The organism is Streptomyces sp. NBC_01508 (assembly GCF_045040315.1).
In the GTDB taxonomy this organism is placed as follows: domain Bacteria; phylum Actinomycetota; class Actinomycetes; order Streptomycetales; family Streptomycetaceae; genus Streptomyces.
In genome coordinates this window covers 1,606,881-2,068,253 of sequence record NZ_CP109419.1, presented here as the reverse complement: position 1 = coordinate 2,068,253, position 461,373 = coordinate 1,606,881, and the positions used below count along the sequence as shown (strand labels likewise).

Here is a 461,373-nt window from a genome sequence, read left to right as displayed (position 1 = left end):
ATCTCGAACCGGGCGTGGCGGCCTTTACCCTGGTCGGGCTGCCCGACAAGAGTCTGGTGGAGAGCCGGGACAGAGTCAGGGCAGCTGTGGTGAACTCCGGCGCGGAGTGGCCGCAGAAGAAGCTCACGGTGGGCCTCAGCCCGGCCTCCGTACCGAAGAGCGGCTCCGGTTTCGATCTCGCAGTGGCCGTCGCCGTGCTGGGAGCGGCCGAGCGTATCGAACCGCGGGCCATCGCCGACCTGGTGCTGATCGGAGAACTGGGTCTCGACGGCAGAGTCCGTCCGGTACGAGGCATCCTGCCCGCCGTTCTCGCGGCGGCCGAGGCCGGCTACCACCAGGTGGTCGTGCCGGAGCAGACAGCGGGCGAGGCGTCACTGGTACCGGGAGTGTCCGTGCTCGGCGTACGGAGCCTGCGCCAGCTCATCGCCGTACTGACCGGTGAACCGGTGCCCGAGGAGCCCACGGTCACCGAGGAGGGGCGGCCCGATCCCATGCTCGCGGGCCTGATGGTGCCCGGCGCCGGGGTGGGAACGGGGCTGGCCCCCGGCTTCGGGCAGCAGGGTACGCACCGACCCGACCTCGCCGACGTGGCGGGACAGAAGGGAGCCCGCACCGCCCTGGAGGTCGCCGCGGCGGGCGGACATCACCTGCTCCTGCAAGGGCCACCCGGCGCGGGCAAGACGATGCTGGCCGAGCGGCTGCCCGCACTGCTGCCGGCGCTGACGAGGCAGGACTCCGTCGAAGTCACGGCGGTGCACTCGGTCGCCGGGATCCTCCCGCCCGGCGAACCGCTCGTACGTACGGCGCCGTACTGCGCCCCGCATCACTCGGCGACCATGCAGTCCCTCGTAGGAGGCGGCAACGGGCTGGCGAGACCGGGAGCGGTGTCCCTGGCACACAAGGGTGTGCTCTTTCTGGACGAGGCGCCGGAATTCTCGGGCAAGGCCCTCGACGCGCTGCGCCAGCCCCTCGAATCGGGGCAGGTGGTCATCGCGCGCAGCGCCGGAGTCGTACGGCTGCCCGCCCGCTTCCTGATGGTCCTCGCCGCCAACCCGTGCCCCTGCGGGCGCCACACCTTGCACGGCGCCGGGTGCGAGTGCCCGCCCTCGGCGATCCGCCGCTACCAGTCGCGACTGTCCGGCCCGCTGCTCGACCGGGTCGATCTGCGGGTGGAGGTCCAGCCGGTGCACCGCGCCGATCTGATGGGCCGGGGCGGCCGGGGTGAGACGACGGCGGTCGTCGCCGAGCGCGTCGGGGCGGCCCGGCTGCGGTCGGCCGGACGGCTGGCGGGGACGCCGTGGACGGTCAACAGCGAAGTGCCCGGTCATGAACTGCGTACCCGCTGGCTCACCGCGCCCGGGGCACTCGACGCCGCCGAGCGGGACCTCGAACGGGGACTGCTCACGGCCCGCGGCCTGGACCGGGTCCTGCGAGTCGCGTGGACGGTCGCGGACCTCGCCGGACGCGACCGGCCCGACGGTCGGGACGTGGGCCTGGCGCTGGAACTGCGCACCGGCATCGCCCGGGGCGCCGGCGCCGCGATCGGGGGCGTGTCATGACGACGGAAATCGGCGCCGACGAACGACTGGCACGGGCCGCTCTGACCCGAGTGATCGAGCCCGGCGACGAGAACGGCGGGCGGTGGCTGCGCAAGTACGGCGCCCGAGGGCTGATGGACCTGCTCACTTCCGCCGACAGGACCGACGACGAGGCCCTGGGGGAGATCGGCCCACGCCGCGTCAGCGGCCTCAGGACCCGCGCGGCGGCAGCCGCCCCCGAGCACGACCTGTCGGTCGTCGCGGGGATCGGCGGCCGGTTCGTCTGCCCCGGCGACCAGGAGTGGCCGACCCAACTCGACGACCTGGGTACCGCACGCCCCATCGGGCTGTGGGTCCGCGGCAGGCCCGATCTGAGGCTCTGGGCCCTGCGCTCCGTCGCCGTCGTCGGTGCCAGGGCCTGCACACCGTACGGGGCACACATGGCGGCGAGCATCGCATCAGGCCTGGCCGAGCGGGGCTGGGTGGTGACGTCGGGAGCGGCGTACGGGGTCGACGGAGCCGCCCACCGGGGCGCACTCGCCTCCGGCGGCGCGACCGTCGCCGTCCTCGCCTGCGGCGTCGACGTGGTCTATCCGCCCGGACACGCGGAACTGGTGCGCCGCATCGCAGAACAGGGCCTGGTCGTAGGAGAGTTGGCGCCCGGCGATCATCCGACCCGTAGCAGGTTCGTCCTCCGTAACCGTGTGATCGCCGCACTCACCCGGGGGACGGTCGTGGTGGAGGCCGAGTACCGCAGCGGCTCGCTGGTCACCGCCCGCAGCGCACTGCGGCTCGGGCGGTTCACCATGGGAGTGCCGGGCCCGGCGACGAGCGGCCTCTCCGCCGGGGTGCACGAACTGCTGCGCGGCGAAGGCGTGCTGGTCACGGACGCCGCCGAAGTGGCCGAGCTGGTGGGGGACATGGGCGATCTCGCACCCACCAGACGCGGCCCCGTCGTGGCCAGGGACCTGCTCGATCCTCTCGGCAGACGGATCCTCGACGCGCTGCCCGCGCGTGGCGCCCTCGGTGCGCGGGACATCGCGCGGCAGACCGCGACGACGGCCGATGAGGCTCTCGCCAAGCTGTACGAACTTCACTCGCTCGGGTTCGTCGAACGGCGCGGTGACGGCTGGCGGTTGACGCCGCGGACGACAAGCGGCGGTGGTATGCGGCGAGCCGGTACTTGACCTGGGGCATTCGGGTGAAAAGGTGAGGCAGATGACCATCGCAGTTCTCCCGACGGCGCGACAGCGGCCGATACGCGCGGTGTCGGCGCCGGGTCGCGACATCTCGGCGGCGGCCGACCGCGCCTGTCCTGACAGGCACTCCCTCTGCCTCCTCGCCCACCGCGACCGACCTGTCACGCTACGCTCACCAGGAATCCGGCCCAGACGTACCTCCCCTCATTCCTCCCCTCACTTCACGGCAGAACGGCTCAAGGCAACGCATGCCCCAGCACACCTCCGGGTCCGACCGCGTGGCGGCGCCACCCCCGGCGCCCCCCGCCGCCCGCGGCGAAGTGCGACCCTCCGCGCCCTCGGCGCTCGACACCCTGTGGCGGTCGTACAAGTCCACGGGTAACGAGCGGCTGCGTGAGCAGTTGATCCTGCACTACTCACCGCTGGTGAAGTACGTCGCCGGCCGGGTGAGTGTGGGACTGCCGTCCAACGTCGAGCAGGCGGATTTCGTCTCCTCCGGGGTCTTCGGGCTCATCGACGCGATCGAGAAGTTCGACATCGAGCGGTCGATCAAGTTCGAGACCTACGCGATCACTCGCATCCGCGGCGCGATGATCGACGAACTGCGCGCGCTGGACTGGATTCCGCGCTCCGTACGCCAGAAGGCGAGGGCTGTCGAGCGTGCCTACGCCACGCTGGAGGCGCAGTTGCGGCGCACTCCGTCGGAGACCGAGGTGGCCGCCGAGATGGGCATCGCCGTCGAGGAACTGCACGCGGTCTTCAGCCAGTTGTCGCTGGCCAACGTTGTGGCGCTGGAGGAACTGCTGCATGTCGGCGGGGAGGGCGGCGACCGGCTCAGCCTGATGGACACGTTGGAGGACACGGCGGCCGACAATCCCGTCGAGGTCGCCGAGGACCGCGAGCTGCGCCGACTGCTCGCCCGTGCCATCAACACCCTTCCCGAGCGCGAGAAGACCGTGGTCACGCTCTACTACTACGAAGGACTCACGCTGGCGGAGATCGGCAACGTTCTCGGGGTCACCGAGAGCCGCGTCAGCCAGATCCACACGAAGTCCGTGCTCCAGCTTCGCGCGAAACTCGCCGACGCGGGACGCTGAATCGTCACTGCCCCGCCTGCGCGGGCGGTCCCCGCCGTAGAGTGGGTCCGTGCCCAGGATTCGAGCGGCCTCCGTGGCCGAGCACCGGACCATGCAGCGCGGCGCCCTGCTCGACGCCGCACGCTCCCTCCTGTCCGAAGGCGGCACGGATGCGCTGACCTTTCCCGCCCTCGCCGAACGTACGGGCCTCGCCAGGTCGTCGGTCTACGAGTACTTCCGGTCTCGCGCGGCCGTCGTCGAAGAGCTCTGCGCTGTCGACTTCCCCGTCTGGGCCGCCGAGATCGAATTCGCGATGGCGGAGGCGGCGACCCCCGAGAGCAAGATCGAAGCGTATGTCCGCAGGCAGTTGAGCCTGGTGGGCGATCGCCGCCACCGCGCCGTGGTCGCCATCTCCGCCAGTGAGCTGGACGCGGGTGCTCGGGAGAAGATCCGAGCGGCGCACGGTGGACTCATCGCGATGATCGTCGAAGCCCTCGGTGAATTGGGCCACGAGCAGCCGAGGCTGGCCGCGATGCTGCTCCAGGGCGTTGTGGACGCCGCCGTGCGGCGGATCGAGTTGGGCGCGGCCGAGGACCCCGTGGTGATCGCCGAGGCGGCGGTGTCCATGGTGCTCCACGGTGTACGCGGTACCTGACCCCCGTACGGCTCCGCTGCCGCACCCACGCGGCTGCCGCGAGCAGGGCTGCGGCGTGCAGCGCGTCTCCGGCGGCTGCGGCGGTCTCCTCGGCCATGAGCGCCACGTCGTCCGGCAGGACGGCCGACCGGGATCCGGCCGGCGTGTGTGTGGGCGCCGGTTCAGGGACCCCGAACACCGGCAGCAGTCGTGCCGGGCCGCGGTCGAGCAGGTGGTCGGGAAGCAGGGACAGCGGGTCGAGATAGGTCTCGCCCCGCAGCAGGCCCCAGTGCAGACAGCCGCCCTCGCAGTGGAACGGGCCCGGCCCCAGGACGGCCACGATCTGGCCCGCCGTCACCTCGTCGCCCTCGGCGACAACCGCCGTCACCGGCTCGTAGGTGGTACGCAGAGGCGGCTGCCCGGTGCCGGTCAGCGTGATCGAGAGCACGCCGCGTCCCGCCACCATGCCGGTGAAGGACACCCGGCCGGGAGCCGCGGCCCGGATGACGGTGCCCGGAGCGGCGGCGAGGTCCACGCCCCGGTGGCCGGGACCGTACGGCGAGGCGGGCGGCTCCCACCCCCGTAGAACGGTCGGCCGCGGTCCGACCGGCCAGGCCCGGTCGCCGCTGACGCCCTCGATACCAGTGCCCGTATCCGCGCCCGGAGCCGTATCGGCGGCGGCAGCGGTGTCGCCGCCGGGAGCGGCCGGGATCGGCTCGGAGCCGGCATCGGCGTCCTTGCCGACCTCTTCGCTGTCAGCGGCCAGGGCGTCGGACGAGGTGGCGAACAGGACGGCCGCCACCACTCCCGCGAGCGCGGCGACGCCAGCGCGGACGCAGAGCGAGATGAGCCGCCGCCGGCCACGGCGGCGGGGCCGGGCGGAGCTGTGAATGTGCAGTTCCTCGACAGTGATCATGTCGTTCACGCTGCCGTAGTCGGCCGATTCAAGTGGATCATGCTCGGATTCTGTGGATAACCGGGCCATTGTGCATATCTCCGTCACCCCCGCACTCCGTCGTCGGGCACTGTGCGGGTCCCGTACACTTCCTGTGGCGATCCGGGTCACCGGATCGACTTCGCACGCCCCGCCGCCGGCCTCTTCGCCGGTGTCCGCGCTTCTCGGTCCCTAGTGGCAAAGCGTTCCGGGGCGTCAGGCGTGACCGCCGTCCGGTGGTCGCGACAACCGAGTACCTCAAGGAGTACGGCCATGGCCGTCGTCACGATGCGGGAGCTGCTGGAAAGCGGCGTCCACTTCGGTCACCAGACCCGTCGTTGGAACCCGAAGATGAAGCGCTTCATCTTCACGGAGCGCAACGGCATCTACATCATCGACCTGCTCCAGTCGCTGTCGTACATCGACCGCGCCTACGAGTTCGTCAAGGAGACCGTCGCCCACGGCGGTTCCATCATGTTCGTCGGTACGAAGAAGCAGGCCCAGGAGGCCATCGCCGAGCAGGCGACGCGCGTTGGCATGCCGTATGTCAACCAGCGCTGGCTGGGCGGCATGCTCACCAACTTCTCCACCGTGTACAAGCGCCTTCAGCGTCTGAAGGAGCTTGAGCAGATCGACTTCGAGGACGTGGCCGCCTCCGGCCTCACCAAGAAGGAGCTCTTGGTCCTCTCCCGTGAGAAGGCCAAGCTGGAGAAGACCCTCGGTGGTATCCGCGAAATGCAGAAGGTGCCCAGCGCCGTCTGGATCGTCGACACCAAGAAGGAGCACATCGCCGTCGGTGAGGCGCGCAAGCTCCACATCCCGGTCGTCGCGATTCTCGACACCAACTGCGACCCCGACGAGGTCGACTACAAGATCCCCGGCAACGACGACGCGATCCGCTCCGTCACCCTGCTCACCCGCGTGATCGCCGACGCCGTCGCCGAGGGTCTCATCGCCCGCTCCGGCGCCGCCACCGGCGACTCCAAGCCGGGCGAGAAGGCCGCCGGCGAGCCCCTCGCCGAGTGGGAGCGTGACCTCCTCGAAGGCGACAAGAAGGCCGACGCGGAGAAGTCCGCCGACGCCGCCGAGGCCCCGGCCGACGTCCAGACCTCCGCCGAGACGGAGAAGGTCGCCGACGCCGAGCAGGCCGACGAGGTCGCCGCTCCGGCCGAGGCCCCCGCCGCCGAGGTCACCGAGGCTCCGGCCGCGGACGCCGACAAGGCCTGACCTCAAAGGTTCGGTTGCTGACGGCGGGGGCCCACGGCCCCCGCCGTCCACCCGTAGATCTTCGACTTCCGAGAGAGATTCACAGACATGGCGAACTACACCGCCGCTGACGTCAAGAAGCTCCGCGAGCTCACCGGCGCCGGCATGATGGACTGCAAGAAGGCCTTGGTCGAGGCCGACGGCGATGTCGACAAGGCCGTCGAGGTGCTTCGCGTCAAGGGACAGAAGGGCGTCGCCAAGCGCGAGAGCCGCAGTGCCGAGAACGGCGCTGTCGTCTCCCTCGTCTCCGACGACAACACCTCCGGTGTTCTGCTGGAGCTGAAGTGCGAGACGGACTTCGTCGCCAAGGGTGACAAGTTCCAGACCGCCGCCAACGCGCTGGCCGCCCACGTGGCCGCGACCGGCCCCGCCGACATCGAGGCGCTGCGCGCCTCCGAGATCGAGCCCGGCAAGACCGTCCAGGCCTTCGTAGACGAGGCCAACGCGAACCTCGGCGAGAAGATCGTCCTGGACCGCTTCGCCCAGTTCCAGGGCGACGGCAGCTTCGTCGGCACATACATGCACCGCACCATGCCCGACCTCCCGCCGCAGGTCGGTGTTTTGGTCGAACTGGACAAGGGCAACGTCGACGCCGCGACGGCCGCCACCGTCGCCAAGGACGTCGCCCAGCACATCGCCGCGTTCGCGCCGAAGTACCTCACCCGTGAGGAAGTTCCGGCCGACGTCGTCGAGAACGAGCGCCGTGTGGCCGAGGCCACCTCCCGCGAGGAGGGCAAGCCCGAGGCCGCGCTGCCCAAGATCGTCGAGGGGCGCGTCAACGGCTTCTTCAAGGAGGTCACCCTCCTCGACCAGCCGTTCGCGAAGGACAACAAGAAGTCTGTCAGGAAGGTCCTGGACGAGGCCGGTGTCACGCTGAAGCGCTTCGCGCGCATCCGCGTCGGCGCCTGACGTTCCGGTCACCGTCCCGGGGCCGAGCACCCGGGACAGCGCAGTCGTACGCGATCGACGGTGGACCCCGCTAGGGTCTACTGCAGCCGCCGGCCGAACACGCGCCGGACGGTCGCAGATCTGACGAGGAGGCCATTGCCGCAAGGGACACAGACCCACCGGCAATGGCCTTCTTCGTATGTGCACGAGGAGATCCCGATGAACAAGGGCGCGGACGCCATCCAGTCCACCGACGACAACAGCGACCCCGGCAAGAAGGCCGGGCGCTTCATGCTGAAACTGTCCGGTGAGGCGTTCGCCGGCGGGGGAGCGCTCGGCGTCGACCCCGATGTCGTACACGCCATCGCCCGCGAGATCGCCGCCGTCGTGCGGGACGGGGCGCAGATCGCCATTGTCATCGGCGGAGGAAACTTCTTCCGCGGCGCCGAACTCCAGCAGCGCGGCATGGACCGGGCCCGCTCCGACTACATGGGCATGCTCGGTACGGTCATGAACTGCCTGGCCCTCCAGGACTTCCTGGAGAAGGAGGGCATCGACTCGCGCGTCCAGACCGCCATCACCATGGGGCAGGTCGCCGAGCCGTACATCCCGCTGCGCGCCGTACGGCACCTGGAGAAGGGCCGTGTCGTCATCTTCGGCGCCGGCATGGGGATGCCGTATTTCTCCACCGACACCACCGCCGCCCAGCGCGCCCTGGAGATCGACGCCGAAGCGCTGCTGATGGGCAAGAACGGCGTGGACGGGGTCTACGACTCCGACCCCAAGACCAACCCCGACGCGGTGAAGTTCGACGCGCTGGAGTACGGCGAGGTGATCACCCGCGACCTCAAGGTCGCCGATGCCACCGCCGTCACTCTCTGCCGCGACAATGCGCTGCCGATCCTTGTCTTCGAACTCCTCACGGAGGGCAATATCGCGCGTGCCGTCAAGGGTGAGAAGATCGGCACGCTCGTGAGCGACCAGGGCACCCGGGCCTGAACTCGGGCTGCCCCGCACGGGGATGGACAAAGCCCTGCCGGTCGGACACCGTGCAGGAGCAAGACGCGACGCAGGTTCCGCCGGCCCTGTAAGCACACCGGGCCCACTCAAGACACGCAGGAGCAAGTGGTGATCGAAGAGACCCTCCTCGAAGCAGAGGAGAAGATGGAGAAGGCCGTCCTGGTCGCCAAGGAGGACTTCGCCGCGATCCGCACCGGTCGTGCGCACCCGGCGATGTTCAACAAGATCGTGGCGGACTACTACGGTGCCCTGACCCCGATCAACCAGCTGGCCTCGTTCTCGGTGCCCGAGCCGCGTATGGCCGTGGTGACCCCGTTCGACAAGAGCGCGCTGCGTAACATCGAGCAGGCCATTCGCGACTCCGACCTCGGGGTGAACCCGAGCAACGACGGAAATATCATCCGGGTGGTGTTCCCCGAGCTCACGCAGGACCGCCGCAAGGAGTACATCAAGGTCGCCAAGACCAAGGCGGAGGACTCGAAGATCTCGATCCGCTCCGTGCGCCGCAAGGCCAAGGAAACGATCGACAAGCTGGTCAAGGACGGCCAGGTCGGCGAGGACGAGGGCCGCCGCGCCGAGAAGGAGCTCGACGACACCACGGCGAAGTACGTCGCCCAGGTTGACGAGCTGCTCAAGCACAAGGAAGCCGAGCTGCTCGAGGTCTGATGAACGACTCTTCCTGGGGGGCCCCGCCGGCTGCCGGCTACTGGGGACCGCCTGACCAGGGGGCTGCCCCGGCGGGTCCCGCATACGATGAGCTTGACGCACAGCAGACTCGGCCCATGCCCATCGTGCCCGACGTACCCGCGAGCGGCGGGGCCCAGGATGACGACCGGGGGGCTGCTCGGCCGGGCGGCCCTCTGTTCCGTGACGAAACGCCGCAGGAGCCCATGTCCGCCCCTCCGCCACCCCCGCCGAAGAAGCGGGCGGGCCGCGACCTCCGCGCGGCCATAGGGGTCGGTGTGGGGCTCTGCGCGGTGATCGTGGCGTCCCTCTTCATCGTGAAGGCCGTCTTCATCGGCGTCATAGTGGTCGCCGTCGTCGTCGGGCTCTGGGAGCTGACCTCCCGGCTCGACGAGAAGAAGGGCATCAAGGCGCCCCTCGTCCCGCTCGCGGTCGGTGGCGCCGCGATGGTCGTCGCCGGCTACGTACGGGGCGCGGAAGGCGCCTGGGTCGCCACCGCGCTCACGGCGCTCGCCGTGCTCGCGTGGCGCATGACGGAGCCGCCCGAGGGTTATCTCAAGGACGTGACGGCGGGCGTCTTCGCTGCGTTCTACGTGCCCTTCCTGGCGACGTTCGTCGCGATGATGCTCACGGCGGACGACGGCGCGCAGCGTGTGCTCACCTTCCTCGTGCTGACCATCGTCAGCGACACCGGTGCGTACGCGATCGGCTGGCGCTTCGGCAGCCACAAGCTGGCACCGCGCATCAGCCCCGGCAAGACCCGTGAGGGTCTGTTCGGCGCCGTGGGATTCGCCATGGTGGCAGGGGCGCTGTGCATGCAGTTCCTCATCGACGACGGCACCTGGTGGCAGGGACTGCTGCTCGGTCTCGCCGTGGCCACCAGTGCCACGCTCGGCGACCTGGGTGAGTCGATGATCAAGCGGGACCTCGGGATCAAGGACATGGGGACTCTGCTGCCCGGTCACGGCGGCATCATGGACCGCCTCGACTCGCTCCTGCCGACGGCCCCGGTGGTGTGGCTGCTGCTGGTGGTGTTCGTCGGGTCGGGCTGACCCGTATCCGTACCGGTTACTCTGGTAAGGCCCGCCGTCCCGGACGGCGGGCCTTACTGCGCTCCGCGGTCGCGGAGCCCTTCACATGAGGTCTCCTGGCACCGGCAGTGTGCCCATGTCCCTCCCGCAGCCGGCGGGGAACACCGGCCTCGTCGTACCGAGGAGAAAACAGCTCATGGCACCGCCCAATCCCGGAGAACTCACCTTCGTCGCACCCCGCGGCGCCAAGAAGCCGCCGAGGCACCTCGCTGACCTCACACCGGAGGAGCGTCGCGAGGCCGTGGCGGCGCTCGGCGAGAAGGAGTTCCGCGCCAAGCAGTTGTCGCAGCACTACTTCGCGCGGTTCGCCCACGACCCCGCCGAGTGGACGGACATCCCCGCCGCCGCGCGGGACAAGCTCGCCACGGAACTGCTGCCCGACCTGATGTCCGTGGTACGGCACATCTCCTGCGACGACGACACCACCCGTAAGACGCTGTGGCGGCTGCACGACGGCACGCTCGTCGAGTCCGTTCTGATGCGCTACCCGGACCGCGTCACCATGTGCATCTCCTCGCAGGCGGGCTGCGGGATGAACTGCCCGTTCTGTGCCACGGGGCAGGCGGGCCTCGACCGCAACCTGTCCACGGCGGAGATCGTGCACCAGATCGTGGACGGCATGCGCGCGCTGCGCGACGGTGAGGTCCCCGGCGGCCCCGCCCGGCTGTCCAACATCGTCTTCATGGGCATGGGCGAACCGCTCGCCAACTACCGCCGTGTCGTCGGCTCGATCCGTCGGCTGACCGACCCCGAACCGGACGGTCTCGGACTCTCGCAGCGCGGCATCACCGTCTCGACGGTGGGCCTGGTGCCCGCGATGCTGCGATTCGCCGACGAGGGCTTCAAGTGCCGCCTCGCGGTCTCACTGCACGCGCCCGACGACGAACTGCGCGACACCCTCGTTCCGGTCAACACCCGTTGGAAGGTGCGGGAGGTGCTGGACGCCGCCTGGGAGTACGCCGAGAAGTCGGGCCGCCGGATCTCCATCGAGTACGCCATGATCCGCGACATCAACGACCAGGCGTGGCGGGGCGATCTGCTGGGCCGGCTGCTCAAGGGGAAGCGGGTGCACGTCAATTTGATCCCGCTCAACCCGACCCCCGGGTCCAAGTGGACAGCCTCCCGCCCCGAGGACGAGAAGGCGTTCGTCGAGGCGATCGCGTCCCACGGGGTGCCGGTGACGGTGCGCGACACCCGCGGTCAGGAGATCGACGGGGCGTGCGGTCAGCTGGCGGCGACGGAGCGCTGAGCGCCGGGAAGGGCCCCGTCGGGGCCCATGTACGCTGGGTTCGAAAGAATTTCATATTCCGACAGGGGAGCGCCACAGCGCTGAGAGTGCGACAGAGACTCGAAAGAGCCTCACGGTCGCAGACCCTCTGAACCTTGCCCAGGTCATTCTGGGTAGGAAGTTCGGTCATCACTCAAGCTGTTGCGCCCTGCCCTGCTCCGGTCCGCCGGCGCGGGGCAGGGCCGCGTCTTCTCCTGGACATCCCAGGAGGAATTCAGTGCGTACCACGAAGAACTTGGCGGCCGGCGCCGTCGCCGCCGCGATAGGTGTCTCCACCCTCGCCGCGTGCGGTGGCGGGTCCGAGGACGCCACGTCGTCGGACGGCGCGAAGTCCAAGAGCGTGACGCTCGTCGCCCACGACTCGTTCGCCGTCTCGGGCTCCGTGCTGAAGGCGTTCACGGAGCAGACCGGCTACACCGTCAAGGTGCTGAAGAGCGGCGAGGCCGGTGCGGCGCTCAACAAGGAGATCCTCACCAAGGGTTCGCCGCAGGGCGACGTCTTCTTCGGTGTCGACAACACCTTGCTCTCCCGCGCACTCGATAACAGTCTGTTCACGCCGTACGAGGCGAAGGGACTCGACCAGGTCCGCGCCGATGTACGGCTCGACGACGCCAAGCACCGCGTCACCCCCGTCGACACCGGCGACATCTGCGTCAACTACGACAAGAAGTACTTCACCGACAAGAAGCTGGCGCCGCCGGAGTCCTTCGCCGACCTGACGAAGCCCGCCTACAAGGACCTGCTGGTCGTCGAGAACGCCGAGCAGTCCTCACCTGGCCTCGGCTTCCTCCTCGGCACCGTCGCCGCGTACGGGGACGACGGATGGCAGGGCTACTGGAAGAAGCTCAAGGCCAACGGCGTCCAGGTCGTGGACAGTTGGGAGCAGGCATACAACGAGGAGTTCTCCGGCTCTGCTGGCGGCAAGAAGGCCAAGGCGGAGCGCCCGCTCGTCGTCTCCTACGCGTCGAGCCCGCCCGTCGGGGTCCTGTACGCCGACCCGCAGCCCGAGGAGGCCCCGACCGGCGTCGCCGCGGGCACGTGCTTCCGGCAGATCGAGTTCGCCGGCCTGCTTCAGGGGGCGAAGAACGAGGCGGGCGGCAAGGCCCTGCTGGACTTCCTGGTGAGCAAGACCTTCCAGGAGGACATGCCGCTCAACATGTTCGTGAATCCGGTCGTCGACGGCGCGAAGCTGCCCGCGCTCTTCACGGACCACGGCGCCGTGGTCGACAACCCGGAGACCGTGGCGCCGGAGAAGATCGCCAAGAACCGTGACGCGTGGATCCAGTCGTGGTCCTCACTCGTCGTCAAGTAGGCGCGAAAGCCGCCCGGGAAGGCGACAGGGCCACACGTACGGAGGTGAGTGGTCCGGTCGGCGGGCCGGGCCGGGGCCGGGGTGTGGGACGGGCGGTGCGGGCCGTACGGCGCCGTAGGAGCGCCGTACGGCTCCGCCTCATGGCCGTGCCTGTCGCGTTCTTCGCGGTCTTCTTCGCCTACCCCGTCGCCGCGATCGTCGGCCGCGGGCTGAAGGCGGACGGCTCCTGGCACTGGGGCCGTTTCGGGGACGTACTGAGCCGGCCCGACATCGGGCAGGTGCTCTGGTTCACGACGTGGCAGGCCGCGGTCTCCACCGCTCTCACCCTGCTGATCGCGCTCCCCGGTGCCTACGTCTTCGCACGCTTCGAGTTCCCCGGCAAACAACTCCTGCGCGCCGTCGTGACCGTGCCGTTCGTCCTGCCGACCGTCGTCGTCGGCACGGCGTTCCTCGCGCTGCTGGGGCGCGGTGGGTTGCTCGACGAACTGTGGGGGGTGCGGGCGGACACATCTGTGTGGGCGATTCTCCTCGCCCATGTCTTCTTCAACTACGCGGTGGTCGTCCGCACCGTGGGCGGCCTCTGGGCGCAGCTCGACCCGCGTCAGGAGGAGGCCGCGCGGGTGCTCGGCGCCGGGCGGCTGGCGGCGTGGTGGCGAGTGACGCTGCCCGCGCTGGGCCCCGCCGTCGCCGCCGCGGCGCTGATGGTCTTCCTCTTCACCTTCACCTCCTTCGGCATCGTCCAGATCCTGGGTGGTCCGGCCTACTCCACGCTGGAGGTGGAGATCTACCGGCAGACAGCGCAGCTGCTCGACCTGCCCACCGCCGCTGTGCTGACGATGGTGCAGTTCGCCGCCGTCGGCGCGATCCTGGCGCTGCACGCCTGGACCGTACGCAGGCGGGAGACCGTCCTGAAACTGGTCGACCCCGCGCAGACGGCGCGCAGACCGCGCGGGGCCGGGCAGTGGGCGCTGCTCGCCGGCGTGCTCGGCAGCGTCCTGCTCCTGATTCTGCTGCCCCTCGGCGTGCTGGTCGAGCGGTCGCTCGACGGCCCCGCCGGGTACGGATTCGACTACTACCGGGCGCTCCGTTCGGTGGAGGCGAGCGGCGGCACCTTCCTCGTACCGCCGCTGGAAGCGGTCTGGAACTCTCTGCGCTACGCACTGATGGCGACGTTCATCGCCCTGGTCGTCGGCGGCCTGGCGGCTGCCGCGCTCACCCGACGGGCAGGGCGCTTCGTACGGGGCTTCGACGCGCTGCTGATGCTCCCGCTGGGCGTCTCCGCCGTGACCGTCGGCTTCGGGTTCCTGATCACGCTCGACAAGCCGCCGTTGGACCTGCGGGCGTCGTGGATCCTGGTGCCGCTCGCACAGGCGTTGGTGGGGGTCCCCTTCGTCGTACGGATCATGCTCCCGGTACTGCGGGCCGTGGACGGGCGGCTGCGCGAGGCCGCGGCCGTTCTCGGGGCTTCGCCATTGCGTGCGTGGCGGGAGGTCGATCTGCCGATGGTGCGGCGGGCGGTGCTGGTGGCCGCCGGATTCGCCTTCGCCGTCTCGCTCGGTGAGTTCGGCGCCACGGTCTTCATCGCGCGGCCGGACCGGCCGACGCTGCCGGTGGCCGTCGCGCGGCTGCTGGGGCGGCCCGGTGATCTCAACTACGGGCAGGCGATGGCGCTGAGCACCGTGCTGATGGTGGTGTGCGCCGTGTCGCTGCTGGCGCTCGAACGTATCCGTACCGACCGTTCCGGGGAGTTCTGATGACCCTGCTCACTCTTGAGGACGTGACCGTGCGGTTCGGGCGGCGTACGGCGCTCGACGCGGTGGATCTGGAGATCGCCGCGCACGACGTCGTCTGCGTGCTGGGGCCGAGCGGCAGCGGCAAGTCCACCCTGCTGCGCGTCGTCGCCGGCCTTCAGCCGCCGGACGCCGGACGGGTGTTGCTGGAGGGCGGCGACCAGGCGGGGGTGCCCGTGCACCGGCGCGGCGTCGGACTCATGTTCCAGGACCATCAGCTCTTTCCGCAGCGTGACGTCGGCGGCAATGTCGCCTTCGGACTGCGCATGCGGGGCGAGTCGCGCGCTGAACAGCGGCGACGTGTCGCCGAGTTGCTCGACCTCGTCGGCCTGCCGGGCGCCCAGCGCCGCGCCGTCGCCGCGCTGTCCGGCGGTGAGCAACAGCGGGTGGCGCTGGCACGGGCGCTCGCCCCTCGGCCCCGGCTGCTCATGCTCGACGAACCGCTCGGCCAGCTCGACCGGAGCCTGCGCGAGCGTCTGGTCGTGGAACTGCGCGGCGTGTTCGACCAGTTGGGTACGACGGTGCTCGCCGTCACGCACGACCAGGGCGAGGCCTTCGCGCTGGCCGACCGGGTCGTGGTGATGCGCGACGGACGCGTCGCCCAGACCGGCACACCGGTGGAGGTCTGGCAGCGTCCGGCCTCCGCGTTCGTGGCCCGCTTCTTGGGCTTCGACAACGTCGTGGCGGCCACGGTGGAAGGTGACGTCGCCCACACGCCTTGGGGCAAGGTCCCGGTGCCCGCCGGCTCACCCCAGGGCTCGCGCACGCTACTGGTGCGTCCCGCCGGGGTACGCCTCGGTGCGCCCGAAGACGGACTGCGCTGCACCGTCGGGGCGCGCACCTTCCGCGGCAGCCACGTCGCCGTCCGGCTGCGCCCCGCGCACGGGCCGGAGGTCGAGGCGGCGTGCGGCCTTCGAGATGTACCCGACGACGGTGCGACGGTCGGGGTCTCCTTCAGCGCCGAGGACGTGGTGATCCTGGACGACCAGGAGCCGGATTCGGCCGACGTCGCGAAAGACGCGTCCCCGGCAGCCGGCAACGGGGCGCGATGACGAGACGTCACTCGGGGTGTGCGGGGCGGTCAGCGGGCGAGCCGGGCCAGGGCTCCGGGGGCCTCGGCCACCGTGTCGACGAGCGCGATGCGGGACTCCATCGAGCGCTCCCGCGCGAGCGACGTGAGCAGCGGCCAGGCCGGCAGCCGCTCCGTCCAGTGCGCGCGGTCGACGAGGACCATGGGCGTCGGCTCGCCGCGTGACTCGTAGTAGTTCGGCGTCGCGTTGTCGAAGACCTCCTGGACCGTGCCCGCGGCGCCGGGCAGGAAGATGACGCCGGCGTTGCAGCGGGCGAGCAGACCGTCCTCGCGGGTCGCGTTGGCGAAGTACTTCGCGATGTGGCCGGCGAAGGCGTTCGGCGGTTCGTGGCCGTAGAACCACGTGGGGATGCCCACGGAGCCGTCACCGCCGGGCCAGCGGCCCCGTACCTCGAAGGCGGCGCGCGCCCAGTCGGATATCGACGGGCTGAACGACGGCGTCTTGGCGAGGATTTCGAGGGCCTCGTCCAGCATCTCGTCGGGATGAGGGGCGGCGTAGGCGCCGAGGTTGGCGGCCTCCATGGCGCCGGGGCCACCGCCGGTCGCGACGGTCAGCCCCGTACGGGCCAGGTCGCGGCCGAGGCGGGCCGCCCCCGCGTACGCGTCCGTGCCCCGTGCCATGGCGTGGCCGCCCATCACGCCGACGACCCGAGCGCCGACGAGGAGTTCGTCCAGGGCGTCCGAGATCGCGTCGTCGTGGACCGACCGCAGCATCGAGGAGAGTACGTCGCCGTCGGCCTTGGTCCGCTGGAACCACTCGTAGGCGACGGCGTCCGGCGTCGCCTCGTAGCCACCCTCGTCCAGCCCTTCGAAGAGCTGCTCGGGCGAGTAGAGCAGGCCCCGGTACGGGTCGAACGGGAGGTGCGGTACGGGAGGGAAGACCAGGGCACCGTCCGCCCGTATCTTCGCCGCGGCGTCCGGTGCCATCGGGCAGCCGAGGAAGACGGTTTCGGCGGTGTCGGTGGACAGCAGGGCGAGCGTACGGTCCGTCAGGTCGACCGACTGGACCCGGAACCCGCTGAGCGTTCCGCCCAGGACCACCTGGTCGAACTCGTCGAGGGATTCGATCTCGCGGTCCAGGCCGTCCGCCCGGTGTTCCCAAGGCCCCTGGAGGCTTTGTGCCGCTGCCTGTTGTGCTTCATGTCCGTCGTGTCCCTCGCCGTACGCCATGCGGACACGATAGGCCCCTCGTACGGGCCGGAAGCCGGGGCCGGAAGGCAGCCGGTTCAGCCGGTGAGCGGTACGGCGGCGAGTGCGGCGATCATCCACGTCAGCGGTCCGAAGACGGCGAGCAGCGCGCCGGCCCGCAGCGCCGCCGCGGTACGCAGGAGCCCCGTGGGGGCGCCCACCCGCACCAGCGCCGCCGTCGTGTCGGTACGGGCGTGCTTGGCCTCCAGGACCGCCGTCAGCAGCGTCGCCACGGTGCAGCCCACAATGAGCGCGGCTCCGAGGCCGGTGAGCGGTCCGAAGGGACGAGGGTCGCCGGGGCCGTACAGCGCCGCGGCGGCGAATCCACCGGAGATCACCGCGCAGACCACGCCCAGCGGGCGGCCGATCCGCACCGCCTCGTCCATCAGGACCCGCCCCGCCAGCAGCCGGACCGCGCCGGGGCGCAGCGTCTGGAGGAGTCGGCCGCAGAGGTACGCGATGCCGGGGCCCGCCAGGGCCAGGCCGAGTGCCGTCAACGACCAGCCGGCCAGGACACCGGCCGGGCTGCCCTCGAAACGTCCCGGCATCGGCAGTGGCGATCCGGAGCCGCCCCGGCTCGCGTAGGTCTCGACGGCGAGCCCCGCCGCGGTCAGAGCCACGCCCCAAGGCAGCCCCGACGGGGCGGGCTTGGGCGTCGCGGGTCGCTCGGGATCGGTGCGGTCGGCCGGCCCCGTCCGGCGCGGACGCAGGGCGAGTCCGGTGGCCACGGTGGCGAGGACCGGCACAACGGCGAGCAGTGTGAGGGCGGCGGCCAGCGGCAACGGCCTTCCGGCGCCCAGGAGATCGGCCGCGGCGCCGTCGAAGGGCAGCCCCGTGAGGTCGCCCCGCAGGTGGAGGAAGAACAGCAGCGCCACCATGCTGCCCAGGGTGCACGACAAGGTGGTCGACGCGGCCGCCAGGGCGGTGAGTTGCGCCGGGCCGAGGCCGACCGCCGAGAGACCGGAACGTGGCCGGGTGCTCGGGTCCGTACGGGCCACAGCAACCGCGAACTGCACCGTGGCGGCGAGCGGCAGCACGCACCACAGCAGGCGCAGCAGCGATCCGGCGGGGTGGTTCATGGCCCAGCCCAGCGTGCACAGCAGGAGGAAGCCGACGCCCGCCGACGCCGCGGCGACGAGCAGCCTGCGCAGCAGGACGAGGGGGTGACTGCCGCGGGCTAGACGGAGAGCGAGCACGCTGCCTGGCCTTCCGCCTCGGTCGGCCGCAGGGCGCCCACGCGGCGCCCGTCGACCAGTGTGACGGTGCGGTCGGCGAGCGTCGTGACCTCGTCGTCAAGGGTGGCGAGGATGACAGTGATGCGGTGCGAGCGCGCCGCGGTCGTCAACGTGCGCAGAAGGTGCGCGCGGTCGGCGGCGTACAGCGGTGCCGTCGGCTCGTCGGCGAAGAGTACGGCGGGAGTGCTGACCAGGGCGCGGGCGACGGCGACGCGCTGGCGCTGCGACTGGAGCAGCGCCTGCGGACGCTTGCGGGCGCACATACCGATGTCGAGCCGCTCCAGCCACTCCATGGCCGCCGCCTTCGCCGCGCGGCGGGAGGAGCCGCGCAGTAGCAGCGGCAGGGCCGCGTTCTCCCACGCGGTGAGTTCCGGGACCAGGACCGGATCGGAGTCGATCCAGCCGAAACGGTCGCGCCGGAGCCTCTCACGCAGCGACGGGGGCATCGTGTGGACGGCGGTGCTGTTGAACCAGACCTCGCCCTCCTCCGGGACGAGCTGACCCGACAGGCAGCGCAGCAGGGTCGTCTTGCCACTGCCGCGCGGGCCGCTGACGGCCAGGATCTCTCCCTCGCGCACACCGAGCGAGACGCCGCTGAGCGCGGGCGAGCCGTTGTGCGAGTGCTGCAGGGAACGCGCCCAGAGCACGTCGTTGTCCGGCGGGGCAACCATGGCGTACACCTCGGTTCGGATCAGGCTCGGTTCAGAGATGACGTACCGCGCCCCGTCCGGGGGAACGAAGGCGAAGCCGATAGGTCTCTGCACCGTAAAGATCGGGAACGAGGCGCGCGGACAGCACGCGGCCCGGGTGCCCCCTTTGCACTCGAACGGGGGCACCCGGGCCGTCATGCGGATGGCGCGTGGCGGGGCCTACGGGGCGGCGTACGCGCCCCGTAGACGCCGTGCACCGCCCCGTAGGCCGCGGAGATCAGAGCTTCGTCCAGGCCTCGGTCAGGACCGTGCGCAGGATCTGCTCGATCTCGTCGAACGTGGACTGGTCGGAGATCAGCGGCGGCGCCAGCTGCACGACCGGGTCACCGCGGTCGTCGGCGCGGCAGTACAGCCCGCTGTCGTACAGGGCCTTGGAGAGGAAGCCGTACAGGACGCGCTCCGTCTCCTCGTCCGTGAACGACTCCTTGGTGACCTTGTCCTTGACCAGCTCGATGCCGTAGAAGAACCCGTTGCCCCGTACGTCGCCGACTATCGGCAGGTCGTGGAGCTTGCGCAGCGTTGAGAAGAAGGCGTCCTCGTTGTCCAGCACATGCTGGTTGAGGCCCTCACGTTCGAAGATGTCGAGGTTGGCGAGACCGACGGCCGCGGAGACCGGGTGGCCGCCGAAGGTGTAGCCGTGCAGGAAGGTGTTGTCACCTGTGTAGAAGGGCTCGGCAAGACGGTCGGAGATGATGCAGGCGCCGATCGGTGAATAGCCCGACGTCATGCCCTTGGCGCAGGTGATCATGTCCGGTACGTAGCCGAACTTGTCGCAGCCGAACATCGTGCCGAGCCGGCCGAAGGCGCAGATGACCTCGTCCGAGACGAGCAGTACGTCGTACTGGTCGCAGATCTCGCGGACCCGCTGGAAGTAGCCCGGCGGGGGCGGGAAACAGCCGCCCGCGTTCTGCACCGGCTCCAGGAAGACGGCGGCGACCGTCTCCGCGCCTTCGAAGAGGATCTCCTGCTCGATCTGGTCGGCGGCCCAGCGACCGAAGGCCTCCGGGTCGTCGCCGTAGAGCGGGGCGCGGTAGATGTTGGTGTTCGGCACCTTGTGGGCGCCGGGGACCAGCGGCTCGAACGGGGCCTTCAGCGCGGGCAGTCCGGTGATGGACAGCGCCCCCTGGGGCGTGCCGTGGTATGCGACGGCGCGTGAGATGACCTTGTACTTGGTGGGCTTGCCCGTCAGCTTGAAGTACTGCTTGGCGAGCTTCCAGGCGGTCTCTACCGCCTCGCCGCCACCGGTGGTGAAGAAGACCTTGTTGAGGTCCCCGGGCGCGTAGTGGGCCAGCCGCTCGGCCAGTTCGATCGCCTTCGGGTGGGCGTAGGACCACACGGGGAAGAAGGCGAGTTCCTGAGCCTGCTTGTAGGCGGTCTCGGCCAACTCGTGGCGCCCGTGGCCCGCGTTGACCACGAACAGGCCGGAGAGGCCGTCCAGGTAACGCTTGCCCTTGTCGTCGTAGATGTAGGTGCCCTCACCACGCACGATGGTGGGCACGGGTGCGTTCTCGTACGACGACATGCGGGTGAAATGCATCCACAGGTGGTCGTAAGCGGTTTTGGAGAGGTCCTTGCTCACGGCTATCGGGTTCCCCACATGTAGGTCTGCTTCTTCAACTTGAGGTAGACGAAGCTCTCGGTGGAGCGCACGCCGGGGAGCGCGCGGATCCGTTTGTTGATGACGTCCAGCAGGTGGTCGTCGTCCTCGCAGACGACCTCCACCATCAGGTCGAACGAGCCCGCGGTCATCACCACGTACTCGCACTCGTCCATGTCCGTGAGCGCGTCGGCCACGGAGTCGAGGTCGCCCTCGACGTTGATGCCGACCATCGCCTGGCGCCGGAAGCCGACGGTCAGCGGGTCGGTCACGGCCACGATCTGCATGACCCCCTGGTCGAGCAGCTTCTGGACGCGCTGGCGTACGGCTGCCTCGGAGAGGCCTACGGCCTTGCCGATCGCGGCGTAGGGGCGCCGTCCGTCCTCCTGGAGCTGTTCGATGATCGCGAGGGACACGGTGTCGATCGCCGGCGACGATCCGTTCCCGTGTCCGTTCCTCGGGTCTGCGCTACGACTGGCCACGGGCTCACTGTGCACCGCGACTCGTCTGTCTTGCAACCCCGAAGCGATGAAATTCGTTGTGTGAGGGTCAGAATATGACTGAATCCGAAGTTGGGAGGGGTCGGGTCTGTCGAAAGCGTCGGCGGACCGCTTAAGGTGGGTGTCTCACCCATCGGACATCGGGCATGACTTCTGTAAGGAGGGGTGGCAGTGACCACCGAGCTGCGCCGTCTGCGTAACTACATCAACGGGGAGTTCCGGGACGCGGCCGACGGGCGGACCATCGAGGTGGTCAACCCGGCCACGGGCGACGCCTACGCCACGTCCCCGCTCTCCGGCCAGGCCGACGTCGACGCCGCGATGGAGGCCGCCGCGGCGGCGTTCCCGGCCTGGCGCGACACCACCCCGGCCGAGCGTCAGAAGGTGATGCTCAAGATCGCGGACGCGATCGAGGAGCGCGCCGAGGATCTGATCGCCGCCGAGTCGGAGAACACCGGTAAGCCGCTCGAACTGACCCGCACCGAAGAGATCCCGCCGATGGTGGACCAGATCCGCTTCTTCGCGGGTGCGGCGCGGATGCTCGAAGGCCGTTCGGCCGGCGAGTACATGGACGGTTTCACCTCCATCGTGCGGCGTGAGCCGGTGGGCGTCTGCGCGCAGGTCGCGCCGTGGAACTACCCGATGATGATGGCCGTGTGGAAGTTCGCCCCGGCGCTCGCGGCGGGCAACACCGTCGTACTGAAGCCGTCCGACACCACCCCCGCCTCCACGCTGCTGATGGCGGAGATCATCGGCGCGATCACACCCAAGGGCGTCTTCAACGTCATCTGCGGCGACCGCGACAGCGGGCGCGCGATGGTCGAGCACGCGACTCCGGCGATGGTCTCGATCACCGGCTCCGTACGGGCCGGGACGCAGGTCGCCGAGTCCGCCTCCAAGGACGTCAAGCGTGTGCATCTGGAGTTGGGCGGCAAGGCGCCCGTCGTGGTCTTCGAAGACCTCGACAGCGAGGCGATCGCCAAGGCGGTCGAGGACATCTCGGTCGCCGGCTTCTTCAACGCCGGGCAGGACTGTACGGCGGCGTGCCGCGTCCTGGTGCACGAGTCGATCCACGACGAGTTCGTGACGGAGCTGGCCAAGGCCGCCGCCGACACCAAGACCGGTGGTCCGGACGACGAGGACGTGCTGTACGGGCCGCTCAACAACGCCAACCAGCTGAAGCAGGTCTCGGGCTTCATCGAGCGGCTGCCGGCCCACGCCAAGGTCGAGGCGGGCGGTCACCGGGTCGGCGACAAGGGGTACTTCTACGCGCCCACCGTCGTGTCGGGTCTCAAGCAGGACGACGAGATCATCCAGAACGAGGTGTTCGGGCCTGTCATCACGGTTCAGTCGTTCACGGACGAGGCGCAGGCGCTGGAGTACGCGAACGGGGTCGAGTTCGCCCTCGCCTCCTCGGTGTGGACGAAGGATCACGGGCGCGCGATGCGTATGTCCAAGAACCTGGACTTCGGCTGCGTGTGGATCAACACGCACATCCCGCTGATCGCCGAGATGCCGCATGGCGGTTTCAAGAAGTCGGGCTACGGCAAGGACCTGTCGGCGTACGGCTTCGACGACTACACGCGTATCAAGCATGTGATGACGTCGCTCGACGCGTGAGGTGCGAGAGCTGAGGCGTCGCGGGCGTCGGTGATCGGCGGTCGTCGGCTGTCGGCTGTCGGATCGATCGCGGGGGCGTCGTTTCGGCGCGCCCGGCCGTCAGCTCGTCGGCTCGTCAACTGGCGAATACGTCGCCCGAGTTGCTGTCCCCGGGGCGGGGCACGGACACGACACCGGTCCGTACCCCGCCTCGTCCGTCGCGGGCCGCGTTTGAGAGAGTCTGAGACATGACCGACATACGCGTACACGGCGAACGGGTGGGTCCCGCCGTGACTCTGGGACTGCTGGCGGCCTGGGTTCTGCACGACGCCGAGGAGCTGGCCACCGGACCCCGCTGGATCAGCGAGAATCTGCCCGCGCTGCGCGAGCGCTTCACCGGCGTACCGGAGCCGGTGTGGGGCGCCATGGCCGCCGTCGAACCGCGTGAATTCGCCGTGGCTGTCGGGGTGATGGGCACGTTCGTCGCCTCCGCCGCCGTCGCGGGGCACCGTACGGGGGGCCGGTCCGGCTTCTACCAGGGAGCGCTCGACGGATTCGGCCTGCACGGTCTGGTGCATCTCGCCCAGGCCGCCGCCGTACGCGGGTACACGCCCGGCTCCGTCACGACGCCGCTGGTTGTGGTGCCGTTCACGCTGTGGGCGCGGGGGCGGCTGCGGCGGGCCGGCGTGCTGAAGCCGGCCCGGGCACGTGACGTCGCGCTGGGACTGGCCGTGGCCGCAGGCGCCACCGCCGTCTCGCATGCCGTGGCGCGCAGGCTCGTCGGGAGCCGCTGAACTCCGGCCCCGTTCGAAGCAGTTGGGGTAAGCGCAGTTGGGGTGAGCCCCACCGGGTCCTCGGGCGCTGGAGGACGGGCGCCGGAGGACCTGCCTGCCTCCTGCCCTCCCGCGCGTCCCCTCTCAAGCCTTCGGCGGCACCGGCCGGCCGGTGCGGAGCAGATTCGCGAGCGTGTCGATGCGGTTGGTGGTGATCGAGTCGACTCCCGCCCCGACCAGGCGTCGCATGCTCCGCCCGGTGTCGGCCGTCCAGGCGGAGACCAGCAGCCCGTCGCCGTGAACCCGCTCCGTCAGCTCTCGACTCACCAGACCGAAGCGGTAGTTGAGCCAGCGGGGCCGTACCGCTTCGAGCAGCACGGGGCGCGGCGGGGCCAGCGACTGCCACGTCATCGCGATCTCGGCGCCCGGGTCGGCGGCGCGTACGGCGAGCATCGCTTCGGCTCCCGCGCAGTAGTACACCCGCTCCGCCGCGCCGCATTCGCGCACCGTCCCGACCACCGCCCGCACCGTCGCCGTCGTGGCGCCGGGCAGATCGATCATGAGGCGCGCGTCCCCCACCGGCCGTGGCGCCAGCAGTACCTCGTGGAGCGTCGGCACGCCGCCCCGTGTCAGGGTGCGCAGCTCGGCGTCGGTGACATCCGTGACCCGGCGGTCGTGTCCCCAGAGCCGTTCCAGCGAGGAGTCGTGAAGCAGGACGGGCACCCCGTCGCACGTGACCCGTACGTCGACCTCCACGGCGTCGGCGCCCCGTTCCAGGGCGGAGCGGACCGAGGGAAGGGTGTTCTCACGGACGCGGTAGGGGTCGCCTCGGTGCCCGACGGCCACGACGGCGCCCCGTGCGGCCGTCACTTCGCGAGCCACTGTGCGGTGTACGTGTCGATCTCGGCGGTCAGCCGGTCCTTGCCGGCCTGGTCGAGGAACGACGCCTCGACGGCGCCCCTCGCGAGCCCCGCCACCCCCTGTTCGTCCAGCTCCAGCAGCCGCGCCGCGACCGCGTACTCGTTGTTGAGGTCGGTGCCGAACATGGGCGGGTCGTCGCTGTTGACCGTCACGAGCACGCCCGCCGACACGAGCGTCCTGATCGGGTGCAGCTCGATGTCGGTGACCGCTCGGGTGGCGACGTTGGAGGTGGGGCAGACCTCCAGGGGGATGCGGTTCTCGGCGAGGTGCGCCATCAACTCCACGTCCTGGGCGGAGCTGATGCCGTGACCGATGCGTTCGGCGCGCAGATCCTTCAGGGCGTCCCACACCGTTCCGGGCCCCGTCGTCTCGCCCGCGTGCGGCACGGAGTGCAGCCCCTCGGCGATCGCCCGGTCGAAGTGGGGCTTGAACCGGGGCCGTGCTACGCCGACTTCCGGACCACCGAGACCGAAGGACACCAGCCCCTCGGGACGGAGGTCGACGGCGAGCCGCAGGGTCTCGTCCGCGGCCTCCGGGCCGGCCTCGCCCGGAATGTCGAAGCACCACCGCAGTACGACTCCGAACTCGGCCTCCGCCGACTTGCGCGCGTCCTCGATCGCCTCCATGAAGGCCACTTCGGGGATGCCACGCCGGGTCGAGCTGAAGGGGGTGATCGTCAGCTCGGCGTAGCGGATGTTCTGCCGCGCCATGTCGCGGGCGGTCTCGAACGTCAGCAGCCGGACGTCCTCCGGGGTGCGGAGCAGATCCACGACGGAGAGATAGACGTCGATGAAGTGCGCGAAATCAGTGAAGACGAAGTAGTCGGCCAGCGCCTCCGGGTCGGTCGGCACCTTGGAGCCAGGGTGCCTGGCGGCCAGTTCGGACACGATCCGGGGGGAGGCCGAGCCGACGTGATGGACATGCAGTTCGGCCTTGGGCAGCCCTGCGATGAAGGGATGAAGGTCGGTCATCGGGTCCTCCGCGTACTGAGCGGCGGCGGAAACGGTGTCGCCGTCCGCCGGGCAGGACATCCCCCTGCCCAGGGCTTTACCGGACAGGGATCATCGTAGGCGGGGCGGACGGCGTGCTCGGCAGAGGCCTTAGCATGACGGAATCACGATGGGGGAGGACCATGTCAGACAGCAGCCCGCAGTCGCCGGGCGCCGGCGAGCCGAGCGATCCCTGGGCGCCGCCGGAGCGCGGGGTGCCCCTGGACAAGCCGGCGCAGACGCCGCGGCCCGTCCAGGACCAGCCGCCGGCCCCGCCCGTTCACGACCAGTTGACCGTCACCTCGATGCCCGGTGCGGGGCCGGCGCCGGGCGCCGGCGTCGGGCCCGTCTCCGGAGCCGTACCACCACCGCCGATAGCCCCCGGGGGACCGGCCCCGACGACTCCCGGTCCGTACGGCTACCCGGGCGCACCCGCCGGTTCCCCGTACCCGGGGGCGTCCTATCCGGGATACCCGGGATACCCCGGCTATCCGGGATACGGCCAAGGCGGTTGGCAGCCCGGCCCGGCGAACGGCATGGGTGTCGCGGCGATGACGCTCGGCATCCTCTCGATCTGCCTGTTCTGCCTGTACGGCGTCGTCGGCATCGTGCTCGGCATCCTCGCCGTGATCTTCGGCGTCGTCGGCAGGAAGCGCGCCGAGCGGGGCGAGGCCACCAACGGCGGTCAGGCTCTGTCCGGGATCATCACGGGCGCCATCGGCATCGTCATCGGCGCGGTCGTCACCGGGCTCATCATCTGGGGCATCACCGGCGCGTTCGACGACGACACCAGTGAGTACGACTACGACAGTGGGACCGACGGCTACTCCGCCATGCTTCTCGTGGACGCCCGCCACTGATCCCGCCCGCCACTGGTCACGTCGGCCGGCCGGTTGCCCGTCGGGCGGCGTGCCTCAGGCGACGACGGTCAGGCCGTCGCCGCGTCCGTACGGAGCCGTTCACGCGCCTCCATCAGGGCGAAGCCCAGCAGATTGAGCCCCCGCCAGCGCGCGGGATCCTGCGCCCGCTCGTCGTCCGCGGCCAGTCCGATGCCCCATATCCGGTCCATCGGACTGGCCTCGACGAGCACCCGGTCACCGGTGCGCAGCAGGTAGTCGCGCAACTGGTCGTTCTGCCGGAACTTGTGGACGCCGCCTTCCACGACGATGCCGGACCGCTCGCGCTCCCACACTGCTTCGTCGAACCCCCGCACCAGCCGCCCGGCCTTCTTCGCCAACGCCGGACCGGACGCGGCCAGCGCCTTCCGCTCGGCCTCCGCGTCGTCGAATAGCCGGGCCTTGGCCGCCATCATCCAGTGCTCCGCCGTCGCGTACTCCACCCTGTCGACCGCGAACGGTGACTGCCACCACTGGCTGAGACAACTCGCGCCGACGACGCCGTCCCGCCGCGGGGCGTGCCCCCAGAAATACAGGTACTTGACCTTCTCGCCGCGGCCCGTACGGTCGATCAGCTCGGCAACTGTGATCATTCCCATGTACGTGATTCTGCCCGTCACCACTGACAGTCCGTATGCCGATCAAGGTGATGGAGCGACAGATGGTCAACCGATTCCGTCGCGTAATCAAAAGGCAACAACGGAATCACTTGTTGGACGCCCTGTGCTCTGTCAGTATCGGCACTCAATTCAAGCCAGAACAACATCCACGGCGTCGGGACATCCCACGGGACGTCCAGGGCGACAGCCGGAACACGGAGGGCGCCATGGGAAACCGCTTCGCCGCACAGGACCGCTTCGCGGAAGGTGCGCAGTTCATCGACGGACGGCTGTGTCCCGGTACCTCGGGGCGTATGTACGCCGTGGTCAACCCGGCGACGGGCGAGGAACTGCTCACGTACGAACTGGCGGGGGCGGCCGACGTCGACGCGGCCGTCGCCGCCGCGCTCGCCGCGTATCCGGGCTGGGCCGGTACCACGCCGGGGGGGCGTTCCGAGGCGCTGCACCGGTTCGCCGCCGTACTCGCCGACCGGGCAACGGAATTCGCGGAGGCCGAGTCCCTCCAGTGCGGAAAGCCGATCAAGCTCTCCACGGAGTTCGACGTTCCGGGGACCGTCGACAACGCCGCCTTCTTCGCCGGCGCGGCCCGGCACCTCGACGGCGCGTCGGCGGGTGAGTACAGCGGCGACCACACCTCCTACGTACGCCGCGAGCCGATCGGTGTCGTCGGCTCCATCGCGCCCTGGAACTATCCGCTCCAGATGGCCGCCTGGAAGATCCTTCCGGCCGTCGCCGCGGGCAACACGATCGTGCTGAAGCCCTCCGAGCTGACGCCGTTCACCTCACTGATGTTCGCCCAGGCGGCACAGGAGGCGGGCATCCCCGACGGCGTGATCAACATCGTCAACGGTGCGGGTGCCGACGCGGGCGAGCGCCTCGTCGGCCATCCCGATGTCGTGATGACGTCCTTCACCGGTTCCACCGCCGTCGGCAGGCGCGTCGCCGAGATCGCCACGGCCACCGTCAAGCGGCTGCATCTGGAACTCGGCGGCAAGGCCCCGTTCCTGGTCTTCGACGACGCCGACCTGGAGGCCGCCGTCCAGGGCGCCGTCGCCGGCTCGCTCATCAACACGGGGCAGGACTGCACGGCCGCCACCCGTGCCTACGTCCAGCGTCCGCTCTACGACGCCTTCGTGAGCGCCGTGGCGGCGCTGATGGAGACGGTGCGCCTCGGTGACCCGTTCGCCCCGTCGACCGACATGGGACCGCTGATCTCGCACGCGCACCGTGACCGGGTCGCGGGCATCGTCGACCGGGCACGCGGATACGCCCGCGTCGTCACCGGCGGCACCGCGCCGGGCGACGGCTGGAACGGCGACGACGGGGGCGCCGGCGACAGCGGCGCCGACGCGGCGCGGGCCGCCGGCCCCGCCGACGGCGCGTACTACCGCCCCACCCTCGTCGTGGACGCCGCCCAGGACAGCGAGATCGTCCAGTCGGAGGTCTTCGGCCCCGTCCTGGTCGTCCTGCCCTTCGACTCCGACGACGAGGGCATCCGCCTCGCCAACGACACCCCGTACGGCCTCGCCGCCTCCGTCTGGAGCCGCGACGTGTATCGCACGGGGCGCGCCACCCGCGAGATCAAGGCCGGCTGTGTCTGGGTGAACGACCACATCCCGATCATCAGCGAGATGCCGCACGGCGGGTACAAGGCCAGTGGTTACGGAAAAGACATGTCGGCGTACTCGTTCGAGGAGTACACACAGGTCAAGCATGTGATGTACGACAACACCGCGGTCGTCAGGAAGGACTGGCACCGCACTGTTTTCGGGGACCGTCTCTAACTCTCCTCTCCCTCTCCTCACCCGAAAGGGCACCGCCCATGGAGCAGTACGAGCCCGACCGTCTCTCCGCGGCCCAGATAGCCGCGACGCGTCGCAGCCTCAGCAACGGCAGGGGCGCGCTCAGCCGCCGTTCGCTGCTGCGCGCCACCGGCGCCGGGGCGCTCACGATCGGCGGCGTGGCAGGCCTCGCCGCCTGCGGGATTCCGCCCGCGAAGGGGGAGAGCGGCGGCCCGGCGTCCACCGATCACTCGGCGAAGGAGAAGCGTGTCGTCTTCTCCAACTGGACCGAGTACATGGATGTCAGCGAGAACGAGAAGAGCTATCCCACCCTGGAGGCGTTCACGAAACGCACCGGCATCCAGGTGAAGTACACGGCGGACATCAACGACAACGTCGAATTCTTCGGCAAGATCCAGCCGCAGCTCGCGGCCGGCCAGGACACGGGGCGCGATCTCATCTGCGTCACCGACTGGCTCGCCGCCCGCATCATCCGGCTCGGCTGGGCGCAGAAGCTCGATCCCGCCAACTTGCCCCACGCGTTCGCGAATCTGTCCCAGCAGTTCCGCTCGCCCGACTGGGATCCGGGACGCGCGTACTCGTATCCGTGGACCGGTATCCCGTCCGTCATCGCCTACAACACGAAGGCGACGGGGGGCCGCAAGGTCGAGTCGATCTCGCAGCTGCTCGACGATCCGGACCTCAAGGGGCGGGTGTCGTTCCTCTCCGAGATGCGCGACTCCATCGGGCTGACCCTGCTCGACATGGGCAAGGACCCGGCGTCGTTCTCCGACGACGACTTCGACGGTGCCGTCGCCCGTATCCAGAAGGCCGTCGACAAGAAGCAGATCCGCCGCTTCACCGGCAACGACTACACGGCGGACCTCAGCAAGGGCGACATCGCGGCATGCGTTGCCTGGGCCGGTGACATCGTGCAGCTCCAGGCGGACAACCCGGACATCCAGTTCGCCGTCCCGGAGTCCGGCTACATGATCTCCAGTGACAATCTGCTGGTCCCGGCGAAGGCACGGCACAAGACCAACGCCGAGAAGCTCATCGACCACTACTACGAGCTTCCGATCGCCGCGCAGCTCGCGGCGTACATCAACTACGTCTGCCCCGTCGAGGGCGTTCGTGCGGAGCTCGCGAAGATCGACGAGTCGATGGCGTCCAACCCGCTGATCCTCCCGGACGCGGCGATGGCGTCGCAGTCCCACGCCTTCCGCTCGCTGAGCGGTGAGGAAGAGACGGCGTACGAAGAGAAGTTCGCCAAGCTCATCGGTGCCTAGCCGGCCTGCCTGCCCGCCGGTCGGTAGTCAGCCGGTCGGCAGCCAGTCAGCAGCCTGACAGGCCACGCGGCCACGCGGCTACGCGGCCGCCAGGACGTACGGCCGCCGGCCGCAGGGGCCCACGCCCCGTCCACTCCGCTCCGCTCCTCCCAAGCCCCCGGGATCGTTACCCATGACTGAGACCGCATCCACCGACCGGGGCGGCGACGACGTCCGCCTCACCGGGATAAGCAAGTCGTACGGCTCCTTCCACGCCGTGAAGCCCCTCGACCTCACCGTGCCCGAGGGCTCCTTCTTCGCCCTTCTCGGCGCCTCGGGCTGCGGCAAGACCACCACGCTGCGGATGATCGCCGGCCTGGAGGACCCCACCTCCGGATCGGTCTTCCTCGGCGACAAGGACGTCACCGGCCTGCCGCCGCACAAGCGCCCCGTCAACACCGTTTTCCAGAGTTACGCGCTCTTCCCGCACCTCGACATCTACGAGAACGTCGCCTTCGGCCTGCGCCGTCGGGGCATCAAGTCGGTGAAGAAGCAGGTCGGCGACATGCTCGACCTCGTCCAGCTCGGCGACTTCGCGAAGCGCAAGCCGCACCAGCTCTCCGGCGGCCAGCAGCAGCGTGTCGCCGTGGCCCGCGCGCTCATCAACCATCCGAAGGTGCTGCTGCTCGACGAGCCACTCGGCGCGCTCGACCTCAAGCTGCGCCGCCAGATGCAGCTGGAACTCAAGCGCATCCAGACGGAGGTCGGCATCACCTTCGTGCATGTCACGCACGACCAGGAGGAGGCCATGACGATGGCCGACACGGTCGCCGTGATGAACGCGGGGCGGGTCGAGCAGCTGGGCGCGCCGGCGGAGCTGTACGAGAATCCGCAGACCACTTTCGTCGCCAACTTCCTCGGTACCTCCAACCTCATCGAGGCCGACGTCGCGGAGAAGACCGGCGACGTGGTGGTGGTGACGTCGGCCGGCGTGAAGCTCAGGCTGCCCGCCGACCGCTGCACGGCGCAGGTCCCGGACGGGGGCAGGCTGCTCGTCGGCGTACGCCCCGAGAAGATCTCCCTCGCGCACGCGGAGGACGAGGGCGCCGTCCCCGCGGGCCGCAACCGGATCACCGGGCGCATCGTCGACTCCAGCTTCATCGGGGTCTCGACCCAGTACGTCATCGACAGCCCCGTCTGTGCGGAGTTGGAGGTGTACGCGCAGAACATCGAGCGCGACAGCCGGCTCGCTCCCGGGGCCGAGGTGGTCCTGCACTGGAACCCCGCGCACACCTTCGGACTCGACGCGGCCCAGGACATCGACGCGGGCGTCAAGACGGTGGACGAGGAGGGAGCGTGACCGCCACGGCAGCACCACCGGCGCCGGCCACACCACCGGGACCACCCACACCACCGGTCACCGCGGCGGCGGTACGCAAGGTTCCGCGCCGTAAACGCCTCGTCCCGTACTGGCTGTTGCTGCCCGGCATCCTGTGGCTGCTGATCTTCTTCGCGCTGCCGATGGTCTACCAGGCGTCGACCTCCGTACAGACTGGCTCCCTGGAGAAGGGTTTCGAGGTCACCTGGCACTTCCAGACCTACTGGGACGCGCTCCAGGAGTACTACCCGCAGTTCCTGCGCTCCCTGCTGTACGCGGGCACCGCCACCGCCCTGTGTCTGCTGCTCGGCTACCCGCTGGCGTACCTCATCGCCTTCAAGGCCGGCCGGTGGCGCAACCTCCTGCTGGTCCTGGTCATCGCCCCGTTCTTCACGAGCTTCCTGATCCGTACGCTCGCCTGGAAGACGATCCTCGCGGACGACGGCGCCGTGGTCGGGGCGCTGGACACCCTTCGGGTGCTGGACGTGACCAGCTGGCTCGGCTGGACGGCCGACGACCGCGTCCTGGCAACGCCCATGGCGGTCGTCTGCGGCCTCACGTACAACTTCCTGCCGTTCATGATCCTGCCGCTCTACACCTCACTGGAGCGCATCGACGGCCGGTTGCACGAGGCGGCCGGAGACCTCTACGCGAGGCCGTCGACGACCTTCCGCAAAGTCACCGTCCCGCTGTCCATGCCGGGCATCGTCTCCGGCACGCTGCTGACCTTCATCCCGGCGAGTGGCGACTACGTCAACGCGGAACTGCTCGGCTCAACCGACACCAAGATGGTCGGCAGCGTGATCCAGAGCCAGTTCCTGCGCGTACTCGACTATCCGACGGCGGCGGCCCTCTCGTTCATCCTCATGGCGGTCGTGCTGGTCGTGGTCACCGTCTACATCCGCCGTTCAGGGACGGAGGACCTGGTCTGATGCGCTGGATCCGACGCAATGTGATCGTCGTCGCGGGCCTGCTCACGCTCGCGTACATGATCCTGCCGAACCTCGTCGTGATGGTGTTCTCCTTCAACACGCCGAAGGGGCGCTTCAACTACACCTGGCAGACGTTCTCGCTGGACGCCTGGAAGGATCCGTGCGGCGTCGCGGACCTCTGCGGATCGCTGACGCTCTCGTTCCAGATCGCCGTCTGGGCGACGATCGGGGCGACCGTCCTGGGCACCATGATCGCCTTCGCGCTGGTCCGCTTCCGCTTCCGGGCGCGCGGTGCGATCAACTCGCTGATCTTCCTGCCGATGGCGATGCCCGAGGTCGTCATGGCCGCCTCGCTGCTGACTCTATTCCTGAACATGGGGGCGGAGTTGGGCTTCTGGACCGTCCTCATCGCCCACATCATGTTCTGCCTCAGCTTCGTCGTGACGGCCGTCAAGGCGCGGGTCATGTCCATGGATCCGAAGCTGGAGGAGGCGGCGCGCGACCTGTACGCGGGGCCGGTGCAGACCTTCGTACGGGTCACCCTGCCGATCGCCGCACCGGGCATCGCGGCGGGCGCGCTGCTCGCCTTCGCTCTCTCGTTCGACGACTTCATCATCACCAACTTCAACGCCGGCTCGTCCGTCACCTTCCCCATGTTCGTCTGGGGATCGGCGCAGCGTGGCACGCCGGTGCAAATCAACGTCATCGGGACTGCGATGTTCGCCATCGCGGTACTGATGGTGATCGGCGGCCAGCTGGTCAGCAACCGGCGCAAGAAGGCCGCGACACCCTGAGCGGGACCTGAAGGAGTTGGAAGACATGGCCCCTGGAGCCATGCGTACAGCAGCCGCCTCACTCACCGACGCGCAGCCCGTCGCCTACTGGCTCGACGACCCCGGCAGGCCGGGCGCGGTGCCCGCCCTCGCGGGCGACGAAATCTGCGACCTGCTCGTCGTCGGCGGCGGCTACAGCGGCCTGTGGACCGCGCTCCTCGCCAAGGAGCGCGACCCGCACCGCGACGTGGTCCTGATCGAGGGCCGCGAGGTGGGCTGGGCGGCCTCCGGCCGTAACGGCGGCTTCTGCTCCGCCTCGCTCACCCACGGCCTCGCCAACGGGCTCAGCCGCTGGCCCGGCGAGCTGCGGGCGCTGGAGGATCTCGGCGAGAGCAATCTCGACGGCATCGAGTCGGCCGTCGAACGCTACGCCATCAACTGCGACTTCGAGCGCACCGGCGACATCGCCGTGGCCACCGAGCCCCACCAGCTCGAAGATCTCCGCGATCTGTACGCGGAGGCGACCGCGTCCGGCTTCACCGGTCTGGACCTTCTCGACGCCGAGGCGGTCCGCGCGGAGGTCGACTCGCCGACATTCCTGGGCGGCCTGTGGGACCGGCGCGGCGTCGCCATGCTGAACCCGGCCAGGCTCGCGTGGGGACTGAAGCGGGCCTGCCTCGACCTCGGCGTACGGATCTACGAGAACACGCCGGGTCTCGAACTGGCCCGCTCCGGCCCCGGTATGGCCGTCCGCACGCCGTACGGCCGCGTCCTGGCCCGCCACGTCGCGCTCGGCACGAACGTCTTCCCGTCCCTGGTGCGGCGCGTACGCCCGTACACGGTGCCCGTCTACGACTACGCCCTGACGACCGAACCTCTTACCGCGGATCAGCTCGGCGCGATCGGCTGGAAGAAGCGGCAGGGGCTCAGCGACGGCGCCAACCAGTTCCACTACTTCCGGATCACCGCGGACAACCGCATCCTGTGGGGCGGCTACGACGCGATCTATCCGTACGGAGGACGCCTCGACGCCGCCCTCGACCACCGCCCCGCGACCTATCTCAAGCTCGCCTCCCACTTCTTCGAGTGCTTCCCTCAGTTGGAGGGGCTGCGGTTCAGTCACGCGTGGGGCGGGGCCATCGACACCTGCTCGCGGTTCTCCGCCTTCTTCGGTACGGCGCACGGCGGGCAGGTCGCGTACGCCGCCGGGTACACCGGTCTCGGTGTCGGCGCGACCCGCTTCGGCGCCGACGTGATGCTCGACCTGCTCGCGGGGGACCGGACGGAGCGCACGGAGCTGGAGATGGTCAGGACGAAGCCGGTGCCGTTCCCGCCGGAGCCGGCCGCCTGGGCCGGTATCGGGCTCACCAAGTGGTCGCTGGCCCGCGCGGACGCCAGGGGCGGGCGGCGCAACCTGTGGCTGCGGGCCATGGACCGGGTGGGGCTCGGCTTCGACAGCTGATCCCGGTGGGCCTCCTCCTTACGGACGGCGACTTCCCGGAGCGTTGTCGCGTTGTGACTCCCTCCGTGGTGATGTGATCCACATCACCAACGACTGCCGGCCTGAACTCGCGTAATGATCCGGCGCCACATCCCTCTCCCTCTGTGGACGCACTGTCCAACAACGTGGAGCGGAGGCCGCATGATGACTGACTCGGGGGCCCACTCGGGGGCGAGGATCGCGCTGGAGTGGCTGGCGTCGGTGGCGCCCGATCCCGACGCCTGCCGGTGGGAATGGGAGCGGAACCCGCACGGGGTCGCTCTCCTTCCTGCGGGGAAGCGCTGGGACGTCCTGATCCTCCCCGGCGAGCTGGGGTATCCGACGCTCGACGTGCTGACCCGCCTCGTGGACCGGCCAGGCCCCGTCCTGGCCGATTTCGGGGACGCGCGGCTCGGATTCTTCGTGCCGCCGGGCACCGTCGCCCGCTGGATCGGTACGGGGGTACGGGGCGCGGGCGGTGGCACCTGGATCGTCGTCCCGTATCCCGGGCGCACCGGTGGGGGCGTCCGCTGGCTGGTCCCGCCCGACGGCTCGGGCACGCTCACCGACCCGCCGTTGCTGGAGCTGGCGATGCACGAGGCGGCGGCCGGGATCGCGGGGGGTGCCGGCGGCGGCGCGGTCGGTGGGGACGGGGGTGACGGCCGCGAAAGCTGAGGGTCGGGTGTGGCGGGCGCGCCCCGTCGCGGCGCCGGGGCGGCTGGGGCGGTCGGAGCCGTGGAGCGTCAGAGGTCTTGACAACTTGATTGGTCTGGACCATCTTGTGCCCGGCTCGGTCACTCAATTCCGCCATGCCCGGAGGCAGTTGTGGAACGCAACAGACGACCTTCTCGGTACGCCAGACTGGTGGCCGCTCTCGCGGCGGCCGTACTCACCGCCTGCGGTCTCGTCGTGTCCGCCGAGACGGCACGCGCGGCCGACGCGGACGTCGCCACCAACGGCGGCTTCGAATCCGGCCTCACCGGCTGGAGCTGTACCGGCGGCAGCGGCGTGACCGTCAGCACCCCCGTCCACGGCGGCACGGCCGCGCTGAAGGCCACCCCGGCGGGCAGCCACAACGCGAAATGCGCCCAGACCGTCACGGTCCGGCCCAACTCCGCGTACACGCTGAGCGCCTGGGTCCAGGGAAGCTACGTCTACCTCGGCGCCGCCGGCACCGGCACCACCGACGTCTCAACATGGACCCCGTCCGCGGCGAGTTGGCAGAATCTGACCACATCCTTCCGCACCGGTCCCGCCACCACGTCCGTGACCCTCTACACCAACGGCTGGTACGGAACCCCCGCGTACCACGTCGACGACCTCAGCCTCGTCGGGCCCGGCGGCGAGACCGGGCAGCCGCCCGCCGTCCCCGCGGGGCTCAGCGCCTCGACGGTCACCGCGTCATCGGTCGGCCTCACCTGGTCTCCCGTGGCGGGCGCGACCGGCTACACGGTGCACCGTGACGGCGCCCCGGACGTGAACGTCACCGCCACGTCGGCCACCGTCACCGGACTCAGCCCGGCGACCGCCTACCGCTTCCAGGTCTCGGCGACCAACGCCGCGGGGCGCTCCGCGCTCTCCACGGCCGTCACCGCCACCACCCAGACCGGGGGAGGGGGCGGCAACGGGGCGGAGCTCCCCGCCCACGCCCTGGTCGGCTACCTCCACTCCAGCTTCGCCAACGGCTCCGGCTACACCCGCATGTCCGACGTGCCCGCCTCGTGGGACGTGATCAACCTCGCCTTCGGCGAACCGACATCGGTCACATCGGGCGACATCCGCTTCAGCCTCTGCCCCGTCGCCGAATGCCCGAACGTCGAATCCCCCGCCGAGTTCAAGGCCGCGATCAAGGCCAAGCAGGCGGCGGGCAAGAAGGTGCTCATCTCCATCGGCGGTCAGAACGGTCAGGTCCAGCTCGCCTCGACCGCCGCACGCGACGCCTTCGTGAGCTCCGTGTCAAAGATCATCGACGAGTACGGCCTCAACGGCCTGGACATCGACTTCGAGGGCCACTCGCTCTCGCTCAACACCGGCGACACCGACTTCCGTAACCCCACGAGCCCCGTCATCGTCAACCTGATCTCCGCCGTGAAGACCCTGAAGGCCAAGTACGGGGCGGACTTCGTCCTCACGATGGCGCCGGAGACGTTCTTCGTACAGCTCGGCTACCAGTTCTACGGATCCGGTCCCTGGGGCGGCCAGGACCCGCGCGCCGGGGCGTACCTCCCCGTCATCCACGCCCTGCGCGACGACCTCACACTGCTGCACGTCCAGGACTACAACTCCGGGCCGATCATGGGGCTCGACAATCAGTACCACTCGATGGGCGGCGCCGATTTCCACATCGCGATGACCGACATGCTGCTCACCGGCTTCCCGGTGGCCGGCGACACCACCAAGGTCTTCCCCGCGCTGAACCCTGCCCAGGTCGCGATCGGGCTCCCGGCGTCGTCGCAGGCGGGCAACGGCCACACCGCCCCGTCGGAGGTGAACAAGGCCCTGGACTGTCTGACGAAGAAGACCAACTGCGGGTCGTACCAGACACACGGCACATGGCCCACGCTGCGCGGCCTGATGACGTGGTCGATCAACTGGGACCGCTTCAACCAGTGGGAGTTCTCGCGGAACTTCGACGCCTACTTCGGAAGCTGAGCCGACATGGCCTGAGCCAACCCGAGTCGGGTCAAGCCGAGTCACGTCGAGCCGGCCCAACCCGAGTCGAGTCAAGCCGAGTCACGTCGAGCCGGCCCAAGCCGAGGCGGGTCAATCGGCGCCGATTCGGCCCGCCCCGCGCTACTCCCCGTCCGCCCCCGTGTCGGCGGCCCTGCGGTTGTCGACCCACCGCAGGGCCGCCACCAACAGGGCCAGCAGCATGCCGCAGAGCAGCCAGCTGCCGAGGACGTCCAGCGGCCAGTGGTAGCCCCGTAGCACCAGTCCGATGCCCGTCGCCGCAGTGAGCACCACGGCGACGGGCATCGCCCACGTGCGCCCCGTACGGGGGCTCAGCAGCAGCGCGGCGCCGCAGTAGGCGACCGTCGCCGTCGCCGTGTGGCCGGACGGGTAGTAGCCAGGATCCGCCGTGAGCGGCCCCGGCCGGTCGATCCACAGCTTGAGTGGCAGCACGAGCACCGGAACGGCGGCCATGGTCAGCGCGACCGCCACCGCTCGCGCACGGTGCCCCCGCCAGGCCGCGTACCCGACCGCGACGGCCAGGACGGGCACGGCCACCGCCATGCCGCCGAGATCGGCCAGGAACTCCGTCAGCCCGGTGGGGCCGCGTCCGAAGGCCGTGCGCCCCAGGCGCTCGTCGGCGGCACGGAGCGGGCCACCGGCGACGACCTGCCAGGTGACGAGGGCGAAGAGAACGGCGCACAGAGTGAACGCCCCGAGAGGGGCGGAGGGTCCGAAGGGGCCGGCGGAGCCGAAACGCCCGGAACGGAATGTCGGCCGCCCCGGAACAGGGGGGGTAGTTCCGAGACGGCCGCCGGGACCGGGTCGCCGCGCGCCCCGGGGGGTTTGGGGCGGGCGGCCGTCCGATCGGTGAGGCATTCCGGAGCTGGATGCTCCAGTGCGTCCGAAGACGCGACCAGGACGGTGCTGGGGACGCGCCGTCGTGGGGTCGCCCGCAGTCTCCTGCGAGCGGGGTGCTTCTTTCATCTGCCGAAACCGTACGTCAGGGCTGTGGGGTCCGACAGCGGGAGAGTGAACCCGCCATCGGCCCCGCACAGCTTCTTCACAGGCCCCGCCCCGGGGACCGGCCCCGTGCGGGGCCGGTGGAGCCCCCTCCTACGGAGGCGATGACGCCGACCAGTCCGTACGCCGCCCACGGACCGTGGCGGGAGCGGCCGGCGCCGAGAGCGGCGCCCATCGGGCTCGGGCTCCGACCGGGCCTTCAGACCCCGGCGAGCGCCTGCTCCAGGATGTCCAGGCCCTCCGTAAGGAGGTCCTCACCGATCACCAGCGGCGGCAGGAAGCGGAGCACGTTGCTGTACGTGCCGGTGGTGAGCACCAACAGCCCTTCCATGTGGCACGCCTTGGCGAGGGCGGCGGTCGCCTCCGGGTTCGGCTCCTTGGTGTCCCGGTCCTTGACCAGTTCGATCGCCAGCATCGCGCCACGGCCCCGTACGTCGCCGATGACGTCGAACTTCTCGGCCATCTCCTTGAGACGAGGCTTCATGATCTCCTCGATGCGCCTGGCCTTCGAGACGAGGTCCAACTCGCGCATCGTCTCGATGGCACCGAGCGCGGCGGCGCAGGCCACCGGGTTTCCGCCGTACGTTCCGCCGAGGCCGCCCGAATGCGGGGCGTCCATGATCTCGGCGCGGCCCGTGACGGCGGCGAGCGGCAGACCGCCCGCGATGCCCTTCGCCGTGGTGATCAGGTCGGGTACGACGCCCTCGTCCTCGCACGCGAACCACTGCCCCGTCCGGCAGAAGCCGGACTGGATCTCGTCCGCCACGAAGACGATGCCGTTGTCCTTGGCGAACTTCGCGATCGCGGGCAGGAAGCCCTTCGCCGGCTCGATGAAGCCACCCTCGCCGAGCAGCGGCTCGATGACGATCGCCGCGACGTTGTCCGCGCCGATCTGCTTGCTGATCTCGTCGATGGCCTGGGCGGACGCCTCGGCGCCCGCGTTCCGCGGGCCGGTCGGCCAGCGGTAGCCGTACGCCACGGGGACCCGGTAGATCTCCGGGGCGAACGGACCGAAGCCGTTCTTGTACGGCATGTTCTTCGATGTCAGCGCCATCGTGAGGTTCGTACGGCCGTGATAGCCGTGGTCGAAGACCACGACCGCCTGCCGCTTGGTGTAGGAGCGCGCGATCTTCACAGCGTTTTCGACGGCTTCGGCGCCCGAGTTGAACAGTGCGGACTTCTTGGCGTGGTCGCCCGGGGTCAGCTCGGCGAGCTGCTCACAGACCTCCACGTAGCCCTCGTAGGGCGTAACCATGAAACAGGTGTGGGTGAAGTCGGCGAGCTGGGCCGTGGCGCGGCGTACGACGGCCTCGGCCGAGGAGCCGACGGACGTCACGGCGATGCCGGATCCGAAGTCGATGAAGCTGTTGCCGTCCACGTCCTCGACGACGCCGCCACTCGCGCGGGCGGCGAAGACGGGCATCACGGACCCCACGCCGGCGGCGACCGTGGCGGTACGGCGGTTCTGCAGCTCCAGCGACTTGGGACCGGGGATGGCGGTGACGACGCGCCGCTCCTGCGGGATTGCGGTCATGAGGGGCTCCTGGGGGTGGTTCCGGACGCTACGTGTCTCGCGTTCTCGCATCTGCCTTCACTTCGCAGGCTAGGGGCGGAGGAGGGCGGCGGGCATGCGCCGTTCGGGAGTGTCGGGGGCGTGTCGTTGTCCGCCGCGGACATAGGACGTGGCGCACCGCTTCACACAGGCCGACAGGCGCGCGACCAACACTCCGTACGGCCGGAACGGTGAACTCCCCGTGCGCGGGCACTAGATTGAGGCTGTACAGAGCGGACCTGGCTGGTCAGGGGACAGGGGTTCATGAACACCGACGGCACGCACGACTCACGCGGCACACGCGCCAATCCCGTGCCCCGTCCGGCAGGGCCACCACCCCAGCCGCCCACGCCGCCGCCGTCGGCCCCACCGCCCTCCGCCCCGTCGGCCCCACCGCCCTCCGCACCGTCGGATTCGCCGCTCGTCCCCCCGGGGACCGCCGCCCCGTCGGGGCACTCCGCCCCAGCTGTATTCCCGCCCCTGCCACCCTCGCCGACCCACGCGCCTGCCCCGGGCATCGGCGCGTCCGTGGCCGACTGGCTGCGGATCCCCCGGCCCCAGGCCGAACCGGGCATCTGGCGCCTCGGCCACCGCCCGCGCCCACCGGAGGCGCCCGAGCAGGTGCCGGCCCGCCAGCTGTTCAGCGGTGCCCTCGTCGCCTACCTCTGCGGCTGGCTCGTCTGGTCACTGCTCTGGAACGGCTATCTGGGCGGGTGGTGGATCTTCGGCGACAAGTGGTGGCTCCTGCCGACCCAGTGGCTGACCCCCGAGAGCTGGCGGTCGAGGTACAGCCCCCACGTCGAGCTGTACGTCGCGGTGAGCTACCTGTACTACGCCCTCGTCATCAGCCTGCTCGCCGTCGGCTTCGGCCGGATCGGCAACTGGAACGAGGTCTGGGGGCGTTACGGGATGCCCCTGTGGCCGCTCTTCGTACTACTGCCGGGATTCTGGCGCGCGATGCCGCGCACCGTCGACTGGCTCACCGCGGTGTCGAACGTCTACTACGTGCTGCTCGTCGCCTCCGTGATCGCGGTCGTCGGGCGCGTCGGCACCTGGCCTCCCGTACGGCGCCGCCTCGGGATGGCCACCTCGGACGAGGTGCCCCCGCCCCCCGCCGAGGCCGACCCCGCCGACTGGCCCGAACTCCACGCCGCCGGACTCACCGAAGCCGCCGCCAAGCTCGCCGACGCCATACGACGCGGCACTCTCAGCGATGTCGACTACGCGCGGATCCGCCGCGCCTGGCAGGGCGTCCGTACCCGGCCGGAACGGTTGCCCGCCTTCACCGACACCGTCCGCGCCCACGGGGCGGGCGCCTGCGCCCACCCTTCGGGTGTACGTGACCTGCCGCTGCGAACGGCCAGCCACGATCTCGCCACCGGGCAGGTCAGGATCGGCACCGCCGCCGACCACCCGCGCAATCCCTACGCGCGGCGCACCACCGGCGTCGCCCTGGAGCCGGGGCTGCTCGGCACGTCGCTGCTCGCCGTCGGCCCCGCGGGCTCCGGCAAGACCGTCAGACTGGTCCGCCCCGTCGTCGAGTCGCTCTGTCTCCAGGCGCTCGCCAACCGCGCCGCCGTCGTCGCCGTCACCGCCTACGGGGCGGCACTGGCCCCCGACGACTCCTTCGACCTCGTGATCGCTGTCGGCCGCCCCGGTGCCACGCACGACCTCGACCTCTACGGAAGCGCCGACGACCCCGACGAGGCCGCCAGGACGCTGTCGGAGGCCCTCGTAGGGGATCTGGCGGCGGGTCTCCCCGGCGGCGACAGCCGCAGGGCAGCCACCGCGCTCGCCCAGCTCATCGGCCCGTACCGCAGCGTCCACGGGCGCTTCCCCGCCGTCCCGGAACTGCGAGAACTGATCGGCGGTGCACCCACGGCCGTCCAGACGCTGCGGACCGCGCTGGAGACGTCCGACGCCCCCGGCGCCGCCGCCCAACTGCGCGAACTCGACGCGCGGGAGCGGCAGTCGACGCGCGGCGACGACATCGGCGTGCTCCTGGCCGAACGGCTCGCCTTCCTCGACCGACCCGCCTTCGCGGACTTCTTCCGTACGGACGGCGGCGGCCGGGCCTTCTCGCTGCGGGCCGTCGAGCATCCACTGAGGGTCCGGATCGACCTGCCCGAACGGGGCCACGCCGAGGCGTCACGGATCATCGCCCGGCTCCTCCTCGCCCAGTTCACGGACGCCGCGCTCGCCCGCGCGGACCGCTCGCTCTTCGCCTGCCTCGTCCTGGACGACGCGACGTACACCGTGACGGGCGACTCCGTGCGCTCCATCCAGCGGCTGCGCTCGGCGAACGCCGGAGTGGTCCTCGCGCTGCGTACCCTGGAAGACGTCCCCGACCCGCTGCGCGGACCGCTCCTCGGGGCCGTGGGCTGCCGCATGGCGTTCTCCGGGCTCGGCCCGTGGGACGGCGGGCGCTTCGCGGAGAGCTGGGGCACCGAGTGGGTCCAGACCCGTGACGTCACCAACCGGCAGATCATCTCCGACGAGCCGCTCACGAAGGCGCTGCACTTCATGCGACGGCTGGTGACCGGCAAGGCGGCCACCGCCGAGGCGGTCACGGTGCGGGAGGTCGAGCGGGAACGCTGGTCGGCCTCCGAACTGGCCCACTCCGTTCCGGCGGGCCACGCCGTGCTGTCGCTGACCACGGTGGGCGGGGAGCACGCGCCGCCCATGCTGGTGGACCTCCGTACCTGAGCGCACACGACGCCCCATGTCCTGAGGCCTTTGTACAGAGGCGACGTCGGCGGCGGGCGACGGCCCCAGTGGGCGAGGTGCCGCGTACCGCCGCCCTCACCCGAGTCCGTACCCCTGTTCTCGTACACCCTGGCAGAATTGGGGTAAGCCGTTTCTACGGGACGGCGAAAAACGTCCGCTCGCCCTCTTCATGAAGGTCCTACGGTCCGCCATGCCCCCCACCCTCGCCTCGCTCATCCAGCATTCGGCGCTCAAACTCACCGTGCGCGCGGGGGAGGACCGGCTCGATACGCCGGTGCGCTGGGCCCATGTCAGCGAACTCGAAGACCCGGTGCCGTACATGGACGGGGGCGAACTGCTGCTCGTCACCGCCGTCACGCTGCACGCCGAGGACCCCGAGGCCATGCGCCGCTACGTGCGGCGGCTCGTCGGCGCGGGCGTCGTCGGGCTCGGTTTCGCCGTCGGCGTCAACTACGAGGACATCCCGGACGCCCTCGTCGACGCCGCACGCGCCGAGGGGCTGCCGCTGCTCGCCGTGCCGCGCCGTACCCCCTTCCTGGCCATCAGCAAGGCCGTCTCGGCGGCCATTGCGGCGGATCAGTACCGGGCGGTCACGGCGGGCTTCGAGGCCCAGCGGGAACTCACCCGCGCGGCGCTCTCCGAAGGCCCCGCCGTGCTGCTGGCCCGGCTCGCCGCGCACGTCGACGGCTGGGCCGCGCTCTACGACGCCACCGGCGCCGTGATCGCCGCCGCGCCCGACTGGGCCGCACGCCGCGCCGCCCGTCTCACGCCCGAGGTGGAGCGGCTGCGGGAACGTCCCGCGCCCGCCAGCGTCGTGGTCGGCGATCCGGACGACCGGGTCGAACTCCAGTCGCTGGGCAGCGGTCGGCGGGTACGGGGCGCCCTCGCCGTCGGTACGGGGGCGTCGTTGGGCACGGCGGAGCGGTACGCCGTGCATTCGGCCGTAGCCTTGCTGACGCTGACCACGGAGCGGTCACGCGCGCTCCAGGAGGCCGAGCAACGGCTCGGCTCCGCGGTGCTGCGGATGCTGCTCTCAGGACAGCCCGACCACGCGCGGGCGGTCGCGGGAGACCTGTACGGAGGGCTGCTGGACGCCCCGTTCCGGCTGCTCGTCGCGGAGCCGGCCGACGCGACGCCGGACTCCCGCGATCCCGCCGCCGACCATCCGCTCCAGTCGCTGACCGACTCGCTGGAGGCGTCGGCGGCGCACGCAGGCGAGGCGGTGCTCGCCGTGCCCGACGGTGGGGAACGGCTCGTCGTGCTCGCGGCGGACGCGGGCGCGGTCGTGGCCGCCTGTGAGACGTACAAGGAGCAGGAGGCGGACGACGCCGGCGTCGTCATCGGTCTCTCCGCCCCGACGGGGCCAATCGCGACCGCAGGCGCGTACAAACAGGCCGAGCAGTCCCTGTCCGTCGCGCGCCGACGGGACCGCGCACTGGTGGAGCACGAGGAACTGGCGGCCGGCTCGCTCCTGCCCCTCCTCGCCGACGACGCCGTGCGGGCCTTCGCCGACGGCATGTTGCGCGCGCTGTACGAACATGACGCCAAGGGGCGCGGGGACCTGGTGGAGTCCCTCCGGGCCTGGCTCTCGCGCCACGGTCAGTGGGACGCCGCGGCGTCCGATCTGGGCGTCCACCGGCATACACTGCGCTACCGCATGCGCCGCGTAGAGGAGATCCTGGGCCGCACGCTGGACGACCCGGACGTCCGGATGGAGCTCTGGCTGGCACTGAAGACCACCTCGGCCACGCCGCTCCCAAGACCGGACAGGACCTAGCGGCCTACTCGGACAGGGCTCTCCGGACCCGCCCGGCGATCGAGGACGAGGCGCCGTCCCCGAGCCGCACACCCCGGCCGGCGCTGGCGGTCACAGCACCGGCCGGGCCTCAACTGCCGCGACGTGTTCGGCACTTGAGGCGAACGGCTCTGGGAGCCGAGGCGTGGGCGGCCGAAGCCGTTCGGTGGGTCGGTGAAGAGGTGCGCCGACGGCGTATACGACAAAGCGTCACGACCTGCCCCACCCACCACTCCACCTCGGACAAATCCGGTTCCCGGCCCGCGCCCCTACGGTGGGGGAGACAACTCCACCACTTCGGAAGGGCCGGGACTCGCAATGCCGAACGAAACTGTGGCAGCCACCCATGCCTTCTGGCTCGCCGGACGCCAGGCCACCGGTGAGGAGACCTTCGACGTCACGTCCCCGTGGGACGGCCGGCTCGTCGGCAGGGTCGCCGTCCCGACAGACGCCCAGGTCGAGGAGGCCGTCGCCGCCGCGTACGCCGTGCGCGACGAGTTCGCCGCGACGCCCGCGCACGTCAGGGCCGCCGCGCTGGACCACGTCTCACGGCGTCTCGTCGAGCGCACCGAGGAGATCGCCCGCCTGATCTCGGCGGAGAACGGCAAGCCCATGAAGTGGGCACGCGGCGAGGTGGGCCGCGCCGTCTCGGTCTTCCGGTTCGCGGCCGAGGAGTCCCGCCGGTTCAATGGCGGCGAGGCGCAGCGACTCGACACCGACGCCGGCGGCACTGGCCGCCTCGCGCTGACCCGCCGCTTCCCGCGCGGCGTCGTGCTCGGCATCGCGCCGTTCAACTTCCCGCTCAATCTCTGTGCCCACAAGATCGCCCCGGCCATCGCAGTCGGCGCCCCGATCATCCTCAAGCCCGCCCCGGCGACGCCGCTGTCCGGCCTGATCATCGGCGAACTGCTCGCCGAGACCGAGCTGCCGGCAGGTGCCTGGTCGGTGCTGCCCGTCGCCAACGACCGGATGCCCGCTCTCGTACAGGACGAGCGGCTGCCGGTGATCTCCTTCACCGGCTCCGACAAGGTCGGCTTCGCCATCATGGACTCGGTGCCGCGCAAGCACTGCACGCTCGAACTCGGCGGCAACGGTGCGGCAGTTGTCCTCGCCGACTACGCGAGTGAGAAGGACCTCGACTGGGCGGCGACCCGGATCGGCACCTTCTCCAACTACCAGGGCGGTCAGTCCTGCATCTCGGTCCAGCGCGTCGTCGCGGACGCGTCCCTGTACGAGCGCCTGGTACCCAGGATCGTCGCCGCCGTCGAGGCGCAGGTCACCGGAGACCCGTCCGACGATGCGACGGACGTGGGCCCCCTCGTCAGCGAGGACGCCGCCAAGCGCGTCGAGGCCTGGGTGGACGAGGCCGTACGGGCGGGCGCCCGGCTCCTGGCCGGCGGGAAGCGCGACGGTGCGTCGTACGCGCCCACCGTCCTCGCCGACGTCCCGCCGGACGTCACCATCTCCTGCGAGGAGGTCTTCGGCCCCGTCCTCACCCTCAGCCGGGTCGACGGCGAGGCTGCGGCGTTCGAGGCCGTGAACGACTCCAAGTATGGCCTCCAGGCGGGGGTGTTCACCCATGACGTGCAGGCCGCGTTCCGCGCCCACCGGGCGCTTGAGGTCGGCGGCGTGATTGTGGGTGACGTGCCGTCCTACCGCGCCGACCAGATGCCGTACGGCGGCGTCAAGCAGTCCGGCGTCGGCCGTGAGGGCGTGAGGTACGCGATGGACGACTACACGTACGAGCGCGTGATGGTCTTCACCGGCCTCGCCCTCTGACGCAGCGGACGAATCACGAGGAAGGCCGGGACCGCCGCGCGGCGGTCCCGGCCTTCCTCGTGTACGCGTACGGCCCCGTCCCCCGGCCCCGACGGTGCGCGTCAGGACTGGCTACGCCCCCCGTATTCGGGTAGATACGGACGAGTAGTACCGGCCGGTACCTTTCCCACCAGGGCGACAGGACGACGCCTTGGCCGGTCGGGCCCATCGACCCGACGTTCGCGGCGAGGTGAGTTCCCGATGTCCGCTCCATCCGATTCATTCGACACGGCCCAGGTCCCGGAGCCCAAGGTCTCCGAGCGGGAAGCGCGACGGGTGGCCGAGGCCGCCCGTGAGCAGGGCTGGCGCAAGCCGAGCTTCGCCAAGGAACTGTTCCTCGGCCGTTTCAGGCTCGATCTCATCCACCCCCACCCCGCACCCCCGGCGGAGGACGTACGGCGCGGAGAGGCCTTCCTGGCCACGCTGCGCGAGTTCTGCGAGACGCAGATCGACGGTGCCCGGATCGAGCGCGAGGCGCGGATCCCCGACGAGGTCGTCAACGGCCTCAAGGAACTCGGCGCCTTCGGCATGAAGATCGACAGGAAGTACGGCGGCCTCGGTCTCACCCAGGTGTACTACAACAAGGCGCTCGCCCTGGTCGGCATGGCGAACGCGTCGATCGGCGCGCTGCTCTCCGCGCATCAGTCGATCGGCGTACCGCAGCCGCTCAAAATGTTCGGTACGCAGGAGCAGAAGGACACGTTCCTGCCGCGCCTCGCCCGTACCGACATCTCCGCCTTCCTGCTGACCGAGCCCGATGTCGGCTCCGACCCCGCGCGGCTCGCCACCACGGCGGTGCGCGACGGTGACGACTACGTCCTGGACGGCGTCAAGCTGTGGACGACCAACGGCGTCGTCGCCGACCTCCTCGTGGTGATGGCCCGGGTACCGAAGTCGGAAGGGCACAAGGGCGGCATCACCGCCTTCGTCGTCGAGGCGGACTCGCCGGGCATCACGGTGGAGAACCGCAACGCTTTCATGGGTCTGCGCGGCCTGGAGAACGGGGTCACCCGCTTTCACCAGGTCCGGGTTCCGGCGGCGAACCGTATCGGCCCCGAGGGCGCCGGCCTCAAGATCGCCCTCACCACGCTCAACACCGGCCGTCTGTCGCTGCCCGCGATGTGCGTCGGCGCCGGAAAGTGGTGTCTCAAGATCGCCCGCGAGTGGACGGCGGCGCGCGAGCAATGGGGTAAGCCCGTCGCCCACCACGAGGCGGTGGGGGAGAAGATCTCGTTCATCGCGGCGACGACGTTCGCGCTGGAGGCCGTGGTCGACCTGTCGTCCCAGATGGCCGACGAGGACCGCAACGACATCCGTATCGAGGCGGCGTTGGCCAAGCTGTACGGCTCCGAGATGGGCTGGCTCATGGCGGACGAACTGGTCCAGATCCGCGGCGGACGGGGCTTTGAGACGGCGGATTCGCTGGCGGCCCGCGGCGAGCGCGCCGTCCCCGCCGAGCAGGTCCTGCGCGACATGCGGATCAACCGGATCTTCGAGGGCTCCACGGAGATCATGCATCTGCTGATCGCCCGCGAGGCGGTCGACGCGCACCTGGCGGTGGCCGGCGACATCATCGACCCCGACAAGACGCTTTCCGACAAGGCCAAGGCCGGGGCGCAGGCGGGCGTCTTCTACGCCCGCTGGCTGCCGAAGCTGGTCGCGGGCGCCGGCCAACTGCCCGGTTCCTACGCGGAATTCCACCCCAAGGGGCATCTGGATCTCTCCGCGCACCTGCGCTACGTGGAGCGGACGTCGCGCAAGCTCGCCCGCTCGACCTTCTACGCCATGTCGCGCTGGCAGGGCGGGATGGAGACCAAGCAGGGCTTCCTCGGCCGCATCGTGGACATCGGCGCCGAACTGTTCGCGATGAGCGCGGCGTGCGTACGGGCCGAGATGCTGCGCGCCGGGGGAGAGCACGGCCGCGAGGCGTACCAGCTCGCCGACGTCTTTTGCCGGCAGTCCCGGATCCGTGTCGAGGAACTGTTCACGCGGCTGTGGTCCAACACGGACGACGTCGACCGCAAGGTCGTGAACGGGGTGCTGTCCGGCACCTACACCTGGCTGGAGGAGGGCATCATCGACCCGAGCGGCGACGGCCCCTGGATCGCCGACGCCACGCCGGGCCCCTCCGAACGGGACAACGTCCACCGGCCGATCCGCTGATCGGCCGCGAGCCGAGTGCTTCCTTCGGCCCCGACGGGGCGGAAGAACCACCGGACCGCGTCCTCTGTACGAAGGGACCACCGGGCCGCGTCCTCCTCACGGAAGACGCGGCCCGAGGTTCGACGGCGCGCGGGGCGCGGGGTCAGCTGAACGGGTCGAGCGTGAGGAACGCCTGCCGCGGGTCGCCGTCGTGCACCAGCGACTCGTGGGCCCCGACGTCGTCGAAGGCGAACGCGTACGCCTTGCCGTCGGCCATCTGCGCGTGGATCTTCCGGGCGTAGTGGTTGGTCACGGCGTCCTTGTAGAAGTCCGCCGAGCCGGCGTCGGGCTGGTTGGGGTTGGTCAGGAGCGTGGAGCGGTTGAACCCCGCGCACAGGGTGCGTGAAATCGGGCCCCGTACTTGGTCGTTGGGGGCGTCGAGCAGCTTGTAGCAGCCGAAGATGCTGTCGGCGTCGGGCTTCTGGAACGAAGTGACCACCGCGCCCGAGGTGTTGGTGAAGTTCATGACGTTGCCGGAGACCCTGCCGACGTACTTGACCGCCGGCTGGTTCGCGAACGGGGTCACCGTAAGTGGGGAGTTGGCGTACTTCGCCCACACCCGGTCGATGTAGTCGTTCATGACACCTGCCGGCAGGGCGCCGGACGCGATGCCGTGACCGGGCGCCAGAGCCCGCAGGACGGTGCCGTCCGGCCTGGTCTGGATCAGACCGGCCCAGCCGCCCGGCTGGCCCCTGAGCGAGTCGAAGAAGCCGTTGTAACCCCCCGGCTTGAGATGGCCCGTGGTCCTGGTGGAGCCGTCGGGGACCTTGACGCCCACCGCGTACGGCGCCGAGAACATGTCGACCTGGGTGCTGTTGATCCACAGACCGGAGTCGTTGAGCGTGTACTCCGACCAGTTGAAGAGGATGTTCGTGTTCGGGTCGCTCGGATTCTGCACGGCGGGCTGCACGAGGCCGCCGGTGGTCAACCTGAAGACGAGCTTCTGGCCGTACGAGAAGTAGACCCGCCCGGAGAACTTCGGCAGCTGGATCGTCAGACTTTGGCCCGGGGCCGGTCCCGCGATCGACGCGTCGGGCGCCGGGGTCGGCGGATTGCCGCCGGCGGGCCAGGCGTGGAAGGTGCCGTTGGAGTCGGCCCAGCCCTGGCGGCCGGACGACAGCTCCGTACCGAGGTTGTAGATGTAGACCGGTTCGCCTCGGCCGGAGTTGTTCGTGATGGTGAACGGAATGGTGTTGGGGACCGCGGCCTCGGCCGGGGCCATGGTGCCGAAGGCCGTGAATCCGGTGGCGAACACCACCGCGGCGGCCAGGGAAGCCAGCAGCTTGCGTATCGCAGGCACTCGCTCTTCCTCCTCGTCAGGTAGATCCCAGTGGGGACAGTGGGGGGCGGAATCTGACGTACGGACGCCGCCGGTGAGGCGGGCGTGCCCGAAGGACCGCGGAGCCGGAGCCGGAGCCGGGACCGGAAGCCGGGAGCGGGGGAACCGGAGGGAAGGAACCGGAGGGGAGCGGGCCTTCAGGTACGGACCTTACTGAGAGCGCTCTCAGAATTGCGCCGCTCGTGAGGTGTGTCAATGCGGATGCCTCAACTCGCCGAAGATGTCTTGACCCGGCCGCGCCGCCCCGCTCGGCCCGCGTGTGACCCGGGCCGCCCGCATGCAGCACAATCGAGCCTCGACGTGACCAGACGGGCCGCGAGCCGCGCGATCGACCGAGGACGCGATCGCGGGTGCGGTCAACCGACGACAGGGGCAGGCATGTTCGGGGCGGGGAACGAGGGACGGTCCGGCGGCCGAGGCGCACGGCTGCGCCGCGCGGCGGCGCTCGCGCTCGTCGGTGCGGTACTGACCGGTGTGGCCGCCTGCGGCGGCGACGAGAAGGGCGACGGCGACAAGGGCGGCCAGGAGGCGGGGACGGACGGCAAGGCCCCGGCGTCCACCCCCGCCGGAGAGGCGGGCGACTCAGGCGACTCGACCGGCTCCGGCGAGTCCGGTGGTTCCGGCGGCGCCGGGGCACTCGGCCAACGCGATCTCACGGCCCTCGCCTTCGCCGACGGCGAGAAGATCGGCAAGTACACGGCGGGCGAGTTCACCCTCGGAGCGCCGCTCGGCGAGGACTACACCGCCGACCCCGCCACCTGCCAGCCGCTCGTCAGCCTCGCCAAGGGCGCCACCGCCTTCGGCCCGGCGTCCGAGGTCCACCGCAACGTCGACGTCGCGGAGGAGATGGTGGGCACGACCGTCGCCGTACAGCTCCGCTCCTACAACGGTGACGGCGCGGCCGGTGTCATGAAGGCCCTCGGCGCGGCCGGCAAGGCATGCGCGGGTGGCTTCGTCGAGAACAGAGCCGTCGCCAAGGGGCAGTACCTGAAGGTCGAGCCGGTCAAGGCCCCCGACCACGGCGACGAGGCCCAGGCGTACCGCTTCACGATCCTCGACGTGAAGGGCACGCTGAAGCTGTACGAGTACCTCACCGTCGTACGCTCCGGCACCACCACCCTCTCGTTCCGGGCCGACATCACGGACACCAAGGACATCGGCAAGGTGCCGGGCGAGGTCATCACGGCGCAGTGGAAGAAGTTCGAGGCGGGCTCGACGGACTGAGAGCGACGGACTGAGAGAGGGTCCGGGGCGATCCCCTGCCACCGCCCCGGCGTATGCCCCGGTGCCCGTCCCGAAGGGCGACCGAAGGACCGTCCCACACACCGTTTTCCCGCCGCGCTGTCCGCGCGGCGGCCGGATGCGGCAAGAATGGGGCCATGAGCGACAGTCCAGCCCCCCTCGCCGACCCCCATATCGCCTTCGACGTGTCCGAAGGCCGCCGGGACCTCGTCGTCCTCGGCTCCACCGGGTCCATCGGCACCCAGGCGATCGACCTGGTCCTGCGCAACCCCGACCGCTTCCGTGTCACCGCGCTGTCCGCCGCAGGCGGGCGGGTCGGACTCCTCGCCGAACAGGCGCGACAGCTCCGGGTCCGCACCGTCGCGGTCGCCCGCGAGGACGCCGTGCCCGCACTGCGCGAGGCGCTCGGCGGGGAGTACGGCTCCGAGCCGCTCCCCGAGATCCTCGCGGGGCCGGACGCCGCCACCGACATCGCGACGTCCGAGTGCCACACGGTGCTCAACGGCATCACCGGATCCATCGGTCTCGCGCCGACCCTCGCCGCCCTCGAAGCCGGCCGTACGCTCGCCCTCGCCAACAAGGAGTCGCTGATCGTCGGCGGCCCGCTGGTCAAGGCGCTCGCCAAGCCGGGTCAGATCATCCCGGTCGACTCCGAGCACGCGGCGCTCTTCCAGGCCCTCGCGGCGGGCACCCGCGCCGATGTGCGCAAGCTGGTCGTCACGGCCTCCGGTGGCCCCTTCCGCGGCCGTACGCGGGCCGATCTGGCCCACGTCACCCCGGACGCCGCCCTCGCCCATCCCACGTGGGCGATGGGCCCCGTGATCACGATCAACTCCGCGACCCTCGTCAACAAGGGTCTGGAGGTCATCGAGGCGCATCTGCTGTACGACATCCCCTTCGAGCGCATCGAGGTCGTCGTCCACCCCCAGTCGTACGTCCACTCCATGGTGGAGTTCACCGACGGATCGACGCTCGCGCAGGCCACGCCGCCCGACATGGGCGGTCCGATCGCCGTCGGCATCGGCTGGCCGGTGCGGGTGCCGGACGCCGCGCCCGCCTTCGACTGGTCCACGGCGTCGACGTGGGAGTTCTTCCCGCTCGACAACGAGGCCTTCCCGTCGGTGGGACTCGCTCGGCACGTCGGGTCGCTGGGCGGCACGGCGCCGGCGGTGTTCAATGCCGCCAACGAGGAGTGCGTCGACGCGTTCCTGGCGGGGCGGCTGCCGTTCAACGGCATCATGGATACCGTCACCGAAGTCGTCGCCGAGCACGGACAGCCCGCCAAGGGAACCTCGCTCACCGTGGCCGACGTCCTCGAAGCGGAGACCTGGGCGCGCGCCCGGGCCCGCGAAACGGCAGAGAAATTCGGCGAAGAACAGCCAGCGGAGGCTCGCGCATGACGATCCTGTTGACAGTCCTCGGCATTGTGATCTTCGCTGTGGGGCTGCTCTTCTCCATCGCGTTGCACGAGCTGGGCCACCTGTCGACGGCCAAGCTCTTCGGTATCCGTGTGCCGCAGTACATGGTCGGTTTCGGCCCCACCATCTGGTCGCGCAAGAAGGGCGAAACCGAGTACGGGCTCAAGGCGATCCCACTCGGCGGCTACATCCGCATGATCGGGATGTTCCCGCCGGGCCCCGACGGGCGGATCGAGGCGCGGTCCACCTCGCCCTGGCGCAGCATGATCGAGGACGCCCGTTCGGCGGCCTTCGAGGAGCTGAAGGAGGGCGACGAGACCCGGCTCTTCTACACGCGTAAGCCGTGGAAGCGCTTGATCGTGATGTTCGCGGGACCGTTCATGAACCTGGTCCTCGCCGTCGTGATCTTCATGGGTGTCGCGATGAGCTTCGGCTTCCAGACCCAGACCACCGCGGTGGCCGGCGTCCAGAAGTGCGTCATCTCCCAGGACGTGGCGCGGGAGAAGTGCGCCGCGGGCGATCCGGTGTCGCCGGCCCGCGCCGCCGGTCTCAAGGAGGGCGACAAGATCGTCGCCTTCAACGGACAGCGGGTCGAGGAATGGTCCGTACTGTCCAACCTCATCCGCGAGACGATCGGCCCCGCCACCATCACGGTGGAGCGTGACGGCAAGGAGCAGGTCCTCCAGGCGACACTCGCGAAGAACATGGTGGCGCAGAAGAACTCCGACGGGGAGGTCGTCCCCGACAAGTTCGTGCCCGCCGGGTATCTGGGCTTCGCCGCGGCGACCGAGATCGTCCCGCTCTCCTTCGGTGATTCCGTGGACCGCATGGGCGACATGATCGTCACGGGTGTCGAGTCGATCATCGCGCTGCCCTCCAAGATCCCCGATCTGTGGAACGCCGCGTTCTCCGACGGCGACCGCAAGGACGACTCGCCGGTGGGTGTCGTCGGCGCCGCGCGGATCGGTGGCGAGGTGATGACGCTGGACATCCCGGCGCAGAACCAGATGGCGATGATGCTGTTCCTGCTGGCCGGATTCAATCTCTCGCTGTTCCTCTTCAACATGCTGCCGCTGCTGCCGCTCGACGGCGGGCACATGGCCGGGGCGCTGTGGGAGTCGGTACGAAGGCGACTCGCCAGCCTCTTCAAGAGGCCGGACCCGGGGCCGTTCGACGTGGCGAGGCTCATGCCGGTCGCCTACGTCGTGGCCGGGGTCTTCATCTGCTTCACGTTGTTGGTGCTGATCGCCGACGTGGTGAATCCGGTCAAGATCTCGTAGCTGTCCGGGGCGAGGCGCCCGCCACGTTCCACAGGATGTGGAACAGGTCGTGCCGCCGAAGCGTCCGCAGGTTTACGGCCGGGTGTCTCCATACGCCCGGCCGTAAGCCTTTGGGGGGTCTGCGGGCAGCGATGTGCTCGTTCGGCGGGCCGGTGGCGTAATCTCGAAGGCCGGAGCCCGCCGAACTCGGGACCACGATCCACACCTTGGGGTTGCACAGCAGATGACCGCCATCGCACTGGGAATGCCGGATGTTCCGACGAAGCTGGCCGATCGGAGGGTGAGTCGACGGATTCAGGTCGGTTCGGTGGCGGTTGGTGGGGATGCGCCGGTGTCGGTGCAGTCGATGACGACGACGCGGACGTCGGACATCGGGGCGACGTTGCAGCAGATCGCGGAGCTGACGGCGTCGGGGTGTCAGATTGTGCGGGTGGCGTGTCCGACGCAGGATGACGCGGACGCGCTGGCGACGATCGCGCGGAAGTCGCAGATCCCGGTGATCGCGGATATTCATTTCCAGCCGAAGTATGTGTTCGCGGCGATCGACGCGGGGTGTGCGGCGGTGCGGGTGAATCCGGGGAACATCAAGCAGTTCGACGACAAGGTGAGGGAGATCGCGAAGGCGGCGTCGGCGGCGGGGACGCCGATTCGTATCGGTGTGAACGCGGGGTCTCTGGACGCGCGGTTGTTGCGCAGGTACGGCAGGGCGACTCCGGAGGCGCTGGTGGAGTCGGCGTTGTGGGAGGCGTCGTTGTTCGAGGAGCACGGGTTTGGGGACATCAAGATCTCGGTGAAGCACAACGATCCGGTGGTGATGGTCAATGCCTACCGGCAGTTGGCCGCGCGGAGTGATTATCCGCTGCATCTGGGGGTGACGGAGGCGGGTCCGGCGTTCCAGGGGACGATCAAGTCGGCGGTGGCGTTCGGTGCGCTGCTGAGTGAGGGGATCGGGGACACGATCCGGGTGTCACTGTCGGCGCCGCCGGCGGAGGAGGTCAAGGTCGGGATTCAGATTCTGGAGTCGCTGAATCTCAGGCAGCGGCGGCTGGAGATTGTGTCGTGTCCGTCGTGTGGGCGGGCGCAGGTGGATGTGTACAAGCTGGCGGATGAGGTGACCGCGGGGCTGGAGGGGATGGAGGTGCCGTTGCGGGTGGCGGTGATGGGGTGTGTCGTCAACGGTCCGGGTGAGGCGCGTGAGGCGGATCTGGGTGTGGCGTCGGGCAACGGCAAGGGTCAGATCTTCGTGAAGGGCGAGGTCATCAAGACCGTTCCCGAGTCCAAGATCGTCGAGACCCTCATCGAAGAGGCGATGAAGATCGCCGAACAGATGGAACGCGACGGCATCCCCTCCGGCGAGCCCGAGGTCTCCATCAGCTGAGGATCGGCCCGAGGCTCCTCGGAGCCGTTCGCCGGCCCCGTCCTCCGTTCCGTCGGCGCTCTGTCGCCGTACGGCCCCGCACCCCACGCCTCAGCGCGTCCGGGGAGCGGGGCCTTTCGCTGCGCGCGGCACCCCACGGAAGTGGCGGGTACAGTGCGGAGAATCAGCAGTCGTACGGTGAGGCCCTCTCGTGTTGACGCAGACCACCACTCGGGTCCTCGACCCAGGCGAACTCGGCGCCGCGCTCGCCATCCTTGAGAGTGAGCCCGTCGCCAACGCGTTCGTGGCTTCCCGCGTCCAGGCCGCGGGACTCGACCCCTGGCGTCTCGGCGGCGAGATGTGGGGCTGGTACGCGGACGGGCGGCTGCGCTCCCTCTGCTACTCCGGCGCCAACCTGGTGCCGATCTGCGCTTCTCCCGAGGCCGTACGGGCCTTCGCGGACCGCGCCCGCCGGACGGGGCGCCGCTGCTCGTCCATCGTCGGCCCCGCCGAGCCCACGGCCCACCTCTGGCGGCTGCTGGAGCCCAACTGGGGCCCCGCCCGAGAGGTCCGCTCGAACCAGCCGCTCATGGTCACCGAGCAGGTGCCCGACACGGTGCGGCCCGACCCCCTTGTGCGCCGCATCCGTAAGGAGGAGCTGGAGACGATCATGCCGGCGTGCGTGGCGATGTTCACCGAGGAGGTCGGTGTCTCGCCGCTGGCCGGCGACGGTGGGCTGCTCTACCAGGCGCGGGTGGCCGAACTTGTCGGCGCCGGCCGGTCGTTCGCCCGTATCGACGACGGCAAGGTGATCTTCAAGGCGGAGATCGGCGCGGCCACGACCCACGCCTGCCAGATCCAGGGCGTCTGGGTCACTCCCGAATTCCGCGGCCGGGGCCTCTCCGAGAGCGGCATGGCGGCCGTCGTACGGTACGCGCTCGCCGACGTCGCCCCCGTCGCCAGCCTGTACGTGAACGACTACAACACCGCGGCCAGGGCCTCCTACCGGCGGGTCGGCTTCCGCGAGGTGGGCGCGTTCATGAGCGTCCTCTTCTGAAAGTAGGGTTCGGCCATGCCGAGCGTGCCGAACTCCCCAGGGAGCGACTCCCAGATCCCCGACGTGCGCGTGCGGCCGATCGATCTCGCCGCGCGTGTGGACGAGGCGCTGGCCGTACAGGCGCTCGCCTTCGGGCTGGGTGAGGCCGAGATCGGCGTACGCCGCCAGATCGTGCTGCGGCATCTCCTCGCGCCCGGTGCCCGCGCGTACGGGGCGCTCACGCCGGAGGGCCGACTGGCCGGGTTCGTCTACGGCATGCCGAACGACCGCTCCCACTGGTGGTCCACGGTCGTCGAGCCCTACCTGCGCGCCGACGGCCACGACGACTGGCTCGACGACTCCTTCGTCATCACCGAACTGCACGTCCACCCGGCGTTCCAGGGCCGCGGCATCGGGCGCACCCTGATCACCACCATCACGGACATCGCCCGGCAGCCCCGCTCGATCCTCTCCGCGATCGACACCGAGAGCCCCGCCCGTGGCCTCTACCGCACCCTCGGCTACCAGGACCTGGCGCGCCAGGTGCTCTTCCCCAGCGCCGCCAAGCCGTACGCCGTGATGGGCGCCCCGCTCCCGCTGCGGCGGCGCTGAGGGCCGTACGGCGCGCGACTACTGATTTCCGCCTGCCCGTGTGCCCCGGATAACCTCCTGGCACCACCCGAGAAGAAAACGCAGGAGTGCTTCCCATGTCCCAGGTCCAGCGCATGTCCCGTTTGATGGCCAAGACACTGCGCGACGACCCGGCGGACGCGGAGACCCTCAGCCACAAGCTTCTCGTCCGCGCCGGATACGTGCGCCGCACCTCCGCCGGCCTCTGGAGCTGGCTGCCGCTCGGCAAGAAGGTCCTCGACAACATCGCCCGCGTCGTGCGCGAGGAGATGGACGCCATCGGGGCGCAGGAAGTACTGCTGCCGGCGCTGCTTCCCAAGGAGCCCTACGAGGCGAGCGGTCGCTGGGACGAGTACGGCGACCTGCTCTTCCGGCTCAAGGACCGCAAGGGCGGCGACTATCTCCTCGGCCCGACCCACGAGGAGATCTTCACCCTGGTCGTCAAGGACCAGTGCACGTCCTACAAGGACCTGCCGGTGATGCTCTACCAGATCCAGACGAAGTACCGGGACGAGGCGCGGCCCCGCTCCGGCGTGCTGCGTGGCCGCGAGTTCCAGATGAAGGACTCGTACTCCTTCGACACCACGGACGAGGGCCTCGCCGAGTCGTACGCGCTCCACCGCGCGGCGTACCAGAAGATCTTCGCGCGCCTCGGGCTCGACTACCGCATCGTCTCCGCCGTCTCCGGCGCTATGGGCGGCTCCGCGTCCGAGGAGTTCCTGGCCCCGGCCGCCGCGGGCGAGGACACCTTCGTCGACTGCCCCAACGGCGACTACGCCGCCAACACCGAGGCCGTCACCTTTTCCACGCCCCCCGTGGACGGGTCGGCGCACGGGGCGCTTGAGGAGCTGGACACCCCCGACACCCCGACCATCGAGACGCTGGCCACCTTCCTCGGCGTGCCGGCCTCGGCGACGCTGAAGAACCTGCTGGTGAAGATCGACGGCGAGATCGCCGCCGTCGGCGTCCCCGGCGACCGCGAGGTGGACCTCGGCAAGCTCGGCGAGCACCTGGCGCCCGCCGTCGTGGAGCTGGTGACGGCCGAGGACTTCGAGGACCGGCCCGAGCTGGTACGCGGCTACGTCGGCCCCCAGGGGCTGAAGATCCGCTACATCGCCGACCCGCGCGTGGCGCCCGGCACCGCCTGGGTCACCGGCGCGAACAAGGCCGACACCCATGCGCGCAACGTCGTCTGCGGACGCGACTTCGAGGTCGACGACTACCTCGACGTCGTGGTGGTCGAGGAGGGCGACCCCTGCCCCGTGTGCGGCGCCGGGCTGAAGCTGGGACGCGCGATCGAGATCGGTCACATCTTCCAGCTCGGCCGCAAGTACGCCGACACCTTCCAGCTCGACGTCCTCGGACAGCAGGGCAAGCCGGTGCGGGTGACCATGGGCTCGTACGGCATCGGTGTCTCCCGCGCCGTCGCCGCGCTCGCGGAGCAGACCGCCGACGAGCAGGGCCTGTGCTGGCCCCGTGAGATCGCCCCGGCGGACGTGCACGTCGTCGCCGCGGGCAAGGCCCTCCAGACGGAACTCGCGGTCGACGTGGCCGAGCAGTTGGCCGCGGCGGGGCTGCGCGTGCTGGTCGACGAGCGCCCCGGTGTCTCGCCGGGGGTGAAGTTCACGGACGCGGAGCTGATCGGCGTTCCGAAGATCCTGGTCGCCGGGCGGCGCTCGGGCGACGGAGTGGTGGAGCTGAAGGACCGCCGCACCGGGGAGCGCGAGGAGCTGACGGTCGCCGAGGCGGTCGCGCGTCTGACGGCCACCGTCTGACGCCGGCGCCGCCCATCGGGGACGAGCACGACGGAGTACGGGGCGCGCGGGCCGGTCCAGGTGATGGGCCGCCCGGCCCGCGCCCCGTAACCCGTCCTCCTGAGGCGGCGGCGCCCGGGAGCGGCGCTGCGCCCCGCCGCAACACCTCCTGGGATGCCTTACCGCCGCAGGGACGGCGGCTCGCCCCGCTACAGCCAGTCGGCGAACTCCAGCAACAGTTCCGCGTCTTGGCGGCGTCCGGCCTCCAGCGCGCGGACGCCCGACTCCACCGCGCGGAAGAGCGTCCAGCCACGCAGCCGGTCGCGGTCGATGTCCAGCGAGTCTGCCAGCTTGTTCACCCTGCGCCGCGTCGCGGAGGCGCCGGACGCCGCCGCCACCAGGTCCTCCACCCGGTCACGTACCAGCCGCGCCAGGTCGTACGCGCGCTCGCCCACCACCGGCACGGGGCCGACCGCGAGCCACGGCGCCCGGTCGCCCGACAGCACCTTGCCCTGGCGGAAGGCGCCGTGGAGCAGCACCAGCTCCGCAGGGCCGGCGGCGAGCAGTTCCGCACGGGCGTCGAGTGCCGCCTCGACGAGCGGGACGACGTACGGGTCCGCCGCCGCACGCATCGCCGCCGCCTGCCGCTCCGTCCGGTCGGCGACCGTTTCGAAACCGTGGTCGGCGACCGGCTCGACCCACAACTTCCGCACCGTACCCGCCGCTTCGAGCAGCGCCTTGGCCTCGGGCAGGGAGCGCAGCGACGTCTCCGAATGGAGCCGTTCCAGGAGCAGTTCACCGTCGGAGCCCGATACGAGCTCCACCGAGCCCCAGCCCTTCCAGTGCGTCAGCGCCGCCCGCTCCGCCTCCGGGGCGGCGAACGGCGGGACGACCTTGAGCGTGGCGGGGGCGCCGTCGGGGCGCCGTACGAGCACCACGAGAGAGCTCCCGCCGCCCGGCGCCACCGCCCGCTCGACCGTCAACTCCCGCCGCTCCACCGCCTCCTGGGCGATCCCGGGCAGCCGCCCGAGCCACCCTCCGGCGACGGACTCCCCGTACGTCTCGCTCAGGGTGCGCACCAGCCGCGGGGGCGGTTCGAAAGCCATACGTGCCTAGATCCCTTTCGGAGCGAGCGGGCTCACAGACGCTCGGCGAGCCCAGGAAAGGCTACGCCGCTGCCCCGCCAGCGCACCGCCCGCACCGCGCTCTCGCGCAGTGCCGCCGCGGCGTCCTGGCGCAGCGGCCCCTCGGCGGCCCGTACGAGGTCGGAGTAGACCCCCGCGATCCGGTCCTCCAGATCGGCGGCGAGCCGTACGGCGGCAGCCGCGTCGGGCACCTTGAAGGGCAGGGCGTACGCGGCGGCGGCGGCGACCGGCTTCCCGCCGAGATCGCGCACCGTCCGCGCGAGAATGTCGCGCCAGCCGCGGTGCGCGTCGTACGCGGCCGCCGCCTGCGCGCGGCGGTCGTCGCCGACCCGACCGCCGACGACCCCGTATCCGTACACCGCCGCGTGCTCCGCGGCGAGGGCGGCCTGGGCGGCGTCCAGCGCGCCGTCACTGCTCACGAGGGGGATCCTTCCGTCAGCAGGTACGCGTGGGCGGCGTCCGCCGCCGCGAGGGAGGCCAGCAGCCGGGCGAGTTCGGGCGGGGCGTGGACGAGCGCGCCGGTGTGCGCGTCGGAGGCACGGCGCTCGGCCGCGGCCAGCGCCCGGACCGCGGCGTCGGGGTCGGCGGCGACGGACGGCGCCGGCCCGGCGTCCCCCTCCCTCTCCCCGTCCCCGGCGTCCCCGGCGGCCGTCCCGAGCGACGGAGCCGACGACGGGGCGGAGGAGGCCGACGTGGACGTCGGGGACGGCTTCGCCGACTCGCCCTCCTTAGGAGGCAGCGGAGGCGACAGGGCGGTCACATGCCGCGCGACGGCGTCCCGCAGCGGCGTCAGCCGCGTGGCCTGATGTGGATGGCGCTGAAGCACCGCGTCGTACTGCCGTAGCAGTTCGCCGCTGGTGCGGGCGGACTTCACCCGTAGTGCCTTCGCGGCCCGGACGGCCGCCGCACTCGTCGGGCCCCCCGATCCGCCGTCGTCGTCCGCGCCGGAACAGGCGGTCAGCAGACCCCCCGCCGCGGCCCCCGCCACCAAGAGCGCACCCCTGCGTGTCGTCCCCGTGTGCCCCACGCGTGTCTCCCTCGGGCCTCGCAGTGATCACCGCAGGCGAGCGTACCCGCGGGTCAGCCGCAGGTGGACGGCAACACCCCCCGCGACCGGATACCCTTTGCCTGACACGCGACGATCCCACAACAGCACACACGCGGCCGAGGAGTCACCCGGATGAGCACCACCCACAGCGAGAGGCTGCGCGGACTGCTGGAACCGCTCGTCAGCGCGAAGGGCCTGGATCTCGAAGAGATCGAGCTGTCCCGGGCGGGCCGGCGTCGTGTGCTGAGGATCGTGGTCGACTCCGACGACGGAGTGGACCTCGACGCGTGCGCCGAGCTGAGCCGCACCATCTCGACGACTCTCGACGAGAGCGACGCGATGGGCGAGGACGAGTACCAACTCGAAGTGACCTCCCCAGGAGCCGACCGCCCGCTGACCGAGCGCCGTCACTACGTACGCGCCGTCGGCCGTCTGGCGAAGATCCAACTGCACGAGGGCGACGAATTCGTGGCCCGCGTCCTCGCGGTGGACGAGGAAGGGCTCGACCTCGAAGTGCCGGGCGTGAAGGGGCGCAAGCCGACCGCCCGCAGGATCGAGTTCGCGTCGATCGCCAAGGCGCGCGTGGAGCTTGAGTTCAATCGCAAGGACAAGAAGGAAGAGGAGGCGTAGCCATGGACATCGACGTGAAGCTCCTGAAGGGCTTGGCACAAGAGAAAGAGATCCCCTTCGACCTGTTGGTCGAGGCGATCGAATCCGCCCTCCTCATCGCCTACCACCGCACCGAGGGAAGCCGCCGTCTGGCCCGCGTCGTGCTCAGCCGCGACAACGGTCACGTAACGGTGTGGGCCAAGGAGGACCCCTCGGAGCTGGAGGAGGGTCAGGAGCCGAAGGAGTTCGACGACACCCCGTCGGACTTCGGCCGTATCGCGGCCACCACGGCGCGGCAGGTCATCCAGCAGCGGCTGCGGGACGCCGAGAACGACGTCACCTTCGGTGAGTACGCGCGCCGAGAGGGTGACGTCGTCGCCGGCCAGGTCCAGCAGGGCAAGGATCCCAGGAACGTCCTCGTACGGCTGGACGACAAGCTGGAGGCCATCCTCCCGGTGCAGGAGCAGGTGCCGGGCGAGGAGTACACGCACGGTCTGCGGCTGCGTACGTTCGTCGTCCGCGTCGCCAAGGGCGTACGGGGCCCGTCGGTGACGCTTTCGCGCACCCACCCCAACCTCGTGAAGAAGCTCTTCGAGCTGGAGGTCCCGGAGATCGCGGACGGCTCCGTGGAGATCTGCGCGATCGCCCGTGAGGCGGGCCACCGCACCAAGATCGCCGTACGGTCCACCCGCTCCGGTCTCAACCCCAAGGGCGCCTGCATCGGCCCCATGGGGTCACGGGTGCGCAACGTGATGGCGGAGCTGCACGGCGAGAAGATCGACATCGTCGACTGGTCGGACGACCCGGCCGAGATGGTCGCCAACGCACTGTCGCCGGCCCGGGTCAGCAAGGTCGAGGTCGTCGACCTCGGCGCCCGCTCCGCGCGGGTGACGGTGCCGGACTACCAACTGTCGCTGGCGATCGGCAAGGAAGGGCAGAACGCCCGTCTCGCCGCCCGCCTCACTGGCTGGCGCATCGACATCCGGCCCGACACGGAGCAGACCGACGGGGCGGAGGACGACGGGGCCGCCGCGGGACGGTCGCCGCGCGGCGACCGGGGCTGACCGAGGCCGACCTGGCGCCACGGGCGGCCCCAGGCGGCCACCCGGCCCCCAGGGGGGCGGCGGAGGGCGACGGGGCCGCGTACAGCGCCGTGCAGGGGGCTGGAATCCGCGACGTACGGGGCGAGTCCCCGCGACGTACACGGTGGTGGCGATCAGCGCCCTCCCGCACTGCGGCCGGTCGGTCACACCGCGTCCGGCCATCGGCGGCCACGGTCGACCGCCGTCGATCGGTTCCGCCCGAAGCGGCCGAGGCGCACGACGTGTCGCGACGTGTGGCGACGTGTGGCGACGGACCAAGCCGAGATCGACCGATTCTTTTTGGCCAGCGAGTGTTCGACCATTGCCCCGAAGAGGTGAGGTCGGCGCGGGGAGGTAGACTTGATGATGTCTGGCCGGACGCAGGCCCGCGCCTGCCCTGAGCGAACCTGCGTGGGATGCCGGGAGCGAGCGGCCAAGAGCGATCTGCTGCGCATCGTGGTGGTCGAGGGTGCTTGCCTCCCTGATCCACGCGGTACGCTGCCCGGCCGGGGCGCGTATCTACACCCCGCCTCGTTCTGTCTCGATCAGGCGGTCCGCCGCCGGGCGTTTCCCCGGGCCTTCAGGGCCAAGGGGCCGCTCGACAGCGCGGAACTGCTCCGATATGTCGAGCAGGCAGCACCGCACGAAGACGTACGGCACGGAACCCCGTGCGATTCAGGTACCTCGCGAGTTGGAAGTAGGTCGAGATTGCGATGAGCACTCGATGAGTACGCGATGAGTACGCCCATGAAGTAGCGACGGTCCGGCGGTAACCCGGACCTAAAAGGAGCGAAGTGGCTAAGGTCCGGGTATACGAACTCGCCAAGGAGTTCGGCGTGGAGAGCAAGGTCGTCATGGCCAAGCTCCAAGAACTCGGTGAATTCGTCCGTTCGGCGTCGTCGACGATCGAGGCGCCGGTTGTACGCAAATTGACTGATGCTTTGCAGGGCCCCGGCGGCAACGCCGCGAAGCCCGCCGCGAAGCCCGGGGCGCCGCGTAAGGCGAGCCCCGCCAAGCCCGCCGCGCCCGCACCGGCGCAGGCGGCACGTCCCGCTGCTCCCAAGCCCGGCGTCCCGGCCCCCAAGCCGGCCGCCGCCGAGGCCCCGCAGAGCAGCACCCCTTCCTCTCCGGCTCCGGCCGCGACGCCCGCCTCCGGCCCGCGTCCCGGTCCGAAGCCCGCAGTGTCGAAGCCCGCGCCGGCTCCGGTGCCCGCGGCCGAGTTCTCGGCCCCGGCTCCGGCCCAGCCGGCGCCGCCGCAGGCGCCCCAGGCCCCGCAGTCTCCGGCGGCCCCGCGCTCCGGTTCGGCCACCCCGGGGCCCCGCCCCACCGGTGGTCCGGCCGCCCGTCCGGCTCCGGCCGGCGGTCAGCGCGACGGCGGTCGTGACGGCGGCCGCGGCGGCGAGCGTCCCGCGCGTCCCGCGGGACAGGGCGCCCGTCCGGGTGCCCGTCCGGCGGGTCCCCGTCCGGGCAACAACCCCTTCACCTCGGGTGGTTCCACCGGAATGGCGCGCCCGCAGGCGCCCCGTCCGGGTGGTGCCCCGCGTCCCGGCGGTGCCGGTGCGCCTGGTGGTCCGCGTCCGCAGGGCGCCGGTCAGGGCGGTCCCCGTCCGCAGGCCGGTGCCGGTGGCCAGGGCGGTCGCCCCAGCCCCGGTGGTATGCCCCGTCCGGGTGGTGCCCCGCGTCCCGGTGGCGCTCCCGCCGGTAACCGTCCGAACCCGGGCATGATGCCGCAGCGTCCCGCCGCGGGTCCGCGTCCCGGCGGTGGCCCCGGCGGAGGCCGTGGTCCCGGTGGCGCCGGTCGGCCCGCCGGTGGCGGTGGCGGCGGTCGTCCCGGTGGCGGCGGTGGTTTCGCCGGTCGTCCCGGTGGCGGTGGCGGCGGTGGCTTCGCCGGTCGTCCCGGTGGCGGCGGCGGTGCGCCGGGTCGTCCCGGTGGCGGCGGTTTCGGTGGCGGCGGTGGCCGTCCCGGTTTCGGCGGACGTCCGGGTGGCCCCGGTGGCCGTGGTGGAACACAGGGCGCGTTCGGCCGTCCCGGTGGACCGGCCCGTCGTGGCCGTAAGTCGAAGCGGCAGAGGCGCCAGGAGTACGAGGCCATGCAGGCCCCGTCGGTCGGCGGCGTGATGCTGCCGCGTGGCCAGGGACAGGTTGTCCGGCTGTCGCGCGGTGCGTCGCTCACCGACTTCGCGGAGAAGATCAACGCCAACCCGGCGTCGCTCGTCGCCGTGATGATGAACCTCGGCGAGATGGTCACTGCCACGCAGTCCGTCTCCGACGAGACCCTGCACGTGCTCGCCGGCGAGATGAACTACGTCGTCGAGATCGTCAGCCCGGAGGAGGAGGACCGCGAGCTTCTCGAGTCCTTCGACATCGAGTTCGGCGAGGACGAGGGCGGCGAGGAGTTCCTCGTCGCGCGTCCGCCGGTCGTGACCGTCATGGGTCACGTCGACCACGGTAAGACCCGGCTGCTCGACGCCATCCGTAAGACGAACGTCGTCGCGGGCGAGGCCGGCGGTATCACGCAGCACATCGGCGCGTACCAGGTCGCCACCGAGGTCAACGACGAAGAGCGCAGGATCACCTTCATCGACACCCCGGGCCACGAGGCGTTCACCGCCATGCGTGCCCGTGGTGCCAAGTCCACCGACATCGCGATCCTCGTGGTGGCGGCGAACGACGGTGTGATGCCCCAGACGATCGAGGCGCTGAACCACGCCAAGGCGGCCGACGTGCCGATCGTGGTCGCGGTCAACAAGATCGACGTCGAGGGCGCGGACCCGACCAAGGTGCGCGGTCAGCTGACGGAGTACGGCCTCGTGGCCGAGGAGTACGGCGGCGACACCATGTTCGTCGACATCTCCGCCAAGCAGGGTCTGAACATCGACAGCCTGCTTGAGGCCGTGGTCCTCACGGCGGACGCCTCGCTCGACCTCCGGGCCAACCCGGAACAGGACGCGCAGGGTATCGCCATCGAGGCGCACCTCGACCGCGGTCGCGGCGCCGTCGCCACCGTGCTCGTCCAGCGCGGCACGCTGCGCGTCGGCGACACGATGGTCGCCGGTGACGCGTACGGCCGTGTCCGGGCGATGCTCGACGACAACGGGAACAACGTCGAGGAAGCGGGTCCCGCGACCCCCGTCCTGGTCCTGGGACTCACCAACGTCCCCGGCGCCGGCGACAACTTCCTGGTCGTCGACGAGGACCGCACCGCGCGGCAGATCGCCGAGAAGCGTGCCGCTCGTGAGCGGAACGCGGCCTTCGCCCGTAAGGGCGTCCGGTTCTCCCTGGAGAACCTGGACGAGGCCCTCAAGGCCGGCCTGGTGCAGGAACTCAACCTCATCATCAAGGGCGACGCGTCCGGTTCGGTGGAGGCTCTTGAGTCCTCGCTGCTCCAGCTCGACGTCGGTGAAGAGGTCGACATCCGGGTTCTGCACCGCGGCGTCGGTGCGGTCACGGAGTCCGACATCGACCTGGCGATGGGCTCCGACGCCATCGTCATCGGCTTCAACGTGCGCGCCGCGGGGCGTGCCTCGCAGATGGCCGACCGCGAGGGTGTCGACGTCCGCTACTACTCGGTGATCTACCAGGCCATCGAGGAGATCGAAGCGGCCCTCAAGGGCATGCTCAAGCCGGAGTACGAGGAGATCGAGCTCGGTACGGCGGAGATCCGCGAGGTCTTCCGCTCGTCCAAGCTCGGCAACATCGCGGGTGTTCTCATCCGGTCCGGCGAGGTCAAGCGCAACACGAAGGCCCGGCTCATCCGCGACGGCAAGGTCATCGCGGAGGACCTCAACATCCAGGGTCTGCGCCGCTTCAAGGACGATGTCACCGAGATCCGCGAAGGCTTCGAGGGCGGTATCAACCTCGGAAACTTCAACGACATCAAGATCGACGATGTCATCGCGACGTACGAGATGCGCGAGAAGCCGCGCGGCTGACGTACGCCGGTGGTGCCCACCACCGCGTGACTGACGTGACGTGGTGCCGATGCCGCCCGGGTCCTGCTCGGGCGGCATCGGCGGTCCGGGGCCGGTCGACGGTGCTTAATCCGTCGATCGGCCCCGGACCTTCCGTGTACGGTTTGTGTGCCCCTGCCAAGCGCTGGCGGGCCCGACCCCGTACCGGCGGGACATCCGGATACACATGTATGTGGGGACACTGTCCTTCGACCTGCTTCTCGGCGACGTACGGTCGCTGAAGGAGAAACGCTCCATCGTCCGGCCGATCGTCGCCGAGCTCCAGCGGAAGTTCGCGGTGAGTGTGGCGGAGACCGGCGACCAGGATCTTCATCGCAGGGCCGAGATCGGTCTCGCGGTGGTGTCCGGGGACACGGCGCATCTGAGGGACGTTCTGGACCGGTGCGAGCGCATGGTCGCCGGCCGTCCGGAGGTGGAGCTGCTGTCGGTACGACGGCGGCTGCACGGAGACGACGACTGATCCGCCCGGCTTCGAGCAGGCGACGGTCGTGGCAGCAAGAGCAGCAGACAAGAAACCCAGAAGGAAGAGTGACGGACCGGTGACCGACAACGCGCGGGCCCGCAAGCTGGCCGACCGCATCCAGGTCGTGGTCGCGGAGACCCTGGACCGGCGAATCAAGGATCCGAGGCTTGGCTTCGTGACGATCACGGATGCCCGGGTCACCGGCGACCTGCGGGAGGCCACGGTCTTCTACACGGTCTACGGCGACGACGAGGAGCGCGCGGCGTCCGCCGCCGCCCTGGAGAGCGCCAAGGGCGTGCTGCGCTCCGAGGTGGGCCGCCAGACCGGCGTCCGCTTCACGCCGACGCTGGCGTTCGTCCCGGACGCGCTGCCGGACAACGCGCGCACCATAGAGGATCTTCTCGACAAGGCGCGCGCCAAGGACGCCGAGGTGCGTGAGGTGTCGACCGGTAAGACCTACGCGGGCGAGGCCGACCCTTACCGCAAGCCCGGTGACGAGGGCTACGAGGAGGACGCCGAGGCCGAGATCGGGTCCGGGACCGGGGCTGAGGCCGGGTCGGAGGACGACGGCGCGGCCAAAGCCGGCGAGGACCGCGATGACGGCACCGACGGGGACGACACGGACGGGGACGACACGGACGGCGCCGCCGCTAAATGACACAGCAACTCCCCACGCCCGACGGCCTTGTCATCGTGGACAAGCCGTCGGGCTTCACTTCGCACGACGTCGTGGCCAAGATGCGCGGCATCGCCAAGACCCGCCGCGTCGGCCACGCCGGCACGCTCGATCCCATGGCGACGGGCGTCCTCGTCCTCGGCGTGGAACGGGCCACCAAGCTGCTGGGGCATCTCGCCCTGACGGAGAAGGAATACCTCGGCACCATCAGGCTGGGGCAGAGCACCGTCACCGACGACGCCGAGGGCGAGATCACCTCGTCCACCGACGCGTCCGGCGTCACCCGCGAGGGCGTCGACGCCGGGGTGGCCGCCCTCAGCGGCGCGATCATGCAGGTGCCGTCCAAGGTCAGCGCCATCAAGATCGACGGGAAGCGGTCGTACGCACGCGTACGGGGCGGCGAGGAGTTCGAGATCCCGGCCCGACCGGTGACCGTCTCCTCGTTCCAGGTGTACGACGTCCGCGCGGACGTCGCCGAGGACGGTACGCCCGTGGTCGACCTGGTCGTCTCGGTCGTCTGCTCCTCCGGTACGTACATCCGCGCTCTCGCACGCGACCTCGGCGCGGGACTCGGCGTCGGGGGGCATCTCACGGCGCTGCGCAGGACCAGGGTCGGTCCGTACGGTCTCGACGAGGCCAAGACGCTTGACCAGCATCAGGAACGGTTGACCGTCATGCCGGTGGCCGACGCCGCCGCGACCGCCTTTCCGCGCTGGGACGTCGACGAGAGGCGCGCGAAGCTGCTGCTCAACGGCGTACGGCTGGACATGCCCGGGCGTCGGGACGGGGGCGCGGGCGGAGGCGCGGTCGGCTCCGGGCCTGTGGCCGCGTTCGGGCCCGACGGGCGGTTTCTGGCGCTGGTGGAGGAGCAGGGCGGCAAGGCGAAGAGTCTGGCCGTTTTCGGCTGATCGGACACCTGCCCCGTCGCTGTCGGGGCTGGGGCGTCGGTCCGGCGCGGGTCCCGGCGCGGGTCCGGCGAGGTGGAATTGAGGGTCCGAGGCGCGGGCCGGCGTGGGTACGGCTTCGCGGCCTCGCCGCCCGGCGTGTGCGGGCCGCACCGTGGAGCGGGCACGACGGCCCCGCCCGCTCCACGATCCCCCTCCCAGGAGGTCTGTCCACACGGTCTTCGGGATTCACTCCATCGGGCGGGCGCTCGGAGTGGAAAGAGGGTGCACGGGGGGCGCCTTCGGCTCACGTCCTTCTCCGGCTGATCAACATCCACCTACCGTCGAGGCCATGAGTAGCGGGGACCGGGCGACGCTGGTGCGGATCTGTGATCTGGCGGGCAGGCCCCGCGGGACCGGCTTCGTCGCCGACGCCATGGGGACGGTCGTGACCAGTCACGAGGCCGTCGACGGCCTCGTGCGACTGGTTCTGCACGCCGCGGGGGAGCGGACCTGTCTGGCCGGCGCCGACGCGATCGTTCCGCTGCCGGAGGTCGGACTGGCGCTCGTACGCACCGAAGGGCTCGACGTGCGACCCCTGCCGATCTCCCGCCGGAGCGGTGTCGAGGCGGGGACATACGTACGGATCGCCGCGCACGGGTGGCGTCAGGCGCGCGTGCTGGGCGCGGTCCCGGCCACCTACACGGCGACCGATCGGTTCCATCTGCTGAACACGGTGCTGGAGTTGGCGATCGGCACAGGCGGCAGCGACGCTCTGCGGCTGGGCGGCGAGGCCGCGGGCGGGCCGGTGCTGGACGCCGGGACGGGCGCCGTACTGGGCGTCATCGGTACGGCACTGCACACGGAGCACCGTGCCGCCGGACTGGCGCTCCCGCTGCGGGCAGCCGCCGAGGCGGACCCGGCGGGAGCGCTGGCGGCGCTGCTGCGCCTCAACGAGGCCACCGTCCCCGGCTACGGACACGACCTCAACCTCGCCGGTGTGCTGCAACTCACGGCTGCTGCTGCGGTTGTTGCGGAGGCGGCGGCGGTCGGGAGCGGGGCCGCGCGTGGTGGGGCAGGGGGCGGGGCCGGTGGCCCGGCCGGCGCGCCGGGTTTCGTCGAACGGGCGAACACGTCGCGCGAGTTGAGTGCTTTCACCGGCGGGCCGTCCGACGGCGCCGCAGCCTCCGACGCGCTCGTCCTGGGACTGGTGGGCGATCCGGGCACCGGCCGTACGACCGAACTCGCCGCATTCGACGCCCGCCGTGCTCACGGGGCGGCACCCGCTCCCACCGTCCGGCTGCGCGGCGCCGATCTGCGCGCTGGTGACACGTCCCTCGCCGACGCGCTGAGCCGTGCGCTGTGCGCGGCGGGCCGCACCGTCATCGCCTCCGGGGCGCCCGACTGCGCCGCGTACGTGAGCCTCGCGCAAGTGGCGAGTCTCGCGCGGGGCGCGGGGCGCCCGCTGCTCGTCCTGCTCGACGGGCCGGAGGAGATGCCGCCGCAGTTGGCCCAGACGTTGCCGGACTGGACGGCGCGCACCGTCGACTGGCTCCGTACGCGGGGCGCCAAGCTGGTTGTGGCCTGCCGCCCCGAGTTCTGGGAGCGGGCAGGAGCGCTCTGTCCGCCGGACGTACTGCACCGCCCCGCCCGCGCCGCCCGGCGGCTGCCTCCCGCCGTACGTCTCGGCGACCTGCGGCCGGCGGAGGCCGAACGTGCCCGCGAGCTGTACGGGATCCCCGCCGGGGCGCTCGCCGACGCCGAGGCCGCCCACCCCCTGTCGCTGCGCCTGATGGCCGAGCTGCGAGAGGCACTGTCCGGCGACGTACCGGGGCGGCCCGACCGGGCGGACATCTTCACCGCGCATCTGGACCTGACGTCTCTGCGGATCGCGCGACGGCTCGCCGCGGCGTCCGCGCCGGAATTGGGCGGTGCCGCTCTCCGCAGGCTGGCCGCGAGGGTGACGGGGCAGGCGCATGAGGCGGCGCGGCGCTGTCTCGGCCCCGGACGGGGCGAGTTGGACCGCGACTCGTTCGACACGATCTTCCCCCGGCGCACGGGCTGGGCCGCCGCCGTCCTCACGGAGGGCCTGCTGGTCCCCGCCGGCGACGGATACCGCTTCGCCCACGAGGAGTTGGGCGACTGGCTCCAGGGCATCCACCTCGACGTCGACGCCGCCCTGCACGTCCTGGTCCACCACGCCTGTCCGGCCGACGGCACAACTGTCCCCGCGCAGCGCACTCCGGCGTCGGTGCCACGCCACCACAACGCGCGGCCGTACGGATCACGCGGCCCCGTACGGCGCGCCCTGACCGTCCCGACGCACCGTATCGGCCCGGTGGTGCACGCACTCCTGCTCCTCGGCCGCGATTCCGGCCCCGCCGAGCTGGGGCTCCGACTGGACGGCCTGATCGACGCCTTGGACCGCCTCGGCGACGGACCGGGCGACGCAGCCGGCGATGGTCCCGGCGGCGGAGTACCGCACACAGCCGTCGGCACCGTGCGGTCCGAAGGGGCACAGCTCGTCGACGCCCGCTGGTGGGGCGCTCACCTTCTCGGGGAGGTGTTGCTGCGGGTTCCCGACACGGGGTCCTACCTCCCGGTGCTGAGACGTCTGGCCGCACGGATCACTGAGCGCTCCGTGCGCGAGGGAGGGCCGCACCGTCTCGGTGGGCTCACCGAGTTCGGCCCCTGGTTCTGGACACAGCTACGGGTGGACGAGGCCGTGCGCACGGACCTCCTGAGGGTCCTGCTGCCTGCCGACGGGGCGCCCGAGGCGCCGGGTGTCCGCTCGCGGTATCTGGACGCCGCGGCCGACCTGCTGGACGCCGACCCCAGAGCCGTACAGCCACGGCTGTGCCGCTGGTTCACCGACGAGCGCGCACTGCCCACAGCGCCCCACGCGGCGGTACGCCCCACCGTCGCCACCGCGGCGCAGGCCCTGCTGCATTCGCGGCGGTACCTCGCCGTCGACGACCTCACCGAGGCGCTTGTCGTCGCCGCCCACCCCCGCGCCGACGAACTGCTCACCGCCCTGGCCGAGGACGAGCCGTCGGCGCTCTGCCGCGCCGTCGACCGCTGGGCGCACGACGGGCGGCCGGAACGCCGCTCGGCCGCCGCCGTCCACGCGCAACTGACCGCCCGCCACGTCACCGGCACCGCCGACCGCGAACTGCTGCGCCACGCCGCCCTCGCCCTGCTCGCCGACCCTCGCACCCACGGTGCGGCGCTCGGCCTCCTCGTACGGGACCCGGTGACCCGCCCGCGCCATCTGGACCGGGCCGTCGCCGCCTTCGGGCGGGGCGACGCCGGGCTGCCGGCGAGCGCGCTGGCCGACGCGCTCGGCACACACCCCGAGCTCGTTCTCGCCGCCTTCCGCACGCGACTGCACAATCCGGCGGCCGACCCCACCGAGCCACTGACCGCTCTCGCCGAACTCCGCGCGCCCCAACTCACCCACCACGCCGCCGCACTTGTCGGCGAATACGTCGCCCGAAGGCCGGATGCGGCCGGACACGCCGCGCGGTTCGTCGCTCGCCGGCTGGAGCAGGGGCCGGCCGCCAGGACGGCGCTCCTGCCCCTCGTGACGGGGATGATCCTGCACCGCCCCGTCGAGGTGCGTGCGGCCCTGGCGCCGGTGCTCGCGGCACCCGGCGGCCGTGTCTCACGCCCGTTGCGGGCCGAGCTGCTCGACGTACTCCTGGCGTACGAGCGCCGCCACGGCGCCGACCCGCACACCAACGGGGCACGGCAGGAGACGCCGGTGCTGGACGCCCTGCTGCGGGCCGCCGCCGGCGGGTCCGCAGAACGAGCCGAGGCCCGTACCCACGACCTCGTGCTCCGCACCGGGCTGCTACTGGTCCGCACCCCCGACGGGGCCACGCGATTCGACCGGTGCCTGGTCGGTCTCGCCCGTGAGATGCCCGGATTCGCCGCACTTGTCGCCGCTTGGCTCGCCGAAGATCCGAAGCAGTGGGCGACGGTGGTCGGGCCGAGTGCGCGCAAGTCCGTCATGTCGCTCGGTACCCCGATGCCGATGCGGGTCAAAAGCCACGGGCATGGCAGTCTTAGACCAGCGTAAGAGGGATTCACGTACACGGGTTCGGGCGAGGAGAGCGGTCACAGTGCAGCGCTGGCGCGGCTTGGAGGACATCCCCCAGGACTGGGGACGCAGCGTCGTCACCATCGGCTCCTACGACGGGGTGCACCGCGGACACCAGCTGATCATCGGCCGCACCGTCGAGCGGGCGCGGGAGCTGGGAGTGCCCTCGGTGGTCGTGACGTTCGACCCGCACCCCAGCGAGGTTGTCAGGCCGGGCACCCATCCGCCGCTGCTCGCGCCGCACCACCGGCGGGGCGAGCTGATGGCGGAGCTGGGTGTGGACGCGGTGCTCGTCCTGCCGTTCACGGCCGAATTCTCCAAGCTGTCGCCCGCCGACTTCATCGTGAAGGTGCTCGTCGACAAGTTGCACGCGAGCGCCGTCATCGAGGGGCCGAACTTCCGCTTCGGTCATCGTGCGGCCGGCAACGTCGCCTTCCTGGCCGAGCTGGGCGCGACGTACGACTACGAGGTCGACGTCGTCGACCTGTACGTGAGCGGTGCGGCGGGCGGCGGCGAGCCCTTCTCGTCGACCCTGACCCGGCGGCTGATCGCCGAGGGCGACGTCGCGGGCGCGGCCGAGATCCTGGGCAGACCGCACCGCGTCGAGGGCGTGGTGGTTCGCGGCGCGCAACGCGGGCGCGAACTCGGCTACCCGACGGCCAATGTGGAGACCCTGCCGCACACCGCGATTCCGGCGGACGGCGTGTACGCGGGCTGGCTGACCGCCGACGGCGAGCGGATGCCGGCGGCGATCTCGGTCGGTATGAACCCGCAGTTCGACGGCACGGAGCGGTCCGTGGAGGCGTACGCCATCGACCGGGTGGGGCTTGAGCTGTACGGGCTGCACGTCGCCGTGGACTTCCTGTCCTACGTGCGGGCGCAGGAGACGTTCGACTCCATCGAGTCGCTGCTGGAAGCCATGGCCGACGACGTGAAGCGTTCGCGCGCCCTCATCGCCGCGTACGACGCACGCTGACGAGACCACGCGAGGCCCCAACTCGGGCACCGTATGTCCGAGTTGGGGGCGTACGCTGGGTGTGACTCAGGGCGCTTTCTCGCTCTCCGCGGTACCTGCGGTACCCGCAGCAGCCCTGGCAGCCGTGGCCCAGTGGCAGGCTACCTGGGTGGTGTCGCCGCCCGTGAGTATCGGCAGGGCCTGCGTGCGGCACTCGGCGGCGACACCGGAGCGTTCCGCCTCGCCGGAGGCGAGGATCTGGCACCGGGCGTGAAAACGGCAGCCACTCGGGATACGCGACGGGTCCGGCGGCTCGCCGGCCAGGACCACCGGTTCGGCTCCGGACTCCGGCAGCACCGACAACAGCGCCTGGGTGTACGGATGCTGTGGGGACGTCAGCACCTGTTCGACCGGCCCCGTCTCGACGATCCGGCCCAGATACATCACGGCCACCCGGTCGGCGATGTTCCAGGCGAGCCCGAGGTCGTGCGTCACGACCAGGGCGGACAGGCCGAGTTCGTCGCGGAGCGACAGCAGCAGCGCCAGGATCTCGCCGCGTACAGAGGCGTCCAGTGACGCCACGGGCTCGTCGGCGACGATCAGTTCGGGCTTCAGGACCAGCGCACCGGCGATGACGACGCGCTGCCGCTGGCCACCCGACAACTCGTGGGGATAGCGCAGGAAGAACCGCTCCGGCGGCCGGAGCCCGGCGAGGGACAGCGCCTCGGCGACGGCCTCGCGTTCGTTGCCCCGGTAGCGGTGGATGCGCAGGCCCTCGGCCACCGCGTCGTACACCGTGTGCCGGGGATTCAGCGAACCGCTCGGGTCCTGGAGCACCAGTTGGACGCGTTTGCGGTACGCCTTGAGGGCGGCGGACTGGTAGCCGAGAGGCGCGCCGCCGAAGGTGATGGCGCCCGTCGTCGGCGGCACCAGGCCGAGCAGCGTCCGGGCGAGCGTGGTCTTGCCGCAGCCCGATTCACCGACGAGGGCGACGATCTCGCCACCGCCGATGTCGAGATCGACGCCGTCGACGGCCCGCGCCGTCGGGGCGCCGCGCCGCCCGGGGAACGTGACGTGCAGCTCCGTGGCCGAGAGCAGAGGCGTGGGCGTGGTGGTCATGACTGGCTCCTGAGGAGTGGCCGTCCGGCGGCCGTACGAGCGGGACACAGACGGCACGGTGCCGACTGCGCCGCCGGCCCTGCCGTCCGCGGGCGGCGGGCCTCGCCGCCCCGTACGGGGCGGCCGGCGGCGGCCCACGCCTCGTGGGCGCGCACGGCGTCGGGCCCCCGCGCCGTGCGGGGGAGCGGGGCAGCCGCCCCGTCGGGGCGTGCCGACGTCATGGGCGTGGCTCCGTGGGCGTCGTCGACAGTTGCACGGGTACGGCCGCGCCCACGTGCAGGCACGCCGCGTGCCGGCCCGGCCCCGCGTCCCGCAGCGGCTGGTCCTCCCGCGCGCACTCCTCCAGCGCGATGGGGCAGCGCGGATGGAACGTACAGCCCGGCGGCAGCGACGAAGGGTCGGGCGGATCGCCCGGCAGACCGCGCGGGGCGCGCCGCGAGGCTGGGTCGCCGATCCGGGGGAACGCCGCGGAGAGCGCGCGGCTGTACGGGTGCTCGGCGGCGTCGTACACCGCTTTCGCGGGCCCCTCCTCGACGATCCGGCCCGCGTACATCACGGCGAGCCGGTCGCAGGTGTCGGAGAGCACCGCCAGGTCGTGGCTGATCATCAGCAGGCTGATGTCCTGCTCGGCGACCAACTGCTCGATAAGTCGCAGGATTTGGGCCTGGATCATCACGTCGAGTGCCGTCGTCGGCTCGTCGGCGACGATGAGCCGGGGATCGCAGGCCAGCGCCATCGCGATCATCACGCGCTGCCGCTGCCCGCCGGAGAGTTCGTGCGGATAGGCGTCGGCGCGGGAGGCCGGCAGTCCGACCTGTTCCAGCAGTTCCACGGTGCGCCTGCGGGCGGCGGCGGGCGTCGCGCCGCGGTGCAGCAGCACCGGTTCGGCGATCTGGTCGCCGATCCGGTGCACGGCGTTGAGGGAGTGCATGGCGCCCTGGAAGACGATCGAGGCCCCGGCCCAGCGCACGGCGCGCAGTCGGCCCCACTTCATGGTGAGCACGTCCTCACCGTCGAGCAGGACCTGGCCGGTCAGCTTCGCGGAGGCGGGCAGCAGTCGGAGCAGGGCCAGCGCCAGGGTGGACTTGCCGCAGCCGGACTCGCCCGCGATACCGAGCTTGCGGCCCGATTCGAGGACGAGGTCGACGCCCCGTACGGCGGGGACGGCGGACGGCCCCGTACCGTACGTGACCCGCAGATCCTTGATCTCCAGCAGGCTCGACACCGACCCCTTCTGCGTCTGCGTCTCCGTCTCCGCCTTCGGTTCGGGCTTCGCTGCCTTCGGTATATCGGTCAACGGGACACCTCAAGCTTTGGGTTGAGCACGGCCTCGATGGCACGGCCGCAGAGTGTGAAGGCGAGTGCGACAAGCGCGATCGCGATACCGGGCGGCGCCAGATACCACCAGTGTCCCGAGGAGACGGCGCCCGCCTCGCGGGCGTCCTGGAGCATGCCGCCCCAGGAGACGACCGACGGATCGCCGAGCCCGAGGAACGCGAGCGTGGCCTCCGTCAGGATCGCTGTGGAGATTCCGAGCGTCGTCTGGGCGAGCACCAGCGGCATCACGTTGGGCAGTACGTGGCGCGTCATGACGTGACTGTGCCCGCCGCCGAGCGCCCGCGCCCGCTCGATGTACGGGCGCGACTCGACGGCGATGGTCTGCGCGCGCACCAGGCGTGCCGTCGTCGGCCACGCGGTCACCCCGATCGCCAGGATGACCGTCCAGATGCTCCGCGACATCACTGTCGCCAGCACGATCGCCAGCACCAGCGCCGGCATCACCAGGAACCAGTCGGTGATCCGCATGACCACCGTCGCGAGCCAGCCGCCGAAGTGCCCGGCGATGATGCCGACGACGGTGCCGATGGCCACCGAGAGCGTGGCGGCGAGCAGCCCGACCACCAGGGAGATCCGGGCGCCCCAGATCAGCAGACCGAGCAGCGACCGCCCGAACTGGTCCGTACCGAGCGGGAATTCACCGCTCGGGCTCTCCAGAGCGGTTCCCGGCGCGTCGGTGACGCTCTGCACGTCGCCGCCGATGAACAGCGGCGACGTCAGGGCGATCAGGGCGATGACCGCGAGCCCGGCGAGACCGAGGAGGCCGGCGCGGTGCGTACGGTACTGGCGCCAGAAGCGGGACACGGAGGCTCGGCGCCGCGCCCACGCGAGCGACGAGGCGGACCGCGCCGCCTTCTCTTCCGTCGTCTCCGCCTGGGGCTCCGTCGGCTCCGGCGGGTTCGGAGACTCCGGCTGGCTCGGCGGGTTCGGCGGCGTCTTGTCGATGGTCATCGGCCCACCCGGGGATCGAGCAGCGGATACAGCAGGTCGGCCAGGAGGTTCATCAGGATCATCGCTCCCGCGAAGACCACGAAAAGCCCCTGCACGACGGGCAGATCAGGCACGCTCAGCGCCTGATAGAAGAGCCCGCCGAGGCCCGGCCACGAGAAGACAGTCTCGACGAGGATCGAACCGGCGGCAACGTGGCCCAAGTTGATGAAAATCATCGTGACCGTCGGCAGCATCGCGTTCGGCACGGCATGCCTGCGCCGTACGAGATCGTCCCGCAGCCCCTTGGCCCGCGCCGTCGTCAGATAGTCGCTGCCCATCTCGTCCAGCAGCGAGGACCGCATGACCAGCAGCGTCTGCGCGTAGCCGACCGCCACCAGCGTCACCACCGGCAGCACCATGTGGTGCGCCACGTCGAGCACATGCGCGAAGCCGGTCTCGTTGCCCGACTCCATCCCGCCGCTGGGGAACATCCCGGGAATCGGCCCGATACCCACCGAGAACACGATGATCATCAGCAGGCCGAGCCAGAACGACGGCACGGACCAGAGGGTCAGTGCCACACCGGTGTTGATCCGGTCGCCGAGGCCGCCGTGGTGCCACGCGGAGCGCGTACCGAGCCACAGGCCGAGCGTCGAGTAGATCAGCACGGCGACGCCCGTCAGCAGCAGCGTCGCGGGCAGCTTCTCGGCGATCAGCTCGCCGACCGGGGCGTGGAACTGGTACGAGGTCCCGAGATCGCCCGTCAGCGCCTTCGCGCAGTACTCCGTGAACTGCTGCCACACCGGCAGATCGAGCCCGAACTGCCTGCGCAGCGTGGCCATCTGCTCCAGCGAGGTCGGTTTGCCATGGGTCATGGCCTTGACCGGGTCGCCGGGGATGATCCGGAACAGGAAGAAGCTGGTGACGAGGACGGCGAACAGCGAGACGGCAGCGCCGCCCAACTTGCCCGCCACGTAAAGGAGATAGCTGGTTCCGTGGCCCGTGGCGCTGGTGCGGGAGCCGCCGGACGGCCCGGTCTTCACCGGGTCGTCGTCGGCGGCGTCCCGCACCACACCGGGGGTGCTTGCGGTGCTCATACGGTGTCTTTCCGGGGAAGCCTCCCGGACCCCCTGTTCGCGCTGTTCGCGGTCGTCTTCGCGGTCGTCTTCGCCGTCCTGATCGCGGACGCGTTCGCGGCCGTACCCACCGCCCTACTCACGGTCCTCGGCGGTGGAGCGGCGCCGCAGTACGAAGAAGAGCCCCAGTGCCACCACGACCACCACGGCCGCGCCGATCCCGATCATCGTGCCGGTGGACGAGCCGCTGTCGGAGCTCGCCTCGCCGGTCCCGTCGGCCGGTACGGCGGACCACCAGCTCCAATAGCCGTCCTGGCCCCAGATGTTGCCGGCGGCCTGGGGCATGGTCGTGATGGACTTGATCTGGTCCGTACGGTAGGCCTCGACGGCGTTCGGATAGGCCATGACGTTCATGTATCCGGTGTCGTACAGACGCGACTGGAGCTGCTTGACCAGGTCGGCGCGCTTGGCGGCGTCGTACTCGACCGACTGCTTCGCGTACAGGTCGTCGTACTTCTTGTCGCAGATGAAGTTGTCCGTCGCGCCGCTGGCCTCCGCCGTGGCGGGCAGGGCGTCGCAGGTGTGGATCGACAGGACGTAGTCCGGGTCGGGATTGACCGACCAGCCGTCGAAGGCGAGGTCGTAGTTGCCCGCGAGCCACGGGTCGGACACGTTGTCCAGGCACTCGACCTTCAGGCCGATGCCGAGGTCGCCCCACCACTCCTGGAGGTACTTCCCGATGGCCTTGTCGTTCGGGTCGGTGGCGTGGCAGAGGATGCGGAAGTCGAGCGGCTTGCCGTCCTCGCCGACGCGCTTGCCGGCGCCGTTCTTCTTGTAGCCCGCCTTGTCGAGGAGCGCCGCGGCCTTCGCCGGGTCGTAGTCGATCGTCTGGCCGTCCGACGGCTGCCAGAAGTACGTGTCGAAGCGCGGCGGTATGTAGCCCTGCCCCTCCACCGCGTGGCCCTGGAAGACCTTGTCGACGATCGTCTTGCGGTCGACGGCGTGGAACAGCGCCTTGCGGACGTCCGCGTCGAGCAGCGCCTTGTGGCCGTTGCCAAAGGCCTTGCCGTCCTTCGCCTTCGCACCCGGGTTGGTGGCGAGGGCGAAGAAGCGGCGTCCGGGCGCGTCGTTGACCTTGATGTTGTCGGCGCTGCCCAGCGCGGCGGCCTGGGCCGGCGTCAGGCCCGAGACGAACGAGACCTCGCCCTTCTGGAGAGCGGCGACCGCGGCGTCCTTGTCCTTGTAGTACCTGAAGACCAGCTCGTCGAACTTCGGGGCGCCGCGCCAGAAGTCCTTGTTCGGCTTCAGTCGGATGTACTGGTCGACCTTGAAGTCCTCAATGACGTAGGGGCCGTTGCCCACGATCGGGAACGTCTTGTCGTTGTTGAACTTGGAGAAGTCGCCGACCTTCTCCCAGACGTGCTTGGGCACGATCGGCACGTCCAGCGCCGTCATCGTGGCCTGCGGCTTCTTGAGCTCGATGACGAGCTGTGTGGGGTCGGGTGCGGTGACCTTCTTGAAGTTCGACGTGAAGCTGCCGTTCGCCGTGGCGGCGTTCGGGTCCGTCATCATCTTGTTGAAGGTCCACGCCGCGTCCTCGGCGGTGGCCTGCTTGCCGTCGGACCACTTGGAGTCACCGCGGATGGTGAAGGTCCACGTCAGCTTGTCCGCCGACGGTACCCACTTGGTGGCGAAGCCCGGGACGGTGCGGGCGTCCTTGGCGTCGTAGTTGGTCAGGTACTCGTACGTCAGCCGGTGGACGCTGGTGGCGACAAGGGTCTGCGCCAGGAACGGGCTCAGTGAGTCGATGCTCTGGTCGACGGCGACCGTGAGGACCTTCTTGCCGTCGGCCGCCGCCGGGGCGTTCAGGGCGTTCGGCGCGGCCTGGGCCTGCGGCGCCGCGGGCAGCAGCGGACTCAGCGGGACCACAGAACCGGCCACCATCGCAGTGGCAGCGGCACCGGAGGCCAGGAAGAGACGGAAGCAGAAGCGTTGCCGGGTGGGCTGCCGCGTCGTACGCGGTGGAATCCTTGTGACCATGGGTCGTGACCTCGCGTCATCACTCGCACGGAGAAACAGAGAACACAGAGAAGTAGAGAACACAGAGAAGCGGTGGAGAAGCAGAGAAACGGGGCGGAAGTTGGCGGGTTGAGCGGATGGTCGGGACCGCCTCCGGTCCGAGCGGTCACTTGAAACGGTCATTCGAAGCAGTGGCTTGAATCGTGCTCGCGTCGTCTGCCGACGATCGCTGGGTTGACTCCAGCTCACCATCTGGTGAAGCGAAGGTTTATCAGCGCTGGTCGGGCCGCGTCAACGGGCGTCGAAACCCCGTGTGGGCTGCGGGAATGCGATGAGGGTCCGTACCGTGAAGACGGTGCGGACCCTCATTGGTCTCAACCTCTGTCGCCTTACTGCTGAGGCGCTGGCGGAGCCTGCGGAGGCTCCTGTTGCGGCCATCCGGCGGGCGGAACCGGACCCTGCAACTCCGGCTGTCCCGATTGGCCGGGCTGCCCAGTTTGTGCGGGCAACTGGTGCTGCGGTTGCGGCTGCGACTGTCCGCCGGGGTACTGGCCCGGCGGGTGTCCGGCCGGGCTGCCGGACGACTGCGCCTGGGAGGGCAACGACTGCTGCCAGCCCTGCTGCTGCGGGTAGGGCTGCTGCGGGTAGTACTGCTGACCGGGGCCGGGGGGCTGCTGACCCGGGGCCGCCGGCTGTCCCGGCGCGTGCCCCGGGGCCATCCCGGGGGCCTGGTGTCCGGGAGCCTGCCCGTGCCCGTACTGTCCAGGCGCCTGAGGCTGTCCGTAAGGCGGCTGTCCCGGCGGCTGCTGGCCGGGCTGCCCGTACGGCGGCTGACCCTGTGGTTGCCCCTGCTGCTGGCCCTGGTGTCCCGGCATCGGCGGGACGAGGTGCGGCGGCGGGTTGCCGTCCGCCGTCCATAGCCCTTGCTGCTGCTGGGCGCGTACGAAGTCCTCGGCGATCATCGCGGACAGGTTGAAGTACGCCTCACGGGTCTTCGGCCGCATCATGTCGAGGTCGACCTCGGCGCCCGCCGACAGGTGCTCGTCGAACGGCACCACGACGACGCCGCGGCAGCGTGTCTGGAAATGCTGCACGATGTCGTCGACCTTGATCATCTTGCCGGTCTCGCGTACGCCCGAGATGACAGTGATCGACCGCTGCACCAGGTCCGCGTACCCGTGGGCCGACAGCCAGTCCAGCGTCGTGGACGCGCTGCTCGCCCCGTCGACCGACGGGGTCGAGATGATGATCAACTGGTCCGCCAGATCCAGCACTCCGCGCATCGCGCTGTACAGGAGGCCGGTGCCCGAGTCGGTGAGGATGATCGGGTACTGCTTGCCGAGCACCTCGATCGCGCGCCGGTAGTCCTCGTCGTTGAACGTCGTGGAGACCGCGGGGTCCACGTCGTTGGCGATGATCTCCAGCCCGGACGGCGCCTGCGAGGTGAACCGGCGGATGTCCATGTACGAGTTGAGATGCGGGATCGCCTGCACCAGGTCCCGGATGGTCGCCCCGGTCTCACGGCGCACCCGGCGACCGAGCGTGCCGGCGTCGGGGTTGGCGTCGATCGCCAGGATCTTGTCCTGCCGCTCCGTGGCCAGGGTGGAGCCGAGGGCGGTGGTGGTGGTCGTCTTGCCGACGCCGCCCTTGAGGCTGATGACCGCGATGCGGTAGCAGGACAGCACCGGCGTACGGATCAGTTCGAGCTTGCGCTGCCGCTCCGCCTCCTCCTTCTTCGCCCCGAGCTTGAAGCGGGAGGCGCCGGAGGGGTTGCGGCTGCTCTTGGCCTTCGGCTTGTTGTTGCGCAGGAGGCGGTCCGAGGACAGCTCGACGGCGGCGGTGTAGCCGAGCGGTGCGCCCGGCACCGAACGCTCGCGCTGATCGTGCGCCATCGCCGTCGGCCAACCCGCGCCGGAGCGCGGGTCCATGGGAGGCGCGCCGGGTGCGTTGCCCTGCGCGGGCTGCTGGTACGGCTGTTGCTGCTGGGCGGGCAGACTGGGCGTCGGCGAGGCCGGAGCCGGCAGGTTCGGCGGCTGAGGCCGAGGCTGCGGCTGTTGCTGCTGGGCGGGCAGCGGCTGGGGCAACGGCGGTGACTGCGGAGACTGCTGTGCGGGCGCGTACGGGGCGGACTGGCCCGGCTGCCCCGGCTGCCCCGGCTGTCCCGGCTGTCCCGGTTGGGGGAAACCGTAACCCTGCTGCGGGACTTGGTGACCCGGCTGGCCCTGTTGTCCCGGGTGAGGGAAGCCGTAACCGCTCGGTGCGTACGGGGCATGGGGGCCGGAATTGGCAGGCGCCGGCCCGCCCGGTTGTCCCGGCTGCGGGAATCCGTAGCCACTCTGCTGCGCCGTCGCGGCGGGAGTCGCCGGGGCGGCGGGAGTGGCCCAGGGGGCCGCGGCCGGATGCTGCTGCGCGGAGGCGGGCGCGGGGGCCGGTGCGATCGCGGGCGGCTGCGACTGCGGCTGGGCCTGCGACACCGACTGCGACTGAGGCGTCGCGGAACGCTCGGCGGGCCACTGCGGCGCGGGCGCCGGTGCGGCCGGCTGGAACGCGGGCGGCAGCGGGGGCAGCCCGGAGTCCGGACCGGCGGGAGACGGCGACCACGGCAGCGCCGCGGCGGGCGGGGCCGCCGGAGTGCCCAGCGGGGGAGCGGCGTCGGAGGGCTCGTCCGCAGGCATGGAGTCGGCCGGCTCGTCCACCGCGTCGCTCGGCCCGCCGGGGCGGTCCTGGATGTCGTCCGAGAGGTCCGCGCCGCCTACGGCGTCGGTGACGTCCGCCGGTTCCACGGAGCGGGCGTCGAAGTCGGCGTCCGGCCCGGCGTCGGCCGCCACGTCCGGGCTCTCGGGCTCATCGCCGCCGGACTCGCCGGACGGGGCCGGGTAGCCCGCGTTCTCGCCCCTGTCTCCGTCCGTGTCGTCGTCGTTGCCGTACGCACCCGCGCCCGCGTTCCCGGCCTCGACCTTGTCGCGGTCGTCTCCGCGGTCCTCGTCCGCACCGAGACCAAGGCCGGTTCCCAGACCGGCACCGGTACTGGAATCCGTACCGGCGTCAGCCCCGTCGCCCCGCTCGTCGTCCGCCGCTGACGCGACAGGAACGCCGTCCACAGCCCCGTGGGCGGCCTCATCGGCGCCGGTGCCGATGTCAGCGCCGGCGTCGCTCTCGGCGGCCTTCGCCGCCGCCTTGGCGGCGTCGATCTCCGCCATCTCACGCCTCAGCGCGGCGGGGGAGAAGCGCATGGTCGATCCGCTCTCCAGATCCCCGCCACCGAAAGGCTGCGCGAACGGCTCCTGCGCGGCGGGCTCGGCGGGCGCGGAGGGGGAGGGCGCCATGGGAGGCGGCGCCGAAGGCAGTACCGGATCGACGGACGGCGACAGCGGCGCGCTCTGCGCGGGGATCGGCGGCGGAGGCTGCCGGTGCGGCCAGTTCGGCTCGTACCCACTGCCCGCGGGCAGCCCCGGCACGGCCACCGGAGCCCCGCTCGGCGGTGGAGGGACGGAACTTCGCCGGCCCGCGCCGTCGCCCGACGTGTCCTCGGAGGAGTTCTGCGTGTACCAGGCCGGCGGGGTGTAGTCGATGGTGAACTCACCCGTCAACTCGGCGGGCTCCGCGTCGGACTGATCATCGACGGGATTGTTCCAGTCCCTACGGATCTCGTCCCGATCGCCGTTCACTTTGCCTCCTGGTGTGGTCGAGCACCCTTGTGCCGTGTTGGGTGGGGGCGACCGCTGTCACTCGATCAGCCCGGCTCTACCCCTTGGGACGCTCCCCGCATGCCTGCGGGTTCTCCTGCGCCCCGACCCACCCTAATCGTCCACAAGCCCGCTCCGGCAGGCCCGCCCACCCGTCGTCCGTCGCCCCGGGCGCCACCTCTTGTCCCCCGGTGGTTCGGGTGCGCCGGACGGCCGGGAAGACTGTGGGGTGAACCATGACAACAGCGGATGAATGACTGCCCGTTCGGGTCACCTTCGGGCGAGAGCCAACGATCCGGTATCGGCCTCCGGACGTGGTCCGGTCCGGGTGGTTGTGTCCCGGAGCGCCCGGGCCGGAGAGCCGCCGCCGTCGCCTCCGCCGTCGCCTCCGCCGGGTTTCGTCCCGCGCCTCTTCCTACGGAGGTCGCGTCGGTCTGCGGCGGACGTGTACGGCGGAGACCTATCGCAGGTCGAATTCCCCGTCGCGCGCACCCAGTACGAACGCCCGCCACTCCGCTTCGGTGTACCGCAGCACGGTGTCGGGATCCACGGACGAGCGCATCGCGACCGCGCCACCGGGCAGATGCGCGATCTCGACCCGCTCCTCGTCCTCGCTCGTGCCCGGGGCGCTGAGCCACTCGACACCAGAGATGTCGAGGGCGTACAACTCGTCCTTCTCCTGTGCGGTCCCCATCGGTCAGGCCTTCCCTTCGACAACGGCTGAGTTGAACGATCCGCACGCGCGGGCGGGGACAAACAGGCCCACCGACGCGTCCTCCTAAGGATCCTAGATCCGCCCGGCACGTCCGGTCCGGCGATTCCCGTCCGGTCACCCCTGTCGGTGACCCCGCCCGTCGGTCGCCACCGGCGACGCCCCGCCCCGTCGGCCAACCGCCGCCGAGGCCCGCCCCGTACGGCCGCTCAGTCCATCCTGCGAGCTGTGCCCAGCAGTCCCGACTCGGCGTCCGTGGGGCTGGTCATCACCCAGTGCCGCTCACGCCCGGCACACCACAGGGTGACGCCGTCGGCCAGCGTCGGCAGCGCGCCACTCTCCGCTTGCGACAGTCCGAGAATCCGGCCGATCTGCTCGGCCTCGCGCGGCGACACCCGCTGTATACCCACCAGGGTCGAGTTCCGCATCAACCGGGGCGCCACGGGGCTCAGATACGGCAGCAACGTCAGCACCGACTGCCACGGCGCCGACACCACACGGCCACGGGGCGGTCGCATGCCCGCGTCCCGTACGACAACCACGGGGCTGCCCACCGTCGGACCCTGGGGCGGCACCCGCCCCACATCGTGCAGGGTGATGCACTCCAGGCCCGCGCCGGCGGCCTGCGCCAGCAGCGTCCACGCCTGCGCGCGCCCCGTCTCGACGACCACACGCGCCCCGGTGCCCGCCGCGCGTAGCGCGATCACCTGCGCCGTCCACAGGCCGCCGATCAGCAGGACGTCGTACGGCGCGGAGCGGTGGAACCCCACCATCTGGGGGTGCCCCTCCGCGTCGTCACCGATCACCACACCGTCGTCGCCGACGGGCAGGGAGAGTGCCCCGAGTTCGTCCGCGGGCATGGTGTGACCCGCGTGCCGCGGGCCGAGCAGTGTACGCAGCCCGCTCATCGGGCGCCTCCCAGCGGAAGTGTGGCCAGAGCCCCGGGCAGTTGCTCACGGTCCAGGCGGACGAGGCCGACCTTCGCCGACCGCGCGGCCTGCTCCAACAGCCGCCGCACGCCGACGAGTTCGGTGTCGCTGCCGCCGGTGATCCGGACATGGCCGTTCACCGTCATGGCCCCCAGGCGGGTACCACGCCGCAGGGTGAGGCTGAAGGTCGTCGCGTACGCCGGGGTCGCGGTGAGCAGCGACACCAGCTTGGGCAGCGGAGCGGCTCCGCGCCCCAACTCGGGCCAGCGGCCCACCGCGTACGTCGTGTGCCACCGGTCGTCGCACCGCCAGACGCGCGCCGTCTCCGCCGTGCGCCGGTTCGGGGCGGCGTCGGGGCGGCCGGCGAGGGCGGCCTGTGCGGGGCTGGCGCAGGCCGACGTCGCGATGGTGGAGTTCAACTCCTCCTGGTCCAGTACGACGGCCCGGAAACCCGCTCCGGTGATCCTGCTCGCCACGTGGTCCGCCACTCGTACGAGGCAACGCTGGGCGCCTTCGACGCCGCCCCCGCGAGCGTCCACCGCCTCACGGCACAGCTCGGGATCGAGTTTCACCGCGACCCAGGTCAGCCGCAGGGCCGGGGCGCCGGTCTTCTCCTGAAGAGGCACGTACGAGAGCCGGGCCACCGACTGCGGGGGCAGGTGCGGCGCGGGCGCCGAACGCACCTGCTGCACCAACTGCACCGATTCCAGCTTGATGTCGTCGACCTCCAGGGCGCCGCCCAGGAGGGACATCGGCAGCGCCCGCGCGCCGAAGGCGGGCCGCAGCGCGGACCCGCTCGCCTCGACCCGTACGACCGCCGTGAGGAAGCTCCCGTCGCCGAGCATCCCGACCGTGCGGCGGTCGCGGTCGACGTACGTGTACGGGCGCAACGCCGGGACGCTCTCCGCGATCGGGGCCAGCGACGGGTCGACGTCCACCGCCGCGGGCCCGGCGGCCCGCTCGCGCGCCCGCAGGGAGAGGACGGTCGAGAGCCAGTCCTGGACGGCGTGGCCGCGGCGCCGTACGACGGCCAGCAGGACCAGCAGACAGGCGACGGTGATCGTGGGCACCAGCCACAACCCGCCGAGCGCGACACCGACGGCGGCGAGCGCGAGCGCCACCTCGACCAGCACCAACTGCCTCAGTTGGAAGGGGCCGACATGGCTGGTGCGCGAGAGACTCCGCAGGGTGGTTGTCGCCGGGACACGTGGCGCCGTGGCGGCGGCCGGGGGCACGGCGCCCGAGCCGGGGCCGGTGCCTGGGGCGTTGCGACGTTGCCGGCGGGAAGACCGGGATGAGCCGGGAGGCTGTCCGGAAGTCCGCCTGTTGCGCTCGCGCGTCGCCGTACCCATCCCCGCGTTGCCCCCTCTGTCCGAAATGGCCATTTCCCTATGGGGCGTTGACCGGGCGATCACCCTACCTGAGCAGTGAGGCGCGACCGCCAGCATGCATAGTAGGGGGCCGGAACGACGGCAGCCCTCTCCGTAAGGAGAGGGGCCTGGCCGCGCAGTGGGGGAGAGGGACAGCGGACAGATGGCATCACGACGGGACGAACTCAACGCCTACACCTTCGCGAAGCGAAGGTTGATCGCGCAGTTCGTGCAGCCGAACTCGACCGGCTCGGAGGAAGGTGCGCCCCGCCCGCTGCGCGGGGTGGTGCCCGGGATGATCATCGCCGTGGTCATCCTCGCGATCTTCGGCGCGTGGGGGATGTTCAAACCGGTGGCGCCCAAGAAGTGGGACACACCCGGCGAGAACGTCATCATCGCCAGCAAGTCCACCACCCGTTACGTGGTGTTGAAGACCGGCAAGAAGATTCAGCTCCACCCGGTGTTGAACATGTCGTCCGCCAAGCTTCTGCTCAACCCCGACAAGGGCAAGGTCATCAACGTTGACGAGTCGGTGCTCGACAACGGCAAGATTCCGCACGGCGCCACTCTGGGCATCCCGTACGCCCCGGACCGGCTGCCCGACGCCAAGCAGGCGGGCGCACCCAAGCGCTGGGCGGTCTGCGAACGCCCCGGAGGGGGCGGCAGGGCCATCGAGAAGGCGGCGTTCGTCTTCGCGGAGCGTGAGCACAAGAAGACCGAGGGCACGAACCGGATTCGCGGCGGCGAGCTGATGTACGTGGAGGGGCCCGACGAGGCCCGACACATCGTCGACGCGACGGGCAAGGCGTACGCCGTCGACGCGGACGACGAACTGCTGCTGCAACTGGTGGTCGGAGGCGACCGCAAGCCGCAGCGGGTGTCCGCGGCGTGGCTGGCCACGCTGCACCGGGGCGACGCCGTCGACTTCCCGGAGATCCCCGGGCCGATCGGCGCCGACGCGGGCGTCGGTGGCGACCTGGACCCCGCGCTCGACAAGGTCGGCACCATCCTGACCGCGACGGACGGGACGAAGAACCAGCAGTACATCGTCCTGGAGGGCCGGGTCGCCCCGATCTCCGACTTCACCGCCAAGCTGCTGCTCGACAGCCCCGACCTGATCGAGGTCGACCAGGCGGGCAATGCGAAGTCCGTCAGCGCCGCGACCTTCCGGCCGGGCGACCCGTTCGGGCAGGACAAGGACTGGCCGAAGAGCGAGCCCGAGGCCGTCAACTCCGCGAGTGAGTCGGAGGGAAGCCGCAACACCGTGTGCAACGTGCTGCGCGAGGTGGACGCGGACAGCGGCGACACCACGCTCAGCACGTGGTCGGGCACAGGCTTCCCGGCGCCGCTGGCGACCGGGGCGACGAGCGCGTACGTCACCCCCGGATCCGGCCAACTCTTCCGTCAGTTCACGGGTGACTCGACCAAGTCCGGCTTCCTCTTCCTGGTCACGGACACCGGCTTGCGGTACGCGATGCAGTCCAACGGTGACAGCGCGACGGACGACTCGGGGATCGGCGAATCCGGCTCGGCGAAGGAGAAGCGGGACAGGCAGGCCGAGGTGCGGAAGGCGCAGAACAGGCTCGGTTACCAGAACGTGGACGCCGCACCGGTGCCCGCGGCCTGGTCCTCGTTCCTGCCGACGGGGCCGAGGTTGTCGACCGGAGCCGCGGGCCAGCCGCAGGGTTCGTGAGGGGCGGGGCAGCCATGAGGGACACGCACAGGCACATCCGTACGCGCACGCCCAACTCCCCACCCACGTCGCGTCGGTTGGCGACGACAGCGACTGCGACCGCGGCCGCGACGGCGGCAGCCGTGGTCACCGCGGCCCTCGCGCTCGTGACGGTGTCGGCACCCACCGCGAGCGCGGACACGGGGCAGTGCTCCTACCCCAGCGAGCCGTACGAGGGCCGGCCGTGGGCCCTGCAACGTGTCCTGCTGGACGAGCTGTGGAAGCAGTCCACCGGCAAGAAGGTGCGGGTCGCCGTCATCGACACAGGCGTCGACATCGAGCACCCGCAGCTCGCCGATGCGGTGGACGCCGGGAGCGGTCGTAACCTGATCCCCCCGAACGCCAAGGACGACAACGGGAACAAGCTCGAACGCGGCAAGGCGAACGGCACCACCGACAAGGTCGGCCACGGCACCAAGGTCGCGGGTATCATCGCCGCCCGCCCCGTCGAGGGGACCGGTTTCGTCGGGCTCGCGCCCGATGCCACTGTCATCCCGATCCAGCAGAACGACGAGTTCGGCAACGGCACAGCCGAGACGCTCGCCGGCGCCATCGACTACGCGGTCCAGCAGAAGGCCGACGTCATCAACATCTCCCAGGACACGGCGGACGCCGTGGAGCCGGATCCGGTGCTGAAGCAGGCGGTGGACGACGCACTCGACGCGGATGTCGTGGTCGTCGCCTCGGCCGGCAACGACGGCCTGGACGGCAAGGTCAAGGAGACGTACCCCGCCTCGTACGACGGCGTGCTGGCCGTCGCCGCGTCCGATCGGAACAACGAACGCGCGTCGTTCTCCCAGTCGGGCGATTTCGTCGGCATCGCGGCGCCGGGGGTCGACATGGTCACGACCGTCCCCGGACGCGGCCACTGTGCGGACAACGGCACCAGCTTCTCCGCCCCGTACGTCGCCGGAATCGCCGCTCTGATCAAGAGCAAGCACGAGGACTGGTCGCAGGAAACGATCGTCGCCCAGATCCAGCAGACGGCGGAGCGCTCGATTCCGGGCCGCGACCGCCGCGTCGGCTGGGGAGTGGTGGACCCGGTCCGCGCGCTGACCGAGGACGACAAGCCCGTCGACAAACCGGTGGCACACGAAGGAGTGACGCGGGCCGAAGCACCGACCCCGGCCGAAGTCCATCTCGGCGAATCGGCCGAGGAACGGAACTCCCGGCTCGCCACGTACGTCGTTGTCGGAGGTGCCGTTCTCGTGGCGGCGATCGCGGGCGGTTCGGTGGCTCTGCGCGATTCACGTCGCCGGGCGCGACGGGTCGGGGAGAACCGGTGAGCGCGGTGAGCGCGGTGATTGCCGTGATCGCGGTCAGAGGTGGGCGAGACGGGCGAGACGGGGAAAACCGATGGTGTTGGTGTCACGGCGATCAAGTCACATGATGGATAACGCACTTAGAGGTCTACGGCAGGGTAGCTAGAGTGGTCACGAGCGATCATCGAGCGAACGTAGAAGGAACTGGTTCGCCGTGATCGCGGCGTAGGACAGTTGAAGCAAACGGGGAGGAACGGGCATCGTGCCTGAGTCGGTGGGTGGCGTGAGCGGGGGCTCCGATGGCAAGTAATCTTGAGCGCGGCGTCGGGGCGTTGAAGAAGTTCCAGAGCCAGATCAACACTCTGCTCGCGGATTTCGAGGGTGGCGCGGGCGGCAAGGGTGAGATCGCGGCGCAGAGCGTGCCACGGACGTCTTTCAGCGGCCCCGGCAAGTTCGACGAGGCCGAGGGCTTCTCGATGCAGTACAACCGGGTGCACACGTCGCTCATTTCGCTGTCCAAGTCCCTCGGAGACCAGATAGAGCTGCTGAGCATCGGAGTTCACGCGGCCGATGTCGGCTACGACAACGTCGAGGAAGACCTGCGGCACCGCTTCCACACGATCCAGACGCGACTGGACGAGCAGCGCCAGGCGCACGAGAAGCAGCAGCGGCAGGACAAGGGCGAGGCACCCGATGCGCCGCGCCAGGACGCCACCGGCGGCACGAAGGACTTGGGGTGACGCGACATGAGTGACGACAAGAAACCACCGCTGTCCCCCCAGGAGCAGCAGCAGAGCGAAGAAACTGCCCAGATCGAGTCGGAGTTCGGCGCGACCGACGCCGCGGAGCGCATGGCCATGGCCATGGACCACTTCGGCTTCGGCAACATGGGGGGGTTCTTCTCCAGGACGAGCTTCGAAGACCGCGGGCTCAACGACATGCTCGACCTGCTGGACGGCGCGAACCCCTCGGACCTGGAACACGCCGGCAAGAACCTCGAAAGGGCCAAGAAGAGCCTCAACGCAGCCGCGGAGGACCTCAGCGAATTCGTCAAGGCCACGGACTGGCGCGGTGAGGCGGCCACCGAGTTCGAGCGCTACGGCACCGAACTGGTGCGGTACGCCTGGGACCTCGGTTCGTTCGCGAACGTCGTCGGCACCCAGATGTCGGTCGCGGCCACCGGCCTGACATCGGTCCGCAGCTCCAAACCGCCGCGGGACAACCGGGCCGACCGCAGGGCTCCCAAGGACTTTCCGGTCACGGAACAGCGGGAGGACAACCCTGAGTACAAGCAGGCCGTGAAGGCGGAGGAGCACCGCCAGGAGGCCATCAACCAGATGAACCGCCTGGCGTCGTTCTACGCGGTGTCGGAGCAGTCGCTGGCGGGGGCGAAGGAGCCGGCGCTGCCGAAGATGCTGGCGGCGGATGTGCCGCGGCCAGCGCAGGGCGCGTGGGGCAACGAATCCGGCTCGGGTGAATCTGGCGGTACGGGCGGGCTTGGCTCATCGCCTCAGCAAGCGAGCGCTGTACGCGCCGACGCCGGTGGCACGGGAGGTATCCCCCGTACTGCTACCGATGGCTTGGTCACGCAGAGTCCGACCTCGACTCCGACCCCGCCTCCGAGTACGTCCATGCAGATCGACACCGTCAATACGCTGCCGCCCACGACAACAGGTCCGGGTCCCGCACAGCCCTCCACGGTGCCTCCCGGACCAACATCGAACAGTCATGTCCCCCCGCCGTTGGGGCCCAATTTCGGTCCTCCTGTACGCGGCGGCCCTCGTTCCGGCCCCCCGCTCGGCCCGAGGGGAGGAGGCCCGGTGCCGGGCCCCAACGTGAGAACGGGTACGGGAGACGGCGGCCGTCAGGGCCCAGTAGGGCGCCCGAGCGTGATGGGTGGCGGCGGCCCCAACACAGGTGGTTCGCAGTCAGGCAGGGGCCCGGTCGGCAGGCCGACAACAACCATGGGTCCCGGCGGGGGACGCGGTGGTGACTCGAATGCCAACCGGAGTCCCATGGTCGGTCGACCGAGCGCCGGGGGGCCGCCCATGGGCGGGCGTTCCGGGCAGGGTTCCTCCACCGCACCCCGTACGGGCCGCGCCAACGGCATCGTGGGTGGTACGCCGCAGCGCACCTCCGGCGGCGGCACCGGCGTCTCCGGGTCGCGCATTCCCCGGGGGAATGTCATTGGTGGCGCGGGCAGTACGACACCGGGCCGCCCTGTGTCGGCCGCGCGTCCCAGCCAGTCCGGTGTCGTGGGAGCGGGGCCCGCCCAGGGCGCCGCGCGCCCCACAGGGCGGGGCATGCCCAGCTCCAACGGCGTCGTGGGCACTCCACGCAGCGGTGGCACGCCTCCCAGGGCGGGCGCCGGCGGATTCACGACCGGCGGCTCGGGTCTGTCCGGTGACCGACAGGGTCAGCAGACCCGCGACGAGCAACCGGAGCGTCCCGGACAGCAACGTCCGGAACCCCGGGCGGACGACACAGAGACACGGGCGGGTCGGCGGCGTGGTGCCGTACCGCCAGTCATCGACTAGGCACAGCGGAAGGTTCGGAAGTCGGGATGACGGCAGGAATGAGCCAGGTCCGGAAGCGATCCGGGGCGTACGGCCTTCGAAGCGGCCCGCTGTTCGCGGTGGCCATGATCGGGGCCTCGGCGATCGTCATGGTCGGTGCCGCTCCTGCGGCGGTTGCTGCAGACTCGCAGTCGAAGCAGTGGTACTTGGATGCCATGCGGGCCGATGAGATCTGGAAGTCAGCTACGGGCGAGGGGATCAAGATCGCCCTGATTGACACCGGCGTCAATGCTTCAGTCCCGTCACTCAAGGGACAGGTGCTGAAGGGCCTCGATGCCACAGAGACCGATGGGACGACGGACGACTACGACGGGCACGGGACCACTATGGCCGAGCTCATCGCTGGAACAGGCGAGGGCGGTGGCCTCAGAGGTCTGGCGCCCGGAGCCAAGATCATCCCAATGCGAATGGCCAACAAGGAGTTCGAGGAGAGGCACAAGTCGAACACTTTCGACAACTCCAACGCCATCCGTGCGGCTGCTGACGGCGATGCCAAGATCATCAATATGTCGATCGGTAGTGTGTTCGTCGACTCTGCGGAGAAGGAGGCGGTGGAGTACGCCCAGAGCAAGGGCAAGTTGGTCTTCGCCGCGGTCGGCAACACGGGCCACAAGGACAACAAGCCCGGATACCCCGCCAACTACCCCGAGGTAGTCGGCGTCGCCGCCTCCGACCGCGACGGCCAGGTGGCCAAGTACTCGCAGCACGGCGACTTCGTGGACATCGCCGCCCCCGCCAACGACATCCCCCGCTGGTGCGACGAGACCTTCACCAAATACTGCGAGGGCAATGGTGGTACCAGTGCCGCCACCGCCCTCGCCTCCGCCTCCGCCGCCCTCATCTGGTCCGCCAACCCCGACTGGACCGCGAACCAGGTCCTGCGGGTCATGTTCGAGTCCGCGGGCCGTGGTGACGACTGGAAGCCCGGCACCGTCAGCAACTACCTCGGCCACGGGATCGTCCGGCCCAACGCCGCCATCAACCGCGGCATCGGCAAGCCCGGCGACGCGGACGTCAGCCCCTTGACCAACGAGAGGACGACGGCCGGCGGCTCCTCCGACGCCGGCGCCCCCTCGGAGAAGCCTTCGTCGGACGACGACGCCTCCTCCCCGCCCAAGCCCGGCGCGGACGGCGCGAAGGAGACGGACAAGGACACGGCCAACGCCGCGGAAGACGCCGGTGACGACAGCCAGTTGGGCCTGATCCTCGGCGGAGTGGCGGTCTTCGCCGTACTCGCCGGGGGCACGTTCGCCGTCGTACGCAAACGCCGCAGCGCGTGATCGCGCAGCTCAGACCACTCACCGAAGCACACACCCGCAGTATCGAGCACATACGAAAGGGAGACTGACATATGGCAGTCCAGAAGGTCGGCGATCAGAGTCTCAAGGACTTCCAGGACGAGATCACGGTCAAGTTCGAGGACGTCAAGGGACAGCTGAAGAACCTCCAGGGCGTCATCGACAGCCTGGAAGGCGCCTGGAAGGGCATCGGAGCCAGCGCCTTCGACACGAAGCAGGCCGAGATCAACTCGGGCATGGTCCGCATCGCGAAGATGCTGCTCAACTTCCAGGAAGCGATCCAGGTCACCCGTACGACCGCGGGCAACACCGAGGACGAGGTCTACGCGGCCCTCAACGGTGTCGACGTGACGGCCGGCTTCTCCGGTGACAGCGCCGCGACGGCCAAGGCGACGTCGAACATCAACGGCTACTGACAGCCCGTCAGCCAGCCGCCTCGTACGTACCGCACCCCATATACCGCGCACACCGCGCACACCGCACTGACAGGAAACAGGAGGACCCGTGGCCCAGAACGACGGCACCATGGTCGTGACCTACGGCTCGCTGGAGCAGGCCGCCTCGGTCATCGAGAAGCAGGCCGGCCGGCTCGACGAGAGCCTTGAGGCCATTCAGACGAAGATCCGCGGCGTGTCCTCGACCTTCGAGGGTGAGGCCAAGACCGCGGCGGACGCGGCCCACAAGAAGTGGGACAACGAGACGCGTCAGATCCACAACGCGCTCAAGGACATCGCCCGCAAGGTCCGCGAGGCCGGCCCGGCTTACCAGGCGGGCGACAAGAAGTCCGCCGGCTACTTCTAAGAACCTCTTAGCCTCGCCGTTTCAGTTGGCGTGCGACCAGTTGCTGGCCGTGAACGCGAAAGTGCCTTCCGAGCTGGGACGATGAACCTTGTCGAGGGGTTCTGTCGGTCCAGGTGGAAGGCACTTTCTGCGTGCAGGGTATCGGTTCGCGTCCCAGGCTTCATGTCTCTGCTGACGGGGCGGGGGTGATCGGTCATGCCGGGGCACGGCTGCTGGCTGATCTCGCCGATGTCACCGGACTGACCAGCGCGTACTCCACCGCGCTCGGACCGCTCCGGCCACGCGGTACTGGTCATGACCCGGGCCGGATCGCTACCGACCTCGCGGTGATGGTGGCTGCCGGCGGCGAGACCATCACGGATCTGGCCGTCCTGCGCGACCAGCGCGAGGTGTTCGGCCCCATCGCCTCGACACCGACTGCCTGGCGGGTGCTGGCCGCCGTCGATGAACGCGTACTGGGCCGCCTGCGCTCAGCCCGGGCTCAGGCTCGGGAAGTGGCCTGGCTCCAGGCATCCGAGACCCGCTGCGGCATACCGGCGGCGAAAGCCGGCGGGCGGGAAGTGCCCGGACTGGTCCTGGACATCGACGCCACGCTGATCACCTGCCACTCGGAGAAGGTCCAGGCCGCACCCACCTACAAAGGCGGCTTCGGCTTCCACCCCCTGCTGTGTTTCCTGGCCAACACCGGCGAGGCCATGTCCGGGCGCCTCCGGCCCGGAAACTCCGGAGCCAACACGGCCGCGGATCACATCGCGGTTCTGGACGACGCTCTCGCGCAGATCCCCGACGCCCACCGGCACGGCACCGACATCCTGATCCGCACCGACAGCGCCGGATCCGCGAAAGCGTTCCTCAGCCACATCCGAGACCTGCGAACACGCGGAATCCGCACCTTCTTCTCAGTCGGATACGCGGTCACCGAACCAGTCCGCCGCGCGATCCGGGCCCTGCCCGAGCAGGTCTGGCACCCCGCCCTGGACCAGGACGGCACCCTCCGCGAGTCCGCCGAGGTCGCCGAACTGACCGGCATGACCGACCTTGCCGGCTACCCGGACGGCACCCGCATCATCGTCCGCCGCGAACATCCCCACCCCGGAGCCCAGCTCTCACTCTTCGACCAGGACGAAGGCATGCGGCACCAGGTCTTTCTCACCGACACCCCGTTCACCTCCGGCTCCGCCCAGTTCCTGGAGGTCCGCCACCGCCAGCACGCCACCGTCGAAGACCACATCCGGTGCGGCAAGACCACCGGCTTCGGCCGCTTCCCCTCCCGCCGCTTCGGCGTCAACGCCGCCTGGCTCGAACTCAGCCTCGCGGCGATCGACCTCCTTGCCTGGACCCGCACCCTCCTCCTGGACGGCGAACTCGCCACGGCCGAACCCAAGAAACTCCGATACCGGCTCCTGCACGTCGCCGCCAGAATCACCCGGGGCAGCCGCCGCCTCCGCCTCCGGATATCGGCGACCTGGCCCTGGCGACACGAGCTCACGGCCGCATTCCACCGACTGGCCGCACTACCCCGCCCCGCCGGCTGACCCACCACCCCCGCCCACCTCAACCCAAGGACCTCGGAGAACCCGACCCCGCGTCGGGCCCTCACCATGCCCACCGGCCGACCCAGCCTCAAACAACCTCGCTCAGCCGCCCAGCAACCCCAACTGAAACGGCGAGGCTAGACGCGACCGGCAGTTACGGCGACAGGGGGGCACGCGCGGGAGGTGCCCCCCTTTGCCGTGCCTGAGGGCGTTGATTCGGCTGTGGTGACGAGCCCCACGCCGATCGGCCCGGGCAGCTCTTCGGCCGTTCCTCCGATGAATTCACGCGAGACCGTAGCGTTGTAGCGGGCCAGTTGGGCCTTGTTGGTCTTTCCTCGGGATTCGTCCTGAGTGGCTTCGTCCATGAGGACGGGCTCTGACTCAGGTTTTGCGGTGTGTGCACGTTGAGTGACGACCGAGGCCGTCCGGGTAGCTTCGGAAGTTGCCCAGTTCGGGGCTGTGGAAGAACTTGCCTACCGGCTGAAGAAGTTGTTGCCGCCGTCTGTCCAGGACGTCGTGGTACTCGTGGTGCTGTCGGTGGACGTGAATATCGCGATAGTTCGATTCGACGGTTACTGCACCACCACTGGCGCGATGTGCCTGGGGTGTGGCACCTGGTCGAACCGTGTTCACGGTTCTTACGTGCGGTTTTCCTGCTGGTGTACCGGCTACCGGGCGGAGTGTCGTGCTGGCTTGCGTGCCCTGGTCCCGGAGGCGCCCGCAGACGAGGCCGAACCCGCTCCGGACGAGCAGCCGTCAGAATCGCCTGGCCGACCGACCACCGGGTCGCCGACCGCACCCCGGCCAGGCACGCCGCCATCCACGCACTACTGGAGGCAGGGCACACTCGACGCTCGATCCAGTGACAGCTCGGCACGATCTCCCGCACCGTCCAACGCTTCGCCGACGCCGACGCCGACGCCGACGCTCCGGAAGAGCTCTTCACCGGTCAATGGCAGACCCGGACCTCGGTCCTCGACGGGTACAAGACCTACCTCGACCACCGCTGGACCGAGGGTCGCACCAACGTCCGGAACCATGGGAAGAGATCGCCCCTCGCGGCTACCAGAGCAGCTGGCAGCGCGTTCGCGCCTACCTCCGCCGGAGACGCACCTCGTCACGGGCCGTGACAGCCCGGCCGCCCTCGCCCTGGACAGTAGCTCACCCACCGCCAGGGCGAGCGCCTGCCCGACTGGCTCGACGCCGTCCGGCAGGACGACCTGCCATGTTCGGCCGTGCCGGCTTCCAACTTCTACGCAGACGGGTCCTGCTCGCCCCGTAGCCATGTTGTCAGTGTCTGATGCGAGGGTCCGGACAACCGTACGCAAGGAGATCAGCATGGGCACCTGGGACACCGTCCAGGCCCCTTCGACAACGACACGGCTGCGGACTTCGCCAACGTTCTCGACGATGCTCAGCCCGAGGCACGCGAAGTCTTGATCCGAGGTGTCCTTGTCCGGACGGTCGACGCCGCGGGCTATCTCTCGGAAGCGGAGGAGGCGGTGGCCGCCGCCGCACTCATCGCGGCGCAACGCCCGGGAGGCGAACCCGTCGACACGCCCTACGGTCCGAAAACACCTGTGCCCATGTTCACTTCCGACCTTCGGGCACTCGCTGGCGAAGCCCTCGCCCGCATCGTCGGCGACGAAAGCTGGGCCGGCCTCGAACCGGGTCAACCCGGAGGACTGGAAGCAGCGGCGGGCCGTACTCGCCCGCCTTCGCGCAGTGCTTGACCCGCCGCCACCTTCCATCGCTCTCTTCGACCTTCAGCCGTAACGGAGCGTTACTCGGCACAGAAGTTGAGCCAGAACCCGTTCTCACAGGCAAGGCCACGCGGCGACGCCCACGACTCGTCGAAGCCGGCATCCGGCAGCCGGTACCCGGGGTCGAGATGCTGCCCACATGACGCGATGGAGATCTCGTCGCTGTCACGGGCCTTCTTGGTGACGTCCATGTGGTTCGAAATGAGCGCGCAGGCGTCCCTTGACCGACCCGAGCCGCTGATGCGCGCCGATCACGGGAGTGTGCCGTTCGAGGTGAACGAGTTGGGGCGGCGGCCGCTTCCCGGGAAGTTCCTTCGGACTCTTTCCCGACCGCCCGACCGCCCGACCGCCCGACCGCCCGACCGCCCGACCGACCGCCCGACCGCCCGACCCCTGCCCGTCTCACCCCATCCCCGCCAGTCGGAACAGGTCCACCGCCTGCCACCCCAGGAACAGCACCGCGAAGAACGCCGCGAAGACTCCCGCTCCCGTCATCGCCACGTCATCGGCTCACCACCGCTTCCGTTATGCGGCTCAAGCGGCTCACGCCGCTTATACGGCCCGTCAAGCGGCCCACGCGACCCCGTTCACGCGCCCCCCGCCACGCGCCCCCTCACCGCTCGTCCAACGGCGGCATGAGGCCGGTCTGCACCAGCGGGTTGCCGCGCTGGCGCGACACGAAGATGCCGCGGCCCGGCGGCATCGGACGCGCCCGTACGCCGCCGAGGATGTCGCCCTCCTGCGGGTCTCCGGAGAGCAGCACCCCCTGCGCGCCCAGTTCCATCATCCGCTGCATGAAGGGCTCGTACGAGGACCTGCTCGCGCCCGCCGCGCTGCGGGCGATGATGAAGCGGACACCCACGTCACGCGCGAACGGCAGTTGCTCCGTGAGCTTGTTGAGCGGGTTGCCGCTGGAGGTGGACACCAGGTCGTAGTCGTCGACGACCACGAACACCGTCGGCCCGCGCCACCAACTGCGGTCGCGCAACTGCTGCGCCGTGACGTCCGCCGCCGGGGTACGGCGCTGCATCAGGTCCGACAGCGCGTCCACGTGGTGGTCCATGTTGTTGGACATCGGCACGTACTCCGCCAGGTGCGTCGGCGGCGTCACGTCCAGCAGCCCGCGCCGGTTGTCGATGATGAAGAACTTGGCCGAATTCCCGTCGTACCGCTCCGACAACTGCTTGATCAGCAGCCGCAGCAGGTTCGACTTGCCGGACTCGCTCTCGCCGAACACCAGGAAGAACGGGTCGCGCTCGAAGTTGACGAAGATCGGCTCCAGCAGGTTCTCGTCGATCGCGAAGGCCACGCCGCGCTTCGGCTGCTCGGCGCCCATCGGCAGCGTCGCCGCCGCCAGCTCGCGCGGCAGCAGCCGTACGGCGGGGGCGCCCGGCCCCGTCCAGTGGCGGCCGACCTCCTGCGTCATCGCGGCCGTCGCCTCCGACAGGTCACTGTCGGAGTTGATGGAGTCGATACGCGGCACCGCCGCCATGAAGTGCAGCTTCTCCGGCGTCAGACCCCGGCCCGGCACCCCCGTGGGTACGTTGACCGCCGCCTTGCGGTCCAGGTCGGAGTCCATCGTGTCGCCCAGGCGCAGCTCAAGCCGGTTCATCAGGTGGTCCTTGAGGTTGGCGCGCACCTCCATCGAACGCGACGCCGTGAGCACCACATGGATGCCGTAACCGAGCCCGCGCGCCGCGATGTCCAGCACGGCCGGCTCCAACGCCTCATAGTCGGTGCGGAAGTTGCCCCAGCCGTCGATGATCAGGAAGACGTCGCCCCACGGCTGGTCCGTGAGCGAGATTTCGCCCCGCTCCCGCATCCTGCGGAAGGTGTTGATGGAGTCGATCCCCGCCGTACGGAAGTACTCCTCACGGCGCGCCAGGATGCCGTACACCTCGGCCGTCGTCCGCCGCACCTTCTCCGGGTCGAGTCGCGACGCGACCCCGCCGACGTGCGGCAGACCGGCGACCGACGACATACCGCCGCCTCCGAAGTCCAGCCCGTAGAACTGCACCTCCTGCGGCGTGTGCGTCAGCGCGAACCCGGCGATGAGCGTGCGCAGCAGCGTCGACTTGCCGGACTGCGGACCACCGATGATCTGCATGTGGCCCGCCGCACCGGAGAAGTCCCGGTACAGGGTGTCGCGGCGCTGCTCGTACGGCTTGTCGACCACGCCCAGCGGTACGACGAGGCGCCCCGCGCCCTCGAAGCCGGGTTGCGTGAGCCCGCGCCCCTCCACGTTCGACAGCCCCGGCAGCAGTTCGTCCAGCGACGGCGGGTTGTCCAGCGGCGGCAGCCACACCCGGTGCGCCTCGGCGCCGCGCCCCTCCAGTCGGCGCACGATCACGTCGAGCACCGTGTCGGCGAGCGCGTCGTCCTCCCCACCGGTGCGCGCGTCCGGTACGGCGGGGCGCGCGGCCGGCTGGATGTAGTGCACCGGCACCGGCGCCGCGGTGAACGGCACGGGCCTGCGGTCGACCGGCAGCGGCCCCCCGGTGCGCGCGACCGCCGACGCGTTCGCCCGGTACACCCCGGAGACGTACGCGGCCTTGAACCGCACCATCTCGTCGGTGCCGTACTTCAGGAACCCGGAACCGGGCACGTTGGGCAGCTGGTACGCGTCCGGCACACCCAGCGCGGCGCGTGACTCCGCGGCCGAGAAGGTACGCAGACCCACGCGGTACGAGAGGTACGTCTCCAGACCGCGCAGCCGCCCCTCCTCCAACCGCTGCGACGCCAGCAGGAGATGGACGCCCAGCGAACGGCCAATGCGCCCGATCTGGACGAACATCTCGATGAAGTCCGGCATGGCGGTGAGGAGTTCGCTGAACTCGTCGATGACCAGGACCAGCGACGGGATGGGCTGCAACGGGGAACCCGCCGCACGCGCCTTCTCGTAGTCGTGGATGTTGGCGTAGTTGCCCGCGTCGCGCAGCATCTCCTGGCGGCGGTTGAGTTCGCCGCGGATCGAGTCGCCCATGCGGTCGACCAGCGTGAGGTCGTCCGCGAGGTTGGTGATCACCGCGGCGACGTGCGGCATCTGCGACATGCCGGCGAAGGTGGCGCCGCCCTTGAAGTCCGCGAGGACGAAGTTCAGCGTCTCCGACGAATGTGTGACGGCGAGGCCCAGCACGAGCGTGCGCAGCAGCTCGGACTTGCCGGAGCCGGTGGCGCCGACGCACAGGCCGTGCGGCCCCATGCCCTCCTGCGCCGCCTCCTTCAGGTCCAGCATGACGGGCGCGCCGTCCTCACCGACACCGATGGGCACGCGCAGCCGCTCCGCCTGCGAGCGGGGCCGCCACGTACGGGTGACGTCGACGGACGCCGCGTCCCCGAGGTTCAGCAGATCGGTGAAGTCGAGATTGGCGAGCAGCGGTTCGTCGTCGTCGCCGCCCGTCGCGACCCGCAGCGGCGCGAGCTGACGGGCCAGCGCCTCGGCGGCCTCCAGGCTCAGCCGGTCGGGCTCCCCGTCGTACACCATGCCGTGCCCCGACTCCAGCCGCAGCGAGTCGGGGTGGACCACCACGGCCAGGCTCCCGCGCGCCCCGGTGACCTCGCCCGGTACGACCTCGATGACCGTGACGCCCTGGAGCCCCTCGGGCGTCGCGAGCACCGATACGGGGGGCAGCGACATCCCGTCCAGGACGACGACGACGTGCGGCTGGTCCATCAGCGGTTGGCCGCCGGGCTGGAAGCGCGGACGGCCCTCCAGCCGCCCCGCCAGCAGCTCCTCCAGCTCCCGCACGTCGGAGGTGATGAGCCGGCGGCTGCCCGCCCCGTCACCGGGGCCCTGCGCCTGCACGTGCGGCAGCCACTTCGCCCACTCCCACCCCGGCGCCGCGCCCCGTCCGGCGACGACGGCGATGACCAGGTCCTCGGGGGAGTGCAGCGAGGCGAGCGAACCGACCATCGCACGCGCCGTGGAGCGCACCGACTCCGCCTCGCCGGTGACCGTCAGGTGGTAGAAGGCACGCAGCGAGACGGCCATCGGCAGACCGTCCACCACGCTGTGCGCGTTGAGGAACTGCCGCATCGCCCCGGCGGTGAGCGGCTCCAGCTCGTCCACCGGCGCGGTTTCGGGCTCGACGAGAGGGGTGGCGAGCTGCTGACTGCCCAGCCCGATCCGCACCTGCCCGAAGTCGTCGTCGGCGACCCGGCGTTCCCACACCCGGCTGCCCTCGGCGACCAGCGCCCACAGCTGCTCCGGGGACGGGTGGAGGTAGTACTGCGCGTCCCGTTGCAGGTGCGCGGTGCGCAGCACCGTACGCCGCGTCTGCGTCAGGTACTTGAGGTAGTCCCGCCGCATGTCGGCGAGTTCGCCCTGGGTTCCGCGCCGGTGCCGCACCAGCATCGCGATGGCCATGGCGATCGTCGACGCGATCATCACCATGCCCATGATCCGCATGATCGGATTCGGCGTCATGAAGAAGAAGACGACCGAACCGCCCATGCCCAGCATGGGCAGCAGTTGCATGAGCGCGCCCTCCTGCTGCCCTCTGGGCAGCGGGGGAGGGGGTTGCACCTGCATCTGCTCGGCCGGCACGTCGGCGGGCAGGGCCCGCGGCGGGCGCTTCACGACGATCTGACTCACTGCTCACCAATTCCCTTGCCGGACAGAAAAGTTCCCACCGGCGCCCCCGTGGCGACGGGCCTCCATCCGCGGGCAAGGATCCTACTTGCGTGGGGGCCCACCACCCGGCGGTAGGGTGACCGGACGCGTTTGCGCACGCATGAACTTCCGCAAAAAAAGGGGTCATTCGGAGCGCAATGCGGGCAACGGGCGCATGGGAACCACGAGGGGATGCAGCACGTGAGTATGACGGCCCAAGCGGCGGCCAACACAACCGGTCAGCCTGGTGCACCGGCACCGTCCAGCGGCGGGACCGGCTTCTGCCGGATCACCGTTGTCGCCCCGGACGGACGTATCGACGTCGCGCTCCCCGAGGACATTCCCGTCGCCGACCTCCACCCGGAGATCCTGCGGCTGTCCGGCCAGGGCCCCGCGGCGGGCGCCCCCGTCGGGTACCACCTGGTGCGCCGCGACGGCACCGTCCTCGACAGTGCCCGCTCGCTGGCCTCCCAGCGCATCCTCGACGGCGAACTGCTGTCCCTGCGGCCCTTCGCCGAGTCCCTGCCCCCGGCGGTCTTCGACGACGTCTCCGACGCCGTCGCGTCCGCCGTCGCCCGCGACCGCACCCTGTGGACCGACAGCGCGATGCGCGGCGCCGGACTCCTCGGCGGCTCCGTCCTGCTGGTGCTGCTCGCCTTCGTGCTGTGGACCGCCGACCCCCGGCACGACACGAACGGCCTGCCGGGCATCCTGGCCGGCGTCACCGCCGTCCTGCTGCTCGCCCTCGCCGGCGTACGCGCCCGGGTCTACGACGACCGCGGCTCATCCGTCGCCCTCGGTATCGGCTCGATGGCCAACGCCGCCGTCGCCGGCTCCGGACTGCTGCCCTTCGCGGACGGCCAGGGCATCGGCAGGCTTCAGTTCCTGCTCGGCTGCGCCGCCGTACTGGTCGCCTCGGTGATCCTGGTGATCGTCACCCCCGCCGGCGACAGCCCCTTCGTCGCGTTCGTCTTCGCCTCCGCCGTCGGCCTCCTGGTGACGTTCATCGCCATCACCACCGACATGAAGCCGGCCGAGACCGCCGCCGTGTGCGCCGCGCTCTCCGTAGGAACACTGGCCTTCCTGCCCGGTCTCTCCACCCGATTCGCCCGCCTCCCCATCGGCTTCGAGCCGCCCCGTACGGCCGCCGGCGACTACGGGAGCGAGCCCCCGCCCCCCGCCCCCGTCGAGCCCGAGCGCATCGCCGCCCAGGCCCGGCGCGGCCACGAACTGCTGGTCGGGCTGGTCGGCGGCTGCGCGCTGGTGGCCGTCGGCGCCGCCGCCGTGCTCGGATTCTCCGACGGTCTGTGGGGTCAGCTGCTCGCCCTCGCCACCGGCGTCGCCATGCTGATGCGCGCCCACCTCTTCAGCTACACGGCGCAGGTCGGCTGCGCCCTCGCCGCCGGCCTCGGCGCCCTCGTCCTGCTGGGACTCGGGCTCTGCCTCAACCCCCCGGAGGGGCTGATCCGCGAGGCACTGCGGGGCGACGGCGCGGGCCTCGACATCCGTACGGTCTGGCTGACCGCCGCCATCGCCGGGATCGCCACACTGATCATCGCCGTGGGGCTGATCGTGCCGCGCAAGGGCGTCACCCCCTTCTGGGGGCGCTTCCTGGAGATCGCCGAGGCCTTCGTACTCCTGACGATCGTCCCGCTGTGCCTCGCGGTGTTCGACGTCTACCACTCCATCCGTGCGCTGACGTCCTGACTGGCTGGTACGCTGTGTGACGGCCGTTTGTGTACGCGTTCCGGTGTGTCCGGAAACAGCGACCCCGATCGACACCTGATCAACAACGGCAGATCATCCCCGCCACCCGAGTAACCGAAGATCCCCAGCGAATTCGACCTGGGGCACTCGATGGCCACGAAGACCTACGAGGAGTACGCGTGCCGCTTGCCGCCGCTACGAAGAAGCAGATCATGTCGGAGTTCGCCACCAAGGAAGGCGACACCGGCTCCCCCGAGGTCCAGGTCGCGATGCTCTCGCGCCGTATCTCGGACCTGACCGAGCACCTCAAGACGCACAAGCACGACCACCACTCGCGTCGCGGTCTGCTCATTCTGGTCGGCCAGCGCCGCCGCCTGCTGCAGTACCTGGCGAAGAAGGACATCCAGCGCTTCCGTGCGCTGGTCGACCGCCTGGGCATCCGCCGCGGCGCGGCCGGCGGCGCCAAGTAGTACGCCGTGAAGGGAGCGGTTCCCACACACCGGGAACCGCTCCCTTCGCCGTATGCGCACGAAGCTCAGTAACCTGTTCGCAGGAGCACAGCTCCCGGACGCCGCTGAGAAGCACCACACAGCACCCGCACAAACGAACAACAGCAACATCACGAGCACGATCAGCACCACCCCGTACGACAGAAGGCACGACCCACTGACGAGGGGGAGCGCCCCTCCGCCGCCGCCGGTCCTCGGTAGTGGCCCCCGGAACGGCGCGGCGAACGCCGCTCGCGGCCCACGCCGCCGCCCCGGGAGCTTCGATCGAAGACCGGCCCGCAGGAGCGCTTCTCCGCCTGTCCCCCGCCACACGGGCGCGGGACGAAAGACGACAAACGACGAGTATGGAGAACCACTGGTGGAGAACGAGACCCACTACGCCGAGGCCGTTATCGACAACGGCACGTTCGGCACCCGCACCATCCGCTTCGAGACGGGCCGCCTGGCCAGGCAGGCCGCCGGCTCCGCCGTCGCGTACCTGGACGACGACACCATGGTGCTGTCGGCCACCACCGCTTCCAAGAAGCCCAAGGACAACCTCGACTTCTTCCCCCTCACGGTGGACGTCGAGGAGCGGCAGTACGCGGCCGGCAAGATCCCCGGCTCGTTCTTCCGCCGCGAGGGCCGGCCCTCCGAGGACGCGATCCTCACCTGCCGCCTCATCGACCGCCCGCTGCGCCCCTCCTTCAAGAAGGGCCTGCGCAACGAGATCCAGATCGTCGAGACGATCATGGCGCTCAACCCCGACCACCTGTACGACGTGGTCGCGATCAACGCAGCCTCCTGCTCCACGCAGCTGGCCGGTCTGCCCTTCTCCGGCCCGATCGGCGGCACCCGTGTCGCCCTGATCAAGGGCCAGTGGGTCGCGTTCCCGACGCACACCGAGCTTGAGGACGCCGTCTTCGACATGGTGGTCGCCGGCCGCGTCCTGGAGGACGGTGACGTCGCGATCATGATGGTCGAGGCCGAGGCCACCCCGAAGACCATCCAGCTCGTCGCCGACGGCGCCGAGGCTCCCACCGAGGAGATCGTCGCCGCCGGTCTGGAGGCCGCGAAGCCCTTCATCAAGGCGCTCTGCAAGGCCCAGGCCGACCTCGCCGCCAAGGCCGCCAAGCCCACCGGCGAGTTCCCGGTCTTCCTCGACTACCAGGACGACGTCCTTCAGGCCCTGACGGCCGCCGTGAAGAGCGAGCTGTCGCAGGCGCTCACCATCGCCGGCAAGCAGGACCGCGAGGCCGAGCTGGACCGCGTCAAGGAGCTCGCCGCCGAGAAGCTGCTCCCGCAGTTCGAGGGCCGCGAGAAGGAGATCTCCGGTGCGTACCGCGCGCTGACGAAGTCCCTGGTCCGCGAGCGTGTCATCAAGGACAAGGTCCGCATCGACGGCCGCGGCGTCACGGACATCCGTACGCTCGCCGCCGAGGTCGAGGCCATCCCGCGCGTGCACGGTTCCGCGCTGTTCGAGCGTGGCGAGACCCAGATCCTGGGCGTCACCACCCTCAACATGCTCCGCATGGAGCAGCAGTTGGACACCCTCTCGCCGGTGACCCGCAAGCGCTACATGCACAACTACAACTTCCCGCCGTACTCCGTCGGTGAGACCGGCCGCGTCGGTTCGCCGAAGCGCCGCGAGATCGGCCACGGAGCGCTCGCCGAGCGCGCCATCGTGCCGGTGCTGCCGACGCGCGAGGAGTTCCCGTACGCGATCCGCCAGGTCTCCGAGGCGCTGGGCTCCAACGGCTCGACGTCCATGGGCTCGGTCTGCGCCTCCACCATGTCGCTGCTGAACGCCGGTGTGCCCCTCAAGGCCCCCGTCGCCGGTATCGCCATGGGCCTGATCTCCCAGGAGATCGACGGCAAGACGCACTACGTCGCCCTCACCGACATCCTCGGTGCGGAGGACGCCTTCGGCGACATGGACTTCAAGGTCGCCGGTACGAAGACGTTCGTCACCGCGCTCCAGCTCGACACCAAGCTCGACGGCATCCCCGCCTCGGTCCTGGCCGCCGCGCTGAAGCAGGCCCGCGACGCCCGCCTCCACATCCTCGATGTGATGAACGAGGCCATCGACGTCCCGGACGAGATGTCCCCGAACGCCCCGCGGATCATCACGGTCAAGATCCCGGTGGACAAGATCGGTGAGGTCATCGGCCCCAAGGGCAAGATGATCAACCAGATCCAGGAGGACACCGGCGCCGATATCACGATCGAGGACGACGGCACCATCTACATCGGTGCCGCCGACGGACCGGCCGCCGAGGCCGCCCGTGCCACGATCAACGGCATCGCCAACCCGACCATGCCGGAGGTCGGCGAGCGCTACCTGGGTACGGTCGTCAAGACCACCACCTTCGGCGCGTTCGTGTCGCTGCTCCCCGGCAAGGACGGTCTGCTGCACATCTCGCAGATCCGCAAGCTCGCCGGCGGCAAGCGCGTCGAGAACGTCGAGGACATCCTCGGTGTCGGCCAGAAGGTCCAGGTCGAGATCGCCGAGATCGACCAGCGCGGCAAGCTCTCCCTGATCCCCGTGATCGAGGGCGAGGACGAAGAGAAGAACGACAAGCAGGACGACCAGAAGGACGAAGCCTCCCAGTGACGTTTCGTAGTTCCACGACGACGGCCCGCACCTCCTCGGAGGTACGGGCCGTCGCCCGTACCCAAACTCTCCTGGAGGGTCAGAACGGCATCGGCACCGTCCGCCGCACGACCCTCCCCGGCGGCCTGCGCGTCGTCACCGAGACCCTGCCGTCCGTACGGTCGGCGACCTTCGGCATCTGGGTACAGGTCGGCTCACGCGACGAGACGCCCACACTCAACGGCGCCACCCACTACCTGGAACACCTCCTCTTCAAGGGCACCAACAAGCGCAGCGCCCTCGACATCTCCTCCGCCATAGACGCGGTCGGCGGCGAGATGAACGCCTTCACGGCGAAGGAATACACCTGCTACTACGCACGCGTGCTCGACACCGACCTCCCCCTCGCCATCGACATCGTGTGCGACATGCTCACGGGCTCGCTCATCGAGGCCGAGGACGTCGACGCCGAGCGCGGCGTCATCCTCGAAGAGATCGCCATGACCGAGGACGACCCGGGCGACTGCGTGCACGATCTCTTCTCGCACACGATGCTCGGCGACACCCCCCTCGGCCGCCCCGTCCTGGGCACCGTCGACACCGTCAACGCGCTCGACCGCGCCCGGATCGCCCGCTTCTACAAGAAGCACTACGATCCGACGCACCTGGTCGTCGCCGCCGCGGGCAACGTCGACCACGCCACCGTCGTACGGCAGGTACGCCGCGCCTTCGAGAAGGCCGGCGCCCTCTCCCGTACGGACGCCGTCCCCGTCGCCCCCCGCGAGGGCCGCCGCGACCTGCGCACCGCCGGCCGCGTCGAGCTGCTGAACCGCAAGACGGAGCAGGCGCACATCGTCCTCGGCATGCCGGGCCTCTCCCGCACCGACGAGCGCCGCTGGGCCCTCGGGGTCCTCAGCACCGCCCTGGGCGGCGGCATGAGCTCCCGGCTCTTCCAGGAGGTACGGGAGAAGCGCGGCCTCGCCTACAGCGTGTACTCGTACACCTCCGGCTTCGCCGACTGCGGACTCTTCGGCGTCTACGCGGGCTGCCGCCCCAGCCAGGTCCACGACGTGCTGAAGCTCTGCCGCGACGGCCTCGACCAGGTCGCGTCCGAAGGACTCAGCGACGAGGAGATCGGCCGCGCCGTCGGGCAGCTCTCCGGCTCCACCGTCCTCGGCCTGGAGGACACCGGCGCGCTGATGAACCGCATCGGCAAGAGCGAGCTGTGCTGGGGCACCCAGATGTCCGTGGACGACATGCTGGCGCGGATAGCGGCCGTCACCCCCGACGACGTCCGCGCGGTGGCACGCGACGTGCTGGGACAGCGCCCCTCGCTGTCGGTCATCGGGCCCCTCAAGGACAAGCAGGCCGACCGTCTCGACGAAGCGGTCGCCTGACCCACCGTCCTCCCCAGCCTCCTAAGGAAGCAGAGCGATGAGCACCAAACTGCGGGTGGCCGTTCTCGGCGCCAAGGGCCGGATCGGCTCCGAGGCCGTACGGGCCGTCGAGGCCGCCGACGACCTGGAACTGGTCGCGGCCCTCGGCCGGGGCGACAAACTGGAGACCCTCGCCGACACGGGGGTCCAGGTCGCCGTCGAACTGACCACCCCCACCGCGGTGATGGGCAACCTCGACTTCCTCGTACGCCACGGCATCCACGCCGTCGTCGGCACCACCGGCTGGACCGACGACCGCCTGACGCAGCTTCGGACGGTGCTCGCGGGCTCCCCGGAGACGGGCGTGCTCATCGCGCCCAACTTCTCCATCGGAGCCGTCCTCACCATGCGGTTCGCCCAGGCGGCGGCCCGCTACTTCGAGTCAGCCGAAGTCGTCGAGCTGCACCACCCGAACAAGGCCGACGCCCCGTCGGGCACCGCCACCCGCACCGCCCAGCTGATCGCCGCCGCCCGCGCCGAGGCCGGCTCCGCGCCACAGCCCGACGCCACGGTCACGGCGCTGGACGGGGCGCGCGGCGCGGACGTCGACGGGGTCCCGGTGCACTCCGTACGGCTCCGAGGACTGCTGGCGCACCAGGAGGTCCTGCTCGGCGCCGAAGGGGAGACCCTCACCATCCGGCACGACTCCCTGCACCACAGCAGCTTCATGCCGGGGATCCTGCTCGGCGTCCGCCAGGTGGTCCGCACGCCCGGCCTCACCTTCGGCCTGGAGCACTTCCTCGATCTGAACCTGCCGGACTGACAGCCGTGCGCGCCAAGATCATGTACTTCGTCATGGCGGCCGTCCTCGTCGGCTACTTCGTCCTGGCCGGCGGGCGCGGCGTCGCGCTCATCGGGATCGGCACGCCGCTGACGGTCACGTTCGGGATCGCCGTCCTGGTGCTGCCGGTCATCGGCGCCTGGTTCCTCTGGCAGAACACCCGGTTCGTCCAGCGGGCCAACCGGCTCGCCGCCGAGTTGGACGCCGAAGGCGGCCTGCCGGTCGACGAACTGGTGCGCACCGCGGGCGGACGCGTCGACCGGGCGTCGGCGGACGCCGTCTTCGCCGCCCGCCGCGCCGAGACCGAGGACACGCCGGGGGACTGGCGCTGCTGGTTCCGTCTCGCTGTCGCCTACCGCGACGCCGGCGACACCCCCCGGGCCCGCGAGGCCATGCGGCACGCGATCACGCTGTACGGGGCGAACCCGGCGACAGCCGCGCGATGACGCCCCGCTGAGCCGCCGCTCCGACAACAACGCGACCAGGGCGAGCAGTTCGTAACGGTCGAACTGCTCGCCCTGGTCGGATCGCTCAACTCGGGACTACGGGGCGCCTGTTCAGGCGCGCCGGTACTCGTCGCCCCACGCCTCGACGGAGTCCGCCGCCCGGTCGAAGGCCTCGGAGCGCGACAGGAAGTCCGCGTTGCGATCGGTGAGCAACAGCCGCTTCTCGCCGTCACGGAGCACAAGCAGGAGCGCCTGCCCCTGCACCGTCCGAGGCAGCCCCAGCCAGCGCACCGGCTGTTGCACCGTACGGACCTCCACGGCCTCGTCCCACGACACGGTCCTCGTCATGAGCGGTCCCACGCGTCGTACGCCGTGCCGGCTGACCCACGCGCCCACGCGCAGCAGCCGCAGCGCCGCGGCGATCATCACCAGCGCGATACCGAGGCACAGGGCGGCGCCGGACACCGCCCCGGCGAACGCGATGATCATCGTCGCGAGCAGCACGAAGGAGGCGAGCAGCAGAAGCAGCGCCGACGCGCCCACGCGCCACGGTCCCGGGCGGTAGGGGCGGCGCCAGCGGTCATGGTCGTCGAACGGCAGCGCGACATCATCGGTGGTCGCGTCAAACGCACGGTCGGCCGTCAGGAAGGGCAGGGGCACGACTGATCCTCACTCACAAGCACGCTCGATCGGGCGGTGCTGGCTGAGGTTATCGAGGAGCACCCGGGCACGACCACTCAGGGGGGCCGGACGGGTCAGCGGTCCTGGGACGCCTCGGACCGCTGGTCCTGTCCGGAGGACTGGCCCGATTCGAGGGACGGCAGCCCGAACAGCAGCGAGCCCGCGAGCCCGGCCGCGACGACGAGCCCGACAAGTGTGCGACTCATCAACTCGGACCGGCTGATCCGTTGTCTGGGAGGTGGAGTGACGTTACTGCGGAAGCTGTCGGCCTCGGCGACGAATGCGAACGGGACGGCCTCACGCCGACGGAACATGGGGGGAGAACTCCTTGCGGTGTCGCGACTCGATGTCTGGGCGGCGGCGCCCGGAGTGACTCGGTGCCGCTACTGAGTCAGACGCGTGGGACGGTCGTTTGGTGCCCGATTTCACCGAAATGACGAACAACAGCACGAGGTACGCACGCGCGTCGGCGACAGCCACCCGTACGGTCCCACGCGGCCGGAGTTGTCAGTGCCGGGTCGTAGAGTGGGCGCCGCCCGTGAGACGTGACAGGAAGGACCCCCGCCGGTGAGTGAGACCCCCGCCGAGACCAAGCCCAGCTTCCGCAGTGAGGTGACCGTCGACCTGGTGAAGCACACCGCGGGCGACTCGGACGTCCTGTGGGCCGCACGCGTCTCCACCGCGGGCGAGCAGTCCCTGGAAGAGCTGTCGAAGGACCCCGAGCGCTCGAAGGGCCTCATCAACTTCCTGATGCGCGACCGCCACGGCAGCCCGTTCGAGCACAACTCGATGACCTTCTTCATCAGCGCCCCGATCTTCGTCTTCCGCGAATTCATGCGGCATCGGGTCGGCTGGTCCTACAACGAGGAATCGGGGCGCTACCGCGAGCTCCAGCCCGTCTTCTACGTCCCCGACGCCTCGCGCAAGCTCGTCCAGGAGGGCCGCCCCGGGAAGTACGTCTTCGTCGACGGCACCCAGGAGCAGCAGGACCTCACCGAGCGCGCGATGACGGAGTCGTACCGCCAGGCGTACGAGGCGTACCAGGAGATGCTGGCGGCCGGCGTCGCCCGCGAGGTGGCCCGCGCGGTGCTGCCCGTTGGCCTGTACTCGTCGATGTACGCGACGTGCAACGCACGCTCGCTGATGCACTTCCTCGGGCTGCGCACCCAGCACGAGGCGGCGAAGGTGCCGTCCTTCCCGCAGCGGGAGATCGAGATGGTCGGGGAGAAGATGGAGGAGCAGTGGGCGCGGCTCATGCCGCTCACGCACGCCGCCTTCAACGGCAACGGCAGGGTGGCTCCGTAGGGCGCCGGTGGGCTTCGGTGGGTGTCCGCAGGGCTGTCATTGCGCACAGATGTACGGACTCTGGCGGGAAGTGTCCGGATTGCGGCGTTTCGAGAAGTTCATCTAGGCTGATCAAACGGACCCGGCACTGCCTGAACCCCCGAGCAGTCAGTGCCGGGCTCCGTACACTGGGCCTCAGGGGAGAGCTTTTCCCCCCGTACCACGGGCAGCTCCTCAGCCCCCCACCACCCAGAGCCCGCATCGGTACCGCGGGTCCACGACCTGCCCGTGTGCCCCCGAGGGGACACGCCGAGCCGAGCAACGAGTAGCGTGTTACCCATGGCTCCGATCTCCACTCCGCAGACCCCCTTCGGGCGGGTCCTCACCGCCATGGTCACGCCCTTCACGGCGGATGGCGCACTCGATCTCGACGGCGCCCAGCGACTCGCCTCCCATCTGGTGGACGCAGGCAACGACGGCCTGATCATCAACGGCACCACCGGCGAGTCCCCGACCACCAGCGACGCGGAGAAAGATCAGCTCGTACGGACCGTCCTGGAAGCGGTCGGAGACCGGGCACACGTCGTCGCAGGTATCGGCACGAACGACACCCGGCACAGCATCGAACTCGCCCGCACCGCCGAACGCACCGGCGCACACGGCCTGCTCGCCGTGACCCCGTACTACAACAAGCCTCCGCAGGAAGGCCTCTTCCAGCACTTCACAGCCATCGCCGACGCCACCGAGCTGCCGGTGATGCTGTACGACATCCCGGGCCGCAGCGGCGTTCCCATCGACACCGAGACACTCATCCGTCTCGCCCAGCACCCGCGTATCGTCGCCAACAAGGACGCCAAGGGCGACCTCGGCCGAGCCAGCTGGGTCATCGCACAGACCGGCCTCCCCTGGTACTCGGGCGACGACATGCTCAACCTCCCGCTCCTCGCGGTCGGCGCCATCGGCTTCGTCTCCGTCGTCGGCCACGTGGTCACACCGGAACTACGCGCCATGCTCGACGCGCACGTCTCGGGCGACGTCCAGAAGGCCACGGAGATCCACCAGAAGCTGCTCCCCGTCTTCACCGGCATGTTCCGTACGCAGGGAGTCATCACCACGAAGGCGGCGCTCACCCTGCAACAGCTGCCGGCCGGCCCGCTGCGCCTCCCGCTCGTCGAGCTCACGGAGCACGAGACGGCGCAGCTCAAGATCGATCTCGCCGCCGGCGGGGTAGAGCTGTGACTGAGGCTTCGCCTTCGCCTTCACGAGCACGGTTCATGAACCGGGTTTCATGAATATCGAAAATATCGAACTTCACAACTGAATAACCGAACACACGAAAAGTGCTGGGCATTCGCCCACTCGGACAACAAGCAAGTGCAACAGCAAGTGCACGAATGTCATGCGCGCCACGTGCCCCAGCGGTACGTGGCGTGTGTGGTGAGGAGAGTCTTTTGAGTCATCCGCATCCCGAACTCGGCGCCCCGCCGAAGCTGCCCAAGGGCGGCCTACGCGTCACCCCGCTCGGTGGCCTGGGCGAAATCGGCCGTAACATGACGGTCTTCGAATACAACGGCCGTCTGCTGATCGTCGACTGCGGCGTCCTCTTCCCCGAAGAGGAACAGCCGGGCATCGACCTGATCCTGCCGGACTTCACCACCATCCGTGATCGCCTCGACGACATCGAGGGGATCGTCCTCACACACGGCCACGAGGACCACATCGGTGGTGTCCCCTTCCTGCTCCGGCTGAAGGCGGACATCCCCCTGATCGGCTCCAAGCTGACCCTCGCCCTGATCGAGGCCAAGCTCCAGGAGCACCGCATCCGCCCGTACACCCTCGAAGTGACCGAGGGCCATCGCGAGCGCATCGGCCCCTTCGACTGCGAATTCGTCGCGGTGAACCACTCGATCCCGGACGCGCTGGCCGTCGCCATCCGTACCCCTGCGGGAATGGTGGTCCACACCGGCGACTTCAAGATGGACCAGCTTCCGCTGGACCGCCGGCTGACCGACCTGCCGACCTTCGCCAGACTCGGCGAGGAGGGCATCGATCTGCTGCTGTCCGACTCGACCAACGCCGAGGTGCCGGGCTTCGTCCCGCCCGAGCGGGACATCTCGAACGTACTGCGGCAGGTCTTCGGCAGTGCCCAGAAGCGGATCATCGTGGCGAGCTTCGCCAGCCACGTCCACCGCATCCAGCAGATCCTCGACGCGGCACACGAGTACGGCCGCAGGGTCGCGTTCGTCGGCCGCTCGATGGTCAGGAACATGGGCATCGCCCGAGACCTGGGTTACCTCAAGGTCCCGGCCGGCCTCGTGGTCGACGTCAAGACGCTCGACGACCTCCCGGACAGCGAGGTCGTCCTCGTCTGCACCGGCTCCCAGGGCGAACCGATGGCCGCGCTCTCGCGCATGGCGAACCGCGACCACCAGATCCGGATCGTCCCCGGCGACACGGTGATCCTGGCGTCGTCCCTCATCCCTGGTAACGAGAACGCGGTCTACCGCGTGATCAACGGCCTGACCCGATGGGGCGCCAACGTCATCCACAAGGGCAACGCCAAGGTCCACGTCTCGGGCCACGCCTCGGCCGGCGAGCTCCTGTACTTCTACAACATCTGCAAGCCGAAGAACCTGATGCCCGTGCACGGCGAATGGCGCCATCTGCGCGCCAACGCCGAACTCGGCGCGCTGACCGGGGTCCCCAAGGACCACATCGTCATCGCCGAGGACGGAGTGGTCGTCGACCTGGTCGACGGCAAGGCCAGAATCGTCGGCAAGGTCCAGGCGGGTTACGTGTACGTCGACGGGCTCTCGGTCGGCGACGTGACCGAGACATCCCTCAAGGACCGCCGCATCCTGGGCGACGAGGGCATCATCTCCGTGTTCCTGGTGGTGGATTCGACGACCGGCAAGGTCGTGGGCGGCCCCCACATCCAGGCGCGAGGCTCCGGCATCGAGGACTCCGCCTTCGCCGCCGTCATCCCCAAGATCGAGGAGATCATCGGGAAGTCGGCATCGGACGGCGTCGCCGAGCCACACCAACTCCAGCAACTGGTGCGGCGATCGGTGGGCAAGTGGGTCTCCGACACCTACCGCCGACGCCCGATGATCCTGCCTGTGGTCGTCGAGGTCTGACCTCGGGCTCGACCTCAACACCGGAGCGGGGCCCCCGATTTGCTTCGGGGGCCCCGCTCCAGTAGGTTTACGGCTCCACCTGAACGGGAACGCCGGGGCAGGCATGTGCCTGGAGCGGCGTACCGGACTGGGTGGAAATTCCGACTCAGAATCTCTGATAAAGTCGGATTCGCCGAAAGAGAAACGCGAAAGCGGATATTCGAAAGCGTTCCCGTCGACTGGGAATCAGGCGCCGAAAGGTTCTGATAGAGTCGGAGACGAAGGAAAGCAAGACCGAAGGGAAGCCCGGAGGAAAGCCCGAGAGGGTGAGTACAAAGGAAGCGTCCGTTCCTTGAGAACTCAACAGCGTGCCAAAAGTCAACGCCAGATATGTTGATACCCCGACCTCGTCCACTTCTGTGGATTGGGTTGAGGTTCCTTTGATAGAAACACAGCGAGGACGCTGTGAACGGTTGGCCTTATTCCGGTCGACTGTTCCGCTCTCGTGGTGTCACCCGATTACGGGTAAACATTCACGGAGAGTTTGATCCTGGCTCAGGACGAACGCTGGCGGCGTGCTTAACACATGCAAGTCGAACGATGAAGCCTTCGGGTGGATTAGTGGCGAACGGGTGAGTAACACGTGGGCAATCTGCCCTGCACTCTGGGACAAGCCCTGGAAACGGGGTCTAATACCGGATAATACTGTGCCCCTCATGGGGGACGGTTGAAAGCTCCGGCGGTGCAGGATGAGCCCGCGGCCTATCAGCTTGTTGGTGGGGTAATGGCCTACCAAGGCGACGACGGGTAGCCGGCCTGAGAGGGCGACCGGCCACACTGGGACTGAGACACGGCCCAGACTCCTACGGGAGGCAGCAGTGGGGAATATTGCACAATGGGCGAAAGCCTGATGCAGCGACGCCGCGTGAGGGATGACGGCCTTCGGGTTGTAAACCTCTTTCAGCAGGGAAGAAGCGAAAGTGACGGTACCTGCAGAAGAAGCGCCGGCTAACTACGTGCCAGCAGCCGCGGTAATACGTAGGGCGCAAGCGTTGTCCGGAATTATTGGGCGTAAAGAGCTCGTAGGCGGTCTGTCACGTCGGGTGTGAAAGCCCGGGGCTTAACCCCGGGTCTGCATTCGATACGGGCAGACTAGAGTGTGGTAGGGGAGATCGGAATTCCTGGTGTAGCGGTGAAATGCGCAGATATCAGGAGGAACACCGGTGGCGAAGGCGGATCTCTGGGCCATTACTGACGCTGAGGAGCGAAAGCGTGGGGAGCGAACAGGATTAGATACCCTGGTAGTCCACGCCGTAAACGTTGGGAACTAGGTGTTGGCGACATTCCACGTCGTCGGTGCCGCAGCTAACGCATTAAGTTCCCCGCCTGGGGAGTACGGCCGCAAGGCTAAAACTCAAAGGAATTGACGGGGGCCCGCACAAGCAGCGGAGCATGTGGCTTAATTCGACGCAACGCGAAGAACCTTACCAAGGCTTGACATACACCGGAAAGCATCAGAGATGGTGCCCCCCTTGTGGTCGGTGTACAGGTGGTGCATGGCTGTCGTCAGCTCGTGTCGTGAGATGTTGGGTTAAGTCCCGCAACGAGCGCAACCCTTGTTCTGTGTTGCCAGCATGCCCTTCGGGGTGATGGGGACTCACAGGAGACCGCCGGGGTCAACTCGGAGGAAGGTGGGGACGACGTCAAGTCATCATGCCCCTTATGTCTTGGGCTGCACACGTGCTACAATGGCCGGTACAATGAGTTGCGATACCGCAAGGTGGAGCGAATCTCAAAAAGCCGGTCTCAGTTCGGATTGGGGTCTGCAACTCGACCCCATGAAGTCGGAGTTGCTAGTAATCGCAGATCAGCATTGCTGCGGTGAATACGTTCCCGGGCCTTGTACACACCGCCCGTCACGTCACGAAAGTCGGTAACACCCGAAGCCGGTGGCCCAACCCCTTGTGGGAGGGAGCTGTCGAAGGTGGGACTGGCGATTGGGACGAAGTCGTAACAAGGTAGCCGTACCGGAAGGTGCGGCTGGATCACCTCCTTTCTAAGGAGCATCTAGACCATCGGACCCTTGGGTTGGGTGGTCCAAGAACCATTTCGTCGGCACCTGTCCGACGGTGGTCGCTCATGGGTGGAACGTTGACTATTCGGCACAGTGAGTCTGTGGTGTTTGCGAGTACTGCCCTTTCGGGGGCGTGGAAAGTGGATGCGGTGGGTTTGCTGGGCCGGGCGCGCTGTTGGGTGTCTGAGGGTACGGGCTGCGTGAGCTGCTTGTGTCTTCGGTTGCCGGCCCCGGTGAACTCACTGTGTATGCGGTGGGGTGGCGGGTGGTTGGTCGTTGTTTGAGAACTGCACAGTGGACGCGAGCATCTGTGGCCAAGTTTTTAAGGGCGCACGGTGGATGCCTTGGCACCAGGAACCGATGAAGGACGTGGGAGGCCGCGATAGGCCCCGGGGAGCTGTCAACCGAGCTTTGATCCGGGGGTGTCCGAATGGGGAAACCCGGCAGTCGTCATGGGCTGTCACCCGCTGCTGAACACATAGGCAGTGTGGAGGGAACGAGGGGAAGTGAAACATCTCAGTACCCTCAGGAAGAGAAAACAACCGTGATTCCGGGAGTAGTGGCGAGCGAAACCGGATGAGGCCAAACCGTATGTGTGTGATACCCGGCAGGGGTTGCGCATGCGGGGTTGTGGGAGTGCACTTGATCAGTCTGCCGGCTGGTCGGAGAGTCAGAAACCGTACAGGTAGGCGAAGGACATGCGAAAGGTCCGGCGTAGAGGGTAAGACCCCCGTAGCTGAAATCTGTGCGGCTCTCTTGCGTATTTCCCAAGTAGCACGGGGCCCGAGAAATCCCGTGTGAATCTGGCGGGACCACCCGCTAAGCCTAAATATTCCCTGGTGACCGATAGCGGATAGTACCGTGAGGGAATGGTGAAAAGTACCGCGGGAGCGGAGTGAAATAGTACCTGAAACCGTGTGCCTACAAGCCGTGGGAGCGTCGCGCGAGGAACTTGTTCCTCGCGTCGTGACTGCGTGCCTTTTGAAGAATGAGCCTGCGAGTTTGCGGTGTGTTGCGAGGTTAACCCGTGTGGGGAAGCCGTAGCGAAAGCGAGTCCGAACAGGGCGACATAGTAGCGCGCTCAAGACCCGAAGCGGAGTGATCTAGCCATGGGCAGGTTGAAGCGGCTGTAAGAGGTCGTGGAGGACCGAACCCACCAGGGTTGAAAACCTGGGGGATGACCTGTGGTTAGGGGTGAAAGGCCAATCAAACTCCGTGATAGCTGGTTCTCCCCGAAATGCATTTAGGTGCAGCGTCGTGTGTTTCTTGCCGGAGGTAGAGCACTGGATAGGCGATGGGCCCTACCGGGTTACTGACCTTAGCCAAACTCCGAATGCCGGTAAGTGAGAGCACGGCAGTGAGACTGTGGGGGATAAGCTCCATGGTCGAGAGGGAAACAGCCCAGAGCATCGACTAAGGCCCCTAAGCGTACGCTAAGTGGGAAAGGATGTGGAGTCGCAGAGACAACCAGGAGGTTGGCTTAGAAGCAGCCACCCTTGAAAGAGTGCGTAATAGCTCACTGGTCAAGTGATTCCGCGCCGACAATGTAGCGGGGCTCAAGCGTACCGCCGAAGTCGTGTCATTCGTACATGTAGCCTCAACGGGCGTGCGGATGGGTAGGGGAGCGTCGTGTGCCGGGTGAAGCCTCCGCGGAAGCGAGGGGTGGACGGTTCACGAGTGAGAATGCAGGCATGAGTAGCGATACACACGTGGGAAACGTGTGCGCCGATTGACTAAGGGTTCCTGGGTCAAGCTGATCTGCCCAGGGTAAGTCGGGACCTAAGGCGAGGCCGACAGGCGTAGTCGATGGACAACCGGTTGATATTCCGGTACCCGCTTTGAAACGCCCAGTATCGAATCAGGCGATGCTAAGACCGTGAAGCCGTCCTGGAGCCTTCGGGCAAAGGGGAGTGGTGGAGCCGTCGGACCAGACTTGTAGTAGGTAAGCGATGGGGTGACGCAGGAAGGTAGTCCAGCCCGGGCGGTGGTAGTCCCGGGGTAAGGGTGTAGCCCGAGAGATAGGCAAATCCGTCTCTTGTTGAGGGTGAGACCTGATGCCGAGCCGATTGTGGTGAAGTGGATGATCCTATGCTGTCGAGAAAAGCCTCTAGCGAGTTTCATGGCGGCCCGTACCCTAAACCGACTCAGGTGGTCAGGTAGAGAATACCGAGGCGTTCGGGTGAACTATGGTTAAGGAACTCGGCAAAATGCCCCCGTAACTTCGGGAGAAGGGGGGCCATTTCTGGTGATCATCTTTACGGTGTGAGCTGGGGGTGGCCGCAGAGACCAGCGAGAAGCGACTGTTTACTAAAAACACAGGTCCGTGCGAAGCCGTAAGGCGATGTATACGGACTGACGCCTGCCCGGTGCTGGAACGTTAAGGGGACCGGTTAGTCACATTTCGGTGTGGCGAGGCTGAGAACTTAAGCGCCAGTAAACGGCGGTGGTAACTATAACCATCCTAAGGTAGCGAAATTCCTTGTCGGGTAAGTTCCGACCTGCACGAATGGCGTAACGACTTCTCGACTGTCTCAACCATAGGCCCGGTGAAATTGCACTACGAGTAAAGATGCTCGTTTCGCGCAGCAGGACGGAAAGACCCCGGGACCTTTACTACAGTTTGATATTGGTGTTCGGTTCGGCTTGTGTAGGATAGGTGGGAGACTGTGAAGCTTGGACGCCAGTTCAGGTGGAGTCAACGTTGAAATACCACTCTGGTCGTGCTGGATGTCTAACCTGGGTCCGTGATCCGGATCAGGGACAGTGTCTGATGGGTAGTTTAACTGGGGCGGTTGCCTCCTAAAGAGTAACGGAGGCGCCCAAAGGTTCCCTCAGCCTGGTTGGTAATCAGGTGTTGAGTGTAAGTGCACAAGGGAGCTTGACTGTGAGACCGACGGGTCGAGCAGGGACGAAAGTCGGGACTAGTGATCCGGCGGTGGCTTGTGGAAGCGCCGTCGCTCAACGGATAAAAGGTACCCCGGGGATAACAGGCTGATCTTCCCCAAGAGTCCATATCGACGGGATGGTTTGGCACCTCGATGTCGGCTCGTCGCATCCTGGGGCTGGAGTCGGTCCCAAGGGTTGGGCTGTTCGCCCATTAAAGCGGTACGCGAGCTGGGTTTAGAACGTCGTGAGACAGTTCGGTCCCTATCCGCTGCGCGCGCAGGAGTCTTGAGAAGGGCTGTCCCTAGTACGAGAGGACCGGGACGGACGAACCTCTGGTGTGCCAGTTGTCCTGCCAAGGGCATGGCTGGTTGGCTACGTTCGGGAGGGATAACCGCTGAAAGCATCTAAGCGGGAAGCCTGCTTCGAGATGAGGACTCCCACCCACTTGATGGGGTAAGGCTCCCAGTAGACGACTGGGTTGATAGGCCGGATATGGAAGCACCGTGAGGTGTGGAGTTGACCGGTACTAATAGGCCGAGGGCTTGTCCTCAGTTGCTCGCGTCCACTGTGTTAGTTCTGAGACAACGAACAGTCCGTGACATCATCCGGTTGTTCAGCAGTTTCATAGTGTTTCGGTGGTCATTGCGTTAGGGAAACGCCCGGTTACATTCCGAACCCGGAAGCTAAGCCTTTCAGCGCCGATGGTACTGCAGGGGGGACCCTGTGGGAGAGTAGGACGCCGCCGAACAATCTTTAGCCTCAGTCCCCGGACCATGTCCGGGGGCTGAGGCATTTCTGCGTTCAAAAGCCTTTTCGTGTCGTCAGTTTTCAGCACGTCGCGCTTCGGGTATGATCTATCTCGTTGCCGCGCCCCAATAGCTCAGTCGGTAGAGCGTCTCCATGGTAAGGAGAAGGTCTACGGTTCGATTCCGTATTGGGGCTCCAGCAAGAAGAAGGGCCCCGCCGGGTGGCGGGGCCCTTCTTCGTTGTCGGCTTCGTCGCCGGACCATGCGGCCCCGTCAGTTCTTCTGCGGCTCCGGTACACGCATCGCCAGAATCGCCATGTCGTCCGACGCCGGCTCCGCCGCGAACCTCTCCACCGCGCGCAGGACCCGTGAGGCGACGGCGCCGGCCGTGAGGCCCGTACAGCCCGTCAGTACGTCGATGAGGCCGTCGTCGCCCAGCATGCGGGTGCCCTCGCGGCGTTCGGTGACGCCGTCGGTGACGCAGAGGAGGACGTCGCCCGGTTCGAGGGTGACCATCTGCTCGTACAGCTCCAGGTCGTCCATGACTCCGAGCAGCGGTTGCGGGTCCGCCGCCGCCTCCACGGTGCCGTCCTGACGCAGACGCAGCGGCAGCGGGTGTCCGGCGCAGACGACCTTGAGGACGGCGCTGCCGTCGTCCTGCGGCCACAACTCCCCGTAGAGCAGCGTCAGGAAGCGGCTGCGGGCGCCCTCGTCGAGGATCGCCGCGTTCAGCCGCTCCAGGACCGCCGGGCCGCTGAAGCCCTCGCGGGCGAGGAGGCGCAGCGCGTGCCGGGCGAGACCGGTCACCGCCGCGGCTTCCGGGCCCGTGCCGCAGACGTCGCCGATGGCGAAGCCGTACGCGCCGTCGCGGATCGGGAAGAGGTCGTAGAAGTCGCCGCCCACCTCGTTGCCTTCGCCCGCCGCGCGGTAGATGACCTCGACCTCGACGTTGGGCACCTGCGGCAGTTCCGGCGGCAGCAGGCTGCGTTGGAGGGACTGGCTGATGGCCATGCGCTCCGAGTAGAGGCGGGCGTTGTCGAGGGCGAGCGCCGCCCGGCGCGACAAGTCCTCGGCCAGTTCCAGGATTTCCTGGCGGAAGTGGTCGTCGGACGGCTTGCCGAGAGTCAGCATCCCGATCACGCGGTTTCGGGCGACGAGAGGCAGTACAACGGTCTCTCCGCCCACCGCGGCGGCCGTGGCCAGCGTCGTACCGATTCCGGAGGAGACGGGCGTGGAGGCCCCTCCCAGCTCCCTCATGGACGTACGGAGCGCGGCCTGGTGCGCGGCGTCGGCCGGGCCAGTCCAGACGCGGGCGCCGGGAGTCGGGACCGGTTCGGGCGGATCGATCTTGGAGAGCAGGGCCTTGAGGCCGTCGATGCGCTCCTCGTCCTCGTGCAACACGTAGGACAGGTACGGGTCCGACGCCTGGTCCGCGATGGTGTAGACCGCGCACCAGGTGGCGAGGGTGGGCACCGTCATCTGGGCCATCAGCGCGAGCGTCTGGTCCCGGTCGAGGGTGCCGGCCAGCAGGTCGGAGGCTTCGACGAGGAAGGAGAGCGAGCCGCGCCGGAGGCGTTCGAGCTCGCCGAGACGGGCCGACTCGACGGCCAGCGCGATGCGGTCGGCCGCGAACTGCAGGCGCAGGGCCTCTTCGTTGGAGTACCGGCCCGCGGCTTCGGCGGCGACGCCGAGGGAGCCGGTGAGCCGGCCCTCGACCTTGAGCGGGACGGTGACGACGGAGCGCATGCCGGTGCCGTTGAGCAGCGGCACGGCTCCGGGGACGATGGCCAGATCCTCGTGGACGGCGGGCATCCGGGCGGAGCCGTACCGCCCCGTGCCGGCCTCCACCGGGACGCGGGCGAAGCGCTGTCGGGCCGAGGGGAGGCCGGTGGTGGCCCGTACCTCCAGCTCCGTCTCGTCGTCGGTGGCGAGCAGGAGGAAGGCGGAGTCGCCTTCGAGCATGTCGCGGGCGCGTTCCACGGTGCGCTGGAGCAGGCTGTCGAGGTCTTCCGGGGCCGGTGAGCCGATGAAGATCTCGAAGGGGTCGACGGTGCGGCTCTCGGCGCCCGCCTCCGTCGCGGGGGCGCGCTGCGGGGTCTGGATGACGGCGCGTTCGTCGTCGCGTACGAGGAGGCAGACGGTGGACGGCTCGCCGTTGGTGTCGCGCACCCGCAGGTGGGAGGCGTAGACGGGGATGACTCTGCCGTCGCTGCCGCGGATGCCGTAACTGCCCTCCCAACGGGAGAGGAGCAGCGCCTCGACGATGCCGGTGCCGATGCCAGGGGTGTGCGGCCAGGCGGCGAACTCGGTGAGGGGTTTGCCGACGACCTGGTCGGCCGGGTAGCCGAAGAGGTGTTCCGCGTCCTCGTTCCAGGTGGATACGGCGCCGGTTCCGTCGATCTGGACGACGGCGACCCGGACCCGTTCGTCGGTGACCGGGAGGAGCGCGTTCGGGATGACGGGGCCGGCGGACCGGGCGCCCACGGGGCGGTCGGGCAGGTCGAGCTGGAACCAGACCTGTTTGTGCGTCGGGGTGTAGTCGACGCCCCAGCGTGAGGCCAGTGCCGCGCAGAGCAGCAGTCCGCGGCCGTTCTCCCGGTCGGGGCTGCCGAGCGACAGCCCCGTTCCCTGCATCGGGATCTCGCGTTCGGGATAGCGGTCGGAGACTTCGACGCGGACGCCGTCCTCCGTACGGAGGCAGAGCACGTCCGCCGACGTGCCTGCGTGGATGACGGCATTGGTGACGAGTTCGCTGGTGAGGACCACGGCGTCGTCCACGACGTCGGAATGGCCCCAGCCCTGGAGCGTGTCACGGACAAAGGCGCGGGCGGTCGCGACGGACCGCCCGACAGGGTCGAAGCTGGCAGCCGCCCGCGCGGTGATCACAGAACTCCTCGTACGCGTCTCGACGCCCGGCTCTGCCATGATTCGGCCCCGCCCTCCCGGTGCCCGGTGGTAGTACGTTCGCCACGCCGCCCCCGCCGGGCAGACCGGGACGGTTGGACAGCCGGATGCCAGGTTACTTACCTTCGCTGCGAGGTTGGATGCCGGTCACCACTGTTTCCACCCACCGGGGGTGGGGACGCTATGCGAAGCTGCCGAACTGTTATCGCCAGGTTCGGCCGTGGTGAAACACTGGGCAGGATTCGAGAGACAGCCTGAGCAACACTCTGAGCAGTACGGTCAACCCCCGCGGGAGGGACACGGTGGAGTCTGGCGTGGCGGCGCGTGGCAACAGCACGCGCGCAAAAGGCGGACGGTCCCGGAACAACGGGGCCACCGAGGTCGATGCGGCGGCTCTGAACAGACTGCTGACGGCCCTGGTGGCGATGCGGGACGGCAACTTCCGTAAACGCCTGACCGTCTCCGGTGACGATGTGATGGCGGAGATCGCCGCCGTCTTCAACGAGGTGGCGGACCGGAATCTGCATCTCACGGGTGAGCTGGCCCGCGTACGGCGCATGGTCGGGCGGGAGGGAAAGCTCACGGAGCGGCTGGAGACGGGCGCCTGTGAGGGCTCCTGGGCCAGCGCCATCGACGCGTCGAACGCGCTGGTGGACGACCTGGCGCGCCCCGTGTCCGAGGTCGGGCGGGTGCTGTCGGCGGTCGCCGAGGGCGACCTGGAGCAGCGGATGGAGCTGCGTTCGCACTTCGCCGAGGGCTCGGTGGGGACGGAGCGCCCGCTGCGCGGCGAGTTCCTGAAGGTGGCTCGTACCGTCAACAACCTGGTCGACCAGCTGTCCGCGTTCACCGACGAGGTGACGCGTGTGGCGCTGGAGGTCGGTACGGAGGGCAAGCTCGGCGGCCAGGCCAAGGTGCGCGGAATGTCGGGTTCGTGGAAGGATCTGACGGATTCCGTCAACACGATGGCGTACCGGCTCACGGCCCAGGTGCGTGACATCGCTCTCGTCACGACCGCCGTCGCCAAGGGTGATCTGTCGCGCAAGGTCACCGTGCATGTGGCCGGCGAGATGCTTCAGCTGAAGAACACCGTGAACACGATGGTGGACCAGCTGTCCTCGTTCTCCTCCGAGGTGACACGGGTGGCCCGCGAGGTGGGCACCGAAGGTGAGCTGGGCGGCCAGGCGACCGTGCCCGGCGTGGCGGGCGTGTGGAAGGACCTCACCGATTCGGTGAACACGATGGCCGGCAACCTGACCAGTCAGGTGCGCGGCATCGCGGAGGTCACCACCGCCGTCGCGAACGGTGACCTTTCCCAGAAGGTGACCGTGAGCGCACGCGGCGAGGTCGCGCAACTCGCCGAGACGATCAATCAGATGACCGAGACGCTGCGTACGTTCGCCGACGAGGTGACGCGGGTGGCGAGCGAGGTCGGTGGCTCGGGTGTGCTGGGCGGCCAGGCGCAGGTGCCGGGCGCGGCGGGTACGTGGAAGGACCTGACGGACTCCGTCAACACCGTCTTCCGGAATCTGACCACCCAGGTGCGGGACATCGCCCAGGTGACGACCGCCGTGGCGAACGGCGACCTTTCCCAGAAGGTCACCGTCGACGTGGCGGGCGAGATGCTCGAACTGAAGAACACCGTCAACACGATGGTGAGGCAGCTCAATTCGTTCGGCTCCGAGGTGACGCGCGTCGCCCGTGAGGTCGGCGTCGAGGGCCAACTGGGCGGCCAGGCCGAGGTGCCGGGCGCGGCGGGTACGTGGAAGGACCTCACCGACTCGGTCAACACCGCGTTCCGTAACCTCACCGGCCAGGTGCGCGACATCGCCCAGGTGACGACGGCGGTCGCGAACGGCGACCTTTCCCAGAAGGTCACCGTCGACGTCGCGGGCGAGATGCTCGAACTGAAGAACACCGTGAACACGATGGTGGCGCAACTGTCGTCGTTCGCCGACCAGGTGACGCGGATGGCGCGTGACGTGGGTACGGAGGGCCGGCTCGGCGGCCAGGCGCGGGTGGACGGCGTCTCCGGTACGTGGAAGGAGCTGACCGACTCCGTCAACTTCATGGCCGGCAACCTGACCGACCAGGTGCGCCAGATCGCCCAGGTGACCACGGCGGTGGCGCGTGGTGACCTGTCGCAGAAGATCGACGTGGACGCGCGGGGCGAGATCCTGGAGCTGAAGAACACCATCAACACGATGGTCGACCAGCTCTCGGCCTTCGCCGAACAGGTCACACGCGTGGCCCGCGAGGTGGGTACGGACGGCCGGCTCGGCGGCCAGGCCCAGGTGCCGGGCGTCGCCGGTGTCTGGCGCGATCTGACGGACTCCGTGAACGGCATGGCGGGGAACCTGACCTCCCAGGTCCGCAACATCGCGCAGGTCGCCACGGCGGTGGCGCGTGGTGACCTGTCGCAGAAGATCGACGTGGACGCGCGGGGCGAGATCCTGGAGCTGAAGAACACCCTCAACACGATGGTCGACCAGCTGTCGAACTTCGCCGAGCAGGTGACCAGGGTCGCCCGCGAGGTCGGTACGGAGGGCATGCTCGGCGGCCAGGCCGAGGTGCAGGGTGTCTCCGGCACCTGGAAGGACCTCACCCAGTCCGTCAACTTCATGGCGAACAACCTGACTTCCCAGGTCCGCAACATCGCCGAGGTGACCACGGCCGTCGCCAAGGGCGATCTGTCGAAGAAGATCACCGTCGACGCCAAGGGCGAGATCCTCGACCTCGTCACGACCGTCAACACGATGGTGGACCAGCTGTCGAACTTCGCCGACGAGGTGACGCGGGTGGCCCGTGAGGTGGGCACCGAGGGCATCCTCGGCGGTCAGGCGCGGGTGCGTGGCGTCACCGGCATCTGGAAGGACCTCAGCGACAACGTCAACACGATGGCCAACAACCTCACCAGTCAGGTGCGGAACATCTCGCGGGTCTCCTCGGCGGTCGCCAACGGCGACCTGACGAAGAAGGTCACCGTCGAGGCGCGCGGCGAGGTCGCCGAACTCGCCGACACCGTCAACATCATGGTGACGACGCTGTCCTCGTTCGCCGACGAGGTGACGCGGGTGGCCCGCGAGGTGGGCACCGAGGGCGAGTTGGGCGGCCAGGCGCGCGTCCCGGGTGTCTCCGGCACGTGGAAGGACCTCACCGAGTCGGTGAACTCGATGGCGTCCAACCTGACCGGTCAGGTGCGCCAGATCGCCACGGTCACCACCGCCATCGCCAAGGGCGATCTCACCAAGAAGATCGACATCGACGCCCGGGGTGAGATCCAGGAGCTGAAGAACACCATCAACACGATGGTCGACCAGCTGTCGTCGTTCGCCGAACAGGTCACGCGGGTGGCCCGCGAGGTGGGTACGGACGGGCAGCTGGGCGGCCAGGCGCGGGTCAGGGACGTCGACGGCACCTGGCGCGACCTCACCGAGTCGGTGAACGAGATGGCCGGCAACCTGACGCGTCAGGTGCGGGCGATCGCCGCCGTCGCCACCGCGGTGACCCGCGGCGATCTGAATCTGAAGATCGACGTCGACGCCGCGGGCGAGATCCAGGTCCTTCAGGACAACATCAACACGATGATCGCCAACCTGCGTGACACCACCCTCGCCAACGAGGAGCAGGACTGGCTCAAGGGCAACCTGGCCCGGATCTCCGGCCTGATGCAGGGTCGCCGCGACCTGGACGACGTGGCCTCGCTGATCATGAGCGAGCTCACGCCCGTGGTCTCGGCGCAGCACGGCGCGTTCTTCCTCGCCATGCCGACGGGTACCGGCACCGAGCTGGGCACGGGCGGGCGCGACGGCTCGTACGAGCTGTGCATGCGCGGCAGTTACGGCTACTCGGCCGGGTCGATGCCGACCTCCTTCCGGCCGGGCGAGACCCTCATCGGTACGGCCGCCGAGGAGAAGCGCACGATCCAGGTCAACGTGCCGCCGGGGTATCTCAAGATCTCCTCGGGGCTCGGCGAGGCGTCACCGGCGTACGTGATCGTGCTGCCGGTGCTGTTCGAGGGCAAGGTTCTCGGTGTGATCGAGCTGGCGTCGTTCCAACCCTTCACCCAGATCCAGCGGGACTTCCTCAACCAGATCGCCGAGATGATCGCGACGAGCGTCAACACCATCAGCGTCAACACCAAGACCGAGGTGCTGCTCAAGCAGTCGCAGGAGCTGACGGAGCAACTGCGGGAGCGCTCGGCGGAGCTGGAGAACCGGCAGAAGGCCCTGCAGTCCTCCAACGCGGAGCTGGAGGAGAAGGCGGAGCTGCTGGCCCGTCAGAACCGCGACATCGAGGTGAAGAACACCGAGATCGAAGAGGCGCGGCAGGTGCTGGAGGAGCGGGCCGAGCAGCTCGCCGTGTCGATGCGCTACAAGTCCGAGTTCCTGGCGAACATGTCGCACGAGTTGCGTACGCCGCTGAACTCGCTGCTCATCCTGGCGAAGCTGCTCGCGGACAACGCGGAGATGAATCTCTCACCGAAACAGGTGGAGTTCGCCGAGACGATCCACGGCGCGGGCTCCGACCTGCTCCAGCTCATCAACGACATCCTCGACCTGTCGAAGGTCGAGGCGGGCAAGATGGACGTCAGTCCGACGCGGATCGCGCTCGTGCAACTCGTCGACTACGTCGAGGCCACGTTCCGGCCGCTGACCGCTGAGAAGGGGCTCGACTTCTCCGTACGGGTCTCCCCGGAGCTGCCGGCGACGCTGCACACCGACGAGCAGCGGCTGCTCCAGGTGCTGCGCAACCTGCTGTCCAACGCGGTGAAGTTCACCGACACGGGCGCCGTGGAGCTGGTGATCCGGCCCGCCGGTGCGGATGTGCCCAACGCCATCAGGGAACAGCTGCTGGAGGCCGGTTCGCTGCGGGACGCGGACGCCGATCTGATCGCCTTCTCGGTCACCGACACCGGTATCGGGATCGCGGCGAGCAAGATGCGGGTGATCTTCGAGGCGTTCAAGCAGGCGGACGGTACGACGAGCCGTAAGTACGGAGGTACGGGTCTGGGGCTGTCCATCAGCCGGGAGATTGCCCGGCTGCTCGGCGGCGAGATCCACGCGGCGAGCGAGCCGGGCCGCGGCTCGACCTTCACGCTGTATCTGCCGCTGCACGCCAGTGAACTGCCCCCACAGGGCTACCCGCAGCTGACCCCGGGCATCGAGCCGCAGCGCGGCGGCAGCGACTCCGCGGCCCTGTCGCCGGAGCAGGCGCGGCTGGACCGCCCTGCGGCGCCTTCGCAGACCCGCACGGGGCCCGCCGCGCTGTTCCGGCGCCGCCGCAAGGCCCTGGGCGGTCCGGAGCAGCTGAACTCGCTGTCGGGGCGCCCTGGGGGCTCGGGCGGTCCGTCCGCCGGGACACCGGGCGGCGGGAACGGTTCCGCCGGCGGGGCCAACGGCTCGGGGCCGTTGGCCGGTTCGCGGGCGGACGAGGCGTGGGGGGCCGACGCCCAGGACGCTCCGGAGGAGCGTCGTACGTTCTCGTTCGGCGGCGAGAAGGTGCTGATCGTGGACGACGACATCCGCAACGTCTTCGCGCTGACCAGCGTTCTCGAACAGCACGGGCTGTCGGTGCTGTACGCCGAGAACGGCCGTGAGGGGATTGAGGTGTTGGAGCAGCACGACGATGTGACGCTGGTGCTGATGGACATCATGATGCCGGAGATGGACGGGTACGCGACGACGACGGCGATCCGCCGGATGCCGCAGTTCGCCGGGCTGCCGATCATCGCGCTCACCGCGAAGGCGATGAAGGGGGACCGGGAGAAGGCGATCGACTCCGGTGCTTCTGACTACGTGACAAAGCCGGTCGATCCCGATCATCTTTTGTCAGTTATGGAGCAGTGGATGCATCAGAAGTGACATGAAAGTGACGCCGGGAGTGGCTTCAGAAGTGACCGGCGGCTGTGCGAACCTGTGCAGGAAGGTGAGTTCTTGTGGTCGATCGCGTGTGGGCCACAAGTATTGGGGGAACTTTCCGAGCTCCTGTGACGTTTTTGCTACGTGCACAGTGACATCACGGTGACAGGGTGTGGCGACAGGCGGGGTGCGGCTACCATGACCGGCACAAGGACGGACGGCGTAAGGGAGTCGTCCCCTGGGGCGGCGCCCGGTGCACAGCCGGGGCGAGGAGGGCGGGCCATGGTGCAGAAGGCCAAGATCCTCCTGGTCGATGACCGGCCGGAGAATCTGCTGGCGCTGGAGGCCATCCTCTCCGCGCTCGATCAGACGCTGGTGCGGGCATCGTCAGGGGAGGAAGCGCTCAAGGCGCTGCTGACGGACGACTTCGCGGTCATTCTGCTGGACGTCCAGATGCCGGGGATGGACGGGTTCGAGACCGCCGCCCACATCAAGAGGCGCGAGCGGACGCGGGACATTCCGATCATCTTCCTCACCGCCATCAACCACGGTCCGCACCACACCTTCCGGGGCTACGCCGCCGGCGCGGTGGACTACATCTCCAAGCCCTTCGACCCGTGGGTGCTGCGCGCGAAGGTCTCGGTCTTCGTCGAGCTGTACATGAAGAACTGCCAGTTGAAGGAGCAGGCCGAACTGCTCAGGCTGCAACTGGCGGGAGCGGGCGAGGTGAAGGAGCCCACGGGTCTCCTGGCCGAACTGTCCGCGCGGCTCGCCGCGGTCGAGGAGCAGGCCGAAGCGCTCTCCAAGCAGCTGGACGACGACTCCGCGGACGCGGCCGCCGTCGCCACGGCCGCCCATCTGGAGCGCAAACTGACCGGACTGCGCCGGGCGCTGGACGCGCTGGAGCCGGGCAGCGGCGGCGGCTCCCCGCTCCCCTCACCGAACTGACCGGGCACGCCCCGGGCCCCAACGGGCCTGCGGGCGGCCCGTTTTCCACTGCTCGGTTCCCCGCCAGGCGCTCTGTCCGCGCTCCGGCGACACCGGCTGAGCCCGCGTCAGTTTCCGGCCGACGACGCACGACACGTACGGGTGAAGCCGTGGGCACACGTGTCCGCCGCCGTTCACACCGGTAACCTCACCCCCATGGCCTCACGTACGTCCGGCAAGGGTTCCCAGGGCACGGCGGGCACCGCGAAACCGCGTGCCGGCCGTGCGAGCGGTGCCGCGAAGAAGGCGGCCCCCGCCGCCAAGGCCGCGGCGAAGAAGACAGCGCCCACGAAGAAGGCACCGGCCAAGAAGGCCCCCGCGAAGAAGGCCGCGGCCAAACCGGCACCCAAGCCCGCACCGTCCCCGACGAACGGCGTCTACCGCCTCGTACGCGCCCTGTGGCTCGGTATCGCGCACGCGGTCGGCGCGGTGTTCCGTGGCATAGGGCGGGGCGCGAAGGGGCTCGACCCGGCGCACCGCAAGGACGGCGTCGCGCTCCTGCTGCTCGCCCTGGGCCTGGTCGTCGCCGCCGGTACGTGGTCGAACCTGCGGGGCCCGGTCGGCGATCTCGTCGAGATGCTGATCACCGGCGCCTTCGGCCGGCTCGACCTGCTCGTCCCGATACTGCTGGGCGCCGTCGCCGTACGGCTCATCCTCTATCCGCAGCGGCCCGAGGCCAACGGACGCATCGTCATCGGACTCTCCGCGCTGGTGATCGGCGTTCTCGGGCTGGTGCACATCGCCTGCGGCGCTCCGGGCCGGGACGCGAGCACCGAGGCGATGCAGGACGCCGGCGGACTCATCGGCTGGGGCGCCTCCATGCCGCTGATCTTCGCCATGGGCGAAGTCCTCGCCGTACCGATGCTGGTCCTGCTCACCGTCTTCGGGCTGCTCGTCGTCACGGCGACGCCCGTCAACGCCATCCCGCAGCGGCTGCGCCGGCTCGCCGTCCGGCTCGGTGTCCTGGACCCCGCCCCGGCCGACCTCGACGGCGAGGAGCGGGAGCGGGAGTACGACAGCGACGACGAGCGGTACGACGACCAGTGGCGCGAGGCCCTGCCCGCGCGGGGGCGCCGCTCGGCGGCGCGTCGCGGCGAGGCGCCCGACGACTACGACCCCGACCACGCCGAGGTCGAGGCGCTGGCCCGCCGTCGGCGCCCCCGCAGGCAGTCGGTGCAGCCCGCCCACGACCGGCCCATGGACGCCGTCGACGTGGCGGCCGCCGCCGCTGCCGCGCTGGACGGAGCCGTACTCAACGGGATGCCGCCCTCGCCGATCGTCGCCGACCTCACCCAGGGCGTCTCGGCCGACCGCACACGGGACGCGGCGAGGGCTCGGCCGGGGGAGCGCACGCGCGGGGCGGGCGGCTCGGGCTCGGGCTCGCGGGAGCACTCCGTACCCACGGCACGTGAGCCGGAGCCGCGCGGTGCCGCGGCGCAGTCGCCGTCCGGCGCCGTGGCCGACCTCACCAAGGCCCCGCCCGCGCAGGACCGGCCACTGCCCCCGCGCGCCGAGCAGCTTCAGCTCGCCGGCGACATCACCTACTCTCTGCCGTCCCTGGACCTGCTGGAGCGGGGCGGCCCGGGCAAGACCCGCAGCGCCGCCAACGACATGGTCGTCGACTCGCTGACCAACGTCTTCATGGAGTTCAAGGTCGACGCGACCGTCACCGGCTTCACCCGGGGACCGACCGTCACCCGCTACGAGGTCCAGCTCGGCCCCGCCGTGAAGGTCGAACGCATCACCGCGCTCACGAAGAACATCGCCTATGCCGTGGCCAGCCCCGACGTCCGGATCATCAGCCCCATCCCCGGCAAGTCCGCCGTCGGCATCGAGATCCCGAACTCCGACCGCGAGATGGTCAACCTCGGCGACGTCCTGCGGCTCGCCGACGCCGCCGAGGACGACCACCCGATGCTGGTCGCGCTCGGCAAGAACGTCGAGGGCGGCTACGAAATGGCCAACCTCTCCAAGATGCCGCACCTTCTGGTCGCCGGCGCCACCGGATCCGGCAAGTCCTCCTGCATCAACTGTCTGATCACGTCGGTGATGGCCAGGGCCACCCCGGAGGACGTCCGGATGGTCCTGGTCGACCCCAAGCGGGTCGAGCTCACGGCGTACGAGGGCATCCCGCACCTGATCACGCCCATCATCACCAACCCCAAGCGGGCCGCCGAGGCGCTCCAGTGGGTCGTACGGGAGATGGACCTGCGTTACGACGACCTCGCGGCGTACGGCTACCGGCACATCGACGACTTCAACCAGGCCGTACGCAAGGGCAAGGTCAAGGCCCCGGAGGGCAGTGAGCGCGAGCTGACGCCCTATCCGTACCTGCTGGTGATCGTGGACGAGCTGGCCGACCTGATGATGGTCGCGCCGCGCGACGTCGAGGACGCGATCGTGCGCATCACCCAGTTGGCCCGCGCCGCCGGTATCCATCTGGTGCTCGCCACCCAGCGCCCCTCGGTCGACGTCGTCACCGGTCTGATCAAGGCGAACGTGCCCTCCCGGCTCGCCTTCGCGACCTCCTCGCTCGCCGACAGCCGCGTCATCCTCGACCAGCCCGGCGCCGAGAAGCTGATCGGCAAGGGCGACGGGCTCTTCCTCCCCATGGGAGCCAGTAAGCCGACGCGTATGCAGGGCGCCTTCGTCACGGAGGACGAGGTCGCGGCCGTCGTCCAGCACTGCAAGGACCAGATGGCGCCGGTCTTCCGGGAGGACGTCGTCGTCGGCACGGCCAAGAAGAAGCAGATCGACGAGGACATCGGCGACGATCTCGATCTGCTGTGCCAGGCAGCCGAGTTGGTCGTCTCCACGCAATTCGGATCGACATCGATGCTCCAGCGGAAGTTGCGCGTGGGTTTCGCCAAAGCGGGCAGGCTCATGGACCTGATGGAATCGCGGAACATCGTCGGTCCGAGCGAGGGTTCCAAGGCGCGTGATGTGCTGGTGAAGGCAGACGAGCTGGACGGAGTGCTCGCGGTGATCCGCGGCGAGCCCGCTCCCGAAGGAGCTGACGGAAATTGACGGAACCCGAGGCGATCCGAGAGATATCCGAAGCAACCCTTTCCCCCGGCCGGACGTCAACGTGGAGAGACAGACACCCCGGTGTCCCGCCGACACGCCGTCCGGCCATGCAGATGGCGTACAAAGTGCGTCCGCCCGGTTGCCCCACCCTTTCGTACCACCCATAGACTGAACATCCAGCAGGTGGCTACACGCTCGAAAGGCACTCCCGTGTCCATCGGCAACTCCCCCGAAGACGACCAGCCTTCCGCCGTCGACCCCGCTGAGGACGAGCGGCCCGCGCCCGAAGAGGACAGGCCCTCGGTCGGCCATGTCCTCCAGCACGCACGCACCGCCGCAGGTCTCACCATCGAAGAGGTCAGTGCCTCCACCCGTGTGCGCGTTCCGATCGTGCAGGCGATCGAGCAGGACGACTTCTCGCGCTGCGGCGGCGACGTCTACGCACGCGGCCACATCCGCACACTCGCGCGCTCGGTCGGGATCGACCCCGAACCGCTGGTCGGGCAGTACGACTCCGAGCACGGCGGGCGCCCGTCGCCGACGCCCGCGGCCCCGCTGTTCGAGGCCGAGCGGATCCGCCCGGAGCGGCGCCGTCCGAACTGGACGGCGGCCATGGTCGCCGCGATCGTCGCGGTGATCGGCTTCGTCGGCTTCACCATGTTCAGCGGTGCCGACGAGGAAGGCCAGGGCAAGCAGGTCGCCGAGGGTCCGGCGCCGGAGAAGACGACCTCCGAGCCCAGCACCACCAAGCCCGCCGACCCGAAGCCCGACCCGTCGGACAGCGCCATCGCCGCAGCCCCGGCCGACAAGGTGACGGTCAAGCTGTCCGCCGTCGAGGACAAGAGCTGGATCTCCGCCAAGTCCCCCAACGGTGAACTGATCTTCGACGGACTGCTCCTCAAGGGCGAGTCCAAGACCTTCCAGGACGACGAGCAGATCGACCTCATCCTCGGCAACGCCGGGGTGATCGACATCTTCGTCAACGGCAAGCAGGTCGACGAGGACTTCAAGCCGGGCCAGGTCGAGCGGCCGTCGTACACGAAGGGCGACCCCGAGGCGGGCTGACGCCGCGGCCGACGCCGGGAGGCGTCGGCCGCCCCGGGGTGAGCCCGGTGCGAACACGGGGCGGTGCGGCGAAGCAGGCCCGCGCGGTGCGCGGCGGGAGCGCTCCGAGGGTGCTCCGGAGGTGCGATCCACCGCCCCCTCCGGCCGGTCAACCCTGCACGGCAGGAGGGCGGCCAGGACAAAGTAGTCTTGAGCCCATGCCCGAACGCCGTACCGTCGCCCTTGTCACGCTTGGCTGCGCCCGTAACGAGGTGGACTCGGAGGAGCTTGCAGGCCGCTTGGCAGCGGACGGCTGGGAGCTCGTCGAGGAAGCCGCCGACGCGGATGTCGCCGTCGTCAACACCTGCGGCTTCGTCGAAGCCGCCAAGAAGGACTCCGTCGACGCCCTGCTGGAAGCCAACGATCTGAAGGATCACGGCAGAACCCAGGCCGTCGTCGCCGTCGGCTGCATGGCCGAGCGTTACGGCAAGGAACTCGCGGAATCGCTCCCCGAAGCGGACGGCGTACTCGGATTCGACGACTACGCCGACATCTCCGACCGCCTCCAGACCATCCTCAACGGCGGTATCCACGCCTCGCACACGCCCCGCGACCGGCGCAAACTGCTGCCGCTGAGCCCCGCCGACCGCCAGGGCGCCACCGGTGTGGCCCTGCCCGGACACGGCGCCGAGGCGACGCCTCCTTCTACGGAGGCGGTCATCCCCGCCCCCGTAGATCTGCCCCAGGGCCTCGCGCCGGCCTCCGGTCCGCGCGCCCCGCTGCGCCGGCGCCTCGACAACAGCCCCGTCGCCTCCGTGAAGCTGGCCTCCGGCTGCGACCGGCGCTGCTCCTTCTGCGCCATCCCCTCCTTCCGGGGCTCCTTCATCTCGCGCCGCCCCTCCGACGTGCTGGGCGAGACGCGCTGGCTCGCCGAGCAGGGTGTCAAGGAGGTCATGCTCGTCTCCGAGAACAACACCTCCTACGGCAAGGACCTCGGCGACATCCGCCTCCTGGAGACGCTGCTGCCCGAACTCGCGGCGGTCGACGGGATCGAGCGCGTACGGGTCAGCTACCTCCAGCCCGCCGAGATGCGCCCCGGGCTCATCGACGTCCTGACGTCGACGCCGGGCGTCGCCCCGTACTTCGACCTGTCCTTCCAGCACTCGGCGCCCTCCGTACTACGGGCGATGCGCCGCTTCGGGGACACCGACCGCTTCCTGGAACTGCTGGAGACGATCCGGGGCAAGGCCCCGCTGGCCGGTGTGCGCTCCAACTTCATCGTGGGCTTCCCGGGCGAGACGGAGGCCGATTTCGCCGAGCTGGAACGCTTCCTCACCGGCGCGCGGCTCGACGCGATCGGGGTGTTCGGCTACTCGGACGAGGACGGCACCGAGGCCGCGACGTACGAGCACAAACTGGACGAGGACGTCGTGGCCGAGCGGCTGGCGCATCTGTCGCGGCTGAGCGACGAGCTGACGTCGCAGCGTGCCGAGGAGCGCCTGGGGGAGACCCTGACGGTGCTGGTGGAGTCCGTCTCCGTCGAGTCCCCGGACGGCGTCGAGGAAGGCGCGGAGGAGGCCGCCGTGGGCCGGGCGGCCCACCAGGCGCCCGAGACCGACGGCCAGGTGATCTTCACATCGAGCGAGGGCCTGCGTCCCGGTCGTATGGTCGAGGCGAAGGTGGTCGGCACCGAGGGCGTGGACCTGGTGGCGGAGTTCTGCGGCTTCACCGGGGACGAGCCCCGGAGCCCCGGCGAGGAGGCAGCCAGATGACCGGAGTCCCGGCATCGGCCGAGGGCGGCCAGGGTAGGCCGGCGCCCGGCGGCAAGCTGGGGGCTGCGGCCGTCAATCAGGCCAGCATCTGGAACATCGCCAACATCCTGACCATGATGCGGCTGGTGCTCGTACCGGCCTTCGTGATGCTGCTGCTCCAGGACGGCGGGTACGACCCGGCCTGGCGCGCCTGGGCGTGGGCCGCGTTCGCCGTGGCCATGATCACCGATATCTTCGACGGGCATCTGGCCCGTACGTACAACCTGGTCACCGACTTCGGGAAGATCGCCGACCCGATCGCCGACAAGGCGATCATGGCGGCGGGGCTGATCAGTCTCTCCGCCCTCGGGGATCTGCCGTGGTGGGTGACCGGGGTCATTCTCTTCCGTGAGCTCGGGATCACTCTGATGCGGTTCTGGGTGATCCGGCACGGGATCATTCCGGCCAGCCGCGGCGGCAAGATGAAGACGCTCGCGCAGGGCACGGCGGTCGGTATGTACGTGCTGGCGCTGACGGGGCCGCTCGCGACGCTGCGGTTCTGGATGATGGCGCTCGCGGTTGTGCTGACCGTGCTGACCGGCCTCGACTACGTGCGGCAGGCGATCGTCCTGCGGCGTCGGGGGCTGGCGGCCGAGCGGGGCCGGGCGGAGAGCGCTTCGTGATGTTCGGGGCGGGGGACGGAGCGGGCACCGTGCCGATTCCTTCCACACCTGTCGGGAAGGATGTGGCGGCCGACGACGTTCCACTGAGGGATGTGGCTGCCCGGGTGCTCGACCTGCTGGCGTCGCGAGGCACGACGCTCGCCGTCGCCGAGTCACTCACCGGCGGTCTGGTGGCCGCCCAACTGACGTCCGTCCCCGGCGCCTCCCGATCGCTCCGCGGGTCGGTCACGGCCTACGCGACGGACATCAAGCGCGATGTCCTGGGCGTCGACGGAACACTTCTGGCCGAGCGGGGCGCGGTGGATCCCGAGGTGGCACGGCAGATGGCCATCGGCGTACGGGGCGTACTGGCGGCCGGCTGGGGCATCTCGACCACGGGGGTCGCGGGTCCCGAGCCGCAGGACGGACAGCCCGTGGGCACGGTCTACGTGGCGGTCAGCGGTCCGCGCGGTCGAGAGAAAGTGGCCGCACTGCGGTTGAACGGTGACCGGGCGGAAATCCGTAGAGAGAGCGTACGGAGCGTGCTGGAACTGCTCTCCGGCGAACTGACCGGGAACGGGCGGACACAGGATACGGAACGGAACGGGGGGACTTGATGTTTGCAGCCCTGAGTGAACACGACATCGCTCCCCGCACGGCCGCAGCGCGAGGCGGTACGGTGGGGCGAGAAGGATGCGGCTACGCGGTCCGAGGAGGGAGCCACCGATGATTCTGCTCCGTCGCCTGCTTGGTGACGTGCTGCGTCGGCAGCGCCAGCGTCAGGGCCGTACTCTGCGCGAAGTCTCCTCGTCCGCCCGAGTCTCGCTCGGCTATCTCTCCGAGGTGGAGCGGGGGCAGAAGGAGGCGTCATCCGAGCTGCTCTCCGCTATCTGCGACGCGCTTGACGTACGGATGTCCGAGCTCATGCGCGAAGTGAGCGACGAACTGTCGTTGGCCGAGCTGGCTGCGTCCGCGGCGGCGAGCGAGCCGGTGCCCGCAGCAGTACGTCCGATGCTCAATTCCGTCTCCGTGACGTCGGTGGCAGGTGTGCCGACGGAGCGGGTGACCATCAAGGCGCCAACAGAAGCGGTGGATGTCGTCGCCGCTTGATGTGTACGGCGTGACCGAGGCCTGAGCCCCGGACGGTCCCAGTGACCGGCCGGGGCTTCTGCTTTGTCCGCTGTTTCGGACTGCAGGGCATTTCTCAATCTCCGAATTTTCCCGAAATGAGCCTTTTGGCGTCTTGTGCCATGGTGGGCATACGTGTGAACGGAACTGGAGGACGCCCCATGTCTGTGGTCAAGAGCTCACTCTCCGAGGCGGATCTGAAAGTGGTCGGCGAGGCCCTGCAAGGCGCGCTCGTCGATCTGATCGATCTGTCGCTGGTGGCCAAGCAGGTGCACTGGAACATCGTCGGGCCGCGCTTCCGGTCCGTACACCTCCAGCTCGACGAGGTCGTCACCACGGCCCGGCAGCACTCGGACACGGTGGCGGAACGTGCCTCGGCGATCGGCGTGACGCCGGACGGCCGCGCGGCGACGGTGGCGGCGTCGAGCGCGATCGGCACCGTACCCAGCGGCTGGATCAAGGACACGGACGCCGTACGGACGCTGGTGGACGGTCTCAGCGCGGTGATCGTCCGCATGCGCGAGCGGATCAGCGTGACCGACGAGCCCGACCCCATCACCCAGGACATCCTGATCGGGCTCACGGCCGATCTTGAAAAGCACCACTGGATGTTCCAGGCGGAGAGCGCATGACCCGGTCAGAGGGTTGTGTGGGGTTTGACCTGCGTAGATAGCGATCCCTACGTATCCCATGAAGTCCCATGAGGTCCCGTGGTCATACGGAAATCTGCCGGAATTCGGGCCTCGACCGGAATGTTTCCGGAACGCAAAACTGCCTCTGACCACTGGAACAACACCCCACGACGTTCTAGAACCAAGGAAGCCCCCGGCCCGCAGCCCGCCGAAACGGGAGCGAGCCGGGGGATACGTGTACGCGCCTGTGGAAAAGCGACCGCTTGGGTACTGACTCGTGATCATGGTCGACCGAACGTGGCCGTGTGCCCGTCCGAAGAACAGCCCTCCCCGAATGGGCAATCGTCCGCCGCCGCGAACTGGGGCAACGCATCGCCGCCGCCCGCCGAGCGGCTGGACTCAGCCAGGAGACGCTCGGCCACCGCATCGGCGTCGAGCGCCGCACCATCCAGCGGTACGAGGCCGGGGCGCGCGACCCCCGATACAGCGATCTGCTGCTCATCGCCCGCGCGCTCGACACCCCGCTCGCCGAGTTGGTCCGCGAGTAGCCCCGGCCGGCGATGGGGGATGCACCGGCCGGGGCGGTCTACAGCGCTTCGTACCCCTCGGCCGAGTCGAGTGCCTGGTTCATGCGGGACCAGTCGCCCTCTGCGGCCTCGTGCCCGCTGTCGAGGGTGAAGTCCTCCGGGTCCAGAAACGGGAGCCGTGCGCGGACGTCAGGGTCGATTGCGTCCCACGCCGTACGGTCGGTGTCATCCGGCTGTGACGGCGCCGCAGTCGTCGCACTGCCAGTTTCCGTTGTTGAGTCGTCGTCCGTTGCCTGATCCGCATCCACCGCACATATGGTGCCTCCTGTGGTGATGGTGCGCACCCCTTGCGGCGCGCGATGTTGGTCCCGCCCCGGCCGGAGTCCTGGCAGGGAAGCGTCCGCAGGCGGCCGGGGTCGCTCACTGTGTCTCGCCCGCCTGGCGCGGCCACTCGTCACGCGTGTAGCAGTCGAAGTGCTGCCCGTTGTGGCCAGCGCCCTCGGTGCAGCGCTGCACCGAATCCGTGCCCGGTCTGGGGATCCAGCACAACCCCGGGATGTGGACCCGCTCGGCCGGCATCCCCGGCAGTCGTTGCTCCGTCATCGCCTGGACTCCCTCTCCTCGCGCACCAGGCGCGCCGCCGCCTGGCAGTAACTGCCGTCCGCACGAAGGGCGCACGTCGTGCACGAGTCCGCATGGGCCAAGAGCGCCTGCCACGGATCCGTACGCGGAATCACTCCGTCGATGTCGTCGACCAGGGCGGCGCCGGTGACGGTGACACGCTGCCGAATGAGCCGGCCGCCCGATCCCTGCTCGCGGTACTGCCACCCCAGGCGGCTCACGACGCGCATCTCGGCTTGCAAGCCCGCGGGAACCAGCGGGCCTTGGTCCCGTGCGCGACCAGCGGGCGCGGGCCCCGATCGACCACATGCCCGGTGACCAGCTCGTGCCCGCAGAACACGCAGTCCGCCCCGCGCTGCTGCCGATCGGTCAGGGACTCCACGGGCGGCAGCTCGACGAGCGCTTCCTCGGTCCCCGCGCTCACTGCCGGGCCTCGCGCGTCCGCCGGGCCAGCACCGCCAGGCCGGAGGCTAAGCGGCTTTCCTCGGGCGGCGTCAGCGCCAGGGGCCGCAGCCGGGAGGCGGGCCAGCCCTCGCCCCGGTGGTACACCTCGGGGGCAGGCTCAGCAGCAGGGGCAGATGTGCTGGTCGCGGTAGCCATGTCGGTGACCGTACGACTGACTGTTTCTCAGATTCAGGCGTGTTTCTCGATGTTTCTCACACGGATGCCCGTGTTACCGGGTGTTGCTCAGGCAGGGGCCACGGCTGTCCTGGCGCGGGCGATTATCCGGTGCGCATCCCGCCCACTGACCGCGCTCGCCTCCAGCGCGTCCCAGACCTTCCGGTACAGGGCCACGTCCTCCGGCGAGTCCAGCCACATCTCCGCGTGCCACGACTCGGCGATCACCAGGCGGTCGTCGTGAATCCAAAAGTCGTCACCAGCCGCGATCTGCACGGGGGCGGTCAGAGGGACTACGCCGAGTTCCACAGTGCTGAGGCCGTTGACGGACATCAGCCGGTCCAACTGGTCGGCGAGGACCATAGGCGGGCAGATACGCACGTGCAGCGCCGACTCCCACAGCAGCACCTTGTACTGCTTGCCGCGTACGTACAGCCCCTCCTGGCGGCGCATGCGCGATGCCACGCCGCCCTCCACGTCCCTTACGGCTCCGTGCAGTTCGGCGTAGCTGGCCAGCACAGCCCGCGCGTACTCCGGAGTCTGGAAGATCCCGGGGATGACGGATGCGGAGATCCCTCGGAGCACCGTGGTCCTCTCGTGCTGGGCGCCGAGCGCGTCCTGGACCGCGCGGTGGCCGCCGGCGAGCTGCCGACGCCAAGAACGGTACGTGGACTCCAGCCCGGCGAGGCGGCCCTTCAGCTCGGCCGCAGCCTCGGGCCGGCCGACACCGGTGGCCCACGCTTCGAGATCGGCGGGCGACGCAGTCTGCTTGCCGTTCTCCAGCTTGCTGACCTTCGAGGGGACCCAGTCGCACACCGTGGCGAGCCCGCGAACAGTGAGCCCCGCCTCGGTGCGCAGCTCGCGTAGCCGCGCACCGAGGGCGACTCTGGCCTGCTGGTAGTCAGTGCTCACATACGGGAACGTACCCGCGCAGTGAACTCCTCGTACCTGCTGGCGTGGTGCCATGCTGCGTCGCGCCCCTGGCACGCCCGTACGACGTCCTCGGGGTCGGTGCTCAACTCCATGCGGCGTGACGCGTCGTCCCAGTTGAAGCGCGCCAGGATCCGGGAGTCGAAAAGCCAGAAGTCGAAGTCCGGCAGACCAAGGTGTACGGCCTCCTGGCGCAGCATGAAGCGAATGTCCTCACCGGCCGCGAGATTGTCCGGCGTCGTGGCCAGCAGGTACCGCTGCCCGTCCGATGGCGGCTTGTCGACCAGGCGCACGCGCTCAATCCGCTTCCCCACCTGTGTCTGCGCGCGGGCGTTGACGAACCACGGACCGTCCTCGTCAGGCGGCGGGCCGACCCCGGCAAGGAACTGGCGGTACTCCTCCGTGCCCTCGTCGGCCGCGTACGCCCGACGGGTCTCCAACCGCCAGGCAGTGTGCTCGAACCCGTCGCGGAAGAAGTCGAGAATCTGGTGTGCGGGTACGGCCTCCAACGTCACTCCTTGGGGGCGAAGTTGATGAGCAGTGCGCGGTCGATGACGACCATGGTCTCCCCGGAGAGCGGGTTGACCATCTGTGCGATGTCGTCGGGGTCGGCGAGCTTCCCCTGGACCAGGACTTCCCCGGTGTCGAGGTCTTCGTACAGCGTCGGGCACTCGCCCGTCTTGGAGTTGGTGCCGAGCATCCGCAGATTGCGGGCCATGGGATTCCCCTTTCGCTCGTGAAGCCGACCTGGTGGCCGGTGGGGTGTGACGGTAGCCGGGCGATCGAGAAACACGCAGGGGTTTCAGGCATGACGAAAGCGCCCTGCGTCTCCGGGGAGAAGCAGGGCGCGCGACGCGGGGGTGGTCTACGTATTCGCGGGGTACGTCTTGGCATGGCCCGTCCCCTCGCACGCCGTGCAGGGCCTCGGCTCGGGCAGCAGGTCCATCGATCGACCGTTGCGCCAGTGCGTGACCTGCCCGGTGAAGTGGCAGTTGCGGCAGAAGCGGTGAAGGTCCTCGGCATGAGCGGTCGCGCGGTGCAGGCGGTCAACCCGCACGGTGGGCTCGAAGCCCGGGAGGAACCGAACGCCAAACTCCCCGCTCAGTTGGTACATGGCGCCTTCGGCTACTGGTGTCCACCCGACGAACTTGGCTTCCGCCTGCGCGCCAACCGGGATGGTGACCTGACGCCCATTGGCGGTCGTGATCTTCAGGGGGCGGGTGAAGGTGACGTTCATCAGGGCTCCAGGTCAGGCGGCGGTGAGGATGGCGACGGCCGCGCGGTGATAGCAGGCACGGGACTTGAGTCCGGCCGGGCAGGTGCAGCCCTGGCGGGCGGTGCGGTAGACGGCGGTGCCGTCGCTGCTGGCGATCTGGAAGATGTGCGGGCGGGCGGTGGGGACGACGGCCTTCTGCTCGATGACCTCGCGGGCCTTGACGATCTGGAAGGGCTTGAAGTCGGCGAGGGCGGCGGTCTCGGCGGCCTTGCGGACTTTGGTCTTGCAGGTGCGGCCGTATCCGGCGGCGATGCTGGTGGTGGCGCGGAGGGCGCGGCCACAGCGGAGGCAGTGGGTGGTGGTGGTCTGCTTCGCCGTGGTCTTCATGGTGTTCCCCTCGCTACCCGCTTGCGCTTCTCTGTTGCGATACAAGGTAGCGCTTCGATACTGAGGAGCGCAAGCCATATGCGCTACTCTGTATCGCATGGAATCGATGGAGCGCCTTGACCAGGCCACACGCCGTTACCAACAGACCGAGGCCGCCCACGACAAGGCCCGCGACGAGGCAGTAGCAGCGGTCGTGGAAGCGCTACGCGCGGGCGAACGCCCCACCGACGTAACCGAAAGATCCCCGTTCACTGCCGCCTACGTCCGCCGCATCGCGAGGGAGAACGGCATCGAACCGGCATCGCGCGGATCGAAGAACCTCAGCCAGAAGGAGTCCCGATGACAGACCGCACAGCCCTGTATCGGCTGTACGACGCCGCCGACGAACTCCTGTACATCGGAATCGCGTACCACCCGTCCAAGCGCTGGGCCGAACACGCGACCAGCAAGGCGTGGTGGCCGCAGGTGGCGCGCCGCGAGGTGGAATGGGTTGATAGCCGCGCCAACGCGGAGATCGCAGAACGGTGCGCCATCGCTGCGGAACGGCCCAGGCACAACGGCGTGCACAACGTGGGGAGGCCCGTCGCCGCAGAGATGAGCAGGGAGTCCAAGGCAGTCCTCGCCGAGTACAAGGCGCACGTTGACGGAGAGCGCGAACTCAAGCCGGAGATGCGGAAGCGCGCAGCCCAGGAACTCCGGAAGGGCACCACCGTCGGGCAGCTCGCGAAGGCCACCGGGCTCACCCCGGAGGTGTTCCGCCGCATGGCCCGCGATCTCGGCGTCGAGCACAAGCGCCGTCCGACCGTGGGCAAGCTCGCCGACCAGCCGAAGAAGGTCTCGTAATGGGCTACACCGTGCACAACGCGATCATCGTCACCGCCGACAGCGACCGACTCGGCGGCCTGCCCGACATGGACGCGACGCAGCCCCCACCCGAGATGACCCCGGGCGGGGGCTGAATCGTGAGCGGCCAGCCGGTCAGTACGCCCCCGACGCCCGCAACTCCTCCACCACCTGCTCACGCATCTTTGGGCAGTACGACTCCGCCCCCAGCACAATCAGCTCCTGCGCATCCGGCTTCGCCGTACCCCAGTCCCGCCCGATCGGGTAGTACGTCGGATCGTCCAGGAGGTACGCCACGCTGTGGCCCGCTTCCAGCTCGCCGCACCACAGCGGAGGGAACGTCACCAGCTCCTCATCCGTCGGCCCGGTGTCGTCCCAGCTCGCGAACCCGGCAGCTTCCACGGCGGCCAGGAACGTCTCGTCCGGGTCCGGCGCCGGCGCGGACGACTCGGCAGCCGGTTTCGCGTCGTCGCCCCCGTCGTCGGAGCAGGCGGTGAGCGTGGTGAGCAGCAGAACGGCGCCTATCGCAGCGATGGTTGTACGCATGGTCCCCCCAAGGGCACGGATCGTGAGGAGCATCATCCGGCCCGTGCAGCTCCCGTGAAGGCGGTGTAACGGAACGGTGACCTACAGGTATTGGCGGCGCGTCGGATCCACCGCCCCCGCCGACGGCCCCGGACCGGGCTCACGGTCCCGTTCCGGCCGCCGTGGTGCGGCGGCAGGCGAGCGCGTCCGGATCCGCCGGCCCGGAAGAAGGGTTGAGGACACTTTGGTTTTCCATATTGACAACCCCTGGGCACTCCCGTAGGTTATCCATATCGACAACCGATATGGGGGATCCGATGAACACCACCACCGCCGCCACCGAAGCCAACGTCACCGTCGCTACCATCCGCGACTGGGCCCGCCGCGGAATCATCGCCGCGACCAAGGCCGCCGGCCGGTGGGTCATCGACACCGCCTCCCTCGCCCACCGCATCGCCATCGGCGCCATGAAGCGCCCCGCCAAGCCGGCGGCCTTCTCCATCGACAACATGGTCGCCATCGGCGGCAGCCGCTGGCAGAAGAACGGCATGGACCGCGTCTACATCAACAACTGGGCCAACTTCCTGCCCCTCGAAATCGACCAGTACAAGACCGGCAACATCTCCTGGGCCGCCTGGGAAGGCCAGGAGATCGCCAACCGCCAGGCGCTCCTCCTCCTCGGCAGCATCGACAAGGTGTGGTTCGACTCCGCCGACGGCGAGCTCCACGGCCGGTTCGGCTCCGGCGAGTCCCGCGTCGCCACCCGCCAGGAAGTCTGGGAGACCGTCGTAGCCGGCATCCGCACCGCAATTGCCGCCCTCTGACCAACCTCCGCCCCGCTCACCTGAAAGGCACATTCATGCACCGCATCACCATCACCGAAACCGACGAGTACAACGACAAGACCCGCCTCGGATGGTTCGACCTCGACGCGACCACCCTCGACATCGAGGAGGGCACCCGCTGGGACGGCGACAACTACCGCGGCGTCATCTCCGGCCTCCAGTACGGCCGGTCCACGCTGTACCGCACCAAGGGTGGCCGGTGGGTCGAAAACGTTGACGCCCGCCGGGACTTCAACGGCCCGAACATGTGGCGGTTCCTCACCGACGACGAGGCCCAGAAATGGCTCCTGCGCAGCGAAGCCGAGGATGCCGAAGAGCTGCTTGAGAAGCACTTCCCCGACACTGCGGAGGAGTCCGGGCCCGGCCCGCAGGGTGGTCGCCCGGCGGTCGGACCGGCCATCAGCACCGCCTACCCCACCGCGCTCCTTGCCCAGATCGACCAGGCTGCGAAGGTCGCTGGGCTGAGCCGGGCCGCATGGCTGCGCAAGGTCGCCGCAGCTGCGGTGGCCGCCGCCGGCGTCTGATCCCGTACGAGACGACAGATCGAGACCGGACGCGCAAAAGTGTCCCCCTGACCGGCCCGTAGGCCGTTCAGGGGGACACCCTCCGCCTGCGCGGAGAAAACACAAAGACCGTTCGCCTCCACTTGCCAGCGCCGGAACACCCCCGCTCGCGCGGGGAAGGTAGCGAAGACGATTCGCCACCACTCGCCAGCATCGTGCCACCCCCGCCTGCGCGGGGAGAGTGTGACAGACCGTTCGTCTCCACTTACCAGCGTCGGTCCACCCCCGCAGAGGCGGGGAGCCGTTTCTTACGCCCCTGAAACTCGGGCCATCCCCGCTTGCGCGGGAGCATGGGTAGGACGATAGCGCAGTGCGGGTGCGGGTGTCAGGGAATCCGGCTCAAACGGCACGCCCCCAAACGGACACGAACGCCCCAGCGAAACAGTGACCTACGGATACTGGCGCCGTGTCGGATCCAGCCCCAGCGCCTGCGGGACATCCGGCCCCGGTGCGCTGTCCCGGCGGCACACCAGCGCATCCGGATCACCCGGCGGTGGCTGGAGGCTGTACCCGGACGGGCACGTCTGACCGTCCGCCCCATCGCGGCCATCAGCACCGTCGGCGCCCGCCGCCCCGGTTGGCCCGGCCGGGCCGGGCACACCCTGCGGACCAGCAGGACCCGGCTCACCCACACCCGCTGCCCCATCCTGCCCGGGAGCACCCGGCTCGCCAGGCTGAGGAGTGATCGTGGGCGCGGGCTTCCCCGGTGCACCAGGTTCACCCGCATCACCGGGAGGACCAGGCGGCCCCGGGATCGGCACCGGAACCTCTGCCCGCGCAGGCAAATCATCGATGGCCTGCGCCGGATCCGGTGCCGCAGGAGTCTGCCCGTCAGCCTGTAGCTGGGAACGCAACTGCCGTACGTCAGTGGCCAGGGTGGACACCGCGTCGCCCCGTAGGCCCGCCTCGGTGGCGACCTGGGCAGTGCGGTGCTCCGCCTTGTTGATCTGGAGAAACGCCACGGCCAGACCACCACCGAGGAACAGCAGCGCGGCTGCAATCCACAGCAGGGTGCGGCGCCGGTAGAACATCCGCTGTGCCCGGGTCACGGGGTCCCCCCGAGCTGTGTCACGAGCAGCCGAAGCCGTGCAACTTCCAACTCCAGGGTGCCCGCGCGCAACTCCGCGGCTTCCTGGTCCTTCTCCGCCTTGTCTCGCTCAGCAGTCAGCCGAACCGTCAGGCTGTCGTATCCGGTGATGACTCCGCCCTCCCGGGCTGTCCGAGCTGCGCCCCGAGTGCCGTACACGGCTGCCGCCGCGGCCAATGGCGAGGCCAGAATTGCGCCGATGGCCGTGAGCATGGCGGCATCCATGCGTCCTCCTGGTGCGCTTGCTGGGCAGGTCAGGCGCCGGTCGGCTTGGCGGGCGCAGTCGGGCTGGACGGGGTGACCTGGACGCGGGTCAGGAGCGTCAGCGTGGCCAGGACAACGGTGTTGATCGCGCCGATGGTGGACTGGTCGACGCTGTACCCGAACGTCCCGACGAGCACAGCCCCGGACGCGACAAGCGCGGTGAATGCCTGCGGAGCGATCGGGCGCGTCATCGCGGCGGCGATCGCGCCGAGGATGGCTGTTCCGACGCCGACGATCGCGCCGGCGGTCTCGGCGGTGAGGCTGGTGACGCCGAGGCTGACGATGAGTCCGAGGACTGCGGCGAGGGTGTTGAATACGACGACGGGCTCTCTGCCGAAGATCTTCATAGTGGTGTCCGTTCAGATGGTGGTGGGCTGGGGGTCGTCCCAGACGATGCGGGTGTTGATGCCGCCGCCGTGGGTGTGGACCCATTCGGCGTCGGTCATGCCATCGCCGATGCGGTACCAGAAGACGACGCTGGGGCGTTCGTTGAGCCAGATGACGGATGCGGTGCCGTCGCGCCAGCGGATGCCGTCGGCTACGTGGCCGGTGCCGGACGTTCCGGTCGTGTCGATGTCGCGTTCGAGGTGGAAGCGGCGGGGCTCGGGGTGCTGGTAGCGGCTGAGGTCGGTCACGCCGCACCACCCCCATTGATATCGACGTCGACCTTGATGACCGCGTCCGCGATGGCCTTCTGCACGGCCGCGACGATCTCGGCCGTGTCGTCGTCGGAGCCGACCTTGCTCGCGAGCGCGGTGATGACGGCGGTCTGGGCAGCCTCCTTCGTCTCCAGTCGGCGGACCACGATCTCGATGTTGCGTGCGCTCGTCATCAGCGCGATGTGGCTGTTGTCGGTGCCGGAGACGGGGTTAGCGATGACCCCGTCGATGGTCAGCACCTTCCGGGCGATCTTCTCGGCGTCGGCGTCGGTGATGGGCATGTCTTCCTCCTGGTTGGTGTCTCCGGGGTTCCAGGACACGTCGTGCGCGAGGCGCTCGGCCACGTCGTCCCGGAACTGGTCCATCGGGATGCGCGGGTCGACGGGCTTCCGCCGGGTGGCTTCCTTGTGCGCCCACACGCTGTCCGCGCTCCACCCGTGGTGGCGGCAGCGCGCGGCCTCCACGCGCACGGCGACGTCGTACTGCTTTGCGGGCCAGTCCCGGCCGAGGGCGCCGGAGTTCTCGACCTCCAGCCCGTAGGAGACCGTGTTGCCGTCGAGGGCATCCGGCCCCGGCTTCGGGTGCGTCGCGCGCTCGTTGAGAACCGCGTCATAGGCGTTCGACGCGACCCTGCCCGCATGGTTCGTGCGCCCGTTCCCGACGAGGTAGAGACGGCCGGAGCGGGCCAGAAAGTCGTGGCACAGCGGACCGGGGAGGTCGCTCGTGCCGTTGAAGCAGAAGTTCGGCAGCCCGGAGCCCTCTCCGGCTGTGTGGTGGACCATCGTCGCGTGCACGGGTCCCCAGGCGGCGACGTGGTTCCGGTTGTTCGTTCGCCAGCCCGGCATCTCCACGATGTCCGTGACGCCCTCCTCCCGCAGCGCCTTCAGCCACTGATCGGGAGTCATCGGTGCGGCCATTGGTACCTCCTGTTGGGGATGGCCGGGGAGCCCTGGCCAGGCAGTCTCAGATCCACGCGCAGCAGATCCGCGCGTTCGTGCCGGTCACGATCCCGGAGGCGCCCGAGATGGATCTCAGGGTCACCACCCCGGCCGTGTTGATCGAATACTCGCCATCGACGGTGCCGTTGCCGTAGTTCCCGTTCGCCGTTGAGGGAGGTCGCCACCCAGCAGGCAGCGTGCACGCCGTCGGGTCGCCCGCGATGTTCCCGGAGTCGGCCGCGGACTGCGCAACGTCCGCGCCCGTCCGGGTCACCAGAACGTTGACCGTGGTGACGCCGGACACCCGGCGCCCCTCGAACGAGCTGATGGTCCAGCCGGTGGCCGCGACCGCCCCGGTGTCGGCCGTCTCCTCCACCGAGTGGTCATTCAGCCGGGCTGCGGTGACCCTCATGCCTGCGAGCCAGGTAGTCATCGAGGCGTTCCCTTTCTCACAGAGAGACGATGGTGGGCTGGGCGAGACGCAGATCGGTCCCGGCCGTCTGCGGTTTGACGATCCCGTTGACGGACCGGGTGACGGTGAACCGCTGCGGGGTGACGATCTCGAAGGCGTCGTACCGCAACTGGGCATTGACCAGCGTCATGCCGGTGAACGCCGACCCGGTGACACCGATCGTCCCCAAGGGGATCGGGTTGGTGATCACGGTCTCGGTGTGGTTCCACACGGCAGGCTCAGACGTGCCGACGGGCCAGACGCGCATCTGGATCGTGTGGCCGACCAGGCGCACCCGCAGCTCGAACTCATCCCCGGCCGCGTAGGTGTACGGGAGCGTCGGCGAGGCGCCGATCTGGGTCGTGTCGCGAGTGATGCTGACGAACATGCCTCCGGACACCCCGAAATGGATCCTCGCCCGGTAGTAGTCCGAGGTGCTGAAACAGCGCAGCAGCACACCGGGCACGAGCGACGCGCCGGTGGCGACCGCCGAGACGGACAGCCGGACGCGCACCTCGCAGTCGCCGATCGGCTCCGCCAGCAACTCCTGGAAACGGAGGCTGCTGACGGAAGACGCAAGGGTGATCACCCCTCGGGTGCCGTTGACTGTGCGGTCGGCGGCCAGCCCGCCGGCCTCGTTCCACACCACGCCGGACGACGAGGTGCCCCAGGTGCCGGCCGTGGTGCGGGTGAACGTGTCGGCGACGTTGAGGATCCCGGTGACGGTGGCGACCTCCCCGCCGAACGTGACGTCGAAGGGGAAATCCGCCAGGAACCCGGCCGAGTCGACCCAGCGGGGGCTCGTCTCGCTGTCCGTGTGCACCGCCAGCACCGTGGCCGTACTGGTCTCCGCTGTCGCCAGCACCGACCCGGCAGTATCAGCACGGGACAGGTCCGGGTCCTCCAGCACCCCCACCGTGTACGGGCTAGCCGGAGTGCAGTTGAACGCGAGCGACCAGACGTACTGGGACAGGGTCTCCGTGTAGCCCTGCACCACCTGCCCGATGTCCCCCGGCGCCAGTTTGGCCGCAGGGTTGGTGATGTCCAGGCGGCACCCAGTGTCGAGCGCGGTGACCTGCTCGATCAACGTCGTGTTCCGCTGCAGCGCCACGTTGACCAGCGGGTACCGGGGTTCATCCACCGTGCCCAGGTGGACCAGCCACCCGGCGTGCTGTGCGGTCTGCGTGTCCAGCCCCAGGGACAGCGACGCACTGTCCGGGTACGGGCCCACCCCCAGCGGCGGCGCCTGTACCGACAGGCGCCCCTCCTCCTGCTCAGCAATCCCGGAGGAGCCGCCGATGCGCGTGACCGTCCACCGGTTGCTGCGCGACTGGTCGTCATCCACCGGCCGCAGACCCGGCATCAGGTCCGTGCCGTACACCAACGTGGCCACCGGAGGCTGGTTGTAGAGCCCCGAACGGGTCTGATAGACGAGCCCGAGCTGCTCGCGGTCCTCGTAGAGGATGCCGTGATCCGCATCCGCAGCCTCCTTGACCAGCCCCAGAAACGTTCCCGGGCGCTGCGGACCCAGCCGTTCGGCGTCGGTGGGGCGCCCGCGCACCGCGACGGGGATCTGCTCCTCCGTCGCGAGACGCTGCATGCGGATGCCGGCCTCTTCCCGGGCGAAACCATCGTCCGCAGCCTCGTAGGCCGCGTTCGACGCGGTGTTGAACACCCCGAGATGGCTCAGGCGCATGCCCTCGGCGAGCGCCCCGAACGCGGTGCCGACCCGGGTGACGGTTCCGGCGGTCGCCGTGATCGTGGTGGTGCCGGTGAAACCAGAGCTTTCGACGTTGGCCCATTGGATGCGGAACTCGGTGTTGCTGCCGGTCTGGACGGCCGAGATCTCCAGGCGGTTCCATATTCCGTAGAAGGCGAACCCGACGGTGTTGAACCCGAAATCGAGAACCTGGTCGCCGTCAGAGTTGTACCCGGTGAGGTCGACGGAGTTCGAGTCGACGCGGACGACGATCCGCTTACACGTTCCGGTGGAGGTGAACTCCAGGATCGTCGTAGCGCTCGCCGGGGCTGCGTCCATCTTGTACACGTAGGCGACGAGCCACTGCCCGGTGCTTGCGTGCCCTGGTACCGACCCGGTCATGGACGCTGCCGGCCCCAGCGTGGGCACGGACGCGGCGCCCGGCAGGGTGTCATCGGACGCGAAGTCGAACCCCGTCGTCCGCATGGGGCGGACGCCCTCGATCGGGGAGTACGCCTGGGTGGAGGTCTCCCCATCCTCCAGCGGCCAGTAAGCCACCGGCCCGTAGGTGGGGATGCGGCGGGCGAGGGTGGACTTCAGGGGGTCGACTCCGGTGCCGAGGCGCCGCAGGACCCCGGCGGCCTCGATGTCGCACCAGACATCCTCGCCGGACGTGTCCCAGTCCAGGGGCCAGTCGGGTACCTCGCCGACGAACCTCGTCTTGCGGTTGCTGATGGCGGCGTTCCCGGACATGGACCACGTCCGCCCGGCCGCGTCCACGAAACTGGTCGCGCCCACGGTCTGGGTGGTGAAAACGGGGTTGGCGACCACCGTGCCGCCGATGCCGTTGCGGACCTCGGCCCGGTAGAAAGCACCGGTGGGCGTGGCGAACGCGTTGGGGAAGTTCCCGACAGACACCGGGCTGGTGGAGTTGAAGACGCTCGTGGTGCCGCTGCCGATGATCGGGTTGCCGAGCTGCTCCCACGGGCCGTCCAGTGTCGGCGCCGTGTAGAAGGTGACGGTGTGCCCGGACGCCCCGTTGTTGACGTCCAGGGTGGCGCGTACGGCAAGGCGCCCGGTCGGGGTGGGGGCGACGTACTCGGTGCTGGCCTTGATGGACTGGGCTGTGCCGTCCGTCGAGTGGTAGAACCAGACGCTCCGGCGGTAGACGAACAGGCACCAGGACCTCTGACCGGCGCTGGCCCATTTCCCCATCAGTTCTTGGGCGTTGACGGCGCCTTCCCAGTCCAGAATCCGCGCCTCGACGCGCACGTCCAAATCGCCGGTGATGTCCAGGGCTGCCGTGTCGGGGGTGGACGCGCGGTCGTTGACGCCGCCGGGGATCTCCAGGTAGGGGGTGCCCGCGCGAACGGATACCCGCATGGGGGTGCCGGGGCCGATTTTCCCGTACAGCGGGGACAGCGGGTTGCGCGGCGAGTATTTGCCGTCGCGGTTGTTGAGCTGGAACGCGCACCGCCCAGGTGACACGGACTGCGCCTCGTCCGAGCGGCCTCGGGTGATGACAATGTCGCCGCGCGAGTACACCGCGTCGGTGTGGTCCTCCCACGCCCCGTCGATCTGGAAATCGACCTGGATCGGGAGCGCCGTTTCGGGAAACATCAGGCCGACCCCCGCTGTCCGAGGACGGCCTGGACGTTGCCGCCCTGCGTGCGGATCTCCTTGCGCAGCGGGTCGATCAACACCTGCGCGATCTCCTTGCCGCCGACGTGCAGGTGCACGACCATCGGCTGAGAGCCGCCGCCCGCGTAGCCCCCGGTCAACATGCGCTTCGTGTCCGGGTTGGACCGCACCCTGCTGCCGGGCGCGAGGTCCACCATCTCCGGACCCTGCTCCCCGACGATCGCGAACCGAGACCGCGGGCCGCCGCCGGCCGCGCCGACGACACCACCGTGCGCGAAGCCGCCGATCGACTTGGCGAAGTCCGACGCGCCGGAGGCGTTGAACCGGTAGTTGACCTGCACGGACACGCTCTTGCCCTTGATGCTGGCAATCGCCTTCTTGGCCGCGTTCACCCCGGCCGCCGTCTGGTTGAACGCCTTGATCGCGACGGCTTTCTTCTGCTTCAACTGGTCCAAGCGCTTCTGTGCGGCGGCCTTCTCTTTCGCAAGCTGCCCGCCGTTGGCGCGCAACTGGGCGGGCGACTTCTGCTTCAGCGCGTTGACCTTCTCCTGGGCCGTCTTGATCTTCGCGTTGAGGTCGGAGATCGTGCCCTTGAAGAAGACCTCCTTGTCGGGCATCGCCAGCATCTTGTCCGCGAGGAGCCCCGCTTCCTCACGCGTCAGGCCCATCGTCTCCGCCATTTTGATGAAGTTGGCCCGGCCCCGCTCGTACGTCGCCTGCACGGACTCCCAGGACGCCCCGTTGTCCCGCGCGGCGGCCGTGGCCGCGTCCGTTGTCGCGCCGAGGTCCCGCAGGGCAGCCTCACCGCTTCGGGCCGCTTCGGTGTTGAGGTCCAACGTCCCCGTCACCCGGTCGAACGCGCCCTTCAGGCCGCCCGCGTTCTCCGTGGCGGCCTTCATCCCGTTGTCGATCGCGGCTTCGAACGCGTTCATCGCGCCGCTGGCAGCCCTGTTGACGTCGTTCAACGCCTGGATCGACTGGCGCAGCCCATCGGCCGACGCCTTCTGCGCTTCGAGCTTCTGCTGCGTCTTCAGCGCCGCAGTACCGAACAAACCCTGAGCCTCAGCAGCCAACTGCTGCTCGAACTTCGCGTCCTCCAACGAGGCTTTGTAGTCGTCGAGGTGCTTCGTGAACTCGCCGACATCCTTCCCGCCGGAGGCGTACTCCTTCTTCAGCTTCTCCAGCGCCGCTGCCGCCACGTCGGCCTTGCCGCCACGAACGAGGTTGGTGAGGGAGTCGTCGATCGCGTCGAAATTCTTCTTCGCGTCCTTGACGGGGGTACTGTCGAATCCGGTCCAGCCGACGAGGAACTGCTGGATGTTGTCCAGGGTCGAGGGGTCGGACACAGAGCGGACCGACTTGTACAGTCCGTCCAGATCCTTCCCAAACAGCCGCGCGGCCTCACCGCTGATCTTCCCCGACTGCCCCAGCTTCCCGAGGGAGGTAGTCAGCTTGTCCACGTTCGGCGGTGCAGAACTTCCAATGTCCGACAACTTGATCAGCGCCACCGCGAGCAACCCGATACCCGTCGCCGCGACAGCGACTTGCGCCCCGCGCGACAGCGCCAGGAACGCCGCCGTCAGCGTCGCGACACCACCCGACGCGCCAACCGCAGCCGTGCCCGCGAGGACCGCCTGCGCCCGAACCGCAGCCAGCGCCACACCGACCGCAGCCATTCCCGCCGCCGCCAGTTGCACCGCCTTGAACGCGATCGCCATCTGCATCAGCGTCGTAATCACTCCGACAGGCAGGGACGCGACAAGACCGGCAAACGCGTTGATCAACTGGAGCATGCCGACGCCCGTCTCGGATGCGGCCACCAACAGGCTGGTCAGGGCCTGCCCCAGGTTCTGCAACGTCTCGCCCACCAGTGGCCCGTTCTCGCGGGCGAACTGCATGAACTCGCTCACGTTGCTGCCGACAGCACCCGTGTCCAGAGTCCGGATGAAATGGACCATGCCGTCGATCGCCTTGCTCATCGACTTGGTAGCGAAATCGCTGAACTTGGTCATGAAACTGTCGAAGCCCCGCGACTGGATCCCGCCCGCCACCAGAGTCACGAACCGGTCGAGCTGGCCCGACGCGCCCTTCACCATCGGCGTCAGCTTCGGGAACAGCGCACCGAACACCGCGAAACTCTTGGTAGCGACGGGCATCGTGTCGTCGGCCAACGAGTTCGACCAGCCCTCGTACTCGTCCTTCAGCACCGACAGCGAGGCTGCCGCCTGACGGGTAGACGGCGGGAGTTCCTTCACCGCAGCCAAGTAGGAGGCTTCCGCTTTCGTGGCCTCAGCACTCGACTTGCCGTGCTCCTTGACCGCCTTGGAGTACTTCTCCTCAGCCTCCGACGCCTCTTTCATCGCCATCACCTGGGGGCCGATCGCCGCTCCGAACGCGCCGACGGCGACCGCTGCGGCCCCGAGCCCGGCGGCGAGCGGCGCGACGGACGCGGCCATGGGGATGAGGGCGGGGGCGAGGCTGATTGCCGCACTGCGCGCGCTGCCGAAGGACTTGTCCATGTCCTGCGTGCTGTTGATCAGCCGGTTGATGGAGCGGTTGACGGCGGTGATGCCGTCGCGAGTGGCGTCACGTACCCGCACGGTGATCGTTACTGGATCGGCCACCGCACGTCACCACCCTTCGGAATCAATCGGTGTCTCTTGGGCGCCGAGCTTCTCGATTCGCAGCAGGCGCCACAGGGAGGCGTCTTCAGCGAGAAGTTGGCTGGGCAGGCAGTGGAAGCGCTCACACAGGCCGAGGACGGTCTCGGCGTGGGCTAGCTCGCGAGGCTTGCCGACAGGGGTTCCATCGGCAGCGACGCCTCCAGGGACGGCCCGCCATCGCTGGAGTTCTCGGCCAAAGGGGCGGACACACCGGCGAGGCCGTCCAGCCATGCCGACCCGAGCGCCAGCATCAGGTCTTGGTCCTGCTCGTAGACCGCGTCCGGGGTTGCGGAGACGGGCTCGCCAGTGTCCTCGTCCTTCAGATTCCAGGAGATGAGCGAGCGGGCCATCTCCTTGAGCTGCTCGCTGAGCGCGCTCTGGTCGACCTCGCCGACGCCGAGGAGGCTGAGGTACTCGCCGAGGGTCTTGCCGCGCAGCACCGCTTCGAACCCGGCGTACTCGTGGGGCTCCTCGAAGGCGACGCGGACACGCTTCTTCTTGTGGCGGTAGCCGGGCGTGGTCACGCCGCCTCCCACGTCGGGACGTTGCCGTCGGACAGGACACCCGGGACGGCCCACGTCAGCTCGCCCGAGTCGGAGCGGGACAGCGGGTAGTCGGTGTAGACGCACGTGTTCGTGAGGGACTGCCCGTTGACGACGAGGATCGTCTCGCGCGGCACCGACGTGCTGGGGATCGTGCTGAACACCGCGTGCGACTTGCCGGCCGCTGGGTTGTGCACTCCGTTGAACGTCACGGAGAAGTCCGCGAGGAGCAGCAACCTTTCCATCGCGGACTTGTCGATGCCCGTGACGTCCTGGACGGCGCGGGGGGTGGCGAACTGCAAGTTGGTGCAGTCGTTGCGGATGTCCTGCGCGACGCCTGCCGCGTCCTCCACGGTGGCGATGGTCCACCCGAGTCCTGAGCTCTTGGCCATGGTGTTATCCCTTCTGGTGCTGAGCTACGCCTGTGCGAGCTGCGGTTCGGTGACCCACTTTTTGGCGTCGCGGTCCGGGTCCCATGCGAGGGCCCCGAAGACCTTGCGCGTGCCGTCGGTCGTGGTCCACTCCTTGAGGAAGCGAGCGGGGTGTGTGATCTGGTGACCGGCGCAGGTGATGGTTACGGTGCGCGTGGTCGCCCCGTCGTCTACCAGCGCACGAGCCCGGTCGGTCGGGTTGATGAGCGTGAGCTGGAAGCCAGCAGGCCCCATGAAGGCCATGCGGTCCCCGCCGTCGCCCACCTCGTAGACCAGGCGTGGGGTGCCGAACGCGAGCTCTTCGCACTCGGCAGTGAAGTCCTCACCGCCGATCTCCAGTCGGACGTCGTTGCTCATTGCTCAGCCCTGCCTCTGCCGGTCGACGAGGGCGAGCTGGTTCTCGCCGAAGTCCTCCACCCAGTCCTGCGGACGGGCGTGCTGGCGGTGGCGGCCGGTCGGGTTGCCCCGGTAGTCGCCGTCCCTCACGGCGAAGAGCTGCGGCTGGGTCTTGTGGTCGGCGAAGCACCGCTGGTGCGGCTCGAAGCGGAACACCGTCAGCCCGGCGGCAGTGCGCATCTCGCGGAACGTCCGCCCGGACCTGTGCCGGACGTATCCGGCCTGCTGCTTGCCCAGTTCGGTGGACTCGTCGAAGGCCGACTGCCACCCGTTCCGCCACCCCTCGCACCCGACCTGCTCGCACGCGGCCGAGATGAGGACGTCGGGCTTCTGCGAGATGCCGAACGTCCGGTACGCCCCGGGCGGCAGCAGGTTTCTCTCAAGCCTGGCCATGATCAGAACTCCGTCTCGACTGGGTTACGGTTCACGGCCACCGCGAACACGGCGTTGGTGAAGGTGCCGGTGGACACGGCCCTGAGATACCGCTCGACGGTCTGCCCACGGGCGGTCTGAATGCGCTGCGCCGCGCCCCCGGCAGTGGCTGCGGTGAAGCCGCCGCCAGTGATGTCCGTCCACGCGTCGCCCACGCCGTTGTCCGAGGACTGCTGAAGCTTGACGGTGACGCTGGTCCCGGTGAACGCGAACACGTGGAGGTACGCCTGCAACCCGAACGCGGTGGGCCCGGTGCCGAAGTCGACGCCGTCACCGTTCGCGCCGGCGGTGTCGGTGCGCTGCCCAGCCGTGAGACCCAGGCACCACTCCAGCCCGTACCCGTTGCCCTGGGTGGCGCCGGCGAAGTTCATCGCCCCGTCGTCGCCGCGGGTGCCGTCGTAGTTGAGCTGCTTGGCGTTGAGGCAGGCGACGGGCCCGCCGAGCGTCGCGCCCCGTACGTACGTCATGATCACGTCTGTGGTGGGGAGCGGCGACAGGACCGCGTGGGCCGACTTGGGTTGCCCCACTCCGTTGGTGGGGTTCCAGAACGCCGAGTAGTCGATGCCCCCGTCGCGGAGCCCGCCGATGCGGGCCATGGCGTAGGCGTTGATCGGGGTGACGTCGATGACCGCCGGGCCGCCTGCGATCTTGTTGACGGCGCCGATGTCGCCGGACACGTCTTGCCCGGAGATCCACAACTGGTCGCCGAGGCCGGACTGCTTGGCCATCAGGTGCCCTCCGTCCAGAGGTCGTTCACGATGAGTGGGAGGGTGATCGTGATGACGCGGTACTCGCCGCCTTCGACGATCAGGTATCCGGCCTGCGCGTCCAGGCCGATCCCGTCGGAGCCGAAGATGTCGACGTTGCGGACGAGGCCGTCGAGGGTGAAGTCGCCGCAGTACGCGGTGAACAGCGCATCCACGGCGTTGATCATGGCGGGGTCAATCTCGTCTTCCGGCCGGGACAGCAGCGGCGAGTAGATCCGCACCGTGTACACCAGCCGCCCGGACACCGAGTCCAGGCCGGACGTCCGCACCGGGGTGATCTTGTCTGGCCACACGGCGGCCGACAGCCCATGACCCGGCGCGTTTTTCGGCTCAGCCTGGTTGACCTGCTCGAACAATCCGGTCTGCATGGCGTGGCTGACGACGCGGTCGGTGATGTTCGCGACGGTCGCGGTATCGAGGCTCATCGCAGCAGCCCCCGTCCCTGGTAGCGGCGCAGCAGGTCCATCGCGATCCGGTTCGCGTCCCGGTCGACGAGCGGTTTCGTACGCCGGAACGTGCTGTACCCGTGGAAGCGGGTCTCGGGGTAGTTGCGGGACCCGGTGCCCTCCAGCCACGGGCCGTAGATCACACCGCCGTCCGTGACCGCGTACTGCCCGCCCCGGCCGCGCGAGACGCCGACTCGCGACTGGTAGTAGCCGGTCGGGTTGCGCAACACCTGGCGGAGGCGCTGCTGCACCAGGCGCTCCGCGTGGAGGGCGACGGCGTATCCGATGTCGTTGGAGTACTGGTGCGCCGCCCGCTGAAACGACCCGTTGGCCAGTGGGCCGCTGCGGGTGGCGTTGATGCGGATCTGTACGTCAGGCACGTCACACCCCCCTCAAGCGGGCCTTGCGGCCGTGAGCGTCGTACGTCTGGGAGCGGAGCGACTTCAGTGCGTCGAGGGTCGCCTCGCGTGAGCTGGACCCGCCGGACGCGGTGCGGAACCAGCCGGCGTTCTCCTGAAGGACGATGTTGATCGCCTCGGCGGTGGCGAGTTGATGCACCAGCGCGGGCGGGTCCCACTGCTCCACCAGGGCGCTGTCGGTGTGGGTGGAGGCGATCGAGCCGCACACCCCGCGGGCGACGGTCAGGGTTCGCGGGGCGTAGACCGCGGCCCCCGCACTGTGCGCTGCTGCAACGCTGCCGTCCCATGCGCGCTTCACGATCAGGCTGTTGCCTGCGATGTCGACCACGAGCATCCGCTCGCCGCCGATGAGGACGACCTCGTCCGTGGCGTACCCGGCGCCGGACGCCACGGTGACGGTCACGGACTTGGCCTGCGCGTCCATGCCCGCAGCGAGGGTCTGCCCGGTGTCGGTCTGCCTGCGGCCGGTGACGAGCATCCGCTCCCCGTCAAGGCGCAGGAGGCTGCCGACGCCGAGCTGCGCCGACGCTTCCCCGGTGACGGTGAGCGTGGTCTGTACCGCATCCAGGGCGGTGGTGGTGGTGCCGACGGTGGTGTGGGCGTCCCGGTACCCGTAGAGCCCGGTGATGCTGATGTCGCGCTGGTGAGTGCCGCCGCCGCCGAACGCGGACGGGCTGTCGAGGTCGATCTCCAGCCGGTTGTACGGGGGCCCGTCCTGGTTGGGCTCCAGGAAGTAGTCCGTGGCCGGGATGACGGTGTTCCCGGTCGTGAGCGCGGTGACGGAGATGAGTTCGTTCTGGTCCAGCCAGAGGCGCCACGGCCGGGCGTACTGCCCGTTGGGCCAGTCCCACAGGCGGGTGTCCAGCGCGGGGTAGAAGGTGCGGTGACAGAGCGAGTCAACGCTGCGAGACCCGGAAGCGACGGCGCGGTCGATGGCCTTCGCTGCGCGGGCAGTCTGCTTGAAGTCGAGCGCCCCGGCGATGTCTTCGCGGGTGCAGTACGGGATCTCGGTCATCTCTGTCACCTCCCTCAGTGGCTTCTCGTGCGGATGGTCAGCGGGCTCGGGGCGGCCAGAACGCGGCTTCACCGTCGTTCGCCCGAGCGGCTTCTTCGTCGGGGAACAGCCGGACCGTCTTGACCCACCGCGAGCTGGTGGACGAATCGAGGTGGACCTTCAGCCCCACAACCCAGGTGCCGTCGGGCCGCTGGTTATGGACGCGGACGACGGTGGCCGGAGCGACGTCGGACCCGCCGTTCGTGACCGGGGCGACGAGCACGAGCACGACGCGGCCGAGGCTGGGCTTCTGCATCAGGCGCTACCGTCCGACGTGTCCGATGAACCCGCCGTCTGGCCGCCACCCGTCAGCGGGGCAGTAGAGGAGTCCGTCGGGTCCTGGCCGGAGGGGCTGCCCGTCGTTCGGGCAGGCTTCCGGCGGCCGGGCGCGCTCTTCTTCGAGGATGTCGACGGCTTCGCGGGCGATGCTGATGAGCTGCTCCCAGGCGATGACTCCTCACCTCCTTCCTCGGACGTGTCCGGCTGGAACGCGACAGTCTCGGGACCGTGCTCGCCGACCCACTCAATGTCGTCCGAGTCGCCCCAGGCGCCGCCCACAACCCGCGCCCCGGCGACCGTCGGCCCACCGTGACGGGTGATCTTCGGTGACATGCTCTGGTCCTCTCCCTGCAAGATGTGGTCCGTGCTCCCGCACTGCGGGCACTTCTTGGCGCCTACCGCGTAGGAGGCCGTACAGCCGGTGCAGATCAGTAGCGCCATCAGGACCCCGTGATGATTCCGCGCGCTCGCAGCGCGGCGAGCAGCGTGTTGTACGCGGTCGTCGCGGCGGCCAGGTCAGCGAACGTGGCCGCGTTGTTCACCGCGGATGCTGACCCGGTGAGGAGCCGCGCATCGTTCCCGGCCGCCGCCGTCGTGGCGCCCGTGCCCAGTGCGCGGACCGTGGCGGTACCGGCGGCGCCGGCAGTGAGCCGGGTGTCGTTGCCCGCGACCGCGGTGACTGCGGTGGCGCCGATCGTCGGGGCGAACGTCGTGGGTTTGCCGGTGATGTCATCCCACGCCGCACCGCCACCGTCGGTGTCCTTGTCGACGGTGAACTCCACATCGCCGGTGACATCGTCGTAGAGTTCGACGCTGCCACCGGCTCCCGTACGTCCGCGAATCATGTCGTCGCCCCCGCTCAGACCAGAGCCGTCAGGTTCTGCGGGGTGCGCTGCGTGACCAGATCGTGCAGCATCGCGACCACGGTGCCCGTCGAGGTCGACGTGCACTTCACGTGCGTGAAACCGTCCGACAGCTGCGTGGCGTCCACGGTGAACACCGCAGCGTCCAGGCCCGCAGTGCCCGCGATGACGACCGCAGCGTCCGCGGCCTGCTTCTGCTCGGCCCACGCGCCGCCGACACCGTCGCTGGTGTAGTAGTGATCGATGACGTCGAGGTCGCGCGCCCCGGTGCCGCCGGCGTTCTGCGCCTCCTGCACGGTGAAGGTGTCACCGGCCGCGAGGTAGCCGACGAAACTGACTGCTCCGGCGCCGGTGAGCGGGACGTACACCCCGTCGGCGACGGGGATGACGTTGAAGACCCTTCCGAGTCCGTCCATGATGTGTGCCCTCCTGGTGGGGGTTGATTGCCACTTCGGATTGGGGAGCAGCGGGGGTGTGAATGCCCGCTGCTCCCGGCATCCCTGGGTTGGTCAGGCGCGGACGGCGACCTTCACGAACGGGGACAGCGTGTTGCTGCCCTTGCGAGGGGTGATCGCGGACTTGATCCACGGCTGGCCGTCGACGCGCTCGATGACGCGCATCGCGGTCTTGTCGTTGCCGAACTTGTACTCGGTCGACGTCGAGGCCTGCATGGCCTGCCGGTCGCCGATGAGGTAGTAGCCGAAGTCGACGAAGTTGATGTCGCCCGCGGCGCCGAGGCTGTTGACCTTCTCCGTGAAGATCACGGGGCGGCCGAGGATTGTCATCGGCGGGGCGCCAGTTGCGTCGTGGGAGGGGGTGCCCATCCACACGGCGGAGCCGCCGGTGCCGACGTTCAGCGCCATCGTGGCGAGCGCCGGGAAGGTGTCGATGTGCGCGACCCACACGGCACGTGCGATCGACGAGGGCAGCATGCGGGAGTACGCCTTCGCGATGTTCTCCCACATGATCGAGTTCGCGGCCTGCGAGGTTTCCTTCGCGACGGACACGGCGGCCGGGGCGTTGAGGTAGCCGAGCGGCTGGCCGGTGCCGTTGCCGTCGGTGAACGCGACGTCCTCGAACCACGCGAGCGCTTCCGGGTAGCTCTCGTTCATGAACTGTTCGAGGCTGATGATCGAGTCGGTGAACAGCTCGTTGGGGATCTCGCTGTACAGCGTGAGCTTTTTCGCCATCAGGTTGATGCGCCCGAACTTCGGGGCGGAGTCGACGAGGTCGCCGCCCTCTTCGGTCCAGTAGCCGACGATGCCGCCGTACACGCTGGTGGCGTTGCTGGTGGCGTCGATCATCGGGTACGGCACCGTCAGCGTCTCCATGGGGACGACGCGGGCGCGGGACCGGACGACGGACATCTCCAGGGAGACGCGCAGGAGTTCGGAGCGGAGCTGCTCGGGAATGAGGAAACCGCCGTCGGACGGCACGGACGACCCGAACGAGTTCTGGATCTTCGCGATGTCGCCGCGGGCCGCGAGGGACTCCTGGGAGTTCGACCCGGTCCACGTCGCGCCGAAGTAGTCCGACCAGTTCTGGAACTGCTTGTCGAGCGCGGCGCCGGGGGCCTTGCTGTTGTAGTGCTTCGACCTCGCGGCGGCCGGCGCCTCGGGGCTGAGGTTCAGCCGGTTGATGTTCTGGATCTGGTCGTCGCGCAGGAGGTTCGCGAACTCGGCCTGGGCCAACTCCTTGACCTGCTGGCCGATGGTCGGGTCCGTGGTGGCCTGCTGCTTGGCGTACGCGGACACCCAGTTGGTGAGGGACTCCCCGTCGGCGAGGACGTCCTTCATGCGGGCCGGGTCGCCGACCATCTCGGCGAGTTCGTCGGCGTTCTTCGGGATGACCGGTGTGGCCATGTTGAAGGTGCGGCCGATGCGGTCCGGCGAGATTCCCATGGCGGACAGACGTGCTCGCTGCCCTCGGGTGATGGTCTTCACTTGGATGCCTCCCTAAGGCTGGCGGTCATGTCGTCCCACGTCGGGACTGTCGTGAGTTGAGCGGTCAGTGCGGCCCAGGCGCCTTCGGTGACGGCGCCTTCCACGGGCGGCGGCCCTTCGGTTGGGGGCCCTTCCGGGTCGTCACCGGGGTTGCCGACACCGGGCTCCACCCCGGGGGGCAGTTCCGGCTCGACGGGCGGCTCGGGCTCCGGCTCGGGCACGACCGGCGGCGGCTCGGGCGTGGAGTTGAGGAGCGGTACGGGCGCGGCGGCTCGGCCGGCGTGCTTGTACGCGGACAGGTCCCACAGCGCGGCCGGGGCGGGTGCTGCGGGCTCGTCCTTGTCGGGCTTCGGCTCAGCCGGAGCGTCGACCTCGTCAGCGAGTCCGGCGGTCACTGCCTCTTCGGCGGTGAACCACGACTCGGCGCGCATGAGGTCGCGCCACGATTCAGGTGTCCCGCCGCCGCGTTCGGCGTAGACGGCGGCGATGTTGTCGGACTGCCGGTCAAGGAGTTCCGCCATCTCCAGCATGTCCGCGGCGTCGCCCCAGCACAGGCCCGACCCTTCGTGGATCATGACCTGTGAGAACGGCTGCATGATCCGCTTGTCGCCGGCCTGGAGGATGACGGAAGCGATCGACGCGGCGAGGGAGTCGACGCGGACTGTGACCGACGAGGGGTGGGAGCGCAGCGCGTTGTAGACGGCGATGCCTTCGAAGATCTCCCCGCCGGGGCTGGACAGGTGGACGGTGAGCTGGGGGCTCGTGACGTACTTGAGTTCCTCGATCAGGTCGGAGGCGGTGATGCCCCAGGCGCCGATCTCCCCGTACAGGTGGAGCGTCGGTTCGGCTCCGGCCTGGTTCTCCAGCCGGTACCAGGTGTCCTTCGGGGCGGCCGGCGGACGGGCGCCTGCGGTGACCTTCCCGGTCTGGCGGTCGAGGACACCGGCCGCAAGGAACGCCCGCTGTGCGCCTGCGGTGAGGGTGGTGCGGTTGAAGGTGCGGGGGCGCCGTGGCAGCGGCCCGAGGTGGATGCTCACTCGTCGTCCTCCTTGCTGGCCCGGCGTTTGACGACGGTGCACCGGCATTCGTTGCCGTGCTTGGCGCCGACGCAGTGGATGTAGCCGTTGCCGCCCGGGTAGTCCTTGTAGGCGGCGGCCCGGTTGCGGTACGTCTGGCCGTCGTTGTTGCGGCACGGATCGCAGGAGTTGTCGTCGTCCTTACACATGGCGACCCACCGCATGGCGGCCTCGATCCCAGCGGGGTCGTGCTCGCCGAGGAGGCGGGCAGCGAGCGCACCGAACACCGACGGCTCCCCGGAGGGCCTGGTGGCAGCGCGCATCGCGGGCAGGCCGACGGTGGACAGGATGTCGTCGCGGTCCCAGCCGGCCGCCGCGAGCGTCGCGGCGGCGCCCGAGCGCGCGGTGAGTTGCGCGGCTTCGGTCTCCGGGTCCGGGGGGACGGGGCTCTCGTAGTCGAACTCCAGCCCCTGCGACGTCGCGCCGAACAGCGGCAGGAGGTCGTGGTTCAACGCCGCCTTGATGCGTTCCAGGCGCGGCACGGTGAGCTGCTCCGCGAACCACGCCATGGCCGCGTTGGCGGTGGCCCGGTTGATGTCGGTGACCTCACCCAACGCGAACGCGCTGATCCCGAACGCCTCGCGGAGGACCGCCCTGCTCACGTCGCGGAGTTCAACGAACTGCATGTCCCGCTGGGAGAGCTTCCGGTCCTTCCACGCCCCGTGCTCCAGGATCGCCACACGGTGGGCGTTCGCGACGCCGCGGTGCTGCTCGTTCCACCGCTCGCGGAGCTGGTTGAAGTCGGTGTCGGACAGCCCGTTCGGGACCTCAATGATCCCTCCCGGTTCCGCCGAGTTGAGGAAGAAGTTCCTGTTCCACTCCGCGCTGTACCGGGTCGCGTCGAGGTCCGCGAGGACGGACTGGACCGGGCCCATGCCGCGGTACGGGTCCAAGGGGTTCGGCATCCGCAGGAAGATGACCTCGTTCAGACCGAGCGGGACCTGCTCCCCGTCGGGCGAGGTGTACACGTACCCGTCGAGGAACCGCTCACGCGACGGCACCGGGGTCATGCGGTCCGGGCGTACGGGCCACATCTCCAGCGGGATCGTGGACCGCAGGTCGTAGGCGATGACCCACCAGCCCTCGCCGGTGATGTCGACGTGCTGCTGGAACGTCTCGACGAACTCCTGCCGCGGCATGAACGGGTTGGGCTTGGTCCACAGGTCCAGGGCCGCGTGTCGGGTGACCTCGACGCGGTCTTCCTTCATGCCGCTGGGGGCTTTGCGCCACAGCTTCCAGTCGACCATCGCCGTGGCGTTGCTGGTGCGGTTGACGATGCTGAAGAGGGTGCCCACGCTGCCCATGGCCCGCATCTGCGCGACGGCGTCACGGCGGTTGCCGAACATACCGAAGGCGTGCTGAGCGGCACGGGAGACGAACGGGACTGGCGTGGCCGTGGCGGTGCGGTTGAGCAGGGCACCGAGGACGGTTCTGGCCACGGCACCCCCTTGTCTCTGCTACTCGCCGAAGAGCCGCCAGTTGATGACCATCAGGGCGAGTCCGGCGGTGATCCATCCGGCAGGCTCGTAGATCAAACTAGCACCTTGTGACAAAAGAATACCCGCACCCGCGTCCAAAACTGTAGGGACCCCACCACGCAACTTGCGCCCCCACCTGGCCAATCGCACGTTTCCCATGGTCAGAGCCACCTCACCCGGAAAACCCCGGAGTTGTAGAGATCCCACAAAGTGCATGATCAGAGCCAACGTACCCGCGTCCGCGCGGTCAGATCCCGCTGCGCCACCATGTACCGCATGCAGTCCATGCCGTGGTCGTGCTCCTTCACCGGGGCTTCCTTCGCCTCGCCGCCCGGCTTCACCGCCCACACATAGCCGGTGATCTCCTCCTCCGTGCACGTCGGCTTCTTCGCCTCCACCAGCAGCGGGTCCACCTCAGCCAGCGCGCCGTCCACCAGGAAGATCCGGGGCTTCCCGTCGCCCTGGACCTTGAAGCGGGACTGCGCCGCCTGGATCCCGTCCGACACGCCCTTTTTCGCCGGCCACGTGCCCAGCCCGAGGTGCTTCTCCAGCGTGGCCCGGTCCTCCGCGTCGTGGTCGCAGATCACCGCCCGCGGCTTGGGCTCGGTCCATTCGCCGTTGTCGTCGGTGACGAGGCGCAGGATGTCCTTCGCGTGGTCTTCGACGAGGCGCTTCGTGCGGTAGATCTCGCGGTAGAGGTAGAGGCGCCCGTCGGGGTCTTCGGCCCACCACTGGCAGACGAACGGGTTGGTGAACCCGAAGTCGACGCACAGGTACCGGGTCCACGAGTCGGGGATCTTGAACGGCTTGATGAGGTGGGCGGCTTCGTCCCAGCCTTCGTAGATCAGCCCCTCGGCGGCAGCCCAGATGCCGTCCCGGTAGCGGAGTTTCCGGACCCCGGTGAGGGCGTCGAGCTTGGCCATGTAGTCCGCGCCCTGCGCCGTGAGCGTCCCGTCCGACCGCACGTACGCCGGATTGTCACGGTGCCGGGAGGTGAGCATCGTCATCGTGCCGCGGTCGGACCGCTGCTTGATCCAGTGCTTCGGCTGGGAGGGGTTGCACGCGGCGAGCTGCTGCTGCCACGACAGGACTCCGTTACGCAGGCGGGTGCCGAGGGTTTCCCAGTCGGTCTCGGTCAGCTCGGTCGCCTCGTCGGCGAACACCAGGTCGTACTCGGAGGACAGGACTTTCTCCGGCTTGTCCATGCCGCCCACCACGATGCGGGACTTGTTGTCGTACCGGTACGCGGCGGCCTCGCGCGGGGACCCGCCGAACCAGGTGACGATGCCCGCGTCCAGGGCGTGGGCGGCGACCTTCTTCTCGTAGCTGACGAGCGTGGTGGCGCTGAGGCTGACGGCGGTCTTGCGGACGATGAGGCAGCGGATGCCGGGGTTGGTCAGCGCGGCCAGGTGGATACGGAACAGGCAGGCCAACGATTTGCCGGTGCCTGCGGGGCCGGCCATCGCCACTTCGGAGGCCCGGGTGCGGAACAGCTCTCGTGCTGCGCCGCGCGGTTCGTACCGGACGACGGTGTCGGTGGGGGTGGTCACGGCTTTGGCGTTCTTGACCCATCGAGCAGCCCGCGACCGAGGATGTCGTGCTCGATGGCGTCGAGGCAGCCTTCCTCGGTCGCGTACCAGAGCGGCAGGGGAAAGCACCCGCCAGCGGTCTGGATGAACGGCTGCCAGGGTGCGATGGGGTTGCGGTCCGCTTCGTCGCTGAGACCGGCGAACCAGCCGGTGTAGTCGCTCACGTCAGGTCCTCCGGGTTCACGCCGACGATCTCGTACCGGACCCCACCGGACACGCTGATCTTCTTCTCGGCGTCGAGGCCGTGGAGCTTGCGTCTCGACTCGCCGTTCCGCCGCCGGGAGTCCTCGATCTTCATGAGCCGGTCGACGGCCAGGAGGACGGGGGCGTCGTCTTCGAGCGGCTCGCTACCCAGGTAGATGACCTTGCCGTTCGAGACGGTCACATGCTTCTTCTTCAGGACTTCCCAGACGACGGCTTCGAGTTCGTTGAGGCGGACCAGTTCGGCGTCGAGGCGGGCGTCTTCAAGGTCGCGCAGCGCTTCACCGGCTTCGCGGACGGTGGCGGTGAGGACGCGGCGCACTGCGTGGTGGGCTTCGCCCTTGTCGCAGAAGCCCAGTTGGTCAGCGATGGCTTGGTAGGTGAGTCCCTGCTCGCGCAGCTTCGCGGCGTCACGGTCGCGCTCGGCGCCGGTGAGCGTGTACTCGAACCGGCCTTTGCCGCTGCGGGGCTGGTCCGGGTTGAAAGCCGCCATGGATGCCTCCCTTCAGGTGTCAGGGTAGGCGATTGGCCCATCCATCAGTGAGTGTCTGCCCGCCTGTGCGTGGGCCAATTGTGGGCGCGGGCACGAAAAGGCCCCGACCGCGCGGTGCGATCGGGGCCTGGCCGGGAGGGGCTGATCCGTCAGGGACGGGGCCGGAACCCGTCGGCGAAGCTTTGGATGCTGGCGCCTGCCTCACGGAGTGCGGGGCCTTCGAGGACGGCGCGGGCGCCGGTCCGCAGCTGATCCAGGGTCTTCCGCAGCGGGGCGTACGGGTCGGACGCCGGGCTCTTGGTCAGGTTCACGGGCTGGCTCATATCGTCCATCATCCTCGCTTCGGCGCGGGCGCGGTGGCTTTCTTCGCGGCCCGCTGGCTCTGCTCGTTCTTCCGGCGCAGCTCGTCGATGGACATGGTCTTGGGGAGTGCCATGATCGGGGTTCCTGTCTCTCGGGATGGGTGACCCGCGGCGGCCGATGTCTTGGCGGGTGGCGGCCGCCGCGGGGGTTCAGGAGGCGCGCGGCACCTCGTGCCGGCGGTGTGTGTCCTTGGGGTCGGTGATCGTGACGCCCCACTCGGAACGGTCCACTCTCGGACCGTTGTTGTTGTTGTCGTTGGTGGGCTGACCTGCGGCAACAACACCGTCAGAAGGGGTCTCCTGGGCGCGGGGAGGGGCCGGGAAGTGGTCGCCGCGGACGCCGGTTGAGGAGCCCCGGCCGCGCATGCGTACCGGCTCGACGGGGATGTCGTGCAGGGCGAGGGCTTCCCGGACGCGCTCCCCGGTGGTGCCCAGGACCGCGGCGAGGACCGTGATGTGGGCGTGCGGCGTACCGAACCGCGCGACCGCATCGCTGAGCGCTGTGTACGACGGGCGGTGCGCTTCCGGCGCGGGCCCGCGGGTCTCCTCCGGCGCCGGGGCAGGCTGCTCGGGGCCGTCCGTACGAGGGGCAGCGTCCTCTTCGGACTCGGGCTCGGCGGCCTTCTCCTGCGGTTCCTTCGGCTCCCAGTCCTTGCGGCCGATGCGGTACGCGGCGACGATCCACACGATCGCCAGCGGCCACAGCAGCCAGCGCCCGGAGTCGGCCCGGTGTGCGAGCCCGGCCGCGATGCTGATCACGAGCTTCCGCAGGATCAGGGCGCCCACGATCAGGACGACGACGCGCATCAGCCAGCCGAGTCCGGACGACTCCCCCAGCCAGCCCCTGATGCCCGCCCACCAGGTCCGTCCGGTGCTGCGCCCCTTGCTGACGGTCCGGCGGGCGAGGAGCGTGCACAGGCGCCCGGACCCGCGTCCGACGCGGCGTACGGCTTCGCGGCACCACTCGGCGGTGCTCGGTGCGGTGCTCATACCAGCGCGTCCAGACTGCCGGTGACGACCGCATCCATCGCCCAGGCACCGATCGAGTTGGCCCCGGGGACGACGAGGTCGCCGACGATCGCGAACAGACCCGTGCCGATGGTGATCAGAACCCCGGTGAAGACGCCCTTCTTGAACCGGCCCTTGACGACCTTGGCGAACTTCTTCCGGAGCAGGAACAGGACGATGACCAGCACCGTCACCACCAGCGCACCGTTCCCGTCCAGCGCCGGGGCGGACGCGGACGCGATCGTCGCCGCGTCCTGCCCCGTCATCCAGCCCATGGCCAGGCCACCGACGCCGTTGCCGCCCCAGCGCAGGAACCCGGAGGCGTAGCCGAGGAGCCCGGCCGGGCAGGCAACCATCAGGGTGCCGAAGCTGACGCCGAACCAGAACGGGACCAGAGCCATGGGGTCTTTGGCCTTACCGCCCGCCTGGACAGGGCCGCCTTTGCCCTTTCCGCCGGCCGCTGCGCCTCCTCCGCCGCGCCACCAGGTGACGTGCTCGACGATTAGGAGGGCGACGCCGAGGGCGAGTCCGGCTGAGGTGAGGGTGGCGCTGGTCATGCCGTCGAGCCCGGCGGCCAGCGTGGTGGTGGTCACGGCTTCACTCCGGTGAGGGTGTAGATGAGGGTGGAGAGCGGCAGGGCGAGGAGGGTGGCGAGGAGTACGGACCACAGGAGGAGGCGCGCCACGGCCGCGCGGATCTTCGGCGCCCACAGGTCGGGGTCCGCTCCGGCTGCGGCGATGCGGTACACGTTGTCGGCGAACGCGCAGATGGTGAGGGGGATGAGGGCGATGACCCAGGCCCCGGCGAGGCTGATGTCTTCGCGTGCGGCGGCCAGTACGTCGGCCCACCACATGGTGAGCGGGAACCCCAGCACGATCAGGGCGGCGTTGTATCCGGGGCGGCAACGGGTCCACCACGGGGGTCCGGGCTCGGGCTCTGCGGGGACGGGCAGCCAGTCGTCGAGGTGGACATCGACCTGCACGTGAATCGTCGGCGGCGGCGCGGGAGGTGTAACCGGCGGCCGGGGTGCGGGCGGTGCGGGGAGCCGGGTCCACCAGTCCGGCGGTGGGGGTGGTGCGGGCGGGGGCCCGTAGCTGGGTGGGGTGGGCAGGGGCTGGCCGGCGGGGATGATGCGGGACGGGGTGATGGGCTCGGTGGCCATGGCGTCTCCGGGGTGGTGTGCGTGCGGGCCGACTCCGTAGCGGCGCAGGAGGTGGCGGATGCGGTGCTCGTCGGCGCCCTGCCCGGTGCTCACGAGGCGTCCGGTTCGACGCGACGGCGTGTCCGGGCGACGGTGTCCGCAGTGACGTCCTGTCCGTGGATCTTCCGGACGTAGGAGAGGACAGCGGACTTGTCCGTGATGCCGGACGCGAGGGCTGTCCGGACGGTGTCCGCGATTGACTGTCCGGCCGGGGCGATCGTCCGGACACGGGGCTGTGACCTGCTGTCCGTCGTGTCCGGGCGGATGTCCGTGTCCGCGTCGAGGATGTCCTGGACGGTGTCCGTGTCCGTGATGATCCGGGCGGCGGCGAGCTGCGCCACGATGTCCGCTGGTGTGGCGTCCGGCATGGTCGCGGACGCGGCTAGGACAGCGGACAGCACTGTCCGGGCGTCGTGTCCGGGCGTGTCCGCCGTGGTGTCCCGGTGGCCTGCGGGGATCGCGGGCGGGGCGTACACGGCGGCCTGTCCTTCGACTCGGGCCAGGGTGCGGAGCTGTGCGCCGAGGGCAAGCCGGGCGGTGATGTTGGCCTCGCGCTTGGTAAGCCAGCGGCGGGTCAGTTCCGGGAGCGGGCGCGCCTGCGCCTTCATGACGGTGGACCACATGTACTTCGCGACGGCGGACACAGCGGCGCCCGCGAGTCCGACGTACAGGGAGTCCTCCAGGTGCCCGTGCGTGGCGACGGCCGCCATGTCGAGGACCAGGGCAACATTCCCGGCGTTGCGCGAGCCGGCCGCGCGGTCGGCGTTATACCGGGCCAGCCACTCCAGCGCCATGCAGGACACCCAGACGAGGGCGAACGCCGAGGCTGCGAGGTAGGCGATCGGTGCGACAACGGCGCGGGCGAGGAGATCGCCGATGCTGGCGACGGACCAGACGATCGCGATGGCGAGTAGGCCCGCGGCGACGGCGGTGACGGCGGTCATGACGATGCGGTCCCAGTCCCGGGGCGGGACGGGAATGAGGACCTGGTAGTCCTGTTCGATCTCCTCCGGATCTCCGTTCACGGCGTGGATGACGGAGCGCTGTCGTGTCTCGGTGCGGTAGCGGACACCGGGCAGGCGGTGACCGGGCGCGCTGTCCGGCTGTCCGGGGGTGTTCATCGTCGTGGTGCCTTCCAGGCGGTGTAGGCGAGTGCTGCGCAGAGCAGCGCGGGAACGGGCTGGCCGGTGGCGACGGCCAGGCCCGCCAGGACGGTGAAGCCCCAGCGGGCGAGCGGCGTGGTGAGCATCAGCGGGCGAGGAGGTAGGCGCCGAGGATCAGCGGCCAGACGATCGCGAGGAGGTACAGGGCACGCATCAGCGGTTGCCTCCGGCGTTGTTGCCCTCGGTGCGGGCTTCGGCCAACTGGTTGTTCGCGGCACCCTGGCCCTGCGCGGCGTCCCTGTCGGCCTGGCACGCGGCGACGGTCGCGGGGGCGTCCACGATCGGGTGCGGGTCGGCAGCCATCAGCGCACCCGCCCGGCGTCGAGGGCCTCGGTGGTTTGGGTCCAGCCCGGCATGTCGGCGGCGATCTGCTCGTCGCCGGTGATGCACGCGCGCTTGCCGGTGACGGCGTCCTCGACGTACGGGAAGGGGAAGCCGGTGCCGCTGGTGTGGACGCTGAGGACAAGGCCAGTCTTGACGAACTGAACATGCCCGTCGGGCCGTGTGCGGGTGACGCGGATACGCATGCCGGCGGTGACCGGGGTCGACTCGGCGGCCATCAGACGGCCCTCACGGCGGTGGCCAGCCACAGGACGGCCACCAGGTCGGGCTGCCCGCTCGCGGTGGCCGCGACGGTGAGCCGCTGGACCGGGGCGTCGAGCTCGGCCAGCACGGCACGGGCGGTACCGGGCAGGGTGGCGTCGGTCGGGCGGCAGCCGATCCCGAGCATCCGGGTAAGCGTGTCGCCGCCTCGCATGTGGTAGGCGTCGGCCCGGTTCGCCCGGTCGTCGGCGATCGGGATGCCGTACCCGACCGGCATGGCCCGGCGGTTGACCTGGGACAGGTACGCCTCGGCGGCGTCCGCGATGGTGCGGCGGCGGCTGGGGGTGGCGGCGGCCAGGGCGGTGAGTGCGTGGCGGGTCTGCCGGCTCATCAGACGGTCCTCGCAGTCGCGTCGAGGCGCAGCGCGTATTCGCCGTGCGTCACGGTGTCGCTGACGTCGGGCAGTGCGGCGCGGGCCCGGTCCAGGGAGTTGAGCTGGACGGCCACCGGCAGTTCCCCGACGATCGCGTCGGCGGCGAAACCCAACGCGATGTCGAGCACGCGGGGGTGGAGGGTGCGTTCGGACTGGATGCGGAGGACTGCGGCGGTGGTGAGGAGGATCTGCGACGCGTACGACGGCTGCGCCTGGATCTGCCGCAGGGCTTCGCCAGCCTGGGTGGGGTAGCTAGGGTGGCTCATGGCCTGCCCTTTCGTGAGAGTTGGGGTGGGTCGCCCCCGGCCCGTATGGCGTTCGCAGCGCCGGGCCGGGGGCTTTTCACATCAGCAGCGCGGTGCCACTTCCAGCACTGTAGGGGAATCCCCTACACTTTGGCCAGTGGCCCGCCCGAGAGAAGGGGCCGGGTGTGACCGAGGAGGCGCAGCGGGTGTTCGATGCCATTGACGCGCTCAAGAAGATCGCCGACCCGACCGAGCGGGCGCGCGCCCTGGGCGAGGTGCTGAAGGCCCTGCCGGGTCAGAACAAGGCGTTGAAGGAGGCGCGGCAGGAGGCCGTGCGGGAGCTGCTTGCGCGGCCGGGTGCTTCGCTGCGCACGGTTGGCGCGGATCTAGAGATCAACTTCAGTACGGTGCAGGACATTGCGAAGGGCTACTCGGGCTCGGGGAAGAGCCGGCCGAAGAAGGAGACCGGCGGTGGATGAGCTGGTGCAGTTCCTCCGGGCCCGGTACGACGAGGAGGCGGCGCTCGCATCCGAAGCGACACAAGAGACGACGGGCCGCTGGACGACTCGCGAAACCGGGAACGGTGACACGTTCGTTGAGGACGACGACGGCGCACAGATCCTGCCGACCGTGCGCACGCTCGGAGTTCCGCAGTACCAGCACATCGCCCGCCACGACCCGGCGCGGGTGCTGCGCGGCATCGAAGCCAAGCGGGCCATCGTGGTTGAACACGACACCGAGAGCTGGGCCATCGGCGACCGCCTTCACGACTGCCAGTGGACGAAGTGGCCATGTCGAACGCTGCGCCTGCTCGCCGCCGAGTACGCCGATCACCCTGACTACCAGGAGGCGTGGCGCCCGTAGCCCACGCACGACTGAGACCCCCACCGACGGTTGGGGTCTCAGTGTTTCGCCACGCCTATGTGCCGGTGACGGCGCGTACGAGCATGCCGAGGAGCACCAGCACCCCGACGCCGACCGCGAGGAGCAGCACGGCCTGCCGCCAGTGCTCCGGCGGCTCCTCCCGCGAGCGCGCCTTCCGGGCGGCTCTCCGTGCGTACTCCGCGATCCCGCCGGCCGCAATGCGCAGCGCGGTGGACACCCAGCCCGGCGTCTCCAGAATCCCGTCCCCATCCGGGGCCAGTCCGTAGTGGGCGGCGGCTCGGTGCTGCCGGCGGTCGGCCTCGGCCTCGTACGTGTCGGACCGACGCGGGGCGGTGACGGCGCAGGTCTCGCAGCGGTAGGTGTACGGCACGTCCTGGACGGTAGCGGGGAGACAGCCGGACGCGGGGCGGAATAGGGCATCCCGTACACGTCCGGGCGGGGCAGGATAGCGGCCATGGATGAGCTGGCGGCTGCGGAGTTGAGTCAACTGGTACGGGAACGCCGGGAGCAGCTGGGGCTCAGTCTGCGGCGGCTCGCCGAGCGTTGTGTCGACCCCGAGGGTGACGACGACCCGTTGTGGAAGCATGCGCTGCTCCACCGGTTGGAGCGGTGTCTCGACGTGATACCACCGAATGTGGCCCAGTTGCGGGCTCTGGCCATCGGCCTCGACACGCACCTGACGGTGGTGCAGGGTGCGGCCGGCCGCCAGTTCATGGGGATTGGAGCACCGTGGGATGGAAGTCGCGAGTGCCGAGAGCTGGTTGAGAGCTACCTGGCGTTGAGCGTCGGCGACCGGGAGAGGGTGCTCTCGATCGCTCGACTGTGGGTTGGTGAAGCGCCGGGGTGGGGGTAGCGCTGCTCGGGTGCGTGCCACCTACAATCGAACGCGTGTCCGAATCCACTCCGGAGGAGCGCCTACGCGCACTCCGCTTCCTGCGCCGCGTCCAAGCCACCGACCTCGCGCGTACGGACCGGTGGATCGCCGACGCCGAACGGCTCGCCGCCGAGCACGCCCGCCGCCGGCCGCCCCCACCTGACCCAGACTGGGCAGTCCAGGCCGGGGAACGCGGGAAGCCAAAAATGGTCCACACCTCGGCGTGCTGGAACCCGTTCTTCATGCTGGCCATCACCCGGGAGCAGGCGATCGAGGCGCTCACCCGCGGTGGGGTGCCCCCCTGCGATCGGTGTGAGCCAGACAAGGAACTCGGCGTACTGGACTGAGACGCACGAACGCCCGCCCCGGATATTGGACGGGGCGGGCGTACGGCGAACACCAGGTCGCGACCCCAGCGCAGTTGACGGCTCGATCGGACAACGCCCCCTGGGCGCTGCGCCGTCACCCTCAGCATGACAGAAACGGCACCGGTTCACTCACCTGCGCGGCTTCCAATTTGGCCCGCGCAGCCCGGCCGGCACCGTGGCCAGCCCGATACGGATCATCTGCTGCGCGAGTACGTCCGGCATACCGGGTCCGGGACTGGGCTTGGCGCGCTCAGCTTCCGGCCGGGCCAACGTGGCGCGCTGCTCCTGCGTCAGCCCGTAGCCCTCGGCGAGGGCGAGCAGGGTGGGGCAGTCGTTGACGTGCTGGGTGTTGGGTTCGGAGCAGTAGGCGCCGTCGTAGCCGCAGCCTTCGCAGGCGTAGTGGTCGTACCAGCTGTCCTGTCTGGGCTTGTGCTCTTCAAGGATTTTCCGGTCGGCTTCACAGCGGCGCAGCACGGCGGCCGGGTCATGCAGCGCGATGTGCTCGCCGGTGCCGCCGCGGTAGACGTTGGCCACGGTGCCGCTGTTGGTGAGGTCTCGGATCTCGCGGACGCAGGGGTCGTACTCCCAGTTGGGTGAGGGCTGTTGGTGGTTGTTGGCTGCTCGTTCGACGCGGGCGACCTGTTCGGTGATCCAGGTGTGGAGGTCAGGCATCGGGCTGCTCCTTGATCCAGGTGGCGGGTTGGAGGGTGAGCCGCCCCTCGGTGCGCGCCCACCAGTAGGGCTTGCCGAACAGCCAGACGATGCGCAGGGCATCTGGGTCCCGGATCACGTCTGCTCCTCTCGCACCTCAACCACCGGGTGCGCGACCCCCGGACGACCGCCGTACATGGCCAACCACCGCGCCTTGATGTCCTCCATCTCGGCCTCGCTGAGTCTGGCCGTCGGCGCGGGCCGGCAGTGGACGATGCCGGGCGGGAGTGCCGGGTCGGGCACGAGGGGCCAGCCGAACCCGTGGACGGCGTGGTGGGCGATCAAGTCGGGCGCGGCCTGCGGGGGTTGGGTGTGCGGGGACAGGGCAGCGGTCAGCGCGTCGAGGGCGGCGGGCTCGGCGGCGATCTCCTGCACGGGGTCGGTACGCATCAGGTAGAGGTCCACGGTCAGTTCTCCTTCGGTCCGTTGATCGCGGTGCGGAGGTCGCGGGCCATGGCTTGGGCGAGGGGGTCGGGCGCGTCGTCCCACACAGCGGCGAGCTTCATGACGCGGTCGAGAGCGGTGACGCGCGGGTCGTCGGGGACCGGGGTGTCGTGGCTGATGGTCTGGAGCGCGGCCCGGATGCGGGTGGCCGCTACTCGGCGGCCCATGAGGGCGACTGATGTCGAGCTGGCTGACTCGGCGAAGACGGCGTCGCACTCGGTACGGACGGCGTCGGTGCGGGCTCGGTACCGGTTGGCCCGGTCGCGGTGCTGCTCGCCCCACGCCTGCGCTCGCTCGGCCAGCGCCTTGAAGTAGCGGGCGACCTCGTGCGCGTCGTTGAGGTGTTCGTCTGTCTTGGCGTCGACCTCGGCGCGGATCGCGGCGTCGTTCTCCAGCTCGGCGATCCGCTCGTACAGGGCGTCGAGTTGGTCGCTGGTGATGTCGTTGACGGACAGGCGGGTCATGCGGCGTGGCCTTTCTGTGCGGCGAGCGCGGCCTGGAGCCGGCGGATCTGCGCCCGTGCGTCGGCGAGTTGCAGGGCGAGCTGGTCTTCGCGTGCGGTGCCGGGTCGGGCGAGCCGTTCGGCTCGGCGTGCTGCGGTCCGACGCTCGCGCCGGTCGGCCGTGAGGAGGGCGATCAGGACGGCGCACGCGGCGAGGAGCAGCAGCGGGATGACGAGGTACGCGATGGGCGCGGTCACGGCGTGCCGTTGATCTGCCGGGCCACCGTGAGGGCGGGCTCGTCGGTCGGGAACTCGCAGCGCTTTTCGGGGTAGGACCAGAGCGCCCCGGGCATGGTGCAGTCCGCTACGACGGGGTGCCGGTCGTCGTACACCCAGCGCTGTTGGATCAGGGTCATGTGCTCGTCGCAGGTGAGGCTGTTGTCCAGCTCGCCGTCCCACATGACGTGCCACGTCGCGGGTTTCCCGCAGTCCTCGGGCGCTCCGGACGGCTTGTAGCCGCAGGACTGGCCGCTGTCGAACCGGGGCTCTCCCTTGGGCACGAACGGGCTGTCGGCGGGCGTGGTCATCGGGTCTCCTGCGGGGTGAGTGCGATCGAGACGACGAGGCGCATGCCGCAGAGGGCAAGGAGCCGGCCGGCCCAGTCGAGGGTGAGGGTGGCGCGGCCGGTGAGCATGTGGCTCATGTGTTTGGTGCTGAGGTTGAGGTCGCGGGCGGCTTGGGCCTGGCTTATGCCTGCCGTGTGCAGGGCGGCTTTCACCTGCTGCCGTAGGTCTTCTGCTGGTCCGTCCATCGTGGTCCTCCGTGGCGTTGTGCGGGTCTGTGGCGGTCTCGGTGCGGCTGGGTGCGGCTGGGGGTGGTCGGGCGGGTGTTCGGGTGGGAGACGGGCGTGTGGCGCGCCCCGTGGGGTCAGGGCGCGCCACACCCGGTCAGGCGGTCTCTCCGAAGTCGAGGACGCCCTGCGCGAACCGAGGCACGGCAAGGTCGTGGTAGGCGGGGTTGAGGTCGATGCCGATGTACTTCCGGCCGAGCTGACGGGCCGCCGCGCCCGTGGTGCCCGAGCCGGAGAACGGATCAAGGACGGTTCCGCCGGGACGGCACCCGGCTTTGATGCAGCGCAGCGGCAGGTCGATGGGGAACGTCGCGAAGTGCGCAGCGGGGAACGGGCGGGTGTTGATCGACCACACGTCGCCGGGGTTTCGGCCCACGTCGCCCACCGGCCGCGATTTCACGTTGAGGGTCTGGCCAGGGACCGCGTAACCGACACGAGCCGTGGTCGGCCGCAACGTACTGGGAGCGTGCGGCTCACGGATCGGGTCCAGGTCGAACGCGTACCGGGCCGACTTGGTGAACAAGAACAGGTGCTCGTGCCGGGACGACAGCCGGTCTCTGACGGACTCGGGCATGGCGTTCGGCTTGTGCCAGATAATTTCGTTCCGGAGCAGCCACCCGTCGTCCTGCAACGCGAACGCCACGCGCCACGGGATGCCGAGCAGGTTCTTCCGGGGCAGACCCCACGACGGCCCATCTAGGGTGCGTTTGCCCATGCGGCGGGCTGCGTTCTTCTCGTCCGGCTGCGTCGGTTCGCCCTTGCCGCTGTAGTACGAGTCGCCGAGGTTGAGCCACAGCGTCCCGTCGTCGGCGAGGACGCGGCGGGCTTCGGCGAACAGGCCGCGCATCGTCTCCACGTACTCGGCCGGGGTGGCCTCCAGCCCGTACTGGCCGGGGGTGCCGTAGTCGCGGAGCCCAAAGTAGGGCGGGCTGGTGACGATGCAGTCGGCCGATCCGTCCGGCAGGGTCGTGAGCTGTTCCAAGGCGTCGCCGAGGAGGAGGGTCACCTGCTCGTCGGCGTAGTACGGGGCGGCGGTCACTTCTGCTGCGCCCCGTCCACGTCGGCCGCGGTCTCGGTCACGGTGGTGGTGATGGTGACGAGGCGGTGCTCGTGGTCCGGCCACCGGTCGCGCGCCTCGGCCAGCCGCTGGTCGGCCTTCTCCCGGCTCTGCCAGGACCAGTTGGCCCCGATGCCGGGGGTGTTCCGCTGCCAGACGGGATCGCTGGGGCGTCGGTGCTCCAGCCGGTACGAGAGCTGGGTCGTCGCGGGCTGCGCCTCGGCCTGCCCACCGGACCCGGCGGCGGCCATGCGGCGGAACTTGCCCAGCGCGGCCCGGTCCTCGTCGGTGAACTCGTCGCCACGTGAGGCCATCTCGTCGCCAGCGAGGTCCAGGGCGAAGGTGAGAAACTGGCGCTCGGCTTCGGTCAGCGTGGTGGCGCGGGCCTTCCCCAGCTCGGCACGCAGGCGGGCGATCTCGGCCGCGAGGTCGGCTGCTGCGGCCTGGTGCCCACCCATGTCGATGATCCGCTGCTCCAGACTGGCCGCGTAGGCGCGCTGGTCCCGCTGCTCCTCGTCCGCCACGGCCATGCCGTTGGTGACGGCGTCCTGGACGCGGATGTCGCCGACCGCGTAGCCGAGCTGGGTCTCCCGCATCGCCGCGTCCCACCGGGCGTACCGGGCGCGCCGCTCGGTGTCGGGCACAGGCCGGGCGGCGGGCTGCACCCCGGACGCGGCGGTGAACGGCGGCTCACCGCCCGGCTGCGGCTCGGCCACACGCTGCGGCATCCAGGTGCAGCCGCACCCGTCGGCGCAGCCGGACACGTCGTGCTCGTCGATCTGGTGGCCGCACGGGGTGTTCGCGCGGCACTCGTACTCGGTGCTCATGTTGATCTCCTCAGGGTCGGGATGGTGGACTGCCAAGGCGCCCGGCCGGATAGCCCCCGGCCGGGCGTACAGCGGAGGTCACGGGGCGAGGCGCTCACGGCCGAGGGCCGTCACGGTCACGCGCTGGCCACCGATGCTCGACACCCGCTCAGTGCGGATGTAGCCGGCCTTCTCCAGCGCCAGCCAGGTACCAATGGACGCCCGGTGCCCGTCGCGAGAGGCGACCCGCCAGGCCCGACGCAGACCGTCGTCGTAGACCAGCGACCCGTCATGCTTGGCGATCTCCCGCAGCAGGAGCCGTGCGGCAGCCCCGTCCACGGACTGCTTCGGCCGGGCCTTCTTCCGGACCTGCTCCGCCGTGTGCTTCGCCTCCAGCTCGGCCGCCAGCTTCCGGCCGGCCTCGGTAATGCGGACCGGCGACTCGCCGCCGTCGTCGTCCACCAGGCCGTGCCCGGTCAGCGGGTAGAACGTGCGGGCGTTGTACACGGCGAGCGTGTTCGGGTGGGAGAACCGGGCGCGAGGGGCATGCCTGAAGCGAACGCCGGCGCCGGTGTCGTACTTGGCGATCTCCCGCAGCAGCTTCTGCGAGGCGGGGCTGAGGTCGGTCATGTGCTGCTCCTTCTTGGGCGCGGGCCGGCGAGAACCGGATCGCGGCGGGGGTCAACTGCGGGCAGTGGGCTGCATGTCGAGCAGCGCCCGGACGACGGCGCGCACGGCGGACGCCGACTGGCGGGACGGGAACTTCGCGACGTGAGCGGCGAGCACCTTCCAGGCGTCGCGTTCGTCGCGGCGGGCGAGCCAGCCGGTGAGGCAGCGCTCGTGGACCAGGCCGTCGGTGGTCTTGACCATGCGCCCGTCGTACTCGGCACGGCAGTGCGGGCAGTCCGGCAGGCCGTGCGGGGCGCCGTCGGTGTCGCGGCCTCCGTCGTCGGACGGGTCGATGGTGATCTCGGGGAGGTCGATGGTGATACGCACGGGTTTCTCCTGTTGGGTCGGGGTGTGGTTGGTCAGTACTCGCGGCGGTCGACGGTGACGGTCCCTTTCCACGGGGCGACGGCTTCCTCGATGCGGGCCTGGATCTCGTCCAGGTCGGTCTCGGTGAGGTCGTGGAGGTCGATGTGGATGTCGGCAGCAATCACGGCGTGCTCCTGTGTAGGCGGGGTGTGGTTGGTCAGGCGGCGTCGCAGCGGTGCTCGGCGGGCAGGTCGGCGTCGCAGTAGAAGCCGATCGTCAAGTGCATGCCGTGGTCTTCGACGACCTTCCAGACGGCGGTGTCGGTGCAGAGGGGCCGGCCGTCCTGGGCCCGGTGGTGGTTGGTGGTGCAGTCGGCGAGGTCGGTGTAGTCGGGGAGGACCCAGCCGCTGTCGCGGTGGAAGGTGCGGACGATCGGGGCGGGGCGGATGGGCATGAGGTCTCCCGGGGTTCAGGCGGCGGGGTTGGGGTGGCTGCCGGTGGTGGGGTCGCATTTGAGGCAGGTGTCGTATCCGCGGTCGAGTCGGTAGCCGTGGAGGGGTTCGTGGCAGACGGTGCAGAGGGGGGTGGGCTGTCCCACCTGTCCCTCCCCTAGGAGGAGGGGGGAGGGGACAGGTGGTTCTACGGCCTGTCCCGTGCTGTCCCCGACCTGTCCGGGACAGGTTTGACCTGGGGTTTCTTTTGTACCTGTCCTGATCTTGGGGACAGGTTGGGTTGTTTTGGTCGGGGACAGGTCCGGGGACAGGTTTGACGGGGTGTCCTGCCCGGTGTTGTCCGGGTTTGTGGGGTGCGTGGGGCGGTCGGGATGAGGGTCAACAAGATGCGTCTGGGAAAAGCCCAGGTCAGACCTGTCCCCGACCTGTCCCCGGGCCTTACGGATGCGGGCAACGTCAGCAAGGAGGTCGTTGCGTACGGCGATGCCGCGCTGCACGCATTCGGACCGCAGGCGCTCGCGTCCGTACGCCGCAGGGACGCCGGCCTGGTCGAGTTGCTGGGCGATCCACTCGGCGGTGCCAGGCAGCGGGCCGCGGTCGGAGAGGTCGAGGGATTTGAGGACCACTGAAGTGACGGGGCTTCCGTCAGCCTTGGCCTCGCCGTCGAGGTCGACGACCTTGAGCCCGAACTGGAGGTCGGCGCCCTGCTCGTCGTCTTTCTGCTTGCCGACCTTCATCGTGACGATGACGTTGCGGGCGTTGTCGCCCTTCTTGCTGACGTGGAGTTCGGACTGGAGGGCGCCCTTGGCGGCGGAGGCACCGCGGCCGTGTTCGCCGATGTGGCCGGTGTGGTGGACGACGAGGACGCAGGCGGCGGTGGCGCGGCGGAGGTCTTCGATGCGCTCGACGACGATCCCCAACTCGGTGTTGGAGTTCTCTTCGACCCCGACGGACACGCGGGCCTGGGTGTCGATGACGATGAGCGCGGGCTCCAGGCGGCGCATGGCCTCGATGAGGGTGTCCCATTCGTCACCGCGTGTCTGGACGGGGCGCGGGAGGAAGAGGACGTTGTCCATCTTCAGCCCGTAGTGCTTCTCCCAGGCGCGGACTCTCTTGCGGATGCCGCGGGCGCCTTCGGCGACGAGGTAGACGACGGTGCCCTGCTTGACGTGCTGGCCGTGCCACTTCATGCCGGTGCCGACGTGTCCGGCGATGTCGATGGTGACGAACGACTTCATGTGCCCGGAAGGGCCAATGATGCGGGCCAGGCTGTCGAGGTGGAGGAGGTCGCCCACCAGCGGTTCGAGGGCGGGCATGTTGTCGAGGCTGCTGGCGTCGAGGAGTTCGGCGAGCATGCGGTCGACGGGGTCTCCGGAGCGGCCGGCGGCGCGCTCGGCCTGGAGCTGGAGGTAGTCGTCGATGAAGGTGACAGCGCCGCCGGGTTCGGCATCCGGAGCGGTGGCGCGCTGGACGATGCGGCGGCCGAGGTCGGCCTCACGACGGAGGTCGGCCTGTGCGCGGACCTGCTCGGCAAAGTACTCGGGCTCACCGCCGCCGGCGTGGTCGGCAAGGCGGGTGATGTAGCTGGTGCCGCCCGCGCGGGTGAGGTGTTTGCGCTTCTCCAGCTCGATGCGGATGGCGAGGGGGGTGGTGGGCTGGCCGTTGTCGTAGAGGTGCAGGAGCGCGTCCCACACCAACTCGTGGGCGGGCTGGGAGAAGTCGCCGCCTGTGAGGGTGGCTCGGACGCCGGGGATGTGGCGGGGGTGGTGCATGCACCCGCCGAGGACGTCGCGTTCGGCGTCGATGTACTCGGGTTCGGGGCCGCGCGGATCCGCCTGGTCGTTCGTCAGGCGGCGGACGTTCTCCACGTGGGCTCCAGGTTCAGAAGAGGGTGGCGGGCTGCGGCGGGGCGGCCGGTGGTGGGCCGTTGCAGGCGTGGTCTGCGACGTGCTGGTGCGGGCAGTCCGAGGGGTGCCAGCGGCCGGTCCAGATGAGGCGCGGGGTGCCCCACTTCGGTTGGCGGTAGCACCAGATGAGGCGGTTCGGGCCGCGGATGGTGGCCTGCTCCTCGGGGGTGAGCGGGGTCAGGTCCGCGGTGACCATGAGGGCGGCGGTGTGGCCGACCAGCTCGCGGTGGAGCGGGGCCCCGCACGACGGGCACTTCGTGGCGACCGTGCTCGGCGTGCGGGGCCGGCCCATCAGGTACTGCTGCCGGTGAGGAGTCCGGAGCCGTGGCGCAGGACGTCGCGGGCCTGCTGCACGTCGGGGTCGAGTTCGCCGTCGAGGGTTCCGCCGCTGGTGCGGAGTCGGTAGAGGCCGCGCTGGACTTCGCGGAGGCGTTCGTCGCTGAAGCCGTCGGCGGCGACTTCGACGGCGACGATGCGCATCTTCACCGAGGGGCTTTTCTCCTCGTCGGGGCCGGGTTCGGTGCGCTCGACGTGGGCGAGTTCGACGACGGCCATCCAGCGGCCTTTGCGCTGGGTGAACATGTTGTCGGCGTGGTCTTCGAGGGACTCTGCGACGCCTTCGAGGACTTTGGAGTCGAACTTGATGTCGGTCATGCGGCGTGTGCTCCTTGCTGGTTGGCGGTGCAGTTGTTGGCGGGGTGGTCTGTGCGGATGCGGGCCACGAACTCGGCTACGCGGTCGGCGCCTTTGACGGGGCCTTCGGTGGTCTGGCAGCGAACGCACTCGTACTTCGCGCGGGGCTCACGGACCCACCGGTCGGACGCGAACACGCCCATGTCGACGAAGAGGGCGGCCATGACCTCCTGCCGCTGGCCGGTCACGCGGCGGCCTTGCGCATTGCCCCGTCGACCAGGTGCTCGGGAGCGACGCACCCGCGGACACCGCACGCTGCGCGCACGAGCCCGTCGGGGCGCGCCCGTGGCCGACGGTGAACGCCAGGGCCATGGCGCTGTAGAACTTCCCCTGGAACGTGACGCTCGTGGTGCGGCGGTTCCACTTCACGTGGCCGCCCTCGCCGGGGACGACGCGGCGTTCGTACGCGTCCCGGAGGGTCCTGGGCAGCGCGGTCACGCGGGCCGCCGAGGTGGTGACGGCTTCGGCGATGAGGTCGGCGGCCGGCCGGTCGGAGTTGGTGATGCGGTCGTAGAGCTTCTGCCGGGTGTGGCGGGTGGTGCCGCCGCGGATGCCTTCGCGGCCGGCGACGCAGGCGCCTTCGGTGGCCAGCGCGTCGGTGAGGCACGCGACGGCGGTGGCCAGGGGGCAGGTGGCGCAGATTTCGAGGGCGCGTTGGGCGGTGTTGTGCTTGCCGTCGGGGAAGAACACGTCTTCGGTGCCGGGGCGGGCGCAGGCGGCTGCTTCGTGCCAGTTGTGGGTGGGCCTGGTGAGGTTGGGGTTCATGACGCCACCTCGTTTCCGAAGATCGCCGCGAAGGTCTCGTTCAGTTGGTCGCGCTGCTGCTGGTCCTGCACGTGATCCGGTGCCACGCAGCGCGGCATGTCGCAGCCCGGGAGGACGTGTCCGACGGGTTCGCGATCCCAGCGCAGGGCGAACGCCATGCGGAGACCGGACCAGTGCTGTTTGCCGTAGCGGACGGTGGGTGTGCCGCGGCTGGTGGTGGATCCGGTCCACCGCATGTGGCCGCCGGGCAGGGGCTCGGTGCGCGCCTGGAAGCGGGACTTGAGGGTGCTGTTGGTGGGTCGGCCGGGCGGCGTGGGTGGGATGCCGAGCGCGCGGCGGTAGGCGGCGACGGTCTTGGGCGTGGCGCCGGTTGCGCGGGCCACGGCGAGGTTGGTGTGGCCTTGGCGCAGGAGCTGTGTGACGTCGGCTCGGACCTTCATGCGCTCACCCCGAACAGGTCGAGTTGCACCGGCAGTTCGGCGGGCGCCGGGGCAGAGGGCGGGTTGCCGTGGCACGTGCAGCCGCAGCGCTGCACGCAGATCCGGTCGCCGAGCCACAGGGACACCGGCGCTCCGGTCGGCTGGGTTGTCCGGTCGTAGACCCACCCGGCGGTGCCGATGAGGACGGTTTCCGCAGCGAACGCCACGACTTCGGAGCAGTCGTGGTTGCCGCCGTGGCAGCTGGCGGTGATGAACTGCTGGAGGCACAGGCAGAGGCCGAGGATGCTGCCGGGGTGTTTGGCCTCGGCATGTACGGCAGGCGACCAGGCGTTGCTGCGCACCCAGGCGGCGGCGGTCTCGTTCACCGAGCCACCGCCACGGGTGTGGTCGGCCAGCGCACGCCGTCGATCGCCCTCGCGTGCAGCGCCGGGACGACCACGGTTGGGTAGCCGAGCCAGTGGAGCCCGAGATGCGCCATGCTCGCGGCGTCGGCCTGGTCGTACCGGCCGGGCCCCTCACACGAGATGCCGAACAACGTCGCCACACCGTCGCGGACTTCGCCCTTGCCCGCGTTGCCCTTCCCTGTGGCGTACATGGCGCGCTGCGCCGGAGGGCACACCGCGTACGGGATACGCCGGGTCCACAGGGCTTGGGTGATGGCCCACCACAGGCCGGCCATCTCGTGGTGTCCGGCCATCGCGCCGTGTCCGTACGAGGGGCCTTCGATGACGACGAGGTCGGCGTTCTTGACGTGGTCCTTGACCTCGTTGAGGAGCCAGGCGATGCGGGCGTGGCCACGGAGTTTCTTCGGGCGGAGGGCGTCGGCCCAGTCGGCGCCGGCGATTCCGAGGGAGGTGAGGCTGGGGTCGATCCCCAGCACAAGGGGGGTCACCGCGGCCGGGCGGGTGGTGGGCAGCCCGGCCGCGGGGGTCTGGTCGAACAAGGTGGTCACTGGGGTGCTCCGATCGGGCCGGGCTTCGGCTTGTCGGTACGGCGCTGCTGCCACAGGGCGCCTGAGTCGACGTCGGGGGTGTTGATGCCGACGGCGTCGTCGAGCCGGGCCTGGAGCTGGTCCGCGCGGCGGGTCTGCGCGGTGAGCTGCGCGCGGACGGTGTCGAGCTGGTTGGAAAGGTGGACGTTGCGCTGGCAGGTGCGCTTCGAGGCGCCCATGCCGGCCGCAGCGTCTTCGCGCGCTTCGGCCAGTTGCTCCACGAACCGCTCGACTCGGGCTTCGAGTTCGGCGATCCGACGCCGCTTGCGGGTGCCGAACATCAGCCCTCACCGCCCGTGCGCTGGCGGGGGATCAGCGGCCACGCGCCCTCGACGACCGCCGACGGGTCCTTCTTCCGGAAGTACTCCTGAAGAGACGCGGCCTGCTCGGCGGCCCACTCGACCTGCGCGCGGTGCAACTGCTCCAGACCCATCGCAGCGAGCGGGGCGTACCGGGTGCCCTGCCGCCAGGCGACGCGGCACGCGGCGATCGCGTCGGCGTCGGCCTGGTGGGCGTCACCGATCGGCACGGCGTAGTGCTCGCACAGGGCAGTCAGCTTCCGGGAGCCGCGCCGGTACTTGTCGGCGTGCTTGTCGATGACGAACGGATCGATCACCGGCCCGGCCGGGAGCGGGTCGAGCCCGTACCGTTCGGCCTCCCGGTCTAGCAGGGTGAGGTCGTAGCGGGCGTTCATCGCAACAACCGGCACCCCAGAGACGATGACCTGGGTGAGCCCGGCGAGGAGTTCGCCGACGACCTCGCGGAGCGGGGCGCCTTCCTTCTGCGCGCGCTCGGTCGTGATGCCGTGGATGGCGGCGGCTTCGTCGGGGATCGGCTGGCCGTCCACGTCGGAGAGCCAGGTTGCGGAGACGACGGGCTGGTCGCCGCCGCACTGGACGATGCAGGCGGTGACGATCCGCGCGGTGAGCGGGTCGGGCCCGGTGCTCTCGATGTCGAAGCCGCACATGCGGCCGAGGTGCCAGGTCACTGGTTACCCCCGGCAGCGCGCTCCTTGCCGATGCGGACGACCATGTCGCCTGCGCGTTCCTCGTCGCCGACCTCGTTCGTCATCAGCACACCGAGCTGATTCGACTGCCTCAACTCGTAGTGGATCTGCCGGAGGCGCCCGGCGCTGGTCTGCGGGTGGGTGATTTCGTCGAGGTACTGGACGGCAGACCGGACCGGAGCCTCGCCCCGCTCGATGCGATCGGCGTCCGGGTCCCTGTCATGAGTCGGCGTCAGGCCGCCGGTCAGCAGGAGCACGCGCAGCGCCACGGACTGCGCCTTCGCGGTGCCCTTGTCCGCCGAGTCGAGCGCCTCGCCCTGCGTCTGGAGCGCCAGGGTGTCGCCCTTCGGGCCGACGATGAGCCACGAGACGCGCACGGTGCACTCGCGCATCTTGTTGCCCTTGCTGGTGGTGGTGTCGCGGTATTCGGCGTCGACCCGGATCGGCAGGACGCTGACGCCGTGCCGCAGCGTGACCGGGCCGAAGGTGTTGACGACGGTGTCCACGCCGCGGAAGTTGAAGCGGGTGCCGCCGCCGTTGTACTGCTCGCGCTTGGCGATGCCGCGGACGTCCTTGCGGACCCTCAGCCACGCGATGTGGACGGGCACCATGTCGGGGTCGTTGTCCCCGGGCTCGTAGTCGGCCATCGGGTCCGGCGCCGGGGCTGTGTGCTCGGCTTCCCGTTCGGCGGCCAGCTCGTCGAGGAGCTCGTCAGTTTTCAGGGTGCGGCCAGCCGCAGATGCGGCCCGCTCTGCGATCTTGCTCATGCGTTGTGCTCCTCACGGATGGCGCGGGGAATGGTCAAGCGGCGCGACGTGCGGTCCTCCACGCAGTCCGCGTACGCCTCGGGCCAGCGCTCAGCCAGCCGGGCGGTGTCCGTCCACTCGCGGGACTGCTCGTCGAGCGACACGAACGTGCGGTCCAGGACGACCGCGGATTCGGCGCCGCCGAGGCCGGAGAGGATGCGGGCCTTCGCCGCCTTCTTCCGCTTCTCGGCCGCGGTGAGGTCGTTGTGGGCGTCGAGGTAGTCGGCGACGGCTTCCTGCGTGTCGACGTCGCGGGTGATGTCGAGGGCCCCCGTGCGGTCGCGGTAGAGCTGCTCGTACAGGTCGAGGAGGACGTCCGGGTCGGCGTCCGCCGCGACGGCGGGCGGGCGGCGGTCGATGATCTGCTGCCACGCCAGCGCCCCGGCCGTACGCAGGTCAGCGACCAACTGCTCATGGTCTGCCGGGCGTACGACGAATTGCCGGTAGTCGTTTCCGCCGATCAGGACCGCGGCGTGGATGTGGTCGTAGCCGCACACGTCGGCCTGCCACAGGGTCTGGACGAGGACGTCGTCCGCGACCCCTTTGCGGAACTGCCCGGCCTTGAACGCGGTCCGGCACTTGATCTCGACGGCGCACTTCTCGCGGCCGTCGGCCAGGGGGCATTCGAGGACGCGGCGGTCGAGGGTGCACATCTGCCACGGGCGGTCGACGTTCGCGACGAGGCCGACGCGGCGGACGACGGACCGGTTTCGGCGGGCCCACTCGCGGGCGACGGTGTCTTCGATGGCCCGGCCCCAGAGGGCGGGTTCGGAGTCGTCGCTTTCGAGGGGGAGGCCGCCGGTTTTGTCGTGCCAGACGGAGAGGGCGTTGCCGTATCGGCTGATGCCGAGGACGGCGGCCATGTCGGAGGAGCCGATGCCTTGACGGCGGGCGGTGAGCCAGTGGGCGCGGTCGGCGTCGGCGGGGAGGATGAGGCGGCCGGTGGGTGTGACCCGTCGGCCGGCGGCCGGGGCGGTGGTGGCCCCGGCCAGCACGGTGTCGGTCATCAGGCGCCCGCTTCCTGGGCGTTGAGCGTGTACGTGCGGCGCCCGTTGATGTCGGTGGCGACGAGGACCTCGGCTTTGGCGAGGGAGCGCAGGCCCTTGCGGACGGTGTTCCGCCCGGTGGCCCAGGGGGATCCGTTGAGGAGCTGGACGGCGTGCTCGGTGGTGACGGGGCGGCCGTCTGCTCTTATGGCGGCGGCGAGGTAGCTGCGCCGGGTGTCGGTGGTCATCGGTCGCCGTCCTTCTGGGTGTTGAGGCGGTAGCGGCGTCCGGTGTCGTCGCCGTGGCGGGTGAGGTGGCCGGCGTCGGCGAGGCATGCGAGGTCGCGGCGGGCCTCGTGGCGCGGGGTGCGGATGTGCCAGGTGCGGTACAGGTCTTCGACGGGGCCGGTGGACCACACCTCGGGGCTGTCCGGCCTGCGGATCTCAGCGAGGAGCCGGGTCTGCCGGTGGGTGAGGGCGGTCATCAGGCACCGTCCTTGCGCCACTGGATCGTCAGGAAGCGGCGCGGTTCGCCGAAGCCCTTCGACTCCACCTGCACGTTGATGTCGCGCGGTACCGCGCGCCCGTGGAGGTGGGCGTACGCCATCTGGTGCGTGCCGACCGGGGTGTCCTCGGACGGCCAGCCCTTGGGGAGCCACCCGCCGATCTGCATGTAGGCCTGCCCGTAGAAGTCCGGGGCCAGTTCGGTGAGCCGCCAGCCGGAGAGGGTGATCGGCGGGTAGCCGGTGATGCTGATCTCCCCGTCGAGCACGTCGTACGGCGGGGCGCTTGCGTCGTCGGGAGTGGCGGCCGGTTCGACGCCCGCCTGGGGCTGCTCGGGCCCGGCGAGCGCGTCGCGCAGCGCGGTGGTCCGCTCGGGGTCCAGTTCCAGCTCGTACGGCTCACCGCCGGGTCCGGACAGCAGGAGTGTGGTGGTGTCGTCGTCGCCGTACATCACGTCGTCCAGGCCCCAGCGCAGGGGGATGGGTTCGGTCTCGGGCTGGGGAGTGGCCGTCGGCACCTCGGTGCTGGCCTTCTCCGTGGCGGCGGCCTGCTCGGCTTCGGCCGCCTGCCGCTGGTGCTCGATCAGCACTGCCTGCACACGGTCCAGCACCAGGGTGTCGGGGTCGTTGTGCCAGTAGCCCAGCAGCGCGGCCGACAGTTCGGAGACCAGCGAGTGCAGGTCGCCGGGGTCGAGTTGCCGCGTCCAGCCCAGCGGCAGGGGCGAGGTGCTGCGCGTTGCCGTCCGCTCGGCGCGGACCCGGTCCAGCTCGGCCAGGGTCTCGGCCCGGTGGGCCGTGTCGTGCTCGGCGAGGTAGGCGCGGGCGTCGCCCTCGTACATGGCTGCCGCCTCGCGCAGGCTGGCGACGATGTGCTCGCGGCGGCGCTCGGCAGCGGAGTCCTCGCGGGCGCTCATGACGCCCGCCTCTCCTGCTGCGCCGGGACCGCCGCGAGCCGCTGCGGGTTGAACCGCGACAACCGCTCGATCACCGTGTCGAGTTCGTCCCGCAGCCGCAGCGCGTCGGCGAGCCCGATCTCCACTTCGGCGGTGTCCATTGCCGCCGCGTCCTCCACGGCCTCCGTGAGCGCGTCCAACTCGCCCTCACGGGGGAAGCGGACGGCTTCGGCGAGCGCGTCGAGCTGGTCCACAACCTCGTCGCGGGCCTGCGGCTCGGCCCAGTGCTGGACGAGGCCGATCAGGGTGTGCTGGCGGATCAGGTCGACGCGGAAGATCGCGCGCAGCCAGTCGGAGCGGAGCCGTACGGACAACGGTGGCCTGGTGCTCGGGGTGGGACCAGCCACGGTGATGGGCTCAGACATTGGACGTGCTCCTCGAAAGCTCAATCAGCGACGGGGCCCAGCCCTCGGGCAGGTGCGCGGCGATCAAGTCGGTCAGCCAGGCCGGGCGGTGAGCACATGTGCCGCCGGGGCGGTTCGGCCGCGCTGCGTCCCAGCCGAGGGACGAGATTTCCTGTCCGGGGGCACGGGACTTGAGGCGGCGTGGCCCGTGGACGCTGACGTGCACCCACTCCCGCTCCCCGTCCGGGGTGACGATGCGGCCGGCGTGCAGCTCGACGCGCTCCGGGATGACGGTGCGGCCGGTGACCGGGTCTGTCAGGTCCCTCGCGCCCGGCGCGGGCAGGACGACCGTGACCTCGGTGTGGATCTCGTAGAACTCGGCAGGCAGGTCAGCGGGCATGGCGGCCTCCGTGGCGGCGCAGCAGCAGGATGGTGGCGTGGATGGTGGCCGGGGCGCGGAACGCGGCAGCGCACAGGCCGAGCCACAACGCGGTCGCGGACAGGGCGATCAGGAACGTCGTCACGAGGCACCGCCCGCGATCAGGTCCGCCGTGCGGCGCAGCTCGTCGGCGTACTCGCACGGGCAGTCCATCCACGCCTCGTCCGAATCGCCGTGCTCGGGGCACGCGCTGAGGAGATCGTCAGCGGCCTCGGTCAGCGCCTCGGCGCGGATCGCGGCGAGCGCCTGGTGCAGGTCCGCCATCGTCCCGAGTGGAGCCGTCCCGGCCCGCCCGTAGGCGTCCAACAGGTCTTCACGGGCAGTCACTTGGCACCGCCGGGGTATCGCCGAGCGGGTCACCGGACATGCGCTGCATCTCCGACAGGGGCACCGACCGCCGTACGGGCAGCACCTCGAAGTCGTGGTCCAACGAGTCCATGAGGTGGCGCTGCTCGGCCAACTCGCCCCGGGCCACCCGCTCGGCGACCATGCGCTCGTTGAACGCGCAGGCAGCACACGCCTGCCCGTACTCGTAGCCCGCGCCGCAGACCCGGCAGTCCTGGAACCGTGCGGGCTTCAACGCCTCCAGCTCGGCGACACGTCCGATCAGCCAGTCGACAGCCGGGGTGAGTGTGTTGCCCAGCGGGAACGGCACTTTTCGTGCCTCACCGTTCGGGGAGAGCAACCCCCGCATGTTCAGCGCGTCGTTCTGAAGCGCGACGAGACGGCCACGACGGCGGTCCCGCTGCGCCTCCAGCTCGGCGACCCGGGCCTTCAACTGCTGCAACTCGTCGGCGGACTCAGGTGACTGAAGCAGGCCCGCCGACTCCAACGCCGCCGCCCACGACAGCGGCAGCGCCTTCCCGTTCTTCATCGCGGCGCAGATCACGTCCGCCGCTGCGCTCACACGCTTGACGTTCATACCGTCACCTCGGCCACATCCGCAGCCGCGTACAGCGCGCAGCAGGCCGACTCCGCCGTACGACCCTCAAGGTCGCCCCACGCGTCGACATGCAACTCCAGCGAGTCGATGTCCCCGTCCTCCGGACCCAACTCCCCGTCAACCATCAGCCGCAGCGCCAGATACCCGATCGCGGCGTCCGCCAGCAGCGTCGTCCGGTGCGGGTCCCCGGTCGCCGCGCACTTCAGCGCGGCCACGATGCTCATGGGCCGCATGTAGTGCGGGACCTCCGTCGCCGACATCTCACGGTCGAACGGGTCCGGCACGAAGTCGCCCTGGTACAACCCGACGAAAGCGAGCACCCGGCCGCCGGCACGGAGCAGCTCCGCAGTGGTCGACGGGCGGCGGGCCGGGAGCGCGACACGCGCCGTACGCCGGTCCCCGCTCGGGAAGTTGGTCGGCGCGTTGGCCGGTGGAAGAATGGTCTTCACGGTGTCCTCGATTTCTTGAGTGGTTGAGGTACTGCCGGAGGGGCTGTCGGGACCGGGCATGGTCCGGGCGGCCCCGCTTTCGTCAGGCCGCGCGCTGAGCCAGCGCGTCACCAGCGGTCCGCTTGGTCAGCCAGGCGGCCACCGCGTCGCGGTGGTAGAGCACGTCCCGGCCGACGCGCATCCCCTTCGGGGCGAGACCTCGGTGGCGCATCTGGCGTACGGCGTGCGGCGTCTTACGAATGAGCGCCGCGACTTCCTTCGTCGTCATCCACGGCGACTGGTCGTCGGTGGGCATCGTCGTCTCCGTTCGTTTCCGGTCGCAGATCCTCGATGCTGCATGCGAGTGCGGCAGCGATACGGGCGAGAGCTTCAGGCTGGGGCTCCGTCAGGTCCCGCTCGATGCGGGATACATGCGACGCGGACAGGCCGGCGATGGCTGCGAACTTTCGTAGCCCGCGCCCGCTCGTTTCGCGTCGTTTCCGGATTCCCTGCCCATCGGCTTTCATGACGGCAACGATAGGCAACGAACGGCAGGGATGCAAGGGGATGCGTGGAGACGATTCGTTTCGTATCCGCTCGGTGACCGCGCGTACACCATTCAGGCCATGTATCCGGCCTGCTCTCGCGCGGAAGGGAGGGTGCCCTTACGCTGTCTCTGTTGCTGATCGTTGCGCGCCGTTGCGTGCATAGGGCACAGAGGGAGAGAGGTCGCCCCCCATGACCAGGGACCCCAAAGCGTGGGCACGGCTCGGCCAAGCGCTCCGCTCCGCACGCACCCACGGCGGCCTCACCCTCGCCGACCTCGGTAACCTCGCCGACGTATCCGCCCGAGCCGTCCAGGATGCCGAGGCTGGCACCGTCCCCAAGGCGCGCATGCCCCCCAGCATCGGGAAGGTCGCGGCGGCGCTCGGCTGGCCAGAGGGCGCAGTCGACGCCGTACTCGACGGCGCGGCCCCGCCGGGCGCCGGATGGCAGGACGTGCCCGTGCGGCGGCAACTCCGGGAGGAAGCCGTCGCGGGGATCATTACCACCGCGATGGTCCGCGCCATGAGTGGCACTCCCGCCGCGGAGATTCGCGCCGCCACGAAGATCGCGTTGGACGAACTGCGGAAACAAGGGTTCATTGCCGAGACGGATGGCGTACAACCGGAACCGAATCGTGCGGACTCATAGTCACCAAGCGGTCACACGCCTATCCTCATCCTCCGGGCCGCTGATGCCCCGGAGGATGAACGGGGTCCGCATGGCAACGACGACGATCATCACTGCCGCACTCGGCCCGAGAGTGGCCGCTTTCACCTGCCAGATCGACGGCCGCACCGTCGCCGTCGTCAACGACCGCGTCAGCACCGACAACCGGCTCCGCACCCAGGCCACCTGGGCGCTGCTGGCCACGGGCATGGACGCAGGGCACGCCATAGGGGCACTTCATGGGGTACGTAGCTGACCGCTGGCACAAGACCCGACCTGGCCCGGACGAAGCCGAGTGCGGCCAGCACAAAGGCCAAGTCGCCTCAGCCGCCCACGGGAAAGGCAAACGCTGGCAGGCCCGCTACGACGGGCCAGACGGCAAGGAACGCACCAGCCTGTGGCGCACCATCCCCGAAGCCGAGCGGGAGATCGTCAAGAAGGAAGCGGCCAAGCTCGCCGGCTCGTGGATCGACCCGAAGGCCGGCGAAGTCATCGTCGAACGCTTCGCCCGCGACACGTGGCTGCCCGCGCAGTCCATCATCGGCCGCTCCGAGATCGAGTATCTGGGAGCGCTACGCCGATACCTGTTCCCAGAGTGGGGACAGCGAGAGATGCGGTCCATCAAACCGTCCGAGGCCGGGGCGTGGCAGAAGCTCCTCACCACCAAGTACAACCTCAGCGGCAGCTACCCGAACCGCGTAGCCAGGTACGTCAGGGGCGTGTTCCACCTCGCGGTCATCGACCGCGTCATCCCCGTGTCGCCGTTCGAGCGCATACCGGCGCCCACCCTCGTCGTGTCAGCAGTGCAGCCGCCGGACGTGACCGAAGTGCGGCAGCTCATCGCTGCCGCCTACCACCCGCGGTGGGCCGCGATGGTCGAGCTGACTGCGCTCACCGGCCTCCGGTCGGGGGAGTTGCGCGGACTGCGCTTGTCGCAGATCGACTTCCTGCGGCGCACCATGCTGGTAGATCAGCAGCTCGTGTACGAGAAAGGGAAGGGGATGTACTTCGACGCGCTGAAGACCGGCGCAGGGCGCAGGGCCCTGCCCCTGTCGCAGCGCGCCGTCGACCTCCTCGCGGCGTACGCAGCGGAGTATCCGCCGGCCGGGTCCGGGCCCGGCGCGGGGCTCGTCTTTACCATGCCGGCCGCCGGGCTGATCGGTGAGGCCACCATCGACTACGCGATCAAGGCGACGTGCAGGCACGCCGGAGTGAAGCCGCGGCACTGGCACGAGCTGCGGCACCACTACGCCTCGGTCCTCATCGCGGGTGGCGAGAACCCCAAGGTCGTCCAGATGCGCCTCGGGCACAAGGACGTGATGACGACCATGCGGACGTACAGCCACCTCTTCGCCGCCGCCGAGGAGAAGACGCGGGATGTTCTGGATGCGGCATGGGCTCTGCCGGGTGAGACTGCCGAAGAAGGTCGAACGGATTCTTCTGCGAAGGGCGGAAGGTTTCCGGAATCCAGGAGGTCCGATGCGGTTGTTTCCCAGCTCAAAGGCTAGTCCGGGACAGCACCACTGGATGTTCCAGGCGGAGAGTGCGTAGGGCGGCGTGACTCCGGTGCGGATGGTTCGGGCGGTGTGCCTCGGCGGCGGCCGGATATGCGCCGTGCACGCCTCCGATGCGCCCTTCCGCCGGATACGCGGGCCGGTCTAGCGTCGGTCTGAGGAGGCGGCCATGGCACGGCGACGGATCCTTCTGCCGGTTCTCGCTCTCGGCGGGCTCTGGTGGTGGGCCGTACTGCGGCTCGCTCTGGCGCCCGAGCACGCCGGGGTCATCGAGGGGGCGGTGGCGGCGGGCGGCTGGGGGCTGAGCCTGCTGCCGGTGCACGCGGCGGCCCGTAGGTCGGTGAGGCCCGGGAAGGGCGCCGTCGTGGCAGTGGAGGGGGACAGGGGCGTCGACGGGGCGGTGGCGGGGTATCCGGACCACCCGGACGGACCGGGGGATCCGGACGGTTCTCAGGGGACGGGGCCCAACTGGCAGCGTGGACACCAGTAGACGGGGCGGTCGGCCTCGTCCGCCTTGCTGACGGGGGTGCCGCAGCGGCGACAGGGCAGGCCGCCGCGGCCGTATACGTACAGATGACGGCGGGACCGGTCCCGGTTGGCCTCCAGGAGCCTCTTCGCGGCCGTCACCAGGCGCTCGGGAGACGGCAGGTCCCCGATGGGCAGCCAGGGAGTGGTGCGGATGAGGAAACACGTCTCGCACCGGAAGACGTTGCCGATGCCCGCGAGATTGCGCTGGTCCAGCAGCGCGTCCCCGATGGTGACCGCCGGGTCGGCGAGCAGATTGCGCAGGGCGGTCCGCGGATCCCAGTCGGGCCCGAGGAGGTCCGGCCCCAGATGGCCCACCACGCGTTCCTCGTCCGCCGTGCGGAGGAGTTCGAGCACGGGGAGGCGGTAGCCGACGGCGGTGCGTTCGGCGTTGCCGAGGATCGCCCGGATCTGGTGGCCGGGGCCGCCGCGCCAGCGCTCGTCGGCGCCGTACACCCGCCAGGCTCCGTCCATCCGCAGATGTGAGTGGAGGGTGAGGCCGCCCTCGACGCGGGTCAGGAGATGCTTGCCGCGCGGGGTGACGTCGAGGACCGTCCGGCCGGTGAGGTCGGAGGTCGCGAACCGGGGGACGCGGAGGTCGGACCGGGTCAGCAGCCGCCCGGCGAGGGCGGTGTGCAGGCGCCGGGCGGTGTGCAGGACGGTGTCGCCTTCGGGCATGTTTCCATCATGCGCGAGACGGTCCCCGGGACGGACGGCGTACGGGGTGTGGCGTGCGCGGATGTACGAAAACGGGTCCCGCGGGCGGAAGGATTCCGGAACGGTGTCAGGCCCGCAGACGCAGGCCCCTCGGGGTGGCGTGGAAGCCCGCCGACTCCAGGACGCGGCCCACCGGGGAGCTCAGCGCCTGCTCTCCGTTCGCCCGCTCCACCGTGACCGTGCCGAGCGCGCCGGCACGGGCGGCGGCTGCCAGGGCCTCGGCGGCCGTTCGCAGCGCCACGTCGTCGGCGACGCCGGCGGCCGTACGCGCCGGGTCGGACAGGGCGGCCGGATCGCCCGGCCAGGCCAGGAGGGTCTTGCCACCACGTTCCATGTAGAGCGTCAGGGCGCCGTCGACGAGGACGACCAGGGAGCCCGCCTTGCGGCCCGGCTTGTGGCCGGCGCCGGCGGGCGGATCCGGCCAGGGCAGCGCCGCCCCGTACGCGTTGGCGGGGTCGGCGGCGGCCAGGACCACGGCGCGGGGCGAGGGGTCGGACGCCTCGCGGTCACGGGCCGTGGAGGCCGCGCGGAGTCGGTCCACCGCGCCGTCCATCGCGAACTGGGCCGCGCCGAGGCCCTCGACGACATAGCCGCGGCGGGCCTGCCCGCTGTCCTCGAAGACGGACAGCACCCGGTACACGGCCGAGAAACCGCCCTCGATGCCTTCGGAGGCGACAGCGCCACGCGTCACCACCCCATGCCGGTCGAGGAGCGTGCGGGCCAGGGCATGGGCGCGGCGCGTGCGGTCGGGGTCGGGGGAAGGGAGCAGCGACCAGCGTCCGCTCACGGTCGGCGGTCCCGTACGGGAGGCGGGCCGGGCCGCGGCGGTGAGGGTGCCGTAACGCCCGCGCGGGACGGTCCGTTTGGCGCGGTGGGCCGTCGAGCCCGCCGTACGCCCGGAGCCGAGCAGAGAGCGCAGTGGCGCCAGGGTGTCGTTGGTCAGCCGCCCCGACCAGGCCAGGTCCCAGACGGCGTCGGCCAGTTGGGGATCGGTGACGTCCGGGTGGGTGGTGGCCCGCACCTGGTCGGTGATCTGACGGAAGAACAGGCCGTAGCCGCCTGACAGGGTGGTGAGGACCGACTCGTGCAGCGCCGTCAGCTCAAGGGGATGCGGCGGCGGGAGCAGCAGCGGCGCGGAGTCCGCCGGATGGAGGGAGATCCAGCCGTCCTTGCCGGGGAGGGCGCCGGCGCCGGCCCAGAGAACCTCGCCCGTGGTGGTCAGCTCGTCCAGCAGCGTCGGCACGTAGCCCGTGACGCGGGAGGGGAGCACCAGCTTCTCCAGCGCGGACGCCGGGATGGGCGCGCCCTGCAACTGCTCGATCGCGCGGGCCAGTCCGTCGATGCCGCGCAGGCTGTGGCTGCCCAGATGCTGCCACTGCGGCAGGAACGTGGCGAGCGCGGCGGGCGGCACCGGCTCCAGCTCGTGCCGCAGCGCGGCGAGCGACCTGCGGCGCAGCCGGCGCAGCACCGTCGCGTCGCACCACTCCTGGCCGATCCCGGACGGATGGAACTCGCCCTGGACGACCCGGCCGCCGGCGGCGAGGCGTTGGAGCGCGCCCTCGGTGACGGCCGGGCCGAGTCCGAAGCGGTCGGCGGCGGCGGAGGAGGTGAACGGGCCGTGCGTGCGGGCGTGGCGCGCCAGGAGGTCGCCCAGCGGGTCCTTGACCGGCTCGGTGAACGCCTCGGGGACGCCGACGGGCAGGGCGGTGCCCAGCGCGTCACGCAGCCTCCCCGCGTCCTCGATCGCCGCCCAGAACTCGGCGCCGCCGATCCGGACCCGGATGGCGCGGCGGGCCGCGGCGAGATCCGCCGGCCACCGCGGCTCGGACCCGCGCTCCGCCAACTCTGCGTCGGTGAGCGGGCCGAGGACTCGCAGCAGGTCGGCGACGCCCTCCACGTCCTTGATACGGCGGTCGTCGGTGAGCCACTGGAGCTCGCGCTCCAACTCCTCCAGGACGTCCGCGTCCAGCAGCTCGCGCAGCTCCGCCTGACCGAGGAGTTCGGCCAGCAGCCGCGAGTCCAGGGACAGGGCCGCGGCGCGCCGCTCCGCGAGGGGGGAGTCGCCCTCGTACAGAAACTGCGCGACATACCCGAAGAGGAGCGAACGGGCGAACGGGGACGGCTCGGTGGTGGTGACCTCGACCAGCCGGACCCGGCGGGATTCGATGTCGCCCATCAGCTCGGTGAGACCGGGCACGTCGAAGACGTCCTGGAGACATTCCCGGACGGCTTCCAGGACGATGGGGAACGAACCGAACTCGCTCGCCACCTGGAGCAGTTGGGACGCCCGCTGGCGCTGCTGCCAGAGCGGGGTGCGCTTGCCGGGACTGCGGCGCGGCAGCAGCAGGGCGCGCGCCGCGCACTCACGGAAACGGGCCGCGAACAGCGCGGAACCGCCCACCTGATCGGTGACGATCTGGCCGATCTCGCCCCGGTCGAAGGCGACATCACCGGCGCCGATCGGTGCCTGCTCGTTGTCGTACGCCGGATCGGGCGACATCGGGTCCTGGTCGAGGAGGTCCAGACCCATCAGATCGGCGTCGGGCAGCCGGAGCACGATGCCGTCGTCGGCGTGCATGACCTGGGCGTCCATCCCGTACCGCTCGGAGAGCCGGGCGCCGAGGGCCAGCGCCCACGGCGCGTGCACCTGGGCACCGAACGGAGAGTGGATGACGACCCGCCAGTCGCCCAGATCGTCCCGGAACCGCTCGACGAGGATCGTCCGGTCGTCCGGGACATGGCCGCAGGCGCGGCGCTGCTCGTCCAGATACGCCAGGACGTTGTCCGCCGCCCAAGCGTCGAGGCCGGCCGCCGTCAGCCGCAGCCGGCCGTCCTGAGGGGACAGCGCGCCCACCTCGCGCAGGAACGCCCCCACCGCGCGCCCCAGTTCGAGCGGACGGCCCAGTTGGTCGCCCTTCCAGAAAGGCAGCCGGCCCGGCGCCCCGGGGGCGGGGGAGACCAGCACCTGGTCGCGGGTGATGTCCTCGATACGCCACGAGGTCGTGCCCAGTGTGAAGACGTCGCCGACCCGCGACTCGTACACCATCTCCTCGTCCAGCTCGCCCACCCGGCCGCCGCCCTTGCGGCCCTTGCCGTTGTCGGCACCGGATGCCCCGGCACCGGATGACCCGGCGAGGAACACACCGAAGAGGCCGCGGTCGGGGATGGTGCCGCCCGAAGTGACGGCGAGACGCTGCGCACCGGGGCGGCCCGTGACCGTACCCGTCACGCGGTCCCACACCACACGAGGGCGCAGCTCCGCGAACGCGTCCGACGGATAGCGGCCCGCGAGCATGTCGAGGACGGCGGTGAACGCCGACTCGGGGAGCGAGGCGAAGGGCGCCGCGCGGCGGGCCAGCGCGAGCAGGTCGTCCGCCTGCCAGGTGTCGAGCGCGACCGTCGCCACGAGCTGCTGCGCCAGCACGTCCAGCGGATTGGCGGGAATCCGCAGCGCCTCGATGGAGCCGGTGCGCATCCGCTCGGTGACGACGGCGGCCTGCACCAGATCACCGCGGTACTTGGGGAAGACGACGCCCGTGGAGACCGCGCCCACCTGATGGCCGGCGCGCCCCACGCGCTGGAGGCCGGACGCCACCGACGGGGGCGACTCGACCTGGATGACGAGATCCACCGCGCCCATGTCGATCCCCAGCTCCAGGCTGGACGTGGCCACGACGGCCGGCAGCCGGCCCGCCTTGAGATCCTCCTCGACCCGGGCGCGCTGCTCCTTGGAGACCGAGCCGTGGTGGGCGCGGGCCAGCAGGGGCGGGGCGCCCTTGGCGGCGCCCGACTCGGCCATGATCTCGGCGGGGGAGTGGGCCTCGGGCATGGCCTCGCCCGTGGCCCGTTCGTAGGCGATCTCGTTGAGCCTGTTGCACAGGCGCTCGGCAAGGCGGCGGGAGTTGGCGAAGACGATCGTCGAACGGTGCGCCTGGACGAGATCGGCGATCCGCTCCTCGACGTGCGGCCAGATCGACGGCTTGTCGCCGCCGTCCGAGCCGCCGCCCCCGCTGTCGGCGGCCGGGGAGCCTCCCAGCTCGCCCAGATCGGCGACGGGGACGACCACCGACAGATCGAACCGCTTCCCGGAAGGAGGCTGCACGATCTCGACCCTGCGCTGGGGGGAGAGATACCGGGCGACCTCGTCCACCGGACGCACCGTGGCCGACAGACCGATACGGCGGGCGGGGCGCGGCAGCAGCTCGTCCAGCCGCTCCAGGGAGACCGCGAGATGGGCGCCGCGCTTCGTCCCCGCGACGGCGTGGACCTCGTCCAGGATCACCGTCTCGACACCGGCCAGCGCGTCGCGCGCCGACGAGGTCAGCATCAGGAACAGGGACTCGGGGGTGGTGATCAGGATGTCCGGCGGCTTGGTGGCCATCGAGCGGCGCTCGGCGGCCGGGGTGTCGCCGGAACGGATGCCGACCCGGATCTCCGGCTCGGGCTGTCCGAGGCGGACGGACTCCTGCCGGATGCCCGTGAGCGGGCTGCGCAGATTGCGCTCCACGTCCACCGCGAGGGCCTTGAGCGGGGACACGTACAGCACCCGGCAGCGCTTGCGCGCCTCGGCCGGCGGGGGCACCGAGGCCAGCTTGTCCAGAGCGGCGAGGAAGGCGGCCAGGGTCTTGCCGGAGCCGGTCGGGGCGACGACCAGCACGTCCGAGCCCTCGGCGATGGCACGCCAGGCGCCCTCCTGCGCGTCAGTGGGCGCGGAGAAGGCCCCCGAGAACCAGCTGCGGGTCGCGGGGGAGAACGAGTCGAGTGCGGTGCCGGCCATCCCTCCATCCTGCACCCGGCCACTGACAATCGCCCGGACCTGCGGAAACGGGTGGGACGAAGCGGCACGGGGCGCGGAATGGGGGGAAGGGCGCGGCCGGTGCAGACTGGGGGCATGGCGGCTCGGGAGCAGGCACGGCACTGGCGCTACTCGGAGCTGCCCGGTGTCGACCTCCTGCGGGCCAGGTACATCGACAAGACCTTCGTCAGGCACACCCACGAGACGTTCGTAATCGCCGCGATCACCAACGGTGTGGAGGTGTTCCACGTCGGCGGCAGCGACCAGTACGCGGGCCCCGGCTCCCTGGCGCTGGTCAACCCCGACACCCCGCACACCGGTCACGCGCAGGGTCCCGAGGGCTGGCAGTACGGGGCCGTCTACCCGTCGCCCGACCTTGTCGCGGAGATCGCGGCCGAGACGACGCGGATCCGCGGCACCCCCGGCTTCGTCGAGCCCGTCGTCGACGACCCGTACACCGTGCGCCTCGTCCACCAGGTTCTGCGCGCCGCCGACGAGGGGAACGCACTCGCCGCCGACACGTTGCTGCGGGCCGCCGTCACCCGCCTCCTGCGGCTGAACGGGGGCACGCTGCCGCAGCGTACGGCGCGGGGCGCGGGCGCCAGGACGGCGGCACGGGCGCGTGCCGTGCTGGAGCGGCGGATGGCCGACCCGCCGTCGCTGGAGAAGCTCGCCGCCGAGCTGGGCACCAGCCCGTTCGCCCTGCTGCGGGCCTTCCGGGACGCGTACGGCATGCCGCCGCACACCTGGCTCACCGACGCGAGGGTGCGCCGGGCCCGGCACCTGCTGGACGCCGGGACGTCCCCGGCCGAGGTGGCGGGCCTCGTCGGGTTCACCGACCAGCCGCACCTCAACCGGCATTTCACCCGGATCGTGGGGGTGCCGCCGGGCGCGTACCGCAGGGAGCGGACGCCGGGCGGCACGTGAGCGGGCGGTGCGACGGCTTGTTCGAGCGGTGCGGTGCGGTGCGGTGCGCAAGAACGTACAAGACGGAGCCCGATCCCGCCCCGTAGCGTCTGCGACGTGGCAGAACAGACAGCATCAGCAGACAGACCCGACACGGCGGCGATACCCGCCCGGTCGGCCCCGGAGACCGCGAACGAGGCGGCGACAGCCGCACACGGGGCGCCCCGCCCCGCCCCGGAGACGGGCCGGGCCGGCCCACGGCCCGGGAACGACGGCGGGGGCGACGGGGAGGCCACTGGCGTGGGCGGCGACGGTACGGCTGCCCGTACGGCTCCGGGAGCCGGGCAGAGCGGTGAGCCGGTCGGTGAGCAGATCGGTGAGCCCGGCGGCGAGCCGAAGTCGGATTCGGCCGTCGTCCGCGACGCGCTGGGCGTCGGCGTCGCCGTCGGCCTCTCCGGCTTCGCCTTCGGCGTGACGTCCGCCGGGGCGGGCCTCACCGTCCTGCAGAGCTGCGCGCTCAGCCTGCTGGTCTTCACCGGGGCCTCGCAGTTCGCACTCGTCGGCGCGCTGGCGGCGGGCGGCAACCCCCTGACCGCCGCGGCCGGTGCCTTCTTCCTCGGCGTACGGAACACGTTCTACGGCCTGCGCCTGTCCCAACTGCTGGCACTGCCACGCTTCGTACGCCCCTTCGCCGCCCAATGGGTCATCGACGAGACGACGGCCGTCGCGCTCGCTCAGCCCACACGGCGCAGCGTGCGCCTCGGCTTCACCGTCACCGGGCTCACCCTCTACGTGCTGTGGAACCTCACCACGCTTCTCGGCGCGCTCGGGGCCGAGGCCATCGGCGACACCGACGCCTGGGGGCTCGACGCGGCCGGCCCCGCCGTCTTCCTGGCCCTGCTCGCCCCCATGCTGCGGACCACGACGGAGCGCGCCGTCGCCGCCGGTGCGGTCGTTCTCGGGCTCGGCTTCCTGCCGGTGCTGCCCGCCGGTGTGCCGGTGCTCGTCGCCGCGCTCGCCGCCCCCGCCGTCCTCTGGTTCGAGGGCCGCGGGACCACCCGCCGGAAGGGATCAGGCCGATGAGTATCTGGATCGCCATCGCGCTGACCGCTGTCGGCTGCTATCTCGTCAAGCTGCTCGGGCTGCTCGTACCGGCGGGCGCCCTGGAACGCCCCCTCGTTCAACGAATGTCCGCACTTCTGCCCGTCGCGCTGCTGGCCGCTCTCACGGCGCAGCAGGCCTTCGGCGGCGCCGACGGTGCGCTGGTCGTCGACGCCAGGGTGGCCGGGCTCGCCGCGGCGGGGCTCGCGCTGGTGCTGCGGGCACCGTTCCTGGTCGTCATCGCCGCGGCCGTCGCGGTCACCGCCGGGGTACGTGCCCTGGGCGGTTGACGCCGGTTGACTCCGGCTGACTCGGTCAGCCGATGTCCCGGCCGTACGCCCGCAGCGTCCGCAGGGCTTCGATCGTCGCGAAGGGACGCCGCTCCACCGTTCCGGCGGGCGCACACCCCGGCCGGCCGGGTGGCCAGCCGCCGTCCTCGCGCTGCGCCCGCGCCAGGGAGCGGAGCGAGCCGTCCATCTCCGCGTCGGTGAACCAGCGGCGGGCGACCGACTCGGGCAGACACGCGTAGTCGTGCGGGAGGAAGGCCTCGCCGCCCGGCGGGTCTCCGGCGGCGTACGCGGTCGCGCCCGGGTACGCCTCGGGGCGCGCCGGATCCAGGACCGCCATCCGCCGCTCCCGTACGAGCCGTCCGAGCCGGTCGGCGGCGCCGGCCGCGCGTGCCCGGTCCGGCACACCGTCCAGGAAGGCGACCGCCGCCGCGACCTCATGAGGAGGTGGCGTCCGAAGCGCGTCGACGGCGGCCCAGCAGAAGTCGGTGGCCCGGAACAGCCAGGCGTGCCACACCTGGTTGCGGTGCAGCAGCCCCACCACCGGGCCGGTCGCCAGCAGCTCGCCCTGCGCCGGTGGCACAGGCGCACCGGACGGACCACGCAAGGCGCCCACCGCGGGCAGCGCCCCGTCCGCCGCCGACACCAGCGTGAGATACCGGCACACCCGCTCCACCCGGGGCCCGCCGCAGCGCCCGACGCCGTCCAGTACGGACAGCGCGTGCGCCGTGTGCGACGGATGGCTCACCGGGCCGCGCAGATCGGGATCCAGGCCGTGGCCGTACCCGCCGTCCTCGTTGCGGTACGCGGTGAGCGCGGTCTCGACGGGCTCCGCCCCGCCGCCCGTGAAGTGGTGGGCGAACCGGCGCTGTTCGAGGACCCGCGCCGTCAGCCACATGAAGCGCTCCGAGCGGGCGAGGGGAGTCGACTGGGATGCTGCGGTCGCGGCCATCCACCGACCGTAGGACGCGAAGCGTCCCGCGCGGGGCGGACGGCTCCGGCTGCACTCTCAGGAGCGGGATACTGAGGTCATGCGGTTGACGATTTTCTGGGAACGGATGGCGGACCACTTCGGGTCCGCGTACGCGGACTCCTTCGCACGCGACCATGTGATGGCGGAGCTCGGCGGCCGTACGGTGCACGAGGCCCTCGCCGCCGGCTGGGAGGCCAAGGACGTCTGGAGGGCGGTCTGCGCCGCCGTGGGTGTGCCCGCCGACAAGCGGTGACGTACGCGTACGCGACACTGGCTCCGTGGCACTGACCGACGAAACAGCCCAGGAACCTCAGCCGTCCGCCCCGCCGCCGCCTCCCCCGGAGGGGAACGGCGGTGAGACGGCCCGCATGCCCCGCTGGCTGCCGCGCGCCATGGTGCTCGCGCTGACACTCATCGCCTGCTTCCAACTGGGCAGCTGGGCGTTCCACCAGCTCATCGGGCTGTTGATCAACGTCCTGATCGCCTTCTTCCTGGCGCTGGCCGTCGAGCCCGCCGTCAGCCGGATGGCATCGCACGGCATACGGCGCGGACTCGCCACCTTCCTGGTCTTCTTCGCCGTACTGATCGCGAGCGTCGGCTTCGTGGTGCTGCTCGGCTCGATGCTCGCGGGACAGATCATCGAGATCGTCGACGACTTCCCCAAGTACCTCGACTCCCTCATCAACTGGATCAACCAGAACTTCCGCACCGAGCTCTCACGGGTGGCCGTCCAGGACAGCCTGCTCCACTCCGACTGGCTGCAGAGATACGTCCAGAACAGCGCGAGCGGCGTGCTCGACGTCTCCACCACCGTGCTCGGCGGCCTCTTCCGGCTGCTGACGATCTTCCTGTTCTCGTTCTACTTCGCCGCCGACGGGCCGCGCCTGCGGCGCACCGTGTGCTCCGTCCTGCCCCCGGCCAAGCAGGCCGAGGTGTTGCGCGCCTGGGAGATCGCGGTCGACAAGACCGGCGGCTACATCTACTCGCGCGGACTGATGGCGCTCATCTCCGGCGTCGCGCACTACATCCTGCTGGAAATCCTCGGGGTGCCGTACGCGCCCGTGCTCGCCGTGTGGGTGGGCCTCGTCTCGCAGTTCCTGCCGACCATCGGCACCTATCTGGCCGGCGCCCTGCCGATGCTGATCGCCTTCACCGTGGACCCCTGGTACGCGCTGTGGGTGCTCGGATTCGTGGTGATCTACCAGCAGTTCGAGAACTACGTCCTCCAGCCCAAACTCACCGCCAGGACCGTCGACATCCACCCCGCCGTGGCCTTCGGCTCGGTCGTCGCCGGTACGGCCCTGCTCGGTGCCGTCGGCGCGCTGATCGCCATCCCCGCGGTCGCGACGCTCCAGGCGTTCCTCGGGGCGTACGTGAAGCGTTACGACGTGACGGACGACCCGCGTGTGCACGGCCACCGGCGGCGCGGCAGCGGGCGCACGCTGGCGCGGATGCGCCGGGCGCTGCGGCGCGCCAACCGGCGGGTACGGCCGGTCCGCCCGGAGAGCGGCGCCTGACGGCCCCGAAGCGCTCACCCCCTTCGCGGGGAGCTCAGTCGCGCAGGTAGGCGAGCACCGCCAGGACACGGCGGTTCGTCGCGTCCGTCAGGGAGAGGTCGAGTTTGGTGAGGATGCTGCCGAAGTGCTTGCTCACCGTCCCCTCACTGACGTGCAACGCCTCGGCGACGGCCGCGTTGGACCGGCCCTCCGCCATCAGCGCCAGAACTTCCTGTTCGCGCGGCGTCAGCCGCGACAGCGGGTCGCGGCGGTGCCTGAGCAACTGCCGTACGACCTCGGGGTCCACCACCGTGGCCCCCTCGGCGACGCGGCGGACGGCGTCGACGAACTCCTCGACGTGCCCGATCCGTTCCTTGAGCAGGTAGCCGACGCTGGTGCCGTCCGAGGAGTCGAGCAGCTCCTCGGCGTACGCGCGCTGCACGTACTGGCTCAGCACCAGGATGGGCAGCTCCGGCCGTCGCTCGCGCAACTCCAGCGCGGCCCGCAGCCCCTCGTCGGAGAATCCCGGAGGCATGCGCACATCCGTCACCACGATGTCGGGGTGGTGCTCGGCCACCGCGGCGGTCAGCTCGTCGGCGGTCCCGGCCTCGGCGACGACCTGGTGCCCGAAACGTTCGAGCAGGGCGGTGAGTCCGTCCCGCAGGAGCACGCTGTCCTCGGCCAGCACGATGCGCAACATCAGGTCCTCGTTCGGGTGGGAGTACGGGAAGAGAGGGCGGTGGCCGTGGCGGCCGTGTCGGTGCCGGTGTCGCCGGGCGGGCAGGGGATCCGCAGGCGGAACACGGTGGGTCCGCCGGCGGGGCTGGAGACCACCAGGTGGCCGTCGAGCACCGAGATACGGTCCGCCACGCCCTGCAGACCGGTGCCGCCGGAGAAGTCCGCCCCGCCCGCCCCGTCGTCCCTGACCTCCACGACCAGTTCGCCGTCGGCGATCTTGCCACACACCTCCGCGCGCTCGGCCCCGCTGTGCTTGGCGACGTTCGCCAGCGCCTCGGAGACCGCGAAGTACGCCGCCGTCTCGACCGGTTCGGGCAGCCGCCCCGGCAGCTCGAAGCGCACGTCGACCGGCACCGTCGACCGGTCGGCGACATCCTCGACCGCGTCCTTGAGCCCCCGGTCGGTGAGCACCTGGGGGTGAATGCCCCGGATCAGCTCCCTGATCTCCACCAGCACGGTGCCCGCCTCGTCGTGTGCCTTCGCCAGGAGGCCGCCCAGCGGCTCGCCGGGGTTCTCCAGCCTCGCCAGGCCGAGCGTCATCGACAGGGCCACCAGCCGCTGCTGCGCGCCGTCGTGGAGATCACGCTCGATCCGGCGGCGTTCCGCCTCGAAGGCGTCCACCAGCCGCACCCGGGACCGGCCGAGCTCCTGGATCCGGGAATCGACGGAGGCGTCGCGCGAGGACAGCAGTTGTCTTGTCAGCGCCGCGCGCCCGGCGGCCACCACGCCCAGCGGATAGGCCAGTACGGGAAGCAGCAGCGCACCGATCAGCGCCGCCGCGAACGCCTGCGGATACGACTCGGCCAGCCAGACCTTCAGTACGCGGGCCTCCTCGCCCCCGCCGGCCGTGGCCATGACGACAGGTGTGGCCAGCAGGCCGCCGCAGACGACGAGCACCGTTCCCAGGGCCAGCGCCTCCAGGGGCCACAACACGAACGCGAACAGCAGCGCGTAGCCCAACTCCCGCCACGTGGCAGGCTCCTTGAGACGGACCCGGACCCAGGCGGCCAGGCCCGTACCGTCCGGCTCGCGGTGCGGATCAGCCAGTACGACGGGGTCCACCAGCCGCAGCCGGCGGCGCTCCAGTGCGGCCAGCGGGATGCCCGCGAGCACGAATATCAGCAGCAGCGGAACGCCGATGACGACCACCGCCAGCACGCTTCCCGAGACCACCAGCAGGAGCAGCGAGACCAGGGTCACCAAGCCGACGGACACGCCGCTCAGCAGATACGCCGCGGAGCGCCACGGCCAGCTGCTGCGGAGATAACGGGGCGCTCGGAGCGCCTGCCAGAGGCTGGGGGAGTGCATGGACGCACGGTAGGCGGGTGCCGTACGGGGCGGCCACCCAGCCAGCTCCACCATTCGCCCCGTACACAGCCCCACCTGCCCCGTTCCACCCCGCCGGGGGTGGAGTCAGCTCCACCCCCGACCTGCCTTCCTGCTGTGATGTGCGCGGTGTCCGGTGCGGCTTGAGTGATCACCATGAACAACACCGCCTGGAACAACACCCCCGTGAACAGCGTCACCGTGAACAACGTCGCCATGAACAACACAGCGGTCCGGCTCAGTTCGGTCACCCGGTCCTACGGGAAGGGCCCGGCGGCGGTGACCGCGCTCGACCGGGTGACCCTCGACATACCCAAGGGCAGCTTCACCGCCGTCATGGGACCCTCCGGCTCGGGCAAGTCCACCCTGCTCCAGTGCACGGCCGGACTGGACCGGCCCACCAGCGGGACCGTGATGCTCGGAGAGCACGACCTGACCGCGCTCAGCGAGAACAGGCTGACCCTGCTGCGACGTGAACGCATCGGCTTCGTCTTCCAGGCGTTCAACCTGCTGCCCTCACTCACCGCCGAACAGAATGTCGGGCTCCCGCTGCGCCTGGCCGGCCGCAGACCGAAACGGGCGGCTGTTCTCGACGTGCTGGAACGGGTGGGGCTGCGTGAGCGCGCGGGTCACCGGCCCAGCGAGCTCTCCGGCGGCCAGCAGCAGCGCGTGGCGCTCGCCAGGGCGCTGGTCACCCGACCCGATGTGCTCTTCGCCGACGAGCCGACCGGGGCGCTGGACTCCCGGACGGGCCGGGAGGTCCTGACCTTGCTGCGCGGCATGGTCGACGGGGGGCAGACGGTGATCATGGTGACGCACGACCCCATGGCGGCGTCGTACGCGGACCGCGTGCTGTTCCTGGCGGACGGCAAGGTGCGGGACTCCCTCGACTCGCCGACCGCCGACCGGGTCGCCGAGCGGATGACCGCACTGGCGGTGGCATCGTGCTGAGGCTGACACTCCAAGGCATGCGGGCCCGTTGGGTCAGCTTCACCGGATCGTTCGTCGCCCTCGCACTCGGCGTGGGGCTCATCGCCGCCACCGGGCTCGCGCTCGCGGCCACGTTCGAGGCCCCGCACCGGGGACCGGAGCGCTTCGCGGCGGCCCCCGTGGTCGTCAAGGCCTCCGACACCCTGCGGGTGTCCACACCGATCGGCGAGCGTACGCGGCGGCTCGCCGATCCGCGGGCGGTGCCGGACGGCCTGGCCGCCGAACTCGCCCGGCTCGGCCGTACGGTCGAGGACCGGACCTTCCCGGTGTCGTTCGCCGACGCCTCCTTCGGAGATGGCGCCGACGGCGCCGGGGCGGTCGGGCATCCGTGGTCGGTCGCGGCGGCCACACCGTACCGGCTCATGGAGGGCCGGGCCCCCGAGGCGCCCGGGGAGATCGTCGTCGCCGCGGCGCCCGGTGGCGGCGTCGAGATCGGCGACCGGGTCGGGGTCGTCACCCCGGCCGGGGCCGGCAGCCGCACCGTCGTCGGCACCGTGGGCACGACGGACTTCGAGACCGCCGTGTTCTTCACCGACGCCGAGGCCGCCCAACTCTCGCCCCGTATTGACGCGTTGGTGGTGCACGCGGACGCGGCGGCCGTCCGAAAGGCCGTACGTGCGACGGCCGGCGACGGGCCGGCCGGCACCGGCGGGATCGAGGTTCTGACCGGTGACGACCGGCGGCGGGCCGATCCGGACCCCGACCGGGACAGCGAGGCCCTGGTCTCGGTCAACGCGCTGCTGGGCACGGCGGCGGCCATCACCTGCTTCGTCTCCGTCTTCGTGGTGGCGTCGACCTTCGCCTTCGCCGTGGCCCAGCGCCGCCGCGAGTTCGGCCTCCTGCGTACGGCGGGCGCCACTCCGCGACAGATACGGCGGACGGTGTTCGCCGAGGCGGTCCTCGTCGCCGTACCGGCCTCGGCGTTCGGCTGTCTGCTCGGCGCCTTCGGCGCGCCGCCGCTCGCCGCGTGGATGGTCGACAGTGAGATCGCACCGTCCTGGTTCGCGATCGGCGACCAGACCTGGCCGCTGCATGTGGCCTTCTGGACGGGCCTGTGCGTGGCGACGGCCGGCGTCCTGACGTCCTCCTGGCGGGCCGGACGGATCAAGCCCACAGAGGCGCTGCGCGAGGCCGCGATCGACAACCGGGCGATGCCCCCGAGCCGTTGGCTGCTCGGAGGCCTCGTCCTGTTGGCCGGTCTCGGACTGCTCGTGTGGTCGCTGGCCACCGATCCCGGCGAGGCCCTCAAGAGGAAGACCTACATCACCCGGCCGATGCTGCTGATCGTCGGCGTCGCCCTGTACGCGCCGGTGCTCGTACCACCGCTGGTGAGGCTCGTCACCTGGCTGCCCGCCCGGCTGCCGGGCGCCACCGGCCTGCTGGCGCGGGAGAACGCGGCCGGCGGGGTGCGCCGTACGGCGGCCGTCGCCGCTCCCGTACTGATCACCGTCGCGCTCGCCGCCTCCCTCCTCGGTACGACGGCGACGATCAGCGAGGCCAAGGCCGGCGAGGCCGCCGAACAGACGACCGCCGACTACGTGGTGGCGGCGCCGGGCGAGGAGGGCGCACTGCCCGACCCGTTCGTGGCACGGGCGCGAAGCATCCCCGGCACGGATGTGAGCGCCTCGCGCTCCACCGCCGTGACCGTGCTCGAAGAGGGTGTCGCCCTCGTCAGTTCCGAGGCCAGAGCCGTGGACCCGGCCGATCTCGCGGCGGTGTCCCGGCTGCCGGTGACCTCCGGCCGGCTGGCCGATCTCGACGACGGCGGCATCGTCGTCAACGAGGAGTGGGAGACACGGACGGTCGGGCAGCGGGTCAGGGTCTGGCTGGGCGACGGGCGGGAGGTGACGCTGCGGATCGTGGCGGTACTCCGGACCGGGACCGGCGGCAACGGTGCGTATGTGACCCCGCGTAACGCCCCCGGCGCCACGGTCGACCGCGTCGACGTCAAGCTGCGTGACGGTGCGGACGCCGGCGCTGTCGACGCCGCACTGCGCGAGGCGGGGCGGGCGACGGAAACGAACGTCCTCACGAAGGACGAGTGGATGGCGCGGAGCCATCCCCGTTCCAGCGAGAACACCCGCCTGGGGCTGCTGCTGATTCTGGGGATCGCCCTGCTGTACACGGGGATCGCGCTGGCGAACACCCTGGTCATGGCGACGTCCGACCGGGTCGGCGACCTCGCGGTGCTCCGGCTGACCGGGGCGACCAAGCCGCAGGTGCTCCGCCTGGTCGCGGCCGAGGCCCTGGTGGTCGTGGCCGTGGGCTCCCTCCTCGGGGCCGCCGTGGCCGGTCTGAACCTCCTCGGCCTGCGGGGCGCACTGGCGCTGCTCTCCGTCCGGTCGCCCCTGGTCGTGCCCTGGGGGAGCCTGGGGGCGATGGTGGCGGCGAGCGCCGTGCTGGCGGTGGTGGCCGCCGTCGTACCCGCGCTGACGGCCCTGCGCACGAGGCCGGTCGAGCTGGCGGGGACACGCGAGTAGCCGCGCCCCGTCGCGATGTGGCCGGGGCCGCGGCCGTACTCCCGCACCCCGCCCACTGCGCGACACGCCCGCGGGATGCCCTTGACATCAAAATCGAACAAGCATTCTCATGGGTTCCGGGCCGGCCGTTCGGGGTCTGCCGGAGCCGGAGTTTTCCACAGGCGGGGAGGACGTCGAGGCCCATTGTCAGTGGCAGGGGATAGCGTCTTCGATGTGAAGCGATCGACACAAGCAAATCGGGTGGAACCCATGGCAGGATCCGACCGCGAGAAGGCGCTGGACGCCGCTCTCGCCCAAATTGAACGGCAATTCGGCAAGGGCGCGGTGATGCGCCTCGGCGAGCGGCCGAACGAGCCCATCGAGGTCATCCACACCGGGTCGACCGCGCTCGACGTGGCGCTCGGCGTGGGTGGCCTCCCGCGCGGCCGTGTGGTGGAGGTGTACGGGCCGGAGTCCTCCGGCAAGACGACACTGACGCTGCACGCGGTGGCGAACGCCCAGAAGGCGGGCGGCACGGTGGCCTTCGTGGACGCCGAGCACGCGCTCGACCCGGAGTACGCGCAGAAGCTCGGCGTCGACATCGACAATCTCCTGCTGTCCCAGCCGGACAACGGCGAGCAGGCACTGGAGATCGTGGACATGCTGGTCCGCTCCGGGGCGCTCGACCTCATCGTCATCGACTCCGTCGCGGCCCTGGTGCCGCGTGCGGAGATCGAGGGTGAGATGGGCGACTCGCACGTGGGTCTTCAGGCGCGGCTGATGAGCCAGGCGCTCCGCAAGATCACTAGTGCGCTCAACCAGTCCAAGACCACGGCCATCTTCATCAACCAGCTCCGCGAGAAGATCGGCGTGATGTTCGGCTCGCCGGAGACCACGACCGGTGGCCGGGCGCTCAAGTTCTACGCCTCGGTGCGGCTCGACATCCGTCGTATCGAGACGTTGAAGGACGGCACCGACGCCGTCGGCAACCGCACCCGCGTCAAGGTCGTCAAGAACAAGGTCGCGCCGCCCTTCAAGCAGGCCGAGTTCGACATCCTCTACGGCCAAGGGATCAGCCGCGAGGGCGGTCTGATCGACATGGGCGTGGAGGAGGGCTTCGTCCGCAAGGCCGGCGCCTGGTACACGTACGAGGGCGACCAGCTCGGCCAGGGCAAGGAGAACGCCCGCAACTTCCTCAAGGACAATCCCGATCTCGCCGACGAGATCGAGAAGAAGATCCTGGAGAAGCTGGGTGTCGGCGTCAAGCCGGAGGCACTCACCGCCGAGCCCGGAGCGGACGCGGCCAGTGGGGCCGGTGCCCCGGCCGACGACGTGGCGAAGACGGTGCCCGCTCCTGCCACCAAGGCCAAGTCGGCCAAGGCGGCGGCGGCAAAGAGCTAGTTCGCCGCCGTGCCTTACGCGAAGAGGCGGCGAACTGAGCGGCAGGGCGGCAGCCCCGACTCGTCGAGGGCCGAGAAGGAGCTGCCGCCCCAGGACCCGGTGGAGCGGGCGCGGGCAATCTGTCTGCGCCTGCTCACCGGGACCGCCCACACCCGGAAACAACTGGCGGACGCGTTGGAGAAGCGCGACATCCCCGAGGATGTCGCGGCGGAAGTCCTCTCCCGCTTCGAAGACGTGGGACTGATCAACGACGCGGCGTTCGCCGACGCGTGGGTGGAGTCCCGGCACCACGGGCGGGGCCTGGCCCGGCGCGCCCTGGCGCGTGAACTGCGCACCAAGGGTGTGGACTCCGACCTGATCGACGAGGCGGTCGGGCAGCTCGACTCCGAACAGGAGGAGGCGACCGCACGGGAGCTGGTCGCCCGCAAGCTCCGCTCCACCCATGGCATGGAGCGCGACAGACGGGTGCGCAGGCTCGCGGGCATGCTGGCCCGCAAGGGATATCCGCAGGGCGTGGCCCTGCGGGTGGTCAAGCAGGCACTGGAAGCGGAGGGTGAGGACACGGAGGGACTGGACGAGGGCATCTACTGAGGCCAGGTCAGGTCCGGGGAGCAGGCGGCACAGGACAGCCGAAGGGCCGATGAACGAAACCCGGCCCGCGCGTGGGCGGCCGGGCATCGGATCGAGGTGACGGACCGGCGGCGGGCGGTGGCCGGGACGGACAGTACGGACGCGTGGTGACGTGGGTGACGGACACTCGCGCCAGCGCCCTGCCGGATCGGGAGCGGCGCGGGTCAGGCCCGGCCGGGTCGACCGGCTCCGCGCGAGACCGGCAGCCCCTCGGCCTTCCACGCCTGGAAGCCGCCGACGAGGTCCGTCGCGCGGTGCAGCCCCAACTGGCGCAGTGAGACCGCCGCGAGACTCGACGCGTACCCCTCGTTGCAGATCACCACGACGAGCAGATCGTGGCTCGTGGCCTCCGCCGCCCGATGGCTGCCCTGCGGGTCGAGACGCCACTCCAACTCGTTGCGCTCGACGACCAGCGCACCGGGGATCACTCCGTCGCGATCCCGCAGTTCCGCGTACCGGATGTCGACCAGCAGCGCGCCGGCCGCCGCCGCGGTGAAGGCGTCCCGCGCCTCGATCCGGTCGAGTCCTTCGCGGACCCGGTCGAGCAGTTCATCGATCCCCACGGGTGTCACCGGCGCCGCAGGTGTCACGGGTGTTCCACGCTCAGTCGGCCGGGGCCGCCCCGCCGGTCCGCCGCTCACTGCCACTCCTGCGGACGCTCGACCTGCTCAAGCCGGAGCACCGCGCCCGTGCGGCTGTAGCGCCGCATCAGCGGCAGCGGCGGATAGTAGGCGTGCACCGACACGGCATGCTCCGAGTCCGACTCGTTGCGCACCTCGTGCACATGGTGGCTGCCGAACGCCCTGGCGTCGCCCGACGCCAACTTCCGCTCCCGGTCGACCCCTTCGGCCAGCTCCAGCGTCTTCCAGCCCTCGGTGGGCAGCCGGGCGGCCAGCGAGTCCTCCTGGAGCGCGCCGCCCGCCGTGGCGAAGGCGCCGTACGAGCCACCGTGGTCGTGCCAGCCGGTCCCGGTGCCGGGCGGCCAGCTGATGATCCACGCCTCGCTGCCGGCGGGGCCGTCGAGACGGATCCAGGTGCGGCCCTCGGGATCGAGGGGGAGCGTGGAGACAAGCTCGGTGTCGGCCGCCGTACGCCGGACGAAGGCGAGCAACTCGGCCTGCGAGGGTACGCCGGAGGGCACCGGCACCGGCGATGGCGCCGCGGCATCGACGTCATCGACGGGCACAACGCCCTGGGTGGCAACGGCGGTTGACGCCGGAGCAGCGGGCGCGGGGGTGTCGAGAGAGGGAGACATGAGGACCGTCCTGGAAGTTCGCGGGGGCGCGCCGTCATGTGCCGACACGACGAGCGCTACGAGAAAGGGGGCGAATTCAGCAGGACGGACGACACACACAGCCCGCGTAGCGGACCAGGTCCATATGGACCCTCCGCCACAGGCGTACATCGGTGTCAGTCACGCTCCGGAGTAGACCATGTGATCCCGACGACGGTCAATTGATGTTCGCGGTCCGGTCCGAGAGGTCGGGGCGGTCGGGGTGGTCGGGTGCCGCAGAGGCCTCGGGCGCACCCCCACGTGCGGCGTCGGCCGCCGCGTACAGCTCGTCGGGCCGCACTCCGCCGAAGGCGGCGACAAGGTGCCCGTCGGGCCGTACGAGCAGCACCGAGTGCGCCGACGCTCCCGGATAGCTCTCGGTGACCAACAGCTCCGCCGGTGACGGCAGGGCCGCGACTGCTTCGGCGAGCCGCGGCATCACGCCCGCGGTCAGCCAGTGCCGCCGGTCCCACACGCCCGTCCCCGGCGCGACCAGCACCACCAGGGCGTTGCCACTGCCGAGCCGGTCCCGCAGCCGTACGGTCGTGCCGTCGGGCGCCGTCACGAGCACGTTGTCGACGGGCGCCCCCGTCCGGGTGTCGACCGCCGTGTGCGCCTCGGCGTACGGAGGCGCGAGAGGGGAGTGCGGGTACGCGGGGGGCGCGCCCAGCGGCCCGTGCCCCAGATGCCCGTCGGCGAGCAGGGTGTCGTGGCCGCGCGCCGTACCCGGAAGGTACGTACGCAGCCCTCCGCCGCCCCGAAGTATCGTCAGCGACTGGTCGGCCGCGCGCAGCCGTGCGGCGACGGCGGTACGGCGTTCCGCCTGATAGCTGTCGAGCAGCGTCTCGGACGCCCCGCGGTGCCAGGCGTGCGCCAGCTTCCAGCCCAGGTTGTCGGCGTCCCGCAGCCCTTCGTCGAGGCCCTGCGTGCCCAGCGCGCCCAGCAGGTGCGCGGCGTCCCCGGCGAGGAAGGCCCGCCCGACGCGCCAGCGCCGCGCGAGCCGGTGGTGCAGCGTGTACACGCCGGTGTCGAGCAGGTCGTACGGCGGCGTCTCGCCGCACCAGCCGGCCAGGGTGTCCCGTACCCGCGCCACCAGCGCCTCCGGCGTGACCAACTCGCCCCGGGCGGGCAGCAGCCAGTCCAGCCGCCACACGCCGTCGTTGAGCGGCCTGGCGGACACCTCCTGGCCGCCGCCCCGCCACGGCGGCTGACGGTGCAGCACGGCCTCACCGGGCCAGGGCAGTTCGACGCTAAGCGCGGCGACCGCGTGCCGCTCCACCGCCGTACGGCCCGGGAAACGGACGCCCAGGAGCTTGCGGACGGTGGACCTGGCGCCGTCGCAGCCCACCACATGGCTGCCGCGCCACCAGGTCGCCCCGGGGCCGCGGGTGTGCACCGTGACGCCGCGGGCGTCCTGCTCCAGCGAGTCGAGTCGGCTGTTCGTGACCAGCCGCACCAGGTCGTGGCGGATGACGGCGTCCCTGAGGCCGCGCGTGAGGGCGTGCTGGGGAAGGTGTAAAGGCGACGGGAACACCGCGTCGTCCCGTTCCGCGTCACCGACGGCGACTCCCGCACCGCCGGTCCCACCCGCTCCACCGACCCCGTCAGTATCACCGAGCGGCAGCTGCCGCATCTGCTGCTTGCGCCGCAGTTGTCGCCAACCGACCCACCGGGCCCCTTCGTCACGGAGCGTGGAGCAGCCGAGGCGCGTCATCAGCGCGGCGGTGTCGGGCCGCAGGACCGCCGTACGGGCCGGGCGCGGATCGTCGTTGCCCGCCCCTTCGTCCAGCACGACGACGGGAACGCCCTGGGTGGCGAGGCAGAGGGAGAGCGCGAGCCCCACGGGGCCCGCGCCGACGACGATCACCGGGTCCACGGCGCGACCTCTCCGGCCCGTACGGTCAGGTGGCGATTGGCGGTTGGAAGCCGCAGAGCGATCACAGAACGTATGCAACCTACTGCGGGTGCTTGCGTCAAGTGACGGGGGCAGCGGCGCCGCGCGCCGCTGCCCCCGTCGGGTCGGTCGGCCCCGTCTCCGGGACCGTCGGGGCTAACCCCCTCCGCCACCTCCACCGCTATGGCCGCTGGCGCGATCCGTCTTGCTCATCGGCTTACCCGTAGCACTCAGATCGTCCATGTTCGCCCCCGTCAGGACTGCCCCGGTGCTCCTCTTGGCACGGCGCAGCCGCTTCTCCAACCAGGACGCGAACGTCGTGAGCAGGAGATTCAGCAGGATGAAGATCACCGCGACGACGATGAAGCTAGGGATGACGTTGCCGTAGTTCGCGGCGAGCGTCTTGCGGGCGCTGAGCAGCTCGGTGAAGCTGAGCAGCGCGCCGCCGAGCGCGGTGTCCTTCACGATGACGACGAGCTGGCTCACCAGCGCGGGCAGCATCGCCGTCACCGACTGCGGCAGCAGGATGGTGCGCATCGTCTGGCCCTTGCGCAGACCGATCGCCTTGGCGGCCTCGGTCTGCCCCTTGGGCAGTGACTGGATGCCCGCGCGGACGACCTCCGCCAGCACGGACGCGTTGTACAGGACGAGGCCGGTGACGACCGCGTACAGCGGGCGCGTCTCCGAGTCGATGTCGGTGTACTCGGAGTAGAACTGGTTCGCGAACACCATCAGGATCAGTACGGGGATCGCGCGGAAGAACTCGACGACCACGCTGGACGGCACCCTGACCCACCGGTGGTCGGAAAGCCGCGCGATGCCGAAGAGGGCTCCGAGCGGCAGCGCGATGAGGAGCGCGAGCCCCGCGGCCTTGAGGGTGTTGACAAGGCCCGGCAGCAGATACGTCGTCCACGCCTGGGACTCGGTGAAGGGGCTCCACTTCACCCACTCCAGCTGCCCCTTGTCCTCCATGGCGGAGTAGACCCACCACAGGCCCAGGGCCAGGACGACCACGAAGAGCACCGAGTAGATGATGTTGCGCCGCTTGGCGCCGGGACCCGGCGCGTCGTACAGAACGGAAGTCATCGCTTCACCGCCACTCGCTTGCCGACCCAGCCGAGGATGAGGCCGGTCGGCAGTGTCAGGACCACGAACCCGAAGGCGAAGATCGCCGAGATAAGGATGAGTTGCGACTCGTTCTCGATCATCTCCTTCATCAGGAGGGCCGCTTCGGCCACGCCGATGGCCGCGGCCACCGTCGTGTTCTTCGTCAGGGCGATCAGCACGTTGGTGAGCGGCCCGATGACTGAGCGGAACGCCTGCGGAAGGACGATGAGCGACAGGACCTGGGTGAAGTTCAGTCCGATGGCCCGCGCCGCCTCCGCCTGCCCGACAGGCACCGTATTGATGCCGGACCGGATGGCCTCACAGACGAACGCGGCCGTGTAGGCGGTCAGTCCGAGAATGGCCAGCCGGAAATCCCGCACCTCGAAGTCGTCGGCCGCGCCCAGAGTGATACCGAAGACATCGGCGAGACCGAGGGAGGCGAAGACGATGACGATGGTGAGGGGAATGTTCCGGACCACGTTCACGTAGACCGTGCCGAATCCACGCATCAGCGGAACCGGGCTCACCCGCATCGCGGCAAGTACGGTGCCCAGGATGAGGGAGCCGATACCGGAGAAGACGGCGAGCTTCACCGTCACCCAGAACGCCCCGAGCAGGTCGTAACCTTCAAGAAAGTCGAACACGATCTCCCGCGCTCTCGCGTTTGTTGATGGCGTGGCGCGCCACCCTCACGGGGCGGCACGCCACATCTGCGCCGAATGAGCCGAACGAACCGACGGCCCGCTGATTCAGCTGACGATGTTGCCGATCTTCGGGGCGGGCTCGTTCTTGTAGTCGGCCGGACCGAAGTTGTCCGTCACGGCCTTCTCCCAGGCGCCGTCCGAGACCATCTTCTCCAGGGCGGCGTTGATGTCGTCGACCAGCTTGGTGTCGCCCTTCTTGACACCGACGCCGTAGTTCTCGTTGCTCAGGCTGAGGCCGGCGAGCTTGAACTTGCCCTTGTTCTGGTCCTGCGAGGCGTAGCCGGCGAGGATCGAGTCGTCGGTGGTCAGCGCGTCGACGGCGCCGCTGGCGAGTCCGTCGATGCACTCCGAGTACGTGGAGAGCTGCTTCAGCTGGGCCTTCGGTGCGAAGTCGTCCTTCACGTTCTGCGCGGACGTCGAGCCCGTCACGGAGCACAGCTTCTTGCCGTTGAGGTCCGCACCCTTGCTGATGTTGTCGTCGGCACGGATCAGCAGGTCCTGGTGGGCGAGCAGATACGGGCCGGCGAAGTCGACCTTCTCCTTGCGCTCGTCGTTGATCGAGTAGGAGGCCGCGATGAACTTCACGTCGCCGCGCTCAAGGGCGGTTTCGCGGTCGGCGCTCGGGGTTTCCTTCCACTCGATGTCCTTCGCCTCGTAGCCGAGCTCCTTGGCGACGTACGTCGCGATGTCGACATCGAAACCGGTGAAGGAACCGTCCGGGGTCTTCAGCCCGATACCGGGCTGGTCGAACTTGATACCGACGGTGATCTTCTTGCCACCACCGTCGCCCTCGCTCTCCGAATCGCTGTCGCCGGAACCACAGGCGGTCGCGGTCAGGGAGAGGGCCAGTACGGCGGCGGTAGCGGCGCCTGCTTTACGGAGATTCATGGTCAACATCCTTCGTTGTCTCGAAAGTTATGGGCAGCTCAGTGGTGCAGGATCTTCGAGAGGAAGTCCTTGGCCCGGTCGCTGCGAGGATTGGTGAAGAACTGCTCCGGCGTCGCCTCTTCGACGATCTGGCCGTCCGCCATGAAGACGACCCGATTCGCGGCGGACCGCGCGAAGCCCATCTCGTGGGTGACTACGACCATGGTCATACCGTCACGTGCGAGCTGCTGCATGACTTCGAGCACCTCGTTGATCATCTCCGGGTCGAGCGCCGAGGTCGGCTCGTCGAAGAGCATGACCTTGGGCTCCATGGCCAGCGCGCGGGCGATCGCGACGCGCTGCTGCTGGCCACCTGAGAGCTGTGCGGGGTACTTGTCAGCCTGGTTGGCCACACCGACCCGGTCGAGCAGCGTTCGCGCGAACTCGTCCGCGGCCCGCTTGTCCTTTTTGCGGACCTTGATCTGCCCCAGGGTGACGTTCTCCAGGACGGTCTTGTGCGCGAAGAGGTTGAAGGACTGGAAGACCATGCCGACGTCGGCGCGCAGTCGGGCCAGCTCCTTGCCTTCGGCGGGCAGCGGCTTCCCGTCGAGCGAAATGCTGCCGGAGTCGATCGGCTCCAGACGGTTGATGGCGCGGCACAGTGTGGACTTACCGGACCCGGAGGGTCCGATCACGACGACGACCTCGCCACGGGCGATGGTCAGATCGATGTCCTGGAGCACATGCAGCGCGCCGAAGTGCTTGTTGACGTTGCTCAGCACGACCAGGTCGCCCGACGCCGGCCCGGCGTCCTCGCTGTCCTTGGTCACTGAAACTCCGCTCATCGGCTTCTTGCTCCGTCCTCCTCGGTTGGGGAGGACCCTAGTCACGCACTGCGACCAGCGTCATTAGATCTGAGGGGAAATTGAGCATAACGATCCGGCCGCAACCGGACACTCCGTGTGAAGAGGGCGGGTTCGGCGTACCGGGTGGGTAACGGAAACTGTCCCTGAACGGGAAGTGACTTGACTGCTGCGGCAGCCATGGGCGTGGATGCCCTGGTACGTACTGTGACCGCCACACCACGGAGGAGGGGCCATGAGGCTGTTGCTCGTCGAGGACGACGACCATGTCGCCGCCGCCCTCGCCGCGGTACTGACGAGGCACGGATTCGCGGTCACGCACGCGCGCAGCGGCGAAGAGGCCCTTCAGGCCCTGCTCCCGGTGACCGACGGGACGAAGTCTCCTTACGGAGTCGTACTCCTCGACCTCGGGCTGCCCGACCAGGACGGCTACGCGGTCTGCGGCAAGATCCGCAAGCTCTGCGCGACACCGGTGATCATGGTGACGGCGCGCGCCGACGTCCGCTCCCGAATCCACGGGCTCAACCTCGGCGCCGACGACTACGTGACCAAGCCGTACGACACCGGGGAGTTGCTCGCCCGTATCCACGCCGTCAGCCGGCGCAGCGTGGGCGGCGAGGAGGCCGGACAGGGCGGCGGGGACTCCCTGCGGCTCGGACCGGTCACCATCGAACTGTCCACCCGCCGCGTCACCGTGGACGACGCCCCGGTCCAGCTGACCCGTAAGGAGTTCGACCTGCTCGCTCTGCTCGCACAGCGTCCGGGCGTCGTCTTCCGGCGGGAACAGATCATCAGCGAGGTGTGGCGCACCAGTTGGGAGGGGACCGGCCGCACGCTCGAAGTGCACGTGGCATCCCTGCGATCCAAACTCCGGATGCCGGCGCTGATCGAGACCGTGCGCGGCGTCGGCTACCGCCTTGTCGCCCCCGCCTCCCATCAAGGTCCGTAGGACCCGGTGAGTACCCGACTTCTGCCGCTGCTCATCGTCCTCATGGCGGGCGTGCTCCTCGCGCTCGGCTTCCCGCTCGCCGTGAGTCTCGCGGCGGCGCAGCAGCAGGACGTGGTCGTCGACCGGATCGACGACACGGCGCGCGTGGCCGCGCTCGCGCAGTTCGTCAGCGAGGGCGACGTGTGGGCCGCCGGCTCCGGCGTCGGCGCCGGGTCCGACGAGCGGGGATCCATGCTGGAGGAGGAGCTGCGGCGCTACTTCGAGGTGTACGGCATCCGGGCGGGGGTCTTCTACCGCGACGGAGAGGCCATGGCACGGGCCCCGGAGGGCTGGACGGTGCCCCGGACGGGGGAGGGGCGCCTGGCCTTCCAGGAGGCCCTCCTGGGGCGACGCAGCGATGATCCCCAGCAGGTCTGGCCCTGGCAGGGGCACGGCCGCCTGATCGTCGCGTCGCCGGTCGTACGCGACGGGGACGTCGTCGCCGTCGTCGTGACCGATTCGCCCACCGGGCAGATGCGTTCGCGGATCCTCGAAGGCTGGCTGTACATAGCCGCCGGCGAGGCCGCCGCCATGCTGCTCGCCGTGGGCGCGGCGATCCGGCTCACGGGCTGGGTGCTGCGTCCGGTACGCGTCCTGGACGCCGCCACGCACGACATCGCCACCGGCCGGATGAAATCCCGCGTCGCGGCCGCCGGGGGCCCGCCGGAACTCAGACGGCTCGCCCACTCCTTCAACGAGATGGCCGACAACGTCGAAGACGTACTCGAACAGCAACGCGCGTTCGTCGCCGACGCCTCGCACCAACTGCGCAATCCGCTTGCTGCTTTGCTGCTGCGGATCGAACTGCTCGCCCTCGAACTGCCCGCCGGGAACGAGGAGATCGCCTCCGTCCGTACGGAGGGCAAGCGGCTCGGGCAGGTGCTCGACGACCTGCTGGACCTGGCGCTCGCCGAACACGCCCCCGCCGATCTGCGGCTCACCGACGTCGGGGCGCTGGTGTCCGAGCGCGTCGCGGCGTGGCGGGCTTATGCCGAGGAGAAGGGCGTACGACTGATCGAGAGCACCGGCGCGGTCACCGGCTGGGCGGACCCGGTCGCCCTCTCCAGCGCGCTCGACGCCGTCGTGGACAACGCCCTGAAGTTCACACCGGAGGGCGGCGAGGTGGATGTGCGAGTCGCGCGTGGGGGAAGCGACCGCACCACCATCACCGTCACCGACGGGGGCCCCGGACTGTCCGACGACGAGATCGACCGGATCGGCGACCGTTTCTGGCGCAGCAACCGCCACCAGAACGTCAAGGGATCGGGCCTCGGCCTGTCCATCTCACGGGCGCTGCTCACGGCGGGCGGCGGGACGATCGCGTACGAACACGGTGAACCGCGCGGGTTGCGGGTGACGCTCACGGTCCCGAGGTCGTCGCCCGCCTCCTCCTGAGGAGGGCTCCCAAGCGCTCGCTGGGCCTGTCCGGTGGATCTTCGGGGATCAGCCCGGCGTTCCGGGCCCTGAAGATCCACCGGACAGGCCTAGGGCCTCTCGTTTGGATCTTGCCGGGCTCGCGGTCCCTGGTGCCGCGCCTCGCCGCGTTGACGGCGGAAGGGGAGGCACGGCTCCCGCCATGCCTCCCTCCTCCGCCTCGCGATCCACGGCACCAGACCCCGCTCCCTCATCCGGCCTGATCCAAACGAAAGACCCTAGGGCTTGACCGACCGGTAGTAGCGCAGCGCGCCCTCGTGCAGCCGCAGCGGATCGGTGTAGATCGCCGTCCGCAGATCCACGAGCTGGGCCGGGTGGACCTTCTTGCCGATCCGGTCACGGCTGTCGATCACGGTGCGGGTGAACCCCTCGGCCAGGTCGGCGTCGATCCGGTCCGTGGTGACCAGCAGATTCGCCACGGCCACCGTCGGCACCGCCGTACCGTCCTGCGCCTTCTTGTACGCGTCCGCCGGCATCACCGCGGAGCGGTAGTAACGGGTGGCCACCGGGGCCGTCTTGTGCAGTTTTTCGACGAGGGCGTCGTCGAGGGGCACCAGCCGTATGTCGAAGCGCTCCGACAACTGCTGTACGGAGGCGGTGGGCAGACCGCCGGACCAGAAGAAGGCGTCGAGGTCGCCCGACTCCAGACGGCCGGGCATGGTGTCGATGCCCGCCGGGACCGCGGTGACGTCCTTCGTGGGATGCAGCCCGGCGGCCTCCAGCAGGCGGTCGGCGATCAGCCGCACGCCCGAACCCTCCTGGCCCACCCCCACACGTTGGCCGCGCAGGTCCGGCGCGGACCTGATGTCCGAGTCCTTCCTGGCGATCAGCTGTACGTAGTCGTCGTAGAGCCGCGCACCGCCCCGCAACCGGTCGGCGCCCGGCCCGTCGTCCCGCTGGTACTTGGCGACCGCGTCGGCCGTGGCGATGGTGAAGTCGGCCTTCCCGGTGGCCACACGTGAGATGTTCTCCTGCGAACCCTCGCTGGTCAGCAGCCCTATGGACACATGCGGCAGATCCTTGGCGAGATCCTCCTTGAGGAGGTCCCCGTAGCGCTGGTAGACACCGCTCGTCACGCCCGTACTGAACTTGAGGGACCCGCTCGGTGTCTTCTCCCCGAGCGGCACCAGCCACCACGCCAGCAGCCCGGCCACCACGAGAGCGGCCACGCCTCCTACGAAGGCGGAGCGGCGGCTCGTACGGGGCGGAAGGGGGAACATGCGGCGATCCTGCCAGCACACTCGCCGTCATGGCCAGGGCTGGGTGGGGAGGGGCGGACGAGCCGTACGGGGGAGATGGCCGGGAACGACGGTTCTGAGCCATCCTCTCGGCCATCAGCGGGTCCCGCGGCGCGGAGACTGCGCCCCGGTCCCACGTCCTTCGCAGGTCCGGGGACCGGGTTGACCAGCGCCTCAGACCTCCCCAGGCCCGGCGCTGGGCGCAGCCCACAGCCTGTACCCGCGACTTCGGTGGTCAAACCAACCACGGCCCGACTGACTTGATCCGACCGGGAGCGGTGCGAAGCGGCGGGCGTCAGGCGCGCTCTTCCCACGCCAGGCTGCGCGCGTAGTGGTTGTCGTATGTCTCCGAGGAGTCCTTGATGTCCTGCACGGTCGCCCCGCCGTCGTGGACGCGCCCGAGCAGCCGGTAGTAGTCGAACCGGTCCATCCCCGGCGTGAAGCCCACCAGAACCTCCGCCGTTGCGCCCGGGGCGGGCGCGAAGGCGTGCGGTGTGCGCGGCGGTACGGCGAGGAAGTCGCCCTTTTCCAGGGTCAGCACCTCCTCGCCGACCAGCACCTGGAGGGTGCCGTCGACGACGAAGAAGAACTCGGTGGCACGGGTGTGAAAGTGCACGGGCGCCCCGGCGGCGCCCTCCTCGAAGCGCGCGGTGTTGAGGGTGAGCGCGCCACCCGTGGTGTCCGAGTCGGCGAACAGCGTGATCACGCTGCCGGGGGCGTCGGTAAGGGCCTCCGCCGTGCCGCCACGGGTGAGGAGGGGCTGGTGGGTGCGGTTCACCGGATTCGTCGTGTTGTTCATGAGGACGAATCTACGGCCGCGAGTGACTGCCTGGCGGGGGCATTCGGCGAGCGAATCGATGGGGCAATCGGGCAAACCGGTACCGGAGCGGATTCCGTACGGAACGCGGCGGGCTCGGAGCACGGAACACATCCGCCCGTGGGACACCGGGGAAGCCCGCGGCCCGGGGCTGTCCGAAACGCCGAGGCCGATACGCCTGGGGCAGACGGGATTCGCCGGCCGCACGGCTCCACTGGCGGGGCCACCTCGGGCACCCCCTTACCCTTGACGGGTGACCAGTAGCAGCGACCGTGCCGGAGCGGTGGACGAAGTGGGCGTTGACCGGACCTACGAGGTACGCACCTACGGGTGTCAGATGAACGTCCACGACTCCGAGCGATTGTCCGGTCTGCTGGAGGACGCGGGCTATGTCCGGGCCCCCGAAGGGGCCGACGGCGACGCCGACGTCGTCGTCTTCAACACCTGCGCCGTACGCGAGAACGCCGACAACAAGCTGTACGGCAACCTCGGCAGGCTCGCCCCGATGAAGACCCGGCGCCCCGGCATGCAGATCGCCGTCGGCGGCTGCCTCGCCCAGAAGGATCGCGACACCATCGTCAAGAGGGCACCCTGGGTCGACGTCGTCTTCGGTACGCACAACATCGGCAAGCTCCCCGTACTGCTGGAGCGCGCCCGCGTACAGGAAGAGGCGCAGGTCGAGATCGCCGAGTCGCTGGAGGCGTTCCCCTCCACGCTGCCGACCCGCCGGGAGTCCGCCTACGCCGCGTGGGTCTCCATCTCCGTGGGCTGCAACAACACCTGCACCTTCTGCATCGTCCCGGCCCTGCGCGGCAAGGAGAAGGACCGCCGCCCCGGCGACGTACTCGCCGAGGTCCAGGCGCTCGTCGCCGAAGGCGTCTCGGAGATCACGCTGCTCGGCCAGAACGTCAACGCGTACGGCTCCGACATCGGCGACCGCGAAGCCTTCTCCAAGCTCCTGCGCGCCTGCGGGAAGATCGAGGGCCTGGAGCGCGTCCGCTTCACCTCGCCGCACCCGCGCGACTTCACCGACGACGTCATCGCCGCGATGGCCGAGACCCCCAACGTCATGCCGCAGCTGCACATGCCGCTCCAGTCCGGCTCGGACGCCGTCCTGAAGGCGATGCGCCGCTCGTACCGGCAGGAGCGTTTCCTCGGCATCATCGACAAGGTGCGCGCGGCCATCCCGCACGCCGCCATCTCCACCGACATCATCGTCGGCTTCCCCGGCGAGACCGAGGAGGACTTCCAGCAGACGATGCACACGGTGCGCGCGGCGCGCTTCGCGAACGCCTTCACCTTCCAGTACTCCAAGCGCCCCGGAACGCCCGCCGCCGACATGGACGGACAGATCCCCAAGGAGATCGTGCAGGAGCGCTACATGCGCCTCGTCGCGCTCCAGGAGGAGATCTCCTGGGACGAGAACAAGACCCAGGTCGGCCGCACCCTTGAGGTCATGGTCGCCGAAGGCGAGGGCCGCAAGGACGGTGCCACCCACCGGCTCTCCGGCCGCGCGCCGGACAACCGGCTCGTGCACTTCACCGCCCCCGACCAGCAGGTACGCCCGGGCGACGTGGTGACCGTCGGCATCACCTACGCGGCTCCGCACCATCTGCTCGCCGAGGGGCCGACGAACCGGATACGCCGCACCCGCGCCGGCGACGCGTGGGAGAGGCGCAACGCGGCTCCGCCCGAGCCCGCCGGCGTACTGCTCGGCCTGCCGTCGATCGGCGTCCCGCCGCCGCTGCCCGCGGCGACCGGCGGCTGCTCGGTGGTGTGACGCGCCGGTCCGCGCCGGTCCGCGCCGGGCGGGGCCGGCCCGCCGCTCGCCGACGGCCGACGGCCCGTGACCTAGTCTGCGCAGCATGCTCGTATCCGCAGCCGTGTGCCCCTGTCCACCCCTGCTCGTCCCCGCCGTCGCCGCCGGTGCCGCCGCGGAACTCGACGCCGCACGCGACGCCTGCGCCGACGCCCTCGGTGTGCTCGCCGCCTCCAGGCCCGACCGGCTGGTCGTCGTCGGACCGACGGCGGGCCCGGCCGACCTGGCGACGTATCCGCAGGGCGCGTACGGCTCCTTCCGGGGTTACGGGGTCGATGTCGACGTCACGCTCGACGGAAAGCCGGTGGGGCCCGGGGACCGCGACGGGCGATCCGGGGACGAACTGCCGACCTCGCTGGCCGTCGCCGGCTGGCTGCTCGCGAACGTCGCCTGGTCCACCGCGCCGATCCAGGGGTTCGGCGTGCGGGAACCTCTCGACGCCGAGCGGTGTATCAAAACCGGTAAGGACATCGCGACGGCCGACGACCGCGTGGCACTGCTGGTGATGGGCGACGCCAGCGCGTGCCGCACGCTCAAGGCGCCCGGCTATCTCGACGAGCGCGCGACCGCCTTCGACGCCGAGGTGGCGCGTGCGCTTGGCTCGGCGGACGTGGCGGCGCTCGCCGCGCTGGACGAGTCGCTGGCGAGCGACCTGAAGGCGGCGGGCCGCCCCTGCTGGCAGGTGCTCGCGGGCGCGGCCGAGGGGGCGTCCCTGGACGGCGCCCTGCTCTACGAGGACGCGCCGTACGGCGTGGGCTACCTCGTGGCGACCTGGTCCTGACCGGACGGCGGGGGAGGTGGGGGAGGGGAGGGGGAGGGGCCCAGACATAACGATGACGGCGACGACCGCGAAGCGCAGTTCAGCGCCCCACGGCCGTCGCCGTCGCCGTCGTCATCGACTCGTCCGCCGCTAGTCGTGCCTCGGCCTCAGGAGGCCGGCGGTGGAGAGGAGGAAGGCGGGGTGCCGGTGCCGGTTCCGCCGTCCTTGCCGTCCTTGTGCGACATCCGCTCCAGAGCGTCCTTGGCCTTTCCGGTCCCGGACTCGATCTTGTCGCTGTATTTGCCCTTGGTCTTCTGGTCGACCGTCTTCGCGGCCTTGTCCAGTCCCTCCCCGATCTTCCCCCCGTGCTGCTGCGCGAGGTCGGAGACTCTGTCCTTGGCGGGGGACAGCTTGGCCTTCAGTGAGTCAAGGAAGCTCATGGGTCACCTTCCCTCGGGCCCCCGGTGGGGGGCGATCGGCTCTGTGCCGGTCATGCACGGGCGCCTTCGCCGGCTTCGTTGTCGGCCGCCTCGTCTGCGGTCTGCTGCTTCGGGATGTCAACACCCTCGGCAGCGTTCGTACCGCCGTCGCCGCCGTCGCCGCCGTCGCCGCCGTCCTCAACCGTATCCGGTGCGCCCTGGGAAGCCTCAGAACCCTCCGGGGCCGCGGACGTGCCGTCTGCGCCGCTTTCGGCCGGGGTGGCTCCGGCCGCCGGGGAGGCCGACCGGGCCTCCTCGGCCGTCCGCTTGGACTTCCGACGAAGCCGTGCAAAAACGCCCATATCAACTCCATATCGTACTCGTGTGAGCGAAATTCCGCGTCGCCCGGAGCGTCCCTGCGCCCCGCCCACGGAAACCGGCCAGAGGACCGGAGGCCGGAATCTCGCAACGGCCAACGACCCCGGACGGGCGCCCGTCACGTAACTCGTTCGGGAACCGGCCACCGGGTTTGCGAGACTGGGGCCGTGAGTACCGCAGCGCCCGCACCGCGGGTCATCGCCGTCGTCGGCCCCACCGCGGCCGGCAAGTCCGACCTGGGCGTCCATCTCGCCCGGCAACTCGACGGTGAGGTCGTCAACGCCGACTCCATGCAGCTCTACCGCGGGATGGACATCGGAACCGCCAAACTGACGACCGAGGAGCGCCGCGGCGTCCCGCACCGCCTCCTCGACATCTGGGACGTCACCGAGGCGGCCAACGTCGCCGAGTACCAGCGGCTGGCCAGGATCGAGATCGACCGGCTCCTCGCCGAAGGCCGTACCCCCGTCCTCGTCGGTGGCTCCGGCCTCTACGTTCGGGGCGCCATTGACGCCCTCGACTTTCCCGGCACCGACCCCGAGGTGCGCGCCCGGCTGGAGGATGAGCTGAAACTGCGTGGTTCCGGCGCCCTGCACGCCCGGCTGGCCGCCGCCGATCCGCCGGCGGGCAGGGCGATCCTCCCCAGCAACGGGCGCCGCATCGTCCGGGCCCTTGAGGTGTTCGAGATCACCGGGAAGCCGTTCACCGCGAATCTGCCCGGCCATGACGCGGTGTACGAGACCGTGCAGATCGGTGTCGACGTGGAGCGCCCCGAACTCGACGAGCGCATCGCGCTGCGCGTGGACCGCATGTGGGAGGCCGGTCTCGTCGACGAGGTGCGCGAGTTGGAGGCGCGCGGCCTGCGCGAGGGCCGTACGGCCTCGCGTGCGCTCGGCTACCAGCAGGTGCTGTCGGCCCTCGCGGGGGACTGCACCGAGGACCAGGCGCGCGCCGAGACCGTACGCGCCACCAAACGCTTCGCGCGCCGCCAGGACTCGTGGTTCCGCCGCGACCCCCGCGTGCACTGGCTGAGCGGCGCGGCGGACGACCGGGAGGAACTCCCGCACCTCGCGCTGACGTTGGTCGAACGAGCGGTCACAGCCTGATCACGTGATGGCATCGGGACGCTCAGGCCGTCAATCCGGTGCCCGGGACCGTGCCATCATCGAGCATCGATCGACCAGTGGAGTCCGAGTTGGGAGGGCGCGTGGCGATGGAGGCCGGCTCTCGCAACACAGATCAGGGAACGCAGGATCAGGGAACGCAGGATCCGCGGGAAGAAGCCCCGCGGCTGAGTCCTGACGGACCCGACGAAGACGACGTGACCCCCGAGGTGGAGGTCGAGCTGCGTCCGCAGCGACGCCTGCGGATCTGGCAGCTCGCACCCATCGTGATGCTCGCCGCCGTCGGCTCCCTGATGTTCGCCTTCCCCCTGGCCTTCGGGACGGGCGACGGTGGCGCCGTCGTCGCCATGCTCGGCCTGCTGATCAGCTGCTGCGCCGCGGGCTGGGGCATGATGGCGGCCCGCCGCGTCGGCCACGCCTGGCCCGGTCTGCCGGCCCGTGGGTCCGGCGAGCGCCCGGACTGGCGCGTTCTCGCGCTGTACGTGACCGCCGGCGCCGCCCTCGTCGCCCTCGCCGTCTGGCGGGTCGCCCGCCTGCGCTGACCGGCCGCGCGCCGCGTACGCGACGTACGGCCCCAACGGCCCCACGCGCGGCCTTTCCCGCGTCCGCACGGTCGGTCCCTCTCGTCCGCTCGCGACTGTCCGTTCGCCCCGTCGGTCCCACCTCGTACGATTGACGCGTGAGTACCTACCGCCGCGCCGCGCAGTCGTCACCGATCCCGTTCCTCAAGGGCCACGGGACCGAGAACGACTTCGTGATCATTCCCGACCCGGACAACGCCGTCGCCCTGTCCGCCTCCGCCGTCGCGAGGCTCTGCGACCGCCGGGCCGGCGTCGGCGGTGACGGGCTGCTGCATGTCGTACGGTCCGCCGCGCACCCCGAGGCGCGGTCCATGGCCGACCGGGCGGAGTGGTTCATGGACTACCGCAACGCCGACGGATCCGTCGCCGAGATGTGCGGCAACGGGGTCCGGGTCTTCGCCCGGTATCTGCGGCGCGCAGGTCTCGTCGACGCGGGCGGCCTGGCCGTCGCCACCCGTGGCGGCGTGAAGGAGATCCACATCGCCAAGCCCACTGCCAAGCCCATCGCCAAGTCCCTTGAAACGGGCGGCGGGACGTCCGACGCGGGAGCCGTCACGGTCCGGATGGGACGCGCCGCTCTCCCCGAAGGGGACGTCAGCGTCGTTGTGGGGGAGCGGGGTTGGCCCGCCCGTCATGTCAACATGGGCAATCCGCACGCCGTCGTCTTCGTCGACGACCTCGACCACGCCGGGAATCTGCTCACCGCTCCGCCCGTCAGCCCCGCCTCGGTCTACCCGGACGGTGTGAACGTCGAATTCGTCGTCGGGCGCGGCCCGCGCCACGTCGCCATGCGCGTCCACGAACGCGGCTCCGGCGAGACACGGTCCTGCGGTACGGGCGCGTGCGCCGTCGCCGTCGCCGCGGCCCGCAGGGACGGCATCGACCCCGCGGTGACCGGTGAGCCCGTCACGTACACCGTGGACCTGCCCGGCGGACGGCTCGTCATCACCGAACATCCCGACGGCGAGATCGAGATGACCGGCCCGGCCGTGATCGTCGCCGAGGGGCTGCTCGACGCGGAGTGGGCAGAGCGGCTCGACACGCCCTGAAGTCCCCGGGAACCGGTCACGGGTTCGCTCGAATGGGTGATCCGTTTCACGCTGGGGGAGAGGTGGACCGAGGCACGTGGTGGGGTCGGTAGCATCAAGCACCGGCCGGGAGGGCGCTCCTGTCCCTCCCACCGCCGGTCGAAGCTGCCGGAGGTGCCCCATGAGCGCAGAGGCCACCAGCCCTGGTGCCCGCAGCCGCAGGCGCGGCCGTACCAGTATCGACCTCCGCCGGCTGGGCAGGGCCGCGCTGCTGGGTCCCGCCTCCAGGGACCGGCTGCCGGACGCGATCGGCCATGTCGCCGACGCCCACCGCGCGCACCACCCCGACGCCGACCTGCTCGTCCTGGGCAAGGCGTACGTGCTCGCCGAGATGTCGCACCGCGGACAGTTCCGCAAGAGCGGCGAGCCGTACATCACGCATCCGCTCGCCGTGACGCTGATCCTCGCCGAACTCGGCGCCGAGACCACGACGTTGACCGCCTCGCTCCTCCACGACACCGTCGAGGACACGGAGGTGACGCTCGATCAGGTCCGGGCGGAGTTCGGCGACGAGGTCTGCTATCTGGTCGACGGTGTGACGAAGCTGGAGAAGGTGGACTACGGCGCCGCCGCCGAGCCCGAGACCTTCCGCAAGATGCTGGTCGCCACCGGCAACGACGTCCGGGTGATGTCGATCAAACTCGCCGACCGGCTGCACAACATGCGCACCCTCGGTGTGATGCGGCCGGAGAAGCAGGAACGCATCGCCAAGGTCACCCACGACGTCCTCATCCCGCTCGCCGAACGGCTCGGCGTGCAGGCGCTCAAGACCGAACTGGAGGATCTGGTCTTCGCCATCCTCCAGCCGGCGGAGTACGAGCGCACCCGCACCGTCATCGCCGACAGGGCCACCACCGGGCCGAGCCTGGACACCATCGCCGTGGACGTGCGGCGGACGCTCCGCGAGGCCGACATCAGCGCCGAAGTCGTGATCAGGCCGCGGCACTTCGTCTCCGTGCACCGCGCCCGCCTGAAACGCGGTGAGATGCGCGGCACGGACTTCGGCCGCCTGCTCGTCCTGGTCGGGGAGGACGCCGACTGCTATGCCGTGCTGGGGGAGTTGCACACCTGCTTCACGCCGGTGATCTCCGAGTTCAAGGACTTCATCGCCGCACCCAAGTACAACCTGTACCAGTCGCTGCACACGGCGGTCGCGGGCCCCGACGGGGCGGTCGTCGAAGTCCTCATCCGTACGCACCAGATGCACAAGGTCGCCGAGGCCGGTGTGGTCGCGCTGGGCAATCCGTACGCGCCCGTCGACGGGGCCGAACCGGGGGCCGAACCGGCGGACGGCGAGCGTGCCGACCCGACCAGGCCCGGCTGGCTGTCGCGCCTCCTTCAGTGGCAGGAGGCGGCCACCGACCCGGACACGTTCTGGACGACGCTGCGCGCCGATCTCGCGCAGGACCGGGAGATCAGCGTCTTCCTCGCCGACGGGGGCATGCTGGGCCTGCCCGCCGGCGCGACGTGTGTGGACGCGGCGTACGCGCAGCACGGCGACGGGGCGCACGGCTGCATCGGGGCGCGCGTCAACGGCCGTCTGGCCACGCTGAGTACGGTCCTGGTGGACGGCGACACGGTGCACCTGCTGCTGGCGCACAGCCCCGTCGAGGAGATCCGGGGCGACCGTGGCGGCGACGGCACCGGGAACACTCGGGACGCCGCTCCCGGACCCTCCCCCGAGTGGCTGGAACACGCCCGTACCCCCGCCGCGCGGATCGCGATCACCGGCTGGCTCGCCGCGAATCCGGAGAGCCTGAAGGTGCCGGCGGCGGCGCCTCGCACACCCAGCACCGTCACGGCGGGACGGCGTGGCATGGCCAATGTGGTGGTGGACGTGCCCGACGCGACCGTACGGCTCGCGGGCTGCTGCACGCCCGTACCGCCCGACACCGTCACGGGGTTCACGGTCCGGGGCGGCGTCGTCACCGTGCACCGTGAGGAGTGTCCCGCCGTCGGCAGGATGACCGCGACCGGCCGCGCGCCGGTCACGGTGAGCTGGGGCGACGAGGCGGAGTGCCGGGTCACGCTGTACGCCGAGTCGTTCGGCCGGCCGCGGCTGCTCGCCGACCTCACCGAGGCCATCGCCACGGCGGGGGCGGCGATCGTGTCGGCCAACGTGGAGCCGCCGAGCAAGCAGCGGGTGCGGCATACGTACACGCTCCAACTGCCCGACGCGGCAGGGCTTCCCGGGCTGATGCGCGCCATGCGGGACGTGCCGGGAGTGTTCGACGTACGCCGCGCCCAGCATGAGCCGGCCTCCTGAACGGACGCGTCGCCTCCGTCGGCCCTTGACGCGTCGCCCCCGTCGCCCCCTGCCTCGGACGGGGCCGCTCCCGCCTCGCGAACATCGTCACCCCCACCTCCACCCGCTCCCGGTTGCCCGCCCGCCTCTTTCGGGTGGGCGTGAAGCGCGCCGCCGCCGTACGTCCGCCGCGCGCTGGTAGCGGTGGTCCATGCTGCTCACCTCCCACCGGCTGCGCGCCGCCCTGCTGGCCACCGCGTCGGCCACCCTCGTCGCCGCGACGCTCCCCGGCCCCGCCCCGGAAGCGCTCGGTATCGGCGATCCACTCTTCCCGCACCTCGGCAACCCCGGATATGACGTCCTCGCCTACGACATCGGCTTCACCTACCGGGGTGACAACACCAAGCCGCTCGACGCGGTCACCGCGATCGACGCCCGCACGACCCGGCGTCTGGAACGCGTCAATCTCGACTTCACCCACGGCGTGGTCCGCTCCGTCGAGGTCGACGGAGCGCGCGCCGACTTCGCGACCGCGGGCGAAGACCTCGTGATCACGCCGCGCCGAGCCGTCGAGGCGGGCTCGCCGGTACGCGTCACCGTCACCCACACCAGCGATCCGACGGGCGGCAAGGGCGGCTGGGTGCCGACGACGGACGGCCTCGTGATGGCCAACCAGGCCGACGCCGCGCACCGCGTCTTCCCGGGCAACGACCACCCCGCCGACAAGGCGGCGTTCACCTTCCGTGTCACCGCGCCCAGCGTACTGACCGTCGTGGCCAACGGACTGCCGGTGGCGAAGACCCGCCACGGCGCCACCACCACCTGGACGTACCGCACCAGTCACCCCATGGCCACCGAGCTGGCGCAGGTGTCCATCGGCGACTCCGCCGTGGTGCACCGCGAAGGTCCGCACGGACTACCGGTACGCGACGTGGTCCCGGCGGCCGACCGCGCGAGGCTGGAGCCGTGGCTGGCGAAGACGCCGGGGCAGCTGGAGTGGATGGAGCGGCAGGTGGGGCGGTATCCCTTCGAGACGTACGGCGTCCTGATCGCCGGCGCCGAGACCGGTTTCGAGTTGGAGACGCAGACGCTGTCGCTCTTCGAGCGATCGCTGTTCACCCGGCCCGAGTTCCCCGAGTGGTACGTCGACTCGGTCATGGTCCACGAGCTGGCGCACCAGTGGTTCGGCGACAGCGTCTCGCCGCGCGCCTGGTCCGACCTGTGGCTCAACGAGGGCCACGCGACCTGGTACGAGGCGATGTACGCGCAGGAGCACGCGGACAAGCCGCTGGAGAAGCGGATGCGCGAGGCCTACCGGCTGTCCGACGGCTGGCGCGCGGCGGGCGGCCCGCCGGCCGCGCCGGAGCCGCCGTCGCCCGGCCAGCAGATCAGCCTCTTCCGGCCGGTGGTGTACGACGGCAGCGCCCTGGTGCTCTACGCGCTGCGCCAGGAGATCGGCGCGGGGGAGTTCCGGCGGCTGGAGCGGGACTGGGTGCGCGACCACCGGGACGGGACGGCGACCACGGCGGACTTCGCCCGGCTGGCGTCGGACATCGCGGGGCGTGACCTGTCGGACTTCTTCGAGGCGTGGCTGTACGGGCGTAGGACACCGCCCATGCCGGGGCACCCGGACTGGAAGAGCGCGGCGGCGAAGTAAGGTCCGGCTCGGGGCACCCTGGGGGAAATCCATATGACGGTCCCGGCGGTGACGTGCCACCATCAAGGGGTCGGCGGCGCTGCCGGGACCGGGAATCCGGGACCGGAACGCCGGGACGGTGGCCCCGGGGAATCAATCCGGTCCGTCACGCGTTGTAACCGATGTCAGTGGGCAGTCTGTCCACGGCCGAACATTCTCTTCGACGTAAGGATCCAATGACCTCCTCTTCTTCCCCTTCCCAGGACGAGCAGATCTTCGCGGACACCCGCACGGAAAGCCTTCGGGCCGATGCCCTGATGGAAGAGGACGTCGCCTGGAGCCAAGAGATCGACGGAAATCGGGACGGCGACCAGTTCGACCGCTCCGACCGCGCGGCGCTACGGCGCGTGGCGGGCCTCTCCACCGAGCTCGAAGACGTTACCGAGGTCGAGTACCGACAGCTGCGCCTGGAGCGCGTGGTACTGGTCGGCGTCTGGGTCTCGGGCACCGTGCGGGAAGCCGAGAATTCGCTCGCCGAGCTGGCGGCGCTGGCCGAGACGGCCGGCGCGCTGGTGCTTGACGGCGTCATCCAGCGCCGTGACAAGCCCGACCCGGCGACCTACATCGGCTCGGGCAAGGCCCGTGAGCTGTACGACATGGTGCTGGAGACCGGCGCGGACACGGTCGTCTGTGACGGTGAACTCAGCCCCGGTCAGCTGATCCACCTTGAGGACGTCGTCAAGGTCAAGGTCGTGGACCGTACGGCTCTGATCCTGGACATCTTCGCCCAGCACGCCAAGTCCCGGGAGGGCAAGGCGCAGGTCGCACTGGCTCAGATGCAGTACATGCTGCCGAGGCTGCGCGGCTGGGGCCAGTCGCTGTCCCGGCAGATGGGTGGCGGCGGCGGTGGCGGCATGGCCACACGTGGTCCCGGTGAGACGAAGATCGAGACGGACCGGCGGCGGATCCGCGAGAAGATGGCGAAGATGCGCCGGGAGATCGCGGAGATGAAGACCGGCCGCGAGATCAAGCGGCAGGAGCGCAGGCGCCACAAGGTGCCGTCGGTCGCGATCGCCGGGTACACGAACGCGGGGAAGTCCTCGCTGCTCAACCGCCTGACCGGCGCCGGCGTCCTGGTGGAGAACTCCCTGTTCGCCACGCTGGACCCGACCGTGCGCCGGGCCGAGACACCGAGCGGCAGGATCTACACGCTGGCCGACACCGTCGGGTTCGTCCGGCATCTGCCGCACCACCTCGTGGAGGCGTTCCGGTCGACCATGGAGGAGGTCGGGGACTCCGATCTGATCCTGCATGTGGTCGACGGCTCGCATCCCGCCCCGGAGGAGCAGCTGGCCGCCGTGCGTGAGGTGATCCGTGACGTGGGCGCGGTGGACGTCCGCGAGATCGTGGTGATCAACAAGGCCGACGCGGCGGACCCGGAGGTTCTTCAGCGGCTGCTGCGGATGGAGCGGCACGCGATCGCCGTGTCGGCGCGTACCGGCGCCGGTATGACGGAGCTGCTCGATCTGATCGACACCGAGCTGCCCAGGCCGGCGATCACGGTCGAGGTGCTGGTGCCGTACACCGACGGCGGTCTGGTCTCACGGGTGCACGCCGAGGGTGAGGTGCTGTCCGAGGAGCACACCCCGGAGGGCACTCTGCTGAAGGCGCAGGTGCACGAGGAACTGGCCGCGGCGCTCGCCGTGTACGTGCCTGTTCCCGCGGTCGGCTGACCGCGCCGACACCGCACCGCACCGCGTCCGACGGCATCGCACCGCGCGCCGTGACGCGTTCACGGCGGAAGCCCGCCCCCTCGACACGAGGGGGCGGGCTTCCGCCGTACCGGCCGTACCGACCGCCGGAACGGGGGCGGTTACCGGTCCGCGAACTTGTCGCTCATCATCGTGTAGAGCTGCTCGGCGCCCTCGCCGAGCCGGGGACCGGCCAGCCAGCCCGAAGTGACCGGCCCGATGGACGTGTTGGAGACGAGCACCGACTTGCCGTCCGCTCCGGTCGCGAACCAGCCGCCGCCGGAGGAACCACCGGGCATGGAGCAGCCGGTGCGCCACATCGTGGGCGTACCGGGGGCGATCGACAGCCGGCCGGCGTCGTCGGCGCACTTGTGCATGATCGGCCCGTCGTACGGCGGGGCCGCCGGGTAACCCCACGCGCCCAGGCTGCCGATGGCACTCGCCTCGGGGGCGTCGAAGTCGACGTCGAGGGCCGCGCCGACCGTCTCCTCCAGTGACTTGCCGCCGTTCTCCGGGGTGACGTGCATGACCGAGTAGTCGTACGCCGCTCCGTCGCCGCCGGTCGGGCCGCCGTCGCCGATCCACTCGTTGGAGGTCGCGACCCAGTCGGCCCAGTACTGCCCGTACGGGGCGATCTCCTGTGGCTGCGCGTTCGACAGCGCGTCGGAGGACTTGCCCGTGTTGTTGTAGGCGGGGACGAACATGATGTTCCGGTACCAGCCGCCGCTCTTGCCCGCGTGCACGCAGTGGCCCGCGGTCCACACCAGGTTGGACCTGCCGGGGTTCTTCGGGTCCTTGACCACGGTGGCCGAGCAGACCATCGAGCCCTGGGGGAGTCGAAGAAGACCTTGCCGACCGGCGCCGCGTGGTCGGTGTACGGCGTCTTCTCCGGCTCGGCCCGCACCGGACGGGGCTCGGGGTCGGTGACGTCCCTGGTCGCCGGAGATGTCACCCGCGGCGAGGGTCTTCGTCGGCGACTTCGCCGTCTTCATCCGCTCGGGCTTTCACAGGTCCTTGATGACCGGGTTGACGAAGTCCTTCGCGCTGCGCAGTCACTTGTCCTTCTCCCAGTTCTTCCACCCACCGTCCTTCCACTTCTCCGGGTCGACACCGTGCTTCTTGAGCCGGTCGGCCAGATCCGCGGATATCTCCCCGCCGGCTTTGTCGGCGGCGGGAGTTGAGGCGGCGGCCTTGTCGGCCGCCTTGTCTGCCGCTCCGTCCTCGCTCGCACCGCCGCAGGCCGTCAGCGTCAGCGCGAGGGCCCTGGCGAGGCCGGTGGCAGCCAGCAACGGACGTATCGATCGCATGAAAACCGTTCCCCTGAAAGTAGGTGTGCTACTTGTCATGAACGTGTCATGTAGAAGGTGGGTCTTCAGGTGGGCCGTCTTGCGGTACCCGTACCCTGTGCCGCGCTTTTCTGGGATCGCCGAGTCGGTGTACCGGTGGGCGCGGTGGGTGGTCGGCCGTGCCCACCGGGACGGCCGACCACCCACCGGGTCGGTCCTACTGGCCGGCGTACTTCTCGCTGACCGCGTCGTAGATGCCCTTGGCCTCGTCACCGAGACGCGGGCCCGCGAGCCAGCCCGCGGTCACCGGGCCGATCGAGGTGTTCGACACCAGGGCGGGCTTACCGTCCTGGCCGTTCGCGATCCAGCCGCCCCCGGACGAACCGCCGGTCATCGTGCAGCCGATGCGGTGCATCGTCGGGTCCTGGGCGTTGATGGACAGCCGACCCGGCTTGTCGCCGCACTGGAAGAGCTTCTGGCCGTCGAACGGCGGCGCCGCCGGATAGCCGGTCGCCGTCATCGAATCGATCTCCGGCGTGGCCGGCGCGTTGAAGTCGACGGGCAGCGCGGCGCCGACGGTCTCCTCCAGCGACTTGCCGTCACTACCCTTCTCGGGTGTCACATGGATCACCGCGAAGTCGAACGGGGCACCCAGGCCGCCGGTCGCCGCTCCCTCGGAGATCCACTCCTGAGAGGTCTGCGCCCACTCGCCCCACCAGATGCCGTGCGGGGCGATCTGCTCCTTGGAGGCGCTCTCCAGTTCGGAGATCGACATGTCGCTGTTGTTGTACGACGGGACGAAGGCGATGTTCCGGTACCAGCCGCCGCTCTTGCCCGCGTGCACGCAATGGCCCGCCGTCCAGACCATGTTGGACTTGCCGGGGTTGGCCGGGTCCTTCACCACGGTCGCCGAGCAGACCATCGAGCCTTCGGGCCCGTCGAAGAACAGCTTGCCCGCCTCGGGCACGTCACCGTTGTACGGCGCGTTCACCGCCGTCGCCTCCACCGGCTGCGGAGTCGGGTCGGTGACACCCGAGTCGCCGGAGATGTCCTCCTCCTCCACCGGCTTGGCGGGCTCTTCGGCGTCCCGCATCCGGTCCGGGTCCCAGAGATCCTCGATGATCGGGTTGACGTAGTCCCGTGCTTCACGGAGCCACTTGTCCTTGTCCCAGTTCTTCCATTCGCCGTCCTTCCACTTGTCCAGGTCGATGCCGCGGTCCTTGAGGCGGTCCTGGAGATCGGCCGGGATGGTGATCTTGTCGCGGGACGACTCGCTCGACGAACCGCTCGGCTTGTCGCCCGCGTTCGTCTCCTCGGTGGGTCCGCAGGCGGTGGCTGTCAGTGCCAGCGCAGCCGTCAGGGAGGCGACCGCGACAGCGGGAGAACGCCGCCGCGCGCTCCTCGCACGGCGAGTGGTGAACGGTGGGCGAATGGCTCGCATGTCGGGATCCCCCTGGGACTTCGGAACTGTTCTGAACTGCTGGATCAACGTGATTGAACCGGACGAATCGACCCGGTCGTGGTGGCCGGAGACGGAAGTCGGCCTCCACTATGCCGGTGCCGTTGGGGACGGCGGACGGCAGGGCCGTGGTTCCGCCGTCGAAGGATCTTCCGCACGGCCGTGATCCCGGGCGCTTGCCGTCGTTGGTACCTACGGGGGACTCGACGCCGAGGTTCACCACGTGCGCGCCGCAGCGTCGACCCGCCGCGTCGACGTGTGACGTATCCGTTCCCGCGGGAGGACCGACAGCCGTGGCCGTGACCGAACTTCCTCCCGGGCCGGGGACGAGCGCCGCCGTGACGACCACCGGAAAGACCACCGGACAGCGACCGCACCGGCGCACCGACCCGGTCCCCTCACCAGGAAGTCCTCCCGTGAACGCCACCCCCACCCCCGACGCACCCGAGATCATCGGCCGTCCCGCGACGCAGGCCCCCGGACCGACCGACCCGCACGACCCGGCGACGGCCGGGGCCGTGTCGACCGGCGCGCCCACGGTGCCCCGCCAACTGCCCTCGGGCGCGGCGGACGCGGACTCCCGTACACCGGGCACCCCCGCCGCGGGTCCCGCCGCCGCCTCGACGGCGGCCGATCAACTCGACCATCTCGACGACCCGGACCCGCGGCGGGCTGCGGACGCCGCGTCCGTGGAGAACCTGCTGCGCTGCTGGATCAGGGAGGGCAACGTCCCCCGGCCGGACCGGAACACCCTCAGGATCCCGCTCGACGCGAGCGGTACCGCCCTGCTCGTCCCCGTGCGCTACTGGTCGGCCACCGGCTGGCACCGCTTCGGCCTGCCCCTCCTGGAGAGCGCGGGACCTCACTCCCCGGCCGCCGACGCCGTCACCGTCGCCGCGCTCCTCGGCCGCGAGTCGGGCCAGAGCCAGGGCGCCGAACTGGTCGCCAGAGTCGCCGACTCCGCCCGCCGCACGGCCGACTTCCTCGCCGACCGACGAAGAGCCCCCGGCCCCACCGGCACCGACCTTTTCCTCACCGCCGAACAGTCCCTCCTCCTCGGCCACCCCCTCCACCCCACACCCAAGAGCCGCGAAGGGCTCTCCGACACCGAACACCGTCACTTCGCACCCGAACTGCGCGGCTCCTTCCCCCTCCACTGGATGGCCGTCGACCGGTCCGTGCTCGCCACCGACTCGGCCTGGACCGAGCAGGGCCGCGCCGTCCACGCGGAGCAGCTCACCACCCGTCTCGCCGGAGACCTGGCCCTCCCCGATCACGCCGTGCCACTGCCTCTCCACCCCTGGCAGGCACGCGAGTTGACGCACCGCCCCGCCGTACGCGCGCTCCTCGACGCCGGCCTGCTCCACGATCTCGGGCCGCACGGCGACCCCTGGCACCCCACCTCCTCGGTCCGGACGGTGCACCGGACCGGCGCACCCGCCATGCTCAAGCTGTCCCTCGGCGTACGCATCACCAACTCCCGTCGCGAGAACCTTCGCAAGGAACTTCACCGAGGCGTCGAGGTCCACCGGCTGCTGCGCGGCGGCCTAGCCCAGCAGTGGCGCGCCGTACATCCCGGCTTCGACATCGTGCGCGACCCCGCCTGGCTCGCGGTCGACGGTCCGGACGGCGAACCGGTCGCCGGGCTCGACGTGATGCTGCGCCACAACCCGTTCCGCCCCGACAACGACGCCGTCTGCGTCGCCGGACTCGTCACCCCGCGCCCATGGCCCGGCCGTCCCGGCATGCACTCCCGCCTCGCCGACATCGTGGCCCACCTCGTCGCCCGCACGGGCCGGTCCACCGGCGCGGTCGCCGCGGAGTGGTTCCTGCGCTATCTGGACCACGTCGTACGCCCGGTGCTCTGGCTCGACGCCACGGCCGGCGTCGCCCTGGAAGCCCACCAGCAGAACACTCTGGTGGTCCTGGACCCCGACGGCTGGCCCGTCGGCGGTCGCTACCGCGACAACCAGGGCTACTACTTCCGCGAATCCCACCGGGACGCGCTCGACCGCCGTCTCCCCGGTATCGGCCGGATCAGCGACACCTTCGTGCCCGACGACATCACCGACGAGCGCTTCGCGTACTACCTGGGCATCAACAACGTCTTCGGTCTGATCGGGGCGTTCGGCTCCCAGCGCCTCGCCGACGAACGCGTACTCCTCGCCGCCTGCCGCCAGTTCCTTGCCCGTGCCGCGGTGCTCGGCTCACCCCTGCCCCGCCAGCTGCTGGAGGCGAGCACCTTGCGCTGCAAGGCCAATCTGCTCACCCGACTGCACGGCCTGGACGAACTCGTCGGCCCGGTCGACACCCAGTCCGTCTACGTCTCCATCGCCAACCCCCTTCGCCATTGATCGCACCCGCCCGCCCGAACTGCCCAGAGGAGACCATCGGCGTGCCTCCCAGCGACGCGAGCACCGACACCGGAGCGGGCCCCGGGCCGCAGCTCGTCGCGGGCGCCGAGGACACCCTCGACCTGCGGCTGACCGATGATCTCGTCGCGCTGTTGGCGGACGTGGAGCCGGTGGCGGCCGACGCCCCGCCGCCGGCCGACACCCGCGAGTCCGCCCTGCTCGATTCCCCCGCCGGGTGGGGCGCGGCCGGCACAGCCGCCGGTGTCTTCCAGCTCGTCCCCGTAAAGCCGGAGCGCGATCTGGCCCTCATCAGCCGCTGGATGAACGACCCCGCCGTAGCCGCCTTCTGGGAGCTCGCGGGTCCCGAAGCCGTCACCGCCGACCATCTGCGCGCGCAATTGCGCGGCGACGGACGCAGCGTCCCCTGCCTGGGAGTGCTCGGCGGTTTCCCCATGAGTTATTGGGAGATCTACCGCGCCGATCTCGATCCTCTTGCCCGTCATTACCCCGCCCGTCCCCATGACACCGGACTCCATCTCCTCATCGGCGGTGTGGCCGACCGCAGCCGCGGTCTCGGCACCACCCTCCTCAGAGCCGTCTCCAACCTCGTCCTCGACCACCGGCCGCGGTGCGGCCGGGTCATCGCCGAACCGGACCTGCGCAACACCCCCTCCGTCTCCGCCTTCCTCGGCGCCGGCTTCCGCTTCTCCGCGGAGGTCGACCTTCCCCGTAAACGAGCCGCCCTCATGATCCGCGAACGAGCCCTGCGAGACCGGCTGTGAACGACCCGCTGCTTTCCATACACCGCACGATCCACATCGGTTCCGTCCCGAGGAGTCCCCGTGCCGACATCCCCGACCACCCGCGCCTCCGCCACCACCAACAGTCCTCCCACCACCAACAACGCCACCACCACTCGCCCTGACACCCCCGACACCCCCGGCGACCCCACCGCCCCCGCGCCGCTCTTCACCCCGCCCGAGCTGACCCCGCAGCTCTGGACCGGAGCCGCCACCCGCCTCCTCGCGAAACTCCTCGGTGAATTCGCGTACGAGGAGATCATCGAGCCCGTCGCACGGACCACCGGCCGCGGCGAGGCACCCGGCCGCTACACCCTCGCGCTCGACGACGGCGCCCCCCTCACCTTCGCCGCCCGACGCGGCGCCTACGGCAGCTGGCACGTCGACCCTCACTCCGTCGAGCGCGCCGGACAGCCCTTCCGGGACCCCCTCCGCTTCCTCGTACTCGCGCGCCGACTCCTCGCGATCGACGGCGCCACCCTCGGCCATCTCGTCCACGAACTGAACGCCACCCTCGTCGCCGACGTGAGGATCGACGGCACCGCGCTCACCTCGGCCCAACTCGCCGACCTCGACTACGCCGACCTCGAAGGCCACCAGACCGGCCACCCCTGGCTCATACTCAACAAGGGCCGCATAGGTTTCTCCGCCACCGACGCCACCCGCTGGGCACCCGAGTCCCGTACCCCGTCCCGACTCCCCTGGATAGCGGTCAGCACATCCCTCGCCGCCTACCGTGGCGTCCCCTCCCTCGCCTCTCCCGGGCGCCTCTACGGCTGCGAGCTCGACCCCGCGACCCGCGACGGCTTCGCCTCCGCGCTCCGCTCCCGGGGCCTAGACCCCGACGCGTACCTCTATCTCCCCGTACATCCCTGGCAGTGGGACGAAGTGCTCCTGCCGCTCTACGCCGCCGAGATCGCCGGCGGCGCGATCGTCCCGCTTCCCACCGACGGCGACGCCAGACTGCCGCAGCAGTCCATCCGTACGTTCCTCAACACCACCCGGCCGGACCGGCACACGGTGAAACTGTCGCTGTCCATCCTCAACACCCTCGTCTGGCGCGGTCTGCCCACCGAACGCACGCTGGCCGCCCCGGCCGTCACCGCCTGGATGCGCGGGCTGTACGAGTCGGACCCCTTCCTCCGCGACGAGTGCGGAGTGATCCTGCTCGGGGAAGTGGCGTCGGTGACGGTGACCCACCCGCTCTACGACCACCTTCCCGAGGTCCCGTACCAGTACAGGGAACTCCTCGGCGCGATCTGGCGCGAACCCCTCCCGGCCAGACTCGCCCCCGGCGAACGCGCCCGGACCCTCGCCTCCCTCCTGCACACCGATCAGCAGGGCCGGGCGTTCACCGCCGAACTCGTCGAACGGTCCGGGCTCCCGGCAGAGGTCTGGCTCCGAAGGCTCTTCGCCGCGCTGCTGCCGCCTCTGCTGCGCTTCCTCTACCGCTACGGCACCGTCTTCTCCCCGCACGGGGAGAACGCCGTCGTCGTCTTCGACGAGAACGACGTGCCCGTCCGCCTCGCGATCAAGGACTTCGTGGACGACGTGAACATCAGTGCCCAGCCGCTGCCGGAACACCAGGCGATGCCACAGGAGGTCAGGGACATCCTCCTCACCGAAGAGCCGGTCTTCCTGATCCAGTTCATCCACTCCGGGCTCTTCGTCGGCGTCTTCCGCTTCCTCGCACCGCTGTGCCAGGAACAGCTCGACGTACCGGAGCGGACGTTCTGGTCACTCGTACGGGCCGAAATCCAGCGCCACCAGGCCCGGTTCCCCGAACTCCAGGACCGCTTCGAGACATTCGACCTGCTCACGCCCCGTATCGCGCGGCTCTGTCTCAACCGCAACCGGCTGCATCTCGACGGATACCGCGACCGCGCGGACCGCCCGCACGCCGCCGTGCACGGGACGGTGCCCAATCCACTCGCCCTGCCGGCGGACGGTACGAGCGGGACGTGACGATCGTTGTCAGTGGTGAGCCGTAGGGTGGTCGGGCTATGACGAAGCCATCTCTCTCCGAACTCCTCCATGCCGCCGTCACCGCTGTCGGCGGTGTGGAACGACCAGGCCAAGGCACCATGGCCGAGGCCGTCGCGGAGGTCATCGACGACAACTCCCATCTGCTCGTGCAGGCCGGCACCGGCACCGGAAAGTCACTCGGCTATCTGGTACCGGCGCTGGCGCACGGCGAGCGTGTCGTGGTGGCCACCGCGACCCTGGCCCTCCAGCGGCAGCTTGTGGAGCGTGACCTTCCGCGTACGGTCGACGCGCTGAGCCCCCTGCTGGGGCGGCGGCCCGAGTACGCCATGCTCAAGGGCCGCTCCAACTACCTCTGTCTGCACCGCCTCAACGAGGGCGTGCCGCAGGAAGAGGAGGACGGGCTCTTCGACCAGTTCGAGGCGGCGGCGCCCACGAGCAAGCTCGGCAAGGACCTGCTGCGGATGCGGGACTGGGCGGACGAGACCGAGACCGGCGACCGCGACAACCTCACGCCGGGTGTCTCCGACCGGGCCTGGGCGCAGATCTCCGTGTCGTCCCGTGAGTGCCTGGGCGCGACGAAGTGTGCCTACGGCGCCGAGTGCTTCGCGGAGATGGCGCGCGAGCGGGCCAAGCTCGCCGATGTCGTGATCACCAACCACGCGCTGCTGGCCATCGACGCCATCGAGGGCGCGCCCGTCGTCCCGCAGCACGAGGTGCTGATCGTCGACGAGGCCCACGAGCTGGTGTCGCGGGTGACCGGGGTCGCCACCGGCGAACTCACTCCCGGCCAGGTCAACCGCGCGGTGCGCCGTGCGGCCAAGCTGGTCAACGAGAAGGCGGCCGACTCCCTCCAGACGGCCGCCGAGACCTTCGAACGGCTGATGGAGCTGGCGCTCCCCGGCCGGCTCGAAGAGATTCCCGAAGACCTCGGCTACGCGCTGATGGCGCTGCGTGACGCCGCGCGCACGGTGATCTCGGCGATGGGTGCCACCCGCGACAAGTCCGTCCAGGACGAGGACGCCGTACGCAAACAGGCTCTCGCGGCCGTCGAATCCATCCACAGCGTCGCCGAGCGGATCGCCAACGGCAGCGAGTGGGACGTGGTCTGGTACGAACGCCACGACCGGTTCGGCGCGTCTCTGCGCGTCGCTCCGCTCTCCGTGTCCGGCCTGCTGCGGGAGAAGCTCTTCAACGAGCGCTCGGTGGTCCTGACCTCTGCCACGCTCAAGCTCGGCGGCGACTTCAACGGCGTCGGCGCGTCGCTGGGCCTGGCCCCGGAGGGGACGGAGGGGGAAGACGTCCCGCAGTGGAAGGGCATCGACGTCGGCTCGCCCTTCGACTATCCCAAGCAGGGAATTCTCTATGTCGCGCGCCATCTCTCGCCGCCCGGCCGGGAGGGTTCGCGCGGCGACATGATGGACGAGCTGACGGAGCTGGTCGAGGCCGCGGGCGGCCGTACGCTCGGACTGTTCTCCTCCATGCGAGCCGCCCAGGCAGCCGCCGAGGAGCTGCGCGGCAGGCTCGACACGCCGATCCTCCTCCAAGGAGAGGAAACACTCGGTGAGTTGATCAAGGCCTTCGCGGCCGACCCCGCGACATGCCTGTTCGGCACGCTCTCGCTCTGGCAGGGAGTGGATGTCCCCGGACCGAGTTCCCAGCTGGTGGTGATGGACCGGATCCCGTTCCCGCGTCCCGACGATCCACTGATGAGCGCGCGTCAGAAAGCGGTGGAGGAGGCCGGCGGCAATGGCTTCATGGCCGTGGCGGCCACGCATGCCGCCCTGCTGATGGCTCAGGGCGCAGGCCGGCTGGTGCGGGCCTCCGGGGACCGCGGTGTCGTGGCCGTACTTGACCCCCGGCTGGCGAACGCGCGGTACGGCAGCTATCTGCGGGCCTCGATGCCCGATTTCTGGTACACGACGGACCGCAACCAGGCTCGCCGTTCGCTGGCCGCGATCGACGCGCGGGCCAAGTCGGAGGGCCGGTAGCGGAGTCTGACGGCCTGTCGCACGGCGAGGGGCCAAGCCGGACGGCACCGGCCGAAACAGTCGCGGCGGATCCGACGCCGCGGGTGGGTACAGCGAGGCCCCGGGACCGGCGCAGTAGGTCCCGGGGCCGGCCTGAGCCGGCGAGCCCTCACACCCGCCGCAGGACCGCCACAACCTTGCCGAGGATCGTCGCGTCGTCGCCGGGAATCGGCTGGTACGCCGCGTTGTGCGGGAGCAGCCACACATGGCCGTCCTCGCGCCGGAAGCGCTTGACGGTGGCTTCGCCGTCCAGCATCGCGGCCACGATGTCCCCGTTCTCGGCCACCGGCTGACGGCGGACCGTCACCCAGTCGCCGTCGCAGATCGCGGCTTCGATCATCGAGTCGCCGACGACCTTCAGGACGAACAGCTCGCCGTCACCCACCAGTTGGCGGGGCAGCGGGAACACGTCCTCGACGGACTCCTCGGCGAGGATCGGCCCGCCTGCCGCGATCCGGCCGATCAACGGCACGTACGACGCGGCGGGTTTGCCGGTCGTGTCCGTCTGCTGGGTGCTCGGCTGGTCGGAGCCCCGGACCTCGTACGCCCTCGGCCGGTGCGGGTCCCTGCGGAGGAATCCCTTGCGCTCCAGAGCCATCAACTGATGGGCGACGGAGGATGTGCTGGACAGGCCGACGGCCTGGCCGATCTCGCGCATCGACGGCGGATATCCCCGCCGCTGCACGGAGTCGCGGATGACTTCGATGACCCGTCGCTGCCGGTCCGTGAGACCGGAGCTGTCCGCCCGGATTCCAGGAGGTCGGCCGGGCAGCGAGCGAGTGGGCTTTACGCCCTCCGGATTCGTGGCTGCTTCATTCATGGCATGCACCGGCTCGAGTCGGCTCTGGGAGCGGTCCTGGGCGGTAATGATGGCGCTGTCTGCGGTGGTGGTCACGTCGGCCCCTCTCGAAATGTTCTCCCTAGCTGGACAACGGTAGTTGCTTTCGAAAGGTTGCGCCAAACACACGTTCGAGTGAAAATCCCCGGAAGCGCTGACGTGGCAATATCAGGGGTGTATGTGGCGCGTATTCGGCGCCCTCCGCACGGGTTGTCCATGGCTCATCTACCGGCCGTCCACGGCTCTTTGCGGTAATCCTCACCGCTGTCCCGGCGCGCGCCGGCGGCGCCAGTGTCTCACCGGGCAGCCCGGAATCGCGGCACCTTCCGGGCTCCCGTACTCTCGTGCCGGGCCTTGTCGCACCGGGTGCCGTACGGCCGTCGATCCGTCGGCCACCGCGACACGCGCAACCGCTCCGAAGCGTGCGCGATCCCCACATGTAGTGGTTGGATTGTCTCAGTCGCCCAGAAGTAGTGGTCCCGGGTCTTTCCTGGGAGAGGCCATCGCCTATGCTGGAGACCGCTTCGTACGGCCCGTCCAGGGCTCGTCGAGGCTTGTCAGTCGTGCTGTGAAGGAGGGTCGGAAGCCATGCACTGTCCCTTCTGCAGGCACCCCGACAGCCGTGTCGTCGACAGTCGCACCACCGACGACGGGACGTCCATCCGACGCCGCCGTCAGTGCCCCGACTGCTCACGCCGTTTCACGACGGTGGAGACCGCCTCGCTGATGGTGATCAAGCGCAGCGGAGTCACGGAACCTTTCAGCCGTACGAAGGTCATCTCCGGCGTCCGCAAGGCATGCCAGGGACGGCCGGTCACCGAGGACGCTCTCGCCCAACTCGGCCAGCGGGTCGAGGAGGCGCTGCGCGCCACCGGCAGCGCCGAACTGACCACCCATGACGTAGGGCTGGCCATACTCGGCCCCTTGCAGGAGCTCGACCTCGTCGCGTACCTGCGCTTCGCATCCGTATACAGGGCGTTCGACTCGCCCGAAGACTTCGAGGCCGCCGTGGCGGAGCTCCGCACGCGGCCTCCTACCGAGGAAGGCGTGCCCGGCGCGACCTCCGAGGTTCCCGAGCCCGTCACCGCTGCCGACTGACCGGACACCGGTAGCGGCACCGGCCACCGTCACCGACCGACTTCTCGGTCGGTGTCGGCCGATCGGTCATCGATCGATCACCGACCTATCGCGACAGCTCTGCGACCGATCACTGTCGATCGGGCGCCCAGCGGCGATGAGACCAGCCACGAGCGCCCCGAGCGGCGCCCGAGGCATCGGACACATCACTGTGCCATGGGAAGAACGTGGCACTTCAGGGCGTTTTCGCCTGTATATGGGAGGCGGCATGACAGAGACGGCGAGCGGTCCGACGGCACGAGGTTCCCGGAGCAAGGGAGCCAAGACCGGCAAGGGCCTGCGTATCGAGCGAATCCACACGACCCCCGGCGTGCATCCGTACGACGAGGTGGTCTGGGAACGCCGGGACGTCGTCATGACCAATTGGCGCGACGGCTCGGTCAACTTCGACCAGCGTGGCGTCGAGTTCCCCGGCTTCTGGTCGGTGAACGCGGTCAACATCGTCACCAGCAAGTACTTCCGCGGGGCTGTCGGCACGCCCCAGCGCGAGACGAGCCTCAAGCAGCTCATCGACCGGATCGTGAAGACGTACCGCAAGGCGGGCGAGGAGAACGCCTACTTCGCCTCACCCGCGGACGCGGAGATCTTCGAGCACGAGCTGGCGTACGCCCTCCTGCACCAGATTTTCAGCTTCAACTCGCCGGTGTGGTTCAACGTGGGCACGCCCCAGCCCCAGCAGGTCTCGGCCTGCTTCATCCTGGCGGTCGACGACTCCATGGAGTCGATCCTCGACTGGTACAAGGAAGAGGGCATGATCTTCAAGGGCGGCTCCGGCGCCGGCCTGAACCTCTCGCGGATCCGTTCTTCCAAGGAGCTTCTCTCCTCGGGCGGCAACGCCTCGGGTCCCGTCTCCTTCATGCGCGGTGCCGACGCCTCCGCCGGGACGATCAAGTCCGGCGGCGCCACCCGCCGTGCGGCCAAGATGGTCATCCTCGACGTCGACCACCCCGACATCGAGAACTTCATCGAGACCAAGGTGAAGGAAGAGGAGAAGATCCGCGCCCTGCGTGACGCGGGCTTCGACATGGACCTGGGCGGCGACGACATCACGTCCGTCCAGTACCAGAACGCCAACAACTCGGTCCGCGTGAACGACGAGTTCATGAAAGCCGTCGAGGCGGGCGGCAAGTTCGGGCTGCGCGCCCGTATGACCGGCGACGTCATCGAAGAGGTCGAGGCGAAGTCCCTCTTCCGCAAGATGGCCGAGGCGGCGTGGGCCTGTGCCGACCCCGGAATTCAGTACGACGACACGATCAACCAGTGGCACACCTGCCCGGAATCCGGCCGGATCAACGGCTCGAACCCGTGCAGCGAGTACATGCACCTGGACAACACGTCGTGCAATCTCGCCTCGTTGAACCTCATGAAGTTCCTCAAGGACGACAGCAAGGGAAACCAGTCCTTCGAGATCGAGCGTTTCTCCAAGGTCGTCGAACTCGTCATCACGGCGATGGACATCTCCATCTGCTTCGCCGACTTCCCCACCCAGAAGATCGGCGAGAACACCCGCGCCTTCCGTCAGCTGGGCATCGGCTACGCCAACCTGGGCGCCCTGCTGATGGCGACGGGCCACGCGTACGACAGTGACGGCGGACGCGCGCTCGCCGGCGCCATCACCTCGCTGATGACGAGTACGTCCTACAAGCGTTCCGCCGAACTGGCGGCGGTCGTCGGCCCGTACGACGGATACGCCCGCAACGCCGAGCCGCACCAGCGCGTCATGAAGCAGCACGCGGACGCCAACGGCGCGGCCGTGCACGTCGACGACCTGGACGGCCCCATCTGGGCCGCGGCCACGGAGGCATGGCAGGACGTCATCCGTCTCGGCGCCAAGAACGGCTTCCGCAACGCGCAGGCCTCGGTCATCGCGCCCACCGGCACCATCGGTCTCGCGATGTCCTGCGACACCACCGGCCTCGAACCCGACCTCGCGCTGGTCAAGTTCAAGAAGCTGGTCGGCGGCGGCTCGATGCAGATCGTCAACGGCACGGTGCCGCAGGCCCTGCGCCGCCTGGGCTACCAGGAGGAGCAGATCGAGGCGGTCGTCGCCCATATCGCCGAGAACGGCAATGTGATCGACGCGCCCGGTCTGAAGCCCGAGCACTACTCGGTCTTCGACTGCGCCATGGGTGAGCGGTCCATCTCCGCGATGGGCCACGTCCGGATGATGGCGGCGATCCAGCCGTGGATCTCCGGCGCGCTCTCCAAGACGGTGAACCTGCCGGAGACGGCCACCGTCGAGGACGTCGAAGAGGTCTACTTCAAGGCGTGGCAGCTCGGCGTCAAGGCGCTGGCCATCTACCGCGACAACTGCAAGGTCGGCCAGCCGCTCTCCGCGAAGAAGAAGGAGCAGGTCGCCGAGAAGGCCGAGGACACCATCCGCCAGGCGGTGGAGAAGGTCGTCGAGTACCGTCCGGTCCGGATGCGCCTGCCCAAGGGCCGTCCCGGTATCACCACCTCCTTCACGGTGGGCGGCGCCGAGGGCTACATGACGGCGAACTCCTACCCGGACGACGGGCTCGGCGAGGTCTTCCTGAAGATGTCCAAGCAGGGGTCGACCCTCGCGGGCATGATGGACGCCTTCTCGATCGCGGTGTCGGTGGGACTTCAGTACGGCGTCCCGCTGGAGACGTACGTCTCGAAGTTCACCAACATGCGCTTCGAGCCGGCCGGCATGACGGACGACCCGGACGTGCGGCTCGCGCAGTCGATCGTGGACTACATCTTCCGGCGCCTCGCGCTGGACTTCCTCCCGTTCGAGACGCGTTCGGCCCTCGGTATCCACTCGGCCGACGAGCGTCAGCGTCATCTGGAGACCGGCTCGTACGAGCCGTCCCTGGACGACGAGGACGCAATGGATGTCGAGAGCCTGGCGCAGTCGGCTCCGCGCCATGTGGAGCCGCTGAAGTCGGTGGGCCCGACCGCGACGTCGGCGGCGGAGACGCCGGCTCCCAAGCAGGCGCACACCTCGGCGGAGCTCGTCGAGATGCAACTCGGCATCAGCGCCGACGCGCCGCTGTGCTTCTCGTGCGGCACGAAGATGCAGCGGGCCGGGTCCTGCTACATCTGCGAGGGCTGCGGGTCCACGAGCGGTTGCAGCTGACCTCGGGTGACCTCGGGCGGGAGTGAGTCCTGGTCCGGGGCGCAGGTCCTGAGGGGAGGGGCGTCGGCATCATGCCGGCGCCCCTCCCCGTGTTCCCAGGGTCGGGGCCAGACCGCTTCCTGGCGCTGGTGCGCGGTATCAGGCCGGCGGGCGGTATCAGGTCGGACGACCCGGCGGCCCCGGCGGGGTTGTCGCCGTCACACCCCGCCCATCTGCTCCGTGAACTCCTGCGGGTCGGCGTCGAATCCCCGGACGGCCGGGCGGAAGTACCATGTCCCCGACTCGTCCCGCGTGAACTCGGCGATCGTCGCCGCCGTGGCCCCCGAGACATCGGTGAAGTCGCTCGTCATCAGCTCGGCGAGGCCCTCAAGGACGCGGACGCCCGCACCCGATATGTCGGCGAAGGCCCGTCGGCCCTCGCGCTGCTGGATGACGACCCCCACGACCACGCGCGTGTAGTCCGCGCCCAGTCGGTCGAGCTCCAGTGTCATCACCTCGTCGGACCCGAATCCCTGGCCCGTCCGGCTCTCCCTCTCCAGGATGATCGTCCCGTCCGGCGAGCGGCTGTCGAAGTGCACCAGATAGGTCGGCCTGTCGCTCGGCGCGTCCGACGTGTACGTCGCGGCCACGATGTCCAGGTCGTGCGGCGGCCGGCCCAGCGGGCTCGGATCCCACTTGAGGGTGACCTCGACCTTTTCGACGCCCCTGTTGAGACTGCTGCTCACCGGTCATCCCTCCGTACGTCCAATACCTCTGCGTGCAAGGCTAGTCCGCCGGACCGACAACACACCCCCCGTACCGACCAGTTGAGTCGACTTGGCCACGACTCGCCACGAGCGTCGTCCGGCGGGCCACCGGCCCGCACCCCGGTCAGACCGGGCTGCCCGGAGCGTGACCTGGGCCACGTTCGGCCCCGTACGATGGCGCGGTGCTGGTCAAGTGGATTCGCTGCACGGTGACGGACCGACGTGGTTTCGAACGGGGGCAGCGGAAATGGGCGGGGCTGCTCGGTGAGCCGGGATTCCGGGGACAGGGCGGGGGGTGGAGCAGGGGGCGGCCGGGTGTGGCGCACGTCTTCGCGTTCTGGGAGAGCCGGGCCTTCTACGACTCCTTCATGGCGCGCTCGCACGACCGATTGGCCGCCGCGCAGTCGGGGACGTTCAGGGACGCCCAGGCCAAGCTGTTCGACTACCGCTTCGATGTGAAGACGGGTTTCGAGCCGCGGTTCACGGACGCGGACGTGGTCCGGATCGCGCACTGCAAGGTGCACGAGGACCGTGTCGAGCACTTCGCGCTGATGCAGGAGAAGGTGTGGAATCCGGCGATGGCCGGTTCACCGGGGATGGTGCGCGGGGTGTTCGGGGAAGCGCCGGGCAACGAGTTCCTGGTGCTGTCGATGTGGCAGTCGGCCGCCGAGCACGGCAAGTACCGCATCGAGCGGGTGGAACGGCTGACGCTGCGCGCCCAGACCGCCGCGGACGTGGCGGCGCTGGCGGGCGACGTCGTCCAGCTCGAAGCGGGCTGGACCGTATGACGGCGGGGCGGTGCGGGCGGTGTCGGCGGTGCGGGCGGTGCGACGGCGGGCGGCGGGGCGGTCGCGAGATGTCCGGGGCTGCCCGCGGGGTCTGTGGGGCATGCGTGGCACGTGGGGCGTACGCGACGCGTGCGGTGGGGGTCGCCACCAGGCTCTAGGGTCGACCCATGGTGAGACCGCGGCGCATCGTCCTCGTCCGGCACGGCGAGTCCGAGGGCAATGCCGATGACACGGTGTACGAACGTGAGCCCGACCATGCCCTGGCGCTCACCGAGGGCGGCTGGCGCCAGGCCGAGGAGACGGGCGCGCGGCTGCGCGAGGTGTTCGGCCGCGAGCGGGTCAGCGTGTACGTGTCGCCGTACCGCCGCACCCATGAGACGTTCCGCGCCTTCGGCCTCGACCCGGAGCTGGTCCGGGTGCGCGAGGAGCCCCGGCTGCGCGAACAGGACTGGGGCAACTGGCAGGACCACGAGGACGTGCGGCTCCAGAAGGCGTACCGCGACGCATACGGGCACTTCTTCTACCGCTTCGCCCAGGGCGAGTCCGGCGCCGACGTGTACGACCGGGTCGGCGCCTTCCTGGAGAGTCTGCACCGGAGCTTCGAGGCGGCCGACCATCCCGCGAACGTGCTGCTCATCACCCACGGCCTGACCATGCGGCTCTTCTGCATGCGCTGGTTCCACTGGTCCGTCGCCGAGTTCGAGTCGCTGTCCAATCCTCGCAACGGGGAGTCGCGGACGCTGCTGCTCGGTGCCGACGGGCGGTACACGCTGGACCGGCCGTTCGAGCGCTGGCGAACCCCGGAGCCGTACGGCCGCACCGGTTAGAGTGAAGGGGCGATGACCGTTGACACCACACCTCCTCCGCTCGACCCGCCTCCGTCCGACCCGCCCTTCAGGCGCGCCCTGGCCAGCCTGCGCGGGCTGTCCGTGGGGGACGCGCTCGGCTCACAGTTCTTCGTCCCCGTGAACTATCCGCTGCTGAAGCGGCGCGAAACGCCGCCCGGCCCGTGGCAGTGGACGGACGACGCCGAGATGGCCACCTCGGTCCTGGCCGTCCTCGCCGTGCACGGACGCGTCGACCAGGACGCGCTCGCCCACTCCTTCGCCACCCATCACGACTTCGACCGCGGCTACGGCCCCGCCGTGAACCGCATGCTCCGGCTGGTCCGGGAGGGCGGCGACTGGCGGGAACTGGCCGCCGGACTCTTCAACGGACAGGGCTCCTGGGGCAACGGCGCCGCCATGCGTATCGCCCCGCTCGGCGCCTGGTACGCCGACGACCCGGAGCAGGCCACGCACCAGGCCGAGATCTCCGCGTACACGACGCATCAGCACCGCGAGGCCGTGGCGGGTGCGATGGCGGTGGCCGCCGCGACCGCCATCGCCGCCGGACCCGCGGGACCCCCCGCCCCGAAGGACCTGCTCGACGGCGTCATCGCGCTCGTGCCTCGCAGCGCCGTGGGAGCCGGGCTGCGCCGGGCGCGGGACATGCTCGACTACGACGACGCCGGTACGGTCGCCGCGGTACTCGGCAGCGGACGGCGTACGACGGCGCACGACACCGTCCCGTTCGCGCTCTGGTCGGCGGCGCGCTCGCTCGGCGACTTCGAGCGGGCCTTCTGGACCACGGCACAGGTGGGCGGGGACGTCGACACGAACTGCGCCATCGTCGGGGGAGTGGTGGCCGCGGTGAGCGCCGGCGCACCACCGGTGCGGTGGGTGGAGCAGACGGAGGCGCTGCCCGACTGGCTGCCGGCCGGACCGCGGTGAGGACAGCGCCCCCTTGGTGAGGACGTCGCCTCCTTAGGAGGCCGCGCACCCCAGGAATCTTCCAGGGACCTTCCGGGGAGGCGCGCCCGCCGTGACTGTCACGGTCCCGCCACAGACTCGCTCCGGAAGTGGCGGCTCCGCCACGTGACGCTAGCCTCGGCCCATGCCGCCTCGTTGATCATCGACGGGCGTGCGCCTACGTGAGCCCGGGATCCCACGCGCCGACCTGTTGCCGTGCGCATGGCACCGGGCGGTGAGGGGGGTCCGTGTCAGACACACCGTCGCATTCGAGTGAGGCACCGGAGCCGGCGACGGCTGGCGAGCCGAATCCGGATTCGTCGCGTAAGAGGGAGCCGCAGCGGTCGCAGCCGCCGTCGCGCGCAGCCGCTCCTGAGGAAGAGGAAGACGTACAGGACGCGGTGCCGCGCCCGCGCGCCGTACCGGCGCACACGGGTGCTCCAGCGGGCGCCGGAGCACCGACGCACACCCGGGCCGCGCCCCGTGGACCCGCGCCGACGCACACCGGGCGGCCGCCGCGCCCGCCGGGCCAGCCGCGTCCGTCGCACGCGACCACCTGGCAGCAGTGGCAGCCGACCCAGCACGAACCCCCCGTCTGGATCGGCGAGATCAGCTCTGACGAGCCCGCCCGCATCCGCGTCGCCACCCTGTGGTGCGTCGCTCTCACGGGTCTGCTCAGCGCGCTGCTGCTCGGCGACGGGCTCGGGCTCAACCTGCTGATCGTGAGCGTGCCCGCCGCGCTCGCCGCGTACTTCGCCGCGCGTGAGGCCGGCCGCCGGCTGCGCCCGTGGACCCTGGTCTGGGCCGTCGGCGGCCTCGCGCTGCTCTCCGTCCCCGCACTGCGCGACGCCGGCTGGCCGACGTTCCTCGCCGTGGCGTCAGCGCTGGCACTCGGTTCGCTCGCCCTGCACGGCTGCCGCACCTGGCTCGGCGTCGTCCTGGGCCCGCTGGGGCTGTTCGGCTCGCTCGGCACGGGCCTGTTCTGGGGCGTGCGGGGCGTGCGCGAGCGCGCCGAGGGCTCGCGCGGCCGGTGGGCACCCGTCCTGCGGACGGTGGCGGTCGCCGTCGTGCTGCTGATCGTGTTCGGCGCGCTCTTCGCGAGCGCCGACGCCGCCTTCGCCGATCTGCTCGGAGGGCTGACACCCGATGTATCGGTCGCGGACGGTCCGTGGCGCACACTGCTGTTCGTGCTCGGTGTCGTCGGGGCGCTGGCCGCCGCGCACACGGCGGCGGCGCCGCTGCGCTGGGACCGGATCACGGTCCGGCCCGGGGCCGTACGCGGCCGGGCCGAGTGGGCGCTGCCGCTGATCGTGCTCAACCTGCTCTTCGCCGTGTTCATCGGCGTGCAGCTCACAGTGCTGTTCGGCGGCTACGACAAGGTCCTGAGCGAAACGGGCCTCACCTACTCCGAATACGCCACACAGGGTTTCTGGCAGCTGCTCGGCGCCACCCTCCTCACCCTGCTCGTGATCGGTCTCGCGCGCCGCTGGGCGCCGCGCGACGGTGCCCGTGACCGCCTTCTCGTGAACGCCGTGCTCGGCGTTCTGTGCGCCCTCACGCTGGTCGTCGTCGCGTCCGCGCTGCGCCGCATGGACCTGTACGTCGACGCGTACGGGCTGACACGGCTGCGCGTCTCGGTGGCGGCGATGGAGCTGTGGCTGGGGCTCGTGATCGTCCTGATCATGGCCGCCGGCGCCTTCGGCGGGCGCTGGCTGCCGCGTGCCGTCGCGGTCAGCGGTGCGGCGGGCGTGCTGATCTTCGGGCTGATCTCGCCGGACGCGCTCGTCGCCGAGCGCAACATCGAGCGCTACGAGGCCTCCGAGAAGATCGACATCAACTACTTCCAGCAGCTCTCCGCCGACGCCGTACCGGCGCTCGACACGCTTCCCGAGCCGTTGCGCTCCTGCGCCCTGGAGGGCATCGAGCGCGACCTGGATGGCTCGGACGAGCCGTGGTACGCGACCAGTTGGGGCGAGTCGCGGGCGAGGGAGATCCTCGACAAGCGGCCGATCGATCCTCAGTGGGAGGCGTGCTCGACGATGAGCGGGCCGAACGATTCGAGCGGCGAACGCGACTCGTACGACGACGGGCGTACCGGCGACGGCCTCTGACGGACGCGGCGCCCGGCGCCGCCCCCGGCCCTTCCACCGCACCGGACCGGAGCGTCCGCCGACTCCGCCTCCGTACGTACGGGACGTCCTCCCCCGTGGGACGTCCCGTACGCCTCCTACGCCACCGGCCCGGCGGCGCCCGCCCTGCCGCTGAGGGCTTCCATGTCGCTCTTGCGTACCCGTACCACCAGCGTCGCCGTCAACAGCGCGAGGACCACCATGCCCACGGCGGCCGTGAACGCGGTCGAGATGCCCTGTGTCAGCACCTCGTGGCCCCAGCGTCCCGGCATCTCGTGGGTCGCGGCGAACTGCGCCTTCTCGGCCGGTGTCGCCTCGGCCATGAACGACGGCAGCTGCTTCTCCGCCTCGTCGCGGCCGGCCGTACCGAAGACCGTGACCAGGATGGACAGCCCCAGCGAACCGCCCACCTGCTGGCTCGCGTTGAGCAGCCCCGACGCGGCGCCCGCCTCGTGCTGCGCGACCCCGGAGACCGCCGTCAGCGTGAGGGTCACGAAGTTGAGCCCCATGCCGAAGCCGAAGAGCACCATCGGACCGAGGACGCCGCTCAGATACGAGCTCTCCGGAGTGATCAGCGTCTGCCAGAAGAGGCCCAGGCCGGTGATGGTCGAGCCGATGACCATGAACGGCTTCGGGCCGAGTACCGGCAGCAACCGCTGCGACAGCGCCGCCCCCAGGCCGATCGCGAGGGTCACGGGCAGGAACGCGAGGCCCGACTGGATCGGGCTGTAGTCGAGCACGTTCTGTACGAACAGGACGATGAAGAAGAACATCCCGAACATGGCCGCGGCCAGGCTCAGCATGATGACGTAGGTGCCCGAACGGTTCCGGTCGGCGAACATCCTGAGCGGGATGATCGGTTCCTTCGCCCGCGACTCGACGACGCCGAACGCGGCGAGCAGGATGACGGCCGTCGCGAACGATCCGATCGTGAGCGAGTCGCGCCAGCCCTCTTCCGAGGCCCGGATGAATCCGTAGACGAGCGAGGTCATGCCCAGGGTGGACGTCGCGGCGCCCGAGATGTCGAATCGGCCGGGGTGGCGCTTGGACTCGGTGATGTACATCGGTGTCAGGACGGCGATCAGCACACCGATCGGTACGTTGACGAAGAACACCCAGCGCCAGTCGAGCCACTCGGTGAGCATCCCGCCGGCCAGCAGGCCGAGCGCGCCACCGCCCGCCGAGACGGCGGCGAAGACTCCGAAGGCCCTGTTCCGGGCCGGTCCTTCGGGGAAGGTCGTGGTGATGAGGGCGAGCGCGGTGGGCGAGGCGATCGCGCCGCCGATCCCCTGGAGCGCGCGGGCGGCGAGGAGTTGCCAGGGCTCCTGGGCGAAACCGCCCAGGAGTGAGGCGAGGGTGAAGACCAGGATGCCGGTCATGAAGACGCGGCGCCGGCCGAGGATGTCGCCCGCGCGGCCGCCGAGGAGCAGCAGGCCGCCGAAGGTGAGCGTGTAGGCGCTCAGCACCCAGGAGAGGTCGGTGGTCGAGAAACTGAGCGCGTCCTGGATGTGTGGGAGCGCGATGTTCACAATCGTCGCGTCGAGTACCACCATGAGTTGGCAGGCCGCGATGACGGCCAGCGCGATTCCGGGTCGTCCTTCCCGGCGGGCCGCACCCGGCTCGCGTTCGGCTTCGAGTTGAGAGGTTGTCACTACGAGTCCCCCAAGTGAATTAGTGAACGTATGCGTTCACTGTGTTGTTCACGGTAGTGAGTCCCCGTCAGTGAACGCAACCGTTCACTGAAGCTGCCGTTTGAATTCTTCGCCTCATGGAGATCTGCTGATGGTTACTTCACGCTCGGCGGCCACCGCTCGGCCGCGGACGGTGGTGTCGCGGCGTCGCGGGCCGGTACTGGAACGTGCGATCCTCGACGCCGCGTTGGAGCAGTTGAGCACGGTCGGCTGGAACGGCCTGACGATGGAGGGCGTCGCCGCCGGGGCACAGACCGGCAAGGCCGCGGTCTACCGGCGCTGGCCATCCAAGGAGGATCTCGTCGCCGACGCCCTGGCGGCGGGGCTTTCCTCCCTCGAAGACACCCCCGATCTCGGCGGAATCCGCGACGACCTCTACGCGTTGACCCGGCTGGTCCGGGACGCGATGTACTCCCGGCCGGGGTTCGCGCTCCGCGCGGTCCTGCACGAGTGCGATCCGTCGTCCTCCGCTCGTTTCCACGCACTGATCATGAATCGGGTGGTCGAGCCGTCGGCCGACCTGTTCGAGGCGGTCGTGCGTCGGGGTGTCCGGCGGGGCGATGTGCGGCCCGACGCCACCGGCGCGCTGGTCTTCGACCTCATCCCGGCCGTGCTGATGTACCGGTCGAAGGTGCGCGGCAGTGAATGGCCCGACGAGGAGATCGCACGGCTCATCGACGAGGTCATGCTGCCGTTGCTCCGGTTGCCCGCGCGCTGAACCGGGGTGCCTGTCCAGAGCCGCCGGGTGCGGGGCGCAGGGTTCGGCCCCGGGTCCGGCCCTGGGTTCCGGGCGTCGTACGGCCGTGCGTCGAGGGCGTGTTGGGGGTGGGCGGCGTGTCGGGCCGACGGGCCGCGCCGGCGGTGACGTACGGGCGGGGGGCCCGGGGTGTCGCGCGGGGGAGCGGCGGCGTAACCTGGCTGGTGCCATGCCGTACGAACCACCCACCCACGCCGTAGAGCGATCGCTCCGCGCCACCACCGGTGCCAAGATCATCGCTGGTGTCGACGAGGTCGGACGCGGGGCGTGGGCGGGGCCGGTGACCGTCTGCGCGGCCGTCACGGGTCTGCGCCGGCCCCCCCTCGGACTCACCGACTCCAAGCTGATCACTCCCAAGCGCCGTGCCGACATGGCGCTGGAGCTTCAGTCGTGGGTGACCTCGCACGCCATCGGGCACGCCTCTCCGGAGGAGATCGACGACCACGGGATGACCGCTGCGCTCCGGCTCGCCGCCGAACGCGCCCTGGACGCGCTCCCGGTGCGGCCCGACGCGGTGATCCTCGACGGCAAGCACGACTACCTCGGCAAACCCTGGCGGGTCCGGACGGTCATCAAGGGCGACATCTCGTGTGTCTCGGTGGCCGCCGCGTCGGTGCTTGCCAAGGTGCGCAGGGACTCGATGATGGCCGAACTGGGCGCCACGTCCGGGGAATGCGAAGGCTTCGCCTTCCACGCCAACGCCGGATATCCCTCGCCGGTGCACAAGGCGGCGCTGGCAGAACGGGGGCCGACCTCGCACCACCGGCTCTCGTGGTCCTATCTCGACGCGCTGCCCCGGTGGCGCCATCTCAAGAAGGTCCGTATCTCCGCCGAGGCGGAGCTGCGGGAGAGCGAGGGCCAGCTCGGCTTCGACTTCTGACCCGAACGACCTGACGTGACCGGCCTGTCCGGTTTCTGACGGATACGGCCTGTGCATCGCCCCGGCCGTACTCGGCAAGCGAAACGTATGGGCACAGATGTGCCCACCCGCCGGTGACTTGCGCGCCGGCGTTTGATAGACATCCACTCATGCCTCTCACCCCCGAGGAGCCTCAGATTCACGAGAGCGCCCAGGGTCCCCGCGCCACTCCGGCCACCGGCCGCACCGCGTCGACCCCTCGTCCCGTACCTGGTCCGCGTCCCGTTCCCGGGCCGCGGTCCGCGGCCACACCGCGTCCCGGACAGCCGGGTCACGGTCCCGCGAGGCCCGCGCCGCCGGAGCGCTCGCAGGTCCCCGCCGGACGGCCCGCCGCCGTCACGCCGGAGACCCGTCCCGAACCTCAGATCCAGCTGATCCCCGCCTCGGCGGACGGCGCGCTGGACGCCGCCGAGGAAGCCGTTGACCTGCTGCTCGACTCCGGTCGCGCGCCGGGCGACATCCTCGTTCTCACCACGGGCGAACAGCACCCGTGGGCCACGCACGAACTGTCCTTCGGTGAGAACTCCTACTGGGACCAGCACGACACGGGCGAGGACGTCTTCTTCGCCGACGCCTCGGCCGTGGACCGCGCGAAGGCGCGGCCCGTGGTCGTCGTCGCGCTCAACGGCGGTGACGACGACGCCGTCGCGCGTGCACTGCCGACGGCACGGGAGCGGGCCGTCGCGCTGCTCGTCGTGTGCGGTGACCCGCAGCGCGTCAACTCCGTGCTCGGCGCGGGCGTCTGACACGGACTCCACCAGGTCGAGCGGCACGGCTTCCGTGCCGCTCGACCGCGCGGTCCGCCTGGGTCGGGCGGTCGGTGCGCCCGGCACGTACGGCATCCTTTGTGTCGTACGCGCCTGAGGGCGTGCGCCGCACCCGCGGACGCGACGGGTCAGCGGGCCGCCGCGCGCCGCGACGCCTCCACCGCGCCACTGCCGGAACGCAACGGCGAGGGAGCGGATTCGGACACCGTCTCGGCGAGATCCTCGGGCGCCGACTCGGAGTTGGGCCGACGCCCGCCGCGAACCTCGCCCAGCACCTGCCAGCCGCCACGCGTCAACGTGATGTACGCGCCGCAGCGCAGGCCGTGCAGTGTGCAGGCGTCCCGCAGCCCCCACATCCAGGCCCCGTCCTCCTCCGTCCAGCGCTCGTCGCCGTCGCGGCAGTAGAGGAGCACGGCGGTGCGCACCGGCGTACGGCGGCGCAGATCGTGCGGGATGACCCGGCGCAGGTGCGCCAGCAGCGCGTTTCGGAACTCCCAGCCGTCCACCGGGGCCGCTCGCGGGGCGAACGAGGCGCTGGCGGCGAGACGTTCCTCGTGGTCGAGGACGGCGACGACGGCGGTCGCAGGCTTCGGCCGGTGCCGGGAGTGCAGACCGCTGACGACCTCGCGGGGGTTACGGAGCAGAGGTATCCCGGCCGCCGCCCATTCGGCCGGCTCCAGCATCCTGGCGAGGCGGGTGACGGAATCGGCTGTCGTGATCGATGAGGCTGCGGACGGAGCGAATCCGAAGGTCACGTTCCTCCCTTCGCATACGCGCCCACAGTGCGGGCAGGGTCGGGTGAGGCGCGCCGCGGCACAGTCCATCCGGACCGCGAACGGTCCGACCGTGCGGGGGGCATCTCCAATTCTTGCGGGCACTTGGGCAGGCGGCAACGAGCATTTGGCGCCACTGCCTGAAATGAGCGGTAATGACGCTCATATCCCTGCCTTGATCCTGCCCATCCAGGGTCGCTCTGATACGTGGTCACGTCTGAACGGCGAGGACCAGCGGGAACACCCCTTCGGCCCCGGCCCTGCGCAGCAGCCGGGTGGCCACGGCCAACGTCCAGCCGGTGTCCGAGAGATCGTCGACGAGCAGGACGGGACCCGCCGCCGAGGTCAGGGCCTCGGCCAACTCCGGTGAGACGGCGAACGCTTCGTGCAGTGCCCGGACCCGCTGGGCGCTGTTGGTGCGGGAGATACGCGCCTCCTGCGCACCCGGCGCGTACTCGACCGTGCCCAGCAGCGGCATCCGGCCGACCTCGGAGATCCGGCTGCCCAGCGACCCCACGAGCTGCGGCTTGCTCCGCGAGGCGACGGTCACGACGCCCACCGGGCGCGGTGGTGCGTCGTCGAGCCCGGACGCCCAACCACCGGGCCCCTTGGCCCAGTCGGCGAGAACGCTCACCACGGCGTCCACCACGTCGCCGGGAACGGGGCCGTCCGGCGACTGGGGCGCCAGCATCGGACGCAGCCTGTTGCCCCACCCGATGTCCGAGAGCCGGCCGAGCGCCCGCCCCGGGAAGCTCCGCTCACCGGCGGGAACACGGCCCCTCAGGTCGATACCCACGGCGGTCAGCCCGGTCGGCCACATCTTGCGCGGCTCCACGTCCACGCCCGGCCTGCCCAACTCGCCCCGGGCGGAGTCCAGGGCACCCCCGGACACCTTGTCCGTGAACCGCGCTCCCGCGCAGTTGTCACATCGTCCGCACGGCGCGGCCTCCTCGTCGTCCAGTTGGAGCCGCAGGAACTCCATGCGGCAAGCCGTCGTCGTCGCGTAGTCCCGCATGGCCTGCTGCTCGGTCTCCCGCTGGCGTGCCACCCACGCGTACCGCTCCGCGTCGTACACCCAGGGCTGTCCGGTGCTGGTCCAGCCGCCCTTGACCCGGTGCACCGCGCCGTCCACGTCGAGCACCTTGAGCATCGTTTCCAGCCGGGTGCGCCGCAGCTCGACCAGCGGTTCGAGAGCGGGCAGCGAGAGGGGCCGGTCCGCCTGCGCCAGGACGTCGAGCGTGCGCCGGACGAGCTCCTCGGGCGGGAAGGCGACCGAGGCGAAGTACTTCCAGATGGCCTCGTCCTCCTTGCCGGGGAGCAGCAGCACCTCGGCGTGCTCGACTCCACGTCCCGCACGGCCCACCTGCTGGTAATAGGCGATGGGGGAGGAGGGGGAGCCGAGGTGGACGACGAATCCGAGGTCCGGCTTGTCGAATCCCATGCCCAGCGCGGACGTGGCGACCAGTGCCTTGACGCGGTTGGCGAGGAGATCCTCCTCGGCCTGCTGCCGGTCCGCGTTCTCCGTACGGCCCGTGTACGACGTGACGGTGTGACCGCACTGGCGCAGATAGGCCGTGACTTCCTCGGCCGCCGCGACCGTCAGGGTGTAGATGATCCCGGAGCCCGGAAGTTCGACCAGATGATCGGCCAGCCAGGCCAGCCGGTGCGCGGCGTCCGGGAGCCTGAGCACGTTGAGACTCAGACTCTCCCGGTCCAGCGCTCCGCGCAGCACGAGCGCGTCCGTCCCGGCGCCTGTGCCCAACTGCTCGGCGACATCGGCCGTCACCCGCGCGTTCGCCGTGGCGGTGGTGGCCAGCACCGGAACGCCGGACGGCAGCTCGGCGAGCATCGTGCGCAGCCTGCGGTAGTCGGGGCGGAAGTCGTGGCCCCAGTCGGAGATGCAGTGGGCCTCGTCCACCACCAACAGGCCGGTGGCCGCCGACAGGGCGGGCAGGACCTGGTCGCGGAAGTCGGGGTTGTTGAGCCGCTCGGGGCTGACCAGCAGCACATCGACCTCGCCGCCCGCCACCTCGGCCTGAATCGTTTCCCACTCCTCCGAGTTGGACGAATTGATCGTGCGCGCGCTGATGCCGGCGCGGGCGGCGGCCTCCACCTGGTTGCGCATCAGCGCCAGCAGCGGGGAGACGATCACCGTCGGACCGCTGCCCTGGGCGCGGAGCAGGGACGTCGCGACGAAATACACCGCGGACTTGCCCCAGCCCGTCCGCTGCACGACCAGCGCTCTGCGTTTGTCGGCGACGAGCGCCTCGATGGCCCGCCACTGGTCCTCGCGCAGGCGGGCAGCGCCGGTGGCGTCACCGACAAGACGGGCGAGGACGGAGTCGGCCGAGGCCCGGAGAGCTGCGCGGTCTGGGTTGGTCATGCCCCCATGCAACCTGATGGCCCGGACAAAGCGCGAATGCCGCAGTCAGCCTGTGGATAACGTTATCCACAGGGGTCGCGGGAATTTGGCATCCGCGGGACGGTCTAGCCATGAACAAGCACAGCGAACCCACCCGTCCCGCCGACGAGCAGCAGGTCACCCTGCGCAGCCCCGCGGAACTCGCCGATGCCCTGCCCTTTCTGATGGGCTTCCATCCATCCGACTCGGTCGTGCTCGTGGCGCTGCACGGCGATGAGGGCCGCTTCGGGGGCCGGCTGAGGCTCGGCATCCCCCGCGCGCCTCGCGAATGGGCGCCCGTCGCCGGACAACTCGCCGCGTGTCTGGTGGAGGGGAGCGCGCGGCGCGGGTCCCCTCCGGACGGGATCGTCGCCTTTCTCTGCCAGGACCCGCAGGACGGCGACACGGGCCGCGGCGTGCGCGACCGCCTGTATCCGCTCGCGCAATTGATCCGCACGAGCTTCGGTCGCCTCGACATCCCCGTGCGCGAGGTGCTCTGCATCTCCGACGGCCGTTTCTGGTCCTACTGCTGCCCGGACACGCGCTGCTGCCCGCCCGAGGGCAATCCGCTGGCGCTGCCCGGCACATCCGTGATGGCCGCGGCGTCCGCCTACGCGGGGATCCAAGTACGCGGATCCCTGCGGGAGATGGAGGCACGGCTGGAGCCCTGGCGCGGCTCGGCCGGGAGGGCGGCCGAGCAGGAACAGGCGCTGGACGAGGCCGCGGGCGCGCTGGTGCCGATGATCCTGGGCGGTGGCAATCGCGAGGAGGTGGGTGAGACCACTCTCCGAGCCGCCCGGGACCTGATGAACCGTCTGGGCCGGACACGGCCCGCCGCGCCGCGCAGGGAGGAGACGGGTCGGGTCGGCGCGGGCGCCGGCGGTGACACGGACGTCACGGACGACCGGCTCATCGCCGATGACGAGGCGGCGGCGGTCATCATCGGCCTCCAGGACCGGGAGACCCGCGATCGGGCGGCGCAGTGGATGGAGGGTCCCGACGCCGAGCCGGCGCTACGGCTCTGGCGGGCCCTGGCCCGCCGCTGCGTCGGCGCCTACTCCGAACACGCGGTCGCCCCGCTCACCCTGGCCGGCTGGGTCGCCTGGTCCTCGGGCGACGAGCCGGCGGCCCGGGTCGCGCTCGGACTCGCGCTGCGTCTCGACCCCTCGTACACCTTCGCCCAACTCCTTCACCAGGCGTTCAACGAAGGGCTGGACCCGGAGACACTGCGGCGCTGTATGCGCGCCCAGAACATCGCCGCGGTGGGGCAGCCCGCGACGAAGCGGCCCAAGAAGGCGGTGCGGCGGGCGGCGAGGAAGACGGCGGTCAAGAAGGCGACGCCCCGTACGGTGCCCTCTCAGAGGACCCGTCCCGCCACACCGGCGGCGCGGGGCCGGGCCGCCGGCCGCGGTGGGCAGCGTGGCACGAAGACCGGCAAATGAGAGCGGGGCGCGCGGCGCCTGCCCGGGTGCGACGAGATCCTGTCCGACGGTTCGTATCGCGGCTCCGCGACGCCGGATGCGGTACCTCGCGGCGTTGGCAGCGTTCTCGAAGGCATCCGAGTAAGGCCGGTTCATCCACCACCCCCGCGCCGATACTCCGCCTTGCCACGCACCGCACCGGACGCACCGGACGCGCTGCGGCCTGATCCGCGAAGATCCCCTCCGGACAGCCCTGGCGAGGAGGCGGAGGGGGAGCCACCTCGTCCGTGAGCCTTGCGGACGGTGCGTCCGCCCGGAAATCCGGCGCTGCTGCGGTCGCTCCTCGGTCATCTCCTTGCGACCGACGGCTGCCGCGGCGGTGGTCCGGCCCCGAGAAACACCGGGACCGGGGCGGCGCCCGCCTCCTGGTGTCTCCCACCCGGAGCCGGGCCGGGTCGCCTGGGTGCCCGGGGGTTCCCTCGCGGCATATACGCCGGGACGGGTGGTTGTTGGACTGGTCCCGGCCGAGGGGGTGGTGGCCCGACCTGAGGCCGGCGGTGCTCGTCGCGGAATCCACCGGGGGTCTGTCAGCGGCGTCCGCCCGCCGGGAGAGCGGCTGTTGGCTCGTCGGCGTGTGCGATCGCAGGGCGGCGGATCACTGTCGTACCAGGCGTACTTGGGCGCCTTCGGCAACGAGGCGGGCGTGTGTGTGGGGGGGGCGTCTCCCCGCCGGGCGGGGAGTGCCGGGAAACGGCCTCGGGTCGGTTGGCCTCGCGGCGCGGCGGAGCCGTCGTGCGGCGCCCGCGCGCTCATGGCGTCCGACGTACCTGGACCGGTGACCGCCCGGTGGCCTTCGTCGAACGGGTCGGCGTCCGAACCGGCGGAGCCGTCGGCAGGCGCCCGAGCGGTCATCGGCGCAGGTGGGCATCTGTCCCGGGCGCTATTCCCGGCGGCGGTGGCCGGCCGGACACCGCCGGTCCCGGGTGCACGGCCGGCGGGCTCCCTTCCGAGAGGCGAACGGTCGAGCGGGCGGTCGCCGATTTCGGGTGGGAAGAAGTCGGCGGACCTGACGGGAACGGGTGTTTATCGTCAGGCAGACGACTAAGATCACCGGCATGTCGCCCTACGACCCGTCGGCTTACCCCGCGTTCGCAGTCACCGTCGACCTGGTCGTGCTCACCGTGCGCCGCCACGCCCTGTGCGCGCTGGTCGTACGGCGGGGCGAGGTGCCCTTCCAGGGGCGCTGGGCGCTGCCCGGCGGCTTCGTCAAGATCGATGAGGATCTTGGTGCGGCGGCGGCGCGCGAGCTGGCCGAGGAGACGGGGCTGTGCGCGCACGACCCGGCGTCGCCCGCCCCCGCGAACGGCGCCCATCTCGAACAGCTCGCGACGTACGGCGACCCGGCGCGCGACCCCCGGATGAGGGTCGTCAGCGTGGCCCATCTCGCGCTCGCGCCCGACCTTCCCGCACCCCGCGCGGGCGGTGACGCCAACGGCGCGCGCTGGGCACCCGTGGACGCGCTGCTCGACCACGACGGCGGCTTCGGCCGGGACGGCGAACAGCCCGCGCCGCTCGCCTTCGACCACGCGCGCATTCTCGGCGACGGGGTGGAGCGGGCCCGTTCCAAGATCGAGTACTCCTCCCTGGCCACCGCCTTCTGCCCGGCGGAGTTCACGGTCGGCGAGTTGCGCCGGGTGTACGAAGCGGTGTGGGGCGTCGTGCTCGACCCCCGAAACTTCCATCGCAAGGTGACGGGCACCCCCGGCTTTCTGGTGCCGTCCGGCGGCACCACCACGCGGCAGGGCGGCCGGCCCGCCCAGTTGTTCCGGGCGGGCGGTGCCACCGTGCTCAACCCGCCGATGCTGCGCCCCGAGGTCTGAGCCCACCGCCGGACATCCACCGCCGGACATCCACCGCCGGACATCCACCGCCGGACATCACGCCTGACATCCACCGCCGGACATCACGCCTGACACCCGTCGTCACAGTCCTGCGCCTCAAGTCGGACATGTCGCGTTATCTTGCTGCGGTACCCATACTGCCGCCGAGCGGTCTCACCTCCCCGCGAGAGAAGCGATGCTCCAGGCCATCGGACTCACCAGCAGCCCCCACCGCGACCTCCCGCCCGCCGTGGACGATCTGACCTTCGAGGCCCGTGCCGGCGGCGTCACGGCGCTCCTCGGCGCTCAGGGAGCCGGCAAGACCACCGCCCTGCGGCTGATGCTCGAACTCGAATCCGGCCGCGGAATCACCTACTTCCGGGGCCGGCCGCTCCACCGCATCGCACACCCGGCCCGTGAGGTCGGCGTCCTGCTCGGTGATGTGCCGGGACACCCCGCGCGCACCACCCGGGGCCAGCTCCGCATGCTCTGCGCCGCCGCCGGAGTGCCCGCCGCACGCGCCGACGACCTGCTCGACCTGGTCGGCATCGGTGCCCTGCGTGACGAACCGCTGGGCACCCTCTCCCTCGGCATGGACCGCAGACTCGGCCTCGCCGCCGCCCTGTTGGGCGATCCGCACACACTCGTCCTCGATGATCCCGCCGCCGGACTCTCGCCCCGCGAGAACGGCTGGCTGCACGGACTGCTCCGGGCGCACGCGGCCCACGGCGGCACCGTTCTCTACACCACCAGTGATCCCAAAGAGGCGGCCCGCACCGCCGATCGCGTTGTCACCGTCCACGAAGGCCGCCTCGTCGCCGACCAGGACGCCGCCGACTTCGCCCGGACCCGGCTGCGCCCGCGCGTCGTCATCCGGACTCCGCACGCGGCCCGCCTCGCCGACGCCGTGAACCGCGAGGCGCGGGCGGACCGCCGCTCCGTCGAGGTCGTCACCGAGGCGGGCGGGCGGCTCACCGTCTTCGGCAGCGACTGCGCCGAGTTGGGCGAGACGGCCTTCCGGCACGGCATCCTCGTCCACCAACTCGCCGACGAGACCGGAGACACCGGCCCGACGCCCTCCGTGGCCCCGCCGTCCCCCTCAGAGGCGCGACGAGCGCCCTCGGGGCCTGGCACTGACCCCTTGCCACCCCCGCTGCCCGCGCGGCCCGTACGCAGCCCCCTGCGTCCGTTCCGGTACGAACTCCGCCGTTTCCTCGGAGTACGTACCCCTTGGCTGGTCACCGCCGCCGTCCTGGTCGCCTCCGTCGCTCTGGCCCTGCCGCTCGCCCGCACCGGCAACACCCCGCTGCCCGGCCTCCTCGCGGCCTGGCCCGGATTCCTCCCGCTGCCGCCCGCCGCCCTGGGCGCCGGCCTGCTCGGCGCGTTCGCCTTCGGCGACGAGTACCGCTATCCCGCGCTCGCCGCGGGACGCGGCACGGTGCCGCGCCGCCTCGGCCTGCTGCTGGCCAAACTCACCGTCACCGCCACGGCGGCCCTGCTGCTCGCGGCCCTTACCGTCGCCGTCGACGCGCAGGCGATGAGACTGGTGTACGGCGGTGGAACGGACGTGGTGCCCCCGGACTGGCCCGCGCTGGTGGCCAGTTGGGCCGGGCTGACCGTCGGCTGCGCCTGGTCGGGTCTCCTCGGGGCCGGCATCTTCCGGGTCACCGGCGCCGGTGTCGCCGCCGTACTGGCCGTACCGGTCGTCGTCGTCCCCCTCGTACAGAAGGGGCTCGCCGTTCCGTCGGCGCGTTCGATCGTCGGACTCCCGGGCAGACTGCGCGAACTGGCCTGGCCGCAATGGCCGGAGGCGGTCGACCGCTGGCTGGTGGCGACCGGTCGGGTCCTCGCGCAGCCCGTCGGCGCGGCGCTGACGCTGTCGTTGTCCGCCCTGCTCTGCGCGTATCTGTTCACGAGCCTTCGCCGCAGGGCCCGTTGGTGATCGCCGAGCGACCGGAGCTGTCGTACTGCCCATAACTCCCCGATTGCGCCTGCTTCTTTACGATAAGTCGTCAATCGAAGGGCGGGCGCCGATCACCCTTTCGTGTGCTTTTCACCAAAGACCTCAAGGGGCCGACGAGCGGCGCCGACAAAGGATGCGTGAGTACCCTTGCGCACACCATGATGACCGCCGCCCGCTCCGTCGAGTCCGGCCTCGCGGCCCCGGGCGGAATCGACCGCTACCCCTACGCGGAGGCGCCCGGCGCCGACCGCATTCCCGCCCCCGCGTGGGAGGGCGGGGACAACGAGCTGGGCCGGGTGGGCCGGCGCTCGGCGGGCAGCCGGGGCCGTGGACTGCACGGCCAACTCGTCCAGCAGCTCGGCCAGATGATCGTCTCGGGCGACCTGGGCGCCGACCGGCCGCTCGTGCCGGAGGAGATCGGACAGCGCTTCGAGGTCTCCCGCACGGTGGTCCGCGAGTCGCTGCGCGTCCTTGAGGCCAAGGGCCTCGTCAGTGCCCGTCCCAATGTCGGCACCCGGGTCCGGCCGGTCAGCGACTGGAATCTGCTGGACGCCGACATCATCGAATGGCGGGCGTTCGGCCCGCAGCGCGACGACCAGCGCCGCGAGCTGAGCGAGCTGCGCTGGACGATCGAGCCCCTCGCCGCGCGGCTCGCCGCCGGCCATGGCCGTGAGGACGTCCAGCAGAGGCTGGCCGACATGGTCGAGATCATGGGGCACGCCATCGCCCAGGGCGACTCGATCACGTTCTCGCGCGCCGACGCCGAATTCCACTCCCTGCTGATCCAGCTCGCGGGCAACCGGATGCTGGAGCACCTTTCGGGGATCGTCTCGGCGGCCCTCCAGGTCTCCGGCGGCCCCGTCACGGGCTGTGACCGCCCCACCGACGCGTCGCTGGCGCACCACGCGCGGATCGTCGAGGCCCTGGCCGCCGGCGACGCGCAGGCGGCGGAATCCGCCATGCGGCAGCTTCTGATGGTGCACCCGGAAGTGGAGCGCGTCGTTCCCGCGCCCCGCGAGCACTGAGGGTGCCATCGGGGTGCTGAGGGCGAGTCCCGCGGTGCCGAGCAGGAAAGTGAAGGTCAGGGCGGACGGGGCGGACGTCTCGCGTGCCGCCGGACCTGTGGGTCCGGCGGCACGCGACGGGGGATAAAACCCTTCCGGCCGTTTTGTCGCAAATGGGGTGTGACTCGGGCCACGTGGATTGGGCGTAACACTCCACGAGGCAGGGCGATGACCTAAGAGGTGATGGCCGCGGAGGGAATAGCGCCACGAGGAGTGGCGCTGTATCCAGCTCCGAGGTCCAGCCCGCGCCGTCGGCACATCCCCAGTCGACGGTCGTCGGTTCCGCCCCGATCCTGGGGGGAGCCGGAAGCCGTTTCCATCGTTCCGAGAGGTTGTTCGTGTCGGCCAGCACATCCCGTACGCTCCCGCCGGAGATCGCCGAGTCCGAGTCTGTGATGGCGCTCATCGAGCGGGGAAAGGCTGATGGGCAGATCGCCGGCGACGACGTGCGTCGGGCCTTCGAGGCTGACCAGATTCCGCCAACCCAGTGGAAGAATGTTCTGCGCAGCCTCAACCAGATCCTCGAGGAAGAGGGTGTGACGCTGATGGTCAGTGCCGCGGAGTCGCCGAAGCGCGCCCGCAAGAGCGTCGCTGCGAAGAGCCCGGCGAAGCGCACCGCCACCAAGACAGTCGCCGCCAAGACCGTCCATACGAAGACCGTCGCGGCCGCCGCCGCCCCGGCCGCCGAGACCGTCGAGTCCGCCTCCGACGAGACAGCCGCGCCCGCCAAGAAGGCGGCGGCCAAGAAGACCGTGGCCAAGAAGGCGGCGGCCAAGAAGACCGCTGTCAAGAAGGTCGCGGCGAAGAAGACCGCCGGCAAGAAGGACTCCGACGAGGCCGCCGACGGCGAGGAGACGGCCGAGGAGGTCCAGGCCGGCAAGGGCGAGGAGGAGGAGACCGAGGGCGAGAACAAGGGCTTCGTACTCTCCGACGACGACGAGGACGACGCGCCGGCCCAGCAGGTCGCCGTCGCGGGTGCCACCGCCGACCCGGTCAAGGACTACCTCAAGCAGATCGGCAAGGTCCCGCTCCTCAACGCCGAGCAGGAGGTCGAGCTCGCCAAGCGCATCGAGGCGGGCCTGTTCGCCGAGGACAAGCTGGCGAACGCCGACAAGCTCGCCCCCAAGCTCAAGCGCGAGCTGGAGATCATCGCCGAGGACGGGCGACGCGCCAAGAACCACCTGCTGGAGGCCAACCTCCGACTGGTGGTCTCGCTGGCCAAGCGTTACACCGGCCGCGGCATGCTCTTCCTGGACCTGATCCAGGAGGGCAACCTGGGTCTGATCCGCGCGGTCGAGAAGTTCGACTACACCAAGGGCTACAAGTTCTCCACGTACGCCACGTGGTGGATCCGCCAGGCGATCACCCGCGCCATGGCCGACCAGGCCCGCACCATCCGTATCCCGGTGCACATGGTCGAGGTCATCAACAAGCTCGCGCGTGTGCAGCGCCAGATGCTCCAGGACCTGGGCCGTGAGCCCACCCCGGAGGAGCTGGCCAAGGAGCTCGACATGACCCCCGAGAAGGTCATCGAGGTCCAGAAGTACGGTCGCGAGCCGATTTCGCTGCACACCCCGCTGGGCGAGGACGGGGACAGCGAGTTCGGTGACCTCATCGAGGACTCCGAGGCCGTCGTTCCGGCCGACGCGGTCAGCTTCACGCTTCTCCAGGAGCAGCTGCACTCGGTGCTCGACACGCTCTCCGAGCGTGAGGCCGGAGTGGTCTCCATGCGCTTCGGTCTCACCGACGGCCAGCCCAAGACGCTGGACGAGATCGGCAAGGTCTACGGCGTGACGCGTGAGCGCATTCGTCAGATCGAGTCCAAGACGATGTCGAAGCTCCGTCACCCGTCGCGTTCGCAGGTTCTGCGCGACTACCTGGACTAGGCCGGTTTCTCGCACGCGGCACAGCCCCTCCTGAGGGCCCGTATCCCGACCGGGACAGCGGGCCCTCAGGCGTTGCGGGGATGCGTTTGTCGGCTCAATGGGTGACTCTGTGTCAGTAGGAGTCACCGGATAGTCAGGAGCCTGTATGCGACGCCCTATTGCCCGAGTGCTCACGGGAGGACTGGCCACGATCGCCGCGGGGGCGGTGCTGCCGCTCGTGACCCCCGTACCGGCCGCCGCGGACCGGGTGGTCGTGGGCGGGGAGCCGGCGCCGGCGGCGGAGAGCCCCTGGGTCGTGGCACTGTCCAGCCGGGAGCGGTTCGGGGACACCCGGGCCGGCCAGTTCTGCGGGGGCGTGGTCGTGGCGCCGACGAAGGTGCTCACGGCCGCGCACTGCATGGGCCGGGACGTGCTCGGGGTGAAGCCCGAGGACGTGACGGACCTGCGGGTCATCGCGGGCCGGGAGGAGCTGCGCGGGAAGGGTGGCAAGGAGGTCCGGGTGGGTTCGGTGCGGATCGACCCGGCGTACGACCCGGCGACCCATGCCTCGGACCTCGCGGTGCTCACGCTGGCGCGGGCGCTGCCCGCGCGGTACGCGATCAGGCCCGCCGATCCGGGCGGGGAGGCGTCGGCTCCGGGCGCCGCGGCGAAGGTGTACGGCTGGGGCGACACCACCGGCGAGGGCAAATACGCCTCCGCGCTGCGCTCCGCCCCTGTGACGGTCCTGGCGGACTCGGAATGCGAGCGGGCCTATCCCGGGGGCTCGGGGGGTCGCTACGAGGCTTCCACGATGCTCTGCGCGGGTGATCCCCAGGGCGGGCACGACGCTTGCCAGGGTGACAGCGGCGGGCCGCTGGTGGCCCGTGGGCGGCTCATCGGGCTGGTCTCGTGGGGGAGCGGCTGCGGCAAGGCCGGCAGCCCCGGGGTCTATACGCGGATCAACTCGGCGGTCGACCAGGTGGCCGGGGCCACCGGGGCGCGCCGCACGCGCTGAGGCGCCGGGGACCCGTGCCGTACGCGGGAACGAGAACGGGCCGCCGTCCCGGTTGTACCGGGGTGGCGGCCCGTCGGCCGGTCCTGGATCGGCCCTTGGCTCGTCGTGGATGCGAGGTTTCAGTGTTCCTCTTCACCGGCGGCGGCCTGCACGGCCGTCAGTCGGTCGGTCTCATCCTGTATTTCCGCGGCGATCTTCTTGAGTTCCGGCTCGAACTTGCGTCCGTGGTGGGCGCAGAAGAGCAGTTCACCACCGCTGGTCAGGACGACGCGCAGATATGCCTGGGCGCCGCAGCGGTCGCAGCGGTCAGCGGCCGTCAGCGGGCTCGCGGGGGTCAGAACAGTAGTCACGTCGCCTCTTCTCTAGCTCGACGAGCTGTCGTACCAGGGTCAACATCCAACCAGGCCGAAAACGTTCCCGCTCGCGGCCTTTCCTCGAAACTTCTTCCCGAGGTGGCTGTCTGCTGCCGGTTGGCGGCGAATGAGCCGTATTGCTTCGCTTTACGGTTTCGCGTTGCTTGTCAGGGTCGATCCTCCCGGCTGGCTTGCCGGTCGTTCATGAGGACGTGCCCGGAGCCTAAATGGTTCATGCCTGGAAGGGAACGTGATGTGTGCTTCACTCCATCGAGGGATCGAACACCCATGCGAGCCTCGGCTAGCATGAGAATTCAATAGGGTGGCGTTACAACGGCTCTACCAGGCCTCTGTACCCTCTGAGCGGCGACCGATGCCGGGCCCTTACCCACTGGGCCAGATTTCAAATTCAGCGAGGAGCGAACCGCGTGACCGCCGAGACGTCCGTGCCGTCCAGTGCGCTGCTGACCGCAGATCGTGACGGTTCCAACTACACCGCGCGGCACCTGCTCGTCCTTGAGGGGCTGGAAGCGGTCCGGAAGCGGCCCGGTATGTACATCGGGTCGACCGACAGCCGCGGTCTGATGCACTGCCTGTGGGAAATCATCGACAACTCCGTCGACGAGGCCCTCGGCGGCTACTGCGACCGGATCGACGTCACGCTGCACGAGGACGGCTCGGTCGAGGTCAAGGACAACGGCCGGGGTATCCCCGTCGACATCGAGCCCAAGACCGGCCTCTCCGGCGTCGAGGTCGTCCTGACGAAGCTGCACGCGGGCGGAAAGTTCGGCGGCGGCGCGTACGCGGCCTCGGGCGGTCTGCACGGCGTGGGCGCCTCCGTCGTCAACGCGCTCTCCGCCCGGCTGGACGTCGAGGTCGACCTCAACAGCGCCACGCACACGATCAGCTTCCGCCGCGGCGTCCCCGGCATGTTCACGGAATCGGGCCCCGACTCCCCCTTCGACCCGGCGAACGGCCTGCTCAAGGGCAAGCGGGTGCCCAAGGCGCGCACCGGCACCCGGATCCGTTACTGGGCCGACCGGCAGATCTTCCTCAAGGACGCCAGGCTGTCGCTGGAGACGCTGCACCAGCGGGCCCGCCAGACCGCCTTCCTCGTCCCCGGCCTGACCATCGTCGTGCGCGACGAGCGGGCGGCCGGCGAGAGCGAGGGCGACGGCACGATCGAGGAGACGTTCCGCTACGACGGCGGGATCAGCGAGTTCTGCGAGTACCTGGCACAGGACAAGGCCGTCTGCGACGTGCTGCGGCTGACCGGACAGGGCGCCTTCAAGGAGACCGTGCCCGTCCTGGACGACCGCGGTCACATGACGCCCACCGAGGTCACCCGCGAGCTGGGCGTCGACATCGCCCTGCGCTGGGGCACCGGCTACGACACCACGCTGCGCTCGTACGTCAACATCATCGCCACCCCCAAGGGCGGCACGCACATGACGGGCTTCGAGCGCGCGGTGACCAAGACGGTCAACGAGGCGCTGCGCTCGGCGAAGCTGCTGCGCGTCGCCGAGGACGACGTCGTCAAGGACGACGCCCTGGAAGGGCTCACGGCCGTGGTGACGGTGCGTCTCGCCGAGCCGCAGTTCGAGGGGCAGACCAAGGAGATCCTGGGGACGTCGGCGGCCAACCGGATCGTCGCCAACGTCGTCGCCAAGGAGCTCAAGGAGTTCCTGACGTCGACCAAGCGCGACGCCAAGGCGCAGGCGCGCGCCGTGCTGGAGAAGGCCGTCGCCGCCGCCCGTACGCGCATCGCCGCCCGTCAGCACAAGGATGCCCAGCGCAGGAAGACGGCGCTGGAGACCTCCTCGCTGCCGGCCAAGCTCGCCGACTGCCGCAGCGACGACGTGGAGCGCAGCGAGCTGTTCATCGTGGAGGGCGACTCGGCGCTCGGTACGGCCAAGCTCGCCCGGAACAGCGAGTTCCAGGCGCTGCTGCCGATCCGCGGCAAGATCCTCAACGTCCAGAAGTCGTCCGTGTCCGACATGCTGAAGAACGCCGAGTGCGGCGCGATCATCCAGGTCATAGGGGCGGGCTCGGGCCGGACGTTCGACATCGACGCCGCCCGCTACGGCAAGATCGTGCTGCTCGTCGACGCCGATGTCGACGGGGCCCACATCCGCTGTCTGCTGCTGACGCTTTTCCAGCGCTACATGCGTCCGATGGTGGAGGCGGGCCGGGTCTTCGCGGCGGTTCCGCCCCTGCACCGGGTGGAGCTGGTGCAGCCCAAGAAGGGCCAGGACAAGTACGTCTACACGTACTCGGACAACGAGCTGCGGCAGACGCTCCTGGAGTTCCAGCGCAAGAACGTGCGCTTCAAGGACTCCATCCAGCGCTACAAGGGCCTTGGCGAGATGGACGCCGACCAGCTGGCCGAGACCACCATGGACCCGCGCCACCGCACGCTGCGGCGGATCAACATCGGGGACCTCGAATCGTCCGAGCAGGTCTTCGATCTGCTCATGGGCAACGAGGTCGCGCCGCGCAAGGAGTTCATCACCAGCTCGGCCGCGACCCTGGACCGTGCCAGAATCGACGTCTGAGCCGCAGGACCACACGGCGCCGGGCTCCACCCACGGGTGGAGCCCGGCGCCGTTCGCGGCTCCCCCCACAAGGGGATTCGGCGGGCCGTCGCGCTCCGTAACATCGAAGCCGAGAGAGAGGGCTTCGGGATGGTGATCGGCACAGGGGCGGCCGCGTGGCCGAGCAGAGAGGCACTGACCCGGGTGGGGGTGCCACCCGTCAGGACGGCCCTCGACGTGGCGCTGTGGGGCGCGATGGCCCTCTGGCTGCTCACGAGCGCGTACGGCACGAAGCTCTTCCACGGTTGGTCGGCGGTGCTGCCCGTGCTCGGCCTGCTCGTCTTCGTGGCTGCCCTGCTGGGCTTCCGGCGGTGGACCGTCGCGCGGCGGCTGCTTCCCTCGCTGGGGTTGCTTCTCGTGCTCACGCTGCTGGGCGGCGGCGCGTATGCGGCGGGGGCCGAGGGGACGGCCGTGCTGCTCTGGGTCCTGTCCGCCGTCCTCGCGCTGGACCGGCTGCCGCTCGCGACGGGGGCCGGTGTCTGGGCGGTGCTGTCCGCCGTCGTTCTGCTGGCGGACACCGGGAAGCCCCTGCACGTGGTGATCGTCATGTCGGCCGTCCTGCTCGGCGGCTACACGCTGCGGCTCGACGCCCAGGCACGCGGCGCCGGGTTCCGGATGCTGGCGCAGGAGCGCGCCGCGCGGGTCGCCGAGGCGGAGTCGGCCGCGCTGGCCGAGCGGGCGAGGATCGCCCGCGAGATCCACGACGTGCTGGCCCACAGCCTCTCGGCGCAGCTCGTGCATCTGGAGGCGGCGCGGCTCCAGATCGAGGGCGGATACGACCGCGAGCAGGTGCTGCGCCGCGTGGTGGAGGCGCGGAGCATGGCCCGGCAGGGTCTGGCGGAGACACGCCAGGCGCTCTCCGCCCTGCGCGGTCAACTCGTGCCCGTCGAGGACTATCTGCGGGAGCTGGCGGTAGACGGGGTGCGGACCGAGGTCGTGGGGGAGCCGCGGCTGCTGCCCGCCGAGGCCTCGCAGGCGGTACGGCGCGTCGCGCAGGAGGCGCTGACGAACGCGCGCAAACACGCGCCGGGGGCGGACGTGTCGATGCGACTGGAGTACGCGGCGGACGCGGTGACCCTGGAGGTGCGCGACGACGGCACCCACGGGCCGGGCACCGAACTCGGGGCCTCCGGCTCCGGGTACGGTCTCCTGGGGATGCGGGAGCGTGCCGAACTGCTCGGCGGCAGTCTGGAGGCCGGGCCCGCGGCCTCGGTGGAAGGCGGCGCGGGCGCGGCGCCGTACGGCTCCCGACCACCGGACCGATCCGAGGGGAAGGGCTTCACCGTGCTTCTGCGAGTGCCCGCGTGACGGCCCGGGTGGTCGTGGCCGACGACCAGGCCGTGGTGCGTGAGGGCATCGTCATGCTGCTCGGGCTGCTGCCCGGTATCGAGGTCGTCGGCGCCGCGAGGGACGGCGAGGAGGCGGTGGCCCTCGTCGGCGAACTCGCCCCCGACGTCGTGCTGATGGACCTGCGCATGCCGCGCTGCGACGGCGTCGAGGCGACCCGCCGTATCCGCGAGCGGTATCCGGCGACCCAGGTCGTGGTGCTCACCACCTACGCCGACGACGACTCGCTGTTCCCCGCCCTGCGGGCCGGGGCGCGCGGCTATCTGACCAAGGACGCGGGCGGCGACGAGATCGTCCGAGCCGTCCAGGACGTCATGGCCGGGGACGCCGGGCTCGCCCCCGCCGTGCAGCGGCGGCTGCTGGAGCGGGTCGGCGCGGTCCCCGCCGTACCGGCGCGGGGGACGCCGCCCGACGGGCTCACCGCCCGCGAGGCCGAGGTGCTGTCGCTCGTCGCCGACGGACTCTCCAACCAGGAGATCGCGGGGCGGCTGCACATCGGGGCGGCGACCGTGAAGACCCACATCAACAACATCTTCGCCAAGGCCGGAGTACGCGACCGGGCGCAGGCGGTGCGCTACGCCTATCAGCACGGGCTCATCCCGCCACCCGGGACAAACATCACCTGATGGGGTGAAGCCGAGGGGGAGAGGAGTCCGGGATCCTCCTGTTCCGCCCATCCTTGGGACGCGGCCGAAATGGCTCGCTGACAAGGAGAGTTGACCGGTGGAGAAGCAGGACGGGCGCGAGGCCGCGGCAGTGCGGACCGACGACCCCTGGTACGACGCGCCGGCCTCCGGCTGGGGCGAGCTGGACGGTACGGGCACACCGACGACACCTGTCGCGCCCGCCCCGGACCCGCCCGCGGCTCCCGGCGCGGCCGACATCTATCTGGAGGTCCGGCGGAGCGCCGCCTTCCAGGAAGTACGCGCCCGCTACCGCCGGTTCGTCGTCCCGGCCACCCTCGGCTTCCTGGCCTGGTATCTGGCGTATGTCGTCGCCGCGACCACGGCGCCCGGTCTGATGGCGCGCCCGGTGGCGGGGGCCGTGAACGTGGCGATGGTCGCCGGGCTCGGGCAGTTCCTCAGCACCTTCCTGTTGACCTGGGCGTACGCGCGCCATGCCCGGCTGCACCGGGACCGGGACGCGCTCGACCTGCGCTGGAGCGTCTTCGACCGGACGACGACGCGAGAACGCGAGACGGCCCGGTCGGCGCGGGCGGGGGAGCGGCGGGCATGAGCGTCGACCACCGGAGTCTGGCGCTGCTGTTGTTCGGCGCGTTCGTCGCCGTGACCCTGGGCATCACCACCTGGGTGAGCCGCGACCGGCGCGGCTCGGCGGAGGAGTTCTACACGGGCGGACGGCTCTTCTCGCCGATGGAGAATGGTTTCGCCATCGCCGGTGACTACATGTCGGCCGCCTCCTTCCTCGGTATCTCCGGCCTCATCGCCCTCTTCGGCTACGACGGCATGCTCTACTCCGTCGGCTTCCTCGTCGCCTGGCTCGTCGTCCTGCTGCTGGTGGCCGAACTCGTCCGCAACTGCGGCCGGTTCACGCTGGCCGACGTCGTCGCCACACGGATGCGCGAGCGCCCTGTCAGGATCGCGGCGGGAACGTCGTCGATCGTCGTCTCGGTTCTCTATCTGGTGGCGCAGATGGTCGGGGCGGGCAGTCTGGTCGCGCTGCTGCTGGGGGGTGCGAGCGAGGCGGCGCGGGCATGGACGGTGATCGGTGTGGGCGCGCTGATGGTCGTCTACGTGACGCTCGGCGGGATGCGGGCCACCACCTGGATCCAGATCGTCAAGGCCGTTCTGCTGATGGCCGGCACGGTCGCGCTGACCGTGCTCGTACTGATCCGCTTCCACGGCGACGTCAACGCGCTGCTCACCACCGCGGCCGAACGCAGCGGCCACGGCAAGGAGTTCCTTGCCCCCGGTCTGGCCTACGGCGGCGGCTGGACCGCGCGATTCGACTTCATCAGCCTGGGGCTCGCGCTGGTGCTCGGCACGGCCGGACTGCCGCACATCCTTTCCCGCTTCTACACCGTGCCGACCGCCCGCGCCGCCCGCCGGTCGGTCGTCTGGTCGATCGGACTCATCGGCGGCTTCTATCTGATGACGATCGTGCTCGGCTTCGGCGCCGCCGCCGTGGTCGGCACCGACGAGGTGCGCGCGTCGAGCGCGGCGGGGAACACGGCGGTGCCGCTGCTCGCCCTCGACCTGGGCGGCGGCGCGGGTTCCACCGGCGGAACGGTTCTCTTCGCCGTGGTCGCCGCCGTCGCCTTCGCGACGATCCTCGCCGTCGTCGCCGGCATCACCCTCGCCTCGTCGGCCTCTGTGGCGCACGACCTCCACGCCTCACTCAAGCGGCCTCACCGCCGGGGAGAACCGCACGTCAAGTCGCACGCCAAGTCGCACGCCAAGTCGCACGCCAAGTCGCACGCCAAGTCGCACGCGAAGTCCCATGCCAAGCCGCCCAGCGAGGTCGCCGTCGCCAGGCTCGCGGCGGCCGGTATCGGCGCCGTGGCCATCGCGCTCGGGCTGCTCGCCCGGGATCTCAACGTGGCCTTCCTGGTCGGTCTCGCGTTCGCCGTCGCCGCCTCCGCCAATCTGCCGGTGCTGCTCTACTCGCTGTTCTGGCGGAACTTCACCACGCGGGGAGCGGTCTGGTCGGTGTACGGCGGGCTGGTGCCGGCCGTGCTGCTGGTCGTGTTCTCACCCGTCGTGTCGGGGAGCCCCGAGGCGATCTTCCAGGGCGTCGACTTCCACGTCTTCCCGCTCCAGAATCCCGGCCTGGTCTCGATCCCGCTCGGCTTCCTGGCGGGCTGGATCGGCACGGTCCTCTCCCGCGAAGGCGCGGACGAGGCCAAGCACGCGGAGTCGGAGGTGCGTTCACTCACGGGAGCGGGCGCGGTCTGACCTGACCGGGGCACAGGAGCCCGGCTCTCAGCCGCTCGTCGCCCACGCGTACCGGTGCTCGGGGCGGCCCGTCTCGCCGTACCGGAGGCTGAGCCGTACCCGCCCCGCCCGCTCCAGCAGTTTCAGATACCGCTGCGCCGTCTGCCGGCTCATCCCGGCACTCTCGGCGATCTCGTGCGCGGAGAGCGGCCCTTCGGCGCCGAGCAGCACCTGGCGCACCACCTCGGCGGTGCTCGGCGAGTGCCCCTTGGGCAGCTCGGGCGGCGCGGCCGACGCCGACAGCGCGCCGAACATCCGGTCCACATCGGCCTGTTCGGCCTCGCCGCCGCCGTCCAGTGTGCGGCGCAGCGTCGCGTACGCCTCCAGCTTGGTGCGCAGCCCGGCGAAGTTGAACGGCTTGACCAGATACTGGAGCGCCCCGTGGCGCATCGCCGACTGGACGGTGGCGACGTCACGCGCGGCGGTCACCATGATCACGTCGGTCCGGTGGCCGAGCCCGCGCAGTTCCCGTACCACCGAGAGCCCGTCGCGGTCGGGCAGATAGTGGTCGAGCAGGATCAGGTCGACGGGCCGCTCGGCGAGCCGGGCGAGCGCCTCCGTTCCCGAGTGCGCCTTGGCGACGACCCGGAATCCGGCCACCTTCGCCACATAGGCGGTGTTGATGTCGGCGACCCGGATGTCGTCGTCCACGACCAGTACGTCGATCATCGTGTCTCTCCTGTGGTGACGGGCTTCGCCGGATCGGGTACGAGATCGCCCGGTGGCGCGGCGCCCCGCGCCCCGTCCCGACCTCCGCCCCGCGCGCCGTCCCGCGCGGTGCCCGCCGCCTCGGCGAGTGCGAGTGCCTCGGGCAGGACGACGGTGAACTCCGCGCCCCCGTCGGCGGATTCGGTGACCCGCGCGCTGCCGCCCTGCCGCTCGGCGAGTCTGCGCACCATGGCGAGGCCGAGACCGCGTCGGCCGTGGGCGGGCAGTTCCTTCGTCGTCCAGCCTTCCGTGAAGACCAGTTCGCGCTGCTCGGGCGGGACTCCGGGGCCGCTGTCGGAGATCCGCAGGACGACCGTACGGCCCTCGGCCCGTACCTCCACCTCGATGCGCGGGTCCTCGGAGCCGGCCGCGGCGTCCAGCGCGTTGTCCACGAGGTTGCCCAGGACCGTGACCAGCCCCTGCGGGTCGATCAGCCGGTCGGGGAGCAGCGTGGCCGGCGAGATGCGCAGCGAGACGCCCCGCTCGGCGGCGACGGTGGCCTTGCCGACCAGCAGGGCGGCGGGCAGCGGGTCGTGGATCCGCTCGGTGACCTGCTCGGCGGTGGCCCGGTGCACGCCGACGACCTCGGTCACGAACTCCACCGCCTCCTCGTGCATCTCCAGCTCCAGCAGCCCCATCAGTGTGTGCATCCGGTTGGCGTGCTCGTGGTCCTGCGCGCGCAGGGCGTCGATCAGGCCGCGGGTGGCGTCCAGTTCCCGGCCCAGCTGTTCCAGCTCGGTGCGGTCACGGAGGGTGGCGACGGCGCCGCCGTCGTCGGTCGGCATCCGGTTGGCGATGAGCACCCGGCCGCCGCTCACGGCCAGCAGGTCGTCCCCGGCCACCCGGCCCGCGAGCACGTCGGTGGTACGGCCCGGCCCCAGCACCGCGTCGAGCGGTTGTCCGGCGGCCTCCGGACCCAGCCCGAGCAGCCGCTGCGCCTCGTCGTTCATCAGCCGGATCCGCCCCGTCCCGTCGAGGGCGATCACTCCCTCGCGCAGGCTGTGCAGCATGGCCTCGCGCTCCGCGAGCAGCGCCGAGATATCGGAGAAGGCCAGGTCGTGGGTCTGGCGCTGGAGCCGTCGGGAGATCAGATAGGCGGCCAGCGCGCCGACGGCCAGGGCGCCGCCCGCGTACGCGAGCAGTCCGGGGATCGTCGCGAGCAGGCGCTCGCGGACGCTGTCGTACGCGATGCCGACCGACACGGCGCCGATGATCTGCCCCGATCCGTCGCGCAGGGGGACCTTGCCGCGCGCCGAGCGGCCGAGGGTGCCGCTGTCGATCTCCATGACGTCCTGGCCGGCGATCGCGTCGCTGGGGTCGGTGGAGACGACCCTGCCGATCTCGCCGGTGTCGGTGTGTGACCAGCGGACCCCGCGTCTGTCCATGATCACGACGTACTCGGCGCCGGTGGCCCGCCTGATGCGTTCGGCCTCGGCCTGCACCGGCCCGTCCACCGAGGGCCGCGAGGCCAGCAGCGCGTCCGCCACCGGCCCGGACGCGGTCGTCTCGGCGATGGCGAGCGCCCGGCGCATGGCCTGGTCGTCGAGTTGGTCGCTCAGCGGTCTGAGGAACAGGCCGGTGGCGAGCACGGCGGTGCCCGCGGCGATGGCCAACTGCATCAGCAGCACCTGGGAGAACATGCGCCGTGGCCAGCCGAATCGCCGTCGTCGTGGTGGGGTCGTCGGTCCGGCGTTCATGTGTACGAACGGTAGACGGCGCAGGTGCCCTTTCTGAAATTTCCAGATTGACGCAAGTTACTTACGCAGTCTTACGTGATTTGCGCCCGGCTTACGTTGTGCCGAAAGTTCGCAGGAATCCTGACTGATAGGGGCTGGTGGGTCCCTCTTGGGGTGCTTTCGAGTCACAGAACGGCCGGCTTGGTTCTGCCGCACTGGTGGACGCTCTCGCATTTGTCTGCAACTCTCTGACGGCGCAACGCAAAAGATCCCGCTCCGCAATGCAGAAACGCTAGTCGCACCAGCCAGGTGGCACCAGCCATGCAGACAGAGCCGCGCCTCGCCGCGCCCCCGGCGCCGGGGCCGAACGATCGGGGATACATGAGATCTCACCGATGGAGATGGCGGGCGATCTCCGCAGCCGTCACCACCAGTCTCCTGATGGTCGGCGTGCCGTCGCTCACCGCTTCGGCGGCCGGCGGCCCCGACATCGCCGCGGACGCCGCCGCGGCGGCGAGCAGCGCGAAAGGCGACCACTCCGCCCGGATGGTCGCGGACGGCGATCAGTCGACGTACTGGCAGGGTTCCGGCAAGAGCCTGCCCCAGTGGGTCCAGACCGATCTGGGCTCCGCCGCCCGGATCGACCAGGTCACGCTGAAGCTCCCCGCGGACTGGGAGACCAGACGCCAGACCCTCGCCGTCCAGGGCAGCGCCGACGGCACCACTTTCGCCACCCTCAAGACGTCCGCCTCGTACACCTTCAGTCCGGGCGAGGCCAACGAGGTCAGCGTCTCGTTCCCCGCCACCCGGACACGTTACGTCCGGGTGAACATCACCAAGAACTCCGTCGCGTCCGCGGGCCAGCTCGCCGAACTCCAGGTCCACAAGGCCGCCGCGGCGTCGGTGAACCTCGCCGCCGGCCGGACGCTCACCGAGAGCAGCCACACCGAGGTGTACGCGGCGGCCAACGCCAACGACGGCAACAAGGCGAGCTACTGGGAGAGCCGTAACGGCGCCCTCCCGCAGTGGCTCCAGGCCGACCTCGGCTCGTCCGTCGGCGTCAACGGCGTCGTACTGAAACTGCCCGACGGCTGGGAGGCCAGGAGCCAGACCCTCAAGCTCCAGGGCAGCACCAACGGGACGGCCTTCACCGACCTGACCACGTCCAAGGCGTACCAGTTCGCGCCCGGGTCCGGCAACACGGTGACGATCCCCTTCGACGCCACCACCACGCGCCACGTACGGGTGCTGGTCACGGCCAACACCGGGCAGCCCGCCGCCCAGGTCTCCGAGCTGGAGATCTACGGCCCCGAGACGGGCGACACCCAGGCGCCGACCGCGCCCACCGAACTGGCGTACACCGAGCCCGCATCCGGTCAGATCAAGCTGACCTGGAAGGCGTCGACCGACAACACGGCGGTCACCGGCTACGACGTCTACGCCAACAACGTGCTGCGCACCAGCGTCGCGGGCAACGTCACCACCTTCACCGACACCCAGCCCGGCAACGCCGACGTCTCGTACCACGTACGGGCCAAGGACGCCGCGGGCAACGTGTCGGGCAACAGCAACACCGTCACCCGCAAGCCGGCGGGCGGCGACACCCAGGCGCCGACCGCGCCCACCGGCCTCGCCCACACCTCGCCCTCGCCGGCCCAGGTCAAGCTCACCTGGCAGGCGTCCAGCGACAACACGGCGGTCACCGGCTACGAGATCTACGCCAACAACGTGCTGCGCGAGACCGTCGCGGGCAACGTCCTGACCTTCACCGACACCCAGCCGGCCGGCACCACCGTCTCGTACTACGTACGAGCCAAGGACGCGGCGGGCAACCGGTCGGGCAACAGCAACACGGTGATACGCACCGGCAGCACCGGCTCGGTCTCCAACCTCGCCGTCGGCAAGCCGATCTCCGCCTCCTCCGTGGTCCACACGTTCGTCGCGGCCAACGCCAACGACAACTCGACGTCGACCTACTGGGAAGGCGCCGGGGGCAGTTACCCCAACACGCTGACCGTGAAGCTGGGTGCCAACGCCTCCACCGAGAGCGTCGTCGTCAAGCTCAATCCGGACAGCGGCTGGGGCGCGCGTACCCAGAACATCCAGGTGCTGGGGCGCGAGCAGAACGCCACGGGCTTCACCAGCCTGGCCGCCGCGAAGGACTACGCGTTCAGCCCGGCCTCCGGGAACCAGGTGACCATCCCGGTCTCCGGGAACGTCGCGGACGTCCAGCTCAAGTTCACCTCCAACACCGGTGCCGGTGCGGGCCAGGTGGCCGAGTTCCAGGTGCTGGGCGAGCCGGCACCCAACCCGGACCTCCAGGTCACGGCCGTGACCGCGGCCCCCGCCGAGCCGGTCGAGTCGAACCCGATCACCCTGACGGCGACGGTCCGCAACAACGGCACGGTCGCCGCGGCGGCCAGCTCGCTCGAATTCCGACTCGGTGACTCCAAGGTCGGCACGGCGGCGGTGGGCGCCCTCGCCGCCGGCGCTTCGGCCAATGTCAGCGCCGCGATCGGTCCGCGCGACGCCGGCTCCTACGAACTCAGCGCGGTCGCCGACGTGGCGGACGCGGTGATCGAGCAGAACGAGACCAACAACACCTACACCGCCTCGGCCCCGCTGGTCGTCAAGCCGGTCGCCAGCTCCGACCTGGTGGCGACACTCGGCACCTCCCCGTCCGCCCCGGCGGCCGGAGACACGGTCAACTTCTCCGTCTCGGTCAAGAACCAGGGCACCGTCGCCTCCGCGGGCGGCAGCCACGGCATCACCCTGACCGTCGTCAACTCCGAGGGCGCCACGGTGCAGACCCTCACCGGCACGCACAGCGGAGTCATCGCGGCGGGCGCCACCGCGCCGCCGGTCGCGCTCGGAACCTGGGCCGCCGCCAACGGCTCGTACACCGTGAAGGTCGTCATCGCCGACGACGCGAACGAGGTGCCGGTCAAGCGCGAGAACAACACCAGCAGCCAGTCGCTGTTCGTCGGCCGCGGCGCGAGCATGCCGTTCGACATGTACGAGGCCGAGGACGGCACCGCCGGCGGCGGCGCGACGAAGGTCGGCCCCAACCGGACGATCGGCGACATCGCGGGTGAGGCGTCGGGCCGCCGGGCCGTCAACCTCGACGCGACCGGCGAGTTCGTCGAGTTCACCACCCGGGCCAGCACGAACACCCTGGTGACCCGCTTCTCCATCCCCGACTCCGCGGGCGGCGGGGGCATCGACTCCACGCTCAACGTCTATGTGGACGGCGTCTTCCTCAAGGCGATCGACCTCACGTCGAAGTACGCCTGGCTGTACGGCGCCGAGGCGGGACCGGGCAACTCCCCGGGCCAGGGCGCGCCCCGTCACATCTACGACGAGGCGAACGTGATGCTGGGCAAGACCGTCCCGGCGGGCAGCAGGATCAAGCTCCAGAAGGACGCGGCCAACACCACGAACTACGCGATCGACTTCATCGACCTGGAGCAGGTCGCACCGGTCGCGAACCCCGACCCCGCCACGTACACGGTGCCGGCCGGGTTCACCCACCAGGACGTGCAGAACGCCTTGGACCGGGTGCGGATGGACACCACGGGCGCCCTGAAGGGCTTGTACCTGCCCGCCGGTGACTACCAGACGGCCAGCAAGTTCCAGGTGTACGGCAAGCCGGTGCAGGTGGTCGGCGCCGGGCCCTGGTACACCAGGTTCCACGCCCCGTCGGCGCAGGACAACACCGACATCGGCTTCCGGGCCGAGGCCGCCGCCGCGGGTTCGTCGTTCAGGAACTTCGCGTACTTCGGCAACTACACCTCGCGTATCGACGGCCCTGGCAAGGTGTTCGACTTCTCGAACGTGCGCGACATCGAGATCGACAACATCTGGAACGAGCACATGGTGTGCCTCTACTGGGGCGCGAACACCGATGACATGACCATCAAGAACTCCCGTATCCGCAACATGTTCGCCGACGGCGTCAACATGACCAACGGCAGCACCGGCAACCTCGTGACCAACAACGAGGCGCGGGCCACCGGAGACGACAGCTTCGCGCTCTTCTCGGCGATCGACGCCGGCGGCGCGGACATGAAGGACAACGTCTACGAGAACCTGACGTCGATCCTGACCTGGCGCGCGGCGGGTGTGGCCGTCTATGGCGGCTTCAACAACACCTTCCGCAACATCCATATCGCGGACACGCTCGTGTACGCGGGCATCACGGTCAGCTCGCTGGACTTCGGCTACCCGATGAACGGCTTCGGGACCGAGCCCACGACGATCGAGAACGTGTCGATCGTCAGAGCCGGCGGTCACTTCTGGGGCGCGCAGACGTTCCCCGGCATCTGGCTGTTCTCCGCGTCCAAGGTGTTCCAGGGCATCCGGATCAACAACGTGGACATCGTCGACCCGACGTACAGCGGGGTCATGTTCCAGACCAACTACGTAGGAGGACAACCACAGTTCCCGATCAAGGACACGATCCTCAGCGACATCTCGGTCACCGGCGCGAAGAAGAGCGGCGACGCCTACGACGCCAAGTCGGGCTTCGGGCTGTGGGCGAACGAGCTGCCGGAGGCGGGGCAGGGTCCCGCGGTCGGTGAGGTCACGTTCAACGGTCTGACGATGAGCGGCAACGCTCTGGACGTGAAGAACACGACGCCCAACTTCAAGATCAATATCAATCCGTAGGAGCGGGCGTCAGGTCAGGGTGCCGCTCGGGGCCTCCCCGGGCGGCACCCCCGCTGTGCAGGGTCTTTACGCTCAGAAGTAAGTAGCTTGCATGGTTTGCGCTAGTCTTGCGTGTATGACGCGACGACTTGCTCAGGTGGCGAAGAAGGTTGGGGTCAGCGAGGCCACGGTCAGCCGGGTGCTCAACGGTAAGCCGGGAGTTTCCCAGGCCACGCGGCAGTCCGTGCTGACCGCGCTGGACGTGCTGGGGTACGAGCGGCCGACACAGCTGCGCGGCGAGCGCGCCAGACTGGTCGGCCTCGTCCTGCCCGAACTCCAGAACCCGATCTTCCCGGCCTTCGCCGAGGTGATCGGCGGCGCGCTGGCGCAGCAGGGGCTCACCCCCGTCCTGTGCACGCAGACCAAGGGCGGCGTCTCCGAGGCCGACTACGTCGAACTGCTGCTCCAGCAGCAGGTGTCCGGAGTCGTCTTCGCCGGCGGCCTCTTCGCCCAGGCCGACGCGCCCCACGAGCACTACCGACAGCTCCACGAGCGCCGGATTCCTGTCGTGCTCATCAACGCGCCCATAGAGAACCTCGACTTCCCGACCATCTCCTGCGACGACGCCGTCGCCGTCGAGCAGGCGTGGCGGCATCTGTCGTCCCTCGGCCACGAGCGCATCGGCCTCGTCCTGGGCCCGGCCGACCACGTACCGTCGCGGCGCAAGCTCGCCGCCGCCCTCGCGACCGTGAAGGCGGCGGGGGAGTCGCTGCCCGACGAGTGCGTCGAGCGGTCGATGTTCTCCCTGGAGGGCGGGCAGGCCGCCGCCACGCGGCTGCTGGACCGCGGCGTCACGGGCGTCATCTGCGCGAGCGACCCGCTGGCGCTGGGTGCCGTACGGGCCGCCCGCCGGCGTGGTCTGGACGTCCCCGGCGAGGTCTCCGTCGTCGGGTACGACGACTCCGCCTTCATGAACTGCACCGAGCCGCCGCTGACCACCGTCCGCCAGCCGATCGAGGCCATGGGCCGGGCCGCGGTGGAGCTGCTGTGCGCCCAGATCCAGGGCGGCGCCGTGCCACCCGGCGAGCTGCTGTTCGAGCCGGAGCTGGTCGTACGCGGCTCCACGGCGCAGTCGCCGCGCTGAGAAAGCGGCCCCCGTCCGGCGATTGAGGACGAACCGACCCTGGCCCGCGAACGATGCGAAGGACTGTCAAGCTTTTACGAACACGGCGCGAGATCTTGCGGTCTCCTGTCGACGGTGGTTGAGTGTGCCGCGCCCCGGCAGAGTTTCAGCCGTGGGCCTTCCACGCTCATGCCCGAAGGGGACCACCGATGAGAAGTGCTGGGTTCCGCCGTATTCGCCGTACCGACCGCCCCGCCGCGGTTGCCATTGTCACCGTGCTCGCCCTGACTCTCGCCGCCTGCGGCACGAGCAGCAGCAGCGACGACGACGGCGACTCCGGCGGCGGGTCGTCCGACCCGTCAGCGCCGTTGGACCCGAAGGCCAAGGTGACACTCTCGATCGACTGTATGCCGCCGGCCGCGAAGGCCGCGGAGTTGAAGGAGTGGAACGAGGACGTCAAGGAGTTCAACAAGACGTACCCGAACGTCAGGATCAACGGGAAGTCCACGCCGGGCCAGTGCCTGGAGCCGCCGCGCTTCACCGCGATGCTCAAGGCGAAGTCCCAGCCCGACGTGTACTACACGTACTTCACCGACCTTCAGCAGGTGCTGGACAACGACAGCGCCGAGGACATCTCCGCGTACGTCAACGACAAGTCCGTGCCCGCGCTGAAGGACATCGACCCGGGCGTCCTGGACGTGCTGAAGCAGGACGGCAAGCTCTACGGCCTGCCGACCAGCAACTACACGATGGGCCTGCTGATCAACCGCAAGCTCTTCGAAGAGGCCGGACTGGACCCCAACTCGCCTCCCACCACCTGGGAAGAGGTCCGTACGGCCTCCGACAAGATCGCCGGCGTCGGCGGCGGCGTCTCCGGCTTCGGCGAGTACAGCGCGGGCAACAACGGCGGCTGGCACTTCACCGCCTCGATCTACGGTCTCGGCGGCGAGGTCGTCGACTCCACCGGCAAGAAGGCCGCGTTCAACACCGACCTGGGCAAGCAGGTCCTTGAGAACCTCCGCACCATGCGGTGGGACGACGACAGCATGGGCAAGACCCAGCTGCTCAAGTGGGGCGACCTCCAGAAGCAGATAGCCACCGACAAGCTGGGCATGTTCCTCGCCGCGCCCGACGACATCACGTACATGGTCCAGCAACTCGGCGCCACGTACGAGAACTTCGGCATGGGGCCGATCCCCGGCGCCGAGGCGACCCTCTTCGGCGGCAACAACTACATGATCAAGAAGGGCAGTTCGCCCGACAAGATCAAGGCCGCGATCGCCTGGCAGAACTTCAAGTTCCTCACCCCGGGCAAGGGCCAGTTCGAGTGGGAGCGCAGCAAGGCCGACAAGCTCCCCGTCGGACTGCCGCAGCCGAACTTCTGGCTCGGTGACTCCAAGGCGAAGGACGACGCGCAGCGCGCCGAGCACGCCACCATGCCCGTCGAGAACTTCAAGCCCTTCATGGACAACCCGGTCAAGGGCAAGGCCGAGCCGCCGAAGGCGCAGGAGATCTACAAGATCCTCGACGTCGCGATGTCCGGTGTGCTGACCAACGAGGACGCGGACGTCGACAAGCTCCTGTCGACCGCCGAGAAGCAGGTCAACCACGTCCTGGCGACGCGGTAACGGACGGGCGGGACCGGGTCACGCGGACCCGGTCCCGCCCCGGCTGTGAGTCAACGCGTCTGCGCACCGGCACCGAGGAGAGATCATGTCGGCCCCCACCCTGTCCAAGAGCGAGGCGAGAGAGCCGAGCCCCGGACGACGCCCCGGCTCCCACCGGACGGACTCTGCCCGCGAGGAGTTCGTACGGTCCGTGCGCCGCAACCTCTCGGCGCACGGGTTCCTGATCGGAGCCGTACTCTGCTTCTCGTTCTTCTCCTGGTATCCGATGGTCAGGGAATTCATCCTGGCCTTCCAGAAGAACGAGAACGGAGAGACCACCTGGGCCGGCTGGTCCAATCTCACGTACATCTTCAACGACCCGGCCTTCTGGCAGGCGTGGCGCAACACACTGCTCTTCACCGGCCTCGCGCTGCTGCTGGGATTCATCGTCCCGTTCCTCGTCGCCGTCGTACTCAACGAGTTCCGGCACGGCCAGGGATATCTGCGGCTGCTCGTCTATCTGCCGGTGATGCTTCCGCCGGTCGCCTCCGTACTGCTCTTCAAGTATTTCTACGACCCCGGATACGGCCTGTTCAACCGAATTCTGGAAGTCTTCGGACTCCCCGCCCAGCAGTGGCTCCAGGACACCGACACGGCGATGCTCTCCGTGGTCATCGCGGCGACCTGGATGAGCATGGGCGGCGCCACCCTGATCTATCTCGCGGCCCTTCAGGGAATTCCGGGCGAGCTGTACGAGGCGGCCGAACTCGACGGCGCGGGAATCCTCCGCAAGATCTGGCACGTCACCATCCCGCAGACCAAGCTCATTCTCTCGCTGATGCTGCTCATGCAGATCATCGCGACGATGCAGGTATTCACCGAACCGTTCCTGCTCACCAACGGGGCCGGTCCTGAAGGGGCGACGACGACGGTCGTCTATCTCATCTACCAGTACGCGTTCAACTTCAACAACTACGGCAGTGCGGCGGCACTCGGACTCGTCCTGCTCGTACTCCTCGCGGGCTTCTCCGCGGTGTACGTACGGCTCAGCCGCGGCAGCGAAGACGAGTGACGGGAGAGAAGGCATGACAGCGAACACGCTCATACCCCGGCGCAAGCGGGCCGCCACCGTCGAGGTAGCCCGCCCGCGGACCCTGATCTCACCGGCCCAACTGGGCAGATCCCGCGGCCGGACGGTCTACTGGATCGTCTTCGCCCTGGTGGTCCTCGTCTTCACCCTCGTCTTCCTCGGACCGCTCTACTGGATGGTCACCGGCGGTCTCAAGACCACCCAGGAAGTCGTGCAGAGCCCGCCGACGGCCTTCCCCACCTCGGTGCACCCGGAGAACTACGAGCAGGCGTGGAAGGTGATGGACCTCGCCAAGCTGCTCTTCAACACCCTGTACTACGCGTTCGGCGCGCTCGCCTTCCAGCTGATCTTCGACGTGGCCGCCGCCTACTCGCTCTCCAAACTCCGGCCGATCTTCGGCAAGGCCATCCTCGGCCTGATGCTGATGACGCTGATGATCCCGGCGACCGTCCTCGTCGTACCCCAGTACCTGACGGTGCTCGACGTACCGATCTTCGAACGCAACCTCCTCAACTCGCCCTGGGCGATCTGGCTGCCGTCCGTCACCAACGCCTTCAACATCTTCCTGCTCAAGAGATTCTTCGACTCGATACCGCGCGAACTGCTGGACGCGGCGGCCATCGACGGGGCGTCGGCGACGCGCACCCTGAGATCCGTGGTGCTGCCGATCTCCCGGCCGATCCTCGGAGTCGTGTCGATCTTCGCGGTCGTGGGCGTCTGGAAGGACTTCCTGTGGCCGATGCTCACCCTGCCCGACCCGGGCAAACAGACCCTCAACGTGGGCATCTACTCGCTCGCGAGCGGTGTACCGGAGAACGTCCTGATCGCGGCGCTCACCATCGCGTCCGTCCCGACGCTGCTCATCTTCCTGCTCTTCCAGCGCAACATCATGAGCGGTCTGACCGCGGGCGGCCTCAAGGGCTGATCGTCCTCCGCCGCTCCGCCGACCTACTCCCCACCAGCGCTCCGCCGCCCGCCCCTCATCCAGCGCCCCGTTGTCCGGGGGCCGGCGGCGGAGTCCCACCTGCCCGAAAGGACCGTCACGTGGCAGCCATCCAGCCGGCCGAGGCCACCGTCGAATGGTGGCGCGACGCCGCCATCTACCAGGTCTATGTACGCAGCTTCGCCGACGGCGACGGCGACGGCACCGGAGATCTCGCCGGCGTGCGGTCCAGGCTGCCGTATCTCGTGGAACTGGGCGTGGACGCACTCTGGTTCACCCCCTGGTACCTCTCGCCCCTCGCGGACGGCGGCTACGACGTGGCCGACTACCGCACCATCGACCCGGCCTTCGGCACCCTCGCCGAGGCGGAGAAGCTGATCGCCGAGGCCCGCGAGCTGGGCATCCGCACGATCATCGACGTCGTACCCAACCATGTCTCCGACCAGCACGTCTGGTTCAAGGCGGCCCTGGCGGCCGGACCGGGCAGCCCCGAGCGCGAGCTGTTCCACTTCCGCGCGGGGCGCGGGGCGGACGGCGAACTCCCCCCGAACAACTGGGTGTCCGAGTTCGGCGGCGTCCCCTGGACCCGGCTGGACGACGGCGACTGGTACCTGCACCTGTTCGCCACCGGGCAGCCCGACCTCAACTGGGCCCACCCGGCGGTCCGCCGGGAACACGAGGACGTGCTGCGCTTCTGGTTCGACCGGGGCGTGGCGGGCGTACGGATCGACTCGGCCGTCCTGCCCGCCAAGGACCCGGACCTGCCCGACTTCACACCGGGCACCGACCCCCACCCCTTCGTGGACCGCGACGAACTCCACGAGATCTACCGCTCCTGGCGCGCCATCGCCGACGAGTACGGCGGCATCTTCGTCGGCGAGGTCTGGCTCCCCGACGCCGAGCGCTTCGCCCGCTATCTGCGCCCCGACGAGCTGCACACCGCCTTCAACCTCAGCTTCATGTCGTGCCCGTGGGACGCCGGTCTGCTGCGGACCGCCATCGACGACACCCTCGCCGAGCACGCCCCGGTCGGCGCCCCCGCCACCTGGGTGCTCTCCAACCACGACGTCACCCGCACCGTGACCCGCTACGGGCGCGAGGACACCGGCTTCGACTTCGCGGCCAAGGCCTTCGGCACCCCGACCGACCTGGAGCTGGGCACCAGACGGGCCCGCGCCGCCGCGCTGCTCTCGCTGGCGCTCCCGGGCGCCGTCTACGTCTACCAGGGCGAGGAGTTGGGCCTGCCCGAGGCGGACATCCCGCGTGAGCGCATCGAGGACCCGATGCACTTCCGCTCCGGCGGTACGGATCCGGGCCGGGACGGCTGCCGCGTACCGCTGCCCTGGCGGGCACACGCGCCGCACGCCGGCTTCGGCGGAGAGCGCGAACTGTGGCTTCCGCAGCCGGAGTCCTGGGCGAAGTACGCGGCCGACCTCCAGACGGACGACCCGCACTCGATGCTCAGCCTGTACCGGCGGGCCCTGCGGCTGCGCCGTACGGAGCCAGGATTCGCCGTCCGGGCGTCCGGCGACGGCACCGGGGCCGCGCTGACCTGGCTGCCCGCCGGCCCCGGAGTCCTGTCCTTCACCCGTACCGACGGCCTGATCTGCGTCGTCAACCTCGCCGGGCCTCCCACGCGGCTGCCCGGCCACAGAAGCGTTCTGCTCACCAGCGGCCCCCTGGACGACGAGGGGAGGCTGCCGCAGGACACCGCGGCCTGGCTGCGGAGCTGACCTCCGCGGCCGAACCGCCCGCCCCGTGACGGGCCACGCCCGACGGCCCCGTCGCTCAGGTGCCCCTGCCCGCTCCTATCCTGGAGCGGGCAGGCGCGGCGCTCTGCCTCACCTCCTACGGAAGACGGAGCGCGGTCTTGAATCCGAGCACGGCCAAGCAGATCCCGGTGGTCGTCCTCGCGGGCTTCCTCGGCTCGGGCAAGACGACCCTCCTCAACCACCTCCTGCGCCGCCGCGCCGGCAACCGCGTCGCCGTCGTCGTCAACGACTTCGGGGCCGTCGAGATCGACGCCATGACCGTCGCCGGCCAGGTCGGCTCCACCGTCTCCCTCGGCAACGGGTGCATCTGCTGCGCCGTGGACGCCAGCGAGCTGGACGGCTATCTGGAGCGGCTGACCCGCCCCGCCGCGCGGATCGACATCATCGTCATCGAGGCGAGCGGCCTCGCCGAACCGCAGGAACTCGTGCGGATGATCCTCGCCGCCGACAACCCGCGCGTGGTCTACGGAGGGCTCGTCGAGGTCGTGGACGCGGCCGAGTTCGACGCCACCCGCGAGCGGCACCCCGAGACCGACCGGCACCTCGCCATCGCCGACCTGGTCGTCCTGAACAAGACCGACCGCGTGACACCGGCCGCGCACGAACGCGTCCTGCGGGTGATCGGGGAGCTGGGGCCGGCGGCGGCGGTGGTCTCCGCGTCGTACGGGCGAATCGACCCGGGCCTGCTCTTCGACCCCGCCACGCGCCCCGCCGAGGACGAGAAGGCCCGCCAGCTCTCCTTCGAGGACCTTTACGCCGACGAGGAGAGGCAGGAGCACCCGCACACCGGCTACGAGAGCCTGTCCTTCGACGAACCGGCCGCCATGGACCCGCGCCGGCTCATGGCCTTCCTCGACTCGCGGCCGGAAGGGCTCTACCGCGTCAAGGGCTTCGTGGACTTCGGCGCTGCCGACCCGGACAACCGCTACGCCGTCCACGCCGTCGGGCGCTTCCTGCGGTTCTACCCGGAGCCCTGGCCGCGGGGCGGCGAGCGCCGTACGCAACTCGTGCTCATCGGCTCCGGCATCGACCGCGACGCCCTGGAGAAGGAGTTGCGCGTCGCCGCCGTCACGGGCACCGAGGCCGGCGACGGCGGCGACGAGTCCGCCATGTGGGGCGTCCTGCGTTACGTACGGTCCGAGCCGGACGTACGGTCCGAGCCGGCGGCCGAAGAGGCAGCAGACCCGGTCTGAGCACCGAACCCGCGCGTCAGGTCGCCGGACCCGCCAGGACGGCAACGACCGACGGCGGCGGCGTCCCCGAACCGTCCCTGCGCGGATCCGGCTCCGGCAGCCGCGCCGGTGTGCCGTTCTTCTGCGCGGCCCGCGCCGGGGCCGCCCCCGCCCAGCCGAAGACCAGCAGATCCTCGCCCTTGAGGAACCGCTGGCAGCGCACCCCGCCGGTGGCCCGGCCCTTGCGCGGATACTGGTCGAACGGCGTGAGCTTCGCCGTCGTCTCCGAGTCGTCCAGCGTGCCGTGCGAGCCCGCGACCGTGTAGACGACCCCGTCGCCCGCCGGGTCGACCGCCGTGAAGGAGATCACCGAGGCGCCGTCGGCCAGCTTGACACCGGCCATGCCCCCGGCGGGCCGCCCCTGCGGCCGGACCTGCGAGGCCTGGTAGCGCAGCAGTTGGGCGTCGGAGGTGATGAAGACCAGATCCTCCTCGCCCGTACGCAGCTCCGCCGCGCCCACCACCCGGTCACCCTCCTTCAGGCCGATGACCTCCAACTCGTCCTTGTTGGACGGATAGTCGGGGACGACCCGCTTGACGACACCCTGGAGCGTGCCCAGCGCGAGGCCGGGCGAGGACTCGTCCAGCGTCGTCAGACAGACCAGATCCTCGTCCGGCTCCAGCGTCAGGAACTCCGCGAGCACCGCCCCGCCCGCCAGGTTCGGCGCCGAGGCGGTGTCCGGCAGCTGCGGCAGATCGATGACGGAGATCCGCAGCAGCCGCCCCGCGGAGGTGACCGCGCCGACCTCGCCGCGCGCCGTCGCCGGCACGGCCGAGACGATCACGTCGTGCTTCACCCGCTTGCCGTCGCCGCTGCCCAGCGGCCCGCCGTTGGCCGTACGCGCCAGCAGCCCGGTGGACGACAGCAGGACCCGGCACGGGTCGTCGGCCACCTCCAGCGGCACGGCGGCGACCGGCGAACTGCCCGACTCCAGCAGCACGGTGCGCCGGTCGGTGCCGAACTTCTTCGCCACCGTGGCCAGTTCGGCCGAGACGAGCTTGCGCAGCTCGCTGTCGGACTCCAGGATCCCGGTCAGCTCGTCGATCTCGCCGTTGAGCCGGTCGCGCTCGCCCTCCAGCTCGATCCGGTCGAACCGGGTGAGCCGGCGCAGCGGCGTGTCCAGGATGTACTGCGTCTGGATGTCGCTCAGCGAGAACCGCTCGATCAGCCGCTCCTTGGCCTGCGCCGAGTTGTCGCTCGACCGGATGAGGCGGATGACCTCGTCGATGTCGATCAGTGCGACGAGCAGCCCCTCGACCAGATGCAGCCGGTCACGCCGCTTGGTCCTGCGGAACTCGCTGCGCCTGCGCACGACAGTGAAGCGGTGGTCGAGATAGACCTCCAGCAGCTCCTTGAGCCCCAGCGTCAGCGGCTGGCCGTCCACCAGCGCCACGTTGTTGATGCCGAAGGTCTCCTCCATCGGCGTCAGCTTGTAGAGCTGCTCCAGCACGGCCTCGGGGATGAAACCGTTCTTGATCTCGATGACCAGGCGCAGCCCGTGCATCCGGTCCGTGAGGTCCTTGACGTCGGCGATGCCCATCAGCTTCTTCGCCGAGACCAGGTCCTTGATCTTGGCGATCACCTTCTCCGGGCCGACGGTGAAGGGCAGTTCGGTGACGACGAGGCCCTTGCGGCGCGGGGTGACGTCCTCCACGGTGACCGTGGCGCGGATCTTGAACGTCCCGCGCCCGTTCTCGTACGCGTCCTTGATGCCCTGGAGGCCGACGATCCGGCCACCGGTGGGCAGGTCGGGCCCCGGCACGTACCGCATCAGCGTGTCCAGGTCGGCGCCCGGGTGCTTGATCAGATGCCGGGCGGCGGCGATGACCTCGCCCAGATTGTGCGGCGCCATGTTCGTCGCCATGCCGACGGCGATCCCGGAGGCGCCGTTGACCAGCAGATTCGGGTACGCGGCGGGCAGCGTGACCGGTTCCTGCTCCTGGCCGTCGTAATTCGACTGGAAATCGACGGTGTCCTCGTCGATCGACTCCGTCATCAGTGACGTGGCGTCAGCCATCCGGCACTCCGTGTACCGCATGGCGGCCGGCGGGTCGTCGTTGCCGAGGGAACCGAAGTTCCCGTGGCCGTCGACCAGCGGCAGCCGCATCGAGAACGGCTGTGCCATCCGGACGAGGGCGTCGTAGATCGACGCGTCCCCGTGCGGGTGCAATTTACCCATCACCTCGCCGACGACGCGGGCGCACTTCACATAGCCGCGGTCGGGGCGCAGGCCCATCTCGTTCATCTGGTACACGATCCGGCGGTGCACCGGCTTCATGCCGTCGCGGGCGTCCGGCAGGGCGCGGGAGTAGATCACCGAATACGCGTACTCAAGGAAGGAGCCCTGCATTTCATCGACCACGTCGATGTCGAGGATCTTCTCCTCGAAGTCCTCCGGCGGCGGGGTCTTCGTGCTGCGGCGGGCCATCGCTGCTGCGGCTCCTTCACAGGTCTGTGCGGGTCTGGGCGGACAACTTGTGGAACTGACGCGGACCATTGTGGCCCGCCGGACTGACAACGCCGACCTCGACCCGTCGTTGAACCACCCGGCGAGCCGTTTCCGGCGGCGCGCGCAAGGGGCCGCGGCGCCGATGGCGAGTCCACGCCGCTTCTGCCGGGAGGGGAACTTCGCCAGGCGTCGGCACGCTTGCATACAGTGGCAGGACTTCTCCATATCGCGATCGAAGGGACGTACATGCCCATGGGTCACACGGCCACAGCGCAGGCCGGTTCCGGCGGCCTGACAGCGACCGAGCACCGGCTCGCCAACGGACTGCGCGTGGTGCTCTCCGAGGACCACCTGACCCCGGTCGCCGCCGTCTGCCTCTGGTACGACGTCGGCTCACGCCACGAGGTCAAGGGCCGTACGGGCCTCGCCCACCTTTTCGAGCACCTGATGTTCCAGGGGTCGGAACAGGTCAAGGGCAACGGCCACTTCGAGCTGGTGCAGGGCGCCGGCGGCTCGCTCAACGGCACCACCAGCTTCGAGCGCACGAACTACTTCGAGACCATGCCCACCCACCAGCTGGAGCTGGCCCTCTGGCTGGAGGCCGACCGCATGGGCTCGCTGCTCTCCTCCCTGGACGACGAGGGGATGGAGAACCAGCGCGACGTCGTGAAGAACGAACGCCGCCAGCGTTATGACAACGTGCCCTACGGCACGGCCTTCGAGCGCCTGACCGCGCTCTCGTACCCCGAGGGCCACCCGTACCACCACACCCCGATCGGCTCGATGGCCGACCTGGACGCGGCGACCCTCGACGACGCGCGGCAGTTCTTCCGTACGTACTACGCGCCGAACAACGCGGTGCTCTCGGTCGTCGGCGACATCGACCCCGAGCAGACGCTCGCCTGGGTCGAGAAGTACTTCGGCTCGATCCCCGGACACGACGGCAAGCAGCCGCCGCGCGACGGCTCCCTGCCCGACATCATCGGCGAGCAACTGCGCGAGGAGATCCACGAGGAGGTCCCGGCCCGCGCGCTGATGGCCGCCTACCGGCTGCCGCAGGACGGCACCCGCGAGGCCGACGCCGCCGACCTGGCGCTCACCGTCCTCGGCGGCGGCGAGTCCTCCCGGCTGCACAACCGCCTGGTGCGCCGCGACCGTACGGCCGTCGCCGCCGGATTCGGGCTGCTGCGACTGGCCGGCGCGCCCTCGCTCGGCTGGCTGGACGTCAAGACGTCCGGCGGCGTCGAGGTCCCGCAGATCGAGGCCGCGGTCGACGAGGAGCTGGCCCGGTTCGCGGCCGAGGGCCCCACGGCCGAGGAAATGGAGCGCGCCCAGGCCCAGTTGGAGCGCGAATGGCTCGACCGGCTCGGCACGGTCGCGGGCCGCGCGGACGAACTGTGCCGTTTCGCGGTGCTGTTCGGCGACCCGCAGCTGGCACTGACCGCCGTCCAGCGGGTGCTGGACGTCACGGCCGACGAGGTGCGCGCGGTGGCCGAGGCGCGGCTGCGCCCCGACAACAGGGCGGTGCTGGTCTACGAGCCCACCTCCCCTGACGACGACGCCGACGACGCGGCTGCCGACACCGACGAGCACGAGGGGGCGGACCAGTGACCGACGCTGCTGCCGTGACCATGGAGTTCCACCCGCAGCCGACCGCCGGGGAGGCCAGGCCCTGGGCGTTTCCCGCGCCCGAGCGCGGCGCGCTGCCCAACGGCCTGACGGTGCTGCGCTGCCACCGCCCCGGCCAGCAGGTGGTGGCCGTCGAGGTCTCCCTCGCCGCCCCGCTGGAGGCCGAGCCCGAGGGCCTGGACGGGGTCGCCACGATCATGGCCAGGGCGCTGTCCGAGGGCACCGACAAGCACACGGCCGAGGAGTTCGCCGCCGAGCTGGAGCGCTGCGGCGCCACGCTCGACGCGCACGCCGACCACCCCGGCGTCCGGGTCTCCCTGGAGGTCCCGGTCTCCCGGCTGCCCAAGGCGCTCGGTCTGCTCTCCGACGCCCTGCGCGCGCCGCTGTTCTCGGAGAGCGAGGTCGGCCGGCTCGTCACGAACCGGCTGGACGAGATCCCGCACGAGCAGGCCAACCCGGCCCGCCGCGCGGCCAAGCAGCTCTCCAGGGAGCTGTTCCCGGCGACCTCGCGCATGTCCCGCCCGCGCCAGGGCACCGAGGAGACCGTCGGCCGCATCGACGCGAAGGGCGTCCGCGCCTTCTACGACGCGCATGTCCGCCCCGCCACCGCAACGGCGGTGATCGTCGGCGACCTCACCGGCGTCGACGTCGACGCGCTGCTCGCCGAGACCCTCGGCGACTGGACGGGTGACACCTCCGAGCCGCGCCCCGTGCCGCCGGTGACCGCCGACGACACCGGCCGTGTGGTGATCGTGGACCGGCCCGGAGCCGTCCAGACCCAGCTGCTGATCGGCCGCGTCGGCCCCGACCGGCACGACCGCGTCTGGCCGGCGCAGGTGCTCGGCACATACTGCCTGGGCGGCACGCTCACTTCCCGGCTCGACCGGGTGCTGCGCGAGGAGAAGGGCTACACGTACGGCGTGCGGGCCTTCGCGCAGGTGCTGCGCTCGGACCCGCACGGCACGGGCGCCTCCATGCTCGCCATCAGCGGCTCCGTGGACACCGAGTCGACCGGCCCCGCGCTGGACGACCTGTGGAAGGTGCTGCGTACGCTCGCGGCCGAGGGTCTGACGGACGCCGAGCGCGAGACGGCCGTGCAGAATCTGGTCGGTGTGGCGCCGCTGAAGTACGAGACGGCCGCGTCCGTCGCCGACACGCTCGCCGACCAGGTCGAGCAGCACCTCCCGGACGACTTCCAGGCCCAGCTGTACGCCCGCCTGGCCGAGACCGGCACGGTCGAGGCGACGGCCGCCGTCGTCAGCGCCTTCCCGGGCGACCGGCTGGTCACGGTGCTCGTCGGGGACGCCTCGGTGATCCGGGAGCCGGTCGAGGCCCTGGGCATCGGCGAGGTGAAGGTCGTCACCGGCTGAAACGGCGCGGCCCCGCGATGCGGATAAGGGGAACCCCGGTGACGAACCAGTCGCCGGGGTTCCCGCTATGTCCGCATTCTTCAGGAGGTTGCCTGAATGCCCTGTGGCATGCGCGACAAAAGGGCCTGTCCGTTTGGTGATTGAAAGATGACCCCCTTAGCGTCGGTCCGGCTGTCCGCCAGATCCCGCCGCGCCCGCGGCACCGGACAGCCATCGCCGAGTCCCCGTCAGGCGCGAGCCTGGGGAGCCGGGGACCCAATGCACGCGTCCCTGGGGTGAATCGGGGGCCTTCGCGCTGTGCGCGAAGGAGCCCGTAGGAGACCTTCCTGCTCCGAACCCGTCAGCTAACCCGGTAGGCGAGAAGGAAGGAAAGGACCAGCCACTTCATGGCGTTCACCCGTGCCACCGGGAAGCACCGTGCCCCGGGCCGAATGACGCGCCGAGGCGCGAACATCGCCGGAGTCGCGACCCTCACCGCGGCCGGTGTCATCGGCACCCTCGGCTCCCCGGCGCTCGCCGCCGACCTGGAGGCGGCCGTCGCCGAGGACACCACCCCGGCCGCTCCGGACAGCCCGGCCACCCCGGTCCGCGCCATCGTCATCGACGACTCGCTCGCCGCAGAGATCGACGCCCAGGCCGACGCGCAGCGCCTGGCCGCCCAGCAGGCCGCCGCGGCGAAGGCGGCGGCCGAGACCGCCGCCCGCGCCGAGGCCGAGGCGAAGCGAAAGGCGGAGGCCCGCGCCAAGGAGATCCGCGAGGACAAGGAACGCGCGGCACGCGCCGCCGAGCGCGAACGTCTCAACGCCTACCGGCTCCCGGTCGCCGGCTCGCCCGTCACCACCGGATACCGGACCGGCGGCGGACTCTGGTCCTCCGGCAGCCACTCCGGCGTCGACTTCCGCGCCGCGTCCGGCACTTCGGTCGTGGCCGTCGGCGCGGGCACCGTCGTCGAGGCGGGCTGGGGCGGCGCGTACGGCAACAACGTCGTCATCCGTATGAACGACGGCACGTACACCCAGTACGGACACCTTTCCTCGGTCGGCGTCTCAGTCGGCCAGGGCGTCGCCCCGGGCACGCCGGTCGGCGTCGCGGGCTCGACCGGCAACTCCACAGGTCCGCACCTGCACTTCGAGGCGCGCACGAGCGAGGATTACGGCTCCGACATCGACCCGGTCGCGTATCTGCGCGCGCACGGCGTGGGCGTCTGACGGCTACGCACGTCGAAGGCCCCGGCGCGGGATGCCGGGGCCTTCGACGTAGGCGTACGTACCGCGTACCGGATACCCGGTCAGACGGTCTCGGGCAGCTCGTCCAGGCCCTCGGCGACCAGCTTCGCCAGCCGGTCGAGCGCGACGTCCGCGCCGTCCGCGTCGGAGGTCAGGACGATCTCGTCGCCGCCCTGCGCGCCCAGGCCCAGCACGGCGAGCATCGACGCCGCGTTGACCGGGCTGCCGTCGGACTTGGCGATCGTCACCGGAACGCCGGAGGCCGTGGCCGCCCGGACGAAGATGGAGGCGGGACGGGCGTGCAGGCCCTCGGCCCAGCCGACGTTGACGCGGCGCTCAGCCATGGTGTTGCCCTTCAAGTCACAGTTTGTTGTCTAGACCAGTGTGCCACGGGGCCCGGAGCGGGCCGATGAGGCACCCCCAGCCTGCCCCGCCGCAGGAGCCGACGCTACCGGTGTGCGCGCCGTAGGCTCTGAACCATGACGCCGCCGTCGCAGTACGCGTACCCCGCTCACTGGGAAGCAGACGTGGTCCTGCGCGACGGGGGCACCGCACGCGTCCGGCCCATCACCACCGACGACGCCGAACGGCTGGTCAGCTTCTACGAGCAGGTCTCCGACGAGTCGAAGTACTACCGTTTCTTCGCGCCCTACCCCCGGCTCTCCGACAAGGACGTGTACCGCTTCACCCACCACGACTACGTGGACCGGGTGGGCCTCGCCGTGACCGTCGGCGGCGAGTTCGTCGCCACCGTCCGCTACGACCGCATCGACAGCCGGGGCATGCCCGCGTCGGCCCCCGCCGACGAGGCCGAGGTCGCCTTCCTCGTGCAGGACGCGCACCAGGGGCGCGGGATCGCCTCCGCGCTCCTCGAACACATCGCCGCCGTGGCGCGCGAGCGCGGCATCCGGCGCTTCGCGGCGGAGGTACTGCCCGCCAACAACAAGATGATCAAGGTGTTCCGGGACGCCGGGTTCACCCAGAAACGCAACTTCGAGGACGGCTCCGTCCGCCTCGTCCTCGACCTCGAACCGACCGCCGAGTCCCTCGCCGTCCAGCGGGGCCGCGAGCAGCGCGCCGAGGCGCGCTCCGTGCGGCGGCTCCTCGGCCCGTCGTCGGTGGCCGTCATCGGCGCCGGACGCACGGCGGGCGGCGTCGGACGGACCGTACTGCGCAACCTCCTCGACGGCGGTTACACAGGGCGTACGTACGCGGTGAACGTGGCCCTGCCCCCGGAGCTGACCGAGATCGACGGCGTCCCGGCCGTGCGCTCCCTCGCCGGGATCGAGGAGCCCGTCGACCTCGCGATCGTCGCCGTCCCCGCCGAGCGGGTGCCCGGCGTCGTCGCGGACTGCGGCGAACACGGCGTCCAGGGCCTGGTCGTGCTCTCCGCCGGATACGCGGAGAGCGGCCCCGCCGGGCGGGAGCGGCAGCGCGAACTGGTGCGGCAGGCCCGCTCGTACGGCATGCGGGTCATCGGTCCCAACGCCTTCGGCGTCATCAACACATCGCCGCCCGTCCGGCTGAACGCCTCACTCGCGCCCGAGCCGCCCGGCCGGGGGCGGATCGGTCTCTTCACCCAGTCGGGCGCGATCGGCATCGCGCTGCTCGCCGGGCTGGTCCGGCGCGGCGCGGGGGTGTCCACCTTCATCTCGGCGGGCAACCGCGCGGACGTCTCGGGCAACGACTTCCTCCAGTACTGGCACGACGACCCGGACACCGACGTCGTGCTGCTCTACCTCGAATCGATCGGCAACCCGCGGAAGTTCACCCGGCTCGCCCGACGTACGGGGGCGCAGAAGCCGGTCGTCGTCGTGAAGGGGGCGCGCCACAGCGGCAGCGCGCCGCCGGGACACGCGGTGCCGGTCACCCGCGTCCCGGACGCGACGGTCTCGGCGCTGCTCAGCCAGGCGGGCGTGATCCGCGTGGACACCGTCACGGAACTGGTGGACGCGGGCCTCCTGCTCGCGAACCAGCCCCTGCCCGCCGGACCCCGGGTGGCGATCCTCGGCAACTCCGAGTCGCTGGGGCTCCTCACGTACGACGCGTGCCTGACGGAGGGCCTGCGCCCGCTGCCCCCGCTCGACCTCACGACATCGGCCCGCCCCGAGGACTTCCGTACCGCGCTGGCCGCGGCGCTGGCCGACCCGGGCTGCGACGCGGTCGTCGTCACGGCGATTCCCTCCGTGGGCGAGAACGGCGCGATGGAGTCGGGCGACGGCGAGGTTCTGGCGACGGCGCTGCGCGAAGCGGCGTCGACGGCGCCGGCGAAGCCGGTGGCGGTGGTCCACCTGGAGATCGGCGGCCTCGCGAAGGCCCTCTCGGCGGCCACGACGACGGCGCCCCGCCCGGGACCGGTGCCGGGACCGGTGCCGACCCCGCCACCGGACGCCGGCACCGTCCCCGGGCGGATGATCCCCGCCTACCCCGCCGCCGAGCGCGCCGTGCGCGCGCTCGGTCAGGCCGTCACCTACGCGCAGTGGCGGCGGCAGGCCGCCGAGCCCGGCAGAGTGCCCGAGTACGACGACATCGACGAGAGCGGGGCCGCCGCCCTCGTCGACCGGGTGCTCGGCGAGGCACCCGCCGACCCGCACGGCACGAGCCTCGGGGACGACGACACCCGGGAACTGCTGGGGCGGTACGGGATCGCCGTACGGCCCACGCTGCCCGCGCCCGGACCCGACGACGCCGTCGAGGCCGCCGCGCGCCTCGGCTATCCCGTCGCGCTCAAGACCACCGCGCCGCATCTGCGGCACCGGGCCGACCTCGGAGGCGTACGGCTCGATCTCACCGACGAGGAGCGGCTGCGGAGCGCGTACCGCGAACTCACCGAACTGCTCGGTGAGCCCGCCGAGCTGCGGCCCGTCGTCCAGGCGATGGCACCACGCGGGGTGGACACCGTCGTGCGCGCCGTCATCGACCCGGCCGCCGGCGCGGTGCTCTCGTTCGGGCTGGCCGGGGTGGCCTCCGAACTGCTGGGAGACGTGGCGCACCGCCTCGTCCCCGTCACCGGCCGCGAAGCGGCCGAACTGCCGCAGTCCATCCGCACCGCACCGCTGCTCTTCGGCTGGCGAGGCTCCGCGCCCGTCGACACCGCCGCCCTCGAAGAGCTGCTGCTCCGGGTGTCCCGGCTCGTCGACGACCACCCGGAGATTGTCTCCGTCGCGCTCGAACCGGTGGTCGTCGCCGCGCACGGCCTCTCGGTGCTCGGCGCGAGCGTCCGGCTCGCCCCGCCCCCGTCCCACGACGACCTCGGCCCCCGCCGCCTGCCGAGTTACTGACGGGGGTCCGCGCGGTCCGGGCCATACATTCCGCCACCGTAGGATGGGGCCATGGCGAAGACCGGTACGACGACCCAGGGGCTGCGCACGGCGATCGAGCGCAGTGGTTACTACCCGGCTCTCGTGGCCGAAGCGGTGGAGGCCGCTGTCGGAGGCGAGCCGATCGCGTCGTATCTGGTGCACCAGGAGACGACGTTCGACTCCAACGAGGTCCGCCGGCATGTCACCGTCCTCGTCCTCACGGCCCACCGCTTCATCGTCAGCCACACCGACGAGCAGGCCGCCGACACCAGTTCGCCGACGCCGTACGCCACCACCTCGACCGAGTCGGTCAAGCTGGACCGGATCTCGTCCGTCGTGGTCAGCCGCGTCGTCGCGAACCCCGAGTCGTACACCCCCGGCACCCTGCCCCGCGAGGTCGTCCTCACCATCGGCTGGGGCGCCGTCGCCCGGATCGATCTGGAGCCCGCCGCCTGCGGCGACCCCAACTGCGAGGCGGACCACGGCTACACCGGCAACTCCACCGCCGACGACCTGAGCCTGCGCGTCAGCGAGGCCGGTGACGGACCCGACACCGTACGGCAGACGCTCGTCTTCGCCCAGTCGCTCTCCGAAGCCACCGCTGCCGCCCCGTCGTCGACCGGCCGTTGATGGCCGCCGTGTCCACCGCCTGGCAGGACCCGGTCCCGCTCGCACTGAACACCGCGCCCGTCCCCGAGTACGGCGGTGGCTCGCTCGCCGACCTGCTGCCCACGCTCGTCGCGGGCCAGGGCGTCCGCGTACCGGGCACCGACCCGGCCGCCGTCATCCCCGAACTCACCCCGGCCGACCGCAACTGCGTCTTCCTGATCGACGGCCTCGGCTGGCAGCAGATCAAGGACCACCCCGACGAGGCGCCGTATCTGACATCCCTGCTGGGCACCTCACGCGGCGGCACCGGCCGGCCGATCACCGTCGGGTTCCCCGCCACCACCGCGACGTCCCTCGCCTCCGTCGGTACGGGCCTGCCGCCGGGTGTGCACGGCCTGCCCGGCTACACCGTGCGCGACCCCGCGACCGGCGCGCTGATGAACCAGCTCCGCTGGCGCCCGTGGACCGACCCGCACGTCTGGCAGCCGTATCCCACGATCTTCCAGCTCGCCGACGCCGCCGGGATCCACACCGCGCAGGTGTCGTCCCCGATCTTCGAACGCACCCCGCTCACCGAGGTCGCCCTGAGCGGCGGCACCTTCCACGGCCGGCTCTCCGGCGAGGAGCGGATGGACCTCGCCGCCGCCCAACTGGCCGCGGGGGACCGGTCGCTGGTCTACACGTACTACAGCGAGGTCGACGGCAAGGGTCACAAGTTCGGCATGGACTCCGACGCCTGGCGCGGCCAGTTGATGTACGTGGACCGGCTCGCCCAGCGCCTCGCCGAGCAACTGCCGCCCCGCGCCGCCCTGTACATCACCGCCGACCACGGCATGATCGACATCCCCTTCGACGAGCGGTCGCGCATCGACTTCGACGAGGACTGGGAGCTGCGCGCCGGCGTCGCCCTCCTCGGCGGCGAGGGCCGGGCCCGCCACGTCTACGCGGTGCCGGGCGCCGAGGCGGACGTGCACGCCGTCTGGCGCGAGGTGCTGGGCGAGCAGTTCTGGGTCGCGAGCCGCGACGAGGCCATCGCCGCGGGCTGGTTCGGCCCGCCGGACACGGTGCTGGAGCGCGTGTACGGCCGGCTCGGCGATGTCGTGGCCGCCGCCTACGACGACGTCGTGATCACCGCGTCCGTCCGTGAGCCGCGTGAGTCCGAGATGGTCGGGATGCACGGCTCGATGACCCCCGTCGAGCAGTTGGTACCGCTCCTCGAAGTACGCTCGTAGCCGCCATCCCCGGGTTGTACCCGTATCTGAAAGGCCGTCACTTCCTCATGCCCGAGCTGGTGTTCTTCTCCGGAACGATGGACTGCGGAAAGAGCACCCTGGCTCTTCAGATCGAGCACAACCGCTCGGCCCGCGGCCTGCTGGGCATGATCTTCACGCGTGACGACCGCGCGGGCGAGGGCAAGCTCTCCTCCCGGCTCGGCCTGGTGACCGACGCCGTCGAGGCCGCCGAGGACTTCGACTTCTACGCGTACATCGTCGACCGCCTCTCCCAGGGCGGCCGTTGCGACTACGTCATCGCCGACGAGGCCCAGTTCCTCGCCCCCGGACAGGTCGACCAGCTCGCCCGGATCGTGGACGACCTCGACCTGGACGTCTTCGCCTTCGGTATCACCACCGACTTCCGCACCGAACTGTTCCCCGGCTCGCGACGGCTGGTGGAACTCGCCGACCGCGTCGAGGTGCTCCAGGTCGAGGCGCTGTGCTGGTGCGGGGCGCGGGCCACGCACAACGCCCGTACGGTCGGCGGGCAGATGGTGGTCGAGGGCGCGCAGGTCGTCGTCGGCGACGTGTACCAGTCCGAGGACGAGGTCGGTTACGAGGTGCTGTGCCGGCGCCACCACCACCGCCGTATGACATCGGCCTCGGCCCGTGCGGGCGTCCTCTCCCCGGACGTCCTTCCGGTCAACGGCGCCTGATCTCGGGACTGTTGGTCCCGACACGCCTCCCCGGGCACAGGACTGGACATGTCTCAGAACCAAGTTTTGCATTGAGCTAGAACAACTCGGTTGCCTGGTCGTTGGCCGGTTGTTGTCCAGGGTGGGGACATCGCCGGGGACACGTCGGAAGGCGGGGGCACCGCGGACATGGGCGTGCCGCCCACCAGGATTTCGCCCTGACTCGGCTGGTAGAAGCGGCAGATGAGGGAGAAGACCGTGGACTTGCCCGCCCCGGACCGGCCGACGAGCGCCAGGTGGGAACGGTCGGGGACAGTGAACGAGATCTGCTTCAGCACGGGGTGGTCGCCGTAGGAGAAGTGGACACCACGAAACTCCAGGGCCGGGGGCGCCGAGCCGTTGCCCGCCGGCCTCGCCGACAGCTCGTTCCCCGCCACGTACTCCGGCGGCGCCGGTTCCCCCGCCGCCCCCTGGACGCGCGGGGTTTCCCGTGGTGTACGGACGTCCAGGTTCTCCTCCACCGAAAGGTTCAGGGTCTCCTGGATCCTGTTCATCGACCCCATGGCCTTCCGCAGGTCCGCGCCCGCGTCGAAGAGGTCCCCCACCGGGATCACCAGGTACATGACGTACAAGAGCATGGTGACGAGTTCACTCAGCGACGAGGAGCCGGAGGCGACCCGGATACCGCCGAACAGCAGGGCGAACATGAAGGAACCGGTGACCGCGAGATGGATCGCCGGGTTCACCAGAGCGGTGAGCTTGGATGTCCGCACACCCGCCGTGTAGGCCTGGTGCGCACTCGCCGTCAGCCGCTCGATCTCCGCGGCCTCGGCGTGGTTGACCTTGACCGTACGGATCGCGCTGAGCGCCCGCTCAAGATCCGCCGACAGCTGGCCCACGTTCCGCTGTACCTGCTCCGCCGCGCTCTCGATCCGCGAAAGCACGGCGAGCAGGGTGAGTCCGGCGACCGCGAACGACGCGACGACCAACGCGAACAGCAGCGGATCGAGCCTGTCCTCGCCCGCGCGATCGTCACACGTGAAGATCATGCCCAACGGCCGCGGGCCGAGCGATGGCCCGGCCTGTTCACCGACGCCGTACGGCGGCCGTCCGACTCAACGGCGCGCCCACACCCCGTCCCTGACTCAGCGCGCCGCCGACCGCACGACGCTGAAGACCGCGCCCTCCGGGTCGGCCACGGTCGCGACCCGGCCCGCCGCCGTCTCCCACGGCGGGTCGATCAGATGCCCGCCCAGCTCGGCGACGCGCAGCGCCGCGGCGTCGGTGTCGTCCACCTCGAAGTACGTCATCCAGTGCGAGCCGCGGCTGCGGCCCGGACCCTCGCCCACCCCGCGCAGCGTCGCCACCGCACGCCCGTCGAGGCGCAGTGTCAGCTTGTCGGCCCCGGCCGGGTCGGTCGGCGCCACGTCGTAGCCGAAGACGGACCGGTAGAACGTGCCCGCCCACGCGGCCTCGTGGGTCAACAGCTCGTTCCAGACCGGCGTTCCGTGCGGCACCGCCCCCGCCACCGCCCCTGCCCCTGCCCCTGCTGACACGGTGCCGGTGCCTGTGCCCGTGCCGGACTGCGCCTGGCGGATCCCGAAGACCGCGCCGGCCGGGTCCGACGCCAGGGCGACGCGCCCGTCCACGCCCGCGTCCAGCGGCCCCACCCCGACGGTGCCGCCGCAGCATCTGATCGACTCCGCCGTCGCGTCGGCGTCGTCCGTCGCCAGATACGTCGTCCACGCGAGCGGCAGCCGCCGCTCCGGCGCCAGTTGGCCGATGTCGGCGACCTCCGCGCCGTCGAGGACGCCGCGCAGGTGCGCGCCCATGCCCTCGGGCCCCGGGACGCGGACGAACTTCCAGCCGAACAGGGCTCCGTAGAAGTCCCGCGTCGCGCCAAGGCCGTGCACCATCAGACTCACCCAGCAAGGCGTGCCGGGGGTGTGCCGGATCGCTGCCTCGGTCATCGTCACTCTCTCCTCGGACCGTTCGGGGACGGTCGTGATCGCGATGGGCGTACGGAGGACGGGGCGCACGCCTCCAGCGGCGCGGCCGGGTGCCAGAGCAGATGGTTCCACTTCTGGCCGTGTGCGGCGCCCCGGCCGCGCCGCTTTTGGCGCGATCCCGCAAGAGGATGACCGTTTTGACAGCGACGTAACGTCGCCGTGCTGTCACGCACCGCGTCAAAGCCGAACGCCCCTGCCGGTGCGCGAGGATGGGACGTATGACAGTCACCATCTCCGCGTCCGAACTCGCCGCCCTGACGGCCGGCCCCCGGCCGCCCGTCCTGCTCGACGTCCGCTACGCGCCCGGCGCCCCGCCCGGCCGCCCGGAGTACGAGGCCGGCCATCTGCCCGGCGCCGTCTTCGTCGACCTCGAAGCGGAGCTGTCCGACCCGCCCGGCGCCGGTGGCCGCCATCCGCTGCCCGGCGTCGCGGCGTTCGGCGCCGTGATGCGCCGCGCGGGCGTCTCGGCCGGCACACCGGTCGTCGTCTACGACGGAGGGCTCGGCTGGGCCGCGGCCCGCGCCTGGTGGATGCTGCGCTGGACCGGCCACCAGGACGTAACGGTGCTGGACGGCGGACTCGCGGGCTGGGACGGCCCGTTGACCACCGAGATCCCCGCGCCGGACGAGGGCGACTTCAGCCCCGTACCGGATTCGCTCCCGCTGCTCGACGCGGACGGCGCCGCCGCGCTGGCCCGCGACGGGCTGCTGTTCGACGCGCGGGCGGCGGAGCGCTACCGGGGCGACGTCGAACCGCTGGACCGCGTCGGCGGGCACATTCCGGGCGCGGTGTCGGCGCCCACCTCCGAGAACGTCGGCGCGGACGGCCGTTTCCTCCCCGCCGAGACGCTCGCCGCCCGGTTCAAGGCGCTGGGCGCGACGGGCGACTCCGGCGGCCCCCAGGTCGGCGTCTACTGCGGCTCCGGGGTCTCCGCGGCGCACCAGTTGGTGGCGCTGGAGATCGCGGGCATTCCCGCGGCGCTGTACGCCGGTTCCTGGTCCCAGTGGACGGCGGACCCCGCACGCCCGGTGGCGACGGGCCCCGACCCCCGGTAACTCGTGGCGCGGCAGGGGCCGTACGCGACGCACGCGTACGGCCCCGGCCACTCGGCGGTGAATTCCGCTCAGTCCTGCTTCTTGCGGCGCGTGCCGAAGACGATCTCGTCCCAGCTCGGCACGGCGGCACGGCGGTTGGGCCGTACCCCGTCGGCCTCCGCCTGACGGTCCGTCGTGCCGGTCAGCCGGTCGCGGTGCCCTGCCACCGAACGCGGCATCAGCACATCCGCGTACGCGGACCCCGCGCCCGCCGAGGCGGCCGGTGCCACCGGCTCCTCCTCGTCGTCCATCTGACCGGGGTCGATCGTCGGCGGCTCGGGCTGCGACGGCCGCTCCGGGACCACCATGTCGCCCCGGAAGCTCGGCACCGCCTCCAGCAGGCTGGTCAGGGTGTCGCGCTCGCTGGTGTCCTCGTCCGGGTCCGGCGCCGACGGCCGCTCCATCTGCCGTTCGAGCGCGCGGTCGAGAGGCCGTTCACGATCCCTCGGCAGCCGCGCGATACGCGGGACGAACGGAAAGCTCGGCTCCTTCGTACCGACGGCGAGCGAGTCGTCCGTCTCCCCGATCAGGGAGCGCGCCTCGTCGTCGACGGCCTGGACGAGCCGCCGGGGCGGGTCGTACGTCCAGCTCGCCGAGTGCGGTTCGCCCGCGACCCGGTAGACGAGCAGGACTTCCCAGGTGCCGTCGTCGCGGCGCCACGAGTCCCACTGCGCGGTCTCCTTCTCGGCGCCGCGCATGAGCAGCCGCTCGTGCACCGCCTCGCCCAGCTGGGGACCGGTGTTCTCGCCGGGGCGGCGCACCGCGGTCTTCCTGGCGCGCTCGGCCATGAAGGCGCGCTCGGCCAGCACGGGACCCTCGAAGCGCCGGACCCGGTCGACCGGGATCCCGGCCATCTGGGCGACCTCCTCGGCGGAGGCTCCGGAACGTATCCGCGCCTGGATGTCACGGGGCCTGAGGTGGCTCTCCACCTCGATCTCGATCTGGCCGAGGCGTGCGCGGTCGTTGCGTACGGCGGCGCGCAGCCGCTCGTCGATGGGGAGCGTGTACTCCGTGCTGTCGGCAGCCTTGAGCACCAGTCGTGTGCCGTCGTTGGAGACGGCCACGACACGCAGTTCGGGCATGGGGACCTCCCGGGTGGTGCCTGCCGACGTCACGTGCGTCGCTGCTTCCGCTAGTCGAGTGTGACCTGCCCGGGTGCAGCCTGCCACAACCTTGCCGAGTTGCCCGGCGTGTCGGGCACGGGCCCTGGAACGCCGTCATGACACGGTTGCCTGTTTGCGACTCAGAGTGACAGACCTGGTCACGCTGTGTAGCAGGCGCCCGTGCGGTGCCATCGCGCCGCCGGATCGAGTGCCACTTCGGCCCCCTCCCGTAGACCCGGACGCCTGTGAGGGAGTCCGGCCCCAGGGCTCGCCACAGTACTCCATTCGGACCATCGGGGTGGACTGCCGCGCTGCCGAAGTTCTCCGGGGGCGCGGCAGTTGAGGGGGTGTCCGTATCCCGCACGCGTGTCCCAATTCACACATTCTCCAGAAGCGGAACTATCCGATTCGCTCAAATGTCTCTCCCTGGTGCACGGTGGCACAGATGGGCAAGCAGAGGTTGGAGATGAATCAGAGGCAGAATTCGGGCATTTCACGCATCCGGACCGGCGAAGAGGCGGCGACGCAACGGCTCGAACTGAGCGTCCCGCAGGTCGCCGGCAGCGCGCTCGCGGCGATCGCGGCGGCGGTGTTCGCCTCCAAGCTCGGGGTGTACGGCACGATCATCGGCGCCGGAGTGGTGAGCGTGATCGCCACCTGCGGTGGCACGGTCTTCCAGCACCTGTTCCGGCGCACCGGTGACCAGATACGCGAGGTCTCGGTCCAGGTGAAGCCGAAGGCGCGCCAGGTGTACGACTCCGAGCCGGCCCCCGCCCCGCGTCCGGCGCGCGCCGGACAGCCTCCCCAGGAGGCCGCAGCGCAGGACGAGTTCGGGGGAGCCACCACGTACGGCACACGCGTACGCGGCTGGAAGCGGCCCGTCGTCGCGGCCGTGGTCGTCTTCGCCGTGGCGATGCTGGCCATCACCGGCTACGAGTTGGCCGCCGGCCAGGACCTGAGCGGCGGCAAGGGAACGACCTTCAGCTCCGTCGTACGGGGCGGCGACTCCGGCGGGGACTCCGAGCCCGACGCACCGGCCGGACCGCGGGACGACGGCACGGGCGTGGGCACCGGCCCGGGCACCGCCGACACCCCGACGCCCACCCCGTCCGCGCCGTCCGCGCCTGACACCGGGCAGGGCCCGAACCCGGACCGGGACCCGAACTCCCCGCAGACCGGCGGCCCTTCGGGCGAGCCGGCACCGGAGACGTCGCGACCGGGCGCCGGATCGGGCGACTCCCAGGGCCAGGAGGTCTCGCCACCGCCGCAGTCCACGGCACCGACGCCTCCACAGCCCGCCACGCCGTCGCCGTAGCGCCGTCCGGGCTTCAGGGCCTGTCGCCGCCATCACGAGAGCCGGGCGCGGCCGGTGGCAGGCGTCCCCAGCCACGCTCGACCGACCGGCGGCAGCGGTCGGGTTCGTCTCCCGCGCTGGTGAACAGTGCGGTCAGCAGGGGCACGCCGTGAGCGAGTGTCTGGTACGGCAGGGGGCCTGTGGCGACGAGTGAGGCGAGTCCGTGGCCGATGGTCCAGCTCTGTACCGCCAGTTCCAGCGGGTCGACCTCGTCGCGGAAGCGGCCGTTCGCCTTGGCCCGGTCGATGGCGCGGACGAGGCGGTGCAGGGTCGCGTCCGCGGGGACGGTGGCTTCGAGGTCGAAGCCCGCGTCGAACATGACGCGGTAGAGATCGGGGTTCTCCAGGGCGTTGGCCAGGTAGGCGGTTCCCAGTGCGGCGAGGTCCCGTACCGGGTCCGCGGACATGTCGACGGCCGAGAGCCGGGCGGCCAGGCGCGTGAAGCCTTCTTGCCGCAGCGCCTTCCACAGGCCGTCCATGCCGCCGAAGTAGGTGTAGACGGCCATCGTTGAGACACCGGTTCCGGCGACCAGGGTGCGGAGTGTGACCGGTTGTCTCGTCCGCAGCATCTGTCCGGCCCGGTCGAGCAGCAGGGAGCGGACCGCTGGATCTTTCGTCCTCGCCATGGCCCCACAATACATAGCACCGCTATGCTTTGATCTGGTGCTGATCCTGCTCCTTCCGACACCAATGAGAAAGAGGCCGTTCATGTCCGTGACGATGGTCAATCCCGAGGGGTTGCCGAAGCCCGATGTCTACCGGCAGATGTCGGTCGCAACCGGATCGAAGCTGGTGTTCCTCGCGGGGCAGGTCGCCCGCGATGCCGACGGCCGACCCGTGGGCGAGGGAGACTTCGCGGCTCAGGTCGAGCAGTGCTATCTCAATATCGGCACCGCTCTGGCCGCGATCGGCGGATCCTTCGACGACGTGGCGAAACTCACCGTCTACGTCGTCGACTGGAGTCCCGAGAAGATGCCCCTGCTGGGTGAGGGCGTGGGCCGGGCGGCCGCGAAAATGGGCATCGATCCGGTCAAGCCGATCACCCTGCTGGGCGTCGCGGCGCTGGGGGAACCGGATCTCCTGGTCGAGGTCGAAGCGACCGCAGTCATCGAATAGCCGTACCGCGGCGCGTGAGGACGGACCACCGGACCACCCAGGGCCACCCCAGGCGCCGCGCGGCCCTACGCCCCGATGACCCGCCGCAGATACGGATTGGCGAACAGCCGCTCCGGGTCCAGCCGGTCGCGTACCGCCGTGAACTCCTCGAAGCGCGGATAGACCCCGGCCAGATACGCCGCGTCCCGCGTGTGCACCTTGCCCCAGTGCGGCCGGCCGCCGTGCGCGGTCATGATCCGTTCCACCGCCGTGAAGTACGAGCGGTAGGGCGTGCCCCGGTACAGATGCACCGCGACGTACGCCGTCTCCCGGCCCGACGCCGTCGACAGCGGGATGTCGTCGGCGGGCGCGGTCCGTACCTCCACCGGGAAACTCACCCGCAGGGGGGACCGCTCGATCATGGCCTTGACCTCGCGCAGCGCGCCCACCGCCGCCTCGCGGGGCAGGGCGTACTCCATCTCCACGAAGCGCACGCGGCGCGGATTCGTGAAGACCTTGTAAGGGATGTCCGTGTACAGGCGGGCGGAGAGGGCGCGGCTGGCGACCCGGGCGATCGCGGGGATGGTCCTGGGCACCGCGCGACCGATCGAACAGGCCACCTGGAACAGCCCGTTGGAGAGGAGTTCGTCCTCGATCCAGCCGCTGACCGCGCCGGGCGGGGCCGCCGGGCCGGCGCTGCGGTTGTTGCGCTTGGTGTTGCAGTTGCCGGTGTGCGGGAACCAGTAGAACTCGAAGTGCTCGTTCTCCGCGACGAGCCCGTCGAAGTCGGCCGTGACCCGGTCGAAGGACATCGGCTCCTCCCGCGCGGTCAGCAGGAAGACCGGCTCCACGGCGAAGGTGATCGCGGAGACGACACCCAGCGCGCCCAGTCCGATCCGGGCGCTCGCGAAGATCTCCGGATTCTCGGCCGGCGAACACGTCAGCACCGAACCGTCCGCCGTGACCAGTTCGAGCGCCCGGATCTGCGCGGCGATCGAGGCCGATTCACGGCCGGTGCCGTGCGTGCCCGTGGACGTCGCGCCCGCGACGGTCTGATCCATGATGTCGCCCATGTTCGTGAGCGACAGGCCCTCCCTGGCCAGGGCCTCGTTCAGGCGCCTCATCGGGGTGCCCGCCTCCACCGTGACGGTGTGGGCCGTCCGGTCGATCTCGCGGATCCCGGTGAGCAGATCGGGCCGTATCAGCAGGCCGTCGGTGGCCGCCGCCGACGTGAACGAGTGCCCCGTACCGACCGCCTTGACCCGCAGCCCGTCCCCGGCGGCCGTCCGGACCGCGTCGGCCAGCTCCGCCACGGAGGCGGGGGAGACCGTGCGGGCGGGCCGCGCGCTCACGTTCCCCGCCCAGTTACGCCAGGTGCTTGTCGCGTTCCTCGTCGTCGCCGTGCCCGGACCGGTGTCGGTCATCAGCCCCACGCCCCTCCCCATCCGTTGACCGTTCCCGCAGCCGGCGGTGGCCCAGCAGCGCCACCACGGCCGCGGCCACGCCCGCCACGACCGGTACAGCGAACCCCGCCCGCGCCCCGGAGGCGTCGACCACCCATCCCGCGGCGGACGAACCGAGCGCCACTCCGACGGCGAGTCCGGTACTGGTCCAGGTCATGCCCTCGGTGAGCTTGGTGCGAGGTACGTGCGCCTCGACGAGGGCCATCGTCGTCACCATCGTCGGTGCGATCGAGAGGCCGGCGACGAAGAGCGCCACGGCCAGGATCGGCAGACTCCCGGCCAGTTGGAGGGGGATCATACTCACGGCCATCGCGCAGACTCCCACCAGCCACCTCCTGGACGCGCTGCCCCGCGGGCGCAGCAGCCCGAAGACGGCGCCGGCGAGGCAGGAGCCGAACGCGTACACGGCGAGCACGAGGCTCGCCACCGCCTTGTTCCCCCGCTCCTCCGCGAACGCCACCGTCACCACGTCGATGGAGCCGAAGATCGCGCCGGTCGCCACGAACGTGACCACCAGCACCTTCAGCCCGGGGGAGCGCAGCGCCGTGCCCCGGGTGTGGTGCTCGCGCGACTGCGGCACCGGTTCGGTGGCGCGCTGCGCCGTCAGCCAGAAGACCCCCACCAGCAGGAACAGCGCGGCCAGCAGCGGCCCGGCCGCGGGGAACCAGGCCGTGGACAGCCCGATCGCGATGATCGGGCCGAAGATGAAGCACACCTCGTCGACGATCGACTCCCACGCGTACGCGGCGTGCAGCTCGCGCGGCGCCCCCCGGTAGATCTCCGCCCAGCGCGCCCGGACCATCGACCCCACGCTCGGCACGGCGCCCGCGCCGGCGGCGAAGACGAAGAGCGTCCACTCGGGCGCCGACCGCTGGGCGCACAGCAGCAGCCCGGCGACGGCCGTCACGGCGGTCAGCGCGGCCGGCCGCAGCACCCGCCGCTGGCCGTGCCGGTCCACCAGCCGGGAGATCAGCGGACCCACCCCGGCGGCGGACAGCGCCAGCGTCGCCGCCAGGGCGCCGGCCAGCCCGTACCGCCCGGTGAGCTGGGAGACCATCGTCACGATGCCGATGCCCATCATGGACAGCGGCATCCGGCCGACGAGGCCGGCCGCGCTGAATCCCCGGGTGCCGGGCGCGGCGAAGATCGCACGGTAGGGACTGACCACGTGTCGCTCCGGTGGGCGCTGTCGCGAGTGACGGCGCGTACGGCCGCTGAGCACTGGCGGTAAGGAATGAACAGGCCCACACAGCTTACGGCCCGGCCTCCCCGAGCGTGGGAGCGGTTCACCGCACTCCAGCGGCGGATGGCAGGATCGAGTCATGGCCGAACAGCTTGCGACTTCTCCGTACGACGCCCTTCTCCTGCTGTCCTTCGGCGGCCCGGAAGGCCCGGACGACGTGGTGCCGTTCCTGCGGAACGTGACGCGTGGCCGGGGCATCCCCGAGGAGCGGCTGAAGGAGGTTGGGCAGCACTACTTCCTGTTCGGCGGGGTCAGCCCGATCAACGAACACAACCGCGCGCTGCTGGCGGCGCTGCGCGAGGACTTCGCCGAACACGGCCTGAACCTGCCCGTCTACTGGGGCAACCGCAACTGGGCGCCCTGTCTGACCGACACCCTGCGGGAGATGACCAAGGACGGCAGACGCCGCGTCGCCGTCCTGGCCACCAGCGCGTACGCCTCCTACTCGGGCTGCCGCCAGTACCGCGAGAACCTCGCGGACGCGCTCGCCACACTCGTGGACGAGGGTCTTCAGCCGCCCCGTATCGACAAGTTGCGGCACTACTTCAACCACCCCGGCTTCGTACGGCCCATGACCGAGAGCGTGCTCGCGTCCCTCGCCGACCTGCCCGAGGAGCTGCGCGCGGGGGCGCACCTCGCCTTCACCACCCACTCCGTGCCGGTGGCCGCCGCCGACACCTCGGGCCCCGTCGAGGACCACGGGGACGGCGGCGCGTACGTCGCCCAGCACCTCGACGTGGCGCGGCAGATCGCCGACACGGTGCGCGAGGAGACCGGCGTCGAGCACCCCTGGCGGCTCGTCTACCAGTCGCGCAGCGGCGCCCCGCACACCCCGTGGCTGGAGCCCGACATCTGCGACCACCTCCAGGACCTGCACGGCGCGGGCGCCCCGGCGGTCGTCATGGTCCCCATCGGGTTCGTCTCGGACCACATGGAGGTGCTGTACGACCTCGACACCGAGGCCACGGCGAAGGCAGCCGAACTGGGCCTGCCCGTAAGGCGCTCGGCGACGGTGGGCGCCGACGGGCGGTTCGTCGCGGCCGTACGCGACCTGCTCCTGGAGCGCGCGGCGACCGAGCGGGGGCGCGCGGTGGAACGGTGCGCGCTCGGGGCGCTCGGTCCGAGCCACGACGTCTGCCCGGTCGGCTGCTGCCCCGCCCGCACGCCCCGGCCGGCCGCCGCGGGTGCCGACAGCCCGTACGCCTGAATTCCCGTACGCCCCACGGCCCCGACGCCCCACGGCCCGACGCCCCGCACGCCCGACGCCCCACGGCCCCGACGCCCCGCACGCCCGACTCCCGTCCCACCGCCCGGTGCCCTCCCGAGGAGTGACCCGCCCGTGACCGTGCCCCGCCCGGACGTCGACACCGACGCCCTCACCTCCGAACTGCTCGCCCTCGCCCTTCAGGCCGCGCGCCGGGCCGGGGCGCTGCTGCGCGACGGCCGTCCGGCCGACCTGGGCGTGGCCGCGACGAAGTCCAGTCCCATCGACGTCGTCACGGAGATGGACATCGCCGCAGAGAAGCTGATCACCGGCTTTCTGGCCGAGAACCGCCCTGACGACGGCTTCCTCGGTGAGGAGGGCGCGAGTTCGGCGGGCAGCAGCGGCGTCCGCTGGGTGATCGACCCGCTGGACGGCACCGTCAACTACCTGTACGGGCTGCCGACCTGGGCCGTGTCCATCGCCGCCGAACGCGACGGCGTCACGCTCGTCGGCGTCGTCGAGGCCCCGATGCGGCGCGAGACCTTCCGGGCCGTGCTCGGCGGCGGCGCGTACCTCAACGACCGGCCGGTGAGCTGCCGCCCGGCACCGCCGCTGGAGCAGGCGCTGGTCTCGACCGGCTTCAACTACGTCACCACCGTCCGCACCCACCAGGCGTCCCTGGCGGCGCGGCTCATCCCGCGGCTGCGGGACATCCGGCGCGGTGGCTCCGCGGCCGTCGACCTGTGCGACGTCGCCGCGGGCCGGCTCGACGGCTACTACGAGCGCGGTCTGCACCCGTGGGACCTCGCGGCCGGTGAACTCGTCGCACGTGAGGCGGGCGCCCTCACCGGCGGCCGTCCCGGCGCCCCGGCCGACGGCGACCTCACGGTGGCGGCCACCCCGGGCGTCTTCGAACCGCTCCAGGCGCTGCTGGAGGAGTACGGCGCCTGGCACGACTGAGCGCGCGGGCCCGGCCAGGCCGGACCCTCACCCGGCCCGTCCGGACCCGGCCCGGACAGGGAAGGACCCCGGCACCGTCCCATGGTGCCGGGGTCCGTCCCGCGCGGGTCACACGTTCGCGGCGCCGAACTGAACGCCGTGCTCGGCGGCGAGGCGGTGCAGATCCTCCAGCTCCTCCTGCTCGACCTCCGCGAGGAAGTCGTCGCCCGTCTCACGAGCCCGGGTGAGATCGGACTCCGTGGCCCTTATGCGCTGTAGCAGACCTGCGGTGAATGCGTCCATTGCGCCCCCTCGGCGTGGGTCGATGGCACGGGGGTGTGCCGACGTCGTGGATCAAGTGGCACCTGGAAGTGCCGACGGCGGTCGATCACGCACCACTCCCTCTGGGGGACAGAGCGGGTAGTGGCATGCCACGTGAAGGCCGTGATCTCGGGTGTGCACTCGTCATCCCCAGGGCGTGTCCACGAGAAACCTCTCCTCAATCAGGAATCTTCCGTATTCCTTCCGTATGCCGGACGGACGGCATTGTCTTACCGCCGGTTTATGCGCGTAGCGGGCAGGATGGGCCCGCACAACCAGTGCCAGGGCGTGTTGCGAAAGCAGCGCCGTCCGCCCGAAGGGCGGGGCCGACGGCGTCTGGTGCGTGCGCTCGCAAGGCGGAGAATCGTGCTCGTACTGGACGTATTTGGACGATTCCGGCAACGCGGCGAGCGTGCGTGCCAGTCGTCGTCGGCCAGGCGGGACTTTCGAAACACGCCCTACGACCTGCCCGGTTCCCCGGATCTCCGGCGATGGGCTCCACAGGAAGGACAGCGACGTGCGCGTACTCGTCGTCGAGGACGAGCAGCTGCTCGCCGATGCGGTGGCCACCGGGCTGCGCCGGGAGGCCATGGCCGTCGACGTCGTGTACGACGGCGCCGCGGCCCTGGAGCGGATCGGGGTCAACGACTACGACGTCGTGGTGCTCGACCGTGACCTCCCACTGATCCACGGCGACGACGTCTGCCGCAAGATCGTCGAGCTGGGCATGCCCACCCGGGTGCTGATGCTCACGGCGTCCGGCGACGTCAGCGACCGGGTCGAGGGCCTGGAGCTGGGCGCCGACGACTACCTCCCCAAGCCCTTCGCCTTCACCGAGCTGACCGCCCGCGTGCGGGCGCTCGGCCGCCGTACGACCGTCCCGCTGCCGCCGGTCCTCGAACGGTCGGGCATCAAGCTCGACCCGAACCGCCGCGAGGTCTTCCGGGACGGCAAGGAGATCCAGCTCGCGCCCAAGGAGTTCGCCGTCCTCGAAGTGCTCATGCGCAGCGAGGGTGCCGTGGTCTCCGCCGAGCAGCTGCTGGAGAAGGCCTGGGACGAGAACACCGACCCCTTCACCAACGTCGTGCGCGTCACGGTCATGACGCTGCGCCGCAAGCTCGGCGAGCCGCCCGTGATCGTCACCGTGCCCGGCTCCGGTTACCGGATCTGATGCCCGTGGCGACCACCCCGGCGCCGCCCGCGGCACCCCCGAAACCGACCTGGGACCCCAGACGGCAGGACCAGGGACTGCCCTGGGTCCGGCCGACGATCCGGATACGTCTGACGCTGCTCTACGGCGGGATGTTCCTGATCGCCGGCATCCTGCTGCTGTCGATCATCTATCTGCTGGCGGCGCAGGCCATCAACGAGGGCAGCGAGCTGACCCTGAAGGTGACCGGGGTCAACGTGCAGCTGACGAGCCCCACCTGTCCCGGTCTCAACGAGGCCGTCAACAACGACCAGCTGAACGACTCACTCAAGGCGTGCATGTCCGCCCAGCGCCAGCAGGCGCTCGACGACCTGCTCACCCGCTCGCTGTTCGCCCTCACCGGGCTCTCCATCATCGCTTTCGCGTTCGGTTACGCGATGGCCGGACGGGTCCTGTCGCCGCTGGGCCGCATCACCCGCACCGCGCGCCGCGTGGTCGGTTCCGACCTGGCGCGCAGGATCGAACTGGACGGTCCGGACGACGAACTGAAGGAGCTGGCCGACACCTTCGACGAGATGCTGGAGCGCCTGGAGCGGGCCTTCACGGCGCAGCAGCGCTTCGTCGCCAACGCCTCCCACGAGTTGCGTACGCCCCTCGCGATCAACCGGACACTGCTGGAGGTCCAGCTCTCCGATCCGGCGGCGCCCGTGGAGCTTCAGCAGCTCGGCAGGACGCTCCTGGCCACCAACGAACGCAGTGAACAGCTGGTGGAGGGCCTGCTGCTGCTCGCCCGCAGCGACAACCAGCTCGTCGAGCGCAAGCCCGTCGACCTCGCCGAGGTCGCCACCCGCGCCGTCGACCAGACGCGCGGCGAGGCCGAGGCGAAGGGCGTCGAGCTCCGCGGTGAGCGCCGGCCGGCGGTCGTCCAGGGCAACGGCGTCCTGCTGGAGCGGATCGCGCTCAACCTCGTACAGAACGCCGTCCGCTACAACGTGAAGGAGGTGGGCTGGGTCGAGGTCACGACCGCGGTCGAGCACGGTCAGGCGGTGCTGCTGGTGTCGAACACGGGGCCGGTCGTTCCCGCGTACGAGATCGACAACATCTTCGAACCGTTCCGCCGCCTCCGTACGGAGCGGACCGGCAGCGACAAGGGCGTGGGCCTCGGCCTGTCGATCGCCCGCTCGGTCGCGCGGGCCCACGGGGGCCGTATCATCGCGGAGCCCCGCGAGGGAGGCGGGCTCGTGATGCGTGTCACTCTGCCGGTCTGAGCTTTCGCTCCGGATCGGAGCGAAGTTCGCTATGCGCGGAATTTTCGGGACCCGTTCCCGGTTGGTCCGTGTGTGATCGATCACAGGGGCGAATACCGGCCTCGCACTCTGCGTGATCAAGCCCCTGACGGAAAGCCGGGAAAATCCGGGTTTCCGGGGGTCGGGATCACGGGAAGTACACGGGGTGGCGCCCGTGAAGTACGACATTCGGACCGTGTACGGTCCGGTTCGCCACCCAAAGCCGATCACTCGGAAAGAGTCCGGTTGGGTGTCGATTGAGTAACAGACCTTGATGTGAGGCAAAATCTCCGCCTCAGGTCGGGCACAAGTCCGGCCTCTCACGCGTTACGCGCTGAGACACCGATGACACCCAGAGGGGGAGAAGCGACATGGCAACGGATTACGACACCCCACGCAAGACCGATGACGACGTCGATTCCGACAGCCTTGAGGAATTGAAGGCCCGTCGGAACGACAAGTCGACATCCGCGGTCGACGTGGACGAGTTCGAGCAGGCCGAGGGACTTGAGCTGCCCGGGGCCGACCTCTCCAACGAGGAGCTGTCGGTTCGCGTACTGCCCAGGCAGGCCGACGAGTTCACCTGCATGAGCTGCTTCCTCGTGCACCACCGCAGTCAGCTGTCCCGGGAGAAGAACGGTCAGCCGATCTGCCGCGACTGCGACTAGGGGAGCGGTCGGCCGTGGCAGGTGACACACCGTCCAGGAAACGGCGCTTCCGGCGCGCGAAGGCGCCGGAGGCGTACCGGAGCGGCCCGGGCCCGGCGGAAGGCACCACGCCCGCTGCCGAGCACTCCGCTCTCCTGCCCCATTCCGGCGTATCCGACGACGACGGGCGAGGCCTCCCGGCCTCGCTCGAAGCAGCCCAGGGCGACCACGACGGGCCGCCCGTGACCGGGGTCCGGCGCCTGGACAAGGTCAGGCGGGGCATCCAGAAGGGCGGCGCGAGCGCCAGGGCAGGCCTCTCGCACCTCGCCGACCGGATCATCGACAACGCGCCGCGCGTTCCCGTCCGTGATCTGGCCACGCTCCGCAGGCAGTTCCCGGGTCTGGGTCCCGAAGAGCTCGCCGACAAACTCATCGCGGGCGCGGCGAACAGCAGCTCCACGGTGGGCGCCGGTATCGGCGCCGTCGCGATGATGCCCGTACCGCCCGCGATGCCGGCCGAACTGGCCGCGGAGATCACGGCGGTCGCCGCGATCGAACTGAAGCTCATCGCCGAGCTGCACGAGGTCTACGGCCGGCGTCCGCCCGGCAACCTCAAACAGCGCAGCACCGCGTATCTGACCTCGTGGACCGAGGAGCGCGGCGTCGACATCATGAAACCGGCGACGCTCAACACGGCGCTCTCCGGCCGTATGAAGCGCGAGCTGCGCCAGCAGATCATGAAGCGCACGGTCCGCAGCCTGCCGAACCTGGTGCCGTTCATGATCGGAGCCGCCGTCGGCGCGATGATGAACCGGCGCGACACCCAGAAGGTCGCCGAGCGCATCCGTAAGGACCTGCGCACCCACCAGATCCCCTGGGACGCCCTGCCCGCGCTGCCGCCGCTGGAGCAGCCGGAGGTGCTGCCTCCCGAGCTGCCGAAGGAACTGGGCCGCTAGGGCGTGTTGCGAAAGTCCCGCCTGGCCGACGACGCCTGGCACGCGCACTCGCCGCGTTGTCGGAATCATCCAAGTACGCCCAGTACGAGAACGATCCTCCGCCTTGCGATCGCACGCACCAGACGCCGTCGGCCCCGCCCTTCGGGCGGACGGCGCTACTTTCGCAACATGCCCTAGTACTGCAACCGCGTTTGCAGTGACGACGTGACGTCGTGGTCGTTGTGCTTGTCATGGGTGGGGACCTCGAAATCGGTGACGTGCGGCGGTGGGCGGTGGGGCTGGAAGAGGTGCACGAGCGGTTTGTGCACCGTTTTCAGCGTTCGGAGCCCCGCGAGTCGGCGCTGGCTTACATGCGCGGGTTGGTGTCGTCGCTGGAGCGGAAGAACGCGTGGACGGTCGCTGAGCGCGCGGGGCATGACCGGCCGGACCGTTTGCAGAGGCTGCTCAATACGTGTGACTGGGATGCCGACGAAGTCCGCGACGATGTGCGGGAGTTCGTGATGGAACATCTCGGTGACCGGCAGGCGATCCTGGTCGTGGACGACACCGGGTTCTTGAAGAAGGGGGTCCGCTCGGCCGGTGTCCAGCGCCAGTACACGGGCACGGCGGGCCGGATCGAGAACAGCCAGGTCGGCACGTTCCTGGCCTACGCCACCGAGGTCGGCCACACGCTGATCGACCGGGAGCTGTACCTGCCCGCGTCCTGGACCGAGGACCGGGACCGCTGCCGCACCGCGGCGATCCCCGACGAGGTCACCTTCGCCACGAAGATCGAGCACGCCAAGGCCATGATCGAACGGACCCTCGCAGCCCGGGTGCCGTTCGCGTGGCTGACGGCCGACGAGGCATATGGGCAGGTCAAGGGGTTGCGCTACTGGCTGGAACAGCGTGGGGTGTTCCACGTGCTGGCCACCCGTCGGACCGACACTGTCGTAACCGCCTCCCGCATGGACCATGTCGTGGAGGAACTGGTGGCGGGCCTGCCCCGACAGGCATGGAAACGCCGCTCGTGCGGGTCGGGCGCCCACGGCGAGCGGGTCTACGACTGGGCCCGGGCACCGATCCGGCCCTGGCGTGAGGAGGGCGTCGAGCACTGGGTTCTGGCCCGTCGCAGCGTCACCGATCCCACCGGGATCGCCTACTACGTGTGCTTCGCACCCGAGGGCACCACCTTGAACACACTGCTGGTGGTGGCCGGCCGCCGGTGGACGATCGAGGAATGCTTCCAGACCGCGAAGAACGAGTGCGGCCTGGACCACTACCAGGTCCGCAAGTACCACGCCTGGTATCGGCACATCACGCTGGCCATGGCGGCCCACGCCTACCTGGCAACGGTCCGTGCGCAGGAGCTGAAAAAGGGGGCTCACGATCCGCTGACCAGTACCTTGTCCCACTGAGCCTGCCCGAAATCCGCCGCCTGACCGCCCACCTCACCGCACGCCTCCTGCCCTCACTCGCCCAGGTCCTGCACTGGTCCCACTGGCGGCGACGAGCACAGCACCGAGCACGCGTCAGCCACTACAAACGACGAGGCCACAGCCCGTGACTAAACCATCGTCACAGCAAACACGGTTGCAGTACTAGGGCCTCTCGTTTGGATCTTGCCGGGCTCGCGGTCCCTGGCACCGCGCCTCGCCGCGTTGATGGCGGAAGGGCAGGCACGATTCTCGCCATGCCTCCCTCCTCCGCCTCGCGATCCACGGCACCAGACCCCGCTCCCTCATCCGGCCTGATCCAAACGAAAGACCCTAGGCCCTGTCCGCCGTGCCGTTCTCGCTCTTCCGTACCGCGTCCAGCGCCGCCGCGAGCGCCCTCGGGTTCCGGGTCGACACATAGACGTACGGCGTCGGGTCGGCCGCGTCCGTGACCTCCACCCGCAGCGCCGTCGGGATGTAGCTGCGCAGCAGCATGAAGGCGCGGGGATCGGCCTTGTGCATGCGCCAGGCGCGCGCCTCCTCACCGGCCAGCACCTCCGCGCCGCCGAGCGCCGCCACCGGGATCCGGGCACTGCCCGCGACCAGCGATCCGGCCACCACCCGGATCCGCGCGGAGCCGTAGGAACTGACGGCCGACGCGGCCAGCAGCCCCGTCACGACCACCGCCCCGAGCATCGGCACGGTGCCCAGCGGCAGCAGGATGAGACCGCCCGAGAGCGCGACGAGAGCGGTGATCACCCACCAGGAACCGGGGGCGGTGAGACGTTCGTCGTAAGGCGCGGCTGAGTGCTCCATGGGGCCAAGCTTGGCACGGTGCGACCGGCGGGTAGCCGCGCGGGTAAGGTCTGCGCCTGTGAGTACTGTGCCCTCCGGGGGGAAGACCCCCCGTTCCGCCGCCCGGTCCCCGGCTCTGACGCCGCCGGCCGACGCCATAGCGCCGGTACGGCACCCTCAGGCCCCGGCCCCCGGGGAACTGCTCGGTTCCCACTACGCGCACTGTTTCGGCTGCGGCGACGAGCAGCCCCACGGCCTCCACCTCCAGGCCAGGGCCGGCGAGGGTGTCACCATCACCGCCGAGTTCACCGTGCGGCCCGCCCACCAGGGCGCCCCCGGCCTCGCGCACGGCGGCGTACTCGCCACCGCGCTCGACGAGTCGCTCGGCGCGCTCAGCTGGCTGCTGCGCGTGGTCGCCGTGACCGGCAAGCTGGAGACGGACTTCGTCCGCCCCGTACCCGTCGACACCGTGCTCTTCCTCAGCGCCGAGGCCACCGCCGTGAGCGGCCGGAAGATCTTCTGCTCCGCGACCGGCCGGCTCAACGGCCCCGAGGGGCCCGTCGCGCTGCGCGCCGACGCCCTCTTCGTCGAAGTGAAGGTCGACCACTTCATCGACAACGGCCGCCAGGAGGAGATCCGGGCGGTCATGGCCGATCCCGACCAGGTCAGGCGCGCCCGCGCCTTCGAGGTGAACCCATGAGTCCTGCCCCCGGCACTCCTGTCGACGTGTTGATCCGCCGCACCGACCCGCAGGTGCCGCTCCCCTCGTACGCGCACCCGGGCGACGCCGGCGTCGATCTGGTCACCACCGAGGCCACCGATCTCGCTCCGGGCGAACGCGCCGTTCTGCCCACCGGGGTTTCCCTCGCGCTGCCCGACGGGTACGCCGCCTTCGTGCACCCGCGATCCGGGCTGGCCGCCCGGTGCGGGGTGGCTCTGGTGAATGCCCCGGGGACGGTGGATGCCGGGTACCGTGGGGAGATCAAGGTGATCGTGGTCAATCTCGACCCGCGCGAGTCGGTGCGGTTCGAGCGGTTCGACCGGATTGCCCAACTGGTCGTCCAGCAGGTCGAGAAGGTGCGCTTCCACGAGGTGGCGGAGCTTCCCGGCTCGGCACGGGCCGAGGGGGGCTTCGGGTCCACCGGAGGTCATGCCGCGGTGGGCGGTTCACAGGGCGGGAATCGATACGCATCGGTCGTATCCGACCGGGAAGGACAGTGACGTGTTCGGACGTCGCAAGAAGAGCGGTGCCGCCGATGACACGGCGGGCGAGGCCGAGCAGGTCGTCGACGACGTTGCCGACGAGGCCGCTGACGACGCGGAGGACGGGGCAGAGCAGCCCCGCCGGGTGAATCTTCCCCCGGCCCCCCGGCCCGACGGGCCGTGGGACGCCTCCGAGGTCTCCAAGCCCGACGAGGGCCGCGTCGACCTGGGCGGCATCTTCGTCCCCGGGGTCGACGGGATGGAGCTTCGGGTGGAGGTCGCGGGCGACGCGATCGTCGCGGCGACCGTCGTCGTACGCGACAGCGCCGTACAGCTCCAGGCCTTCGCCGCTCCCAAGAAGGAGGGCATCTGGAGCGAGGTGCGCGAGGAGATCGCCTCGGGCATCACGCAGCAGGGCGGCATCATCGACGAGGTCGAGGGCCCGCTCGGCTGGGAGCTCAGGGCCCAGGTGCCGGTGCAGCTCCCGGACGGCACCGGTGGCGTACAGCTTGTGCGCTTCATCGGCGTCGACGGGCCGCGCTGGTTCCTGCGCGGAGTGATCTCCGGACAGGGCGCGGTGCAGCCCGAGGCCGCCGGACTGCTGGAGCAGATCTTCCGGGACACGGTCGTCGTGCGCGGTGACGGCCCGATGGCGCCCCGCGACCCGATCGTCCTGAAGCTCCCCGACGACGCGCAGATGGTTGCCGAGGGCGTCCAGCAGGCCGAGGAGCAGGAAGGTTCCCGCTTCGCCGGGGGCATGGGCCAGCTTCAGCGCGGCCCCGAGATCACCGAGGTGCGCTGACCCCGGCCGTGTTGGGGAAGTCCCGCCCGGCCGACGACGCCCGGCACGCACTCCCCCGTAGCCCCGAGGGGGGCACGGGAGGTGCCCGCTCGTCGCGTTGACAGCGTTTTCGAAGGCATCCGAGTACGCCCAGTACGAGAGCGATCCTCCGCCTTGCGATCGCACGCGCCGACGGAGTCGTCAGCCGCTCCGCGGGCGGGCGCGAGGCCCGCCCTGTGGGCGGACGGCGCTACTTCCCCAGCACGGCCTGGCACGTACGCTCAGACAAGCCGGTGGGCCGCGCTCCCGTCACGGGAGCGCGGCCCACCGGCTTGTGTGGTTGCCACCATTGCCCGGCCGCACGGATCGCGCACATACTGGCGCCCGGCAGTCGGCACCGTGCGGGGGATGAGTCATGACCGAGACCAGCAGCGGCACCGGCACGGCCCTGGCCGGCGAGGCGACCGCACCCATGGTGCGGGTGAGTGGCCTGCACCGCTCGTACGGCACCGGCGCCACCGCCGTCCACGCGCTGCGCGGGGTGTCCTTCACCGCGTCGCGCGGCGAGCTGATCGCGCTCAAGGGCCGCTCGGGATCGGGCAAGACGACCCTGCTCAACCTCGTCGGCGGCCTCGACACCCCGGACGACGGACAGATCACCGTCGACGGCACGGACCTCGCCACGCTCGGCGAGAGCGGCCTGCTCGAAATGCGCCGCGACCGGATCGGCTTCATCTTCCAGTCCTTCGGACTGATCCCCATCCTCACCGCCGCCGAGAACGTCGGCGTCCCCCTGCGGCTGCGCAGGGCCGACCCGCGCGAGCGCGAGGAGCGGGTGGCGCTGCTGCTCGCCCTTGTCGGCCTCGGCGACCACACGGCGCAGCGCCCCGGTGAGCTGTCCGGCGGCCAGCAGCAGCGCGTCGCGATCGCCCGCGCCCTGGCGAACCGGCCCGCCCTGCTGATCGCCGACGAGCCCACCGGACAGCTCGACGCGGAGACCGGGCTCGCCGTGATGGAGCTGCTGCGCGCGGTTGTCCGCAGCGAGGGCGTCACCGCGCTCGTGGCCACCCACGACGCCCAGCTCCTCGGCCTCGCCGACCGGGTGATCGAACTCGCCGACGGCCGCCTCGTGGAACACGAGCGCTCCCCGCGGCCGTAGCACCAGGTCCATCAGAATCGTGTCAAGACGGACCCCGCGCCCCACCGGATGTCCGTTTTGCCGTCTTCCATGGCTGTAGCTTCGGGCGGGAAGCCGCCGGGAGACGCAGCGGCCCGGTGGGAAGACAATGGGGCCATGGGACGCGGCAAGCTGAGGATCTACCTGGGCGCGGCACCGGGCGTCGGCAAGACGTACGCGATGCTCTCCGAGGCGCACCGGCGCGTCGAGCGCGGCACCGACTGTGTGGTGGCGTTCGTCGAGCACCACAACCGGCCACGCACCGAGGTCATGCTCCAGGGCCTCGAACAGATCCATCGCCGGGAGCTGCCGCACCGGGGCACCGTCTTCACCGAGATGGACGTCGACGCGGTCATCGAGCGCCGCCCCGCCGTCGCGCTGGTGGACGAACTGGCCCACACCAATGTCCCGGGCTCCCGCAACTCCAAACGCTGGCAGGACGTCGAGGAACTGCTCCAGGTGGGCATCGACGTCGTGTCGACCGTCAACATCCAGCACCTGGAATCACTCGGCGATGTCGTCGAATCGATAACGGGCGTACGGCAGCGTGAGACCGTCCCCGACGAGATGGTCAGACGGGCCGACCAGATCGAACTTGTCGACATGTCACCCCAGGCGCTGCGCCGCCGCATGGCGCACGGCAACATCTACCAGCCGGACAAGGTCAACGCCGCCCTCTCGCACTACTTCCGCCCCGGCAACCTCACCGCGCTGCGCGAACTCGCCCTGCTCTGGACCGCCGACCGGGTCGACGAATACCTCCAGCAGTACCGCGGCGAGCACAACATCCGCACCACCTGGCAGGCCCGCGAGCGCATCGCCGTCGGCCTCACCGGCGGGCCCGAGGGCCGTACGCTCATCCGCCGCGCCGCCCGCATGGCCGCCAAGGGCTCCGGCAGCGAGATCCTCGCCGTCTACATCGCCCGCAGCGACGGCCTCACCTCCGCGTCACCCAAGGAACTCGCCGTCCAGCGCACCCTGGTCGAAGACCTCGGCGGCACCTTCCACCACGTCATCGGCGACGACGTGCCCTCGGCGCTGCTGGAGTTCGCACGCGGCGTCAACGCCTCCCAGATCGTGCTCGGCTCCAGCCGCCGCAAGGCCTGGCAGTACGTCTTCGGGCCGGGCGTCGGCGCCACCGTCGCCCGCGAGTCGGGACCCGACCTGGACGTCCACATCGTCACCCACGAGGAGGTCGCCAAGGGCCGCGGCCTGCCCGTGGCGCACGGCGCCCGCCTCGGCCGCTCCCGGATCATCTCCGGCTGGCTGGCCGGCGTCGTCGCCCCCGTCCTGCTGACGCTGCTGCTCACCGCGCTGGACGACACCCTCGGCCTGGCCAACGACGTCCTGCTCTTCCTCTTCCTGACCGTCCTCGCCGCACTGCTCGGCGGACTGCGCCCGGCCCTCGCGTCGGCCGCCGTGGGCTCACTCCTGCTGAACTTCTACTTCACCCCGCCCACCCACAACCTCACCATCCAGGACCCCAGGAACCTCGTCGCCATCGTGATCTTCTTCGCGGTGGCCGTCGCCGTGGCCTCGGTGGTCGACCTCGCGGCCCGCCGCACCCACCAGGCCGCCAGACTGCGCGCCGAGTCCGAGATCCTGTCCTTCCTGGCCGGCAGCGTGCTGCGCGGCGAGACCACCCTGGACGCCCTGCTGGAACGCGTACGCGAGACGTTCTCCATGGAGTCCGTGGCGCTGCTGGAACGCACCAGCGACGTCGACCCGTGGACCCGCGCGGGCAGCGTCGGACCCAGGCCCGTCGACCGCCCCGACGCCGCCGACGTCGACCTGCCCGTCGGCGACCACCTGGCGCTCGCGCTCTCCGGCCGGGTGCTGCCCGCCGAGGACCGCCGGGTGCTCTCCGCCTTCGCCGCCCAGGCCGCCGTCGTACTCGACCGCCAGCGCCTGGTGGGCGAGGCCGAGGGCGCCCGCAGGCTCGCGGAGGGCAACCGGATACGTACGGCCCTGCTCGCCGCCGTCAGCCACGACCTGCGCACCCCCCTCGCGGCCATCAAGGCCGCCGTCACCTCGCTCCGCTCCGACGACGTCGAATGGTCCGAGGAGGACCACGCCGAACTCCTCGAAGGCATCGAGAACGGCGCCGACCGCCTCGACCACCTGGTGGGCAACCTGCTCGACATGTCGCGGCTCCAGACCGGCACCGTCACCCCGCTGATCCGCGAGATCGACCTGGACGAGGTCGTCCCCATGGCGCTCGGCGGCGTCCCCGAGGACAGCGTGGACCTGGACATCCCGGAATCACTGCCGATGGTCGCCGTCGACCCCGGCCTGCTGGAGCGCGCCGTGGCCAACATCGTCGAGAACGCCGTCAAATACAGCCCCGATGGCACCCGCGTCACCGTCGCGGCCAGCTCGCTCGGCGCCCGCGTCCAGGTACGCGTCGTGGACCGCGGTCCCGGCGTCCCCGACGAAGCCAAGGAACGCATATTCGAGCCCTTCCAGCGCCACGGGGACGCCCCGCGCGGGGCCGGTGTCGGCCTCGGCCTCGCCGTCGCCCGCGGCTTCGTGGACGCCATGGAAGGCACCCTCACCGCCGAGGACACCCCCGGCGGCGGACTGACCATGGTCCTGGATCTCACGGCCGTACCGGGCCTCACGCCGTACGGCCCCGAACTACCCGCACAGGTCGCGTCATGACCGGCGGCACAGCAGAAAGGCAGGCCACCATGGCGCCTCCCGCCGGGGGAGACCCCCGAGGCCCCGTGCGGGTGCTCGTGGTCGACGACGAGCCGCAGATCGTGCGCGCGCTCGTGATCAACCTCAAGGCCCGCAAGTACGAGGTCGACGCCGCCGCCGACGGCGCGAGCGCCCTGGAACTCGCCGCCGCCCGCCATCCGGACGTCGTCGTGCTCGACCTCGGCCTGCCCGACATGGACGGCGTGGAGGTCATCAAGGGCCTGCGCGGCTGGACCCGGGTACCGATCCTGGTGCTCTCCGCGCGCCAGACCTCCGACGAGAAGGTCGAGGCGCTGGACGCGGGCGCCGACGACTACGTCACCAAGCCCTTCGGCATGGACGAACTCCTCGCCCGGCTGCGCGCCGCCGTCCGCCGCGCCGAGCCCGTCGGCTCCGGCGACGACGGCGGCGTCGCGATGGTCGAGACCGCGGGCTTCACCGTCGACCTGGTGGCCAAGAAGGTGCACCGGGAGGGCCGCGACGTACGGCTCACCCCGACCGAGTGGCACCTGCTGGAGGTCCTGGTACGCAACACCGGCCGGCTCGTCAGCCAGAAACAGCTCCTCCAGGAGGTCTGGGGGCCCTCCTACGGCACGGAGACCAACTATCTGCGGGTCTACATGGCCCAGCTCCGCCGCAAGCTGGAGGCGGACCCCTCGCACCCCAGGCACTTCGTCACCGAGCCCGGCATGGGCTACCGGTTCGACCGATGATCCGGGGCCCGCGGACCCCGGTACGCTTCTGTCATGAGTGCTGAGAAGCCGACCGGCCGCTTCCGCCGGATGCTCGACCGGCTGTCCAGCTCCCAGGAGGATCTGGAATCCGAGGAGCTGCGTGAGGACACGCAGGCCTCGGGCTGCACCCGCATCTGCGACTGCGGCGACCGCCAGATAGTGAAGGTGACTGGTACGTTGCGGACGGTCACTCTGCGTCCGCGGGCCGGCGTGCCCGCGCTGGAGGCGGAGCTGTTCGACGGCACCGCGCCGCTGGACGTGGTGTGGCTGGGACGGCGCTCCATCGCGGGCATAGAGCCGGGCCGCAAGCTCATCGCATCCGGCCGGATCTCCATGAGCCACGGCCGCAGGGTGCTGTTCAACCCCACATACGAACTCCGACCGCTCGGACAGGAGTAGCCGGTGACGTCAATCGACAAGCCCGCCGCGACGACAGACCTCAACGCGCCCGAGGGCGCCGACCCGCAGGCCGACGCCAAGGCCGTGACCGAGGCCGCGCTCTTCGAGGCGTTCGGCGGCGTGCGCGGAATGGTGGAGACGGTCGTCCCCGGACTGCTCTTCGTCACGATCTTCACGATCAACAAGGACCTGCACGTCTCCGCGATCGCCGCGCTCGCGGTGTCGCTGCTGCTGGTCGCCGTCCGGCTGATCCGCCGCGACACCGTGAAGCACGCCTTCAGCGGCGTCTTCGGAGTCGCCTTCGGCGTGGTCTTCGCGATGATGACCGGCGACGCGAAGGACTTCTACCTGCCGGGCATGGTGTACACGCTGGGGCTGGCCGTCGCGTACATCGCGACCAGCGTCGCGGGGGTGCCGCTGATCGGGCTGATCCTGGGGCCGGTCTTCAAGGAGAACCTGTCCTGGCGTACGCGGAACCCGGGGCGCAAGTCGGCTTACACGAAGGCGAGTTACGCGTGGGGGTTCATCCTCCTCGCGAAGTGCGCGATCCTCTTCCCGCTGTACTGGTGGGCGGACACGACGCAGCTGGGCTGGGTGCTGGTGTCGCTGAAGATCCCGCCGTTCCTGCTCGCGGTGTATCTGACGTGGCTGTTCCTGGCGAAGGCGCCGGCGCCGATTGACGTCTTCGCTGAGATGGAGGCGGAAGAAGAGGCTGCGCGCGCTTCGGGGCCGTCGCGGGAGTAGCCGGGTTGTCCGCGTCTGCCTGCGGGCCGGTGGTCGTTGTCCTCAAGCGCCGGACGGGCTTGGTGGTTGCGGTTGTCGGCCGTGGGCGGGGTGCGGGGCCTGCGGGTGGGTACGTCCGGACTGCGTGATGTGTGGCGCAACCCGGACCGGTACTTCTCCCATGACCGCTGGGCGCCGTAAATCATGCCGTCCGGGCATGACCCCGGAGCGGCCCCCGGCCACCACCGCAACCACCCCAGCCCGTCCGGCGCTTGAGGACGGACCCCGCCACCACGCGGACCCGGGCAAACCAACCCGGCCACACCGCAACCACCCCAGCCCGGCCGGCGCTTGAGGACAACCACCCACCGGCCCGCAGGCGCGCGGACCGGCCTGTACGGGGACCGGCAACCCCGCAACCCGCACAGCGCTCAAGCGTCCTCGCGGCGGACGGACAGCAGGTCCTCCAGTTGTTCCTCCCGCGCCTGCGCCGCCACGAACAGCAGTTCGTCCCCCGCCTCCAGCGTCTCCTCCGCGTGCGGCGTCAGCACCCGTGAGCCCCGGATGATCGTCACCAGCGACGTGTCCTCGGGCCAGGTCACGTCCCCCACCTGGGTCCCCGTCACCGCCGACTCCGGCGGCAGCGTCAGCTCCACGAGATTCGCGTCGCCGTGGCTGAAGCGCAGCAGCCGGACGAGGTCGCCGACGCTCACCGCCTCTTCCACCAGCGCCGACATCAGACGTGGCGTCGACACCGCGACGTCCACGCCCCACGACTCGTTGAACAGCCACTCGTTCTTCGGGTTGTTGACGCGGGCGACCACCCTCGGTACGCCGTACTCCGTCTTGGCCAGCAGCGAGACGACCAGGTTGACCTTGTCGTCGCCGGTCGCCGCGATCACGACGTTGCAGCGTTGCAGCGCCGCCTCGTCGAGCGAGGTGATCTCGCAGGCGTCGGCCAGCAGCCATTCCGCCATCGGGACCCGCTCGACCGAGATGGCGGTGGGCGCCTTGTCGATCAGCAGGACCTCGTGGCCGTTCTCCAGCAGTTCGCCCGCGATGGATCGACCCACCGCGCCTGCTCCGGCAATCGCGACGCGCATCAGTGACCGCCCTCCTCAGGGCCCTCGGCGAAAGCCGCCTCGACCTTCTGGATGTCGTCCGTACGCATCATCACGTGGACGAGGTCGCCCTCCTGGAGCACCGTCTGCGACGTGGGCAGTATGGCCTCGCCGAGCCGGGTGAGGAACGCGACGCGTACGCCGGTCTCCTCCTGGAGGGTGCTGATCTTGTGGCCGATCCAGCTCGCCGACGTGTGGACCTCGGCGAGCTGGACGCCGCCGCTCGGGTCGCGCCACAGCGGCTCCGCGCCGGACGGCAGCAGCCGTCGGAGCATCTGGTCGGCGGTCCAGCGGACGGTCGCCACGGTCGGGATGCCGAGCCGCTGGTAGACCTCCGCGCGCCGGGGGTCGTAGATGCGCGCGGCGACGTTCTCGATGCCGAACATCTCGCGGGCCACCCGGGCGGCGATGATGTTCGAGTTGTCCCCGCTGCTGACCGCCGCGAACGCGCCCGCGTCCTCGATGCCCGCGTCGCGCAAGGTGTCCTGGTCGAAGCCGACGCCGTTGATACGCCGCCCGCCGAAGCCGGAGCCGAGCCGGCGGAACGCCGTGGGGTCCTGGTCGATGACCGCGACCGTGTGCCCCTGCCGCTCCAGGCTGGTGGCGAGTGCGGCCCCCACTCGGCCGCAGCCCATGATGACGATGTGCACGTCCTCTTTACCCCGCAGTCCTGTTTGCCGAGCTGACCTGCGTAAACACCTGGTTCACTCTTCCTTCTCCGTGCGCCGGGCCACGGACGGCACAACCGTACGGGGCGCCGCCCGGGATTGAGCTTATGCGTCCGCGTCCGCCGTGCCGTCACCCGTGTCGGGGATACGCCGGGGAGGCGTCGGGGGACCCTGAGAGGACCCCGAGTTACCCTCAGTCCACCCTGATATGTGTCAGGTTTCTTTGACAGGTGTGGACGGCTGCTGTCAGTCTTCCCTGACAGGTGCTGAGGAAAGGGGCTGCGATGCACGAGGTCCCGACCGGCGACGAACTGCTGAAGGTGCTCGGCGCGCTCGGCAATCCACACCGGATGCGGATCGTCGGCGCGCTGCTGGAGGGCCGCAACTACGTCAGCGCTCTCGCCCGCGAACTCGGCATCGGCCGCCCGCTGCTGCACATGCATCTCCAGCGGCTGGAGGCGGCCGGGCTGGTCGTCGGGACGCTGGAGCTGTCCGAGAGCGGCAAGGCGATGAAGTACTTCGAGCTGACCCCGTTCTGTTTCGCCCTGACCCCGCAGTCCGTCGCCACGGCGGCGTCGACGCTCACCGAGGAAGAGAGAACGACGATGAAGGAGTCCGCGAAATGAATGATTCGGGCTGGACGGACCTGGCCGGGGTCGTCGGCGCCGGCGGTGTCTTCCTGTTCCTCATCGTGGTCGTCTGGCAGATAGCGGCGACCTGGCGCGCACGCATGCTGGCGGCGCGGGAGGAGCGGTACAAGCAGCCCGCCATGAAGTACGCGCAACTGCTGGAGGACAACGTCGAGCTGCACCGCCGCACGCTCGACGAGCTGACGCAGGCCCGCGGCTCGATCGCGTCGATGGAGAAGATGATGCGCGAGATCGAGTAGCCGCGCCGCGTCGTAGCGCCAAGTGAAGTCGTACGGCCGGGAGTTCCCGCTCCCGGCCGTACGCATGGAGATCCGTCACTCAGGGCACCACCCCGCGCGCCACGGCAGGTCGCCAAACCATCACGCCGCGGTGCGGGAGAGGTGTGCCCCTCACTCCATACGGAGGAGATTACTCATGACCACCTTGCCGAAGCGGCTCGCCGGTGCCCCCGGCGGCAGCCGCGGGAAGCGGTTCGTCCTGGTCGCCTGGCTGTTCCCGCCGTCGTGCTCGGCCCGCTCGCCGGGAAGCTGGGCGAGGCCGAGGAGACGGGGCAGAACGCGTTCCTGCCCCGTGGCGCGGAATCCGCCCGCGTCAACACCGAGTTGGAGAAGTTCCGCACCGACACGCTGATGCCCGCGGTCGTCGTCTACACCCGTGCGGGGGCCGCCGCGAAGGCCGCGGCGGACCGCGCCCGCTTCGCGCCGTACGTCGCCGAGGGCGAGCAACTGCCGCCCGCCGTCCGGTCCGACGACGGCAAGGCCCTGATGGCCGTCGTACCCCTGTCGTACGAGGACGAGATCACCGACGCGGTCGACAGGCTCCACGACATCGCCGGGCGCCAACGCCCCGCCGGGCGTCGACGCCGAGGTCGGCGGCCCCGCCGCCTCACTGACCGACTCCATCGCCGTCTTCGGCACCCTCGACTCGACCGTGATGACCGCGACCGGGCTCGTCGTCGCCGTCCTGCTGCTGATCACCTACCGCAGCCCCCTGCTCTGGCTGTTCCCACTGCTGTCCGTCGGCTTCGCCGCCGTACTCACCCAGGTCGGCACGTATCTCCTCGCCAAGTACGGCCACCTGCCCGTCGATCCGCAGAGCGCGGGCATCCTGATGGTGCTCGTCTTCGGCGTCGGTACGGACTACGCGCTGCTGCTCATCGCCCGCTACCGCGAGGAGTTGCACCGGCAGGAGGACCGGCACGAGGCCATGCGGACCGCGCTGCGCCGCTCGGGCCCGGCGATCCTCGCCTCGGCGGGTACCGTCGCGATCGGTCTCGCCTGTCTGGCGTTCGCCGACATCAACTCCTCGCGCTCCCTGGGGCTGGTCGGCGCCGTCGGCGTGGTCTGCGCGTTCCTCGCGATGGTCACGGTCCTGCCCGCGCTGCTGGTGATCGCCGGCCGCCGGGTCTTCTGGCCGTTCGTCCCGCGCCTCGGCGCCGCCTCCCGTAGGGAGGCCACCGTGTGGTCGCGGATCGGCGCCCTGGTCGCCCGGCGCCCGCGCTGGTCGTGGCTGATGTCGGTCGGTGTCACCGGCGTGCTGGCGTTCAGCGCGGTCGGTATCGACATGGGGCTGCGGCAGTCGGAGATGTTCCAGGAGAAGCCCGAATCGGTCGTGGCGCAGGAGCTGATCTCCGCCCACTACCCCTCGGGCGCCTCCGACCCGGCGAAGGTCGTCACCCGTGCCGACCGTGCCGCCGACGTCGAGGCGGCCGTAAGGGAGGTGAGGGGCGTCGCGCGTGTCGAGGACGGCGAGCGTACGCCCGACGGCCGGCTCGCCACGCTGTCGGTGGTGCTCACCGACACCCCGGACAGCGCGGCGGCCAAGGACACCGTCGACCGGCTGCGGGACGCCGTACGGACGGTCGACGGCGCCGGCGCGCTGGTCGGCGGCGTCACCGCACAGACCCTGGACACCCAGCGGGCAGCCGACCGCGATCTGCGGACCGTGATCCCCGTGGTGCTGGTGGTGGTGCTGGCCGTACTGATCCTGCTCCTTCGCGCCCTGGTCGCGCCGCTGCTGCTGCTCGGGACGGTCGTCCTTCGTACTTCGCCGCGCTCGGCACCTCGAACCTCCTGTTCGAGAGCGTCTTCGGCTTCGCCGGCGTCGACTGGTCGATCCCGCTGACGGGCTTCGTGTTCCTGGTCGCCCTGGGCATCGACTACAACATCTTCCTGATGCACCGGGTCCGCGAGGAGGCGTTGCGGATCGGCCACACACGCGGCGTACTGGAGGGTCTGACCAGCACCGGAGGCGTCATCACCTCGGCGGGTGTGGTGCTCGCCGCGACCTTCGCCGTCTTCGCCGCGCTGCCGCTGGTGACGATGGCGCAGATGGGCGTGATCGTCGGCATCGGCGTCCTGCTGGACACCTTCCTGGTCCGTACGGTGCTGGTGCCCGCGCTGGCGCTGGACCTGGGGCGCCGGTTCTGGTGGCCGGGGCGGCTCTCCGGCGGGGGCGGCCACGACGGCGCCGCGGGACGGCCGGCGCGGGAGCGCGCGCCGGAGCGCGTCTGACGCCGTTCCCCGGAGCCCGCCGCCTTCCGCCGCTCGGTGCCTTGGAGCCCGGCGCCGGGAGGCCCCGGCGGGGTGGTGCCTGGGGCGGTCCAGGCCGGACGGCTTACGATCCTCATCGTGCCGAAACTGACCGACGTGCCCAAACGGATCCTGATCGGCAGGGCGCTGCGTAGCGACAGGTTGGGAGAAACGCTTCTCCCTAAACGCATCGCACTGCCCGTCTTCGCCTCCGACCCGCTCTCCTCGGTGGCCTACGCGCCGGGGGAAGTCCTCCTGGTGCTCTCCATCGCGGGCGCGTCCGCCTACCACTTCAGCCCGTGGATCGCCCTGGCCGTCGTGGTCCTGATGTTCACCGTCGTCGCCTCCTACCGGCAGAACGTGCACGCCTACCCGAGCGGCGGCGGCGACTACGAGGTCGCCACCACCAACCTCGGCCCCAAGGCCGGTCTGACCGTCGCGAGCGCGCTGCTCGTCGACTACGTCCTGACCGTGGCCGTGTCGATCGCCTCCGGCGTGGAGAATCTCGGCTCGGCGATCCCCTTCGTCATCGAGAACAAAGTCCTGTGCGCGATCGGCATAATCGTCATCCTGACGCTGATGAATCTGCGCGGCGTACGGGAGTCGGGCAAGCTCTTCGCCATTCCGACGTACATCTTCGTCACCGGCGTCTTCCTCATGATCGCGTGGGGCGCCTTCCGCGGATTCGTACTCGACGACACCATGGACGCGCCCACGGCCCACTTCGAGATCAAGGCGGAGGAGGGCGGACTGGCCGGTTTCGCGCTGGTCTTCCTGCTGCTGCGCGCGTTCTCCTCCGGCTGCGCGGCCCTCACCGGTGTCGAGGCCATCAGCAACGGCGTCCCCGCCTTCCGTAAGCCCAAGAGCAAGAACGCGGCCACGACCCTCGCGCTGATGGGCACCCTCGCCGTCACCATGTTCTGCGGCATCATCGGCCTGGCCATGGCCACCGATGTGAAGATGGCCGAGTTCCCGGGCAAGGACCTGCTCCGCGACGGTGTGCCGGTCGGCGACGGCTACGTGCAGGACCCCGTCATCACCCAGGTCGCCGCCGCCGTCTTCGGCCCGGACACCTTCTTCTTCGTCCTGCTCGCCGCGGCCACCGCGCTCGTGCTCTTCCTGGCCGCCAACACCGCGTACAACGGCTTCCCGCTGCTCGGCTCGATCCTCGCGCAGGACCGCTACCTGCCGCGCCAGCTCCACACCCGCGGCGACCGCCTCGCCTTCTCCAACGGCATCGTGCTGCTGGCCGGCGCCGCCATCCTGCTGATCTGGGTGTACGGGGCGGACTCGACCAAGCTGATCCAGCTCTACATCGTCGGTGTCTTCGTCTCCTTCACCCTCAGCCAGACGGGCATGGTCCGGCACTGGAACCGCCATCTGCGGACCGAGCGCGACAAGGCCAAGCGCCGCCACATGATCCGCTCCCGCGCGATCAACACCTTCGGTGCCTTCTTCACCGGGCTCGTCCTGATCGTGGTGCTGGCCACCAAGTTCACGCACGGGGCGTGGGTCGCCCTGCTCGGCATGGTGATCTTCTACGGGACGATGACCGCGATCCGCCGGCACTACGACCGCGTGGCCGGGGAGATCGCCGCCGCCGAGGGCGGCCCCGGCGCCGACGGCGTACGGCCCTCCCGCGTCCACACCATCGTGCTCGTCTCCAAGGTCCACAAGCCGACGCTGCGCGCCCTCGCGTTCGCGAAGCTCACCCGCTCGGACCGGCTGGAGGCGCTCAGCATCAACGTCGACGCCGACGAGACGAAGCAGCTGAAGGACGAGTGGGAGCGGCGCGGCATCAACGTGCCGCTGAAGATCCTCGACTCCCCGTACCGCGAGATCACCCGGCCCGTCATCGAGTACGTACGGGGTCTGCGCACCGAGAATCCGCGGGACGTGGTCAGTATTTTCATCCCCGAGTACGTGGTCGGCCGCTGGTACGAGCAGGTGCTGCACAACCAGAGCGCGCTACGGCTCAAGGGGCGGCTGCTCTTCACCCCGGGCGTGATGGTGACCTCGGTGCCGTACCAGCTTCAGTCCTCGGAGGTCGCGAAGAAGCGGGCCAGGCGGCGAGCGGAGTGGAGCGCGCCGGGTTCGGTGCGCCGGGGGCCGGTGGACACCCGGCCGAAGAGGGAGCCCTGAGGGGTTTGTGGGTGGCGGTGGGCGGTGCCGCCCGCACGTAGACTGATTGGCTGCCCGTCCGGCCGTACCTTGTGACCTTGACCTTTTGGAGCACCGCCCCTCATGCAGACAGAACCGCAGCCTTCAGAGCAGGCTCAGGCTCCAGCGGAAGCTCCGGAGCACGCTTCGCTGGTCGGGGACGAGTACGAGGTCGAGGTCGGTCCCGTCGCGCACGGCGGCCACTGCGTCGCCCGCACCGACGAGGGCCGGGTGCTGTTCGTACGGCACGCGCTGCCCGGCGAGAAGGTCATCGCCCGCGTGACGGACGGCGACGAGGGTTCGCGCTACCTGCGCGCCGACGCGGTGACGATCCTGGACGCCTCCAAGGAACGCGTCGAGGCCCCCTGCCCGTACGCCGGCCCCGGCATGTGCGGCGGCTGCGACTGGCAGCACGCCAAGCCGGGCGCGCAACGCCGCCTCAAGGGCGACGTCATCACCGAGCAGCTCCAGCGACTGGCCGGCCTCACCCCGGAAGAGGCGGGCTGGGACGGCACGGTCATGCCCGCGCCCGGTGACAAACTGCCCGCGGGCGAGGTGCCGCAGTGGCGTACCCGCGTGCAGTACGCCGTCGACGCCGACGGCCGGGCCGGACTGCGCAAGCACCGCTCGCACGACGTACAGCCGGTCGACCACTGCATGATCGCCTCCGAGGGCGTCAGCGAACTGGGCGTCGAGAAGCGCGAATGGCCGCAGATGGCCTCGGTCGAGGCGATCGCCGCCTCCGGCTCCGGCGACCGCCAGGTGATCCTGGCCCCCCTCAAGGGCGGCCGGCTCCCACTGGTCGAGCTGGACAAGCCGGTGTCCGTCCTGCGGGTCGAGGAGCACGACGGGGGAGTGCACCGGGTCCACGGCCGCGCCTTCGTCCGCGAACGCGCGGACGACCGCACCTGGCGCATCGGCATGGGCGGCTTCTGGCAGGTCCACCCGAAGGCCCCCGAGGTACTGGTGGAGGCCGTGATGCAGGGCCTGATGCCGCGCAAGGGCGAGACGGCCCTCGATCTCTACTGCGGGGTGGGCCTGTTCGCGGGCGCGATCGCACAACGCGTCGGCGAGACGGGCGCGGTGCTCGGCATCGAATCCGGCAGGCGCGCGGCGGAGGACGCCCAGTACAACCTCCAGGACCTGCCCCGGGTCCGCATCGAACACGGCAAGGTCGACACGGTGCTGCCCCGCACCCAGATCACCGAGACGGACCTGATCGTCCTCGACCCCCCACGCGCGGGCGCCGGCAAACAGGTCGTCACCCACCTCGCGGGCCTGGGCGCCCGCCGCATCGCCTACGTGGCCTGCGACCCGGCGGCACTGGCCCGCGACCTGGCGTACTTCCGAGAGGCGGGCTACAAGCCGCGCACGCTGCGGGCGTTCGACTTGTTCCCGATGACGCACCACGTGGAGTGCGTGGCGATCCTTGAGCCCATCGCAAAGGGTGCTTGACCTGCGGGTTCGGGTGATGTGCGTTATGGGCGCTGTGGGCGTTACGGGCGATATCTTGACGCTGAAATGACGCTCTGTGAGGCATCTTGACGCTCATTTGACGCTCGTTCTGATGGATCGTCAGCCACGTCGACTTGCTGGTCAGACGCTCTGTTTCTTGTGAAGGGGCTGGCGCCAGCGTCGGCGATGCCACCAGGTGTGCAAGCACTGCGCGTTGCCATCGCCGTGGTCGTCCGCGACAGCGACGTCCTGCTGGTCTGCCGGCGGACCACGAGGCCGCTGGCATCAGCTGGCAGTCCTCGGCCGGAGCGGTCGAGCCGGGCGAGACCCGCGAAGACGTCGCGTTGCGCGAGACCCAGGAGGAGACCGGGACCGGAGGTCTCTGCCGTGAAGCTGCTCGGCGAGCGCGTCCATCCGCGAGAAATGGCGCTAGTGTGATCGACTTCGCGACATCTCTTCAGGCTCGGCATTTCATGAGATCTCGCGATTGGGAAAAAGATGTCCTCTATGCGATTGAACGAGCTCGTCGCGGTGAGGGGCGAATTTCCTTCCTCTTGGATGACTTGCCGGGGGGGGTAGGCAGGGGGCGGCCAAGGCCCTCAAGTTGGCGAAGGGCTTGTCGAAGATTTCTTCACGCCTGATTGGCGAGGCATCTCGTGGGTGAAAGCGTCTCGTGCCACTCCGGCGCTCACTTCCCGGTTCGGCGAAGTGAATCTGACCGCTGAGGCGGAACTGTCCCGGAGCCCTGGGGCGTCCCGCTGTCGCCCGACTGCGTGATGCACCGGACTGGTAACCCGTGGACATGACGCTGTCTGACACCACATCAGAGGGCCTTGAGGCTGTGGACGAATTCACCTATCGCGTGGCAGAGAGCGAGAGGGACAAGTCCGCCGTCATCAAGGGCGAGTTCGTCTCGGACACCGTCTTCGAAGTGGTCGGCTCCGGGGGCGGGTTCACCTTTCGGCCCGTCAAGCTGGACCCGCCGGTTCACAAGGTCTTCCCCGACGACGAGCCCGAGCGCGATGAGGTGTCGGAGGGCAATCGCCGGTTTGTCGCGCTGGATCGTGATCGCGTGTGCGGCTATGTCGACACGGAGTACGAGCCCTGGAGCCGTTGTGCCGGATTCGGCGTGAGTGCTGACGTGCTGCCGGCCGGTGGCGGGCGACCGAGGGGACCGGTGGGATCAAGGAGAATTCACATGCGGGCAATGGGGACCGTGGTGGTGTCGGATTCTGTGGTCCTGGTCGCGTGCGGTCCGGAGAAACCGAAGGAGCACACGGATACGGACTCCTCGGGTGAGTCCGCGACGGCTGCTGCCCGGTTCGCGCCGCTGGTATGGCCCCATGAAAAGTCGTCGCTGATATTTCGATGAGGACGGCACTGATGCCCGCCACCGTGCTTCCCGAATCGCTGAGAGTCGGTCGGTAGCCTGAAGGGCCAGGGTCTCGGCGGCCTCGGCAAGGGCGTACACGTCCTCGAAGCGGGGCGCGATGCTGGTACGCGTGCGCGATGTCGGCGCCGCGTCCGGCGGCCGGGGTGTGCCGGCCGTCGACGGGCCGACATCGTTGGGATGACGGATCGTGACCGATCGGGTGGATGCCTGGTTGACCGGGCATGAGTCTCATCCGTAAGCCGCGCTGTGCGGCAGTCGCCGCTCTGCTGTTGACGGCGCTGGCGGTCCCGGCCGCCTCGTCCGCGACGGCGGGAACACCCGTCCAGAACCCGACCGTCCGGGCCGCCGAGATCATTGATCCGCCGCTGCCCGTCGAGGCGTTCCCGGGGCAGGTGAAGGAAGCCTGCGGGATCTGGAAGGAACTCGACTGGCCGCAAGCCAAGCGGCCCAGGGACTACCCCGTGGTGAACACCCCGTTCGTCATCCGGGGCAGCAACGTCTACGGCAACCGCTCCGGCGACCTTCCCCTGGAAGGCCACTACCGCGAGTACGACGTCAACCCCCGCACCCCCGGCACCCACCGCGACGCGGAACGCCTCGTCCGCGACCCCGGCACCCGTACCGTCTGGTACACCGGCGACCACTACGACAACTTCCAGGAGATCACCTCCGGCTGCTCCTGACCGCTGGCCGAGCGCGGAGGGGGCCGGGGGATCAGTCACATCCTCCGGCTCTGCGGAATGGAGGCGCCACCGGGGCAGGCAGGAGGGGCCTGTGGGATGAACGGGCCGTCAGGGTGTCGGGTGAGCGATGACCCAGCGATCGGTTTCTTGAAGCCGGACGTGGCGCTGGGGCGGTAGCGGGCAGGAGATCCGGGACGACCGGCATCATGTCCGCGTGGGTTCGCTCCGTCCCGGCTGGCTGCCGGGACGGAGCGAGGGTCGTTCGGGGTTGGTTCAGCGGGTACTCGGGCGCCGGCGGCGGTGCAGCAGGGCGGCTCCGCCCGCGAGGGCGAGTGCGGTGCCGGAACCGCCGGCGAGAAGCAGGGTGGAGGGCGAGGTGTCGCGCTCCGTGGGCTGGAGGCTGTAGCCGCTGGAGTAGCCGGTGGTATCGTATTCCGAGCCGGGCAGCTTGTCGGCGTAGCGGGCCTTGAGCAGTTTCTGGTAGTCGCTGAGTGACACCGATGCCTGGCCGCCGAGTCCTTGTCTGGCCTGGTCGTTGAGTGGCTCGACGGTGGTGAGTTTGAGCTGGTACCAGCCGCGGATCTGTGGCTCGGTGAAGACCAGCGTGCCCAGGGTGGCTTTGCCGGCGTATGTGGCGTCGTGGTCGCCGTCGCGCACGGCTGCCAGGTGCCAGCCCCCGCCCTGGGTGGGGGCGAGCATGACGGTGGCGTTGCGGCCGTTGACGGTGGCGCTGAGCGAGGAGACCAGCTGTGTCAGCTTGATCGCATCGGTGGGCAGTGGCTTTGCGGTGCCCGCGACGAACTCGGGGGTGATCTCGTTCAGTGCCACCGGGTCTTTGATCGTGAAGGCCGGGAGGCCCTGGCAGGGCTCGGCCGTTTCGGGGATCGTCTGCACCGGCCCGTCGGCGCCGTCGGTGGGTACCGGAGTGCGCAGGAAGCTGCAGACGGTGTTGCGGACCTCGGTTGACTTCACCAGGTCGAGGGCGGCCTGGTAGTCGGGGATGTCGGCCGGGAGAGGGTCCTTGGCCGGGGCTGCGTGCGCCGGACCGATGACGGAAAGCAGCGCGGACGCACTCACGGCGATGACGAGGGACAGACGGGAGGAGCGAGAGGCTGCCCGCCTGCTGGACGTTCTGGTTCCGCTGGTGTCGCTCATGTCGCCTGCCTTAGCGGGAGATACCGATGCGGGAGTGGGTCCACTTGGACGAGCCGTTGCTCACGTAGTCGTTGTAGTTCCACCACGTGTACGTGGTGGTGTCCGGCCACGGGTCGGCCACGGCGATCCTGTTGTTCGACGTGTCGAAGCCGTAGACCACGTTCATGTGGCCGCCCCCGGACGTCCACCCGATGCGGGCACCGATCGGCCGGGCCGCCTTGACGTCGGTGTACACCTGGTTGAACGTGGCCGCGCTGCTCAGGCCGGAGCCGGTGTGGGTCATGCCGAGGCTGCTCCAGCCCTTGGCCATGTCGTCGAGCGTGGCTGGCTGGTTGTTGCAACCGTAGTAGGGCTGGGCCCGGTCACAGAAGTCCGTCTGTGTGGAGCCGAAGCCCTGGAACTTGGCGATGGTCAGCCCGGAGGCGACCCAGCACCACTGGGTCTTCTCCTGCTTCAGCATGCTGATGTTGTCCTGGCCCGCTTCCGCGTGAGCCGTGCCTCCTGCGGCCACGAGCGATCCCATGGCGGCCAGCGCGATGGCCGACGCCGTGGCTCTGTACCTGAACCTGCCCATTTTCCTGCCTTCCCCTGACGGGACAACCTGGCAGCCATATGACAGCGCATCATGCTGGAGGCAAGCGGCGGGCTCGCAGGGAATAGCACCCCTACTGGCTATTTGTCACGTAATCATGAGACTCGGTCGTGGCAGCGTCAGGGCAGGACCTGCCGACCGAGGAGTACACCACCTGGCCGATGCGCGTCCCACGTGGGCTGCGGGAGCGGAGCGGCGACATCCGCAAGGCCAACGAGGAGCTGCCACGCCGACTCGGGCCAAGCCCCGCCAACCGGCACTCTCATTCGCCAGTTGAAACGCCCAGTCACCGGTCGCGATGCGGATACTCGATCACAGCTTCACGTTGAGGTCGGGTTGTCATCCTGCCCCTGTCGCCGGACCGCGGATTGGGGGGGGTGCCCCTATGGGTTTGGTCAAGCTGATCGGGCGGGCTGGGGTTCGTAGAAGGTGCCGTCGCGGAGCATGGCGAAGAGGACGTCGGCCCGGCGTCGGGCGAGGCAGAGCAGTGCCTGGGTGTGGTGCTTGCCCTGGGCGATCTTCTTGTCGTAGTAGGCCCGGGAGGCCGGGTCGCCGAGGGCGGCGAACGCGGAGAGGAAGAAGGCTCGTTTGAGCTGTTTGTTCCCTCTCCGGGAGGGCTGTTCGCCTCGGATCGACGAGCCGGAGTTGCGGGTCGCCGGGGCGAGCCCGGCGTAGGCGGCGAGGTGGGCGGCGGAGGGGAAACTGCTGCCGTCGCCGACTTCGATGAGGATCCTTGCTCCGGTCCTGATCCCGACTCCCGGCATCGAGATCAGGACCTTGGAAAGAGGGTGGGCCTCCAGCAGTTCCTCGATCCGCCCGGCCAGGAGCTTGCGCTGGTCGAGGACGGCGGTGAGGGAGGCGGCCAGGCTCGGGACGATCAGTGCGGCTGCCTCGGTGCCGGGCACCACCACGGTCTGCTCGTCCAGCGCGGTGAATATGTCCTCGGCCAGTCGCTCGGCCATGCGCGGTGCCTTCGGCCTCAGCAGCGTGACCAGCCGGCGTCGGCCTGCCTTGCGGATCTGGGCCGGTGACCCGAACCGTTCCAGCAGGGCCAGGACGGCCGGGTGCTGCAACCGCGGGCCCAGGACCCGTTCCAGGGACGGGTGGATCTGGGTCAGCAGTCCGTGGAGTCGGTTCGCGACCCGGGTAGCCTCGCCCGTCAGGTCGTCGTCGAAGCCGACGATCATCTCCAGCTCGGCGATCGTCTCGTCTTCGAGGTCGACCGAGCGCAGGGTGTGAGGCATCGCGCGGGCGGCGTCGGCGATGATGAACGCGTCCTTGGCGTCGGTCTTGGCCTCGCCGGGGTAGAGGTCGGCGATCCGCCGCATCGTCAGGCCCGGCAGATAGGCGACCGGGCAGCCCATGTCCCGGGCCACGGCCAGCGGCAGGGCGCCGATCGAGGCGGGCTGGTCGACTACGACCAGCACCGTTCCGTGCTTGGCCTGGAGTTTCGCGAACAACTCCCGGAGCTTGGGCTCGGTGTTGGGCAGGCGTTTGTCGAACGCCTTCTTCCCGGCCGGTGTGACGGCGGTGGCGTGATGTTCGCCCTTGCCGACGTCCAGGCCGAGAAAGACGTCGATGTCGCCGGTGTCGATCACGTGCGTCCTTTGGTCGTGCCCTGCCCGGCCTCACCCACGGCACCGATCCGCCACATCCACATTACGAAGAGCCTCCCTGGCTCCCGGAGGAGTCGGTGGTCATGCCCCTAATCAGCGGTCAGTCAGTGCCTCCGGGCCCGGTGACACCACCCCCCGGATCATGGTTAACAAGGGGGGGAAGTCATGCCGGGCCCGGAGGCCGGGAGCCCCGTTGCGGGGCCACGAAAAAGGTAATGGGGGGGGGAAGCTGAGGAGAGGCCGGCCGAGGACCCCTTCTGGAAGGAGCGCTTAGAACGCGCTTGTTGTGTTCGTCGTCAAGTGCCTCTGAACTGCGCTTCTATGCCTGCCCGACGAAACGTCAGGCGTTTTGTGGGACGTATGTGGGATCGGGTGCCCCTGGGGAGCATTGGAAGCCGGTGCCTCCCAGTAGCCGGACGTGGGCTTTCGCATCGCCTTCACAGTGTGGAAGTCCTTTGCGGAAATATCCCGGCTCCGCTCGGCGTTGACCCCTCTCCTAGCCGAGGAGGGGAAGGTGTCGGGCCTGAAGCTGTTTCATACGACGAAGAGCGGCGTGACCGAGGTGGCGCCGCGTCTTGCTGAGGTCGAGGCGGATGTGCAGGGCCTCATCGAGGCGCACATGGAGAGTCTGCCGGGGGTTCGTTTCCTGGCGGGCGAGTACGGTACGGGGCCGGTTCACGGGGGCAGGATCGACTCGCTCGGGTTGGACGAGAACGGGTCGCCGGTCATCGTGGAATACAAGCGGGGCATCGACGCCGGTGTCTTCTCTGAACTTGGTCCATGGTGCCGACCTTGCTGGGGGCCGGTGTTGGGCCTCAGTCCGAAGGCAGTTCGTCTGCTGGCTCAAAGCGGAACCCGGCATCGGGGAGCAGTCATCTCTGCCGAGCCCCGGCAATGAGGTTGGGGCGGCGCGCGTGGCAGGCTCTGGGGTATGGAGTGGAGTTTCAAGTTGCACGGGGGGATCGCGGCAGGGTTGAGTACCGTGCTGCTGGTGCTCGCCATGCTCACGTGGCTGCCGGGGACCTTGCCGCTGGCGGGCTCGAAGTGGCCGATGGTGGCGATCGTGGTGCTTCTCTTCCCAATCTTTATAGCTGCCTTGGTGCGCATATTCCTGAGTGGGGCAGACCGGCACTCGATGTGGCTCGCCTTTCGATGCCTGCCTGGCAGGTTGCAGGCAATTCATGGAGCTCTGGCCATCTCGGGCATTCTGCTGATATTTTTCAGCACGGCTGGCGCGGGGAACTTGCAGGCGCCAGAGGCCAAGGATGGCCGATACTTCGTTTTCGACACGACTCCCCACGCACGCGGCACGATTGAGGTCTCGCACAGCGAGTACGAGGCCGTCCTCGAGAGAGATCAGCGCAGCATGTTCGCGATCCCAGGCATGCTCTTTACTGGAGCCGCATATGTCGTCTTTGCGGCAGGGGAGTTGCGCCGGGCGGATGTTGGGTTCAGATCTTCGTAGCTGGTGCGGGTCTGAAGATTCCAGGTTGTAGCTGATCGCTTGTCACTGGTGCCGACATCGACTGTCACGCTTGGAGGCCCTCCACCGTAGCAACGGGGAATCGGCGCGTTTGGTCACAGCGATTGTGGAGGGTGGCGATAATGCGGTGCTGCCGGTCCTCGGCCGCCGTAGGCGGCCTTGACCCCCGCCTTCACCAGCGGAAAGGATCGGCTGTCGGAGGGCGGTTGCGGATGCAGACCAGAGTGCTTCGGCGGCCGGTGTACGTGTGGTTTCCTGTAGCCGCGGCGATTACGTCCTACGTTTGTGCGGTTTTGATCGCAGGTCCGTGGGACGAGGAGCCGGCGGCGGCGTTCGCGGTCGCCGGAGCTTCGATTTTCTTCTGGCGCTTGGATGGGACTCGGCCATCCGAAGTACTGACAATCACGTGTCCTTCACGAACTTTCTCGTGACCGCAACCGTTGCCTGGACCGATGTCGACGAGGTGGATGTGCATGATGGCCTGACCATTGTCTTGAGAGACGGGCGCGAGATGGGCTCGGTCGCCTTCGGCAGTTCACCGCTGGGTTCCTTCACCGGCTACAGGACGCATCAACGGGCCTTTCATCTGCTTCGAGAAGCCCAACTCAAAGCGTCCGGAACGCAGGGTGGCAACAGTAAGGGGCAGGTCCGGCGGCGCTGGTCCTTTGAATGGAGACGGCTCCTCTGCGCCCTCGCGGTTGCCTACGGCCCACTCACGGTGATCCTCGTCCTGTCGCGGTAATCGGAAGTGCCGGGCCTGAACTTGCTGACGCGGCCATGTATTGATGGAGCCCAAGGGTTACGTTCCCTCCTCCGGCCGGTGCTGGCGGGGAACGCTGGAAGCGGTGATCACGGGAACGCCGAGGTCGACGACGACGCGGGATGGGCGCCGGTCGAGTTGGGTGAGCTTCTCCTCTGCTCCGGCAAGGCTCACCCGCAGCCCTTCCATCTCGCCGAGCCATCCTTCGCGTTCGGCCTCGGCGATGCGGGCGAGGAGGTTGTCGCGGATCTCGACTAGTACTCCAGCCGTAGATCGTGATCTTGTGAGTGGGGGCGCCGCTGATATGGCGCGGCCACCATTGACCATCTCGACGAGACCGGCCGCGCCATCGGCGGCGTCCATCCCTCTGTGCCTACTTGAGTCCACCGAGACGAAGGGCATCCTCGATCTCGCTGAGCTTCGCGGACGGCAGGACGCCCGCCTGCCCGATCAGGTCTTCCCTGGCCAGGGTGACCAGCCAAGTGCAAGGGATGAAGTCGGGACGTGGAAGTGCGACTCTCAGGACGCCTTCGAGAGGCAGCCCTTCGGGGGCACCTACTGCCACCTCAACGGCCACGCCGCTGAGATCGGTGCCCGCGGGAACGACGACCTGCATCGCCAAGAAACCGGACGTCTCTTCTCCCGACAGCAGTACGACTGCCCGCTGCTCGTTGAAATCTGCCCACCAGACTTCGCCACGTCGCATATGTCCTCCTGATACGGGACGGCGCGCCTGCGTCGCCCCTTCGACCGCCGCCTACTCCAGGCACAGATCGTAATGTTGGCTGGTCAGGGCCGACGATAAGACGGCTGCGGCCACCGTTGATCATCGTGAGTTGTGTGGACTGACGAAGAGACGGTGGCCGCAGGTCACAGCATAGAACCCGCCCGTTGGCGGGACGCGTTCGAGGGTCTGATGGGCCGGATCGCGGGGCGCTTCGCGCGGGTCGAACCCCGGCGCAGGGCGGCGCGGTTGGTGCTCGGTCTATTGGCCGACCTGCCACGCAAGAACTGCTGGACAATCGCGGAGTGGGCCGGCGAGACCACTCCGGACGGTATGCAGCACCTGTTGGGCCGGGCCAAGTGGGATGCCGATGCGGTACGCGATGACGTACGGGAGTACGTGGTGGAGCATCTGCACGACGACCGGGCGGTACTGGTGGTCGACGAGACCGGGGACGTGAAGAAGGGCACCAGCACGGTCGGGGTGCAGCGCCAGTACACCGGCACCGCCGGCAGGATTGAGAACTCCCAAGTCGCTGTCTATCTGGTCTACGCAGGTCAGCGCGGCCACGCCGCCGTGGACCGGGAACTCTACGTTCCGCGCTCCTGGACCTTGGACCCCGACCGCTGCCGGGCTGCGGGCCTGGACGAGGACACCGTCTTCGCGACCAAGCCGGAGCTGGCCACTCGTATGGTCGCCCGGTTCCTGGACGCCGGCCATCAGGCTGCCTGGGTGGCGGGGGACGAGGTCTACGGCGGCAACCCGAAGCTGCGAACCGCACTGGAGGAACGCGGCACCGGCTACGTCCTCGCGGTGGCCTGCTCGCACGAAGTCACCACCGGTGCGGGGAAGTTCCGTGCGGACATCTTGTCCAAGAAGGTGCCCAAGCGGGCCTGGCAGAAGCTATCGGCAGGGGCCGGGGCCAAGGGGCACCGCTTCTACAACTGGGCAGTCATCGACCTCGCCGACCCCCGCCCCGGGAGTCGTCAGCTGCTGATCCGCCGTAACCGCAGCACCGGTGAACTCGCCTACTAACGCTGCTACTCGCCCGCGTCCGTGCCGTTGGCCGTGCTGGTCAGAGTCGCTGGATCAAGATGGCGGGTGGAGGAGTTCCTCCAATCCGGAAAGGGCCTGGCCGCACTCGACGAGCACCAGGTTCGCCGCTATACCTCCTGGTCTCGCTGGGTCACCCTCGCCATGCTCGCTCACGCCTTCCTCGCCGTCGTCCGCGCCGACGAACACGCACGCCATCCCGCCCCGGACGAGCTGATCCCGCTCACCTGCAACGAGATCCAGCGACTGTTCACGACGCTGATCGTCCGGCCCGTGCACGATGCAGCCCACCGGCTCCGCTGTTCCGCCTGGCGCCGCCGCCACCAGGCCCGAGCCCAGGCCAGCCATTACCGCCGACAAGCCGCGAATCAGACATGAAGATCACGATCTACGGCTGGAGTACTAGCCGGTCACGCTGCGCGGGGTCGGGCCAGAGCATCGGGCAGCGAACACAGGCTTAACCGAACTGATCTTGGTCGGTCTGCTGGGGCGCAATGCTCACCGGAAGTTACTGGAAAGAATCTTGCTGTGGCCGTGTTTTCGGGTGTGTCGTCGCTGCCGAGGTGTCGGAAGGCGAAGACTTGATGGGGGGCGTCAGCGGAACGGTTGGAAGAAGGCGCGGATGTCGTGGGTGAACAGGTCGGGTTCTTCCATTGCGGCGAAGTGGCCGCCGCGGTCGAACTCCGACCAGTGGACGATGTTGTGGTCCCGTTCGGCGAGTTGTCGGACGGGGCGGGCCAGGTCGGCCGCGAAGACTGCCACGCCGGTCGGTGTTTCCAGCGGCTCAGTGCGTGGTGGACGGGAGGGGTGGAAGGCTTCCCAGTAGTGGCGGGCGGATGATCCTGCGGTGGCGGTGAGCCAGTAGAGCATGACGTTGGTCAGGAGCCGGTCCCGGGTGACGGCGTCCTCGGGAATGTCGATGCAGTCGGTCCACTCCTTGAACTTCTCGACGATCCAGGCGAGCTGCCCGACCGGGGAGTCGGTGAGTGCGTAGGCCAGGGTCTGTGGCCGGGTGCCCTGGATTCTCGCGTAGCCCGACATCTCGGGCTCCGCCCTGGTCAGCAGGTCAAGCCGCGCTTTGTCGTCGTCGGTGAGTTCGGCTGCTTCAGGCGGACGAAGCAGAAGGCGATCCTCCTGCGCGTGCTCTCCCCCGGCGTCGTCGACCTGGAGAGCCGCTACGTGACCTTGACCGCCCGGTGACCCCACCTGCGGACCGGACAGCACCGTCACCGGCCGATGCTGGGCGGCCTTGCTCTGCGAGTCCCTCCCGCCGCGGACACTTGTGGAGGTGGAGCGGGCCCGGGGACGTATTCCATGTGCTGGAAAACGTCAGGCTGGGTCATCTCGGAAGAGGTTGGCAGCAACAAACCGGAACCGGAACCGGAGATCTTCAGGAGGCAGCTGGACCCGCCAGTATCCCCCTGGCCGACGCGTGGGTCATCGAGGATTCGCCGCACGCCGACATCGCAGGCGCGACCACTTGTACGCCGATAGTCGTCGCGGATCACCGCTCAGTCATCCGGCCGCAGCGTCAGGCCGTCCCCCCGTACTCGCCTCCTGCCAATGCGCTCGGTCTTCTTCAGCGCGCACGGTCGCTGCTCGGCGGTTGTCCTCACCGGGGTCATCCTGCGGCTGGTGATGCCAACTGGAGAGTGCGCGTGACTTCGGTTGACTGCCGCAGGGTGTGGATCCGGGCGGTGGGGCGTCCCCTTGTCGCTGGTGGCGGGAGGAGTGCTATGCCTATCGCGTATCCGTGCGGGGCGGTCAAAGAGGTGAGCGCCCATCCGTTTCGGGCTGTGAGGTCGTCCAGACCGCCGGAGGTGAAGCCGAGCCCGACGTACACGTGGCTCATGGGCATCGCGAGCCCCGTGCCCAGCCCTTTGACGTACGCCTGCTTCCGGGTCCAGCACCGGAGCATGGCGTCTTTGCGCTGCCGGTACGGGAGGGCCATAAGGGCGGTTACTTCGGCCGGGTGGAGTCGTTGCAGAAGGGCTTGGGGCTGTAGCCGGTCGGCCGACTCGATGTCGATGCCCACTGGGCTGCGGCACAGAGCTATGAGTGAGACGTTTTGTACGTAGGCCAAGGAAAAGTGAAGTCGCTCCGAGCGGCGTACGACGGGTCGGCCGTGGGGGCCTTGGCACAGTGGGCAGGGCGCACGGTCCAGGCCCACGGCGCTCGGGGCTATGCCGAGGCTACTTCCGAGGATCATCCGCAGAGCTACGTGGGCAACAAGGCTGGTGTCGTGGGCCTGTTGGGTGTCCAGCGCCTGGGCCCGCTCGCGCTCCGTGTCGTCGAGGATGCCGACGGCGCGGTAGGCGGCCCTGACCAGGGAGGAGGTCGCCCGGAACTGCCAGATGTCTGCGGAGGCAGGCTTGGGGCAGTATCCGCGCGGTGGTAGGGACAGACGCCCGTCGAGCGCGTGATCTCTCCATGCTGGGGGCATTGGGGCCCTGCGCTTTCACGGCTGCGATGGTGCTGGGGATGTGGAGGAGCCGGGCGAGGCGGAGAGAGAGGCGGCCTCGCCCGGCCGTTTGTGGGTGCGGTGACCGGCAGGGGTGGATCACGTGTCGGCAGTGCGTAGAGGCACGCTATCGATGAGCGGATGGTCGGTTTTCTGGGGGCCCATGTGGGCTGCGCCGCCCGGGGAGCCCAGGACGTGGAAGAACTCGGTGTTGGCACTCGTGTAGCCAGCCCACTCCTGGGGGACGTCCTCTTCGTAGAAGATCGCTTCTACGGGGCAGACGGGCTCGCAGGCTCCGCAGTCGACGCATTCGTCGGGGTGGATGTACAGCATGCGGGGGCCTTCGTAGATGCAGTCGACGGGGCATTCTTCGATGCATGCCTTGTCTTTGATGTCGACGCAGGGTTCGGCGATCACGTAGGTCACCGCACTTGTCCTTTCCTGTGATGCCGGCAGGGCCGAGGTCTTGGGTCAGGCGTGTTCGGTGGCCGGCCGCGAGTTGGTGGCTTTCCCCGCGGCCTGGTCGTCCTTGCTGGGTGTGAGCAGGGCCCAGACGACGGGGATGCACAGGGTGCACAGGACGGCGAGGATCCATAGGGCGATGTGCAGGGCGTCGGTGTAGCTGCCGGATGCCAGGTCGGTGAAGGCGTCACGGGCGGCGCCCGGGGGCGCCTCGGCCGCTGCCTTGGTGACGTCGCCTTGGGTGATGGTGTTCGCCAGGTCCTGGTTGTGGCCTTGGTAGCTGTCCGGGATGGCGGAGGTGTTACTGCTCAGCCGGTTGGCGATGACGGAGACCAGGACGGTTCCCATGCCGGCGACGGCGATGGCTTCGCCGGTCAGGCGCATGGTGTTGAACATGCCGGCGGCCATGCCCGCGCGTTCGGCGGGGACGATGGAGACCGCGGCGCCGTCCAGGAGGCCGAAGGAGACACCGACGCCTGCGCCCATGACCAGCAGGGGGCCGAGGATGTCGGTGAAGGTGCTGGACGGTTCGATGACGGTCAGCCAGACGGTGCCGATGGTGACCAGGCCCAGGGAGAGCGCGAGCAGGGTGCGCATCGACAGGCGCTGGGTGAGGAATCCGGCGGCCACGGGCACGGCGATGATCGGCAGGGTCAGCGGGAGCATGAACGCGCCGGCGCTGTCGGCGTTGGAGCCGCCGACCCCGATGAGGTAGGTGGGCAGGAAGGCGAGGAGTCCGACGAAGACGAAGGACAGGACGAACGGCATCAGGCACACCCCGAGGAAGCGGGGGTTGGTGAGCAGGCCGAGGTCGAACATGGGGTGCGAGGCACGTCGTTCGACGGTGACGAAGAGGCCGAGGAAGACGACGGATCCGATCAGCAGTGCAAGGACGACGGGGTGGGCCCAGCCGAGCTGTGGGCCTTCGATGATGCCGAGGATGAGGGCGAACAGGGCGGCGGTGAAGGTGAGAGTGCCGGGCACGTCCACGCCCATGGCCTGCGGGTTACGGGATTCGCGCAGTTTGCTGACAGTGAGCAGCACGAGGGCGGCGATCAGGGCGTGGCTGGCGAAGACGGAGCGCCAGCCGAGGGCGTCGACCAGGAAGCCGGCGGTGAACGGGCCCAGTGCGAGGCCGGCGCCGAAGGAGGTGCCGAGCGCGCCGAAGGCTTTGGCGCGGGCCGGGCCGTCGAAGGTCTGCGCGAGCAGGGCGCTTCCGGCGGTCATGACGGCTGCGCCGCCGATTCCGGCGAGTCCTCGGGACAGGTCGAGGATGACGATGTTGGGGGCGATGGTGCTGATGATGCCGGCGACGATGAGCAGGACGAGGCCGGTGGCGAACATGCGGCGTCGGCCCAGCAGGTCGGCCAGGCCCCCGCAGGCGAGCATGCACGCGGCGAAGGTGACGTTGTAGGCGTTGACGACCCATTGCAGGGAGACCAGGCCGACGTCAAGGTCGCCGTTGATGTCGGGCAGGGCCACTGAGGCGCCGGTCAGGGCCATGGGCAGCACGATCGCGGCGACGCATACGGCGACCAGAGTCAGGCGCGTATTGGGGGGTGCGTCGGCGCCGTGGCCTGCGCGCTGGGCTTTCATCGCTGGAGACTCCTTCGATTGCGATTTGGGGGTGCTCCTGGCCCCCGCCGACGGGGGCGGTGGGGGCCAGGAGCTTTATCCGGCGCCGTCCTTCGAGACGGCCTTTGCCTGTGGTTGAGGCAGGTCGTCGAGGTCGTGGTGCAGGCGCCGGGCCGCGGAGCGGCGGGTGAAGTAGGAGAGGGGGAGGATCAGGAGGCTCACGCCGCATCCGATCGCCATGACCCTTACGCCCCACTGGGAGCCGCCGATCACCAGGATTGCGGCGTTGAGAATGGCCAGGGCGATGGCGACGGCCGCGAATGGGCGGGGAAGGCGCAGCCCCTCGGGGTCGCCGTCGTTTCGGTGACGCAGGACCAGGTATGCCATGGGCATGAGGATGAAGACGATGAGGTAGCCGACATTGGCGGCGGCGACGACCTCGATGACGCCGGTTCCGAAGACGGCCAGCATCAGGGCGATCACGGTGGCGTCCCAGGCCAGGGAGCCGGTCGGCACGCCGCGCTTGTTGACGCGGGTGAGGAAGCGGGGCAGGTGCCCATCCAGGGCGATCTGGTAGATGGTGCGGGACGAGCCGAAGATGAACGCTTGAGCGCCCAGTACGAGGGCTGCTGCCAGGACCAGGCCGATGACGGTCTTTCCGGCGGAGCCGAAGAGGACCTCGGCGGCGGGTACGAAGCCGGTGACCGGGTCGGCGGCCAGCCCGTCAGCACCGACCAGTCCGAGCAGGACGATGGGAAGCACGCCGAAGGCGACCATGCACGCTCCGCTGGCCAGGGCCAGGGCGCGGGGCATGCGGCAGGCGCAGTCGCGCATTTCCGCGCACACGGTGGAGGCCATCTCGGCGCCGTAGGCGACCCAGGCGGCCACGAAGAACCATTTCGCGATCAGCGCTACCAGATCCCAGCCACCGCTAGGGGCACTGTCGGGCAGGTGCAGCGGTAGCAGGTGTTCGGCCGAGAAGGCAGACGGTTTGAACAGCGGGCCGATCATGATGGCCAGCAGGGGGATGACGGTGAGCACGGCCAGGACGGCGTTGATGCGCATGCTCAGTTTGAGGCCGTAGGAGTTGACGAGGTACAGCACTACGCCCAGGCCGATGGCGAGCGGAATGGTGGGGGCGCCGGGCCACAGGACTTCGCGCAGATACGTCGCGGCGAGAATCAGGTTGACCGCGATGCCGGGGGTCCAGGCGAACCAGTACGACCAGGAGGACAGGGCGCCCAGCGACGGTGAGCCGCGGCGCAGGGCGCGGTAGGCGAACTGGGCGGTGCCGCCGGCCCGGTTGGAGAAGCGGGAGGCGAGTTCGGCCAGCAGGACGCACTGGACGGCGCCGATGGTTGCGGCGGCTATCCATACGAGTACGGAGGCGTTGCCGAGTTCGGCGGCCATGGGGCCGAGCGAGACGGTGACCAGGACGGCTCCGCCGAGGGCGACCAGCACCGCGGAGCGCCAGGAGACGCTCCGCGGCAGCGTGCTCACCGAGGGGAAGGGCTGGTCACCGCTGGGACATCGTTCGCCGGGGGCATCGCTAGGCATGGCGGTGCCCTCCGACGCGGAGTGACGCGTCGACATGTTGTTCCCTCCGATGAATTTCAGTCAGAGAAGGCGGCGCGATACGTCCTGGACGGCGGCGACGAACCGCTCGACTTCTTCGACCGTGTTGTAGAGGTAGAAGGAGGCGCGGACGCTGCCGGGCTGTTCGATCTCGGGGGCGTCCTTGAAGTACGACAGGGCGCAGTGCTGGCCGGAGCGCACTCCGATGTGGTGGTGGGAGTCCAGGAGCTGGCCCACGTCGTGCGGCGAGTGCTCGCCCACGTTGAAGGACAGGATCGAGGACATCTGCTCGGCCTTGCCCGGCCCGTAGACGCGCACGGACGGGATCTGGCCGAGGCCGTCCAGGGCGAGCGCCATCAGTTTCTGGTCGTGGGCGGCGATGCTTTCAAGGCCCAGGTTGTCCAGGTACTCGGCGGCAGCGGCCAGTCCCAGTGCCTCAGCGATCGGCGGGGTGCCGGCCTGCCACTTGTTGGGCAGTTCGCTGAAGACCGCGTAGTCGATGTTGCACTCCTCCAGCGAGGGGCAGCCGCACCGGCCGGTGGTGTCGATGCTGCCGCCGCCCAGGATCGCGGGCGTGAGTTTCTCGGCCCACTCGCGGCGGATGTACAGGCCGCCAATGCCGGTGGGGCCGAGCATTTTGTGCCCGGAGAAGGCCAGGAAGTCGCAGTCGACGGCCTTGACGTCGACCGGCATGTGAGGGACCGCCTGGGCGGCGTCGACCAGGAACGGGACGCCGGCGACCCGGCAGACTTTGGCGACGTCGGCGACGGGCACCACGGTGCCCAGCACGTTGGAGACGTGCGTGAGGGTGACCAGCTTGGTGCGTTCGTTGAGCAGCGGCGCGAACTCCTCGACGTCGAAGACGCCTTGGACACCGGGGTGATACCAGCGCAGTGTCAGACCATGGCGCTTGGCCAGCCGCGACCAGGGGATCATGTTGGAGGTGTGCTCCAGGGTGGAGAGCACGATCTCATCACCCTGCTGGAAGTCCAGGGACAGCGCGATCAGGTTGATCGCCCCAGTGGTGTTCGCGGTGAACACCAGCTCCTGGGGGGTGGCGCCGACGAACGCGGCGACCCTCGCCTGGGCTCTCTCGTAATGCTCGGAGGCTTCCAGCGAGGCGTCGTACACGCCGCGGTGCACATTCGCGCGGAAGCGGAAGTAGAACTCGTTCATCGCCTCGATCACCGGGACCGGCGTCAAGGAGGAGGCAACGGAGTCGAGATAGATCTCGCGCTCGTTGAGGGTGGGAAAGTCGGCACGTATCGCAGCGAGATCGAAAGGGGCGTGCGTGGTTACCGTCATGTGGTTTCCTGCCTGCGAATTCCTCGGCCCGGCCGGCCGCTCAAAGGGCCTTGACGGACTTGTCGGTGTGGGCGGTCGCACCGTTGGAGCTGCTGGAATGGCCCGTCTTGACGGCCTTGGCGACACCGGTGACCATCGCTTCGATCCAGGCGGCAGCGCCGGGTATCTTGTCGTGCTTGAGTTCCTCGATCTTGAGCCCGGACGCCTGGAGAGTCTCCACGGTGGGCCGGTTGCAGTGGCACTCGTTGCCGAACAGGAACCAGCCCGGCTGGATGAAGTCCTGCTTGCGGGCGATCTTCGGATCCGGGTTGCGGACATGCTCAAGGAACAGGTACTGCCCGCCGGGCTTGAGGACCCGCTCGATCTCCGCGAGGACCGGCTCGGGATCCTTGACCGTACACAGGATCATCGCCGCGACGACGGTGTCGAAGGAGTTGTCCGGGAAGGGGATCTTCTCCGCCGGCGAGACCGTCAGCTGCACCGTCTGGGTCAGGTCGAGCTCCTCGACCTTCTCCGCCAGCTTGACCACCATGTGCGGGTACGGCTCGCTTATGACCATCTCGGTCACGGCGTCCGGGTAGTGCGGCAGGTTCAGTCCGGTACCGGCACCGAGTTCGAGGGTTCGGCCGTAGGCGGGGGCGATGAACTCGGCCCGCTTCTGCGAGAGCCCGGCCGCCTCGAACTTCTTCAGGAACCGGTCATACATGCCGGCGAAGACGTACTTGCCCCATGTCGCGCTGTAGACGGTCTTGACGACTTGCAGTGCCTTGCTCGTCATGTCTGCTCTCCCCGTTGTGGGCGGCGGATTCGGCGACCGGCGCACGCCTCCTGACCGGAGTTCGTCCGGCTCTGGTGGCATCGCGTCGGTATGACTGGACGGCCGCACGAGTGCGACCACCCCAGGACCGGCCTCCTTGGCCTGCCCTGCACACCCCGGCAGCATCGGCGGGGCGCTGGCACTTTTCCTCTTCGTTGCGGCTATCTCCGGCTGTCGGCTCCAGGCGGCCCGGAGTGGGGCTCGGGGCGCCAGTTGATACCGGGGGCGGGGCCCCGGCATTCGGCACTGGGCAACGCGGTGACCATGCCGCCGAGTTGAGCCCGCAGGCTCACCAGACGCGAGATCTCGGTATCGATGTCGTGCATGCGCTGGCGCAGCAGGTCGCCGGCCGACCCGCAGGGGCAGGATCCGGAGTCTCGCATCGCCAGCAGGTCCCGGATCTGCCGCAGTCTCAGCCCCAGCTGCTGAGCGCCTTGGATGAAGCGCAGCCGCTCCACCGCATCGTTGCCGTAGTGCCGGTAGCCTGCCGGCGAACGCTCCGGCGGCAGCAGCAATCCCTCGCGCTCGTAGTACCTGACCGTGTGTGCGGTGACCCCGGTCTCGCGGGCCAGCGCACCAACGGTCAGGCCCCGATCCGAACGCATAGCCGGTTCCATGGCCATGACGCTAAACCTTGCACCCCACTCAAAGGTCAAGCTCTCAGGTTGAGTATTTTCGGCAACCCACTCGGCGGCGCATTCAGGGCCACCGAGTGGAATTCCGGCCATGGAAAACCCCCCTGATAAGACTGCAGCGCACTTCGGAAATCAGGCCTTGAACCCGACTGGCCAGTACGTGTAAACGATTCGCTCACACCTTTCGGTGAAGGCTGATCTGCGACGATGCTGGCCGAAAGCCAACGGATCCACTGCCAGGAACCGGTGCTAATGTCCGTCACCTAGTGGCCCAGCCATCAACGCTCCAACCTGCGAAGCGTGGCATCCGGCGAGATTTGACCGAGGCGGTGCGCCGCCCGCCAACCCGCCGTGCACCAGCCGAAATGACCGACGCACAACCTGCACCGGCCTCTCAGTACCTACAGAAAGGCCGCCCAGAAGAAATTAGCCCTTCCCATTTCAACCAAGTCCCGGAGCCGTTCCTACGCGCGCCAGGATCAAAACCGGGGGAGTTCTTCATGCGCGCGTCTCCGAGTCGCCGGGCCGCCACCAGCCCAACTCCAGCCCCGGCCACGGACGTCGGGCCCTTCCCTTCCAGCAGCCAACTGCCGCGTACCGTCTCCTGGAAAGCCGCCGTCCCCATCGCCTTCGGCGGCGCCCTGTCCGTCACCGTCTCCTTCGGCGCCATGGCCGGCGAACTCGGCAACGTCTCAATGTGGGTGTGGATCGTCACCGCCGCCGTGGGCGCCCTGCAGTGCCTCCTGGTCAGCGACCTGGCCACCCGCTTCCCCGGCCGAGCTGGCGGCACGGCCCAGTTCGCCTTCAGGGCCTGGCCCCGAGGATCGGCCACCCTGGGCGCCCTGTCCTCGTGGTCCTACTGGTTCGCCTGGATCCCCGCCGTCCCCGTCATGCTGATCCTCGCCGCCAGCTACCTCAAAGCCACCTTCTGGCCCGGCATCAACACCCTGGCTCTCGCCATCGCGATGGCGCTGCTTCTCTACGCCCTCAACCTCGCCGGCCTGCGCCGCAGCACCCAGGCCAACATCGTCCTCGCCATCGTCGCCACGGTCCCGCTCATCATGGTCCTGGCCGGCCCCGTTGCCCGGCCCAGCCACTTCCACGCCAGCAACATCTTTCCCCTCGACCTGCCCCAGGGCGCCCCGAACGACGCGCTGGGCGTGGCGGCCCTGATGGTGAAGTGGGCGTTCATCGCCGCCTGTTCGTCCTACGGCGCCGAACTGGCCTCCACGCTGTGCGCCGAAATCCGCGACAGCAAACGCCACCTGCCGAAAATCATGGCGATCTCCGCACTGACCTGCCTGGCCGCCTACACACTCATCCCGCTTGCCCTGCTCGGCATCGTCGGCGCCGAAGGACTCACCAAGGAACCCACCACCGTCTTCCTTCCCGCGGCCGAAATCCTCCTCGGCTCAGCGGGCAAGAACATCGTCGCCGTCCTGCTCACCGCCTGCCTCATCCTCATCGCCCAGTCCGCGATCATCAGCTCATCGAGGACCGTGTACCAGATCGCCCAGGACGGCTACCTGCCCCGGCCCTTCGCTCACATCAGCCGCCGCGGCGTGCCCACCGGCTCACTGGCCTGCGACGCGGTCGTCATCGCCGTTCTGCTCAGCATCTTCGGCACCAGCGTGCTGGACGAGGTCGCCTCCTCCGTCGTCGGCTACCTCATCGTCTTCATCCTGCTCCCCCTGGCCTACCTAGGACTGCGCGACCACAAGGCAGCCCCACCGCGCGCCCATCACCCCAAGGCCATGACCGCACTCGCCGTCGCGCTCGCCCTGTTCAACACCGTGCTGCTCATCTGGGGCGGCATCCAGTGGGGGCCCAAGGTCATGGCCGTCGGCCTGGCCTTCAGCCTGGCGATCATCCCCATCGCCGCACTCACCCGGCGCTTCGCACCAGCAGCACCCGCAATCGGCAAAGCCGACGCCGACAGCTGAGCCACCGGCCTGCGACCGTTCACATCAGCACACGGGGGTACCAATGTTCAACGCACGATGTTGGCCCTACCTCGGCGTCGCCGCGCTCGGGGCCGCCACAGCTACCAGCGCTGTCCTCGCCGCCTTCGCGCCCACGCCAGAGGACAGCGCCGCCCGGCTCATGGGCGCCCTCGCCTGCGCCCTGATGACCGGCATCGTCGCCGTCACCATCCGCCGCGACCGACACTCCTCACGACCGGCCGGAACGAACCCGCCGTACGAAACGGGCTCCGGGCCCACCGCCGAGTAAATCCGCTGGTCAGCAAGACACCGTGGCGACCGGAGGGGAGGCGAACTGCTAACTGCGCGGCGCGTACATGATCACCCCGACACCGAGGAGGCAGATCAGCACGCCGAGGATGTCCGCCCGGTCCGGACGGTATCCGTCCAGGGCCATGCCCCAGGCCAGCGACCCGGCAACGAAGATGCCGCCATAGGCAGCGAGAATCCGGCCGAAGTTGGCATCTTCTTGCAGCGTCGCGACGAACCCGTAGATGCCCAGGGCGATCGCTCCCGCCCCGATCCATGCCCACCCGCGGTGTTCACGGACCCCCTGCCACACCAGCCATGCGCCACCGATCTCGAACAGGGCAGCCACAACGAACAGCGAAATCGAGCGAACGACGAGCACGTCAACCACTTTCAGGACAAGGGGAAAGGCAAGGAGGGGGAGAGCCGATCAGGGGGCCGGCCCGAACAGTTCGGCGAGCAGACCCGCTCCGTCGGCCGGGGCGCGCACCTCCATGCGCACAACCGGACCGTCCACGTGCAGACGGAAATCGAAGAACGGGCAACACTGCTGCTCGCGGCCCGCGAGCTCCGCCACCACCGCGGTGCGATCCACGGGCAGCACCAGCCGCATCCCATCCGGAATCGGCTCCCGCACCGCACCCGCCAGCGCCTCTTGCCAGCGGTCGGTCCGCGCCTGCTGGTCGTCGCCTGTCAGTGAGCAGGACACCGGCACAGTGCGCCACCGCTCGGCCTCCGTCTCCTCACGCCGCCGCGGGGCCAGATCCACCATCACTGGCGTCCGGCGCCCACTGGCACCGAGGAAGCCGCATTTCGGATCGCACCGCCCGGCCCGGTCCGGCAGAGCGTCCAGGTGCTCCAGTGCAGAGCGCAGAGACGAGGCGAACACCTCCAGCTCCACGATCCGGCTCTCTGCCTCGACAACCCGGGCCGCGACTCGGGGCCTCAGCTCAGCCCGTACGTCCGTACATGCCCCTGTCTCCCACACCCCCAGCAGCTGAGCGATCTCCTCCAGCGGCAGACCCAGAAGCTTGGCCGCACCAATGAACCCCAGCCGCTCCACCGCCTCCTCATCAAAGATCCGGTAGCCGCCGGACGTGCGATCAGCAGTCAGCAGCCCTGCCTTCTCATAGAAACGGAGCGTGCTGGTCGGTACCCCGGTGCGGGCAGCGAGCTGGGAGATCTGGAACGTGGTCACTCCAGAAACGGTAGACCTTCAACCCGAGTCGAAGGTCAAAAACAGCCCCAAGGCCCGTTCGGGCACTGCGCGCGCTGCGGTCCCCACGAGCGGATGTCACGATCGACTCCATCTCGTCAACCAGTACCAACGTCCCGACCTCGGCTATTACACGTGGGACGTGGTCGAAGAAGTACAACTCGGCTAGGTCTCGGGAGCGTTGATGACGCCCCTGGCCGGGGGGAAGCTCCTGGGCGAGCGCGAACAACGCCGTACTACGGCCTTGGCGCGACTTGACGCCCACCCTGTGAAGTCGTCGCAGCAGCTGCGATTCGTGAATCGGCCGACCTACTGAGCGGCCGGGGAAAAGCCAGTCGCCCTCGTGACGGATCAGGGTGTCGGTACACCGTGATGCGACCAGGTCGAGCATGAAGCGGTCCAGTGGCGCCGGTAGCCGGATGGGCTGGGCGCCCAGGTGGAGCAGAACGTGGTCGTCGTCCTGAGTGAGGCGGTCCGTGGTCAGGCGGTGGATACTGCTGACCGTCTGCGCGTACAGCAACACGAGAAGTCCAGCGACGCGGTCCGCCGTGGCGACGGACTCGTCGTTCAGCAGCCGCCGGGCGCTGGCCCACCGCTCGTCCTGGTCGTGCGGGCCGGCCGGCCCGTCCAGCGGATCGCCGGGGACTTGATGCCAGCTGGCGCGTACCTGCGGCGCACCGCCCACCGGACGAAAGCAGAGCACTTCTTCGGGTGCGCGGGCTTGGTGCTGAGGTAGCTGTCGACGTCCGCCTGCGTGCATCCGCTCAGCGACTTGCCCCGGCCTTCCAGCCAGCGCAGGAAGCCGTCAGCGCCGGCCAGGTGGGCTCGGACATTCTGGATCTGCTGAACGCTGGCCGACTTGTCCTTCAGGCGTCCACGCAGACGCCGCATCAGGTGCCAGAGGATGAAGCCCCGCAGGGCTCGCGGGTGCTCGCCCGGGGTGTACCGGTCGAGCGTCTCTTTCACTTCTCGCTCGAGCCGCACCAAGCCTTCGTCGCGAAACTCCAGAGCGCCGACAGAGACCAGCATGGAGCGGAAGTGGTCGAGCGTCCTACTCCGCGGCATGGCGTCAAGCGCAGCGTGGTTGACCTGGGAGTGCTCGCGCACCAACGCGGTGATGGTGGACTGGACGTTCGTCTTCCGCAGCCAGGTGAGCGCGTAGACCGGACGGTCGACCTGGACCAGGCGCTCACGAAGCCGGTCGAGCTCGGGTGCGACGGTGCCGTCGTCGGCCGCGAAGACCTTGCGCAGACGGGCGTCGAGACTGCACCGGGTACAGGGAGCGGTCGTCAGCTGCCACGTCGTGCTGCAGATGCGGCACCGTTTCCAGAAGTCCGGATCGGGGTTGACACAGCGGGCGCACAGCGGCTCCTTGAGCGTCCCGCCTCGGACGAGGCTGCCGTCACCGCACCTGGAGCAGACGATCCAGTGCCCCTTGCACAGGTCACACAGAGGCTTTCCGGTGGCTCGGGAGATGGTGCCCCGGCCAGTGCGTCCGCAGATGCCGCACACACGCTCGGTCCGCGGGCGGCACTGCAAACAGATCGGGCCGGCAGCGGTCCGTCCGTACACGCGGCGCCGAGTTCCACATCCGGCGCAGGTCTCCAGGTTCCTCGGGTCACGTGCCCAGCAGGAGCTGCAGAAGGGGTCGCCGTTCTCGTCGCAATGGCCGATCGGCTTCTGCTTGTTGCAGCGGGAGCACAGCGAGGCCCCCGCTTTCGCCGCGCAGTTGCCGCACACGCGTACCGCTCCGAGCGGACGCTTCAGCGGGTTGGCGCGACCGCAGCTGGGGCACGGCGGGACGACCACCGACGCGGCCCCGGCCGCGCGCAACTCTTCGAGGAACCGCAGAACCCCCTGAATCGGTGCCGACGCGCCCTCGCCGGTGAGGAGTTCGGGACGCTCGATGGCAGCGGCAGCGATCTGGCGGCGCCCGATCGGGCGCTGGTGGGCACGCTCCAGAGCCCCGAGAATCAACTCAGCGTTCACCTCCGGAGCAACCCGGGGTGTGACCGAGATACGCGCCAAAGGGGCAACGGGATGATCTTGAAGTTCTGATGCCCTCGGACTCACCTGCGGCGGCGGGCGGCAGGGTCGCGTTCGGCGACGTGTCGGGCGACCGAGTCGACGCCGGGGCGGGCGTATCGCTCCAGGGAGCGGACGGAGGCGTGGCGGGAGCGGGCCAGCAGCATCGGGGTAGAGGTGCCGTCCTCCGCGTCGTGCGTCAGTGCACTGTGACGTAGCCGGTGAAGCGTCCAGCCGTCCAGATCCTCGATGTCGTCGGGTGAGGCGAGGGGGTTGGCCAGCAGCCGGGTGTTCTCCTCGAAGATCTCCTCAGCGCGGCGGTAGGAGAGCCGGGCCCGGCCGGTCTCTGGGCACACGTCGAGCGTCGGCGTTCCGGCCGGGGCCTTGCGGTCGGTGAGGAACAGCGGGCCGCGCGTACGGCGGGCGATGAGGCGGGGCAGCAGTTGGGCGGTGCCGGACTGCGGTGAATCCACTCGGTCGCCCCGCCCTTGGCGGTGATCCTGCCGCGCTTGTCCTGCGGGTACAGGTCCTCCACGTTCAGGCACAGCACCTCGTCGGCCCGTGCGGCGGACTCGTAGAGCATCTTCCACTGCGTCTTCTCCCGCAGCGCGACGTCGAGGCGCCACAGGGCGGCGATCTGGTTCTCCGCCAGGGCCTTGGTGCGGTCCGGCGGCGCCGGCCGACGCTCGATGCCGATCGTCGGATCGCAGGCGATCCAGCCCTGGCGCTGCCACCAGCCGATCGCCTTGCGCGCGATGGACAGCTCCCGGTTGACGGTGTCGGCGTCCATCTCGTCCGCCCGCGCTGCCGCCAGCTCGGCCAGCACCTCCGGCAGCGCCGGGTCGTCGATCGCGGCGACGGGGAAGACGGGCGGCTTCGCGCCCCGGCGGGCGGGTCCAGTCGGCGCCGGTTCGCCGGCGAGCATCCACCCCCACGTCGTGAGCGAGATCCGGTAGATCCGCGCGGAGGACTTCGCGATGCCCGCGCCGGTGAGGTACCGCTCGACCGCCGCGGTGTACGTGGCCAGAGGGGCCGGACATGGGCGCGACGCGGGCCCGCGGCAGCCGAAGCGCGCCACCTGTCCCGAGTTCGGTCACTGGTTCGATTGTCACGCCCGCCCTGCCCTTCCGGCACTGCCGCAGTAAATGCGTACACCTCGCTCCGGCGGCCGGATTGGTCCGCCACAGGTCGCGGTGATCACGGCAGGGGCTCCGCCGCAGTAGATCCGGTGTTTACTGCGGCAAGCAGCTGGCGGGGGCGGGGCCGTCACCCGCACGTGTCCGGTGAGGCCGGGGCAAGTACACGTGTCGCCCCACCAAGCGCGCCGTCGGTCGAAAGGTCGCACCTCTGCGGCTGAACCTGCGAACGGTCAGCTATGAGGGATCGCGTGTTGCGGTGAGGGTGGTGCGGCGGTTCAGCATGAGTGCGGCGAGTGCGGCGGCCAGGTAGATGGCGGCGGCGGTGGAGAAGGCCCAGGCGTAGCCGGTGACCGTGTCGGTTTGTGTTGCGGCGACGGACATGAGTGCCGCGAGGCCGACGGTGGGGCCGAGTTCCATGGCGGTGTTCATGGTGCCGCCTGCCAGGCCGGTCTGGTGCGGGGGTACGTCCGCCGTGGACAGGACGGCCGCTCCGGAGAAGATGAGGGAGGTGCCGGCGGGCAGGAGAACGAGGCCGGGCAGGAGGCCGAGGGCGAAGGTGGTGTCGTGGTCGATGCCGGCGAGAAGCGCGAGTCCGGATGCGCCTACGAGGAGACCAGCGGTAGTGACGCGGACCGCTCCGAATCGTCCGACCAGCATTCCCGCCGCGCGGCTGGTCGCGATCAGGGCGACGGTGAAGGGTATGAACGCGCCGGCTGTCGCCAGCGGTGTCCAGTGGTGTTGTTGCTGGAGGTAGAGGGAGAGCAGAAAGGTCACCACTCCGGTGCCGGCCGACGCCAGGAGGATGCCGGTGAGCCCGAGGACGCGGCTCGGCTTCCTGATGAACCCGGGCGGCAGCAGCGGCTGACGGACCCGGCGCTCGACCGCGAGGAATGCCGAGAGCAGTACGGCGCCTGCGGTGAACGGGACGAGCACAGTGGCCGAGGTCCAGGGGTGATCGCCGCTGACGATCAGGCCGTAACTGCCGACGGAGATGCCCAGGGTGGCGAGCACGGCCCCTGCGGGGTCGAGACCGGGTCGGGGCCGGGACGTCCCGGCGGGCCCGGACGGCAGCAGCCGCCGCGCGACAGCCAGGGCGAGGATGGCGACGATGACGGGTACGGCGAACATCCACCGCCACGACACCCAGGTCGTGATCGCGCCGGAGGCGACGGCGCCGACAGCCGCACCGAGCACGGACACGCCGCCCCAGGTGGCCATCGCCCTGCCGAACGCGGCCGGCGCGGGGTACAGCGCGCGCAGCACGGCGAGGGCCGCCGGGGCGGCCATCGCCGCGCCGATGCCCTGAGTGAAGCGCACCGCCACCAGAGCCTCGAAGGCGGGAGCGAACGCGGCCGTCGCGGAGGCGAGACCGAATACCACCAGCCCCGTCATGAACATCCGGCGCCCGTTGTAGCGGTCCGCGAGCCGCCCGCCGAACAGGAGCAGTCCGCTGAAGGGCAGCCCATACGCGGCGTTGACCAGCACCAGGTCCGCCGGGCCGAGGCCGAACTCGCGTCCGATGTCCGGCAGCGGGACAGCGATCAGGGTGATGGTGAAGATCAGTGTCGCCTGAACGACAGCGAGCACGGCGAACGCGAGAGACGTCCGAGGCGGCTCGCCGGGGTCCTCCTTCGCTCTCATGTCTTCACTGCCAGCGGGGGACACGATGTGAGGGAGGGCGTCCACGGGCTCTGCGGGCATGGTTCGGAGTCCTTCGGGGGTGATGGATTCGGCAGTTCTAGCGCGAGGGCGGGGACAGGAGGGCGGCGGCCGGGGCGGTTGCCGTGCGACGGTCCGCGACGGCCCGTTCGGTTTCTTCGTCCACCAGGTGGTGGTTGATGGCGAAGCCGGCCGCCGCGCCCATGCCGGCCGCGGTGACGACCAGTGCCCGCGGATCGGCGACATTGCCCACCGCCCAGACCCCGGGCGCGCTGGTGCGGCCCGAGCGGTCCGTGATCACCCAGCCGCTCTTGTCCCGCTCACAGCCCAGGCCCGTCAGGAGGCCATCGCGGGGCACCATGCGCGGTGCGACGAACACCGCGTTACGGGGCACCACCCGGCCCTCGGCCAGCTCGACCCCGCGCAGCCGGTCCTCGTCCACCACCAGCCTTTTGACCATGCCGTCTGCGACGCGCACACTGCGGGCCGCGAGCCGCTCGCGCTCGTCGCCGGTCAGATCAAGGGTGTGGGAGAAGAGGACGACGTCGTCCGACCACTGCCGCAGCAGGAGCGCGTGGTGCACCGAGCCCGGCCCCGTGCCGAGCACCCCGATCGGCTGGTCGCGGACCTCGTACCCGTGGCAGTACGGGCAGTGCAGCAGGTCCTTGCCCCACCGCTCGCGGACGCCGGGGATCGCGGGCAGCTCGTCGCGCAGCCCGGTGGCCACCAGCACCCGGCGGGCCTTGAGCACCGGGCCGCCGGCCAGGCGCACGAGAAAGCCGGAATCGATGTGATCCACCTGGCCTTCGATCAGGTCCACTCCGTACCCGGCCACCTCCGCCCGGCCCACCTCCAACAGCGCCGCCGGAGACATTCCGTCCCGGGACAGAAAGCCCTGCATATGGGCGGCTGGGGCGTTGCGCGGTTCCCCGGCGTCCACCACCGCCACCTGCCGACGGGCCCGGGCCAGTACCAGGGCCGCGTTCAGCCCACCGGCCCCCGCACCGACCACCACCACGTCGTACACGGAATCGTTCCGTGCGTCGTTGTTCTTCGTATTGCTTCCGTCGATCACATCGTTCACGGTGACCACCTCCGCCCACAGGCTGCGATCACCGCCCGCCCAGAGCAACATTTGTTGCCATTTCCGGGACGAGGATGTGCAATAGGAAGCGTGGACCACTCACCCGCCATCACCCGAGCCCTCGCCGAAGTCGGCCCCCGCCTCCAGCGCCTGCGCACCCAGCGCGGCGTCACCCTGGCAGCGCTCGCCGAGTCCACCGGCATCTCCAAGAGCACCCTGTCCCGCCTGGAGTCCGGCCAGCGCCGCCCCAGCCTGGAACTCCTGCTCCCCATCGCCCAGGCCCACCAGGTCCCCCTGGACGAAATGATCGGCGCCCCCGAAGTCGGCGACCCCCGCATCCGCCTCACGCCCCAGCGCGTGAACGGCAACATCGTCCTGCCGCTCACTCGGCAGCCAGGCCCGCTGCAGACCTTCAAAATGGTGCTCCCGGCCACCCGGAGCACACCGGAACCGTGCACCCACGAGGGCTACGAGTGGCTCTACGTCCTCTCCGGGCGTCTGCGCCTGACCCTGCCCGGTCATGACCTGGTACTGAACGCGGGCGAGGCAGCCGAGTTCGATACGCGGCTGCCGCACTGGTTCGGCAGCACCGGTGACGGCCCCGTCGAGATCCTCAGCCTCTTCGGCCGCCAAGGCGAACGCGTACACGTACGCGCCAGATCCCGCCCCCTGGACAAACCCGACCACTGACCGCCGCCCGCCACCCCCTGGGGCCTGCCGACGAACCGGTGCCTGCCTCGCGGCGCTTGGCTGGCGATCACAGTCGTTAACACCTATGACGGACGCAGATGACCAAGTATCCAGGACACCGACTACATGATCAACGGCCCTTACCAGTCTCAACCCCCTGCATCGCACCTACCCGTGCCTGACATAGCACGGCCGGACAAGCGGCACCCGAAGCCATAAGAGGTGGCTTCGGGTGCCGCTTCGGCTGTACGGCCAGTGCACACGAGGGAGAAGACTCTGGGGCGGGCGGTCAAGCGGCCTGGCCGAGGCCGGCGGCGGTCAGGTCCTGCTCGCGCAGCGGGGTGAAGTCGACGTCGAGTTTCGGGTCGTACGCGTCGGGCTGGATGCCGAGTTCGTGCGTGCTGTACTCGCCGAACCGGTTGATGTGCTCGGTCAGGTACGGCGAGATGTGGGCCAGGTCCTCCGGGTCGATCTTCCAGCCCTCCTCCAGCAGCTGACGGACGATCTCCGCGATGTCCAGGGCGTTGTGGAAGATCACCGCGTTCGTGAGCAGGGCGTTGAACTTCATCGCCTTCTTCTGCTCGATCGGGTCGTTGTCGGCGATGACCCCGCGGTTGCCGAAGCCGATCCACTGGGAGAACCGGTTGAACGACTCGACCTTGTTCGTCGCCGCGGTCACCCGCCGGCGCAGCGGCGCGTCGGTGAGGTAGCGCGGCAGCTGCACGGTGCGGATCACACGGCCGACCTCGCGGAACGCGGCGTAGGTGGCGTTCTTCTTGGAGCCCGACCGCAGCCGCTTGAGCAGCGTGGACGAGGAGATCGCCCCCTCGCGCACCGAGACGGCCACCCGCATGAGGTGCCGGAACTGGGACTCGATCAGGTCCCAGTCGATGACGTTCTTGCCGGGCTCGCCGAACAGGGCGTCGACGTGCACGTACTCGCTCTGCTTGCTGGGCCGGTAGAAGGTGGAGTCCTTCCAGTTCCGGATGCGGGGCATCAGGTCGAAGCCCAGCAGGTGGGCCAGTGCGAACACCGGGAAGCTCTGGCCCTGCGTGTCCGCGTGCACGGTGGTCGGCTGCACCTCGGAGGTGTTCTTCAGCAGGCCCTCGATGATGTAGACGGCCTCCCATACCCCGCACGGGATGAAGTGCGTGAACAGCGCGATGTAGGTGTCCGAGATGTGGTGGTAGGCGATCCCGCCCGGCTTGCCGTACCGGACGGACGTCTCGGCGAGCAGGTTGTCGAGGTAGGTGTCCATGTGGGTACCGTCGGCGGCCACCGCGGTGCCGTCACCCCACGCCTGGGAGATGTCCAGTTGGGCGTGCGCGTTGACCAGGTCGGCGATCGCCTCGTTCAGCGGCACGATCGAGAAGTGCCGGTTCGCCGTGTACGACAGCTCGTGGCCGCTCACGCCGGGGATGTGCCGGGCGGCCTCGTACGGGCCCATGTTCGCGCCCTTCACGAACGTCGTGATCACGTAGCGGCCGAAGGGGTCGGGGAGCTTCGGCTCGTTTCCGGAAGTTCCTCGCGCGTGAACGGGCGGGCCTCGGGGTCGCCCTCGTAGCCCTGAAGGTGCGAGATGGTGTTCCACTCGTGGCAGACCGCCACGGGATACGTCCCGAACTGCTCCTCGCAGACCAGCGCCCAGTCGTAGCGGGGGTCGATGAGGTACTCGGAAAACAGTCGCACCGTGCCCTGGTAGCCACGCACCGTCGAAGGCGCGAGGCTCTTCTCCGAGGTCAGGTTGGCCGACCACTCGTCCATGTGGGCCGGCGTCCAGAGCCACGGGTATTCGTTCGTGTACGTCTGGAAGGCGCGTACCAACTTCTCGCGCGGCTCGTACGTGCCCTTCTTGAGGTTGCGGGCCTGTTGCTGCGACCTCCAACCGTTCAGGGTCGCTTCCCACGCCGTGTCCTCGGGCCGAAAGCGCAGCCGCCCGGAGATGAGCTCCAGATTGGCCGATCCGGCCAACTCCGTACCCGGTCCTCGCATCACGAGTCGATCCTTCTGATGCTCAAATCATGCATCAGAAGGGATCGTTCTGCCAAACTTCCAGGCCGGAAAGGGTAGTTGGGACCATGCACGAGTAGGATCGAGGTGCTCGTCCATCAGGCGACCAGCGCGAACGCTCCCATCTGATGCAATTCCCGAGCCTTGAGGTAAAGCTGCGTCGTGGTCAACTGAGCGTGACCAAGGACGAATTGGACATCTGTGAGAGGGAGACTGGGGTCCTCGGCCATCCGATATCCGGCAGTGTGCCGCAGCGCATCAGCGACGCGGAAGTTCCTGCCTTGGCGTTCGCCCGTTCGAACATGTGGTGAACCGCGTGGTAGGTCAACGGCCTCGACGGCGAGCGCGGGGTCCACCACAGCGGGAGACGCCGCCCGCGCGGGATCGCATCGTCCATCTCCAACTGGTAGAGCCGCAGCCAGACGAACGCATCGGTCGAGGCAGGAAGTTCCTGGACCTCGCCGGTACCCTTGCGGACCACCGAGATCAGCTGGCGCCCCGGATCAACGCCGGCCTGCCAGGTGCTGAGCAGTTCGCTGGCACGTGCACCGGTGGAGACGTAGAAGGCAACCAGGGCCCGGTCCCGGTGCGAAGGAAGCCGGGTGAAGATCTCGTTGAACTGCTCGTCAGGGACGCTGCGAGGCACCCTGGTGGGCACTCTCGGCCGGTAGAGCCCGGCGCGTTCGTTACGGGCCGGGTCCATCGGGTTGCGATGGGCATGAGCCCGCCGGCCGCGTCGTGCTCGGTCCAGCGGGAACGGGTTGAGGACCGGCCCGGTGCCGATGTCGCGGTGGTAGTCGTAGAAACTCCGCAGCACTGTCTCGCTGTGTGCCCGCACCGACGGTGCGTACGCCTTGCCCCCTGCGGCCCACCGGCCCGCTTCGCTCGGGCGTCGCCAGTGCGTACGCCTCGGCTGCCCGGCGACCTGAAGCCGGCGGGAGAAGTCCCTCGCCTCGATCCGGCTCGCTCGGTCCCACGGCACCTCGATAGCCCAGAGGAAGCGGAACCAGCGCAGCAAGTCCATCCCGTAGGAATGGGCCGTCGCCGCCGAACGGCCGGCTCCCCGCAGGTCGCTTAGGAAGGCGCGAGCCCCCTCGACCGGTTCTCTGGCAGGATCGATTAGCCGGTAGGGCTCCGCCGGATCATCCATGGCCACCAGTTCCCCGACCAGGGGGACGGACAGGCTCGCCAGGTCTCGAGATGCCTCCATGGCCGACACAACGATGTCTCCGCCACAAGGTCACTGACCTGCGAAAACTGCGCCAGTAGTCAGAAAACAGGTCATCAATCAGGGCTTGTTCTATCTCTCGTGGCTGGTGGACCACCGCCGCGAGTTCGAGCACCTGGTCCGCGACCGGCTCGGGAGCACGGCCGCGTCCCAGGTGCTGTGGAGCGGGCCGCGCCTGATCTGTATCGCCGGCGACTTCACGCGCTACGACGTACACGCCGTACGCGAGCACCGCCGGTCGATCGACCTGGTCCGCTACCGACTCTTCGGCAGCGACCTGCTCGGCCTGGAGACCGTGGCGTCCGTGAGCGGTGGGACACAGGCACCGCGGCGTGCGCGCCGGCAGGCGGTCGCATGGGCGGCAGCCGACGTGCAGGGTGCGTCGTTGGTCGAGCTGGCGGATGCGGTTGACGAGGCGCTGCTGGACCTGGGGAACGGTGTGAAACGCATCCAGCGCAAGCAGTACCGGGCGTATCAGCGCCTGCGGAACTTCGCGTGCGTCTGCTTGCCTCAGCGGAGCAAGCTCCTCGTCTACCTCAAGGCCGACCCGAAGAGGGTCGACCTCGTTCCCGGGTTCACCCGGGATGTGACGGGGCTCGGCCACCACGGGACGGGCGACCTGGAGGTGCGGCTCCGCACGCCGAGGGACGTGGAGCGGGCGCGGGATCTGTTCCGGGCGAGCTACGCAGCCGCGTGATCGCTCGACGGCACCCTGGCCGTGAGCGTTTCGCGGTTTGATTGGTGGTCGTCGGATGGTGCCTTTCGACGTACGGGCAGATCGTGGCGGTGGACTATCAATGATCCGCGGGTTCGCCGGTTTGGTGAACCGGCGACCCCGCGCTATGGTCCGTCGCCCTCACCCTGCTACTCGGGTGATCAGCGTGTGCGGTCAGCCCGCGGGGGCGAACACTACCGCTGGGTTGCCCGGGGGCCTGGTACCGAAGCTCGTATGCCGATCCGCGCTCAAGATGCGAGTCTTCGGGCACTGCCGTGCAACCCGTTGCACGGTCACGGCGGAGCGCTAGGGCGTGTTTCGAAAGTCCCGCCTGGCCGACGACGCCTGGCACGCGCACTCGCCGCGTTGTCGGAATCATCCAAGTACGTCCAGTACGAGAACGATCCTCCGCCTTGCGATCGCACGCACCAGACGCCGTCGGCCCCGCCCTTCGGGCGGACGGCGCTACTTTCGCAACACGCCCTAGTCCTCTGACCGCGTAGGTTCGCCGGGTTGGTGGTCGTGGCGGTTGGATGTGCGGTGACGTCCGATCCGACCGCTGGAGGCGCGGTGGCCGAGCCCGTCCGTGTGCGCAGACTGACCGACCAGGAGGGGCAGAAGCTGCAGCAGATCGTGCGCCGGGGCAGCACCAGTTCGGTGCGCTACCGGCGGGCGATGATGCTGCTGCCCTCGGCCGGCGGGAACCGCGTCCCGGTGATCGCTCGGCTGGTCCAGGCCGACGAGGACACCGTGCGCGATGTGATCCACCGCTTCAAGGAGATCGGCCTGGCCTCCCTGGACCCTCAGTGGGCGGGAGGCCGTCCCCGCCAACTCAGCCCTGACGACGAGGACTTCGTCATCGCGACGGCCACCACCCGCCCGGTCAAGCTCGGCCAGCCGTTCACCCGCTGGTCGCTGCGCAAGCTGGTCGCCTACCTGCGCAAAGTGCACGGAATTGCTCGGCGATGCCCTCGGTGCGCATCGCGGTCTGATCGTGCATTCTTCCGGGCCGGTCGGCCCCGGACCACAGGGTTCGGCCTTGGCCGTCGCTGATCGTGGTGGTCTTCACGGTGTTCTGCTTCTTCTTGCCGGAGACGAACGCGCAGCGGCCGGGCCGGTGGGCCCGGGGGCGGCGGACCTGGGTCTCGGTACCGTCGATCCGCAGCTTGACCCCCTCAGCAGCGGCGTAGGCGAACACATCGGCGAGAGTTCGCAGCCGCAGACCGGGCCGGTCGGGGACGGCGAAACCTCGGTCGCCGAGCAGCGGCCGGAGTTCCCCAATGGCCTCGGTGATGGTGGAGCGGCCCACCCCGTACAGTTCGGCGAGCGCGGCGTGCGGAAGCTGGGTGCGCAGGTGGACCAGCATGACCAGCACCCGGTCGGTGAACACCAGCTCGTGCTTGCGCCCGGCCCCGGCCTGCCGACGGCGCTCCCCACCACGGCGGTCACGCAGCGCGGACTCGCGTCGCGCCTGCCACGGTTTGGCCAACTCCTCGATCAAAGCGCCGAGATGTGCACGGGAGAGGCCGGTGAAGGCAGGATGGGACAAGGACGCACGGGCCCACTTCTTGGTCACACTCGAAGAACCCGTGCGGCCTCCTTCACGTCACGGCCGGGGACGTCGGGCTCATGGCTGACGGGCGGGACGGGAGTCCTCCCCCGAAAAGAGGAACGCCGAAACCGCCTCGGCGAACGCCTTGGGCGCTGCGTGGTGGATCAGGTGTCCGACCGGGATGGTGACCATGTGTCCGCGGGGGATGCGGCGGGCCAGCTCGGCGATGCCGTCCTGGGGCACATGGCTGCGTGGACCGCCCGCCAGCACGAGAGTCTCGGCGGTGATCTGGCTGAGCCGCTCCAGCCACCTCGGGTCAGGCAGGTCGATCTGCCTCCGGACGGCCAGCACCATCTCCCAGTCGAAGGCCAGGTCGCCGTCCGGCCTGGTCGGGGTGGTCGGCTCCCGGGGACGCGGAACCGGAACGTCCTCCAGGACGAGCCGGCTCACCCGCTGCGGATGCTCCTGAGTGAGCAGGTAGGCCACGACCCCGCCCATGGAGTGCCCGATCAGGTCCACCCGGCCAAGCCCCAGTGCCTCCAGGAACCGGAGCACATCGGTCTGCATGAGTTCAAGGGAGTAGTTCCCTGGCCAATCGCTTTGGCCGTGACCGCGAAGATCGAGAGCGTATACCCGTCGGCTGCGGGCGAGGGCAGGTGCCACCGCGTCCCAGTCGGTGACGTCCTCGCCCAACGCGTGCAACAGGACGAGCGGGGCAGCGTCCAGCGGACCCGACACCTGATAGGCCAGCCGGATCCCTCCCACATCGACCGAGCGGTGATCAACCATGTCCGGAGGATACGTGCAGGTCCTGCCGAAGGATCGGCGTTCACCAGCGGCCGAACCCCGCTACCTGTCAGCACCTCGGATCCTCCAGCCACACAACCCTGGCCCCGATCTTCAATAGCCGACCACGTCGTAAGAAGCAGCAGCGTGTCGGATTCATTCAATCCTGCCACCTGCCACAAGGGCAGCACACGGGGTTCGTTCCCTTGCGGGCTGCGACGCTGCGCAGGTATGGCTCGGCGGCCCCGACGTTGTCTTTCGTGCGTGCCGCGGTGCTCGATGGCAGAGCCGTTTATACGGTAACTTAGCTCACTAAAGCGACTATGTGCCTAAATGCCCTTTTTCCGTTTGCGGTCAAGGAGTGGCGTCGGTGCCCGGGGAGTTCTGGGCCTTCTCCTCCGGCGTGGGGGCATGCGTGCGGGCTGTCTGCGGCCTTGGTCAGGTTTGGTCACCAGCGGTTCCGCAGTGTCACAGAGCGCGGCCCAGGTGCCGGCTCCACGATTTTCTGGAGGAGCACGTGAAGAAGAAGGTCGCCGGCCGCTCCGCCAGGGCCGTCGTCGAGCCCTCGTTCTCACCGGTCTCGTATCTCTGGCGGCTGTCCCGTCTGCTGCCCGTGGTCCTGCTGCTCGTCGGGATCGTCTTCCAGTTCCTCACGCCCGTGCGTCTCAACGGTTCGCCGTTCTTCGTGGCCGCGCCGCTGATCGCCGCACCGGTCTTCAGCCTGGGGAGAACGGTCGCCTTCGGAGTTGCGGCCTTCGTCTCCGCCGCCACGCTCCGGTTCGTGGCGGACATCAGGGGAGAGGACTCCGTCGTGCAGAGCATGGCGCCGCAGCTCACCACGATCGCCTTCGCCACGGCCATCGCCGCGCTGGTGAACGTCCTGGTGCGCCTGAGCAGCGAGCGGCTCACCTCGGCACACGAGGTGGCCGAGGCCGCCCAGCGCGCCGTACTGCCCACTCCGTCGAAGCACGTGGCAGGGCTGCGTGTGGCCGCCCGGTACCAGGCAGCCCAGCGCGAGGCGCTGATCGGCGGCGACCTCTACGGCGCCCGCTCCACCCCCCATGGCATTCGCCTGGTGATGGGCGACGTCCGGGGAAAAGGCATGGCCGCCATCGAAACCGTCTCCGTCGTCCTCGGGGCCTTCCGGGAAGCCTCCGAGCAGGAGGAGACACTGTCCAGGGTGGCAGGGCGGCTCGAGGAAGCCCTCGTGCGGGACCGCACGGACCGGGACAACACCGATGAGGAAACGTTCGTCACCTGCGTCCTCGTGGAAATCCCCATCGGCCACCAGGTCGTACGCATCCTCAACTGCGGCCACCCCGCGCCACTGCTCCTCGGCGGAGGCGGAAGCGTCACCTCCCTCATGCCCAGCACGTTCCGGCTGCCACTGGGCCTGCTCGAACTCGCCCCGTCGTCCGGCGGGCACGACACCTGGGAGTTTCCCCCGGACAGCACACTGCTCCTGTACACCGACGGCCTCTCCGAGACCCGGGACGCGACCGGAACCTTCTACGACCCGGCAGCCAGGCTGACCGGCCGGACATTCCCGACCCCCGCCCGACTGCTCAGCACCCTCGTCGACGACGTACAGGACTTCAGCGGCGGACTCACCGAAGACGACATGGCCCTGCTCGCCATTTACCGCCCCCCGATCCCGGCCACGCGATAAGGCAGCGGACAGGGCCTCACCGACCACGCCCGCTGACCTCACACCGGCCGGGGTCGCCGGCAGGACTCTTCTGCGCTGTATCACCCGGTGGCCGGGGCAGGCCAGGAGCGCGGCGGCCCGGGCGGCCGCCCGGGCCCTGACTGCGCGCACTGAGCTTGTCCTGCCCTTCAAACGGGTCGGATCTGATCAGGTCGAGCCAGCAGGTGCGGCGGGTCAGCCGGGGTGGATCCGGTCCCGGTTTGGGCGGTGGTGGTGCCGTAGCGGGCCGTCTCGGTGGTCGTGGTGCGTTCCGGTACGGGCCAGGCGGCTCGGCGTGCGGAGACAGGCCAATGTGGCCAGTATGGGTGCTATGCCCATGACGCCCAAGCCTGTCTCGCCGACCGTCGTCAGCCGGAATCAGGCTCTGTTGAACAGCTTGCCGTTCTCCGACACGCAGGACTTCGAGGACGCGCAACGCGGCTTCCTCGGGAAGCGGTCCCCGAACGCCATCACCAACGCCGAGGGCGCGGTGGTCTGGGACAACGACACCTACGACTTCCTGCGGGGTGACGCGCCGGACACCGCGAACCCGAGCCTGTGGCGCCAGTCGACCCTCAACGCGATCCAAGGGCTGTTCGAGGTCGTACCCGGTATCTACCAGGTGCGGGGGTTCGACCTGTCGAACGTCACGTTCATCGAGGGCAGCACCGGGGTCCTGGTGCTGGACCCCCTGGTCACGCAGGAGACAGCGGCGGCCGCGCTCGCGTTGTACCGCGAGCACTGCGGCGACCGGCCCGTCACCGGCGTGCTGTACACGCATCCGCACGTGGACCACTTCGGGGGTGTCCGCGGAGTCACGACGCAGGAGGACGTAGACGCCGGCCGTGTACCGGTCATCGCCCCGGCGGAGTTCACGGAGCACGCCGTGTCGGAGAACGTCTACGCCGGAACCGCGATGGCCCGGCGCTCGGCGTACATGTTCGGTGCGGCTCTGGCCCGCAGCCCCCGAGGCGCGCTCGGCACCGGTCTCGCGCAGACCGTCGCGACCGGCGACATCACGCTCATCGCCCCGACGCTGGACGTCACCGAGACCGGTCAGACCGAGACCGTCGACGGCGTCCGGATGATCTTCCAGATGGCCCCCGGGACCGAGGCCCCGGCGGAGATCCTCGTGTACTTCCCCGACCACAAGGCGCTGTGCGCAGCGGAGGACGCCACCCACACGCTGCACAACCTCCTGACCCTGCGCGGTGCGCTCGTCCGCGACCCGCACGCATGGTCGAACTACCTCACCGAGACCATCGACCTCTTCGGCGACGAGACGGAGGTGGTCTTCGCGTCCCATCACTGGCCCACCTGGGGCAACGAGCGCGTCGTGACGTTCCTCTCCGAGCAGCGCGACCTGTACGCCTATCTGCACGACCAGTGCCTGCGCCTGATCAACAAGGGCTGGACCGGCACCGAGATCGCGGAGGACCTCAAACTTCCGCCCGCGCTCGAACGGGCGTGGCACGCCCGCGGCTACTACGGTTCGGTGAGCCATAATCTCAAGGCGATCTACCAGCGCTACATGGGCTGGTACGACGGCAACCCGGCGCACCTGTGGCAGCACCCGCCCGTCGAGCAGGGCAAGCGGTACGTCGCACTCGGCGGAGGCGCGGACGCGGTCGTCGACAAGGCCCGTGCCGCGTTCGAGGAGGGCGACTTCCGCTGGAGCGCGGAGATCCTCAGCCACGTCGTGTTCGCCCAGCCCGACCACACGGCGGCACGCGAGCTCCTGGCGGACACCTTCGAGCAGCTCGGCTACGGCGCGGAGAACGGCGTGTGGCGCAACATCTACCTCTCGGGCGCCACCGAACTGCGCGAGGGGAAGTTCGGCACACCGACCGTCACGGCGTCCGCAGACGTCATGTCCGCCCTCACCCCGGAGATGCTCTTCGACGCCATCGCCATCCAGATCGACGGCCCCAAGGCATGGGACGAGAAACTGACCATCGACATCGTCCTGACCGACACCGACCGGCGCTACCGCCTGCGGCTGGCCAACGGCGCACTCACCTACAACTCGGCGGCCCAGCGCGGTGACGCGGACGCCACACTCACGACGACGGCACGAGCCCTCCCGGCGCTCGCGACGGGAGGACTCAGGGCCGACGCTCTCGCGAAGGCGGGCATCGAGGTCACCGGCCAGGCATCGGTCCTCGCCCGCCTGGCGGGCCTCCTCGACCCCGGCGACCCGGACTTCTCCATCATCACCCCCTGACCTGAGCTCGAGCTTTTTCCCGGGCGGTCCCAGGTCGGGGCAGGTCGGTAGTGCAAGCTCAGACCGGCCAGAACCGCGCAGGTGGCTGTCGCCTCGTCGTTGACGGTGCTGCGCCCGCCGACCTGTTACAGGTTCGCGTCGAGGAAGTTCGTCAGCGCGGTCTTCGACACGGCGCCGGCCTTGGTTGCCGTCACGGTGCCGTTCTTGAAGAGGAGGAGCGTCGGGACAGCCCGGACGTCGTGCGCGGGCGCTGTGGCGGGATTCTGGTCGATGTTCAGCGCTGTGAAGGTAAGCCTGCCCGTGTACTGGGGCGCGACTTCCTTGAGGATAGGCGCGAGCATCTTGCACGGTCCGGCCCATTCGGCCCAGAAGTGGACGAGCACAGGCCCCTCGACTTCGAGCACTTGGCCCGCGAAGGAACTGTCGGTCAGCTCCCTGACGTTGCCGCTCATCGATTCTCCGTCCGTCGGAAATGGCTGCGCGGCCATCCTCCCCACGCAGGGATCCGTCACACATCTGGCCGATCCGGGACGGCCGCCGTGCCGGATCGGCCCACCGGGCGGTCCGGCAGCGGTGGGCTGGAACTGTGGCGACTCATCGTCGGCAAGACCTCTGGTGTACCCACCCACGTCCGGGTCAACGAGACCACGTCCTGGGCGGTTCCGGCGAAGCATGGGATTGAGGCTGCCGGGCCGGAAGGGGGGCCCAACACGACCGGCCGGTCCGGCAGCCTCGTTGGCCGGGCAGGTCGTCGAGGCTGCCGGCCGGTTCAGCGTGATGCGGAAGACGGGGGTGATGGCCGCCGCACCACGCTGGTCTCTATCGGATGGGCCACGGGCAGCTGCCTGCCAGCATGGCCCACTCCCGCTCCACCGGACCGGGCACGACACGCCCCTCCGCCACCCAGTGCGTGGCCAGCGCCTGGTAGATCGGCTCACACGGGGTGGGCGGGTCTGTTTCGCCGGGGCCGGTGACCGGGAGTGGCCGCGGCGTCATCGTGGTCATGCAGGTCTAACGCGCGAGTCCGGCTGGGTCACCGGTGGCGGGTGCGGCGTTCCCGCCGCGCGGTGCGGGCCTGGGCGTCGCCGATCAGGAGACCGAATTCGTGGAGCGCGATGTGCTGAACGTCCTCGGCCGTGGCGGGCTGGCCCTCGCTGCTGCGGGCGGGTGCGAGTTCGGCGGCGCCCAGAGTGAGCAGCAACTCGCGGTCGCGCTCGTCGTGCTGGTCGGTGGTGTACGCGGCCAGGACCTGCCGCCAGATCCCGCTCACCGCTCGCGCCCGTCGCGCGGGGCGGGGACAGCGGTGACGTATGCGTCAGCCTGCGATGGCCCGTCTGTCTTTTCGCCGGGACGGTACACACCAAAGGGGGCCGGCCCCCCCCCGAGCACTTCCGGGGCGTGGCAGCCCTTCATACCGTGCGGGAAGTCGTAGATCACGGGCTGTACCAGGAGCCTCGTCGAACGGTCACCGTCGCGGGTCGACACTACCGGGCGTCGGCCGGGCGCGGTCTGGAACCGGCCCGTCACATCCTGTCCCCGGCCCGGGGCACGGGCGGCGGCATCGGCGATCTGAGGTGAGGACCCGCCGCGGCCGGTCGCCGAAGAACTCGGCGAACTCGGTCGCGGGCAGGCTCGCGGTACGGGCCTGCCCGGTGTGTCCGGACAGGATGGGGAAGTGCACCGTGTCGACCTGGCGGCCGGTGACGAGCACGAGGTGCCGGCCCTTTCCGGGATCTCCTCGTGCACGGAGGCCATCACCATCCGGCCGCCGCCGAAAGACCGGGCACTGTCAAGGTCGGGTGCAACGACGCACGAGCGGACCTGTCCGTGGGGAGTGACGGGCTCGGAGCCGCCCTCTCACCCGTCCGGGCCCTCCCGGGTGGCGGGCGCGGCAGGTCGCGCCGATCTTGGTGAGCGGTATGTCCGGTGGTGGCGGCCGAGGAAAGGGGGCGGGGTGCGTGGGTGATGCGATCGGGCAGATGCTGGTGTCCGCGGCGGGTATTGCGATCAGTCCGCTGCCGCTCATCGCGGTGATCTTGATGCTGGGCACGCCGCGGGGGCGGGCGAACGGCACGGCCTTCACGGCCGGGTGGATGGTGGCGCTGGCTGTGCTCGTCACCGTCGTGCTGCTGGTCGGCGCGGGAGGGGACGCCTCGCAGGGCACCGGCGGGCCGGCGCGGTGGACGTACTGGCTCAAGCTGGCGCTGGGCGCGGCGTTCCTGGTGCTGGCCACGGTGCAGTGGCGCGGGCGTCCGCGCGAGGGCCGGCCGGCGCGGCTCCCGGGGTGGATGCGGGCCGTCGACCGCTTCACTCCCGGGAAGGCCGCCGGTCTCGGCGCGGCACTGGCGGTCGCCAACCCCAAGAACCTGGTACTGGGAATCGGCGGCGCGGTGTCCATTGCCGCCTCCGGCGCGGGTACCGGGGGCAGGGCCGTCGCGGGGGTTCTCATGGTGCTGATCGGGTCGCTGTGCACGCTGCTGCCGCTCGGCACCTACCTGGCCGGCGGTGAACGCGCCGAGGCCGTCCTCGCCGGCTGGCGGGAATGGCTCGGGCAGCACAACACGGCGATCATGACAACCGTGCTGGCCGTCCTCGGGACCAAGTACATCGGCGACGCGATCAGTGGACTGTCCTGATGACCGGCCGCACCCGCGAGGCGCCGGTCCGGCGGGCCGGAGGTGATCGCTGATTTCCCACGACCAGGAGGGGGAGGAGAAGGGTGAGGACGGACGCGCCCGCCCGGGCCGGTGGTGGCAGCGCGGCGAGGAACCGGACTACCGGGCCACCATGGCCAACGAGCGCACGCTGCTGGCCTGGTCCCGTACCGCGCTGGCCCTGCTGGCCGCCGCGTTCGCGGTCGTCAAGCTCACCGACGTCACACCGCGAGGGCTTCGGCTGGCCCTGGCCGGCTACCTCGTGGCCCTGGCCGGTTGCGTCACAGTGGCCGGTTACGCGCAGTGGCGCTCCCGCCAGGCGCGGATGCGTCAGGGGCGCCCGCTGGGCCGTGTCGTGGGGCCTGCCCTGGTGATGGGCGGGCTGCTGGTGCTCGCCGGTTTCGTCGTCGCGGTCATCGTCAGGGCGTCATGAGCACCGCGGACCGCGTGCGGTCGGCGCTCGGGGCGAGCGGCGGGAGCCTGCGCGGCGACATGCTGGGAGCCGCGACGGCGTGGGCGCTGATCGTGCCGGAGTGCGTGGCGTACGCGCAGATCGCCGGTGTGCCGCCGCAGAACGCCTTCTACGCCGCCCCCGTCGCGCTGGCCGTCTACGTCCTGGTGGGCCGCTCCCGGTTCCTGATCATCGGCGCGACCTCGGCGGCCGCGGTGCTGTCCGGCGCGACCGTCGCGGACATCAGCCCGGACCCGAGGCAGGCGGTGGGGCTGTCCGCGGCCCTCGCGGTGATCGCCGGCGGCGTGCTGCTCGCCGCCGGCCTGGCCCGGCTGGGGTTCGTGACGAACTTCCTGGCCACACCGGCACTGGGCGGGTTCCTGTTCGGCATGGCGCTGACCATCGTCGTCCGGCAGCTCGCGAAGATCGTCGGAACGTCCAGCGGCGACGGGCAGTTCTTCCCCCGGCTGTTCACGGTGCTGCGGCACCTGCCCCACTGGTCGCTCGCCTCCCTGGCCGTCGGCGGCGCGGCGCTCGCGGCGCTTTTCGCGCTTGAGTACTTCGCTCCCCGGCTTCCGGCGTCCCTGCTGGTCCTGGTCGTGGCGATCGTGGTGTCGGCCGGGGCCGGGCTGAAGGACCACGGCGTGGACGTGGTGGGGCAAATCCCGTCCGCCGTGCCCGTACCCCACCTCCCGGGCATTCCCGCTGCCGACTGGTGGCACCTGGCCGGCGGCGCCTGCGGCGTGGCCCTGGTGGTCTTCGCCGAGGCGTTCAGCATCGCCTCACGCTTCGGCCGCGAGTACGGCGACGAGGTCGACGCCAACCGCGAGATGGCCGCCGTCGGCGCGGCGAACATCTGTGCCGGCCTCTTCCGCGGCTTCACCGTCTCCGGCAGCGCCTCGCGCAGCGCCGCCGCCGAGGCGGCCGGCGCCCGCTCCCGGCTCGCCTCCCTGATCGCCGCCGTGCTCATCCTCCTCACCGGGGCGTTCCTCACCCCGCTGTTCACCGACCTGCCCGAACCGGTGCTCGGCGCGATCGTCATCTTCGCCGTCCGCGGCTTCCTGTCCACCGGCCAGCTGCGCCGCTACGCCCGGGCCGACCGGTCCAGCTTGTGGGTGGCGCTCACCGCGTTGTTCGGTGTGCTGCTCTTCGATCTGCTGCCCGGTCTGCTGCTCGCCGTCGCCCTGTCCCTGGTCTTGTTCATCGCCGCGGCGAGCACCATCCGGGTGGCGGTCCTGGGCCGGCTTCCCGGCAGCCGGACCTACGGCGACATCAGAGGGCACGCGAAGGCCGCCACCGAGCCCGGCGTGCTCGTCGCCCGCCCCGACGGCGCGCTCTTCTTCGGCAACGGCGACCGCGTCCGCAAGGACATCCTCGCCCGCGCCGCGGCAGCCGAACCCGCGCCGCACACCGTCGTGCTGGATCTGGGCTCCACCTACCACCTCGGTGTCCCCGTCCTGGACGTCCTCGACGAACTGCGCTACGCGCTCGACCGCCGCCAGTGTTCCCTGCACCTCGCCGAACTGCGCGCAACGGCCCGCCACGACTTCGACCGCCACCCCCTCGCCGGCCGGCTCGGCGCAGGGGCCGTCCACGCCACCGTCGCAGACGCCGTCTCCAACGCCGTGCCCCCCGGGGCGCGGCAACGGCAGGAGTGAGCCGCATGCCCGACACGCCAATGCGTCGCAGGCGGCAGCGCGCCTACATCTCTCCCCGCGCCACCTGGCCCAACCGCGGCCTGGCCGCAGCGCTCATCGCCGGCGCCGTTCTCCTCGGCTACTGGCTGCCGCACCTCGAACGCCACCACCCCATCGGCGGACTCTCCTACGACGCGGCCGCCGCCCAGGCCACCCTGGGCGCGATCGCGTCGGGCATCATCGCCCTCACCGGCTTCGTCCTGACCGCGGTCACCCTGGTCATCCAGTCAGTGCAGAACACCTCGCCGCGCCTCGCCGGCATCCTCGGCTTCTTCGAACACTCCCTGATCCTGTTCGGCGCGCTCACCGGAACCGCCGTCTACGCCCTGGTGGTCCTCGCACAGGTCCGCCAGAGCCACGTCCCGCGCCTGTCCGTCACCCTGGCCATCGTCTTCGTCGTCCTGTCCACCGGCGCCACTTTGAGCACCCTGGCCGCGCTGCGCGAGGTGATCACCGGCGGCGGCCTCGCCCGCGCCGTCGGCCTGCGCCTCCACCAGGTACTCGACAGCACCTGGCAGCCCCCGGACCCGACACCGCCCGGCCCCGCCTCCAGCGACCCCACCACGCTCACCGCCCGCCGCAGCGGCGTCGTCAAGGACATCGACGGCCCCGCCATCGCCGAGATTGCCGCCCGGCACGATGTGCACATCACCTGCTTGAGCGCCGTCGGCAGCTTCGTCGAACCCGGCACCCCCCTCCTGCACATCACCCCGCGGCCGGTCCCCGCCGACGCCGCCCGCCACCTCACCCGCGCCGTACACCTCGCCCCCTCCCGGCACATCGACCACGACCCCGCCTACGGCCTGCGCCTCCTCGTGGACGTCGCGATCCGCGCCCTGTCACCCGCCGTCAACGACCCCACGACCGCCGTCCAGTCCCTCGACCAGATCGAAGCCGTCCTCCTGCGCCTCTCCCACCGCCCCCTGGGCACCACCACCGTCCACGACCACCAGGGCGCCCCCCGCCTCACCCTGCCGCGCCCCGGCTGGGAGGAAATCCTCGACCTCGCCCTGTCCGAGATCCTCCACTACGGCTCGGACTCCCTCCAGGTCCACCGGCGCCTGCGCGCCCTGCTCAACGTGCTGGCCCCCTCCGTCCCACCCGCACGGACCGCCGCGCTCACCCGCTACCGCACCATGCTGGACCGCTCCGCGCGTACGCTGCCCGACCCTCCCACGGCCACAACCGCCGACCCCCAGGGCCTCGGCGGCCCGGCCCCGAACGCCGGAGGCGAAGAGACCTGACCCCCTGCCGCGCCAGGCGGGCCGCCTGCTTTCGACCGGAAGGACTACAAGGCCCGTCATGCGGTCGAGTGCGGGATCAGCCGCCTCAAGGTGCGACACGAAGTCGCACACGTTAGCCGGACACTCCCAGGTGGATGGCCATCTCGCGCATGTCCTGGGTGAGCGTTCGCGTGCGGCCGCGGAGGATGTCTTCCATGATGTAGCGGGCCATGGACTGATGTTTGAGCCACTCCGGGGACGAGCGCCGGATGGTGTTGAGTTCTTCCACGCCGTCCTGGTGCGACCCGAGCAGGACGTATGCCCTCGCGATGTCCAGGCGGTGCCGGTCCCAGTTGTTCGCGCTCGGCCGGCCGAGCCTCTTCAGCGCCTTGCGGCCGACAGCCCCCTCGTCGGCACGCCGAAGCACACCTCGCGCATCCCCGACGAGCGACAGGTCCTCGATCGCTTTCGCCTCCGCTGTCACCGGCCCGAACGTGGTCCAGTGCTCGCGGAGTTGACATGCTCGACACCCAGTGCGCTTGCTGCCGTTGCCGTCATGCGCCGGGCTTTCCTGGCGATGTCCGGGCGGTTGTTCCGCACGGCTGCGCTCGCGACGCGCTGAAGGAGCTCCCCCCACAAGGCGAGCTCCCCCGGTGCGGCTCTGGAGATACGCGGTTCGATCTCCTCCGCCGTGGTTGTCGCGAGCTGCTCGGCCTCGTCAAATCGGTCCTGCCGCAACAGGAGTCAGCCCATGCCGACGACGCCGGTGGCTGCGATCTGCCTCTGCCCGGTATCCCGGGCGTCCCGGATCCCCAGCGACAGCGCGTGGTAGGCCATGTCGTAGCGCCGGATCTGGGTCAGGTACTTGCCGGCCAGAAGCAAAGCGCTCGCACGGACCACGGTGGCCTTGCGACGGGCGGTGTCCGTCTCGGCGAGAGTGACCGCTGCCTCCGCGTCGCGCAGGATGCCCGGCACCCGCTTGGCCACGCTGTCGTAGCGATCGGCGTGGTACAGACTGTGACTGTCATCGATGTCGCGCTCGATGGCGGCCAGAGCGGGCGCTCGGCCGAACTCGGAGAGCGCTTACCGCAATCCCACGGGAGGCATGAGGGCCTGTCGGAGTTCGGACAGTTTCGGACCGTCACCAGCGGTAGTGCGCAGAGGCTCGGGGGACTAGGTGGCGAACAGACTTGATGTCGTGGTACTGAGGGCACGCGCCAGCAGGTAGATGGTCTCGACCTTCGGGTTTCCGCCCTGCTCGATACTCCGTACGGCCCCGAGTGACACACCTGCCGATGTGGCGAGTTGGTGTTGACTCCACCCCAACCGGCGGCGGTGGTGACGGACGTTATCCCGGAGCGACGACATCAAAGCACCTCCCGCTCCAGTACGTGAGTACGCCGTTCAGCCGGGTTCGCGCCGATACCGGACGAAGCGACGGCCGCCGGCCCAACTCGGCTCCATGGACAGCGGACACCGCCGAGACACGGGCCTGGACGAAGCGACCTCGACCGCACCGGGCGGGCAGGGCTCCGGCCGCAGCCTCCACCCGACGCCACAACCGGAGCAGGCAGCCGCGCAACCGCAACTCGTGACCCGGCAAAGTCTGCGGGGGCAGATCCTGCGTACCGTCACCAAAGACCGCCCTGACCTGATCGCCGGCCACGCCGACCGCCCGTACGGCGTGTTCGTGCGCCACGACGGTCAGCGTGGTGTGCCCGGCATTCGTCGTCCAGCAGTGTCCGCAGCCGCCCGGCCGCTTCAGCGGTGTGCTCGATGAGTTTCTCGGCGGCGCGACGCTCGGGGTGCGCCGCCGGCCGCTGCGCGCAGGCGGCTTCGACCCGGGGGAGGAGTACCCTGACCTGCTCCAGGATCACCCCGGCATAGAGCAGTGTGTCGGCCCGGGATGCCTGGGGGAGCCTTTTTCATCTTGATCAGGTGGCGAGTTCGAGGGCGACGACGGCTTGGATGGCGACGGCGATCCGGGTGGTGCCGCAGCGGGGTGATGCGGCTTCGTGAATTTCCCCAAGGCAGCTCTTCGTTCCCCACTTGGTTGGTGTGGGCGACGGGGGGCCGGCCCCTCCCTTGTGGCGTCCGACCGCAGGTCAGCGCGCCGAGGGTGGGGAATCTCGGTGAGCAGGTCTGTCCCATCCCTGAGTACAGGGTGGGGAATTTCAACGAGCCCCATCACAGGAGCCTCCAGGACTTGAGAATCGCCATGGCGCGTTCACCGAGGCTGCGGATCTTCGCGTGGTCCCGGTTGTGACGTCGGCGCCAGCCGCGCAGGTGCTTGCCACGGACCGGCACGCGGATCGCAGGGCCGGCGCCCTGATACGCCTTGTCGGCCCAGCACTTGATGTCCTCCCCGGCGAGGGCGGCGGGAATGCCGTGGGCCCGTGCCGCGGTCAGGTCGTGTGTGGCTCCCGGCAGTGCGTCCGAGACCCAGATCAGGCGTCCGGCGGGATCGGCGAGGACCTGCACATTCATCCCGTGATGCTTCTTCTTCCCGGAGTAGTACGGGCGGTCGGCGGCGATGCGGTCGGTCGGCAGCGCGGTGCCGTCGAGGATCACGTATGCCTTCTTCCGGACGGTCGTCATGGCCTGTTCGAGCGTGGGCGCGAGGGCGGCCAGGAGGTCGACGGCCTCGCGTATGTAGCGGTAGGCCGTGGTGATCCCGATGCGGAAACCTGCGGCGAGGCGGGCGTAGGTGTCGCCGCAGCGCAGGTGGGCCAGGACGAGCAGAGCCTGTCGGTGTCGGCCGCAGGCCAGGCGGCGCCACCGGGAACCGATCCGACGGCGGTGACCTGCGAGAAGACCGGAGAGGTGTTGCAGGGTGCGCCTGGACAGATCGATGCCGGACGGGTAGACAAGCACGCGAAAGCTCCTGGTGGACTGGTGATCTTGGTCGTGAACCCGTCTACCAGGAGCTGTCTTCATGCCCGCCGCCGGGGGTGCCGTCCAACCATCCGTCAGGTTGGAAACGGCTCACTGGTGAGGGTCGCGGAACCGGGGACGGTGCTCACCGGCGTCATCGATCACATGGGGAGCGAGAGTAGGCGAACCTCTCCGGCAGGCCAATTCGCACCGTCGCACAGTGGCGTCCACATGGTTCGTAGCGGCATTATCACTGGCCCTGCGGGTTGTTCGACGTGGACATCCTGCTCAACAGTTCGCCAGCCGAGTCGCTGGTAGAGCGGAACGAGGGGCGGCCGGCAGAAGAGAAGCCCGTGCTGTGGCCCATCGTCCGGGCGTGGTCCACGGCCGCCGATACGACCAATCGTGCCAGTCCGTGCCCGCGCAGATCAGGCGCAACAGCCACCCCGCCGACGCCCACCACCTGTGCGCCGGCCCCGCCGATCGATATGGGTAGGCGCAGCAGACCGGCGTGTGCGACGAGGCGGCCCTTCTGCCTGATGCCGAAATGATCGTCCTTGGGCAGTCACGTCAATCCGGCGTCTGCGACACCGAAGGGATCGACACTGTCGCCGGTGATTTCTATCTGCTCGGTCTTCGTGTACTCCGTGAGTCGCACTACGGTTGGCGGTGCACAAGAGAGGCGGTCTGTCATCTCGCCATGATCCTGTTCGTGCCGGTCCCGGGCAACTGAAGCACTCAGGGTGGCCAACAGAGGTGCTCGGTCACACTGACAGGGGCCGCTGCGGGGACGGGTGCGGCCACCGTTGATCATCGGTGTGTGAAGACTGAAGATCATGCGGCGGCCGCAGGTCACAGCGTAGACGCTGCCCGTTGGCAGGGTCATTCGAGGGCCTGGCTTTATCGATGCCTCAAGACAGCAGTTGTTCACGACCACGGGAAACACCTGCTGCGGCCGAACCTCGATATCGAGGAGAACGGGTTCTGGTTCAACTTCTGTGGTGCGCCTACTCCCTGTGACACTTGGTCTCGCTGTTAGGTCTCGCGAGATCGTCTGGAAACTGCCGTTCGCTCGAACAGGTTGCGGGCCTGACCCGGCGGCACAGCCAACGGGCCGAGCGAATGCGGTCGATGCTGGCCGAGGTCGGCCTCGCCCTGGCCGGCCGCGCCGGTGCCCGGCCGAGCGCCACGAGATCAGCGATCAGGATGTCGCCCGCCTGTCGCCGCTGAAGTTCAAGAACCTCAACGTCCTGGGCCGCTACAGCTTCACCCCCTCCGCCCCTCGCCAGGACCTGCGCCCGCTTCGCGACCCGGACGCCCCCGAGGTCGACGATGACGACGACGGCGCAGAGGGCTGAGCCGGGTGCCGGGCGGGAGCCCCCCCGCCCGGCACCCGGAGTACGAGTCGGCCCCGGCCACTGCCCCACCCGAGGTGCGAGGAAGGGGCGGACAGCACGGCGTCCCCGGCCGCCTCGGTGAAGTGCACCCCGGCGCCGGGGTCTTCTCCGCGACCGTGTCGAGGACGGCCCGCCACCCACGAGCTCGGCGACGAGCGCGACGTGTACGACCCGCGCCTGGACGTCGACTTCCCCCCTCTGCGTGGCGACGAGCCAGCGACCGAGGGTTTCTCGCAGGCCGCGTGAGCCCGTGTCCCGAATCGGCGGCCGTCACATCACTGCTCCACCTGGTCGGGCGTGACCTTCACGTCTCCGTGGACTCCTGATCGTTGTGTTCTTGCTCCTGCGCCCAGGCGATCGCCCATTCGTCGAGCGGACGAAGGGCATCACGGAGTGCTGTCCCCAGCCGAGTCAGCTCGTAGCCATCGGCCGAGGGCGCGATGATCCCGCTCGATGCGAGTTCGCGGAGCCGCTGGTAGAGGACGCTGGATGACAGCCCTTCGCACCGTGCCAGCAGCGCGCGGGCACCGAGCGGACCCGCACGCAGCTCCCAGAGAATTCGCAGCGCCCACCGACGGCCGAACAGGTCCATCGCGGCCATTACGGGGCGGCCGGTCGTCGATCCACGAACTGGTTTTCCTGGGCGCGGCGTCGGCATGACCCTCCTTGCGTTTCTTTATTCGAAACGCTAGCATCCATCCGGTGTTTCTGATTTCGAAACGAACTCGACGGGAGAGCCGATGTCGCTGATGGCCCTGCTGGAACCGCCGTGCACCGACCGGGCCGGCGCACGGCCCGCGCGCATGATGCCCGGGGAGGCCCCGCCGATCGGGCTGTTCCGCATGTTCGCCAGAAACTTCCCGATGGCCGGTGCCATGCACGGGTGGGGTCGCTACGAGTTGGGCAGCCAGGTGACGTCCCTGGGCGGAGGTCGTCATGCATAGGTCGTTGGTCCTGTATTCCGAGCCCGCCGACCCTGACCACTTCCGCGACTACTACGTGAACAACCACCTTCCGCTGGTCAAGAATTGGCCCGGCCCGCTTGCGTGGCGCTACAGCTTCGACGTGGCGGCGACCGAAGGAGAAGCCCCGTATTTCGCGGTCTTCGAAGCTGACTTCGCTGACGCCGCCGCCATGGACGCGGCGCTGGCGTCGCCGCATGGCCAGCGGGTGGCCGCCGATGTCGTCAACTACGCCACCGGCGGTTTGGTCGTCATCAACTATCCGGTGCAGGACGGCACCGGCTGAGGCAGGCCGGTACGCTCCGGGACGCGTTCGGCCGGCTGCTCAAGGCCAGGTCCGGCTAGGGCGTGTTGCGATAGTAGCGCCGTCCGCCCGAAGGGCGGGGCCGACGGCGTCTGGTGCGTGCGATCGCAAGGCGGAGGATCGTTCTCGTACTGGACGTACTTGGATGATTCCGACAACGCGGCGAGTGCGCGTGCCAGGCGTCGTCGGCCAGGCGGGACTTTCGCAACACGCCCTAGCGGCGGACGCTGTTGGCGGTTGCCGGTTCGTTGAGCGTCAAAGGTGGGCCGATGTGGTGGCCGGATGTCACGGTGGTTGATGCGTGCGTGCGGCACGACGGCGGGGGCGGCAGCCCCACAACCGTCACCGACGACGACCCGGCGGCGACGGAGGCGGACCGGCGTGCGGTCGCTGCTGCGGCCGGCACCTCGCACGCGGCGTTCCTCGGACCGGCGTGGACACCGGACGGTGTCCGCGCCGGTCCGGTTCTTCACCGCCACCGCCGAACTGTCCGACTGCGGCCATGGCATCGTTGCCAGGCCGTCCGGTTGACCCGCACCGCGCTGGGCGACGCCGTGGCCCTCCGGGTGGGCGACGCCACGCTGTCGGCGACAGGATGGGGCGAGTTCCTCGTCCACGAAGCCCAGCCCGAAGTCGGCAGCCAGTGGACCGACACCGGCGAGGTCCACGAGAAACGGGATCTCAAGGGCCGTGGCGAAGGTGACACGCGCCTCGTTCCCATCCACCCCTCTCTCGTCGCGATCCTCCGCGAGATGATCAAGGAATACGGCCTCAAGCCTTCGGGCCTCCTCTTTCCGGGAGAGAAGGGCGGCATGCTGGCGGGATCGGTCTTCCGGCGTGTCTGGGCGAAGGCGCGCGAAGAGATCCTGTCGGATCACGAGTTCAAGTCGCCGGCCGGGAAGCGCGTGTACGACCTGCGGCATACATGCCTCACGGCATGGCTGAACGGCGGCGTCCCGCGAGCCGAGGTTGCCGAGTGGGCGGGAAACAGCGTGACGGTCCTGCTGGCCATCGGCGGGCGGGACGACTCCCTGAGGCGTGTTGAAAGCCTGCGGGATCTCCCGCTGTTGGCAGCGTGAAGATCGGCCTCGGAACCCCAGGGAGGCGGATTCCGAGGCCGATCCGCTGTGCGCTGCACGGAGACGAAGGGTGGTCCTACGCACCCGATTCTGTGGGACGTATAGGGGAGGGACACCCGCAGAAGCCCGGTTTTGGCCGGTGCCAGCCGGACTCCACCCCCGCCGGAGGGACGCGAAGCACGTCGACCTCACTTCCAAGTTCACCCGGGACGTGTCCAGGCTCGGCCGCCACGGGACGGGCGACCTGGAGGTGCAGCTCCGCACCCCGAGAGATGTGGAGCGTGCCCAGGATCTGTTCCGCCTCAGCTACGCCGCTGCGTAAGCGGGGAGTAGTGATCGCGGCCGGGGGGAGCTGTGGAGCTGGCGTCGTGGTCTGCTGCCTCTTGTTGTGACGGTCAGGGGAGGCCCGGGGGTCTTGCCTGCGTTGATGCGTTCCGTACCCCGCCCGACGCACACCGTTCTCCAGCGGTTCGCCGGTGACGCCCGGCCCACCCGCACGAGCGGCACCCCGACCCGTGCTCATGCCTCTGCCTGTCGATCGTGCTGGAGCGTGATTCGGCCGTCTTCGCCGTGCTGGTCAGGGCTGTTGGCGTGATCTCGTCATTCCTCTGTCCAGCCGTGACGGATTGTGTGTATGTTGTGACCGCTCGCATGGGCAGTGTGGGCGTCGTGGGCGTCAAGGACACCGAGGCGAACGGGAGTTCGCTGGCGCGGAGCACGCAGTACCACCGGGGTCCGAGGCACCGGATCGACGCGGTGAGCGATCCGTACGGTCGGCGCACGGAGCTGACGTACGACGCGAACGGCTACGTCACCCGCACCACCGAACTCGCCGGCACCGCGCAGGCACGCATGTCCGGCACAGCCGTATACAACGGCCCGTACGACCAGCCCACCTCTGTTACGGACCCGTTGGGCAACGAGACGGTGTTCGGCTATGACGCGGCGGGTGATCTGCGGACGGTCACCGACCCGGAGAACCGGCGCACGGCGTTGACGTACAAGCCGGACGGCCAGATCGAGACGGTCACCGACGCGTCGGGGGCGGTCACCGAATACATCTACCGCCACGGCGAGTTGATCTCCGTGAAGGACGCGGAGGGCCGCACCGGCGCCCAGTTCCTGGACGCGGCGGGCCGGCCGACGGCCATGACGGACGAGGCGGGTTCGCGAACGGCACTGACGTACGACGCGCTGAACCAGACCCGTCAACTCACGGACCCACTGGGCCGGTCGACGTCCCTGGACTACGACGACAACGGCAACCTCACCACGCTGACCGACGCCCGCCAGAACAGCACCACATGGGCGTACGACGACGCGGACCGTACGAAGTCGGTGACGGACCCGCTGGGCGCGCAGGCACTGTTCGGATACGACCCGGCGGGCCGGCTGACGAAGGTCACCAGCCGCTCGGGTCAGGTCGCGACCACCGAGTACGACGTGCTGGGCCGGGCGAAGAACACCAAGTACGGGGTGAACGCGGCGGGAGTGGCCGAGTCCACGGCCACATACGCCTACGACGCCGTGGACCTCCCGAAGACGGTCACCGACACCCAGGCCGGTACCGAGACGTTCGGCTACGACGTCTACGACCGGCTGAAGACGGTCACCGGCCCGACGGGCACGGTGGGTTACGACTACGACGCGGCGGACCGCCGCAAGGAGATGACGGCCGCCGGGACCACCACCGTCTACGGCTACGACACCTCCAGCATCCTCACCTCCGTCACCTCGGGCGGGCAGGCCGTGGCGTTCGGCCTGGACGCGGTGGGCCGGGAGAAGACGGCGACCCTGCCGGGCGGCATCACCCGCACCACCACACTCGACAAGACCGGCGTGGTCTCGGCGATCAACTACGCCCGCGCCGCGACTGCCGTCGGCGACCTCACCTACACCCGCGACACCCGGGGCCTTTTAGGCGGAAGCGGAGGCCACGAAAAACGGAATGGCGATGAGGAAGCGGCCGGCCTCGGCGCGTCGGCGCTGCTCGGCGAGCCACTCATCCGCCTGGTCACGCCCGACGGCGCCGCTGGCGCAGGCCGGCTCGGCGAGCCTCGCGAGCAGCGACAGCATCGCGGGGTCGGTGAACACGCTGGTGTGCACCTCGACCACGACATCGTCGAAGCCTCCGGCCAGGAGCAGGCTGCGGTACTGGCGGCCGGCGCGGGGCGTGCCCAGGAGGTCGGCGCGGGCGTGCACGATCGTGCGGGTGAGCGCCGAGTCATCCGAGTCGATCATGATGGCGTCCCAGTCCTGACCGACCAGGACGATCCTGCCGCCCGGGCAGAGCACCCGTCGTGCCTCCGCCACCGCGCGCCCTGGCTCCTGAAGTACGTGGAAGACCTTGTCGGCACGGTAGCCGCGCACGCTTCCGTCGGCGAACGGCAGATCCTCCGCCCCCGCCTCCCGGAACTCAGCCTCCGACCACCGCTCACGGGCCGCCGCCACCATCCACTGGCTGGGATCCACGCCCACCGCGTGGACGCCGCGTTCGGCCAGCTCGGCGACGGCTCGCCCGGCGCCGCAGCCGACGTCCACGACGGTCGAGCCCGGGACGAGAGAAAGCAGTTCGTAGGAACGGGCCCGCAGCCGAGTGGCGCTCGGCATCTGGTCCGCAGAGTCGAGGACGGCCAGCAGGGCTTCGGTGTCGCGGTGGTCTTCCACCGCTTCCTGATGCTTGGACATGGACGTCATGCTGCGACTTAATGTCGGCATGAAGTCAAGCGAAGACGGAGGCGCCGGCACCTTGAGCATCGGCGCCCTCGCGGCACAGTTCGGCCTGGCCACGCACGTGCTGCGACATTGGGAGGCGATGGGCCTGCTGCACCCCGGACGGGATGTCGGCGGGCGCCGCCGTTACGGTGCGGACGACCTCACCCGCGTGGCGACGATCCTCATTTTGAAGGAGGCCGGCCTTGGCCTGAACACCATCAGGGGCCTGTCCGCAACCGTCGACCGCGCCACCCGGTACGAGATCCTGCGTCCCACGGCCGAAGAGCTCCGGTCGAGAATCGCGGCTGCCCAGGCCTCATTGGAGCTCATCGAGGGCGGCCTGAACTGCGAGTATGAGGACGTCACCCAGTGCCCGAACTACCGGCGGCTCATCGCCGAGCGGGTCGGTCCCGAAGTCCGACCGGAGAGCCAGTGATCGACGCCGTGGCACCAACCTCACGGGTCAATACACCTAGTGTCCTGCGCCGGAAATCCTGGCATTAAGTTGCTACGGTTTCAGGATGTCGTTTCCGGGACGTTCTTCCGTCGAGTTCGTGTTGACCGCTGACGAGCGTGGCCAGCTGGTGCGCTGGTCACAGGGGGCGTCAAGGCTGGCTGTCCGGGCACGCATTGTGTTGCGGTGTGCCGAACCGGACGTCGTGTACGCGCGGCTTGCCGAGGACTTGGGTGTGTCGGCCATGACGGTCGGCAAGTGGCGCAAGCGGTTCGCGGAGTCACGGCTTGAGGGCCTGGCGGACACCGGCCGGCCGGGGCGGCCGAAGGCCGGCCTGTCTCTGAGTGATCTTGAACGGGAACAGCTGATGCGTTGGGCCCGTCGGGCGAAGTCCTCGCAGGCTTTGGCGTTGCGGTCGAGGATCGTGCTGGCGTGCGCCGAGGACACGTCGAACAAGCGGGTCGCCGGTCGGCTGGGGACCTCGGTGTCCACGGTGGCGCGGTGGCGACGTCGGTTCGTTGAGCTGCGGCTGGAAGGTCTGGCCGACGAACTGCGCCCGGGGCGGCCGCCGTCGATCCTCCTCGACCGGGTCGAGGAGGTCGTCGTTGCCACGCTGGAGACGTCGCCGCGTGATGCCACGCACTGGTCGCGGGCGTCGATGGCCGAGCGGACGGGCCTGTCGAAGTCGACGATCGGACGGATCTGGCGGCAGTTCGACCTGAAGCCGCACGTCCAGGACACGTTCAAGCTGTCCACGGATCCGCAGTTCGTGGAGAAGGTGGTCGATGTCGTCGGCCTCTACCACCATCTGCCGGAGAAGGCGGTGGTGCTGTGTGTGGACGAGAAATCCCAGGTGCAGGCCCTGGACCGCACGCAGCCGGTCCTGCCGATGATGCCCGGCATGCCGGAGCGGCGCACCCACGACTACCAACGGCATGGCGTAACCAGCCTGTTCGCCGCGTTCGACATCGAGGACGGAAGCGTCATCAGCTCCCTTCATCGCCGCCATCGGGCCGTGGAGTTCAAGAAATTCCTGGTCAAGATAGACAAGGCGGTGCCGGCTGAACTCGACGTCCACTTGGTCTGTGACAACTACGCCACCCACAAGACGCCCGCGATCAAAGCCTGGCTCGGACGGCACCCTCGATTCCACGTCCACTTCACACCGACTGGTTCCAGCTGGATCAACCAGGTCGAGCGGTGGTTCGGGCACCTCACCGACAAGCTCATCCGCCGCGGGACCCACCGATCGGTCCAAGCCCTTGAGGCCGACATCCGCACCTGGATCCAGACCTGGAACGAGGACCCCAAACCGTTCACATGGACCAAGAGCGCCGATGAAATCCTGAACTCGTTAGCGAAATATATTGCCAGGATTTCCGGCGCAGGACACTAGGCGGCGCCCGTTGCGCGGCCGGCTCCTCCATGACCGTCCACGGGACGGCGACGCCTCGCACCCCCGTCGCCCGGACGGTCTTGAGCAGGTCGACGCTCGCGTTGTCAGGGGAGACACCCCGCAGCATGTTCGAGTCCAGGATGATCAAAGTAGGTGGCTCCGTACCCGGGCGGCATGCAACAGGCGGGACGAGCCTCTCAGGCCCGGAGCGGCCTCGTCAGCGATTTTCGATCACACTGCCCCTGTGATGCGGGACTTTCGTACGCACTGGGCGCACCGACGTGACTCCACCGGCGTGAGGCTCCGTACCGGTGGAGTCGCTGCGTACTACGGGAAGCCATGATGTGCCAGAGTTCCGGTGCCGAACCGACGTAGGGCCGTGACGCTCATTTGACGCTCTGGGCGCCCGTCGGCTCTCATCCGGGACCCAGAAGCATCTCTGACCTGCTGATTTCCTGCCTGCGTTCAGGCCGACATCTTTCCGATGACGCACCACGTGGAGTGCGTGGCGATCCTGGAACCGGTGAACAAGGACATCTGACCCGGGGTTGGGCGACGAGGGCGGAGGCGTGGCGGCAGCGCCACCACATCGCTCCCCATGTTGACGCTCGCATGATTCCCCGGCCGTCCGGGTGCTCCCACCACGGCTCCCCGTGCGGCCGGATCTGAACCTTCGCCGATACCTACCCCGGGCACGGGGCACGGGGCACGGGCCTGAGTGATGGCCGGATCTCGCGGGCTGTCCCCGAGCCCGGGGAAGCGCTTGGCGTGGCCCGGCATGTCGGGTGGCGGTGTGCCGGACTCCTGGGGCTGAGGTGAGCCTCCCGCCGGGGCGCGCGGTGTGAGGTGGGCAACACGACCCGGTGGGGCTTCCGGTGATGGGTGTGCTCCCGGCTTGCGAAATTGGTTACCGCTGGGGGTTTTGGCGCCACGCAGCGTCAGTAGACCTATTTGACATACGAGTTGGTCTAGTCCAACTTTGTGGGCACGTGCCTCAAGGGATCCAGAGAGACACCGCGCACTGCGTCTGGAAGCGCTCCGCGCCGAACCCCCGTGCGCACCGGCGCGCCTCGCGGGTAGCCCCCCATGACCGCCCGTGACGTGCCCCGTGCCGTCCGCTCGTTCCCTGTGTCACGACTCCACCACCGAGTCTCGGAGCAACGCGTGCCCACTGCTGATCCGTATCTCCACCGTGCCGCCTCTGAACGCCCCTACTTCAGTGCCGACGGCGAGACCTATCTGGCGCGGACTCCTCTGCGCGACCTCAACAAGACACGTCCGCTTCGGGTGTTATCCGAGGAGGACTTCACGTTCTGGCAGACCTACGGCTACGTCGTGGTGAAGCAGGCCATTCCGGCGGAGTCCGCCCGGCGGCTGCTGGACTTCGCCTGGGACTTCCAGGGCCTGGATCCGCGGCGCCCGGAGACCTGGTACGACGAGCGGGAGTACCGCTCGGAGCTGGACCAGGAGCTGCACATCTACGGATTCGTGGAGGCCTACCACCACCAGCTGATGTGGGAGAGCCGCCAGAGCCGCCGGGTCTACGACGCGTTCGTCGACGTGTGGGACTGCGAGGAGCTGTGGGTCACCCTCGACCGGCTCAATCTCAATCCGCCCAACATCAAGAACCGCGACCGGTCCCTGATCGAGGTCCGTGACACGGGCTTCGACATCAATCTCCACTGGGACGTGGACTCCACACTGGGCGTCCCGCCGCAGCGGGTCCAGGGCATCATCGCCCTGAACGACACCAACCCGGAGCAGGGCGGCTTCCAGTGCTGCCCCGAGCTGTTCCGTGGATTCGACCGGTGGAAGGCTCTTCAGCCGGCGGACCGGGACCCCATCCGCCCCGCGATCGACCGGGCGGAACTTCCGGTGATACGGCCCGAGTTGGCGGCCGGGGACCTGCTCATATTCAACGGCTTCCTGGCTCACGGCGTGGCCGCCAACCACTCGCCGGACCGGGCGCGTGCGGTGCAGTACCTCTCGATGATGCCCGCGCTGGACACCCACCGGAGCCTGCGCCGCGAGCGCGTCGACTCCTGGCGCGACGTCACCACGCCCACCTGGAACGGAACGCTGCTCGGCGACGCGACCCTCCCCGAGTCCGAGCGGTACGGCCGGGCCACGCTGGACGAACTGGGCAGCCGGCTCCTCGGCCTCAAGGGCTGGCACGGACAGGATCTCGACGGGCACGGTGAGGAGCGGGCATGCGCAGAATCTGCCTGACGCTTCCCACCAACCGGGCCTGCCCGGCGACCATCGCGGCCATCGGCGCGGAGGCGCTCCACGCCGTCGGGCATTTCGACGTCGAGGTGCACCTGCTGATCCTGGACTCCTGCGACACCGCGACGTACGAGGAGCACACCGCCGCCGTGCGGCGTCTGCCCGAGCACCCCCGCGTCGTCGTCCACCACCTCACCGAGGACGACCAGCGCGAATTCCTGGCGCGGGCGATCGGCCGGGCCGAGGCCACGAAGCCCGAGCTGCTGCTCGGCCTGATGCTGCCGGAAGCACTCTCGTACGGCGCCTGCACCAACCGCGCCTTCCTGATCAGCTTCGCCCTCGGCTGCGAGTCGGTTCACCGCAGGGACTCCGACAGCCGCTACCAAGTGGTCGACGGCACCATGGTCTTCCCCATCCACCACGAACTGGCGTCGCTCGGCCGGCCGGCCGCGCGGGCCACCGCCTCGGAGACGAGGCTGGCCCCCGAGCACGCGACCCGGCCGGTGTCCATGGTCGGCGGCTCCTTCATCGGCCCGCCGTCGGTGGACATCGACGAGATCGCGGCGATCGACGCCGGCGTCCACCACGACGTGGTCAGCCTGTGGGCACCACTGGACGCGTCGCCCGAGCAGAAGCGGGAGCTGGTCGAGCAGTCCTTCCGGGGCGCCGGCCACGACGCGTTCGAGCGGGACCATACGACGCTGTCCCTGGTCGACCCCATGCGCGTCGACATGTGCAACATCGCCTTCCACGGCGTGCACGGGCGCGTCCCCCTGCCCCCCGCCACCGACACCATCGGCAGCGACTACTTCCTGATCCACCTGGTGCACGACGCCGGGCTCCCGGGCGTCCTGCACAACCGCCACATCGTGAACTTCCACACCGCGGAACGCCGGACGGACGCGGGCTTCGTCGCGTACCAGACGCGCTTCGTCAAGTTCCTGCTGTCGATGCTCTATTACCACGTGGTGTACGACGCACTGGCACGCGCCGGGGACACCCTGCTCGACGAGCGGGGGCATGTGCGCGCCTGCGCCGTCGCCGGACTCGTCCGGGAGAGCGCCGGAATCGACCCGGCCGACAACCACGAGCGCCTGCGCCGGCTCGACACGGCCTACCGCCAACTGGGCGGCCGGTACGCCGACTTCGCCGACCAGCTGGGCCGGCGCGGTGACCGTCTGCTGGACGAGGCGCGCGGCGACATGGAGGACTTCGCCCTCCTCACCGAGGAGTGGGAGCGGCTGGTACGCGCGGCCCGCCGGACACCCGTGTACCGCCCGACGGGGGAGGACCCGCGATGAAGGGACTCTCGACGCGGCTGGCGACCGCCCTGGCCGCCGCCGACCACGACCGGATCGTGCTCGACCTCGACGGGATCGGGCAGCAGTACGCGACGCTGCTCGACGAACTCCCCGGTACCGAAGTCCGCTTCGCCATGAAGGCATGCCCGGTGGACGAGGTCATCGCCCACCTGGCGGGCCAGGGCTGCGGTGTGGACGCGGCGAGCCTCCCGGAGCTCACCCAGGCACTGCGCAACGGGGTGCCGGTCGCCCGGGTGCACTACGGCAACACCATCAAGTCCGACCAGGACATAGCGGCGGCCCACCGGCTGGGCGTCACCGACTTCGCCACCGACAGCGTCGAGGACGTGAAGGCCGTCGCGGCCCACGCGCCGGGGGCCCGGGTCTTCTGCCGGGTGGCGACGGCCGGCGGCGGGGCCCTGTGGGGGCTCAAGGACAAGTTCGGCTGCTCGCCCGAAGACGCCGTACGCCTGCTGGAGACCGCCCGGGACCTCGGTCTCACCCCGGCCGGCCTCTCGGTCCACGTCGGCTCGCAGCAGATGGACCCGGACGCCTGGCACGCCGCCGTCGAGCGGATAGCCGATGTCATGGACGCCCTCGACCAGCGCGGAATCGTGCTCGACCACGTCAATCTCGGCGGCGGTCTGCCCGCGTCGGGCTACACCGACCGGCGCGGAGTACCGCTGGACCCCCCGATCGACAAGATCTTCACCGTGCTGCGCGAAGGCATGGCCCACCTGCGGCGGACCCACGGCGAGCACCTGCGCTTCGTGATGGAGCCGGGGCGCTTCCTGGTGGCCGACCAGGGGGCGGTCAGCGGCCGGGTGGTCCGCCTGTCGGAGCGGGAGATGCCGGACGGCAACCGCCGGCACTGGCTCTATCTGAGCTGCGGCAAGTTCAACGGGCTGTACGAGATGGACGCGCTCCAGTACCGCCTCGTCTTCCCCTCGCATCGCGACGACGCCCCCACGGTGCCCGTCGTGGTCGCCGGCCCCACCTGCGACAGCGACGACGCGTACGCCGCCGAGCACCGCCCGGTGCGGGTGCCCGGCGAACTGGCCTCCGGTGACCGGGTCTGGATCCTGTCCACCGGGGCGTACGGGATCAGCTACATGACCGAGGGGTTCAACGGCGTCGCCCCGCTGCCCTGCGCGACGACGGGCGGTGGGCGGTGAGCGAGGCCATCCGGATCCGCCCCGTCGCCGAGGACGACTGGGAGGCCGTCGTCGCCCTGGAGTCCGACGCCTACACCCCGCTCGGGCTCTGCGAGGGGTACGCCGCGCTGCGGTCCCGGGCGGACGCCTCACCCGGGACCTGTTTCCTCCTGGAGGTCGCGGGCGGGCCGGCCGGCTACCTGCTCGCGCTGCCCTACCCCGCCGGGCGGTACCCGGACCTCGCGCGGCCGGAGGAGAGCGGTTTCCGTTCGCGCAACCTCCATCTGCACGACATCGTGATCGCTCCCGCGTACCGCCGCCGGGGCCTGGCCCGCCGCCTCGTGGCCCACCTGGAACACACGGCCCGGTCCCAGGGCTACGAGCGGATGTCCCTCGTCGCGGTCGGCGGGAGCGAACCGTACTGGTCCACGCGCGGATTCAGCGCGGACCCCGGCACGGTGGCTCCCGACTCCTACCAGGCGGGCGCCGTCTACATGGTCCGGACCCTTCTGGGCGACGACTCTCCGCCCTCCCGGCAGGCCGTCGCCCCGGCACCGGCCGTTCCGTCCCCACCACCCCGAGCGAGCTGACCCTTGTTCCGTATCCAGGATCCCTTCCTCCGCGGCCAATTGGCGACAGCCGCCCTCTTCTCCGCACTGGGCTTCCAGTACGCCACCTGGGCCTCGCGCATTCCGACCTTCAAGGCCGATCTCGACCTGACGTCGGCCGAGGTCGGCTTCTTCCTGATGGCGGCCGGTATCGGCGCCGCCGTGTCCTTCCCGCTGGTGGCGCATCTGATGCGCCGTCTGGGCTCCCAACGGCTCGCGCTGCTGTCCACCCTCGGCCTCACCCTGATGCTGCTGGGCCTCGCGCTGGCGCCGAACTACCCGACCGCACTGCTCGTGATGGGCGTGGACGGTGTGCTCGTGGGGTGCCTGAACACCGCCATGAACGCGCAGGGGGCGGCGCTGGAGACGACCTTCGAGCGCAACACCATGGCCAAGCTGCACGCCACCTTCAGCGGCGGGTCGCTCGCGGCGGCGCTGCTCGCCTCCGGGATGAACGCGGTCACCTCGTCCGTCGTCGCCCACTTCGGCGTGGCGGCGCTCCTCCTCGTGCTCCTCGCCGTCTGCGCACGCGGCGGACTGCTCGCCGACGAAGGGTCCGCCGCGGCGGAGGAGAAGACGACCCGCCCGCGCACCCGGTGGACGCTGCCCACCGGCGTCACGCTGTGGATGTGCTGCGCGATGGCCTTCGGCACCGTCGCCGAAGGCGCCATGAACGACTGGTCCACGCTCTACATGGAGGATGTCGCACTGGCGTCGGAGCAGGTCGCGCCGCTGGGCATCGCCGTCGTCTCCGGAATGATGGTGGTGGCCCGCCTGTTCGCCGACGGCTGGCGCAGCCGCTGGGGTGACGGCAGGGTCGTCGTGCTGGGGAGCGTACTCGCGGGGGTGGGGCTGGGCGCGGCCCTGCTGGCCGGCGGTGTGGTGCCGGCCCTGCTCGGGTTCGGCGCCGTCGGCCTGGGCGTCGCCGCGGTCACCCCGTGCGTGTACGTCGCGGCGGCGAAGCGCGGTTCGGACACCCTGACGCTGGTCGCCGCCATGGGCACCACGGGGCTGCTGGCCGGACCCCCGATCATCGGATTCGTGGCGAACGCCAGCAGCCTGGCGTGGGGCCTCGGCCTGGTCTGCGTCTGCGCCTTCGTCGTCACGCTGTGCGGCAGCCGGATCCCGTGGGAGGCGGTGGCGCACCGGACCGAGCCACAACCGGACAGGGCATAGGTCGTGCTCCGAACGGCAGGCCCGTCCGGCCCGGACGCCCACGTGGGCGTCCGGGCCGGACGGGCCTGCCGTTCGGAGCTTCGCGGAGCCGCCGTCAGCAGACGGTGAACAGGTCTTCCGGCGTGGGCTCGGCGAGGGAGATGTCGCTCTCGTCCTCGCCGCATTCGGCGATCCAGTAGTCGCCCTCGTGGGTGACCTGTTTCAGGAGGGGACGGGTGTCGAGCCGTCCCCGCAGGACCGTCGGACGCCGGTTCGGCGGGGACACGCTGAAGGAGTTCAGCGGCACGCCCAGGCCCCGCCCGAGGTATTTCGTATAGCTCTCCTTGAGCGTCCAGATCTGTATCAGCCGGCGTGCCCGTTCACCGGTCGGCGCCGCGGCGATGTACGCGTACTCCTCCGGCGCGAACCGGTGCGCGATGTCGACGGCCCCCGCGCCGGTGTGCTCGATGTCCACGCCTATCTCCGTGGCACTCGTGGCACACGCCACCCAGCGCCCGGAGTGCGACAGGCTGAAGCGCGGCTGGGGGCGGTTCACCAGGAACGGTTTGCCGAACTCGGTACGGGCCAGGGTCAGTTCGCGGTCGGACAGGCCATGGCGTTCGAGTAGCGCGTAGCGCAGCAGCACCCCGGCCGCCAGGCACCGCTTCCGGTCCGCCGGGAAGTGGAACCTGTCCGCCCGTGCACGCCGCTCGGCCGGCACGGCCTGCCGGAACCTGTCCGTGCCGGCGTCCGAGAGCCGGTCGATGTCGAAGAGAAGGATCGTCGACACCGCGTCACCGCCGCTCGGCCGACGCCCTCTCCAACTGCCAGAGAGTCTGGATCCTGGACTCCATGAGGAGGGCCAACTCGGCCCGGTGGGCGTCGTGGAAGAAGTGTCCGCCGTCGAACGTGAACACCTCCAGCGGAACATCGGTGTAGTCCGCCCAGGGCCCGGTGGTGACCGTGTCGTCGCGGCCCTCCATGAGGACGATCGGACACCGCAGCTTCTCCCTCAGGGTGTCCTCGTACCCTCCCATCAGCCGCAGGTCCGCCTCGATGACGGGGGCGATGTACTTCACGAAGCCGGCGTCCCGCAGGACTTCCTCGCCCACTCCTCCGTAGCGGCGCAGCACGTCGTTGAAGCCCGCGGTGGAATCGAGCGCCCGCACGCGAGTGAAGCGGGAGTCGCACGGCGCCGACGAGCCCGAACCGAAGTACACCAGCGGGGGGTTGTCCAGGCGCTCCTGGCACAGCTTGGCGACCTCGTAACCGATGACACTGCCCATGCTGTGCCCCCAGATGGCATAGGTGCCACGGAAGACGTCGGCGAACTCCGCGAAGATCTCGCCCGCCAGCAGTTCGACCGAGGCCGGCATCGGAGTGCCGAGCCGGCGTTCCCGGAGCGGGTACTCGACTATCCGCAGATCGACTCCGCCCTGGAACGAGTGGCGCCACTTGCCGTAGTACAGGGCGCCCGCGCCCGCGTGCGGGAAGCACACGACCGGGATCTGTCGCACGTCGTTCACGAAGAACTCCTCACATTGTTCTTGTCCCGTGCCAGGTAACGGACTTCCTCGTCCAGGATCCTGACGATGTCTTCGGGCTCATCGGCCCACCCGCACATGAGGACCAGGTCCAGCCTGCCGTCGCCGGTCCTGGCCGCGCAGAAGCAGTCGGCGTAGCCGGTCGCCCCGTGGTCCCCGTGGTCCCCGTGGTCCCCGTCGTCCCCGTCGTCCCCGGCCGGCTGCTCCGGGGGCGTGTCCCACACCGCGTCGTACGCGTCCTCCACCTGGCCGGCGAAGTTGAACACGCACGAGGACCGGCCCCCCAGCGCCTTCACCGCGGCGGACACCTTCCGGTATCCGACGGCCGAGCGCGGATCGCCGCCGAGGTCCAGGAGGCTGATGTTGTGCCTGTTCAGCATGCGGATCTTCGCCGCGACGGCCGCCGCCAGACCGCCGAACTCCCGCCGGTCGCCGGGCACCACCAGGGGCAGACTGTCCAGGGCCATCCCCATGACCTCGGAGAAGTCCTCGTCCTGGAAGGTCCGGGACCGGACCACGATCTCGGCCGCGACCTCGTCCACCGAGAGCAGGCGGGCCACGACGCGTGCGTACAGGTGCAGGGCCAGCGAGAACGGCTCGGCCTCGGCACCGTCCTCGCCCCGCAGCGCGCCGAGGTCGACGGAGTAACCGACCCGGTGGACGGGGCCGTTCGCGTGCGGCGCCGATCTGTCGCGGATCGCGCTGCCCGCCCGCGCGTACCTCGTGAGTTCGAACCTCTCGACGATCTCGTCCGCCGTGATGCCCACGGGCCCCTGGCGGATCCGGTGCCGCAGGTGCCGGAAGCTCTTCGCCGCGGGCATCGCCCGGCCCGTCCCGGCCGCCAGCTCCTGATACCGCGTCAGCAGGTCCGCCCGGAGCGTCTGGCCGGAGGTCGCGTCGAAGATCGAGTGATCGAACCGGAACAGCAGGTCGTGGGCCCGCTCGTGGTACTTGACGAGCACCACCTCGTACATCGGCTTGTCCAGGAAGTCCGAGGCCAGGCTCCACTCCCGGTCGGTCAGCCGTACCCGCGCCTTTGCCTGCCGGCGCGGAGTCAGCCCGGACAGGTCGATCCTCGGCAGTACGACGCCGCGCGGCGCCTCGAACTCCTTCCACCGCAGTCGGCCGAACGACCGGGTCAGGAAGCTCCGCAGGAGGCCGTGCCGACCGATCACGTCGCACAGCGCCCGCTCCAGGATGTCCGCGTCGAGCGGTTCGCGGAACTCCACCACGTAGGGCTGGAGGCGGCTGTCGCTCGCGAAGTGGTGCCGTTGCATGGCGCTCGGCGGATACGTCCACCGCACCGGCCGCGAGCCGATCAGCCGTCCCAGCTCCCGGCCGCGCCCGTCGATCTCACGTAAGGCGGATTCGAGCGCGCCGTCCCCGGACGTCGCACCGCTCCCGATCCCGAGGGAGGCGAAGTCGCCCTTCGCCTCGAACTCCCGCTGCCGCGTGCCCGGCAGGATGTGGTGCGGATAGAGCGTGGCGGGCATGTTCAGATCGCGGATCTCGTGGACGACCCGGCCGTGGAGCGCGTCGTCCAGGCCGTCGACGAACAGGAGCAGCCGGGGGGCGTCCTCGCCCTCGACGGCGAACTCCCGCAAGGCGCAGGCCGTTTCCAGACGGCTGCTCAGCAGCGCCGCGAAGCTCTCGGGCGAGCCGGCCTCCGCGGCGGCCTCCGCGGCGGACCTGTCGCCTGACCTGTCGTCGGCCCGCTCCGTCGAACGCGTGAGGAACCGGGCCAGCGCGTCGACGCTCGGGTGGTTGTAGACGTCACCCGCGAGAACCTTGTGGCCCTGCTCCGCCAGCACGCTGATGAAGCGGACCAGCCTGACCGAGTCGAGTCCGATGTCGAAGATGTCGTCGCGCGGGCCGATGTGGTCGAAACCGAGCAGGTTCGTCAACTCCCGCCGCATGAGCGCCGTGACGTCGTCCCGCTCGTCACCGGGTGGGACCGCGTCCTGCTCCGCGGCCGTGGCCGCGGAAGACACCGGCCACAGGGCGGTGACGGCCATGCCGTGGTGGGCGGTGGTGATGCCGGAATCCCGCAGCTGCGACAGCAGCCGCAGCGCGGAGGAATCCCCGTCGACGACATGCGCGAACGAGTAGAGCCGCGTCACGTCCCCCGCTTCGTCGATCAGCCCGTTCTCGGCGAACCAACGGGTGACGCCGGCGTCCCAGCCGCGCCGGTCGAGTTCCGGTCGGGACAGGATCTGCCACGGGACGCCCCGCTCCCGGCCCACGTCGCGCAGCGCGCCGACCAGCGCGCGCCGTTCGGCCAGACCGAGACCGCGACCGAGACCGAGACCGCGACCGCGACCGAAGCCGGAGTTGTCGGCGCCGGTATCCGGGGTGGCGGCGTCCGGCGTGTCCCACAGGACGATCTCGTCGATCTCCGCGAGTTCACGGATCCGCTCGGCCGCCCCACGCGTCACCGCGCCCCAGGTCGCCCCCGTGACGGCCGGCGCGATCGTGACCCGCCCCCCGTCCCGTCGTCCCCCGTCCCCGTCCGCCACCACGGGCGGGCCGCCCGCCTCCGGGCCGAAGGGCACCAGGTGGACCGGACGGTCCAGCGGCCCGGCGGCCAAGGCGTCCAGCACCCGGCCGATGTCGCCGGAGCGGCAGAGGACCGCCGTACGGCCGGTACGGACGCCCGCCGTGTCCCGGTGGCCGTGCAGCGGCAGCATCATGGGGACGAACCGTTCGCCCTCGGTGTAGCGGGCGGCGGCCTCCTGGGGGCCGTCCTCCCGCAGCTCCCGCCGAAGGCACTCGCTCCACATGGCCCGGCCCTTCCTGCCCGTGAGCGGCGCGTCGCAGCGCAGCGCCCGCACCCGCAGGCCGGGGAACTCGTGGTTCAGGCCGATGACCTGGGGCAGGAAGTCGGGCCGGCCGCGCAGTTGGTCCGCGGTGTCCAGCACCAGCAGGTCCGTCACGCCCGGCTCCCGCATCCCCGGTACGGCGGCACAGAGGTCGCGCACGAGCCGGGTCGACGCCGCGTGGTCCTCGCGGTGGACGAGGAACGAGTCCCCGGCGAGGGCGGCCTCGTCCAGGTCCCGGACGAGCCGCTTCAGATCCTCCGGGTGGTCCGTACGGACGACGGCCCCGGACGGCCCGTCGAACCGGTACGCCGGGCCGAACGTGACGTAAAGCGCCCGCCAGTTGGGGATCTCCGCGAGTACTCGTCCGAGCTTTGCGGCGTCGTCGGTGAGGACCACCGGCATGCGCGGCTTCTCCTTCTCGCGCAGCCGCGGCAGCATGGTCCGGGACCAGACCAGGCCGAGAGCCGGCAGGGGGCCGTCGGCCCCGGCGGGCCCCGCGTACGCCGCGACCGCGCGATGCGGCGCGACGGCCGCCCCCGCCCCCGCGTTCACCTTGTCGTCGGAGTCCGCGAGCATCCGGTGGAACTCGCTCACATCGACCGGGTACTCGGTCCTGTCGAACGGATAGAGCGGCAGGTGCAGTTTGCGGGGGGCGCGGCCGTCGTGGAACGCCTTCCAGTCGAGAGCGACCCCCGCCTCCCACAACTTCCCCACGGCGCGGGCCAGATGTTCGTCGTCGCCCAGCGTCTCCATCCGGTGCCGCAGCATGTTGACGGCGGTGACGTCCGACCCGCGCCCGGTGGTCCGTACGAAGGACGACAGCGTCTTGCCGGGACCGACCTCGGCGAAGAGGGTGTCCCCCCGCGCCAGGACGGTCTCGACACCGGCCTTGAACAGCACCGTCCGGCGGATGTGGGTGCAGTAGTACTCCGGGTCCACGGCCTCGTCCGGCGTGATCCAGGTGCCGGTCACGTTCGACACGTACGGAATCGCCGGCGGTGCGAACGTCACCCGCCGCGCCACCTCGCGGAACTCCTCCAGCATGCTCTCCATGTACGGGGAGTGCGCGGCGTGGGCGAGATCCTTGACCCGGTTGAAGTCGATGCCCCGCTCCGCGCAGCGGCGTTCGAACTCCCGCACGTCCGCCACCGATCCGGAGACCGTGCAGTCCTGGGGGCTGTTCACCGCGGCGATCACCAACGCGTCGGGCAGCATCGACCGGACGGCGTCCTCGGACGACTTCACCGAGGTCATCGCGCCCTCGGGGGTGGCCGCCATGAGGCTGCCCCTGGCCTGGACGAGACGTATCCCGTCCTCCAGCGAGAACACCCCGGCCACGCAGGCGGCGGCCAGTTCACCCGTGCTGTGCCCGATCATCCCCTTGGGCTCGACGCCCCACCCGATGAGGGTCTTCGCCAGGGAGTACTCCAGCATGAACAGGATGAGCTGCGCCGTCTCCATCGAGTTCAGCCGCTTCTCCGTCGCGGCGTGATCACCGAAGAAGACCTCGCGGGGGACCGCGTTGCCCAGCGCCTCGCCGATCGAGAAGCACTCCTCCAGCCGCGTACGGAAGGGCTCCTCCCGCTCGTACAGATCGCGCGCCATTCCGAGGTGCTGGGAGCCCGTCCCGGTGAAGAGGAAGTGGACACTCCGGCGGGAGTTCTTCCCGAGGTGCGCCGGCTGCTCGTCCGCCTCCAGGGACTCCTGAAGACGCTCGCGCAACTGACCGGCGTCCGCGAAGTCGACGGCGTAGCGGTACGGGAGCTGCCGCTGGCGGTTCTGGAGCGTCCAGGCGAGGTCGCCGCCGTCCATGTCCGGACGCGCCACCAGGTGCTCGGCGACGTTCCGCTTGATCCGTCCGAGCGCGTCGGCGGACGAGGCCGCCACGACGAACGTGTGGTGCCGCCGCCCGGCCGACGCCGCTGCCGCGGCACGGGGCGGTGCCTCCTGAAGGACCACATGCGCGTTGGTGCCACCGATTCCGAACGCGCTCACGCCCACCCGCATCGGCAGCGCGTCGTGCGCCGGTGAGTGCTTGCGCCGCAACTCCTCCTGCCGCCCCACCACGTAGAAGGGGCTGCCGTCGAGGCTGATGGCGGGATTCAGCTCCTCGAAGTGCAGGCTCCGGGGGACCGTACGGGTGGCGACGATCTTGCACGCCTTGATGAGCGAGGCCACGCCCGCCGCGGTGTCCAGGTGCCCGATGTTCGACTTCAGCGAGCCGAGGCCGACCGTTCCCTCGGCACCGGGGCCGAACGCCTTGCGCAGCGCCTGGATCTCGATGGGGTCCCCGAGCGCGGTTCCGGTTCCGTGCGTCTCGACGTACGACACGTCGGCGGGCGCCACCTTGGCGACACGGTGCGCCTTGCGGATGACCTCGGCCTGTCCCTCGATGCTCGGCGCGGCGTAACCGACCTTGCGATTGCCGTCGTTGTTGGTCGCCGAGCCCTTGATCAACGCGTAGACACGGTCGCCGTCCCGCAGGGCGGTCTCCAGGCGCTTGAGCACCACGGCCCCCGCTCCGTTGCCCTCCACGGTGCCGGCGGCGTCCTTGTCGAACGCCCGGCAGCGGCCGTCCGGGGAGTGGATCATGTTCGGCTGGTAGCGGTAGCCGCGCCGGTGCGGGAGGGTCAGGCCGCTCCCGCCGGCCACCGCGATCTGGCAGGCACCGGTCCACAGATACCGGCAGGCCATGTCGATGGCGACGAGCGAGGTCGAGCACCCGGTGTGCAGGGCGAGCGCGGGCCCCTTGAGACCGAGGGCGTACGCGATCCTGGTGGCCGCGAAGTCCTTGTCGTTGAGCTGCATGCCGGCGAACAGCATGCCGGACCGGGAGAGGGACGTGCGCAGCGTGTGCGCCTCCCAGGGCAGGTTGTTGGTCGCCCCCAGGAAGAGGCCGATGGATTCGCTCCGCCCCTCCGCCGAGTATCCGGCGTCCTCCAGGGCGTGGTAGACCTCCTCGTGCAACGCCCTGACCTGCGGGTCCAGCATCGCCGCATCCGCCGGCGTGTAGTTGAAGAAGGTGGCGTCGAAGGTCTCCAGGTTCGGGAAGACGCCGCGGGCCCGGACGTAGTTCTCGTCACCCAGCTCCTCGGGGGCGACCCCCGCCGCTGTCAGCTCCTCGTCGGTGAAGTGGGACACCGCGTCGACCTCCTCGACGAGGTTGGTCCAGAAGTCGTCGAGGTTCTCGGCGCCGGGGAACCGCCCCGCCATGCCGATGACCGCCAACTCCAGCCCGGTGTGGCCGCGTTCGGATTCCTTGTACTCGGACACTGCCGAGACCCCCTTCTCACTCATCCCGTTCACTCATCGCCGAACTGCGTCAGCAGCAGGCCGGCCCTGAGGGCCGCCTCTTCCTCTTCGCGCTCTTCGGCGGAGGCGGCGGAGGAGCCGTCGGAGGCGGCCTCCGCGCCCGTGTCCGGTGCGTCGAGATACGCCGCCAGCGCGGCGAACGACGTGTGCTCGAAGAACAGGGGTACGGGGACCTCGCGGCCCAGCCTCTTGCGCAGGCGGTTGCTGAGGGTCACCAGGTTCAGGGAGTTCAGCCCGAGGTCGAAGAAGTTGCGGTCGACATCGATCTCGACACCGGGCAGCAGGTCCCGTGTGATGTCGAGCAGCGTCCGCTCCGTCTCGGACGACGCAGTGCGCACCGTCGCACCGGCGGCGCCGGCGGTGGACGGCGCCCGGTAGGTCTCCAGCAGCCGGCGGTCGACCTTCCCGCTCTTGTTGAGCGGGAACTTCCCGACCGGTACCAGCAGCGCGGGCACCAGGTATCCGGCCACCTTGTCGGTGAGCGCCCGCCGTACGGTGTCGGGCGACAGCCCGCCGTCCGAGAGGTAGTAGCCGCGCAGGCTCTTCACCCCGTTCTCCTCGACCGCGAGCACGGCGGCGCCGTTCACCCGCTCGACCGACGCCAACGCGGCCTCGACCTCGCCCAGTTCGACCCGGAAGCCGTTGACCTTCACCTGGTCGTCGGTGCGCCCCAGGTAGTCCAGGACGCCGTCGGGCGTCCGGCGGACCAGGTCGCCGGAGCGGTAGAGCCGCTCGCCGGGCAGGGCGGGGACCCGCACGAACTTCTCGCGGTTCAGCTCGGGCCGGTCGCGGTAGCCCGGCGACAGACCCTCCCCGCCGAGGCACAGCTCGCCGACCGCCCCCGGCGGCAGGGGGTTGAGGCCGTTGTCGAGGACATGGGCGGTGGTGTGGTTCAGGACCCGCCCGATGGGGATCCGCTCCCTGGCCAGATCCTCGGCTTCGATGTGGTGGACCACGGAGAACACGGTGTTCTCGGTGGGGCCGTAGCCGTTGGTGATCCGGATGCCGGGGCAGGCTTCCAGCACCTTGGCCGTGTGCCGCTTCGACACGGCGCTGCCGCCGACGAGGAGTTGGTCCAGCGAGCGGAAGATCCCCGGGTCGTGTTCGCACAACTGCTGGAACAGGGGCGCGGTCAGCCAGAGTCCGCGCACCCGGTGACGTTCGATCAGGGTGCGCAGCCGGCCGCCGTCGAGGACGTCCACCTCGTCGGGCAGGACCAGCTTCCCGCCGAACAGCAGGGTGCCCCAGATCTCGAAGGTGCAGGCGTCGAAGGCGGGGGAACTGGTCATGAGGACGACCTGGTCGGCGCCGAACGCGAAGTACGTCTGGTCGGCGAAGAGCCGCTGGATGTTCCGGTGCGTGATGTGGCAGCCCTTGGGCCGGCCGGTCGATCCGGAGGTGTACATCAGGTAGGCGATGTCGTCGCTCGTACCCGTCGTCCGGGGGAACGGCGGCTCGCCGTCCGCCGGCTGCGGCCCGTCGAGAAGGACCGCCCGCACCCCGTCCGGCACCAGACCGGCGAAGTCCCCCACCGTGCACAGGTGGTGGACGTCCGCGTCGTCGAGGATCCGGGCGATCCTCGGGGCCGCGTCCTTGGCGTCGACCGGGACGTAGTGGCCTCCGCTCTTCAGTACGCCGAGCATCGCCGCGATCAGCTCCGGGCGGCGGTCCGCCAGCACGCCGACCCCCGCGCCCGGTCCGGCGCCGAGGTCGCGCAGCCGCCGGGCCACGGCGTCCGACCAGCGGTCGATCTCCCCGTACGTGTACTCCTTGTCCCGCCACACGACGGCGGTCCGGTCGCCGTGGGTCCGCACGATCGCGTCGAAGCGGTCGATGACGGACGGTTCGGCGGCGAGCGGCGACGCCGGGGGACCGTTCTCGGCGGGGCCGCCGTGCTCGCCGGGAGGCGCGATCGCGATCCGCCGGACCTCGATCGCCGGGTCGTCGACGGCCGCCGTGAGGACGCGGACCAGGGCGGCCTCCACCGTCTCCATCAGGGCCGGGGTGAACAGGTTCGCGTTGTACGTGAAGGTCACGCCGAAGTCCGCGAGGGGGTTGACCACGATGTGGAAGTCGTAGTCGGTCCGCTCGAAGACGTCGACGCCTTCGAGCCGCAGGCCCTCGTCGTCGGCGGCGAACTCCTGGAGCTGCTGGGACAGCGGATAGTTCTCGAAGGCGACCACGTGGTTCAGCAGGCCGCTCTTGAGCGGTGTACCGCCCTGGACCTCGTGGAGCGGGTAGTACTGGTACGGGACGGCCGTGCGGTACGCGTCCCGCACGATCCGGCACAGCTCGGCGAAGCCGGTGTCCTCCTGGGTCCTGACCCGGACCGGCTGGGTGTTCACGAAGAGGCCGACCATGTCGCCGACGCCGTCCAGGTCGATGTCGCGGCCCGACACCACGCTGCCGAACACCACGTCGTCGGTGTAGTTGAACTTCTGTAGGACGACGCCCCAGGCCGCCTGGAACGCCGCGCTCTGCGTCACCCGGTTCTCCCGCGCGAACCGCTTCAGCCCGGTGTACAGCTCGCCCGGCAGGGTGAACCGGTGGGTGGCCGCCAGATATCCGGCGGCGACGCGGGTGCCGGGCAGCCCGGCCGGCCGTTCGTAGCCGTCCAACTCCTGCGCCCAGTAACGGCGGGCGTCCTCGCCGGGCTGCCGCTCGGACCACGCGGCGTAGTCGCCGTACGCGCGTGCCTCGTGCCGCTGCTGGACCGTGCCCGTCGTGACGAGCGCGTCGTAGTAGCCGAACAGGGTCCCGAACAGGGGTCCCAGGGACCACCCGTCCAGGATGATGTGGTGGAACGTCAGCACGAGGTGCCACCGCTCGGCACCCGTACGGATCAGCGTCGCTCTCAGGAGCACGTCCTTGCCCAGGTCGAAGCCCCTGGCGCGGTCGGCCGCCTTGAACGCGGCGACCGCCCGCGCGGCGTCGGGGGCGCCCGTACGGTCGAGGACTTCGAGCGGGGGCGCCCACTCCTTGAGCACGATCTGATACGGGTCGTCGGTGTTCCGGAAGGAGAAGACGGAGCGCAGGACGCCGTAGTGGCGCGACAGGGCGGCCAGCGCCTCGCGCAGGTGGGCGACGTCGACCTCGCCGGTGCCGGTGAAGTCGAACTGCTCGACGTAGGCGTCCGATTCGCCGTCGGCCGCGTAGGTGAACAGCATCCCCTTCTGCATCGCGGTGAGGCTCGATATGGACTCGATGTTGTCTCTGTCAACCATGAGGAAGGTGTCCGTTCGGGGTTTTGTTTACCTAGAGGTCGCCGACGAGGTCGGCCAGGATGTCGTCGACGACGGCCCGTTCGATCGACGGGGCGTGGACGACGCCCCGCCCCTCGCCGGCCGTCAGTGCCTCGCGGACCTCGTGGAACGCCGTCCCGATCGCCCCGGTGAGGGCCGGGCCGGTCCCGTTCTCGCGCCAACTCCGCGGATAGCGGACCTCGAAGACCACGTCGTCGCCGGTGCGGTGCACCGTGATGTCGAGGACACCCGGCGACCGGTACGCCGCGTCGGTCGTGATGTCCCTGGCGAGATGGGCGATGCCGACGTCGCCGCCGTTCTGGCTGCCCAGGTAGTTGAAGCTGATCTGCGGGCGTACGCTGGCGAGGAGGGCGTCCCGGTCCGGGCCGTACCGCAGCAGGGCGCCGAACCCGACGCCTCTGCCGGGCAGTTGCCCGAAGGAGCGCCGCACGGACGCGACGGTCCGCGCCGCGTCGTCCGCCACCCTCACCAGGTGCGGGAAGGTGCTGGTGAACCAGCCCACCGTGCGGCTCAGATCGTGATCCCGCGCGAGGGGCTCGCGGCCGTGCCCCTCCATCGTCACCAGGACGCTGTCGCGGCCGGTCACCGAAGCCACCGCACGGCCCACCACGGCGACCAGGACATCGGCCGGTCCCGCCCCGTGGCCACGGCGCGCGGCGTCGAAGAGGCGGACGCCGTCCGCCGCCGCGTCCGTGAGCCGCAGCGAATCGGCGACGCCCTCGCCGCGTGCGAGGTCCGCCTCGTCGAACAGCCGGCCGGTGGCCGCCGCCTCCCGCGCCAGCTCCGTCCAGTAGGGGAGCTGCGGGCCGAAGCCGCCCTCCCGTGTGTACCGCTCCAGCTCGGCCGTCCACGCGGGGAACGACATGGTCTTCGGCGGGAGTTCGGCGCCGGGGTAGGCCAGGCAGCTGATCAGGTCCTCGACCAGGATTCCCCACGACACCACGTCGACGGCCAGGTGGTGCACAGCCAGGGCGATCTGGCGCCCCTCGTCGCCCAGTCCGGCGGCGAGGGCGACGACCGGACCGCCCAGGACGTCCACGCGGGCCTGAAGCGCCGAGAGATATGCGGGGACGTCCGCCTCGGACAGGCCCTTCGGCGCCTCCTGCGTGTGGATCAACCGCCGCGCGTCGGTGTCCCGGATGCGGAGCCCACCGTGGTCGTCGATCTCCACCCGGAGCATGTCGTGGTACTCCACCAGCCGGCGCACGGCGTGCGTCAGCCGGTCGAGCGGGTGCGGTGCGTCGAGCGTGATCAGCAGGCTCTGGTTGAACAGCCGCGTCCGGTTGTCGGGGACGGCGAGGAAGTCCCGCTGTACGGGGCCGGGTGCGACCGGTCCCGTCAGCGGCTCCTGCGGGTGGTCCTGCCCGTGGTCCTGGCCCTGCTCTTGGCCCTGGCCGTGGTCCTGGCCGTCGGAGGGGGCCGGTGACGCGGCGTCCGCCGCCCGCTGCGCCAGCAGCCGGACCGTCTGGTGCTCCAGCAGGTCCATGGCCCGTACGGCGATGCCGTGTTCCTTCAGTTTGGCGACGATCTGCATCGCCTTGATCGAGTCGCCCCCCAGCTCGAAGAAGTTCGCGTCGATGTCCTCCACCGGGACGCCGAGCACGTGTGACCACGCCGCCGCCGTCCGGCGCTGGAGCTCGCCGGCCGGGCGGGTCGCCGAGGCACGGGGAGCGACGCCGGGTTCGGGGAGTGCCGCGGCGTCGACCTTGCCGTTCTTGTTCAGCGGCACCTCGTCCGTCGCGACGACGAACGGCGGGACCATGTAGTCGGGCAGCCGGCGCCGCAGCGCCGAGCGCAGTCGCGAGCCGTCCCGCTCGGCGCCGTCCGCGTACCGCACCCACAGGCACAGCGTCCTGCCGCCGGTGCCCGACTCGCGGACCGCGGCGTGCGCCCACTCCACGTACGGCTCCGCCAGCGCGGCGGCGACGATCTCCTCCAACTCGACGCGGTGGCCCCGCAGTTTGACCTGCTGGTCGACGCGCCCGTGGTAGTAGAGCAGGCCGTTGCTCTTGAACGCGGCGAGGTCGCCGGTCCGGTAGAGCCGCTCGCCGGGGAAGGCCGGTGCGGTGACGAACCGTTCCCCGGTCAGGTCCGGCCGGTTCAGATAGCCGTCCGCCAGGCCGGAGCCGCCGATGTACAGCTCGCCGACCGCGCCGATCGGCACGGGACGCATCCGCTCGTCGAGCACCCGCAGCGAGGTGTCCGTGACGGCCCGGCCGATCGGGATCGCGTCGTCGTCGTCCAGTTCGTCGAAGACGTGCACGGCGGCGAAGACCGTGGTCTCCGTGGGGCCGTAGCCGTTGGCGACACGGCCGGGGCCCAGCAGGTCGAACGCCTTGCGGATGTGCGCGGGGGAGGCGGCCTCGCCTCCGCAGAGCACCCGGCGGACACCGGCGAGGGTGTGCGGGGCGTAGTCGATCAGCGTGTTGAACATCGACATGGTGATGAAGAACCGGGTCACCCCGTGGCGCTCGATCGTGGCCCCGAGCCGCTCCACGTCCAGGACGGACTCCTGGTCCGTGACCACGAGCGAGGCGCCGTTGGTCAGCGCCCCGTACATGTCGTAGACGGAGCCGTCGAACGAGTAGTCCGACAGCAGCAGGAAGGTGTCGTCGGCGCCGGCGTCGGCGAAGGCGGCCCGGTGGGCCACCCGGAGCACGCCCCGCTGCCGGATCAGCGCCCCCTTCGGGACACCGGTGGTGCCGGACGTGTACATGATGTAGATCGGGTCGTCCGCACCCCCCGGAAGGCCCGGATCGGCCGCCGCCCGCGCCGTGTCCGTCTTCCCCGCGCCGTCCGTCTCCCGCCCGCCATCTGTCTCCCGCCCGCCGTCCGCGTACGCCTGGAGCTCGTGGAGTTCCAGGACCCGCAGCCGGTCCGAGGCGAGCCGATGGGCGTCCGGCAGCCGGGCGGCGGACGTGAGCAGGACGTCGGCCCCGGAGTCCGCCACGATCAGCCGCAGGCGATCGACGGGGAACCCGGTGTTGAGCGGGACGTAGTGGCACCGCGCCTTCAGGACACCGAGGATCGCGGCGACCATGTCGAAGGACCGGTCCATCAGCAGCGCGACGGGGGAACCCGGCGCGATCCCCTGCCGGATCAGACCATGCGCGACACGGTTCGCGCGGATGTTGAGTTCGCCGTACGACAGCCGCGTCTCGCCGGTGATCAGCGCCGTCTTGTCCGGGTCGGCCGCGGCGTGCTGTTCGAAGAGCCGGACGATGTCCCTGCTCTCCAACGGCCCGGCCGGACCCGTGGTGACCTGCCGCAGCAGCTTGGCCTCCCGTGCGGGGACCAGCCCGAGCGCACCGGCCGGGTCACCGTCCCGCGAGGCGAGTACGGAACGGAGCAACTGCTCGTAGCGCCCGGCCCAGAGCCCGATCGTCTCCTCCCGGAACAGCCCGGTGGAGTACTCCCACATCAGCAGGAGCCCGTCGTCCGTCTCGCGGGTGGTCAGCGTGAGGTCGTACTTGGCGCTGCCGTCGTCGTACTGGACGAGCTTCTCGCCGCCCATGCCCATGTCGGCGTTCTGGTGGACGAAGCAGACGTCGAACAGCGGTCGGCGCCCGGGTTCGCGCGGCGGGGCGATGTCCTCGATCAAGAATTCCAGCGGACAGTCCTGGTGCTCGAACGCGCCGAGCACGGTCGACTTCAGTCCGTCGAAGAACGCGTCGACACCGGCCTCGGGATCCGTGGAGACACGCAGCGGCAGCGTGTTGACGAACATGCCGACGAGGTTCTGGTACGTCAGGTCGGGCCGGCCCATGACCGGGGCGCCGATCACCACGTCGCGCTGTCCGCTCAGCCGGGACAGCAGTTGCTGGAACACGCCCAGGAACAGCGTGTACGGGGTGATGTCGTGTGCGCCGGCCCAGCGCTTCGCGGCTTCGAGCAGCGGCCCGTCCACCGTGGTGAACAGCTTCGCGCCCTTGCCGGCGAGGGTGTCGGTCCTGCGCCGGTCCGTGGGGAGCCGGAGCACGGGCACCCCGTCGCGGAACACGGCGGCCCAGTGCTCCCGTTGCGGCAGCAGGGCGTCGCGGTCCTCGCGGGCGAGCAGTTCGCGCTGTGCCGCGCGGTAGCTCTTCGGCAGCGGTGGCAGCTCCACGCCCCGCGCGACGGCGTCGAGTTCGCGCAACAGGACACCCATGGAGACGCCGTCGGTGACGATGTGGTGCATGTCGATCGCCAGGCACGTCACACCGTCGTCGAACGCGAAGCACGCGGCGCGCAGCAGGGGCGCCGAGTCGAGGCGGAACGGGCGGACGAAGTCCCGCATCTCCGCGCGGGCCAGGCTCTCGTGGCTCTCCTCCCGGACGGGAGCGTCGAGCCGCCTGCGCTCGACCGACACCGGGGCACCGGCGTGGACACGCTGGAACGGCTCCCCGTCCACCGTGTGGAACGTCGAACGCAGACTGTCGTGCCGCGCGACGAGGGTGCGCAGCCCGGCCTCCAGGGCGGCCACGTCGAGCGTGTCCCGCCGGACGACCAGGCCGCCCTCGTTGTAGGCCACCGAATCCTCGTCCCGCCGGCTCGCGAAGAACACGCTGCGCTGGGCGGCGGTGAGCGGCAGCTCGTACTCCTCGGCGCCCCGTTCCCCGGTGCCCCGTCCCTCCACGCCCTGTTCCTCGGAGTCCCGGCGGGGCGGCGGCTCTTGGCCGGACCCGCCCAGGAGCGACCGGACGTGCTCGTCGGTGAGCCCGTGCTCCCGGACGACCACCTCCGCGAAGTCGTCGAAGACCCGGTCCGCCAGCAGCGTGGCGGCGGGGATGTCGACGCCGAACTCGGCGTTGAGGGTCTGGGTGATCCGCAGCGACGAGATGGAGTCCCCGCCCAGGGCGAAGAAGTCGTCCGTGCCCCGGATCACGGGGTAGCCCAGGACGTCCGACCAGACCCACGCGATCACCTTGCGGGCCGGGGTGGCGTCCTGCTCACCGTGCAGGCGCGACGGCTCCGCGAGCGGACCCGGGACCGGTTCGGCCGCGGCCGACGCGCCCCTCGTCGCGGGGCGCGCGTCCTCGTCCCACAGCCGTACGTGGTGGAAGAGCTGCGGCGGCAGTGACACCCGGCGCACGTCCGCGTCGCGGTACAGGCCGGCGAACGGCCGTGGCCGGGCGGCGAAGTAGCCGGTGACCGCGTCCTGAAGGTGCCGCGACGACTCCGGGAGGGTGGCTGCGGGCGGCGCGGGCGCCGGGCCGTTCGCCCGCAGGACGAGCGGCGACCCGCCGGTGAGCGGCGCCCCGTCCCCGGCGACCCGCTCGCCCTCCTCCCGCGTACGCAGCAACCGCGTCAAGCCCTCACGGAGAGCGGCACGGCTGTCGCACACGACGACCGCCCGCACGGGCTGGTGCTCACGGCCCGACTGCATGGTGAAGCAGATGTCGTCGACGCGGTACTTCGGACGCCGGTCCAGATGCGCCAGTTGGCGCGCCGCGGTCTCGGCCAGCAGTTCCTCGTTCCGGGCGGAGATCGGGTACAGGAACACGCCCTCCGCCTCCGGCCGTGCCGGCGCGGCGGGCGCCTCCTCCAGCACGACGTGGCAGTTCGTCCCGCTCAGGCTGAAGCCGCTCACACCCGCCCTGCGCGGTGTCTGCGACTCCCACGCGGTCGTCCGGTCCTGCACATAGACCGGCGACCGGGGGAGGTCCATGAGGTCGTTCGGGACGTCGAAGTGGAGCGAGCCGGGGATGACCCCTCGGTCGAGGCAGAGGAAGACCTTGATCAGCGACGCCAGACCGGCGGCGCCGACCGTGTGCCCGATGTTGGTCTTCACCGAACCCAGCCCGCAGAACTGCTTCTTCGTCGTGAACTCGGCGAACGCGCTGGTGAGTCCCTTGATCTCGATGGGGTCGCCCAGCGCCGTCCCGGTGCCGTGCGCCTCGATGTACGAAAGCGACTCCGGTGGGATGCCGGCCCTTCTCCACGCGCTGACGAGCAGTTCCTTCTGGGCTCGGGCGCTCGGTGCGGTCAGGCCGTTGCTGCGGCCGTCGTTGTTGACGGCACTGCCGAGGACCACGCCGTAGACGTGATCCCCGTCCGCGACGGCGCGCGACAGGGGCTTGATGTACAGCCCGGCCACGCCTTCGCTCCACACCGTGCCGTTCGCGGCACCGTCGAAGGCCCGTACCCGGCAGTCGCCGGACTCGGCCCCGTCCCCGATGCTCGTCGGTGCGAGCAGGAGGTTGACCGCCGCCACGAAGGCCGTGTCGCAGTCGCCCTGCCGCAGCGCCTTCATGGCGGTGTCCAGGGCGACCAGACCGGACGAGCAACCCGTGTCGACGACGGTGGCGGGACCGCGGAGGTTGAGGTGGTACGCGAGACGGCTGGCGAGGATGCCGGACCACGATCCGGTGAAGGCCGAGAAGTCGAGCTTCGAGAGGAACTGGAGGTACGACGTACTCATCCGGTGCGTGTGGTCGTTGCCGACGAAGATGCCGACGTTCGCCCCGTACAGCTCGCTCTTGGCGTACCCGGCGTCCTCCGACGTCTCGACCAGAACCTCCATCAGATTCCGGTGGTACGGGTCGATCTCCTTCGCTACCTGCGGCGGTATGCCGAAGTACTCCGGGTCGAAGAGGTCGATCCGCTCCAGATAGCCGCCCTTGCGGAGCCGGGACGTGGTGTCCACCCGCCGCAGGTCCTCCTCCCGCGCCTTCGGGAAGTCCCCGATGTGCTCCCGGCCTTCGAGCAGATTGGCCCAGAAGCGCTCCTTGTCGGGCGCTCCGGGGAAGCGGCAGGCCAGCCCCACGACGGCGACCGGCTCGTCCCCGGTGCGCCGCGGCTCTCCGATCGCCTTGATGAACTCCTTGGCCCGCCCCACGTCGAGCCGGTCGTCCTTGACCTGCATGAGCAGGTACTTCAACAGCTCTTTCTTGGTGTCCGGTGGTGTCGGCATCCTCTAATTCCCCCCGCTGCCTTCGGCCTCGGCGAAGAGGCTGGTCAGCTCCGCGTCGCCGATCTCGTCCAGCGCCCGCATGAGCGACGCGTCCTTCTCCGGGCCGGCCGCCGGCTCCCCGTCGCCGTCGCTGTCGCCCGCCGTGGCGGGCAGTTGTTCGTCGATGTAGCCGGCGAGGTCGGCGACCGTGGCGTAGGAGAACAGGTCGGCGATGTCGACCGCTCCCGGGAACGCCTCGTCGACCAGCGCCAGCAGTTGCGCGGTCACCAGCGAGTTCCCGCCCAGGTCCTGGAAGCTGGTGTGCGCGTCGACCTCGGCCAGGCCGAGGACCGCCCCGTAGATCCCGCCCACGCGCAGTTCGGTCGGCGTCGGGTCGGACTGCCCCGTGAGGCGGACGTCGGCACCGTCGCGGCCCCGTGCCTCCGCCGCCACGACGGCGTTCTCCAGCGCCGCCGCCAGTTCCGGCCGCAGCCGGAAGGGCAACTCCCCGAGGTGGTCCCTGAGTACCGGGGGGTTGACCTCGGACGGGACGACACGCGTGGCCGGCGCAGAGGTGATGAAGTGGGCCAGCCACGCCAGCCCGTCCTCGACCGACACGGCCACGAACGGCGCGTCGTGCGTGCCCAGTCCGTAGGCGGCGGCCATGCCGACCTCGGTCCACGAGGGCCAGTTGACGCTGAGCGCGTGGATCCCCTCGGCACGCGCCCGGGCCGCGAGGGCGTCCATGAAGGCGTTGGCGGCGCAGTAGTCCCCCTGGCCCCGTCCCCCGGTGAGCGCGGTGATCGAGGAGAAGAACACCAGGAACGCGCCGGGGTGGTGCCGTGTCAGCTCCAGGAGCGCGACGCTGCCGTCCACCTTGGGGGCGAGTACGTCACGGAAGACGGACTCCTCCTTGGTGGCCAGGAAGCCGTCGCCGGCGACGCCCGCGGCGTGCACGACCCCGTCGAGGGTGACGCCCTCGGCGCGCAGCCGCTCGCCCAACTCCCGTACCTCGGTGGCCCGGGTGACGTCACAGCGCACGTGCTGCGCCACGGCCAGCTCCCGGACGCGACCCTCGGTGGCCCCGTCCAGCGGCCGGCGGCCCAGGAGCAGGATCCGGGCGGCGCCCTGCCGCGCCATCTCCCCGGCGAGGGCGAGGCCGAGGCCGCCGGTCCCGCCGGTGATCAGGAAGGTCCCGCCCCGGTACAGGTCGTCGCGCGGCACCTCGTCCGTCTCGGCCCGGCGCAGTTCTTGTACGTACGTCCCCGATCCGCGCAGGGCCCTCGGCAGCGGGCCGGCGGCGCCGAGGCTTTCGCGGACCGTACGGGCGAGGTCCGTGTCCGAACCCGCGTCGAGCACGTCCACCGCGAGGTGTTCCTGTCCGATCACCAGCGCGAGCGCCGCGGTGGCGGCGGCGTACGGGTCGGCCCCGGGAGCGCCGACGCCGACGTCCCAGGTGTCCCTGCCGAGCACCCTCAGGCCGAGTGCCGGTTTGACGCGGTGGGTCAGCATGCCGCGGTAGAGCGCGAACAGGGCGTCCACGCCCCGGCCCCGGCGCTCCTCGTGCGACGTGTTCTTGTCCGCCGTGTGATCGGTGGCGAACAGGACGCCCTGGATGCCCTCCTCCCGCAGGCGTTCGCACAGCAGCCGCACGCCGTCCTCGTCGGGCGCGAACGCGTCACGAGCCGCGTCGGTGGTCTCGGCGAGGTAGCACGGTACGGCGCGGTGGCCCTGCGCCGTCACCTCGTCGACCAGGTTCCGTCCCGCCTCCGTGTCCGCGGCGATCACGGCCCACACCGCGCCGCCGTCCGCCGGCCGCTGAGCCGGGGGAGCGGTGTCGGGGGCGGGGACCCAGGCCAGTTCGAGGAAGCGCCGCGGGCCGTCCAGGCTGAAGCGCTCCCAGTCGACCTTCTTGACGGTGTAGTCGGTGATCTGGGCGAACGTCCGCCCGTCCGGGCCGACGAGGTCCACGTCGTAGGTGACCGTCTCGCCGTCGTGGCTGTCGTCGCGCACGGTGCGGATCAGCGAGTGGAACGTCTCGGGCATGGGGCCGTGCAGGACGAACCGCTTGTACATGTAGGGCAGGAACGTCTGCTCGCCGTTCTGCGAGATGAGGTTCACCGCGTTGTCGAGCTTGGCCGGGTGCAGTCCGTAGACCCCGCTCTCGGCGTCCGTCCCCTCCGGGAGACCCAGCAGCGCCATCGCCCGCCCGGCGGGCACGTCGCGCCACAGACCGCGCACCGAGTCCCAGCGCGGGCCGAACTGGAAGACACCGGTCTCGGTCTCGGCCGGGTACGGGTCGATGACCTCGGTCGCCGCGCGCTTCTGGGCCCGGATGTCGGGCGGGGTCCGCGGAGCCGGCCCGTCGAAGGGGCCGACCCGGCCCTCGACGTGCCTGATCCACTCGTCACCGCGCCGGCTCTCCACCCGGAACGTGTAACCGTCCCCGGTGCGGTCGAGCAGGGTGCGCACGGTGGCGCCCGTGCCGTCCTCCACCGCGAGCGGGGTGAGGAAGAAGACGTTCTCGAAGCGCGTGCCCCTGGTGTTCGCCACCGCGGCGAAGGCCGCCCGCGCCATCTCCAGGTAGGTCGTTCCCGGGACCACCGGACGGTGGTCGATCCGGTGGTCCGCGAGCACCCAGTGGGTCTGCGCGGACAGGGTGTTCTCGAAGACCACCGAGTCGGCGGTGCGGGTGATCTCCGTGCCGAGCAGCGGGTGTTCCGGGCCGCCGCCGCCGAAGCCGCGGACCCGTGTCTTCATCGGCTTGGCCCAGTGGCGGGTGCGTTCGAACGGGTACGTCGGCAGCGGCACCCGGCGCCGCGCCTCGTCCGCGTAGTACCGGCCGAAGTCGACGCCGGCGCCCCGTACATAGGCCGTGGCGATCGAGGTGAGGGCCGCCGGGTCGTCGTGCGCCCGGTGCTCGGCGAGCTGCGCGTTCGCCTCGTCCGACAGCCGCCGGACCTCCCGGGCCGTGAGATCGCCGGGCTCCCGCGAACTCTTCTTGTCGCTGACGACGGCGTGCACACCGTGGAAGATGCCCCGCCGCTCGTCGCTGCCCGGACCGTGGCGGCGCAGCCGGTCGACGGACTCGGCGAGCTCCGCCTTGCCCGAGGCGGCGATCAGCACCCGGTGCTCGTAGTGGCCGCGTCCGACGGAGGAGGTGTAGCAGATGTCGGCGAGCGACCACGGGCAGTCGCCCGCCAGCATCGCCGCGTACCCGTCGAGGAGTTCGCCCAGGGCGCCCTCGGACTTGGCGCTGAGGGTGAAGGGGTAGCGGCCGCGGCCGGCGGGCTCGCTCGTGTACTTCGGCGCCTCTTCGAGGACCATGTGGCAGTTGGTCCGGATGAAGCCGAACGAGCTGATCCCGGCGCGCCTGGGCTCGCCCCCGGTCTCCCACGGCGTCAGCCGGTCGTTGACGTAGAGCGGGCCGCCGGTGAAGTCGATGTACGGGTTGGGCACGTTGAAGTTGGCCGTCGGGGCCAGCGTCGCGGTCTCCAGGGACTTCACCACCTTCGCCACGGACGCCGCGCCGGACGCCGCCACCAGGTGTCCCGTCGTCGTCTTGAGCGAGCCGATCCCGCAGAACTGCTTGCGGTCGGTGTGCTTGCGGAACGCGTTGGTCAGGCCCTTGATCTCGATCGGGTCGCCGAGCACCGTGCCGGTGCCGTGCGCCTCCACGTACGAGAGCGTCCGCGGATCGATGTCCGCCTTGGCCCACGCGTCCAGGATCACCTTCTCCTGCATCAGCGCGTCGGGCGCGGTGATGCTGGTGGAGGCGCCGTCGTTGTTGACGGCCGATGCCTTGATGACGGCCCGGATGTGGTCGCGGTCGGCCAGCGCGCGCCGCAGCGGCTTCAGCACGACGATGCCCGCGCCCTCGCCCCACAGCGTGCCGTTGGCGCCGGCGTCGAACGTACGCACGGTGTCGTCGCGGGACTCGACGCTGCCCATCGACATGCTCGCCAGGAACTCGGGCTTCACCTCGCCGCCCTGCGAGATGTTGATGCCGCCGGCCAGTGCCATGTCGCACTCGCCCATCAGGAGCGACTGGATCGCCTGGTGGACGCAGACCGCGCCCGCCGAGCAGGCGGTGTCCGTCATCAGCGAGGGACCCTTGAGGTCGAGCTGGTAGGAGATCCGGCTGGCCACCAGGCCCTCCCAGGAACCCGACAGCTGCATCGGGTGGTTCTCCGAGAGCATGCGGTAGTACGAGTGGTTCGTCTGGTCCCTGCCCAGGAATACGCCGGTCCTGGTGCCCTTGACGCTGTCGCCTCCGTATCCGGCGTTCTCCAGCGCCTCCTGGGCCACCTCCAGCGCGATCCGCTGGTGGGGATCCATGTAGTCGGCTTCGAGCGGAGGAATGCCGAAGAAGCGGGCGTCGAAATGGTCGATCCGGTCCAGATATCCGCTGGGTGCGTGCATCCGGTCGATGTCGGACTCGGATATCGGGGCCCCGAGGATGAGTTCCGTGTAATAGGGGTTCCGCAGCATGTCGAGCATCTCGGCCTTACGCGCCTGCGGAAAGTCCCGGATGCACTGGTGCCCCACACTGAGGAATTCCCAGAACCGGTCGACACTCGGGGCCGCGGCGAACCGCCCGGCGAGCCCGACGACGGCTATGTCCTGGTGCGTATGGGTGGCCGAGAGCTCCAGCAGCAGCTTCTTGGCCTCCTCCCTGCCCAGTTGCCTGTTGGCGACCTGCGAGAGGATGAATGCCTTCACATTATCCATGAGACTTCCGATTCCTAAATGAGGCCGGGGGAACTGTCGACGGTGACCACGCCCTGCTCCGCGAGGTCCAGCAGCCGGTCGATCTCACCGCCGTCCGAGTCCGGGGCGGGCGCTTCGGCCGTGACCTCGGCCGGTGCAATTCCGAGTTTCTCCTTGAGGTACGCCGCCTGGGCCGCGACGGATGTGTACCTGAACAGGTCCACGACATCCATCAGACCCGGATAGCGCTCGTCGTAGAGCTTTGACATCTGCGATACCAGCAGGGAATTCCCGCCGAGATCCGCGAATTCCTCGTGTGCGTCGACCTCGGGAATGTCCAGCGTCGCCGCCCAGATCTCCGCGACGGTCCGCTCGACCACGCCGACGTCCTCCAGGCCGTGCAGTACGACCTCGCGGCCGTTCCCCGGACCCGACGGTCCTTCGCGGTCCACCCGCACCTGTGCGCCGGGCTTCCTCATCCGGCCGGGCATGACCACGGTCGGGTGGTCCTCCCAGGCCATCAGGGCCGTGAGTAGGCCGACCGCCTCGTCGGTGTCCAGCGGCCGGAAGGCCTCGTCCTCGTCCACGGCGTCCAGGCGCATCGCCATCCCGGTCTCGCGCCAGGCCGGCCACTGGACGCTGAGCGCCGGCAGACCGGCGTGGCCGCGGTACTGGGCCAGGCTGTCCAGGGCCAGGTTCGCGGCCGTGTAGTCGGCCTGCCCCGCGGCCGGTTCGAGAGCGGCGATGCTGGAGAACACGACGAAGTGGTCCAGGTCGTCGGCGAGCGTGGCCTCGTGCAGATGGACGCCGCCCAGGGCCTTCGGCCGGTAGACGCTCATGAACGAGTCGACGCTCTTGGTGTGCAGGAAGCCGACACCGGGCCGGCCGGCGAGATGGAGGACCGCCGAGATCCGGCCGTGCCGCGCACGGATGTCGCGTACCGCCCGCTCGACCGCCTCCCGGTCCTCCAGCGCGAGCCGCACGACCTCGAAGTGGTCGACCTCGGCCTCGATCTCGGACCGGATGTCGCTCAGCCGCGGTTCCCGCGCGGTGTCCGCGACCGGCGAGCCCAGCAGGACCAGCCTGCGCGCGCCCTGCCGGGCCAACTGCCGTGCCACCGCGGTGCCGAGCCCTCCGGTCCCGCCCGAGATGACGACCACTCCGTCGGTGGAGACCGGCACCGCGCCCCCGGTCCGCTGCGGGATCGGGGACTTCGCGAGATGCGGTTCGTACGACTGCCCGTCGCGCTGGAGGAGGAACGGCGGCCGGCCGGCGGCGCGTGCCTCCGCCACCACCCGCGCGGGGCCGGTGTGTTCGTCGCCGTCGAGACAGCGGATCCGCAGGCCCTGGTACTCCAGTGCCGCGACGCGCGCCAGCCCGGCCACCCCGGCCTGCCCGGGGTCGACCGCGCTCTCCTCACCCGTGACGGCGAAGGCGTTACGGGTCACGACCAGCAGACCGTCCGTGAAGGCGCACCGCCGCCGCGAGACGAGCCCCAGCAGGGCCAGCGTCGCGTCGACCGGCCCGACCACCCGGTCGGCGAGCGGGCCGGCCGGGTCCGCGGGCCCGCAGGAGAGCAGACCGAAGGCGAAGCGCCGGCCGTCGCCCAGCCGGTCGGCGGCGACCGGGTCCCCCGCGTCGGGAATGTGCACCCAGTCGTGTCCGGCGGCCTCCAGCTCCTTCCTCAGGCCGCCCAGCGCGCCGCCGAAGTCCCCGCCGAGCAGGACGGTGCCCCGCCCCTCGGCCGGGGCCGGTGGCGGCGTCGTCCTGCGGTACGTCCGCACCCAGCCGTACTCCGTGGCCGGCGTCAGGTCGAGGTTGGCCGCCGACTTGATGCAGTAGTTGTCCACGGTCAGCACGGTCCGCCCGGCGGGATCGACCACGCACACGTCGAAGACGTAGAGCTGCCCGGCGACCGACTCCGGCCGCTTCTTGAAGTGGGTGAACACCCGGGCCGGCAGGGGCCCGTGGACCGTGAGCCGGCCGTAGGAGAACGGCAGATAGAGACGGTCCTGCTCGTAGACGGTGTTGGGCGCGTTGATCAGTGCGTCCAACAGCGCCGGATGCAGGACGTAGTCGTTGATCTCCTCCCGGTGGGCAGCCGGCAACTCGTGCTCGTAGAGGAGTTCGCCCGCGTCGTCGTCCGCCAGGCCGTACAGCACACTGCCCGTCCAGCGCTCGCCGATGACAAGGCCGTTGGCGGGGTCGAGGTCGTCGTCCAGGAGGAGTTCGCGGGTCATCCGGCCCCGTACCTCCTCGATGTCGAGCGCCGCGGGAGGCTCAGGCACGGCTTCGTTCAGCAGCTCCGCGGAGGCGTTGCGCACCCACTCGCCGTCCGGCTGCCGCGTCGCGAGGGTGACGCGGTCCGTGTCGCCCCTGGCCTCGATGACGACGTGCACCTCGGCCTCCGTACCGTCGGGGACCGCGAGGGGCAGTTCGAACCGGATGTTGCGCAGCGTCAGGGGCGTGGCGCGGCCGAGCCGCCGCGCGGTCGACACGATCATCTCGACCAGGCCGGTACCGGGCAGGACGCTGACCCCCTGGATACGGTGGTCGGCCAGCTCCCACATCCGGTCGGGACCGATCCGGGACACGGAGATGTCCCGGTCCCAGGAGCGCAGGACGTCCGCGTCGCCGGTCAGTCCGGCCGACCGGCCACGCCGGCGGTCGGACTCGATCCAGCACCGGGTCCGGTCGAACGGGTGGGTGGGCAGCGAGATCCGGCGCGCGCCGTCGGCGGCGGCCGATCGCCAGTCGATCTCGGCGCCCCGGACGTACAGGTCGGCGAGCCGGTGCCGGGCGTCCCGGCCCGTCCCGCCTTCCGCGAGCAGCGACACCGCCCGGCCGCTCAGGAGGTCGCGATCGGCTTCGGTGAGGGCATCGGGGCCGGTCGTCGCGGTCCGTTCCAGGACCGGACGGAACTCCCCGTACGCCACGTCCGCGTCCGCGCCGCCGTCCACGGAGCCGTTCACGGAGCCGTTCACGTTCAACTCCGCGTCCGCGAGGAAGCGTTCGAGCAGTGCCACCAGCTCGGCGCGCGAGCCGAAGGTGAACGCGGCGCGCACCTGGTGGTGCAGACGTCCGGCCGACGCGGTGAAGGCCAGATCGGCGAGGTTCACCTCGTCGTCGCGGGTCAGGAAGGCGCGATAGCGCTCCGCGAGCCGCCTCAGCCCCCGCGCGTCCCGGGCGCTCAGCGGCAGCAGGAAGCACTCCGGGGCTCGGGCACCCGCGAGTTCCCGCGCCGGAACGGGGTCCGGACTGCGCAGCACCAGATGGCAGTTGGTACCGCTCAGCCCGAAGCTGTTGATTCCCGCGTAGAGAGTCTCCTGGGGGTCGTCCGACCACGCGACCGTGGTGTCGTTCACGTAGAGCGGGGTCAGCGGGAAGGTGATGTTCGGGTTCGGCTCCTCGAAGTGGAGGCTCGCCGGCAGCGTTCGGTGCTTCATCGAGAGCACGAGCTTGGCGAGGCCCGCCAGGCCGGACGCGTTGTCCATGTGCCCGATGTTCGTCTTGACCGTGCCGATGCCGCAGAACTGCTTGCGCGCCGTCTGCCGGGAGAAGGCCCGCTCGATCCCGCTGATCTCGACCGGATCGCCGAGCCTGGTCGCCGTACCGTGTGCCTCGATGAAGCCGATCCGGTCGGCCCCGACCCCGGCGTCGTTGAGGGCCGCCTCGATCAGGTCCGCCTGCGCCTGCGCGTTGGGGGCGGTGATGCCGTTGGAGGCGCCGTCCTGGTTGACCGCGCCGCCCATGACGACGGCGTGGATGTTGTCGCCGTCCCGCTCCGCGAGGTCCAGGGCCTTGAGGACGAAGACGAAGCATCCCTCGGCCGGACGGGTGCCCTCGCTCCTGCGGTCGAAGGTCCGTGTGCGGCCGTCCGACGACGACGTGTCCTGGATGTCCTTGAGACCGATGCCGGAGGCGTCGGCGGTGATCGGCAGCAGGTCCGTGTTGGCCGCTCCGACGACCGCCATCGCGCACTCGCCGCTCTGCACGGCCCGGAAGGCCGTGTAGGCGGCCACCAGACCGGACGAGCAGGCCGTGTCGACCAGCAGCGAAGGGCCCTTGAGGTCCAGGAGGTAGGCGAGCCTGCTCCCGGTGATCGACTTGACGTTGCCGGCGACGGAGATCTCCGGTGCGTCGGGCGCGATCGCCTGGATCAGCGCCCGGTAGTCCTCGCCGAAGTCCGCGGACATCCCGGCGTAGACACCGACCCGCTCCCCGCGGATCTCCTTGTTCAGATAGCCGGCGTCCTCAAGGGCGGCCCACGCGGTCTCCAGGAAGATCCGCTGGTTCGGATCGATGGTCTTGGCCTCCCGCGGGGCCAGGGAGAAGAAACGGTGGTCGAACTCCGCCACGGAGCGCAGCCGCGTCCCGCGCATGTAGCGCTCCTCCGCCACCGGCGTCGGCGCGCCCCGGGCGGCGAGGTACGCGGCGACGTCGGCGCGCCGCTCGGCCGAGAGACCGCCGGGTGCCTCCTCGCCGCGCAGGATCATCGTCCAGAACTCGTCGAGGCTCGTGGCCTCGCCCGCCCGTCCGCTCATTCCGATGATGGCGACGGGACCGTGGTCGCGCCGGGGCACCGAGTGGGTGATCAGGGCCTCGGAGTCGTCCGGGAGTTGGGCCAGGTCCAGATCGTCAAGGCCGAGCAGGGGTTTCATCCGGCGGGCACCCCCGCATCCGTACGAAGGTGTGTGTCGCCGGTCCGTACGAGGACCGACGCGATCCGCTCCCGCCGCTCCGCCTCCGGGACCTGCTTGGTCGTCATGATCACGCCCAGCAGCTCCAGGACGGTCGCCTTCTGCTCGTCGGACAGCTCGTCCTTGTCCACCTGGTTCAGCTCCTGGAGCCGCCGGTAGGGCAGCACCACGCCGTTGGTGTACTGCTCCTCGTCGAAGTTGCGGTTGCGCGTCGCGGCGGCGGCGCCCAGGCACAGGCCGACCAGTCCGGGCTCGCGCCGCTTGCGCTCGGCGAGTCGGTCGAGCGCGGCGTACGCCTCGTCGGGCTCCGCGTCGAGGCTGTGCACGGCGCCACCGTCCACGGCGTCCTGGAGCAGCTTCTTGAGCACCTGCTTCGGCCCCACCTCCAGCCACAGCGCGACGTCACGTTCCGCCAGCGCGGAGACGGCGGTGCTCCAGCGGACCGGGCTGGTCAGCTGAACCGCCAGGGCGTCCTTGATCTCCCGCACGCTCCCGTAAGCCCGGCCGGTGACGGTGCTGTACACCGGAACGGCCGGCTGCGAGAACTCGATCTCCTCGACGGCCCGGACGTACGACGGGACGGCGTTCGCCATGAACGTGCTGTGGAACGCCCCGCCCACGTTGAGCCTGACGACCTTGCAGCCGCGTTCCTCCAGATACGCGGTCAGGTCCTTCAGGTCGTCGAGCGCACCCGACAGCACCGTCTGCCGCTCGGCGTTGTAGTTGGCGACCTGCACGGTGCGCGTGCCGGCGTTGAACCCCGCCACGCACGTCTCGACCTCCGCCGCCGGCATCTTCAGGGCGGCGATCATCCCGGCGCTGTTCTCCGCCGCGCAGAGCTGCATGGCCTCGCCGCGGACCTTGACCAGGCGCACCGCGTCGTCGAAGGCCAGCGCACCGGCGGCGAGCAGGGCGGTGATCTCGCCCAGACTGTGCCCCGCCATGGCGGCGGCGGGCGGCCTGCGGTCCGCGTGGAGCACTTCGTACATCGAGTGGCTGAGGACCAGCAGCGCGACCTGCGCGTGCGCGGTCTTCGTCAGTTCGCCGGGCGGCGCGTTGAAGCAGAGGTCCTCCAGCGAGTAGCCGACGATGTCGGACGCCTGCCGGAAGCGCTCCCGCACGCTGTCGTGCGCGTCGAACCAGTTCTTGCCCATGCCGGGGAACTGGGACCCCTGGCCGGGGAACACGATGACAAGGTCGTTCACGAGTTGCCCTTCTCCTTGGATGTACGCGACGGGGCCGGCCCCGTGTCGGACGGCTCACTCAGCACACCGAGGAGCCTGCGGAAGCCGCTCAGCAGTCGTTCCACCGCCGCGGAGTCGATCTTCCGGGCGTAGCCGATGCCGACGGCCGGGGGTTCGGCCAGGAAGTCGAGCCCCAGGACGAGGTCGAAGTGGCGCAGCAGCCGCGTCTCGTCCACCTGGCGGCTGTCACAGAACGCGATGGACACCTTTCCCCCGGCGTTGCGGCCGGCGGTGAACCCGCCGAGGGGGACCTGGTTCGCCCCGTCGGGCCGGTGCCCCTCCTCGTCCAGGATGTCCCGGAGGTCGCTCCTGCCCGCGAAGTCGAACCGGACCGGTACGGCGACGTCCGAGCCCCGCACGACGCACAGGGTGATGTCGTCCTGGCCGAGCAACTTGCCGAGGGTCAGGGCGAACGTCGCGAGGACCAGCTCCTCCGTCTCCCGGCCGACGTCCTTGCGCAGCCGGGCCAGTCCGTCCCTGATCCGCGGGGACAGGGTGGTCTCGACCCGGCCGCCGCCCGTGCCGGCCCGCGCGAACCAGGCGTCGGGGAGCCGGACACCGGTCTCGGCCGGCGACGCGCCCGCCTCGCGGCGGGCCAGCTTCTCCTCGATGTGTGCGCGGAGCCTGCCGATCGTGGGGTTGGCGAACAGGTCGCTGACGTCCAGCAGTCCGGGGAACGCCGCGTCCAGTTCGTTCAACAGCAGGATCAGGCTGAAGGAGTTGCCCCCGAGGTCGAAGAAGCTGTCGTCCTGCCCGATGGGTACGTCCCCGAGCGTCCGCCTCCACGCGGCGGCCAACTCCCGGTCCACGCCCGGCCGGGCGGCGGCGGCGCGGTCCGGCGCCGCCCACTCGACGCTCTGCCGTCCCAGTGCCGTGCGGTCGACCTTTCCGCTGGTCGTCACGGGTATGCCGGGGACCTCCGTCAGGGTGGCGGGGACCATGTGGTCCGGCAGCCGCTCCGCGAGGAAGGCCTTCAGGACGTCCTGTCCGACGGTCCCGCCCCGCTTCGCCTGGTAGAACCCGCGGATGACCCGGTTGCCCGGCGACAGTTCGTGGACGACCGTGGCGGCGGCGGTGACCAGCTCGTGTCCGGCGATCGCCCGCTCGATCTCCTCCAGTTCGATCCGGTGACCGCGGACCTTCACCTGGTTGTCGGTCCGTCCCAGGCAGTGGACCTCGCCGTCCTTCCAGACGGCCCGGTCACCGCTGCGGTAGATCCGTCCGGCACCGAACGGGCTGTCCCGGAACACCTCATGGTTCAGCTCGGGCCGGTTGAGGTAGCCGGGTGACACCCCGAGGCCGCCGATCCACAGATCGCCCTCCATGCCCTCCGGGACCATCCGCAGCTCGTCGTCCAGCACATGGAGGGTGGTGTTGGCGATCGGTGTGCCGATGCTGACGGCGGTGTCACCCGTCAGCTCCTTGACGCTGGACCAGATGCAGGTCTCCGTCGGGCCGTAGACGTTGAAGATCTCCAGCGACGCGTGCTCCCGCAGCCCGTCGAGCAGGTCTTCCGGGAACGCCTCGCCACCCACGACGAGCTTCTTCAGCGCGTCCAGCGCCTCGAAGGCGGCGTCCGGGTCGGCGTGCAGCAGCCGGAGCCGGGTCGGCGTCAGCTGTACGTGGTCGACACCGTTGCGGACGACGAACTCGGCGATGCCCGCCGGGGTCCGGACCTCGTCCTCGTCGGCCACGACCACCGTGCCGCCGGTGACCAGTGTCAGCAGCGTCTCCAGGAGGTGGATGTCGAACGACGGCGTCGTCAGGCACGCCACGGTCTTCCGCTCGCCCCAGCGCAGCGCGTCGGGCATCCCCGTGAGGAAGTTGGCGAGGGACCCGTTGGTGACCGTGACGCCCTTCGGCCTGCCGGTGGAGCCGGACGTGAAGATGACGTACGCCGGATCGTCCGGCGCCGCACCGGTCCGCGGAGCGTCGTCGACCACCTCGTCGGGTACGCCACCCTCCGCCAGGACGAGAACGGGAGCCCCGGGGTCCGGTGGCACGGCGCCCTCGAAGCAGACGATCGCCGCGGGACGGGCGGTCTCGACGAAGTCGGCGAGCCGCTTCGGCGGTGTGCCGACGTCCATCGGCAGCCAGGAGCAGCCGATCCGGTTGACGGCCAGCATCAGGGTGATCAGCTCGGGCGACGGCGGCAGGAGGAGCCCGATCACGTCCCCCTCACGGGCACCGTGGGCCCGCAGGAAGGCGGCGTGACGGTCCACCCGCCCGGCCAGCTCCGCGTAGGAGACGTCCACGCCGCAGAACCGCACCGCCGGCTCCCGCGCGTACGTCTCGCTCGCCACCTCGAACAGCTCCGACAGCGGCGGCGGATCCGCGACGACCGGTCCGGTGCCCAGGGCGGCCAGGCGCTCGCCCGCCGCGTCGTCGAGCAGCGACAGCTCGCCGACCGTACGGTCCGGGTCCCGCACCACCTGGGCCAGCAGGGCCTGGAACCAGTCCATCAGCCGGGCGACCCGCTCAGCGCCGTAGACGTTCGAATGGTTCACATCGACGAACAGCCCGCCGTCGCGCTCGGTCAGCTCGAAGGTGAAAGCGAACATCGAGCCCCGCGCGCCGAGTTCCTCGGTCGTCGCGGTGAGTTCGCCGAAGCGGCGCGCACGCGTCCGGGCGTCGGTGTAGATGAACATCGTGTCGAACAGCGCGTTGCGGCCGTGGTCCCGCGCCAGGTCGAGTTCCTGGACCAGGACGCTGTACGGGTGGTACGCGTGGCTCATCGCGCCGAGGCTGGTCTCCCGGACCTGGCGCAGGAGTTCGGAGACCGGGGTGTCGGCCGTCGGCCGGATCCGCAGCGGAAGCGACTCGGCGAACATGCCGACCGTCTTCTCGAACGAGCCCAGCATGCGCTGGTCCATCGGGACGCCGACGCACAGGTCGTCGTCGCCGGTGGCCTTGGCCAGCAGCAGCGCCCACAACGACAGGTAGAAGACGGACGGCGTCGTCCGCTCCCGGCGGATCACCGCCGTGGCGGCCCGGTGCAGCTCGGGGTCGACCTGGAAGTAGTGGCGCCGCCCGGCGAAGTCGTTGACCGGGGGAGGCGGCGAGTCCGCCGGAAGGCTCAGGGGCTTCGGTACGGTGGCGAACTGCTCCCGCCACCACCGCCGGTGGTCCGCGTACTCGGGGCGGGCCGGCGCACCGGACAGGGTGCGTGCGAACGCGGCGTACTCGTCGGAGTGCTCCGACTCCTCGTGTGCGTCGAGCCGGCCGTGTGTCAGGTGCTCGGCCAGGTCGTTGAAGATGATCTCGATCGACCGGCCGTCGACGGCGATGTGGTGGAAGGAGACGACCAGCAGGTGCGTACCGTCCGGGTCGACGACGATGCCGTAGCGCCACAGCGGCGGCTTCGCCAGGTCGAGCGGCCTGTTCAGCACCGCCAGGACGTCATCGACGGTCAGCGACGGGTCCTGGGCGCGGTCGAAGAGGTGGAACTCCGGGCTGACGTCCGGCGCGGTCATGGCCCGCACACCGCTCCGGCCGACCTCGTAGTAGCGCCGCAGGTTCGTGTGCTTGCGGCCGATCGCCCGGAAGGCGGCGGCGACCCTGTCCCGGTCGAGCGGGCCGTCGAAGCGGAGGCCGAAGACGATCTGGTACGCCTCGTTTCCGCCGCGCATCCGGGACAGGAGGTAGACCCGCTGCTCCAGCGAGGTGATGTCCGCCGGCCCGTCCGGTCGTGGTGCGACCGCCGTACCGGCCCCGGAGGTCCGGGAGCTCCCGGAGGTCTCGGACGCCCCCGGCGCCCCGGGCAGGGCCGCGTTCGCCGGCCGGCGCCGGAAGTCGAACCCGCCCGCGCGCAGCGCTTCCACACTGACGCGGACCGCCTCCAGGATCCGGTCCTGGTGCTCACGGGTGTGGGCGGCGGAGAAGTTGGCCGTCCTGCGCTCCCACACGTAGACGCCGTGGTGGTTCAGGAGCTTGAAGAACAGGTTCTGGGTCAGCGTGGCGTGTGCCACGTCCCGTGGCGCCAGCGGTTCCCACTTGTACATCGACGCGAAGTGGGCGACCGTCAGCGGCACTTCCTCGGCCTCGAAGTACGTGTTGGCTCGGCGGGCGAACTCGGCCGTGTAGTCGTTGAGTTCGGCCAGCATCGCGGCGCCGGACTCCTTCAGGCGCGTGAGTACGGCCTTGCACGCGGCCATGGCCAGCGGGTGCTTGCAGAACGTCCCGGCGAAGAAGGTGGTCGGGGCGGCGGGCTTGGAGTCGTCGGTGTCGACCCAGGCGCCGCCGTCCACGGCGTCGAGGTACTTGCTCCGGCCGGCCACGATGCCGATCGGCAGGCCGCCCGCCACGAGCTTCCCGTACAGCGTGATGTCGGCCCGCACGCCGAAGTACGCCTGGGCGCCGCCCAGTTCCACCCGGAAGCCGGTGATCATCTCGTCGAAGACGAGCGCGATCCCGTGCTCCGTGCAGATCTCGCGCAGTTCGCGCAGGAACTCTCCCGGCTGTAGTCCGGGGTTCCGGGACTGCACGGGCTCGACCAGCACGGCGGCCAGCCCGGCGCCGTGCTCCCGGAGCCACTCCAGGGCTCCGGGGCTGCCGTACGGGCGCACCAGGGTGTTGTCGACCATGCCCTGCGGGACCCCGATGGTCAGCGGGACGGTGGCGGTGCCGTCCGTCTCGGCCAGGACTCCGTCGGAGCTTCCGTGGTACGAGTTGGTGAACCGGAGGATCTTGTCCCGGCCGCTCACCGCCCTCGCCAGCCGCAGTGACACCATCACCGCTTCGGTGCCCGTGTTGCAGAAGGCGACCCGCTCGGCGCCGACCATCTCGTGGATGAGCTCCGCGACCTCGCCGGCGAGCCTGTTCTGCGGGCCGAGCTCGTATCCGTGGTCGAGCTGGGCGCGGACCGCGTCGGCGATGAAGGGCGGGTTGTGCCCGAAGACATGGACCCCGTAGCCGATGGCGGTGTCGATGTACTCGTTGCCGTCCAGGTCCCAGAACATGGCACCGCTGGACCGGGCGGAGACGACCGGGTAGACCGTCTCCTTCACGCTCGGGTTGAAGTTGAGCGACGCGATCCAGTCCGCCAGTGTGCCGCGGTACTTGTCGGCGTACTCCTTCGACGCGCGGGTCCTGGCGACGTACCGCGCCACGAAGTCCGCGACGAATCGGCTCTGTTCGTCGTTGAGCCGGTCGTCACTCAGCGCGATGTTGTTGTTGTACGAACCGGCCTTGGCCGGGGTCGTCCCCGCCGCGTCGGCGCGGACGAGGGCGGTGGCGGGTGCGGTGGCGGGTGCGGCGACGCCCGCCGGTGCGGGGGTGGCTCCGAGCAGGCTGAGCTGCTGCCGCATGATCGCCAACTGCGCCTGGACGACAGCCTCAAGACCGCCCGCGGGCGGCTGCCCGGCGACGGCGGCGGGGGGCGGCGCGGCGACGGCGGCGGGGGGCGGCGCGGCCAGTTCGACCGGTCCGGCCGGCTCGACCGGTTCGGGGACGTTCCGCGGCTCGGATTCGGCGGGCCGGTTCGCCAGTACGAAGCCGGTCAACTGCCCCACCGTGTGCAGCGACTCGAAGAACATCCTGACCGGGAAGTCGACGGAGAACCGCCGGTCGATCCTCTTGACCAGCTGGACGAGCATGAGGGAGTCGACGCCGAGCGAGAACAGCTCAAGCGACTCGTCCATCGTGTCCACGGCGACGCCGGTGATCTCGGCCAGCGCCTCCGTCAGGAACGCCCGGACCGTTTCGCGTTCGGCTGTTCTACGCGTGTCATCCGTCGGCGTGTCCTGCGTGGCGCTCGCGATACCTCTGTCGATACCGCTGTCGCCGCTCTCGATGCCGGGGGACATCGGAGCACCCCCCTTCACGGTGTGGTCGTCGTACCAGATCCGCTGCTTGTCGAACGGTGTGTGGGGAAGGTCCCGCAGGAGTTCGCCGGGACCGCCCGGCAGCCGGCCGTGGTCCAGCGTCCGGCCGAGCCTCCACAGCAGGCCGGCGCTCTGAAGGAACTGCCGTATGTCGGAACGGCCCTTGCGCAGACTCGGGACGGTCACCACGTCCGGCGGGCCGTCCTGGGCGATCAGGCCGCCGAGCGTCGCCATGGGCGCGACCTCGACGAACACCCGGAAGCCCTGGCCGACCGCCGTGTCGACCGCCGACGTGAACAGGACGGGGTCGACCAGGTGGCGGCTCCAGTACTCCGCGCCGATCACCGAGTCCGGCGGCACCGTGCGGCCGGTCTGCGAGGAGATCCACGGGATGCGCGGAGCGGCGAACCGCTGATCGCGGATCTGCTCGTACAGCTCCTCTCCACCGCGGGCCATCCCCGGCGAGTGGAAGGGGTGCGAGATGTCCAGGCGCTCCACGAAGATCCGCTGCTTACGGGCCTTCCGCAGCACCTTGTCGAGGCTCCGTGCCGGTCCCGAGACGGTGACGTTCTCCGCCGCGTTCACGGCGGCCACCGTGACGTCGGGGAAGTCGCCCAGCAGTTCCCCGGCCCGCTCGCGGGAGCAGAGCAGCGTCGCCATGCCACCGTCGCGCGGCGTGTCCTCCATGACCCTGGCCCGGCGCAGCACCAGGTCGACGGCCTGCTCACGGCTCATGACACCGGCGAAACAGGCCGCCGCGTACTCACCGATGCTGTGACCGAGGACCGCGGCCGGGGTGACACCGAGCGCCTGCCAGTACCGCGCCAGCGCCAGCTCGACGGTGAAGATCATCGGCTGGGTGTGCAGCGGTGACGCGAACGGCGCCTCGTCGTCCCCGAACATGACCTCCAGCGGGGAGGCACCGCCGGCTCGTACGAACGCGTGGTCCAGTTCGTCCATCTCGCGGCGGAAGAGCTCGGCGTGGTCGTACAGCTCACGGGCCATACCGGGGTACTGCGTTCCCTGACCGGAGAAGACGAAGACCTCGCCGGCGGTGTGGCCGTCGGGGAGCACGGTGTCGTCCGAGGCCGCCGCTTCGGCCGCGGCCGGGAGGTCGGCGAGGGTGTCGCAGACCAGCGCCCGGCGGTGCCTTAACTCGCCTCGCCCGCCCAGTGTGTGGGCGACGTCGGCCAGGGGCGCGGAGGAGTTCCGGCTCCACCCGGCCAGATTGCGCAGGGCGGTCCGCAACGCCGCTTCCGACTGGGCCGAGACGGTGAGCAGCCGCGGCGTGGCGGGCGCCGGCCGGGGCGGCTCGACGGGCTCGCGCGGCTGGTACTCCTCGACGATGACGTGGGCGTTGGTGCCGCTGATCCCCAGTGAGGTGATCCCGGCCCGTCGCCTGCCGCCCGCCGGATCCCACGGGGTCTCCTCGGAGACCACCTCGATCGGGATCCGGTCCCAGTCGATCCGGCGGTTGCCGGTGCGGAAGTGCAGGGTGCCGGGGAGGCGGCCGTGTTCGATCGCGAGGACGACCTTGCACAGGGCCGCCATGCCGGACGCGGACTCCAGGTGTCCGAGGTGCGACTTGATACTGCTGATACGGAGCTTGGTCCGGCGGTCCGCGAACACCCGGGCGAGGGCGTTGACTTCCTGCGGGTCGCCGATGGGGGTGCCCGAGCCGTGGGTCTCCACGTAGGACACGTCGTCGATGCCGAGGCCCGCGTCGGTCAGGGCGCTTCGGACCACCTCGGCCTGGGCCTTGCCGTTCGGCACGGTGAAGCCGCTGCTGCGACCGTTGTGGTTGATCGCGGAGCCGCTGAGGACCGCCAGGATCCGGTCACCGTCGCGCTCGGCGTCGGAGAGCCGCTTGAGGACGACGACCGCCCCGCCCTCGCTGCGGATGTACCCGTCGGCTCCGTCGTCGAAGCTGCGGCAACGGCCGGTCGGCGAGAGGGCGTTCAGCCGTGACCACGACACGTGCCCCTCGGGGCTGAGGATCAGATTCACCCCGGCGGCCACGACCATGTCGCAGCCGCCCTGCCGCAGTTCCCGCATCCCCAGGTGCACCGCGTACAGGGACGAGGAGCAAGCCGTGTCGATGGCCATGCTGGGGCCCCGGAAGCCGTAGGCGTAGGAGATCCGCCCGGCCGCCGCGTTGGCCATGTTGCCGGTGTAGGTGTACGCGTCGGGGGAGTGCCCGAGGTCCGCCCCGACCTGCTGGTAGTCGTTGTTGTAGATCCCGACGTAGGTGCCGACCCGCTGGTTGTCGCCGGCGGTGAGGGGGTCGATCCCGGCGTCCTCGAACGCTTCCCATGTCAGTTCGAGGAGGAGTCGTTGCTGCGGATCGAGGAGCCGCGCCTCCTTCGGCGAGATGTTGAAGAAGAGCGGGTCGAACCGGTCGACCTCGTCGAGGTAGCCGCCTTCCGTGGTCGTGATCCCGGCGGTGTCCAGCGGGCTGTGCCGCCATCGGTCGGCGGGTATCTCCCCCACGACGTCGATGCCTTCGCTCAGCACCTCCCAGAAGCGGCCCCGGTCGCCGATACCGCCCGGCAGCCGGAAGGACATCCCGACCAGCGCGACGGGTTCCGACGGGTCGACGGGGCGGGCGGGGCCGGCGGGGGCCGCTGCCCGGGTCCCGGCGTCCGGCCGTCGCGCCTTCGGCACCAACTCGCGTACCAGAGCGGCGACGGTGGGGTTGTCGATGGTGAAGGTGCTCTCCAGCCGGACGTCCAGCCGCCGCTCCAGACGCTCCCGGAGCGAGACGAGTCCCAGCGAGTCGAACCCGAGGTCGAAGAGACCCCTCTCGTGGTCGCGACGGCCCAGGGTGATGTCGCCGACGGTCACCTCCGGCACCGTCTCGCCGCGCACCGCCGCGACGACCACCGCGCACACGGCCTCCGCCAACTCGTCGTCGGCGGCGGGCTGATCCCGCGGTCCGTCCGCGCGACAGGTCATCCCGACCGCGCGGGCGTCCGCGGCCGAGGGGGCGACGGACCGCTCGTACGACTCGTACGGCTCGGACGGTACCGACGACCCGGACGGCGCGGCCAGCTCGGCGAGCGAGACCAGGAACCGGCTCATGTCCCGCTGACCCCGGTACAGCGTGCCGATCACCGGAACACCGCTCCCGGTCGCCTCCACCGTGGAGCGCATCGCGGTCGCCAGCACCGGGTGCGGGGTGGGCTCGATGAGCGCGGTGTGGCCGTCGGCCAGCACGGCCCGCGTGGTCTGTTCGAACAGCATGTTCTGCCGCAGGTTGCGGTACCAGTAACCGGCGTCCAGGTCACGGGTGTCCAGCGGACCGCCGGTCACGCTGGAGTAGAACGGGATGTGGGCGGCACGCCGGACGACCTCTCCCAGGGAGCCCAGCAGCCAGTCGCGCTCCTCCTCCATCAGGGACGAGTGGCCCGCGATGCGGACCGAGAGCCGCTGGGCGTACGTCCCCCCGGCCCGCGCCTCGTCGACCAGCCGCACGATCTCGTCGCGGTCGCCCGCGACCACCACCGCTCGCGGAGCCATGACACCCGCGATGCCCACGGCGTCGCCGAACGGCGCCAGCCGGGCCTGTGCCTCCTCCGGGGGGAGTGCCAGCAGCGCCATGGCGCCGGGGGCCTTCACCCGCGCCTGTGCCTCGCTCCAGATCGCGATGACCCGGGCCGCCTCGTCCAGGGAGAGCGCGCCGGCGACGGTCGCCGCGGCGACCTCACCGAGGCTGGCGCCCGCGACGGCGTGCGGCTCGACGCCGTGGGACCGCCACAGCGCGGCCAGGGAAATCTGGACGGCGAACACCACGGGCACCGAGACGTTCACGGGCTCGTACGCCGAGGGATGCTCCGCCCGGAGCACGTCGATCAGGGACCAGTCCACGTGCGGCGCCAGGGCGTCCGCGCACTCGCCCATCCGCCGGGCGAAGACCGGTGAGCCGTCGAGCAGTTCGACCACCATGCCGGGCCAGACGGCACCCTGCCCGGGAAAGACGAACGCGGGACGCGTATTCCCGCCGGTGTCGCGAAGCTTCATTTCCCCCACCCTGATCCTGAGCCGGCAAATTTCTTGTATCCGTGGTCGGCGATCATCAATTGCTGCAATTGAGAGGTGCCTTCGATGATCTCCAGGACCTTCGCCTCCCGGAACAGTCGTTCCGCCGGATACCGGTCCCAGCATCCGTTTCCACCGAGAACCTGCACCGCGTCCGAGGTCACCTGCTGGGCGATCGTCGAGGAGAAGTACTTCGCGATGTTGGTCTCCATCACCGCGTCGGCGCTGCGTTCCATACGCAGCCGGCCTGCTCGACGGCAGAGTTCTCGCGCGGCCCCGACCTGGGTGACGGCGTCCGCGATCATCTTCTGCACCAGTTGATGGGTGCCGATCTTCACCCCGAACTGCTCGCGTTCGCCGGCATAGGTACACATGGTCTCCAGCGCCGCCTGGGCTATCGCGACGCCGGCCCAGGCAATGCTGTAACGGCCGTGGAAAAGGGCCGTGTTCGCGACGAGGCCGAATCCAAGACCGATGCCCGACACGAGGTTCTCGGCGGGAACCTCGACATCGGTGAGGGAGACCTCGGCCATGTGCGTCGCCCGGTTGCCCAGCATCCCGGACATCGGGTGGATCTCCACGCCCGGCGCCTCACGTTCGACGAGGAAGGCACTCGTGGCATCGTTGTCGACCGCGAAGACCATGAACAGATCGGCGACGCCGGCGAAGGACGTCCACTTCTTGCGTCCGTTGAGGACGAAGACGTCGTCCTTCTTGATGTACGTCGTGGCGACGGACGCGGCATCCGAACCGGCATCGGCCTCGGAGAGGGCGAAGCACGCGATCTTCCTGCCGAGGGCGAGATCGGTGAGGTACTTCTCCTTGAGCCGGTTCGACGCCCGTTCGGCGAGGGTTTCGGCGACCAGGGAGGTGTGCACCGTCAGCAGGGCCCTCGTCGACGCGCAGGCTTTTCCTATCGACTCGGTCAGTTCGCCGTATTCGAGGGGGTCGAGACCGTGGCCGCCCCACTTCGTCGGTACCACCGCGCCGAGGAACCCGGCGTCGGCCATTTTTGTGATGACGTCCGCCGGCAGGCATTCGGCCCGGTCGAACTCCGCGGCCCGGTCGGCGAGTTCGGTCTCGGCGAAGGAACGGGCACGGGACTGGATGTCTGAGGGGTGCTCCTCATTCGCCTGACGCATTTTTCAGCTCACCCACCATGGTGGATATTCTGTGGACCGAGCTGAAATTCTGCAGAGTGATGCGGTCGTCCGGCACCTCTACGTCGAAAGTGGTCTCGATGAAGTCCAGGAGCTGCATGGCGAAGATCGACGTGACGAAACCCTTCTCGAAGATGTTGTCGTCGTCGTGAAGGTCCTCGTCCCGCAGTGCGTTCATGTTCGACCGCACGTAGTCCCGGACGGTGTCCGCAGTTTTCACCGCCGCACTGTTCCCCGTGTTCGTGTCCGTCTCGGTGTCCATGAACGCTTTGCTAACCATTGACTTCCACCTTGATGTAGTCCGGATAGTCCTGACCGACCGTGAGATCGTTCTCGTACGTGTAGTCGTTGCCGTCCTGCGACGCGACTTGGAAGTTGGCCAGCTGATACGTGAGCAGCATCTGGCGATTGCGGCTGGTGCGGCGGAAATCCGCGAACAGCCGCTTGTCCGCGTCGGCGGCGCGTTTGACGAGAAAGGCCAGGAGGACGGTGCCCACTCCCTTGGAGACCGTTCGGCACGACATGAGAAGCAGCTTGATCGTCCAACGGTCGTCCTGCTTCTCCACCAGGGCCATTCCGATCTTTCCGTACGAGCCGTACTGATCGGTCAGTTCACAGACCCACAGATCGTGCCGAGGGTCGTGCGTCAGCGCCTCGATCTGCTCGTAGGAGTAGTGGATGCCGGTCGAGTTCAGCTGACTGGTCCGCTTCGTCAACTCCTCCAGCCTCAGCAAGTCGTCGCCGGCGGCCCGGGAGACGCGGAAGACCATGCCGAGGCTGCGGAGGAAGTCCTCGCGGGGCCCCTGGTAGGTCAGTTCGGACTCGCTGCGCCGCTCGTCCTCCAGGTACATGTGCCGGCGTCGCCGGGCGTCCTCGGTCACCACCTGCGGGGACAGCCGCGGCAGCGAGCCCAGGGTGAGGTAGTCCCGCGCGTCGACGGTCGCCACCTCGGGCAGCGCGAACGCGACCTCGTCGCGCTCGAACGCCTGGTCGTCGATGAACATGAACGTGTCGATTCCGATGTTCAGCCGCTTCTGGATCTCGGCGACCGAACTCGACTTGCTGTTCCAATTGATCTGCGGATAAAGGAAGTACTCGGCGACTTTGAGTTCCACCAGCTTCCGCATGGCGTCGTCGTGATTGTTCTTGCTTGCTATCGACAGGAGGATTCCCCGGGAGTCCAGCGTCTTGAGCAGGTCGAGAACTCCGTCCTTCAGGACGACATCGTCGCCGGCCGACAGGGTCCCGTGCCACAACGTGTCATCGAGATCCCAGACGACGCATTTGGCGCTCTTCGCGGCTGTGTTTCCTTCGGGAAGGGTCGTGTTCGGCATCAGATCGCACCCGCTCCGGTCCGGACCGCGTCTCCGGCGGAAACCGGGGTGGCCCGCGTCGCATAGCTGTAGAACCCCTGGCCGCTCTTTCGCCCGAGCAGTCCGGCGTCCACCATCTTCTTCAGCAGCGGACAGCAGCGGAATTTGGTGTCCTGGAACTCGTCGTACAGCACTGCCAACGAGTTGACCACCGTGTCCAGGCCGATGAGGTCCGCTGTTTCCAGCGGCCCCATCTTGTGCCCGTAGCCGAGTTTGAAGACGGCGTCGACCTTTTCCGCTTCCGCGACGCCGTCCTGCACCAGGAAGGCCGCTTCGTTCATAAAGAGATGGGACAGCCGGTTGGATACGAAACCAGGCATGTCGTTCACGACGATGGATTGCTTGTTCAGGGAGGCCGCGAAGGATTCTGCCGCCTGTACCGTCTCGTCCGACGTGTGGTGTCCGCGAATCACTTCGACGCCGCTGATCAGCGGGACCGGATTCATGAAATGCATGCCGATCACCTGATGCGGATACGCCACGAGTGAGGCGATTCGGGTAATGGGCAGGCAGCTTGTGTTGACCGCGATCCGCACCTCTTCCCCGCACAGGTCGCGGAGTTGGAGGTAGAGCTCCCGCTTGGCCTGTGGGTCCTCCACGATGTTCTCGACGATCCAGTCCACGTCGGCCGTTCGCGCGAGGTCGGCGCTGTAGGTGACTCTGCCGAGAATGTCCTCGGTCTGCCACCCGGCCAGGTCCGTCGACATCATGCGGTACTTCCTGATGAGTCGACGCAGTTGGCCGGGCGCGGACCCCAGGACAGATTCATCGCTATCGCAAAGAATTACATCGTAACCACGAGCCGCACAGGCGAGGGCGATGTCCTTGCCCATCACGCCGGCGCCGATGACTCCAACCGTTGCCATGATCACTACCTCTTGAGTCGTTGCCTCATGGGCGGGCACGCGCAATGGACACGCCGAATCAGCGACCGCCGTGGTGATGGGGCGCCGCGAAACGTGGAGTGCGAATGCCGGACAATACCGGTGCAGAGTTGGTGAACCATCGGCGTCGAACGGCGTCGGATGGTGCCGTAGGCACGCCGAAGTCACCCGTGTGACCGTGTCTGAGATGACCGTGTCTAAGAATGGCGGCTGATCAGCCGCATACCCCTGGGACCCTTTGGGTACCCTAAGGACGGGTCAATGTGTCGGAAATTCGCCGAACGGCGGAGATTTCCCCTTGAGCCCGATGTGGTGCGCCTCTGAGTTGAAGGCGCACGCCCCCGATGTGTTGCGCTTCCGAACCGAAGGAACACGTCCTCCACTGCACATTTCTCCCCCAAGAAAAGATGCTCAGCAGAAGCCTGGCGGTACCTCGGAAAGGTATCGCACATGCCCCCGCTCGTGCTCGAAATCAAGCGATCGTGACCGGGCGCCCCCCGATCTTGCTCTTCGGCGCCCTGTCAGGCAATCGCTACCTCCGGAAGCATAGGGGGCGATTACTTCGAAGTAAAGCAAAATTCAATTGCCGCTATAGGCTGGGCAAAGGGACTCTCCTGGTGACGATGGGTTCGTCCGATGTGTAACACCTCGTGGGCAGCCACTCGGCCGCCCTCGGCAAGCGGGTCGGCGGCCGGCGAAGGGGTTCACCCTTCGCCGGCCGCCCGGGGGGAGGGGGTATCTCAGGCCCGGCGGACCAGTGCGCGCACGCTGATCACGATCCCGAGCAGGCACCAGGCCACCAGCACCGCCAGATCGGTCCAGTTCACACCGCCGTCGCCCGACACCAGTCCGGCACGCAGCAGATCACCGGCGGGCCGGAACGGCAGCACGTCGTGGACCGTCCTGAGCCAGTCGGGCAGTTGGCTCTCCGGGAAGGTGACCGGCGAGAACAGCATGACGAAGAACACCAGAACCTGGCTGGCGAGTTGGGCCAGCAGCGGCGGCAGCAGAACGGCGAGCGCGTAGCCGACCGACGTGGCCATCACCGCGGTCAGGACGGAGGCGGCGATCAGCAGGGGCCAGTCGAAGCTGTACGTCAGGTCGTAGCGCAGCCAGGCGACGAACACCGAGACGGGGATGCCCGGCAGCGCCACCACCAGCCACACCGTCAGGTCGGACATCAGGTGCAGCGGGCGGGGTACCGGCAGGGCGCGCAGGTAGGTGAAGGTGCCGCTGGTGCGTGCTTGCGCCACGCCCTGCGGGACCATCACGAGGCCGACGACCATCAGCAGCACGGTGGGGGTGCCGGTGGACAGGAACAGGGCGGCGCCCGTGTCGATGTCACTGATGAGGAACCCGAAGCCGATGATGATGCCGGCGGCGAGCACCGCCTGGACGATGATGATCAGCGGCAGCATCGCGCCGATCTGGGCCATGTTCCAGCGCAGCAGGGTTACATACGTCGTCCACAGGCCGGTGCGCGGTGGCACGGGGCGGGACACGCGCGTGCGGGACGCGGAGATGGTCGCCTCAGACATGGGTGGCTTCCTCGGTGGTGACGGCCGCGCCCTGGGTGGCTGCGGAGGTGGCGGCGAGGTAGACGTCTTCGAGGGAGGCGGGGGCCAGCGAGTACTCCTCGATGCGCCGGCTCGAACGGAGCCTGGTGGCCCACGCGACGGCGGCCTCGGCATCGGTCTGGCCGAGGGTCAGCAGCACCCGTCGGCCGACGCGGACGCGGCGGGTGACCGGGATCGGTACGTCGGCCAGGGAGGCGGACGGGTCCATGCCGTCGAAGTTCAGCGAGAGTTCGAGTCGCAGGTCGTGGTCGCCGGTCCCGCGCAGGCCGCTCGGCGACCCGGCGGCGACGACCTTGCCGTGGTCGAGCACGACCAGCTCGTCCACCACCCGCTCGGCCTCCACGACGTTGTGGGTGACGAGCAGGACCCCCGCGCCGTCGTCGCCGAGACGGCGGACGGTGTCCCACAGCCGCCGGCGGCGGCCCGCGTCGACGTCGTTGGTGGGCTCGTCGAGGATGACCAGCGGTACGGGCGCGACCGCCGCCATGGCGAACGCGGTCAGCCGGCGCACACCGCCGGACACGCCGCGGCCGTCGGGCAGGGCGCGCCGGTCGAGCCACTCGTCGATGTCCAACTCGGCGGCGAGCGTGCGCGTGGCGGCGGCGGCGTCCGTGCGGGACATGCCGCGCAGCCGTCCGGCGATCTCGATCGCCCCCCTGGGCGTCAGGCCGTCCAGCGGTGCCTGCGACTGGGCCTGGAGTGCCACACAGCGGCGGGCCGTCGCCGGATCCGCGATCGCGTCCGCGCCGGCCACCCTGATCGACCCGCTGTCGGGTTTGAGCAGGCCCACGATCTGCGAGACCAGCGTGGTCTTGCCGGCGCCGTTGTGCCCCAGCAGCCCGACGACCTCGCCCGCCCTGACCCGCAGGTCGACCCCGTCGTTCGCCAGGACCGACCCGAACCTCCGTGTGAGGCCCCCGACCTCCAACACCGCGTCACTCATACGTGATCCTCCGTCATCCCGGCCCACCCCGGTTCACTTCGATACCAGTGGTATATGGATTCGCGCGGTATCTGAATCCCATTGATATCGCGATGCCGCCGGTACGTCAACTAGGATGCGGACATGGATCTACGCCCCTCGATGACCACGCCCCGGGTGCGGCGCACCCGCGCCGAGCAGAAGCAGGAGACCCGCGACGCGCTGACCATGGCGGCGCTGGGCACGTTCGCCCGCGACGGATACCACGCGGCGAGCCTGGAGGGGATCGCCAACGAGGCGGGATTCTCCAAGGGGGCGGTCTACTCGAACTTCGGGGGCAAGGCCGAGCTGTTCCTGGCGGCCATGGACCACAACCTGGAAGCCCTCCGCGGTGAGGACTGGGATCCGTTCGCGATGCCCGAGGCAGCCGGCTCCGCAGCCCCCTCGCCGGACCCGGACGCCGACCCCGGCGAGGACCCGGCGGAGATGGTGCGCGGCTTCGGCCTGGCCATGCTGGAGTTCATCGCGACCGCCGCCCGCGACGACAAGCTCAGCGGGCTGCTGCGCGCCCGGGTCGAGGTCCAGCTCAACGCCTACGGACGGGTCGCCACCGCGGCTCGGCCGGACGGCGAGCACCTCCCGTCCGGCGATGTCGCACAGCTCATGACCGCGCTCGACCAGGGAGTGTCGGTGCTCGCGCTCAGCGGCATCGCCCCCGTCGACGGCGCGCTGCTGCGCACCGGCCTGCGCCGGCTCGTGGACCCGGCCGGCGCCGCCGACGATCCGTCGCCGGCCCGGGACGGCCTCGGCTCGCACCTGCCGGATGTCGAGTGGGTGCGCCGGCTCACCCGGGACACGCCCGCCACCTGAGAGCGCGCCCGCGACCGTTCGCCCCCCCCGGGAGGCCCGCGCCCCTCGCCCGTGCCCTTCGGCGGCGTCGAGGGGCGGCTCGGTCTCAGGCCCAGCGCAGCCGGTTCCCGGTCGAATTGCGGGCCAGGAACAGCGTGAGATACGTCTGCCCCGCCATCGCGCCGATGCGGTGCTCCCGCCCGTAGTACGTGTTCTCACCGTCGGCGCCGTAGGTGCGCCCGTCGGTGAAGCGGGCCATGAGGGAGAGCTGCGCTTCGTTGTGCAGCCGCTCCCACTGGGCGGCGGACGGCGAGATGCCGTGGTCCTGCCGGGTGAGGGAGACCAGCAGGTCGAAGTTGCCGAAGTAGAAGGGGAAGTGGGTACCCCAGTCGTTGCCCTCGGGGTAGTGGATCTCCGCCGAGTTCTCGCGGTAGATCGGGCTGGTGCCGCCGCCGGGCAGCGGAAAGGGCTTGTCCACCAGCGCGGCGTACGTGCGATTGATGTTGTGCAGCGCCGCCCGCGGCGCGGCCCGGTTCGCCAGGCCGAAGACGAAGCCCTGGTACAGGCTCTGGTCGAAGGCCACCATGTACAGCGGGTGCAGCCGGGCGTGGTTCTCCAGTGTTCCGTCGTCGGCGATGTTCGTCCCCCGCAACCAGGAGGACAGCCGGACACCGTTGATGGTCGTCCTGCCGGTGAGGTCCGCCGGCCTGGCCGCCGCGGCCAGCAGGAGCTCGATGTTGCGGCGCCGCCAGCGGGCGGCGCCGGGGTGGCCCGGCATCATCGCGACGGCCAGGGAGAGCGCGGCGGCGCTCCAGTTGTCCTCTTCCGCCTTGCTGTCCCCGGGGGTGACGACGGTGCCGTCGCGGCGGGTCATGTACAGCTGGTCACCGCTGGTGCCGATGAGGTGGAGGCCGTCGCCGGTGGTGAGCCGGTCGGCCTCCCACACCAGCATCGCTGCCAGGTGATTCCGCTCGGCGGTGTCCAGCCGCTCCCAGAAGAGCCAGCCCGCCAGTGCTGTGTAGTACGCCCACAGGGCGCTCTGCCATCCGCCGCCCCACCGGGTCCCGGTGTCCGTGTTGTTGGCCCGGTGCCGCGCGGCGAGGGTGCGGATCAGATTGCGGGTCCGGACGGTGGCGTTCGCGGCCGAGAGCGTCCGGGGGTCGTACGTCTCCGTGACCAGGGCCGTGGTGGCGGCGACCGCGGCCATGGCGGGCAGCCGGACGGCCCGCTCGTCGGTTCCCCTGAGGTCGATGTAGCCGTCGGGAAGGTAGTGCGTGTAAGTGGCGGCGTACCAGGGGCCGATCAGATAGCGGGCACTCCCGGCGAGGACGGCTGTCACTCGGGTGCCGGCGGCGTCCGCCCCCGAGTAGGAGCCCAGCTTTTGCCAGTTGACGGGTACGACGCCGGTACCGCCCGCCGCCAGGGCGGCGCCCGCCGTCCCGGCTCCGAACGCACCGGTGAGGCCGATCGCGCCGGTCGCTCCGAGGAACCCGCGTCGGGAGAGTGCAGGCAGGTCGAACATGGGCGGACTCCTACTCGCGAGGGACGTCGGACGGCCATGGCCACGCTAGAGAGCGCTTTCCACTAATCACCATGAGGGGAGCGGCCGTCAAGAGGGCGAGCGGTCCGGCCTCCACCGCCGGCCTTGGGCCGCCGTCGGTCGAGCGGACCCCGCGCCTCACCAGGGGCCGTGGTCGGCCAGGCCCAGGGTGAGAGCGGCCACCGCGGTGGCCAGGAACACGATCCCGCCCACGATGTCGCGGGAGCCCACCCGCAGATGGGCGATGATCGCGCCGACGAAGTACAGCACGAGACCGGCGGCGGCGAGAGTCCCCAGCAGCGGCACGACCGGCCCGCTCACCAGCCCCACGGCACCCGCGGCCAGCAACACGCCGAGTACCGGTACGTACTTCCGGGGTATGCCCTTCATGTCGGCCTGGGCCTTGGGGTATTCGTGGCCGATCAGATACGTGACGGCGGCGGCGCCGTTGAACACCGCGCCGAGGATGGTGACCGTGACGAAGGCGATGTGCACGTTCCCTCCGATCCGTTGGGGACGAATGGTGCCGGCGAGCCCGGTGCGGGATGCCGCTCTCCGGATGACGGGCCGGCGCCTCGATACGTAACACCCCGCCGCGACGGCGCTGTTGGGGCTGCGGCGCCGCCCGTGCGCCGACGATCGTACGTGTCGACCCGGCGCGTCCGGCGATTGAGGACGAACCGGCCACCGGAGACGTACACCTGCCCCGTGACGGGGGCGGCGGTGGGTCGTTGACCAGGTGCGGCCGGGCGAATATGCGTCCGGCACGCCCTGTGGCAGGCATCGGGATCAGGTCCCGGGGACGAAGGAGAAGCGATGGGCACGCGGTTGCGGACGACGAGCGACGGTAGCGGCAGCGGTGGTGGCGGCATGGGCAAGGCGGGTGTGCGGGCCGTCGTGGTGGGTGCGGTGGCCGGGGCGGCGCTTCTGCCGGCGGGCGCCGCGCAGGCGAGCGTCGTCGGGATCGGGAACGCGGTGTTCGGCAACGGTTGTGTCATCCAGGACCAGCCCGGCGCGCGGTCCGAGGGTGCCACGGTGGCCGGCGGTGGCCTCGGGGGCGGCAATCAGGCCGGTCTGCCGTTGAGCCTGCCGCGCAACCACTGCGGCAGCAGCGGCATCGTCTGCACCGCCCTGTTCGGGTCCAGCGTGTGAGCTGAAGTACGGCGCGAGCGGCGGGAGATGGGCCGGATGGTGGCGAACGGGGTGGTGGCGAACGGGCCGGCCTCGCAGGCCGGTGCGCGGACGCGGGCGATGACGGAGCTGCTGGCCCTGAGCGGGCGGGCGTTGCCGCTGCTGGAACAGTGGGCTGCCGGGGAACCGGACTGCGGTGTGGCACGGGCCCTGCTGATGCTGGCGACCGGTGACCGTCTCGGCGACGCCGAGCTGAAGGAGCGGCTGGTGCGCGCGCACCGGGACGCCCAGGCAGCGGGGGAGCGGCAGACGAGCCTCGTCCACGGGGTGTTCCTGCACACCCACCGGCACTATCAACTGACCGCCGACCACTTGGTGGCGCACTTCGCCCGATGGCCCGCCGACGAGCAGGCCGGGCTCATGCTGAGCGCGTTCCAGGCCTGCGAGGACCCCGCCTACCGCGCGTACGGCGACGCCCTCGTCGAGGAACAGGCGGCGTCGGCGGGCCCGGACAGCTGGCCGTGGACGAGCTGGCTCGCCGCGACCAGGGCGGAGCAGGGCCGGGCGCGGGACGCGCACCGGCTGGCCGAGCGGGCGCTGGCCCTGCACCCCCGCTCGGGTGTCGCCGCGCACGCCCTCGCCCACGCGGAGCACGAACTGGGCGCGGGACCCGCGTGTGTCGCGTTCCTGGACGAGTGGCTCGCGGCAGACCCGGCGGCGGTGCAGTCGCGGCATCTGAACTGGCACGCCGCACTGCAATCGATCGCGTGCGGCGACTTCCCCGAGGCGCGACGGCGGGCCGACGCGGCACTGACGCGGGGCGACGTGGGGATGCGGGCCGCGACGAACTGGCGGCTGCTGCTGGCCGGGCAGACCCCGGCCGGCCGCGACGACCCGGACCACGTACGGCAGTTGCTGGCCGAGCCCGGCGGGACGGCGGAGATCTTCCACGCCTTCAACCTGGCCCTCGCCCTGGCCGTGGAGGCGGCGACCGAGGATCTGTACGCCCTGGCGCACCGTGCCGCCGCCGACCGGCGCCCCACGTTCCGCGACGTCCTGGCCCCGGTGGTCCGGGCGCTGGCGGAAATCACCGCGGGCCGCCCCCGGGTGGCGGCGGGCCTGCTGACCACCCTGGGCGACAGGGCGCGGCAGGTCGGCGGCGTACGGGTGGAACGCGAGATCATCCAGGACACCCTCGCCCGTGCCCTGGCCGACGCGGGCGAGGGCGTCCGCGCGGCCCGGCTGCTGCACCACCGCACCACCACCCGCCGCCACCACACCTACGAGGACCTGCTCCTCACCCGTACCCCGTCCGTCGTGGCGGCCGGACTCCGCTGAACCCGCCCCGCCCCGCCTTCCTCCGGGAGTCGTTCCATGGCCGTGCCCCAGATGATCGCCGTCTCCCTGCCGGGCAGCGGCACCTCGCTGCTGGCGGACGTCACCACCGCCCTCGGTTACACCTCGTACGGCACGATGAGCGGCGACCCGGCCGCCGGTCCCGGTCAGCCGGGCCCGGGCGAGGTGTACTCCCTGCTCACGGCCGCCTACGGCCCCGACCGGACCGCACTTCTGCTGAACCCGCCGCACCACCGTGGATCCCTGGAGGACGCCTTCCAGCAGGCGGTCAGCGCGCTGTGGCGGGTGTGGTGGACACGCCTGGGCCAGCCCACCACCCACGCCTCACCCGTCGACCCGGACGTCGAGTCCCGCCTCGCCCGCCTGCCGGACACCACACTGCTCAAACTGCTTCCGGGCCACGGCTGTTGGTACGTCACCGGCCTGGACCTGCAGCGCGCCGACGCGGACTTCCTGCGCACCTGGCACACCCGGTCCCAGCCGCCCATCGTCCACCACCACCGCGACATCCGGGACCGGATCATCAGCCAGATCCGCGCCCTCTCCCAGCCGGTGGACCGTGTCGGCTCCCTGCCCGAACACCTCATCTACCGCGACATCCTCGCCACCCGTCCCACCCTGGACGACAAGATCACGCTCGCCCTGACCGACCCCGGCTTCCCCGGCATGCGAGAAGCCCACCGCTCCCAATGGCTGCTCCACCACCCGGCGATCTGTGTGATCACCCACGAAGAACTCGCCGGCCCCCTCCTCGGAGGCACCACCCGCGCCCGCGAACGCGCCCTGACCCGGCTCCTGCACACCACGGGCCACCCCTCCCCGCCCGCGTCGGCCGGCACTCCGCCACCGGCCGACGGGGCCGGCGACGACCTCGCGGTGGGCATCGGACGACGGCTCTTCACCGCCGCCCACGAACGTCTGCTCCGCCACCACCACAGCGCCCTCCTCAGAGAGCCGGCCGACCCGTCCCACCCTCCGGCGGACGATCTGCCGGACGATCTGCCGGACGACCTGCCGGACGACCTGCCGGCCGGGCTCCGGCAGCCGGAGGCGTCGTGGCGGGGATGACCCGCGTCGGGGGACTCGAACGCATAGAGTTGCCAGCCATGTGAGGGCGTGTCAGCCGGGGGCTCCCTGCCGCCTCCGGAGTGCCCCTGACACGGCCTATCGGGAGTCGGGATGGTTGGTATGACGTATGAACTCCCGCCGGGGGTCGTGCATTTCGTCAACCGGGAGAGTGAGCAGAGCCGTGCGCGTGCCGCGGCCCGTGAATGGTCCGGTGGTTCGCGGCCGTTGTGCCTCGCGCTGAGCGGACCCGGCGGGTCGGGGAAGACGGAGCTGGCCTTCCGTATCGCCCGCGAGTTGAGGGGTGACTACCCGGACGGTGTCCTGTACGTGGACCTCGACGACCTGCGCCGGGACGGCGCCGTACAAGTGGCCGACGTCCTCGGCCAGTTGCTCGGGTCCCTGGGGGTCGGGCCGGACATGCTCGGGCATTCGTTCAAGGCCCGGTGCAAGCAGTACTGGACACAGACGGACGGCAGACGGCTCATCGTCGTCATCGACAACGCCCGCTACGGCGCGGAGGTCGTGCCGCTGCTGCCGTCGTCCGGTACGAGTGCGGTGATCGTCGCGAGCCACGGGCCGTTGTACGACATCGCGGACGGCGCCTCGGTCGATCTGGTCCTGCCTCCGCTGGACGCGGCGGACTCCGCCGAACTGCTCCAGCGCGTCGCCGCCGACCGGCGGCTCGCCGACGAGCCCGAGGCCGCGGGCCGGATCGTCGCCCTGTGTTCCGGACTGCCGGCCGCCCTGCGGGTCGCCGGCCACTGGATGCGCAGGTACCACCGCAGGCCGCTGGCCCGACTCGCCGCCGAACTGACCGTCGAGTTCCACGAGAAGGGCCTGCCCGTGGTCGAGCAGGTGTGGGACGCGGCCTACCGCGCGCTCGGCCCGAACGCCGCCCTGCTCTACCGGCTGCTCCCGGAACACCCCGGTCCGTCCTTCACCCCGGAGTCCGCCGCGGCCCTCCTGGGTCTGGGCTCCGACCGGGCCGAAGAGGCGCTGGAAGAACTGGAGACGGCCGGTCTGCTCGACGCGCGTGATGTCCTCGGTACCGAGGACGGCAGGATGCGGCTGCCCGAACTCCTGCGCGCGCACGCCCGCCGTCGCGCCCGGCAGGACGGCGACGAGACGGAACCCGCCGAGGCGAGGCGGCGCGTCGTGACCTGGTTCCTGCGCCAGGCGCAGCGGGCCGACACCTTCGCCGCCGGAGGCCGACTGGTCCTCGCGGAGCCGGTCCGGCCGATCCCCGGCGCTCCCGACGCCCCCGACACGGCGCTCGCCGACCCCGCGCACGCCGGGGACCGCCAGGAGGCGAAGGCCAGAGCGGTGCGGGCGGCACGCTGGCTGCACACGGAGCGGCACGCGCTGTTCGCGTCCGTACGGATCGCGTACTCGACGGGCCTCGACACCCAGGCGTGGGCGCTGTGCGAACCGCTGTGGACGCACTGCCTCGACCACCCGCGCCAGGCCGACACCGTCGAGGCGTTCCGCACGGGAGTCGCCGCGGCGGCACGCGCCGGGCAACTGCCCGCGCTGGTGCGCATGTGCTGCCAACTGGCCCGCCCGCTCTGGGAACAGGGCGAGACCCGCGCCGCTGCCGACCAACTCGACCGCGCCTTCACGGTGTTGAACACCCTCGACGCCTCGGAACAGGTGGCGAGGCTGACCGCGTCGGCCATGGAGTTCCGCGGCATGCTGCACGCGGCGGAAGGCGACTGGGCCGCCGCGGCGGCGGAGTTCGAGCGCTCCCGGGAGGCGAACCGGGCGATCCCCAACCCGTACGGTGTTCTGCTCCAGACGTACCGGCTCGGCCAGGCGTCCGCCGAACTAGGCGAACTGGCGGACGCGGCACTGCTGTTGGCCGAGGCGCGCGAGGCGGCCGTCGCGTCGGGGCGCGAGCGGCTGACGGGGCGGATCGGCTTCGCGTACGGGCGGGTGCTGCGCGAACTCGGCCGCACGGACGAGGCGCGCCCCCTGTACGCGGCGGCGCTGGCGGCTGCCCGGGACCGGGGTTCCGACGCGGACGAGGTACGCGTCCTGGACGCCTTCGCCACGCTGGCCGAGGAGGACGGTCACCCGCACGAAGCCGAGGAACACCGCGCGGCGGCCCACGCCGTCCGCGTCCGCAACGGCCTCGCCTAGAGCCTGTCCTCAATCGCCCGACGGGCTGCGTGCGCGTCCCGCCCGGTCACTGAGCTAGACGGTGCGGGCGGCATCTTCCGGGGTCGCGGGAGACAGCCGCACCCGGTACGGCAGGCCGCCGATCACACAGGTCGACATGGCGAGTCCGGCGCCCGGCGCGCCCCGTCCCGGCCGCGTGCGGAGCTGTGCGTGAACCGCTGACAGGACCGCCGCCGGGTCGGTACGGACGACCCGGCCGTCCTGCCGGGCGGCATCGATCCGTACGGATGTCAGCGTGCCGTGCCGGGCCTGGACCAGGCAGTTTTCCGGAGACAGGATGACCGCTGCCGTACCGCAGCCCGGATACGCGTCGAGGACGTGCGCGACCCACCCGGCCACCGTCCACACCGCGCTGTACGGGGAGGCCGGTGGCCCGCCGCCCGTACGCCGGTAGAGCAACCCGGCGCTCTGGAGGTGCCGTTCGCCCGCCGCGCCGTGCTCCGCGGCGAGGTGATGCGCCGCCAGGTCCGTACGCGCGGAAAACCGTTCCACCATCGTCTGGGCACCGCCCACCTGGACACGCACCGCGAAGGCGACGGGCACCCGGGCCGCAGGCGCGGGCGGAGGCAGCGGCCTCGGGGCGACGGGTGCCACGGGAGGGGCGAGGTCCAGCAGACGGTAGAACTCCCGCCGGAGCCTTTCCAGGACCTGTCCCTGCCCGGTGAACGCGGACGTCGCGGCGGTGCGCCCGGTCCCCGGCCGGTAGCGGGCCAACTGCTCCTCGACGGCGGCGCCGTGGTCCAAGCGTGGTACGCGGGACAGGAGTTGGGCCATGGGGCTGTCAGGTATGAGTTCACCGCCGCTGCCGCTGCCGCTGCCGACGTTGCCGTTGCTTTTGCCGCCGTCGTACGCGGAGAGGATCGGACGGTCCTTCGCGGCGGCGAAGTACAGGGCGGTCGAACCGTGGTCGGTGATCAGCGCGTCGCCGGCCACCAGCACCGCCGCCCAGTGCTCGTACGGTCCGGCCAGGACCATCCCCGCGTCGAGCGCGGGCGCGAGCTGTTCGGCGAGGTCGAAGTCGCCGGTACGGCTGCGCTGGTTGGGGTGCACGAGGAGCGCGAGTTGGTAGGCGTCCTGCGGAAGACCGGCGGCGAGTTCGGCGGGCAGGGAAGGGCGCCGCTCCAGCAGCGACTCCGGACCCCAGGTGGACGACAGGACGATCAGCTTCCGCGCACCTGATCCCAGCGCACCGCGATACGCGTCACGCCGGGGCAGGGACGTGAGGATACGGTCCAGCGTCGGGTCCCCGACCACGGCGGCGCGCGCCGCCGCCCGTGGGCTGAGCGCCGCCAGGCGGGCGACCTGGCTGGGATGCGCCAACGCGTGCAGCGCCGTCGTCGCGGTGCCGCCACGGAGCAGGAAGTCCGGGTCCAGCCCGGAGGCCGTCCCCCGGGAACCTTCCCCCTGGACGCTCTTGCTGAAGCCGGCGCCGTGCGGGAGCAGCACCCGGGGTCCGCGCAGGAGGTGCAGCGGGCCTTTGGGACTCGCGGTGACGATCAGGTCGTACGTGGTGCGGCACGCCTCGTCCCAGGGGACGGTGCGCGCGTGTGCCCGCTCGATGTCGGCGAGCGCGTCGAGTCCGAAATCGGAACCGGGCACAAGGGTGAAGACTCTGCTGACCCGCTCGTCGCCGGCGAACACCGGCAGCACATCAAGAAGCCTGTGCAGCGCCATCGCGGACCGCGCGGCGAACAGAACGGTCAGCATCGTCGCCCGTCGCCCGTCGCCCGTCGCCCGTCGCCCGTCGCCCGTCGCCCGTCGCCCGTCGCCCGTCGCCCGTCGCCCGTCGCCCGTCGCCCGTCGCCCGTCGCCCGTCGCCCGTCGCCCGTCGCCCGAGTTTGGTCGATTCTAGTCGCGTACTGCCCTTCGGACATGCCTTTTCCGCAGATCAGACCAGGCGCGGTGGGCTCTGTCGGCGGCATCCGCCGATCGTACCGCCGGACTTCGCTGTGGCGGACGTCCCCGGAATCCCGCTTGATTTCCCGCTCGGCCAGGAAGAATGGCCACCATGAGTGAGTGGGGAATCGCGTTGATCGCGGCAGGCGCGGCGCTGACGGGCAGCCTGGTAACCGGGTGGTACACGCGAAGTACCGGCATACGGCAGGCCGAGGCGGCACGCCATGCGGGAGACCGGCAGGCAGACGCGCTGCTGCACACGGTCCGGCTGACACTCGGCGAGCAGCGGTCGGTGCGCGTGCTCGATCTGAGGCGTCAGACCTACGTCGACTTCATCGCGGCGGCGGAAGTCGTCATGCTGACCGGCCGCACCGGAATCGGCGCGGCGGACGACGGCCCCGCACTCCAACGTGCCTTTGGCGCGGTGGCGTTGGAGGGACCGGACACGGTCACTCGCGCGGCCGGTGAGCTGGTCGACGGCCTCCGGCTCAACAGAACGATGGATGAACTCGAAGGCGCGAAGCGGGACTTCGTCGCCTCCGCGCGGTCGGCCCTCGGGTCCTCCCCTGGCTAGGGCGTGTTGCGAAAGTCCCCCTGGCCGACGACGCCTGGCACGCACACTCTCCCCCGTAGCCCGAGGGGGCACGGGAGGTGCCCCCTCACCGCGTTGACAGAGTTTTCGAAGGCGTCCAAGTACGGCCGGGCCATCGGCAACGCCGATCCTCCGCCTTGCGATCGCACGCACCGGACGCCGTCGGCCCCGCCCTCCGGGCGGACGGCGCCACTTTCGCCACACGCCCACTGCAAACGCGGTTGCAGTACTAGTACTGCAACCGCGTTTGCAGTGACGACGTGACGTCGTGGTCGTTGTGCTTGTCATGGGTGGGGACCTCGAAATCGGTGACGTGCGGCGGTGGGCGGTGGGGCTGGAAGAGGTGCACGAGCGGTTTGTGCACCGTTTTCAGCGTTCGGAGCCCCGCGAGTCGGCGCTGGCTTACATGCGCGGGTTGGTGTCGTCGCTGGAGCGGAAGAACGCGTGGACGGTCGCTGAGCGCGCGGGGCATGACCGGCCGGACCGTTTGCAGAGGCTGCTCAATACGTGTGACTGGGATGCCGACGAAGTCCGCGACGATGTGCGGGAGTTCGTGATGGAACATCTCGGTGACCGGCAGGCGATCCTGGTCGTGGACGACACCGGGTTCTTGAAGAAGGGGGTCCGCTCGGCCGGTGTCCAGCGCCAGTACACGGGCACGGCGGGCCGGATCGAGAACAGCCAGGTCGGCACGTTCCTGGCCTACGCCACCGAGGTCGGCCACACGCTGATCGACCGGGAGCTGTACCTGCCCGCGTCCTGGACCGAGGACCGGGACCGCTGCCGCACCGCGGCGATCCCCGACGAGGTCACCTTCGCCACGAAGATCGAGCACGCCAAGGCCATGATCGAACGGACCCTCGCAGCCCGGGTGCCGTTCGCGTGGCTGACGGCCGACGAGGCATATGGGCAGGTCAAGGGGTTGCGCTACTGGCTGGAACAGCGTGGGGTGTTCCACGTGCTGGCCACCCGTCGGACCGACACTGTCGTAACCGCCTCCCGCATGGACCATGTCGTGGAGGAACTGGTGGCGGGCCTGCCCCGACAGGCATGGAAACGCCGCTCGTGCGGGTCGGGCGCCCACGGCGAGCGGGTCTACGACTGGGCCCGGGCACCGATCCGGCCCTGGCGTGAGGAGGGCGTCGAGCACTGGGTTCTGGCCCGTCGCAGCGTCACCGATCCCACCGGGATCGCCTACTACGTGTGCTTCGCACCCGAGGGCACCACCTTGAACACACTGCTGGTGGTGGCCGGCCGCCGGTGGACGATCGAGGAATGCTTCCAGACCGCGAAGAACGAGTGCGGCCTGGACCACTACCAGGTCCGCAAGTACCACGCCTGGTATCGGCACATCACGCTGGCCATGGCGGCCCACGCCTACCTGGCAACGGTCCGTGCGCAGGAGCTGAAAAAGGGGGCTCACGATCCGCTGACCAGTACCTTGTCCCACTGAGCCTGCCCGAAATCCGCCGCCTGACCGCCCACCTCACCGCACGCCTCCTGCCCTCACTCGCCCAGGTCCTGCACTGGTCCCACTGGCGGCGACGAGCACAGCACCGAGCACGCGTCAGCCACTACAAACGACGAGGCCACAGCCCGTGACTAAACCATCGTCACAGCAAACACGGTTGCAGTACTAGGCGTGGAAGCCGCTGCACACGATGGATGTGTACTTCGTGGGTCTGTCCTCGACGTGGTAGATCACCACGGTCCAGTCGCCCCGGTCGTCGTCGACCGGGATCGCGTCGACCGTACGGGCACCGAAGTGGGCCCGGAAGTCGTCGGGATAGCTGAGTTTGATGGTTCCGCCCGAGGACCACTGGGAGTAGAGGTCGACGGGCTTGCTGGTGAAGCCGATGCCCTTGCCGACCGACTTGAGGGGGCGGCCGGTGGTGCGGTCGGTCTCGTGCGGAGGGCGTATCCCGACGGACACGTAGTACGGCGCGGGGCGTTTTCCGCTCCCGGCGGTCTTGGGGCGCAGGGCCACCGACGCGGTGCCCGAGCCGGTGGTGTGCGAGACGGAGGACTGTAGGTCCATCGGCGGCGAGGAGTTGGCGAAACTGGCCAGATCGCAGAAGCCGATGCCCTGGGCGGCCTGCTTCGGATCGTCCGAGAGGGCCCAGCGGTCCTGCGAGACACGGTCGTTCACGATGTGGTCCGGCGGGCGTCCCGCCGGGGCCTTGGTGGCCGGCCGGGACGTGGTGGTCGGCCGGGACGTGGTGGTCGGCCGGGACGTGGTGGTCGTGCTGGCCCCGGTGCTGGGCGCCGCTTCGGGGTCCTGCTCGTTGCCTCCCTGCTCGGGGAGCAGCCAGAACGCCAACGGCACGACGAGCGCCACCGCGCATACCGTGAGCCAGCCCTTGCGCCGTCCGGGCCGGGAAGGCGGAGGAGGAGGCGGCTGACGGTCCGGTACGGCGTACGGGGTGGTCTCGTCGTATCCCCAGCGTGCGGGCTTGGCGTGCTGCGTGGCGGGATCGGGATCGGGATCGGGATCGGGGTCGGATTCGGGATCGGCCACGGACACGCGCTCCGCCACCGCTTCCGCCTCCACCTCCGGTACGACTTCGGCGTCGCGGGCCACCGAGCGGTAGTGGACATCGTCGGCCAGCGCCGAGTCCACCGCGCATCCGGCGATCACGGCGGCCAACTCGGGCCGTTCCGCCGGGTCCTTGGCGACGCATCGCCGGATCAGCGCGGCCAGATCGTCTCGTACGCCCGCCAGGTCGATGTCTTCGTGCACGGTGCGGTAGCTCACCGCCGAGGCGTCGCCACCTCCGTACGGAGGCCGACCCGTCACGGTGTGGGCGATCGTCGCTCCCAGCGCGAAGATGTCCGCCGCCGGGCCGACCTCATTACGGAGGAGAACCTCGGGCGCCGCGTAGCCGGGTGTCCCCGGCGCCATTCCGGTCCGGGTGAGGATCGTCCGCTCAACTCCCCGGGCGATGCCGAAGTCGATCAGCTGGGGTCCTTGCGGCGCGAGGATGACGTTCTGCGGTTTCAGGTCCCGGTGCGTGACCCCGTGGACATGGACCGTGGCCAGCCCCTCGGCGAGCGCGGCGAACAGCCCCAGAGCACTCTCGGGCGGGAACGGGCCACCCGTGCGCACGGCGGCGCGCAGCGTGGGTCCCGGTACGTACTCGGTGGCCAGCCAGTACGGGGCGGCGTCGAAGGACGCCTCGATCAACTGGGCGGCGTAGGGGCTGCGTACGGCTTCCATGGTCGCGGCTTCCCGCCGGAACCGGGCCAGCGACTCCGGATGGTCACTGATCTCGTCACGGATCACC

At 70.1% G+C, this 461,373-nt stretch carries 388 protein-coding genes, 1 tRNA gene, 3 rRNA genes, 14 pseudogenes and 2 riboswitches (2 of these 408 running past the window's edge); of the genes and pseudogenes, 205 read left to right on the top strand and 201 right to left on the bottom strand.

From position 1 onward, the window contains the following. The 4 genes from OG700_RS09255 to OG700_RS09240 all read left to right on the top strand — a co-directional run. Positions 1 to 1,559: the 3' portion of a YifB family Mg chelatase-like AAA ATPase gene (locus OG700_RS09255; RefSeq protein ID WP_405611697.1), read on the top strand. Its footprint begins 70 nt before the window's first position; only the last 1,559 of its 1,629 coding nucleotides appear in the window; its start codon lies beyond the left edge, outside the window; it ends in the stop codon at positions 1,557 to 1,559. Continuing rightward, on the top strand, positions 1,556 to 2,725 hold the full coding sequence (gene dprA / locus OG700_RS09250) for a DNA-processing protein DprA (protein ID WP_405611694.1): 1,170 nt from the start codon (positions 1,556 to 1,558) through the stop codon (positions 2,723 to 2,725). Before OG700_RS09255 ends, dprA begins: the two co-directional genes overlap by 4 nt. 260 nt (positions 2,726 to 2,985) lie before the next feature. Then, a complete protein-coding gene (gene whiG / locus OG700_RS09245) occupies positions 2,986 to 3,834 on the top strand; it encodes an RNA polymerase sigma factor WhiG (protein ID WP_147878256.1) in 849 nt (282 codons plus the stop codon). A 73-nt stretch (positions 3,835 to 3,907) separates the two neighbouring features. Then, positions 3,908 to 4,468, top strand: a complete 561-nt coding sequence (locus tag OG700_RS09240; protein ID WP_405621543.1) for a TetR/AcrR family transcriptional regulator — start codon at positions 3,908 to 3,910, stop codon at positions 4,466 to 4,468. Positions 4,469 to 4,760: 292 nt separating this feature from the next. On the opposite strand, the pseudogene OG700_RS09235 reads toward OG700_RS09240, so the two are convergent. Continuing rightward, positions 4,761 to 5,363, bottom strand: a pseudogene (locus tag OG700_RS09235) (peptidoglycan DD-metalloendopeptidase family protein); the annotation flags it as partial. A gap of 291 nt (positions 5,364 to 5,654) precedes the next feature. On the opposite strand from OG700_RS09235, the gene rpsB reads away from it, so the two are divergent. From rpsB to OG700_RS09190, 9 genes are all read left to right on the top strand, one after another. Next, the gene (gene rpsB / locus OG700_RS09230) at positions 5,655 to 6,608 is read left to right on the top strand and encodes a 30S ribosomal protein S2 (protein ID WP_405611690.1); all 954 of its coding nucleotides are present in this window, start codon (positions 5,655 to 5,657) and stop codon (positions 6,606 to 6,608) included. Positions 6,609 to 6,695: 87 nt separating this feature from the next. Next, complete coding sequence (tsf, locus tag OG700_RS09225; protein ID WP_405611687.1) at positions 6,696 to 7,556, top strand: translation elongation factor Ts; 861 nt, start codon at positions 6,696 to 6,698, stop codon at positions 7,554 to 7,556. Between the two features lie 198 nt (positions 7,557 to 7,754). Beyond that, the gene (gene pyrH, locus OG700_RS09220) at positions 7,755 to 8,534 is read left to right on the top strand and encodes a UMP kinase (RefSeq protein WP_405611684.1); all 780 of its coding nucleotides are present in this window, start codon (positions 7,755 to 7,757) and stop codon (positions 8,532 to 8,534) included. Between the two features lie 129 nt (positions 8,535 to 8,663). Further along, positions 8,664 to 9,221 (top strand): ribosome recycling factor, encoded by a 558-nt coding sequence (gene frr / locus OG700_RS09215; RefSeq protein WP_405611681.1) that lies wholly within the window; start codon positions 8,664 to 8,666, stop codon positions 9,219 to 9,221. Continuing rightward, positions 9,221 to 10,291, top strand: a complete 1,071-nt coding sequence (locus tag OG700_RS09210; RefSeq protein WP_405611678.1) for a phosphatidate cytidylyltransferase — start codon at positions 9,221 to 9,223, stop codon at positions 10,289 to 10,291. The genes frr and OG700_RS09210 overlap by 1 nt, the downstream gene beginning before the upstream one ends. A 175-nt stretch (positions 10,292 to 10,466) precedes the next feature. After that, the gene (gene rlmN, locus OG700_RS09205; RefSeq protein ID WP_405611675.1) at positions 10,467 to 11,579 is read left to right on the top strand and encodes a 23S rRNA (adenine(2503)-C(2))-methyltransferase RlmN; all 1,113 of its coding nucleotides are present in this window, start codon (positions 10,467 to 10,469) and stop codon (positions 11,577 to 11,579) included. A gap of 53 nt (positions 11,580 to 11,632) precedes the next feature. After that, positions 11,633 to 11,756, top strand: a riboswitch (TPP riboswitch). A 79-nt stretch (positions 11,757 to 11,835) separates the two neighbouring features. After that, positions 11,836 to 12,930, top strand: a complete 1,095-nt coding sequence (locus OG700_RS09200) for a thiamine ABC transporter substrate binding subunit (RefSeq protein WP_405611672.1) — start codon at positions 11,836 to 11,838, stop codon at positions 12,928 to 12,930. Between the two features lie 140 nt (positions 12,931 to 13,070). After that, positions 13,071 to 14,684, top strand: a complete 1,614-nt coding sequence (locus OG700_RS09195) for an ABC transporter permease (protein ID WP_405621540.1) — start codon at positions 13,071 to 13,073, stop codon at positions 14,682 to 14,684. Continuing rightward, positions 14,684 to 15,772, top strand: a complete 1,089-nt coding sequence (locus OG700_RS09190) for an ABC transporter ATP-binding protein (protein WP_405611669.1) — start codon at positions 14,684 to 14,686, stop codon at positions 15,770 to 15,772. Before OG700_RS09195 ends, OG700_RS09190 begins: the two co-directional genes overlap by 1 nt. Before the next feature lie 29 nt (positions 15,773 to 15,801). On the opposite strand, the gene OG700_RS09185 is transcribed toward OG700_RS09190, so the two are convergent. The 5 genes from OG700_RS09185 to OG700_RS09165 all read right to left on the bottom strand — a co-directional run bounded on the left by OG700_RS09185 (position 15,802) and on the right by OG700_RS09165 (position 21,037). Then, complete coding sequence (locus OG700_RS09185) at positions 15,802 to 16,980, bottom strand: LOG family protein (RefSeq protein WP_405611666.1); 1,179 nt, start codon at positions 16,978 to 16,980, stop codon at positions 15,802 to 15,804. A 56-nt stretch (positions 16,981 to 17,036) separates the two neighbouring features. Then, on the bottom strand, positions 17,037 to 18,194 hold the full coding sequence (locus tag OG700_RS09180) for a hypothetical protein (RefSeq protein ID WP_405611663.1): 1,158 nt from the start codon (positions 18,192 to 18,194) through the stop codon (positions 17,037 to 17,039). Continuing rightward, positions 18,176 to 18,904, bottom strand: a complete 729-nt coding sequence (locus tag OG700_RS09175; protein WP_405611660.1) for an ABC transporter ATP-binding protein — start codon at positions 18,902 to 18,904, stop codon at positions 18,176 to 18,178. The genes OG700_RS09180 and OG700_RS09175 overlap by 19 nt, the downstream gene beginning before the upstream one ends. A gap of 256 nt (positions 18,905 to 19,160) precedes the next feature. Beyond that, positions 19,161 to 20,540 (bottom strand): aspartate aminotransferase family protein, encoded by a 1,380-nt coding sequence (locus OG700_RS09170; protein WP_405611657.1) that lies wholly within the window; start codon positions 20,538 to 20,540, stop codon positions 19,161 to 19,163. After that, positions 20,525 to 21,037, bottom strand: a complete 513-nt coding sequence (locus OG700_RS09165; RefSeq protein ID WP_405611654.1) for an Lrp/AsnC family transcriptional regulator — start codon at positions 21,035 to 21,037, stop codon at positions 20,525 to 20,527. The genes OG700_RS09170 and OG700_RS09165 overlap by 16 nt, the downstream gene beginning before the upstream one ends. Positions 21,038 to 21,211: 174 nt before the next feature. Between OG700_RS09165 and OG700_RS09160 the strand changes: the two genes are divergently transcribed. Further along, positions 21,212 to 22,660, top strand: a complete 1,449-nt coding sequence (locus OG700_RS09160) for a gamma-aminobutyraldehyde dehydrogenase (RefSeq protein WP_405611651.1) — start codon at positions 21,212 to 21,214, stop codon at positions 22,658 to 22,660. Between the two features lie 227 nt (positions 22,661 to 22,887). Beyond that, positions 22,888 to 23,433, top strand: a complete 546-nt coding sequence (locus OG700_RS09155) for an HXXEE domain-containing protein (protein WP_405611648.1) — start codon at positions 22,888 to 22,890, stop codon at positions 23,431 to 23,433. Between the two features lie 123 nt (positions 23,434 to 23,556). On the opposite strand, the gene OG700_RS09150 is transcribed toward OG700_RS09155, so the two are convergent. Both OG700_RS09150 and OG700_RS09145 read right to left on the bottom strand, forming a co-directional pair. Then, positions 23,557 to 24,282, bottom strand: coding sequence for a glycerophosphodiester phosphodiesterase (locus OG700_RS09150; RefSeq protein ID WP_405611645.1), 726 nt, complete (start codon positions 24,280 to 24,282; stop codon positions 23,557 to 23,559). Beyond that, positions 24,279 to 25,304 carry an adenosine deaminase gene (locus OG700_RS09145; protein ID WP_405611642.1) on the bottom strand — a complete coding sequence of 342 codons (1,026 nt, stop codon included), beginning with the start codon at positions 25,302 to 25,304 and terminating at the stop codon, positions 24,279 to 24,281. Before OG700_RS09145 ends, OG700_RS09150 begins: the two co-directional genes overlap by 4 nt. 161 nt (positions 25,305 to 25,465) lie before the next feature. Between OG700_RS09145 and OG700_RS09140 the strand changes: the two genes are divergently transcribed. Next, positions 25,466 to 26,182 (top strand): hypothetical protein, encoded by a 717-nt coding sequence (locus tag OG700_RS09140; RefSeq protein WP_405611639.1) that lies wholly within the window; start codon positions 25,466 to 25,468, stop codon positions 26,180 to 26,182. Between the two features lie 68 nt (positions 26,183 to 26,250). Here the strand turns inward: OG700_RS09140 and OG700_RS09135 are convergent, their stop codons facing one another. Then, a complete protein-coding gene (locus tag OG700_RS09135) occupies positions 26,251 to 26,811 on the bottom strand; it encodes an NADAR family protein (RefSeq protein WP_405621538.1) in 561 nt (186 codons plus the stop codon). A 233-nt stretch (positions 26,812 to 27,044) separates the two neighbouring features. Here OG700_RS09135 and OG700_RS09130 point away from each other — a divergent pair, with 233 nt between their 5' ends. The 8 genes from OG700_RS09130 (at position 27,045) to OG700_RS09095 (ending at position 37,102) form a co-directional block, all read left to right on the top strand. Then, positions 27,045 to 28,622: a gamma-aminobutyraldehyde dehydrogenase gene (locus tag OG700_RS09130; protein ID WP_405611636.1), complete on the top strand. Its 1,578-nt coding sequence runs from the start codon at positions 27,045 to 27,047 to the stop codon at positions 28,620 to 28,622. Between the two features lie 38 nt (positions 28,623 to 28,660). Continuing rightward, a complete protein-coding gene (locus OG700_RS09125; protein WP_405611633.1) occupies positions 28,661 to 29,908 on the top strand; it encodes a PotD/PotF family extracellular solute-binding protein in 1,248 nt (415 codons plus the stop codon). 172 nt (positions 29,909 to 30,080) lie between these two features. Further along, positions 30,081 to 31,247, top strand: coding sequence for an ABC transporter ATP-binding protein (locus OG700_RS09120; protein ID WP_405611630.1), 1,167 nt, complete (start codon positions 30,081 to 30,083; stop codon positions 31,245 to 31,247). Continuing rightward, complete coding sequence (locus tag OG700_RS09115; protein ID WP_405611627.1) at positions 31,244 to 32,197, top strand: ABC transporter permease; 954 nt, start codon at positions 31,244 to 31,246, stop codon at positions 32,195 to 32,197. The genes OG700_RS09120 and OG700_RS09115 overlap by 4 nt, the downstream gene beginning before the upstream one ends. Next, positions 32,197 to 32,991, top strand: coding sequence for an ABC transporter permease (locus tag OG700_RS09110; RefSeq protein ID WP_405611624.1), 795 nt, complete (start codon positions 32,197 to 32,199; stop codon positions 32,989 to 32,991). The genes OG700_RS09115 and OG700_RS09110 overlap by 1 nt, the downstream gene beginning before the upstream one ends. Positions 32,992 to 33,016: 25 nt before the next feature. Continuing rightward, positions 33,017 to 34,432, top strand: a complete 1,416-nt coding sequence (locus OG700_RS09105; protein ID WP_405611621.1) for an NAD(P)/FAD-dependent oxidoreductase — start codon at positions 33,017 to 33,019, stop codon at positions 34,430 to 34,432. Positions 34,433 to 34,615: 183 nt separating this feature from the next. Further along, positions 34,616 to 35,125: a hypothetical protein gene (locus tag OG700_RS09100; protein WP_405611618.1), complete on the top strand. Its 510-nt coding sequence runs from the start codon at positions 34,616 to 34,618 to the stop codon at positions 35,123 to 35,125. A 189-nt stretch (positions 35,126 to 35,314) separates the two neighbouring features. Beyond that, positions 35,315 to 37,102: a chitinase gene (locus OG700_RS09095; RefSeq protein ID WP_405611615.1), complete on the top strand. Its 1,788-nt coding sequence runs from the start codon at positions 35,315 to 35,317 to the stop codon at positions 37,100 to 37,102. A 141-nt stretch (positions 37,103 to 37,243) separates the two neighbouring features. On the opposite strand, the gene OG700_RS09090 is transcribed toward OG700_RS09095, so the two are convergent. Together OG700_RS09090 and gabT are read right to left on the bottom strand one after the other, a co-directional pair. Beyond that, complete coding sequence (locus OG700_RS09090; RefSeq protein ID WP_405611612.1) at positions 37,244 to 38,107, bottom strand: phosphatase PAP2 family protein; 864 nt, start codon at positions 38,105 to 38,107, stop codon at positions 37,244 to 37,246. Between the two features lie 235 nt (positions 38,108 to 38,342). Further along, on the bottom strand, positions 38,343 to 39,677 hold the full coding sequence (gene gabT, locus OG700_RS09085; RefSeq protein WP_405611609.1) for a 4-aminobutyrate--2-oxoglutarate transaminase: 1,335 nt from the start codon (positions 39,675 to 39,677) through the stop codon (positions 38,343 to 38,345). A 282-nt stretch (positions 39,678 to 39,959) separates the two neighbouring features. On the opposite strand from gabT, the gene OG700_RS09080 reads away from it, so the two are divergent. From OG700_RS09080 to OG700_RS09065, 4 genes are all read left to right on the top strand, one after another. Beyond that, positions 39,960 to 42,401, top strand: coding sequence for an ATP/GTP-binding protein (locus tag OG700_RS09080; protein ID WP_405611606.1), 2,442 nt, complete (start codon positions 39,960 to 39,962; stop codon positions 42,399 to 42,401). A gap of 211 nt (positions 42,402 to 42,612) precedes the next feature. Beyond that, positions 42,613 to 44,199, top strand: a complete 1,587-nt coding sequence (locus tag OG700_RS09075) for a PucR family transcriptional regulator (RefSeq protein ID WP_405611603.1) — start codon at positions 42,613 to 42,615, stop codon at positions 44,197 to 44,199. A gap of 351 nt (positions 44,200 to 44,550) precedes the next feature. Further along, a complete protein-coding gene (locus tag OG700_RS09070) occupies positions 44,551 to 45,996 on the top strand; it encodes an aldehyde dehydrogenase family protein (RefSeq protein WP_405621536.1) in 1,446 nt (481 codons plus the stop codon). Positions 45,997 to 46,236: 240 nt separating this feature from the next. Beyond that, a complete protein-coding gene (locus OG700_RS09065; protein ID WP_405611600.1) occupies positions 46,237 to 48,198 on the top strand; it encodes an acyl-CoA dehydrogenase family protein in 1,962 nt (653 codons plus the stop codon). A 142-nt stretch (positions 48,199 to 48,340) separates the two neighbouring features. On the opposite strand, the gene OG700_RS09060 is transcribed toward OG700_RS09065, so the two are convergent. After that, complete coding sequence (locus OG700_RS09060) at positions 48,341 to 49,537, bottom strand: glycoside hydrolase family 64 protein (protein WP_405611597.1); 1,197 nt, start codon at positions 49,535 to 49,537, stop codon at positions 48,341 to 48,343. 417 nt (positions 49,538 to 49,954) lie between these two features. Between OG700_RS09060 and OG700_RS09055 the strand changes: the two genes are divergently transcribed. The 7 genes from OG700_RS09055 to OG700_RS09025 all read left to right on the top strand — a co-directional run bounded on the left by OG700_RS09055 (position 49,955) and on the right by OG700_RS09025 (position 58,314). Further along, positions 49,955 to 50,800 carry a hypothetical protein gene (locus tag OG700_RS09055; RefSeq protein ID WP_405611594.1) on the top strand — a complete coding sequence of 282 codons (846 nt, stop codon included), beginning with the start codon at positions 49,955 to 49,957 and terminating at the stop codon, positions 50,798 to 50,800. A gap of 155 nt (positions 50,801 to 50,955) precedes the next feature. After that, positions 50,956 to 52,218: a 1-deoxy-D-xylulose-5-phosphate reductoisomerase gene (dxr, locus tag OG700_RS09050; RefSeq protein WP_405611591.1), complete on the top strand. Its 1,263-nt coding sequence runs from the start codon at positions 50,956 to 50,958 to the stop codon at positions 52,216 to 52,218. Then, complete coding sequence (locus OG700_RS09045; protein ID WP_405611588.1) at positions 52,215 to 53,516, top strand: M50 family metallopeptidase; 1,302 nt, start codon at positions 52,215 to 52,217, stop codon at positions 53,514 to 53,516. Before dxr ends, OG700_RS09045 begins: the two co-directional genes overlap by 4 nt. Positions 53,517 to 53,739: 223 nt before the next feature. Next, on the top strand, positions 53,740 to 54,894 hold the full coding sequence (gene ispG, locus OG700_RS09040; protein ID WP_405611585.1) for a flavodoxin-dependent (E)-4-hydroxy-3-methylbut-2-enyl-diphosphate synthase: 1,155 nt from the start codon (positions 53,740 to 53,742) through the stop codon (positions 54,892 to 54,894). Positions 54,895 to 55,084: 190 nt separating this feature from the next. Next, complete coding sequence (locus OG700_RS09035) at positions 55,085 to 55,930, top strand: GNAT family N-acetyltransferase (protein WP_405611582.1); 846 nt, start codon at positions 55,085 to 55,087, stop codon at positions 55,928 to 55,930. Positions 55,931 to 55,945: 15 nt separating this feature from the next. Continuing rightward, the gene (locus OG700_RS09030; protein ID WP_405611579.1) at positions 55,946 to 56,521 is read left to right on the top strand and encodes a GNAT family N-acetyltransferase; all 576 of its coding nucleotides are present in this window, start codon (positions 55,946 to 55,948) and stop codon (positions 56,519 to 56,521) included. Between the two features lie 95 nt (positions 56,522 to 56,616). After that, positions 56,617 to 58,314: a proline--tRNA ligase gene (locus tag OG700_RS09025; protein WP_405611576.1), complete on the top strand. Its 1,698-nt coding sequence runs from the start codon at positions 56,617 to 56,619 to the stop codon at positions 58,312 to 58,314. Positions 58,315 to 58,502: 188 nt separating this feature from the next. Here OG700_RS09025 and OG700_RS09020 read toward each other — a convergent pair whose 3' ends face one another. Genes OG700_RS09020 through OG700_RS09010 form a run of 3 tightly spaced genes read right to left on the bottom strand, consistent with a single transcriptional unit; the run spans position 58,503 to position 60,465 of the window. Further along, the gene (locus OG700_RS09020) at positions 58,503 to 59,399 is read right to left on the bottom strand and encodes an aminoglycoside phosphotransferase family protein (protein WP_405611573.1); all 897 of its coding nucleotides are present in this window, start codon (positions 59,397 to 59,399) and stop codon (positions 58,503 to 58,505) included. A gap of 32 nt (positions 59,400 to 59,431) precedes the next feature. Beyond that, positions 59,432 to 59,857: a DUF4439 domain-containing protein gene (locus OG700_RS09015; protein ID WP_405611570.1), complete on the bottom strand. Its 426-nt coding sequence runs from the start codon at positions 59,855 to 59,857 to the stop codon at positions 59,432 to 59,434. After that, positions 59,854 to 60,465, bottom strand: a complete 612-nt coding sequence (locus tag OG700_RS09010; RefSeq protein ID WP_405611567.1) for a hypothetical protein — start codon at positions 60,463 to 60,465, stop codon at positions 59,854 to 59,856. Before OG700_RS09010 ends, OG700_RS09015 begins: the two co-directional genes overlap by 4 nt. A gap of 153 nt (positions 60,466 to 60,618) precedes the next feature. Between OG700_RS09010 and rimP the strand changes: the two genes are divergently transcribed. The 9 genes from rimP (at position 60,619) to OG700_RS08965 (ending at position 73,249) form a co-directional block, all read left to right on the top strand. After that, the gene (gene rimP, locus OG700_RS09005; protein ID WP_405611564.1) at positions 60,619 to 61,116 is read left to right on the top strand and encodes a ribosome maturation factor RimP; all 498 of its coding nucleotides are present in this window, start codon (positions 60,619 to 60,621) and stop codon (positions 61,114 to 61,116) included. A gap of 2 nt (positions 61,117 to 61,118) precedes the next feature. Beyond that, the gene (gene nusA / locus OG700_RS09000; protein WP_405611561.1) at positions 61,119 to 62,159 is read left to right on the top strand and encodes a transcription termination factor NusA; all 1,041 of its coding nucleotides are present in this window, start codon (positions 61,119 to 61,121) and stop codon (positions 62,157 to 62,159) included. Between the two features lie 384 nt (positions 62,160 to 62,543). Then, positions 62,544 to 62,894, top strand: coding sequence for a YlxR family protein (locus OG700_RS08995; RefSeq protein ID WP_405611558.1), 351 nt, complete (start codon positions 62,544 to 62,546; stop codon positions 62,892 to 62,894). A 77-nt stretch (positions 62,895 to 62,971) separates the two neighbouring features. Then, positions 62,972 to 66,109 (top strand): translation initiation factor IF-2, encoded by a 3,138-nt coding sequence (gene infB / locus OG700_RS08990; RefSeq protein ID WP_405611555.1) that lies wholly within the window; start codon positions 62,972 to 62,974, stop codon positions 66,107 to 66,109. 205 nt (positions 66,110 to 66,314) lie between these two features. Then, a complete protein-coding gene (locus tag OG700_RS08985; RefSeq protein ID WP_242574116.1) occupies positions 66,315 to 66,608 on the top strand; it encodes a DUF503 domain-containing protein in 294 nt (97 codons plus the stop codon). A gap of 79 nt (positions 66,609 to 66,687) precedes the next feature. After that, the gene (gene rbfA, locus OG700_RS08980) at positions 66,688 to 67,269 is read left to right on the top strand and encodes a 30S ribosome-binding factor RbfA (protein ID WP_405611551.1); all 582 of its coding nucleotides are present in this window, start codon (positions 66,688 to 66,690) and stop codon (positions 67,267 to 67,269) included. Further along, the gene (gene truB / locus OG700_RS08975) at positions 67,266 to 68,195 is read left to right on the top strand and encodes a tRNA pseudouridine(55) synthase TruB (protein WP_405611548.1); all 930 of its coding nucleotides are present in this window, start codon (positions 67,266 to 67,268) and stop codon (positions 68,193 to 68,195) included. Before rbfA ends, truB begins: the two co-directional genes overlap by 4 nt. A 328-nt stretch (positions 68,196 to 68,523) precedes the next feature. After that, a complete protein-coding gene (locus OG700_RS08970) occupies positions 68,524 to 72,252 on the top strand; it encodes a serine protease (protein ID WP_405611545.1) in 3,729 nt (1,242 codons plus the stop codon). Positions 72,253 to 72,295: 43 nt separating this feature from the next. Further along, positions 72,296 to 73,249 (top strand): bifunctional riboflavin kinase/FAD synthetase, encoded by a 954-nt coding sequence (locus OG700_RS08965; RefSeq protein WP_405611542.1) that lies wholly within the window; start codon positions 72,296 to 72,298, stop codon positions 73,247 to 73,249. 66 nt (positions 73,250 to 73,315) lie between these two features. On the opposite strand, the gene OG700_RS08960 is transcribed toward OG700_RS08965, so the two are convergent. From OG700_RS08960 to eccE, 9 genes are all read right to left on the bottom strand, one after another. Continuing rightward, a complete protein-coding gene (locus OG700_RS08960) occupies positions 73,316 to 74,347 on the bottom strand; it encodes an oligopeptide/dipeptide ABC transporter ATP-binding protein (protein WP_405611539.1) in 1,032 nt (343 codons plus the stop codon). Positions 74,348 to 74,564: 217 nt separating this feature from the next. Then, positions 74,565 to 75,572, bottom strand: coding sequence for an ABC transporter ATP-binding protein (locus OG700_RS08955; protein ID WP_405621534.1), 1,008 nt, complete (start codon positions 75,570 to 75,572; stop codon positions 74,565 to 74,567). A gap of 68 nt (positions 75,573 to 75,640) precedes the next feature. Continuing rightward, positions 75,641 to 76,636 (bottom strand): ABC transporter permease, encoded by a 996-nt coding sequence (locus OG700_RS08950; protein ID WP_405611536.1) that lies wholly within the window; start codon positions 76,634 to 76,636, stop codon positions 75,641 to 75,643. After that, positions 76,633 to 77,712, bottom strand: a complete 1,080-nt coding sequence (locus OG700_RS08945; protein ID WP_405611533.1) for an ABC transporter permease — start codon at positions 77,710 to 77,712, stop codon at positions 76,633 to 76,635. Before OG700_RS08945 ends, OG700_RS08950 begins: the two co-directional genes overlap by 4 nt. 114 nt (positions 77,713 to 77,826) lie before the next feature. After that, a complete protein-coding gene (locus OG700_RS08940) occupies positions 77,827 to 79,731 on the bottom strand; it encodes an ABC transporter substrate-binding protein (protein ID WP_405611530.1) in 1,905 nt (634 codons plus the stop codon). A gap of 368 nt (positions 79,732 to 80,099) precedes the next feature. After that, a complete protein-coding gene (locus tag OG700_RS08935) occupies positions 80,100 to 83,378 on the bottom strand; it encodes an SCO5717 family growth-regulating ATPase (protein WP_405611527.1) in 3,279 nt (1,092 codons plus the stop codon). Between the two features lie 478 nt (positions 83,379 to 83,856). After that, on the bottom strand, positions 83,857 to 84,090 hold the full coding sequence (locus OG700_RS08930) for a DUF397 domain-containing protein (protein WP_405611524.1): 234 nt from the start codon (positions 84,088 to 84,090) through the stop codon (positions 83,857 to 83,859). 227 nt (positions 84,091 to 84,317) lie between these two features. Further along, the gene (locus OG700_RS08925) at positions 84,318 to 85,016 is read right to left on the bottom strand and encodes a hypothetical protein (protein ID WP_405611521.1); all 699 of its coding nucleotides are present in this window, start codon (positions 85,014 to 85,016) and stop codon (positions 84,318 to 84,320) included. Beyond that, on the bottom strand, positions 85,013 to 86,389 hold the full coding sequence (gene eccE / locus OG700_RS08920; protein ID WP_405621532.1) for a type VII secretion protein EccE: 1,377 nt from the start codon (positions 86,387 to 86,389) through the stop codon (positions 85,013 to 85,015). Before eccE ends, OG700_RS08925 begins: the two co-directional genes overlap by 4 nt. Positions 86,390 to 86,570: 181 nt before the next feature. Between eccE and eccB the strand changes: the two genes are divergently transcribed. The 9 genes and pseudogenes from eccB to OG700_RS08875 all read left to right on the top strand — a co-directional run bounded on the left by eccB (position 86,571) and on the right by OG700_RS08875 (position 97,387). Next, positions 86,571 to 88,100 carry a type VII secretion protein EccB gene (gene eccB / locus OG700_RS08915; RefSeq protein ID WP_405611518.1) on the top strand — a complete coding sequence of 510 codons (1,530 nt, stop codon included), beginning with the start codon at positions 86,571 to 86,573 and terminating at the stop codon, positions 88,098 to 88,100. A gap of 14 nt (positions 88,101 to 88,114) precedes the next feature. Then, entirely contained in the window at positions 88,115 to 89,425 is a 1,311-nt protein-coding gene (gene mycP / locus OG700_RS08910) for a type VII secretion-associated serine protease mycosin (protein ID WP_405611515.1), read from the top strand. 275 nt (positions 89,426 to 89,700) lie between these two features. Then, positions 89,701 to 90,141 carry a hypothetical protein gene (locus OG700_RS08905; RefSeq protein WP_405611512.1) on the top strand — a complete coding sequence of 147 codons (441 nt, stop codon included), beginning with the start codon at positions 89,701 to 89,703 and terminating at the stop codon, positions 90,139 to 90,141. 6 nt (positions 90,142 to 90,147) lie between these two features. After that, positions 90,148 to 91,938 (top strand): hypothetical protein, encoded by a 1,791-nt coding sequence (locus tag OG700_RS08900; RefSeq protein WP_405611509.1) that lies wholly within the window; start codon positions 90,148 to 90,150, stop codon positions 91,936 to 91,938. Positions 91,939 to 91,964: 26 nt separating this feature from the next. Beyond that, a complete protein-coding gene (locus tag OG700_RS08895; RefSeq protein ID WP_405611506.1) occupies positions 91,965 to 93,257 on the top strand; it encodes a S8 family serine peptidase in 1,293 nt (430 codons plus the stop codon). Between the two features lie 71 nt (positions 93,258 to 93,328). Then, entirely contained in the window at positions 93,329 to 93,691 is a 363-nt protein-coding gene (locus tag OG700_RS08890) for a WXG100 family type VII secretion target (protein WP_405611503.1), read from the top strand. 88 nt (positions 93,692 to 93,779) lie between these two features. After that, positions 93,780 to 94,076: a WXG100 family type VII secretion target gene (locus tag OG700_RS08885; protein ID WP_405611500.1), complete on the top strand. Its 297-nt coding sequence runs from the start codon at positions 93,780 to 93,782 to the stop codon at positions 94,074 to 94,076. Positions 94,077 to 94,189: 113 nt separating this feature from the next. Beyond that, a complete protein-coding gene (locus OG700_RS08880) occupies positions 94,190 to 95,611 on the top strand; it encodes an IS1380 family transposase (protein WP_405608350.1) in 1,422 nt (473 codons plus the stop codon). Positions 95,612 to 96,949: 1,338 nt separating this feature from the next. Then, positions 96,950 to 97,387, top strand: a pseudogene (locus tag OG700_RS08875) (DUF4259 domain-containing protein). A 7-nt stretch (positions 97,388 to 97,394) separates the two neighbouring features. Here OG700_RS08875 and OG700_RS08870 read toward each other — a convergent pair. Together OG700_RS08870 and eccCa are read right to left on the bottom strand one after the other, a co-directional pair. Continuing rightward, positions 97,395 to 97,565 carry a hypothetical protein gene (locus OG700_RS08870; protein WP_405611497.1) on the bottom strand — a complete coding sequence of 57 codons (171 nt, stop codon included), beginning with the start codon at positions 97,563 to 97,565 and terminating at the stop codon, positions 97,395 to 97,397. Positions 97,566 to 97,987: 422 nt separating this feature from the next. Further along, positions 97,988 to 101,968 carry a type VII secretion protein EccCa gene (eccCa, locus tag OG700_RS08865; protein WP_405611494.1) on the bottom strand — a complete coding sequence of 1,327 codons (3,981 nt, stop codon included), beginning with the start codon at positions 101,966 to 101,968 and terminating at the stop codon, positions 97,988 to 97,990. A gap of 225 nt (positions 101,969 to 102,193) precedes the next feature. Between eccCa and eccD the strand changes: the two genes are divergently transcribed. From eccD to OG700_RS08835, 6 genes are all read left to right on the top strand, one after another. Then, entirely contained in the window at positions 102,194 to 103,693 is a 1,500-nt protein-coding gene (eccD, locus tag OG700_RS08860; RefSeq protein WP_405611491.1) for a type VII secretion integral membrane protein EccD, read from the top strand. A 179-nt stretch (positions 103,694 to 103,872) separates the two neighbouring features. Then, positions 103,873 to 104,163 (top strand): 30S ribosomal protein S15, encoded by a 291-nt coding sequence (gene rpsO, locus OG700_RS08855; protein ID WP_023538273.1) that lies wholly within the window; start codon positions 103,873 to 103,875, stop codon positions 104,161 to 104,163. A 397-nt stretch (positions 104,164 to 104,560) separates the two neighbouring features. Further along, positions 104,561 to 106,795, top strand: coding sequence for a polyribonucleotide nucleotidyltransferase (locus OG700_RS08850; RefSeq protein ID WP_405611487.1), 2,235 nt, complete (start codon positions 104,561 to 104,563; stop codon positions 106,793 to 106,795). Continuing rightward, entirely contained in the window at positions 106,792 to 108,171 is a 1,380-nt protein-coding gene (locus tag OG700_RS08845; protein WP_405611484.1) for a M16 family metallopeptidase, read from the top strand. The genes OG700_RS08850 and OG700_RS08845 overlap by 4 nt, the downstream gene beginning before the upstream one ends. Before the next feature lie 37 nt (positions 108,172 to 108,208). After that, positions 108,209 to 108,973 carry a 4-hydroxy-tetrahydrodipicolinate reductase gene (gene dapB, locus OG700_RS08840; RefSeq protein WP_405611481.1) on the top strand — a complete coding sequence of 255 codons (765 nt, stop codon included), beginning with the start codon at positions 108,209 to 108,211 and terminating at the stop codon, positions 108,971 to 108,973. A gap of 5 nt (positions 108,974 to 108,978) precedes the next feature. After that, positions 108,979 to 109,437: a hypothetical protein gene (locus OG700_RS08835; RefSeq protein ID WP_405611478.1), complete on the top strand. Its 459-nt coding sequence runs from the start codon at positions 108,979 to 108,981 to the stop codon at positions 109,435 to 109,437. A 111-nt stretch (positions 109,438 to 109,548) separates the two neighbouring features. On the opposite strand, the gene OG700_RS08830 is transcribed toward OG700_RS08835, so the two are convergent. Further along, complete coding sequence (locus OG700_RS08830; protein ID WP_405611476.1) at positions 109,549 to 110,097, bottom strand: hypothetical protein; 549 nt, start codon at positions 110,095 to 110,097, stop codon at positions 109,549 to 109,551. A gap of 95 nt (positions 110,098 to 110,192) precedes the next feature. Continuing rightward, on the bottom strand, positions 110,193 to 110,432 hold the full coding sequence (locus OG700_RS08825) for a hypothetical protein (protein WP_405611473.1): 240 nt from the start codon (positions 110,430 to 110,432) through the stop codon (positions 110,193 to 110,195). Between the two features lie 253 nt (positions 110,433 to 110,685). Between OG700_RS08825 and thyX the strand changes: the two genes are divergently transcribed. The 7 genes from thyX to OG700_RS08790 all read left to right on the top strand — a co-directional run bounded on the left by thyX (position 110,686) and on the right by OG700_RS08790 (position 120,423). Further along, positions 110,686 to 111,423 (top strand): FAD-dependent thymidylate synthase, encoded by a 738-nt coding sequence (thyX, locus tag OG700_RS08820; protein ID WP_364488193.1) that lies wholly within the window; start codon positions 110,686 to 110,688, stop codon positions 111,421 to 111,423. 318 nt (positions 111,424 to 111,741) lie between these two features. Further along, on the top strand, positions 111,742 to 112,641 hold the full coding sequence (dapA, locus tag OG700_RS08815; protein ID WP_405611469.1) for a 4-hydroxy-tetrahydrodipicolinate synthase: 900 nt from the start codon (positions 111,742 to 111,744) through the stop codon (positions 112,639 to 112,641). Between the two features lie 212 nt (positions 112,642 to 112,853). Further along, positions 112,854 to 114,539: a ribonuclease J gene (locus OG700_RS08810; protein ID WP_383647694.1), complete on the top strand. Its 1,686-nt coding sequence runs from the start codon at positions 112,854 to 112,856 to the stop codon at positions 114,537 to 114,539. Between the two features lie 511 nt (positions 114,540 to 115,050). Then, a 16S ribosomal RNA gene (locus OG700_RS08805) occupies positions 115,051 to 116,574 on the top strand. 330 nt (positions 116,575 to 116,904) lie between these two features. Next, a 23S ribosomal RNA gene (locus OG700_RS08800) occupies positions 116,905 to 120,028 on the top strand. Between the two features lie 81 nt (positions 120,029 to 120,109). Next, a 5S ribosomal RNA gene (gene rrf / locus OG700_RS08795) occupies positions 120,110 to 120,226 on the top strand. The 16S, 23S and 5S rRNA genes sit together here with 1 tRNA gene alongside, the layout of an rRNA operon. Positions 120,227 to 120,347: 121 nt before the next feature. Beyond that, positions 120,348 to 120,423 (top strand) — tRNA-Thr (locus OG700_RS08790). 74 nt (positions 120,424 to 120,497) lie between these two features. Here the strand turns inward: OG700_RS08790 and OG700_RS08785 are convergent. Continuing rightward, a complete protein-coding gene (locus OG700_RS08785) occupies positions 120,498 to 123,149 on the bottom strand; it encodes a SpoIIE family protein phosphatase (protein ID WP_405611465.1) in 2,652 nt (883 codons plus the stop codon). A 281-nt stretch (positions 123,150 to 123,430) separates the two neighbouring features. Between OG700_RS08785 and OG700_RS08780 the strand changes: the two genes are divergently transcribed. The 10 genes from OG700_RS08780 to OG700_RS08735 all read left to right on the top strand — a co-directional run bounded on the left by OG700_RS08780 (position 123,431) and on the right by OG700_RS08735 (position 138,765). After that, on the top strand, positions 123,431 to 128,989 hold the full coding sequence (locus tag OG700_RS08780) for a HAMP domain-containing protein (protein ID WP_405611462.1): 5,559 nt from the start codon (positions 123,431 to 123,433) through the stop codon (positions 128,987 to 128,989). A 279-nt stretch (positions 128,990 to 129,268) separates the two neighbouring features. Continuing rightward, positions 129,269 to 129,934, top strand: coding sequence for a two-component system response regulator (locus OG700_RS08775; protein ID WP_405611459.1), 666 nt, complete (start codon positions 129,269 to 129,271; stop codon positions 129,932 to 129,934). A 195-nt stretch (positions 129,935 to 130,129) separates the two neighbouring features. Beyond that, positions 130,130 to 133,000 carry a DNA translocase FtsK gene (locus OG700_RS08770; protein WP_405611456.1) on the top strand — a complete coding sequence of 957 codons (2,871 nt, stop codon included), beginning with the start codon at positions 130,130 to 130,132 and terminating at the stop codon, positions 132,998 to 133,000. A 210-nt stretch (positions 133,001 to 133,210) separates the two neighbouring features. Beyond that, the gene (locus OG700_RS08765; protein ID WP_405621530.1) at positions 133,211 to 134,065 is read left to right on the top strand and encodes a helix-turn-helix domain-containing protein; all 855 of its coding nucleotides are present in this window, start codon (positions 133,211 to 133,213) and stop codon (positions 134,063 to 134,065) included. 197 nt (positions 134,066 to 134,262) lie between these two features. Then, the gene (gene rimO / locus OG700_RS08760; protein WP_405611453.1) at positions 134,263 to 135,816 is read left to right on the top strand and encodes a 30S ribosomal protein S12 methylthiotransferase RimO; all 1,554 of its coding nucleotides are present in this window, start codon (positions 134,263 to 134,265) and stop codon (positions 135,814 to 135,816) included. Continuing rightward, positions 135,813 to 136,478 carry a CDP-diacylglycerol--glycerol-3-phosphate 3-phosphatidyltransferase gene (gene pgsA / locus OG700_RS08755; RefSeq protein ID WP_405611450.1) on the top strand — a complete coding sequence of 222 codons (666 nt, stop codon included), beginning with the start codon at positions 135,813 to 135,815 and terminating at the stop codon, positions 136,476 to 136,478. The genes rimO and pgsA overlap by 4 nt, the downstream gene beginning before the upstream one ends. Positions 136,479 to 136,582: 104 nt before the next feature. Further along, positions 136,583 to 137,074, top strand: coding sequence for a CinA family protein (locus tag OG700_RS08750; RefSeq protein WP_405621528.1), 492 nt, complete (start codon positions 136,583 to 136,585; stop codon positions 137,072 to 137,074). 109 nt (positions 137,075 to 137,183) lie between these two features. Beyond that, complete coding sequence (locus OG700_RS08745; protein ID WP_189108968.1) at positions 137,184 to 137,567, top strand: helix-turn-helix domain-containing protein; 384 nt, start codon at positions 137,184 to 137,186, stop codon at positions 137,565 to 137,567. Positions 137,568 to 137,746: 179 nt separating this feature from the next. Then, positions 137,747 to 138,217, top strand: a complete 471-nt coding sequence (locus tag OG700_RS08740) for a Dps family protein (RefSeq protein ID WP_405611447.1) — start codon at positions 137,747 to 137,749, stop codon at positions 138,215 to 138,217. A 305-nt stretch (positions 138,218 to 138,522) separates the two neighbouring features. After that, the gene (locus tag OG700_RS08735; RefSeq protein WP_405611444.1) at positions 138,523 to 138,765 is read left to right on the top strand and encodes a helix-turn-helix domain-containing protein; all 243 of its coding nucleotides are present in this window, start codon (positions 138,523 to 138,525) and stop codon (positions 138,763 to 138,765) included. Positions 138,766 to 138,803: 38 nt separating this feature from the next. Here the strand turns inward: OG700_RS08735 and OG700_RS08730 are convergent, their stop codons facing one another. The 9 genes from OG700_RS08730 to OG700_RS08690 form a co-directional block, all read right to left on the bottom strand. Beyond that, positions 138,804 to 139,052 (bottom strand): hypothetical protein, encoded by a 249-nt coding sequence (locus tag OG700_RS08730; protein WP_405611441.1) that lies wholly within the window; start codon positions 139,050 to 139,052, stop codon positions 138,804 to 138,806. 112 nt (positions 139,053 to 139,164) lie between these two features. Next, positions 139,165 to 139,347, bottom strand: a complete 183-nt coding sequence (locus OG700_RS08725) for a hypothetical protein (protein ID WP_405611438.1) — start codon at positions 139,345 to 139,347, stop codon at positions 139,165 to 139,167. Beyond that, positions 139,344 to 139,586 carry a hypothetical protein gene (locus tag OG700_RS08720; RefSeq protein ID WP_405611435.1) on the bottom strand — a complete coding sequence of 81 codons (243 nt, stop codon included), beginning with the start codon at positions 139,584 to 139,586 and terminating at the stop codon, positions 139,344 to 139,346. Before OG700_RS08720 ends, OG700_RS08725 begins: the two co-directional genes overlap by 4 nt. After that, on the bottom strand, positions 139,583 to 139,789 hold the full coding sequence (locus OG700_RS08715; protein ID WP_405611432.1) for a hypothetical protein: 207 nt from the start codon (positions 139,787 to 139,789) through the stop codon (positions 139,583 to 139,585). Before OG700_RS08715 ends, OG700_RS08720 begins: the two co-directional genes overlap by 4 nt. A gap of 263 nt (positions 139,790 to 140,052) precedes the next feature. Continuing rightward, entirely contained in the window at positions 140,053 to 140,895 is an 843-nt protein-coding gene (locus OG700_RS08710) for a helix-turn-helix domain-containing protein (protein ID WP_405611429.1), read from the bottom strand. After that, positions 140,892 to 141,422 (bottom strand): DUF6879 family protein, encoded by a 531-nt coding sequence (locus OG700_RS08705; RefSeq protein WP_405611426.1) that lies wholly within the window; start codon positions 141,420 to 141,422, stop codon positions 140,892 to 140,894. Before OG700_RS08705 ends, OG700_RS08710 begins: the two co-directional genes overlap by 4 nt. A gap of 2 nt (positions 141,423 to 141,424) precedes the next feature. Then, complete coding sequence (locus OG700_RS08700) at positions 141,425 to 141,631, bottom strand: hypothetical protein (protein ID WP_405611423.1); 207 nt, start codon at positions 141,629 to 141,631, stop codon at positions 141,425 to 141,427. A 147-nt stretch (positions 141,632 to 141,778) separates the two neighbouring features. After that, positions 141,779 to 142,150: a hypothetical protein gene (locus OG700_RS08695; protein WP_405611420.1), complete on the bottom strand. Its 372-nt coding sequence runs from the start codon at positions 142,148 to 142,150 to the stop codon at positions 141,779 to 141,781. Between the two features lie 12 nt (positions 142,151 to 142,162). Continuing rightward, a complete protein-coding gene (locus OG700_RS08690) occupies positions 142,163 to 142,516 on the bottom strand; it encodes a DUF6011 domain-containing protein (protein ID WP_405611417.1) in 354 nt (117 codons plus the stop codon). A gap of 97 nt (positions 142,517 to 142,613) precedes the next feature. Between OG700_RS08690 and OG700_RS08685 the strand changes: the two genes are divergently transcribed. Both OG700_RS08685 and OG700_RS08680 read left to right on the top strand, forming a co-directional pair. Next, positions 142,614 to 142,859 (top strand): hypothetical protein, encoded by a 246-nt coding sequence (locus OG700_RS08685; RefSeq protein WP_405611414.1) that lies wholly within the window; start codon positions 142,614 to 142,616, stop codon positions 142,857 to 142,859. After that, positions 142,856 to 143,359: a hypothetical protein gene (locus OG700_RS08680; protein WP_405611411.1), complete on the top strand. Its 504-nt coding sequence runs from the start codon at positions 142,856 to 142,858 to the stop codon at positions 143,357 to 143,359. Before OG700_RS08685 ends, OG700_RS08680 begins: the two co-directional genes overlap by 4 nt. A 135-nt stretch (positions 143,360 to 143,494) precedes the next feature. On the opposite strand, the gene OG700_RS08675 is transcribed toward OG700_RS08680, so the two are convergent. Further along, on the bottom strand, positions 143,495 to 143,905 hold the full coding sequence (locus OG700_RS08675) for a hypothetical protein (protein ID WP_405611408.1): 411 nt from the start codon (positions 143,903 to 143,905) through the stop codon (positions 143,495 to 143,497). A 296-nt stretch (positions 143,906 to 144,201) separates the two neighbouring features. Here OG700_RS08675 and OG700_RS08670 point away from each other — a divergent pair, with 296 nt between their 5' ends. Together OG700_RS08670 and OG700_RS08665 are read left to right on the top strand one after the other, a co-directional pair. After that, positions 144,202 to 144,708: a helix-turn-helix domain-containing protein gene (locus OG700_RS08670; protein WP_405611405.1), complete on the top strand. Its 507-nt coding sequence runs from the start codon at positions 144,202 to 144,204 to the stop codon at positions 144,706 to 144,708. 35 nt (positions 144,709 to 144,743) lie between these two features. Beyond that, on the top strand, positions 144,744 to 145,253 hold the full coding sequence (locus tag OG700_RS08665; RefSeq protein ID WP_405611402.1) for a hypothetical protein: 510 nt from the start codon (positions 144,744 to 144,746) through the stop codon (positions 145,251 to 145,253). Between the two features lie 1,084 nt (positions 145,254 to 146,337). Here OG700_RS08665 and OG700_RS08660 read toward each other — a convergent pair. The 34 genes from OG700_RS08660 to OG700_RS08495 all read right to left on the bottom strand — a co-directional run bounded on the left by OG700_RS08660 (position 146,338) and on the right by OG700_RS08495 (position 172,079). Next, positions 146,338 to 146,604 (bottom strand): hypothetical protein, encoded by a 267-nt coding sequence (locus OG700_RS08660; RefSeq protein WP_405611399.1) that lies wholly within the window; start codon positions 146,602 to 146,604, stop codon positions 146,338 to 146,340. 29 nt (positions 146,605 to 146,633) lie between these two features. Beyond that, on the bottom strand, positions 146,634 to 146,990 hold the full coding sequence (locus OG700_RS08655; RefSeq protein WP_405611396.1) for a hypothetical protein: 357 nt from the start codon (positions 146,988 to 146,990) through the stop codon (positions 146,634 to 146,636). Positions 146,991 to 147,002: 12 nt separating this feature from the next. Continuing rightward, a complete protein-coding gene (locus tag OG700_RS08650; protein WP_405611393.1) occupies positions 147,003 to 147,278 on the bottom strand; it encodes a hypothetical protein in 276 nt (91 codons plus the stop codon). Further along, complete coding sequence (locus OG700_RS08645) at positions 147,275 to 148,219, bottom strand: N-acetylmuramoyl-L-alanine amidase (RefSeq protein ID WP_405611390.1); 945 nt, start codon at positions 148,217 to 148,219, stop codon at positions 147,275 to 147,277. Before OG700_RS08645 ends, OG700_RS08650 begins: the two co-directional genes overlap by 4 nt. A 46-nt stretch (positions 148,220 to 148,265) precedes the next feature. Then, positions 148,266 to 148,673, bottom strand: coding sequence for a hypothetical protein (locus OG700_RS08640; RefSeq protein ID WP_405611387.1), 408 nt, complete (start codon positions 148,671 to 148,673; stop codon positions 148,266 to 148,268). A gap of 16 nt (positions 148,674 to 148,689) precedes the next feature. Beyond that, complete coding sequence (locus OG700_RS08635) at positions 148,690 to 152,010, bottom strand: hypothetical protein (RefSeq protein ID WP_405611384.1); 3,321 nt, start codon at positions 152,008 to 152,010, stop codon at positions 148,690 to 148,692. Next, entirely contained in the window at positions 152,010 to 154,487 is a 2,478-nt protein-coding gene (locus OG700_RS08630) for a hypothetical protein (RefSeq protein WP_405611381.1), read from the bottom strand. The genes OG700_RS08635 and OG700_RS08630 overlap by 1 nt, the downstream gene beginning before the upstream one ends. Before the next feature lie 320 nt (positions 154,488 to 154,807). Continuing rightward, complete coding sequence (locus OG700_RS08625) at positions 154,808 to 155,218, bottom strand: hypothetical protein (RefSeq protein ID WP_405611378.1); 411 nt, start codon at positions 155,216 to 155,218, stop codon at positions 154,808 to 154,810. Beyond that, positions 155,215 to 155,628 (bottom strand): hypothetical protein, encoded by a 414-nt coding sequence (locus OG700_RS08620; RefSeq protein ID WP_405611375.1) that lies wholly within the window; start codon positions 155,626 to 155,628, stop codon positions 155,215 to 155,217. The genes OG700_RS08625 and OG700_RS08620 overlap by 4 nt, the downstream gene beginning before the upstream one ends. A 24-nt stretch (positions 155,629 to 155,652) precedes the next feature. Next, a complete protein-coding gene (locus tag OG700_RS08615; protein ID WP_405611372.1) occupies positions 155,653 to 156,024 on the bottom strand; it encodes a hypothetical protein in 372 nt (123 codons plus the stop codon). A gap of 3 nt (positions 156,025 to 156,027) precedes the next feature. Beyond that, complete coding sequence (locus OG700_RS08610; RefSeq protein ID WP_405611369.1) at positions 156,028 to 156,456, bottom strand: hypothetical protein; 429 nt, start codon at positions 156,454 to 156,456, stop codon at positions 156,028 to 156,030. 2 nt (positions 156,457 to 156,458) lie between these two features. Beyond that, positions 156,459 to 157,223 carry a hypothetical protein gene (locus tag OG700_RS08605; protein ID WP_405611366.1) on the bottom strand — a complete coding sequence of 255 codons (765 nt, stop codon included), beginning with the start codon at positions 157,221 to 157,223 and terminating at the stop codon, positions 156,459 to 156,461. Then, positions 157,223 to 157,687: a hypothetical protein gene (locus OG700_RS08600; RefSeq protein ID WP_405611363.1), complete on the bottom strand. Its 465-nt coding sequence runs from the start codon at positions 157,685 to 157,687 to the stop codon at positions 157,223 to 157,225. Before OG700_RS08600 ends, OG700_RS08605 begins: the two co-directional genes overlap by 1 nt. Then, positions 157,684 to 158,088, bottom strand: a complete 405-nt coding sequence (locus tag OG700_RS08595) for a hypothetical protein (RefSeq protein WP_405611360.1) — start codon at positions 158,086 to 158,088, stop codon at positions 157,684 to 157,686. Before OG700_RS08595 ends, OG700_RS08600 begins: the two co-directional genes overlap by 4 nt. Before the next feature lies 1 nt (position 158,089). Next, positions 158,090 to 159,142 carry a hypothetical protein gene (locus OG700_RS08590; protein WP_405611357.1) on the bottom strand — a complete coding sequence of 351 codons (1,053 nt, stop codon included), beginning with the start codon at positions 159,140 to 159,142 and terminating at the stop codon, positions 158,090 to 158,092. 37 nt (positions 159,143 to 159,179) lie between these two features. Continuing rightward, positions 159,180 to 159,437, bottom strand: coding sequence for a hypothetical protein (locus OG700_RS08585; protein WP_405611354.1), 258 nt, complete (start codon positions 159,435 to 159,437; stop codon positions 159,180 to 159,182). 463 nt (positions 159,438 to 159,900) lie between these two features. Beyond that, on the bottom strand, positions 159,901 to 160,305 hold the full coding sequence (locus OG700_RS08580) for a hypothetical protein (protein ID WP_405611351.1): 405 nt from the start codon (positions 160,303 to 160,305) through the stop codon (positions 159,901 to 159,903). 14 nt (positions 160,306 to 160,319) lie between these two features. Next, entirely contained in the window at positions 160,320 to 160,739 is a 420-nt protein-coding gene (locus OG700_RS08575; RefSeq protein ID WP_405611348.1) for a hypothetical protein, read from the bottom strand. A 93-nt stretch (positions 160,740 to 160,832) separates the two neighbouring features. After that, the gene (locus OG700_RS08570) at positions 160,833 to 162,266 is read right to left on the bottom strand and encodes a phage major capsid protein (RefSeq protein WP_405611345.1); all 1,434 of its coding nucleotides are present in this window, start codon (positions 162,264 to 162,266) and stop codon (positions 160,833 to 160,835) included. Further along, positions 162,263 to 163,303 (bottom strand): head maturation protease, ClpP-related, encoded by a 1,041-nt coding sequence (locus OG700_RS08565; protein ID WP_405611342.1) that lies wholly within the window; start codon positions 163,301 to 163,303, stop codon positions 162,263 to 162,265. Before OG700_RS08565 ends, OG700_RS08570 begins: the two co-directional genes overlap by 4 nt. Further along, complete coding sequence (locus tag OG700_RS08560; protein WP_405611339.1) at positions 163,300 to 164,781, bottom strand: phage portal protein; 1,482 nt, start codon at positions 164,779 to 164,781, stop codon at positions 163,300 to 163,302. Before OG700_RS08560 ends, OG700_RS08565 begins: the two co-directional genes overlap by 4 nt. 257 nt (positions 164,782 to 165,038) lie before the next feature. After that, a complete protein-coding gene (locus OG700_RS08555) occupies positions 165,039 to 166,370 on the bottom strand; it encodes a phage terminase large subunit (RefSeq protein WP_405611336.1) in 1,332 nt (443 codons plus the stop codon). Beyond that, positions 166,367 to 166,573 carry a hypothetical protein gene (locus OG700_RS08550; RefSeq protein WP_405611333.1) on the bottom strand — a complete coding sequence of 69 codons (207 nt, stop codon included), beginning with the start codon at positions 166,571 to 166,573 and terminating at the stop codon, positions 166,367 to 166,369. Before OG700_RS08550 ends, OG700_RS08555 begins: the two co-directional genes overlap by 4 nt. After that, positions 166,570 to 167,103, bottom strand: a complete 534-nt coding sequence (locus OG700_RS08545; protein WP_405611330.1) for a hypothetical protein — start codon at positions 167,101 to 167,103, stop codon at positions 166,570 to 166,572. The genes OG700_RS08550 and OG700_RS08545 overlap by 4 nt, the downstream gene beginning before the upstream one ends. Before the next feature lie 149 nt (positions 167,104 to 167,252). Further along, on the bottom strand, positions 167,253 to 167,426 hold the full coding sequence (locus OG700_RS08540) for a hypothetical protein (RefSeq protein ID WP_405611327.1): 174 nt from the start codon (positions 167,424 to 167,426) through the stop codon (positions 167,253 to 167,255). 189 nt (positions 167,427 to 167,615) lie between these two features. Continuing rightward, the gene (locus OG700_RS08535; RefSeq protein WP_405611324.1) at positions 167,616 to 168,455 is read right to left on the bottom strand and encodes a hypothetical protein; all 840 of its coding nucleotides are present in this window, start codon (positions 168,453 to 168,455) and stop codon (positions 167,616 to 167,618) included. Next, positions 168,452 to 169,066, bottom strand: coding sequence for a hypothetical protein (locus OG700_RS08530; protein ID WP_405611321.1), 615 nt, complete (start codon positions 169,064 to 169,066; stop codon positions 168,452 to 168,454). Before OG700_RS08530 ends, OG700_RS08535 begins: the two co-directional genes overlap by 4 nt. Beyond that, positions 169,063 to 169,728, bottom strand: coding sequence for a hypothetical protein (locus OG700_RS08525; RefSeq protein ID WP_405611315.1), 666 nt, complete (start codon positions 169,726 to 169,728; stop codon positions 169,063 to 169,065). Before OG700_RS08525 ends, OG700_RS08530 begins: the two co-directional genes overlap by 4 nt. Continuing rightward, positions 169,725 to 170,795: a hypothetical protein gene (locus OG700_RS08520; RefSeq protein ID WP_405611312.1), complete on the bottom strand. Its 1,071-nt coding sequence runs from the start codon at positions 170,793 to 170,795 to the stop codon at positions 169,725 to 169,727. Before OG700_RS08520 ends, OG700_RS08525 begins: the two co-directional genes overlap by 4 nt. Next, positions 170,792 to 170,923, bottom strand: coding sequence for a hypothetical protein (locus OG700_RS08515; RefSeq protein WP_405611309.1), 132 nt, complete (start codon positions 170,921 to 170,923; stop codon positions 170,792 to 170,794). Before OG700_RS08515 ends, OG700_RS08520 begins: the two co-directional genes overlap by 4 nt. A 67-nt stretch (positions 170,924 to 170,990) precedes the next feature. Further along, entirely contained in the window at positions 170,991 to 171,140 is a 150-nt protein-coding gene (locus OG700_RS08510) for a hypothetical protein (RefSeq protein ID WP_405611306.1), read from the bottom strand. Beyond that, entirely contained in the window at positions 171,140 to 171,397 is a 258-nt protein-coding gene (locus OG700_RS08505) for a hypothetical protein (RefSeq protein ID WP_405611303.1), read from the bottom strand. The genes OG700_RS08510 and OG700_RS08505 overlap by 1 nt, the downstream gene beginning before the upstream one ends. Beyond that, positions 171,397 to 171,771 (bottom strand): hypothetical protein, encoded by a 375-nt coding sequence (locus OG700_RS08500; RefSeq protein ID WP_405611300.1) that lies wholly within the window; start codon positions 171,769 to 171,771, stop codon positions 171,397 to 171,399. The genes OG700_RS08505 and OG700_RS08500 overlap by 1 nt, the downstream gene beginning before the upstream one ends. After that, positions 171,771 to 172,079 carry a hypothetical protein gene (locus OG700_RS08495; RefSeq protein WP_405611297.1) on the bottom strand — a complete coding sequence of 103 codons (309 nt, stop codon included), beginning with the start codon at positions 172,077 to 172,079 and terminating at the stop codon, positions 171,771 to 171,773. The genes OG700_RS08500 and OG700_RS08495 overlap by 1 nt, the downstream gene beginning before the upstream one ends. A gap of 164 nt (positions 172,080 to 172,243) precedes the next feature. On the opposite strand from OG700_RS08495, the gene OG700_RS08490 reads away from it, so the two are divergent. Both OG700_RS08490 and OG700_RS08485 read left to right on the top strand, forming a co-directional pair. Next, positions 172,244 to 172,537, top strand: coding sequence for a hypothetical protein (locus tag OG700_RS08490; RefSeq protein WP_405611294.1), 294 nt, complete (start codon positions 172,244 to 172,246; stop codon positions 172,535 to 172,537). Continuing rightward, positions 172,530 to 172,922, top strand: coding sequence for a DUF6221 family protein (locus OG700_RS08485; RefSeq protein WP_405611291.1), 393 nt, complete (start codon positions 172,530 to 172,532; stop codon positions 172,920 to 172,922). The genes OG700_RS08490 and OG700_RS08485 overlap by 8 nt, the downstream gene beginning before the upstream one ends. A 55-nt stretch (positions 172,923 to 172,977) precedes the next feature. Here the strand turns inward: OG700_RS08485 and OG700_RS08480 are convergent, their stop codons facing one another. Next, positions 172,978 to 173,313: a hypothetical protein gene (locus tag OG700_RS08480; RefSeq protein WP_405611288.1), complete on the bottom strand. Its 336-nt coding sequence runs from the start codon at positions 173,311 to 173,313 to the stop codon at positions 172,978 to 172,980. An 84-nt stretch (positions 173,314 to 173,397) separates the two neighbouring features. On the opposite strand from OG700_RS08480, the gene OG700_RS08475 reads away from it, so the two are divergent. Then, complete coding sequence (locus OG700_RS08475; RefSeq protein WP_405611285.1) at positions 173,398 to 173,796, top strand: hypothetical protein; 399 nt, start codon at positions 173,398 to 173,400, stop codon at positions 173,794 to 173,796. 35 nt (positions 173,797 to 173,831) lie between these two features. Beyond that, positions 173,832 to 174,164: a DUF6233 domain-containing protein gene (locus OG700_RS08470; RefSeq protein WP_405611282.1), complete on the top strand. Its 333-nt coding sequence runs from the start codon at positions 173,832 to 173,834 to the stop codon at positions 174,162 to 174,164. A 150-nt stretch (positions 174,165 to 174,314) separates the two neighbouring features. Here the strand turns inward: OG700_RS08470 and OG700_RS08465 are convergent, their stop codons facing one another. From OG700_RS08465 to OG700_RS08295, 35 genes are all read right to left on the bottom strand, one after another. Beyond that, positions 174,315 to 174,857, bottom strand: a complete 543-nt coding sequence (locus OG700_RS08465; RefSeq protein ID WP_405611279.1) for a DUF6221 family protein — start codon at positions 174,855 to 174,857, stop codon at positions 174,315 to 174,317. After that, the gene (locus OG700_RS08460; RefSeq protein WP_405611276.1) at positions 174,850 to 174,975 is read right to left on the bottom strand and encodes a hypothetical protein; all 126 of its coding nucleotides are present in this window, start codon (positions 174,973 to 174,975) and stop codon (positions 174,850 to 174,852) included. Before OG700_RS08460 ends, OG700_RS08465 begins: the two co-directional genes overlap by 8 nt. Then, positions 174,972 to 175,301: a hypothetical protein gene (locus OG700_RS08455; protein WP_405611273.1), complete on the bottom strand. Its 330-nt coding sequence runs from the start codon at positions 175,299 to 175,301 to the stop codon at positions 174,972 to 174,974. The genes OG700_RS08460 and OG700_RS08455 overlap by 4 nt, the downstream gene beginning before the upstream one ends. A 2-nt stretch (positions 175,302 to 175,303) precedes the next feature. Further along, entirely contained in the window at positions 175,304 to 175,804 is a 501-nt protein-coding gene (locus OG700_RS08450; RefSeq protein ID WP_405611270.1) for a hypothetical protein, read from the bottom strand. After that, complete coding sequence (locus tag OG700_RS08445) at positions 175,801 to 176,040, bottom strand: hypothetical protein (protein WP_405611267.1); 240 nt, start codon at positions 176,038 to 176,040, stop codon at positions 175,801 to 175,803. Before OG700_RS08445 ends, OG700_RS08450 begins: the two co-directional genes overlap by 4 nt. Then, a complete protein-coding gene (locus tag OG700_RS08440; protein ID WP_405611264.1) occupies positions 176,037 to 176,369 on the bottom strand; it encodes a hypothetical protein in 333 nt (110 codons plus the stop codon). The genes OG700_RS08445 and OG700_RS08440 overlap by 4 nt, the downstream gene beginning before the upstream one ends. Continuing rightward, on the bottom strand, positions 176,366 to 176,593 hold the full coding sequence (locus OG700_RS08435; protein WP_405611261.1) for a helix-turn-helix domain-containing protein: 228 nt from the start codon (positions 176,591 to 176,593) through the stop codon (positions 176,366 to 176,368). The genes OG700_RS08440 and OG700_RS08435 overlap by 4 nt, the downstream gene beginning before the upstream one ends. A 136-nt stretch (positions 176,594 to 176,729) precedes the next feature. Next, positions 176,730 to 177,671 carry a DNA-methyltransferase gene (locus tag OG700_RS08430; protein ID WP_405611258.1) on the bottom strand — a complete coding sequence of 314 codons (942 nt, stop codon included), beginning with the start codon at positions 177,669 to 177,671 and terminating at the stop codon, positions 176,730 to 176,732. After that, positions 177,668 to 178,516: a hypothetical protein gene (locus tag OG700_RS08425; RefSeq protein ID WP_405611255.1), complete on the bottom strand. Its 849-nt coding sequence runs from the start codon at positions 178,514 to 178,516 to the stop codon at positions 177,668 to 177,670. The genes OG700_RS08430 and OG700_RS08425 overlap by 4 nt, the downstream gene beginning before the upstream one ends. Positions 178,517 to 178,594: 78 nt before the next feature. Beyond that, positions 178,595 to 179,125: a hypothetical protein gene (locus tag OG700_RS08420; protein WP_405611252.1), complete on the bottom strand. Its 531-nt coding sequence runs from the start codon at positions 179,123 to 179,125 to the stop codon at positions 178,595 to 178,597. Between the two features lie 51 nt (positions 179,126 to 179,176). Next, a complete protein-coding gene (locus OG700_RS08415; RefSeq protein ID WP_405611249.1) occupies positions 179,177 to 179,491 on the bottom strand; it encodes a hypothetical protein in 315 nt (104 codons plus the stop codon). Positions 179,492 to 179,523: 32 nt separating this feature from the next. Continuing rightward, positions 179,524 to 179,655, bottom strand: a complete 132-nt coding sequence (locus tag OG700_RS08410) for a hypothetical protein (protein ID WP_405611246.1) — start codon at positions 179,653 to 179,655, stop codon at positions 179,524 to 179,526. Between the two features lie 32 nt (positions 179,656 to 179,687). After that, a complete protein-coding gene (locus tag OG700_RS08405; RefSeq protein WP_405611243.1) occupies positions 179,688 to 179,924 on the bottom strand; it encodes a hypothetical protein in 237 nt (78 codons plus the stop codon). A 15-nt stretch (positions 179,925 to 179,939) separates the two neighbouring features. Next, complete coding sequence (locus tag OG700_RS08400; protein WP_405611240.1) at positions 179,940 to 181,790, bottom strand: AAA family ATPase; 1,851 nt, start codon at positions 181,788 to 181,790, stop codon at positions 179,940 to 179,942. Between the two features lie 13 nt (positions 181,791 to 181,803). Further along, entirely contained in the window at positions 181,804 to 182,121 is a 318-nt protein-coding gene (locus tag OG700_RS08395) for a hypothetical protein (protein WP_405611237.1), read from the bottom strand. After that, positions 182,121 to 182,483, bottom strand: a complete 363-nt coding sequence (locus OG700_RS08390) for a hypothetical protein (protein WP_405611234.1) — start codon at positions 182,481 to 182,483, stop codon at positions 182,121 to 182,123. The genes OG700_RS08395 and OG700_RS08390 overlap by 1 nt, the downstream gene beginning before the upstream one ends. A 147-nt stretch (positions 182,484 to 182,630) precedes the next feature. Further along, positions 182,631 to 183,287: a WhiB family transcriptional regulator gene (locus OG700_RS08385; protein ID WP_405611231.1), complete on the bottom strand. Its 657-nt coding sequence runs from the start codon at positions 183,285 to 183,287 to the stop codon at positions 182,631 to 182,633. Continuing rightward, positions 183,284 to 183,727 carry a hypothetical protein gene (locus OG700_RS08380; protein ID WP_405611228.1) on the bottom strand — a complete coding sequence of 148 codons (444 nt, stop codon included), beginning with the start codon at positions 183,725 to 183,727 and terminating at the stop codon, positions 183,284 to 183,286. The genes OG700_RS08385 and OG700_RS08380 overlap by 4 nt, the downstream gene beginning before the upstream one ends. After that, the gene (locus tag OG700_RS08375; RefSeq protein ID WP_405611225.1) at positions 183,724 to 184,092 is read right to left on the bottom strand and encodes a DUF6248 family natural product biosynthesis protein; all 369 of its coding nucleotides are present in this window, start codon (positions 184,090 to 184,092) and stop codon (positions 183,724 to 183,726) included. Before OG700_RS08375 ends, OG700_RS08380 begins: the two co-directional genes overlap by 4 nt. Continuing rightward, entirely contained in the window at positions 184,089 to 184,679 is a 591-nt protein-coding gene (locus tag OG700_RS08370) for a hypothetical protein (protein WP_405611222.1), read from the bottom strand. Before OG700_RS08370 ends, OG700_RS08375 begins: the two co-directional genes overlap by 4 nt. Further along, a complete protein-coding gene (locus OG700_RS08365; protein WP_405611219.1) occupies positions 184,676 to 184,999 on the bottom strand; it encodes a hypothetical protein in 324 nt (107 codons plus the stop codon). The genes OG700_RS08370 and OG700_RS08365 overlap by 4 nt, the downstream gene beginning before the upstream one ends. Beyond that, complete coding sequence (locus tag OG700_RS08360; protein ID WP_405611216.1) at positions 184,999 to 185,706, bottom strand: 3'-5' exonuclease; 708 nt, start codon at positions 185,704 to 185,706, stop codon at positions 184,999 to 185,001. The genes OG700_RS08365 and OG700_RS08360 overlap by 1 nt, the downstream gene beginning before the upstream one ends. Further along, positions 185,703 to 186,491, bottom strand: a complete 789-nt coding sequence (locus tag OG700_RS08355) for an ERF family protein (protein ID WP_405611213.1) — start codon at positions 186,489 to 186,491, stop codon at positions 185,703 to 185,705. Before OG700_RS08355 ends, OG700_RS08360 begins: the two co-directional genes overlap by 4 nt. After that, the gene (locus OG700_RS08350) at positions 186,488 to 187,537 is read right to left on the bottom strand and encodes a YqaJ viral recombinase family protein (protein WP_405611210.1); all 1,050 of its coding nucleotides are present in this window, start codon (positions 187,535 to 187,537) and stop codon (positions 186,488 to 186,490) included. The genes OG700_RS08355 and OG700_RS08350 overlap by 4 nt, the downstream gene beginning before the upstream one ends. After that, on the bottom strand, positions 187,537 to 187,764 hold the full coding sequence (locus tag OG700_RS08345) for a hypothetical protein (protein ID WP_405611207.1): 228 nt from the start codon (positions 187,762 to 187,764) through the stop codon (positions 187,537 to 187,539). Before OG700_RS08345 ends, OG700_RS08350 begins: the two co-directional genes overlap by 1 nt. Beyond that, positions 187,761 to 188,000, bottom strand: coding sequence for a hypothetical protein (locus OG700_RS08340; protein WP_405611204.1), 240 nt, complete (start codon positions 187,998 to 188,000; stop codon positions 187,761 to 187,763). The genes OG700_RS08345 and OG700_RS08340 overlap by 4 nt, the downstream gene beginning before the upstream one ends. After that, complete coding sequence (locus tag OG700_RS08335) at positions 188,000 to 188,932, bottom strand: hypothetical protein (protein WP_405611201.1); 933 nt, start codon at positions 188,930 to 188,932, stop codon at positions 188,000 to 188,002. The genes OG700_RS08340 and OG700_RS08335 overlap by 1 nt, the downstream gene beginning before the upstream one ends. Next, a complete protein-coding gene (locus OG700_RS08330) occupies positions 188,929 to 189,336 on the bottom strand; it encodes a hypothetical protein (protein ID WP_405611198.1) in 408 nt (135 codons plus the stop codon). The genes OG700_RS08335 and OG700_RS08330 overlap by 4 nt, the downstream gene beginning before the upstream one ends. Then, positions 189,329 to 189,715 (bottom strand): hypothetical protein, encoded by a 387-nt coding sequence (locus tag OG700_RS08325; protein ID WP_405611195.1) that lies wholly within the window; start codon positions 189,713 to 189,715, stop codon positions 189,329 to 189,331. The genes OG700_RS08330 and OG700_RS08325 overlap by 8 nt, the downstream gene beginning before the upstream one ends. After that, positions 189,705 to 189,839 (bottom strand): hypothetical protein, encoded by a 135-nt coding sequence (locus OG700_RS08320; RefSeq protein WP_405611192.1) that lies wholly within the window; start codon positions 189,837 to 189,839, stop codon positions 189,705 to 189,707. Before OG700_RS08320 ends, OG700_RS08325 begins: the two co-directional genes overlap by 11 nt. Next, positions 189,836 to 190,081: a hypothetical protein gene (locus OG700_RS08315; RefSeq protein ID WP_405611189.1), complete on the bottom strand. Its 246-nt coding sequence runs from the start codon at positions 190,079 to 190,081 to the stop codon at positions 189,836 to 189,838. Before OG700_RS08315 ends, OG700_RS08320 begins: the two co-directional genes overlap by 4 nt. After that, positions 190,068 to 190,676 carry a hypothetical protein gene (locus tag OG700_RS08310; RefSeq protein WP_405611186.1) on the bottom strand — a complete coding sequence of 203 codons (609 nt, stop codon included), beginning with the start codon at positions 190,674 to 190,676 and terminating at the stop codon, positions 190,068 to 190,070. Before OG700_RS08310 ends, OG700_RS08315 begins: the two co-directional genes overlap by 14 nt. Then, a complete protein-coding gene (locus OG700_RS08305; RefSeq protein WP_405611183.1) occupies positions 190,673 to 191,146 on the bottom strand; it encodes a hypothetical protein in 474 nt (157 codons plus the stop codon). Before OG700_RS08305 ends, OG700_RS08310 begins: the two co-directional genes overlap by 4 nt. Before the next feature lie 82 nt (positions 191,147 to 191,228). Further along, positions 191,229 to 191,441 carry a helix-turn-helix domain-containing protein gene (locus OG700_RS08300; RefSeq protein ID WP_405611180.1) on the bottom strand — a complete coding sequence of 71 codons (213 nt, stop codon included), beginning with the start codon at positions 191,439 to 191,441 and terminating at the stop codon, positions 191,229 to 191,231. Next, positions 191,380 to 191,652 (bottom strand): helix-turn-helix domain-containing protein, encoded by a 273-nt coding sequence (locus OG700_RS08295; RefSeq protein WP_405611177.1) that lies wholly within the window; start codon positions 191,650 to 191,652, stop codon positions 191,380 to 191,382. The genes OG700_RS08300 and OG700_RS08295 overlap by 62 nt, the downstream gene beginning before the upstream one ends. Positions 191,653 to 191,863: 211 nt before the next feature. Between OG700_RS08295 and OG700_RS08290 the strand changes: the two genes are divergently transcribed. The 4 genes from OG700_RS08290 (at position 191,864) to OG700_RS08275 (ending at position 194,341) form a co-directional block, all read left to right on the top strand. Next, on the top strand, positions 191,864 to 192,319 hold the full coding sequence (locus OG700_RS08290) for a helix-turn-helix domain-containing protein (RefSeq protein ID WP_405611174.1): 456 nt from the start codon (positions 191,864 to 191,866) through the stop codon (positions 192,317 to 192,319). 70 nt (positions 192,320 to 192,389) lie between these two features. After that, positions 192,390 to 192,593, top strand: a complete 204-nt coding sequence (locus OG700_RS08285; RefSeq protein WP_405611171.1) for a hypothetical protein — start codon at positions 192,390 to 192,392, stop codon at positions 192,591 to 192,593. Beyond that, a complete protein-coding gene (locus OG700_RS08280) occupies positions 192,577 to 193,845 on the top strand; it encodes a tyrosine-type recombinase/integrase (protein ID WP_405611168.1) in 1,269 nt (422 codons plus the stop codon). The genes OG700_RS08285 and OG700_RS08280 overlap by 17 nt, the downstream gene beginning before the upstream one ends. Before the next feature lie 175 nt (positions 193,846 to 194,020). Continuing rightward, on the top strand, positions 194,021 to 194,341 hold the full coding sequence (locus OG700_RS08275; protein ID WP_405611165.1) for a hypothetical protein: 321 nt from the start codon (positions 194,021 to 194,023) through the stop codon (positions 194,339 to 194,341). Here the strand turns inward: OG700_RS08275 and OG700_RS08270 are convergent. After that, on the bottom strand, positions 194,302 to 195,054 hold the full coding sequence (locus tag OG700_RS08270; protein ID WP_405611162.1) for a DNA-formamidopyrimidine glycosylase family protein: 753 nt from the start codon (positions 195,052 to 195,054) through the stop codon (positions 194,302 to 194,304). The genes OG700_RS08275 and OG700_RS08270 overlap by 40 nt on opposite strands. 106 nt (positions 195,055 to 195,160) lie before the next feature. Further along, a complete protein-coding gene (locus OG700_RS08265; protein ID WP_405611159.1) occupies positions 195,161 to 199,870 on the bottom strand; it encodes an ATP-dependent helicase in 4,710 nt (1,569 codons plus the stop codon). A gap of 114 nt (positions 199,871 to 199,984) precedes the next feature. Between OG700_RS08265 and OG700_RS08260 the strand changes: the two genes are divergently transcribed. The 3 genes from OG700_RS08260 (at position 199,985) to OG700_RS08250 (ending at position 202,185) form a co-directional block, all read left to right on the top strand. Next, positions 199,985 to 200,815 carry an AraC family transcriptional regulator gene (locus OG700_RS08260; protein WP_405611156.1) on the top strand — a complete coding sequence of 277 codons (831 nt, stop codon included), beginning with the start codon at positions 199,985 to 199,987 and terminating at the stop codon, positions 200,813 to 200,815. A 351-nt stretch (positions 200,816 to 201,166) separates the two neighbouring features. Continuing rightward, the gene (locus OG700_RS08255; protein ID WP_405621526.1) at positions 201,167 to 201,877 is read left to right on the top strand and encodes an AzlC family ABC transporter permease; all 711 of its coding nucleotides are present in this window, start codon (positions 201,167 to 201,169) and stop codon (positions 201,875 to 201,877) included. Further along, positions 201,874 to 202,185 (top strand): AzlD domain-containing protein, encoded by a 312-nt coding sequence (locus OG700_RS08250; RefSeq protein ID WP_405611153.1) that lies wholly within the window; start codon positions 201,874 to 201,876, stop codon positions 202,183 to 202,185. The genes OG700_RS08255 and OG700_RS08250 overlap by 4 nt, the downstream gene beginning before the upstream one ends. A gap of 25 nt (positions 202,186 to 202,210) precedes the next feature. Here the strand turns inward: OG700_RS08250 and OG700_RS08245 are convergent, their stop codons facing one another. After that, positions 202,211 to 203,134, bottom strand: a complete 924-nt coding sequence (locus OG700_RS08245) for a hypothetical protein (RefSeq protein WP_405611150.1) — start codon at positions 203,132 to 203,134, stop codon at positions 202,211 to 202,213. A 79-nt stretch (positions 203,135 to 203,213) separates the two neighbouring features. On the opposite strand from OG700_RS08245, the gene OG700_RS08240 reads away from it, so the two are divergent. Next, positions 203,214 to 203,408, top strand: coding sequence for a DUF3046 domain-containing protein (locus OG700_RS08240; protein ID WP_405611147.1), 195 nt, complete (start codon positions 203,214 to 203,216; stop codon positions 203,406 to 203,408). 25 nt (positions 203,409 to 203,433) lie between these two features. After that, positions 203,434 to 204,672 (top strand): AI-2E family transporter, encoded by a 1,239-nt coding sequence (locus tag OG700_RS08235; protein ID WP_405611144.1) that lies wholly within the window; start codon positions 203,434 to 203,436, stop codon positions 204,670 to 204,672. A 34-nt stretch (positions 204,673 to 204,706) separates the two neighbouring features. Here the strand turns inward: OG700_RS08235 and OG700_RS08230 are convergent, their stop codons facing one another. Next, on the bottom strand, positions 204,707 to 205,351 hold the full coding sequence (locus OG700_RS08230; RefSeq protein WP_405611141.1) for a response regulator: 645 nt from the start codon (positions 205,349 to 205,351) through the stop codon (positions 204,707 to 204,709). Further along, the gene (locus OG700_RS08225) at positions 205,351 to 206,697 is read right to left on the bottom strand and encodes a sensor histidine kinase (protein WP_405611138.1); all 1,347 of its coding nucleotides are present in this window, start codon (positions 206,695 to 206,697) and stop codon (positions 205,351 to 205,353) included. The genes OG700_RS08230 and OG700_RS08225 overlap by 1 nt, the downstream gene beginning before the upstream one ends. 234 nt (positions 206,698 to 206,931) lie before the next feature. Here OG700_RS08225 and OG700_RS08220 point away from each other — a divergent pair, with 234 nt between their 5' ends. From OG700_RS08220 to recX, 4 genes are all read left to right on the top strand, one after another. After that, positions 206,932 to 207,666 (top strand): ABC transporter ATP-binding protein, encoded by a 735-nt coding sequence (locus tag OG700_RS08220; RefSeq protein WP_405621524.1) that lies wholly within the window; start codon positions 206,932 to 206,934, stop codon positions 207,664 to 207,666. Beyond that, entirely contained in the window at positions 207,660 to 210,185 is a 2,526-nt protein-coding gene (locus tag OG700_RS08215; protein WP_405611135.1) for an FtsX-like permease family protein, read from the top strand. Before OG700_RS08220 ends, OG700_RS08215 begins: the two co-directional genes overlap by 7 nt. A gap of 249 nt (positions 210,186 to 210,434) precedes the next feature. Beyond that, on the top strand, positions 210,435 to 211,565 hold the full coding sequence (gene recA / locus OG700_RS08210) for a recombinase RecA (protein ID WP_405611132.1): 1,131 nt from the start codon (positions 210,435 to 210,437) through the stop codon (positions 211,563 to 211,565). Positions 211,566 to 211,574: 9 nt separating this feature from the next. Continuing rightward, positions 211,575 to 212,156: a recombination regulator RecX gene (gene recX / locus OG700_RS08205; protein WP_405611129.1), complete on the top strand. Its 582-nt coding sequence runs from the start codon at positions 211,575 to 211,577 to the stop codon at positions 212,154 to 212,156. 203 nt (positions 212,157 to 212,359) lie between these two features. Here the strand turns inward: recX and OG700_RS08200 are convergent, their stop codons facing one another. From OG700_RS08200 to OG700_RS08165, 8 genes are all read right to left on the bottom strand, one after another. Further along, positions 212,360 to 212,785, bottom strand: coding sequence for a rhodanese-like domain-containing protein (locus OG700_RS08200; RefSeq protein WP_405611126.1), 426 nt, complete (start codon positions 212,783 to 212,785; stop codon positions 212,360 to 212,362). 47 nt (positions 212,786 to 212,832) lie between these two features. Continuing rightward, complete coding sequence (locus OG700_RS08195; protein ID WP_405611123.1) at positions 212,833 to 213,450, bottom strand: cysteine dioxygenase; 618 nt, start codon at positions 213,448 to 213,450, stop codon at positions 212,833 to 212,835. Between the two features lie 76 nt (positions 213,451 to 213,526). After that, complete coding sequence (locus OG700_RS08190) at positions 213,527 to 213,613, bottom strand: putative leader peptide (protein WP_311605579.1); 87 nt, start codon at positions 213,611 to 213,613, stop codon at positions 213,527 to 213,529. Positions 213,614 to 213,646: 33 nt separating this feature from the next. Continuing rightward, positions 213,647 to 215,344, bottom strand: a complete 1,698-nt coding sequence (locus tag OG700_RS08185; protein WP_405611120.1) for an FAD-dependent monooxygenase — start codon at positions 215,342 to 215,344, stop codon at positions 213,647 to 213,649. Positions 215,345 to 215,518: 174 nt separating this feature from the next. Further along, entirely contained in the window at positions 215,519 to 216,448 is a 930-nt protein-coding gene (locus tag OG700_RS08180; protein ID WP_405611117.1) for an amino acid ABC transporter permease, read from the bottom strand. Then, positions 216,445 to 217,113 carry an amino acid ABC transporter permease gene (locus tag OG700_RS08175; RefSeq protein WP_405611114.1) on the bottom strand — a complete coding sequence of 223 codons (669 nt, stop codon included), beginning with the start codon at positions 217,111 to 217,113 and terminating at the stop codon, positions 216,445 to 216,447. Before OG700_RS08175 ends, OG700_RS08180 begins: the two co-directional genes overlap by 4 nt. Before the next feature lie 105 nt (positions 217,114 to 217,218). After that, entirely contained in the window at positions 217,219 to 218,061 is an 843-nt protein-coding gene (locus OG700_RS08170; protein ID WP_405611111.1) for a glutamate ABC transporter substrate-binding protein, read from the bottom strand. 38 nt (positions 218,062 to 218,099) lie between these two features. After that, positions 218,100 to 218,885, bottom strand: a complete 786-nt coding sequence (locus OG700_RS08165; protein ID WP_405611108.1) for an amino acid ABC transporter ATP-binding protein — start codon at positions 218,883 to 218,885, stop codon at positions 218,100 to 218,102. A 253-nt stretch (positions 218,886 to 219,138) separates the two neighbouring features. Between OG700_RS08165 and OG700_RS08160 the strand changes: the two genes are divergently transcribed. Both OG700_RS08160 and OG700_RS08155 read left to right on the top strand, forming a co-directional pair. Beyond that, positions 219,139 to 219,852 (top strand): response regulator transcription factor, encoded by a 714-nt coding sequence (locus OG700_RS08160; RefSeq protein WP_405611105.1) that lies wholly within the window; start codon positions 219,139 to 219,141, stop codon positions 219,850 to 219,852. 6 nt (positions 219,853 to 219,858) lie between these two features. After that, positions 219,859 to 221,286 carry an ATP-binding protein gene (locus OG700_RS08155; RefSeq protein ID WP_405611102.1) on the top strand — a complete coding sequence of 476 codons (1,428 nt, stop codon included), beginning with the start codon at positions 219,859 to 219,861 and terminating at the stop codon, positions 221,284 to 221,286. A 257-nt stretch (positions 221,287 to 221,543) separates the two neighbouring features. Here OG700_RS08155 and OG700_RS08150 read toward each other — a convergent pair whose 3' ends face one another. After that, positions 221,544 to 222,545 (bottom strand): TAXI family TRAP transporter solute-binding subunit, encoded by a 1,002-nt coding sequence (locus tag OG700_RS08150; RefSeq protein ID WP_405611099.1) that lies wholly within the window; start codon positions 222,543 to 222,545, stop codon positions 221,544 to 221,546. Positions 222,546 to 222,858: 313 nt separating this feature from the next. Then, a complete protein-coding gene (locus tag OG700_RS08145; protein WP_405611096.1) occupies positions 222,859 to 223,362 on the bottom strand; it encodes a cupin domain-containing protein in 504 nt (167 codons plus the stop codon). Positions 223,363 to 223,633: 271 nt separating this feature from the next. Between OG700_RS08145 and miaB the strand changes: the two genes are divergently transcribed. Further along, the gene (gene miaB / locus OG700_RS08140) at positions 223,634 to 225,160 is read left to right on the top strand and encodes a tRNA (N6-isopentenyl adenosine(37)-C2)-methylthiotransferase MiaB (RefSeq protein ID WP_405611093.1); all 1,527 of its coding nucleotides are present in this window, start codon (positions 223,634 to 223,636) and stop codon (positions 225,158 to 225,160) included. 85 nt (positions 225,161 to 225,245) lie between these two features. Beyond that, on the top strand, positions 225,246 to 225,980 hold the full coding sequence (locus OG700_RS08135; RefSeq protein ID WP_405611090.1) for a class III extradiol dioxygenase subunit B-like domain-containing protein: 735 nt from the start codon (positions 225,246 to 225,248) through the stop codon (positions 225,978 to 225,980). 146 nt (positions 225,981 to 226,126) lie between these two features. On the opposite strand, the gene OG700_RS08130 is transcribed toward OG700_RS08135, so the two are convergent. Both OG700_RS08130 and OG700_RS08125 read right to left on the bottom strand, forming a co-directional pair. Beyond that, positions 226,127 to 226,399, bottom strand: a complete 273-nt coding sequence (locus tag OG700_RS08130; RefSeq protein ID WP_405611087.1) for an antitoxin — start codon at positions 226,397 to 226,399, stop codon at positions 226,127 to 226,129. A gap of 50 nt (positions 226,400 to 226,449) precedes the next feature. Further along, positions 226,450 to 226,740, bottom strand: coding sequence for a hypothetical protein (locus OG700_RS08125; protein WP_405611084.1), 291 nt, complete (start codon positions 226,738 to 226,740; stop codon positions 226,450 to 226,452). Positions 226,741 to 226,923: 183 nt separating this feature from the next. On the opposite strand from OG700_RS08125, the gene miaA reads away from it, so the two are divergent. The 6 genes from miaA to hflX all read left to right on the top strand — a co-directional run bounded on the left by miaA (position 226,924) and on the right by hflX (position 235,163). After that, positions 226,924 to 227,862, top strand: a complete 939-nt coding sequence (gene miaA, locus OG700_RS08120; protein ID WP_405611081.1) for a tRNA (adenosine(37)-N6)-dimethylallyltransferase MiaA — start codon at positions 226,924 to 226,926, stop codon at positions 227,860 to 227,862. 107 nt (positions 227,863 to 227,969) lie between these two features. After that, positions 227,970 to 228,422: a hypothetical protein gene (locus tag OG700_RS08115; protein WP_405611078.1), complete on the top strand. Its 453-nt coding sequence runs from the start codon at positions 227,970 to 227,972 to the stop codon at positions 228,420 to 228,422. A 137-nt stretch (positions 228,423 to 228,559) separates the two neighbouring features. Next, positions 228,560 to 229,510, top strand: coding sequence for a diaminopimelate epimerase (gene dapF, locus OG700_RS08110; RefSeq protein ID WP_405611075.1), 951 nt, complete (start codon positions 228,560 to 228,562; stop codon positions 229,508 to 229,510). A 160-nt stretch (positions 229,511 to 229,670) separates the two neighbouring features. Then, the gene (locus tag OG700_RS08105) at positions 229,671 to 231,815 is read left to right on the top strand and encodes a RelA/SpoT family protein (RefSeq protein WP_405611072.1); all 2,145 of its coding nucleotides are present in this window, start codon (positions 229,671 to 229,673) and stop codon (positions 231,813 to 231,815) included. A gap of 190 nt (positions 231,816 to 232,005) precedes the next feature. Beyond that, positions 232,006 to 233,451, top strand: coding sequence for a M1 family metallopeptidase (locus OG700_RS08100; protein ID WP_405611069.1), 1,446 nt, complete (start codon positions 232,006 to 232,008; stop codon positions 233,449 to 233,451). A 215-nt stretch (positions 233,452 to 233,666) separates the two neighbouring features. Next, the gene (gene hflX, locus OG700_RS08095) at positions 233,667 to 235,163 is read left to right on the top strand and encodes a GTPase HflX (protein ID WP_405611066.1); all 1,497 of its coding nucleotides are present in this window, start codon (positions 233,667 to 233,669) and stop codon (positions 235,161 to 235,163) included. Positions 235,164 to 235,303: 140 nt separating this feature from the next. Here hflX and OG700_RS08090 read toward each other — a convergent pair. Together OG700_RS08090 and OG700_RS08085 are read right to left on the bottom strand one after the other, a co-directional pair. Next, a pseudogene (locus tag OG700_RS08090) lies at positions 235,304 to 236,488 on the bottom strand (trypsin-like serine peptidase). A gap of 196 nt (positions 236,489 to 236,684) precedes the next feature. Continuing rightward, positions 236,685 to 237,908 carry a trypsin-like serine peptidase gene (locus OG700_RS08085; RefSeq protein ID WP_405611063.1) on the bottom strand — a complete coding sequence of 408 codons (1,224 nt, stop codon included), beginning with the start codon at positions 237,906 to 237,908 and terminating at the stop codon, positions 236,685 to 236,687. Positions 237,909 to 238,342: 434 nt separating this feature from the next. Here OG700_RS08085 and OG700_RS08080 point away from each other — a divergent pair, with 434 nt between their 5' ends. The 4 genes from OG700_RS08080 (at position 238,343) to OG700_RS08065 (ending at position 245,054) form a co-directional block, all read left to right on the top strand. Continuing rightward, complete coding sequence (locus OG700_RS08080; RefSeq protein WP_405611060.1) at positions 238,343 to 240,280, top strand: IucA/IucC family protein; 1,938 nt, start codon at positions 238,343 to 238,345, stop codon at positions 240,278 to 240,280. A gap of 41 nt (positions 240,281 to 240,321) precedes the next feature. Further along, positions 240,322 to 241,062, top strand: coding sequence for a GNAT family N-acetyltransferase (locus tag OG700_RS08075; RefSeq protein WP_405611057.1), 741 nt, complete (start codon positions 240,322 to 240,324; stop codon positions 241,060 to 241,062). Between the two features lie 201 nt (positions 241,063 to 241,263). Continuing rightward, positions 241,264 to 243,045 carry an IucA/IucC family protein gene (locus OG700_RS08070; RefSeq protein WP_405621522.1) on the top strand — a complete coding sequence of 594 codons (1,782 nt, stop codon included), beginning with the start codon at positions 241,264 to 241,266 and terminating at the stop codon, positions 243,043 to 243,045. Positions 243,046 to 243,083: 38 nt separating this feature from the next. Then, complete coding sequence (locus OG700_RS08065; RefSeq protein ID WP_405611054.1) at positions 243,084 to 245,054, top strand: ATP-dependent DNA helicase; 1,971 nt, start codon at positions 243,084 to 243,086, stop codon at positions 245,052 to 245,054. A gap of 148 nt (positions 245,055 to 245,202) precedes the next feature. On the opposite strand, the gene lexA is transcribed toward OG700_RS08065, so the two are convergent. Further along, positions 245,203 to 245,988 carry a transcriptional repressor LexA gene (gene lexA / locus OG700_RS08060; RefSeq protein ID WP_405611051.1) on the bottom strand — a complete coding sequence of 262 codons (786 nt, stop codon included), beginning with the start codon at positions 245,986 to 245,988 and terminating at the stop codon, positions 245,203 to 245,205. A 531-nt stretch (positions 245,989 to 246,519) separates the two neighbouring features. Between lexA and nrdR the strand changes: the two genes are divergently transcribed. Then, on the top strand, positions 246,520 to 247,029 hold the full coding sequence (nrdR, locus tag OG700_RS08055; protein ID WP_405611048.1) for a transcriptional regulator NrdR: 510 nt from the start codon (positions 246,520 to 246,522) through the stop codon (positions 247,027 to 247,029). 247 nt (positions 247,030 to 247,276) lie between these two features. Next, positions 247,277 to 250,171 carry a vitamin B12-dependent ribonucleotide reductase gene (locus tag OG700_RS08050; RefSeq protein WP_405611045.1) on the top strand — a complete coding sequence of 965 codons (2,895 nt, stop codon included), beginning with the start codon at positions 247,277 to 247,279 and terminating at the stop codon, positions 250,169 to 250,171. A 197-nt stretch (positions 250,172 to 250,368) separates the two neighbouring features. On the opposite strand, the gene OG700_RS08045 is transcribed toward OG700_RS08050, so the two are convergent. Further along, positions 250,369 to 250,896, bottom strand: a complete 528-nt coding sequence (locus OG700_RS08045; protein WP_405611042.1) for a TerD family protein — start codon at positions 250,894 to 250,896, stop codon at positions 250,369 to 250,371. A 203-nt stretch (positions 250,897 to 251,099) separates the two neighbouring features. Here OG700_RS08045 and OG700_RS08040 point away from each other — a divergent pair, with 203 nt between their 5' ends. The 4 genes from OG700_RS08040 (at position 251,100) to OG700_RS08025 (ending at position 255,606) form a co-directional block, all read left to right on the top strand. Further along, positions 251,100 to 251,705: a YdbC family protein gene (locus OG700_RS08040; protein ID WP_405611039.1), complete on the top strand. Its 606-nt coding sequence runs from the start codon at positions 251,100 to 251,102 to the stop codon at positions 251,703 to 251,705. A gap of 167 nt (positions 251,706 to 251,872) precedes the next feature. Beyond that, a complete protein-coding gene (locus OG700_RS08035; protein ID WP_405611036.1) occupies positions 251,873 to 252,532 on the top strand; it encodes a histidine phosphatase family protein in 660 nt (219 codons plus the stop codon). A gap of 12 nt (positions 252,533 to 252,544) precedes the next feature. Further along, positions 252,545 to 253,477, top strand: coding sequence for an ADP-ribosylglycohydrolase family protein (locus OG700_RS08030; protein WP_405611033.1), 933 nt, complete (start codon positions 252,545 to 252,547; stop codon positions 253,475 to 253,477). Between the two features lie 266 nt (positions 253,478 to 253,743). Beyond that, positions 253,744 to 255,606: a DUF4153 domain-containing protein gene (locus OG700_RS08025; RefSeq protein ID WP_405611030.1), complete on the top strand. Its 1,863-nt coding sequence runs from the start codon at positions 253,744 to 253,746 to the stop codon at positions 255,604 to 255,606. 116 nt (positions 255,607 to 255,722) lie between these two features. On the opposite strand, the gene OG700_RS08020 is transcribed toward OG700_RS08025, so the two are convergent. After that, on the bottom strand, positions 255,723 to 257,276 hold the full coding sequence (locus OG700_RS08020; protein WP_405611027.1) for an MFS transporter: 1,554 nt from the start codon (positions 257,274 to 257,276) through the stop codon (positions 255,723 to 255,725). A 130-nt stretch (positions 257,277 to 257,406) separates the two neighbouring features. Here OG700_RS08020 and OG700_RS08015 point away from each other — a divergent pair, with 130 nt between their 5' ends. The 3 genes from OG700_RS08015 to OG700_RS08005 all read left to right on the top strand — a co-directional run bounded on the left by OG700_RS08015 (position 257,407) and on the right by OG700_RS08005 (position 259,737). Next, positions 257,407 to 258,033 (top strand): TetR/AcrR family transcriptional regulator, encoded by a 627-nt coding sequence (locus OG700_RS08015; RefSeq protein WP_405611024.1) that lies wholly within the window; start codon positions 257,407 to 257,409, stop codon positions 258,031 to 258,033. 208 nt (positions 258,034 to 258,241) lie between these two features. Continuing rightward, positions 258,242 to 258,952, top strand: coding sequence for a ribonuclease HII (locus OG700_RS08010; RefSeq protein WP_405611021.1), 711 nt, complete (start codon positions 258,242 to 258,244; stop codon positions 258,950 to 258,952). Positions 258,953 to 259,101: 149 nt separating this feature from the next. Further along, complete coding sequence (locus OG700_RS08005) at positions 259,102 to 259,737, top strand: hypothetical protein (RefSeq protein ID WP_405611018.1); 636 nt, start codon at positions 259,102 to 259,104, stop codon at positions 259,735 to 259,737. 149 nt (positions 259,738 to 259,886) lie between these two features. Here OG700_RS08005 and OG700_RS08000 read toward each other — a convergent pair whose 3' ends face one another. Next, a complete protein-coding gene (locus tag OG700_RS08000) occupies positions 259,887 to 260,513 on the bottom strand; it encodes a hypothetical protein (RefSeq protein ID WP_405611015.1) in 627 nt (208 codons plus the stop codon). A 229-nt stretch (positions 260,514 to 260,742) separates the two neighbouring features. Continuing rightward, a complete protein-coding gene (locus OG700_RS07995) occupies positions 260,743 to 262,914 on the bottom strand; it encodes a RecQ family ATP-dependent DNA helicase (RefSeq protein WP_405611012.1) in 2,172 nt (723 codons plus the stop codon). A gap of 110 nt (positions 262,915 to 263,024) precedes the next feature. On the opposite strand from OG700_RS07995, the gene OG700_RS07990 reads away from it, so the two are divergent. The 6 genes from OG700_RS07990 (at position 263,025) to OG700_RS07965 (ending at position 272,140) form a co-directional block, all read left to right on the top strand. Further along, positions 263,025 to 264,374 (top strand): DUF4192 domain-containing protein, encoded by a 1,350-nt coding sequence (locus OG700_RS07990; protein WP_405611009.1) that lies wholly within the window; start codon positions 263,025 to 263,027, stop codon positions 264,372 to 264,374. A 1,094-nt stretch (positions 264,375 to 265,468) separates the two neighbouring features. Continuing rightward, complete coding sequence (locus OG700_RS07985) at positions 265,469 to 266,233, top strand: NUDIX hydrolase (protein ID WP_405611006.1); 765 nt, start codon at positions 265,469 to 265,471, stop codon at positions 266,231 to 266,233. A 196-nt stretch (positions 266,234 to 266,429) separates the two neighbouring features. Beyond that, positions 266,430 to 268,175 carry an ATP-binding cassette domain-containing protein gene (locus OG700_RS07980; RefSeq protein WP_405611003.1) on the top strand — a complete coding sequence of 582 codons (1,746 nt, stop codon included), beginning with the start codon at positions 266,430 to 266,432 and terminating at the stop codon, positions 268,173 to 268,175. Positions 268,176 to 268,333: 158 nt separating this feature from the next. Beyond that, positions 268,334 to 269,221 carry a FadR/GntR family transcriptional regulator gene (locus OG700_RS07975; protein ID WP_405611000.1) on the top strand — a complete coding sequence of 296 codons (888 nt, stop codon included), beginning with the start codon at positions 268,334 to 268,336 and terminating at the stop codon, positions 269,219 to 269,221. 377 nt (positions 269,222 to 269,598) lie between these two features. Further along, positions 269,599 to 271,146, top strand: coding sequence for an RNA polymerase sigma factor (locus tag OG700_RS07970; protein WP_405610997.1), 1,548 nt, complete (start codon positions 269,599 to 269,601; stop codon positions 271,144 to 271,146). A gap of 145 nt (positions 271,147 to 271,291) precedes the next feature. Further along, positions 271,292 to 272,140, top strand: a complete 849-nt coding sequence (locus tag OG700_RS07965; protein WP_405610994.1) for a S1 family peptidase — start codon at positions 271,292 to 271,294, stop codon at positions 272,138 to 272,140. Between the two features lie 119 nt (positions 272,141 to 272,259). Here OG700_RS07965 and OG700_RS07960 read toward each other — a convergent pair whose 3' ends face one another. After that, on the bottom strand, positions 272,260 to 272,490 hold the full coding sequence (locus tag OG700_RS07960) for a hypothetical protein (protein WP_023538184.1): 231 nt from the start codon (positions 272,488 to 272,490) through the stop codon (positions 272,260 to 272,262). Between the two features lie 431 nt (positions 272,491 to 272,921). Between OG700_RS07960 and OG700_RS07955 the strand changes: the two genes are divergently transcribed. The 5 genes from OG700_RS07955 to OG700_RS07935 all read left to right on the top strand — a co-directional run bounded on the left by OG700_RS07955 (position 272,922) and on the right by OG700_RS07935 (position 279,349). Next, complete coding sequence (locus OG700_RS07955) at positions 272,922 to 275,048, top strand: type IIA DNA topoisomerase subunit B (RefSeq protein WP_405610991.1); 2,127 nt, start codon at positions 272,922 to 272,924, stop codon at positions 275,046 to 275,048. A gap of 129 nt (positions 275,049 to 275,177) precedes the next feature. Continuing rightward, a complete protein-coding gene (locus tag OG700_RS07950; RefSeq protein WP_405610988.1) occupies positions 275,178 to 276,395 on the top strand; it encodes a sensor histidine kinase in 1,218 nt (405 codons plus the stop codon). Then, complete coding sequence (locus tag OG700_RS07945) at positions 276,392 to 277,060, top strand: response regulator (protein WP_405610985.1); 669 nt, start codon at positions 276,392 to 276,394, stop codon at positions 277,058 to 277,060. The genes OG700_RS07950 and OG700_RS07945 overlap by 4 nt, the downstream gene beginning before the upstream one ends. Before the next feature lie 97 nt (positions 277,061 to 277,157). Further along, positions 277,158 to 277,670 (top strand): DUF485 domain-containing protein, encoded by a 513-nt coding sequence (locus OG700_RS07940; protein ID WP_405610982.1) that lies wholly within the window; start codon positions 277,158 to 277,160, stop codon positions 277,668 to 277,670. Next, positions 277,667 to 279,349, top strand: coding sequence for a cation acetate symporter (locus tag OG700_RS07935; RefSeq protein WP_405610979.1), 1,683 nt, complete (start codon positions 277,667 to 277,669; stop codon positions 279,347 to 279,349). Before OG700_RS07940 ends, OG700_RS07935 begins: the two co-directional genes overlap by 4 nt. A gap of 27 nt (positions 279,350 to 279,376) precedes the next feature. Here OG700_RS07935 and OG700_RS07930 read toward each other — a convergent pair whose 3' ends face one another. Both OG700_RS07930 and OG700_RS07925 read right to left on the bottom strand, forming a co-directional pair. Continuing rightward, positions 279,377 to 280,057 (bottom strand): response regulator, encoded by a 681-nt coding sequence (locus tag OG700_RS07930; protein WP_405610976.1) that lies wholly within the window; start codon positions 280,055 to 280,057, stop codon positions 279,377 to 279,379. Further along, positions 280,054 to 281,793: an ATP-binding protein gene (locus OG700_RS07925; RefSeq protein WP_405610973.1), complete on the bottom strand. Its 1,740-nt coding sequence runs from the start codon at positions 281,791 to 281,793 to the stop codon at positions 280,054 to 280,056. Before OG700_RS07925 ends, OG700_RS07930 begins: the two co-directional genes overlap by 4 nt. Before the next feature lie 360 nt (positions 281,794 to 282,153). Between OG700_RS07925 and OG700_RS07920 the strand changes: the two genes are divergently transcribed. The 7 genes from OG700_RS07920 to OG700_RS07890 all read left to right on the top strand — a co-directional run bounded on the left by OG700_RS07920 (position 282,154) and on the right by OG700_RS07890 (position 294,147). Beyond that, entirely contained in the window at positions 282,154 to 286,440 is a 4,287-nt protein-coding gene (locus OG700_RS07920) for a discoidin domain-containing protein (RefSeq protein WP_405610970.1), read from the top strand. Positions 286,441 to 286,555: 115 nt separating this feature from the next. Continuing rightward, positions 286,556 to 287,563 (top strand): LacI family DNA-binding transcriptional regulator, encoded by a 1,008-nt coding sequence (locus OG700_RS07915; protein ID WP_405610967.1) that lies wholly within the window; start codon positions 286,556 to 286,558, stop codon positions 287,561 to 287,563. 188 nt (positions 287,564 to 287,751) lie between these two features. Then, on the top strand, positions 287,752 to 289,170 hold the full coding sequence (locus OG700_RS07910; RefSeq protein WP_405610964.1) for an ABC transporter substrate-binding protein: 1,419 nt from the start codon (positions 287,752 to 287,754) through the stop codon (positions 289,168 to 289,170). A gap of 85 nt (positions 289,171 to 289,255) precedes the next feature. After that, on the top strand, positions 289,256 to 290,221 hold the full coding sequence (locus OG700_RS07905; RefSeq protein WP_405610961.1) for a carbohydrate ABC transporter permease: 966 nt from the start codon (positions 289,256 to 289,258) through the stop codon (positions 290,219 to 290,221). Between the two features lie 13 nt (positions 290,222 to 290,234). Further along, positions 290,235 to 291,164 (top strand): carbohydrate ABC transporter permease, encoded by a 930-nt coding sequence (locus OG700_RS07900; protein WP_405610958.1) that lies wholly within the window; start codon positions 290,235 to 290,237, stop codon positions 291,162 to 291,164. Between the two features lie 119 nt (positions 291,165 to 291,283). Further along, the gene (locus OG700_RS07895) at positions 291,284 to 292,915 is read left to right on the top strand and encodes a glycoside hydrolase family 13 protein (protein ID WP_405610955.1); all 1,632 of its coding nucleotides are present in this window, start codon (positions 291,284 to 291,286) and stop codon (positions 292,913 to 292,915) included. 137 nt (positions 292,916 to 293,052) lie between these two features. Continuing rightward, the gene (locus OG700_RS07890) at positions 293,053 to 294,147 is read left to right on the top strand and encodes a CobW family GTP-binding protein (RefSeq protein WP_405610952.1); all 1,095 of its coding nucleotides are present in this window, start codon (positions 293,053 to 293,055) and stop codon (positions 294,145 to 294,147) included. Positions 294,148 to 294,163: 16 nt separating this feature from the next. Here OG700_RS07890 and OG700_RS07885 read toward each other — a convergent pair whose 3' ends face one another. After that, positions 294,164 to 296,614, bottom strand: coding sequence for a DNA topoisomerase (ATP-hydrolyzing) subunit A (locus OG700_RS07885; RefSeq protein WP_405610949.1), 2,451 nt, complete (start codon positions 296,612 to 296,614; stop codon positions 294,164 to 294,166). Between the two features lie 267 nt (positions 296,615 to 296,881). Here OG700_RS07885 and OG700_RS07880 point away from each other — a divergent pair, with 267 nt between their 5' ends. The 3 genes from OG700_RS07880 (at position 296,882) to OG700_RS07870 (ending at position 300,842) form a co-directional block, all read left to right on the top strand. Next, positions 296,882 to 298,246, top strand: a complete 1,365-nt coding sequence (locus tag OG700_RS07880) for a M16 family metallopeptidase (RefSeq protein ID WP_405621520.1) — start codon at positions 296,882 to 296,884, stop codon at positions 298,244 to 298,246. A 20-nt stretch (positions 298,247 to 298,266) separates the two neighbouring features. Continuing rightward, positions 298,267 to 299,634, top strand: coding sequence for a M16 family metallopeptidase (locus OG700_RS07875; protein ID WP_405621518.1), 1,368 nt, complete (start codon positions 298,267 to 298,269; stop codon positions 299,632 to 299,634). A gap of 204 nt (positions 299,635 to 299,838) precedes the next feature. Beyond that, a riboswitch (cyclic di-AMP (ydaO/yuaA leader) is annotated at positions 299,839 to 300,007 on the top strand. A gap of 13 nt (positions 300,008 to 300,020) precedes the next feature. Further along, positions 300,021 to 300,842, top strand: coding sequence for a M23 family metallopeptidase (locus tag OG700_RS07870; RefSeq protein ID WP_405610946.1), 822 nt, complete (start codon positions 300,021 to 300,023; stop codon positions 300,840 to 300,842). Between the two features lie 80 nt (positions 300,843 to 300,922). Here OG700_RS07870 and OG700_RS07865 read toward each other — a convergent pair whose 3' ends face one another. Beyond that, positions 300,923 to 301,204: an HPr family phosphocarrier protein gene (locus tag OG700_RS07865; protein ID WP_405610943.1), complete on the bottom strand. Its 282-nt coding sequence runs from the start codon at positions 301,202 to 301,204 to the stop codon at positions 300,923 to 300,925. 135 nt (positions 301,205 to 301,339) lie between these two features. Here OG700_RS07865 and OG700_RS07860 point away from each other — a divergent pair, with 135 nt between their 5' ends. The 4 genes from OG700_RS07860 to OG700_RS07845 are packed head-to-tail and all read left to right on the top strand — an operon-like array spanning position 301,340 to position 306,701. Further along, the gene (locus OG700_RS07860) at positions 301,340 to 304,141 is read left to right on the top strand and encodes a GNAT family N-acetyltransferase (protein ID WP_405610940.1); all 2,802 of its coding nucleotides are present in this window, start codon (positions 301,340 to 301,342) and stop codon (positions 304,139 to 304,141) included. A 51-nt stretch (positions 304,142 to 304,192) separates the two neighbouring features. After that, complete coding sequence (locus OG700_RS07855) at positions 304,193 to 304,792, top strand: DUF5998 family protein (RefSeq protein WP_078074670.1); 600 nt, start codon at positions 304,193 to 304,195, stop codon at positions 304,790 to 304,792. After that, positions 304,792 to 306,003 carry an alkaline phosphatase family protein gene (locus OG700_RS07850; protein WP_405610936.1) on the top strand — a complete coding sequence of 404 codons (1,212 nt, stop codon included), beginning with the start codon at positions 304,792 to 304,794 and terminating at the stop codon, positions 306,001 to 306,003. Before OG700_RS07855 ends, OG700_RS07850 begins: the two co-directional genes overlap by 1 nt. Before the next feature lie 47 nt (positions 306,004 to 306,050). Beyond that, on the top strand, positions 306,051 to 306,701 hold the full coding sequence (locus OG700_RS07845) for a thymidine kinase (RefSeq protein ID WP_405610933.1): 651 nt from the start codon (positions 306,051 to 306,053) through the stop codon (positions 306,699 to 306,701). Between the two features lie 53 nt (positions 306,702 to 306,754). Here the strand turns inward: OG700_RS07845 and OG700_RS07840 are convergent, their stop codons facing one another. Further along, positions 306,755 to 307,729, bottom strand: a complete 975-nt coding sequence (locus tag OG700_RS07840; protein ID WP_405610930.1) for an ABC transporter transmembrane domain-containing protein — start codon at positions 307,727 to 307,729, stop codon at positions 306,755 to 306,757. Between the two features lie 96 nt (positions 307,730 to 307,825). Continuing rightward, entirely contained in the window at positions 307,826 to 308,650 is an 825-nt protein-coding gene (locus tag OG700_RS07835) for a VOC family protein (RefSeq protein ID WP_405610927.1), read from the bottom strand. Between the two features lie 257 nt (positions 308,651 to 308,907). Here OG700_RS07835 and OG700_RS07830 point away from each other — a divergent pair, with 257 nt between their 5' ends. Then, on the top strand, positions 308,908 to 309,744 hold the full coding sequence (locus tag OG700_RS07830; RefSeq protein ID WP_405610924.1) for a sulfurtransferase: 837 nt from the start codon (positions 308,908 to 308,910) through the stop codon (positions 309,742 to 309,744). A 68-nt stretch (positions 309,745 to 309,812) separates the two neighbouring features. Here OG700_RS07830 and sepH read toward each other — a convergent pair whose 3' ends face one another. Beyond that, complete coding sequence (gene sepH, locus OG700_RS07825; protein WP_405610921.1) at positions 309,813 to 310,865, bottom strand: septation protein SepH; 1,053 nt, start codon at positions 310,863 to 310,865, stop codon at positions 309,813 to 309,815. 487 nt (positions 310,866 to 311,352) lie between these two features. Between sepH and OG700_RS07820 the strand changes: the two genes are divergently transcribed. Continuing rightward, on the top strand, positions 311,353 to 312,201 hold the full coding sequence (locus OG700_RS07820) for a hypothetical protein (RefSeq protein WP_405610918.1): 849 nt from the start codon (positions 311,353 to 311,355) through the stop codon (positions 312,199 to 312,201). Between the two features lie 13 nt (positions 312,202 to 312,214). On the opposite strand, the gene OG700_RS07815 is transcribed toward OG700_RS07820, so the two are convergent. Next, the gene (locus tag OG700_RS07815) at positions 312,215 to 312,865 is read right to left on the bottom strand and encodes a TetR/AcrR family transcriptional regulator (protein WP_405610915.1); all 651 of its coding nucleotides are present in this window, start codon (positions 312,863 to 312,865) and stop codon (positions 312,215 to 312,217) included. Positions 312,866 to 312,947: 82 nt separating this feature from the next. On the opposite strand from OG700_RS07815, the gene OG700_RS07810 reads away from it, so the two are divergent. Beyond that, a complete protein-coding gene (locus OG700_RS07810; protein WP_405610912.1) occupies positions 312,948 to 313,355 on the top strand; it encodes a RidA family protein in 408 nt (135 codons plus the stop codon). A gap of 65 nt (positions 313,356 to 313,420) precedes the next feature. On the opposite strand, the gene OG700_RS07805 is transcribed toward OG700_RS07810, so the two are convergent. Beyond that, entirely contained in the window at positions 313,421 to 314,758 is a 1,338-nt protein-coding gene (locus tag OG700_RS07805) for a D-arabinono-1,4-lactone oxidase (RefSeq protein WP_405610909.1), read from the bottom strand. Continuing rightward, complete coding sequence (locus tag OG700_RS07800; RefSeq protein ID WP_405610906.1) at positions 314,700 to 315,965, bottom strand: MFS transporter; 1,266 nt, start codon at positions 315,963 to 315,965, stop codon at positions 314,700 to 314,702. Before OG700_RS07800 ends, OG700_RS07805 begins: the two co-directional genes overlap by 59 nt. 154 nt (positions 315,966 to 316,119) lie before the next feature. Here OG700_RS07800 and OG700_RS07795 point away from each other — a divergent pair, with 154 nt between their 5' ends. Continuing rightward, the gene (locus tag OG700_RS07795; RefSeq protein WP_405610903.1) at positions 316,120 to 317,247 is read left to right on the top strand and encodes a ferrochelatase; all 1,128 of its coding nucleotides are present in this window, start codon (positions 316,120 to 316,122) and stop codon (positions 317,245 to 317,247) included. Positions 317,248 to 317,385: 138 nt separating this feature from the next. Then, positions 317,386 to 318,204 (top strand): inositol monophosphatase family protein, encoded by an 819-nt coding sequence (locus tag OG700_RS07790; RefSeq protein ID WP_405621516.1) that lies wholly within the window; start codon positions 317,386 to 317,388, stop codon positions 318,202 to 318,204. 108 nt (positions 318,205 to 318,312) lie between these two features. Here OG700_RS07790 and OG700_RS07785 read toward each other — a convergent pair whose 3' ends face one another. Continuing rightward, a complete protein-coding gene (locus OG700_RS07785; RefSeq protein WP_187280419.1) occupies positions 318,313 to 318,486 on the bottom strand; it encodes a hypothetical protein in 174 nt (57 codons plus the stop codon). A gap of 535 nt (positions 318,487 to 319,021) precedes the next feature. On the opposite strand from OG700_RS07785, the gene OG700_RS07780 reads away from it, so the two are divergent. The 5 genes from OG700_RS07780 (at position 319,022) to OG700_RS07760 (ending at position 323,940) form a co-directional block, all read left to right on the top strand. After that, positions 319,022 to 319,675, top strand: coding sequence for a response regulator transcription factor (locus tag OG700_RS07780; RefSeq protein WP_023538150.1), 654 nt, complete (start codon positions 319,022 to 319,024; stop codon positions 319,673 to 319,675). A 5-nt stretch (positions 319,676 to 319,680) separates the two neighbouring features. Then, a complete protein-coding gene (locus OG700_RS07775) occupies positions 319,681 to 320,922 on the top strand; it encodes a sensor histidine kinase (RefSeq protein ID WP_405610898.1) in 1,242 nt (413 codons plus the stop codon). Between the two features lie 389 nt (positions 320,923 to 321,311). Further along, complete coding sequence (locus OG700_RS07770; RefSeq protein ID WP_023538148.1) at positions 321,312 to 321,608, top strand: DUF4193 domain-containing protein; 297 nt, start codon at positions 321,312 to 321,314, stop codon at positions 321,606 to 321,608. A gap of 14 nt (positions 321,609 to 321,622) precedes the next feature. Further along, a complete protein-coding gene (locus OG700_RS07765) occupies positions 321,623 to 322,543 on the top strand; it encodes a hypothetical protein (RefSeq protein ID WP_405610895.1) in 921 nt (306 codons plus the stop codon). A gap of 230 nt (positions 322,544 to 322,773) precedes the next feature. Further along, the gene (locus tag OG700_RS07760) at positions 322,774 to 323,940 is read left to right on the top strand and encodes an IS701 family transposase (RefSeq protein ID WP_405621376.1); all 1,167 of its coding nucleotides are present in this window, start codon (positions 322,774 to 322,776) and stop codon (positions 323,938 to 323,940) included. Between the two features lie 351 nt (positions 323,941 to 324,291). Here the strand turns inward: OG700_RS07760 and OG700_RS07755 are convergent, their stop codons facing one another. After that, the gene (locus OG700_RS07755; protein WP_405610892.1) at positions 324,292 to 324,774 is read right to left on the bottom strand and encodes a DUF3093 domain-containing protein; all 483 of its coding nucleotides are present in this window, start codon (positions 324,772 to 324,774) and stop codon (positions 324,292 to 324,294) included. A gap of 58 nt (positions 324,775 to 324,832) precedes the next feature. Here OG700_RS07755 and OG700_RS07750 point away from each other — a divergent pair, with 58 nt between their 5' ends. The 8 genes from OG700_RS07750 to OG700_RS07715 all read left to right on the top strand — a co-directional run bounded on the left by OG700_RS07750 (position 324,833) and on the right by OG700_RS07715 (position 332,491). Beyond that, positions 324,833 to 325,453, top strand: coding sequence for a PaaI family thioesterase (locus tag OG700_RS07750; protein WP_405610889.1), 621 nt, complete (start codon positions 324,833 to 324,835; stop codon positions 325,451 to 325,453). Beyond that, complete coding sequence (dut, locus tag OG700_RS07745; RefSeq protein WP_405610886.1) at positions 325,450 to 325,974, top strand: dUTP diphosphatase; 525 nt, start codon at positions 325,450 to 325,452, stop codon at positions 325,972 to 325,974. The genes OG700_RS07750 and dut overlap by 4 nt, the downstream gene beginning before the upstream one ends. Before the next feature lies 1 nt (position 325,975). Further along, the gene (locus OG700_RS07740; RefSeq protein ID WP_405610883.1) at positions 325,976 to 326,758 is read left to right on the top strand and encodes a DUF3710 domain-containing protein; all 783 of its coding nucleotides are present in this window, start codon (positions 325,976 to 325,978) and stop codon (positions 326,756 to 326,758) included. A 394-nt stretch (positions 326,759 to 327,152) separates the two neighbouring features. Next, entirely contained in the window at positions 327,153 to 327,896 is a 744-nt protein-coding gene (locus OG700_RS07735; protein WP_405610880.1) for an ABC transporter ATP-binding protein, read from the top strand. Positions 327,897 to 328,031: 135 nt separating this feature from the next. Then, the gene (locus OG700_RS07730) at positions 328,032 to 330,575 is read left to right on the top strand and encodes a DUF4118 domain-containing protein (protein ID WP_405610877.1); all 2,544 of its coding nucleotides are present in this window, start codon (positions 328,032 to 328,034) and stop codon (positions 330,573 to 330,575) included. 29 nt (positions 330,576 to 330,604) lie between these two features. After that, positions 330,605 to 331,327, top strand: coding sequence for a response regulator (locus tag OG700_RS07725; RefSeq protein ID WP_405621514.1), 723 nt, complete (start codon positions 330,605 to 330,607; stop codon positions 331,325 to 331,327). Positions 331,328 to 331,360: 33 nt separating this feature from the next. Continuing rightward, positions 331,361 to 331,747: an OB-fold nucleic acid binding domain-containing protein gene (locus OG700_RS07720; protein ID WP_405610874.1), complete on the top strand. Its 387-nt coding sequence runs from the start codon at positions 331,361 to 331,363 to the stop codon at positions 331,745 to 331,747. A 3-nt stretch (positions 331,748 to 331,750) separates the two neighbouring features. After that, positions 331,751 to 332,491 carry a DUF3159 domain-containing protein gene (locus tag OG700_RS07715; protein ID WP_405610871.1) on the top strand — a complete coding sequence of 247 codons (741 nt, stop codon included), beginning with the start codon at positions 331,751 to 331,753 and terminating at the stop codon, positions 332,489 to 332,491. A gap of 410 nt (positions 332,492 to 332,901) precedes the next feature. On the opposite strand, the gene OG700_RS07710 is transcribed toward OG700_RS07715, so the two are convergent. Continuing rightward, a complete protein-coding gene (locus tag OG700_RS07710; RefSeq protein WP_023538137.1) occupies positions 332,902 to 333,573 on the bottom strand; it encodes a TrkA family potassium uptake protein in 672 nt (223 codons plus the stop codon). Then, positions 333,573 to 334,241, bottom strand: a complete 669-nt coding sequence (locus tag OG700_RS07705) for a potassium channel family protein (RefSeq protein ID WP_405610867.1) — start codon at positions 334,239 to 334,241, stop codon at positions 333,573 to 333,575. The genes OG700_RS07710 and OG700_RS07705 overlap by 1 nt, the downstream gene beginning before the upstream one ends. A gap of 302 nt (positions 334,242 to 334,543) precedes the next feature. Here OG700_RS07705 and OG700_RS07700 point away from each other — a divergent pair, with 302 nt between their 5' ends. The 8 genes and pseudogenes from OG700_RS07700 (at position 334,544) to OG700_RS07665 (ending at position 343,131) form a co-directional block, all read left to right on the top strand. Beyond that, complete coding sequence (locus OG700_RS07700; RefSeq protein ID WP_405610865.1) at positions 334,544 to 334,885, top strand: ArsR/SmtB family transcription factor; 342 nt, start codon at positions 334,544 to 334,546, stop codon at positions 334,883 to 334,885. Further along, complete coding sequence (locus tag OG700_RS07695) at positions 334,882 to 335,148, top strand: hypothetical protein (protein ID WP_405610863.1); 267 nt, start codon at positions 334,882 to 334,884, stop codon at positions 335,146 to 335,148. The genes OG700_RS07700 and OG700_RS07695 overlap by 4 nt, the downstream gene beginning before the upstream one ends. 175 nt (positions 335,149 to 335,323) lie before the next feature. Beyond that, positions 335,324 to 337,422 (top strand): annotated as a pseudogene (locus OG700_RS07690) (MMPL family transporter). Between the two features lie 117 nt (positions 337,423 to 337,539). Next, on the top strand, positions 337,540 to 339,582 hold the full coding sequence (locus OG700_RS07685) for an APC family permease (RefSeq protein WP_405610860.1): 2,043 nt from the start codon (positions 337,540 to 337,542) through the stop codon (positions 339,580 to 339,582). 102 nt (positions 339,583 to 339,684) lie between these two features. Continuing rightward, positions 339,685 to 341,055: a class I SAM-dependent RNA methyltransferase gene (locus OG700_RS07680; protein WP_405610857.1), complete on the top strand. Its 1,371-nt coding sequence runs from the start codon at positions 339,685 to 339,687 to the stop codon at positions 341,053 to 341,055. A gap of 186 nt (positions 341,056 to 341,241) precedes the next feature. Next, a pseudogene (locus OG700_RS07675) lies at positions 341,242 to 341,475 on the top strand (NUDIX hydrolase); the annotation flags it as partial. Between the two features lie 382 nt (positions 341,476 to 341,857). Then, positions 341,858 to 342,427 (top strand): hypothetical protein, encoded by a 570-nt coding sequence (locus OG700_RS07670; protein WP_405610854.1) that lies wholly within the window; start codon positions 341,858 to 341,860, stop codon positions 342,425 to 342,427. Between the two features lie 242 nt (positions 342,428 to 342,669). Then, positions 342,670 to 343,131: a ribonuclease domain-containing protein gene (locus tag OG700_RS07665; RefSeq protein ID WP_405610851.1), complete on the top strand. Its 462-nt coding sequence runs from the start codon at positions 342,670 to 342,672 to the stop codon at positions 343,129 to 343,131. A gap of 273 nt (positions 343,132 to 343,404) precedes the next feature. Here OG700_RS07665 and OG700_RS07660 read toward each other — a convergent pair whose 3' ends face one another. From OG700_RS07660 to OG700_RS07650, 3 genes are all read right to left on the bottom strand, one after another. Next, positions 343,405 to 344,286: a hypothetical protein gene (locus OG700_RS07660; protein ID WP_405610848.1), complete on the bottom strand. Its 882-nt coding sequence runs from the start codon at positions 344,284 to 344,286 to the stop codon at positions 343,405 to 343,407. Between the two features lie 10 nt (positions 344,287 to 344,296). Continuing rightward, positions 344,297 to 344,860, bottom strand: a complete 564-nt coding sequence (locus OG700_RS07655; RefSeq protein WP_405610845.1) for a papain-like cysteine protease family protein — start codon at positions 344,858 to 344,860, stop codon at positions 344,297 to 344,299. 413 nt (positions 344,861 to 345,273) lie between these two features. Next, a complete protein-coding gene (locus tag OG700_RS07650; RefSeq protein WP_405610842.1) occupies positions 345,274 to 346,476 on the bottom strand; it encodes an IS110 family transposase in 1,203 nt (400 codons plus the stop codon). Between the two features lie 532 nt (positions 346,477 to 347,008). Between OG700_RS07650 and OG700_RS07645 the strand changes: the two are divergent. The 3 genes and pseudogenes from OG700_RS07645 to OG700_RS07635 all read left to right on the top strand — a co-directional run. Next, a pseudogene (locus OG700_RS07645) lies at positions 347,009 to 347,266 on the top strand (transporter); the annotation flags it as partial. A 210-nt stretch (positions 347,267 to 347,476) separates the two neighbouring features. Continuing rightward, positions 347,477 to 347,959, top strand: a complete 483-nt coding sequence (locus OG700_RS07640; RefSeq protein ID WP_405610839.1) for a hypothetical protein — start codon at positions 347,477 to 347,479, stop codon at positions 347,957 to 347,959. 424 nt (positions 347,960 to 348,383) lie between these two features. Beyond that, a complete protein-coding gene (locus OG700_RS07635; RefSeq protein WP_405610836.1) occupies positions 348,384 to 348,719 on the top strand; it encodes a hypothetical protein in 336 nt (111 codons plus the stop codon). Positions 348,720 to 348,776: 57 nt separating this feature from the next. Here OG700_RS07635 and OG700_RS07630 read toward each other — a convergent pair whose 3' ends face one another. Further along, the gene (locus OG700_RS07630; RefSeq protein WP_405610833.1) at positions 348,777 to 349,100 is read right to left on the bottom strand and encodes a hypothetical protein; all 324 of its coding nucleotides are present in this window, start codon (positions 349,098 to 349,100) and stop codon (positions 348,777 to 348,779) included. A gap of 10 nt (positions 349,101 to 349,110) precedes the next feature. Next, the gene (locus tag OG700_RS07625; protein ID WP_405610830.1) at positions 349,111 to 349,443 is read right to left on the bottom strand and encodes a type II toxin-antitoxin system PemK/MazF family toxin; all 333 of its coding nucleotides are present in this window, start codon (positions 349,441 to 349,443) and stop codon (positions 349,111 to 349,113) included. Between the two features lie 210 nt (positions 349,444 to 349,653). On the opposite strand from OG700_RS07625, the pseudogene OG700_RS07620 reads away from it, so the two are divergent. Continuing rightward, a pseudogene (locus tag OG700_RS07620) lies at positions 349,654 to 350,892 on the top strand (IS701 family transposase). Between the two features lie 216 nt (positions 350,893 to 351,108). Here OG700_RS07620 and OG700_RS07615 read toward each other — a convergent pair. The 8 genes from OG700_RS07615 to OG700_RS07580 all read right to left on the bottom strand — a co-directional run bounded on the left by OG700_RS07615 (position 351,109) and on the right by OG700_RS07580 (position 359,332). Then, complete coding sequence (locus tag OG700_RS07615; protein WP_405610827.1) at positions 351,109 to 351,744, bottom strand: alpha/beta fold hydrolase; 636 nt, start codon at positions 351,742 to 351,744, stop codon at positions 351,109 to 351,111. Positions 351,745 to 352,135: 391 nt separating this feature from the next. Next, the gene (locus tag OG700_RS07610) at positions 352,136 to 352,723 is read right to left on the bottom strand and encodes a 4'-phosphopantetheinyl transferase family protein (protein WP_405621512.1); all 588 of its coding nucleotides are present in this window, start codon (positions 352,721 to 352,723) and stop codon (positions 352,136 to 352,138) included. Positions 352,724 to 353,074: 351 nt separating this feature from the next. Next, positions 353,075 to 353,401 (bottom strand): ferredoxin, encoded by a 327-nt coding sequence (gene fdxA, locus OG700_RS07605; protein WP_405610824.1) that lies wholly within the window; start codon positions 353,399 to 353,401, stop codon positions 353,075 to 353,077. A gap of 45 nt (positions 353,402 to 353,446) precedes the next feature. Continuing rightward, the gene (locus OG700_RS07600) at positions 353,447 to 355,033 is read right to left on the bottom strand and encodes an MFS transporter (protein WP_405610821.1); all 1,587 of its coding nucleotides are present in this window, start codon (positions 355,031 to 355,033) and stop codon (positions 353,447 to 353,449) included. A 75-nt stretch (positions 355,034 to 355,108) separates the two neighbouring features. Beyond that, positions 355,109 to 356,512: an APC family permease gene (locus tag OG700_RS07595; protein ID WP_405610818.1), complete on the bottom strand. Its 1,404-nt coding sequence runs from the start codon at positions 356,510 to 356,512 to the stop codon at positions 355,109 to 355,111. 117 nt (positions 356,513 to 356,629) lie between these two features. After that, on the bottom strand, positions 356,630 to 357,892 hold the full coding sequence (locus tag OG700_RS07590; protein ID WP_405610815.1) for an aminotransferase class V-fold PLP-dependent enzyme: 1,263 nt from the start codon (positions 357,890 to 357,892) through the stop codon (positions 356,630 to 356,632). 40 nt (positions 357,893 to 357,932) lie between these two features. Then, positions 357,933 to 358,670, bottom strand: coding sequence for a class I SAM-dependent methyltransferase (locus tag OG700_RS07585; RefSeq protein ID WP_405610812.1), 738 nt, complete (start codon positions 358,668 to 358,670; stop codon positions 357,933 to 357,935). Between the two features lie 200 nt (positions 358,671 to 358,870). Continuing rightward, complete coding sequence (locus tag OG700_RS07580) at positions 358,871 to 359,332, bottom strand: heavy metal-responsive transcriptional regulator (RefSeq protein WP_405610809.1); 462 nt, start codon at positions 359,330 to 359,332, stop codon at positions 358,871 to 358,873. Positions 359,333 to 359,844: 512 nt separating this feature from the next. Here OG700_RS07580 and OG700_RS07575 point away from each other — a divergent pair. After that, entirely contained in the window at positions 359,845 to 361,287 is a 1,443-nt protein-coding gene (locus OG700_RS07575) for an APC family permease (protein WP_405610806.1), read from the top strand. A gap of 43 nt (positions 361,288 to 361,330) precedes the next feature. Continuing rightward, positions 361,331 to 361,576 carry a hypothetical protein gene (locus tag OG700_RS07570; RefSeq protein ID WP_405610803.1) on the top strand — a complete coding sequence of 82 codons (246 nt, stop codon included), beginning with the start codon at positions 361,331 to 361,333 and terminating at the stop codon, positions 361,574 to 361,576. Positions 361,577 to 361,624: 48 nt separating this feature from the next. On the opposite strand, the gene OG700_RS07565 is transcribed toward OG700_RS07570, so the two are convergent. The 7 genes from OG700_RS07565 to OG700_RS07535 all read right to left on the bottom strand — a co-directional run bounded on the left by OG700_RS07565 (position 361,625) and on the right by OG700_RS07535 (position 368,698). After that, the gene (locus OG700_RS07565; protein ID WP_405610800.1) at positions 361,625 to 361,957 is read right to left on the bottom strand and encodes a YnfA family protein; all 333 of its coding nucleotides are present in this window, start codon (positions 361,955 to 361,957) and stop codon (positions 361,625 to 361,627) included. A 48-nt stretch (positions 361,958 to 362,005) separates the two neighbouring features. Beyond that, entirely contained in the window at positions 362,006 to 362,773 is a 768-nt protein-coding gene (locus OG700_RS07560) for a MerR family transcriptional regulator (protein WP_405610797.1), read from the bottom strand. A gap of 585 nt (positions 362,774 to 363,358) precedes the next feature. Further along, positions 363,359 to 364,780: a hypothetical protein gene (locus OG700_RS07555; RefSeq protein WP_405610794.1), complete on the bottom strand. Its 1,422-nt coding sequence runs from the start codon at positions 364,778 to 364,780 to the stop codon at positions 363,359 to 363,361. Positions 364,781 to 364,860: 80 nt separating this feature from the next. After that, on the bottom strand, positions 364,861 to 364,983 hold the full coding sequence (locus OG700_RS07550; protein ID WP_102937725.1) for a PmrA: 123 nt from the start codon (positions 364,981 to 364,983) through the stop codon (positions 364,861 to 364,863). A gap of 32 nt (positions 364,984 to 365,015) precedes the next feature. Then, on the bottom strand, positions 365,016 to 365,894 hold the full coding sequence (locus tag OG700_RS07545; protein WP_405610791.1) for a site-specific recombinase: 879 nt from the start codon (positions 365,892 to 365,894) through the stop codon (positions 365,016 to 365,018). Positions 365,895 to 366,189: 295 nt separating this feature from the next. After that, positions 366,190 to 367,596, bottom strand: coding sequence for an MFS transporter (locus tag OG700_RS07540; protein ID WP_405610788.1), 1,407 nt, complete (start codon positions 367,594 to 367,596; stop codon positions 366,190 to 366,192). A gap of 97 nt (positions 367,597 to 367,693) precedes the next feature. Beyond that, positions 367,694 to 368,698, bottom strand: coding sequence for an NAD(P)/FAD-dependent oxidoreductase (locus OG700_RS07535; RefSeq protein ID WP_405610785.1), 1,005 nt, complete (start codon positions 368,696 to 368,698; stop codon positions 367,694 to 367,696). A 90-nt stretch (positions 368,699 to 368,788) separates the two neighbouring features. Between OG700_RS07535 and OG700_RS07530 the strand changes: the two genes are divergently transcribed. Beyond that, the gene (locus OG700_RS07530; RefSeq protein ID WP_331743565.1) at positions 368,789 to 369,388 is read left to right on the top strand and encodes a helix-turn-helix domain-containing protein; all 600 of its coding nucleotides are present in this window, start codon (positions 368,789 to 368,791) and stop codon (positions 369,386 to 369,388) included. A 289-nt stretch (positions 369,389 to 369,677) separates the two neighbouring features. Here the strand turns inward: OG700_RS07530 and OG700_RS07525 are convergent, their stop codons facing one another. The 3 genes from OG700_RS07525 to OG700_RS07515 form a co-directional block, all read right to left on the bottom strand. Then, the gene (locus tag OG700_RS07525; RefSeq protein ID WP_405610782.1) at positions 369,678 to 370,865 is read right to left on the bottom strand and encodes a transposase; all 1,188 of its coding nucleotides are present in this window, start codon (positions 370,863 to 370,865) and stop codon (positions 369,678 to 369,680) included. After that, positions 370,862 to 371,383: a hypothetical protein gene (locus OG700_RS07520; RefSeq protein WP_405610779.1), complete on the bottom strand. Its 522-nt coding sequence runs from the start codon at positions 371,381 to 371,383 to the stop codon at positions 370,862 to 370,864. The genes OG700_RS07525 and OG700_RS07520 overlap by 4 nt, the downstream gene beginning before the upstream one ends. Before the next feature lie 181 nt (positions 371,384 to 371,564). Next, positions 371,565 to 372,617, bottom strand: coding sequence for a tyrosine-type recombinase/integrase (locus tag OG700_RS07515; protein WP_405610776.1), 1,053 nt, complete (start codon positions 372,615 to 372,617; stop codon positions 371,565 to 371,567). A 61-nt stretch (positions 372,618 to 372,678) separates the two neighbouring features. Between OG700_RS07515 and OG700_RS07510 the strand changes: the two are divergent. Together OG700_RS07510 and OG700_RS07505 are read left to right on the top strand one after the other, a co-directional pair. After that, positions 372,679 to 373,323 (top strand): annotated as a pseudogene (locus OG700_RS07510) (DUF5655 domain-containing protein); the annotation flags it as partial. A 588-nt stretch (positions 373,324 to 373,911) separates the two neighbouring features. Continuing rightward, positions 373,912 to 374,319 (top strand): annotated as a pseudogene (locus tag OG700_RS07505) (transposase); the annotation flags it as partial. Here the strand turns inward: OG700_RS07505 and OG700_RS07500 are convergent. Next, positions 374,291 to 374,917: pseudogene (locus OG700_RS07500) on the bottom strand (transposase family protein); the annotation flags it as partial. The pseudogenes OG700_RS07505 and OG700_RS07500 overlap by 29 nt on opposite strands. 51 nt (positions 374,918 to 374,968) lie before the next feature. Next, positions 374,969 to 375,682, bottom strand: a complete 714-nt coding sequence (locus OG700_RS07495) for an alpha/beta fold hydrolase (RefSeq protein ID WP_405610773.1) — start codon at positions 375,680 to 375,682, stop codon at positions 374,969 to 374,971. A gap of 514 nt (positions 375,683 to 376,196) precedes the next feature. On the opposite strand from OG700_RS07495, the gene OG700_RS07490 reads away from it, so the two are divergent. After that, entirely contained in the window at positions 376,197 to 377,348 is a 1,152-nt protein-coding gene (locus OG700_RS07490) for a PP2C family protein-serine/threonine phosphatase (protein WP_405610770.1), read from the top strand. Positions 377,349 to 377,703: 355 nt separating this feature from the next. Continuing rightward, complete coding sequence (locus OG700_RS07485; RefSeq protein WP_405610767.1) at positions 377,704 to 379,590, top strand: alkyl/aryl-sulfatase; 1,887 nt, start codon at positions 377,704 to 377,706, stop codon at positions 379,588 to 379,590. Between the two features lie 125 nt (positions 379,591 to 379,715). Here the strand turns inward: OG700_RS07485 and trxA are convergent, their stop codons facing one another. Then, positions 379,716 to 380,042, bottom strand: a complete 327-nt coding sequence (trxA, locus tag OG700_RS07480) for a thioredoxin TrxA (RefSeq protein ID WP_405610764.1) — start codon at positions 380,040 to 380,042, stop codon at positions 379,716 to 379,718. Between the two features lie 581 nt (positions 380,043 to 380,623). Continuing rightward, positions 380,624 to 380,860 carry a hypothetical protein gene (locus OG700_RS07475; RefSeq protein WP_405610761.1) on the bottom strand — a complete coding sequence of 79 codons (237 nt, stop codon included), beginning with the start codon at positions 380,858 to 380,860 and terminating at the stop codon, positions 380,624 to 380,626. A gap of 688 nt (positions 380,861 to 381,548) precedes the next feature. On the opposite strand from OG700_RS07475, the gene OG700_RS07470 reads away from it, so the two are divergent. The 4 genes from OG700_RS07470 to OG700_RS07455 all read left to right on the top strand — a co-directional run bounded on the left by OG700_RS07470 (position 381,549) and on the right by OG700_RS07455 (position 385,636). After that, a complete protein-coding gene (locus tag OG700_RS07470; protein WP_405610758.1) occupies positions 381,549 to 382,226 on the top strand; it encodes a GAP family protein in 678 nt (225 codons plus the stop codon). Between the two features lie 151 nt (positions 382,227 to 382,377). Continuing rightward, positions 382,378 to 382,677, top strand: a complete 300-nt coding sequence (locus tag OG700_RS07465) for a DUF202 domain-containing protein (protein WP_405610755.1) — start codon at positions 382,378 to 382,380, stop codon at positions 382,675 to 382,677. After that, complete coding sequence (locus tag OG700_RS07460; RefSeq protein WP_405610752.1) at positions 382,674 to 384,353, top strand: SulP family inorganic anion transporter; 1,680 nt, start codon at positions 382,674 to 382,676, stop codon at positions 384,351 to 384,353. The genes OG700_RS07465 and OG700_RS07460 overlap by 4 nt, the downstream gene beginning before the upstream one ends. A gap of 5 nt (positions 384,354 to 384,358) precedes the next feature. Beyond that, on the top strand, positions 384,359 to 385,636 hold the full coding sequence (locus OG700_RS07455; RefSeq protein ID WP_405610749.1) for a DUF2254 domain-containing protein: 1,278 nt from the start codon (positions 384,359 to 384,361) through the stop codon (positions 385,634 to 385,636). 112 nt (positions 385,637 to 385,748) lie between these two features. On the opposite strand, the gene OG700_RS07450 is transcribed toward OG700_RS07455, so the two are convergent. The 5 genes and pseudogenes from OG700_RS07450 to OG700_RS07430 all read right to left on the bottom strand — a co-directional run bounded on the left by OG700_RS07450 (position 385,749) and on the right by OG700_RS07430 (position 389,183). Continuing rightward, positions 385,749 to 386,099, bottom strand: a complete 351-nt coding sequence (locus OG700_RS07450) for a hypothetical protein (RefSeq protein WP_405610746.1) — start codon at positions 386,097 to 386,099, stop codon at positions 385,749 to 385,751. Between the two features lie 260 nt (positions 386,100 to 386,359). Then, the gene (locus OG700_RS07445; protein ID WP_405610744.1) at positions 386,360 to 386,602 is read right to left on the bottom strand and encodes a hypothetical protein; all 243 of its coding nucleotides are present in this window, start codon (positions 386,600 to 386,602) and stop codon (positions 386,360 to 386,362) included. 186 nt (positions 386,603 to 386,788) lie between these two features. Further along, positions 386,789 to 386,902, bottom strand: a complete 114-nt coding sequence (locus OG700_RS07440) for a hypothetical protein (protein WP_405610741.1) — start codon at positions 386,900 to 386,902, stop codon at positions 386,789 to 386,791. A gap of 903 nt (positions 386,903 to 387,805) precedes the next feature. Then, positions 387,806 to 388,489 (bottom strand): annotated as a pseudogene (locus tag OG700_RS07435) (transposase family protein); the annotation flags it as partial. Between the two features lie 161 nt (positions 388,490 to 388,650). Further along, positions 388,651 to 389,183 (bottom strand): annotated as a pseudogene (locus tag OG700_RS07430) (GNAT family N-acetyltransferase). Between the two features lie 484 nt (positions 389,184 to 389,667). On the opposite strand from OG700_RS07430, the pseudogene OG700_RS07425 reads away from it, so the two are divergent. Next, positions 389,668 to 389,847: pseudogene (locus tag OG700_RS07425) on the top strand (hypothetical protein); the annotation flags it as partial. A 343-nt stretch (positions 389,848 to 390,190) separates the two neighbouring features. On the opposite strand, the gene OG700_RS07420 reads toward OG700_RS07425, so the two are convergent. Further along, positions 390,191 to 390,487 carry a winged helix-turn-helix transcriptional regulator gene (locus OG700_RS07420; protein ID WP_405621510.1) on the bottom strand — a complete coding sequence of 99 codons (297 nt, stop codon included), beginning with the start codon at positions 390,485 to 390,487 and terminating at the stop codon, positions 390,191 to 390,193. Positions 390,488 to 390,626: 139 nt separating this feature from the next. Here OG700_RS07420 and OG700_RS07415 point away from each other — a divergent pair, with 139 nt between their 5' ends. The 4 genes and pseudogenes from OG700_RS07415 to OG700_RS07400 form a co-directional block, all read left to right on the top strand. Continuing rightward, positions 390,627 to 390,830: a hypothetical protein gene (locus OG700_RS07415; protein ID WP_405610738.1), complete on the top strand. Its 204-nt coding sequence runs from the start codon at positions 390,627 to 390,629 to the stop codon at positions 390,828 to 390,830. 4 nt (positions 390,831 to 390,834) lie between these two features. Beyond that, the gene (locus OG700_RS07410; protein ID WP_405610735.1) at positions 390,835 to 391,134 is read left to right on the top strand and encodes an EthD family reductase; all 300 of its coding nucleotides are present in this window, start codon (positions 390,835 to 390,837) and stop codon (positions 391,132 to 391,134) included. Positions 391,135 to 391,679: 545 nt separating this feature from the next. After that, positions 391,680 to 392,231: a hypothetical protein gene (locus tag OG700_RS07405; protein WP_405610732.1), complete on the top strand. Its 552-nt coding sequence runs from the start codon at positions 391,680 to 391,682 to the stop codon at positions 392,229 to 392,231. Positions 392,232 to 392,400: 169 nt separating this feature from the next. Beyond that, positions 392,401 to 392,553, top strand: a pseudogene (locus OG700_RS07400) (transporter); the annotation flags it as partial. Positions 392,554 to 394,148: 1,595 nt separating this feature from the next. Here OG700_RS07400 and OG700_RS07395 read toward each other — a convergent pair. Beyond that, on the bottom strand, positions 394,149 to 394,919 hold the full coding sequence (locus tag OG700_RS07395) for a methyltransferase domain-containing protein (protein WP_405621508.1): 771 nt from the start codon (positions 394,917 to 394,919) through the stop codon (positions 394,149 to 394,151). Between the two features lie 28 nt (positions 394,920 to 394,947). Between OG700_RS07395 and OG700_RS07390 the strand changes: the two genes are divergently transcribed. The 7 genes from OG700_RS07390 (at position 394,948) to OG700_RS07360 (ending at position 403,261) form a co-directional block, all read left to right on the top strand. After that, entirely contained in the window at positions 394,948 to 395,382 is a 435-nt protein-coding gene (locus OG700_RS07390; protein ID WP_405621506.1) for a MerR family transcriptional regulator, read from the top strand. 85 nt (positions 395,383 to 395,467) lie between these two features. Continuing rightward, a complete protein-coding gene (locus OG700_RS07385) occupies positions 395,468 to 396,796 on the top strand; it encodes an IS630 family transposase (RefSeq protein ID WP_405610729.1) in 1,329 nt (442 codons plus the stop codon). Positions 396,797 to 397,960: 1,164 nt separating this feature from the next. Further along, positions 397,961 to 399,025 carry a phytanoyl-CoA dioxygenase family protein gene (locus OG700_RS07380; protein WP_405610726.1) on the top strand — a complete coding sequence of 355 codons (1,065 nt, stop codon included), beginning with the start codon at positions 397,961 to 397,963 and terminating at the stop codon, positions 399,023 to 399,025. Then, positions 399,007 to 400,323 (top strand): DUF6271 family protein, encoded by a 1,317-nt coding sequence (locus OG700_RS07375; RefSeq protein WP_405610723.1) that lies wholly within the window; start codon positions 399,007 to 399,009, stop codon positions 400,321 to 400,323. The genes OG700_RS07380 and OG700_RS07375 overlap by 19 nt, the downstream gene beginning before the upstream one ends. Next, entirely contained in the window at positions 400,320 to 401,498 is a 1,179-nt protein-coding gene (locus OG700_RS07370) for a type III PLP-dependent enzyme (RefSeq protein WP_405610720.1), read from the top strand. The genes OG700_RS07375 and OG700_RS07370 overlap by 4 nt, the downstream gene beginning before the upstream one ends. Continuing rightward, positions 401,495 to 402,067, top strand: coding sequence for a GNAT family N-acetyltransferase (locus tag OG700_RS07365; RefSeq protein WP_405610717.1), 573 nt, complete (start codon positions 401,495 to 401,497; stop codon positions 402,065 to 402,067). The genes OG700_RS07370 and OG700_RS07365 overlap by 4 nt, the downstream gene beginning before the upstream one ends. A 3-nt stretch (positions 402,068 to 402,070) precedes the next feature. Then, positions 402,071 to 403,261: an MFS transporter gene (locus OG700_RS07360; RefSeq protein ID WP_405610714.1), complete on the top strand. Its 1,191-nt coding sequence runs from the start codon at positions 402,071 to 402,073 to the stop codon at positions 403,259 to 403,261. 94 nt (positions 403,262 to 403,355) lie between these two features. Here the strand turns inward: OG700_RS07360 and OG700_RS07355 are convergent, their stop codons facing one another. From OG700_RS07355 to OG700_RS07285, 15 genes are all read right to left on the bottom strand, one after another. Further along, positions 403,356 to 404,030: a 4'-phosphopantetheinyl transferase family protein gene (locus OG700_RS07355; RefSeq protein WP_405610711.1), complete on the bottom strand. Its 675-nt coding sequence runs from the start codon at positions 404,028 to 404,030 to the stop codon at positions 403,356 to 403,358. Between the two features lie 4 nt (positions 404,031 to 404,034). Then, the gene (locus OG700_RS07350) at positions 404,035 to 404,766 is read right to left on the bottom strand and encodes a thioesterase II family protein (RefSeq protein ID WP_405610708.1); all 732 of its coding nucleotides are present in this window, start codon (positions 404,764 to 404,766) and stop codon (positions 404,035 to 404,037) included. Beyond that, positions 404,763 to 410,900, bottom strand: a complete 6,138-nt coding sequence (locus OG700_RS07345; protein WP_405610705.1) for a beta-ketoacyl synthase N-terminal-like domain-containing protein — start codon at positions 410,898 to 410,900, stop codon at positions 404,763 to 404,765. The genes OG700_RS07350 and OG700_RS07345 overlap by 4 nt, the downstream gene beginning before the upstream one ends. 5 nt (positions 410,901 to 410,905) lie before the next feature. Beyond that, on the bottom strand, positions 410,906 to 414,139 hold the full coding sequence (locus OG700_RS07340; RefSeq protein ID WP_405610702.1) for a non-ribosomal peptide synthetase: 3,234 nt from the start codon (positions 414,137 to 414,139) through the stop codon (positions 410,906 to 410,908). Positions 414,140 to 414,170: 31 nt separating this feature from the next. Beyond that, positions 414,171 to 421,070, bottom strand: coding sequence for an amino acid adenylation domain-containing protein (locus OG700_RS07335; protein ID WP_405610699.1), 6,900 nt, complete (start codon positions 421,068 to 421,070; stop codon positions 414,171 to 414,173). 3 nt (positions 421,071 to 421,073) lie between these two features. Next, a complete protein-coding gene (locus OG700_RS07330) occupies positions 421,074 to 425,780 on the bottom strand; it encodes an SDR family NAD(P)-dependent oxidoreductase (protein WP_405610696.1) in 4,707 nt (1,568 codons plus the stop codon). Positions 425,781 to 425,794: 14 nt separating this feature from the next. Further along, complete coding sequence (locus OG700_RS07325; protein WP_405610693.1) at positions 425,795 to 430,420, bottom strand: SDR family NAD(P)-dependent oxidoreductase; 4,626 nt, start codon at positions 430,418 to 430,420, stop codon at positions 425,795 to 425,797. Next, positions 430,417 to 431,664, bottom strand: coding sequence for an ACP S-malonyltransferase (locus tag OG700_RS07320; RefSeq protein ID WP_405610690.1), 1,248 nt, complete (start codon positions 431,662 to 431,664; stop codon positions 430,417 to 430,419). Before OG700_RS07320 ends, OG700_RS07325 begins: the two co-directional genes overlap by 4 nt. Beyond that, positions 431,661 to 441,545 (bottom strand): amino acid adenylation domain-containing protein, encoded by a 9,885-nt coding sequence (locus OG700_RS07315; protein ID WP_405610687.1) that lies wholly within the window; start codon positions 441,543 to 441,545, stop codon positions 431,661 to 431,663. The genes OG700_RS07320 and OG700_RS07315 overlap by 4 nt, the downstream gene beginning before the upstream one ends. Further along, positions 441,542 to 442,705, bottom strand: coding sequence for an acyl-CoA dehydrogenase family protein (locus OG700_RS07310; protein WP_405610684.1), 1,164 nt, complete (start codon positions 442,703 to 442,705; stop codon positions 441,542 to 441,544). The genes OG700_RS07315 and OG700_RS07310 overlap by 4 nt, the downstream gene beginning before the upstream one ends. After that, the gene (locus OG700_RS07305; protein WP_405610681.1) at positions 442,689 to 442,985 is read right to left on the bottom strand and encodes a phosphopantetheine-binding protein; all 297 of its coding nucleotides are present in this window, start codon (positions 442,983 to 442,985) and stop codon (positions 442,689 to 442,691) included. The genes OG700_RS07310 and OG700_RS07305 overlap by 17 nt, the downstream gene beginning before the upstream one ends. Before the next feature lie 10 nt (positions 442,986 to 442,995). Continuing rightward, complete coding sequence (locus tag OG700_RS07300) at positions 442,996 to 444,057, bottom strand: HAD-IIIC family phosphatase (RefSeq protein WP_405610678.1); 1,062 nt, start codon at positions 444,055 to 444,057, stop codon at positions 442,996 to 442,998. Next, positions 444,057 to 444,962, bottom strand: coding sequence for a 3-hydroxyacyl-CoA dehydrogenase family protein (locus OG700_RS07295; RefSeq protein ID WP_405610675.1), 906 nt, complete (start codon positions 444,960 to 444,962; stop codon positions 444,057 to 444,059). The genes OG700_RS07300 and OG700_RS07295 overlap by 1 nt, the downstream gene beginning before the upstream one ends. 758 nt (positions 444,963 to 445,720) lie before the next feature. Beyond that, positions 445,721 to 446,518, bottom strand: coding sequence for an ABC transporter permease (locus tag OG700_RS07290; RefSeq protein WP_405610672.1), 798 nt, complete (start codon positions 446,516 to 446,518; stop codon positions 445,721 to 445,723). After that, a complete protein-coding gene (locus tag OG700_RS07285) occupies positions 446,511 to 447,500 on the bottom strand; it encodes an ABC transporter ATP-binding protein (RefSeq protein ID WP_405610669.1) in 990 nt (329 codons plus the stop codon). The genes OG700_RS07290 and OG700_RS07285 overlap by 8 nt, the downstream gene beginning before the upstream one ends. Before the next feature lie 123 nt (positions 447,501 to 447,623). Here OG700_RS07285 and OG700_RS07280 point away from each other — a divergent pair, with 123 nt between their 5' ends. Further along, the gene (locus OG700_RS07280) at positions 447,624 to 448,349 is read left to right on the top strand and encodes a TetR/AcrR family transcriptional regulator (RefSeq protein WP_405610666.1); all 726 of its coding nucleotides are present in this window, start codon (positions 447,624 to 447,626) and stop codon (positions 448,347 to 448,349) included. Between the two features lie 85 nt (positions 448,350 to 448,434). Here the strand turns inward: OG700_RS07280 and OG700_RS07275 are convergent, their stop codons facing one another. Together OG700_RS07275 and OG700_RS07270 are read right to left on the bottom strand one after the other, a co-directional pair. Next, positions 448,435 to 449,850: a hypothetical protein gene (locus OG700_RS07275; protein WP_405610663.1), complete on the bottom strand. Its 1,416-nt coding sequence runs from the start codon at positions 449,848 to 449,850 to the stop codon at positions 448,435 to 448,437. A 156-nt stretch (positions 449,851 to 450,006) separates the two neighbouring features. Then, a complete protein-coding gene (locus OG700_RS07270; protein ID WP_405610660.1) occupies positions 450,007 to 450,363 on the bottom strand; it encodes a DoxX family protein in 357 nt (118 codons plus the stop codon). 321 nt (positions 450,364 to 450,684) lie between these two features. Here OG700_RS07270 and OG700_RS07265 point away from each other — a divergent pair, with 321 nt between their 5' ends. The 4 genes from OG700_RS07265 (at position 450,685) to OG700_RS07250 (ending at position 455,562) form a co-directional block, all read left to right on the top strand. Continuing rightward, positions 450,685 to 451,020 carry a chaplin family protein gene (locus tag OG700_RS07265; protein WP_405610658.1) on the top strand — a complete coding sequence of 112 codons (336 nt, stop codon included), beginning with the start codon at positions 450,685 to 450,687 and terminating at the stop codon, positions 451,018 to 451,020. Positions 451,021 to 451,056: 36 nt separating this feature from the next. Continuing rightward, complete coding sequence (locus OG700_RS07260) at positions 451,057 to 452,337, top strand: hypothetical protein (RefSeq protein ID WP_405610655.1); 1,281 nt, start codon at positions 451,057 to 451,059, stop codon at positions 452,335 to 452,337. Positions 452,338 to 452,373: 36 nt separating this feature from the next. Next, on the top strand, positions 452,374 to 453,423 hold the full coding sequence (locus OG700_RS07255) for a hypothetical protein (RefSeq protein ID WP_405610652.1): 1,050 nt from the start codon (positions 452,374 to 452,376) through the stop codon (positions 453,421 to 453,423). 120 nt (positions 453,424 to 453,543) lie between these two features. After that, positions 453,544 to 455,562 (top strand): NB-ARC domain-containing protein, encoded by a 2,019-nt coding sequence (locus OG700_RS07250; RefSeq protein WP_405610649.1) that lies wholly within the window; start codon positions 453,544 to 453,546, stop codon positions 455,560 to 455,562. A 54-nt stretch (positions 455,563 to 455,616) separates the two neighbouring features. On the opposite strand, the gene OG700_RS07245 is transcribed toward OG700_RS07250, so the two are convergent. Beyond that, positions 455,617 to 457,308: a translation initiation factor 2 gene (locus tag OG700_RS07245; protein WP_405610646.1), complete on the bottom strand. Its 1,692-nt coding sequence runs from the start codon at positions 457,306 to 457,308 to the stop codon at positions 455,617 to 455,619. 301 nt (positions 457,309 to 457,609) lie between these two features. Here OG700_RS07245 and OG700_RS07240 point away from each other — a divergent pair, with 301 nt between their 5' ends. Further along, a complete protein-coding gene (locus tag OG700_RS07240; protein ID WP_405610643.1) occupies positions 457,610 to 458,071 on the top strand; it encodes a hypothetical protein in 462 nt (153 codons plus the stop codon). 304 nt (positions 458,072 to 458,375) lie between these two features. After that, positions 458,376 to 459,542, top strand: coding sequence for an IS701 family transposase (locus OG700_RS07235; protein WP_405621376.1), 1,167 nt, complete (start codon positions 458,376 to 458,378; stop codon positions 459,540 to 459,542). Between the two features lie 183 nt (positions 459,543 to 459,725). Here the strand turns inward: OG700_RS07235 and OG700_RS07230 are convergent, their stop codons facing one another. After that, positions 459,726 to 461,373: the 3' portion of a serine/threonine-protein kinase gene (locus tag OG700_RS07230; RefSeq protein ID WP_405610640.1), read on the bottom strand. It continues 128 nt past the right edge of the window; the window shows 1,648 of its 1,776 coding nt (coding positions 129–1,776); the start codon falls outside the window, past its right edge; its stop codon occupies positions 459,726 to 459,728.

Excerpts from the sequence above, each read along its gene's own strand:
- rimP (WP_405611564.1), top strand. The coding sequence starts at position 60,619 with ATGAGCACCACCCACAGCGAGAGGCTGCGCGGACTGCTGGAACCGCTC.
- OG700_RS08985 (WP_242574116.1), top strand. The coding sequence starts at position 66,315 with ATGTATGTGGGGACACTGTCCTTCGACCTGCTTCTCGGCGACGTACGG.
- ispG (WP_405611585.1), top strand. The coding sequence starts at position 53,740 with ATGACCGCCATCGCACTGGGAATGCCGGATGTTCCGACGAAGCTGGCC.
- OG700_RS08515 (WP_405611309.1), bottom strand. The coding sequence starts at position 170,923 with ATGCTCACCACGCCGCTCGCCCGCTGGGGCTTCACCGTCCTGGCGGGC.
- OG700_RS08505 (WP_405611303.1), bottom strand. The coding sequence starts at position 171,397 with ATGGCCGCCGAGTCGACCCCGGTCACCGCCGGCATGCGTATCCGCGTC.
- OG700_RS08270 (WP_405611162.1), bottom strand. The coding sequence starts at position 195,054 with ATGCCCGAAGGCGACACCGTCCTGCACACCGCCCGGCGCCTGCACACC.
- OG700_RS09140 (WP_405611639.1), top strand. The coding sequence starts at position 25,466 with ATGTCAGACAGCAGCCCGCAGTCGCCGGGCGCCGGCGAGCCGAGCGAT.
- dapB (WP_405611481.1), top strand. The coding sequence starts at position 108,209 with ATGAGCACCAAACTGCGGGTGGCCGTTCTCGGCGCCAAGGGCCGGATC.
- OG700_RS07580 (WP_405610809.1), bottom strand. The coding sequence starts at position 359,332 with ATGGCCATGGAACCGGCTATGCGTTCGGATCGGGGCCTGACCGTTGGT.
- sepH (WP_405610921.1), bottom strand. The coding sequence starts at position 310,865 with ATGCCCGAACTGCGTGTCGTGGCCGTCTCCAACGACGGCACACGACTG.
- OG700_RS08585 (WP_405611354.1), bottom strand. The coding sequence starts at position 159,437 with ATGCAGAAGCCCAGCCTCGGCCGCGTCGTGCTCGTGCTCGTCGCCCCG.
- eccE (WP_405621532.1), bottom strand. The coding sequence starts at position 86,389 with ATGGGTACGGCGACGCGCGAGCGCAACAGGCGGACTTCCGGACAGCCT.
- OG700_RS09090 (WP_405611612.1), bottom strand. The coding sequence starts at position 38,107 with ATGAAAGAAGCACCCCGCTCGCAGGAGACTGCGGGCGACCCCACGACG.
- OG700_RS07385 (WP_405610729.1), top strand. The coding sequence starts at position 395,468 with ATGTCGTTTCCGGGACGTTCTTCCGTCGAGTTCGTGTTGACCGCTGAC.
- OG700_RS07795 (WP_405610903.1), top strand. The coding sequence starts at position 316,120 with ATGGCCGAACAGCTTGCGACTTCTCCGTACGACGCCCTTCTCCTGCTG.
- OG700_RS08825 (WP_405611473.1), bottom strand. The coding sequence starts at position 110,432 with ATGTTCCGTCGGCGTGAGGCCGTCCCGTTCGCATTCGTCGCCGAGGCC.
- OG700_RS07845 (WP_405610933.1), top strand. The coding sequence starts at position 306,051 with ATGCCCGAGCTGGTGTTCTTCTCCGGAACGATGGACTGCGGAAAGAGC.
- OG700_RS08385 (WP_405611231.1), bottom strand. The coding sequence starts at position 183,287 with ATGAACCCCAACCTCACCAGGCCCACCCACAACTGGCACGAAGCAGCC.
- OG700_RS08590 (WP_405611357.1), bottom strand. The coding sequence starts at position 159,142 with ATGACCGAGATCCCGTACTGCACCCGCGAAGACATCGCCGGGGCGCTC.
- OG700_RS07710 (WP_023538137.1), bottom strand. The coding sequence starts at position 333,573 with ATGCGCGTCGCGATTGCCGGAGCAGGCGCGGTGGGTCGATCCATCGCG.
- OG700_RS08350 (WP_405611210.1), bottom strand. The coding sequence starts at position 187,537 with ATGACCGACACCGTGCTGGCCGGGGCCACCACCGCCCCGGCCGCCGGC.
- OG700_RS08030 (WP_405611033.1), top strand. The coding sequence starts at position 252,545 with ATGACCGTTGACACCACACCTCCTCCGCTCGACCCGCCTCCGTCCGAC.
- OG700_RS07755 (WP_405610892.1), bottom strand. The coding sequence starts at position 324,774 with ATGGAGCACTCAGCCGCGCCTTACGACGAACGTCTCACCGCCCCCGGT.
- OG700_RS08050 (WP_405611045.1), top strand. The coding sequence starts at position 247,277 with ATGACAGAGACGGCGAGCGGTCCGACGGCACGAGGTTCCCGGAGCAAG.
- OG700_RS07395 (WP_405621508.1), bottom strand. The coding sequence starts at position 394,919 with ATGTCCAAGCATCAGGAAGCGGTGGAAGACCACCGCGACACCGAAGCC.
- OG700_RS09195 (WP_405621540.1), top strand. The coding sequence starts at position 13,071 with ATGGCCGTGCCTGTCGCGTTCTTCGCGGTCTTCTTCGCCTACCCCGTC.
- OG700_RS07905 (WP_405610961.1), top strand. The coding sequence starts at position 289,256 with ATGTCGGCCCCCACCCTGTCCAAGAGCGAGGCGAGAGAGCCGAGCCCC.
- hflX (WP_405611066.1), top strand. The coding sequence starts at position 233,667 with ATGACCTCCTCTTCTTCCCCTTCCCAGGACGAGCAGATCTTCGCGGAC.
- OG700_RS07245 (WP_405610646.1), bottom strand. The coding sequence starts at position 457,308 with ATGCTGACCGTTCTGTTCGCCGCGCGGTCCGCGATGGCGCTGCACAGG.
- OG700_RS09120 (WP_405611630.1), top strand. The coding sequence starts at position 30,081 with ATGACTGAGACCGCATCCACCGACCGGGGCGGCGACGACGTCCGCCTC.
- OG700_RS07540 (WP_405610788.1), bottom strand. The coding sequence starts at position 367,596 with ATGAGAGCGAAGGAGGACCCCGGCGAGCCGCCTCGGACGTCTCTCGCG.
- eccD (WP_405611491.1), top strand. The coding sequence starts at position 102,194 with ATGACGGCCCAAGCGGCGGCCAACACAACCGGTCAGCCTGGTGCACCG.
- OG700_RS09020 (WP_405611573.1), bottom strand. The coding sequence starts at position 59,399 with ATGGCTTTCGAACCGCCCCCGCGGCTGGTGCGCACCCTGAGCGAGACG.
- OG700_RS08145 (WP_405611096.1), bottom strand. The coding sequence starts at position 223,362 with ATGAACAACACGACGAATCCGGTGAACCGCACCCACCAGCCCCTCCTC.
- OG700_RS08660 (WP_405611399.1), bottom strand. The coding sequence starts at position 146,604 with ATGGATGCCGCCATGCTCACGGCCATCGGCGCAATTCTGGCCTCGCCA.
- nrdR (WP_405611048.1), top strand. The coding sequence starts at position 246,520 with ATGCACTGTCCCTTCTGCAGGCACCCCGACAGCCGTGTCGTCGACAGT.
- OG700_RS07910 (WP_405610964.1), top strand. The coding sequence starts at position 287,752 with ATGAGAAGTGCTGGGTTCCGCCGTATTCGCCGTACCGACCGCCCCGCC.
- OG700_RS07610 (WP_405621512.1), bottom strand. The coding sequence starts at position 352,723 with ATGATCCTCGGAAGTAGCCTCGGCATAGCCCCGAGCGCCGTGGGCCTG.
- OG700_RS08615 (WP_405611372.1), bottom strand. The coding sequence starts at position 156,024 with ATGAGCAACGACGTCCGACTGGAGATCGGCGGTGAGGACTTCACTGCC.
- OG700_RS07570 (WP_405610803.1), top strand. The coding sequence starts at position 361,331 with ATGTTCAACGCACGATGTTGGCCCTACCTCGGCGTCGCCGCGCTCGGG.
- OG700_RS08365 (WP_405611219.1), bottom strand. The coding sequence starts at position 184,999 with ATGTTCGGCACCCGCAAGCGGCGTCGGATCGCCGAACTCGAAGCCCGA.
- nusA (WP_405611561.1), top strand. The coding sequence starts at position 61,119 with ATGGACATCGACGTGAAGCTCCTGAAGGGCTTGGCACAAGAGAAAGAG.
- OG700_RS08260 (WP_405611156.1), top strand. The coding sequence starts at position 199,985 with ATGGCGGCTCGGGAGCAGGCACGGCACTGGCGCTACTCGGAGCTGCCC.
- OG700_RS09080 (WP_405611606.1), top strand. The coding sequence starts at position 39,960 with ATGAACACCGACGGCACGCACGACTCACGCGGCACACGCGCCAATCCC.
- gabT (WP_405611609.1), bottom strand. The coding sequence starts at position 39,677 with ATGACCGCAATCCCGCAGGAGCGGCGCGTCGTCACCGCCATCCCCGGT.
- OG700_RS07760 (WP_405621376.1), top strand. The coding sequence starts at position 322,774 with ATGGGTGGGGACCTCGAAATCGGTGACGTGCGGCGGTGGGCGGTGGGG.
- OG700_RS08290 (WP_405611174.1), top strand. The coding sequence starts at position 191,864 with ATGACCAGGGACCCCAAAGCGTGGGCACGGCTCGGCCAAGCGCTCCGC.
- OG700_RS09055 (WP_405611594.1), top strand. The coding sequence starts at position 49,955 with ATGTTCGGGGCGGGGAACGAGGGACGGTCCGGCGGCCGAGGCGCACGG.
- OG700_RS07375 (WP_405610723.1), top strand. The coding sequence starts at position 399,007 with ATGCGCAGAATCTGCCTGACGCTTCCCACCAACCGGGCCTGCCCGGCG.
- OG700_RS08645 (WP_405611390.1), bottom strand. The coding sequence starts at position 148,219 with ATGGCCGCACCGATGACTCCCGATCAGTGGCTGAAGGCGCTGCGGGAG.
- recA (WP_405611132.1), top strand. The coding sequence starts at position 210,435 with ATGGCAGGATCCGACCGCGAGAAGGCGCTGGACGCCGCTCTCGCCCAA.
- OG700_RS07855 (WP_078074670.1), top strand. The coding sequence starts at position 304,193 with ATGGCGAAGACCGGTACGACGACCCAGGGGCTGCGCACGGCGATCGAG.
- OG700_RS08335 (WP_405611201.1), bottom strand. The coding sequence starts at position 188,932 with ATGAGCGCCCGCGAGGACTCCGCTGCCGAGCGCCGCCGCGAGCACATC.
- dxr (WP_405611591.1), top strand. The coding sequence starts at position 50,956 with ATGAGCGACAGTCCAGCCCCCCTCGCCGACCCCCATATCGCCTTCGAC.
- OG700_RS08685 (WP_405611414.1), top strand. The coding sequence starts at position 142,614 with ATGGAATCGATGGAGCGCCTTGACCAGGCCACACGCCGTTACCAACAG.
- OG700_RS08340 (WP_405611204.1), bottom strand. The coding sequence starts at position 188,000 with ATGACCGCCCTCACCCACCGGCAGACCCGGCTCCTCGCTGAGATCCGC.
- OG700_RS07250 (WP_405610649.1), top strand. The coding sequence starts at position 453,544 with ATGACGTATGAACTCCCGCCGGGGGTCGTGCATTTCGTCAACCGGGAG.
- OG700_RS08970 (WP_405611545.1), top strand. The coding sequence starts at position 68,524 with ATGAGTAGCGGGGACCGGGCGACGCTGGTGCGGATCTGTGATCTGGCG.
- OG700_RS07285 (WP_405610669.1), bottom strand. The coding sequence starts at position 447,500 with ATGAGTGACGCGGTGTTGGAGGTCGGGGGCCTCACACGGAGGTTCGGG.
- OG700_RS07235 (WP_405621376.1), top strand. The coding sequence starts at position 458,376 with ATGGGTGGGGACCTCGAAATCGGTGACGTGCGGCGGTGGGCGGTGGGG.
- OG700_RS08580 (WP_405611351.1), bottom strand. The coding sequence starts at position 160,305 with ATGATTCGCGGACGTACGGGAGCCGGTGGCAGCGTCGAACTCTACGAC.
- OG700_RS08405 (WP_405611243.1), bottom strand. The coding sequence starts at position 179,924 with ATGCCCATCCGCCCCGCCCCGATCGTCCGCACCTTCCACCGCGACAGC.
- OG700_RS07840 (WP_405610930.1), bottom strand. The coding sequence starts at position 307,729 with ATGATCTTCACGTGTGACGATCGCGCGGGCGAGGACAGGCTCGATCCG.
- OG700_RS09130 (WP_405611636.1), top strand. The coding sequence starts at position 27,045 with ATGGGAAACCGCTTCGCCGCACAGGACCGCTTCGCGGAAGGTGCGCAG.
- OG700_RS07310 (WP_405610684.1), bottom strand. The coding sequence starts at position 442,705 with ATGCGTCAGGCGAATGAGGAGCACCCCTCAGACATCCAGTCCCGTGCC.
- OG700_RS08245 (WP_405611150.1), bottom strand. The coding sequence starts at position 203,134 with ATGGCCGCGACCGCAGCATCCCAGTCGACTCCCCTCGCCCGCTCGGAG.
- OG700_RS07720 (WP_405610874.1), top strand. The coding sequence starts at position 331,361 with ATGAGTGCTGAGAAGCCGACCGGCCGCTTCCGCCGGATGCTCGACCGG.
- pyrH (WP_405611684.1), top strand. The coding sequence starts at position 7,755 with ATGAACAAGGGCGCGGACGCCATCCAGTCCACCGACGACAACAGCGAC.
- OG700_RS07990 (WP_405611009.1), top strand. The coding sequence starts at position 263,025 with ATGAACAAGCACAGCGAACCCACCCGTCCCGCCGACGAGCAGCAGGTC.
- OG700_RS07810 (WP_405610912.1), top strand. The coding sequence starts at position 312,948 with ATGTCCGTGACGATGGTCAATCCCGAGGGGTTGCCGAAGCCCGATGTC.
- OG700_RS08225 (WP_405611138.1), bottom strand. The coding sequence starts at position 206,697 with ATGCACTCCCCCAGCCTCTGGCAGGCGCTCCGAGCGCCCCGTTATCTC.
- OG700_RS08300 (WP_405611180.1), bottom strand. The coding sequence starts at position 191,441 with ATGCCCACCGACGACCAGTCGCCGTGGATGACGACGAAGGAAGTCGCG.
- OG700_RS08655 (WP_405611396.1), bottom strand. The coding sequence starts at position 146,990 with ATGAAGATCTTCGGCAGAGAGCCCGTCGTCGTATTCAACACCCTCGCC.
- OG700_RS08150 (WP_405611099.1), bottom strand. The coding sequence starts at position 222,545 with ATGTTCCCCCTTCCGCCCCGTACGAGCCGCCGCTCCGCCTTCGTAGGA.
- OG700_RS09155 (WP_405611648.1), top strand. The coding sequence starts at position 22,888 with ATGACCGACATACGCGTACACGGCGAACGGGTGGGTCCCGCCGTGACT.
- OG700_RS08620 (WP_405611375.1), bottom strand. The coding sequence starts at position 155,628 with ATGGCCAAGAGCTCAGGACTCGGGTGGACCATCGCCACCGTGGAGGAC.
- OG700_RS07985 (WP_405611006.1), top strand. The coding sequence starts at position 265,469 with ATGTCGCCCTACGACCCGTCGGCTTACCCCGCGTTCGCAGTCACCGTC.
- OG700_RS07630 (WP_405610833.1), bottom strand. The coding sequence starts at position 349,100 with ATGGACGCCGCCGATGGCGCGGCCGGTCTCGTCGAGATGGTCAATGGT.
- OG700_RS07900 (WP_405610958.1), top strand. The coding sequence starts at position 290,235 with ATGACAGCGAACACGCTCATACCCCGGCGCAAGCGGGCCGCCACCGTC.
- OG700_RS08135 (WP_405611090.1), top strand. The coding sequence starts at position 225,246 with ATGCTCGTATCCGCAGCCGTGTGCCCCTGTCCACCCCTGCTCGTCCCC.
- OG700_RS07730 (WP_405610877.1), top strand. The coding sequence starts at position 328,032 with ATGGGACGCGGCAAGCTGAGGATCTACCTGGGCGCGGCACCGGGCGTC.
- OG700_RS08450 (WP_405611270.1), bottom strand. The coding sequence starts at position 175,804 with ATGACCCGCCTGTCCGTCAACGACATCACCAGCGACCAACTCGACGCC.
- OG700_RS09145 (WP_405611642.1), bottom strand. The coding sequence starts at position 25,304 with ATGACCGACCTTCATCCCTTCATCGCAGGGCTGCCCAAGGCCGAACTG.
- OG700_RS07835 (WP_405610927.1), bottom strand. The coding sequence starts at position 308,650 with ATGACCGAGGCAGCGATCCGGCACACCCCCGGCACGCCTTGCTGGGTG.
- OG700_RS09175 (WP_405611660.1), bottom strand. The coding sequence starts at position 18,904 with ATGGTTGCCCCGCCGGACAACGACGTGCTCTGGGCGCGTTCCCTGCAG.
- OG700_RS09030 (WP_405611579.1), top strand. The coding sequence starts at position 55,946 with ATGCCGAGCGTGCCGAACTCCCCAGGGAGCGACTCCCAGATCCCCGAC.
- OG700_RS08420 (WP_405611252.1), bottom strand. The coding sequence starts at position 179,125 with ATGACCGACCTCAGCCCCGCCTCGCAGAAGCTGCTGCGGGAGATCGCC.
- OG700_RS07875 (WP_405621518.1), top strand. The coding sequence starts at position 298,267 with ATGGAGTTCCACCCGCAGCCGACCGCCGGGGAGGCCAGGCCCTGGGCG.
- OG700_RS08475 (WP_405611285.1), top strand. The coding sequence starts at position 173,398 with ATGGATGAGCTGGCGGCTGCGGAGTTGAGTCAACTGGTACGGGAACGC.
- OG700_RS07655 (WP_405610845.1), bottom strand. The coding sequence starts at position 344,860 with ATGGGCAGGTTCAGGTACAGAGCCACGGCGTCGGCCATCGCGCTGGCC.
- OG700_RS08695 (WP_405611420.1), bottom strand. The coding sequence starts at position 142,150 with ATGAACGTCACCTTCACCCGCCCCCTGAAGATCACGACCGCCAATGGG.
- OG700_RS08295 (WP_405611177.1), bottom strand. The coding sequence starts at position 191,652 with ATGAAAGCCGATGGGCAGGGAATCCGGAAACGACGCGAAACGAGCGGG.
- OG700_RS07335 (WP_405610699.1), bottom strand. The coding sequence starts at position 421,070 with ATGCCGACACCACCGGACACCAAGAAAGAGCTGTTGAAGTACCTGCTC.
- OG700_RS08465 (WP_405611279.1), bottom strand. The coding sequence starts at position 174,857 with ATGCCTGACCTCCACACCTGGATCACCGAACAGGTCGCCCGCGTCGAA.
- OG700_RS08285 (WP_405611171.1), top strand. The coding sequence starts at position 192,390 with ATGGCAACGACGACGATCATCACTGCCGCACTCGGCCCGAGAGTGGCC.
- OG700_RS08085 (WP_405611063.1), bottom strand. The coding sequence starts at position 237,908 with ATGCGAGCCATTCGCCCACCGTTCACCACTCGCCGTGCGAGGAGCGCG.
- OG700_RS09105 (WP_405611621.1), top strand. The coding sequence starts at position 33,017 with ATGGCCCCTGGAGCCATGCGTACAGCAGCCGCCTCACTCACCGACGCG.
- OG700_RS07590 (WP_405610815.1), bottom strand. The coding sequence starts at position 357,892 with ATGACGGTAACCACGCACGCCCCTTTCGATCTCGCTGCGATACGTGCC.
- OG700_RS08700 (WP_405611423.1), bottom strand. The coding sequence starts at position 141,631 with ATGGCCCGCAATCTGCGGATGCTCGGCACCAACTCCAAGACGGGCGAG.
- OG700_RS08725 (WP_405611438.1), bottom strand. The coding sequence starts at position 139,347 with ATGACGGAGCAACGACTGCCGGGGATGCCGGCCGAGCGGGTCCACATC.
- OG700_RS07485 (WP_405610767.1), top strand. The coding sequence starts at position 377,704 with ATGACGCCCAAGCCTGTCTCGCCGACCGTCGTCAGCCGGAATCAGGCT.
- OG700_RS08665 (WP_405611402.1), top strand. The coding sequence starts at position 144,744 with ATGCACCGCATCACCATCACCGAAACCGACGAGTACAACGACAAGACC.
- whiG (WP_147878256.1), top strand. The coding sequence starts at position 2,986 with ATGCCCCAGCACACCTCCGGGTCCGACCGCGTGGCGGCGCCACCCCCG.
- OG700_RS08015 (WP_405611024.1), top strand. The coding sequence starts at position 257,407 with ATGGTTACTTCACGCTCGGCGGCCACCGCTCGGCCGCGGACGGTGGTG.
- OG700_RS08325 (WP_405611195.1), bottom strand. The coding sequence starts at position 189,715 with ATGCCCGCTGACCTGCCTGCCGAGTTCTACGAGATCCACACCGAGGTC.
- OG700_RS08230 (WP_405611141.1), bottom strand. The coding sequence starts at position 205,351 with ATGTTGCGCATCGTGCTGGCCGAGGACAGCGTGCTCCTGCGGGACGGA.
- OG700_RS08265 (WP_405611159.1), bottom strand. The coding sequence starts at position 199,870 with ATGGCCGGCACCGCACTCGACTCGTTCTCCCCCGCGACCCGCAGCTGG.
- tsf (WP_405611687.1), top strand. The coding sequence starts at position 6,696 with ATGGCGAACTACACCGCCGCTGACGTCAAGAAGCTCCGCGAGCTCACC.
- OG700_RS07625 (WP_405610830.1), bottom strand. The coding sequence starts at position 349,443 with ATGCGACGTGGCGAAGTCTGGTGGGCAGATTTCAACGAGCAGCGGGCA.
- mycP (WP_405611515.1), top strand. The coding sequence starts at position 88,115 with ATGAGGGACACGCACAGGCACATCCGTACGCGCACGCCCAACTCCCCA.
- OG700_RS09190 (WP_405611669.1), top strand. The coding sequence starts at position 14,684 with ATGACCCTGCTCACTCTTGAGGACGTGACCGTGCGGTTCGGGCGGCGT.
- OG700_RS09125 (WP_405611633.1), top strand. The coding sequence starts at position 28,661 with ATGGAGCAGTACGAGCCCGACCGTCTCTCCGCGGCCCAGATAGCCGCG.
- OG700_RS08500 (WP_405611300.1), bottom strand. The coding sequence starts at position 171,771 with ATGAGCCGGCAGACCCGCCACGCACTCACCGCCCTGGCCGCCGCCACC.
- OG700_RS08930 (WP_405611524.1), bottom strand. The coding sequence starts at position 84,090 with ATGGGGACCGCACAGGAGAAGGACGAGTTGTACGCCCTCGACATCTCT.
- OG700_RS07550 (WP_102937725.1), bottom strand. The coding sequence starts at position 364,983 with ATGCTGCTGGCCCGCTCCCGCCACGCCTCCGTCCGCTCCCTGGAGCGA.
- OG700_RS08390 (WP_405611234.1), bottom strand. The coding sequence starts at position 182,483 with ATGACCGACATCAAGTTCGACTCCAAAGTCCTCGAAGGCGTCGCAGAG.
- OG700_RS07860 (WP_405610940.1), top strand. The coding sequence starts at position 301,340 with ATGACGCCGCCGTCGCAGTACGCGTACCCCGCTCACTGGGAAGCAGAC.
- OG700_RS07495 (WP_405610773.1), bottom strand. The coding sequence starts at position 375,682 with ATGGTTGATCACCGCTCGGTCGATGTGGGAGGGATCCGGCTGGCCTAT.
- OG700_RS07870 (WP_405610946.1), top strand. The coding sequence starts at position 300,021 with ATGGCGTTCACCCGTGCCACCGGGAAGCACCGTGCCCCGGGCCGAATG.
- OG700_RS07370 (WP_405610720.1), top strand. The coding sequence starts at position 400,320 with ATGAAGGGACTCTCGACGCGGCTGGCGACCGCCCTGGCCGCCGCCGAC.
- OG700_RS08125 (WP_405611084.1), bottom strand. The coding sequence starts at position 226,740 with ATGGGCGTTTTTGCACGGCTTCGTCGGAAGTCCAAGCGGACGGCCGAG.
- OG700_RS08170 (WP_405611111.1), bottom strand. The coding sequence starts at position 218,061 with ATGAATCTCCGTAAAGCAGGCGCCGCTACCGCCGCCGTACTGGCCCTC.
- OG700_RS08670 (WP_405611405.1), top strand. The coding sequence starts at position 144,202 with ATGAACACCACCACCGCCGCCACCGAAGCCAACGTCACCGTCGCTACC.
- OG700_RS07315 (WP_405610687.1), bottom strand. The coding sequence starts at position 441,545 with ATGAAGCTTCGCGACACCGGCGGGAATACGCGTCCCGCGTTCGTCTTT.
- OG700_RS08195 (WP_405611123.1), bottom strand. The coding sequence starts at position 213,450 with ATGTCTCCCTCTCTCGACACCCCCGCGCCCGCTGCTCCGGCGTCAACC.
- OG700_RS07770 (WP_023538148.1), top strand. The coding sequence starts at position 321,312 with ATGGCAACGGATTACGACACCCCACGCAAGACCGATGACGACGTCGAT.
- OG700_RS07915 (WP_405610967.1), top strand. The coding sequence starts at position 286,556 with ATGACGCGACGACTTGCTCAGGTGGCGAAGAAGGTTGGGGTCAGCGAG.
- OG700_RS08635 (WP_405611384.1), bottom strand. The coding sequence starts at position 152,010 with ATGTTTCCCGAAACGGCGCTCCCGATCCAGGTCGATTTCCAGATCGAC.
- OG700_RS07465 (WP_405610755.1), top strand. The coding sequence starts at position 382,378 with ATGGCCAACGAGCGCACGCTGCTGGCCTGGTCCCGTACCGCGCTGGCC.
- OG700_RS08105 (WP_405611072.1), top strand. The coding sequence starts at position 229,671 with ATGAGCGCAGAGGCCACCAGCCCTGGTGCCCGCAGCCGCAGGCGCGGC.
- eccB (WP_405611518.1), top strand. The coding sequence starts at position 86,571 with ATGGCATCACGACGGGACGAACTCAACGCCTACACCTTCGCGAAGCGA.
- OG700_RS07695 (WP_405610863.1), top strand. The coding sequence starts at position 334,882 with ATGAATGATTCGGGCTGGACGGACCTGGCCGGGGTCGTCGGCGCCGGC.
- OG700_RS07930 (WP_405610976.1), bottom strand. The coding sequence starts at position 280,057 with ATGATCGACGTACTGGTCGTGGACGACGACATCCGGGTCGCCGACATC.
- truB (WP_405611548.1), top strand. The coding sequence starts at position 67,266 with ATGACACAGCAACTCCCCACGCCCGACGGCCTTGTCATCGTGGACAAG.
- OG700_RS07725 (WP_405621514.1), top strand. The coding sequence starts at position 330,605 with ATGGCGCCTCCCGCCGGGGGAGACCCCCGAGGCCCCGTGCGGGTGCTC.
- OG700_RS08545 (WP_405611330.1), bottom strand. The coding sequence starts at position 167,103 with ATGGCGGCTTTCAACCCGGACCAGCCCCGCAGCGGCAAAGGCCGGTTC.
- OG700_RS08395 (WP_405611237.1), bottom strand. The coding sequence starts at position 182,121 with ATGGGCCGGCCCCGCACGCCGAGCACGGTCGCCACGAAGTGCCCGTCG.
- rlmN (WP_405611675.1), top strand. The coding sequence starts at position 10,467 with ATGGCACCGCCCAATCCCGGAGAACTCACCTTCGTCGCACCCCGCGGC.
- OG700_RS07735 (WP_405610880.1), top strand. The coding sequence starts at position 327,153 with ATGACCGAGACCAGCAGCGGCACCGGCACGGCCCTGGCCGGCGAGGCG.
- OG700_RS07925 (WP_405610973.1), bottom strand. The coding sequence starts at position 281,793 with ATGAACGCCGGACCGACGACCCCACCACGACGACGGCGATTCGGCTGG.
- OG700_RS07700 (WP_405610865.1), top strand. The coding sequence starts at position 334,544 with ATGCACGAGGTCCCGACCGGCGACGAACTGCTGAAGGTGCTCGGCGCG.
- OG700_RS08940 (WP_405611530.1), bottom strand. The coding sequence starts at position 79,731 with ATGGTCACAAGGATTCCACCGCGTACGACGCGGCAGCCCACCCGGCAA.
- OG700_RS08640 (WP_405611387.1), bottom strand. The coding sequence starts at position 148,673 with ATGACTACCTGGCTCGCAGGCATGAGGGTCACCGCAGCCCGGCTGAAT.
- OG700_RS07290 (WP_405610672.1), bottom strand. The coding sequence starts at position 446,518 with ATGTCTGAGGCGACCATCTCCGCGTCCCGCACGCGCGTGTCCCGCCCC.
- OG700_RS07965 (WP_405610994.1), top strand. The coding sequence starts at position 271,292 with ATGCGACGCCCTATTGCCCGAGTGCTCACGGGAGGACTGGCCACGATC.
- OG700_RS07265 (WP_405610658.1), top strand. The coding sequence starts at position 450,685 with ATGGGCACGCGGTTGCGGACGACGAGCGACGGTAGCGGCAGCGGTGGT.
- OG700_RS07820 (WP_405610918.1), top strand. The coding sequence starts at position 311,353 with ATGAATCAGAGGCAGAATTCGGGCATTTCACGCATCCGGACCGGCGAA.
- OG700_RS09210 (WP_405611678.1), top strand. The coding sequence starts at position 9,221 with ATGAACGACTCTTCCTGGGGGGCCCCGCCGGCTGCCGGCTACTGGGGA.
- OG700_RS08680 (WP_405611411.1), top strand. The coding sequence starts at position 142,856 with ATGACAGACCGCACAGCCCTGTATCGGCTGTACGACGCCGCCGACGAA.
- OG700_RS09075 (WP_405611603.1), top strand. The coding sequence starts at position 42,613 with ATGCCCCCCACCCTCGCCTCGCTCATCCAGCATTCGGCGCTCAAACTC.
- OG700_RS08130 (WP_405611087.1), bottom strand. The coding sequence starts at position 226,399 with ATGAGCTTCCTTGACTCACTGAAGGCCAAGCTGTCCCCCGCCAAGGAC.
- OG700_RS07680 (WP_405610857.1), top strand. The coding sequence starts at position 339,685 with ATGCAGACAGAACCGCAGCCTTCAGAGCAGGCTCAGGCTCCAGCGGAA.
- OG700_RS08355 (WP_405611213.1), bottom strand. The coding sequence starts at position 186,491 with ATGAGCAAGATCGCAGAGCGGGCCGCATCTGCGGCTGGCCGCACCCTG.
- OG700_RS07665 (WP_405610851.1), top strand. The coding sequence starts at position 342,670 with ATGAGTCTCATCCGTAAGCCGCGCTGTGCGGCAGTCGCCGCTCTGCTG.
- OG700_RS09135 (WP_405621538.1), bottom strand. The coding sequence starts at position 26,811 with ATGATCACAGTTGCCGAGCTGATCGACCGTACGGGCCGCGGCGAGAAG.
- OG700_RS07600 (WP_405610821.1), bottom strand. The coding sequence starts at position 355,033 with ATGAAAGCCCAGCGCGCAGGCCACGGCGCCGACGCACCCCCCAATACG.
- OG700_RS07830 (WP_405610924.1), top strand. The coding sequence starts at position 308,908 with ATGACAGTCACCATCTCCGCGTCCGAACTCGCCGCCCTGACGGCCGGC.
- OG700_RS08310 (WP_405611186.1), bottom strand. The coding sequence starts at position 190,676 with ATGAACGTCAAGCGTGTGAGCGCAGCGGCGGACGTGATCTGCGCCGCG.
- OG700_RS07865 (WP_405610943.1), bottom strand. The coding sequence starts at position 301,204 with ATGGCTGAGCGCCGCGTCAACGTCGGCTGGGCCGAGGGCCTGCACGCC.
- OG700_RS08770 (WP_405611456.1), top strand. The coding sequence starts at position 130,130 with ATGGCCTCACGTACGTCCGGCAAGGGTTCCCAGGGCACGGCGGGCACC.
- OG700_RS08100 (WP_405611069.1), top strand. The coding sequence starts at position 232,006 with ATGCTGCTCACCTCCCACCGGCTGCGCGCCGCCCTGCTGGCCACCGCG.
- OG700_RS08540 (WP_405611327.1), bottom strand. The coding sequence starts at position 167,426 with ATGAGCCAGCCCGTGAACCTGACCAAGAGCCCGGCGTCCGACCCGTAC.
- OG700_RS08895 (WP_405611506.1), top strand. The coding sequence starts at position 91,965 with ATGACGGCAGGAATGAGCCAGGTCCGGAAGCGATCCGGGGCGTACGGC.
- OG700_RS08440 (WP_405611264.1), bottom strand. The coding sequence starts at position 176,369 with ATGACCACGCCCGCCGACAGCCCGTTCGTGCCCAAGGGAGAGCCCCGG.
- OG700_RS08900 (WP_405611509.1), top strand. The coding sequence starts at position 90,148 with ATGAGTGACGACAAGAAACCACCGCTGTCCCCCCAGGAGCAGCAGCAG.
- OG700_RS08630 (WP_405611381.1), bottom strand. The coding sequence starts at position 154,487 with ATGGCCGCGTCCGTCGCGCCGCTCGCCGCCGGGCTCGGGGCCGCAGCG.
- OG700_RS08220 (WP_405621524.1), top strand. The coding sequence starts at position 206,932 with ATGAACAACACAGCGGTCCGGCTCAGTTCGGTCACCCGGTCCTACGGG.
- OG700_RS08380 (WP_405611228.1), bottom strand. The coding sequence starts at position 183,727 with ATGAAGGTCCGAGCCGACGTCACACAGCTCCTGCGCCAAGGCCACACC.
- OG700_RS08330 (WP_405611198.1), bottom strand. The coding sequence starts at position 189,336 with ATGTCTGAGCCCATCACCGTGGCTGGTCCCACCCCGAGCACCAGGCCA.
- OG700_RS08035 (WP_405611036.1), top strand. The coding sequence starts at position 251,873 with ATGGTGAGACCGCGGCGCATCGTCCTCGTCCGGCACGGCGAGTCCGAG.
- OG700_RS07460 (WP_405610752.1), top strand. The coding sequence starts at position 382,674 with ATGAGCACCGCGGACCGCGTGCGGTCGGCGCTCGGGGCGAGCGGCGGG.
- OG700_RS08600 (WP_405611363.1), bottom strand. The coding sequence starts at position 157,687 with ATGAGCCTCGATACCGCGACCGTCGCGAACATCACCGACCGCGTCGTC.
- rimO (WP_405611453.1), top strand. The coding sequence starts at position 134,263 with ATGCCCGAACGCCGTACCGTCGCCCTTGTCACGCTTGGCTGCGCCCGT.
- OG700_RS08945 (WP_405611533.1), bottom strand. The coding sequence starts at position 77,712 with ATGAGCACCGCAAGCACCCCCGGTGTGGTGCGGGACGCCGCCGACGAC.
- OG700_RS07330 (WP_405610696.1), bottom strand. The coding sequence starts at position 425,780 with ATGGATAATGTGAAGGCATTCATCCTCTCGCAGGTCGCCAACAGGCAA.
- OG700_RS08520 (WP_405611312.1), bottom strand. The coding sequence starts at position 170,795 with ATGAACACCCCCGGACAGCCGGACAGCGCGCCCGGTCACCGCCTGCCC.
- OG700_RS08275 (WP_405611165.1), top strand. The coding sequence starts at position 194,021 with ATGGCACGGCGACGGATCCTTCTGCCGGTTCTCGCTCTCGGCGGGCTC.
- OG700_RS07920 (WP_405610970.1), top strand. The coding sequence starts at position 282,154 with ATGAGATCTCACCGATGGAGATGGCGGGCGATCTCCGCAGCCGTCACC.
- OG700_RS07980 (WP_405611003.1), top strand. The coding sequence starts at position 266,430 with ATGCTCCAGGCCATCGGACTCACCAGCAGCCCCCACCGCGACCTCCCG.
- OG700_RS08575 (WP_405611348.1), bottom strand. The coding sequence starts at position 160,739 with ATGGACGGACTCGGAAGGGTCTTCAACGTCATCCCCGTCGCCGACGGG.
- OG700_RS09110 (WP_405611624.1), top strand. The coding sequence starts at position 32,197 with ATGCGCTGGATCCGACGCAATGTGATCGTCGTCGCGGGCCTGCTCACG.
- OG700_RS07995 (WP_405611012.1), bottom strand. The coding sequence starts at position 262,914 with ATGACCAACCCAGACCGCGCAGCTCTCCGGGCCTCGGCCGACTCCGTC.
- OG700_RS08160 (WP_405611105.1), top strand. The coding sequence starts at position 219,139 with ATGAGGCTGTTGCTCGTCGAGGACGACGACCATGTCGCCGCCGCCCTC.
- OG700_RS07815 (WP_405610915.1), bottom strand. The coding sequence starts at position 312,865 with ATGGCGAGGACGAAAGATCCAGCGGTCCGCTCCCTGCTGCTCGACCGG.
- OG700_RS07260 (WP_405610655.1), top strand. The coding sequence starts at position 451,057 with ATGGTGGCGAACGGGGTGGTGGCGAACGGGCCGGCCTCGCAGGCCGGT.
- OG700_RS08250 (WP_405611153.1), top strand. The coding sequence starts at position 201,874 with ATGAGTATCTGGATCGCCATCGCGCTGACCGCTGTCGGCTGCTATCTC.
- OG700_RS07345 (WP_405610705.1), bottom strand. The coding sequence starts at position 410,900 with ATGAGTGAGAAGGGGGTCTCGGCAGTGTCCGAGTACAAGGAATCCGAA.
- OG700_RS07240 (WP_405610643.1), top strand. The coding sequence starts at position 457,610 with ATGAGTGAGTGGGGAATCGCGTTGATCGCGGCAGGCGCGGCGCTGACG.
- OG700_RS07275 (WP_405610663.1), bottom strand. The coding sequence starts at position 449,850 with ATGTTCGACCTGCCTGCACTCTCCCGACGCGGGTTCCTCGGAGCGACC.
- OG700_RS08740 (WP_405611447.1), top strand. The coding sequence starts at position 137,747 with ATGTCTGTGGTCAAGAGCTCACTCTCCGAGGCGGATCTGAAAGTGGTC.
- trxA (WP_405610764.1), bottom strand. The coding sequence starts at position 380,042 with ATGAGCGGCAACGTCAGGGAGCTGACCGACAGTTCCTTCGCGGGCCAA.
- OG700_RS09045 (WP_405611588.1), top strand. The coding sequence starts at position 52,215 with ATGACGATCCTGTTGACAGTCCTCGGCATTGTGATCTTCGCTGTGGGG.
- OG700_RS08165 (WP_405611108.1), bottom strand. The coding sequence starts at position 218,885 with ATGAGCGGAGTTTCAGTGACCAAGGACAGCGAGGACGCCGGGCCGGCG.
- OG700_RS07280 (WP_405610666.1), top strand. The coding sequence starts at position 447,624 with ATGGATCTACGCCCCTCGATGACCACGCCCCGGGTGCGGCGCACCCGC.
- OG700_RS08610 (WP_405611369.1), bottom strand. The coding sequence starts at position 156,456 with ATGGCCAGGCTTGAGAGAAACCTGCTGCCGCCCGGGGCGTACCGGACG.
- OG700_RS08995 (WP_405611558.1), top strand. The coding sequence starts at position 62,544 with ATGTCTGGCCGGACGCAGGCCCGCGCCTGCCCTGAGCGAACCTGCGTG.
- OG700_RS09185 (WP_405611666.1), bottom strand. The coding sequence starts at position 16,980 with ATGGCGTACGGCGAGGGACACGACGGACATGAAGCACAACAGGCAGCG.
- OG700_RS08280 (WP_405611168.1), top strand. The coding sequence starts at position 192,577 with ATGGGGTACGTAGCTGACCGCTGGCACAAGACCCGACCTGGCCCGGAC.
- OG700_RS08435 (WP_405611261.1), bottom strand. The coding sequence starts at position 176,593 with ATGGACGGACCAGCAGAAGACCTACGGCAGCAGGTGAAAGCCGCCCTG.
- OG700_RS07935 (WP_405610979.1), top strand. The coding sequence starts at position 277,667 with ATGAGCGTCGACCACCGGAGTCTGGCGCTGCTGTTGTTCGGCGCGTTC.
- OG700_RS07670 (WP_405610854.1), top strand. The coding sequence starts at position 341,858 with ATGACGCTGTCTGACACCACATCAGAGGGCCTTGAGGCTGTGGACGAA.
- OG700_RS08425 (WP_405611255.1), bottom strand. The coding sequence starts at position 178,516 with ATGAGCACCGAGTACGAGTGCCGCGCGAACACCCCGTGCGGCCACCAG.
- OG700_RS08010 (WP_405611021.1), top strand. The coding sequence starts at position 258,242 with ATGCCGTACGAACCACCCACCCACGCCGTAGAGCGATCGCTCCGCGCC.
- OG700_RS07325 (WP_405610693.1), bottom strand. The coding sequence starts at position 430,420 with ATGAAACCCCTGCTCGGCCTTGACGATCTGGACCTGGCCCAACTCCCG.
- OG700_RS08925 (WP_405611521.1), bottom strand. The coding sequence starts at position 85,016 with ATGAGCGGGCTGCGTACACTGCTCGGCCCGCGGCACGCGGGTCACACC.
- OG700_RS07255 (WP_405610652.1), top strand. The coding sequence starts at position 452,374 with ATGGCCGTGCCCCAGATGATCGCCGTCTCCCTGCCGGGCAGCGGCACC.
- OG700_RS08745 (WP_189108968.1), top strand. The coding sequence starts at position 137,184 with ATGATTCTGCTCCGTCGCCTGCTTGGTGACGTGCTGCGTCGGCAGCGC.
- OG700_RS08950 (WP_405611536.1), bottom strand. The coding sequence starts at position 76,636 with ATGACCATCGACAAGACGCCGCCGAACCCGCCGAGCCAGCCGGAGTCT.
- OG700_RS08890 (WP_405611503.1), top strand. The coding sequence starts at position 93,329 with ATGGCAGTCCAGAAGGTCGGCGATCAGAGTCTCAAGGACTTCCAGGAC.
- OG700_RS08005 (WP_405611018.1), top strand. The coding sequence starts at position 259,102 with ATGCCTCTCACCCCCGAGGAGCCTCAGATTCACGAGAGCGCCCAGGGT.
- OG700_RS07850 (WP_405610936.1), top strand. The coding sequence starts at position 304,792 with ATGGCCGCCGTGTCCACCGCCTGGCAGGACCCGGTCCCGCTCGCACTG.
- OG700_RS07880 (WP_405621520.1), top strand. The coding sequence starts at position 296,882 with ATGCCCATGGGTCACACGGCCACAGCGCAGGCCGGTTCCGGCGGCCTG.
- OG700_RS08960 (WP_405611539.1), bottom strand. The coding sequence starts at position 74,347 with ATGACCACCACGCCCACGCCTCTGCTCTCGGCCACGGAGCTGCACGTC.
- OG700_RS07415 (WP_405610738.1), top strand. The coding sequence starts at position 390,627 with ATGTCGCTGATGGCCCTGCTGGAACCGCCGTGCACCGACCGGGCCGGC.
- OG700_RS09065 (WP_405611600.1), top strand. The coding sequence starts at position 46,237 with ATGTCCGCTCCATCCGATTCATTCGACACGGCCCAGGTCCCGGAGCCC.
- OG700_RS08535 (WP_405611324.1), bottom strand. The coding sequence starts at position 168,455 with ATGAGCACCGCACCGAGCACCGCCGAGTGGTGCCGCGAAGCCGTACGC.
- OG700_RS08345 (WP_405611207.1), bottom strand. The coding sequence starts at position 187,764 with ATGACCACCGACACCCGGCGCAGCTACCTCGCCGCCGCCATAAGAGCA.
- OG700_RS08510 (WP_405611306.1), bottom strand. The coding sequence starts at position 171,140 with ATGGCTGCCGACCCGCACCCGATCGTGGACGCCCCCGCGACCGTCGCC.
- OG700_RS07575 (WP_405610806.1), top strand. The coding sequence starts at position 359,845 with ATGCGCGCGTCTCCGAGTCGCCGGGCCGCCACCAGCCCAACTCCAGCC.
- OG700_RS07295 (WP_405610675.1), bottom strand. The coding sequence starts at position 444,962 with ATGGCAACGGTTGGAGTCATCGGCGCCGGCGTGATGGGCAAGGACATC.
- OG700_RS07885 (WP_405610949.1), bottom strand. The coding sequence starts at position 296,614 with ATGGCCCGCCGCAGCACGAAGACCCCGCCGCCGGAGGACTTCGAGGAG.
- OG700_RS07305 (WP_405610681.1), bottom strand. The coding sequence starts at position 442,985 with ATGGACACCGAGACGGACACGAACACGGGGAACAGTGCGGCGGTGAAA.
- OG700_RS07390 (WP_405621506.1), top strand. The coding sequence starts at position 394,948 with ATGAAGTCAAGCGAAGACGGAGGCGCCGGCACCTTGAGCATCGGCGCC.
- OG700_RS08785 (WP_405611465.1), bottom strand. The coding sequence starts at position 123,149 with ATGGCAGAGCCGGGCGTCGAGACGCGTACGAGGAGTTCTGTGATCACC.
- OG700_RS07420 (WP_405621510.1), bottom strand. The coding sequence starts at position 390,487 with ATGGCCGCGATGGACCTGTTCGGCCGTCGGTGGGCGCTGCGAATTCTC.
- OG700_RS07785 (WP_187280419.1), bottom strand. The coding sequence starts at position 318,486 with ATGGACGCATTCACCGCAGGTCTGCTACAGCGCATAAGGGCCACGGAG.
- OG700_RS08690 (WP_405611417.1), bottom strand. The coding sequence starts at position 142,516 with ATGAAGACCACGGCGAAGCAGACCACCACCACCCACTGCCTCCGCTGT.
- rpsB (WP_405611690.1), top strand. The coding sequence starts at position 5,655 with ATGGCCGTCGTCACGATGCGGGAGCTGCTGGAAAGCGGCGTCCACTTC.
- OG700_RS09100 (WP_405611618.1), top strand. The coding sequence starts at position 34,616 with ATGACTGACTCGGGGGCCCACTCGGGGGCGAGGATCGCGCTGGAGTGG.
- OG700_RS08775 (WP_405611459.1), top strand. The coding sequence starts at position 129,269 with ATGGTGCAGAAGGCCAAGATCCTCCTGGTCGATGACCGGCCGGAGAAT.
- OG700_RS07300 (WP_405610678.1), bottom strand. The coding sequence starts at position 444,057 with ATGCCGAACACGACCCTTCCCGAAGGAAACACAGCCGCGAAGAGCGCC.
- OG700_RS07660 (WP_405610848.1), bottom strand. The coding sequence starts at position 344,286 with ATGAGCGACACCAGCGGAACCAGAACGTCCAGCAGGCGGGCAGCCTCT.
- OG700_RS07585 (WP_405610812.1), bottom strand. The coding sequence starts at position 358,670 with ATGACGAGCAAGGCACTGCAAGTCGTCAAGACCGTCTACAGCGCGACA.
- OG700_RS07455 (WP_405610749.1), top strand. The coding sequence starts at position 384,359 with ATGCCCGACACGCCAATGCGTCGCAGGCGGCAGCGCGCCTACATCTCT.
- OG700_RS07340 (WP_405610702.1), bottom strand. The coding sequence starts at position 414,139 with ATGGTTGACAGAGACAACATCGAGTCCATATCGAGCCTCACCGCGATG.
- OG700_RS08675 (WP_405611408.1), bottom strand. The coding sequence starts at position 143,905 with ATGCGTACAACCATCGCTGCGATAGGCGCCGTTCTGCTGCTCACCACG.
- OG700_RS08065 (WP_405611054.1), top strand. The coding sequence starts at position 243,084 with ATGACGAAGCCATCTCTCTCCGAACTCCTCCATGCCGCCGTCACCGCT.
- OG700_RS08870 (WP_405611497.1), bottom strand. The coding sequence starts at position 97,565 with ATGGACGTCACCAAGAAGGCCCGTGACAGCGACGAGATCTCCATCGCG.
- OG700_RS08180 (WP_405611117.1), bottom strand. The coding sequence starts at position 216,448 with ATGACTTCCGTTCTGTACGACGCGCCGGGTCCCGGCGCCAAGCGGCGC.
- OG700_RS08115 (WP_405611078.1), top strand. The coding sequence starts at position 227,970 with ATGGAGGCCGGCTCTCGCAACACAGATCAGGGAACGCAGGATCAGGGA.
- OG700_RS08905 (WP_405611512.1), top strand. The coding sequence starts at position 89,701 with ATGGCAAGTAATCTTGAGCGCGGCGTCGGGGCGTTGAAGAAGTTCCAG.
- OG700_RS07805 (WP_405610909.1), bottom strand. The coding sequence starts at position 314,758 with ATGACCGACACCGGTCCGGGCACGGCGACGACGAGGAACGCGACAAGC.
- dut (WP_405610886.1), top strand. The coding sequence starts at position 325,450 with ATGAGTCCTGCCCCCGGCACTCCTGTCGACGTGTTGATCCGCCGCACC.
- OG700_RS07950 (WP_405610988.1), top strand. The coding sequence starts at position 275,178 with ATGGTGATCGGCACAGGGGCGGCCGCGTGGCCGAGCAGAGAGGCACTG.
- pgsA (WP_405611450.1), top strand. The coding sequence starts at position 135,813 with ATGACCGGAGTCCCGGCATCGGCCGAGGGCGGCCAGGGTAGGCCGGCG.
- dapA (WP_405611469.1), top strand. The coding sequence starts at position 111,742 with ATGGCTCCGATCTCCACTCCGCAGACCCCCTTCGGGCGGGTCCTCACC.
- OG700_RS08605 (WP_405611366.1), bottom strand. The coding sequence starts at position 157,223 with ATGGCCAAGCAGTCCGGCCTCGGCGACCAGTTGTGGATCTCCGGGCAA.
- dprA (WP_405611694.1), top strand. The coding sequence starts at position 1,556 with ATGACGACGGAAATCGGCGCCGACGAACGACTGGCACGGGCCGCTCTG.
- OG700_RS09025 (WP_405611576.1), top strand. The coding sequence starts at position 56,617 with ATGTCCCAGGTCCAGCGCATGTCCCGTTTGATGGCCAAGACACTGCGC.
- OG700_RS08240 (WP_405611147.1), top strand. The coding sequence starts at position 203,214 with ATGCGGTTGACGATTTTCTGGGAACGGATGGCGGACCACTTCGGGTCC.
- OG700_RS08495 (WP_405611297.1), bottom strand. The coding sequence starts at position 172,079 with ATGAGCCACCCTAGCTACCCCACCCAGGCTGGCGAAGCCCTGCGGCAG.